Origin of the sequence: Nocardia sp. CA-107356, from assembly GCF_050946365.1 — a bacterium.
In the GTDB taxonomy this organism is placed as follows: Bacteria; Actinomycetota; Actinomycetes; order Mycobacteriales; family Mycobacteriaceae; genus Nocardia.
This window is the reverse complement of the sequence record NZ_CP191992.1, coordinates 3,434,796-3,896,168: the sequence shown is the minus strand read 5'-3', so window position 1 is coordinate 3,896,168 and position 461,373 is coordinate 3,434,796. Positions and strand designations below refer to the sequence as shown.

General features: G+C 64.5%; 365 protein-coding genes and 25 pseudogenes (2 of these 390 running past the window's edge). 190 read left to right on the top strand and 200 right to left on the bottom strand.

The genetic code is table 11. The features are described 5' to 3' along the window. The 4 genes from ACQP1G_RS17330 to ACQP1G_RS17315 form a co-directional block, all read right to left on the bottom strand. Nucleotides 1-7,922: the 5' portion of a hypothetical protein gene (locus ACQP1G_RS17330; RefSeq protein ID WP_433205090.1), read on the bottom strand. It extends 808 nt beyond the left edge of the window; only the first 7,922 of its 8,730 coding nucleotides appear in the window; it begins with the start codon at nt 7,920-7,922; the stop codon falls past the left edge of the window. 6 nt (nt 7,923-7,928) lie between these two features. Next, on the bottom strand, nt 7,929-8,426 hold the full coding sequence (locus tag ACQP1G_RS17325; protein ID WP_433205087.1) for a YbaB/EbfC family nucleoid-associated protein: 498 nt from the start codon (nt 8,424-8,426) through the stop codon (nt 7,929-7,931). 17 nt (nt 8,427-8,443) lie between these two features. Further along, a complete protein-coding gene (locus tag ACQP1G_RS17320; RefSeq protein WP_433205084.1) occupies nt 8,444-8,746 on the bottom strand; it encodes a type VII secretion target in 303 nt (100 codons plus the stop codon). Nucleotides 8,747-9,237: 491 nt separating this feature from the next. Beyond that, nucleotides 9,238-9,852, bottom strand: a complete 615-nt coding sequence (locus ACQP1G_RS17315; RefSeq protein WP_433205081.1) for a MerR family transcriptional regulator — start codon at nt 9,850-9,852, stop codon at nt 9,238-9,240. Between the two features lie 467 nt (nt 9,853-10,319). On the opposite strand from ACQP1G_RS17315, the gene ACQP1G_RS17310 reads away from it, so the two are divergent. Next, entirely contained in the window at nt 10,320-12,623 is a 2,304-nt protein-coding gene (locus ACQP1G_RS17310) for a tetratricopeptide repeat protein (RefSeq protein ID WP_433205078.1), read from the top strand. Between the two features lie 283 nt (nt 12,624-12,906). Here the strand turns inward: ACQP1G_RS17310 and ACQP1G_RS17305 are convergent, their stop codons facing one another. The 3 genes from ACQP1G_RS17305 to ACQP1G_RS17295 all read right to left on the bottom strand — a co-directional run bounded on the left by ACQP1G_RS17305 (nt 12,907) and on the right by ACQP1G_RS17295 (nt 23,015). Further along, the gene (locus ACQP1G_RS17305; protein ID WP_433205075.1) at nt 12,907-22,137 is read right to left on the bottom strand and encodes an ADP-ribosyltransferase; all 9,231 of its coding nucleotides are present in this window, start codon (nt 22,135-22,137) and stop codon (nt 12,907-12,909) included. A gap of 16 nt (nt 22,138-22,153) precedes the next feature. After that, the gene (locus ACQP1G_RS17300; protein ID WP_433205072.1) at nt 22,154-22,615 is read right to left on the bottom strand and encodes a YbaB/EbfC family nucleoid-associated protein; all 462 of its coding nucleotides are present in this window, start codon (nt 22,613-22,615) and stop codon (nt 22,154-22,156) included. Nucleotides 22,616-22,682: 67 nt separating this feature from the next. Then, complete coding sequence (locus ACQP1G_RS17295; protein ID WP_433205070.1) at nt 22,683-23,015, bottom strand: hypothetical protein; 333 nt, start codon at nt 23,013-23,015, stop codon at nt 22,683-22,685. Between the two features lie 552 nt (nt 23,016-23,567). Between ACQP1G_RS17295 and ACQP1G_RS17290 the strand changes: the two genes are divergently transcribed. Together ACQP1G_RS17290 and ACQP1G_RS17285 are read left to right on the top strand one after the other, a co-directional pair. Next, nucleotides 23,568-24,548 carry a hypothetical protein gene (locus tag ACQP1G_RS17290; protein WP_433205067.1) on the top strand — a complete coding sequence of 327 codons (981 nt, stop codon included), beginning with the start codon at nt 23,568-23,570 and terminating at the stop codon, nt 24,546-24,548. Nucleotides 24,549-24,940: 392 nt separating this feature from the next. Further along, nucleotides 24,941-25,147 carry an NUDIX domain-containing protein gene (locus tag ACQP1G_RS17285; RefSeq protein ID WP_433208598.1) on the top strand — a complete coding sequence of 69 codons (207 nt, stop codon included), beginning with the start codon at nt 24,941-24,943 and terminating at the stop codon, nt 25,145-25,147. Nucleotides 25,148-25,522: 375 nt separating this feature from the next. On the opposite strand, the pseudogene ACQP1G_RS17280 reads toward ACQP1G_RS17285, so the two are convergent. Beyond that, nucleotides 25,523-25,837 (bottom strand): annotated as a pseudogene (locus ACQP1G_RS17280) (hypothetical protein); the annotation flags it as partial. A 793-nt stretch (nt 25,838-26,630) separates the two neighbouring features. Here ACQP1G_RS17280 and ACQP1G_RS17275 point away from each other — a divergent pair. Next, nucleotides 26,631-27,491, top strand: coding sequence for an immunity 49 family protein (locus ACQP1G_RS17275; RefSeq protein ID WP_433205064.1), 861 nt, complete (start codon nt 26,631-26,633; stop codon nt 27,489-27,491). Between the two features lie 446 nt (nt 27,492-27,937). On the opposite strand, the gene ACQP1G_RS17270 is transcribed toward ACQP1G_RS17275, so the two are convergent. The 10 genes and pseudogenes from ACQP1G_RS17270 to ACQP1G_RS17225 all read right to left on the bottom strand — a co-directional run. Beyond that, entirely contained in the window at nt 27,938-71,713 is a 43,776-nt protein-coding gene (locus ACQP1G_RS17270) for a non-ribosomal peptide synthase/polyketide synthase (RefSeq protein WP_433205061.1), read from the bottom strand. A 213-nt stretch (nt 71,714-71,926) separates the two neighbouring features. Next, a complete protein-coding gene (locus ACQP1G_RS17265) occupies nt 71,927-72,634 on the bottom strand; it encodes a hypothetical protein (RefSeq protein ID WP_433205058.1) in 708 nt (235 codons plus the stop codon). 152 nt (nt 72,635-72,786) lie between these two features. After that, entirely contained in the window at nt 72,787-73,290 is a 504-nt protein-coding gene (locus ACQP1G_RS17260) for a glycosyltransferase family 2 protein (RefSeq protein ID WP_433205055.1), read from the bottom strand. A gap of 319 nt (nt 73,291-73,609) precedes the next feature. Then, on the bottom strand, nt 73,610-74,398 hold the full coding sequence (locus ACQP1G_RS17255) for an ABC transporter permease (RefSeq protein WP_433205052.1): 789 nt from the start codon (nt 74,396-74,398) through the stop codon (nt 73,610-73,612). 3 nt (nt 74,399-74,401) lie between these two features. After that, a complete protein-coding gene (locus tag ACQP1G_RS17250; protein WP_433205049.1) occupies nt 74,402-75,439 on the bottom strand; it encodes an ABC transporter ATP-binding protein in 1,038 nt (345 codons plus the stop codon). Nucleotides 75,440-75,846: 407 nt separating this feature from the next. Further along, complete coding sequence (eccCa, locus tag ACQP1G_RS17245) at nt 75,847-79,881, bottom strand: type VII secretion protein EccCa (protein ID WP_433205046.1); 4,035 nt, start codon at nt 79,879-79,881, stop codon at nt 75,847-75,849. Between the two features lie 41 nt (nt 79,882-79,922). Next, nucleotides 79,923-81,359 (bottom strand): type VII secretion-associated serine protease mycosin, encoded by a 1,437-nt coding sequence (mycP, locus tag ACQP1G_RS17240; protein WP_433205043.1) that lies wholly within the window; start codon nt 81,357-81,359, stop codon nt 79,923-79,925. A 2-nt stretch (nt 81,360-81,361) separates the two neighbouring features. Continuing rightward, nucleotides 81,362-82,837 (bottom strand): type VII secretion integral membrane protein EccD, encoded by a 1,476-nt coding sequence (gene eccD, locus ACQP1G_RS17235; RefSeq protein ID WP_433205040.1) that lies wholly within the window; start codon nt 82,835-82,837, stop codon nt 81,362-81,364. 537 nt (nt 82,838-83,374) lie between these two features. Further along, the gene (locus ACQP1G_RS17230; protein WP_433205037.1) at nt 83,375-83,704 is read right to left on the bottom strand and encodes a hypothetical protein; all 330 of its coding nucleotides are present in this window, start codon (nt 83,702-83,704) and stop codon (nt 83,375-83,377) included. A gap of 27 nt (nt 83,705-83,731) precedes the next feature. Then, nucleotides 83,732-84,351: pseudogene (locus ACQP1G_RS17225) on the bottom strand (IS5 family transposase); the annotation flags it as partial. 156 nt (nt 84,352-84,507) lie between these two features. On the opposite strand from ACQP1G_RS17225, the gene eccA reads away from it, so the two are divergent. Both eccA and eccE read left to right on the top strand, forming a co-directional pair. After that, nucleotides 84,508-86,331 (top strand): type VII secretion AAA-ATPase EccA, encoded by a 1,824-nt coding sequence (gene eccA, locus ACQP1G_RS17220; protein ID WP_433205035.1) that lies wholly within the window; start codon nt 84,508-84,510, stop codon nt 86,329-86,331. Between the two features lie 34 nt (nt 86,332-86,365). Beyond that, nucleotides 86,366-88,219: a type VII secretion protein EccE gene (eccE, locus tag ACQP1G_RS17215; RefSeq protein ID WP_433205032.1), complete on the top strand. Its 1,854-nt coding sequence runs from the start codon at nt 86,366-86,368 to the stop codon at nt 88,217-88,219. 478 nt (nt 88,220-88,697) lie between these two features. On the opposite strand, the gene eccB is transcribed toward eccE, so the two are convergent. The 10 genes from eccB to ACQP1G_RS17165 all read right to left on the bottom strand — a co-directional run bounded on the left by eccB (nt 88,698) and on the right by ACQP1G_RS17165 (nt 95,670). Beyond that, nucleotides 88,698-90,185, bottom strand: a complete 1,488-nt coding sequence (gene eccB, locus ACQP1G_RS17210) for a type VII secretion protein EccB (protein ID WP_433205029.1) — start codon at nt 90,183-90,185, stop codon at nt 88,698-88,700. A 140-nt stretch (nt 90,186-90,325) separates the two neighbouring features. After that, the gene (locus tag ACQP1G_RS17205) at nt 90,326-90,622 is read right to left on the bottom strand and encodes a WXG100 family type VII secretion target (RefSeq protein ID WP_433205026.1); all 297 of its coding nucleotides are present in this window, start codon (nt 90,620-90,622) and stop codon (nt 90,326-90,328) included. A gap of 20 nt (nt 90,623-90,642) precedes the next feature. Beyond that, the gene (locus ACQP1G_RS17200) at nt 90,643-90,975 is read right to left on the bottom strand and encodes a WXG100 family type VII secretion target (protein WP_433205023.1); all 333 of its coding nucleotides are present in this window, start codon (nt 90,973-90,975) and stop codon (nt 90,643-90,645) included. Between the two features lie 84 nt (nt 90,976-91,059). Continuing rightward, on the bottom strand, nt 91,060-91,851 hold the full coding sequence (locus ACQP1G_RS17195) for an ESX secretion-associated protein EspG (protein WP_433205020.1): 792 nt from the start codon (nt 91,849-91,851) through the stop codon (nt 91,060-91,062). Beyond that, entirely contained in the window at nt 91,848-92,870 is a 1,023-nt protein-coding gene (locus ACQP1G_RS17190; protein ID WP_433205017.1) for a PPE domain-containing protein, read from the bottom strand. Before ACQP1G_RS17190 ends, ACQP1G_RS17195 begins: the two co-directional genes overlap by 4 nt. A 13-nt stretch (nt 92,871-92,883) precedes the next feature. Then, nucleotides 92,884-93,198 (bottom strand): PE family protein, encoded by a 315-nt coding sequence (locus ACQP1G_RS17185; RefSeq protein ID WP_433205014.1) that lies wholly within the window; start codon nt 93,196-93,198, stop codon nt 92,884-92,886. A gap of 51 nt (nt 93,199-93,249) precedes the next feature. Further along, on the bottom strand, nt 93,250-94,584 hold the full coding sequence (locus ACQP1G_RS17180) for a hypothetical protein (RefSeq protein WP_433205011.1): 1,335 nt from the start codon (nt 94,582-94,584) through the stop codon (nt 93,250-93,252). After that, entirely contained in the window at nt 94,581-94,892 is a 312-nt protein-coding gene (locus ACQP1G_RS17175; RefSeq protein WP_433205008.1) for a hypothetical protein, read from the bottom strand. The genes ACQP1G_RS17180 and ACQP1G_RS17175 overlap by 4 nt, the downstream gene beginning before the upstream one ends. A 101-nt stretch (nt 94,893-94,993) precedes the next feature. Then, nucleotides 94,994-95,290: a YbaB/EbfC family nucleoid-associated protein gene (locus ACQP1G_RS17170; protein ID WP_433205005.1), complete on the bottom strand. Its 297-nt coding sequence runs from the start codon at nt 95,288-95,290 to the stop codon at nt 94,994-94,996. 11 nt (nt 95,291-95,301) lie between these two features. Continuing rightward, nucleotides 95,302-95,670: a hypothetical protein gene (locus ACQP1G_RS17165; protein WP_433205002.1), complete on the bottom strand. Its 369-nt coding sequence runs from the start codon at nt 95,668-95,670 to the stop codon at nt 95,302-95,304. Nucleotides 95,671-97,004: 1,334 nt separating this feature from the next. Between ACQP1G_RS17165 and ACQP1G_RS17160 the strand changes: the two genes are divergently transcribed. The 6 genes and pseudogenes from ACQP1G_RS17160 to ACQP1G_RS17135 all read left to right on the top strand — a co-directional run bounded on the left by ACQP1G_RS17160 (nt 97,005) and on the right by ACQP1G_RS17135 (nt 100,579). Beyond that, entirely contained in the window at nt 97,005-97,469 is a 465-nt protein-coding gene (locus tag ACQP1G_RS17160) for a hypothetical protein (RefSeq protein WP_433204999.1), read from the top strand. A 620-nt stretch (nt 97,470-98,089) separates the two neighbouring features. Further along, a complete protein-coding gene (locus ACQP1G_RS17155; protein ID WP_433204996.1) occupies nt 98,090-98,809 on the top strand; it encodes a hypothetical protein in 720 nt (239 codons plus the stop codon). Nucleotides 98,810-98,820: 11 nt separating this feature from the next. Beyond that, nucleotides 98,821-99,357, top strand: a complete 537-nt coding sequence (locus tag ACQP1G_RS17150; RefSeq protein ID WP_433204993.1) for a hypothetical protein — start codon at nt 98,821-98,823, stop codon at nt 99,355-99,357. A gap of 147 nt (nt 99,358-99,504) precedes the next feature. After that, a pseudogene (locus ACQP1G_RS17145) lies at nt 99,505-99,831 on the top strand (DUF5131 family protein); the annotation flags it as partial. Between the two features lie 353 nt (nt 99,832-100,184). Continuing rightward, nucleotides 100,185-100,367 carry a hypothetical protein gene (locus ACQP1G_RS17140; protein WP_433204990.1) on the top strand — a complete coding sequence of 61 codons (183 nt, stop codon included), beginning with the start codon at nt 100,185-100,187 and terminating at the stop codon, nt 100,365-100,367. Then, on the top strand, nt 100,364-100,579 hold the full coding sequence (locus ACQP1G_RS17135; RefSeq protein WP_433204987.1) for a hypothetical protein: 216 nt from the start codon (nt 100,364-100,366) through the stop codon (nt 100,577-100,579). The genes ACQP1G_RS17140 and ACQP1G_RS17135 overlap by 4 nt, the downstream gene beginning before the upstream one ends. A gap of 30 nt (nt 100,580-100,609) precedes the next feature. Here ACQP1G_RS17135 and ACQP1G_RS17130 read toward each other — a convergent pair whose 3' ends face one another. Both ACQP1G_RS17130 and ACQP1G_RS17125 read right to left on the bottom strand, forming a co-directional pair. Further along, nucleotides 100,610-100,855 carry a hypothetical protein gene (locus ACQP1G_RS17130; RefSeq protein ID WP_433204984.1) on the bottom strand — a complete coding sequence of 82 codons (246 nt, stop codon included), beginning with the start codon at nt 100,853-100,855 and terminating at the stop codon, nt 100,610-100,612. 258 nt (nt 100,856-101,113) lie between these two features. Then, nucleotides 101,114-101,455 (bottom strand): annotated as a pseudogene (locus ACQP1G_RS17125) (transposase); the annotation flags it as partial. A gap of 362 nt (nt 101,456-101,817) precedes the next feature. Here ACQP1G_RS17125 and ACQP1G_RS17120 point away from each other — a divergent pair. Further along, nucleotides 101,818-102,006 (top strand): hypothetical protein, encoded by a 189-nt coding sequence (locus tag ACQP1G_RS17120; protein WP_433204981.1) that lies wholly within the window; start codon nt 101,818-101,820, stop codon nt 102,004-102,006. Nucleotides 102,007-102,025: 19 nt separating this feature from the next. Continuing rightward, nucleotides 102,026-103,702, top strand: a complete 1,677-nt coding sequence (locus ACQP1G_RS17115) for a hypothetical protein (protein ID WP_433204978.1) — start codon at nt 102,026-102,028, stop codon at nt 103,700-103,702. A 646-nt stretch (nt 103,703-104,348) separates the two neighbouring features. On the opposite strand, the pseudogene ACQP1G_RS17110 reads toward ACQP1G_RS17115, so the two are convergent. Beyond that, nucleotides 104,349-105,720 (bottom strand): annotated as a pseudogene (locus ACQP1G_RS17110) (IS1380 family transposase). Nucleotides 105,721-105,941: 221 nt separating this feature from the next. On the opposite strand from ACQP1G_RS17110, the pseudogene ACQP1G_RS17105 reads away from it, so the two are divergent. Beyond that, nucleotides 105,942-107,183: pseudogene (locus ACQP1G_RS17105) on the top strand (IS110 family transposase). 353 nt (nt 107,184-107,536) lie between these two features. Here the strand turns inward: ACQP1G_RS17105 and ACQP1G_RS17100 are convergent. From ACQP1G_RS17100 to ACQP1G_RS17080, 5 genes are all read right to left on the bottom strand, one after another. Continuing rightward, a complete protein-coding gene (locus ACQP1G_RS17100; protein ID WP_433204975.1) occupies nt 107,537-107,803 on the bottom strand; it encodes a hypothetical protein in 267 nt (88 codons plus the stop codon). Between the two features lie 3 nt (nt 107,804-107,806). Continuing rightward, nucleotides 107,807-109,495 (bottom strand): hypothetical protein, encoded by a 1,689-nt coding sequence (locus ACQP1G_RS17095; protein WP_433204972.1) that lies wholly within the window; start codon nt 109,493-109,495, stop codon nt 107,807-107,809. Beyond that, nucleotides 109,492-109,803, bottom strand: coding sequence for a hypothetical protein (locus ACQP1G_RS17090; protein ID WP_433204969.1), 312 nt, complete (start codon nt 109,801-109,803; stop codon nt 109,492-109,494). The genes ACQP1G_RS17095 and ACQP1G_RS17090 overlap by 4 nt, the downstream gene beginning before the upstream one ends. A gap of 280 nt (nt 109,804-110,083) precedes the next feature. Continuing rightward, nucleotides 110,084-110,806, bottom strand: coding sequence for a polyprenyl diphosphate synthase (gene uppS, locus ACQP1G_RS17085; protein ID WP_433208595.1), 723 nt, complete (start codon nt 110,804-110,806; stop codon nt 110,084-110,086). A gap of 597 nt (nt 110,807-111,403) precedes the next feature. Further along, nucleotides 111,404-112,672 carry an IS110 family transposase gene (locus ACQP1G_RS17080; RefSeq protein ID WP_433204966.1) on the bottom strand — a complete coding sequence of 423 codons (1,269 nt, stop codon included), beginning with the start codon at nt 112,670-112,672 and terminating at the stop codon, nt 111,404-111,406. 652 nt (nt 112,673-113,324) lie between these two features. Here ACQP1G_RS17080 and ACQP1G_RS17075 point away from each other — a divergent pair. The 3 genes from ACQP1G_RS17075 (at nt 113,325) to ACQP1G_RS17065 (ending at nt 116,250) form a co-directional block, all read left to right on the top strand. Next, the gene (locus ACQP1G_RS17075; protein ID WP_433204963.1) at nt 113,325-113,810 is read left to right on the top strand and encodes a group II intron maturase-specific domain-containing protein; all 486 of its coding nucleotides are present in this window, start codon (nt 113,325-113,327) and stop codon (nt 113,808-113,810) included. Between the two features lie 430 nt (nt 113,811-114,240). Then, nucleotides 114,241-115,434: an IS701 family transposase gene (locus ACQP1G_RS17070; protein ID WP_433204960.1), complete on the top strand. Its 1,194-nt coding sequence runs from the start codon at nt 114,241-114,243 to the stop codon at nt 115,432-115,434. 237 nt (nt 115,435-115,671) lie between these two features. Then, nucleotides 115,672-116,250: a hypothetical protein gene (locus tag ACQP1G_RS17065; RefSeq protein WP_433204957.1), complete on the top strand. Its 579-nt coding sequence runs from the start codon at nt 115,672-115,674 to the stop codon at nt 116,248-116,250. Between the two features lie 136 nt (nt 116,251-116,386). Here ACQP1G_RS17065 and ACQP1G_RS17060 read toward each other — a convergent pair whose 3' ends face one another. From ACQP1G_RS17060 to ACQP1G_RS17050, 3 genes and pseudogenes are all read right to left on the bottom strand, one after another. Continuing rightward, a complete protein-coding gene (locus ACQP1G_RS17060) occupies nt 116,387-116,695 on the bottom strand; it encodes an integrase core domain-containing protein (protein ID WP_433208592.1) in 309 nt (102 codons plus the stop codon). Beyond that, nucleotides 116,680-117,267, bottom strand: a pseudogene (locus tag ACQP1G_RS17055) (IS3 family transposase); the annotation flags it as partial. The gene ACQP1G_RS17060 and the pseudogene ACQP1G_RS17055, both read right to left, overlap by 16 nt. Beyond that, nucleotides 117,264-117,566, bottom strand: a complete 303-nt coding sequence (locus tag ACQP1G_RS17050) for a transposase (protein WP_433204954.1) — start codon at nt 117,564-117,566, stop codon at nt 117,264-117,266. The gene ACQP1G_RS17050 and the pseudogene ACQP1G_RS17055, both read right to left, overlap by 4 nt. A gap of 2,244 nt (nt 117,567-119,810) precedes the next feature. Between ACQP1G_RS17050 and ACQP1G_RS17045 the strand changes: the two genes are divergently transcribed. Continuing rightward, on the top strand, nt 119,811-120,071 hold the full coding sequence (locus ACQP1G_RS17045; RefSeq protein WP_433204951.1) for a DUF6444 domain-containing protein: 261 nt from the start codon (nt 119,811-119,813) through the stop codon (nt 120,069-120,071). A gap of 226 nt (nt 120,072-120,297) precedes the next feature. On the opposite strand, the gene ACQP1G_RS17040 is transcribed toward ACQP1G_RS17045, so the two are convergent. Beyond that, nucleotides 120,298-120,663 (bottom strand): hypothetical protein, encoded by a 366-nt coding sequence (locus ACQP1G_RS17040; protein ID WP_433204948.1) that lies wholly within the window; start codon nt 120,661-120,663, stop codon nt 120,298-120,300. Nucleotides 120,664-121,020: 357 nt separating this feature from the next. Between ACQP1G_RS17040 and ACQP1G_RS17035 the strand changes: the two genes are divergently transcribed. Then, the gene (locus ACQP1G_RS17035) at nt 121,021-121,794 is read left to right on the top strand and encodes a transposase family protein (RefSeq protein WP_433204946.1); all 774 of its coding nucleotides are present in this window, start codon (nt 121,021-121,023) and stop codon (nt 121,792-121,794) included. A gap of 49 nt (nt 121,795-121,843) precedes the next feature. Here the strand turns inward: ACQP1G_RS17035 and ACQP1G_RS17030 are convergent, their stop codons facing one another. After that, nucleotides 121,844-122,017 (bottom strand): transposase, encoded by a 174-nt coding sequence (locus ACQP1G_RS17030; protein ID WP_433204943.1) that lies wholly within the window; start codon nt 122,015-122,017, stop codon nt 121,844-121,846. A gap of 1,124 nt (nt 122,018-123,141) precedes the next feature. Between ACQP1G_RS17030 and ACQP1G_RS17025 the strand changes: the two genes are divergently transcribed. The 3 genes from ACQP1G_RS17025 to ACQP1G_RS17015 all read left to right on the top strand — a co-directional run bounded on the left by ACQP1G_RS17025 (nt 123,142) and on the right by ACQP1G_RS17015 (nt 126,932). Further along, nucleotides 123,142-124,824: a hypothetical protein gene (locus tag ACQP1G_RS17025; protein WP_433204940.1), complete on the top strand. Its 1,683-nt coding sequence runs from the start codon at nt 123,142-123,144 to the stop codon at nt 124,822-124,824. 621 nt (nt 124,825-125,445) lie between these two features. Next, a complete protein-coding gene (locus ACQP1G_RS17020; protein WP_433204937.1) occupies nt 125,446-125,772 on the top strand; it encodes an antibiotic biosynthesis monooxygenase family protein in 327 nt (108 codons plus the stop codon). Continuing rightward, a complete protein-coding gene (locus tag ACQP1G_RS17015) occupies nt 125,754-126,932 on the top strand; it encodes an acyl-CoA dehydrogenase family protein (protein WP_433204934.1) in 1,179 nt (392 codons plus the stop codon). The genes ACQP1G_RS17020 and ACQP1G_RS17015 overlap by 19 nt, the downstream gene beginning before the upstream one ends. Before the next feature lie 467 nt (nt 126,933-127,399). Here ACQP1G_RS17015 and ACQP1G_RS17010 read toward each other — a convergent pair whose 3' ends face one another. The 4 genes and pseudogenes from ACQP1G_RS17010 to ACQP1G_RS16995 all read right to left on the bottom strand — a co-directional run. After that, nucleotides 127,400-128,176, bottom strand: coding sequence for an ESX secretion-associated protein EspG (locus tag ACQP1G_RS17010; protein WP_433204931.1), 777 nt, complete (start codon nt 128,174-128,176; stop codon nt 127,400-127,402). Continuing rightward, nucleotides 128,173-130,065, bottom strand: a complete 1,893-nt coding sequence (locus tag ACQP1G_RS17005) for a hypothetical protein (RefSeq protein ID WP_433204929.1) — start codon at nt 130,063-130,065, stop codon at nt 128,173-128,175. The genes ACQP1G_RS17010 and ACQP1G_RS17005 overlap by 4 nt, the downstream gene beginning before the upstream one ends. A gap of 777 nt (nt 130,066-130,842) precedes the next feature. Beyond that, nucleotides 130,843-131,208, bottom strand: coding sequence for a hypothetical protein (locus ACQP1G_RS17000; protein WP_433204926.1), 366 nt, complete (start codon nt 131,206-131,208; stop codon nt 130,843-130,845). A 524-nt stretch (nt 131,209-131,732) separates the two neighbouring features. Continuing rightward, a pseudogene (locus tag ACQP1G_RS16995) lies at nt 131,733-132,347 on the bottom strand (transposase); the annotation flags it as partial. A gap of 157 nt (nt 132,348-132,504) precedes the next feature. Between ACQP1G_RS16995 and ACQP1G_RS16990 the strand changes: the two are divergent. Both ACQP1G_RS16990 and ACQP1G_RS16985 read left to right on the top strand, forming a co-directional pair. Continuing rightward, entirely contained in the window at nt 132,505-133,260 is a 756-nt protein-coding gene (locus tag ACQP1G_RS16990) for a DUF1835 domain-containing protein (protein WP_433204923.1), read from the top strand. A gap of 4 nt (nt 133,261-133,264) precedes the next feature. Next, nucleotides 133,265-134,011: an AAA family ATPase gene (locus ACQP1G_RS16985; RefSeq protein WP_433204921.1), complete on the top strand. Its 747-nt coding sequence runs from the start codon at nt 133,265-133,267 to the stop codon at nt 134,009-134,011. A 412-nt stretch (nt 134,012-134,423) separates the two neighbouring features. Here the strand turns inward: ACQP1G_RS16985 and ACQP1G_RS16980 are convergent, their stop codons facing one another. Next, entirely contained in the window at nt 134,424-134,723 is a 300-nt protein-coding gene (locus ACQP1G_RS16980) for a transposase (RefSeq protein WP_433204918.1), read from the bottom strand. 101 nt (nt 134,724-134,824) lie between these two features. Next, nucleotides 134,825-135,310: pseudogene (locus tag ACQP1G_RS16975) on the bottom strand (IS5 family transposase); the annotation flags it as partial. Between the two features lie 272 nt (nt 135,311-135,582). Between ACQP1G_RS16975 and mycP (ACQP1G_RS16970) the strand changes: the two are divergent. Both mycP (ACQP1G_RS16970) and ACQP1G_RS16965 read left to right on the top strand, forming a co-directional pair. Next, nucleotides 135,583-136,944 carry a type VII secretion-associated serine protease mycosin gene (gene mycP, locus ACQP1G_RS16970; protein ID WP_433208589.1) on the top strand — a complete coding sequence of 454 codons (1,362 nt, stop codon included), beginning with the start codon at nt 135,583-135,585 and terminating at the stop codon, nt 136,942-136,944. A gap of 1,569 nt (nt 136,945-138,513) precedes the next feature. Then, the gene (locus ACQP1G_RS16965) at nt 138,514-138,915 is read left to right on the top strand and encodes a hypothetical protein (protein ID WP_433204916.1); all 402 of its coding nucleotides are present in this window, start codon (nt 138,514-138,516) and stop codon (nt 138,913-138,915) included. Between the two features lie 1,710 nt (nt 138,916-140,625). On the opposite strand, the gene ACQP1G_RS16960 is transcribed toward ACQP1G_RS16965, so the two are convergent. The 8 genes and pseudogenes from ACQP1G_RS16960 to ACQP1G_RS16925 all read right to left on the bottom strand — a co-directional run bounded on the left by ACQP1G_RS16960 (nt 140,626) and on the right by ACQP1G_RS16925 (nt 147,940). Then, nucleotides 140,626-142,215: an MFS transporter gene (locus tag ACQP1G_RS16960; protein WP_433204913.1), complete on the bottom strand. Its 1,590-nt coding sequence runs from the start codon at nt 142,213-142,215 to the stop codon at nt 140,626-140,628. Between the two features lie 197 nt (nt 142,216-142,412). Continuing rightward, a pseudogene (locus tag ACQP1G_RS16955) lies at nt 142,413-144,349 on the bottom strand (fumarylacetoacetate hydrolase family protein). 39 nt (nt 144,350-144,388) lie between these two features. Then, nucleotides 144,389-144,610 (bottom strand): ferredoxin, encoded by a 222-nt coding sequence (locus tag ACQP1G_RS16950; RefSeq protein ID WP_433204910.1) that lies wholly within the window; start codon nt 144,608-144,610, stop codon nt 144,389-144,391. Next, nucleotides 144,607-145,869 (bottom strand): cytochrome P450, encoded by a 1,263-nt coding sequence (locus tag ACQP1G_RS16945; RefSeq protein ID WP_433204907.1) that lies wholly within the window; start codon nt 145,867-145,869, stop codon nt 144,607-144,609. Before ACQP1G_RS16945 ends, ACQP1G_RS16950 begins: the two co-directional genes overlap by 4 nt. Continuing rightward, nucleotides 145,850-146,107, bottom strand: coding sequence for a hypothetical protein (locus ACQP1G_RS16940; RefSeq protein WP_433204904.1), 258 nt, complete (start codon nt 146,105-146,107; stop codon nt 145,850-145,852). The genes ACQP1G_RS16945 and ACQP1G_RS16940 overlap by 20 nt, the downstream gene beginning before the upstream one ends. A 5-nt stretch (nt 146,108-146,112) precedes the next feature. Beyond that, a complete protein-coding gene (locus ACQP1G_RS16935; protein ID WP_433204901.1) occupies nt 146,113-146,823 on the bottom strand; it encodes a nucleoside hydrolase in 711 nt (236 codons plus the stop codon). Then, a complete protein-coding gene (locus tag ACQP1G_RS16930) occupies nt 146,820-147,275 on the bottom strand; it encodes a hypothetical protein (RefSeq protein WP_433204898.1) in 456 nt (151 codons plus the stop codon). The genes ACQP1G_RS16935 and ACQP1G_RS16930 overlap by 4 nt, the downstream gene beginning before the upstream one ends. 218 nt (nt 147,276-147,493) lie before the next feature. Then, nucleotides 147,494-147,940, bottom strand: coding sequence for a hypothetical protein (locus ACQP1G_RS16925; RefSeq protein WP_433204895.1), 447 nt, complete (start codon nt 147,938-147,940; stop codon nt 147,494-147,496). 318 nt (nt 147,941-148,258) lie between these two features. Between ACQP1G_RS16925 and ACQP1G_RS16920 the strand changes: the two genes are divergently transcribed. After that, nucleotides 148,259-148,942, top strand: a complete 684-nt coding sequence (locus ACQP1G_RS16920) for a TetR/AcrR family transcriptional regulator (RefSeq protein ID WP_433204892.1) — start codon at nt 148,259-148,261, stop codon at nt 148,940-148,942. Here ACQP1G_RS16920 and ACQP1G_RS16915 read toward each other — a convergent pair. Continuing rightward, nucleotides 148,828-149,580, bottom strand: coding sequence for a TetR/AcrR family transcriptional regulator (locus ACQP1G_RS16915; RefSeq protein ID WP_433204889.1), 753 nt, complete (start codon nt 149,578-149,580; stop codon nt 148,828-148,830). The two genes, ACQP1G_RS16920 and ACQP1G_RS16915, sit on opposite strands and share 115 nt — an antisense overlap. A 62-nt stretch (nt 149,581-149,642) precedes the next feature. Here ACQP1G_RS16915 and ACQP1G_RS16910 point away from each other — a divergent pair, with 62 nt between their 5' ends. Continuing rightward, nucleotides 149,643-150,230: an SMP-30/gluconolactonase/LRE family protein gene (locus tag ACQP1G_RS16910; RefSeq protein ID WP_433204886.1), complete on the top strand. Its 588-nt coding sequence runs from the start codon at nt 149,643-149,645 to the stop codon at nt 150,228-150,230. Nucleotides 150,231-150,382: 152 nt separating this feature from the next. Here ACQP1G_RS16910 and ACQP1G_RS16905 read toward each other — a convergent pair whose 3' ends face one another. Next, nucleotides 150,383-150,739 (bottom strand): transposase, encoded by a 357-nt coding sequence (locus tag ACQP1G_RS16905; RefSeq protein ID WP_433208586.1) that lies wholly within the window; start codon nt 150,737-150,739, stop codon nt 150,383-150,385. A 679-nt stretch (nt 150,740-151,418) separates the two neighbouring features. On the opposite strand from ACQP1G_RS16905, the gene ACQP1G_RS16900 reads away from it, so the two are divergent. From ACQP1G_RS16900 to ACQP1G_RS16890, 3 genes are read left to right on the top strand one after another with little or no spacing between them, the layout of a single operon-like run. Next, on the top strand, nt 151,419-151,886 hold the full coding sequence (locus ACQP1G_RS16900) for an antibiotic biosynthesis monooxygenase family protein (RefSeq protein WP_433204883.1): 468 nt from the start codon (nt 151,419-151,421) through the stop codon (nt 151,884-151,886). 11 nt (nt 151,887-151,897) lie between these two features. Further along, entirely contained in the window at nt 151,898-152,086 is a 189-nt protein-coding gene (locus ACQP1G_RS16895; protein ID WP_433204880.1) for a hypothetical protein, read from the top strand. Beyond that, nucleotides 152,086-152,424: an AMP-binding protein gene (locus tag ACQP1G_RS16890; RefSeq protein WP_433208584.1), complete on the top strand. Its 339-nt coding sequence runs from the start codon at nt 152,086-152,088 to the stop codon at nt 152,422-152,424. Before ACQP1G_RS16895 ends, ACQP1G_RS16890 begins: the two co-directional genes overlap by 1 nt. On the opposite strand, the pseudogene ACQP1G_RS16885 reads toward ACQP1G_RS16890, so the two are convergent. Continuing rightward, nucleotides 152,352-152,518 (bottom strand): annotated as a pseudogene (locus ACQP1G_RS16885) (transposase); the annotation flags it as partial. The gene ACQP1G_RS16890 and the pseudogene ACQP1G_RS16885 sit on opposite strands and share 73 nt — an antisense overlap. A 572-nt stretch (nt 152,519-153,090) precedes the next feature. On the opposite strand from ACQP1G_RS16885, the gene ACQP1G_RS16880 reads away from it, so the two are divergent. From ACQP1G_RS16880 to ACQP1G_RS16860, 5 genes and pseudogenes are all read left to right on the top strand, one after another. Further along, the gene (locus ACQP1G_RS16880) at nt 153,091-155,562 is read left to right on the top strand and encodes a hypothetical protein (RefSeq protein ID WP_433204877.1); all 2,472 of its coding nucleotides are present in this window, start codon (nt 153,091-153,093) and stop codon (nt 155,560-155,562) included. Between the two features lie 48 nt (nt 155,563-155,610). Further along, nucleotides 155,611-155,871: a hypothetical protein gene (locus ACQP1G_RS16875; protein ID WP_433204874.1), complete on the top strand. Its 261-nt coding sequence runs from the start codon at nt 155,611-155,613 to the stop codon at nt 155,869-155,871. Further along, nucleotides 155,868-156,644, top strand: coding sequence for an SDR family oxidoreductase (locus tag ACQP1G_RS16870; RefSeq protein ID WP_433204871.1), 777 nt, complete (start codon nt 155,868-155,870; stop codon nt 156,642-156,644). Before ACQP1G_RS16875 ends, ACQP1G_RS16870 begins: the two co-directional genes overlap by 4 nt. A 75-nt stretch (nt 156,645-156,719) precedes the next feature. Continuing rightward, nucleotides 156,720-157,296: pseudogene (locus tag ACQP1G_RS16865) on the top strand (alpha/beta hydrolase); the annotation flags it as partial. Then, nucleotides 157,293-157,898 carry an LppA family lipoprotein gene (locus ACQP1G_RS16860; RefSeq protein WP_433204868.1) on the top strand — a complete coding sequence of 202 codons (606 nt, stop codon included), beginning with the start codon at nt 157,293-157,295 and terminating at the stop codon, nt 157,896-157,898. The pseudogene ACQP1G_RS16865 and the gene ACQP1G_RS16860, both read left to right, overlap by 4 nt. Before the next feature lie 195 nt (nt 157,899-158,093). On the opposite strand, the gene ACQP1G_RS16855 is transcribed toward ACQP1G_RS16860, so the two are convergent. The 5 genes and pseudogenes from ACQP1G_RS16855 to ACQP1G_RS16835 form a co-directional block, all read right to left on the bottom strand. Next, a complete protein-coding gene (locus tag ACQP1G_RS16855; RefSeq protein WP_433209599.1) occupies nt 158,094-158,657 on the bottom strand; it encodes a hypothetical protein in 564 nt (187 codons plus the stop codon). 35 nt (nt 158,658-158,692) lie between these two features. Then, nucleotides 158,693-159,540 (bottom strand): annotated as a pseudogene (locus ACQP1G_RS16850) (DUF4158 domain-containing protein); the annotation flags it as partial. Between the two features lie 135 nt (nt 159,541-159,675). Next, nucleotides 159,676-160,233, bottom strand: coding sequence for a hypothetical protein (locus ACQP1G_RS16845; RefSeq protein ID WP_433204865.1), 558 nt, complete (start codon nt 160,231-160,233; stop codon nt 159,676-159,678). 333 nt (nt 160,234-160,566) lie between these two features. Then, nucleotides 160,567-161,490: pseudogene (locus ACQP1G_RS16840) on the bottom strand (IS982 family transposase). Nucleotides 161,491-161,648: 158 nt separating this feature from the next. Further along, a complete protein-coding gene (locus tag ACQP1G_RS16835) occupies nt 161,649-162,005 on the bottom strand; it encodes a hypothetical protein (RefSeq protein ID WP_433204862.1) in 357 nt (118 codons plus the stop codon). A 518-nt stretch (nt 162,006-162,523) separates the two neighbouring features. Here ACQP1G_RS16835 and ACQP1G_RS16830 point away from each other — a divergent pair. Further along, the gene (locus ACQP1G_RS16830; protein ID WP_433204859.1) at nt 162,524-163,285 is read left to right on the top strand and encodes a hypothetical protein; all 762 of its coding nucleotides are present in this window, start codon (nt 162,524-162,526) and stop codon (nt 163,283-163,285) included. A 166-nt stretch (nt 163,286-163,451) separates the two neighbouring features. Here ACQP1G_RS16830 and ACQP1G_RS16825 read toward each other — a convergent pair whose 3' ends face one another. From ACQP1G_RS16825 to ACQP1G_RS16810, 4 genes and pseudogenes are all read right to left on the bottom strand, one after another. After that, nucleotides 163,452-164,696 carry an MFS transporter gene (locus ACQP1G_RS16825; RefSeq protein WP_433204856.1) on the bottom strand — a complete coding sequence of 415 codons (1,245 nt, stop codon included), beginning with the start codon at nt 164,694-164,696 and terminating at the stop codon, nt 163,452-163,454. Between the two features lie 127 nt (nt 164,697-164,823). After that, entirely contained in the window at nt 164,824-165,327 is a 504-nt protein-coding gene (locus ACQP1G_RS16820) for a hypothetical protein (protein WP_433204853.1), read from the bottom strand. Nucleotides 165,328-165,556: 229 nt separating this feature from the next. Continuing rightward, nucleotides 165,557-165,997: a DUF6262 family protein gene (locus ACQP1G_RS16815; RefSeq protein ID WP_433204850.1), complete on the bottom strand. Its 441-nt coding sequence runs from the start codon at nt 165,995-165,997 to the stop codon at nt 165,557-165,559. Beyond that, nucleotides 165,987-166,201 (bottom strand): annotated as a pseudogene (locus ACQP1G_RS16810) (hypothetical protein); the annotation flags it as partial. The gene ACQP1G_RS16815 and the pseudogene ACQP1G_RS16810, both read right to left, overlap by 11 nt. Before the next feature lie 79 nt (nt 166,202-166,280). Here ACQP1G_RS16810 and ACQP1G_RS16805 point away from each other — a divergent pair. The 5 genes from ACQP1G_RS16805 to ACQP1G_RS16785 all read left to right on the top strand — a co-directional run bounded on the left by ACQP1G_RS16805 (nt 166,281) and on the right by ACQP1G_RS16785 (nt 170,311). Continuing rightward, a complete protein-coding gene (locus tag ACQP1G_RS16805) occupies nt 166,281-166,580 on the top strand; it encodes a hypothetical protein (RefSeq protein ID WP_433204847.1) in 300 nt (99 codons plus the stop codon). A 2-nt stretch (nt 166,581-166,582) separates the two neighbouring features. Further along, nucleotides 166,583-167,320, top strand: coding sequence for a tyrosine-type recombinase/integrase (locus tag ACQP1G_RS16800; protein ID WP_433204844.1), 738 nt, complete (start codon nt 166,583-166,585; stop codon nt 167,318-167,320). Next, on the top strand, nt 167,299-167,526 hold the full coding sequence (locus tag ACQP1G_RS16795; protein ID WP_433204842.1) for a hypothetical protein: 228 nt from the start codon (nt 167,299-167,301) through the stop codon (nt 167,524-167,526). Before ACQP1G_RS16800 ends, ACQP1G_RS16795 begins: the two co-directional genes overlap by 22 nt. Further along, entirely contained in the window at nt 167,523-170,003 is a 2,481-nt protein-coding gene (locus ACQP1G_RS16790; RefSeq protein WP_433204839.1) for a tyrosine-type recombinase/integrase, read from the top strand. The genes ACQP1G_RS16795 and ACQP1G_RS16790 overlap by 4 nt, the downstream gene beginning before the upstream one ends. Before the next feature lie 89 nt (nt 170,004-170,092). Then, entirely contained in the window at nt 170,093-170,311 is a 219-nt protein-coding gene (locus tag ACQP1G_RS16785) for a hypothetical protein (protein ID WP_433204837.1), read from the top strand. Here ACQP1G_RS16785 and ACQP1G_RS16780 read toward each other — a convergent pair. The 8 genes and pseudogenes from ACQP1G_RS16780 to ACQP1G_RS16745 all read right to left on the bottom strand — a co-directional run bounded on the left by ACQP1G_RS16780 (nt 170,302) and on the right by ACQP1G_RS16745 (nt 179,655). Next, nucleotides 170,302-170,952 (bottom strand): class I SAM-dependent DNA methyltransferase, encoded by a 651-nt coding sequence (locus ACQP1G_RS16780; protein ID WP_433208581.1) that lies wholly within the window; start codon nt 170,950-170,952, stop codon nt 170,302-170,304. The two genes, ACQP1G_RS16785 and ACQP1G_RS16780, sit on opposite strands and share 10 nt — an antisense overlap. A gap of 45 nt (nt 170,953-170,997) precedes the next feature. Next, nucleotides 170,998-171,681 (bottom strand): annotated as a pseudogene (locus ACQP1G_RS16775) (tyrosine-type recombinase/integrase); the annotation flags it as partial. Nucleotides 171,682-172,298: 617 nt separating this feature from the next. Continuing rightward, nucleotides 172,299-173,403, bottom strand: a pseudogene (locus ACQP1G_RS16770) (site-specific integrase). A 182-nt stretch (nt 173,404-173,585) separates the two neighbouring features. Next, entirely contained in the window at nt 173,586-174,587 is a 1,002-nt protein-coding gene (locus ACQP1G_RS16765; RefSeq protein ID WP_433204834.1) for a phosphotransferase family protein, read from the bottom strand. A 1,096-nt stretch (nt 174,588-175,683) separates the two neighbouring features. Further along, entirely contained in the window at nt 175,684-177,015 is a 1,332-nt protein-coding gene (locus tag ACQP1G_RS16760; RefSeq protein WP_433204831.1) for a PQQ-binding-like beta-propeller repeat protein, read from the bottom strand. Nucleotides 177,016-177,086: 71 nt separating this feature from the next. After that, nucleotides 177,087-177,236: an FAD-dependent monooxygenase gene (locus ACQP1G_RS16755; RefSeq protein ID WP_433204828.1), complete on the bottom strand. Its 150-nt coding sequence runs from the start codon at nt 177,234-177,236 to the stop codon at nt 177,087-177,089. 5 nt (nt 177,237-177,241) lie between these two features. Beyond that, a complete protein-coding gene (locus ACQP1G_RS16750; RefSeq protein WP_433204825.1) occupies nt 177,242-179,020 on the bottom strand; it encodes an AMP-dependent synthetase/ligase in 1,779 nt (592 codons plus the stop codon). 266 nt (nt 179,021-179,286) lie between these two features. Next, nucleotides 179,287-179,655: a glycosyltransferase gene (locus ACQP1G_RS16745; RefSeq protein WP_433208578.1), complete on the bottom strand. Its 369-nt coding sequence runs from the start codon at nt 179,653-179,655 to the stop codon at nt 179,287-179,289. A 1,207-nt stretch (nt 179,656-180,862) separates the two neighbouring features. Here ACQP1G_RS16745 and ACQP1G_RS16740 point away from each other — a divergent pair. Further along, a complete protein-coding gene (locus ACQP1G_RS16740) occupies nt 180,863-181,417 on the top strand; it encodes an SUKH-4 family immunity protein (protein WP_433204822.1) in 555 nt (184 codons plus the stop codon). A 78-nt stretch (nt 181,418-181,495) separates the two neighbouring features. Here the strand turns inward: ACQP1G_RS16740 and ACQP1G_RS16735 are convergent, their stop codons facing one another. Together ACQP1G_RS16735 and ACQP1G_RS16730 are read right to left on the bottom strand one after the other, a co-directional pair. Next, a complete protein-coding gene (locus ACQP1G_RS16735; protein ID WP_433204819.1) occupies nt 181,496-181,735 on the bottom strand; it encodes a hypothetical protein in 240 nt (79 codons plus the stop codon). 262 nt (nt 181,736-181,997) lie between these two features. After that, the gene (locus tag ACQP1G_RS16730; RefSeq protein WP_433204816.1) at nt 181,998-182,969 is read right to left on the bottom strand and encodes a LysR family transcriptional regulator; all 972 of its coding nucleotides are present in this window, start codon (nt 182,967-182,969) and stop codon (nt 181,998-182,000) included. 11 nt (nt 182,970-182,980) lie between these two features. Between ACQP1G_RS16730 and ACQP1G_RS16725 the strand changes: the two genes are divergently transcribed. Then, nucleotides 182,981-183,454, top strand: coding sequence for a hypothetical protein (locus ACQP1G_RS16725; RefSeq protein ID WP_433204813.1), 474 nt, complete (start codon nt 182,981-182,983; stop codon nt 183,452-183,454). Nucleotides 183,455-184,020: 566 nt separating this feature from the next. Here ACQP1G_RS16725 and ACQP1G_RS16720 read toward each other — a convergent pair. The 6 genes from ACQP1G_RS16720 to ACQP1G_RS16695 form a co-directional block, all read right to left on the bottom strand. Then, entirely contained in the window at nt 184,021-184,332 is a 312-nt protein-coding gene (locus tag ACQP1G_RS16720) for a YbaB/EbfC family nucleoid-associated protein (protein ID WP_433204810.1), read from the bottom strand. Then, complete coding sequence (locus tag ACQP1G_RS16715) at nt 184,329-184,673, bottom strand: hypothetical protein (protein ID WP_433204807.1); 345 nt, start codon at nt 184,671-184,673, stop codon at nt 184,329-184,331. Before ACQP1G_RS16715 ends, ACQP1G_RS16720 begins: the two co-directional genes overlap by 4 nt. Next, complete coding sequence (locus ACQP1G_RS16710; protein ID WP_433204804.1) at nt 184,670-185,575, bottom strand: NlpC/P60 family protein; 906 nt, start codon at nt 185,573-185,575, stop codon at nt 184,670-184,672. The genes ACQP1G_RS16715 and ACQP1G_RS16710 overlap by 4 nt, the downstream gene beginning before the upstream one ends. Nucleotides 185,576-185,589: 14 nt before the next feature. Continuing rightward, nucleotides 185,590-185,976, bottom strand: coding sequence for a type VII secretion target (locus ACQP1G_RS16705; RefSeq protein ID WP_433204802.1), 387 nt, complete (start codon nt 185,974-185,976; stop codon nt 185,590-185,592). Nucleotides 185,977-186,779: 803 nt separating this feature from the next. Further along, the gene (locus ACQP1G_RS16700; RefSeq protein ID WP_433204799.1) at nt 186,780-188,258 is read right to left on the bottom strand and encodes an MFS transporter; all 1,479 of its coding nucleotides are present in this window, start codon (nt 188,256-188,258) and stop codon (nt 186,780-186,782) included. A gap of 41 nt (nt 188,259-188,299) precedes the next feature. Beyond that, nucleotides 188,300-190,525: a hypothetical protein gene (locus ACQP1G_RS16695; RefSeq protein WP_433204796.1), complete on the bottom strand. Its 2,226-nt coding sequence runs from the start codon at nt 190,523-190,525 to the stop codon at nt 188,300-188,302. Between the two features lie 404 nt (nt 190,526-190,929). On the opposite strand from ACQP1G_RS16695, the gene ACQP1G_RS16690 reads away from it, so the two are divergent. The 7 genes from ACQP1G_RS16690 (at nt 190,930) to ACQP1G_RS16660 (ending at nt 194,961) form a co-directional block, all read left to right on the top strand. Beyond that, a complete protein-coding gene (locus ACQP1G_RS16690) occupies nt 190,930-191,127 on the top strand; it encodes a transposase (RefSeq protein WP_433208575.1) in 198 nt (65 codons plus the stop codon). A gap of 153 nt (nt 191,128-191,280) precedes the next feature. After that, nucleotides 191,281-191,607: a hypothetical protein gene (locus ACQP1G_RS16685; protein WP_433204793.1), complete on the top strand. Its 327-nt coding sequence runs from the start codon at nt 191,281-191,283 to the stop codon at nt 191,605-191,607. 534 nt (nt 191,608-192,141) lie between these two features. Next, nucleotides 192,142-192,495: a hypothetical protein gene (locus tag ACQP1G_RS16680; protein ID WP_433204790.1), complete on the top strand. Its 354-nt coding sequence runs from the start codon at nt 192,142-192,144 to the stop codon at nt 192,493-192,495. After that, nucleotides 192,492-193,361, top strand: a complete 870-nt coding sequence (locus tag ACQP1G_RS16675) for a hypothetical protein (protein ID WP_433204787.1) — start codon at nt 192,492-192,494, stop codon at nt 193,359-193,361. Before ACQP1G_RS16680 ends, ACQP1G_RS16675 begins: the two co-directional genes overlap by 4 nt. Beyond that, nucleotides 193,355-193,480: a hypothetical protein gene (locus tag ACQP1G_RS16670; protein WP_433204784.1), complete on the top strand. Its 126-nt coding sequence runs from the start codon at nt 193,355-193,357 to the stop codon at nt 193,478-193,480. Before ACQP1G_RS16675 ends, ACQP1G_RS16670 begins: the two co-directional genes overlap by 7 nt. 219 nt (nt 193,481-193,699) lie before the next feature. After that, complete coding sequence (locus tag ACQP1G_RS16665) at nt 193,700-194,389, top strand: hypothetical protein (protein ID WP_433204781.1); 690 nt, start codon at nt 193,700-193,702, stop codon at nt 194,387-194,389. Then, on the top strand, nt 194,386-194,961 hold the full coding sequence (locus ACQP1G_RS16660) for a hypothetical protein (RefSeq protein WP_433204779.1): 576 nt from the start codon (nt 194,386-194,388) through the stop codon (nt 194,959-194,961). The genes ACQP1G_RS16665 and ACQP1G_RS16660 overlap by 4 nt, the downstream gene beginning before the upstream one ends. A 76-nt stretch (nt 194,962-195,037) precedes the next feature. Here ACQP1G_RS16660 and ACQP1G_RS16655 read toward each other — a convergent pair whose 3' ends face one another. Then, nucleotides 195,038-195,820 (bottom strand): DUF5984 family protein, encoded by a 783-nt coding sequence (locus ACQP1G_RS16655; RefSeq protein ID WP_433204777.1) that lies wholly within the window; start codon nt 195,818-195,820, stop codon nt 195,038-195,040. A 192-nt stretch (nt 195,821-196,012) separates the two neighbouring features. Then, nucleotides 196,013-196,690 carry a hypothetical protein gene (locus tag ACQP1G_RS16650; protein WP_433204774.1) on the bottom strand — a complete coding sequence of 226 codons (678 nt, stop codon included), beginning with the start codon at nt 196,688-196,690 and terminating at the stop codon, nt 196,013-196,015. A gap of 695 nt (nt 196,691-197,385) precedes the next feature. On the opposite strand from ACQP1G_RS16650, the gene ACQP1G_RS16645 reads away from it, so the two are divergent. Beyond that, the gene (locus tag ACQP1G_RS16645; RefSeq protein WP_433204771.1) at nt 197,386-197,718 is read left to right on the top strand and encodes a hypothetical protein; all 333 of its coding nucleotides are present in this window, start codon (nt 197,386-197,388) and stop codon (nt 197,716-197,718) included. A gap of 191 nt (nt 197,719-197,909) precedes the next feature. On the opposite strand, the gene ACQP1G_RS16640 is transcribed toward ACQP1G_RS16645, so the two are convergent. Together ACQP1G_RS16640 and ACQP1G_RS16635 are read right to left on the bottom strand one after the other, a co-directional pair. Next, nucleotides 197,910-198,563 (bottom strand): hypothetical protein, encoded by a 654-nt coding sequence (locus ACQP1G_RS16640; RefSeq protein WP_433209596.1) that lies wholly within the window; start codon nt 198,561-198,563, stop codon nt 197,910-197,912. 90 nt (nt 198,564-198,653) lie between these two features. After that, on the bottom strand, nt 198,654-199,136 hold the full coding sequence (locus ACQP1G_RS16635) for a hypothetical protein (RefSeq protein ID WP_433209593.1): 483 nt from the start codon (nt 199,134-199,136) through the stop codon (nt 198,654-198,656). 3 nt (nt 199,137-199,139) lie between these two features. On the opposite strand from ACQP1G_RS16635, the gene ACQP1G_RS16630 reads away from it, so the two are divergent. Beyond that, nucleotides 199,140-205,250 carry an FAD-dependent oxidoreductase gene (locus tag ACQP1G_RS16630; RefSeq protein WP_433208572.1) on the top strand — a complete coding sequence of 2,037 codons (6,111 nt, stop codon included), beginning with the start codon at nt 199,140-199,142 and terminating at the stop codon, nt 205,248-205,250. An 84-nt stretch (nt 205,251-205,334) separates the two neighbouring features. Next, nucleotides 205,335-205,469, top strand: coding sequence for a hypothetical protein (locus tag ACQP1G_RS16625; RefSeq protein ID WP_433204768.1), 135 nt, complete (start codon nt 205,335-205,337; stop codon nt 205,467-205,469). A 138-nt stretch (nt 205,470-205,607) separates the two neighbouring features. Here the strand turns inward: ACQP1G_RS16625 and ACQP1G_RS16620 are convergent, their stop codons facing one another. Further along, on the bottom strand, nt 205,608-205,775 hold the full coding sequence (locus tag ACQP1G_RS16620) for a hypothetical protein (protein ID WP_433204765.1): 168 nt from the start codon (nt 205,773-205,775) through the stop codon (nt 205,608-205,610). A 283-nt stretch (nt 205,776-206,058) separates the two neighbouring features. Between ACQP1G_RS16620 and ACQP1G_RS16615 the strand changes: the two genes are divergently transcribed. From ACQP1G_RS16615 to ACQP1G_RS16570, 10 genes are all read left to right on the top strand, one after another. After that, nucleotides 206,059-206,997: an IS630 family transposase gene (locus ACQP1G_RS16615; protein ID WP_433208569.1), complete on the top strand. Its 939-nt coding sequence runs from the start codon at nt 206,059-206,061 to the stop codon at nt 206,995-206,997. A gap of 662 nt (nt 206,998-207,659) precedes the next feature. Beyond that, a complete protein-coding gene (locus ACQP1G_RS16610; RefSeq protein ID WP_433208566.1) occupies nt 207,660-207,926 on the top strand; it encodes a reverse transcriptase N-terminal domain-containing protein in 267 nt (88 codons plus the stop codon). A 417-nt stretch (nt 207,927-208,343) separates the two neighbouring features. Next, nucleotides 208,344-209,186, top strand: a complete 843-nt coding sequence (locus tag ACQP1G_RS16605; RefSeq protein ID WP_433204762.1) for a reverse transcriptase/maturase family protein — start codon at nt 208,344-208,346, stop codon at nt 209,184-209,186. Nucleotides 209,187-209,375: 189 nt separating this feature from the next. Next, entirely contained in the window at nt 209,376-209,708 is a 333-nt protein-coding gene (locus ACQP1G_RS16600; protein WP_433204760.1) for a hypothetical protein, read from the top strand. Between the two features lie 60 nt (nt 209,709-209,768). Then, nucleotides 209,769-210,296, top strand: coding sequence for a YbaB/EbfC family nucleoid-associated protein (locus ACQP1G_RS16595; RefSeq protein WP_433204757.1), 528 nt, complete (start codon nt 209,769-209,771; stop codon nt 210,294-210,296). A gap of 30 nt (nt 210,297-210,326) precedes the next feature. Then, complete coding sequence (locus ACQP1G_RS16590) at nt 210,327-217,913, top strand: hypothetical protein (RefSeq protein ID WP_433204754.1); 7,587 nt, start codon at nt 210,327-210,329, stop codon at nt 217,911-217,913. 8 nt (nt 217,914-217,921) lie between these two features. Next, nucleotides 217,922-218,371, top strand: a complete 450-nt coding sequence (locus ACQP1G_RS16585) for a hypothetical protein (RefSeq protein WP_433204752.1) — start codon at nt 217,922-217,924, stop codon at nt 218,369-218,371. 33 nt (nt 218,372-218,404) lie between these two features. After that, a complete protein-coding gene (locus ACQP1G_RS16580; protein ID WP_433204749.1) occupies nt 218,405-218,605 on the top strand; it encodes a hypothetical protein in 201 nt (66 codons plus the stop codon). A 333-nt stretch (nt 218,606-218,938) separates the two neighbouring features. Next, entirely contained in the window at nt 218,939-219,700 is a 762-nt protein-coding gene (locus ACQP1G_RS16575; RefSeq protein WP_433204746.1) for a hypothetical protein, read from the top strand. A gap of 779 nt (nt 219,701-220,479) precedes the next feature. After that, a complete protein-coding gene (locus ACQP1G_RS16570; protein WP_433204743.1) occupies nt 220,480-221,280 on the top strand; it encodes a hypothetical protein in 801 nt (266 codons plus the stop codon). A 250-nt stretch (nt 221,281-221,530) separates the two neighbouring features. On the opposite strand, the gene ACQP1G_RS16565 is transcribed toward ACQP1G_RS16570, so the two are convergent. Together ACQP1G_RS16565 and ACQP1G_RS16560 are read right to left on the bottom strand one after the other, a co-directional pair. Then, nucleotides 221,531-222,355, bottom strand: coding sequence for a helix-turn-helix domain-containing protein (locus tag ACQP1G_RS16565; RefSeq protein ID WP_433204740.1), 825 nt, complete (start codon nt 222,353-222,355; stop codon nt 221,531-221,533). A 159-nt stretch (nt 222,356-222,514) separates the two neighbouring features. Beyond that, nucleotides 222,515-223,327, bottom strand: coding sequence for a hypothetical protein (locus ACQP1G_RS16560; protein ID WP_433204737.1), 813 nt, complete (start codon nt 223,325-223,327; stop codon nt 222,515-222,517). Between the two features lie 424 nt (nt 223,328-223,751). On the opposite strand from ACQP1G_RS16560, the gene ACQP1G_RS16555 reads away from it, so the two are divergent. Beyond that, the gene (locus ACQP1G_RS16555; RefSeq protein WP_433204734.1) at nt 223,752-224,183 is read left to right on the top strand and encodes a hypothetical protein; all 432 of its coding nucleotides are present in this window, start codon (nt 223,752-223,754) and stop codon (nt 224,181-224,183) included. Nucleotides 224,184-224,424: 241 nt separating this feature from the next. Here ACQP1G_RS16555 and ACQP1G_RS16550 read toward each other — a convergent pair. Continuing rightward, nucleotides 224,425-225,206, bottom strand: a pseudogene (locus ACQP1G_RS16550) (transposase); the annotation flags it as partial. Here ACQP1G_RS16550 and ACQP1G_RS16545 point away from each other — a divergent pair. From ACQP1G_RS16545 to ACQP1G_RS16525, 5 genes are all read left to right on the top strand, one after another. After that, nucleotides 225,195-225,578 (top strand): integrase catalytic domain-containing protein, encoded by a 384-nt coding sequence (locus ACQP1G_RS16545; protein WP_433208563.1) that lies wholly within the window; start codon nt 225,195-225,197, stop codon nt 225,576-225,578. The pseudogene ACQP1G_RS16550 and the gene ACQP1G_RS16545 sit on opposite strands and share 12 nt — an antisense overlap. Beyond that, nucleotides 225,467-225,745 (top strand): integrase core domain-containing protein, encoded by a 279-nt coding sequence (locus ACQP1G_RS16540; protein WP_433208560.1) that lies wholly within the window; start codon nt 225,467-225,469, stop codon nt 225,743-225,745. The genes ACQP1G_RS16545 and ACQP1G_RS16540 overlap by 112 nt, the downstream gene beginning before the upstream one ends. A gap of 481 nt (nt 225,746-226,226) precedes the next feature. Further along, nucleotides 226,227-226,661: a hypothetical protein gene (locus tag ACQP1G_RS16535; RefSeq protein WP_433204731.1), complete on the top strand. Its 435-nt coding sequence runs from the start codon at nt 226,227-226,229 to the stop codon at nt 226,659-226,661. Between the two features lie 83 nt (nt 226,662-226,744). Next, complete coding sequence (locus ACQP1G_RS16530) at nt 226,745-227,518, top strand: hypothetical protein (RefSeq protein WP_433204728.1); 774 nt, start codon at nt 226,745-226,747, stop codon at nt 227,516-227,518. A gap of 569 nt (nt 227,519-228,087) precedes the next feature. Beyond that, nucleotides 228,088-228,702, top strand: a complete 615-nt coding sequence (locus ACQP1G_RS16525) for a cutinase family protein (RefSeq protein ID WP_433204725.1) — start codon at nt 228,088-228,090, stop codon at nt 228,700-228,702. A 17-nt stretch (nt 228,703-228,719) separates the two neighbouring features. Here the strand turns inward: ACQP1G_RS16525 and ACQP1G_RS16520 are convergent, their stop codons facing one another. Next, nucleotides 228,720-229,145 carry a hypothetical protein gene (locus tag ACQP1G_RS16520; protein ID WP_433204722.1) on the bottom strand — a complete coding sequence of 142 codons (426 nt, stop codon included), beginning with the start codon at nt 229,143-229,145 and terminating at the stop codon, nt 228,720-228,722. 511 nt (nt 229,146-229,656) lie between these two features. Between ACQP1G_RS16520 and ACQP1G_RS16515 the strand changes: the two genes are divergently transcribed. The 10 genes from ACQP1G_RS16515 to ACQP1G_RS16470 all read left to right on the top strand — a co-directional run bounded on the left by ACQP1G_RS16515 (nt 229,657) and on the right by ACQP1G_RS16470 (nt 241,639). Continuing rightward, nucleotides 229,657-230,895 carry a hypothetical protein gene (locus tag ACQP1G_RS16515; protein ID WP_433204719.1) on the top strand — a complete coding sequence of 413 codons (1,239 nt, stop codon included), beginning with the start codon at nt 229,657-229,659 and terminating at the stop codon, nt 230,893-230,895. Between the two features lie 113 nt (nt 230,896-231,008). Further along, nucleotides 231,009-231,224 (top strand): hypothetical protein, encoded by a 216-nt coding sequence (locus tag ACQP1G_RS16510; RefSeq protein WP_433204717.1) that lies wholly within the window; start codon nt 231,009-231,011, stop codon nt 231,222-231,224. Nucleotides 231,225-231,364: 140 nt separating this feature from the next. Then, nucleotides 231,365-233,176, top strand: a complete 1,812-nt coding sequence (locus tag ACQP1G_RS16505) for a ParB/RepB/Spo0J family partition protein (protein ID WP_433204714.1) — start codon at nt 231,365-231,367, stop codon at nt 233,174-233,176. A 115-nt stretch (nt 233,177-233,291) separates the two neighbouring features. Then, nucleotides 233,292-234,164 (top strand): bifunctional DNA primase/polymerase, encoded by an 873-nt coding sequence (locus tag ACQP1G_RS16500; RefSeq protein ID WP_433204711.1) that lies wholly within the window; start codon nt 233,292-233,294, stop codon nt 234,162-234,164. Nucleotides 234,165-234,481: 317 nt separating this feature from the next. Beyond that, a complete protein-coding gene (locus ACQP1G_RS16495; RefSeq protein ID WP_433208557.1) occupies nt 234,482-235,252 on the top strand; it encodes a TnsA-like heteromeric transposase endonuclease subunit in 771 nt (256 codons plus the stop codon). Continuing rightward, nucleotides 235,249-237,321, top strand: coding sequence for a Mu transposase C-terminal domain-containing protein (locus ACQP1G_RS16490; protein ID WP_433192145.1), 2,073 nt, complete (start codon nt 235,249-235,251; stop codon nt 237,319-237,321). Before ACQP1G_RS16495 ends, ACQP1G_RS16490 begins: the two co-directional genes overlap by 4 nt. Beyond that, nucleotides 237,312-238,355, top strand: coding sequence for a TniB family NTP-binding protein (locus tag ACQP1G_RS16485; RefSeq protein ID WP_433192144.1), 1,044 nt, complete (start codon nt 237,312-237,314; stop codon nt 238,353-238,355). Before ACQP1G_RS16490 ends, ACQP1G_RS16485 begins: the two co-directional genes overlap by 10 nt. Continuing rightward, a complete protein-coding gene (locus ACQP1G_RS16480) occupies nt 238,355-239,308 on the top strand; it encodes a TniQ family protein (RefSeq protein ID WP_433192143.1) in 954 nt (317 codons plus the stop codon). Before ACQP1G_RS16485 ends, ACQP1G_RS16480 begins: the two co-directional genes overlap by 1 nt. A gap of 380 nt (nt 239,309-239,688) precedes the next feature. Beyond that, nucleotides 239,689-240,351, top strand: a complete 663-nt coding sequence (locus tag ACQP1G_RS16475) for a hypothetical protein (RefSeq protein WP_433204708.1) — start codon at nt 239,689-239,691, stop codon at nt 240,349-240,351. A 430-nt stretch (nt 240,352-240,781) separates the two neighbouring features. Continuing rightward, on the top strand, nt 240,782-241,639 hold the full coding sequence (locus ACQP1G_RS16470) for a hypothetical protein (protein ID WP_433204705.1): 858 nt from the start codon (nt 240,782-240,784) through the stop codon (nt 241,637-241,639). 307 nt (nt 241,640-241,946) lie between these two features. On the opposite strand, the gene ACQP1G_RS16465 is transcribed toward ACQP1G_RS16470, so the two are convergent. Continuing rightward, on the bottom strand, nt 241,947-242,456 hold the full coding sequence (locus ACQP1G_RS16465) for a hypothetical protein (RefSeq protein WP_433204702.1): 510 nt from the start codon (nt 242,454-242,456) through the stop codon (nt 241,947-241,949). Between the two features lie 70 nt (nt 242,457-242,526). Here ACQP1G_RS16465 and ACQP1G_RS16460 point away from each other — a divergent pair. The 4 genes and pseudogenes from ACQP1G_RS16460 to ACQP1G_RS16445 all read left to right on the top strand — a co-directional run. Continuing rightward, a pseudogene (locus ACQP1G_RS16460) lies at nt 242,527-242,673 on the top strand (bifunctional DNA primase/polymerase); the annotation flags it as partial. A 363-nt stretch (nt 242,674-243,036) separates the two neighbouring features. Next, the gene (locus ACQP1G_RS16455) at nt 243,037-243,402 is read left to right on the top strand and encodes a hypothetical protein (RefSeq protein ID WP_433209590.1); all 366 of its coding nucleotides are present in this window, start codon (nt 243,037-243,039) and stop codon (nt 243,400-243,402) included. A gap of 172 nt (nt 243,403-243,574) precedes the next feature. Next, nucleotides 243,575-243,997 (top strand): DUF3085 domain-containing protein, encoded by a 423-nt coding sequence (locus ACQP1G_RS16450; RefSeq protein WP_433204699.1) that lies wholly within the window; start codon nt 243,575-243,577, stop codon nt 243,995-243,997. Between the two features lie 118 nt (nt 243,998-244,115). Then, a complete protein-coding gene (locus ACQP1G_RS16445; protein WP_433204696.1) occupies nt 244,116-245,303 on the top strand; it encodes a DUF4192 domain-containing protein in 1,188 nt (395 codons plus the stop codon). 130 nt (nt 245,304-245,433) lie between these two features. Here ACQP1G_RS16445 and ACQP1G_RS16440 read toward each other — a convergent pair whose 3' ends face one another. Continuing rightward, a complete protein-coding gene (locus tag ACQP1G_RS16440) occupies nt 245,434-245,946 on the bottom strand; it encodes a hypothetical protein (RefSeq protein ID WP_433204693.1) in 513 nt (170 codons plus the stop codon). Between the two features lie 53 nt (nt 245,947-245,999). Between ACQP1G_RS16440 and ACQP1G_RS16435 the strand changes: the two genes are divergently transcribed. Beyond that, the gene (locus tag ACQP1G_RS16435) at nt 246,000-246,227 is read left to right on the top strand and encodes a hypothetical protein (RefSeq protein WP_433204690.1); all 228 of its coding nucleotides are present in this window, start codon (nt 246,000-246,002) and stop codon (nt 246,225-246,227) included. Between the two features lie 166 nt (nt 246,228-246,393). Here ACQP1G_RS16435 and ACQP1G_RS16430 read toward each other — a convergent pair whose 3' ends face one another. Then, a complete protein-coding gene (locus ACQP1G_RS16430) occupies nt 246,394-246,576 on the bottom strand; it encodes a hypothetical protein (protein WP_433204687.1) in 183 nt (60 codons plus the stop codon). A 237-nt stretch (nt 246,577-246,813) separates the two neighbouring features. Here ACQP1G_RS16430 and ACQP1G_RS16425 point away from each other — a divergent pair, with 237 nt between their 5' ends. The 4 genes from ACQP1G_RS16425 (at nt 246,814) to ACQP1G_RS16410 (ending at nt 251,615) form a co-directional block, all read left to right on the top strand. Next, entirely contained in the window at nt 246,814-247,353 is a 540-nt protein-coding gene (locus ACQP1G_RS16425; RefSeq protein ID WP_433204684.1) for a single-stranded DNA-binding protein, read from the top strand. 107 nt (nt 247,354-247,460) lie between these two features. Next, nucleotides 247,461-248,012, top strand: coding sequence for a hypothetical protein (locus ACQP1G_RS16420; RefSeq protein WP_433204681.1), 552 nt, complete (start codon nt 247,461-247,463; stop codon nt 248,010-248,012). A 369-nt stretch (nt 248,013-248,381) separates the two neighbouring features. Continuing rightward, the gene (locus ACQP1G_RS16415; RefSeq protein ID WP_433204678.1) at nt 248,382-249,920 is read left to right on the top strand and encodes a hypothetical protein; all 1,539 of its coding nucleotides are present in this window, start codon (nt 248,382-248,384) and stop codon (nt 249,918-249,920) included. A 468-nt stretch (nt 249,921-250,388) separates the two neighbouring features. Then, nucleotides 250,389-251,615, top strand: coding sequence for an IS110 family transposase (locus ACQP1G_RS16410; RefSeq protein ID WP_433204675.1), 1,227 nt, complete (start codon nt 250,389-250,391; stop codon nt 251,613-251,615). 703 nt (nt 251,616-252,318) lie between these two features. Here the strand turns inward: ACQP1G_RS16410 and ACQP1G_RS16405 are convergent. After that, nucleotides 252,319-252,822, bottom strand: a complete 504-nt coding sequence (locus ACQP1G_RS16405) for a DUF4231 domain-containing protein (protein ID WP_433204672.1) — start codon at nt 252,820-252,822, stop codon at nt 252,319-252,321. A gap of 499 nt (nt 252,823-253,321) precedes the next feature. On the opposite strand from ACQP1G_RS16405, the gene mobF reads away from it, so the two are divergent. Both mobF and ACQP1G_RS16395 read left to right on the top strand, forming a co-directional pair. After that, nucleotides 253,322-259,348, top strand: coding sequence for a MobF family relaxase (mobF, locus tag ACQP1G_RS16400; RefSeq protein ID WP_433204669.1), 6,027 nt, complete (start codon nt 253,322-253,324; stop codon nt 259,346-259,348). 84 nt (nt 259,349-259,432) lie between these two features. After that, nucleotides 259,433-260,302, top strand: coding sequence for an IS982 family transposase (locus tag ACQP1G_RS16395; protein ID WP_433208554.1), 870 nt, complete (start codon nt 259,433-259,435; stop codon nt 260,300-260,302). A gap of 88 nt (nt 260,303-260,390) precedes the next feature. On the opposite strand, the gene ACQP1G_RS16390 is transcribed toward ACQP1G_RS16395, so the two are convergent. The 6 genes from ACQP1G_RS16390 to ACQP1G_RS16365 all read right to left on the bottom strand — a co-directional run bounded on the left by ACQP1G_RS16390 (nt 260,391) and on the right by ACQP1G_RS16365 (nt 264,035). Continuing rightward, on the bottom strand, nt 260,391-261,500 hold the full coding sequence (locus ACQP1G_RS16390) for an NAD(P)-dependent oxidoreductase (RefSeq protein WP_433204666.1): 1,110 nt from the start codon (nt 261,498-261,500) through the stop codon (nt 260,391-260,393). 80 nt (nt 261,501-261,580) lie between these two features. Further along, complete coding sequence (locus tag ACQP1G_RS16385; protein ID WP_433204663.1) at nt 261,581-261,886, bottom strand: hypothetical protein; 306 nt, start codon at nt 261,884-261,886, stop codon at nt 261,581-261,583. Between the two features lie 133 nt (nt 261,887-262,019). After that, nucleotides 262,020-262,214 (bottom strand): hypothetical protein, encoded by a 195-nt coding sequence (locus ACQP1G_RS16380; protein WP_433204661.1) that lies wholly within the window; start codon nt 262,212-262,214, stop codon nt 262,020-262,022. A gap of 260 nt (nt 262,215-262,474) precedes the next feature. Then, nucleotides 262,475-262,696, bottom strand: a complete 222-nt coding sequence (locus ACQP1G_RS16375) for a hypothetical protein (RefSeq protein ID WP_433204658.1) — start codon at nt 262,694-262,696, stop codon at nt 262,475-262,477. A gap of 17 nt (nt 262,697-262,713) precedes the next feature. Then, on the bottom strand, nt 262,714-263,064 hold the full coding sequence (locus tag ACQP1G_RS16370) for a hypothetical protein (RefSeq protein ID WP_433204656.1): 351 nt from the start codon (nt 263,062-263,064) through the stop codon (nt 262,714-262,716). Then, nucleotides 263,061-264,035, bottom strand: a complete 975-nt coding sequence (locus tag ACQP1G_RS16365; RefSeq protein WP_433204653.1) for a hypothetical protein — start codon at nt 264,033-264,035, stop codon at nt 263,061-263,063. Before ACQP1G_RS16365 ends, ACQP1G_RS16370 begins: the two co-directional genes overlap by 4 nt. Nucleotides 264,036-264,914: 879 nt before the next feature. Between ACQP1G_RS16365 and ACQP1G_RS16360 the strand changes: the two genes are divergently transcribed. Further along, nucleotides 264,915-266,249 (top strand): helix-turn-helix domain-containing protein, encoded by a 1,335-nt coding sequence (locus ACQP1G_RS16360; RefSeq protein WP_433204650.1) that lies wholly within the window; start codon nt 264,915-264,917, stop codon nt 266,247-266,249. After that, on the top strand, nt 266,246-267,166 hold the full coding sequence (locus tag ACQP1G_RS16355; RefSeq protein ID WP_433204647.1) for a phosphotransferase enzyme family protein: 921 nt from the start codon (nt 266,246-266,248) through the stop codon (nt 267,164-267,166). Before ACQP1G_RS16360 ends, ACQP1G_RS16355 begins: the two co-directional genes overlap by 4 nt. Nucleotides 267,167-267,804: 638 nt before the next feature. On the opposite strand, the gene ACQP1G_RS16350 is transcribed toward ACQP1G_RS16355, so the two are convergent. Both ACQP1G_RS16350 and ACQP1G_RS16345 read right to left on the bottom strand, forming a co-directional pair. Then, the gene (locus ACQP1G_RS16350) at nt 267,805-268,263 is read right to left on the bottom strand and encodes a PPC domain-containing DNA-binding protein (RefSeq protein ID WP_433204644.1); all 459 of its coding nucleotides are present in this window, start codon (nt 268,261-268,263) and stop codon (nt 267,805-267,807) included. Beyond that, nucleotides 268,263-269,309, bottom strand: coding sequence for an asparaginase (locus tag ACQP1G_RS16345; RefSeq protein ID WP_433204641.1), 1,047 nt, complete (start codon nt 269,307-269,309; stop codon nt 268,263-268,265). The genes ACQP1G_RS16350 and ACQP1G_RS16345 overlap by 1 nt, the downstream gene beginning before the upstream one ends. A gap of 131 nt (nt 269,310-269,440) precedes the next feature. Between ACQP1G_RS16345 and ACQP1G_RS16340 the strand changes: the two genes are divergently transcribed. The 6 genes and pseudogenes from ACQP1G_RS16340 (at nt 269,441) to ACQP1G_RS16315 (ending at nt 276,190) form a co-directional block, all read left to right on the top strand. After that, entirely contained in the window at nt 269,441-270,826 is a 1,386-nt protein-coding gene (locus ACQP1G_RS16340; protein WP_433204638.1) for an IS1380 family transposase, read from the top strand. Between the two features lie 447 nt (nt 270,827-271,273). After that, a pseudogene (locus tag ACQP1G_RS16335) lies at nt 271,274-272,910 on the top strand (DUF4158 domain-containing protein). Then, entirely contained in the window at nt 272,889-274,124 is a 1,236-nt protein-coding gene (locus ACQP1G_RS16330; protein WP_433204635.1) for a transposase, read from the top strand. Before ACQP1G_RS16335 ends, ACQP1G_RS16330 begins: the two are co-directional and overlap by 22 nt. A gap of 153 nt (nt 274,125-274,277) precedes the next feature. Next, complete coding sequence (locus tag ACQP1G_RS16325; RefSeq protein ID WP_433204632.1) at nt 274,278-275,336, top strand: hypothetical protein; 1,059 nt, start codon at nt 274,278-274,280, stop codon at nt 275,334-275,336. A gap of 243 nt (nt 275,337-275,579) precedes the next feature. After that, entirely contained in the window at nt 275,580-275,804 is a 225-nt protein-coding gene (locus ACQP1G_RS16320) for a recombinase family protein (RefSeq protein WP_433204630.1), read from the top strand. After that, nucleotides 275,795-276,190: a recombinase family protein gene (locus ACQP1G_RS16315; RefSeq protein WP_433204627.1), complete on the top strand. Its 396-nt coding sequence runs from the start codon at nt 275,795-275,797 to the stop codon at nt 276,188-276,190. The genes ACQP1G_RS16320 and ACQP1G_RS16315 overlap by 10 nt, the downstream gene beginning before the upstream one ends. 166 nt (nt 276,191-276,356) lie before the next feature. Here the strand turns inward: ACQP1G_RS16315 and ACQP1G_RS16310 are convergent, their stop codons facing one another. After that, the gene (locus ACQP1G_RS16310; protein ID WP_433204624.1) at nt 276,357-277,124 is read right to left on the bottom strand and encodes a helix-turn-helix domain-containing protein; all 768 of its coding nucleotides are present in this window, start codon (nt 277,122-277,124) and stop codon (nt 276,357-276,359) included. 161 nt (nt 277,125-277,285) lie between these two features. Between ACQP1G_RS16310 and ACQP1G_RS16305 the strand changes: the two genes are divergently transcribed. Beyond that, on the top strand, nt 277,286-278,101 hold the full coding sequence (locus ACQP1G_RS16305; RefSeq protein WP_433204621.1) for a helix-turn-helix domain-containing protein: 816 nt from the start codon (nt 277,286-277,288) through the stop codon (nt 278,099-278,101). Nucleotides 278,102-279,211: 1,110 nt separating this feature from the next. Here ACQP1G_RS16305 and ACQP1G_RS16300 read toward each other — a convergent pair. Beyond that, complete coding sequence (locus ACQP1G_RS16300; RefSeq protein ID WP_433204618.1) at nt 279,212-279,547, bottom strand: DUF3761 domain-containing protein; 336 nt, start codon at nt 279,545-279,547, stop codon at nt 279,212-279,214. 246 nt (nt 279,548-279,793) lie between these two features. Here ACQP1G_RS16300 and ACQP1G_RS16295 point away from each other — a divergent pair, with 246 nt between their 5' ends. Beyond that, nucleotides 279,794-279,922 (top strand): hypothetical protein, encoded by a 129-nt coding sequence (locus ACQP1G_RS16295; protein WP_433204616.1) that lies wholly within the window; start codon nt 279,794-279,796, stop codon nt 279,920-279,922. A 1,617-nt stretch (nt 279,923-281,539) separates the two neighbouring features. Here ACQP1G_RS16295 and ACQP1G_RS16290 read toward each other — a convergent pair. After that, nucleotides 281,540-282,280, bottom strand: coding sequence for an IS110 family transposase (locus ACQP1G_RS16290; RefSeq protein ID WP_433204613.1), 741 nt, complete (start codon nt 282,278-282,280; stop codon nt 281,540-281,542). A gap of 249 nt (nt 282,281-282,529) precedes the next feature. On the opposite strand from ACQP1G_RS16290, the gene ACQP1G_RS16285 reads away from it, so the two are divergent. Next, nucleotides 282,530-283,585 (top strand): site-specific integrase, encoded by a 1,056-nt coding sequence (locus ACQP1G_RS16285; protein ID WP_433204610.1) that lies wholly within the window; start codon nt 282,530-282,532, stop codon nt 283,583-283,585. A 48-nt stretch (nt 283,586-283,633) separates the two neighbouring features. Then, nucleotides 283,634-283,951 (top strand): annotated as a pseudogene (locus tag ACQP1G_RS16280) (phosphoribosyltransferase); the annotation flags it as partial. A gap of 60 nt (nt 283,952-284,011) precedes the next feature. On the opposite strand, the gene ACQP1G_RS16275 reads toward ACQP1G_RS16280, so the two are convergent. Continuing rightward, a complete protein-coding gene (locus tag ACQP1G_RS16275) occupies nt 284,012-284,551 on the bottom strand; it encodes a MarR family winged helix-turn-helix transcriptional regulator (protein WP_433204608.1) in 540 nt (179 codons plus the stop codon). Between the two features lie 289 nt (nt 284,552-284,840). Here ACQP1G_RS16275 and ACQP1G_RS16270 point away from each other — a divergent pair, with 289 nt between their 5' ends. The 4 genes and pseudogenes from ACQP1G_RS16270 to ACQP1G_RS16255 all read left to right on the top strand — a co-directional run bounded on the left by ACQP1G_RS16270 (nt 284,841) and on the right by ACQP1G_RS16255 (nt 287,666). Further along, the gene (locus ACQP1G_RS16270; RefSeq protein ID WP_433204605.1) at nt 284,841-285,410 is read left to right on the top strand and encodes a TetR/AcrR family transcriptional regulator; all 570 of its coding nucleotides are present in this window, start codon (nt 284,841-284,843) and stop codon (nt 285,408-285,410) included. Between the two features lie 74 nt (nt 285,411-285,484). Next, nucleotides 285,485-286,687 carry a GDSL-type esterase/lipase family protein gene (locus tag ACQP1G_RS16265; RefSeq protein ID WP_433204602.1) on the top strand — a complete coding sequence of 401 codons (1,203 nt, stop codon included), beginning with the start codon at nt 285,485-285,487 and terminating at the stop codon, nt 286,685-286,687. 21 nt (nt 286,688-286,708) lie between these two features. Then, nucleotides 286,709-286,990 (top strand): annotated as a pseudogene (locus ACQP1G_RS16260) (SDR family NAD(P)-dependent oxidoreductase); the annotation flags it as partial. A 373-nt stretch (nt 286,991-287,363) separates the two neighbouring features. After that, nucleotides 287,364-287,666, top strand: coding sequence for a hypothetical protein (locus tag ACQP1G_RS16255; RefSeq protein WP_433204599.1), 303 nt, complete (start codon nt 287,364-287,366; stop codon nt 287,664-287,666). A gap of 651 nt (nt 287,667-288,317) precedes the next feature. On the opposite strand, the gene ACQP1G_RS16250 is transcribed toward ACQP1G_RS16255, so the two are convergent. Beyond that, on the bottom strand, nt 288,318-288,593 hold the full coding sequence (locus ACQP1G_RS16250) for a hypothetical protein (RefSeq protein ID WP_433208551.1): 276 nt from the start codon (nt 288,591-288,593) through the stop codon (nt 288,318-288,320). A 300-nt stretch (nt 288,594-288,893) separates the two neighbouring features. On the opposite strand from ACQP1G_RS16250, the gene ACQP1G_RS16245 reads away from it, so the two are divergent. The 6 genes from ACQP1G_RS16245 (at nt 288,894) to ACQP1G_RS16220 (ending at nt 292,452) form a co-directional block, all read left to right on the top strand. Then, a complete protein-coding gene (locus tag ACQP1G_RS16245) occupies nt 288,894-289,043 on the top strand; it encodes a hypothetical protein (protein WP_433204596.1) in 150 nt (49 codons plus the stop codon). Nucleotides 289,044-289,210: 167 nt separating this feature from the next. Beyond that, entirely contained in the window at nt 289,211-290,059 is an 849-nt protein-coding gene (locus ACQP1G_RS16240; protein ID WP_433204593.1) for an SAM-dependent methyltransferase, read from the top strand. Nucleotides 290,060-290,136: 77 nt separating this feature from the next. Beyond that, nucleotides 290,137-290,496 (top strand): hypothetical protein, encoded by a 360-nt coding sequence (locus ACQP1G_RS16235; RefSeq protein WP_433204590.1) that lies wholly within the window; start codon nt 290,137-290,139, stop codon nt 290,494-290,496. Between the two features lie 80 nt (nt 290,497-290,576). Continuing rightward, complete coding sequence (locus ACQP1G_RS16230; RefSeq protein WP_433204587.1) at nt 290,577-291,032, top strand: MarR family winged helix-turn-helix transcriptional regulator; 456 nt, start codon at nt 290,577-290,579, stop codon at nt 291,030-291,032. Beyond that, a complete protein-coding gene (locus ACQP1G_RS16225; RefSeq protein ID WP_433204584.1) occupies nt 291,029-291,451 on the top strand; it encodes an organic hydroperoxide resistance protein in 423 nt (140 codons plus the stop codon). Before ACQP1G_RS16230 ends, ACQP1G_RS16225 begins: the two co-directional genes overlap by 4 nt. A 14-nt stretch (nt 291,452-291,465) precedes the next feature. Further along, entirely contained in the window at nt 291,466-292,452 is a 987-nt protein-coding gene (locus ACQP1G_RS16220) for a zinc-binding dehydrogenase (protein WP_433204581.1), read from the top strand. Nucleotides 292,453-292,467: 15 nt separating this feature from the next. Here the strand turns inward: ACQP1G_RS16220 and ACQP1G_RS16215 are convergent, their stop codons facing one another. Then, nucleotides 292,468-293,484 (bottom strand): NADP-dependent oxidoreductase, encoded by a 1,017-nt coding sequence (locus ACQP1G_RS16215; RefSeq protein WP_433204578.1) that lies wholly within the window; start codon nt 293,482-293,484, stop codon nt 292,468-292,470. Between the two features lie 159 nt (nt 293,485-293,643). Between ACQP1G_RS16215 and ACQP1G_RS16210 the strand changes: the two genes are divergently transcribed. Next, a complete protein-coding gene (locus ACQP1G_RS16210) occupies nt 293,644-294,405 on the top strand; it encodes an LGFP repeat-containing protein (protein ID WP_433204575.1) in 762 nt (253 codons plus the stop codon). Between the two features lie 60 nt (nt 294,406-294,465). On the opposite strand, the gene ACQP1G_RS16205 is transcribed toward ACQP1G_RS16210, so the two are convergent. Together ACQP1G_RS16205 and ACQP1G_RS16200 are read right to left on the bottom strand one after the other, a co-directional pair. Continuing rightward, complete coding sequence (locus ACQP1G_RS16205) at nt 294,466-294,753, bottom strand: hypothetical protein (RefSeq protein ID WP_433204572.1); 288 nt, start codon at nt 294,751-294,753, stop codon at nt 294,466-294,468. Nucleotides 294,754-294,755: 2 nt separating this feature from the next. Then, on the bottom strand, nt 294,756-295,106 hold the full coding sequence (locus ACQP1G_RS16200; protein WP_433204569.1) for a hypothetical protein: 351 nt from the start codon (nt 295,104-295,106) through the stop codon (nt 294,756-294,758). Between the two features lie 440 nt (nt 295,107-295,546). Here ACQP1G_RS16200 and ACQP1G_RS16195 point away from each other — a divergent pair, with 440 nt between their 5' ends. Beyond that, nucleotides 295,547-296,959: an MDR family MFS transporter gene (locus ACQP1G_RS16195; RefSeq protein ID WP_433204566.1), complete on the top strand. Its 1,413-nt coding sequence runs from the start codon at nt 295,547-295,549 to the stop codon at nt 296,957-296,959. A 46-nt stretch (nt 296,960-297,005) separates the two neighbouring features. On the opposite strand, the gene ACQP1G_RS16190 is transcribed toward ACQP1G_RS16195, so the two are convergent. Beyond that, nucleotides 297,006-297,764, bottom strand: coding sequence for a hypothetical protein (locus ACQP1G_RS16190; protein ID WP_433204563.1), 759 nt, complete (start codon nt 297,762-297,764; stop codon nt 297,006-297,008). Next, nucleotides 297,761-297,970: a hypothetical protein gene (locus tag ACQP1G_RS16185; RefSeq protein ID WP_433204560.1), complete on the bottom strand. Its 210-nt coding sequence runs from the start codon at nt 297,968-297,970 to the stop codon at nt 297,761-297,763. Before ACQP1G_RS16185 ends, ACQP1G_RS16190 begins: the two co-directional genes overlap by 4 nt. Nucleotides 297,971-298,149: 179 nt before the next feature. On the opposite strand from ACQP1G_RS16185, the gene ACQP1G_RS16180 reads away from it, so the two are divergent. After that, nucleotides 298,150-299,550 carry a flavin monoamine oxidase family protein gene (locus ACQP1G_RS16180; RefSeq protein WP_433204557.1) on the top strand — a complete coding sequence of 467 codons (1,401 nt, stop codon included), beginning with the start codon at nt 298,150-298,152 and terminating at the stop codon, nt 299,548-299,550. Here the strand turns inward: ACQP1G_RS16180 and ACQP1G_RS16175 are convergent. The 4 genes from ACQP1G_RS16175 to ACQP1G_RS16160 form a co-directional block, all read right to left on the bottom strand. Beyond that, complete coding sequence (locus ACQP1G_RS16175; RefSeq protein ID WP_433204554.1) at nt 299,489-300,145, bottom strand: class I SAM-dependent methyltransferase; 657 nt, start codon at nt 300,143-300,145, stop codon at nt 299,489-299,491. The genes ACQP1G_RS16180 and ACQP1G_RS16175 overlap by 62 nt on opposite strands. 57 nt (nt 300,146-300,202) lie before the next feature. After that, nucleotides 300,203-301,225, bottom strand: a complete 1,023-nt coding sequence (locus ACQP1G_RS16170) for an FAD-dependent oxidoreductase (RefSeq protein ID WP_433204550.1) — start codon at nt 301,223-301,225, stop codon at nt 300,203-300,205. Between the two features lie 8 nt (nt 301,226-301,233). Then, nucleotides 301,234-302,661: an amino acid permease gene (locus tag ACQP1G_RS16165; protein WP_433204547.1), complete on the bottom strand. Its 1,428-nt coding sequence runs from the start codon at nt 302,659-302,661 to the stop codon at nt 301,234-301,236. Nucleotides 302,662-302,860: 199 nt separating this feature from the next. Next, nucleotides 302,861-303,688, bottom strand: coding sequence for an NADPH-dependent oxidoreductase (locus ACQP1G_RS16160; RefSeq protein WP_433204544.1), 828 nt, complete (start codon nt 303,686-303,688; stop codon nt 302,861-302,863). 110 nt (nt 303,689-303,798) lie between these two features. Between ACQP1G_RS16160 and ACQP1G_RS16155 the strand changes: the two genes are divergently transcribed. Next, a complete protein-coding gene (locus ACQP1G_RS16155; protein ID WP_433204541.1) occupies nt 303,799-304,557 on the top strand; it encodes a siderophore-interacting protein in 759 nt (252 codons plus the stop codon). Between the two features lie 60 nt (nt 304,558-304,617). On the opposite strand, the gene ACQP1G_RS16150 is transcribed toward ACQP1G_RS16155, so the two are convergent. From ACQP1G_RS16150 to ACQP1G_RS16140, 3 genes are read right to left on the bottom strand one after another with little or no spacing between them, the layout of a single operon-like run. Beyond that, nucleotides 304,618-305,670 carry an ABC transporter substrate-binding protein gene (locus tag ACQP1G_RS16150; protein ID WP_433204538.1) on the bottom strand — a complete coding sequence of 351 codons (1,053 nt, stop codon included), beginning with the start codon at nt 305,668-305,670 and terminating at the stop codon, nt 304,618-304,620. 2 nt (nt 305,671-305,672) lie between these two features. Continuing rightward, complete coding sequence (locus tag ACQP1G_RS16145; protein WP_433204535.1) at nt 305,673-306,560, bottom strand: ABC transporter permease; 888 nt, start codon at nt 306,558-306,560, stop codon at nt 305,673-305,675. Further along, complete coding sequence (locus ACQP1G_RS16140) at nt 306,550-307,356, bottom strand: ABC transporter ATP-binding protein (RefSeq protein WP_433204532.1); 807 nt, start codon at nt 307,354-307,356, stop codon at nt 306,550-306,552. The genes ACQP1G_RS16145 and ACQP1G_RS16140 overlap by 11 nt, the downstream gene beginning before the upstream one ends. 275 nt (nt 307,357-307,631) lie before the next feature. On the opposite strand from ACQP1G_RS16140, the gene ACQP1G_RS16135 reads away from it, so the two are divergent. From ACQP1G_RS16135 to ACQP1G_RS16125, 3 genes are all read left to right on the top strand, one after another. Beyond that, nucleotides 307,632-309,272 (top strand): ATP-binding protein, encoded by a 1,641-nt coding sequence (locus ACQP1G_RS16135; RefSeq protein ID WP_433208548.1) that lies wholly within the window; start codon nt 307,632-307,634, stop codon nt 309,270-309,272. Next, nucleotides 309,254-309,925, top strand: a complete 672-nt coding sequence (locus tag ACQP1G_RS16130) for a response regulator (RefSeq protein ID WP_433204529.1) — start codon at nt 309,254-309,256, stop codon at nt 309,923-309,925. Before ACQP1G_RS16135 ends, ACQP1G_RS16130 begins: the two co-directional genes overlap by 19 nt. A gap of 120 nt (nt 309,926-310,045) precedes the next feature. Further along, nucleotides 310,046-310,588 carry a hypothetical protein gene (locus tag ACQP1G_RS16125; protein WP_433204527.1) on the top strand — a complete coding sequence of 181 codons (543 nt, stop codon included), beginning with the start codon at nt 310,046-310,048 and terminating at the stop codon, nt 310,586-310,588. A 2-nt stretch (nt 310,589-310,590) separates the two neighbouring features. Here the strand turns inward: ACQP1G_RS16125 and ACQP1G_RS16120 are convergent, their stop codons facing one another. Then, nucleotides 310,591-311,226, bottom strand: a complete 636-nt coding sequence (locus ACQP1G_RS16120; protein ID WP_433204524.1) for a LysE family translocator — start codon at nt 311,224-311,226, stop codon at nt 310,591-310,593. Nucleotides 311,227-311,344: 118 nt separating this feature from the next. Between ACQP1G_RS16120 and ACQP1G_RS16115 the strand changes: the two genes are divergently transcribed. Then, nucleotides 311,345-312,373 (top strand): hypothetical protein, encoded by a 1,029-nt coding sequence (locus ACQP1G_RS16115; RefSeq protein WP_433204521.1) that lies wholly within the window; start codon nt 311,345-311,347, stop codon nt 312,371-312,373. A 10-nt stretch (nt 312,374-312,383) separates the two neighbouring features. Here ACQP1G_RS16115 and ACQP1G_RS16110 read toward each other — a convergent pair whose 3' ends face one another. The 7 genes from ACQP1G_RS16110 to ACQP1G_RS16080 form a co-directional block, all read right to left on the bottom strand. Then, nucleotides 312,384-313,100, bottom strand: a complete 717-nt coding sequence (locus tag ACQP1G_RS16110) for a class I SAM-dependent methyltransferase (RefSeq protein WP_433204519.1) — start codon at nt 313,098-313,100, stop codon at nt 312,384-312,386. 94 nt (nt 313,101-313,194) lie between these two features. After that, nucleotides 313,195-313,632 carry a MarR family winged helix-turn-helix transcriptional regulator gene (locus ACQP1G_RS16105; RefSeq protein ID WP_433204516.1) on the bottom strand — a complete coding sequence of 146 codons (438 nt, stop codon included), beginning with the start codon at nt 313,630-313,632 and terminating at the stop codon, nt 313,195-313,197. After that, nucleotides 313,625-314,074, bottom strand: a complete 450-nt coding sequence (locus tag ACQP1G_RS16100) for an SRPBCC family protein (RefSeq protein WP_433204513.1) — start codon at nt 314,072-314,074, stop codon at nt 313,625-313,627. Before ACQP1G_RS16100 ends, ACQP1G_RS16105 begins: the two co-directional genes overlap by 8 nt. Before the next feature lie 151 nt (nt 314,075-314,225). Continuing rightward, nucleotides 314,226-315,200, bottom strand: a complete 975-nt coding sequence (gene galE / locus ACQP1G_RS16095) for a UDP-glucose 4-epimerase GalE (RefSeq protein ID WP_433204510.1) — start codon at nt 315,198-315,200, stop codon at nt 314,226-314,228. Further along, nucleotides 315,201-316,229: a hypothetical protein gene (locus ACQP1G_RS16090; RefSeq protein ID WP_433204507.1), complete on the bottom strand. Its 1,029-nt coding sequence runs from the start codon at nt 316,227-316,229 to the stop codon at nt 315,201-315,203. 1 nt (nt 316,230) lies between these two features. Further along, on the bottom strand, nt 316,231-317,625 hold the full coding sequence (locus tag ACQP1G_RS16085) for a phosphomethylpyrimidine synthase ThiC (protein WP_433204504.1): 1,395 nt from the start codon (nt 317,623-317,625) through the stop codon (nt 316,231-316,233). 23 nt (nt 317,626-317,648) lie between these two features. Beyond that, nucleotides 317,649-318,131, bottom strand: a complete 483-nt coding sequence (locus ACQP1G_RS16080) for a DUF4254 domain-containing protein (RefSeq protein ID WP_433204501.1) — start codon at nt 318,129-318,131, stop codon at nt 317,649-317,651. Between the two features lie 476 nt (nt 318,132-318,607). Here ACQP1G_RS16080 and ACQP1G_RS16075 point away from each other — a divergent pair, with 476 nt between their 5' ends. After that, on the top strand, nt 318,608-319,987 hold the full coding sequence (locus ACQP1G_RS16075; protein ID WP_433204498.1) for a helix-turn-helix domain-containing protein: 1,380 nt from the start codon (nt 318,608-318,610) through the stop codon (nt 319,985-319,987). On the opposite strand, the gene ACQP1G_RS16070 is transcribed toward ACQP1G_RS16075, so the two are convergent. Beyond that, complete coding sequence (locus ACQP1G_RS16070; RefSeq protein WP_433204495.1) at nt 319,960-320,490, bottom strand: GNAT family N-acetyltransferase; 531 nt, start codon at nt 320,488-320,490, stop codon at nt 319,960-319,962. The two genes, ACQP1G_RS16075 and ACQP1G_RS16070, sit on opposite strands and share 28 nt — an antisense overlap. A gap of 110 nt (nt 320,491-320,600) precedes the next feature. Between ACQP1G_RS16070 and ACQP1G_RS16065 the strand changes: the two genes are divergently transcribed. Together ACQP1G_RS16065 and ACQP1G_RS16060 are read left to right on the top strand one after the other, a co-directional pair. Further along, a complete protein-coding gene (locus tag ACQP1G_RS16065; RefSeq protein WP_433204492.1) occupies nt 320,601-321,656 on the top strand; it encodes a Gfo/Idh/MocA family protein in 1,056 nt (351 codons plus the stop codon). 52 nt (nt 321,657-321,708) lie between these two features. After that, the gene (locus ACQP1G_RS16060) at nt 321,709-322,509 is read left to right on the top strand and encodes a M50 family metallopeptidase (protein ID WP_433204489.1); all 801 of its coding nucleotides are present in this window, start codon (nt 321,709-321,711) and stop codon (nt 322,507-322,509) included. Here the strand turns inward: ACQP1G_RS16060 and ACQP1G_RS16055 are convergent. Continuing rightward, a complete protein-coding gene (locus ACQP1G_RS16055) occupies nt 322,495-323,136 on the bottom strand; it encodes a phosphatase PAP2 family protein (protein ID WP_433204486.1) in 642 nt (213 codons plus the stop codon). The genes ACQP1G_RS16060 and ACQP1G_RS16055 overlap by 15 nt on opposite strands. A gap of 93 nt (nt 323,137-323,229) precedes the next feature. Between ACQP1G_RS16055 and ACQP1G_RS16050 the strand changes: the two genes are divergently transcribed. After that, on the top strand, nt 323,230-323,463 hold the full coding sequence (locus tag ACQP1G_RS16050) for a hypothetical protein (RefSeq protein ID WP_433204483.1): 234 nt from the start codon (nt 323,230-323,232) through the stop codon (nt 323,461-323,463). Between the two features lies 1 nt (nt 323,464). On the opposite strand, the gene ACQP1G_RS16045 is transcribed toward ACQP1G_RS16050, so the two are convergent. Then, a complete protein-coding gene (locus tag ACQP1G_RS16045; RefSeq protein WP_433208545.1) occupies nt 323,465-323,941 on the bottom strand; it encodes a gluconokinase in 477 nt (158 codons plus the stop codon). A gap of 172 nt (nt 323,942-324,113) precedes the next feature. Then, nucleotides 324,114-324,626 (bottom strand): RDD family protein, encoded by a 513-nt coding sequence (locus ACQP1G_RS16040; RefSeq protein WP_433204480.1) that lies wholly within the window; start codon nt 324,624-324,626, stop codon nt 324,114-324,116. Between the two features lie 343 nt (nt 324,627-324,969). Here ACQP1G_RS16040 and ACQP1G_RS16035 point away from each other — a divergent pair, with 343 nt between their 5' ends. Further along, nucleotides 324,970-326,061 carry a serine hydrolase domain-containing protein gene (locus tag ACQP1G_RS16035; RefSeq protein WP_433204477.1) on the top strand — a complete coding sequence of 364 codons (1,092 nt, stop codon included), beginning with the start codon at nt 324,970-324,972 and terminating at the stop codon, nt 326,059-326,061. Here the strand turns inward: ACQP1G_RS16035 and ACQP1G_RS16030 are convergent, their stop codons facing one another. From ACQP1G_RS16030 to ACQP1G_RS16020, 3 genes are all read right to left on the bottom strand, one after another. Continuing rightward, on the bottom strand, nt 326,062-330,003 hold the full coding sequence (locus ACQP1G_RS16030) for a hypothetical protein (protein ID WP_433204474.1): 3,942 nt from the start codon (nt 330,001-330,003) through the stop codon (nt 326,062-326,064). An 89-nt stretch (nt 330,004-330,092) separates the two neighbouring features. After that, complete coding sequence (locus ACQP1G_RS16025) at nt 330,093-333,554, bottom strand: DNA-directed RNA polymerase subunit beta (RefSeq protein WP_433204471.1); 3,462 nt, start codon at nt 333,552-333,554, stop codon at nt 330,093-330,095. A gap of 423 nt (nt 333,555-333,977) precedes the next feature. Next, on the bottom strand, nt 333,978-335,822 hold the full coding sequence (locus ACQP1G_RS16020; RefSeq protein ID WP_433204468.1) for a CocE/NonD family hydrolase: 1,845 nt from the start codon (nt 335,820-335,822) through the stop codon (nt 333,978-333,980). A 449-nt stretch (nt 335,823-336,271) separates the two neighbouring features. On the opposite strand from ACQP1G_RS16020, the gene ACQP1G_RS16015 reads away from it, so the two are divergent. Next, on the top strand, nt 336,272-336,865 hold the full coding sequence (locus tag ACQP1G_RS16015; RefSeq protein ID WP_433204465.1) for a dihydrofolate reductase family protein: 594 nt from the start codon (nt 336,272-336,274) through the stop codon (nt 336,863-336,865). A gap of 13 nt (nt 336,866-336,878) precedes the next feature. On the opposite strand, the gene ACQP1G_RS16010 is transcribed toward ACQP1G_RS16015, so the two are convergent. Beyond that, nucleotides 336,879-337,607 (bottom strand): TetR/AcrR family transcriptional regulator, encoded by a 729-nt coding sequence (locus ACQP1G_RS16010; RefSeq protein WP_433204462.1) that lies wholly within the window; start codon nt 337,605-337,607, stop codon nt 336,879-336,881. A gap of 45 nt (nt 337,608-337,652) precedes the next feature. Between ACQP1G_RS16010 and ACQP1G_RS16005 the strand changes: the two genes are divergently transcribed. After that, nucleotides 337,653-339,182, top strand: coding sequence for an FAD-dependent monooxygenase (locus ACQP1G_RS16005; RefSeq protein ID WP_433204459.1), 1,530 nt, complete (start codon nt 337,653-337,655; stop codon nt 339,180-339,182). Nucleotides 339,183-339,186: 4 nt separating this feature from the next. Here the strand turns inward: ACQP1G_RS16005 and ACQP1G_RS16000 are convergent, their stop codons facing one another. Then, entirely contained in the window at nt 339,187-339,732 is a 546-nt protein-coding gene (locus ACQP1G_RS16000; RefSeq protein ID WP_433204456.1) for an LppP/LprE family lipoprotein, read from the bottom strand. A 169-nt stretch (nt 339,733-339,901) separates the two neighbouring features. On the opposite strand from ACQP1G_RS16000, the gene ACQP1G_RS15995 reads away from it, so the two are divergent. From ACQP1G_RS15995 to ACQP1G_RS15985, 3 genes are all read left to right on the top strand, one after another. Beyond that, on the top strand, nt 339,902-340,792 hold the full coding sequence (locus tag ACQP1G_RS15995) for a bile acid:sodium symporter family protein (protein ID WP_433204453.1): 891 nt from the start codon (nt 339,902-339,904) through the stop codon (nt 340,790-340,792). Between the two features lie 130 nt (nt 340,793-340,922). Next, on the top strand, nt 340,923-342,680 hold the full coding sequence (locus tag ACQP1G_RS15990; RefSeq protein ID WP_433204450.1) for a protein kinase domain-containing protein: 1,758 nt from the start codon (nt 340,923-340,925) through the stop codon (nt 342,678-342,680). A gap of 92 nt (nt 342,681-342,772) precedes the next feature. Next, nucleotides 342,773-343,141, top strand: coding sequence for a DUF1304 domain-containing protein (locus tag ACQP1G_RS15985; protein ID WP_433204447.1), 369 nt, complete (start codon nt 342,773-342,775; stop codon nt 343,139-343,141). On the opposite strand, the gene ACQP1G_RS15980 is transcribed toward ACQP1G_RS15985, so the two are convergent. Next, nucleotides 343,138-343,893, bottom strand: coding sequence for a DJ-1/PfpI family protein (locus tag ACQP1G_RS15980; protein WP_433204444.1), 756 nt, complete (start codon nt 343,891-343,893; stop codon nt 343,138-343,140). The genes ACQP1G_RS15985 and ACQP1G_RS15980 overlap by 4 nt on opposite strands. 147 nt (nt 343,894-344,040) lie before the next feature. On the opposite strand from ACQP1G_RS15980, the gene ACQP1G_RS15975 reads away from it, so the two are divergent. Then, nucleotides 344,041-345,153 (top strand): PQQ-dependent sugar dehydrogenase, encoded by a 1,113-nt coding sequence (locus tag ACQP1G_RS15975; RefSeq protein ID WP_433204441.1) that lies wholly within the window; start codon nt 344,041-344,043, stop codon nt 345,151-345,153. 6 nt (nt 345,154-345,159) lie between these two features. Here ACQP1G_RS15975 and ACQP1G_RS15970 read toward each other — a convergent pair whose 3' ends face one another. Then, nucleotides 345,160-345,849, bottom strand: coding sequence for a hemerythrin domain-containing protein (locus ACQP1G_RS15970; protein ID WP_433204438.1), 690 nt, complete (start codon nt 345,847-345,849; stop codon nt 345,160-345,162). Between the two features lie 340 nt (nt 345,850-346,189). Here ACQP1G_RS15970 and ACQP1G_RS15965 point away from each other — a divergent pair, with 340 nt between their 5' ends. Beyond that, a complete protein-coding gene (locus tag ACQP1G_RS15965) occupies nt 346,190-346,321 on the top strand; it encodes a hypothetical protein (protein ID WP_433204435.1) in 132 nt (43 codons plus the stop codon). Nucleotides 346,322-346,362: 41 nt separating this feature from the next. Here ACQP1G_RS15965 and hutI read toward each other — a convergent pair whose 3' ends face one another. The 5 genes from hutI to hutH all read right to left on the bottom strand — a co-directional run bounded on the left by hutI (nt 346,363) and on the right by hutH (nt 353,446). Continuing rightward, nucleotides 346,363-347,538, bottom strand: a complete 1,176-nt coding sequence (gene hutI / locus ACQP1G_RS15960) for an imidazolonepropionase (protein WP_433204432.1) — start codon at nt 347,536-347,538, stop codon at nt 346,363-346,365. Between the two features lie 125 nt (nt 347,539-347,663). After that, the gene (locus tag ACQP1G_RS15955) at nt 347,664-348,968 is read right to left on the bottom strand and encodes a formimidoylglutamate deiminase (RefSeq protein WP_433204429.1); all 1,305 of its coding nucleotides are present in this window, start codon (nt 348,966-348,968) and stop codon (nt 347,664-347,666) included. 34 nt (nt 348,969-349,002) lie between these two features. Further along, nucleotides 349,003-350,217: an allantoate amidohydrolase gene (locus ACQP1G_RS15950; protein ID WP_433204426.1), complete on the bottom strand. Its 1,215-nt coding sequence runs from the start codon at nt 350,215-350,217 to the stop codon at nt 349,003-349,005. Next, on the bottom strand, nt 350,214-351,866 hold the full coding sequence (gene hutU / locus ACQP1G_RS15945; RefSeq protein WP_433204423.1) for a urocanate hydratase: 1,653 nt from the start codon (nt 351,864-351,866) through the stop codon (nt 350,214-350,216). The genes ACQP1G_RS15950 and hutU overlap by 4 nt, the downstream gene beginning before the upstream one ends. Nucleotides 351,867-351,898: 32 nt before the next feature. Further along, entirely contained in the window at nt 351,899-353,446 is a 1,548-nt protein-coding gene (hutH, locus tag ACQP1G_RS15940) for a histidine ammonia-lyase (RefSeq protein ID WP_433204420.1), read from the bottom strand. A gap of 86 nt (nt 353,447-353,532) precedes the next feature. On the opposite strand from hutH, the gene ACQP1G_RS15935 reads away from it, so the two are divergent. Both ACQP1G_RS15935 and ACQP1G_RS15930 read left to right on the top strand, forming a co-directional pair. Continuing rightward, nucleotides 353,533-354,315, top strand: a complete 783-nt coding sequence (locus ACQP1G_RS15935; protein WP_433204417.1) for an IclR family transcriptional regulator — start codon at nt 353,533-353,535, stop codon at nt 354,313-354,315. A gap of 206 nt (nt 354,316-354,521) precedes the next feature. Beyond that, entirely contained in the window at nt 354,522-355,844 is a 1,323-nt protein-coding gene (locus tag ACQP1G_RS15930; RefSeq protein WP_433204414.1) for a family 1 glycosylhydrolase, read from the top strand. Nucleotides 355,845-355,848: 4 nt separating this feature from the next. Here the strand turns inward: ACQP1G_RS15930 and cynS are convergent, their stop codons facing one another. After that, on the bottom strand, nt 355,849-356,295 hold the full coding sequence (gene cynS, locus ACQP1G_RS15925) for a cyanase (protein ID WP_433204411.1): 447 nt from the start codon (nt 356,293-356,295) through the stop codon (nt 355,849-355,851). Continuing rightward, nucleotides 356,292-356,528 (bottom strand): hypothetical protein, encoded by a 237-nt coding sequence (locus ACQP1G_RS15920; RefSeq protein ID WP_433208542.1) that lies wholly within the window; start codon nt 356,526-356,528, stop codon nt 356,292-356,294. Before ACQP1G_RS15920 ends, cynS begins: the two co-directional genes overlap by 4 nt. Here ACQP1G_RS15920 and ACQP1G_RS15915 point away from each other — a divergent pair. Continuing rightward, nucleotides 356,415-356,711, top strand: a complete 297-nt coding sequence (locus ACQP1G_RS15915; protein WP_433209587.1) for a hypothetical protein — start codon at nt 356,415-356,417, stop codon at nt 356,709-356,711. The two genes, ACQP1G_RS15920 and ACQP1G_RS15915, sit on opposite strands and share 114 nt — an antisense overlap. A 156-nt stretch (nt 356,712-356,867) precedes the next feature. Then, a complete protein-coding gene (locus tag ACQP1G_RS15910) occupies nt 356,868-357,911 on the top strand; it encodes a fused (3R)-hydroxyacyl-ACP dehydratase subunits HadA/HadB (RefSeq protein WP_433204408.1) in 1,044 nt (347 codons plus the stop codon). A 485-nt stretch (nt 357,912-358,396) separates the two neighbouring features. Here the strand turns inward: ACQP1G_RS15910 and dmpI are convergent, their stop codons facing one another. From dmpI to ACQP1G_RS15895, 3 genes are all read right to left on the bottom strand, one after another. Beyond that, complete coding sequence (gene dmpI / locus ACQP1G_RS15905; RefSeq protein WP_040689632.1) at nt 358,397-358,582, bottom strand: 4-oxalocrotonate tautomerase DmpI; 186 nt, start codon at nt 358,580-358,582, stop codon at nt 358,397-358,399. Nucleotides 358,583-358,729: 147 nt separating this feature from the next. Further along, on the bottom strand, nt 358,730-359,635 hold the full coding sequence (locus tag ACQP1G_RS15900; RefSeq protein WP_433204405.1) for a LysR substrate-binding domain-containing protein: 906 nt from the start codon (nt 359,633-359,635) through the stop codon (nt 358,730-358,732). A gap of 250 nt (nt 359,636-359,885) precedes the next feature. Further along, the gene (locus tag ACQP1G_RS15895; RefSeq protein ID WP_433204402.1) at nt 359,886-360,266 is read right to left on the bottom strand and encodes a putative quinol monooxygenase; all 381 of its coding nucleotides are present in this window, start codon (nt 360,264-360,266) and stop codon (nt 359,886-359,888) included. 74 nt (nt 360,267-360,340) lie between these two features. Here ACQP1G_RS15895 and ACQP1G_RS15890 point away from each other — a divergent pair, with 74 nt between their 5' ends. Continuing rightward, nucleotides 360,341-361,039, top strand: coding sequence for a TetR/AcrR family transcriptional regulator (locus ACQP1G_RS15890; RefSeq protein ID WP_433204399.1), 699 nt, complete (start codon nt 360,341-360,343; stop codon nt 361,037-361,039). A 46-nt stretch (nt 361,040-361,085) separates the two neighbouring features. After that, on the top strand, nt 361,086-362,609 hold the full coding sequence (locus ACQP1G_RS15885) for an FAD-dependent oxidoreductase (RefSeq protein WP_433204396.1): 1,524 nt from the start codon (nt 361,086-361,088) through the stop codon (nt 362,607-362,609). Nucleotides 362,610-362,742: 133 nt separating this feature from the next. Here ACQP1G_RS15885 and ACQP1G_RS15880 read toward each other — a convergent pair whose 3' ends face one another. The 3 genes from ACQP1G_RS15880 to ACQP1G_RS15870 form a co-directional block, all read right to left on the bottom strand. Beyond that, nucleotides 362,743-363,126 carry a hypothetical protein gene (locus ACQP1G_RS15880; protein ID WP_433204393.1) on the bottom strand — a complete coding sequence of 128 codons (384 nt, stop codon included), beginning with the start codon at nt 363,124-363,126 and terminating at the stop codon, nt 362,743-362,745. A 181-nt stretch (nt 363,127-363,307) separates the two neighbouring features. Further along, the gene (locus ACQP1G_RS15875; protein ID WP_433204390.1) at nt 363,308-364,009 is read right to left on the bottom strand and encodes a hypothetical protein; all 702 of its coding nucleotides are present in this window, start codon (nt 364,007-364,009) and stop codon (nt 363,308-363,310) included. Nucleotides 364,010-364,660: 651 nt separating this feature from the next. Further along, on the bottom strand, nt 364,661-366,190 hold the full coding sequence (locus ACQP1G_RS15870; protein WP_433208539.1) for a phytoene desaturase family protein: 1,530 nt from the start codon (nt 366,188-366,190) through the stop codon (nt 364,661-364,663). A gap of 171 nt (nt 366,191-366,361) precedes the next feature. Between ACQP1G_RS15870 and ACQP1G_RS15865 the strand changes: the two genes are divergently transcribed. Beyond that, entirely contained in the window at nt 366,362-367,921 is a 1,560-nt protein-coding gene (locus ACQP1G_RS15865; protein WP_433204387.1) for an amino acid permease, read from the top strand. Here ACQP1G_RS15865 and ACQP1G_RS15860 read toward each other — a convergent pair. Further along, nucleotides 367,918-368,505: a TetR/AcrR family transcriptional regulator gene (locus tag ACQP1G_RS15860; RefSeq protein ID WP_433204384.1), complete on the bottom strand. Its 588-nt coding sequence runs from the start codon at nt 368,503-368,505 to the stop codon at nt 367,918-367,920. The two genes, ACQP1G_RS15865 and ACQP1G_RS15860, sit on opposite strands and share 4 nt — an antisense overlap. Nucleotides 368,506-368,644: 139 nt before the next feature. On the opposite strand from ACQP1G_RS15860, the gene ACQP1G_RS15855 reads away from it, so the two are divergent. Beyond that, entirely contained in the window at nt 368,645-370,693 is a 2,049-nt protein-coding gene (locus tag ACQP1G_RS15855; RefSeq protein WP_433204381.1) for an alkyl/aryl-sulfatase, read from the top strand. Nucleotides 370,694-370,960: 267 nt separating this feature from the next. On the opposite strand, the gene ACQP1G_RS15850 is transcribed toward ACQP1G_RS15855, so the two are convergent. Then, nucleotides 370,961-371,575: a dihydrofolate reductase family protein gene (locus tag ACQP1G_RS15850; protein WP_433204378.1), complete on the bottom strand. Its 615-nt coding sequence runs from the start codon at nt 371,573-371,575 to the stop codon at nt 370,961-370,963. 61 nt (nt 371,576-371,636) lie between these two features. Then, nucleotides 371,637-372,872: pseudogene (locus ACQP1G_RS15845) on the bottom strand (PucR family transcriptional regulator); the annotation flags it as partial. A gap of 140 nt (nt 372,873-373,012) precedes the next feature. Here ACQP1G_RS15845 and pruA point away from each other — a divergent pair. From pruA to ACQP1G_RS15790, 11 genes are all read left to right on the top strand, one after another. Then, nucleotides 373,013-374,659: an L-glutamate gamma-semialdehyde dehydrogenase gene (gene pruA, locus ACQP1G_RS15840; RefSeq protein ID WP_433204375.1), complete on the top strand. Its 1,647-nt coding sequence runs from the start codon at nt 373,013-373,015 to the stop codon at nt 374,657-374,659. Then, nucleotides 374,659-375,615: a proline dehydrogenase family protein gene (locus ACQP1G_RS15835; RefSeq protein ID WP_433204372.1), complete on the top strand. Its 957-nt coding sequence runs from the start codon at nt 374,659-374,661 to the stop codon at nt 375,613-375,615. Before pruA ends, ACQP1G_RS15835 begins: the two co-directional genes overlap by 1 nt. A gap of 166 nt (nt 375,616-375,781) precedes the next feature. Continuing rightward, a complete protein-coding gene (locus ACQP1G_RS15830) occupies nt 375,782-377,215 on the top strand; it encodes an amino acid permease (protein WP_433204369.1) in 1,434 nt (477 codons plus the stop codon). A gap of 257 nt (nt 377,216-377,472) precedes the next feature. Then, complete coding sequence (locus ACQP1G_RS15825) at nt 377,473-378,273, top strand: NAD-dependent epimerase/dehydratase family protein (RefSeq protein ID WP_433204366.1); 801 nt, start codon at nt 377,473-377,475, stop codon at nt 378,271-378,273. 40 nt (nt 378,274-378,313) lie between these two features. Then, nucleotides 378,314-379,714 carry a sugar porter family MFS transporter gene (locus tag ACQP1G_RS15820; RefSeq protein WP_433204363.1) on the top strand — a complete coding sequence of 467 codons (1,401 nt, stop codon included), beginning with the start codon at nt 378,314-378,316 and terminating at the stop codon, nt 379,712-379,714. Between the two features lie 2 nt (nt 379,715-379,716). Next, nucleotides 379,717-380,721: a lactonase family protein gene (locus ACQP1G_RS15815; RefSeq protein ID WP_433204360.1), complete on the top strand. Its 1,005-nt coding sequence runs from the start codon at nt 379,717-379,719 to the stop codon at nt 380,719-380,721. Nucleotides 380,722-380,844: 123 nt separating this feature from the next. After that, entirely contained in the window at nt 380,845-381,735 is an 891-nt protein-coding gene (locus ACQP1G_RS15810) for a LysR family transcriptional regulator (protein ID WP_433204357.1), read from the top strand. A 10-nt stretch (nt 381,736-381,745) separates the two neighbouring features. Then, a complete protein-coding gene (kdgD, locus tag ACQP1G_RS15805) occupies nt 381,746-382,660 on the top strand; it encodes a 5-dehydro-4-deoxyglucarate dehydratase (RefSeq protein WP_433204354.1) in 915 nt (304 codons plus the stop codon). Further along, on the top strand, nt 382,657-382,797 hold the full coding sequence (locus ACQP1G_RS15800; RefSeq protein ID WP_433204351.1) for a hypothetical protein: 141 nt from the start codon (nt 382,657-382,659) through the stop codon (nt 382,795-382,797). The genes kdgD and ACQP1G_RS15800 overlap by 4 nt, the downstream gene beginning before the upstream one ends. Before the next feature lie 21 nt (nt 382,798-382,818). After that, nucleotides 382,819-384,270, top strand: a complete 1,452-nt coding sequence (locus tag ACQP1G_RS15795; protein WP_433204348.1) for an aldehyde dehydrogenase (NADP(+)) — start codon at nt 382,819-382,821, stop codon at nt 384,268-384,270. Between the two features lies 1 nt (nt 384,271). Next, a complete protein-coding gene (locus ACQP1G_RS15790) occupies nt 384,272-385,549 on the top strand; it encodes a glucarate dehydratase family protein (protein ID WP_433204346.1) in 1,278 nt (425 codons plus the stop codon). Nucleotides 385,550-385,647: 98 nt separating this feature from the next. On the opposite strand, the gene ACQP1G_RS15785 is transcribed toward ACQP1G_RS15790, so the two are convergent. The 3 genes from ACQP1G_RS15785 to ACQP1G_RS15775 form a co-directional block, all read right to left on the bottom strand. Further along, a complete protein-coding gene (locus ACQP1G_RS15785; protein WP_433204343.1) occupies nt 385,648-385,800 on the bottom strand; it encodes a hypothetical protein in 153 nt (50 codons plus the stop codon). A 63-nt stretch (nt 385,801-385,863) separates the two neighbouring features. Further along, nucleotides 385,864-386,322, bottom strand: coding sequence for a hypothetical protein (locus tag ACQP1G_RS15780; RefSeq protein WP_433204340.1), 459 nt, complete (start codon nt 386,320-386,322; stop codon nt 385,864-385,866). Between the two features lie 421 nt (nt 386,323-386,743). Then, nucleotides 386,744-387,748, bottom strand: coding sequence for a LacI family DNA-binding transcriptional regulator (locus ACQP1G_RS15775; protein WP_433204337.1), 1,005 nt, complete (start codon nt 387,746-387,748; stop codon nt 386,744-386,746). 164 nt (nt 387,749-387,912) lie between these two features. On the opposite strand from ACQP1G_RS15775, the gene ACQP1G_RS15770 reads away from it, so the two are divergent. The 7 genes from ACQP1G_RS15770 (at nt 387,913) to ACQP1G_RS15740 (ending at nt 394,489) form a co-directional block, all read left to right on the top strand. Beyond that, complete coding sequence (locus ACQP1G_RS15770; RefSeq protein WP_433204334.1) at nt 387,913-388,908, top strand: sugar ABC transporter substrate-binding protein; 996 nt, start codon at nt 387,913-387,915, stop codon at nt 388,906-388,908. Further along, a complete protein-coding gene (locus ACQP1G_RS15765; RefSeq protein WP_433204331.1) occupies nt 388,905-389,873 on the top strand; it encodes an ABC transporter permease in 969 nt (322 codons plus the stop codon). Before ACQP1G_RS15770 ends, ACQP1G_RS15765 begins: the two co-directional genes overlap by 4 nt. A 9-nt stretch (nt 389,874-389,882) precedes the next feature. Beyond that, nucleotides 389,883-390,653 carry an ATP-binding cassette domain-containing protein gene (locus tag ACQP1G_RS15760; protein ID WP_433204328.1) on the top strand — a complete coding sequence of 257 codons (771 nt, stop codon included), beginning with the start codon at nt 389,883-389,885 and terminating at the stop codon, nt 390,651-390,653. A 236-nt stretch (nt 390,654-390,889) separates the two neighbouring features. Then, nucleotides 390,890-391,834 (top strand): ribokinase, encoded by a 945-nt coding sequence (locus ACQP1G_RS15755; RefSeq protein ID WP_433204325.1) that lies wholly within the window; start codon nt 390,890-390,892, stop codon nt 391,832-391,834. 35 nt (nt 391,835-391,869) lie between these two features. Next, nucleotides 391,870-392,259, top strand: a complete 390-nt coding sequence (rbsD, locus tag ACQP1G_RS15750) for a D-ribose pyranase (RefSeq protein ID WP_433204322.1) — start codon at nt 391,870-391,872, stop codon at nt 392,257-392,259. Nucleotides 392,260-392,464: 205 nt separating this feature from the next. Next, entirely contained in the window at nt 392,465-393,859 is a 1,395-nt protein-coding gene (locus ACQP1G_RS15745; protein ID WP_433204319.1) for an amidase, read from the top strand. Between the two features lie 60 nt (nt 393,860-393,919). After that, nucleotides 393,920-394,489 carry a DJ-1/PfpI family protein gene (locus tag ACQP1G_RS15740; RefSeq protein ID WP_433204316.1) on the top strand — a complete coding sequence of 190 codons (570 nt, stop codon included), beginning with the start codon at nt 393,920-393,922 and terminating at the stop codon, nt 394,487-394,489. A 96-nt stretch (nt 394,490-394,585) separates the two neighbouring features. On the opposite strand, the gene ACQP1G_RS15735 is transcribed toward ACQP1G_RS15740, so the two are convergent. After that, nucleotides 394,586-395,443: an EamA family transporter gene (locus ACQP1G_RS15735; protein ID WP_433204313.1), complete on the bottom strand. Its 858-nt coding sequence runs from the start codon at nt 395,441-395,443 to the stop codon at nt 394,586-394,588. A gap of 323 nt (nt 395,444-395,766) precedes the next feature. Here ACQP1G_RS15735 and ACQP1G_RS15730 point away from each other — a divergent pair, with 323 nt between their 5' ends. Further along, nucleotides 395,767-396,312 carry an Lrp/AsnC family transcriptional regulator gene (locus tag ACQP1G_RS15730; protein WP_433204311.1) on the top strand — a complete coding sequence of 182 codons (546 nt, stop codon included), beginning with the start codon at nt 395,767-395,769 and terminating at the stop codon, nt 396,310-396,312. A gap of 87 nt (nt 396,313-396,399) precedes the next feature. On the opposite strand, the gene ACQP1G_RS15725 is transcribed toward ACQP1G_RS15730, so the two are convergent. The 3 genes from ACQP1G_RS15725 to ACQP1G_RS15715 all read right to left on the bottom strand — a co-directional run bounded on the left by ACQP1G_RS15725 (nt 396,400) and on the right by ACQP1G_RS15715 (nt 398,467). After that, entirely contained in the window at nt 396,400-396,621 is a 222-nt protein-coding gene (locus tag ACQP1G_RS15725; protein WP_433204308.1) for a hypothetical protein, read from the bottom strand. A 35-nt stretch (nt 396,622-396,656) separates the two neighbouring features. Then, the gene (ald, locus tag ACQP1G_RS15720; RefSeq protein WP_433204305.1) at nt 396,657-397,763 is read right to left on the bottom strand and encodes an alanine dehydrogenase; all 1,107 of its coding nucleotides are present in this window, start codon (nt 397,761-397,763) and stop codon (nt 396,657-396,659) included. Nucleotides 397,764-397,948: 185 nt separating this feature from the next. Then, nucleotides 397,949-398,467: a PadR family transcriptional regulator gene (locus ACQP1G_RS15715; protein ID WP_433204302.1), complete on the bottom strand. Its 519-nt coding sequence runs from the start codon at nt 398,465-398,467 to the stop codon at nt 397,949-397,951. 93 nt (nt 398,468-398,560) lie between these two features. On the opposite strand from ACQP1G_RS15715, the gene ACQP1G_RS15710 reads away from it, so the two are divergent. Both ACQP1G_RS15710 and ACQP1G_RS15705 read left to right on the top strand, forming a co-directional pair. Beyond that, nucleotides 398,561-399,121, top strand: coding sequence for a hypothetical protein (locus tag ACQP1G_RS15710; protein ID WP_433204299.1), 561 nt, complete (start codon nt 398,561-398,563; stop codon nt 399,119-399,121). A 27-nt stretch (nt 399,122-399,148) separates the two neighbouring features. After that, nucleotides 399,149-400,450, top strand: coding sequence for a carotenoid oxygenase family protein (locus tag ACQP1G_RS15705; RefSeq protein WP_433204296.1), 1,302 nt, complete (start codon nt 399,149-399,151; stop codon nt 400,448-400,450). Between the two features lie 20 nt (nt 400,451-400,470). Here ACQP1G_RS15705 and ACQP1G_RS15700 read toward each other — a convergent pair whose 3' ends face one another. After that, nucleotides 400,471-401,448, bottom strand: a complete 978-nt coding sequence (locus tag ACQP1G_RS15700; protein WP_433204293.1) for a quinone oxidoreductase family protein — start codon at nt 401,446-401,448, stop codon at nt 400,471-400,473. Nucleotides 401,449-401,501: 53 nt separating this feature from the next. Further along, the gene (locus tag ACQP1G_RS15695) at nt 401,502-402,242 is read right to left on the bottom strand and encodes a PP2C family protein-serine/threonine phosphatase (protein ID WP_433204290.1); all 741 of its coding nucleotides are present in this window, start codon (nt 402,240-402,242) and stop codon (nt 401,502-401,504) included. Nucleotides 402,243-402,379: 137 nt separating this feature from the next. On the opposite strand from ACQP1G_RS15695, the gene ACQP1G_RS15690 reads away from it, so the two are divergent. Then, the gene (locus tag ACQP1G_RS15690; RefSeq protein WP_433204287.1) at nt 402,380-403,204 is read left to right on the top strand and encodes a class I SAM-dependent methyltransferase; all 825 of its coding nucleotides are present in this window, start codon (nt 402,380-402,382) and stop codon (nt 403,202-403,204) included. Between the two features lie 80 nt (nt 403,205-403,284). Beyond that, nucleotides 403,285-403,476 (top strand): hypothetical protein, encoded by a 192-nt coding sequence (locus ACQP1G_RS15685; RefSeq protein ID WP_433204284.1) that lies wholly within the window; start codon nt 403,285-403,287, stop codon nt 403,474-403,476. A 24-nt stretch (nt 403,477-403,500) separates the two neighbouring features. On the opposite strand, the gene ACQP1G_RS15680 is transcribed toward ACQP1G_RS15685, so the two are convergent. Continuing rightward, on the bottom strand, nt 403,501-404,676 hold the full coding sequence (locus tag ACQP1G_RS15680; protein WP_433204281.1) for an ROK family transcriptional regulator: 1,176 nt from the start codon (nt 404,674-404,676) through the stop codon (nt 403,501-403,503). Nucleotides 404,677-404,805: 129 nt separating this feature from the next. Here ACQP1G_RS15680 and ACQP1G_RS15675 point away from each other — a divergent pair, with 129 nt between their 5' ends. Genes ACQP1G_RS15675 through ACQP1G_RS15665 form a run of 3 tightly spaced genes read left to right on the top strand, consistent with a single transcriptional unit; the run spans nt 404,806 to nt 407,827 of the window. Continuing rightward, on the top strand, nt 404,806-405,882 hold the full coding sequence (locus ACQP1G_RS15675) for a sugar ABC transporter substrate-binding protein (RefSeq protein WP_433204278.1): 1,077 nt from the start codon (nt 404,806-404,808) through the stop codon (nt 405,880-405,882). Then, on the top strand, nt 405,879-406,616 hold the full coding sequence (locus ACQP1G_RS15670) for an ATP-binding cassette domain-containing protein (RefSeq protein ID WP_433204275.1): 738 nt from the start codon (nt 405,879-405,881) through the stop codon (nt 406,614-406,616). Before ACQP1G_RS15675 ends, ACQP1G_RS15670 begins: the two co-directional genes overlap by 4 nt. Continuing rightward, entirely contained in the window at nt 406,613-407,827 is a 1,215-nt protein-coding gene (locus tag ACQP1G_RS15665; RefSeq protein WP_433204272.1) for a sugar ABC transporter permease, read from the top strand. The genes ACQP1G_RS15670 and ACQP1G_RS15665 overlap by 4 nt, the downstream gene beginning before the upstream one ends. 2 nt (nt 407,828-407,829) lie before the next feature. Here ACQP1G_RS15665 and ACQP1G_RS15660 read toward each other — a convergent pair whose 3' ends face one another. Further along, nucleotides 407,830-408,228, bottom strand: a complete 399-nt coding sequence (locus ACQP1G_RS15660; protein ID WP_433204269.1) for a hypothetical protein — start codon at nt 408,226-408,228, stop codon at nt 407,830-407,832. A 231-nt stretch (nt 408,229-408,459) separates the two neighbouring features. Here ACQP1G_RS15660 and ACQP1G_RS15655 point away from each other — a divergent pair, with 231 nt between their 5' ends. Further along, on the top strand, nt 408,460-409,311 hold the full coding sequence (locus ACQP1G_RS15655) for an alpha/beta fold hydrolase (protein WP_433204266.1): 852 nt from the start codon (nt 408,460-408,462) through the stop codon (nt 409,309-409,311). 26 nt (nt 409,312-409,337) lie between these two features. Here the strand turns inward: ACQP1G_RS15655 and ACQP1G_RS15650 are convergent, their stop codons facing one another. Then, nucleotides 409,338-409,745 (bottom strand): VOC family protein, encoded by a 408-nt coding sequence (locus ACQP1G_RS15650; protein WP_433204263.1) that lies wholly within the window; start codon nt 409,743-409,745, stop codon nt 409,338-409,340. Between the two features lie 23 nt (nt 409,746-409,768). Next, nucleotides 409,769-410,995: an FAD-dependent monooxygenase gene (locus ACQP1G_RS15645; RefSeq protein ID WP_433204260.1), complete on the bottom strand. Its 1,227-nt coding sequence runs from the start codon at nt 410,993-410,995 to the stop codon at nt 409,769-409,771. A gap of 90 nt (nt 410,996-411,085) precedes the next feature. On the opposite strand from ACQP1G_RS15645, the gene ACQP1G_RS15640 reads away from it, so the two are divergent. From ACQP1G_RS15640 to ACQP1G_RS15630, 3 genes are all read left to right on the top strand, one after another. Next, nucleotides 411,086-411,841 (top strand): TetR family transcriptional regulator, encoded by a 756-nt coding sequence (locus tag ACQP1G_RS15640; protein ID WP_433204257.1) that lies wholly within the window; start codon nt 411,086-411,088, stop codon nt 411,839-411,841. Nucleotides 411,842-411,928: 87 nt separating this feature from the next. Continuing rightward, complete coding sequence (locus tag ACQP1G_RS15635) at nt 411,929-412,555, top strand: LysE family translocator (RefSeq protein WP_433204254.1); 627 nt, start codon at nt 411,929-411,931, stop codon at nt 412,553-412,555. Nucleotides 412,556-412,625: 70 nt separating this feature from the next. Next, nucleotides 412,626-413,573, top strand: a complete 948-nt coding sequence (locus tag ACQP1G_RS15630) for a hypothetical protein (protein ID WP_433204251.1) — start codon at nt 412,626-412,628, stop codon at nt 413,571-413,573. Between the two features lie 200 nt (nt 413,574-413,773). On the opposite strand, the gene ACQP1G_RS15625 is transcribed toward ACQP1G_RS15630, so the two are convergent. The 5 genes from ACQP1G_RS15625 to ACQP1G_RS15605 are packed head-to-tail and all read right to left on the bottom strand — an operon-like array spanning nt 413,774 to nt 417,809. Continuing rightward, nucleotides 413,774-415,018, bottom strand: a complete 1,245-nt coding sequence (locus ACQP1G_RS15625) for a cytochrome P450 (RefSeq protein WP_433204248.1) — start codon at nt 415,016-415,018, stop codon at nt 413,774-413,776. Nucleotides 415,019-415,026: 8 nt separating this feature from the next. Then, complete coding sequence (locus tag ACQP1G_RS15620) at nt 415,027-415,632, bottom strand: GTP-binding protein (RefSeq protein ID WP_433204245.1); 606 nt, start codon at nt 415,630-415,632, stop codon at nt 415,027-415,029. Beyond that, the gene (locus ACQP1G_RS15615) at nt 415,607-415,957 is read right to left on the bottom strand and encodes a DUF742 domain-containing protein (protein ID WP_354951071.1); all 351 of its coding nucleotides are present in this window, start codon (nt 415,955-415,957) and stop codon (nt 415,607-415,609) included. Before ACQP1G_RS15615 ends, ACQP1G_RS15620 begins: the two co-directional genes overlap by 26 nt. Beyond that, a complete protein-coding gene (locus ACQP1G_RS15610) occupies nt 415,954-416,382 on the bottom strand; it encodes a roadblock/LC7 domain-containing protein (protein ID WP_433204242.1) in 429 nt (142 codons plus the stop codon). Before ACQP1G_RS15610 ends, ACQP1G_RS15615 begins: the two co-directional genes overlap by 4 nt. Continuing rightward, the gene (locus tag ACQP1G_RS15605) at nt 416,382-417,809 is read right to left on the bottom strand and encodes a sensor histidine kinase (protein WP_433204239.1); all 1,428 of its coding nucleotides are present in this window, start codon (nt 417,807-417,809) and stop codon (nt 416,382-416,384) included. Before ACQP1G_RS15605 ends, ACQP1G_RS15610 begins: the two co-directional genes overlap by 1 nt. Nucleotides 417,810-418,272: 463 nt before the next feature. Between ACQP1G_RS15605 and ACQP1G_RS15600 the strand changes: the two genes are divergently transcribed. Then, a complete protein-coding gene (locus ACQP1G_RS15600) occupies nt 418,273-418,704 on the top strand; it encodes a type II toxin-antitoxin system Rv0910 family toxin (RefSeq protein ID WP_433204236.1) in 432 nt (143 codons plus the stop codon). A 13-nt stretch (nt 418,705-418,717) separates the two neighbouring features. Next, nucleotides 418,718-419,503 (top strand): alpha/beta fold hydrolase, encoded by a 786-nt coding sequence (locus tag ACQP1G_RS15595; RefSeq protein ID WP_433204233.1) that lies wholly within the window; start codon nt 418,718-418,720, stop codon nt 419,501-419,503. Between the two features lie 42 nt (nt 419,504-419,545). On the opposite strand, the gene ACQP1G_RS15590 is transcribed toward ACQP1G_RS15595, so the two are convergent. Further along, the gene (locus ACQP1G_RS15590; protein ID WP_433204230.1) at nt 419,546-421,081 is read right to left on the bottom strand and encodes a DHA2 family efflux MFS transporter permease subunit; all 1,536 of its coding nucleotides are present in this window, start codon (nt 421,079-421,081) and stop codon (nt 419,546-419,548) included. Between the two features lie 131 nt (nt 421,082-421,212). Here ACQP1G_RS15590 and ACQP1G_RS15585 point away from each other — a divergent pair, with 131 nt between their 5' ends. Continuing rightward, nucleotides 421,213-422,379, top strand: a complete 1,167-nt coding sequence (locus tag ACQP1G_RS15585; protein WP_433204227.1) for a cytochrome P450 — start codon at nt 421,213-421,215, stop codon at nt 422,377-422,379. A 33-nt stretch (nt 422,380-422,412) separates the two neighbouring features. On the opposite strand, the gene ACQP1G_RS15580 is transcribed toward ACQP1G_RS15585, so the two are convergent. The 17 genes and pseudogenes from ACQP1G_RS15580 to uraD all read right to left on the bottom strand — a co-directional run bounded on the left by ACQP1G_RS15580 (nt 422,413) and on the right by uraD (nt 440,403). Next, entirely contained in the window at nt 422,413-423,015 is a 603-nt protein-coding gene (locus ACQP1G_RS15580) for a TIGR03086 family metal-binding protein (RefSeq protein ID WP_433204224.1), read from the bottom strand. A 295-nt stretch (nt 423,016-423,310) separates the two neighbouring features. Then, nucleotides 423,311-424,288: pseudogene (gene alc, locus ACQP1G_RS15575) on the bottom strand (allantoicase); the annotation flags it as partial. Next, nucleotides 424,285-425,664 carry an allantoinase AllB gene (gene allB / locus ACQP1G_RS15570; RefSeq protein ID WP_433208536.1) on the bottom strand — a complete coding sequence of 460 codons (1,380 nt, stop codon included), beginning with the start codon at nt 425,662-425,664 and terminating at the stop codon, nt 424,285-424,287. The gene allB and the pseudogene alc, both read right to left, overlap by 4 nt. Nucleotides 425,665-425,678: 14 nt before the next feature. Continuing rightward, nucleotides 425,679-426,905 carry a glycerate kinase gene (locus ACQP1G_RS15565; RefSeq protein ID WP_433204221.1) on the bottom strand — a complete coding sequence of 409 codons (1,227 nt, stop codon included), beginning with the start codon at nt 426,903-426,905 and terminating at the stop codon, nt 425,679-425,681. Between the two features lie 6 nt (nt 426,906-426,911). Next, a complete protein-coding gene (gene gcl / locus ACQP1G_RS15560) occupies nt 426,912-428,687 on the bottom strand; it encodes a glyoxylate carboligase (protein WP_433204218.1) in 1,776 nt (591 codons plus the stop codon). A 2-nt stretch (nt 428,688-428,689) separates the two neighbouring features. Further along, on the bottom strand, nt 428,690-429,622 hold the full coding sequence (locus ACQP1G_RS15555; protein ID WP_433204215.1) for an NAD(P)-dependent oxidoreductase: 933 nt from the start codon (nt 429,620-429,622) through the stop codon (nt 428,690-428,692). Continuing rightward, nucleotides 429,619-430,422 carry a hydroxypyruvate isomerase family protein gene (locus tag ACQP1G_RS15550; protein WP_433204212.1) on the bottom strand — a complete coding sequence of 268 codons (804 nt, stop codon included), beginning with the start codon at nt 430,420-430,422 and terminating at the stop codon, nt 429,619-429,621. The genes ACQP1G_RS15555 and ACQP1G_RS15550 overlap by 4 nt, the downstream gene beginning before the upstream one ends. Then, on the bottom strand, nt 430,419-430,799 hold the full coding sequence (locus ACQP1G_RS15545) for an allophanate hydrolase-related protein (RefSeq protein ID WP_433204209.1): 381 nt from the start codon (nt 430,797-430,799) through the stop codon (nt 430,419-430,421). The genes ACQP1G_RS15550 and ACQP1G_RS15545 overlap by 4 nt, the downstream gene beginning before the upstream one ends. A 188-nt stretch (nt 430,800-430,987) precedes the next feature. Next, nucleotides 430,988-432,055 (bottom strand): XdhC family protein, encoded by a 1,068-nt coding sequence (locus tag ACQP1G_RS15540; RefSeq protein ID WP_433204206.1) that lies wholly within the window; start codon nt 432,053-432,055, stop codon nt 430,988-430,990. Between the two features lie 4 nt (nt 432,056-432,059). Further along, on the bottom strand, nt 432,060-433,502 hold the full coding sequence (locus ACQP1G_RS15535) for an NCS2 family permease (RefSeq protein ID WP_433204203.1): 1,443 nt from the start codon (nt 433,500-433,502) through the stop codon (nt 432,060-432,062). A 135-nt stretch (nt 433,503-433,637) separates the two neighbouring features. After that, nucleotides 433,638-435,974: a xanthine dehydrogenase family protein molybdopterin-binding subunit gene (locus ACQP1G_RS15530; RefSeq protein ID WP_433204200.1), complete on the bottom strand. Its 2,337-nt coding sequence runs from the start codon at nt 435,972-435,974 to the stop codon at nt 433,638-433,640. Then, nucleotides 435,971-437,371, bottom strand: a complete 1,401-nt coding sequence (locus ACQP1G_RS15525; protein WP_433204197.1) for an 8-oxoguanine deaminase — start codon at nt 437,369-437,371, stop codon at nt 435,971-435,973. Before ACQP1G_RS15525 ends, ACQP1G_RS15530 begins: the two co-directional genes overlap by 4 nt. Beyond that, complete coding sequence (locus tag ACQP1G_RS15520; RefSeq protein ID WP_433204194.1) at nt 437,368-437,838, bottom strand: (2Fe-2S)-binding protein; 471 nt, start codon at nt 437,836-437,838, stop codon at nt 437,368-437,370. Before ACQP1G_RS15520 ends, ACQP1G_RS15525 begins: the two co-directional genes overlap by 4 nt. Beyond that, the gene (locus tag ACQP1G_RS15515; RefSeq protein WP_433204192.1) at nt 437,838-438,713 is read right to left on the bottom strand and encodes an FAD binding domain-containing protein; all 876 of its coding nucleotides are present in this window, start codon (nt 438,711-438,713) and stop codon (nt 437,838-437,840) included. Before ACQP1G_RS15515 ends, ACQP1G_RS15520 begins: the two co-directional genes overlap by 1 nt. A gap of 2 nt (nt 438,714-438,715) precedes the next feature. Further along, a complete protein-coding gene (gene pucL, locus ACQP1G_RS15510) occupies nt 438,716-439,591 on the bottom strand; it encodes a factor-independent urate hydroxylase (RefSeq protein ID WP_433204189.1) in 876 nt (291 codons plus the stop codon). A gap of 3 nt (nt 439,592-439,594) precedes the next feature. Next, nucleotides 439,595-439,894 (bottom strand): hydroxyisourate hydrolase, encoded by a 300-nt coding sequence (gene uraH, locus ACQP1G_RS15505; protein WP_433204186.1) that lies wholly within the window; start codon nt 439,892-439,894, stop codon nt 439,595-439,597. After that, nucleotides 439,891-440,403, bottom strand: coding sequence for a 2-oxo-4-hydroxy-4-carboxy-5-ureidoimidazoline decarboxylase (uraD, locus tag ACQP1G_RS15500; RefSeq protein ID WP_433204183.1), 513 nt, complete (start codon nt 440,401-440,403; stop codon nt 439,891-439,893). Before uraD ends, uraH begins: the two co-directional genes overlap by 4 nt. Before the next feature lie 193 nt (nt 440,404-440,596). Here uraD and ACQP1G_RS15495 point away from each other — a divergent pair, with 193 nt between their 5' ends. The 7 genes and pseudogenes from ACQP1G_RS15495 to ACQP1G_RS15465 all read left to right on the top strand — a co-directional run bounded on the left by ACQP1G_RS15495 (nt 440,597) and on the right by ACQP1G_RS15465 (nt 448,241). Then, the gene (locus ACQP1G_RS15495) at nt 440,597-442,078 is read left to right on the top strand and encodes a PucR family transcriptional regulator (RefSeq protein WP_433204180.1); all 1,482 of its coding nucleotides are present in this window, start codon (nt 440,597-440,599) and stop codon (nt 442,076-442,078) included. A gap of 199 nt (nt 442,079-442,277) precedes the next feature. Further along, nucleotides 442,278-442,883 carry a hypothetical protein gene (locus tag ACQP1G_RS15490; RefSeq protein ID WP_433204178.1) on the top strand — a complete coding sequence of 202 codons (606 nt, stop codon included), beginning with the start codon at nt 442,278-442,280 and terminating at the stop codon, nt 442,881-442,883. 237 nt (nt 442,884-443,120) lie between these two features. Next, a complete protein-coding gene (locus ACQP1G_RS15485; protein ID WP_433204175.1) occupies nt 443,121-443,825 on the top strand; it encodes a helix-turn-helix transcriptional regulator in 705 nt (234 codons plus the stop codon). Nucleotides 443,826-443,917: 92 nt separating this feature from the next. Beyond that, nucleotides 443,918-444,298 carry a VOC family protein gene (locus ACQP1G_RS15480; RefSeq protein WP_433204172.1) on the top strand — a complete coding sequence of 127 codons (381 nt, stop codon included), beginning with the start codon at nt 443,918-443,920 and terminating at the stop codon, nt 444,296-444,298. A gap of 316 nt (nt 444,299-444,614) precedes the next feature. Continuing rightward, on the top strand, nt 444,615-446,228 hold the full coding sequence (locus ACQP1G_RS15475; RefSeq protein WP_433204169.1) for an NTF2-like N-terminal transpeptidase domain-containing protein: 1,614 nt from the start codon (nt 444,615-444,617) through the stop codon (nt 446,226-446,228). Between the two features lie 100 nt (nt 446,229-446,328). Continuing rightward, nucleotides 446,329-446,715 (top strand): annotated as a pseudogene (locus ACQP1G_RS15470) (response regulator); the annotation flags it as partial. A 2-nt stretch (nt 446,716-446,717) separates the two neighbouring features. Further along, on the top strand, nt 446,718-448,241 hold the full coding sequence (locus ACQP1G_RS15465; RefSeq protein WP_433204166.1) for a sensor histidine kinase: 1,524 nt from the start codon (nt 446,718-446,720) through the stop codon (nt 448,239-448,241). 15 nt (nt 448,242-448,256) lie between these two features. Here the strand turns inward: ACQP1G_RS15465 and cqsA are convergent, their stop codons facing one another. Beyond that, the gene (gene cqsA, locus ACQP1G_RS15460; protein ID WP_433204163.1) at nt 448,257-449,495 is read right to left on the bottom strand and encodes an alpha-hydroxyketone-type quorum-sensing autoinducer synthase; all 1,239 of its coding nucleotides are present in this window, start codon (nt 449,493-449,495) and stop codon (nt 448,257-448,259) included. 150 nt (nt 449,496-449,645) lie between these two features. On the opposite strand from cqsA, the gene ACQP1G_RS15455 reads away from it, so the two are divergent. After that, nucleotides 449,646-450,302, top strand: coding sequence for a response regulator transcription factor (locus ACQP1G_RS15455; protein ID WP_433204160.1), 657 nt, complete (start codon nt 449,646-449,648; stop codon nt 450,300-450,302). Next, nucleotides 450,299-451,465, top strand: a complete 1,167-nt coding sequence (locus tag ACQP1G_RS15450) for a sensor histidine kinase (protein ID WP_433204157.1) — start codon at nt 450,299-450,301, stop codon at nt 451,463-451,465. The genes ACQP1G_RS15455 and ACQP1G_RS15450 overlap by 4 nt, the downstream gene beginning before the upstream one ends. Before the next feature lie 39 nt (nt 451,466-451,504). Here ACQP1G_RS15450 and ACQP1G_RS15445 read toward each other — a convergent pair whose 3' ends face one another. Beyond that, on the bottom strand, nt 451,505-451,897 hold the full coding sequence (locus ACQP1G_RS15445) for a hemophore-related protein (protein WP_433204154.1): 393 nt from the start codon (nt 451,895-451,897) through the stop codon (nt 451,505-451,507). A 90-nt stretch (nt 451,898-451,987) separates the two neighbouring features. Beyond that, entirely contained in the window at nt 451,988-452,632 is a 645-nt protein-coding gene (locus ACQP1G_RS15440; RefSeq protein WP_433204151.1) for a class I SAM-dependent methyltransferase, read from the bottom strand. 61 nt (nt 452,633-452,693) lie between these two features. Between ACQP1G_RS15440 and ACQP1G_RS15435 the strand changes: the two genes are divergently transcribed. Next, nucleotides 452,694-453,194 carry an N-acetyltransferase family protein gene (locus ACQP1G_RS15435; protein WP_433204149.1) on the top strand — a complete coding sequence of 167 codons (501 nt, stop codon included), beginning with the start codon at nt 452,694-452,696 and terminating at the stop codon, nt 453,192-453,194. Nucleotides 453,195-453,235: 41 nt separating this feature from the next. Here the strand turns inward: ACQP1G_RS15435 and ACQP1G_RS15430 are convergent, their stop codons facing one another. Beyond that, nucleotides 453,236-453,496: a hypothetical protein gene (locus tag ACQP1G_RS15430; protein ID WP_433204146.1), complete on the bottom strand. Its 261-nt coding sequence runs from the start codon at nt 453,494-453,496 to the stop codon at nt 453,236-453,238. Further along, nucleotides 453,484-453,813 (bottom strand): hypothetical protein, encoded by a 330-nt coding sequence (locus ACQP1G_RS15425; protein WP_433204143.1) that lies wholly within the window; start codon nt 453,811-453,813, stop codon nt 453,484-453,486. The genes ACQP1G_RS15430 and ACQP1G_RS15425 overlap by 13 nt, the downstream gene beginning before the upstream one ends. A gap of 630 nt (nt 453,814-454,443) precedes the next feature. Between ACQP1G_RS15425 and ACQP1G_RS15420 the strand changes: the two genes are divergently transcribed. Both ACQP1G_RS15420 and ACQP1G_RS15415 read left to right on the top strand, forming a co-directional pair. Further along, nucleotides 454,444-455,487, top strand: a complete 1,044-nt coding sequence (locus ACQP1G_RS15420; protein WP_433204141.1) for a hypothetical protein — start codon at nt 454,444-454,446, stop codon at nt 455,485-455,487. Beyond that, the gene (locus ACQP1G_RS15415; RefSeq protein ID WP_433204138.1) at nt 455,484-456,077 is read left to right on the top strand and encodes a GNAT family N-acetyltransferase; all 594 of its coding nucleotides are present in this window, start codon (nt 455,484-455,486) and stop codon (nt 456,075-456,077) included. Before ACQP1G_RS15420 ends, ACQP1G_RS15415 begins: the two co-directional genes overlap by 4 nt. A 295-nt stretch (nt 456,078-456,372) precedes the next feature. Here ACQP1G_RS15415 and ACQP1G_RS15410 read toward each other — a convergent pair whose 3' ends face one another. Continuing rightward, nucleotides 456,373-456,846 (bottom strand): nuclear transport factor 2 family protein, encoded by a 474-nt coding sequence (locus tag ACQP1G_RS15410; RefSeq protein WP_433204135.1) that lies wholly within the window; start codon nt 456,844-456,846, stop codon nt 456,373-456,375. A 479-nt stretch (nt 456,847-457,325) separates the two neighbouring features. Then, on the bottom strand, nt 457,326-458,261 hold the full coding sequence (locus ACQP1G_RS15405) for a GlxA family transcriptional regulator (RefSeq protein WP_433204132.1): 936 nt from the start codon (nt 458,259-458,261) through the stop codon (nt 457,326-457,328). Nucleotides 458,262-458,332: 71 nt separating this feature from the next. Here ACQP1G_RS15405 and ACQP1G_RS15400 point away from each other — a divergent pair, with 71 nt between their 5' ends. Beyond that, nucleotides 458,333-458,668 (top strand): cupin domain-containing protein, encoded by a 336-nt coding sequence (locus ACQP1G_RS15400; RefSeq protein ID WP_433204129.1) that lies wholly within the window; start codon nt 458,333-458,335, stop codon nt 458,666-458,668. Nucleotides 458,669-458,958: 290 nt separating this feature from the next. Here ACQP1G_RS15400 and ACQP1G_RS15395 read toward each other — a convergent pair whose 3' ends face one another. Beyond that, entirely contained in the window at nt 458,959-460,410 is a 1,452-nt protein-coding gene (locus tag ACQP1G_RS15395; RefSeq protein WP_433204127.1) for a HAMP domain-containing sensor histidine kinase, read from the bottom strand. Between the two features lie 87 nt (nt 460,411-460,497). On the opposite strand from ACQP1G_RS15395, the gene ACQP1G_RS15390 reads away from it, so the two are divergent. Both ACQP1G_RS15390 and ACQP1G_RS15385 read left to right on the top strand, forming a co-directional pair. Continuing rightward, entirely contained in the window at nt 460,498-460,686 is a 189-nt protein-coding gene (locus ACQP1G_RS15390; RefSeq protein ID WP_433204124.1) for a hypothetical protein, read from the top strand. A gap of 134 nt (nt 460,687-460,820) precedes the next feature. Then, nucleotides 460,821-461,373: the 5' portion of a response regulator transcription factor gene (locus ACQP1G_RS15385; RefSeq protein WP_433208533.1), read on the top strand. 122 nt of this gene lie beyond the right edge of the window; 553 of the gene's 675 nt are visible here — the first part of the coding sequence; it begins with the start codon at nt 460,821-460,823; the stop codon falls past the right edge of the window.

Below are 461,373 nucleotides of genomic sequence, written 5' to 3'. Positions count from 1 at the left end.
TGCGGAAACGGGAAACCCGGAATAGCCGGCAACAACGAAAGCAACGGCAATAACGGCAACAACGAAAGCAACGGCAACAACAACAGCGGCGGCAGCGGCGGCACCAGCAGCAACCAACAATTCGGCGGGACCGGAGCATCCGGATGAACAGGCGGCCTCAACTCCGGCTGCGAAGGACCCGGCCCACTCGGCGGTTCGCCACCCGGACTATGCGGCCGCTCCGGCCCCGGACTGTGCGGCAGCTCCGGCGGGAACGGACTATTCGGCGAGATACCCGGCCCTGGCGACAGCCCCGGAGGAGCAGCGGGAACCGGCGGACGGGGAGGTCCGACACCCGGCGGCAGCAACGGCCCCGACAGCACCGGAGGCGAGAGCTGACTCGGCAGGTCGAAGCTGTAGAACCTGGGCGGATGCGGAATACGCGACTGCATATACGGCCGTATATCCAGCCGCCGACGCGAATGGGTTTGTTCAGCGGGCCCGGTCTTTTCGGGCGCAGTCTGCTGCTGCGCGACTTCCGTTCGCTCAATCTCGGTCTCGGTCTGGTTCTCAGCCTTGGTTCGCGGCTCGGCTTGGGTTCGCTCCTCGGGCGCCGTCCGCCGTTCGTATTCGCCCTGCCGTCGAACCGATCCGTCGCCCACAGCCCTCTGATGCTCGGATTCCGATTCCGATTCCCCAGCACCGGTTTCGCTGTTCTCTTCGGGATCCCGGCGCGGCGGATAATAGGGGGTATTCTCGCGCCACTTGGCTGCCGGAGCCCGGTCGCCGTCATAGTCCCACCCAAGACGCTTCACATCGTTGTCGGCGTCGCGCCACCTCGCACCAGGATTCTCGTCCAGGTAGCGATACTCGGCCAGCGCGTCGTTCAGCATGAGAATGTCATTCGGCAGCGGCACACCGTCGATGAGCCGATGCAACGCTTCGACGACATCGGCCACCGCATCCAAGCGTTTCTTTATCTTGTCTCCGGTGAAATAGTCCAGCACCCAATACTTTTTGTGCAGCAGATGGGCTTCGATATTCTTCAACTCGTCAAGGGTGAACACGACTTTGAGTAGCTGACCCTTGTACATGGCTCCACCGGCAAGCCGATCAGCGACCATGGCGACCGCCTCCTGACGCGGCCGCCAGTGAACCAACTCGGCCACTTCGTCTACGAGTATGCGGGCATCCCCAGGTTGTTCGTCACGAAACTGGCCGCTGATCCGCTCAGCAATCGCGTTGTAATCGTCGCGTCGATGTAGCGCAAACTCATCGAGAATCCGCTGACGCACAGTCATATATTGAGACGGGTCCTGTAGAGTCCGAAGTTGTCGGCGGATCATTTTCTCGAGCCATGTGTCGATATCCCGCGGCCGCGCATCCGCAACTAGGTCGACGATTTCGTTGGCGCGTTCTGTAACTTGTTCCTTGTCGTACAGCCTGAGATTATCCGATATGCGAACAAGATCTATGCCCTTAGCACGGAAGATTTCGTAGTGTTTATTCGCCCAGCTCTGCACTTGCTCCCATGCCTGTCGGGCACGCCGCATACCGTCGGTCTCCTCAACTGGTGAGGCGGGATCCCTCTGAGACCACGCCTCATCCTCGAGCACCATCGGCTGTGAGACCGCGGCAAGCTTGCGGCGCATCGACTTGCGGAACCATGGGTGTCCTTCGGCATGCGGTCGAATTCGCCATGGGTTTTCCAGATCGCCCCGTAGTCTGAATCTGAACAGTCTGGCGATCTCCACGGCGAGCGTCGGCCCGTTCGCCAAATTACCGTCGCCAGGCAGTGTATAGGTCTGCACCCCCGGAGGTATCATCGGGCCACCACCCACCATACGGGGCAACAGATTCGCGTCGACGAGCGGACGATTATCCTGATCGACGGGCGGACGATCATGTACAAACAAATGCTGAAAGCAGGCCTGGAAAGTTCTGGGAAACCCTGCGCGAATGCCCGCGGGGAATTCTTCGAACCACTCCTTAAGCGCCGTGATCGGTTTTCCGACGCTACCCTGCAAATGCGTCGAGGCAGGGGCTACGTTATGCCAGTTCCCGTCTCCATCTAGCCACATCGTCGGCATCATCTGCGCGGTTTCATCGCGCGACCAACTATTGCGATCGGCGATCAGGCGCATTGGCGGCTCGAGGTCCTCGTGCCGCCACCGGCCGAGCCGATCGGTTACGATCTGCCGGTATACTACGGTCGTTTCCCTCAGCGAAAACGCCTGTACCAGTGCGTCATCGCGCATGCGTGCGTCACTGGGCTCCAAGACAATTGCGCGCGTCCCGAGCGCGGCGTCCAAGGCTGAATCGTGGCGCGTACGGAGATGTTCCAACTCCCCACGAGGCCCCAACACATAGATCTGCGAATCAACGCGATCGGCCATGCCGACCTCATCGTTGATCATGCGGCCGCCGGCGGACTCGACGGTTCTCCGCAGAACATCCCGATCGGCAATGTATTCCACGATCGTGTCCGGCTGCCGAAATGCCTTCGCCAGCGCGGCATCGCGCGTGCGTGCGGCTTCCCCGCCCGGACTGAGGCCCGCGCGAGGGTGTTCCAGCCCCTCCTGGGGCACGAGCAGAAAAATCCGTGCGGGACTGCCACCGACCAGGCCGACCTCTTTGGTGACCATGCGACCGCCGACAGACTCGATATATTCGCTGCCGGCACCAGCAAGTAGCATCATTCGATCCCGAATCATTCCGATCTCATAATCGGTCACAATCATTTGTTCCGCGATTTCGATCAACCGTGCAAGTTGGTCATGTTCGGTCACCTCTGCCCCCGGCACGGACTTCCGCAACTCCGCGATTGTCGCGGGTAGTTCGGCACGGCCGAGGCGCGATCTGGGCACACCCAACTGTGCAGCCAACTCTTTGAGCCTAGCCCGCAACGGTTCGGCGGCCTGTTCCGCGTGAGCGTGTTCTGCGCTGATCCAATCCAGTTCGGCCAGGACCGCGGGCGTGCTGTCATGCATCTCATTGTCAGGGAAGACCCCGATACGACGATCCAGATCGTGAACCTTCAAATCCAGTTCAGTGAACCGGTCGGCGGCACCCTGCAGCTTGTCGATCGCTCGCTCCCGCAGCTTCATCTCGGCTGTAGTCGTGCGTTCCGAAACCACTATCGGAGGTCCTTCACCGACAATGACCGTCTTATAATCGATCTTTCCGGAACGCAATTTGTCAATCGTCGTCGACAAGGCACTCAGGCCCAAGTCTTGACTGGGATTCCGTAGATTGTAGTTGGCAGCTAATTTGTCACGTTCGACACGATGGAGATCGCGATCCTGCGTAATAGCGTTTCGGACTTCCAGCAGCCGGTTATAGTACTCGCGCGCCGTGCCCCCATCCACCAGCGTGCTGATATCGCGGTCGATGGTTGCTATCGCTTCCCTGATCCGGCGATGTTCGACGGCCCTATGCTCGAATTCATCACCTGCACGTTCACCGTCCGCCGGTCGATCCAATTCGACTAGCTGATGCACCAACATATTGCGCTCCGACACCAGCCCGGACAGCATCTTGATTTTGGAGTCGATCAGAGCGACAGCATCGTGGGCTCGACGATGTTCCTTGATCACTTGCTCGAAATCATGGACATTCCGGCGGTACTGCGGAATCTCATCGACGGATACCTCGTCCGGCGGCTTCTCCTTCAGCTCGTCCAGGACGTCGTTCGGCGCACTCTCCAGCTGCGGCGGATCGACGTTCAGCTCCTCCACTAGGTTATCACGCGAGTTCAGCCAGTGATCTCGACGCGCAGCAGCCGACGTGCGTTCGGCTTTCAGCCGATCCGACAACAACTGCAAATCCGGATGTTGCGGTACATCTAGGTGCTGAAACGCCGCGATCGGCGCTTTCTTTGAAGCCGAGGGTGCACCGACTGATTCGTTCGGCATGACAGCAGGTATCGATGATCCACCCGTATCTGTCGGCGGATGCATTTCAGTAACCAGCACCCGACCCGAATTATCCACGCGTACTTGCCAAATTTGCAATTCAAGACCTAGCCCTGCCAGGTCCCGCCGCAGGTCGGACCAAGCAAGATGCTCCGACACCGCGGACACAACAAGCAGCGTTTCGCGATCGAGCAAGCGGACACGGCGGAGACCGAAACCACCCGCGCCGAGCACCTCATACGCGGTCACGCTGATCTTCGACCGCGGTAGGCCGCCGGGCGCGTTGACCATGTCCCACATGGCCTCATCCGCAACCTCCTGGCGCAGCCGATCTTCGCTGTAGACAGCCGCGCTGTAGCGACCGAAAGTGTCGAGTAGCTTCTTACGTTCAAGCAACAGTTCGGCCCGCCGTGCGTCGAACTGATCCATCTGCTCCTGAGTAACGTCATAGCGGCCCATCGCTCGATCGATGCGGGCCAACTCGGCGGTGAGGTAACCCGATTCAGCCTCGTAGCGTTCCCGCGGAGTGCTGCCCTTCGGATCGAAACCACTGCGGCGTGGCAGAGCGGCCAGCGCGCGTTGTTCGGCTTTACGTTCGGTAACGGCCGCTGCGAGGTCTGCACCCAAACTTTGGAGTCTTTCGTGAGCCTCCGGCGCTTCCGGCACATGGGTCCACTCCCACCCGGGCGTCCAATCCCCGGGCTCCGCCAATACCAGCTGAGAGATCCGCAGCGGCCTCTGAGACCACGCCGACGCCGCGTCCACCGTCGGCGGACGCATTTCGATAGCATGCACCAGATCCGAATCATCCACGCTCACATGCACATATCGCACGGCGATGCCTCGATCTGCCAACTCCTGCCGCAGGACGGGCCCAGCGGCGCTCCCCAAGTCCGTGGACACTACAAGCAGCGTCCGCGGTTCTCCAGGCAGAAAGCCGTAGCCGACCTGGCTCAGTAGGGAACCATCCGTGTCGAACACTGTCCACATGGTCGCGGCGCCCGTTGAGCTCTCGAACGGTTGTTGGCCGCCAGCCGCCGCGACGAATGCCTCCCGCACGGTGTTTGTGGCCGTCTCGTGTGGTCGCAGGCCAGCCGCGTCGAGCACGCGCTGCACGAGAACGTCTCCGGCCTTGCGACGCAGCGCAGCGACGTTATCGAAGGCCTCACGGTAGCGACCGACAGCCTCGTATAGCTTGACGATGTTTTCAAGCCGCGGTTTACCTCGGCGAGCACGGAACCGACCCGGCACATTCTCCGGAGAGTCGGCGCCGCTCCTTGCTCGATGCCGGTCGGCTGACTCATCCCTGACGTACTTCGTCAAGGCCCGCTCGAGTTCCAGCGGAGTGCTGCGGTCCGGATATGGGACACCATTGCTGTCCAGCAGACGGGTTGCCGCAGTGTAGCCCTCGCTGCACTTTTCAGCGGCGACATCCAAACCGTGCAGAGTTTGGACGACCGCTGTCGACCGATGGGGCTCCTCATGCCCGAATGTCCCGCCCCATATCCAGTACCGAGACTCCGGGTGTGCCTGCGGCCCCGGAAACGATTGAGGATCCGGAGGGTGGATCACAATCCGCTGAGCGGCCTCCTGGCCTTCATAGAAGTCGCGCAGCGCCGCCTGCGCCCGGACATCTTCCGGATCGGGTTCAACACCGGTGGCCTTCTCGATCTTCCGCTGCAAAGCGGTTCGCCCGACTTCCGATTGTGTCGACTTATCGGTCGGCTGGCGCATCTCCGGTTGCTGCGATGCCGCGACCGAAGCTTCCTCTGCAACCGATTGCCCGGGTGTGTTCTCGGAAAGAACCCGAACCTCGGCTTCCGGGGGTAAACCACCAACTGGTTTCTCCGGCGCGACAGCATGCGCCTCCGCGACACTTTCCGGATCCGTCGCGTGTAGGTCGACTACAGTGACCTTCCCGAAATCATCCACCTGCACCAACTGACAGCGCAGTTTCATGTCAGCTAAGCCTGTCAGCGACCGCCACCCGTCGGGCCCAGGAACATCCTCCGGCGACCGGAACAGTACAAACAGCTCCGGTCGTTTGCCACGACGAAAGCCGACGCCGTCGCGGCCTGGTTGGATCCCAGCCGCGTCGAGCGCCTCCGTCACCGCGGTCGTGTCGGGCCCAAAGGTCAGTGGGTCGATGCGAGCCGCGTCGAACACATCCCGCCAGGCAACCGCTGTGGCGATCGCGCGCAGCCGATTTTCGCGGTCGCAGGCCACTTGGTAGCGATCGACGCGAGCGGGTACTTGCGGCAGGTCGGCCACCGCCGCGCCCGCGCGGCGGGTCTCCTGAGCGGCCTCGGCGATATGTTCAACCAGACTCTCCAGCTTCTCGCGGGCCTCTGGCGTCCTCAGCCGATGAGGCCGCTCCGCCCCCCGAGACCACGCAGGTGCCGGCCGCCCTGGGGATTGAGAATCCGGCACAGAGTACTGCGCCGACTCAGATTGCTCGTCGTGCCCGAGCACCGCTACGGTATCCGCCCCGCCATCGCGCCTGGCAGACTGTCCGGGCAGCTCCGAATTAAGTCCGTTCCCAACAAGATTCGTGCGCTGCTCACGCTCCACATCGGCCTGATCGCTACGTGACACTGCCGAATGGTGTTCACTCGTACTCTGCTGTTCGCCAGCGAGCTCGGTGCCAGAATGGGCATCTGAATCAGATCCGTTCCCACCCGGAAGTTCTGAGACACTGCGGTCACCGGCGTGCGCGGTGAACTCAGCTGTGTTGTGCGCCGGGCCCGCAGCCAACGAACCGCCCTTCAACCCCACATTCATCTCTGCGCCGCCGATCAGAGCCCGGCCCCCAACCAACGAACCGCCCTCCGACCCCACTTTCGTCTCGGCGCCACCGATCAGATCCGGGCCCGCAGCCACCAACGAACCGCCCTTCGACTTCGGGTTCGTCTCGGCGCCACCGGCCGGGCGGGCGCCACGATCGAGCGGGGTCCGCGCTTGATCGTTGCTGGCCTCGGCAACGCCTGCATGCGGCTTGGGCTCAGGAGTTACCGGCTTCTTGCCTTGGCCGTTACCTCCGACTCCGTATTCGACCGGCAGTGTCCGGTACTTCGGCGAGTTCAGGTAATGCTGCATGGACAGTGCCTTGTTACTGCCCGACAGAGCACCGCCGATCATGCCACCGGCAACCATGCGCGGATCGATATCGACATTCGTGTTAGCGATAGCCTGATCCCAGCCGACCTTCTTCACATCGATGCCGAACTGTGCCGCCACACCCGCAATGAATCCAGCGCCCGCCCCGATAAATCCGGCTCCGGCTCCGGTCAGCCCACCATTCAGCGCAGTCCCGAACCAGCTGCTGGGCAACCGACTACCAAGAACGTTCCCCATCCCCTCACCCAGCGGGCCCGCAACCGCAGCACCAGCCGCAGCACTCACCACATCGACGGTGACACGTCCCCAGTCCACCCCGTCGCGATGACCACTACCGATCTGACGCAGCTGGATCGCCAGGTCCGGAACGACACCGTTCATCATATTGATCGCGACGTGCCGCACCGCGACAGCAGCGACCCGCTCCCCAACCAGCTTCGCCACCCACCGCTCCACCGACGTCAGCACCCGCTGTGCAATCTCGCGAATCGCGAACCGGGCACCGGCGATCGCGGCCGCCTCCACCCCCGGCGCGGTCGCCGGGAACATCCAGGCTATCGCGATCTCCCCCGCCAACAACGCCAGCGAGGTGATCATCATCCACTGCCCGTACTCGATCTCCGTGGCAACGCCATCCACGCTTACGGCAAGGCTGTTGGCGAAAGTGGCCTGCTCTTCCAGCGACTTGCGCATGCTGACAAATCTGCTGATGATCTGATCAATACCAGCGCCAGCGGGATACGCATCCACCGCAGCCTTTTCCGCCTCGTCGACCAGGAGGGCGGTTCTGTTCAGTCCGTCTGCGAATATCCGTAGGTATTCGGCTAACCTGCGCATGCGTTCAGGGTCGCCGTCGGGATATTCGGATCCGGCGACCCACTCCAACCATTTCAGACCATCGGGTATCTCCACGACGTATCACCACAAAGAGTCGGTGACGTGGCCATCTGGATTGTTGGGATCGACGTGCTCCACATCGGTGAAGGTCATGGTCGCACCGTCGCCGGTCTCCCGTTTCCGATCACCTGGCGAAGCAAGGGAAACCCGCGGCAACGGCGCGTTCACATCAGGCAGACCCTCGATGAGGTCCGACATTTTCGGCAGTTGCGCACGTTCATCGTGCAACGGCGCCATTAGTTCTTGGCCTCTACGCGAAACCTCCGCCATCGCCTGCTGGGCGGCTTCGGTGACCGCTTTCGCGATCTCACCGTAGTCGAGGTCATCGATGTCATCGCCGAACCGCGTCTCGATCAGAGCCCCGTCCGCATTCACCGTGACCCGCACACGGCCGTTGCGAGCGGTCCCGACCGCAGTGAGTTCGGCACGCTGCTGCTGAATGCGGGCGATGGTGCGCATCTGACTGCTCAAGCCCTCCAGCGCTGCAACCATTTCGGCCTTGGCATGCCCATCGGTCACGCGAGCCCCCTCCCCGGTCAAAACAAGTTCTTGTTGTTCTGTTCCTGTACTTCGTGCAGGTCAGCGGCCTGGGCTAACCCGGTAGCCAAGTCGTTGGCGGCGGTTGCCATGGCAGTAGCGTTCTGCTTGAGGTTTTCGAGCGACTTCTTGTAATCCGGAGCGAAGCTCGCGCCGATTTCGTCTTTTCCCCACGGCTCATCCAATCCGGGCAGTGCGCTTTGCAATGTTGTCAGAGCCTGCAGGATCTCATTATGAATTTCAGTGGTCAGTGCTGCAGGTGTACGCAGTATGACCGGATCGACTTCCACTTTTCTGGTCATGACGTTGCTCCCCTCAGCGTCGTTGCAGCTAGACCCATAGTCCACTGCAGGATGGACGATATCACTGATATCACTCCGAAGCGACAGGTGGGCGGCCTCGACAGAACGGCCATGTAACTAGAGCATGTTGTGGACCCTGGACGAGGCAGTCCGCAATGAATACCCAGCCTCAATGGCGGCGGCACCCCTCGATGCGGGTGCATGACCCGCATCGAGTTCAGAATCTCTCGCAACGCTACATCAAACATCGCACCACTGTCTAGCGGCACAATATTTCAGTTCAGGCGCCTGGTCGTACTGAGAGCCTCACCTGCGGCGCACAGGCCGGACATCTTGCCAGCGAGTTCTTGCAGTGTCGTGGTCGACATACTGCCGAACGAAACGATTGACCGGATCAATCGTTTCGTTCGATCGGAGGCAACCCAGGTAGCGGCCTCGCGCCGGCAAGCTCGGCTAGGTCCCAGGGTAGGTTTCGAGTGCGGGAACAACTGCTAGGAGGTCAGCTGGAATACGTCGATGAACCGATGGGCAATGCGGTCGCAATCGGCCCGCAGCCGCTCGAGTTCGTCGAGCACCCGACCTTGCGACACCCCCTCCGCCGCCAATTGACCGGCGATGCGAATGAGTCGATGGTCGGCGACGCGGTAGCTGACAGCGTCGACCGGCCGGTACAGGCCGACTACCACTGCGCGGGCGAGACCATTCGGAACATCACGGTACCGTTCCGCGAGTTCGGTTGCCGCAACCACCATTTCGGCGGAGCCGACGGACGGCGCCACATCCGGATCAGCCTCCGCACCCGGCTCAGCCACGACACGCGGATCGGTGACCACTCCCGCCTCGGGAACACCGAGGATGTCACCGAGGTCGTCACCTCGATGCCACGCCTCGACAAGTTCCCTGATGCCGTTCAGCTTGATCCCCCGATCCAGCAACCGGCGGATGGCGCGCACTCGGTTGAGATGGTCGGGTCCATAGAAACCCGTTCGCCCCTGCACCCGCGGTGGCGGCAGCACACCTCGCTCGCGGTACACCCGCAGGCTCCGCACGGTTGTACCGGACCGACGCGCCAGCTCATGGATCGTGAACTCCGCACCTACTGCCATATCAGGAGGAAACCACAACGAAACACCTGCTGATCCCGCCCGCGGCCGCGAGCTACGGGATCACTTTCCACCGGCCGAATCCATTTCACGAGATAACCACCATGCACATCCATTAATCGTACCGTCCAATAGCGGTACGTTATTAGACGATATGATCGTCGTCACGTGAATGTACCCAGACCATGACCACAGCACCCTCACCGGCGGTGGTTCGGCACTCGCCGCAGGGCATTCAGATCGCGACAGCATGCGTGGGCAATACCGGCCAGTTCCCAGTGCTCTTCGAGTGACCGATGGAACATCGCCAGATCCAGGCTGCCGATCGTTATGACGTAATCGACAACCCTGTAACTCGGTATGAGGCAGAATCGCGGCAAGGCCGATCCGACCCCCGGTAGCCCACAGCACACCGGGCCAGATTCCTGTCGGGGAGGGCCCGATTGTTGCACCATGGGTCTGGGGGACCAATGCTGGAAGACTCTGCTGCGTCCGACCGAATTCGCCCGCTCCCGCGGGCAACCCGGCGGATGCGAGACCCTGCCGAGAATTCACACCTTCGGGACACTCGACGAGCATCGGAAACCGAAACACGTTCTTGGTGGCCAAATCCGGATTCGCCGGACAGCACCCCCGGGTCGGGCCGCAGCACGCGATCACGTCCGAGCGTTCGCCGGGTCGGCGCGGGCCTTGTCACCCTGCCCAGAGTGTCGCCGATCGACCCGGTCGATGCGGTACTCCGGAATCCGGAAGTACCAGAAGACAAACGGTTCTGCTGGAAGTGTCAGAAGCCGGTCGGCCGGTCGGCCGGGGACCTGTGTAGCGCCTCTGCCGGCAAATGCCCACATTGCGGATCACCGTTCAACTTCCGGCCTGGCCTCGCCCATGGCGATCTGGTTGCAGACCAGTACGAGGTGCAGGGATGCCTCGCGTACGGCGGGATGGGTTGGATCTTCCTTGCCATCGATCGCAATGTCAGCGACCGCTGGGTGGTGTTGAAAGGGCTGCAGAACCCCCTCGACTTCGAAGCCTATGTAGTGGCGCTGTCCGAACGTCAGTTCCTGTCGGAAATGGCCCATCCCGGGATCGTGAAGATCTTCAACTTCGTCAAACACCTGTCAATGGAGGGCATTCCATGCGGATACATCGTCATGGAGTACATAGGTGGGCGCTCACTGAAGGCGATGCTCGACCTTCGTGGACCTGAGCGCATCCCGGTTTCCGAGGCCATCACCTACGTGATGGAAGTCCTTCCGGCACTGGATCACCTTCACTCGTTCGGCCTGGCCTACAACGATCTGAAACCGGACAACATCATGGTGAGCGAGGACGAGGTCAAGCTCATCGACCTCGGTGCGGTTGCTGCCATTGAATCTGGTGGCAGCCTGTACAGCACCCCCGGATACCAAGCACCGGAGTTCACCAAGACCGGCCCGACGGTAGCATCCGACATCCACACGGTAGGCCGGACACTGGCCGCGCTGACGCTGGATCTGCCCGCCGATCGGCACGGCCACAAACTACCCGGCCTACCGTCACGTGACGAGGAGCCGGTGCTGCGACGCTATCCATCCTTCGAACGGTTGCTGTTACGGGCAACCGACCCCGATCCCATACGGCGATTTCCCTCCGCATATGCAATATACCGCCAGCTCGCGGGTGTGCTGCGGGCTGTCCTCGCCGAGGACACGAACCGGGAATACCCGCAGACATCGGCCGTATTCGGTTCGCCACGTGGCGATTTCGGAATCGACACGCTAATCCGGCAGACCGATGGAATCGTCGACGGTGTGTATCGAACGGCCGCGCTCGATACACCGACTGTTGTTGCCGCGCTGCCGGTTCCACTGATCGACAGTGAGGATCCGAGCGCAGAACTCTTGTCCCCCTTGCTGCACAGCGATCCGCAACGAGCACTCGACACGCTGCGACAGAGCCACGCCGACGTCAGCGCAGGAATCATGGGGGCACCCGGATTCTTCGAATTGGAAGCCACGCTGACCGCAGTCCGGGCACATCTCGACCTGGGACAGCTCGAGGACGCACGCAAGAATCTGGCACATCTGCTACCGACATATCGCGCGGACTGGCGGATCGAGTGGTATGCGGGGACCGCCGAACTCGCGAGCGGCAATTACGAGCAGGCGTACGATCATTTTGATCGCGTCCACTCAATGGTTCCCGGTGAGATCGCGCCGCTACTAGCGCTGGCCGCCACCGCTGAACTCACACTGCAGACGATCACCGATCTCGACGATCCGAACCGGTGGCAGCGAGCGGCAGCGGAGTACTACCGGACTGTCTGGCAGACCACGCGCAGTGTAGCGAGCGCCGCATTCGGCTTCGCAAGGAGGCAGGCAGCCGACGGTAATGTATTCGCCGCCATCTCGACTCTCGAGCAAGTACCGGATTCGTCGCGCCACCGCAACGTCGCACAGATGACCGCTTGTCTGCTGCTGGTCTCGCGACCGGCCACCGAACTGACCCGAACGGATCTCGATGATGCGACCAAGCGCCTGCAGACGCTCCCGGACGAGCCCCGGCTGCTGCAGATGCAGACAATCGTCTTGGACGCTGCGCTGGTGTGGCTGCGCCGGGATGGGCCACCGCATGAACCCCACGCGACAGTCCTAGGTTTCCCCTACACGGAGTCGGGATTGCGTAGAGGACTCGAATCGGTCCTGCGTACATTAGCGCGCGCCACACCACATCGACTGCATCGCTATGCACTGGTCGATCGGGCCAACGAGATCCGCGCCCGGTCCTGGTGGTAGAGGTCCGTTTGCCGGTCGCCGCCGACCGTGGGCCGCGGTCGACTGGAAACGTTCCGGATCCCAACGCCCGCAAACAAATCACCCCCACCCTCAAATCTCATCCAAACACAGTCGCGCCGAACTCACGGCAACATGAAAATCCCATCACGACGGCCCGATCCAAGACGACTTCCCTAAGAATTTTGTTAAGCGTGACAACCGCTTACAAAGACTCGAGCCACTACCGATTTAGTATTCGACACCGACGAACGACGCTTGCCTGCCAGTGACTCGAGCATCAGTCTCACGACAACGTGAAAATCCGATCCCGACGCCCCGGATCCGACAACACATCACGAATCAACAACCCCAGATCAGCATCTGCAGCCACCACCGGATACCGGAACTCACCCACCACAACCCCAAACGTAGTCACCACGAAACGCGACTCCGAACCCAGCTCAGACCACACGACACCGATCGCCGGATCATCCAGATCAATAACCTGATCACCGACACGCACCCCCAAACCATCAACACCGCGATAAAACACCACCACCACACCACCAAAATCACCGTAAACTCCCCACACACCACCCACAGCCATCGCCACCTCACACAACTCCCCCGTCACCGGATCGAACTCCGCGAGCGCACCGAACCCGATCGGGCTGACCAAGATCCGATCCTGCATCGCACCACCCACACCACCTCCCTGCCGCCAGCGACGACCGCCCAGTCGCCGATGGTTCTCCACCCCTGCGGCCGTCGCCGACCCGAACGGCGGCACCAACGGCACACCCGGCACTCCCGCGCCGACACCGGTCCCCGAACCAGTATCGGACAGCACGACTCCCGGCCACCCAGGATGGCCATCTCCCACCCCACCCGACGAACCCGACCCAGCCCCCGGCAACCGCAGAAACGGAAACCCCGCCACAGCAGGCAACTGCGGAAGATCCGGAAGCAACCGCAATCCACCATCCGACGGCACCGGAACACCCCGACCAACAGACGGATTCACCTCCGCCCCCTCCGAACCACCCCGAACCTGAGAAGAATCCGGCACACCAAGACCATCCCCCGAACCACCCCACGAACCCGCCCCCGTCCCCGGCCACTGCGGAAACGGGAAACCCGGAATAGCCGGCAACGCCGGCAACAGCGGAAGCAACAGCAACGGCAACAACGGAAGCAACGGAAACAGAAGCAACGGCAGCCGACAATCCGGCGGAACCGGAACAACCGGACACGCAGGCGAATTCATCTCCTGCTTGGGGTGATCCGGCGCACTCGGCGGTTTTCCACCAGGACCATAAGGCACCCCCGGCCCCCCGGCGTGCGGCGGCCCCACAGGAGACGGAATGCCCGGCCCCGGACCCGGCGGACCGGGGAGAACGGGCGGCTGCAGCTGCGACGGTAGCCACGATGACGGATCGAAAGAGACGCCGGACCGGTACTTCGGCAGGTCGACCTGGAACCGGTACGGCGGATGCGGAATTCGCGAACCTGGATACGTATCCGGCCGCCGCACGGACCCGGCTCCTGTTCTGGATTCCGATTGCCGGCGCCCCCGGCGCAAACCACTCTGCGGCGACTTCTCGTCGCCGCTTGATTGCGGAGCACTCTTCAGCGGCGCTTCGCCCTCCCCATCCGCATTATCGCCAGGCTTCGAGGTCTGCTGCGCGGTTTCGGTCAGACTTCCACGAACCTTCGAAGTCGGCTCATGTTTCCACTCCGGCTCCTTCGACGTCCAATCCCGAGACTCCACAGGCGCCTGCGGCTCGCGAACTCCGGACTCGGGCGCCGAATCACTTTCGGATACAGAACCTTCCACGCGTGGTTCGGGACCTTCACCCGGCGGCAGCTCCGGCGGACCGGAATCAGGTTCAGTAGCAGGGATTTCCGGAGCTAGTTCCATATCTCGCCGGACAGCCTCGCTCAATGCCTCGTTCAGCCGATCTAGCCTCTGGTCCGCATCGTGGTATGCACGTGCGGCATCCTCGAGCGCTTGGACACGGCGAAGCCTGTCGGCCTGCTGTCCGACCTCTCTTCGTTGCCCGCGCAGATCCTCGAGCGTTTCGTCCAAGGTCCGCGCACCAACTGGATCTTCGGGGCGACGTTCCACATGCAAATCCCCCGAATTCACCGGCAGGCCCCGCTGCGCCACTTCCAATGCCGCACGCGCCTGTTCGCGCTCGGCGAGCCCGCGGGCCCACTCATTGGACAGCTGCGCTATCTTCGCTTGGCGTTGCGGCGCTTCCTGTTCCGCGACCACCCGGTGATAGTCGGTAACGGCGGACAGCGCCTCGATATCGGCTGCCCGCCGACGCACCTCCGCACGCATCTCGGCATGGACCTGGGACAACTGCTCGGGAGTCGGCCGCTCGCGTTTCTCGATCTTGCCGTCGCGGTAAACCTCGTAAACCTTGACCCAGCGCTGCGCGTCGGCCTTGGTCTGCTCGTCGCTGGCGGGACCGACGTTGGCGTGATCGACCTCGGGGAGTTCAACGCCCAGGACCCGCGCCCAATCCTTGCCTACGGCAGGCACGCCCGTGACCGGATCGCCCGCGCCGAGGAGGTCCGCGAGCAGGCGTCCATCGCCGGCGAATGCACGCAGATGCGCTGGAGCACCGACGTCGTGCACAGGTAGCTCGCCGTCGGCGGAGCGCGGATCACGGGTGCGGTCCAAGCGCAACCCATCGGTGAACGGGTCGATCCGATCAAGTGCTTCTGCGTATTCCATGAACAATTCGGCTATGGCGGCCGGGTCGCCCGTGCGGGCCAGCATGTCCTTGATCGCCCCGCGCAACTTCTTCGGGTCTGTACCGGCCTCGTCGGGCAGGTAGCGCAGTTCGCCGGCCTGTTCGTCCTTGAAGTACTTCTTCGGGTACAGATCCTCCGGCTCCAGCCCGAGACCCCGCGCCAACTGATCCCGCGCCGCGTCCACCGCTGCGGCGTCGAGACCGCGCAACTTCTTCGCATAGTCGACTAGCGATTCGACCTGCTGCCGGTGTAGGGCCTTCTTCGTATACGGATCGGCGATGACTGCGGCCAGCCTCTTCGGAGTCAGCTCGACCGGGTCGATACCGAGCCGGTGCGCCAAGTCGCCGCGCACGTTATCGAGATCATAGAACAGTTCGATGTCGTCGGAACTGCGCGCGTAATCGATCAGGGCCTCGATCTGGGCCGCGCGCAGGGCATTACGCAGTTGTAACTCCTTGATCGTCTCGACGATCCGATCGGGTGCAAGCATGCCTGAACCTTCGATACCCAGCCGGTGAGCGAGTTCCGCACGCGCTGTTGCAATTTCCTCGGGTGAATGCGGTGTCGCCTTCTCCCCCAACGGTTCCGGAGCGGGAGTGTGTACGGGCTCCGGATCCGCCACCGGATGCCACTCGCCGTCCCCGTTGCGCACCATTGTCGCGTCGTACCGGTCGCCCTCGATCTCACCGCTGAAATGCAGGACGTGTGGAGTATCCAATTCGATGACGTGTACCCGGCCCGCACCGTCCACCAGCGCGGCATGGTATTCGACTTGAACCTCACCACGATTCACTCGAAGCGCGAGCGCCTGGTCATTCGCCAGCTCACGGGCGAGCACTTCCTCATGGTTGTCCTGACCGTCGACGATGACCAGCCGTGACGGCTCACCATCGACACGCACGACCCGGTCGCCGGCATCGATACCGAGGAATTCCCCCACTTTGGAGGCGAATTCACCGATGTCGCCGGCCCGGCTGCGCACGCCCGCGGCGAGCTCATTGATCTTGTCCGCGAGCTCGTGCGGTCCGAGACCGTCCAGTCCTTCGCCGAGTATCTGCGCCCACGTGGAGCGTTCGTCCCGAATCTCGTCGCGCCGCAACGCATTCTCGAAGAATCGGCGCCGGCCCTCGTCCTCGCCCGTCTGGTCGCTGTAGTAGAGATCGCCCCATTCCCGACTGGGCTCACCGCCGTTGTTCACACCCCGCGAGTCCTGCAGGCCGACACTGCCGCCATGCGCGCGAGCCATCTCACCGAGGAACCGGCCCATGGGGTTGTTGTCGAAGTAGTTGATCGTGTTGCTGTAAGGGACCCAGTCATTTTCGGCGTTGTAGTTGCGTGCGGACTCGGCCATGCCTGCGATGGCGCCGGCCCGCCGGGCGTTCTGGTATTCCAGCTCGGCGACGACCCGATGCAGCGTCTCCGGAGTGAGATCGCTTCCCAACTCGATGCCCAGCAGTTGACGTGCCGCCGCACGCAGTACCTCGGCGTGCTGCGCGTGCTCTCGCATGATGTCGGCCAGATCGTTGACCCAGTCCGGCACCGGCTCGTGATTGCCGGTGCCGAGCTCGGGACACGGTTCGGCGGCCGCACCGGCGTGCTCCAGCCCACCGTCGTGGATCGGCGCAGATTCGTCGACAAGATGCCCGAGACCCGCTGCGCGCAGCTCGTTTTCGATTTGACGACGCAGCTCCGGATCGGCGTCCCTGATCCAGTACTTGTACTCGTCCCCGTCGCCCTGAACGATCGGAATGTGTTCGCCGGCTCTCGTGGCCACCCTTGACGTCAGGTATTTGAAAAACAGAATCAGCTCGCGGTTCCGCCAAATCAGCACCGATTCCTTCCACGTGCGGATCGGGTTGCCCTGTAGATGGGACAGCAGGTCATAGTGAGTGAACTCGCTCAAATCCTTGGCCATTTCCTTCTGGAAGTCGCCATCGAGGCCCGAGCCGGACGGATATTTGGGCGCGTGACCCTCGAATCCGACCTTGAACAACTTCCACAACCGCCGAATCGCACCCGGACGGTCGAGCGGGGCCTCTGCGCCAGGCTTCACGACCGTGCCTTCGACCGTCGGCGCCGGTTCCAAGGCAGCCACCCGCCAGCGGCCTTCACCACCGGCGATGAGGTCCACATGCTCACGTCGACCGTCGACTTCGACTGTCAGACGGCGAGTTTCGCCGGGCTGCGGCGGCCCGTGCACAACACCTTCCACAATGGGCCGCGAGTGATCACCCACGCCCGCACCGTGCTGACCCGCGCCCTCACCTGGCCGCACCGACTCAGCGCCGGGCGCAACGTGCTCCCTGGGCCGGATCGCAAGCTCGCCCTGTGCGGGCGGCCGTCCACCGGCCCACTCCCACAACCGATCTGCGCGCTCGGCGGCCATCCGAGCATCCCACTCGGCCTGCTCGACCTCCATCCGCGCTTCCCACGCGCTCCCCGGCCGGCTGCCGCCGCGCTCCCGATCGGCCAACTCTCGCAGCCACACCACGCGCTCGGCGGCCATCTGAGCATCCCAGTCGGCCTGCTCGGCACGCATCCGTGCCGCCCACTGCGCGGGGCCGGACGGACGGTCGGCCCGCGCCCCGAATTCGGCGCCCGCACCCGTGGCCGGACCCGCCGGCGCTTCTGAGGCTGCGCTATTCTCCGGCAGCCCTTCCGACATTCGGCGCGCAATCTCATCGAGCCGATCCATGGCCCTCTGATGCGCCCGCTGGGCACCCTCATCGAGCCGATCCATCGCCCGCTGATGCAGACGCCGCGCCCTCTCCTCATCGCGATCGAAAGCCTCATTCACAGCGGCGGATTCACGCTGCAATGCCTCATCGATCCGGGACCGCGGATCGGCTGAACGCCCCGGCACCGCACCCACGGGCTTTTCCGACTGGGAGGTGTTGGGCTGCTGGAGATTCGCCTGGTCCGAATCGACCTCCACGCCGCTGGTGTCGTCAGAGAATCTCAGATCCGCTTCGATCCAGTCCTCTTCGGAAACCGCGTCTCGCAATCCCTGGGCTTCATCGAACAGTTGCCTGGCCTTTGCCAATTCCTCGGCACTGGGGGGTGCGATGCCCGCTTCTTCAGGTGTGGCGAAAGTCTTTCCTCCTGGTCGGGTAGTCGGATTGTCCGGTCGCAGGTGTGATGTGCTGGTGTCGTCGGGTGTGGATTCGGCTTGTCCGATGCGGGGAAATGATCGCGCTGGGGTGTCTGGTGGGTATTCATGGGCTGCTTGTGTGGAGTTGTCACGACCGAGGCGGCGGACGATGGCATCGCTATGGGATGTCGCGACCTCCACCATCTCTATGTAACTATTGTAGCCATTCGGGTCGTCCGTTCTGGAGACCACATAGAATCGCTTGTCACGTTCGAATATTACCTCTCGCTCCGATTTGGTTTCCGAGTACAGGCTTATATCTTTGCCTGTCTTCGACAGGATTTTGAATACTACATTTCCGGAGAGTTCTCGGCCATCGGATTTCGAGGCACTCGTGTAAGCATTATCGGATACGACCATGCCCATGCGGTATTTGTCCAGCACCGCAAGGGGAATATCGTACGCTCTGCGAAATACTATGCGCCGATAATCGGGAAACTTGGCTAACGCGGCATCGAGGATGTCGATTCTTTCTTGCACGGCCGAGCCGGCGGTACCACTTCGCAGCTCGGAGTTGATCCCGAATCCACCGCTGGTGTACTCGAACAACGCAAGACGTTCCGTACGATTCAACGACGGCACCCAGGGCCCCACCCGTTCTCGAAACATATTCCACAGTTTCTTCAGCGGCGGCGCCGAGCCAGGCATGCGGTAGAGATTGTTTGTGGGGTCGCGGGGATGCAGCGGGCGCCCCTGCGCGTCGAACAGGATGGCGTAGGTGCCACCCAGTTCCCGGGCAGTCCTGGGCGGGTATCCGTGATCGAGTCCCGCACCGGGGTCGTGCACCTTGATGGTGCCGCCCTCGTTGGTGAGCACGTAGGCATGTGCGCCGACCCCGTATTGGTCTGTCGGACCCCGGTATTCGTCGACGATCAGCGCGGACGCACCGTCTCCGAGATCCAGCAGACGCTGCTTGACCTCGTCGTGATCGGTGAAGTTCCGCAGCCCACCACCAGCAGCGGCCTGTACCTCGGCGGCGGTCACGCCATCGAGACCGACCTCACGCCCGAACGGTTGGATCGATTCGTTGCCGGTATGGTCCTTGATGTATTCCAGCCCGAGTTCGGCACACCTGCCGCGGTTCGCGTCGGTGCCGTTCGGATGCGCTTCCGAGTGCTGTTTGTCGCCGGGTTCGTTTATCCAGGAATCGGTTTCGTGGTCGGTTCCGGACCGCCCGGATGTATGGCCGGCTCTGACGACCGGACGCGATTCGCGCAGTTCGTCGGTGACATGGATGTCCGCCAGCGGCACGAGAGACACCGGATCCTCATGCTCGGATTGCTCGTCACGGCCGCTCTGGCGTTCGACGTCCGGCCCACCGAACCGCGCTTGCACGATCGGTTGGCCGTGCTCCCCGTTCCTGGCAAGTTCGGACGCTCCCGCGCCTGCGCCGTTTTCTGCTCCCGCGCGTGCGCCGTTTTCTCCTGTGCCGCCATGGTGTTCGGCCACACCACGGTTCTCGCCCGTATTGCTGCGACTCTCATCGGCGCTAGTGTGGTTCGTGTCGGCGTCTGAGCCCGTGCCCGAGGCCAGGTCGTCTGAGGCGCCGGCGCGGACCTCGGGGGTTCGATCGTCCACAACTGGCTGCGAGCGGGCATCGCTATGCGGCGACTCGGATTGCGGACGTCCCTCGCCTGCGGACGGCATCCTTGGTTGTGTGGATCCCGGTGTACTGCTACGGGTCTCGGTTCCGGAATGAGTTCGCGCGATCGCTGAACCGCCGCCATGGACGATCGGCGGCGCAGCGGCGGCAGCGACTGCCTCCTCTGCCAGGCCCCGAGTCTTCGCATCCGAACTTCCGACCGCCGCAGGATGGTCGCTGATATTCCCCTCATGCGCCGAGTCCGCGTGTATTCGAGTCGAATCCGCATGTAGCGGGGTCGTAGTTCGATCGGTGCCGCTGGTAGCCGGGGTGTCGCTCGGCCTCTGCTCCCGCACGCTCCCCTCACTCGCGTTCTCTACGTTTTGGTGAGTCGAATCCGTTTGCTGCTGACCGGAAGTCCGGTCGTCGGGGGGCGCTTCGTGAGTCGAGTGCGCGCCGGGTGCCACTTGCGGAGAGGCACCCAGGCTGTTCTCATCTCGTGCACGCGAATCCCCTTCTACAGCCTGTCCCGATGCCTCGCCGTTCGCGCGTACGGACGCGCCCTGGTCACCGGTATTCGCGGCGCCACCGTGACCTCCGGCGGTCCCGCCACTGATGCTCTGCTCCGTCGCGTCTGCGGCCCGAGCAACGGTAGCCCCGTCGTCGACAACTCTGCGGCCGTTTGCATTCGGGTCGCCCGCCCGCCTGGCGGAAGTGCCGTCATCAACGGCGCCATGACCGTTCGCGACGCCGCCCTTCGCACTGCCGGTGGTGGTGACGTCATCGACAGCCCCATGCCCGTTCGTACTCGCGTCGCCCGCTCGAACAGCGGATGTGCCGTCGACAACCGGGGGTTGGACAGTCGTGTCGACCGGCCGCGAACCGATTTTCAGGCCGCCATCCGGCGCATGGTGCCCGTTGGTCGAACCGGCGCTGGCCCCATGCCCATTGTCCGAGCCGTCACCCGCCGATGTCGGCCCACCGCGGCTCGATGAGTTGGGAAATGTGTTTTCACCGAACAAGTTGTTGATGCGCTGGGAAAACTTGTCCCGGCTGAATAGCCCAGGACTTCTCCGTGTCCAGACCCCCTCGGCCCGCTGCCGGTTCAAGCCGGATGCCGCACCAGTACCAGCACCAGCACTGATCATCCGCCAATCGAGATGAGTGTTTTGGACGTTGTCCCACGCCTTCCCCCGGCCCTGCTCCACGCCGTCTAAGACGAGTTGCGTTCCGTCACCGGCCACGAGCCCAGCGCCGGCGGCCACCAGACCGGTGCCGCTGTGGATCAGGCTGCGCGTCCACAGCTTCGCCTCGTCTCCGAGCATGCCGCTCAGCCGGTGACCGATCGGCCCAGCAACCGCACCGCCTGCGGCCGAGCCCACAACGGTGACCGCGACCTGGTCCCCGTTGACCTTGTCGCGGTGTCCCTCCTGCACCTGCCATTGCTGAATTCCCGCGTCCTGCGATGTTCCCAGCGTGGTGTTGAGCAGGACGTGCCGCAGCAAGAACTTCACAATCCTGGATTCAGCCGCCTGCCCGGTCTGCCTGATGATCGCCGCCACCGCACGCTCGCCGATTATGCGGACCGCCATCCGGGTCATAGCGACCGCAGCCGTCTCCACGGCTGGTGCGGTCGGTGGCCAGATCCATGCTGCAGCCATCTCGCCGACCAGCATCGCCAGCGACGAGTAGTACATCAGCTTCGTGTACTCAATCTCAGTGCCGACGCCATGCGCAGATGCGCCTACCTGGTCGAAGTAGTCGGCGAGCTTGTTCAGCGACTGGTCCATCTCGCTGCCGTCACCATGCAGGAGGCTGTCGAACGCGCGCACCATGGCGTCGTGGCCATCGCCCGACGGATAAGCGGCCAGCGATGCAGACTTCGCTTCCTCAACGTCGGAGGTGACATCGCGCAGGCCAGCGGCGGCGATACGCCAGTCCTGAGCGAGGCCCCACATCTCGTTTTCATTGCCGCGGGGCCACTCCATGCCGACGAGCGGGGCAAGCCGGTCCAGCTCGTCGGGGAGCTCGATCATATCCGCTTATCCGATGTCACCAGCTGGACTGGGTTACCTCGCCCAGACGTTCAAAAGCATGTTCGTAGGCCTCAGTGTCAGCGAACCGCCGCTGCGCACTGCCATCCGAACTCCGTTGGCGCTCTGGTGCATTCGGCGGCGCCGTCGATGCCATCGGCGGCTCGGATGGACGCAGATCGGGCAGGCCCTCGACCACATCGGTCAGTTTCCCCATCCGCGACCGGTGAGTCTTCAAGGGCTCGAACAGTTCCCGGCTCTTGCGAGCAACCTCGGCAGATGCCTGCTGGGCCGCTTCCCGCACAGCCGCGGCGATCTCGATGTAGCTCAGGTCATCGATGTCGGAACCGAACTTGACGTCGATGATGGTGTTGTCCGCATTCACTGTGACCGTCACGCGTTTGCCGCGCAACGTCGCGCTGGCAGTAAGTTCAGCGCGCTCGGTCTGCAGCCGCGTTATGATGCGCATTTGCTCCTGCACACCGTCGATGATGGTGTGCAGATCGGATTTGGCTCGCTCGTTGGTCATATGCTCGACACGCCCGCACTCACCGGAAACCCCGGAAAAGATCGCTGTTGCCGTGCTCCTTCTGGTCCAGGTAGCTAGCCCACTTGACCTGCCCATGGTAGAAGTTGTCCATCGTGCCTGCCACGTTCCGGGCACCCTCGATCATGTTGTCGCGCGACTTCAGGTACCCGCCCGCGCCACCCTGGCCGTTGGCGAACGGGTCGCCGAGCAGGTCATTGCCCCAAGACTTTTCGCGCGCGGCGATCGACGCTTGCAGTGTGTTGATCACGCTGTCGACCCGGTCCCGAGCACGGCTCGTCTTCTTCGCCGCCATACGCAACAGCTCCGGGTCGATCTGGATCTTGTCCCCCATTGTCGTTCCTTCACCGCTCACACGGGCAATGGCCCGTACTCCGATTCGACTCATGCCAGACGACAATGCCACCCAATCACGAATCATTCGTGACGCCAACGTGAATAGCAGTTGCCGCAGCAGTTGCGCGCAAATATGCGGCAAACGTAATCATGACAGGCTCTCCAGCCGATCGACAGTATTGCGATCGCCGAACATTGGGGCAACGCGGGCGATCCCGTCGACCCGGCATTGTCCGGTCCGGACACGAAGTCACAGAACGTACTCGGCATATTCTGGATCCATTGGAGAGGTTCTTGGCTGCGGACAGTTTGCTCCGCGACCAGCCCACAGAGGGTATGGACAAAGTTAAAGGATCGGGGTGCTGGAGGTGCGGGACCGCGTAGACATCGCAGATGAACCTGGTTTGCTTTTGCCGCGACCGTATGCGGTCCGCTACGCTGCGAAAAGTCGTTGAAAGGGGTCGCGATGCGCGGCAGGATTCTCGTGCCACTGCTTGGCGTTTTGACTATATGCGGCTGCTCGCATGTGGTCACCGGAACCCCAACCGAGATGACGGACCCCGACACCTACGGACAGCACCTATCGAAGGAAGACACAGCAAAGCGTGTAGTTGCCGCGGAACTGCGAGAAGTGGACCCTTGCGGTTTCTTTGACAAGACCGTTCTGCAGACGCACGGCCAACTCGTTACGCTCGGCCCCGCGCAATTCATGGCCACCTGCGAAGCGGGCATCGTCACCGCAGCCTCGCAAGCGGAAAATTCCATCCCGTCATCGATCTTCCTGGAACTCACCGACAGCGGCCCTGCTTACAGTGATGCGGACAAAAAGAAGGATGTCAACGGGGTGGCCGTCTACGACGAGACTGATATGGACGATGCATGCAAGTTCACCGTCACGCTCGCAGTACCGGATGGTTCAGGAAATTCGGACGACTCCGGTGGCAACACTTATATGCGCATCGTGACGCAAGGGTTCGGCGCGAAAGACCATAATGCAGCCAACTGCGTCGCGGCGAACGAAACCGTAAATTCGGTCATAACGCACAGTCGAGATAAGAAGCTTCCGCGTCGCACAGACTCTTCTTCAGTGGTACCGCTCGCCACTACCGACCCCTGCTCCCTGATACCGCACCTGCCGCAGGGCTTTACCGTCGCGGACGGCGACTGGGATATGCACTCGGGCGCTGCCCCCTATTATTGTCTATTCCACTTTCTACGTCCCGGCGCTTCGACCAGCAAATATGCCGACGCCATCACGGTCTCCTACAGTCTCACCGAGGAATACCTGGTGAACTACGGTGACGTTCACGAGCAAATAAATGGTCACCCGGTAAAGGTGCAGCACTTAGGTTCCAGCATTTGCGCGGTGGATTTTCCCGTGGGAAATACGATCGACGCAAATCTGCCAGGATCAAACCTCAGCGACTCAGTAAAGCGCTTTTCGCGCAACAAGGTCGTTGTGACAATTCACACTCCCTGTGACGTTTACAAAGAAGTAGCGTCGTCAGCAATGAGCCAATTCGGCGGCTGATACCCAGCTCAGAGCCGCTCGAGGTCCCGCCGCCCCTTTTGTCGAATATGTGCGCCGAATCGTTGCTGATCGTGCGGATAGGCCGGCAGTCGCCACCAGGACGCTTGGATTCGCCATGTCGGCGAGTGTCGGACAACACCATTTGCGGCTCTTTCGAACTGGTGGATCAGCAGGTCGTTGCTACTCCGAGACCGAAATAACTTTACTGTGATCATCGGCGAGCTTCATCGGCTCCATTTCCTGCAGCCTTTACTGGCGCAGTACTCATGTCCAGCCTTCGGGACAGAGCCGAAGACTGGACAGACCCCGGAAGTACAGTGTCGGGGTGTCGGTTCCGGCACCCGGTAATCGTCGGCGACGCCAGGTGGCCGACGATATGCACGTCCGACGTGATGACGGTGATTCACGCCGGAGAAGCTCCTGAAGACGCAGCACTTCGCGAGCCTGGCGAGGAAACCGGACTCGACGGATTCTCGATCCGCCGCACGCTTGGTAAAGCCGAATACGACATCAGCCCACACCGTTTCGAGATTCAGCGCCGCCACAAACGAGCGGAATTGCGTCCGATGCAACATTCGGCGCTGCTGATGTCGGCGTGAAACCACAGGCCAGAGCTATCTGGTCCCGAGATCGACAAGGACCGCCGTGCCGATATATCTGCGGCTTTGCGCTTCGGGTGCCGTATCGCATCAATGTTTTAATAGATGCAATAGCCTGCTGAAGTCGTCGGCAGGTCAGCAGCAGTTGTTCTGTGACAGCGAATCGTCCATGAGGTGGGTGCCCTGACCTGCGGCGAGGAATATTGACTGGCGAACGGGGTGCTACTCAAGGCTGCTGGGGAGTTCGGAGAGCAGGTGACTTCGCCATTGGATCTTGCTCGATTTCACGGGCGTTGAGGATCTCCCTAGAAAGAGGGCGATAGCGTCGGGGTATTCGCTTCGCGTGTGTAGGCGTCGTGGTCGGTGCCGATCCGCGGCTTTTGCCGCCAAGGCAAGTACGTCGATACCCTCGTGCAGGTAGTCGTATCCGGTGGACAGCCCGATCTCGTTGTCCAACGCCAACTGCTCCATCCGCGTGTCGTCGACGAACCAGCGAAGAACCAGTATCGCCTGGTCACGGGCAGTCAACGCGCGCCTGCCGGCGCGGGTGCCGCGACGCCGACGCTCATCGGTGAGCAGGCCAGTCAAGAAGGCCGCGGTCCGCTCGGGTACCAGAAGGACGGCCGTGTATGTCACATTCACGATGCGCAGAACCTCTGTGAAGGTGATCTTTGGAAGGACCACCTTCATACCCGAGGATATGCGCTTCCCATTGCAACCCAACAGCTTCCGGCATGTCACGCCACCACACTTGCGCACCGGCACCGGCCGGTGCGCACGTTTCCCTACGCGGAAAGGCTCCATATGCTCCACCGGTATATTTCGACTGAAGCCAGGCAGTGGCTCATGGCCAGTGAGCGGGTAAGTGCAGCACGGGTTTTCGCTGTGGGCGGGCCAGGCGAGCGGGGACGGCGATGATCTTGCGACGCAGGGTGGCCCCGCGAGCGCGGCCCAGTCGCGGGTCGGCCAGCGGGCGGCGCGCATCAGGTCGAACGAACCTTTGGCTGGATCGTCAAACACCGCCGCTGCGTCCGCGACTACGAACGCCGCCCCGACCATCATGAATTGCCATGCGCGCCTTGGCTTGAGATTTAACTCGCTTGTACGAGGTCAGGCCGATCCACGATTGGGCGCGGACGGGCCAGGGCTCCTTCGACGGAGCATACGAAATCATCGACCGTGCGACCGTCGCCGGGTCAAATTTTGTCATCGTGGAGAAAAGGCCCCTCGGCGGCTCTTGGACGCGTGTAGGCCTCGACCTTCAGGGAACGCGCGGGTACTACGATTCCACCGTCAAGGCTATGGAGACGGACGGAACATCCACCGAGCGGGAGCTGGCCCGCACTTTATAGGCCGCCGATATTTCAGAGATCGACTACGTCCTGGTGGGCGCGGAAGTGGACGAGGCATACACAACGGCCAAGTGACCCAAGTGTACGGTGGATACCTCAGCAGGGAATTTCTTCTCACGTAGCGAGGATGTATGGTCCGAATCGTCGCGCGCCATCCCATCGACGAATCGACCGTGGATGGCGAGCAAGAGGCGCTGCGCTCGCATTTGACGACGCTGTTGTCGCTTCTGCCCAGGGCATCCGACAAGTGGGGCTTCGCCCTTTCCACGGCTGAGAACCTGTTGTCTGTTCTCGCTCTCCATGATCCGTCGTGCCGGTCTGCCGCCGCGCGTGAGGCGGCACGCCTCAGCGAAAACATAGCCGTCGGGCTGTTCAACGTCACCGGCAGCTATTTCGCCGGCAACCGTGACTCGGTCCGCCTGATGATCGGTGATCAGGAGTATCAGCTGCCCGCCGAGCCGAACAGTTGGGCCTACTGCTACGCGTGGCGCACCGCGTTCTGGTGGTCGCTGATCGCCCGCGATGCGGCAGCGGCAGATCGGCTGTCGCGTTATCCGGTCGACCAGTTATCCCCCAAGGGCATGGGGCGCACGGACGACTTCCAGTACGAGTGGGTGCGAATCCTGCAACTGGCATGGTCTCAGAATCCAGGATCTGCCGTTGATCGCGTCAACGCCCTCGACACCACTACTGGGTTGCCAGGGGCCGAAATACGGCGAATCATCGGTTTGCTGAACAAACCCGTCATCGCTGCGTTCGCCAAGCTCGCGGTAGGAGACCACGCGGGCTTCAACGACGAACTCTTCCAGGCGTTGACGCAGCATCGCAAGTTCTTCGACACCAAAAAGTCACGCAACGACATAGGCGGCTTCCTATCGATCCCCATTCTCGGCCTCAGCTGTTGGGCACATGACCTCGGTGTGCCGATAGATGTCGAATCCGAGTACATACCCAAGAACTTCATCGAAGATCCTGACTGGATGCGCAAATGAGCCGCCGTCTCCAGATCGCCTTCGGTGCCAACGACCTTCGGGCATTGTCCACCTTCTGGCGCGAGGTCTCGGCTACGTGCACCCAGGACCGCCCGGCGTCTACCTGCCCAACCCCACGATAGAGCGCCGAGAACTCCGCCACGTCGCGGCCATAGGCCAGAGCACGCTGCGCCACCGACCACGACTTCCTCATCGCCCCGGACGGCCGAGTACTGGCAAGCAAACTCGGCAAGCACGCCGACGACCAATGGTCGGTCGACGACCTGCTTGCGCTCGTACCCAGCGCCGAGGCACGGCATCGACCATCGAGCGCCCGCTGACGCATCGAGCTGAGTCGTATGGTGGCTACGCCACGAGAGGCGGATTCACCATATGACTCCGCTCGATGGTGGCGCGAATCCCCGCGCCTCGGGTGAGGTGCGGGGCTTTTGGGGCGGTGCTTTCGACTACTCGACGATCACGATGCGTATGTTCTCGTCGGCCGCGTCGGTTGCCTCGTCCACCGTGACGAACCAATGGCTGACTTCGCCGTCGGCGAGATCATCGGGCACCGAATCCGCGCTCGGCAGTACCGACAGGGCACCGGCGGTTGCCGCTGCCAGGAACTCCAGCAGCGCGGCGCGGCCGGAGACCGCGGTGGTGAATGTCGTCGACTCGTAATCGATCTCGTATTCCGAGCGCACTCGATCCGCCCGCTCCAGCGCCTCGGTCTGGCTGAGCGCCTGCACCGAGCCGTCCGCCGCGAGCACCACGAAGGCGGGATGTTCCTCGGCGAGCGGGCGCACCCGATCCGCGTAGGACACCGGATGCGACGGCGCGGCGGCCAGTTCGGCCTGCACCGTCGGATCGCTCGGCACCAGCCAGGTGATCGGGCCGTCGACCGGCTCCAGGGTGATCCCGAAACCGGCTCCGGCAGCTGCCATTTCGTCGGCGGTCAGATCACCGGCGAACAAGCAGGCAGCACCGGCCTGTTGGACGGCCCAGACCGCGACCACCGCATCCACCGAACGCGGCAGTGCGATGGCGATCACATCGCCGGGTCCGGCACCGTACTCGATGAGCACCCGAGCCAGCTGCGACGAACGGCGATCCAGTACGTGGTAGGCGATTTCATCGCCGTCGACCAGCAACGCGGGCGCCTCGGGATCGGCCTCGACGACCTCGGCGAGCACCTTCGACACCGTGCGCGCACCCACCCGGCCCACCGGTTCGGGCGCGGGAACCGTTGCCGCGATACCGGATTCGACGAGCAGGCGAGCCCGCTCACCGGCGTCGAGGATATCGATATCGCCGACCAGTCCGGCCGGATCGCCGAGCAGCGCGTCGAGCACCCGGATCAACCTGGTGGACAGGGTCTCCACCTCGTCCGCCGTGAACCGGCTGAGCAGGTATTCGAGGGTGAACTCCAGGGTGGACTCCGCGGTCACCTGCAGGGTCAGCGGGTAATGCGTCGCACTGTCGACACCGACATCGGTCACCGACATGCCGTCGATCGAACTCGCGGCGGCGATCGCTTCGCGATCGATCGGATACGACTCGAACACCAGCAGGGTGTCGAACTGCGATCCGATTCCAGCGGCGCGCTGGATATCGGCGAGTCCGACGTAGTGGTGGTCGAGCAGATCGGTCTGGTCGCGCTGCAATCGCTTGAGCTGATCGTCGATGGTCGCGCGGTCGTCGATACGCACCCGGACCGGGAGCGTATTGATGAACAGGCCGACCATCGATTCCACACCCGGCAGTTCGGCGGGCCGACCGGAAACCGTCGCGCCGAACACCACATCGGCGCGGCCGGTGAGCCGGCCGAGCAGAATGCCCCACGCCGCCTGCACCAGGGTGTTCACCGTGATGCCGAGTTCGGCGCAGTGCTTGGTGAGCTGGCGGGTGCGGTCGGCGTCGATTTCGGTGACCAGTTTGGCGGTCTCGTAGGTCTCGACGGTCCGTGCCGGCGTCGCCAACTCGGTCGGCTCGGTCGCACCATCGAAGGCCTCGGCCCAGGTCCGCAGCGACGCGTCCTGGTCGCGGGTGGCGAGCCAGTCCAGGAAGTCGCGGTAAGAGGAGACGTGCGGCAGCGCCGACTGATCGCCGCGAGTCGCGTAGAGCACCAGCAGATCCCGCATGAGCAGCGGCATCGACCAGCCGTCGACCAGCACATGGTGCGTGGTGATCGCCAGCGACCACTCCTGCGCCGCGGTACGCAACAGCGTGTAGCGCACCAGCGGCGGCGCGGACATATCGAAGCGATCCGCGTGATCCGACTCGATCCTGCGCCGCAGTTCCTCGGCCCGCTCCGCCTCCGGCAGCTCGGTGAGATCCACGATCCGCCACGGCACTTCGAGCCGATCGAGCACGACCTGCCTGACCTGCCCGGTGGCGTCGGTGACGAATGCGGTGCGCAGGTTCGGGTAACGATCCAGGATCGCCTGCGCGGCCGCGTGCAGCCGTTCGACATCCACCGCACCGGCCAACTGCACCACGGCCTGCATGGTGTAGACGTCCACGGTGGCCGTGGTCATCAGCGCGTGGAAGAGCAGACCGGACTGCAGCGGCGAGACCGGCCAGACATCACTGAGGCCGGGGTACGTCTGCTCCCACAGGTCGATATCGGACTGACCGACCTGCACCAGCGACAGATCCGACGGTGTGTGACCACCCGCATCCGGTCGCTGCGCATGCTTCCCCAGCGCCGTGAGCGCGGCGACCCACAGATCCGCCAGCTCCTGCACCCGCTCCGGGGCGAGCAGACCCACCGGGAACTCGAAGGTGGCCAGCAGACGCCGACCATCGTCCGCATCGTCCACGGTGACGGTGATATCGACCGCACCGTTCGCGGGCATATCGGCACCGCGCTCGGTCTTGATCACCGCGTCGTGATACCGGAAGCTCACCTGACCCACCTGCGGCAGGTGCAGCAGGCCGTGGCCAGCGCCCTGATCCGGCACCGCGAGCAGTTGCTCCTTCACCGACTTGACGATGGCACCCGCGGCATGACCGCCGGTGAACGCATCGGCCAGATCGATATCGCCGAGATCGAGCCGGGCCGGGTAGGTCGTGGTGAAAGCACCAACGGTGCGCGACAATTCGGCGTCGCGAACCGCCGCACGCCCGTCGCCGTCGAGCCGGACCAGCACATCCGATCCGTGCTCTTCGCCGCGCCAGCGCACCAGGGCCATGGCCAAGGCCGACAACAGCCCGTCCGGTACGCCGCCGTGGAACCGCGTCGGCACGGCGGTGAGCAGGACCTCGGAGACCGCCGTCGGCACCTCGACCCGAACCCGCCGCACCGAGGCGACGGTATCCAGCGCGGGATCGAATGCGCGCGCACCCAGCAGCGGATCCGGCGTTGCCGAAACCTCATGCCAGAACGGCAGTTCGGCGGCACGGGCGCTCGCTTCATCGGTCAGACCGTATGCCCAGCGCCGCAGCGAGGTGCCGACCTCCGGCAGGGTGAGCGACCCATCCTCGACCGAATCCAGCAGGTCCGAGGTCACGACGCCGACAGACTTCGGGTCGGCCGCGAAGGCGTGCACCACGACCAGCACGAAATTGCCGCCGTCGAGCTTATCCGCGGTGATGTGCACGAACTGTGCCATCACACCGTTCGCCGGATCGAGACGATCGGCCGCGGCCGCGCGTTCGTTATCGGCGAGCCGGATGAGCTCGTCGTGGCCGTAGTCCTCGGACAGGGTGGCGTCGGCCGAAACCTCGTGCACCAGCGCATCGATATCGATGGCGCCGCGGTCGAGCGCCGCGAACGTCGCGCCCTCGCCCGCCTGACGCAGTCGCGTGCGCAGGGCGTCGTGCCGGTCGACCACTGTCGCGATCGCCACGCGCAGTGCGTCGCGATCGAGTTCGCTCGGCAGGGTCACTGTCGCCTCATGCGAGAAACGCTGGTAGGACGCGCCGAGTGCCAGCACCGCCGCGATGCTCGGCGGCAGCGGGATCTCGCCGACCCCACCACCGGGCAGCTCGGCCATCGTCGGCCGCAGATCCGCGGTCGACTTGGCGATGGCCGCAAGTCCCGCGACGCTGCGCTGATCGAAGACATCGCGCACGGAGAACACCACGCCGAGTGCCTTCGCCCGCGACACCAACTGGATCGACAGGATGCTGTTACCGCCGAGGGCGAAGAAATCGTCATCGGCGCCGATCCGCTCGATGCCGAGCACATCGGCGAACACACCGGCCACGATCTGCTCTACCGGTGAGACCGGCGCGCGGAACGCGGCATGTTCGAAGGTGGGCTGCGGCAGCGCATTTCGATCGAGTTTGCCGTTGGCATTGAGCGGCAGCGCTTCCAGCGCCAGGAAGGCACTGGGCACCATGTAGGACGGCAGCTCGGCCGCCAGCGCCGACTGCAGTGCGCGCTTGTCGAGTTCACCGGTGGCCGGGACGACATAGGCGACGAGGCGGTCACCGAGCGCCGGATCGGTATGTGCGAGCACTGCGGCCGAGGTGATCGCGGTCTGCCGCAGCAGGGCCGCCTCGATCTCGCCGAGTTCGATGCGGAAACCGCGGATCTTCACCTGGAAGTCGGTGCGGCCGCGGTATTCCAGCTCACCGTCGGCATTCCAGGCCACCAGGTCACCGGTGCGGTACATGCGCGCACCGGACTCGAACGGGTTGGCCACGAACCGCTCCGCGGTCAGATCCGGCCGTCCGAAGTAGCCGCGCGCCAATTGCGCACCGGCCAGATACAACTCACCCGAAACACCCAACGGCACCGGACGCAGACGCGAATCCAGCACGTAGACACGGCTGTTCCACTCCGGAGCACCGATCGACACCGAGACGGCATCCGCGTCGGTCACCGCATGGTTGGTGATCGACACCGCGGCCTCGGTCGGACCGTAGAGATTGAACAGCGTAGCGGCGTTGGCCGTCCGGAACCGCTGTGCGGTCGCGGCGGGCAACGCCTCACCGATCGCCAGCACCCGGCGCAACGAGTCGGGCAGGTGTCCGTCCGATTCGGTCAGCAGCGCGTCCAACATCGAGGGCACCACATGCAGTGTGGTGACACCGGTATCGCGCATCAGGGTGTTGAGGTACGCGGGATCGCGATGTCCGTCGGCGATCGCAATGACCAGTCGGCCACCGGATACCGCCGCCGACCAGAACTCCCACACCGAAAGGTCGAAGGTCGCGGCCGTCTTCAGCAGCACCGCGTCCGCGGCACCGAGGCCGAATTCGCTGGTCTTCCACTGCAACTGGTTGACGATCGCCGCATGCGGCACGGCGACGCCCTTCGGCTGGCCGGTCGAACCCGAGGTGAAGATCACGTACGCCGTATTCGCCGCGGCCAGCGGCCGCAGCCGGTCATCGTCGGTGATCGCATCGGCGGCGACGCCGGACACATCCCGCTCGTCGATCGACACCACCGTGGTTACGGCGCTGTCGAAACCGTCGCGGCCGGTGGTCAGCACGCAGACTGGTGCCGCGGTGCGCAGGATGTAGTCGGTGCGCTCGGCGGTCTGATCGGGATCGATCGGCACATAGGCCGCACCCGACTTCGCCACCGCGTACATCGCGACCACGAGATCCACCGACCGTCGAATGGCCAGCGCCACTCGGTCCTCCGCGCCGACACCGAGCACGATCAGGTGGCGCGCCAGGCGGTTCGCCTTGGCGTCCAGCTCGGCGTAGGTGAGCGCCGTGTCCTCGGCAACAAGTGCCACCGCATCCGGGCTCGCCGCCACCGTGGCATCCAGCAGCGACACGAGCGTGGTCGAGGCGTCGATATCGAGCGGGTGCGCGGTGTCGTTCCAGGCGTGCAGGATTCGCGTGTTCTCGACGGGTGAGAGCAGATCGATCTCGCCGACCGGCACATCGGGGTCGGTCAGTACAGCATCGAGCACCAAGACGTAGCGGTCCGCGAAGCTCTGCACCGTCGCCTCGTCGAACAGGTCGATGGCATAACCGAATTCGGTGACGATCTCGGCCGGGGTGCCGTCGTCGGCGTAGCGGTCGTAGAGCGTGACGTGCAGATCGGTCTTGGCCAGCTGTGAATCGAAGTTCACCGCGCTCACCGACAGGCCGGGCAGCGTGAAGGTGGTCTCGGCCAGGTTCTGGAACGAAAGACCGATCTGGAACAGCGGATTGCGTGCCGTCGAACGCTCCGGGTTGAGCACCTCGACCAGCCGCTCGAACGGCACGTCGGCGTTCGCGAACGCCTCGAGATCCCGTTCGCGAACATCGGCGAGCAGATCGGCGAAGGTATCGCCTGGCTGCACTCGGGTACGGAACACCAGGGTGTTGACGAACATGCCGATCAGATCGTCGAGTTCACGCTCGCCGCGACCCGCGATCGGCGTACCGACCGCGATATCGTCGGTGCCCGAGAGCCGGGCCAGCAGCACCGCGAGTGCCGCGTGCACAACCATGAACAGCGAGGTGTTATTGGCCCGCGCCAATTCGTGCAGGCGTGCGTGCTTGTCCGGCGCGATCTCGAAGCGAATCGCCTTGCCCTGGAACGACTGCGCCGGCGGGCGCGGCCGGTCGGCGGGCAGCTCCAACTGATCGGGCAGACCCGCGAGCGCGGACTGCCAGTACGCGACCTGCTGTGCGGCAAGCGATTCCGGATCGTCCTCGGAACCGAGCACCGAACGCTGCCACAGCGCGTAGTCGGCGTACTGCACCGGCAACGGCAGCCACTGCGGGATCTCACCCTGCGCCCGTGCCACATACGCCGCCATGACATCGCGGGCCAGCGGGCCCATCGACGAACCGTCGGCCGCGACATGGTGCACCGTGAACGCCAGCACGTGATCGTGTTCGGCGATCCGCAACAGCGCGACCTTCAGCGGCACCTGCACGGTGACATCGAAGGTGGTGAGCGCGAATTCGATGACCGTGCGAACCAGATCCGACTCGTCGATATCGGTGACGGTCAGCTCCGGTACGGCCTGGTCGGCGGACAGGATCACCTGGTGCGGGCCGCTGGCCGAGCTCGGATAGGTGGTCCGCAGCACCTCGTGCCGCGCGAATACGTCACCGAGCGCCTGCTCGAGCGCCGCCACGTCGAGCGCACCGGACAACCGCACCGCCAGCGGAATGTTGTCCACCGCCGAGGTGGCGGTATCGAACTGGTTGAGGAACCAGTACCGCTGCTGCGCGGGCGAGAGCGGAATACGGGCGGGCCGCTCCCCCGCGACCAGCCGCGGCCTGGTGCGGCCGGATCCGGCATTGTGTTCGGCCTTGGCGGCCAGCGCGGCGACCGTCGACGCCTCGAACAGATCGCGCACCGCGAGCTGGGTGTCCAGTGCGGCACCGATGCGCGCGGTCACCTGGGTGGCCAGCAGCGAGTTGCCGCCGAGTTCGAAGAAGTCGTCGTCCAGGCCGACCCGGGCGATGCCGAGTACGTCGCAGTAGACGCTCGCCACGATCTCCTCGATCGGAGTCGACGGTGCGCGGAACACCTTCGCCTCGAAGACGGGGGCGGGCAATGCCTTGCGGTCGAGCTTGCCAGAGGCGTTGAGCGGGAACGCATCCAGCACCACGAATGCCGTCGGCACCATATACGCGGGCAGATCGGCCGCGAGTTCGGCACGCACCGCGTCGATATCGACCGAACGGTCCGCCGCCGCGATCACGTACGCCACCAGCTGATCGCCGAGGCGATCGTCGGAGCGGACCACCACGGCCGCCTGAGCGATCGTCTCCAGCGCGGTCAGCGCGGATTCGATCTCGCCGAGCTCGATGCGCAGACCGCGCAGCTTCACCTGGAAGTCGGTACGGCCCAGGTACTCCAACTCGCCATTCGCGGGCCCACCCGTCGCCCGGCCACCACCCCTCATCGAATCGCTTCGCGATGCAGGCACCCATCGGACCAGGTCACCGGTGCGGTACATGCGCTTGCCGGTGCTGAACGGGTTGGCGACGAAGCGATCCGCCGTCAGATCCGGACGCGCCACATAGCCGCGCGCCAGCTGATCGCCCGCGAGGTACAGCTCGCCCGCGACACCGACCGGCACCGGGTGCAGCCGCGAATCCAGCACGTACACCTGGGTATTGAAGACCGGGGCACCGATCGGCACCGAGAGGGTGTCGGAGTCGGTCACCTCGTGATAGGTGACATCGACCGCGGCCTCGGTCGGGCCGTACAGGTTGTGCAGCCAGACACCGGTCAGCTCGCGCAACCGCTGTGCGGTCACGGCGGGCAGCGCCTCACCGGAGGCGAAGACGTTGCGCAGGTCGAAGCATTCGCTGGCCCGGTCATCGGCCACGAAGACCGAGAGCATGGACGGCACGAAGTGCACGGTGGTGACCTGCTCGTCGGCGATGGTCCGCACCAGGTAGGCCGGATCGCGATGCCCGTCGGGCTTGGCGATGACCAGGCGCGCGCCGACCTGCAGCGGCCACCAGAATTCCCATACCGACACATCGAAGGTGGCGGGGGTCTTCTGCAGCACCACATCGCCGCGATCCAACCCGTATTCGGACTGCATCCACACCAGACGGTTGACGATCGCGGCATGGCTGACCGCGACCCCCTTCGGTCGACCGGTCGAACCCGACGTGAAGATCACATAGGCGGTATTCGACGGCCGCAGCGGTGCAAGACGTTCCGCATCGGTCACCGGTTCGTCGGAGTACGCCGACAGATCCAGCGCCGCGATATCCAGCGCGGTCGTCGTGCCCGCGTCGAACTCGTCGGCGGCGGTGCTCAGCACGCACACCGGGTTCGCGGTGCCGAGCACATACCGGGTGCGCTCAGCCGGATGATCCGGATCCAGCGGCACATACGCACCACCCGCGACGCTCACCGCGTACATACCGATCACCAGCTCGAAGGACCGGCGCATACCGAGCGCGACCATCGAATCCGGTCCGACCCCCAGCGAGATCAGGTGCCGCGCGAGTCGATTCACCCGCGCGGTGAACTCACCGTAGGAAAGACTCGTCCCTTCGAAGGTCAGCGCGATCGCCTTCGGACTCCGGGCGGCCTGATCCTCGAACATCGAGACCAGGGTGAGTTCGGCATCAACGATATGCGCTGTGTCGTTCCACTTGTCGAGCACCTTCGTGCGCTCGGCGGCATCGAGCAGATCAATGTCACCGACCGCGACGGCCGGATCCGCGACCACGGCCCGCAGCAGACGGTTCAGGCGCTGGGCGACACCGGCGATCGTCTTCGCGTCGAACATATCGGTCGCATAGGCGAATTCGGCGGTCATGCCGTCGGCGTTCCCGGCCGCGTCCATCCGGTCCGCGAGGTTCAGATGCAGATCGAATTTCGCGGTCACCACATCGAGCGGGACGCCGGCCACCTCGAGGCCGGGCAGTTCGAAGGCCGCCTCGCCGGTGTTCTGGAACGACAGCATCACCTGGAACAGCGGATGCCGCGCCTGCGAACGGGCCGGATTGAGGATGTCGACCAGCCGCTCGAACGGCAGGTCCGCGTGGCCGAAGGCGGCCAGATCGGTTTCCCTGGCCCGCGCCACCAACTCGGCGAAGGACGCACCGGCGTCGACCGGCGTACGCAGCACCAGCGTATTGACGAACATGCCGATCGCGTCGTCGAGTACGGCCTCACCGCGACCCGCGACGGCGGTGCCGACGGCAATGTCATCGCTACCGGACAGTCGCGCCAGCAGTGCCGCGAACCCCGCGTGCACCACCATGAACAGGCTCGCACCCTGTGCGCGGGCCAGTGCGTTGAGTTCGGCCAGCAGCGCCGCGTCGATGCCGAATTCGTAGACATCACCGCGGTTGGATGCGACGGCCGGACGCGAACGATCCGACGGCAGATCCAGCTGATCGGGCAGCCCGGCCAGGCTCTCGGACCAGTACGCGACCTGCTTGGCGATCAGCGAGGCCGGATCGTCCTCGGAGCCGAGTGTTTCGCGCTGCCACAGCGCGAAATCGGCGTACTGCACCGGCAGCGGCGCCCAAGCGGGCGATTCGCCGCGGTTGCGAGCCGCGTAGGCGACCATCACATCGCGGGCCAGCGGGCGCACCGACCAGCCGTCACCGGAGATGTGGTGCACCACGAACACGAGCACGTGGGTATCGGGCAGCGAGCCGTCCATCGGCGCCTCGAGCCGGAACAGCTTGGCGCGCACCGGAACCTCGGCGGTGACATCGAAGCCGGTCAGCACCAGCTCACTGATCGAAAAGCGAATATCGGTCTCCGACACCACGACCGGGGTCAGGTCGAGGTGGACCTGACCGGCGGGCAGTACAACCTGCACGCCCTGACCGTCGGCGGTCTCCGGGTAGACGGTGCGCAGCACCTCGTGCCGATCCACCACGTCGGCGACGGCCAGTCGCAGCGCATCGGTGTCGAGTGCGCCGGTGAGCCGGACCGCGAGCGGGATGTTGTTGACGGCGGTCCGGTTGTCGAAGCGGTTGAGGAACCACATCCGCTGCTGGGCCAGCGACAGCGGAATCTGTTCCGGCCGTGGTCCGGCCACCAGTTCCCGGCGACCGCCGGTGCCCTGCTGCGCCTCCATCCGCGCGGCCAGCGCGGCCACATTCGGCGCCTCGAACAGCAGCCGCACCGGAATGCGGGTATCGAGTGCGGCGCCGAGGCGGGCGACCACCTGGGTGGCGATCAGCGAGTTGCCGCCGAGGTCGAAGAAGTCGTCGTCCAGACCGATTCGGTCATGGCTCAACACGTCGCTGAATACGCCGACGACGATCTCTTCGATCGGCGTCGACGGCGCGCGGAATTCCTTGGCCTCGAAGACGGGTTCGGGCAGTGCGCGGCGGTCCAGCTTGCCGTTGGGGTTCAACGGCATGGCATCCAGCACCACAATAGCGGCGGGGACCATGTAGGAGGGCAGCTGCTCGGTCAAGTGCGAGCGCAGCTCATCGAGGTCGACCGTGCCGCCGTTCGCGGGCACCACATAGGAGACCAGCTGATCACCGGTCCGGGCATCCGCACGCACCAGCGCCACCGCCTGCGCGACCGAATCGTGCGCGGTGAGAGCGGTTTCGATCTCACCGAGCTCGATGCGCAGACCACGCAACTTCACCTGGAAGTCGGTCCGGCCCAGGTAGACGATCGACCCGTTGGAATTGCGGGTGACCAGGTCACCGGTGCGGTACATGCGGGCGCCCGGCGCGCCGAACGGGTTGGCCACGAAGCGATCCGCGGTCAGATCGGTGCGACCGAAGTAACCGCGCGCCAACTGCGCACCCGCGAGATAGAGCTCACCCGCGACACCCGGCGCGACCGGATGCAGGCGGGCATCGAGCACATACGCCTGGGCATTCCAGACGGGCAGGCCGATCGGCACCGCGCCGACCAGCCCCTGCGCCACCGGTCCGTGGGTCGCGTGCACTGCGAATTCGGTTGGGCCGTACAGGTTGTACAGCTCGGCCGAGCTCACCTTGCGAATGGCCTGTGCCGCATCGCCGGTGAACGCCTCACCGGCGATGAGCAAGGCACGCAGCGATTCCAGCGCCGCACCACCGGCGGCATCCACACTGCCCGCGAAGACGGTCAGCATCGAGGGCACGAACGATGTCATGGTGACCCGCTCGGCCGCGATCACATCGGCCAGGTATTGCGGGTCACGATGCCCATCCGGGCTCGCCACCACGATCCGGCCACCAGTGGACAACGGGCCGAACAGTTCCCACACCGACACATCGAACGTCGCAGGAGTCTTGAACAACACCACATCATCGGCACCGATGCCATACTCACCAGTGACCCAACGGATCTGGTTCACAACGGCCGCATGCGGCAGCGCCACACCCTTCGGGCGACCCGTCGAACCCGACGTGAAGATCACATACGCGGTGTTCTCCGCCCGCAGCGGTGCGATCCGCTCCGCATCGGTGACCGGCTCCTCCGAGTATCCGGACAGATCCAGCTCATCGATGGACAGCGTCGGCAGACCACCGCTCTCGAAGTCGTCGCGCGAAGTCGTCAGCACACAGACCGGTGCCGCCGACTCGAGCACATAACTGATCCGCTCGGTCGGCTGATCCAGATCCAGCGGCACATAGCCGCCACCCGCCTCCTGCACCGCGTACGCCGCGACCACCAGGTCGACCGATCGCCGCAGACCAAGGGCCACCAGCTTCTCCGGGCCGACACCGGCCTCGATCAACCGCCGCGCCAACCGATGCACGCGCGCACCGAATTCGGCGTACGTCAGCGAGGTTCCGGGCGCCGGATCCACGATCGCGACCGCATCCGGGGTGGCCGCCGCCTGCCTGGCGAACTCGTCCACCAGCGAGCTGGCCGCACCCAGCTCACGCTCGGTGTCGTTCCAACCACGCAGCGCCAGTTCGGCTTCCCGCTCATCGAGCAGACCGATATCGCCGATCGCCCGATCCGGTTCGGCCGCGACGGCCCGCAGCAGCCGGTTGAACCGGTCGCCGAATTCGGCCATGGTGTCGGCGTCGAACAGATCGGTGGCGTAGATCAATTCGGCGGTGATACCCGACGGCGCGACCGTGGCACCGGCACCGTTGACGGTGCTGGTCGGGGTCGCGGTCTGCTCCGAAAGCACCAGTTGCAGATCGAACTTGGCCACATCGATGGGCAGTTCGACGCCGCTGACCGTGAGTCCGGGCAGCTCCAGGCTGTTCTGACCGATGTTCTGGAACGAGAGCATCACCTGGAACAGCGGATGACGCGCCTGCGAACGGGCCGGGTTCAGAATCTCCACCAGGCGTTCGAACGGCAGATCCGCATGCCCGAACGAGCTGATATCGATGCCGCGCACGGTGCGCAGCAGCTCGGTGAAGGTGGCGTCGCCGTCGATCGAGGTCCGCAGCACCAGGGTATTGACGAACATGCCGATGAGGTCGTCGAGCGCGCGTTCACCACGCCCCGCAATCGGGGTGCCGATCGCAATATCTTCCTCGCCGGACATACGAGCCAGCAGAACCGCGAGCGCAGTGTGCGCGACCATGAACAGCGTCGCGCCCCTGCTGCGAGCGAGTTCGGTGAGTTTGCCGTGGGTTTCGGCATCGATCTCGAAGACATGCGTCGCACCGCGACCCGACGCCACCGCCGGACGCGGCCGGTCGGCGGGCAGGTCGAGCTGTTCGGGCAGGCCGCGCAGGGTCTTCGACCAGAACTCGATCTGCCCGGAGATCACCGACTCCGGATCGGTTTCGGCGCCGAGCACCTCGCGCTGCCACAGCGCGAAGTCCGCGTACTGCACCTCGAGCGGCCGCCAGGCGGGTTCGCCGCCGTCGACGCGGGCGGCGTAGGCGGTCATCACATCGCGAGTGAGCGGACCCATCGAGAAGCCGTCGGCCGAAATGTGGTGCACCACAAGGGCCAGCACATGTTCGGTCGGGCTGATCTCGAACAGCCGAGCCCGGAACGGAACTTCGGCGGTGACGTCGAAGCCGCTCAGCATGACCTCCGCGAGACGCCGCGGCAGTTCGGCTTCGGTGACATCGACCGGTGTCAGATCCGGGATCACCTTGCCGGTGGAGACGGTCCGCTGGTACGCGGTGCCGTCGACCTCCGGGTAGTAGGTGCGCAGCGACTCATGGCGCGCCAGCACATCGGCGACCGCGATCTGCAGTGCCTGCCAGTCGAGCAGACCCGAGAGCCGCACCGCGGCGGGAATGTTGTCGACAGCGGAGTCCGGATCGAAGCGGTTGAGGAACCACATGCGCTGCTGCGCCAGCGACAGCGGCACCCGCCCCGGACGCTGCTGCGGGACGAGCGCGGCGCGCGCGCCCGCACCCGCACGCGTCTCCGCGCGGGCCGCGAGCGCACCGACAGTGGATGCCTCGAAGAGTTCGCGGACACCGAGATTGGTGTCCAGCGCGGCCGAGAGCCGGGCGGCGACCTGGGTAGCGCTCAACGAGTTGCCGCCCAGGGCGAAGAAGTCATCGTCGAGACCGACACGCTCGAGACCGAGCACATCCGCGTACGTCGTCGCGATGATTTCCTCCACCCGCGTGGTCGGCGCACGGAATACCGCGGCCTCGAACACCGGTGCGGGCAGCGCCTTGCGGTCCAGCTTGCCGGAGGCGTTGAGCGGGAACTCGTCGAGCACGATGACCACCGACGGCACCATATAGGTGGGCAACCCTCTGCCGAGGTCCTCGCGCACCGTCTCGATATCCAGCCGAACATTCGGCGCCGCAATCACATACGCGACCAACTGATCGCCCGTGTGATGATCGCTGCGCACCATCACGACTGCCTGTGCGACCTCGTCGAGCGCCGTCAGCGCCGCCTCGATCTCGCCGAGTTCGATGCGCAGACCGCGCAGCTTCACCTGGAAGTCGGTACGGCCCAGGTATTCCAGCTCACCGTTGGACGTCCAGGACACCAGGTCGCCGGTGCGGTACATGCGGGTGCCCTCGAGACCGAACGGGTTCGCCACAAAGCGATCGCTCGTCAGGTCCGCACGTGCGACATAGCCGGTGGCTAGCTGGGTGCCCGCGAGGTACAGCTCACCCGCGACACCGACCGGAACCGGCCGCAGTCGCGAATCCAGCACGTACACCTGGGTATTGAAGACCGGCGCACCGATCGGCACGGTATCGGTATCGGTCGCGACCACCTCGTGGAAGGTGACGTCGACCGCGGCCTCGGTCGGGCCGTACAGGTTGTGCAGCGCCGCACCGGTCAACTCGCGCAAGCGATGTGCGGGCTTGGGCGGCAGTGCCTCACCGGAGGCGAAGACCAGCCGCAGCGAATCACACCGCCCCGCGGCCGCATCGGCCACGAAGACCGACAGCATGGACGGCACGAAGTGGGTGACGGTGACCCGCTCGGCGGTGATGATCTCGGCGAGGTAGGCCGGATCGCGATGCCCGTCGGGCCTCGCGATGACCAGGCGCGCACCGATCTGCAACGGCCAGAAAAACTCCCACACCGAGACGTCGAAGGTCGCCGGCGTCTTCTGCAATACGGCGTCGGCGCTGGTCAGTCCGTAGGCCGACTGCATCCACACCAGGCGGTTCACGATCGCCGCATGGCTGACCGCGACGCCCTTCGGACGGCCGGTCGAACCCGAGGTGAAGATCACGTACGCGATGTTCGACGGCAGTAGCGGAGTGCGCCGCTGTTCGTCGGTCACCGGCTGATCCGACAAGCCATCCAGGTCGAGCAGGTCGATACGCACCTGGGCGGTGTCGATGTCGAGGTCGTCCCTGGAGGTGAGCACACACATCGGATCCGCCGTCGCGAGAATGTATTCCGTGCGGTCGGCCGGATGATCCGGATCCAGCGGCACGTACGCGCCACCGGCCACGGCCACCGCGTACATGCCGACCACCAGATCGATGGAGCGCCGCATGCCAAGGGCCACATACGACTCCGGGCCGACACCGCGTTCGATGAGCCAGCGCGCCAGGCGATACACCCGGCTCGCGAACTCGCGGTAGGGCAGACTCATCCCCTCGAACGTCAACGCGGTCGCCTCGGGTGACTTGGCCAGCTGTGCCTCGAACATCGACACCAGCGTCGCCTGCGCATCCACCACGTGCGCCGTGTCGTTCCAACCCGAAACCACGAGGTCTCGGTCGACGGTATCGAGCAGCTCGATATCCCCAACGGCCACACCGGGTTCGGTGGTCATAGTGGTCAGCACCCGGACGAGTCGGTCGGCGATCCGCCGCACCGTCTGCTCGTCGAACAGGTCGCGCAAGTAGCCCGCGCGGATCCGCAGTCGGGTATCCAACGCCGCGATCAGCGTGAGCGGGTAGTGCGTGGCGTCGGCGGCCTCGATGCCGACCACCGCCATGCCGTCGATATCGGCGGCCTGCGCCTGGATGCCCTCGGCATCGACCGGGTAGGACTCGAACACCACCAGTGAGTCGAACAAGCCGCCGATACCTGCGGCGGACTGGATTTCGGCCAGACCGACGTAGTGATGGTCGAGCAGGTCCGCCTGCTCGCCCTGGGTCCTTGTCAGCAGCTGCCGCACGGACTCGGACGGATCGAAGCGCACGCGCACCGGGACGGTGTTGATGAACAGGCCGACCATGGATTCGACGCCGGTCAGCTGGGCGGGACGGCCGGAAACAGTGGTACCGAACAGCACGTCGTCGCGGCCGGTCATCCGGCCGACGAGAATGCCCCACGCGGTCTGCAGCACGGTATTCGGCGTCACGCCGAGAGAGCCGGCGAGCGTGGTCAGTCGCGTCGTCGCCCACTCGTCGAGATCGAAGAGGTACTCACCGGACAGCGCAGTGATCTCGCGGCCCACATCGGGGCGAGCAAGCAGGGTCGGTTCCGTGACACCATGCAGCGCCTCGCGCCACACACCCACCGAGGCCGAAAGATCCTGTTGCCTGGTCCATTCCAGGAAGTGCCGGTAGGAGCGCACCGCGGGCAGCACAGTGGCATCGGCGTGGGCCGCGTAGAGCACCAGCAGATCCCGCATGAGCAGCGGCATGGACCAGCCGTCGAGCAGGATGTGGTGGTTGGAGACCACGAACTGCCACCGATCCGACGCCACCTGGATCAGGGTGAACCGGATCAGCGGCGGCGCCGTCAGATCGAAACGCTGGGTGCGGTCCGCAACGACGAGGTCCTCGGACTCGCCGGACTCGACGCGATCGTGCTCGGCCCAGGTCACCCGGACGCTGTCGAGCACCACCTGCACGGCATTGCCGTCCTTATCGGTGATGAAGGCGGTGCGCAGGGTCTCGTAGCGGTCGACCAAAGCCTGTGCGGCCGAACGCAACCGGGCCGCGTCCACCCGCCCAGAGAGGTCGAGCACCACCTGCGCGGTGTAGACGTCCACCGAGCCGGCGGCCAGCCTGGCGTGGAACAGCAGACCGGCCTGTAGCGCCGAGAGCGGCCAGACATCGGCAAGCTCAGGGAATCGCTGCTCCCAGCCATCGATATCGCGCTGGGTGCTGCGTACCAGGCCGAAGTCGGACGGAGTGTGGCCGCCGGCGCCCTTCGAGTTGGCGTGCCTGGCCACCGATTCCAGCGCCGTCGTCCACAGGTCGGCGAATTCGCGGACCTGTGCGGCATCGAGCAGGGTCGCGGGGTAGCCGATGTTCGCGGTCAGCGTGTCACCCACCACGATGGCGTTGATGTCCAGCGGCGCCATCGCGGGCATGTCCTGGTCGTAGGCGCCGCCGAGCGCGCCGAACTCGGCCGCTGGGATCCAGCCGAAGCCGCGCATCGCCTCCGGCACCTCGCCGTCGGAAACGCGACCGAGGTAGTTGAAGCTCACCTGGCCGGGCAACTGGGCGGGCAGCTCGGCGGCGGTCCGGCTGTTCAGATACCGAAGCAAACCGTAGCCGACGCCCTTATCCGGGACCGCGAGCAGTTGTTCCTTGACCACCTTGACGGCCTTGCCGAGTTCAGGTCCGCCTGCCAGCGCGGCATCGATGTCGATACCGGACAGATCGAAGCGGACCGGGAAGATCGCGGTGAACCAGCCGACCGTGCGGGACAGATCCGCGCCGGGCACGATGTCCTCTTCGCGGCCATGCCCTTCCAAGCGGATCAGCAGCGCATCGTCGGCCCTGGTTCCGGTGCGGCGCGCCCGCCATTTCGCGGTCGCCAGTGCGAGCGCGGTGAGCAGGCCGTCGTTGACGCCGCCGTGGAAGAGTGCAGGCACCGTGGTGAGCAGAGCCTTGGTGACTGCCGGGGTCACCTCAACATGGAGCTTCTCGATGCTGCCCGAGGTGTCGATCGCCGGATCCATCGGTCGATCGGTCAGCATTGGATCCGCCGACCCCGCAACCGAACGCCAGTAGTCGAGTTCGGCGACGCGCTCGGCACTTTCGGACGCACGCCGCAGGGCATCTGCCCATGTGCGCATCGAGGTGACCGGTGCGACGAGCTCCGGCTCCTGGCCGGAAGCGAGTTGACCCCACGCCGTGACGAAGTCCGGCACCAGGATGCGCCAGGTAACGCCGTCCACGACAAGGTGATGTCCGACGACGATCAGTCGCCCACTGTGGTCACCGTCGTCCGGCTCCAGCCAGACGAACCGAATGACTACGCCCGCTGCGGGATCGAGCAGATCCAGCGAGGCATCCAGTGCCGTGCTCGCGATTTCGACGAGCGCGGCATCGTCGATACTTGCCTCGAACTCCGTCCTGTCGATCAGTGCGTCGACGTCGACGGTGCCGGCCGCGGCAGTTTCCAGGATCCAGTCGTTACCGTCATGATGTAACCGGGCCCGCAGCATATCGTGCCGGTCGATGACCGCACCGACGGTCTTCGCGATACCCACGCGGTCGATACCGACCGGCAGCTCCAGCGCGAGTGTCTGATTGAAGCGGCCGAACGAACCGCGCCGCTCCGCCATGAACCGCACCACCGGCGTCAGCGGCATCGTACCGACACCACCACCCGGCAGCTCGGCGAGGACCGGCTGCGTCGCCGCGGCGGTTTCGGCGGTCTGCGCGACTGAGGCGAGTCCCGCCACGGTGCGCTGCTCGAAGACATGCCGCGGCGTGAAGACGACACCACGGGCCCGGGCGCGCGACACGAGCTGGATCGACACAATGCTGTCGCCGCCGAGCGCGAAAAAGGAATCGTCCACACCGACCCGCTCCACGCCGAGCACCTCGGCGAAGACCTCGGCAATGGTGTGCTCGACGGGGGTACGCGGCGCCCGGAACACGACCGCGGTCGCGAATACCGGCTCCGGCAGCGCCTTCCGGTCCAACTTGCCTGCCCCGGTCAGCGGCACCTGGTCGATCACCATCACCGATGACGGCACCATGTACGCGGGCAGCCGCTCCTCGACGTGCCTGGTCAGCGTGGCCACGTCGATCGACTCGCCCGGCGCGGCAACCACATACGACACCAGCGTGACGGTGCCCGCCGAGCTCTTATGCCCGATGGTGACCGCGAAGTCGACGCTCTCGTGTGACGCAAGCGCGGCATCGATCTCGCCGAGTTCGATACGGAAACCGCGGATCTTCACCTGGAAGTCGGAGCGGCCGACATATTCGACCGTACCGGCGTGGGTCCAGCGGACCACGTCACCGGTGCGGTACATCCGCGCACCCGCGACATACGAGTTGGCCACGAAACGCTCGGCGCTCAGCCCGGCTCGCGCATGGTAGCCGCGTGCCAGCTGAATACCCGACAGGTACAGTTCACCCGCGACACCCACTGGTACGGGCCGCATTTGGGCATCGAGGATCAGCGACTGCATGCCGCGGATCGGGCCACCGATGGTCACTGTCTCGCCCGCCACCAGCGGGTCGCTCATGTTGGTCGCGACGGTGGCCTCAGTCGGGCCGTAGGCGTTATAGACCTTACGTGCGGAGCCGTCTGCCAGTTGCGCAGCCCATTTCGCGACCAGTTCCGGCGGGCAGGCTTCGCCACCGGAGATCAGCACCCGCAGGCAATCCAGGCCGCTCGGATCGAAGGTGGCCAGTGCGGCAGGCGTGATGAACGCGTGCGTGACCCGCTCGCTATGGATCAGCTCGGAGAGCTCCTCACCGCCGTAGACACCGGTCGGCACCACGACCAGCACACCACCCGAACCGATCGCCAGCATCAGCTCGAGGATCGACGCGTCGAAGCTCGGCGAAGCGAAATGCATTGCACGGGAATGGGAGTCGAGTGCGTACCGCTGGACCTGCTCGGCAGCGAAGTTGGCAAGACCGGCGTGGGTGACCACGACGCCCTTGGGCACACCGGTCGAGCCGGAGGTATAGATGACGTAGGCCGGGTGCTGCGGCAGCAGCGGGCGGACCCGGTCAGCGTTGGTGATCGGCCCGCCGTCGAACGCGTCCAGGTCGAGGTCTTCGAGCACCAGCCAGCGCGCCGATTCCGGCAGACCGTCGCGCACTGCGGCGACCGTGAGACCGAGAGGCGAACCGGAATCGGTGACCATGTGCGTGATGCGGTCAGCCGGGTAGTTCGGGTCGAGCGGCACGAACGCCGCACCAGTCTTGGCGACAGCCCAGGATGCGAACACCGAATCCGCGGAACGGGGCACACCGATGGCGACCAGGTCCTCGGGACCGACGCCCTCGGCGATCAGCATGCGAGCCAAGCGGTTCGACCGCTCATCCAGCTCGCCGTAGGACAGACCTGTCCCCTGGAACACCACTGCGGGCGCCTGCGGGTCGTGTGCCGCGGCCGCCAGCAACTCGGGCAGGGTGCGCGCGGGCGCCGCGGGGGCGCCCGTGCGAGCGACAAGATCGGCATGCTCGGCCGCGTCGAGCACATCGATGGCGCCGACCGGTGCGGCGGGATCAGCGGCCACGGCTTCGAGCACTCGCCGCCAGCGCTGCGCGATAGCGTGCGCCGTCGACTCGTCGAACAGCTCGGTCGCGTAGGTCAGCGCCAAGGTCATGCCAGTCGCGTCTTTCTCCGACAGCGTGAACTGCAGATCGAAACGCGCCACGTTTTCTTCGAGTTCGAGCGCCGAAACCGAAAGCCCGGGCAGCTCCAGCGACGCGCGGTCGAGGTTCTGGAAGGCGAACATCACCTGGAACAGCGGGTTGCGGGCCTGCGAGCGTTCCGGCGCGAGCAGGTCAACCAGTCGCTCGAACGGCACTTCAGCGTTGCCGTAAGCGTCCAGGTCGGTGCTGCGCACCCGGTCCAGCAGCTCGATGAACGACTCAGCCGGTTCGATTCCAATGCGCAGCACCAGAGTGTTGACGAACATGCCGACCAGATCGTCGAGCGCCTGCTCGCCGCGGCCGGCGATCGGGGTGCCGACCGCGATGTCTTCGGTGCCCGACAGCCGGGCGAGCAGCACCGCGAGTGCGCTGTGCATCACCATGAACAGCGACGCGCCGCGTTGGCGAGCCAGATCGTCCAGCGCCGCCACGAGGTCGGCCGGCACCTCGCACTGCAGTGTCGCACCACGATGTGAGGCGACCGCCGGACGCGGCCGATCGGTCGGTAACGGCAATTCGTCGGCGACCCCATCCAGCGCACGCTGCCAGTACGCCACCTGGCGCGCGAACAGCGAATCCGGGTCGTTCTCGGCGCCGAGCACTTCCCGCTGCCAGACCGCGAAATCGGCGTACTGCACGGTGAGTGGACCCCAGCCAGGCACACTCCCTTCGGCGCGCGCGGTGTAGGCGAGCATCACGTCGCGGGTCAGCGGGCCGACGGAGAAACCATCCGCCGCGATGTGGTGCACAACGACCACGAGCACGTAGTCGTCGACACCGGCCGTGTACAGCCTGGTTCGCAGCGGAACCTGTTCCGCCACATCGAATCCGGCGGTGACGAACTCGGTCACCGCGGTGGTCAGCAGCGCGGAGTCGACCGCGACCGGGTGCAGGTCGAGCACAATGTTCTCGGCGGGCACAATCACCTGAACCGGCGTGCCGCCGTGCTCCGGGTAACGGGTGCGCAGCGATTCGTGCCTGCGCACCACATCGGCCACCGCTAGGCGCAGCGCCTCGATATCGAGGGCGCCGGTCAGCCGGATGGCGATCGGCAGGTTGTAGGCCGCGGAGGTGGTGTCGTACTTGTTCAGGAACCACATGCGCTGCTGCGCGAACGACAGCGGAACCAGTTCCTCCGCCGATCGCGGCCGAGCAACGAGGCGGGCACGTGCGGCGCCGTCGGCGTGCGATTCCACCTGCGTGGCGAGTGCTTCCACAGTCGGCGCCTCGAACAACGCCCGCACCGGGACCGTCGTACCAAGAGCAGCACCGATCCGCGATACCACCCTCGTCGCGATGAGCGAATTCCCACCGAGATCGAAGAAATCGTCATCCACACCGACCCGAGGCAGATCGAGCACCTCAGCGAACACCGAAGCAACGACTTCCTCGACGGGGGTCACCGGCGCACGGAACGCCTTGGCCCGCGCCTCAGGAGCGGGCAACGCACGCCGGTCCAGCTTGCCGTTGACAGTCAACGGAATCCACTCGAGGCGCACCAGGGCGGTCGGCACCATGTAGGACGGCAGCCGCTCGGCTGCGCCGCTGCGAACCACATCAAGATCCGAAATGACATCGGGCTCCGCGACCACATACGCCACGATCCGCTGATCCCCCGGCTGATCCTCACGCACGACGACCGCCGCCTGAGCAATACCAGGCTGAGCGAGCACAGCCGACTCGATCTCACCGAGTTCGATACGGAAACCCCGAACCTTCACCTGATCATCAGCACGACCCAGATATTCGAGCTCACCATCACGATTCCAGCGCGCCAAGTCACCGGAGCGATACAAGCGCGAACCCGCGTTATCGCCGTCAGCCAGCGGATTCGCGACAAAACGCGCAGTAGTCAAATCCGGGCGGCCGAGGTACCCACGAGCCAATTGCGGTCCAGCAACATACATTTCACCCGCAACACCGACCGGAACCGGCCGCAGCCGGTTGTCGAACACGTACACACTCAACCCCGCGATGGCGCGGCCGACAACGCTGCCGGAAGCAGCGGCAATCGTCGCCGCATCCAACACACGGAAGGACACATGCACCGTGGTCTCGGTAATGCCATACATGTTCACGAGCAACGGCGCGGCGTTCGCGGCGCGGCTTGCCCGTGCGGTGACACCGTCACCGTGGCGGGCGACCCAATCGGCGAGCCTGCGCAGTTCGAGGGCTTCACCGCCGAAGACCACATAGCGCAGCGCCAGCGGTTCGGCGTCCGGGGCGGCATTGCGATCCGCCTCGGCCAGTTGGTAGAACGCGGACGGTGTCTGGTTGAGCACCGTGACCTGTTCCACCCGCAGCAGTTCCAGGAACTGTTCGGGCGAGCGCGAGGTGTAGTAGTCGACGACCACCAGGGTGCCGCCGAACAGCAGCGGACCCCACAGCTCCCACACCGAGAAGTCGAAGGCGTAGGAGTGGAACAACGTCCACACATCGTCGGGGCCGAAGCCGAAGTCGCGATCGGTATTGGCGAACAGCCGCACCACATTCCGGTGCGCGACCGCGACCCCCTTCGGGCGTCCGGTCGAACCGGAGGTGTAGATCACATACGCCACACTGTCTGGACTCAACGGGGCGTTACGGTCGGCATCGGTGACGGGGGCGTCGTCAACGTCTTCGACATTGCCAGCCTCGACAGCGAAGCCGTCCACCACGATGGTCGGCAGCCCATCGGGCACGCTGACCTCAACGGTCGAATCAACAATCACCCCCGTCGGACCCGAATCCGACAACACATACGCGATCCGATCCGCCGGATAAGACGGATCCACCGGCACATAACCCGCACCGGTCTTCACCACCGCCAACAACGCGACCACCAGATCCAACGAACGCGGCAAAATCACCGCGACCATCGACTCCTGCCCCGCACCCTCAGCAATCAACCTGCGCGCCAACACATTCGCACGCCGATCCAACTCCGCATAAGTCAACGAATCCGCACCGAACCGCACCGCAGTCCGCCCCGGATGCGCAACCACCACCGCATCGAACAACCCCGCCAACGTGAGACCCGGATCGGCGAACCGACCGCTTCCACCGTCGGATCCGGACGAGACCCAGCGCTGCGAAACGTTGAGCCGCTCAGCCTCACCGAGCAGATCGATATCGCCGATGACGATCTCGGGATCCTCGACCACGCTCTGCAGAATCCGGACCAGACGATCGGCGAAGGATGCCACCGTCTCCGGATCGAACAGTTCGGTGGCGTAGTTCCACGACATGCCCAGCGCACCGTCGGCGGCCGCACCGACGGTCAGCTGCACATCGAATTTGGCCGTGCCCGGATCGAATTCGACCACCGACAGCTCGACACCGGGCAGGGCGATGGTGCCCATATCGGCGGCCGAGGCGGCCTCGAAGGTCAGCGCCACCTGGAACAGCGGGTGGTGTGCCTGTGAACGGGCCGGACTGTGTCTACCCACCCCGGCCGCTGCGCCGCTTTGCCGCCCCCAGATCACATCGACCAGCCGCTCGAACGGCACATCGGCATTGGCGAAGGCCGCCAGATCGGTGCGGCGCACCTGCGCGAGCAGATCGCTGAACTTGGCGCTCGGATCGACCTCGTTGCGCAGCACCAGCGTATTGACGAACATGCCGACCAGGTCGTCGAGCGCGCGTTCACCGCGTCCGGCGATCGGGGTGCCGATGGCGATATCGGTGCTGTTGGACAGCCGGGCCGCCCAGGCCGCCAGCGCGGCATGGACGACCATGAACAGCGTGACCCCGCGGGCACGGGCGAGTTCGGCCAGCGCGGCGTGCAATTCGGCGTCGACCGAGAAGCCGTGGGTGCCACCGGCATTGGAGGCGATCTCGGGCCGCGAGCGGTCGGCGGGCAGCTCGATCTGATCGGGCAGATCGGCCAACTGTCCGGTCCAGTACGCGAGCTGCTGTGCCGCGACGGATTCCGGATCGTCCTCGCTGCCGAGCACCTCGCGCTGCCACAGCGCGTAGTCGGCGTATTGGACATCCAGTGGCGCCCACACGGGCACCTCACCGCGGCTGCGCTCGGTGTAGGCCAGCACCACATCGCGCAGCAGCGGGCGCAGCGAGAAGCCGTCACCGCTGATGTGGTGCATGACGAGCACCGCGATGTGGTTGTCGTCATCGATGCTGAGCAGGGTGGCCCGGAACGGCACCGCACTGGTCACATCGAAGTGCACGCTCGCCAGCTCGACGATGCGCGCGGGCACGGCGGCAGCGGCGATCGCCTCGGCCGCCAGCTCGAAGCGCACCTCGTCGGTGTGCAGAATGCGCTGGTAGCCGGTGCCTTCCAGCTCCGGGTAGATGGTGCGCAACGCCTCATGGCGGGCCAGCACATCGCCGATGGCAGCGTTCAACGCGGCAATATCGACATCGCCGGTGAGCCGGACGGCGACCGGAATGTTGTTGACCGCGGTGCGGTTGTCGAAGCGGTTGAGGAACCACATCCGCTGCTGGGCCAGCGACAGCGGGACCAGCTCCGGGCGCGCCTGTGCGGTCAGCGGCGCCCGGCCGCCCGCTCCGGCGGCCGATTCCACGAGTGCGGCCAGCGCCGCGACATTCGAGGCCTCGAACAGCGCGCGCACCGGGATCTGGGTGTCCAGCGCCGCGCCGAGCCGGGCCGCCACCTGGGTGGCGATCAGCGAGTTACCGCCGAGGGCGAAGAAGTCGTCGTCCAAGCCGACACCATGGCCGACCCCCTGCAAGCCCAGCACCTCGGCGAAGGTACCCGCGACGATCTCCTCCACCGGAGTGCTCGGAGCGCGGAATACCTTGGCCGCGAAGGTCGGCGCGGGCAGCGCGGGCCGGTCCAACTTGCCATTGGGGTTGAGCGGCATGGCATCGAGCACCACGATCGCGGCGGGCACCATATAGGACGGCAGCTGCGCGGACAGGCGCGCGCGCAGCTGTTCGACGTCCACCGTAGCGCCGTTCGCGGGCACCACGTACGCGACCAGCTGGTCGCCCAACCGATCGTCCGAGCGCACCACGACCACCGCCTGGGCGACCGATTCGGGCGCGGTGAGCGCCGACTCGATTTCCGCCAGCTCGATACGCAGACCGCGCACCTTCACCTGGAAGTCGGTGCGGCCCAGGTAGTCGATAGCGCCGCTGGCGTCCCGGCGCACCAGGTCACCGGTGCGGTACATCCGCGCGCCGGGCGCGCCGTACGGGTTGGCCACGAAGCGGTCAGCAGTCAGATCGGCGCGGCCATAGTAGCCGCGGGCCAGCTGGTCGCCCGCGAGATAGAGTTCGCCCGCGACATTCGCAGGCACCGGGTGCAGGCGTGCGTCCAGCACGTACGCCTGCGCGTTCCACACTGGCAGGCCGATCGGCACGGCGCCGTCCACCTGGTCGGCGACCGGGCCGTGCGTGGCGTGCACGGTGAACTCGGTCGGGCCGTACAGGTTGTACAGCGCGGCGTCGCTCACCCGGCGAATGGCGGCGACAGCGTCGGCGGCAAACGCCTCACCGGCGACGAACAGAATCCGCAGCGAGGCGAGCGCGTCGGCGCCGACCGGGTCGATGGCGCCCGCGAAGACGGTCAGCATCGACGGCACGAACGAGGTCATGGTGACTCGCTCAGCCGCGATCACCTCGGCGAGGTACTGCGGGTCTCGATGCCCGTCCGGGCTCGCCACCACCAAGCGAGCGCCGATCCGCAATGGGCCGAACAGCTCCCATACAGACACGTCGAAGGTGGCCGGCGTCTTGAACAGCACGATGTCGTCCGCGCCGATGCCGTATTCGCCGGTGATCCAGCGGATCTGGTTGACGACCGCGGCGTGCGGCACCGCGACGCCCTTGGGGCGTCCGGTCGAGCCGGAAGTGAAGATCACGTACGCCGGGTGCTGCGGGCGCAGCGGCGCGACGCGCTCGGCGTCAGTGATCGGCGCGTCGGCATAACCGGACAGGTCCAGCTCATCCACGCGCAGCGTGGCGCGGCCCGCGCCGTCGAACGCGTCGCGCGCGGTGGTCAGCACACAGACCGGGTCGGCCGAGTCCAGCACGTAGTGCACGCGTTCGGCGGGCTGGTCCAGATCCAGCGGGACGTAGCCGCCGCCGGCGGCGTGTACCGCGTAGGCCGCGACGACCAGGTCCACAGACCGGCGCATGGCCAGGGCGACCAGGGTCTCCGGTCCGACGCCCGCCTCGATGAGGCAGCGCGCGAGCCGCCGTGCACGGGCCGCGAATTCGGCGTAGGTCACCGACGTCCCGGCGGCCGGGTCGACCACCGCGACCGCGTCCGGCGTGGCCTCGGCCTGTGCGGCGAATTCTTCGACCAGGGTGCTCACTGGGCCGAGGTCGCGCGCGGTGTCGTTCCAGCCGCGCAACGCCTGCTCGGTCTCCCACACACTCAGTAGCGGAATATCTCCGACTGGCATCTCCGGATAGGCAACGACCGTTTGCAGCAGCCGAATCCACCGTCTGACCATTTCGTCAACAGTCGCGGAGTCGAACAGCTCGGTGGCGTAGGTGATCGCCAAAGCCATGGCACCGGAACCGGATTCACCCCGCTCGGCGAGGGTGAACTGCAGGTCGAACCGCGCCACGTTCTCTTCCAGGTCCAGCGCGGACACCGAAAGACCAGGCAGCTCCAGGGTGGTACGTTCCAAGTTCTGGAAGGCCAGCATCACCTGGAACAGCGGGTTGCGCGACTGCGAGCGTTCCGGGGCGAGCAGTTCCACCAGCCGCTCGAACGGCACGTCGGCGTTGCCGTACGCGTCCAGGTCGGTGCGGCGCACGCGGTCGAGCAGACCGGCGAACGATTCGCCCGGCTCGATGCCGGTGCGCAGCACCAGCGTGTTGACGAACATGCCGACGAGGTCGTCGAGCGCGGCCTCGCCGCGGCCCGCGATAGGGGTACCGACCGCGATGTCGTCGCTGCCGGACAGCCGCGCCAGCAACACGGCGAGTGCTCCGTGCATCACCATGAACAGCGAGGCGCCGCGCTGCCGCGCGATCTCCTCCAGCGCGCCAACCAGCTCGCCGGACAGTTCGCGATGCAGTGTCGCGCCACGGTGCGAGGCGATGGCCGGGCGGGGGCGGTCGGTGGGCAGGGCCAGCTCGTCGGGGATGTCGTCGAGCGCGCGCCGCCAGTGCGCGACCTGCTTGGCCAGCAGCGAGTCGGGATCGGCTTCGGACCCGAGGATTTCGCGCTGCCACACCGCGAAGTCGGCGTACTGCACCGCCAGCGGCGCCCAGCCCGGTTCGACCCCGGCCGAGCGGGCCGCGTAGGCCAGCATCACGTCGCGGGTCAGCGGCCCCATCGAGAAGCCATCGGCGGCGACGTGATGCACCACGACGACGAGCACGTGCTCGTCGGGCCCGGCCGCATACAACTGGGTGCGCAGCGGAACCCGTTCGGCCACATCGAATCCAGTGGTGACGAACTCGGTCACCGCCGCGGTCAGCTGCGCCGGGTCCACCGCAACGGGATGCAGGTCCAGGGTGATGTCCTCGGCGGGCACGATCACCTGGACCGGGGTGCCGCCGTGCTCCGGATAGCGGGTGCGCAGCGATTCATGCCTGCGCACCACATCCGCCACCGCGAGCCGCAGCGCACCGGTGTCCAATGTGCCGGTCAGCCGGATGGCGATCGGCAGGTTGTAGGCCGCCGATGCGGTGTCGTACTTGTTCAGGAACCACATGCGCTGCTGCGCGAACGACAGCGGCACCAGTTCGTCGGCCGCGCGCTCGCGCGCGACCAGCTGAGCCCTGGCCTCGCCACCGGCGTGCGATTCCACCCGGGCGGCAAGGGCTTCCACGGTGGATGCCTCGAACAGCGTACGCACCGCAACGGTCGTGCCGAGCGCGGCGCCGATGCGGGCGACCACCCTGGTCGCGATCAGCGAGTTGCCGCCGAGGTCGAAGAAATTGTCGTCCACGCCGACCCTCTCCAGGCCGAGCACGTCGGCGAACACCGCAGCCACGGTTTCCTGCACCGGGGTGACCGGCGCACGAAAGACGCGCGGGGCCAGCTCCGGCTCGGGCAGCGCCTTGCGGTCCAGCTTGCCGACCGGGGTCAGCGGGATCTCGTCGATCACCACGATGGCCGTGGGCACCATGTGCGGCGGCAGACTACGCGAGGCGTACGCGGTCAGCCGCGCTGCATCGATCTCGCGCCCCGGCGTGACCAGCACATACGAGACGAGGATCGTCGCACCCGCCGCCGTCTGGCGTCCGAGCGTGGTCGCGTACTCGACGTCGTGGTGCCTGCTGAGGACGGTGTCGATCTCACCGAGCTCGATGCGGAAGCCGCGGATCTTCACCTGGAAGTCCGAGCGGCCCACATACTCCACTACCAGAGAACCGGAACCGTCTCGGCGCCAACGGACCACATCACCAGTCCGATACAGCCGCTCGCCTGGGCCACTATACGGATCTGCGACAAACCGTTCCGCGGTCAGCTCTGGACGGCCAATATAGCCACGCGCCAGCTGGATTCCACCAACATAAAGCTCACCTGCCACCCCCTCGGGCACCGGGCGCAGCCGGGCATCCAGTACCAGCGCCCGCATGCCGCGAATCGGACCACCAATGGTGACCAGTTCACCCGGCAACAGTGCATCGCTGATATTCGTCGCGATCGTCGCCTCGGTTGGCCCGTAAGCATTGTGGAAACGACGCGAGCCCGAGCCGTCGGATGCAGCAAACCACTTGGCTACCAGATCCGCCGACACTGCCTCCCCACCAGCAATGACGATCTGCATGGTAGCCAAGGTCGCCATGTCCAGTGTCGCCAGAACCGATGGTGTAATCAGGCCGTGAGTGACCCTTTCTCTGGCGATCAGCTCGCCGAGCTCTTCACCACCGTAGGTTCCCGGCGGCACCACCACCAGCGCGCCCGCCGCTCCAACGGCAAGCAGGAACTCAAGGATAGACGCGTCGAACGACGGAGAGGCGAACGCCAACGCACGGGTGTTCCGGTCCAGGCGGTAGCGCTCCACTTGTTCGGCACTGAAGTTGGCCAGACCGGCATGGGTCACCAGCACCCCCTTGGGCACACCAGTCGAACCCGAGGTATAGATCACATATGCCGCGTTCTCCGGCTCAATCGTGCGATGCAGTTCCGACGCCGTGATCGGTTGCTCGGCCTGCTCGCGCACCTCAGCAATGAGCCCTGGATCATCCAGGGCGAGCCATTCGGCTGCCGTCGTGAGCGGCGGAAGGGCAGCGGCTTGGGCGCTCAGTGTTATCCCGAGTGCGGCACCAGAATCCACCATCATGTGCGCGATGCGGTCGACTGGGTAGGCAGGATCGACCGGCAGGAAAGCCGCACCGGCCTTCGCCACAGCCCAGACCGCCAACACATAATCCGTCGACCGTGGAATCGCTACGGCCACCACCACATCCGGTGCTGCCCCGCGCCCGACAAGCACTCGCGCCAACCGTGACGAGAACACATCCAGCTCGGCATAAGTTAGTGTGCGCCCGTTGTGAACCACAGCAGCACCGTCCGGATTGACGGCGACAGCCGCAGCAAGCAGCTCCGGCAGCGTGCGCGCCGACACCGCCGCCCCCCCAGTACGAGCAAGCAACTCGGAACGCTCATGCGCTTCGAGAATTTCCAGGTCCCCGATCGGGGTCTGCCGGTCGGTGGCGATCGCGGTGAGCAGTCTGGTGAAGCGTTCGGCGAATACCCGCACGGTGTCGTCGTCGAACAGGTCGCGCGCGAAGGAGAACTCCGCGTACATGCCCGCGTCGTCGAGGTTCTCCCCCGCCTCACGGATGGTCAGCGACAGATCGAACTTGGCGGTGTCGACGTCGAAATCGACCGCGCCAACGTGCAGTCCGGGCAACTCGAAGCTGCTCTCGGGCAGGTTCTCGAACGACAGCGCCACCTGGAACAGCGGGTGCCGCGCGGTGGAACGCTCCGGGTTGAGCAATTCCACCAGCCGCTCGAACGGCAGGTCCGCGTGCGCGAACGCCTGCAGGTCGGCGTCCTTGGTGCGGGCCAGGAACTGAGCGAAGGTCAGGTCCCCGTCCACATGCGAGCGGAGCACCAGCGTGTTGACGAACATGCCGATCACGTCGTCGAGTTCGGCTTCGCCGCGGCCCGCAATGGGCGTGCCGATGGCGATGTCGTCGGTGTCGGACATGCGCGCGAGGAATAGCGCGAGCGCGGCATGCACGACCATGAACAACGTCGCATTCTGCTCCCTGGCGATCTCGGTGAGCATGCCGTGCAGCTGGCTGGTAATCGGGAACACCACGCGCCCACCGGCGAAGGACTGCGTCGTCGGACGCGGCCGGTCGGCGGGCAAATTGAGCTCGGCGGGCAGCCCGGCCAGTGCGGCGCGCCAGTATTCGGCCTGCCGCGAGATCAGGCTCTCTGGATCGGTCTCGGAGCCGAGCACGTCGCGCTGCCACAGGCTGAAGTCGGCGTACTGCACCGGCAGCGGCGCCCAGCCCGGTTCGACCCCGGCCGAGCGGGCCGCGTAGGCCAGCATCACGTCGCGGGTCAGCGGGCCCATGGACCAGCCGTCCGCGCTGATGTGGTGCGCGACGAACACGAGCACGTGCACAGGGTCGCCGCCCGCATCGGTCACGCGGAACAGCTTGGCCCGCAACGGAACCTCGGTGGTCACGTCGAATCCAGCCGAGACCACAGCCCGCTGCACTTCCTCAGCAACGCGGTCCGGGCCGAGTGGCACCGGCGTAAGGTCGACCGGCACGTCGCGCGGCTCCAGGATCCGTTGTACCGGTCCGTCGGGGGTCTGTGGATAGATGGTTCGCAGGATCTCGTGTCGCGCAACTATGTCCGTGATCGCCGATTGCAGTGCGTCGACGTCGAGTTCGCCGGTCAGGCGTACCACCACCGGGATGTTGTTCACCGCGGAGGCGGTGTCGAACTGGTTGAGGAACCACATCCGCTGCTGCGCCAGCGACAACGGCACCAGCTCGGGGCGCTCCCGCGCCATCAGCGGCGCCCGGCCGCCCTGTCCGGCAGCCGATTCCACCTTCGCGGCCAGGGCGACGACAGTGGATGCCTCGAACAGCACGCGCACCGGGACCTGGGTGTCCAACGCCGCGCCCAGGCGTGCCGCCACTCGCAGGGCGATCAGCGAGTTACCGCCCAACTCGAAGAAGTCGTCGTCCAGGCCGACCCGCTGGACGCCGAGCACCTCGGCGAAGACCTCGGCCACGATCTCCTGCACCGGCGTCACCGGCGCGCGGAACACCCTGGCCTCGAACACCGGTTCCGGTAGAGCCTTGCGATCCAGCTTGCCGGAGGCGTTCAGCGAGAACTCCTCCAGCACCACATACACCGCGGGCACCATGTAACCGGGCAGCCGCCTGCCGAGCGCGGCCTTCACCAACTCGACGTCCACGACCCGATCCGGGTCCCCCACCAGGTAAGCCACCAGCTGATCGCCGGTCCGCTCATCCGTGCGAACCACAACCACCGCCTGTGCGACCGACTCCAGCGCCAGCAGCACGGCTTCGATCTCGCCGAGTTCGATGCGCAGACCGCGCACCTTCACCTGGAAGTCGGTGCGGCCCAGGTACTCCAGCTCACCGTCTTCGGTCCACGCGACCAGGTCGCCAGTGCGGTACATGCGCTCCGCGTCGCCGAACGGGTTCGCGATGAAGCGGTCGGTGGTCAGGTCGGGGCGGCCGACATAGCCGTGCGCCAACTGGGCACCCGCCAGGTACAGCTCACCCGGGACACCGGCGGGCACCAGGCGCAATCGCGAATCCAGCACGTACACCTGGGTGTTGAAGACCGGTGCGCCGATCGGCACCGAACTCACGTCGGCGTCGGTGACCTCGTGGAAGGTGACGTCGACCGCGGCTTCGGTCGGGCCGTACAGGTTGTGCAGCCGCGCGCCGGTCAGCTGGCGCAGGCGCTGCGCCGTCACCGCGGGCAATGCCTCACCGGAGGCGAACACATTACGCAGGCTCGCACATTCGGCCGCGCGATCCTCGGCCACGAAGACCGAGAGCATCGACGGCACGAAGTGCACCGTGGTGACCTGCTCCTCGACGATCAAACGTGCCATATAGGCCGGATCGCGGTGGCCGTCGGGCTTGGCGACGACCAGTCGCGCGCCGACCTGCAACGGCCAGAAGAACTCCCACACCGACACGTCGAAGGTCGCCGGAGTCTTCTGCAACACGACATCTTCGGCCGAGAGACCGTACTCGGCATGCATCCACACCAGGCGGTTGACGATCGCGGCGTGACTCACCGCAACACCCTTGGGGCGACCCGTCGAACCCGAGGTGAAGATCACGTACGCGGTATTGCCGGGGCGCAGCGGCTTATGCCGATCCGCGTCGGTCAGCGGCTCGTCCGAGAACTCGGTGAGGTCGAGTTCATCGATGCGCACTTGCCGCGACATCGTGGTCTCCAGATCGGTACCGGAGGTCAGCACGCATACCGGGCGCGCGGTGTCGAGGATGTGGTCGATGCGCTCGGATGGATGGTCCGGATCCAGCGGCACATAGGCACCACCGGCGGCATTGATCGCGTACATGCCGACGACGAGGTCGATCGAGCGCCGCATACCAAGGGCGACATACGACTCCGGGCCGATGCCCTCGGCAATCAACTTGCGGGCCAAGCGGTTGACCCGCGCCGAGAATTCGGCGTAGGACAGACTCGTCCCCTCGAACGTTACCGCTGGACTGTCGGGCATCCGCGCGACCTGCGCGGCGAACAGCGAGACCAGCGTCGCCGCGGCATCGCCGACCGGCGAGATAAGCGCGGCGTCGACCGGGAATTCCGTGTCATTCCACCGCTCGAGCACCAGCGCTCGCTCAGCGTCGTCCAACAGGTCGATATCGCCGACACAGACCGACGGATCGGCAGCGATGCCACTGAGCATACGCACGAAGCGCTGGGCGACCGTACCCGCGAACACTCCGTCGAAAAGATCTGTGGCGTAGACGAGTTCGGCGTCCATCGCCATCTCGCCGCCGGGGACCTCGCTGAGGGTGAGCTGCAGGTCGACCTTGGCGGTCGGCTGGTCGATGCCGAGTTCGGAAACCGCGAGGCCCGGCAATTCGAGCGAGGTGCGGCCGAGGTTCTGGAACGACAGCATCACCTGGAACAGCGGATGCCGCGCCTGCGAGCGGGCCGGGTTGAGCACCTCGACGAGTCGCTCGAACGGGACATCGGCGTGTGCGAAGGCCTGCAGATCGCGTTCACGCACCTGGCCGAGCAGGTCGGTGAACGATTCGGCCGGGTCGACCTGGGTGCGCAGTACCAGCGTATTGACGAACATGCCGACCAGGTCGTCGAGCACCTGCTCGCCACGACCGGCCACCGGGATGCCGATGGCGATGTCATCGGATCCGCTCAGGCGCGCGAGCAGGGTCGCGAAGGCGCTGTGCACCACCATGAACAGCGTGGTGCTGTGCTCGTGCGCGACGCGGTTCAGTGCGTCGACGAGTTCGCCGGACAGCCGGAATCGGTGTGTCCGCGCCTGATACGACGCGACGACCGGCCGCGGCTTCGGCGAAAGGCGCAGTTCTTCGGGCAGTCCAGCCAGGGTTTCGCGCCAGTAGCCGAGCTGTTGAGAGATCAGCGCGGTCGGATCGTCCTCGGAGCCGAGTGTTTCGCGCTGCCACAGCGCGTAATCCACGTACTGCACCGGGAGCGGCGCCCAGACCGGCGCGGATTCGGAGCTGCGCGCGATATAGGCCGACATGAGGTCGCGCACCAACGGACGCATCGAGAAGCCGTCCGCCGCAATGTGATGCACGACGACCAAGAGCACGTGGTTGTCGGGACCGAGCCGGTAGGCGCGCAGACGCACCGGCGACTGGGTGGTCACGTCGAAACCGCGCTCGACGAACTCGTAGAGGACGCCCGGCAATTGCCCCTCGGCCACCTCGACCACGTCCAGCGCGGGGATCGCCTTGGTGGCATTCAGCACCCGCTGATAGGCCACGCCGTCGCGGGACTGGTAGATCGTCCGCAACGATTCGTGCCGGGTGATCACATCGACAATGGCGCCGCGCAGCGCGGACAGATCCAGCGCGCCTTCCAACCGCACCGCGACCGGGATGTTGTTCGCGGCCGAATCGGCGTCGAAGCGGTTGAGGAACCACATCCGCTGCTGGGCGAGCGACAGCGGCGGGTACTCCGGCCGCGACCGCACGGTCAGCGCCAGGCGGGCACCGGCCCCGGCCTTGGCCTCCACGCGCGCGGCGAGTGCGGCGACGGTCGGCGCCTCGAACAGCAGCCGCACCGGCACCTGGGTATCCAGTGCCGCGCCGAGCCGCGCCACCACTTGGGTGGCGACCAGCGAGTTGCCGCCGAGATCGAAGAAGTTGTCGTCGATGCCGATCCGGTCATGGCTGAGCACATCGCTGAAAATGCCGACGACGATCTCTTCGATCGGGGTCGACGGCGCGCGGAATTCCTTGGCCTCGAAGACCGGTTCGGGCAGCGCGCGGCGATCCAGCTTGCCGTTCGGGTTCAACGGCATGGCATCCAGCACCGCAATAGCGGACGGGACCATGTACGAGGGCAGCTGCTCGGTCAGGTGCCCGCGCAGCTCGTCCAAGTCCACGGTGCCGCCGTTGACGGGCACCACATAGGCGACCAGCTGATCGCCGGTCCGCGCATCCGCGCGTACCAGTGCCACCGCCTGGGCCACCGAATCGTGTGCGGTGGCTGCGGTTTCGATCTCGCCGAGTTCGATGCGGAAGCCGCGCACCTTCACCTGATCGTCGGCGCGACCGAGGTATTCGAGTTCGCCGAAGCGGTTCCAGCGCGCGAGGTCGCCGGAACGGTACAGGCGGGTGCCCGCCGCATCGGCGTCGGCCAGTGGGTTCGCGACGAAGCGGGTGGTGGTCAGATCGGGGCGGCCGAGGTAGCCGCGGGCCAATTGCGGTCCCGCGACATACATTTCGCCCGCGACCCCGACCGGCACCGGCCGCAGCCGGTTGTCGAGCACGTACACGCGCAGACCCGCGATCGCGCGACCGACCACACTGCCGGAGGCAGCGGCGATGGTCGCCGCATCCAGCGCGCGGTAGGACACGTGCACCGTGGTCTCGGTGATGCCGTACATGTTGACCAGCAGCGGACTCGCCACCGCGGAGCGTGCGGGGCGGTCCTTTGGTCCGGCGCCGTGTCGGGCGACCCAATCCGCGAGCCTGCGCAGTTCGAGGGCTTCACCGCCGAACACCACGTAGCGCAGTGCGAGCGGTTCGGCGTCCGGCGCGGCATTGCGATCCGCCTCGGCCAGTTGGTAGAACGCGGACGGCGTCTGGTTGAGCACCGTGACCTGCTCCACCCGCAGCAGTTCCAGGAACTGTTCGGGCGAGCGCGAGGTGTAGTAATCGACGACCACCAGCGTGCCGCCGAACAGCAGCGGACCCCACAGCTCCCACACCGAGAAGTCGAAGGCGTAGGAGTGGAACAGGGTCCACACATCGCCGGAGCCGAAGCCGAAGTCGCGATCGGTATTGGCGAACAGCCGCACCACATTCCGGTGCGCGACCGCGACCCCCTTCGGGCGTCCGGTCGAACCGGAGGTGTAGATCACATACGCCACATTGTCCGGGGTGAGCGCCGCGAGGCGGTCCGCATCGGTGATCGGGGCGTCGTCGGCGTCCTCGACATTGCCGGTCTCGACCGCGAATCCATCGAGGACGACGGTCGGCAGTTCGGCGGGCACGCTCACCTGGACCGTGGAATCGAGGATCACGCTCGTCGGACGCGAATCCGCGAGCACGTAGGCGATGCGGTCGGCCGGGTAGGTCGGATCCACCGGCACATAGCCCGCACCGGTCTTCACCACCGCGAGCAGCGCGACCACCAGGTCCAACGAGCGCGGCAGGATGACCGCGACCAGCGACTCCGGACCGGCGCCGTCGGCGATCAGCCTGCGCGCCAGCACATTCGCACGTCGATCGAGTTCGGCGTAGGTCAGCGATTCGATGCCGAACTTGGCCGCGGTGTTATCCGGATGCGCGGCCACCGCCTGCTCGAACAGATCGACCAGCGTGGTACCGGCGGCCGCGAATCGCTCGGCGCCACTGTCCAATCCGGACGAGACCCAGCGCTGCGAAACATTGAGCCGCTCGGCCTCACCGAGCAGATCGATATCACCGATGACGATCTCGGGGTCCTCGACCACGCTGCGCAGAATCCGGACCAGCCGATCAGCGAACGCCGCCACCGTATCCTCGTCGAAAAGATCCAGCGCATAGGAGAATTCGGCCGACATACCGGCCGCCTGGCCCAACTCCTGGGTTTCCTGCAGGGTCAGCTGCAGGTCGAACTTGGCCAGCCTGGCGTCGTAGTCGATGCCGTTGACCGACAGTCCGGGCAGTTCGAGATTGGCCTGCCTGGTGTTCTGGAAGGCCAGCATCACCTGGAACAGTGGATGCCGCGCCTGCGAACGAGCCGGGTTCAGGATCTCGACCAGCCGCTCGAACGGCAGGTCCGCATGGGCGAAGGCGTGCAGATCGGCTTCCCTGGCCTGCGCGAGCAGATCCGCGAAGCTTGCCGAGCCCTGCACACTGGTCCGCAGCACCAGGGTGTTGACGAACATGCCGATCAGATCGTCGAGCGCGGCCTCACCACGACCGGCGGCCGGGGTGCCGACCGCGATATCACCGGTGCCGCTGGCCCGCGCCAACAGCACCGCGAGCGCACTGTGCATGACCATGAACAGCGACGCATTGTGCTTGCGCCCCAACTCGATCAGCGCGCGCTGGGTCTCGGCGGAGATCACGAATGCGTAGGTGCCGCCCCGGTAGGAGGCGACGGCCGGACGCGGACGATCCGATGGCAGCACCAATTCGTCGGGCAGATCGGCGAGTTCGTTGGTCCAGTAGCGGATCTGGCTGGCGATCAACGAGTTCGGATCGTCCTCGGAGCCGAGCACCTCGCGCTGCCACAGTGCGTAGTCGGCGTACTGCACCGGCAGTGCGGACCACGCGGGCGATTCCCACGAGGTGCGCGCGGCGTAGGCCACCATGACATCGCGGGCCAGCGGTCCCATGGACCAGCCGTCGGCCGAAATGTGGTGCACCACCATGCCGAGCACATATTCGGATTCGCTGATCTCGAACAGCCGGGCATGCAGCGGCACCTCATCGGTGACGTCGAAGGCCATGGAGGCCAGGTCGACCAGATGCTCGACCAGCGTCTCCTCGGTGACCCGGTACGGCGTCAGGTCGGGAACGATCTGTGCCGCATCGAGAATCCGCTGCACCGGACCGTTCTTGGTCTCCGGGAATACGGTGCGCAGCGATTCGTGCCGGTCGATCACGTCGATGACCGCGACCTGCAGCGCGGCGACGTCGAGGTCGCCGGACAGCCGGATCGCGACCGGAATGTTGTTGACCGCCGATTCGGTGTCGAACCGGTTGAGGAACCACATGCGCTGCTGTGCCAGCGACAATGGCACCTGCTCGGGCCGCTGCCTGGCCACCAGCGCCTTGCGCGCGCCGTCACCGGCATGCGATTCCACCCGAGTGGCCAGCGCCGCGACGGTGGACGCCTCGAACAGCATCCGCACCGGCACCCGGGTGTCGAGCGCGATGCCCAGGCGCGAGGCGACCTGGGTGGCGATCAGCGAGTTGCCGCCGAGTTCGAAGAAGTCGTCGTCGACGCCGACCCGGGAGACGCCGAGCACCTCACCGAAGATCTGGGCGACGATCTCCTCGATCGGCGTTGTCGGCGCACGGAATTCGCGCACCTCGAAGACCGGGGCGGGCAGCGCCTTGCGATCCAGCTTGCCGGAAGGGTTGAGCGGGAACGCATCCAGGCCGACGATCGCCGAGGGCACCATGTACGAGGGCAGGGTGCGGTGCAGCGAGTTCTTGATGTCGTCGATATCGGCGGCGCCACCCGGGGTGACGACATAGGCGACCAACTGATCGCCCGCGACGGTATCCATGACGAGCACGACGGCCTGGGTGACCGCGGTGTGTTCGAGCAGCGCGGTCTCGATCTCGCCGAGTTCGATGCGCTGGCCACGGAACTTCACCTGGAAGTCGGTGCGGCCGATGTACTCCAGCACACCGGCGGTCCCGGTCGCCGCATCCTTGGGTGCGGTCCAGCGGACCAGGTCGCCGGTGCGGTACAGGCGGGCGCCGGGCGCGCCGAACGGATCGGCGACGAACCGCTCGGCCGACAGATCGGGGCGGCCGTGGTAGCCGCGGGCCACCTGGACACCGCCCAGGTACAGCTCACCGGGCACCCCGATCGGAACCGGGTTCAGGCCCGCGTCGAGCACGTAGGTCTGGGCATTGCGCACCGGGCGGCCGATCGGCACCGTGGTAGGCGCGGCCTCGTCGATATGCCAGGCGGTGGCGTGCACGGTGAATTCGGTCGGACCGTACAGGTTGTGCACGGCGGCGCTGGAGAACTGCCGGAATGTGGCTACCGTGGCCGGGGGCAGCGCCTCACCGGCGACGAGAACCGTACGCAGCGAAGCGCACTCGTCCGCGGACGCGGCTCCGGCGAAGACCGAGAGCATCGAGGGCACGAACGAGGTCATGGTGACCCCGTGCCGTCCGATGATCTCCGAGAGGTACATCGGATCGCGGTGACCGTCCGGCGCGGCGATCAGCATGCGCGCGCCGACGGCCAAGGTGCCGAACAGCTCCCACACCGACACGTCGAAGGTGACCGGTGTCTTCTGCAGGATCACATCGTCGGCGCCGATGCCGTATTCGCCGGTGATCCAGGCGATCTGGTTGACAACACCGGCGTGGCCGACCGCGACACCCTTGGGTCGGCCGGTCGAACCGGACGTGTAGAGCACGTAGGCGGTATTCGAAGCGCGCAGCGGCGCAAGGCGTTCCGCGTCGGTGATCGGTGCGTCGTCGAAGTCGGTGAGGTCGAGGGTGTCGAGCAGGAGCACCCGATGGTCACCGTCGGCGGCGACATCGTCGGCGGTCGTGGTGAGCACGCAGACCGGATTCGAGCTGGCGAGTACGTATTCGGTGCGTTCGGCCGGATGATCCGGATCGATCGGCACGTAGCCGCCACCCGCGGCCATGGTCGCGTAGATGGCGACGAGCATGTCCACCGAACGGCGAATACCGACGGCCACCAGCGATTCCGGGCCGACGCCCTCGGCGATCAGCTTGCGGGCCAAGCGGTTGACCCGCGCCGAGAATTCGGCATACGACAGCGTCGCGTAGCGACTCGATGAGGGGTGGTGGTCGGGCGACGGGTGGGCGAGTTCGGTCTGCGGTCCGAACTCACCTACGCTGCGGGTACCGCCGTCGAAGACGACGGCGATCTCGTTCGGACGCTGCCGCACCTGCTCGTCGAACAGGTCGAGAACGGTGGCGGCGGGCACCGCGTCGGCGGTGCGGTTCCAGTCGCGCAGCACCGTCGCGCGCTCCGCATCGTCGAGGATGTCGATATCGCGGACCGCGGACTCCGGTGCGGTGACGGCGGCTTCGAGCACGCGCAGGAAACGGCGGCCGAATTCGGCCACGGTTTCCGCGTCGAACAGATCGGTGGCGAAGGACACCACGGTCGACATACCGGCGGGTTCGCCGTGCGCGCCGCGTTCCTCGGTGACCGTCCATTGCAGGTCGAATTTGGCGATATCGACCTCGAGCTCATCGGCGGTGACCGACAGGCCGGGCAGCTCCATCGAACCGTGCGAGAGCTCCTGGAACGAGAGCATCACCTGGAACAGCGGATGCCGCGCCTGCGAACGGGTCGGGTTGAGCACCTCGACCAGCCGCTCGAACGGCACATCGGCATAGGCGAATGCGGCGAGGTCTCCCTCGCGGGTACGTGTCAGGAAGTCGGCGAAGGCCTCGCTGCCGTCGACCTCCGAACGCAGCACAAGGGTATTGACGAACATGCCGATCAGATCGTCGAGCGCCTGCTCACCACGACCGGCCACCGGGGTGCCGATGGCGATATCACTGGTGCCGGACAGCCGAGACAAGAGCACGGCGAGCGATGCGTGCAGCACCATGAATACGCTGACGCCCTGGGCGCGCGCGAGTGTGGTCAGTCGCTCGTGCAGTTCGACATCGATATCGAAGCCGACCCGGCTACCGCGGAAGCTCTGCACCGGCGGGCGCGGCCGATCGGCGGGCAGATCCAGCTGGTCGGGCAGCCCCGCAAGGGCCTGCCGCCAGTAGGCGATCTGACGCGAGGCCATCGACTCCGGATCTGATTCCGAACCCAGCAATTCCCGCTGCCACAGGGTGTAGTCGCGGTAGCGTACGGGAAGCGGTGTCCAGGCTGGTTCTTCGTTGACAGTCCGACCGATGTACGCGCTAGTGAAATCACGAGCCAGGAGTCCGAGCGAGAAACCGTCTGCGGCAATGTGGTGCACGACGAACGCGACCGCGTAATTGGCGCCATCACCATCGTTACGCGAATTGCTGACGACCAAGAAGATTCGAATTCGAACTGGTACTTCGCGCAAGACGTCGAATCCGGTCGAGGCGAATTCCGTAAGCAGAGCCCGAAGTTCGGTTTCGGCAGCGGAGTGTGGGCTCAGGTCGAGGTCGACGTCTTCGATAGGTATGACGCGTTGGTATGCGCCGCCGTCGCCGGATTCGGGGAAGATGGTGCGCAGCGACTGCTGGCGCGCCATGACATCGTTGAGCGCCGCGTGCAGCGCCGCGAGGTCGACCTCACCCTGCAACCGCACCACGAACGGCAGGTTGTAGATGGGGACGGTGGGATCGAACTGGTTGATGAACCACATCCGCTGCTGCGCCAGCGACAGCGGTACCCGCTCGGGCAGCTGTTGCGCCACCAGCGGCGGCCGCGAAACAGCCGTGAATTCGCCCCCGGACCCGCCTTCGGTAGCGGATTCGACGCGCGCCGCGATCCCGGCCACGGTCGGGGTCTCGAACAGCGCCCGTACCCCCAGTTGGATGCCGAACGCCGCCGAAACCCGTGACACGACCTGGGTCGCGACCAGCGAGTTACCGCCCAGGTCGAAGAAGTTGTCGTCGATGCCGACTAGCTCCTGGCTCAGCACATCGGCGAACACCCCGGCCACGAACTGCTCGGCATTCGTGCGCGGTGCCCGGTACTCGGCGATATCGGTGCTAAACACCGGCTCCGGCAGCGCCTTGCGATCCAACTTGCCGGAGGTGTTGAGTGGAAACGCGTCCAGCACCATGATCGCCGCTGGCACCATGTAACTGGGCACCTTCTCAGCGACGAACCGAGCCAACTCCGCGGGCTCGATCGTGTGCCCCGGCGCCGCGACCACATACGCCACCAACTGCTGGCCGGTCGCGGTGTCGGTCACCAGCACCACGGCCTGGCTCACGGCCGGATGCGCGAGTAGATCGGTTTCGATCTCCCCCAGCTCGAGGCGCTGACCGCGGAACTTCACCTGGAAGTCGGTGCGGCCGATGTACTCCAGCGCCCCGGATTTGTCCCACCGCACCAGGTCACCGGTGCGGTACATCCGCTCGCCTGTACTGGAGAACGGATTGGCCACGAACCGGTCCGCGGTCAGATCCGCGCGCCCCCGATACCCGCGCGCCAGTTGCCGCCCACCCAGGTAAAGCTCACCGGAGGCGCCGATCGCGGCCGGACGCAGCCGCCCATCCAGGACGTAGACATCGACATTCCACTCCGGGATACCGATCGGCACCGTCGTGGTGTCGGCGTCAGTGTTCTCCCAGTAGGTGACCGACACCGCGGCCTCGGTGGGCCCGTACAGGTTGTGCAATCCGGCTGAGGTAAGTGCGCGGAATCCGGTACCGGTCTCCGACGGCAGCACCTCGCCGATCACGAAAACATGCCGCAGCGAGGCACATTGGGCCGCCGACGCATGCGCGACGAACACCGTCAGCATGGACGGCACGAAGTCGGTCACGGTCACCAGGTGCCGCTCGATCATGTCCGCGACGTACTGCGGGTCACGATGCCCGTCCGGTGTCGCGACGACCAGCTTCGCGCCCACCATCAGCGGCAGGAAATACCCCCACAGCGACACGTCGAACGTCGTCGCAGTCTTCTGCAGATAGACGTCGTCGCCGGTCAGCCCGTGTTCGTGCAGCATCCACAGTTGTTGGTTGACGATCGCGTGGTGGGTGACCGCTACGCCCTTGGGGCGGCCGGTCGAACCCGAGGTGTAGATGAGGTACGCGGTGTTCGACGACCGCAGCGGCGCACACCGATCCGCATCGGTGATCGGTGTGTCCGAATAACCGGAGGTGTCCAGGGTGTCGAGCTCGACCCGCCGCACCGTGTCCGGCAACTCCAGTCCGTCACCGGACACGGTGAGAACACAGACCGGTGCCGCCGACTCGAGGATATGGGCGGTGCGCTCGACCGGATGATCCGGATCGATCGGCGCATACGCCCCACCGGCCTTCAGCACCGCGTGCATGCCGACAACCAGTTCCAGCGAACGCCGCATCCCCAGCGCCACCAGCGACTCCGGGCCCACACCGCCGGCGATCAGATACCGCGCCAACTGGTTGACCCGCGCCCCGAACTCCGCATAGGTTAGCGTCTCGCCCTCGAAATCGAGCGCGATGGCGTCCGGCGTCAGCGGAATCTGCACATCCAGCAGCGCCGGCAGCGTTGTCTCCGGCACCTCATGCGCGGCCGAATTCCACTCGACCAGCGTCCGCTCCCGCTCGGCCGCCGTCGTGATCGGCAGCCCCCACAGCCGCTGCCCAGCCGCAGCCTGATTTGCCGCGCGCGCGGAGCCCTCCGTGGTTACGCAGGCTGCCTCCTCCGGACCCGTCGCGCGCGCCGCCGCGGCCAGGAACCGGTCGAAGAACTCCAGGAACCGCGCATGATGCGCGCGAGCCTCATCCTCGGTGTAGAGGTTCGGGTTGGTCTCGAAGTCGATGTGCCAGCGGGTGCCGGCCACCGACCGGTAGAAGTTGACGCCCAGATCCTCGATCGCCCCGGTCGAGAGCACGTGCTTCTGGCCCACCATCGGGCCCAGCACGATCTCGTCGTGGAACAACATGATGTTGACCCACGGACCGAAGAATTCCTTGGTCACCACTCCGCCGTCGGCGCTGTCGCGGCGGATGTCCTCGTGCCGGTACCGCTGATGCCGCAGCGCACCCGACACCTCCACCGTCACCGACTTCAGCAGCTCGGTGAGCGTGGTGTCGTACCCGACGCGCAGCCGCAGCGGCACGATATTGGAGGTTAAACCGGCCGAGCGCCGCATCGCCGCCGTCGTGCGCGCGGTCACCGGCAGGCTCAGAATGACGTCCTCGGTGCTGGTCCACTGCGCCAGATACGCCGCGAACGCCGCGATCAGCAGCCCCGCCGCCGACGAATCGTGCGACGCGACCGCCAGGTCCAGCAGCGCGTTCTGCTCCTCCGACAGCGCCGCACTGGAAATCCCATTGATCGGCGCCGGTGCGGCGGAGCGGCCGACCAGACTGGTGCCCTCCTCCAGTCCCGCGACCCGCTGCGCCCAGTGCTCCTTGTCGGCCTGGAAGCGCGTGCTGTCCCGGTAGGCGAACTCCGATTCCACCAGGGCACGCAAACGGGTAGTGGCCTTCAACGGGGGCGACTCGGCGCCGTTCACATCCGCCGTGTAGCGCTCTGCCACACGGTTGAGATAGTTGACCGCACCGAACCCGTCGAGCGCGATGTGATGTGCCTGCAGATACAAGAAGCAGCGGTAGTCGCTGAGTTGCAGCACCACGAGCCGTAGGAGTGAGGTGTTCGACACCATACTGACCGGGCGGCTGTACGCCGCGCGCATCCACGCCATCGCCGCAGACTCCGGATCGTTGGCGCCACGCATGTCGACGTAGCCGATATCGTCCCGATCGACGATCGTGGGATCGAGGAACTGCCATGGCTCACCATCGCGTTCGATGATGCGTACGAAGCCATCCACCTCGTTCGCGGTGTCGATGGTCGCCTGTCTGAGCATTGCGTGATCCAGCACACCGGGTAGATCGATGTACTGGGCGATGGTGATCGGTACCTGCGGATCCAGGTGCTGCGCGTACCAGATACCGAGCTGCGCCGGCGACAGTGGGATAAGTTCTTCCGAACCCGGCACCGGCGGCGTCACCTCGCTGCCAGCTTCGCCGCTTCTACCGAAATCCAGCCGGTCCAACCGTAACCTCGCTTCCGGAGCACCACGCAGCGCTCTCCGACGACACCCCAGCAGGACGCACACCGATACCAAGAGTGGCGTCCAGCATTAGGGGTCAATCAAATATGGATCAAAGAAACACACCTACTAATCAATCAGCAGGCACATGAGGTACAACTACAAAATTTCCCCGCCTGCAGGAATAACCTCCGAATTCAGAGTGTCAGCCAAAGAAACGACATGCCCATGCTTGAGATAGTCGTCGCTATGAGACTTCGCAAAGAGGTATCCAACGCCGCGCGTAAGCTCCGGATTTCTGCCCCGCCATACTCGTAGCGGATATCCCCGTAATTGTTCCCGGATCGATGCATCGATAACGTTACGACCCCAGCGGACCATCTCCCCCTCAGTCGAAATCCCGAGGTATTCGCACACTTCAGGTATCGCACGCAAGGAGCTGTGCGCAGGCAGGGCAGTGGTCAGGTCGGCGGGCGCAGCAGCCCAGTACGCCTGGGTGCCATGAATCACCCGCTGACCCAGGATCCCATAGCCACCGGGATCGCGCCCGATTGAGCATCCCCTCGGCCGTAGCGGATCTGCGATGAGCGCGCAGGCTATGATCTTCTTGCCGCGATACGTTCCCGCACCGGACCTGGCAACGAAATCTCCCGCAAAGGCGGCTCCTTGAGCGTAGCCCGCAACAACTACCGACTTATCGCACCGATCGATTTCGCTGGCAAGCGCCCTTTCGGCTTCGGCCCGAATTCCCGAATACAACACCATTCGAGGCGAGAACTGGACAGGGTCGAGAGCCTCGGCAAAGGCGTTTGTCACCGGATGATTCTCCGGGGCCCAGCTCGCACCGAGGATGAGCACATCAATCACTGGACATCCCCCGCTTATCAACCCACTTTGTCCCTAGTTCAGCAGAAGACGATGCAATCGAGTCTCGACGAACCGGCACGCGACGGGCATCAGTAGCTCGTAAGTAGTGCATGAGTTCGGCCGACCCGATATGACGCCTGGGGCTGGTCCGCTCATACCAGAGCCGCCGCCGAGCGCCATATTCGGCCCGTACACGTTGCCGACTTGGCCGCCGAGCTTGCCGAAGCGAAGCAACACTGACCGAACTTCAGGATGAAGCCGATCGGCGAGTCGTGGTAGGTGCACAGTCCAGTTATTGCGGCGGTCTCGGGATGTGCGGTGAAGAACTCGCGAATCGTCGCACCCCAGTCGGCGGCGACGAAGGTGTCAGCGTCGGTGCGGGCGATGAATTCACCACGCGCCTTGTCGAATCCGGCGTTCCGCGCCGCTGGAATACCTCGGGTGGGTTCGTGGATGAGTTCGACCTTCGGATGGGTGGCGGCGAACTGATCGACAATGTCGGGGGTGCCGTCGTCGCTGCCGCTATCGACGATGATCACCTCGTCGATAGCCTCCTGCGCGACCAGCCGCTCCAGGGTGCGCTCGATAACCTCGGCTTCGTTCAGCACCGGCACGACAACCGACAAAATCGGCGGCGAGGAAGGATCTATCTTCAAAGGTGGTTCCGTTTCGAGAGGGTCTACTTACATGAGGCTTGTGCGCCTATACGCTAAGTCCACTATGTGTGGCGCCGCAATCGATTCGCAGTGATACAGCACAATTCCCGCTGGTCAGCCATAGCGAAGACATTGTCCGGTCCGGACAGTTTCCAGTTAGATCTGGCAGAAAGTCTGGTCCACAGCGCTCTTGCCCACGGGTGTCATGGCACCACCACAGCCTCATCTGACATAGTTTTCGGTATCCGCAACTGGCTATTGCTCGTATTCACTCTATGGACCTCAGGCAAAGAATTTCACACACGCCGACGTTCGTTCCTCATGCGTCGCGCTGGTTCACGACAACCAGCGCGGCACCGAACACGACCGCAACGAACACCGCAAAATACGCCAACCCGCCCCAAGGACCCCAGTGCCATTGGACTCGCCCGCCACCCGTTATGTCGCTTTCCGCGCCGAAGAAGTGATTGGCATTGGCGAACGGCAATAGCGGCGTCACATTGCGACCGAAGTTTCCTATCCGACCCAAGATGGTCTCGGCCACCAGCGGCCACAGCAACAGCAGCGATATCGCCCCAGCGCTATGCCGCAACAGAGCACCCACGCCTACTGCAAGCACCGCACACAGAAAGGTGAACAAGGCGGCGCCGATCAGGTAGCTCCACGTCTCTCCGGAGAACTCGAGTTTGACGCCGCCCTCCCCGCCAAGCATGCCTTTCACCAGCATGAACGCAAAAATTCCGATCAGGAATGCGATGATCATCATCGCTACTCCGGTGAGAACCGCCTTCGCGGTTAACACCAGCGACCGGCTCGAGCAAGCCAAGAAGGTCGTGCGGATAACACCGGACCGGTACTCGCTAGTCGCGGTCAGCGTCGCCAGCACCATCACCAGGTAAATCGCGGAAAAGCCGCCAGCGATCCCGATCACCGCCAACTCTGCATTGACCGTGGCCGGGGATGTCTCGTGTTGCCGCAGGCTCGACCGGACAGCGCTCACGCTCAAGAGCGTTATACCGAGACCCAGCACGATGAAGAATGCGGTACACCACCACGGCGACCGGGTCGAGGTGAGTTTGATGTACTCCGCTTTCAGTAGATCCACCACCGGCTACACCCCGCCTTGTGGACCTGGACCGTAGCCGGGGACGCTGCTGACCGGCGGTTGCCCGTACCTGGGCGGCAGGCCGTACCCAGGCGGCGGCACACCATAGCCCGCTGGGAGCGGGGCTACGCTAGCGTGGAATTGCACAGCGCCGCTGGTCATCCGCATGAACGCCTCCTCCAGCGAGGCTTGCTGGGGCGCCAGCTCGAACAGCGCGATGCGGTTGTCGTCCGCGACCTGACCGATGGCGTCGCTCGTGGTGCCAGTGACCAACAACGCCGGCCCCGTACCGTTGCCGCTGACGTCATCGGTCACCCGCATTCCCTGCATACTGAGCAAACTGCGCAGCTTGCTCAGCTGCGGGCTCCGCACCCGGACTCGAGCCTCGGACGCGCGATTGATGAAATCCTGGACTTGAGCGTCGGCGACCAGCCGACCATGGCCGATGACCACTAGATGCTGGGCCGTCTGAGCCATCTCTGACAACAGGTGGCTCGATACCAGCACGGTGCGGCCCTCGGCCGCCCGTTGTTGCATGAAATTACGAATCCACAGAATGCCCTCTGGGTCCAGTCCGTTGACCGGCTCGTCGAACAGCAGCACCGGCGGATCACCCAGTAAAGCGCCCGCTAGACCAAGGCGTTGGGACATTCCGAGCGAGAAGCCACCCGCACGCTTGTTGGCCACCGACGCCAAACCCACCAGCTCGAGCACAGTGTCTACGCGTGATGCCGGGATGCCGTTACTAGCGGCCATCCACCGTAAGTGCGACCGCGCCGAGCGATTCGGATGCACCCATTTGGCGTCGAGCAGCGCACCGACCGTTCGCAGCGGATGCGACAGCCGTCTGTACGGCATTCCCATTATCAACGACCGGCCCGCGGTCGGGCGATCCAGACCAAGAATCATGCGCATTGTTGTTGATTTGCCAGCCCCGTTTGGTCCGAGGAAACCAGTTACTTGGCCCGGCCGCACCGTGAATGAAAGGTCCTGCACCGCGATGGTCGAGCCGAAGTGCTTGGTCACCCCCTGCACTTCTATCATGACTACAGCCTGTCGGATATCGCGCCCAAACGCAATCCGGGCCGACCATATTTATTTCATCAGCGGTGCACTCGCCCCGACCTGCCCCCAAGCCATCGCGTAATCTCGCGCGCCTCCGCTCATCCCGATGCAGAAAGGGATACATAATCGGCGCATCTCCATTCATCTCTGGTTATCCCCGAGCTGTTGTTATGGCAATTCTGAGTCATCCGGATACAACCAGACTCGTCCTGTTTGCGACAGGTCGGTGACCGATAACGGCCAGGCCGCGTGTACACCCGAGCTGTGCGTGCACAAGCGTGCCGTATTCCAAACCCTCGCAACAGCCGGCATATTGTGCCGGACTCGCATGAGACAACCACGCGCGGTCCGGACCGCCGGCAAGATACGGAGGCCAGGCAGGCGCCCTATGGTGGGGGGAGGTAGGTGATCTGGATCATCTCCTCACCACGCGACCGGGAGACGAGGATTCCTCGCCCCGCTGGCATTTTCATCGGGCGTACCTCGCCGATCAGGCGCCCCTCATCGCGCGGACCGCTCATGATGAGTGTGTCGACGGACATATTCTTCAGTGTGCCGAGCACACCGCCGAACAACGCGCGGGAGACACCACCGATACGGCGAGCGATGATCAGGTGCATACCGATATCGCGGGCCTGAGGCAGGTATTCGAGCAATGGAGCCAGCGGGTCCGAAACACCACTGGTCGACACCATGTCGTAATCATCCACCACGATGTAGATCTCGGGACCACTCCACCAACTGCGCTCACGCAGTTGCTGAGGGGTAATGTCGGGACCTGGAATGCGCTTCTTCAGGTAGTTGGCGACCTCTGCGATCATGGGTCCACTGGTCTGCGAGGAGGTCGAATAACCCGCCAGCTGATCGCCTTCGACGACGCCGAGCATCGTGCGCCGGTAGTCGATGATGATGGTCCGAGCCTCTTCGGCGGTCGAACTCTCGACCACTCCCATTACGATGTTGCGCAGCAGCGTGGTCTTGCCGCATTCGACGTCAGCGAACGCCATGAGGTGGGGTTCGGTATCGAAATCCAGTACGACTGGCTGAAGTTCGGATTCGCCGATACCAATAGCGATACGGGTCCTACTGAGTTCGATGCCCTGCTGCTGCACTGCGGCCAGCACCTCGCTTCGGGCGATCTGCGGCATCAGCATCCGCACATCGGGCGCACGTCGCTCGCCGTACATCGCGTCGAACTGCTGCCTCGCTTCGTTCACGCCGTCGGCCAGAGTTTGCGGATTCGAATCCGAATCCAACCGCGGCAATGCGATCAACATGTGCAGTTCGTCCGCTGTGAGACCGCGACCGGGATGATTCACGGGAACCAAAGCCGCACTGCGCCGACCCATTTCGGAATCCGACGGTTCGCCGAGCCGTAACTCGATTCGAGTACCGATCAGATCTTTGACCGCCGGCCGGATCTCCGCCCAACGCGAGGCGCCGAGAATGACGTGGATACCGTACGAAAGCCCTTGCGCCGCAAGAGTGTTGACCTGCGGTTCTAGTGTTTCGAACTCCTCCCTGAGGACTAACCATCCGTCGATGACAAGGAACACGTCACCGAACCGGTCCTCGGCCAGCGGATGATCATCGGGCAGAACACCACCAGCCGCGGCCTGAGCCGAGAACTTGCGCCTGCGGAACTCCGCCATCGACTCGATGCGCTGCGCATTGAATCTTTCCTCGCGCTGGTGCATGAGGGTGATCAGCTCGGCAATGGTGCGCCGCACGCGGTCGGCATCCATCTTGGGCGCCACGGACCCGACGTGTGGCAATCCGACTAGACCGGACATGCTGCCGCCACCGAAATCCAGACAGTAGAACTGAACCTGCTCAGGAGTGTGGGTGGCCGCGGCAGCCAAGATGATCGTGCGCAGGGTTGTCGATTTACCCGACTGCGGGCCACCGACCACCGCGACGTTGCCTTGCGCGCCAGCCAGATTGATCGTCAACACATCACGCCGCTGCTCGTACGGTTTGTCGATGACGCCGATCGGCATCCACAGCTGGCCGTGCCGGTTGACCGGCGAACGCCAGTCCGGATCCGGTAAGAGCATGTCCACTGTCGGAGATTCCTCCAACGGAGGCAACCACACCTCATGGGCCGGACGCCCGTGTCCGATCAGCCGCTTCACGACAACCTGGAGCAGGGAATCCGGAACACCCTCATCCGCCACCGGCGGCAGTGGCAGCTCGAGCGGATCCGACGCCGAGACAGGCACCGGCACCGCCGGCATTTCGACCGGTGCGGCGGTGAACACACGCGGCGGCAGCGCACCGACCGATTCCCCGCCGACCTGCTGGGTACGGCTCGGTGCGACGTACGGCCCGGACACATAGGTTGCGTTGAAGCGCAAGGGATCTGCCGCATCACTCTTCAGGTATCCGGAGCCTGGAACGCTCGGCAGATGATATGCATCGGTGATGCCGAGTACCGCACGAGATTCGCTGGCGGAGAAGGTACGCAGACCGATCCGGTATGAGAGATGTGAGTCCAGGCCACGCAGCTTGTTCTCCTCGAGCCGCTGCGATGCGAGCAGCAGGTGCACATGCAGCGACCGGCCCAGCCGACCGATCATCACGAACAGATCCGCGAAATCCGGCTTCTGCGACAGCAGTTCGGAGAACTCGTCGACAACGATGAACAATGCCGGCAGCGGGTCCAGTGGGACACCGGCTGCACGCGCCTTCTCGTAATCGGTGACGTTGGCGAAGTTTCCGGCCGTACGCAGCAGCTCCTGCCTGCGGTTCATCTCACCGGCGAGCGCGTCTCGCATACGGTCGACGAGCGCGAGCTCTTCCTCCAGGTTCGTGATAACCGCGGCGACATGCGGCAGCGGGTCCAACCCGAGAAACGTCGCACCGCCCTTGAAGTCAACGAGCACCAGGTTCAACTGGTCCGGTGAATGCGCTGTGACCAACGAAAGCACCAGGGTGCGCAGGAACTCCGACTTACCGGATCCGGTTGCGCCGATGCACAATCCATGCGGGCCCATACCGTACTCGGCAGATTCCTTGATGTCGAGATCCACTGGGGAGCCGTCCGGGGCGATACCGATCGGCACTCGCAGCCGCTCGCGCCCTGCGCGCGGACGCCATACCTTGGCGGGGTCGATCTGGGCTGCGTCAGGGATCTTCAGCAGCGCCATCAGGCCGGGGTCGGAGGTGGTGTTGTTGTCTCCGAGACTGACGATCTGCGCGGCGGTCGCAATGCGGTAGCGTGCAAGACTGCGCGCGAACGCCTCCGCGTCCGCAAGCGTCACGAGGTCTGCGGTCGCGAACTTTTCGAGCCCGGAGGCGCTGCGGGCAGACACCTCGCCACGCGCGGCGACCAATTGCAGGCCGCGGCGGGCGGCTAACCCCGACTCGGGTGCCATGAGATCGAGGACGGTGACCGAATCCAGCCCGGATTCGCTGATCAACTGCTCGGTGCCGTTGACGAAGCCGTCATCGATTACCACGACGAGATGCAAACGGCCTTGCGTGGGTTGCGGATCGCGCACGAACCGACCGCGTTCGAGCAGTTCATCCGCGAGGGCGGTCTCGAGTTCGCCCAGCGATTGGTAGATCATGCGCGCCGAGCCCATGCCGTCATGTACGGCCGCATGTTGCAGATGCGGCAGCCATTTCGCCCATGCCCATTCCGGAGCGTCCGGTTCGGCACAAACGATGGCGATCGCCAGATGGTCCGGGCCGTGGAACGCGACGAGTTCCATCAGCATGGCGCAAACGAGCATGCGCGCGTCTTCGGCCGGTCCTTCGATGTTGATCGCGGGAAACGCACGCAACGACACAGCCGTCGGCAGCAGATGCACCACGGAGTGGGTGCGCACGAATCGGCGCAGCGCCACCGTCGACACGGGCTCCAGGTCTTCCAGCGGCCCGGTCTCGGGGCGAGCTAGTTTCGTCGCCAGCCGGTGGCTACCCAATCCGACCCGCACATGCCCGAAATCCGGATCGTTGGGGCGGCGTTCCCACATCCGCCGGGTGCCGACGATCGAGGGCAGTTCGGCAGGCTCGGGGTGACTCCACTCCAGCGTTTCCAGCTGCTTGTTTCCAGTCCTGCGTACTTCCTTGCGGACCTGGTCCAGATAACGGAAGTAGTCTTTACGGTCTTCGTTGAGCTCGCCCACCCCCTTCCCACTGCCACTGCGTCCACTCGTGAACATGCCGACCATCGACATCAGCATCATCATCGGAAACATGAGCATGAACGGGTTCGACAACAGTGTTCTGCCCATCATCACGAACATGGCCAGCATGCCGACGACGGCAACCACCATCACCAAGGGCATGAGCTTGGCGATCAGTGGCCCGGGTACAGCGCGCGGAATCTCTGGTGGGGGCGTCAACGTGACCTCCCCGCCGGGCGCTCGCGGCGGCGCAATTCGCGGGCGACGCACGAAACCTTCAGTGGGCATTGCGGTCCTTCGAACTTCCTGGGTGGGTCTCGTGGCGGTCGCTATGAATCGAGATCAGGCAACTCGTCACCTTCTGGCCGACGTCGGAACGGAATCCCCACTGCGGCACCGATTCCGAGTGCCGCCAGTAATACGACCGATCCGATCGCGGCTATCAACCTGGGGCGCGGATCGGGGCCTGGCGGCCGGACTGGTGCCGGAAATGCGCGAGGCACGTCGGCACCGGAACTGACGGGTTTGTCCGGCAACTGCGCGGTCAACGCGGCAACCGGATCGATCAATCCGTAACCTATCCGGTCGTCACGACCGGGGCTCGGTCCGTGCGCCGTGCGGGTAATGCGATCCATGACCTGCTGTGCAGTCAAATCCGGGAAGTGTGACCGCACCAATGCCGCAAGCCCAGCCACATACGGCGCCGCGAAGCTGGTGCCGTCGATCGTCTGGATGCCGTCCTGGCTCGGTACTCCGTTCACCAAACCACTGTTGCCAGGCTTGCTGTCGAGCGAGACGATATTGCGCCCGATTGCGGCGACCCCGAGCCACGGCCCATGCAGCGTGAGCTGAGACGGGCTGCCATCCCGATCCACTGAAGCGACCGCCAGCACATACGGCGCGAACCAGGCCGGAGTCGCCACCGTCTTCACCGCGTCCCATCCGGAACCGTCGTTCTGGGTCGAGCACGGGCCGTTCTGCTGAAAGTTTCCGGCGGCGGCCACCACCACCACATTGTTTTCGTAGGCATAGCGCACCGCGGCGCCGAGCGCGGCATCCGCGGTATCGGCTCCGGCTGTGCTGCAGGCAACTTCGGAAATATTGATCACCGTGGCATGCATGTCGACGGCCCGGACCACGGCGGCGGCGAGGGTGAGCACGTTGCCGTAGCCGGAGTTGTCGATGGTCCCGGGCGGAGTATCGTTCGAACGGTTCTTGGCCTGAAAGTGCAGGCTCAATTGCCGGATCGACAGAATCTCCGCATCGGGCGCCACGCCGGCGAAGGCGTCGTCCGGACTGGTCTGGGCGGCGATGATGCCAGCTACCAGGGTGCCATGTCCGTCGCAGTCGTCGGTGCCGTCGCTGTCAGCGACATAATCGCCGCCCGCTTGGAGGACAGGCAAACGGGGATGGCGGGATACGCCGGTGTCGATGACCGCCACCTTCTGGCCCGCACCGCGGCTGAATTGCCAGGCTGTCGGGAGATCCAGAACTTTTTGCGATAGCGGGGTGTCGCGTGGCTGTCCGCCAGTGAGTACCGGTTCGGCACACAGCACTTTCTTCTCGGTGGCCTCCAACGGTGTGGGATGGCCGCTGAGCGCTTGTACTGCTCCCAACGCGCTCGGATCCGTGGTGGGGGGTGCGAGCGCCAGCAGCGCGCGGTCAACCGGGACGGCACCGGCCTCAGCCGGCCAGCCGAACACTGCCGCACCGAGAATTGTTGCGACACAAGCCATCCTGCTGAGCCGCTGCCCCCGTGAGTTCATGATCACAAATTCCGTGCCATCGAGTACACCTCCATGATCCACAGCACCAGCGGGATCAACGACAAGATCAGTGCGTACTCGAATATCTCGTTCATACGACGGGTCACCGGCGTCACCTCTACGTATGGACCGATCACGCCGAATCCCACCGCACCGGTCACGAAGATCAGCAACAGGCCGACCGCGATCAGCTGCAGATCCGAATCCCCCAGCCCGAGCAACACCACCAGTGCGATGAAGGTGAGGCAGCCTCCCGCGATCAGCGTCCCGGCCTGGATGAGGTCGGCGAATGCTCGGCCCCGCAAGCACAGGATCAGCGCCACCACGACCGCCAGCGCGATGCCCGGCCAGCGAACAGAACTCAGCGGAGCGGCAGCACCGACGGCACCGATCGCGGCGGCGGCCGCGATCCCAGCGAGCAGGCCGGTCTGGAATTGGTTGGCGAACCGGGCGCGCTGGCCCAGGCCAGCGGCCGACGGTAGCACAGTGGCACCGATCGCGCCGATGCCCTCAATCGTCGGCCGGGGTTCATGGTCCGTGGGGTCGATCGCCCCGCCCGCAGTGGGCACGGGTGGGACCGGGAGCCGGGCCATCAACGCGGCCAGCCGCGGGATCCATGAGATGAGTGGTATTGCCGCGACGACGACTCCGGCGGCGATCCTAGGCATTGCTGGATCCCAAATCATTTTTACCGCAGCGGAAGCGCCAGCGAACACCGCCAATGTGGCTATCGCAGCGGTGATGTCGGGACCTGTGCCTGTCAAACGATATCCCGCAACAGCGACGACCAGCATCGCGACCGAACCGAGCAGAGCGTGCGGAGCTCCCAGTGGGCCTGGCACGAACAGGGCCGCGCCACCGAAGACGAGCAGTAGACCACAGAGCGTCAAACCCGTGGCGGCGCGGTCGACACTGTATTTGCGGGCCGTGATCATCGCGGCAACCATCGCGGCCACCGCAGCACCGGTCAGCACGAACGGCGCTGAAAGTCCATCCCGGTAGCTACGTGAAACCCCAGCCAGCGCCAGCACCGCAAAAACTGCGATCACAGCAGCGATCAGACCGGTCCACTGCGCTGCGGCCGCTGACCAATCGCGGAATTCCTCTTTCGTGAGACGGGCGACCGCATCGATCACATCGTCGAACAGCGCGGGCGACTCCTTGGCCCCGATAGCGCGCAGTACGAGCAGATCACCATCGAAGACTTCGGCATCGGTGAGCGTCTGATTCGACGCGATCGCGTCACGACCGATCCTGGCAAGGGTCCAACGCTGAGTACGTAGCGGCGCGCCCCCGTCCTCGCGCTCGGATAGATTCCGGCTGCGCGATGCGATCAATGCCACCAGATCGCCGATGAATGCGGCGATCGGCAGTGTTGCCGGCAGACCGACGTCGAGCTGGGTATTCCCCCCGATGACGGACACACGGCACAATTCGTTTTCAGCGGTGCCCATGCCGCTGATCGACTGTGGTGTCAATTGTCGAACAGCTCCTACAATCTCATAGTTGCCCACCCCGGGCGATAATTCATAATATGGTCGACGACCCGTTTTCCGCACGATTGCGAAAAAGCAGGCGGGGACTTAACCAAAGCTTTTAACATCTTCTTGCTACAGATCGGTAGTGCAGAGCGCGGCGGCGGCCTGCTCGACCACGCTTTGCAGAAATACTGCCGGATCCGAACGGGCAAGTTTGCAAAACTCATCGTCCGAGTCCGGCCTACGCTTCATACAGGTCTCCAGAACAACGTCGAACCACCGCCGGGGCACGCGACTACGCGCAGGTGATGTCATCGGGGCTGATCGACGCAGAAATCTAGCTCAGACGCTCGGGACGGACAAGATCCGAGGACCTGGATTGCAACCCAAACACATGGTCAGAGCAGCAAATTCTCTGTCCGAACCGGACACCGACGTTTGATCTAATCAACGTAGCCGCGTACACGCTCCTCATGAGCACCGAACAAGCCCTCCACACCAGCACACGCATGGTCGGTGTCGCCACCGCACCCTGATTCAACGTCCGGAGTCGAAACGCCTTTCGCCGGATATCGCCGACGAATAGCCCGATCCTTCCGGGCAGCGGAAGAATCCGTCCGTGATGACTCGATACAACTGACTGCCCTGACCTTTGGCGTGGTATCTCACCTGCTCTTGAATATACGCGTCCTCCTTGCAACTCTTAGTGCTACCGTCATTGCTGAAGGCGACCTTAGACCGTGCCGCATGTCGCCGATTTCGCCTTCGCCAGCTTCTTGTAGTGAGCGTGGCGGCGAGGGTGAGGAAGGCGGGGAAATGCGTGGCCTTGCGGTCATAACGAATGTTGAGCCGGCGGTAGCCGGTCATCCAAGAAATTGTCCGTTCGATCACTCACCTGTGCCTGCCGAGGCGGTCACAGGGCTCGATGCCCTTGCGGGCGATGCGGACGCCGATGCCCCGGTGGCCCACCCATTCGCGCAGCTCGGAGTTGTCGTATGCCTTGTCGGCGTGCAGCTTTGCCGGCTTGCGCCGACGTGGCCCGCTCGACCGCACTGCCGGAATCGCTTTGATGAGCGGGCGCAGCGCTTCGGCGTCGTTGGTGTTGGCGGCCGAAATACCCACCGACAGAGGGATTCCCGCGCGATCGGACAGCACGTGGATCTTCGAGCCGGCTTTGCCGCGGTCGACCCGGCTCGGCCCGGTCATGGGTCCCCCTTTTTCGCTCGCACCGAGGCCGGATCGATCACCGCCCGCGACCAGTCGATCAAGCCTTGGCTGCTCAGCTCGCCAAGTACGGCGCGGTGCAACCGCCGCCAGATGTCGGCCTCAGTCCACACGCTGAACCGGCGATGCGCGGTCGGGACAGTGACGCCGAACGACGGCGGCAGCATCCGCCACGCACAGCCGCTGGTCAACACGAACACCACCGCGCTGAACACCGCCCGCTCGTCGGTCGGCGCGGTACCGCCACCCTGCGGACGCGGGGTGAAGTTCGGCAGTAACGGCTCGGCCAGAGCTCACAACTCGTCCGACACAAGACGTTTCGACAATTCGTCGGTAACGAGTCGAACTTCATGCGGCCCAACTCAATACGACACGCCGCAAACGAATCACATCCACGTAAGACACGGTCTCAGCCACATTCGACGATTTCGGGGGGTTCGACTCGCATGACCAACAACCGCCAGGCGCAGCGCGCATTCGATGCGGGAGTGCTGTCGCTTGGACTGAGCATCGAGGGGCAAGAATCGGCCCACGATCTCGAGTACGCAAAGCTGGCGTTCCAGCGCGCTACGGAATGGGATCCGACCATGTGCGACGCCTGGCTCGGCCGGGCTGCCGCCGGTGAGGTCACCCAGGACGTGTTGCACAACCTCTACAAAACCAGCCCCACCAGTCTGTACCGAGAGCAGCGGAGGCTGGGTCTGCCGCCGCGCCAACTGGCCGGCCGGTTCCTGCCGGGGTTGTACATCGACTACCCCCTTGCGAGCTTCGCCGAAATCTGGCTGGCATACGCCGCACAAATGATCTCCGACAAGCAGTACGACGAGGCAGAGCGAATCCTTGACGAGCTCGAAGCCCATCGTCGCGCCCAGACGTCCGATCCGGACAAGCACAGCGATGATCGCATCTGCGCCTACATCCGCGGCGTGCTGCATTACACGACACAACGCTGGCCCGACGTGATGACAGTGCTCACCGGCTCTGCCGACTGGGACGATCCGTACCTGGCCGCGGGGGCCCACGTGATGGTCGGCTCTGCCTGCGCACAGCTGGGAATATTCGGAGAGGCACTCCGGCGGATGGAGCAGGCCGAGGCAGGCCCCATCCCGGCCGCCCGGACCACCGCCATGTTCTGCCGCGGCCTGTGCCTGCGCGAGACCGGCAATGCCGAGGAAGCCCAGGCCCTGTTCGAGAAGGTGTACTCCCAGGCGCCGGATTTCGAACCCAACACGGCCGCGATGCGTGACCGGACCTATCGGATCACGATCACCAACAAGGAATCCATTGATGCTCGCACCGACCGTTGGGATCCGGCATCCGCACCTTCGATGCAAGAAGCCCAGCAAGCTGAGCACGAAGATCGCGCCAAGAAGATCCTCACCGAGGCGCGCGCCGAACTAGCGAATCAGATCGGCCTGACCTCGGTGAAGACTCAGGTCGCGAAGCTACGGTCGACCGCCCAGCTCGCCAAGATCCGGGCCGAGAAGGGGCTCGCCAGTGCGCCGCGCGGCCAGCACCTGGCGTTCACCGGCCCGCCCGGTACCGGTAAGACCACCATCGCTCGCGTTGTCGCCAAGATCTACTGCGGCGTCGGCCTCTTGAAGACCGACAAGGTCGTCGAGGCCAAGCGCGTCGACTTCGTGAGCCAGAACCTGGGTGGCACCGCGATCAAGACCGAGAAGCTGATCGACACGGCCATGGACGGCGTGCTGTTCATCGACGAGGCGTACACACTCATCCAAACCGGCTTGTCGGGCGGTGATGCGTTCGGCAGGGAAGCGGTGGACACGTTGCTGGCTCGCATGGAGAACGACCGCGATCGACTGGTCGTGATCATCGCCGGCTACGACGGTGAGATCGACCGGTTCTTGGCCGCCAACGACGGTCTGGCTTCGCGGTTCTCCAAGCGACTGCAGTTCCCGTCCTACACACCCGAGGAACTGGGCCAGATCGGCCAGGTGATCGCGCACAAGCGGGATTCGGATCTGTCGGAGGCAGCACTGGAGTTGCTCGTCGACGCCTGCACCAAGATGTATGACGTCGAGAGCACCGATCAGAGCGGTCAGCCTCGGCGTGGTGTCGACCTGGCTGGTAACGGTCGATTCATCCGCAACGTCATCGAGGCCGCCGAGGAGGAACGCGAATTCCGGCTGGCAAACGATGAATCCCTGGACTTGAGCATGATCGATGAATCGGTGCTGATGCGCATCGACGCTTCCGACATGCGCACCGCTCTCGCCGGGCTCCTCGCCACCCTCGGCCTTTCCTGATTCAGTTCACACAAGACGGAGTGGAAACAGCACTGTGAACAACCAGAACCCTTCGGTGGAACGCACGGTACCGGTGCGATCCGCGACCGCCAAGACCACCTCGCCTCCACGGGAACCCGGACCGTCCCGCGGATTCAGCGACCGGCATCGGGCAGAGCCACCCCACGGTGCCGAACTACGTTCCGAGGATCTGTGGCTGTTCCGCACGTTCCCATTGCGGCTGGTATTCCCTGTTGCCGTACTGGCAGTCATCGGGTCGCTGATCCCCGCCGCCGTGCACACTCCTTGGTGGGCTTGCCTGGCCGTCGGCGCTCCTATCGCGTTGATCGGCCTCACCCCAATTCACGGAATGGCCATCGGCACCCACCTGGCCAACTCGATCGCCTTCCGCTGGCGGACCGGTAGTAGTCAGGGCATCGAGCAGGAGTCCACCTTCGACCTGCTGCTTCCCGAGGGCGGAAACTGTGGCCTGCGCTGGGACGGCACCCGCCTGACAACGATGCTGCGCATCGACCCGCCGCCGGACACACTGACCATGCTGCGCCGCGGATCGCTCAGCACTGACCAGGTCGTCCCGCTAACCGATATCGCCCGCTGCCTACATCAATTCGATATAGCGCTGGACTCGGTCGATGTAATCAGTACGGGCACCCGGACTTGCAGCAACGAGGCGGTACTGTCCGGGTACGCGGCCAGCGTCGCGCCGTTGGCCCGCATGTACGACGAGATCCTCGGCCCACTCCCCGCGATTGCCCACCGCACGGTGTGGATCGTGCTGCGATTGGATCCGCTGGGCAACGCCGAAGCGGTCGACAATCGGGGCGGCGGCTCACAGGGCGCGTTGCGCACGGCGATCATCGCTACTCGCCGGGTTGCGAACCGGCTCGCAGCGCGCGGAATCACGGCATCAGTTCTCACCGCCGCTGAAATGACCGGCGCGGTGCGTGAACTGACCCGCGGCATACCGATCGATCAGTTCAACGAGACGCCACATTCGCTACAGCACAACGATATTCACCTGACGTCATACCGGATCGGCACCGAACTGATCAACGGCGATGGGTTCGCACGAGTCTGGGCCGCACCCAGTATGGCCACCACGGTGACCATACGACTCCGGTCAGCGATCGGCGACACGAGGCGCAGAAACGCGCAGACTCCCATTGAACTGGATGCGCTCGTCCGATACGACACCACCGTAGCGCCGGACTCCCCTCCTGCGGCAGGGCTCCGGGCCATTCCCGGTCGGCAACTGTGGGCATTGCTGGATAGTCTCCCGATCAGCACTCGCGATGTGCAGACAACCGGCTACCACGGTCCCCTCGCCGCGCTGACCGGCATCAATGTGCCGACGGCCGGCTGTGGACAACTCATCGGCGCGGACGATACGGGCAGTGGTATCGCCGTGCCACTCGTCGGTGACGGGACACGGCGCATCGACATCGTCGGCAGTCTGCATCTTGCCCAACAAGTGATCCTGCGAGCGATCGCCCTCGGCGCGAACGCTGTGGTGCACACGTCGCGACCATGGGCATGGCAGACCATGATCCAGAATGTTGCCGCGCCGCATGCACTTTCGCTGACGGCGCGGACATCCACCGGTCGCCACGCGACCATGACACAAGATGTGCCGCACGCCGCCGCCACCCTTCTCGTCTTCGACGGCGTTCCCAGTACCCCACCACCGGGCTCGGCAACAGTCGTCAACATATTCGACGCCCTCGCCGGACCTCTCCCAGTGAGCGCTGGCGCCGACGTCACAATCGTCCAGCACACCTCATCGGCGTACGGGGTCACTGTCCACACCCCGGCCGCGATGACCATCGCTCGGCTCGTCACGACCCCGACCGAACAGCATTACATCGGCGGCGCATTCGCCTCAGCCTGAACAATGTGCCCGGAAGTCGGCAGCAGCACGAGTCGCAAGCGATCCACCACTGCATCCGAGAACTACCGACGTGAACGTACCGCTGCACGGTCGGACACTGTGGAGGATGGGGAGACCGAACAAGCGTCAATCGGCGAGACCGAGCTTGTTGTGGTCGGAACGGTCGTCGAAGGTACGGTCGAGACTGTTCACGTGGTTCACCCCGGTACCCCGCCCGCGCGAATGATGTACATCGATCTTGGCTGCCTCGTCCTGGATTCATCGATGTCTCCACTTGTTCGGCGGAGTCGAGTACACGCCGGGCGACCGTCTCGGGGGTGTACGTGATCAGTTATGACCAAATGCAGAAGCTGTTCTGGGGCAGACCGACGGGATAACTCCGTTATCCTTGCCCCGCGGGCTGGTTGGTAACCTTCGACCACTCACTGGCGGACGGTTCGTATGCAGGACCACTGCTAACGAGCCGCAGCTGTGTACCTCAACGGGTGGATAGCGAGTCGCGCTGTACCAGCGCGTCCCACCTCGACAGTGCGGGGCCGGGGACCAGCTGGCCGATAATCTCCCAGGGAGCCAGTTTCGGGTTCTTACCCAGCCCCAGCTTGTCTGCCGTGTCGAGGTCAGGTATTCCATAGCGGGTTCCGTTGTCGGCGACGTAGAACAGACTTTCACGCCGAGGGCTGCCGGCCCTAATTCCGGTGACCTGGACGAACTCACCGGACGACGGTGGCACGTACACGGCGTCCACTCGGTCACCGGTCCCATCGGCAGTAGCCAGATCCACTGGCCTCGCGGAGTCCGCCAACGGCAACTGAGTACCCGCCAGCATAATGAGAGAGGCGCGATCGGCAGGCCCGTCCGTAACTGGCCCCGTGCCCTGCGCTTTCGCCCAGGACAGACAGGTGTACGGCTGGTCCTCGGCCGCCAGGATCTTCGGTATGTCATACGGAAATTGATCGACAGGCAGCTTCGTGACCACCGGCACCAAACTCACCACATCCGGCGCCATGGGTAGGATATCGCTCATACCCTGCGAGTTGGTATTTCGGATCACCTGCGCGGTGAACGGCGAAATGCGTTGCACGCCTTCGGCCAGAACCACATAGAGATACGAATTATCGGAGCCGTTGACTGCCGCGCGAATCACGGCGCCTACGGGCACTGTGCTCAACCGGCCGGGTCCAGGCTCGCCGGCGTGCGGAATCTCCGGTGGCGTCAACTTCTGAGCCTCAGGAGCAGCATCCAGCAGGCCCGGACTGATAGAGCGAGCGGACTGCAACGCAAGGTTCAGTGACCGTGCGATCACCTGGTTCTGCGTATCCACCTCGGCTCGCTTACCGTCGTAGATCAGGTAGGTCTTGTCGTTGCGCTGCACCAAGATTGCGCTGCTGCGGTCGAATGCCCGGACTCGTTCGCCCAGTACAGGGCGACCGGATAGGACCGTCGTAATCACGCCGGACGAGGACAACGCGCTGCCGGTCGACGATAGCTGCACAGCGTCACACAATGTCCAGTCGGAGCGAGCCCCCTGGACGGAGCCGGGTAGCGCGGCCGGACCACCGGGAATACCCAGAATCGGCCCGCGCGGCAACGATCTCAACATACTGTCCTTGACCGCGGTCGGCGATTCACTGCTCCCGGCAATCAGACGAGCCGATGCGAGATTCAAGACCGGATGCAGCACTTGCGTTCCACTGGAGTCTTTGACGACCACGTAGAGCGCGCCGCTGTCCTTGCCCATCACGATATTCGCGTTACCGATCGAGCCCTGTGGTCGGATGAACGCTAGAATCGCCGCGCCGGCGACCACCAGCAGGCCGAGGATTGCGCTGACGAGGAATGAGCGCATCTGCGATCGCATCGGATCGTGCAACATGCGCACGTCACGGCGGACCAGCGCGTGGTCCAATCGGCGTAGCAGGAACCGATACCCATTGACCTGGGCGCGAGTGGTCAATTGGGCTGGCACGGATCCTCCATCGCACTACTCACTGGACGAACACAGAAATCAAGGATGAAACCCCGTCCGCGCCGCTGTGCCCCCTCCATCATCCCGGAAGGGGCACTGCGGCGCGGGGATACAACGATCAGCTACCGAAGTTGGTCCGATCAGATGGACCGGGCGACCGCCTGGTCGGCACCGTGCGCATTGTGCCACGCTTGCTGCACCCCATTGGTGGAACTCTGATGGTTGTGCTGGTACTCCTCGAATTTCTGCAGGTGCTTATGCACCGCAGTGGCGACAGCAGTGAAAGCCTCACCGGCCTCACCGTCGCCGACCCAGGCGGTACGCAGAGCCGCCAGGCTTGCCTTCAAATCTTCTTCATGCTGCGTCAGCTCGCCCGACACGGTCTGCATCACACTGTGCAGTTCACCCATGTGCGCGGGATTGTAGGTAAAACTCATTGTTCATTCTCCTCGGAAGTTCAGACTTTCAGGTTCGTGTAGTTCGTGTCGACAGACGGTCCAGCGGTCCCGAATTTTCCTTTGTTTTCGTCGTCCATGTTGTCGAATACCGCCGTGCCCTTTTTGAGTGCTTCTTGAATTTCGGTGAGACTGGCGTTCAACGCCACGCTGTCGTTGTGCCAGTCGGCCGAAACTGTTTCGAACACCCCGCGAGCCTCACCCTTCCACCCCGCCGCCGAATCATCGGTCGCCTGAGGCACCTTATTTATGGTAGCGCGAATCGCCTCAATGACCCCGTTCATCTTGTTCGCCGCGATTTCAGCGAGTGCCTTGTCCTGAAATACTGCTGTCATCTTCTTACCCTTCTCAACAGAGTTTATTCCGGTTGTCCGGAAGCTCGATATAACGCTTTACGGAAATTTGCCAGTTCTGAGTACCTATTTCGACAGCCACCTCCCCCCGGGCAGCAACTCGATCAGACCCGAGATCGCTTGCGTGATCCGGTGATCGGTGCCCGGTGTCAGCGTGGACCAGATCTGCTGGTCTACAGCGACTCCAGGAGCGGCCACTATCCGGCCGCGCGCAGTGTCATACACCACGACGGCTCCCGGTGACCGATCTGTGACGCCGTTGGCGTGGGCATATGCCACCACCTCGGCGTAAGCACGACAGGATGCGAATGCCAGTCCATATGCGGTGGCGTCGCGCTCGGCGACGCCCACACTGTGCACGGCGTCGGCATATTCGGCGGACGTGGTCGCCGAGTCGAGACGTTCGCCCAGTTCGATAGCCACAGCGCTGAAGCTCGTAACTTCCGCCGGTGGGCACGATCCCAGCACATTCAGGACAGGCCGAGTCAGCGAGTCACCGGACCCGTCCGCCCAAATCGGTCGGATATCGAAGGTGTCGCCCCGGCGGACAGCAAGCACGTGCCCTCCTCCCCGCCGGACCAGACACACTCGTACCTGACCTGCCTCGGTAAAGATCCGGGCGACCAGCTCCCGCTCCGGCAGCGCCAACGCCCATAGCGCCGAGCGCAACTCGGGATCCACGTCACCGTAGCGATCGAGCACTTGATCGGCTGTCAGCTCGTCGAGCGCGCGCTCCTGCGCCGCGGTCCACTCCCTGTACGAAACCTGGCGCGGCCCAACAGAGAGCACCAGCGGCAGGGTCTGCACACCGAGTTGGTGGACGAGCGCCAGCAATCCGTCATTGGTCAGTGTCGTCATCGCGGTGCTCCTTCCAATACGACTTGCTGAGTTGGTCTGTTCTGCTCCACCGGAATTCGCGGCGCTACCTGTTCCGCGCCGCCGAGGACCGCAGGCGCAGCCCGGAATCCGGTATCGATGCCAACATCCGCTGTGCCGCCCACGGACTCGCTCGCCAGGCCCGCGCGCACGGAGTGTTCCTCTTCGGAGGCCACACCGCCCTGCCCTGTCGCAGCGGGACCGAGCGGCACCTGCGAACCTTGCTGAACTGGAACCGGCTCTACCGCGGCGGTTTCCGAAACAGTCGTGGTTGCCCGAACTGTGTCGCGAGCCACCGAACTGACCGGTGCCAGCGGCGTCGGCCCGAACCCCGGCGAGAGTCCCCCGAGACCGACCGGCATGGACGGCACCGATAGCCTCATCTGCTCAGGGGATTCGGTCGCTCTTGCGCTTTCCGTCTCCAGCGCGGTGTTGGCTGCGATCGTCGGAGGGCGCTGCTGCTCCCACGGAATCGCCAGCGATTCGGTCGCCGCCTCGTAGATTCGCATCACTCGCGCTGCAACAGCTTTCGCGACATCGGCATCACCGTCGAGCTGTGCGGCTTTGGCGAGTATCGGAGCGCCGAGCGACGCACCAACATGTCCGAGGACTTTCTGCAGTGCCTGGATCGCCTCGACCTCGCCCGTATCGGGCATTGCCAGCCGGGCGATTTCGTACGCGGCGGCATGGGATTCGGCCTGGGTGCCATTCGCGGCGGCCGAGACCGCGGTGTCGGCCAGCCAATCCCGCAGCGTACGGATCCGCTCGACCACCCCCAGGCTGGCCTTGGACTGCCATGCATTGTCGATGGACGAGACGATCCGCTCGTATTCGGCGGCAACCGCGCCCAAACTCGCACCCAAGCGCGCCCAAGCCAGACCGGCCTCGGCCGCGGGCGCGCCGCCCACGCCGGTGGTCAGGTTTCGGGCCAGCTGCTCCGGGGGCCTGGATTCCCAGACCGTTCCGGTGAAGCCGGGCTTCGTAGGCTCGAGCATCATCATCGTCCGATCGGCGTCAGTGGCTGCCGAAACCGGTGACGTTGGCATCTTCCATCTGCCCGAAGTTGTCGCACTGGGCACGCAGGGCCGCGGCCAACTTGCGCATCTCGAGGATGCCGTCGGCAGCACTCTGGTGGAAGGATCCGGCCACGCCGGTCAGTGTCTGCGACGCTCGCTGCGAGACCTCGTCGGCGCCGGCCGGACGAACGGCCAGAGTCGGATGCTCCGTTTGTAGGTCGGCATTCAGGCGCTCGGCCAGCTCATCCAATTGCGTCGCGGCACTGCGCACCGCAACCGGATCGAACCGAACCCCGTCGAATGCGCCCCCCACGGAACTGGCTCCGTGAACAGTCATGGCAATTCTCCAATCTCCCCTGATATTTCAGAGCGTGAGTTCTTTGTCCGGCGTATCGGTGATCGTCTCGGCCGCGCCGACTACCGGAATCGATACGCCCTCGATCCGGCCCACGACCTCGTCGCCGTGTGCTTCCGTGACGAGGTGAGTGCGATCCCCGCCGGTTATTCCGGCGTCTCCGGCGCGCTGGGTGCCAGCCGTCGCCGCCATCGGCATAGTGCCGCTCGGCGATGACGCCGAAGTCTGGACCACGCGCGATCGTTCCGACTCCGAAGTAGACGTTGCATTGGGAATGCTGAAGCTCGGCCGAGCCCCTTGCGCTGCGCTCGGCGGTGTTCCCGAGATCGCGCTGATAGGTATGCTCGGCGATCCGGTCGAACCCGTGTTCAGCGACCCGGTTCTCGAACCGGCCAGCCCCGTATTTTCGGTGTCGCCGGACTTCTTTTTCTCGTCGGTCTTTCCGGATTGCCCGTTGGCGTGCGCTTCGGTCAGCTGACTCGTTCCCTGTGTACTGCTCACAAGCTGGCTGACCGCCTTCGTACCGGCGGAAACCACCTGGCCTGCGATCTCGGTACCAGCGGATACGACCGTGCCCGCAGCCTGGATGCCGGGGCTCAGCAGCGGAGCGACCACATTCAGTACTTCGGATGCCAACGTCAGCGGGTCCACACCGAAAGGTGCACCGGTGACCGGGATCTTTATCCCCGCCTGGGTCATCGCGACGGTGTGCACCACCAGCTCACCGCGCGTCCTCGCTACCACGACCATCGCTTCGGAGAGGGTCTCCGTCGCCAACGCGATCAGCGCGCCCAGTCCCGGCGGAGTGATGAAGAAGGCCGCACCGAGGATGACCTCGTTGATGAACTTCAAGATGATGCCGGTCAACTCCGCGGCGCCCTCACCGACGACTCGCTCTGCGTCGAGCAGAATCACCTTCTGCTGCTGCCCCTGCGCGGCGACCTTTATGCTGTCCTGCTGGACTTGAACGTTCTTGACCGCAGCCTTTGCAGCGGCCGGACTCTTCCATCCCGCGGAGACCGTTGTCAACGCCTCGGCGCCCAACGACGCCGTCGACGTCAACGTGTTGACCATCGTCGACAACAACTGCGTGGGATCGAAGCCACTGTCACCGAGCGTGCCGCTGCCGAAACCGGCGAGCAGATCGGTGACCGGCTTGATCAGCGCCGACAGATCGATGGCGGGTAACGGTGGAAGTTGCGGTAGCGCCGGAAAAGGCTGTAGTTGCGGCAGCTGTGGGAGGCCGAGGTCGCGCAATACGTCGTGAACTGGACGGTCCAAGAGTTGGCCGATGGGACTGCCTTTGAACACGTCCATGACCGTCGGGTCCGGCTTGTCGATCATTTCCGGAACGAGAACGAGACGGCGGATGCCGCCTCACCACCCTCGTAGGCGGCCGCTCCCTGAGCGGAGATCGCTGCAGTACCCGCGTGCACTGCTGCGATCTCGGCCGACGACCAAAGGTTGTTGCCCAGAGCGAAGATGAACGCGGTCAGGAAGTCCTGACCGATCAGCCCGAACACGGGTACCGCTGAGGCGACCGCTGCCGCTGCGTTCGTTCCGGCAGCACCTGCCACGTTCGCGGCCATGGCCGCGTGTGTGCTGCCGTAGGCCGCGATCAGACCGGTGTGTACTTCTACGCTTCCGACCATCAGGGGTCCCTCCCGATTACTCTTATTATTTTGAATGCTGATCGCGAATCTGCCTGTACCAGAATGAGATACGCGGAGGTCTCTGCGAAAAAGGTTGGCTATTACGCCATATCGTCATTGAAGGCCGCGACAAGCTCACCTCGGCGCGTGAAGGCTGCCTGCGCCGCCGCCGCTGCCGTGCTGATCAGTGCCTGTTCGAACTGAGCCGGCGATAGCCGCGTCACGGCGGTGGTGAACTCGAGACCCCGCAACGCCCCGTTGGCATCGACCTCCGCGGTGATCGAACCGTCCTCGGAGGTCTCCCGGCCTATGATCGAGGCCATCTGATCGCCGAGGTCGAGCATCCGGTTCAACTGGCGGCGCGCCTGCGCCTCCAACTCCTCCATTGAATCGACCACGTGGCCCCTCCTCAGACCGACCGGAGCCAGCTGACCGGCTCAGTTTCGTAGTCCTGCTCTTCGAGGACTTCCTGACGAGCCACCGCCCCTTTGGTCGGCAAGCCGGTCATAGCCAATGTCGCGGGGCTGATACCGGCCTCGACCAGTTGCGCTCGCCGAGCTAGCCCGGCCCGATTAGCCGACCTCTGACACAATCGCAGGATCTCGCCGGACAACTGCCGCAGGTCCCGTTGCAACTCAGCCCGATCAACCTTGATACCAACCGGCAGCCCCTGCTCAGTAGTACAGACCGAAATCGAGCCGGTCAGCGACACGGCAGTGAATGTTGGCCATTCCTTCGCCGCGTCCGAGTCGGCACGTACCGGCCCCACCTCAACCATTGGGTTTCTCCCTAACTCAGATGTGATCACAGACTTACCACTTCATGGATGACCGCGCTATTCATACCGAGTCGTATCGAGTGACGGCTCTTCGTTATCAACGCAGGTCATCGAGGTGATCGCAGCCCAAGCGGACCCGGTGTCAATCGCGTCCGGTCCGGACATACCGCCGGCCTGAGTGGATCCGAACGTCAGCTTCACCATCATGGTCGGTCCCCCCTGCTTATCCGGGTAGTCGTTCCAGCGTTGAGACAAACAATGCGGGCAGCGGCGTGGCACGCGCTCAAGAAGACCTTGTCGCTCCAGAACTGCCCGACAGAGCGGATTTCCGGCCCGAGCCACGCTGCAGCCCATTCACCACCGAAAGTGAAACACTTCCGTTTAGCCAAAAATGCTCACTTAACATTCGAAAATGATTCCCCTATCTATCCTGGAAAATTGGATCATATCGCAGCGCCGCTTTCAGAATAGAATTCCAGCGCACCGTATCAGTGCAGACACCGACGGTATATTCACTACCGGTACATGTCCCAATGGACCTTCCGGCAGGTCTAGTTCTCGACCAGACAGCCATGCATACTTCAAATATCCGGACAGAATCCGACGGAGTTTTATCTGGCCTTTTCCGAAGAGATCAACGGCCCGTCTGACATGGGAGGACGACACCCCCGCTCGATGCCGCCTACCGCCGCGCGCATGACGCGCTGCGGGATCTGCGCGAATACGCCGAAGGGTGCGCGGTGGCCTCCGGCGCGATCGCTGCGGCGCCGGAACCGCTGAAGTCCGACGACCCAGCCCGTACCCCGACCGACCCCGAGCACGCCGATCTGAACATCAACGTTCAGGTCACGGCCAGACCACGTCGACCTGCAACTGTTGCCCCACGGCAGGTTTCTGGCGTATTCCGGAACCACCTCTAGAGCCAGGAGCGAGACACCTGCGCCTCCTTGGCAACCGCATCGAACGAAATCGGTTGTCCGACATTGTCCAACCGGCGCCGACACGGCGCGACGGCGCGTGGCATCGGAGCGACGGCGGGCCGCCGCGCGACGATGTGCTGTGCGCAAACACGACTCGGGTGTGGGTGTGTACTTCCGGGCACCGGTGCCCGGGGACGCCTACCGCGTCGTCGGCGTCACCTACGACCGGACCCAATGCGGCCTCGGCGGCCCGCCTCTACCTGCATCACAGCGAACCAATTGGGCGGACCGAACGCATCGTCAGTACCGATGTCAGTATTGTCGTGCAGTTCCAAGCCGAGTTCCGGGGCGTCGCAGAGTACTACCGGCTGGCGTTCAACCGTCACCGGCTCGGCCCGTTGAAATACGTATGGAGTGGTCGCTGACCAAGACCCTGGCCCGGAAATACCGATCACGGTCCCACAGGTCTACCGCCGCTACCGTGCCGTTCTCGTCACCGAGCGCGGTCCTCGTCGTGGCCTGCGAGCCGCACCAGACCGAGACGACGAGCGGCCACCAGTGGAAGCACATTGGGGCCGAATCAGTCTGGCCCGTGACATCGCGCCACGCCCCCTCGACGACGATCCGATACGCATCTGGAACAGCCGCCGGTCCGAGCTGGTGCAACGCCTGCTCGCCGAGGCTTGCGAACGATGCGACTCCACCCACAAGGTCGAGGTCCACTATGTGAGAGCGTTGAAAGACCTCAATCCGAAAGGTCGGAAACCACAACCGGATTGGGTCGAGCAGATGGCGGCTCGCCGCCGCAAGACCCTCGTCGTCTGCCGCACCTGCCATGAGGACATCCACGCCGGACGCCCTACAGGCAGGCCACGATGAGCACTGGAGAGCCAGCTGCCGCCGAAATCGGGCACGGCTGGTTCGGAGGGGGCCGGTGAAAACGGACCAGCCCAGCTGGCACCTCGTCTGCGACCTACCCTACTTCCCGCCGAGATCTGTGGGAGCCCGGGGGCCGCACAGGACCGAAACCATCGACTCGCCCAAAAATGCCGGGTCCGTGCAGTGAATTCATTGTCCGAACCGGACATCAGTCAGGCGCGACCGTGCCGAATGGCGCCAAGAAATGCGGCGTCGAAACCCTCGCGTTCGATATGGCATATCTTGAGCGGGTGGCTGTAAATCGCCTCCCGGACATCCTGTACGGACACCGATTTTCGCACGGTGACCAGCAGAAACAGTGCACATACCACACCGGATGGTTCTATCCGGTGATTGGCCTCGCTAGGCTCAGATTCCCAAAATAGCCAGAGGTTGTGCTACGTGATCCTGGAGCTGACATTACATTGACGACCGTGGTTGTTCGAGGGGAATCCACCGTCATTCCCGTGCGAAACTCGTTCGACCCAAACGATCGTCGCTGACCCAAGAACCGAATCGTATCGAGGTCTGCAAAGCACGTGAATGCCCTGTCTGGATAAACCCAAGTGGATTGATCAATCATGGATAGAAGCGTCAACCAAATCAGCATTGCAGTTCAACACATCATCTTCGGTGAGCACTACGACGAGCAGATGCGCATGCGCGATGTGGTGGTCGGGCTGCGCGACAGGCCGGAATCCCGGAAGACACACGCCGAGGATGTCCGAAAAGGATACGACCTGCTGCGCAATGTCGTCACAGAGCTGGGTGGATTATCCCGCAAGATAGCGGCGGACTACCACAAACTCTGCGCGCTGTTCGACTGGGCAGCGATCGCCGCGCCGCGTCTGTTGCCCATTTTGAGCGGCCATTTCAACCTCACGATCGGAGCTATCGAGCGACTGGGCAACGGGTCGGCGTACCAGCAGGAGTGTCTGGACGAACTCGACGCAGTCAGGGCCGTGGGGGTGCTGTTGCTGAGCGAGATAGGGTCCGGCACCAATGTGTTTCGGCTATCCGAACCTACCCGTGCGACATTGGTCCTCGGGCTACTGACCGAAGACAAACTCCCCAGCTACTATCAAGGCGCACTCGACCGCAATCCCGACGCCAGCACGACAGCCAGCATCGCCGACGTCCTCGCCAATTTCCGAATGCCCGGTTGCGCGATGGACGGCTACGGGACGATGGCCAAACAGCCTGTCGCCGTGGACATCTACACCGCACGCGTGCACCACTGGTCCCAGCCGCCGGGTGCCGAGCCGTTGCGTGCCGTGTCGGCTACCGACGCGTCGTGGTGAAGGCGGCGGCGATGTCTCGGAGCGGGGACCTGATAGCGGGGCAGCTGTCGCCTGGTTGGCCTTCGGCGCTGCGGGTGCCACTGCCCGAGCCCGAGCACCTGCTGGCCGGGATCTGTGGTCACCTCACCGCCGGGGCGCCACTCATCGGGTGGGCGCGCGAGCTGGGTGACCTGCACGCCGAGCTGATCGCCGCCGAGATCGATAGTGTCGGGTCGCGTCGATCCGCAGACTTCGACGAAGCCCGCACGCACGCGGAGATCGATCGGATTATCGGCGAGATCGACACGTGGGCGGCGCTGAACGTGCCCTGCTGTCGCAGCGCGCGCCGCCACACCCACTCCTTGGGTGAGGTGATCAGCCACATCGCGTGGGCGTATGCCCAAGCGTGGCGGGTGGTGCTGCACTCCCGCGACACCGAGCTGTGCCATCGGGCATGGTCGCACCTGGCCGAAACGCGCGAGGGGTACGCGTCACTGCTCACCGAAATACGTACCGGCCACACGCAACTGCCACGCGGATGGCGTGGAATCCCACACGAGCACACCTGAGTGACATGGGCGGGAATTTGATGACAGCGAGCCAACGAGAAATCGGCGGCGGATCGACCGGCATCGAGTGGACCGAGGTCACCTCGAACCCGGTGACCGCAGCGACTGCGGCTGCGGCGGTGACTGCACCGAATAGCGCCACACCCCGCCTTGACCTGGGTCATCGCGGGCGCCAAGTCCGATCCCACGGCTCGGCCGATGGACCCGGACTGGGTGCGCGACCTGCGCGACCAAGCCACCGACGCCAGCGCGGACTTCTTCAAGCAGTGGGGTGGCCGCACCCCGAAAGCCGCTGGCCGGGAGCTCGACGGCCAGCTGTGGAACCCAGATCCCAGGAGGTACCCGATGATCACCAACCTGACCACCACCCAGACGTGGGAGTCGCGCCTGCACGCGGATTTCGACCGCGTCCAGCAACTCGCCACCCAGCTCGCCGCAGCCGCGTCCGAGCACGACCTCACCCCCGGTGAACTGCATGCGACGCTGGACCGCATCGACACCATCCGCGCCGAGTGGGAGCACGCCCCCACCGCCGCGCGGCAGGCGTGGGTGCAACTGGAAGGCACCGCAGGGGTGCGCGATGAACCTCGCCATCAACACCAGCCGCATACCCCGTGATGAGCCGCCGCAGGACTGGGATGATCCGAGACCATCGGCGAGGTGGTCGCCCGCGCGGCCGGGCTGTGGGAGGCAGTCGAAGCGACCTCGGGCTTCATTGGCCAGATCCCCGAACTCGACAAGCTTCTTCACCTCAGCGACGCTTACGACCGGCTGGCGGCCGAGAACGATGGGGACCGGCGAATCCCACCGGGGGCAACGATTCCGCGATGGCAGCCGTCCACCCGCCGAGGCGCATCCTGCAAGTGCACATCGAGTCCGGCGCGCTGAAGCTGGATTACCAGGCATCGGCCGAACAAGAGCTCCGACTGGTTCACCGTCACCACCCGCCAGACGACTGCTTGGTGTCTCTCGACGCCAGCGTGCTGCTGACGGAAATGAGTGCGCCGTGAGCAGACCACATCGACCGATAAGGCGACAGCGCTACTACGCCGATCCCGTGACCAAGGCAAGGCCACTCACCATGCATGACTTACACATCGTCGCGCGCGCCTTCGGGTTCCGCAGTGTCGGAGCGCTGGTCGACAGCCTGCTCTGCCTCAGCGCGTCCAGCAAACCGCCACCGCAGACGGACGATTCCACCTCGCAGAACGACACTCATTGAAACACCACCAGGACTGTCCTCGCATCCCCCTCATCCTTGTACGGCGAATTCTGCGTGAGTTCCTCGATGAAGTCCGGCTTCATCGCCGCCCCGAGTCGCGCACGCCGCCTCGCCGTCGCAAGCGCAACCCGCCGATCGGATCCATTTCAGCAGGGTGGCGATCAACGCTGCGTCGTTCTTGACCGTCAGCGGTTTACAGATCGGCGTGCCTGCGGCATCGACTGCCACCGCGATGTGGACATCCTTGTCCGGGTCGATCCCCACCACTGTCACCATCGAAATCGTCGTCTCCTCTTACCAGCCACCGATGACGGGACGAAGGCGAGGGCCCCAGCCAGGAGACAGACCTATTGCGAGTTGACGGCTCAGCAGGCTTCTATCAAGTCACTTCGCGTCGGGGCTCTCGCCCCGTGGGCTGCTGTGGACAGATCAACGGGAAGCCTATGCGGCACGTGTTCTCAGAGTCACCCAGCAGCCCGGCCGGAACATCTCCCGTCGAAGACGTGCCGGCACGAATCACACTGTGCACCAATAGGTGTTCTCGTTCGTCCCGCGCTGCCAGGGTGAGTGGGGGTCGGCGAAGTAGACGGCGATACCGGTGTCGACAGTGAAACGGGTGTGTTGAGCGAGTTCCTCGCCGCGGTCCCAGGTGAGCGAACGACGCAGCAGCAGCAATGCCGGTAGTGTGGCCATCTGTGCGGTCAGTGCCGAACCCATGGCCTCAGCGCCATAACCGGCCAACGCCGGCCCGTTCTTCACCCTCGCTTCGACACCGAAGCCTGCCATGCGCGGCAGATGGACCAGCATCGTGAACCATGTGCTCTGCTCGACGAGCGTGCCGATCGCCGACCTGTCGGATCCGATGACGAGATCGCCCGGCGCGGCTTGTTACGTCCCTTCCACTGCGCCGTGACCGGCCCTGGCCCCGGCATTCATCCAGCGGCCCCACGGACCTGACCGCCCAGCCGCTGCTGCACGCAGCCGCTCGTTCGCGACGAGCTTCGCTCTCTTGGGGCGTCGCGCCAGCAGTTCCGCCTTTCACCGGCGCCACCGACGCTCGGTAGTCAGCTTCCCGTCACGAGTTGCCAGGCCTTCGGGATGGACGCTCTGGGGGATGCCGGTAAAAATCGACTAATTGTCGATTTTTACCGTCAACCTGTTGACTTTGTCTTCGGCAAGGACCACGCTTAGTACGTATCGAGCGTGACCGTTGCTCGAGCGGACCGAAGGAGCGACCGATGTCGATCCTGTGTGAACAGTCTTCGACAGTGCACGGACGAGAAGCTGCAGACGTGTTCACCGAACCCTTCGGTGGCGTGACGCAGCACCAGTTTCCGCTGTACGACGAGTTGCGTGAGTTGGGTGACGAGATCCGTTTCACGGAGGCGTTACAGGGGGTTTACGCCCTTTCGGCATCGGATTGGTGAATCAGACGAAGGTTTTGACATGGACGGAATCGGTACTGGGTTGTCGACGGGGGTCGGCAGCACCCTGACAACACGTCGAGAGTTTGCAGTTCGTTTCGATGCCCTGTACGTGGCCGGCGGCAGTCCGCCGCTCCGACATCTTGCCAGCGCCGCGCACACGCGTGCCCGGACTGTCAAGAAATCTGGTAGCGCGGTGTATGTGTCGGCACAGCGGATCAGTGACTGGAAAGCCGGAAGGAATGTGCCTTCACGATTCGAGGTGCTGCTTCCGGTCCTCCTCGTTCTCATCGACGGGGCCCGGCGCCGCGGTCAGATATCAGGAGCGGAGCTGGTGAATCTTCGCACGTGGAAGCGGCTGTGGGCGCAAGCGCAGGCGATTCGGACCGCATCTGTCCCGGCCGCCACCTGCCCTTTCCCTGGGGCGGCGCCATATTCGACGCAGGGAGCGGCAGGGTTCATGGGCAGAGAGACCGCGGTTCGTCACTTGGCCCAGTTAGTACTCGAGGCCGAGACCGCGAGTCGTTCAAAGCGAATCGTCGCGTTGACCGGCGCGTCCGGAGTAGGGAAGACCTCGCTGCTTCAGGCCGGTTTGGTGCCAGCCTTGGAGTCGCGGCAACCACGAAGTTGGGTGACGCACTCAGTTGTGTTGGGCACCAACCCGGTGGAATCGCTGAAGGATCTCCTCGACCATGTGGAATGCGTCGGCATCGCCGTGCGTAAGACCGCCGACATCGAGGATGCGGGTAGTCCCAGACCACACTTGGTGATCATCGACCAATTCGAGAGGGTCTTCTCGGAAAATTTGGACCATGATGCTCGCGAGGTCTTCCTGGCAATGATGGAGCGTCTCACCGAGAGGGCAGTCGTACTTATTTCTCTTCGGGTGGGCCAGATAGCGGCGTGTACTGATCATTCGATCCTCGTCGACGCCGTCGGACACCGCGGGTACCTGCTCGAACCAATGAATTCCAATGAGTTGCGGGCGGTCATCAATTCCGCGCACCGCGACGGTATCCCGGTTGCGGCCGGAGTGGAGGAGGTGCTACTTGCCGCGATCAGCGGTGCTCGCGCTGATCGGAGTCGACTTGCTCACGAGCCGGGAGAGCTGTCGATGCTGTCACGAACCCTGAAAATACTGTGGCGAGAACGTGCGGGTTCGCGATTGACTGTCGCAGGCTACCGGAGAATCGGCGGGGTCGCAGGCGTCGTCGATGCTTCGACGGACGCCATGTGGGATCGATTGGAGCCGAACGAGCGCGTAATCGCGAGACGGATTCTGCTCGGCCTGGTGTCAGTGCACGGTGATACCGATGACGCACGTCGCAGGCTTTCTTACGACGAGCTCCGCCGCCTTGCCGGTAACGCATCGGAGTTGGCAGTGCTCGACAAGTTGGTCGACGCGAGGATGATGACGATCGATGCCGGCGAGGCATACCTCAGTCACGAGTTGCTGCTGACCTGGACGAGGCTTGCCGACTGGCTCGATAATGAGCGGCCGACTCTGCTCGTCCGCGGGAAGACCGCCGCAGATTGCTCCGAGTGGATCGCAACCAATCGAGACCCATCACTGCTCTATCGCGGGTTGCGGTTGGCGAACGCAATGAATTACATCGACGATGCATGCGAAGTCGTTGTTGAGTTTCTTCGAAAATCATCCATCGCAGAGCAAATCAAAGACCATGCCCCCGCGTACTGAACCAGGGCTGGAGGCGGCTGTTGGGCGCTGATTCGATCGTCTGAAGTTGCGAGTGTCGACACTGCAGCTCCCCGGCAACGGCGCCGGTGGCGGTCCACAACGGAGTGGACCCCAGACGAGGTCACCGCCTCACGCTCTTCGAGCTGATGCAGGTCGAGATCCACACCGGATGCGTGTTTCGAGAATTGCGTCGGCGGTGCGTCCGGTCCGGACGGAGAATCCGGCACGCTGACCTAGCACTTTATCGAAGCTGAATGCTCCAGGTCTTGTGCATGAAACATTGGATTGAGCGCACTGATGGTTGCTGTGGCGGCGTATTTCGGCGCTTGCGCGAAGCAGGTGTACACCCGCCTATTTGTCGGTTGTCTCCAATGGATCGACAACAAGGCCGATTGAGCGCACGGCCAGTGGCACATTCCGGGCCGGACTGCGGGGAAGGAGTGCAATGAGTCACGAAGAAGATTTGAAGGTTAGCCTCGATTTTTCGTGTAGCTGACATGTCGGCCTGATCTGGTTGGGCGGCCCGTCGGCGGCTGTGTCGGCCGCAGAACGGTGTGAGGGATTGGCCCGTGCAGCGGGCTGACTGCCAGGTTCGACGGGCCCGGTGGTGGTCCTGCCGTTGGTTGTTGGGGCGGGTTTTGCCTGATCAGGTGGCTTGCAGCCGGTCGAGCGCGGTGAGCGTCAGACCGGTGGCCGGTGCTGTCCGGGATAGTCGTAGCCAGGTGCGGCGGGCGATCCGGGCGGGTAGTGAGAACAGTTGCAGGCGAAGGGTTTTCGGCTCCCATCGGCGGGCCGGGTGGTCGTGTAGGGCGAGTATCTGCAGCCAGGCGACGAGGTCGAGTACGAGGGCGACGATCGCGAGCCAGATCCGGTTGGCGTCGAAACCGCGCAAGGGGAGTTGCGCAGGCCAATGTCTTTGGCGGCGCGGATGCGGTCTTCGCAGCGGGCGCGGCGGCGGTGGCGTAGTTCCAGGTCGGCGAGCTGAACGCGGCGGGTGTTGGTGGCGAACGCGGTGAGCCGGTTGCCGTCGTGGTCGGTGAACCGCAGCTGGGCGCCGGGTGCGGGCGTTCCCGGCGGAGGATGACCCGCATTCCCGGCGGCCACCTCGACAGGTCGATCAGGCCGGTGATCTCGGCGACCGCGGCCCCGTCACGACGCTTTCCGTCGGCGTCGTAGGCCGTGGTCCACACATCCTTCGCCAGGAAATCCAGTGCGGCGACCATGGTTTCGCTCAATCCGAACCCGATCGAGTACTGCACCCGGCGGGCGTGACAGTAGCCGATGAACTCGTGGGTGCCGCCGCCGGCATCGGCACGGACCAGCACTTTCCTCCGGACCCGGTAGCCCGGCCGCGACGGCAGTTGCTCCAGTGCGTCGTGCAGAGATTTCTTGTGGTCAGCGGCGGTGTTGGCGCCGGCGTTGCCGGGACGCAGCAGGACGAGGCCGCCTCGCCGGTGCCCTCGGTGCCGTGGTCGATGAACGCCAGCAGCGGGTGAAAGCCATAGCCTTTCTTGAGTGTCGGCGCGGCGCTTTCCTTCTCGCTGTGCGAGTCGACCAGGGTGGCGTCTATGTCGATGATCAGCGGATGTTCGGTGCCGATCCCGTGATCGGGAGCCCGGTCACCGGCCTTGCCCCAGACGACTGCCCACGCTGCCGCACGGGCAGTCGTCTGGGGCGGACAACACTTTCGGCGCATCCGCGGCGAGCGTGGTGATCAACCGGGAGACCGTCGGATCCGATGCCACCGGCCCGAACACCCCGGGCTGGGACCGCAGCACCGTCAGATCCGACACGGAATCCGCGCCCGCGGCGATCGCGATCGCCAAATCCAGCACCGTCTTCCCCGGATCATGCACGGCGAGGGGTTTCCGTCACGGCGCCAGAGCCTGCGACAGGCCCTTCACCAGCCCGGTCGTCTCCGCCGTGCGCACCAGCAGCACCGTCCCGGCCTGCGACAGCAGGCCCGCGCCTTCCCTGTCGGCGACCAGCCGCGGATACCACGTAGAATCCCTCACCAGGTTTTCGGGTCCGCTACGCGTCCCGCTGTTGGGGCGGGAAAATGATGCCGCGTTCGCCCGGGCGGCCTTTCTTGATGCCGTGAGTTCGTTCACCAGGATGGCAGTGGGAGCCGCCGACAGGAACGGTCGATTGTTGCCTCGAGCACGCAGACCAGAGTCTTCAGCCCTGTGGTTCCTCCGGGCGGACGTCCTTAGTGGGACGACGTATCGGAAGGATTGTCGTGGAGTTGCTGCATGAGCGTTGCGCTGCTTTGGATATCGGTAAGAAGGATCTCAAAGCGTGTGTGCGAACGCCCAGTGCGGGTGGGCGGAAACGTTCGCGGAGCCAGGAGATCCGAACCTTCGCCACCACCACCAACTCGCTGCTGGTGCTGCGAGACTGGCTGTCGGAGAAGGTCACCCTGGTGGTGATGGAAGCGACCGGCGATTACTGGCGCGGCGCGTTCTATCTGTTGGAGGACTCTTTGAACGTCGTGCTGGCCAACGCTACCCACGTCAAAGGTCTGCCAGGTCGCAAGACTGACATCTCGGACTCGGCGTGGCTATGCCAACTGGACGAATGTGGACTGGTGCGGCCCTCGTTCGTGCCGCCGGAGCCGATCCGGCACCTGCGAGATCCGACCCGCTACCGGATCACGCTGATGCAGGAGCGGACCCGCGAGGCGCAACGTTCGGAAAGGAGTTGGAGGATGCCGGGATCAAGCTTTCCAGTGTAGCCTCCGACATCCTCGGTCGATCCGGACGACAGATGCTGGCGGCATTGATCGACCGCGAGCAGGACGTCAACGTGATCGCCGACATGGCCAAAGCCAGTATGCGCAACAAGATTCCGCAGCTGGTCGAGGCGCTGACCGGCGACTTCGGAGAACACCACGCTTTCCTGTGTCGGCTTCACCTCAAGCGAATCGACCAGATCACTACGGCCATCGAAGAGTTCTCGGAGCGAATCTAGGATCAGATGCGCCCTTTCTCCCGCCAACTTGATCGGCTGGAGACCATTCCCGGGGTCGGCCGCCGGGTCGCCGAAGTGATCATCGCTGAGATCGGCACGTGACATGGACCGGTTCCGCACCGACGGGCACCTGACCTCTTGGGCGGGGGTCTGTCCCGGGCATCACGAATCTGCGGGCAAACGTAAATCGGGCAAGACCCGCTAGGGCAACAAATGGCTGGCCGGCGCATTGGGAATCGCCGCGATGTCGGCGATCCGAACGCGCGACACCTACCTCGGCGCCCGCTACAAGCGGCTGCTACCGCGACTGGGCAAACAGCGAGCCCTTGTCGCCTTGCAGCGCTCGATCCTGACCTCGGTCTGGCATATGCTCTCCGCTGACGTCAACTACCACAACCTCGGCGCCGACTACTTCGCCAACATCAACCCCGCCCGCGCGATGCGCCGAATCGTCCGCCAAGCCAACGCCCTCGGCTACACAGTGCGCTTCGATCCCCTCCCGGCAGCCTGAACTCTGAACGGCCACAGCACAAGTCGGGCCAGCCCGACTGATCGGCTCGCTACGCTCGCCCGTCACGCCAATCTGCTGCTGGTCACAGACCAACGCGAGTCACCAGGTATTCTTTCGGACCAGAAAGATGCCTTTCAACCACGATCATTCAACCTTCAGCAAGTCGAATTATCGCAGGTCAAGGCGCCTTTCGCCATTTCCCGGCCGCTGCCAGGGCAACCGGCACGAATGCCCGAGGTTAACGGGGAGCTGCTGCGCGGGCTGGGCAGAGACCTTGGGACGTTGGCCGAGTATGTTCGCTTTCTCGATTCCAGCCAGCCGTTCTCAAACCCACCATCCCGTACAGCGGCTGATCAGAACCCTGGTCGCGTTGTCCGCGATGACATCGGCCCCTGCGGCGTGTGTGTCCGTGGTTCGCGATTGCGGGCGGTTGGAGGGCCCAGCTGACCGCGTTTGTCGGCGCGGATACTCTCACGTTCACGGTCGGCGAGGTCCTGGGAGCGTTGCCGAGCATCGGTGTCGATCTGTTCGACCTGATAGCGGATGCGGCGGACGGCAGAGGCATGCTCGTCGGCAACCTGCTCCATTGCAGCGGCCCAATTGACAGTGTCGTCCGCCATCTGTCACTCCTTGGTTTCGGTATCTCTGGTCCGCGCCGTATCGTGCGGTACCGACTGGGGTGACGAATCGGCCGATTTCGATTGAACGGCGCTCGCCGGGACGCCCAGGACCATGGGACTCCCCGTGTTTGCGACCCGTGGATCGGGCGTTACGGACGCCGGCGTGGTGACCAGCGCCGGTGTCGGCGTGCTGGTTTCGGTGACGGGAGTTGCGTTCTCTTGCGCCGAGGTTGACGTGGCGCCGTTCGGGTGCTGCGAGCTGTCGCCAGCACTGGCCGGAGCCGCAGTCGCTGGAGCGGCAGTCGCCGGGGGCTTTGTGTCGTCGCCCTTTGGGGCGCTGTCATGGGGTGCGGCGCCGGGGTCATGGGTGGCAGGTTGGTGGTCCATTGCATGGATGACGTTGACTGCGGCTTCGCCGCCGGTTTTGATGACCGAGCTCACGGCCGTGCCTCCGTCTTTGACGATTTTGTCGGCGCTGTCAATGAGGCTCGCGACGGCCTTGATGTTGTCCGGGATAGAACCGGTGATCTTGCTGGCCGAATCGACCATGGCAGAGATGTCACCAGGCCGCCAGACTCCTGGTGTTCCCTTGTCGGACTTGTCGGCGGGAGCGGGAGCCTTGTCGGCGGGAGCGGGAGCCTTGTCGGCGGGAGCGGGAGCCTTGTCGGCGGGAGCGGGAGCCTTGTCGGTTGTCGTGTTCGTCTTGGCAGCGATACTGGTGCCAGTTATGGCGGGTGCGGTGTTGGGCGCCGACGGGTTCCCTGCCTGAGTCGGGTCGGTGGTCGCGGGCGGCGTTGTTGCGGCGGGCGATGTCAGCTGCTTGTCAGGGATAGTCGATGCTGGGATGGTCGACGCCAGGGATGTAGAGACCGGGCGTTCATGATAGCGGGATCGACCAATGTTGGAGACGAGGTCGGTGTTGGCTGATAGGTGGCCGCCCGGTGAGGTGTAACCGGCCGGGTCGAGGCCGTTAAAAGCTTTCGCGAGTTTGTCGTAGAGGCCGGTCACCGCGGTATGTGTGGCGTCGCACAGCTTGGTGAACGCGGTAACTTGGTCGTTGACCGCCGGGACGAAGACCTGGTTTAGCCATTGTCCGCAGTACGCTTCCGGATTGGTGGCTCCCTCGGGGTAATCGGGCAGTAGCGTGCGGACCGCTTTCGCTTTGCTGTCTTCGGAACCGCCGACAGTGTCGTGCGCATAGTCGATGATGCGATCGATCTCGGCGGGTGTCTTGCCCGCTACGGCGTCGGCGACGAAGTCGATGCGCGCAATATCGGCCTTGTGGCGCACCACGTTTTCGAGCTGCTCGGCGGCGCTTGCCAGGGCCTTCTGGATGCCCCTGACTGTGTCGGTGGTGTTGTGGGTGTGATTCTGCACTGTCCCCATGAAATGCTGTACCGCGTTCGCGCCCGATGATTCGCTCCAGTGGTCGGCCAGTTCGGTGAATCGCGCGGACTGCACGCCAGCCTCTTGGGTGAGCTGGTCTATCTGCAGCATGGTCGCGAAGTCATGCAGCCAGCGGATGTCCATGCCGCGTTCCTGGTCGTAGCGAGCGGCCAGCGTTGAGTAATTTCCGCCTGCCGGGGCGCCGCCGGTCCAGTGCTGATAGCGGGGCAGGAAGACCTCGAAGAACCGCAGCCCATCGGTGCCAGAGTTCAGGAGTCGGTCGCCGTCTGTCTGTGCTCCTGTCACACGAACACCCTCTCGACCGCACCAAGATTCGCAGCGTTGGCCTTATCGACCCCCACAAACGTGGAAGCGCTCAAACCTATCGCCTCCCCGCAGTCGTGCACGCAGTTCGACCAGGAGTACAGGTGCCGGGGAAGTTTCTCGAACGCTGGGCCGAGCGTCTTCCCAATCGCTTCGTAGGCCCGGCCAGCCTGCGCTGGCGCGTATTTGCGCACGGTATCGCCCACCCTCATCGCGGTCTCGTTCACATTGACCGCCGAGGTCTTCAGATCCCGCGCAATACCCTGTACCTCACGCACATCCATTTTCAAGGGAAACCCTCCTACTCGGACCGCGTTCGCGATCCAATTCGGTCACCAGCGTGGTGGCGTGGCCATCTTCGCGGCATGCGCGAGTCCAGTGACGCTCCTTCGAATAACCTGCTTATACAACGCGGGGCTGAATTGCGTACTCACGCTAGACACACGTCGCGGTCCCTGACAAGAGTCGTCGCCCCCGGCTTCGCCAACTGTGCAGGTCAAGCATTTGATCGAAATGTCCGGACCGGACAAGCTCTATTTGGACATATTATTCGTGTCGTGCCAGACAAGCTCACATGCCGAACCTACGGCGCCGGCTTGCGTAGTCCCGCAGGGCACGCAAAAAGTCCACTCGGCGAAAATCCGGCCAGTATGTGTCTGTGAACCAAAGCTCGGAGTAGGAGATTTGCCAGAGCATGAATCCGGACAGCCGCTGCTCGCCCGAAGTTCGAATCACCAGGTCCGGGTCCGGCTGTCCGGATGCGTATAGGTGCTCGCTGATGCTCCGCACCGTGATTGACTCGACCAGCTCTTCGCCGATCAGTCCGTCATGGAGTTTGTCGCGCACCAGATTGCGAACCGCGTCCGCAATCTGGTGTTGTCCGTTGTAGCCTACGGCAACGTTCACCTGCATACCTGTGCGGCCCGCGGTCGTATCAGCGGCAGTGGACATCCTGTGTGCCGTGTAGACAGGTAGTAGACCGAGGTCGCCGACGATCAGTACACGCCAGTTCCGGCTCGCGGCGGAGATTTCCTCGACGAAGTCGGCGATGATGTCGATCATGGCCGACAGCTCGTCCGGGTCGCGGCGCAGGTTCTCGGTCGACAGCGCATAGACTGTCACTATCTCGGTTCGCGTAAGATCACACCAACCGAGCATTTCGATCACTTTCAATGCGCCCATTTGATGACCGTGGCTAACATTGAAACCGTTCTCCCGCGCCCACCGGCGATTGCCGTCGCATAGTACAGCGATATGCCGGGGATGCGGCATATCGACGAGCCTCCTGGCCATCCCAGCGGCTGAGGCAGGATTGCCTTCGTTCTCCCGATCCGTGTCATCGACGACCGTAACCGCTTCACTGTCCACAATATCGGCGACAGCTGGCTCGTTCGCATCTAATTTGTTCATATGTACGCACCCTCGCCGGGGTTATCGCGGTTCCGGGGCCGAACCAATTTTGCACAACGACGTCCGGCACGCCATCTGGCTCGATCTCCATCCGACATGGCTGCGCGGTGTTACATGTGCGCACCGCGCGGGCCCCGGAATCAACTTGCAACAGGGACGCCCGGAACTCATTGGATCCCTTGAGATGAACCTACTGAAACCATGTACCGAATGGAACCATTCGGTACGTTAGTCGCCGACAGTTAGCTGGTCAGTACACGATTGTCGCAGTCCGTAGCGGACGCCCGGCTCTTGGCGAACCAGACGCAACCGGCCAGCAAATCCTGATCGCAGCCCTGCGCCGCTAGGGGTCCGTCCTCGAAGCCACATGAATATGAGCAGGGTGGCCAGGTCGAGCATGCCTAATCCGAAAATGATGGTGAATGGGCAGGCGGTAGCTGTCGGCGGAGCCGACACCGGTTGTTGTTGGTTGTGACAGGGTCAGGCGGCTGGGGTGAGGGTGACGGTGTAGCCGAGGGCTTCGAGGTGACGAATGTGGCTGCGGCGCTTGCTGTCCGGGTTCAGGTGGCGGGTGAAGTGGTCGGCACCGAGATCGGTGAAGATCGCGTTCTCGTTGTGCAGGAGGTGCCAGACGATGACCAGGATGGAACGCCCGATAGCGACGATGGCGCGTTTCTTGCCCCGCCGTCTGGCGATGCGCCGGTAGCGTTCGCCGAGGAATGTTTTGGTCCGCCCGGCGGTGACGGCGGCCTCGCCGAGGACCCGCGCGAGGTAGCGGTTGCCGTGCCCGGTGGAGTTGTTGCCCTTGGTCTTTCCTGCCGAGGAGTTGATGCCGGGAGAGAATTTCGCCCAGGAACACAGGTGCCCGGCGGTCGGGAACCGGGACATATCGTCGCCGACCTCGGCGATGATGATCGCGGCGGCGACCGGGCCGATACCGGGGATCTCATCCAGGCGCGCCGCCGCTGTCGCGAAAGGGGCCAGTTGCGCCTCGATCTGTTCATCGACCGCGTTGATGTCAGCGTTGATGCCATCGATGCGGGCCAGCATCCGGGCCAGCGGGAACCGGTGATGGTTACCGAAGTGCCCGTTGAACGCCTCTTCGAGCTGACCGATCTTGGTGCGCATCCGCGATCGCGCCATCTGCGCCAGTACTTTCGGGTTCCGTTCACCGGCGATCAGGGCGGCCATCATCGCCCGCCCGGAAACCCCGAAAATGTCGGAAGCCACGACCGAGAGTTTGATGCAGGCATCTTCGAGGAGTTTCTCGACCCGGTTCTTCTCCGCCGTGCGTGCCCCGACCAGATCGATGCGGTACCGGGTCAGATCCCGCAGCCGCCGGATCGGCACCGGTGGCACGAAACTGGGGCGCAGCATCTGGCGTTCGGCGACCTTGCACAGCCAGACTGCATCCAGCACATCGGTTTTGGGTCGGCCGGGCAGGTGCTTGACGTCGCGGGCGTTGACCAGCCACGGCCGAAGCCCGTGCGCTTCGAGCAGGTAGAACACGGGTTTCCAATAGTCCGACGTCGCTTCCATCACGACCCGCTCGATACCCAGATCAACCAGATGGTTAGCCAACTCGGTCAACGACCGGGTCATCGTCGAATGCGTCGACACCTCCTGCAGCCGTCTACTCGAGGCGGGTTCCGCGGGAACCCGGACACAGCACACCACCTCGGCCTTACCGATATCCAGGGCAGCGACCCTGGCGATGATCTGTTCCTCATCATGAGACTCAGCCAACATCGTTTCTTCGTCCTCTCCCGCACCGCTGGAACCGACCTCGGGGTGGTCGCCCGTGGAGTCGGCAAGGGAAAGCAGAATCTAATCCTCGTGCTCGACAACAACGGCAACAATGAAGGGCCCACAACCCGACCCCAACGCCCGGCTAGATGACGGCCTCGAAGGACCATAGGGAAGACGGCGTCGACAAGGCGACCACCCCACCATTTTCAGCCCGGAACGGGCGTCCCACCAGGGACAAATTGGCTAGATGTGTGATTCCAAGGGTTGTCGTGCGCCGTTAGAATCCGAGGATGGCTCGACGACGGTACGTGGCACGCGGCGTGCCAGGCGGGTACCGCGTGTGGGACAACAAAGCTTGCCTTGGTGGGGCGACCTGTACGAGTTGTGCCCCGACGAGCTGGTGGCCGAGCTCAACAATCCTCACCGCCCCGACCGGATCACTGAACTCACCGGGCAAGCGCGAGCCCGCAAGCGTTGAATGCTGTTTGCCGGAGCTGGTAGGTCGCTGAAGTCGTGCCGCTGCGCAGCTCGCCCGCGCAGCGGACCGAGCAGCTGTCGGGTTCCGTCGTTGCCTCGCGGATGTCACTGTTGTGGAAGTGATTGTCAGGAAGTGGATTTGAGAAGTTGGGCGAGGGCGTCGTAAGTCAAGGTTGTGAGCAATGACATCGACACCCTCGCCACCGCACTCTATGTCACCACCGACGACCTGTTGAAGCTTCGCTCGGATCTGGCTCCCCGGCGTCCGGCGGTCGGATTCGCGCCCCGGTTGACCGACGCCGAACTGTCCACCGAGGCGAAGACCCTGCGCGGGGCCAACGCCGAGGCGATGATCGCCAAGTTCAACCCGATCATCGCCGGATGGACCGCCTACTACCGGATCGGGGTCTCCAACGGGCGTTCGCTTCACTGGACGCCCACACCTGGAGACTGGTCTACAAATGGGCCAGGATCTCCCACTCGAACAAGCCGATGCACTGGGTCAAGGCCCGCTACTTCGGCAAGTTCAACCCCGCCAGGCAAGACTCGTGGGTGTTCGGCAGCCGGGCAACCAGCTTCTACCTGCGCAAGTTCGCCTGGACACCGATTGTCCGGCACCGGATGGTGGCAGGGACGGCATCTCCGGACGACCCGGCCCTGACCGACTACTGGACCGAGCGGCGTCGCCGCAACAAGCCGCCACTGGGCAAGACCACGCTGCGCCTGCTGCAGGCGCAGCGGGGCCGCTGCCCGATCTGCCGGGGCTGTTGCTGCACGCCGAACGCGAGCCACAAAGCCCACAAGAATGGGAACAATGGCACGCGACCACCCGCAAAGCGATCCGCACACATGCGGTCACCGCCACACCGGGGTCTGGAATGCCGGACAAACGCACCGCACCGCATCTCGTGCACGCCCACTGCCTACGCCAGACTGTCGGTAATGGCAATGGGCACAGCGCTTCTGATGCCTGTGAGCCTTCAGGGCTTGCTTGAGCCGGTTGCCTGGAAATCGGGCACGGCCGGTTCTTAGCACGACAGTTGTATTTCGTTGTGCTGCATGGTGATTGATTCTGCGGTAGCTTGTCGCTGATGCTCGATGATGTTGTGGCCGAGGATGTTTCGGCGTGGAGGGCGGGTTTCGATGAGGTGTTCGCGCGGGTGGCGGGGGTGTTCTATCGTGCGGAGCCGCGTCGGTGGGCGCGGTCGTATCTGACGGGGTTGCTGGCCCCGGTCGAGCGGAAGAACACTTGGCAGTTGTCCGAGGCCGCTGGGGAGGTGGATCCGGGCCGGTTGCAGCATTTCCTGAATCGGTCCCGGTGGGACGCTGATGAGCTGCGCGATTGTCTGCGCTCGTATGTTGCTGAGGCGTTGGCCTGCCCGGATGGTGTCCTGGTCCCGGATGAGACCGGATTCTTGAAGAAGGGAGTGAAGTCGGCGGGTGTGCAACGCCAGTACTCCGGAACGGCGGGGCGTGTGGAGAATTCTCAGCTCGGGGTGTTCCTCGCCTACGCCGGGAGCACCGGGCGGGCGTTGATCGATAGAGAGCTCTACCTGCCCGAGTCCTGGATCGGTGACCGTGACCGCTGTACCGAAGCGGGAATTCCTGAAAGCCGTTGCAGCTCAGGTCTTCTGACGAAGCCTAGGCTTGCGGAGATGATGATCGCCCGGACCTTGGATGCCGGAGTAGCCGCCGGGTGGGTGGCCGCGGACGCTGCCTACGGCCGCGACGGCCGGTTCCGGGCATTCTGCGAGTCCCGTCGCCTGTCCTACGTTCTCGAGGTGCCGGTCCGGCAAACCGTGGCCGATCTCGACGGCCGCCGCCGCGTCGACACCCTCGTCGCTCGAGCGCCCGCACAAGCTTGGCACCGAGTCTCGGCCGGGCTCGGCGTGCGCGGCGAACGTGAATACGACTGGGCCTGGGCCACCCTCCCCCATTTCGGTGACCTCCCCGCCGGATACACAAGAACCTTGTTGGCCCGCCGATCCCTCGATGACCCCGCCGATATCGCCTACTACCTGTGCTTTCACCCCGCCACGATCGAGCGGGAACAGGTCGTGGCCGTCGCCGGCGCCAGGTGGGCGGTCGAGGAATGCTTCCAAGCCGCCAAAGACCAATGCGGCCTGGACGACTACCAAGTCCGCAAATGGTATCCCTGGTACCGCCACATCACCCTGGCGATGCTCGCCCACGCCTTCCTCGCCGTCACCGCGGCCACCGACCCAAAAGCCCACGCGGGCTGGGCCGAATCACAGTCGCCGATATCCGCCGTCTCCTGGCGATAGCGCTGCACCCAGCCCGCACCCTCACCCACGCGTTAGCTGCCTGCCACTGGCGCCGCCACCACCAACACCACGCCAGACAACTCCGCTATCGACCAAAACGACTATGAAACAACGAAATACAACTGTCGTGCTAATACTCCAGCCGTAGATCGTGATCTTCGTGTTGGAGTGGTGGGTTCCCGCTGGTCTCGTGTAAATTGGATATGCAACTTCGGTGGTGTGCCGCATAGTGAGCGGGTGTCTTATTTCGACATCGAGGGTTACCAACCGCAGTGGCTCCAGGGTCGCCGGGCGATCACCGCTGCCCACGGTCATCGGCTTCATGCGCTGGTCGGGCGTCACCTCGACCACGTCTGGTTGGTTTGGGATCGCGATGACGACGAGTGGTTCGCCGACGGCCCGGTTGTGTTGGACTTTGACGGCGAGCAGGTGGAGATCAATCATCAGAAGTTCGCCGACCTGTCAGTCACATGGAGCACTGTCGATCCTACCGGGCAGGCCACCTGGTCGAACGGCGATGATGAGGACCCGGAGGTCCACACCTTCCATTTGGCTTGGCGACACGACACCCGGGCCGAGTTGACAGCCCTTGAAGGCAAGCGACTGCAGGCGGTGGAGTTGCTTGAATGGGCTGGCAGGGATGTCGCCGAGGGCATGGTTGCGGTCAGTTTCGTCTTCGCCGAAGGCCGGGTGACGATCAGCAACGCCCTCGACGAGAACTGCCTGGAATTCGGTGCGCCGCACCCCGACTACCGTAGCCACCCACTCGCCGGCCCGGATTGGCCGAGATCAGGGCCCGATTGCACGAGAATGTGAGTAGGACGACAGGCTACGGCTCGGAGTGGCTGCGGATTTGGGCGGCCACCGCGTGATCATGTCGGGTTTGTGTGTAACTCAACAGATTTCGTGGTGGCCGCAGGCTTGGAGTGTTCCCGGTTTCGTGGACACGGGATCATGCCGCGATCTGACTGATTTCTCTGTACCCTAACGAATATTCTTGTGGCGTCAAATAATTGAGCGTCGAGTGCCTTCGTTGCGTGTTGTAGTACGACTCGATCCAGTCGAAGGTCTCCCTCCTCAACGACGCCAGGGTCGGCCACGGACGGGTATGTACCAGCTCCTTCTTGTAGGTCGCGAAGAACGATTCCGCGACTGCATTGTCGAAGCATGAACCCGTGCGGCCGAGTGAACGCCGGACACCATTCTTCCGGCAGAAATCAGCGAATTCCTTTGACGTGCACTGCCGCGGTCGCTGTGAAATACCACTCCCGCCGGTGGCCGGCGCCGCGCCAGTGCCATTTCGAGAGCATCGGTGACCAGACCGGTGCGCATATGGTCGGTGATCGCCCAGCCGATGACCGCCCGGTCGTGCAGGTTGATCACAGTGGCCAGATAAGCCCACCCAGCCCAGGTTTTCACGTACGTGATGTCGCCACACCAACGCTGATTCGCCGCCGCCGCGGTGAAGTCACGCCCCAGCAGATCCGGTGCATCGACCGGCTTACAACCACGAATCGTGGTGCGCCGAAAAGGTTTCGGGTGCCTGCCCCGCAGCCCTATCGCACGCATCAGCCGCCACACCCGCTTGCGCGAGATCCGGTGCCCGGCCACGCGCAGCGCAGCGTGCACCCGGCGCACGCCCGGGTTGCCGCGCAGCTTGGCGTGGATCGCGCGGATCAGCCGGATAAGCCCGGCGTCGACGGTGTCGCGGTCGCTGGGACCGCGCCCGCACCAGGCGTAATAGCCCGACCGGGACACCGCCAACTCTTGGCACATGAACGCCACATCAAATTCACCAGAAGCCGCCCAGTCCGCAATCGCGGCGAATTTCACCGCTGGTCTTTCGCGAACCAGGTCGCAACTTTTTTTGCGAACGCGACCTGCATCTTCAACTCCGCGTTCTCCGCACGCAACCGCTCCAACTCGGCCCGCTCCGAGTCGGTCAACGACCTATCCCCGGAACCATCCTCGGCTCCGGACTCCTTCGCCCTCTTCACCCATTTCCTCAACGTCATCTCGTGGCAGCCGATATTGCGTGCCACCTCGGCCACCGGCCGCCCCTCACCCAGAACGAACGCTACCGCCTGAGCCTTGTACTCCTCGGTGAAATTACGCCGCGTCGAACCCAACACCAAACTCCCGTACTACCGGGCGACATCGACCCCCGTGTCCACCGAACCGGAACGGTCCACCCCCAGATCCGCGGCGACCCGTGTGCTCACAGCCCCCGGCTCCGCGCACGCCAGCACGATCCGTGCCCGTCCCGCCAACCGAGAATCCTCCCGCGCCCACCGGATGAGCCGATCACGCTCCACATCCGACAGAACCAACTCAGCCTTCGGTCGTCCAGTCCGCACCACACGCAAACGGTAACAACAACTTACGGCGCTAAACAGCGAATCAGGACACTAGATTGCAACCCAAAGACATGGTCAGAGTAGCAAATTGTCTGTCCGAACCGGACGGCGACATTTGATCTAATCAACGTACCGCTGTGCGCTCCTCACGAGCACCGAACAATTCTTCCACGCCAGCACATGCATGGTCGGTGTCGCCGCCGCACCCTGATTCAATGTCAGGAGTCGAAACGCCTTTCGTCGGATTTCGCCGACGAATAGCCCGAGCTTTCCGGGCAGCGGAAGAATCCGTCCGTGATAACTCGGTACAACTGACTGCCCTGGCCTTTGGCGTGGTATATCACCTTCTCCTCGACATATGCGTCCTTCTTGCAACTCTCAGTGGGACTATCGTTGCTGGAGGCGACCGTATTCCATGCGCTTAATCCCATGTATTGCTGAATCACTACAACGATCCGCTGGCTCCCAGTGCCATGACATGTCTGAGATCCGCTCCCGACGATGTCACCGTTGGACGACATCGTCGGGGGCGAGGCCGATTGGGTACACGCCCAATGATCCACCTGATCACGAGGCGGCTGGGGCGACGCATGGGCGGGTATCCCAGCGTAGGCTACCGCCGCGGCGGCACTTGCGAGCAGGACGGCAATTTGTTTGATAACCATAGTTCTTTGCTCCGTACGTTGGTAGTAAGCAGCGGACAGTCCACGATGAGACCCGACAACACTAAGTAGTTCGACAACTAGTGTTTAAGCCCATTCAAAGCGCACCCAACTCCAATTGGCACGACAGCTATATAGGCGCTATCGCAGATACCTTTCTCGGGCGGGTTGGGCCCTGGATCGGCCCAGTGTGGATCGTACCGGGCACAAGGCGCATTGATTATGCTCGGATCGCAGGCTGGGGTCTGGTCGTGAGTCACCGCGACCAACGACGCCGTCGCATCGGCGGTCGCCGAACCGATACCCACCTGCACGACCGACAGCGCCGCTGCCAAAGCTGCAGCGCCTCCGCAGATACGTATCGAAATCTTATTTGCAGACATCAAATTCACCTCGTCGACTGAAGAGCCTCCGAACTTTGTAAGCTCGCATCTGTCGCTGCATCTGCCACAACAGATTCAGCATGCTTCGCCGACCGAAGACGGACAACCATGGAGTTCGAAATTTATTCGAAATCCGAGGTCAGCTCGATATATATGTCCGGACCGGACAATGATCAATTTCACAGAGATCGGTCTGTCCTTGTCCGGTCAATGAACGTATTAACAACGGAAACTTTCGTTAGCGGCCATTCGCTCATGGATGCCACACCGATCAATATGGGGGAGTCGAAAATCGCCGAGTAACTGTGCACCATAAATGAGGTTGCTCGCCACTCGGTATCACCGAGTGCATCGGCAGTTGGCAAAACCTCGACGAGAACGATCTGGCCCGCAAACTACCAAACATCGATAGCCTCCCACACCTGAGGTTGGCCGCTGCACTTGCACTCCCTTCTATACCAGTGGCCATTGCTATCGCGATGAAGAATAGCGGGCTGGGACCCGATAACTTTCCCGCGTGCATGCAAGGCGCCCGTCAAGTGGAAGATCGAATCAGACCGCCTGTCAGCAGACCGCCGCTCAAGGCGCCCGCCACGGACGAGGTAACACGCATAGTGTTTGCTTCCTTCAAGGTTGCGAAAGGGCTCAGTTCGAACGAGAATTCGGCCGCCCGCCCCATCCCCAGAGCGGACCACGGGAACGACTAGCTTAGTTGATGCTATGGCCCGCCAAATTCCGTATCAACTGCACTGCCCGTAGTTTTCGTTGTCGATGCAGGTCGACGCTATATATCGAACGGCCGGTCCGGACACATGGATGATTCGAGGTAACTGGTCAGGTGGGCTGAGGGCGGGTGGGCCACTGGTGGTGGATCGTGTTGTGGCACAGTGTGTTCGTGCTGCAGCCGACCTATTAGTAACTCGCCGAGTTGATGGTTGCGCAAACTGCGGAGATCGAGCGTTTGAAGGCGCTGGTTGCAGGCAGGTAGCCCGGATCCGGAGTGGGAGCGCCAACTCGGGTTGAACTCGCGGAACTCGTCGAAGCCGCCGTTATCGGATTCGCTGTTGGTGGAGCCGAAGTGGTTCCCGATTACCCAGATAAGGGGCAATCGCCGACCGATCCCCATCGACTGCACAATCCCGTTGTCGGCCAACCGATTCACGAACCGGATTGCGGTGTGGGTCTCAGCCCCTGTCGGAATGGTGGACCAGTTCTCCGTCGCGGATATCGCTTGACCATACAGCGTATTCGAGGGGCCCCGAGCACGAGATTGGTGCCGCAGCGGTCCGAGGTCTTCCATCCGACGATCCGGTTGGAGAACGCATCGCGCACCGTGGCCGTAACGACGCAGCCCGCGGGCGGGAACCTCCAGGCCTGGGTCGAGTTCGTGCAAGTGCCAACGCAATCGGTTGATCTCGGTGCGCTGCACGACCAGGGTGTGACGGTAGTCCGACAGCAGTTTCACCTCTCGCGCCGGGCCGTCGAGGCGAGCGGTCGGCAGGTCGGGTTCGCGCAGCGCGGCATGCGCAACCGCGAGGGCTCGATCGGATCGGACTTGCCCTTCTGACGGCCGCCGCGGCGCGCGGAGGCCATCAAGTGCGTCGGCACGCGCACCACCTCGAATCCGACGGCGAGCAGATCACGTTCCAACCGGCGCGTGACGTGTCGGCAGTCTTCCAGTGCGAACTTCGCATCCGGCCACTGGGCTGCCCACTCGACCGCCTTCAGATGGTCCTCGCTGATCGTTCCGATCGTCTTCTCGGCCAGTCGGCAGCCGACCGGATCGGCGGCGACCAAGGTATGGGTGCGTTTATGGGGCGTCGACACCAATGACGACCTGACTCAACAGTTTTCGTCCTCTCTACAGGGTAACTGGATGCTCACGAAACCGGGTGAGGACGGGCACACGTCAATTGGGCGTTTGCGGCGCGCTCCTATCAAGCCACGAACCCCACCGGGTGCTTACGATCTTGATTGACGCGAAGAAAATCGAGGCCGCTTTCAGAATCTCGTTGGCCTCCTTCAGATCTCGAACCTCGCGTTCGAGTTCCTTGAGCCCTTTTCATCCTGACTGGATGTTGTTGATGGGCAACGAAACTGGTGACGGCGCGCCTTCGCCTGACGCGAGGAAACCCTTGGTAGGACGGCTGTCGACCAAGACATGCTGTACACCAAGGGCTTCCGTTGTTGTTCTACCGTTCCGCGCTGCCGTTGTCACGTCAGACCCTCCACTTCGTCGCTGGGCTGATCCGCCGGCATCGCCGCGCGATCGGCTCCGCCTGGCGCAAGCTCGACCCGGGCCGCCAAGCCCTGCTCGTGCTGGCTCATCTGCGCAAAGCCGAAACCTATGCCGACATCGGGGCCGGGTTCGACGTCTCGACGACGACCGCCTGGCGCTACATCACCGAGACGGTGGAGCTATTGGCAGCACGTGCGCCGAAGCTGAGATCGGCGCTGCGGCAAGCGAAGAACGACGGTCACGCCTATCTGATCCTGGACGGCACCCTGATCGCGATCGACCGGGTGGCAGCCGACCGGCCCTACTATTCGGGCAAGCACCGCCGCCATGGGATGAACGTGCAGGTCATCGCCACGCCCGATGGGGACATCGTGTGGGTGTCAGGGGCATTGCCTGGCAGTGTGCATGATGCGAAGGCCGCTGGGATCTGGCATATCATGTGCGAGCTTGAGCACTGCGGGTTGATCGTGTTGGCGGACAAGGGCTATCAGGGTGTCGAGGGTCTGCACACGCCCTACAAGGGGCGTAACAAGCCGGAATCGCAGAAGCAGGCCAACCGGGCTCACGCGAAGCTGCGTGGCTGCGGCGAGCGCGCCAACGCGCAGCTCAAGAGCTGGAAGGTGCTGCACAAGCTGCGCTGCTGTCCGCATAAGGCCGGGGCGTTGGTCAAGGCCATCCACGTCCTACAGGACCGCGAACTTCAGACCGAACAAGGATGAAAAAGGCTCCTTGATCCGCGCCTGCTCAGCGCTCGTCACACCGGGAACCTTACCGGTGTCGACCTTGGGCCTGCTTCACCCACACACGCAACGACTCCGGGTGGACTCCCAGCTTCGGGGCGAGCGCCTGACAGGCGGCATACGCCGACGGATACCCATCGAGTCGGTCCAGCACCATCTTCACCGCACGCTCACGCTGCTCGATCGGATAACGCTTGGGCATGGCCCACATCCTTCTCAAAGAAGGAAGCGGCCGGAAAGCCGGGGCGGTTCACATCGCGGCTGAGCTCTAGGTTCGGTGTTGCCCTTTATGTAGTTAAGAGTTGCAAGAAGGACGCGTATATCCAAGAGCAGGTGATCTACCACGCCAAAAGCCAGGGCAGTCAGTTGTACCCAGTCATCACGGACGGATTCTTCCGCTGCCCGGAAGGATCAGGCTATTCGCGGGCGATGTCCGGCGAAAGGCGTTTCGGCTCCGGACGTTGAATCAGGGTGCAGTGGCGGCACCGACCATGCGCGTGCTGGCGTGGAGGGCTTGTTCAGTGCTCATGAGGAGCGCCCGCGGCTACGTTGATTGGATCAAACGACAGTGTCCGGTTCGGACAGAGAATTTGCCGCTCTGACCATGTCTTTGGGTTGCAATCGAGGTGCTCAGATCTTGTCGGTCCCGGGCATCTGAACTAGATTTCCGCGTCGGTGTCACCGCCGGTTTCCGGGGACTGTCCATCAGCCCCGATGACATCACCTGCGCGTAGTCGCGTGCTCCGGCGGTGGCTCGACGTTGTCCGGGAGACCTGTATGAAGCGTAGGCCGGCCTCGGACTCGGACGATGAGTTTTTACAAACTTGCTTGTTCGGATCCGGCGGGATTTCTGCAAAGCGTGGCCGAGCAGGCCGCCGCCGCACTGTGCACTCCCCATCTGTAGCAAGAAGAGGTTAAGAGCGTGTCTTACGTGGTTTCTGAGTGGCTGTCGGTGATGATATTGCGTTGTGGTGGAATAACTTTCGTCACTGTTGGTGCCAGATGAGTGTGGGCCTTGGCTGAACCATTGATCCCGCGGCGCCAGCCGCGACCGGAAAACTCGGCATCATCGGTGGGTCATCGAACGCTCGATCGCCTGGCTGTTCGGCTACCACCGACTCTCAATCCGATACGACCGCAAGGCCACTCACTACTCCGGTTTCCTCACCCGCGCTGCCGCATTGACCTGCTACAAGAAACTCGCCAAAGCCGGGAGAACAGCCACGTAAGACACGCTCTAATGAACGAGGCCGTGGAAAGTAACCGCAAGAGATCGGGCTACCAGCCCGTTGACTTTGGATAGATAAAGCTGATGAGGGTTTCGCGATGGAGCTGATGAATACTGACATGTCAAAAGGGTTGGGAAGCCCGCGGCGGCAGCATCGCTCCCCGCGTCGAGAGTTCGCACTGCGGTTCGACGCATTGTACGTGGCCGGCGGGAGTCCGTCGCTCCGGCTGCTTGCATCCGCGGCGCGCAAGCGCGTCGGAGTCGTCAAAGACTCCGGACGCCCGGTGGCCGTAACGGCGCAGCGGATCAGTGATTGGAAAACAGGGAGGAACGTGCCTTCTCGATTCGAAGCATTGCTTCCTGTCCTCCTCGTCCTCATCGATGCGACTCGGCGCCGCGGACAGATAGCACGAGTCGAACTGGTGAGCCTTCGCATGTGGAAAGGGTTATGGGCGGCAGCGCAGGCAACTCGAACCGCTCACGTTTCTGCCGCCGCCACGTGCCCTTTCCCCGGTGCGGCGCCATATTCGACACAGGAAGCAGCGGCGTTCGCGAGCAGGGACACCGCCGTTCATCGCTTGATCCAGTTGGTGCTCGATGCCGAGACCTCGAGCCGTTCGAAGCGAGTCGTCGCGTTGATGGGCGCTTCCGGGGTGGGGAAGACCTCGCTGCTCCAGGCCGGCTTGGCGCCGGAGCTGGAGTCGCGGGAGCGGGTAGTGCACTCGATGGTGCTCGGCGCCAATCCACTGGCATCCGTCGAAGACGTCCTCAACCACTTGGAGTTCGTCTGCGACGCCCTATGTAAGACCGCCGACATCGAGAATGCGGGTAGTCCCAGACCACACTTGGTGATCATCGACCAATTCGAACGAATTTTCTCGACAGATGTGTGGCTTACTGCCGGAGACTCCTTCATGACAATGATTGAGCGTCTCGCTGAATATGCGGTCGTGCTGATTTCGCTTCGAGCGGGTGACTCGGCGGCGTGTGCTGATCATCCGATCCTCGTCGACGTGATAGAGCATCGCATGTACTTGCTCGAACCCATGAACCACCACGAGTTGAGGGCGGTCACCATTTCCGCCAACCGTGACGGTATCCAGGTTGAGGCAGGACTCGAGGAGGTGCTACTTACGGCAATCAGCGGCGTGCGAGAGGACGGAGGCCGGCGTGGCCATGAACCGGCAGCGCTATCGATTTTGTCACGAACGCTGAAAGCGATGTATCCAAAAAGAATGACCTCGCGATTGACCGTTGCGGGATACAAGAGAATCGGCGGGATCGTGGGAATTATCCACGATATGGCAGATGAATTATGGGCCCAATTGGATCTGGACGAGCGCGCGACTGCGAAGCGCATTCTGCTCAATCTCGTATCAGTGCATACTTGCGTCGACGACACACGTCGACGGGTTCCCGGGGAATATCTGCGTCGCGTTGCGGGTAGTGGGTCGCTCGGGCGGGTAGTGCTGGACAAGTTGATAGATGCAAGGATCGTCACTGTCGATGTGAACGACGCGTACCTCGGTCACGACCTGCTGCTCGGGTGGAAGCCACTTGCCGACTGGCTGGAAGGGGAGCGGTCGGCCCTGCTCGTCCGTGGCCGGACTGCTGCAGATTCTTCCGAATGGATCGCGGCCGATCGGCATCCGTCGTTGCTCTATCGCGGTCTGCGTTTGGCGACAGCAATGAACTTCCTCGACGATGCGGACGAAGTTGTTGTGGAATTTCTCCGGGAATCGTCTATGGCCGAGCAATCTGAACGCCTTACAGCCCGCTGAACCCGCATACGCTCTTGTTCGCGAAGTGAGCGCAGCCGAACGGGCTGCGCGGTCTCCGTAGTCGGGTATCCGGTCCGGACAGCGAAAATCGCTCGGTGACCAGCACAAGAGCGCTCTCGATCGCAACTTGCGATTTCACAGAGGTGGTCGAGCTCGAATAAACTCCGTTCAAATCTCGATCAAGTCTCAGGGGAGGGGATCGGCGTCCATCTATATTAGAAGCGTTCTGGAATACTGGGTAGTTCGTCCCGTCGTGAGGGATGGGCTGGCGGTGCGATCGCATGAACGGCACGCGTACGGACACACAGCTCAGCTCACGGCTGATGGCGGCGGTCGCCGAAGTAGCCATCGAGCCCGCCGGTAGGCCGACCGTCGTTTCGGGTCGCCGGGTCACGGCCGATGATCCGCGGGGGTTGCGCCGTCTCCCGGTCGCTATCTACGACAGATTCCACACAGGGGCTTGGACCGACAATCCCTTCTGCCGAGACGAGTTCGCGACCAGGCGTTCGAGGACCAACTCACGCAGTCATTGCCGCACATCGATCATCCGGTTCCGGTGCGGATCCGCTCAGCAGTCAACTTCATGGGCGACGTTCTGGTCGACCGGGATGGTGCGCCGGCATGGATATCGACGCGGACGGGCACCTCGGCAGCACGTTGCATCGCGCGCTGACCAGTGACACCCGCTTCCAACTGATAAACGTGGCGTACTGGACGTCGCAAGAAGCGTTCGTCGCCGGAGCCGACTACTACGCCGAGTTGCAAGAGCTGCTCGACGAGCTGCCCACGCTGGTCCTCAACCGGGGCACTACCGCACGGTCGCGCGGTCCATGCCGTCGGCAGACGTTCCGTCGGGACCGTGAGCCCACCCTCAACGACCAGGGCGGCCGTCTCGACCTTGCAGGAAGCGCTCAACGAAGGAGAAACACATGGCCAGTTCAGCATTAGATCTCAACTCCAGCCCTGCGGCGCTACGGGCTCGATTGCTGGGATTGGTGGACGACATCAGGGAGACGCTCGCCGGTTGCGTGGACGAGGCCGAGGCCGCAGGCTTCTACCCGGAGCGCGGCTGGCGGGCCATGCAGGACAGCGGGCTGCTGGCCATGAAGGCCCCGCTGGAACTCGGCGGCTTCGAGGCCGACCCGTTGACGCAACTCGATGTTTTCGAGGAGGTCGCGAGCATCGACGGCTCGACGGGCTGGACCTACGTGATCGGTGTGGGGTCACTCGCAGTGCTCACCGGCTGGCTGCAGAAGTCCGCAGTCGAGGACTTCATGGTCGACGGCCGTCTGCCGCGGACAGCGTTCGTCGCGAACCCCAGCGGACGAGCGGTGCCGGCCGACGGCGGCTTTCGCGTGACCGGGCGGTGGCAGTTCGGGAGCGGCAGCGCACACGCGGAACGGATCGCGGGAATGTGCATCGTGGACGGTGAAGACCGGCCGCGGGTTCTTGCTTGCCTCTTCAATCTCGACGACGTGACGTTGCACGACAACTGGAACGTGAACGGGCTCCGGGGCACCGGAAGCCAGGACTATTCCGTCAACGACTTGTTCGTTCCGACGCGGCACACACTCGACTACTCCGCTCCGGCGACACACGGTGGAGCGATGTACCGGATCGGCCTCCCCGGCTTCTCCATGATGGAGCACGGGGGGTGGGCCCTTGGGGTCGCCCGCAGCGCTCTTGCCCAGGGCACCGAACTGATGAAGACCAAAGCCCGGGGTACACAGAAGCCGCAGCGAATCGCGACCCGCGGAAAGTTCCAGTTCGACCTCGGACGGTGTGAGACCAACCTGGCCGCTGCACGCAACCATCTGCGGGCGGTCACCCAGACCGTGTGGGAGGCGGCCCAGGACGATGAGTTGAAGGATCACCGCCTACAGATTGAGCTGAGGTGTGCGGCCATTCATGCGACCGAGGTCGCGAGGGAGATTTGTGAAACGATCTTCCGCTACGGCGGGGCGAAGTCGTTGTACGCCGGCAACCCACTCGAGCGGTGCCAGCGCGACGCCATAGCGGGAGCGCAACACGGCTTGATGAACGACTCCACGTACGAGGAGCTCGGAAAGGCGAGCCTGGGGTTCGAGGACACTTCGGCGCGCATCTAGCCTCGATATTTCGCCGGGCTTGCGGCCCGGCGAAATATCGAGGTTAATGCTTGCCCTCGGTGGCATGACTGCGCGGAACGCCAGTTCTCAACGTCAACGAGCGGATACCGGCTCGTTGTTGGAATGCTGCGACACAGCCTCGCTCTACGGCCACGCAGCAATAGCCGACCGGGTGAGGCGCGAGAGCACGTGTTTCGCTGCCCCCGGCTGCATCCGTCCTGTCGATTTCGCTGTCCGTCGGTGCCAGTTCGCCGAAAGGGAGGTAGCGCTGTTATGACCGATAACATGTGGAAGCGCACCCCCGCCCGCCCGGACAGCGCCTCCTATGCCTGAGTCGGGGATCAACGCCACCCTTCCCCGACACAGATGTGCGTCGGCGAGGTAGGCGCTCCGGCCACGTAAGACACGCTTTAATGGGCTGCCGTTTCGGCTGCCCCGGCAACCAGCCATAGCTGTTGCCCCAGCGGCTATTCACGTTCTTCTTTAATCGAGCGAATTACTGCTGCGATACGTGTGTTTATCAGCGCAGTAAGCCTTTTGGCATCGACAGCTCTGACTGCTGGCGGTTTCTCGTCTGTGATCACATATCGACCATCGCCGTCGAGATCACGCCACCGCAGCTCATGCTGGGCACATCCTCGCGGTCCGAAAACGGATCGCCCTTGAATGACTCGAATTCTCCCGGCCCGACTAGCAGCTTCCTGCAGAAACCGGTGGGAGCGGCCTTCCCGCGATTCGGTAAAAGTGTCTTGCACCGACGATCCACCGTAGCCGTAGTCGTAGTCCGCGTGGTTCGTCAGCTCGAAATCCCGCTGCTGGCCGACTTGCGTGTCAGGCAAGGCGCGGACCGCCTCATCAGCCAACCTCAGGGGGTCGCATTCAGTAACGATATAACCACTGCTCTGCCAGAAGGAATCCCCCGGCAGCTGAGTAATGCTATAGCCTTTGATGCTCTTTCTGCTGGCAAGAACGCGTATCTGCGCGGCAGGATCCAACGCCACTTTCTCGTTCCAGCCGGTTACCAGCACATACAAATCCGGATTTGCGATAGCTTCGAAAATCTCGCGGGTTGCCCGGTTCATCGTATGCGACAAGCGCTCCCGCGTCGACCGAATCTCATCCTCGAATTCTGTCATCGACTCGGATTCCGAGCGGAATGAAAAAGGACCCGGCAGGATGTCATTTGTCGCATCCTTCCACAGGACAAAGAATTCCGTCTCCGTGAATTTCCAGACCTGGCTCATGCCTCGACAACTGGCTTTACCACTTTCGGCGCTTTGCCGAGGACTTCTTCGAGATTATCTGCAGACTTGAGATAGTCGGGCCGCTTCTGATCCTTGCCCTGACCTTGCCCAACCCCTTGCATTCCAGGACTCATCCCACCCATGCCGCCAGTACCACTCGATATACCGGAGGAACTCGATGTGGTAGTCGCCAAACCCGCACGGGACGTTCCGGTAGTTTCTGCTGCAACGGTTGTAGCACGCGGAAAAAGCCGCGACTGCCCGGCGTCACGCGCAAGAGCAGCCGATGGGCTACTGGAAACCCCCGTGCCGATGCCCGAACCAGCGCTACCAAGTGAACCAGCGCTACCAAGTGAACCAGACGATGCCCCGGGACCCATACCCATAATCGGTGCTGCCCCCAGCTCCGGCGCCTGCAGTGCGGCTAACTGAGCAGCTTGCTGTGTGGTCTTCGTTCCCTGCTGCACGGCTTGTTTCGCTGCACTCATACCCTGCTCTGCAGCCTTAGAGAGTAGGCTCGCCACTTGTTGGGCCGGTTGCGCGACTTGACCGTTACCACGGCTCTCGGCTGCATCCGCGACCAGCGGATTAGCTTGTACCTTCTTCGCTTCCAGAGCTTCCAGAGACTTTTGCGGGTCTTGCTGGCCAGGATTCAGTTTTAGCGGATCGACCGACGCTATCGGGTTAGCTTGTGCCTTCAAGGCCCGCTGCTGAGCTTCCAGAGACTTTTGCGGGTCTTGCTGGCCAGGATTCAGTTTTAGCGGATCGACCGAGGCTATCGGATTTTCCGGCGCGGGGAGAACCGGGATGTGACCCACGAGTAACACATAACTTGTGCCATAATGTTTGTTCCAGATTTCGGCGTGAATCTTCTCTGCCTGGTGCACGCAATCCGGATATGTTTCCTTAGCCAAACCGGCTGCCGTCGCCCCGGGCAGCTCGGGATTGAGTTTCCCCAGGAACTCTGCACCAAATGCTAGTACAGTGCTCATCTCGTTCATTCGATCCGTCAGTCCGCTCAACGTTCGGCCGTAGCTTGAAATGGCATTCTTCGCAGCTGTCGCCGACTCACCTGCCCATCTATCCCTGTAGCCTTCCCCGTTAATGAGCGAGCCAGACTCTCTGTTGAACTTATCGAATGCATCACGCGACAAGTTAGCAGCCCCGGCCCATGCCCGCGCCCGATCTTTGATCTTAGCAACTGCATTGCTAGTCTCGATGAATTGACGGTGTTGGTGGAACATATCAAAATTGAGGCTTTCGCCTGGAATCGGACTCAAACCCGGATCGACATTCTGAACCCCTGAGATGCGGGCTACCTTTTTGGCCAGGTCGGTTCCTAAGAGGTCGTCGTAGTAATCTTGTTTCTTCTCGAGCCCATAGCCGACCCTAATTGCGGCCCCGACATCAGTCCAATGCACCCCATTAACTCGATGGTGTGAAAATCGCATACGGCCGCCGAACCAACCGTCTTGATCTTTCCCTTCTCTGGAGGGGCCCCAATCGGGGAAGTCCACGCTCCCGGGCTGGAAGTTCGGAAGTGAGCGTGTACTGTTGACCCTTTTGAACAAGTTGCTCATGTCTTGCTCAGTACCTACCAGCTCGTTCCTGGCCTTCGCGAAGGCACGAGTCATAGCGGTCACGATACCGACATGCTGCGATACCACATCTCGTAGGCTGTCGGCTTCTCGATTTAATCTGGTAGCCAACTCGGGGCCCGACCTATGGCAGCTGAAATCCGGAATTCCGGCAAGAGTATCGTGATTGTCAGAGACTTGCTGCAGCGCATGGCGCAGTTCTCCACACAGGACGATTATCCGTTGAGCGATATCCGGGTTAAAGGAAACCAGTCCCGCGCTCAGTCCATTCCAGTCTTCTACCCCACCCATTGAGTCCACTCCCGTCGGTTATCGGACCGATTGATCGACCCCACACGCGGCGTAACGAATCGAGTCATCAGTCGACCTCCTAGATAATTTTCCGGTACGCACCGTTGCCCAAGTTGGCAAGCATCACTGACACCGGGTAAACTCTCCCCCAGAGGTCTTGTGCAAAATCATGCACTCCACCGTCCCCTTCAACGCCGCTTTGAGTCATATTGCAGACACAGACCACCCGCAGCGTACCGAACCGAATCTGCCCCCGCTACCGGTTATGCTGTCCGGTGTCAGCGCTGGTGCATCATGGTCATATCGCTGACCAGTGGTGGGCTGTCTTCCGCGACACACCGTATGTGTTCTGCCAATGAACGCGGCCCAAGTTGGTCCTGTCCGTGGATAGGTTGCGGTTTCCGGAAGTAGTTTGCGGACCTGGTTGCGGAATTCGGACATAGGTTGCGGGTTCTGAGGAAATCGGGCCGTCTCAGTGAGAGGCCGCCCTGCCTGTGTCGAGCCGAATCCAACGCCGAACGCAGCGTCTGGGCAAGCTCGAAGGCGTAGCGACCCACCGCACGGACCTCGTCGGGAACAACCACGACTTCCGAGCCATCCGGAGGCTCGAGGCTTGCGGCTGCGGCACCACCTTCAAACTTCGGATGCCGACGCTGTGGACATCTCGGTTTTTCCTTTCATTGACCCAATGTGCTCAGCTACTTTGGATGCTCGCCTGAGTCATGGCACCCATCAGAACAGATTCAGCATGTTCGGTCGACCGGGGACAGACAAGGTCTAGGGAATCGAGATTGCGTCGAAAGCCGAGGTCGAACCGACAAATCCGGCGTCCGAACCGGACAAGCGATCAGCCCCATCAGTCCCCCGGACCAGCTCGTAGCCGATGGCGCGGAGGGCATTCGCTGGAGTGTCGACGGCCGGACGCTCGTACAGACACTTGAAGAAGTCATGCACGGACCCATCCAAATTCGCTTCGTACACCCCGGTGCTGGCGACAACAACGATAGTAGTGCGCACATTCATGGGCGGAGACAGCTCGTACAGGTGGGCGTACGGCATATCTAATCCGTCCTCGGTATGCGGAATTCCGCACAATGGTGTTGCCGTACCGAGTAAGGGCTGAGTTGTGGTCATTTCGGGCACCCCCGTTTTCCTGCTGCTTCTGCCTCAGCGGCCGTCAAGGTTTCTACTCGGCGGCCGACTTTCCTCTGCTGGGACGTTGGCGGCATCCGGCCGAATCCGACCTGCGCCTATTTCTTCGCACCCCAGCGGAAGCCTGCTGAATCGCCCATGTCATCACTGTCGCCCATTGAGCTTGCTTCGTTGATCCAAGGCAGACAAGACCCAGAGGATTGATATCGTGTCGAAAGTCGAGGCCGGAGCAGGAAATTTGGCATCCGAACCGGACAGCGCCACCGAGCCGAACTCCGTGGCGTGAAGAAATTGCGCGCCCGCCGAGCGGGTCTGGGGCCCGTATCCCAACGGCGAAGCCGGACACAGCAAAGGCCTGTGGTTGTCCCCGGACGCAGACGAGAACACTCGCGTGTTCGGCAGCCCATACGACAAATCCTCAACAGCCAACCGACAGTTGGGTGTGGGCGCCACCAAACTGACCCCCGCCCCGGCCGAGACGGTACACACGCCGATCCACAACCCGGCGACAACGCATGGAATCGCGAACTACTGCAACCGGCTAGCAGCTCGGCGAGCGGCTCCCCGGTCCCGTCGGCACCGTGGTCGGCGCACGCCAGCAACGGGTGGAAGCCATAGCCTTTCTTGGATGTCGGTGCGGCGTGCTGCTTGTGGAGTGGGTGTCGAGCAGGGTGGCATCCAGATCGATGACCAGCGGATCGGTGGCGGCGATCGCGTTACCCGGCGCCCGATCACGAGCCCGCAGCCAGGCGGTCGCGCGAGCGGTCGCGCGGGCAGAACCGATGGCGGACAACACTTTCGGTGCATCCACAGTCAGTGTCGTGACCAGCCGCGACACCGTCTGGTCCGACGCGGCCAGCCCGAACACGTCCGGTTCACCGCGCAGCAACGCGCGATCGGCGGCGCAGTCCCCGCCGATCGCGACCATCACCGCCAGATCCAGCAGGATCTTCCCCGGATCATGCGTCGCGAGGGGTTCCGCCACGGTGCCAGCACCTGCGACACAACGCCCGATCCAACCCGACCGTCTCCGCAGTGCGCAGCAACGCCACAGCCCCACCCTGCAACACCAAACCCGAACCATCCCTGTCAACTTTCCGCGACGGGTACCGTGAAGTAGACTGCCTCACCAGAACGGTGCTCCTCGATGCTGCCGATTCCACTCTAGACAAGTCGAATCATCGCAGCTCGGAGCACCTTTCATCATTCCAAGGCGGTCATCAGCTCAACCGGCATGAATGGCCGAGACTAGCCACCCCGGTCACCGGGGCACGATTCGGAGAGGTCATGGATACTCTGCACATTGCTCCCAATGCCGGGTTGGCGGCCTCGACCCGCGCCGCGCACCGTTCCGCCGACGGCACCAGCAGCGACGTGCTGGCGTTTCTTGATGATCTTAGCTGCGGCGGTATCGACCCGTCGTCCGCCGCTCGGCGGACCTGGTGGGCGACTCTCCCCGGCGATTTCGGCCGGCGTTACCTGCACGAACAGGACGGCACAGACCTTGGGGGTCTGTGGGACCGGCTGGATACGGCCGGGAATGATGCCCGCCTGGTCGTGTGGGTCGGCCGCCTCGCCGCCGGGGAGCTGGCGTTCCTGCATTTCTTCGCCGACCGGATCGGATCACGCCCGTTCCGTGTGATCGCCCCCGGCGAGGCCGACGGCCCACCCGCGCCGCGCGTCGCCCTGCCCCCGGCACGCATCGGCCCGATGCTAGGGACCGAGCGACCGATCACCGACACCGAACCGCGCCACCTGGTCGAGCGGTGGCTGACGCTGCGCGCCGAGAACGCGCCGCTGCGGGTGCTCACCGCGGCGGGCCTGGTGTCCACGCCGTCGACCACTTCGACACCGCCCTGCTGGACGACACCCCGACCACATCGACCCCTATGGGGGCGGTCGTCGCCGCAACCATGGCCGCCCAGTCGTTTCCGTTGCCCGATTACGTTTTGCAACAACGGCTCATCGCACTCGTCGGCACCGGTGCCGTGGCGGCCGACGACGACCCGACCACTGCGGGATCGTGCCGGGTGTCACGAATGACACAGTGAGCCGCGCCGACGCAGTGGGGAGCTATCTGCGGGAGATCCGTCTCTCCTCCGACGCCCACACCGACGGTTACCCGTTCGACCTGCCCGTGGTGCGCCACCTGGACCGGGTCGGCGGGCTGGTGATCCCGTCGGGGGTGACGTTCCTGGTCGGCGAGAACGGCAGCGGCAAATCGACCCTCATGGAAGCCATCGCGGTGGCCGCGGAACTCAACCCGGAGGGCGGCTCCCAGAACTACCGGTTCGCCACCCGCGCAACGGAGTCCATACTGGGCGACCACCTCACCCTCCGATGGGGCACCCGCAAGCCCCGCAGCCGGTTCTTCCTCCGCGCGGAGTCCTACTACAACGTCGCGACTGAGACCGAACGGATCGGCCCCGACCAGATCGCCGTGTTCGGTGGGGTGTCGCCACACGAACGCTCCCACGGCGAATCCTTCGTCGACCTCCTCAGCCACCGATTCGGCCCACGCGGCTTCTACCTGCTCGACGAGCCGGAAGCGGCGCTGTCCCCGCGCGGCTGCATGGCGGTACTCGCCAGACTCTCGGACCTCGTCGCCCAGGACTGCCAGATCCTCGTATCGACACACTCGCCCATGCTTCTGGCCCTGCCGGACGCGACGATCTACCAAATCGACGACGGCGGCGAGATCGCCACCGTGACCTACGACGAGGCGATGCCTGTCCGCCTCACCCGCGACTTTCTCGCCGACCCGGACCGGTACATTCGCTACCTGACCTCATGACATTCGCAGGTCCTGGCGAATGGGCCGGTAAGAAACAGTCGCTCGGCATCGCAGATCTGGCACGAAGTTGAACGTAACCTCCCCGACTGTGATTCGGCGGATCGGCCGGACTATTATCGAGAGGATCGCGGAATAGGAGTCGCCTGAGTGTGCCCGCGTCCTTGGCTTAAGTATCGGACGTCTGTCCGGTGCGGACGACGAATTCGGTGCGGTGAGCTCGGATTTCATCCGAGTTGAAGATCGCTGCCTTGTACTTCGACCACTCTGGAACGCACTATGGTAGCTGCCTTCAGGCCTGCGTGGAGGACATGGCGTGACGGTCCGTCGTCATGCAAGGAATGTCTCCGACTATGTAGCCATAATGCCGCTACTAGCCCGTGTTTTGAAAGTGGGTGAGGGCGGGCGCCCACCCTCACCCGTGTCGTAGCCGCTGGTTGATGGCGGCGATATGGACGGTGGCGAGGTAGCGGAAGGCGAGTTGGTCGAATCTGGTTGCCATGGCACGGTTTTCCTTCAACTGCCCGATACCGCACTCCACGGTGTGACGTTGCTTGTAATCCTCGGCGTCGAACGCTGGTGGCCGTCCACCAGCGGAGCCCTTGTTCTTGCGGTTGGCGGCCTGGTCGGCCTTGATCGGGATGGTGGCTTTGATCCCGCGTCGACGCAGGTGCGCGCGGTTGGCGCGGGAGCTGTGAGCCTTGTCGGCACGCACCCGCTCCGGGCGGGTACGCGGGCATCGGTTCCCGAGACGGGCACCGCGATGCCATCGAGTACGGCGGTGAATTGCGGGCTGTCACCGCGCTGACCGGCGGTGATCACGATCGAGAGCACCTTGCGGCCCTGCTCGGTGGCCAAGTGTGTTTTGGTGGTCCAGCCGCCGCGGGAACGGCCGAGCCCGTGGTCGGCGGGCTCGGTATCGACCCCGCCGGGTGGCTCGGCCTGGGTGTGGCCGTCGTGTCGGGCCCCGGCGGCCTGGCGGTGCGCGCGGGCGATGGTGGAGTCCACGCTCACCTGCCACTCGATGCGGCCGGCGGCATCGGCGAAGGCTTGCAGCATCTTCCAGATCAGCGCCCACACCCCGGCACGCTGCCAGCGGCGGAACAACCCGTACACGGTCTGCCAGCGCCCGTAGCACTCGGGCACGTCCCGCCAGGGTTTCCCGTATCGGGTGCGCCATCGGATCCCGTCGATGAGCTGCCGTTTCGTCCATTTCGGCGGGCGGCCCGCCTTCTTGCCACGAGGCAGCAGCGGCTCGAGCCGCGCCCACTGGGCGTCGCTCAGATCCGCTCGCCTCGTCACCGATACGCTGGTCACGAGGTCTCCGGTAGTGCTGGATCCGCTTGGTCGCTGAACCTTCTACCGGAGACCTCGCCTCATCAGGTCATCGACACGCCAACGCAGGCAACACCTTCCGCCTTACCAGTTGAGAGGCGCCGCTACACGGCACCACTCAACCCGAACCACTTTCAAAACACGGGCTAGCGGCGAACCGCTGTGTTTTGGTGAGCGACAGCCGCCAATCGCAACTTGTGTCGACGCTCGGCGGTCCTTTGTCAGCCATAGCGCTCGGCCTGAGGGCGTCGTTGGGGCTCGGCGCCGGCGCCGCGTCCGCGGATCACCCGCCCACCGTGAACCCGGGTCTACTTCCTGCCGGTGATCCGGCGGCGCCGCCCGAAAAGACCGAGCGGCCAGCGAATTCCGATTGTTCCAACACCGTATCCGGTGGTGAGGGCGCGACGACCCCCACCGCCCAGCGCTCACTCGATCTGGACAGCGCGTGGCGGTTCTCCAAGGGCGAGGGCCAAACGATCGCGGTCATCGACACCGGCGTCGCACGGCATCCTCGCTTGCCCGGACTGATCGCCGGTGGCGACTTCGTGGCCAACTCGGGGGACGGCACCGAGGACTGCGATGGGCACGGCACTTTCGTCGCTGGCCTGATCGCCGCGTCGAAGGTTGACGGGCAGGGGTTTTCGGGTGTCGCGCCGGAAGCGCGCATCATGACGATCCGCCAGACCAGCAGGATGTACCAGAAAGAGGGCAGGTCCAGGGAGCGCAATCCCGACGATCTGCCCGAGGGCTACGGCAATCTGGCCACCATGGCCTCGGCGATCCGGCGCGCGGCCGATGCGAACGTCAGCGTCATCAATATCTCCGAGGTGTGGTGCGGCTCGTCCAATGACGTCGACGGATCCATCGGTGCGGCAGTGCGATACGCGACGCTGGAGAAGAACGTGGTCGTGGTCGTCGCCGCCGGAAACCAGGACGGCTCCTGTAAGACCGAGCAGCAGATCATCGATCCGCTCAACCCGTCCGCCGATCCGTGGAGCAATGTCAAGGTCAATGTGAGCCCGGCCCGCTGGGACGATTACGTGCTCTCGGTCGGCTCGATCGATGCCAACGGCGCACCGTCGAAGTTCACCGTGCCGGGCCCGTGGGTGAGTGTGGCCGCGCCGGGCGAGAATATGGTCTCGCTCGATCCACGCGGGACCGGCACCGCCACCGGCACCGTGAGTCAGCAAGGGCAGCAACAGGCGATGAGCGGGACCAGCTTCGCGACGCCATTGGTATCCGGTGTCGTCGCGCTCGTGCGTGCCCGCTTTCCGGAGATGAGCGCGCTGGATGTGGTCAAGCGGTTGCAGGCCACCGCACATGCGCCCGCCGAGGGATGGAGTCCGTATATCGGCTACGGCGCGGTCGATCCGGTTGCGGCGCTGACCGATGAGGTGAGCAGCGCGCCGCTGTCGCCCAAACGGCCGAGCCCGGCCAGAAGCGCCCAGCTGCCGGTGCCCGCACCGACGTCGCCAGCGGACAACCGGGCCCGCAATGTCGCGCTGATCGGTACCGGGATCATCGGCGCCGCCTTGGTTCTCGGCTACCTGGCCTCGTTCCCGATCCGACGCCGCTTCGGCATCAAATCCGACGATATGTAGCAGCCTCCTGGGCACGCCCGCTTCGCGCGGATTACCTTGGCACGAAGCGGGCGGCCCGACCAGTATCCCGGCTCGTATGGACTTATATCGAGCAACATGAAGCAACGCTGATCCACGTGTCCGGAACGGACATCCGATCAATAGTCATGACCTGCATTGATCCAAAAATCCCGCGTTTTTGTGGAACCTTTAGCCGTGCGGTGGCGTCGGAAGTAGTGACGGCATGTAATGCCGGTTGGAAGCTCAGGCCGCAGCTCATGGGGTCGGAGAGTTGAATCGGCGGCTAATCGGCTGCCCATAACATGCGAAGAGAGCGTTGTGAACAACAAACGAACAGTCCTGAGATGCCTGATCGGCACAGCCGCGGCTGTAGGGATCGCGATTGGCGTCAACGGTACGGCCAACGCCCACTCCTATGAGGGGCCGATCACGCCCATCGGAACGTGCCAGGCCGAAGCCAAGCAGGACCAGGCTGATGCGCACCAGATCGGTTCGACTGCGAATTCTCCCGAGTACCAGTGCATCGACCTTGGTAACGGCACGGGTTACGTAGTTGCTGACTACCCCGTAGCGCGGTAGCCCGGAACGGTGCGTTCCCGCTCCCGGCTGGGGTGGGGCCGGGAACGCACTGAAGGCCACCGTTGCATATCCATCAGCTTTCGGATCGAGCCCCGTCGCGACCTTCCGCAGGCCCAGCATTAGCGCTATCGCGCCGCCCACGATGACGGACGACTTGGTGTCACGCGTTCCAGGCTCGCGGTGGAGCGTGAACTCGGATGGTTGTTTCGTGAGCAGTGGCGAGGAGGACTGCAGATCGCCGCATATGAGGAGGTTGTCGACGGCGAGATAGCCGAGGCTCCGACACCGCGCTCGGGCATGCCGACATCACCGACGAAATCGTCACCGAATATCTGTGCAAATCATCGATATGTCCGGAGCGGACAGCCGATCAGTGGCTTCGACCCGCGTTGACAACGAAAACGGCGGTGAGTGAGGTTGATGCGGAATCCGACATGTCATACCCTCAAGTCTCGTAAGTATGTTCGGATCGGGAAGGAATTTCTCGAATGTCAGCTAGTAGCGCGGAAAATTACTATGCGGCCAGGTTTTGGAGAAACTAGCCGATTTATCTGATAGCAACTGGGAAATCCGCCGGGATGAACGGGGCCATCGAACTGCTACTCGACATGGCCGCTGCGACCGGAAAGCAGATCTATCTCGAATGGGCCGCGAAGACGCCGATGTCTTGTACACACGCCGCACTCCGACGCGGAAGGCTCATCATATCCGATGCCGACGGAATCAACAACCACAGCTACGGATTAGCGGCTATCCGGCACCACCGGCTTCACACATCGCCTTCTTTGCGGAGGTGAACGGTTGTGAAGACTTCGCCCTGGCCATCGATGTCGGCCAAGAGAGGAGTCTGGAGAAGACGACTGTCAATTTTGAGGTTCCTTCGTGGATGAAATCTGAAATCGTATCGTGACGAATCAGTTAGGAATTATCGTGTCTGTATTCAGACTCCAGTCTGTGACAAAGATTGATAGGTGGCCCATCAGAGTAGCGATGGAATCGAAGACTCGACGCCGGATCTCCACCCTGATCGCCGCCACAATCGCCGCCACAGCGATCAGTAGTGGCCTCGTCACCACGGCCCTCGCTTCCCCCGCCTCCGCGAACGACGACAACTGCGCCAGCTACCAGAGTGGCCTCCTCGGCTCGGACAAAAACTTCTGGGCGTGCATCACGCGCTCGGGAGGAAACCTTGTCGGCAACGGTCATACGGAAAACGGCAATACCATCATGTGGATCGAGATCTGCCCGACGGACCCCGGCGGGTGCTACGGCACTCACGAGGGATGGGAGGTCAGCGTGCCATCAGTTTCGCTGCCGCACGGTTCGTACGTGACGACCTTCCACTACGGCGACGGCCGCGGAAGTGTCTCCAGCCAGTCGATCAAAATATGAAGCGCTTGTTCCCGGAACTCCCGCCGCCATCTATAGCAACCACTCAATGCTCAACGGGGCCAACTAACGGCCGGCGTCAGGGCCAACTTATCAATCCTCGAAACGCTTCGACCAGCTGCCGCCGAGAGGTGGGGCCAACTATCGATCTTTTTCACACTGTCTCTCTCGGCCACCGAGCGCGAAGCCGCCGGGCCTACTGCTCATCAGGACGTTACTATGCGCGTTGCTCACGTTCGACCCACACAACAGGCTAGTCGGGCAGCGTGTCCACAAACCAGACGGTGATTGCTCAGGTCATGACCCGAGCAATGGTCACAGCGTCTACTATTTATGGCCGTCAGGCCGCAGAAGGATATCGAATGTCAAGACGAACAGTTGCCGCAGCTCTGGCAGCTGCGGGGATGGTAGGCGTACTTACCGCGGCTACGCCTGCACAGGCCAAGTCGCCAAGCAACCTCTGCCCGGCGCTCGCACACGGCAGTCCCGTTGTGGCAATGGAAGTCCTATCGGAGACGTGCAACGGGCCGATAATTAGGGTGCGGGCGCGGCTCTCAAGCGAAGGCGCCAAAGGTCATTTCGAGGTCTGGATTCCCCCTGGCGCCCACGAAGGGAGGGAACAACCGGATAAGTTTTGGGGTCCCCAGACCGATTGGTTTTGGCCGCTCAGCATCGAACATCCGACAACGATCTGCGCGAACTTTTACAGCGATGGGAAGCAAATCTACAAAGACGACACCTGCTTTATACCCCCCGGATAAGTCGTAAAGCCGACCATAGGAATGGGATTGCCGCGTCACTCTTCGAACGTGACGCGGCAATCTCATTTATCAAGCGGGAGGCGAGGTGCCGAGGTCCTGGTCGCCGGCGAACGACACCCACGTATTATAGTTCGAGCACGTATAGTTCCTTCTATACCAGTGGCCATTGGTACCGAGCTGATAGATATAGTAAGGCCCCGTTTCGCCCCAATGCTGGCAAATTTGCCCCTGAATGTCAACTCCAACTCGGTATCCGTCGGCTTGGGCGGCTGGTGCGGACAGAACCAGACCGCCTGTCAGCAGGCCGCCGATCAAGGCGCCCGCTACGGACGAGGTAACACGCATAATCCTCACTTCCTTCCTTCCTTGTTATGGAAGGGCCTACCCCCTCCACCCGTGTACTGCTGTCGAAGCTATTTATGGATACAGCGAGCAGTTATAGCCATCCATAAATTTGCCGTCGGCATCGGTAACTACAGTTTCGCAGGCGACTTTGGTCCACAGTCTTGGATTCTGCTGCTCCAGCATCCTTATGCAATCAACTCGATAGTGATCGCAATGACCAATGTTGACCCCCGCAACCGCAGGCGCCGCGGCACCCATCACTGCGCCAACGGCAACGACAATCGTGCTAGCTAATTTCCCGAACACCTGAATTCACTCCCTGCGGGCCGAACGCCACGCCCTGATGACGAGGGCGTCTGCGTACGTCTGCCCCCCAAGATCATGGGGGGCAGACGCTGAAATGATGTGAGCGTTGTGCGAATCGGTCGAATCGTCACTTAATTGACGCTAATGACCTGCCGGATTCTGCGTCAACCGCACGATCTGCTGGTTCGTTGTCGATGCAGGTCGAAGCTATTAATCGGACGACCGGTCCGGACACATGGATGATCCGCGCCGGTGACACTAGATTGTCTTGATCCGGCGAAGCCGGAATTCGACTGGTAAATTATGAGGGTTGCAGCTTCGCCAGATCGTGCTGAATCTTTGCCTCGTGTTCTTCTGCGTCCACGCGGGCTCGTGCCGGGTTCCAACGCCCTCGCATGACCATCAGGGTCGGAAGGAATATCGCCTCACACGCGAAGCAGATCCACCACCACCGCTGCCACTGGTGCGGACTGTCCTTCTGCGCTTGCTGCAGACCTGGGACGTGGGAGGCGAGATATTCCTGGTCAGCGGCCGGGATCGGCTGGGTACCCAGTTGTTTCAGCCGATCTAGCGCCGCCTGCGGATCGGCCGCGAGACGCGCCTTGATCAGTTGCTGCACAGCTTCGGCGCCCGCGGTTTGATCGGCCGGATTCTGTTGCAGTGCAGCCAGGGTAGCTGGGGATACGGCGGTCACGGTCGTGATCTGCTCCGGGTAGGCCGCGACGATCTCAGCAGTCCGCGGGCCCTGATCCACCAGTGTGGAAGTGGCGGGCATCGCGAAGATGAACGCAATGAGCGCACCAACGTAGATCACACGGAGCAAAGCGCTGAATACTGCCATTCCCTTGGCCGTAGCAGCCGGGCTGTGTGCTTCGACGGTCTCGGTGTAGGCGGCTAGCCACGTGGCGAAGATCATGGCGCTGCCGAATGCGATCACGGCGAGCACCAGCGCGAATGTGTAGTAGGACGTGTTCGACTCGGTGGCCATGGCAGCGAAGAAACCCGTGCCGACCAGTGCGATGATGGTTCCGAGCAGCATGAACGGCTTCCGGACCCGCAGCTTGTCAGAGGCGAAGCCTGCGATCACCAGTGCGATCGCGTTGGTGAGCCAGTACCAGTTGCCGAGTGCGTTTGCGCGTGCGGCGGAATAGCCGAAGACGGTCGCGAAGTACACCACGATGTAGCCGACAAGGACGAGGTACAAGACCATGAACAGGCTGAATCCCAGTGCTGGTGCGAGGATGTCGAGCTTGAGTATCTGGCGCCAGTTGCCCGTCAGGGCTTCGTCCCGATCGATTCCCGCCGCCCGCGCCTCCACAAGGGCACGATCTTTCGTGCTTACCATCAGCTGGTTGCGCAAACCGGGCGACAGCTCCCGCATTCCGATGAAGGCGATTGCCGCAACGATGATTCCGACAATGCCGCAAATGTAGTATTGGAACCGCCAGTCCGGATGCGACGCGAGAGTGTTGCTGGACACCTCGGTGACGGTCAAACTACCCAGCACCGGGCCGAGGATCCAGAAACCCATTGCAGACGCTCGCCCGAGCTGCGGCGAGAAATCACGAACGAGAGCAGGCGTCACCACCAATGTCACGCCTTCCACGGCGGCCAGCACCGCGAATGCGACGAGATATTCCGTCTTGTTGGTAGTGTGCGGCAGGACAAATAGCACCATCACGCTGCTCAGGAATAGCCCGATCACCATGATATTCGCACGACCCCACCGATCTGCGACGCCAGCCGCGATCGAGGCGAGAGCGCCGGCGCTGAGTGCGGCGATGAAGATCACGACGAATTGTGTGAAGGTCATCCGGTAGTAGCTGATGATTTCGGTCGCGACCGCTCCCTGCACGTACAACTCGTAGTACAGGACGACCGTCGCCACCACCGTAATACCGAGATAAAGATATCGCTGCGCGTCAGCCGGATACCGGGTGAGCTGACGCTGCCACGCCCGGCTGAACCATTGAGAGGCGGTCTCGGATTCTCGTGCATGCTCGAGATCGCCTGCTGTGCTTGTTGTGGACATAACAATTCCCATCTGATTCCTCATCGGACATTGCCCGCTACTCGGACAATTTCGGCTTATTCTGTTCGACTTCGATCACCGTGACAGCCGCGAGCATGTCGCCACTCCGCCATATGAAGGAACAACGCACCGGGATCGACTTCCGGTGTGTCGCAGCGAAGGTGCCGATAGGCCTGATAGGTGGTGACCACGATGCGTTCCGCGTCGGGAAGCCAGGCGAATCGGCCGAGATCTATCTGATTGGCGGCCTCCAGCCAGGGACGTCCCATGGCGATCGCGTTGGCGATCTCGGTGTGGACGTGCACGAGATAATCGCGGACATCGGCGATGCCGGTTACGTCGGTGACCGGCCCGTGTCCGGGCACCACGATGACTGGATTCCAGCCGATCATGGTGTCGCACGCTTCAATCCAGCTCTCGATGTCGCCTGCCCAGCTGATCGGTGTTCCGTCGATGAACAGCAGGTCTCCGGCGAAGAGCACGTGACAGTCGGGGACGTAGGCGACCACGTCCCCATGTGTATGAGCGGGACCCATCGGTACGAGGTGGACCTCGCGACGACCCACCTCGACGACCGAATCCCCGGTCACTGGTATGTCGGGGTATCGCGGTTGGATTCCGTTGAATTCGAACGCGCCGAAGCAGTGGCGGAAGTAGGGAGTCAGGACCGGACCAAGGTCGGCAGCGACTAATTGTGCCACCATTGCCGGTGGGACTTCGTGCATTTCGTGGCTCGCTTCGGGCGCCGCGTGAATGTGGACGTTTGGCCCGAGTAGCTGATTGCCATAACAGTGGTCGCCATTGGCATGGGTGTTCAGCGCGGCAGTCAGTGGGCTGCGACTTATGGTCTGCGCCATCGCGTCCAGCATTTCGGCTGTCAGCGTGAGATCGAACAAGGTGTCGACGAGGAAGCTCGCGCCGTCCCCTTCGATAAGCCCGGCGTTGCTGCGGCCCCAGCTTCCATCTGGCGCCAGCCAGGCCCAGACACCGTCGGCGACAGAATGTAGGCCTTTAGTATAGGCAATCACGTTCGTCTTCTTCGTTCGATTCAATAGCCAGTGCGCAGTCGGTGCACGACGGCTGGTGGACGGATGACCTGTCGCGTGTGTCCGAGTTCCTCGCCATATAGTGAGACGATGTCGCCCGGTTTCAGCCATTGCGGTTCATCGGCGGGCTTTGTGCTATCGAAGCGTTCCAGCAGGCAACCACCAGGTACTGTTCCCGACCCGATCACGTCCCCCGGTACAAGGTTGGTGCCACGTGAGACGTAGGAAATCACTTCTGCGAAAGACCAATCCATGTCCCGTAGTGAGCCGGTGGCAATTTCGCGGCCGTTGATACTTGCCCCGATTTCGAGTGCGACCCGGCCGTGGCTGCGATACTGCTCGAGCTCATCGACCGTAATCAGCCACGGGCCCAATGTGATTGCCGAGTCCTTGCCCTTGCCCTGACCGATGCCGAGTTGCATCTCCTGCAGTTGCAGGTCACGGGCACTCCAGTCGCAATACAAGGTGTAGCCGATGATGTGGTTGTCCGCTTCGTCTGGTGCCACATCCCTGCCCGCGCGCCCGATGACGGCACCGACCTCCAATTCGAGGTCGAACGCCGTCGACCCCGGGCTGATCGGGACGTCGTCGTACGGCCCGACTACGCAGGCAGGATTAGCGAAATAGAAAGCGGGAATCTGCGACCACACTTCCGGCAATTGGTCGGTGCGGCCCGTGGCACGCATGCAGCCGCGCGCGTGGTCGAGAAAGCACAGGGCGTCACGAATCGACGGCGGTACTGGTATCGGAGCCATCAGCGTGGCATCGGCGAAGGCGACGACCTCGGCAGGCGAATTGCGGAGGTGACTCGCGAGGTCGGTCATGGTGTCCAAGCCGTCGTGGATCAACTCGAGCATGGAATGGCCGTCCTCGACACCGAGTACAAGGTTGCCGTCCAACAACCCGACCCTGGGGCCAGTGCTGGAAATGTATGTCACCCAACGCATTTCGATTCTTTCTAGGATTCCGTAAGTGTCCGGCATGCATCACGCCAGCGACTGTCCGTGTTCGTCGAGAACCTCGATTGCGGCGACGGGACAGTCGTCGCGCGCCTGTATCAGGGCATCTACAGCGGAGTTCGGAGGGTGGCGGTCGATAAGGGCCACCCAGCCGTCATCCCCGGTGCCGAACACACTTGGGGCTGCCAGGCGGCAACGTCCGCTGCCCATGCAGCGCTCGGAGTGGACCACGATCTCGATCCCGCTCATAATCGCACCGGCCGTGTTTCCCATCCGCGGGACACCGCGTTGGTCGTCCGGCGTACGGCAGGCTGCGACCCGGGTCCGATATCGGGAAATCGGCGCAGCAACTCCTTGAAGATGACAGCGCCTTCCATGCGAGCCAGTGGAGCGCCCACGCAGAAGTGGATGCCTTGAAAGAAGGCAAGGTGCTTGGTGTTTTGGCGGCTGACGTTGAACACCTCAGGCGATTCGAACGCGCGAGGGTCGTGGTTGGCCGCCGCGATGCACGGCAAGACGAACGTGCCTTCCATCAGTGTGTGTTCACCCAGCACCACATCGCGGGTGACCCGGCGACCCGTCAGATGTAAGGGTGGATCGAAGCGAAGCATCTCCTCGACCACCGACGGCAGCAGTGCAGGGTCGGCGGTGACTTCCGCCAGCACATCTGGATGGCCGAACAGCAGTGTGAGTCCGTTGCCGATGAGATTCGTCGTGGTCTCATTTCCTGCGATCAGGAGCAATGCCACCTGTGCGATCAACTCGGAAACACCGAGATGATCACCGTCTATGGTTTCGGTCTGCACCAGCGTTGTGATCATGTCGTCGGCAGGATGCACGCGACGCTGTTCGGCCAAATCTCCGAGGAAGTCGAACAACTCCAGACTCGTCCGGATCGCTGAGTCACGTCGTTCGCTCTGGACCAGCGGGTCGAATGTCGACGCGTAGGCGAAGGACCACTCCCGAAACTTCGACCACATCTCGCGGGGCACACCCAGAATGGCGGCAATAACGGCAACCGGCACCGCGGCAGCCAGATGCGGCATGATGTCGATTTCCTGGCCGGGTTCGAACTCGGCCAGCAGTTCGATGGTGGCCCGCTCGATCATCGGTCTCCAGGCTTGCACCGCGTCGGGGGTGAATGCCTGCCGAAACGTCGAGCGGATGCGAGTGTGTACTGGCGGATCCGAAAACATGAACAATCGAGAGGCGATCTCTATGAACCTGAGGTGTTCCGGATCGCTCGCATTATGGATTCCCGGCGAAAGACCGAAAAAGACCTCACTCGAGAACGTTTTGTGATCGATGCCGATACGACGCACGTCGGCGTACCGGGTGACCATAAAACCCTGAAGCGCCTCCACGAAGTGGATCCCGTCACCCAACTCACGCAATTCGTTGTACAGCGGAAACGGATCCTGTACCACGCCACCGAAGAGTTCGGCGAATACCTCTGTGGCCTGCCGGCCTCGCATCGTCGAGGACTGCTCACCCATGTAGCTCGACATCGGTCACTCCTTCAGTTCTGCTCGAGCAACGGTCCCGCTCGACAGGTATCAGCGTGGTCTTGACTGTAAGCAAAGTCAACACATCGACGGCAAAAATCGACAGACAGTCGTTTTTGCCTGGAGGCGCACCGACAGTGACGTCCACGCCGAGGACCTCCCAGTGACTGCGCGCGGACGTCGACGCCATCAGGGCGGGAATATCGTTGCGGGAGTTCGGATCTGGGCGCATCTTGGTCATCGCAATCACACTCTCCGAACCGGGGCGGTGTCGAGAGGCGCCAGAATGGATCGGCTTCGTTCATGTCTCGAACGATGGTGTTCCGAGCCCGATCGGTCACTTGGCGGGCTGATGTGTCGTGACGGAGCGTGTCCAGGACCCAGGTGTTGAACCCGTTGTAGTCGACCCGGGCCGATATCGACGTCGCTGCCCACGACAGATCGGGCGGCGCGTGGATCGAGCCGGGAGTTGACGTCGGCCTCGGCTGGATCCCGGTACTGGAACGCTCCGCCCATCTGCGTGACCTGCAACCGGTCGGTGATCCCCGCGGGCTGTGGATGTGTCGCGTCGTCGGCGAGCGCAGCCGCCAGTTCGGTCATGCCTGCGATGCCGAGCCACCGCACCGGCAGATCAGAATGATCCAGGCACATGGCGGCGATCACCTGCTCGAACGGAACCGGCCACTCGCGGGCAGCTTCAGGTAGCAAACTGCTTGCGGCCCAATACTTGCTGTTGCGGGACACCTGACCCGGCGCGACCCGCACGTCGGAGCGTCCGAGCATGTCCAGCAGGCGACGAGCCAATGCCGACCGCTGACGGTCGGGGAACTCCTCGGAGGTGATTACCAGCTCCAGTCCGGGTTCGGTCAACGCCGCCAACGCCAGGGCCAGCGCGCAATCGGTGTCACCACCAATATCGGTGACGATGACCAGCGGGGAGTCCGGTGGCAGCGTCATGCCGTCGCGCCCGGGAACGCTTTGGCGGCGTGCAGGGTTATCTCGACGACAGTGTCGAACGGAGGTCGCCGCATGCCCTCGGGCTGATCGAGCCAGAATCGCACTTGGTCGGCGGGGCAGGGAAGCATGACCAGCGCACCCGGCACCGTCCCGATCGCTTGACAGCGAAACAGCTTGGCGAACAATGCGATCGGCCTGTTGTCGGGGCCGGCGCCCTGGGTGAGGAACATCCGGTATTCGGTGGCGGTGTTGACAATGATCGGCGTCGGCAGCTGGCGGCGGTGTAATTCGGCGCGCACTAGGTCGCCTAGCTTTTGCGGCATGCGGATGCCGTCGACCGCGCCTGCCTTCAGAATGATGTGGTCGTGGATGTCGACGGTGGTGTCGAAGCTGTTCTCGCGCCGGTAGCGTGCGCACTGGAAGTGAACGGGCCCGATCACGGTTGTAGCCATAGCTCCTCGCAAGGCATTCGGTGGTAGTTGACGCGGCCGTCTTCGAGCTCGACGACTGATATGTCGGGGTTGTGGCTCTCGGCCCACTTGTTGAGGAGGTTTCGGACCGCGGTCCGGCACCCGGCGTAGTCGAATACCCCTGCCATCCCGGTGAATTGGATGTGGGTGTCCGGCTCGTCTGGCCGAGGTGATAGTGGTTCGGACTTACGCATTGGCGCTCACCCCTCGTACCTGTATGCCCGGATCGCGGTCACCACGTCGTCTGGCGATGGTCGGTAGGAGTCGGTCGGCGTCGCGAGCCATCGGCAGGATCGGTCGCGTGGCGTCGGTAGTCGGACTTCGTGCCCATAGGGGACGATCTGCGCCGTGGCCGCGGACAGCATCGCGAATATGGCATAGTCCCGGAGGTGGTGATGGACAGGTGTGGTGAGCATCGTCCACCAGGCCTCGGACGTATCGTCGAGCTCGACTATCACTGGCCCGGGATGGGCCAGTCGGGCGCGGACGGGCTCGCCGAGTTTCGCAGGCATTCGTATTGCCCCGGTATTGCCGGCCCGCAGGTAGATAGGGCCGGTCCCTTCGAGTAGGAAGGCGTCCAACCCGCACACATGCCGGTAATGGCGGCAACGATCTGCCGCCCTGTCAGCGAATCGCGGTGCACTCATCTCGATCCCCTGCTCGAAAGTGGCCGTGCGAGGACAGAATGGTGGTCATTTCGCTCCCCCATATTCCGCTGTTTCCATTTCAAGATTGAGCTTGTTTCAATGACTCAGGGTAGACAAGACGCAGACGATCGATATCGTGCCGAAAGTCAAGGCCAGAGCAGGAAATTTCGCATCCGAACCGGACAGGATTGTTGCGAGCGGAAAGCACCGCACCCGGCGCATGGTGTGACGGCAAAATCGACGGATCACCGAGTTCTGTCGGAGCCCAATCCGAACAGGGAGCGTCCGTAGTGGGGACCACCCAGTAGCCTTGTCTACATGAACAGCGGCTCCGAGCCCCACACTGCCTTGAACGACAGGCCATCTCCGCTACGTCGATTCGACCCCGACACGCCGAGGAAAGGCGACCTCACCCGCGAGAGACTCCTAGACTGCGCAGAGGCCCTGCTCCACGAGATGCCGGTACGGGACTTGACTCTCGAACTTGTGGCCAAGAACGCCCGCATGTCACGGTCCGGGCTCTACTTCTACTTCGACAGTAAGTGGGCGCTTGTCGACGCCCTCATCGAACGAGTCAGCGCGGAAATGTTCCAGCGCACCATGCTGACCTCGGCCGAGATGTCCCTCGAGGCGTTGTTCACGCAAACGCTCAACGCCGTGGTGGAAGGCTGGCGCACGCACCGCGCCGTGCTACTCGCAGCCGTCGAAGGCTCCACCCACGCCGACGAGGCCACCGACCGATGGCGCTCGATGATGAACGAATTCGTCACTTCCATCGTCGATGTCGTCGACCGCGAGCCCGGCACGTCCGTTCAGCAGGCCGTCGCCCCGCTCGGCGGATCTCGCGGCGTCGCCGAAATCGTGTGCTGGATGGTCGAACGCAACCTCTACATGCTCTTCTCGCGACCACACAGCGATGCCGAGGAGAAGATCACCATCGATGCACTCGGGATCGCCTCGCGCCGGATCGTCGGCCTTGCTCCGGACTCGTCACCTTCATAATCGCCAACGCCGGGTGCTACCCGGTTCCCAGAATCGCGGCGCACACCTGTCGTGTGATGTCCGCGGTGTTCGCGAACGACCGCAGATGTAGCGTCTCTGCGATGTCGTTGATGGGGTTCAGGACGGCCAGGACCCGGACAGGAGCTCGATAAGGTTCTGATCCGGGTGGACTTGGCGCACGAGCTGCACCCATTCCTCGATGTAGGCGTACTGCGCGCCGCGCGGAGACGGTGGCACTGCTCCAGCGCGAGCTGGTCGGCCTCGAAGGTGAGCAGCAGCTTTATCAGTGGGGCATTCTCGAAGGCGAATTCGCTGTAGCTGGCTAGGAGGCGGCGAAGGGCGTCTGCGGGACCGGTGGATCGAGCGAGGTCCCGGCGCAGGTCGGCCTCCAGGATGCCGGTTCCCTGGTTGAGGAGCGCGATCAGGATCTCGGCTTTGCTGGCGAAATGGTTGTAGACGCTCGGACCAGCGATGCCGACGGTCGCCCCGACAGCGTCCATTCCGTCACCTGCGAAGCCGCGCAGGGCGAACAGCTTTGTCGCAGCGGTGAGTATGGCCGCCCGTGACGGCCACCACGATGTGTCATTATCGCCGGGAGTCCCGGCGACCGGCTGCAGCGCTGGGATCGCAGCGGTCATTACCGCGTCCATCATGTTGGCGATGACGCGCACGAATCGTTCGGTCGGCGGTGCAGGTCCACTTGGACGGTGTAGTCGAGATGCCGCACCTCGCGGTGCCACAGCACACCGAATACGCGCTGCTCGAGCGCAGTAGTGGCGAGGGTGGTGGCCGGGTCGTCGCGCAGGTACCCGACATCCGCTTGCTACAAGTCGATCCCGACAGCGCTGTCAGCGTGGCCGCGGGCAGACTCCGGCTCCTCAATGGCATCACCGTCACACCCGACCAACGCAGGCTTATTGTCGCCGAAGCCTTCGGCGCATGCTTGTCGGTCTACGACCTCGACAACGCCACGCTGTCCAACCGCCGCACCCTGTGCGCACCCGGCGCACCAAACGGAATATCCGAAGTCGACGGCCAGGGCTGCGTCTGGGTGGCCAGTCCACTAACCAACCCCGCGCTGCGCATCACCCTGAGGGCGAATGCGTCGAACAAGTCATCAGTGATCGTGACGTCTACGCCTGTGCCCTCGGCGGATCGGACGGCCGCACCCTCTATCTCTGCACCGCGACCACCAACGACCCCGACGAAGCCGTCTGTACCAGGGAAAGCCGACTCGAGACCGTGGCCGTCGCGACCTAGTGCTGCGTTCCTCAAAGGTGATAGATAAAACGGCGGCGCAGGATTCGCAGTTCCGGTGTGGGGGTCCCAGACCCAGGGTCGTGCGGCGGTGGCTTGGCGGGTGGCTCGGTCGATCTCTGTGTGGTCAGCGAAGGTCTGGCCTGCGAGGGCTTCTCGGCGAGAGATTCGCCACCATGCTTCTTACAGGTTGAGCCAGCAGGCCCCGACCGGGATGAACGCGTGTTTGATCCCGGGGTGGGTTTCGAGCCATTCGCGGGTGGATTTGCTGTTGTGGCTGGACAGGTTGTCGGTGATCACGTAGATGTCGCCGAGGGGGTTGGCCTGTTCGATCAGCTCGAGGAAACGCTGGTAGTTCACCCTGTTGCGGGAGGACGCGGTGAGCGCGATGGCCTGTCCGTCGCGGACGCGGATCGATCCGTATACCCAGACCTTGTGCGGTCCTCGCGAGTATTCCAGGGGTGCCTTGATCCGCTGCCCGTCGACCGACCAACCCTGCTCGGGGCCGAAGGTGCGAGGCGATACCGGCGCCCGTCGGATCTAATCCCCGGGCGCATGCCGGGTCGCACCAATTACGAATCTTGCGCTCCTCCAACGAATCCCGTGCAGGACGCGCAATCAACACCTTCGACAGAACCCACCTCAACCACACCCGAACTACCAAGACCGGCAACAAGATAGATGATCTTTGAGAAACCTAGCACTAGCGAGATCAATCACCAGATTGAACCATCCGATATGGTGTCGGCGCCGCCCCTGCTGGTCACCATCCGAAAATCGACGTCCGCGCCGGAAACCTCACCGCGAGCGAGCAACCCTCCTCGACCGATATCCAGCACAAAGGTGCCCGAAGAAATCTTTGCCAGTAACCAGAACCGCAACTCGCTCCCCGGCGGACGTCCGGTACGGACAGCCAATTTTCGAGCGGTGACCAGCAGAAACACTACACAGGCCATCCCGGATGGTTTTATCTGGTGATCGATCTCAATAGGCTCGGTTTCGATAAATAGGATGCATGTACTAATGCGGTGGACTGGAATGTTTTCCTGGGCAACGGCTGCGGAATTACAGTGAAATCATAATATTTGAGGTAAGGACGACCGTTCCGGAGTCCGGAGGGTAGTTCCGGAGCGGTCACCCGGCGACGATAGACGGTCGGTGTTGTCTGGTTGCATGCAGCCCCCGAAGCGGAAGAACTCACGGAATGGATGGTTCGGAAATGAACCTCGATGGCTCGGCCCGCGTCATGATTGCTGTGGCCAATTGCATTGCGGGACCTTCAAGTTTCGCGTCGTGGATCAAAGAGTCGTTCGCCGCCACATTCAGCACGCTCGACGAGGTCCCCGGGGTCCGGGAATTCCATTTGCGTCGACTGACTGCATCCGGTGAGCACTGCCTGCTCGTATCGATCACCATCTGGGACGACATCGAGCACTTCGAGTGGTGGCGCACGAGCGCGGCCTTCGTGGCCGCGCACCCCGACCGCAAGGCGTACCAGAGCGAATTCCGTCGAATGCGGTCCATCCGGTACGACATAGCCACTGTCCCCGCGACGACCATCGATGACCTCGATGCCGAGGTCGTCCGCCGACTGTCGGCCGAACACCCAGATCTGGTGTCGACAGATAGCAAGTTCGTGAACGAAATCCATTGGACGTCAGCGGAAGTGGACCGCCCACTCCGCTAGACGCATCCGGGATGACAACACTGGCGGTAGGCGATGTCTACCGCGCCGTGGCCGACGAACTGCACCGATTGTGTCCCGGACTGCGGTTGCTGCCGTCCTCGTTGGACGCCCCTGGCAATGGCAGGCTGCCTACGGCGACGGCGCAGGGTTGGCAGTGGTGCAGCACACGTCGGGCAGTACGACAGCATCGCGCGGGGTGATGTTGTCGTACCGAAACATCTTGGCGGGCTTGGCCGCGATCGTGACCTCCTCGGCGACGACTCGCGCCGACGTTTGGGTGCAGTGGACGCCGCTCCATCACGATATGGGCCTGTTCGGAATACTTTCCAGCGTGCTGAATGGCGGCCACACCTACGCGATTGCGCCGCAACTGTTCATCCGGCGACCGGAGCAATTCCTTGCCCTGATCGCCGAGGTGGGCGGGACGCTGATGACCGGTCCGAACTTCAGCTACGACCTACAACGACTTTCAGGAATCCCCGCCTCGGCGCAACGGACGTCGTCACCGAACCAGGACTCGGGCAGATACAGATCGTGATCGATCAACGCCCGCCCGGTGCTCCCGACGTAGGCGAGGAACACCCCGCGCTGACAATTCTTCACACGCCCGCCGTGCCGGAATACTGGCGCTGACACCGGCCGACTTCCTGCCCGTTGAAGAACGCAGCACTACCGAGATCAATCACCAGATGGAACCATCCGGTATGGCGTCGGCGCCGTCCCTGCTGGTCACCATCCGAAAATTGACGTCCGTACCGGATACCTGACCGCGAGCGAGTAACCCTCCTGCACACCTCGTACCGATATCCAGCACAAGGTGCGAAGCAATCTTTGCCAGTAACCAGAACCGCAACCCGCTACCCGGCGGACATCCGGTACGGACAGCCAATTTTCGTGCGGTGACCAGCAGAAACGCTGCACAGACCATACCGGATGGTTTTATCCAGTGATCGATCTCGCTAGCCTCGATTTCAATAAATAGCCGAAGGGTTACTGACGTGATCCTGGGGCTGACATTGCATTGAAGCCTGTGGTTATTCGAGGGGAATCCACAGTCAAAGTCTATGCGGAATGGTCAGCCCCACTGATCGTCACTGACCATTTCGTCAAGAAACGAATCGACAAAGAACCCCACTCAACGCGTTTCGGGGTTGGGGTGGGGCTTGGTGGGCGACCCACCTCTCACGCCATGCAGTCTCGACGAATGGAGAGCGCCGCGATGGCCGATTCCGCTACGGATCAGCGTTGTGCGATACCTGAAAGGGCCGATGAGCGACCGCCCGCGACCGGCTCGAACGACCAGGGCCAGGCCCGACTGAGCATCGTGGTGGCCTCGCGCGATCACGCGTTCACGACCGTCGTGTCACAGGCGATCGGGCAGGTGCTCGACGCCCCCCGGCCCTCGACGACCGTGCCGCAGGAGGCCGATGATTCACGGTATGCGATAGCCCTGCGCCGCGCGTGCGGATTCGTCCAGGGCACACTCGATCGATCGCAGGTGACCGTCACGGTCGTCGACGACCTGTGCGCGTTGCCCGGCGGCTCGCTCGACGACTCGCCCAGTCCGCTGGCGGACGGTCCGCAGCGGTGGTCGGCCAACGGCACGATGCTGTTCCTGGTGGACGCGCAGACCGCCGCCGAGGGCGCGGACCCCTGGCAGAGGCAGGAGAACGCGCTCGCCGAGTTGGACCGGATCCGGCAGCGGACTGGCATCGGCCTGAGCGCGTATTCGGTCGTTCTCTACGACGAACTCGACGCGGGGCGGGTGTACGCGCGCACCAAGTGCACGGTGCGTCAGCGTCCCAGCGTGGACTGGGTGCTTGCGGCTGAGGCCGTGATGGCGCTCGCAGATCTGGTGGAGGCTCGTCACCTCAACCCCAAGGCCATGCTCCCAGGCAGCCAACCGCCGGTCACACTCGCCATCGAGCTGGCCCGATTCCTCAGCGGCCAGTCGTCGGCGTGGGGACTGCATTACTTCACCGGATCGATCGTCTCCCGCCTCATCGAAGAGCTCGGCAACATCGCCCGCCAAGCGGGCAACCCTGTGCTACGCGGCCCGACCGAGCACTCGCTGGCCTGCGGCGCTCTGGCGCGTTGGCAACTGCGGGGTGAACCGTTCATCCTGGTCGCCACGTCCGGCATGGTGGACGAGCTGCGCGGCACCTTGGCAAATCTCCGCCACGACCGGGCCCCGGGATTTCTCGTCTTCGGCGAGGCCCAGCCCGGCGAGTGGTATCCATTCCAGGGAACGGTCCACGCCGGCGAGGACGCACGTGCGGTGTTCGCCGCCCGTCGGGTGCCGTGCTTCTACCTGCACGACCCCACCAACCTCGGCGCCGATCTCGCCGAGGCCTTCGAGGCCTACCGGTCCGGACGCGGCCCGGTAGTGCTGCTGGTCGGCGCGGCTGTGCTGCAGTACAGCGGGCCTGTGCGGATCCCACCGTCGCCCGCGCCGGCCCGCCCGCCCGCCGACGACCGGGTCGAGGTCTTGCGAAACGATCCGGTCGAGGCCGCGGCGCATACGCTGAACGACTCACCCATTCCCGTGCTGTGGCAGTGCGGCGCGCTGACCGGCGAGGAGACCGAACTGGTGTACGCCCTCGCACGCCGTGCGGGGATAGCGTTGACGGACACCGTGACCCGGCCGGGCACGGTATCCGCCTACCATCGCGGCCGACCGGTGCACGAGTACCTGGGCACGCTCACCCTGTACGGGTTCTCGCCGGCCGTCTGGCGGTTCCTGCACCCGGACGGAAAGCTCCGTCCGCGAGACCGGCTGGAGCTGCTGTTCCTCAACACCGCCATCCCCGACCTGGACACGCCGTTCAACCAGGCCACACTCACCCGCAACCTGCACGTCACCCAGGTCACCGAGCACGCCGAGCAGGTCGCCCCGTTCACCGACCGGGCCATCCTCTGCCAGCCCGGAGACTTCCTGCGCCGCCTGAACGCGCTGGTCGACCCCGACGCCGAGACAGTGCGTCTGCGCAGACGCGCCATGGTCGACGCCCTCGGCGGCGAACCCGACCTGCTGGAGGTGGTGCCGTCGGCTCCGATGCACCCGGAGTACTTCTTCGCCGGCCTCAACCAGACCCTCATCCGGCTGATCGAGGCCGGGTGGACCTACACGGGCGTCTACGACGTGGGCCGCGGAGCGCTGTCGGCGATCCGCGATCTGGTCCGTACCGGTCCGGGCTTCTCCGGGTGGTATGGCCGGGCGCTCATGGGCGACGCGCTGTCGGCTATCCCGACGCTGGCCCTGACCTCGGCCGACAACATCGTGGCCTTCATCGGAGACGGCGCAGCCCAACTAGTGCCGTCGATCCTGCCCACTCTCGCACAGCAACTGCGCTTCGAGGGCGCCCGTATCAAGGGAAACCTCACTGTCTTCTACCTGGTCAACGGCGGATTCAGCATCATCCGCACCTACCGCGAGCTGTACCAGTCCGCCACCGCTGACGCCCAGATGTCCCTGCTGACCGAATTCGACGCACCGTGGCAGGCCCGTTGGGGCGGCGTCGACGTGCGGCGCGAACAAATCACCGCTTTCGATCCCGATGCCCTCGAGGAGAGACTGACCGCGCCGGCGACCGTGAACGTCTTCGACGTCCACCTTGCGCACGACAACGCCAACATGGGACCGCTGGCAATGCGCACGTGGCGGAATCGAGCTTGACCAGCCCGTCGCCGTGCTCGGCGACATGAGGACGAAGAAGGGACACAAGTGAGCGAACGCTGGTTCTCCCCGGACGAACTCGATCAGATGTCCCGGCCCACGATGGACCGCGCGATCGAGGCCCTCGATCGAGGCGACGCGGCCGAAGCGCGACGCCTGTGCGAGCAGATGCGCTCGGAATGGCGCCACCTACACGACCTGATGGCCGAACAATTGCTCGGGCTGGTCACCTTCATTCAGCAACGCTTCGGCGAGGAGAAAATCGCCGAAGCCTGGGAGCTCGATGCGAAGCAAAGGGAGCGACGATGAGCAACGGCTTGGCAGGTAGAACGGCGCTGATCACCGGCGCATCCCGGGGAATCGGCCGCGCGATCGCATTCGCGCTGGCCGCGTCCGGGTGCAACGTGGTGCTCTCCTCGCGCAGGCAGGACTCGTTGGATGTGGTCGCGAAGGAGATCACGGCCGCGTGTCCGCGCTCGGGGGTGTTGGCCAAGGCCGCGCACGTCGGCGACCCGGACCAAGCGCGCGACTGCGTGGCTGCGGCGGTCGCCGAGTTCGGCCGGGTGGATGTGCTGGTCAACAATGCCGCAACCAACCCGTACCTGGGGCCGATGGTCGACTTGGACCTGCCCCGTGCACACAAGACCGTAGAGGTCAATCAGATGTCCGTCATCGTGTGGACACAGTTGGCCTGGAAGGCTTCCATGGCCGAGCACGGCGGCACGGTGGTGAACATCGCCTCCATCTGCGGCATGGCCACCGAGCCGCCGGAGGCAGGGATCTACAACACCACCAAGGCCGCGGTCATCCACCTGACTCGACAGTTCGCGGTCGAGCTGGCACCCAAGACGCGGGTGAACGCGATCGCGCCGGGCATCGTGCGCACTCAGCTGAGTAGGGCGATGTGGGAGAACCGTGAGCAGCAGCTCGCGGCGACGGTGCCGCTGGGCCGGATCGGTGAGCCGGAGGACATCGCTAAGGCCGCGGTGTTCCTGGCCGGCGACGACTCGTCCTGGATGACCGGGCAAACCGTCGTGGTGGACGGCGGCACGCTGATTCGGCCCACAGTGCACATCGCGTGAGCGTCGCCTCTCCTGCGCAATTCGGCGCCAACCGGGGTGCCGTCCGCGGCCACGGTCGGGAGGCGAGGAGCATCCGCGCGGTCCGGTGCCCACGACTTGGCCCGTTTCTATGACGGTCTCGGTACTGTTCACGACGGAACACCGGCGAACAACGGAACCCCGGCAAACATTACCGCTATTGGCCATTCATATGGCTCGCTAACTACAGGGCTGGCACTGCAAGAGCCAGGCACCCATCCGATCAGTGATGCGGCATTCTGCGGGTCGCCCGGCATCGAGGCAAATACACTAGGCCAGTTGGGATGGCCGAACGGCCATGTCTATGTGATGCGGCCGACGACGACCCTATCAAGTGGACCTACCAAGGTCAGGACATCGCCGACAAAGTGCTTCCGGGCACCATTCGCTTGGCCATGCGCTGGGCTTCGGCGATTTCGGCCCGGACCCGACAAAGAACCTGAACTTCACCCAGCTCGACACTCACCCATCCGTGGTGCCGGATGGTCACGGCGGTCAAGTTCAGTTGGACGGGGCGAGCGGACACAGCGAATACCCCCGACTGGGCAGCAACGGCCAACCCCGTACACCCGGCTATAACATTGCGGCCGTCGTTGCAGGTCTGGCTCCGCAAAATGAGATTCTGGCGAAATGAGGCTGATGACCGTCCCCCGAGGTACCCGCCCACTGGCTGCGGTATTCGGCGTCGCCGCCACCGCGCTACTGACGACGGGATGCGGCTTGACTGACAAACCTTACGCACCAACACCTCCCAGCGAGTCCAATAAGGCATTGGTGAAGCTTCTCGATCTGCCTTCGCTGGAGGACACCCAACGACAAGTCCAAGCAGCCGTTGACCAAATAGTATCGGCGGCAAGTTCCCTAATGCCTGGTATCGCCTGGGCACCGAAGCATGGCACGACCTCGGCGGGCTGCCCGCCGCCGTATGAGGGGTTGGGCGGTGAATTGATGTACTTGCCTGACCAGGTTTCCACCGACATTCCCGTATCCGAACAGGATTGGGCGAAGATCTATCAAATCGCTCACGACACTGCCTCCAAACTTGGGACGACTGGAGTCGAGATAAACAAGAACGCACCTGGCAATCACGACGTGCGGTTCTTCAACGACACCGGAACAGCGATTATCCTGAGCTATCAGGGAAATCTGGTGATCTCCGGCGATACTGGCTGTCGCTTGCCGAAAGACAAAAGCAGGTCGGCTGCTCCGTCGCCGAGTACGACCGGCCATCCCTAAAGAGGCGTTGACATGGATGATCCAGACGCCAAGTTGGGTGAATTGATGGCCAAGGCAACGCAGGTCAACGCCGAGATGGCGGAAAGTCAGGGGTCGCGCTGAGCAAGCCTTCGGTGGAGTGAAGATTGAAGTTGCCGCCGACGGGACGATCACCGGCCTCACTGTCGCCGATGATCTCCCGCATCGTGACACTGTTCAGCTTGCTCGTTTGATCCGCGACGCACACCGACTGGCTCTAGACAACGCGAAACGGGCTGTGCAAGAACTTGCCGCGGTGCCGGCCAGCCGCCGCTTGTAGAACGCGACCAGCTCGCCCGCCTCGGCCGGGATACCAGCCTGGGCGCAGAACTGCTCGACCAGCGGCGCGCACTCGTCCCAGCTCATCAACTGCGCGTGCAGGTTCGCATACGAATCAGACCCGGCCACCGCGATATCACCCGAGCGCAGCTCGGCCGCCAGATATGAGAACACGCACACCTCCAGATGCCGGCGTGACAACATCCCCGGTCTGCGCTTGTCCCGCAACACCTTCCGCCACAACTCACTGGCGAACGCATCGACGTTTACCCGCACCACGGTCTTGACACCGTCACGTTCGAGGACCACGGTCTCGCCGATCCAGTCCCCGCGCCGGTCCCGGACCGCCCGCACGAACTCCACCGCGTCGGCCACGGCGCGCTCCGCAGTCACCGGCTCCAGCTCGATCGAATCGACCAGTGTGAACAGCGCTTTGCGATGCGAACGATAGAACCGCTCCAAACAACGGCAGATAGTTGCTGCCGTGATCCGCCGCCACCGCCCTCGAGCACCTTCAGCATCAACTGGCCATGCCGCCGCTGCCGATCGCGGCGCTCCAGGGCCTGCGGAGTCAGGCGACGGCCCATCGTGGCCAGGAACCGTCGCCGCTCGGCGGGCAGCACCGACAGGTCGAAGCGGTCCGCCCAGGCCCCGCAGGAACCCCAGCTTGTCCACCTCGGCCTTCACCGCGCTCGCCGAGGCCTCCACCGGCCCGGTCGACAGCCACCGCAACCGCGACACCCCCAACGACGGGTCGACGACCAGCAACGCGTCCAACCCCGCGCACCGCTCCGGCGCAGCCGATCGTAGGTTTCGGTCTGCGCCTGCTCACGTGCATGAGCGACCCTGCGCACCAACGTGTCCAGACTCGGCCGGATCACCCGCGCCGACATCAGGTACTCGCACGCGAGGTTGAACAGCAGCGTCGGAGAATCGTGCTCCATCGCCCGCGCCAGCAGGAACTCGTCGCGTTCCTTCAACTCCAGCGGCACGGCCGACCGCCAACCCAGGAACTGCGCGACCAGCCGCAGATGCTCGGTCCGGGTCTGCACCCGCTTCCCGTACGAACGGATCAGCGACGCATCAACTTTCAACTGCTCGGCCAACCGGGTAACCGCCACCGGCGGCGCGGCCGCCACCCGGTCCGGCACGAAACCCAGTCACGGCAACGCGCACAACGCCACCGACAGACCAAGCCGTTCCACAGGACCGCGCCCCGCCCCGGCGTCAGAAACGCGATATCGGACGGGGTCAACGTGAAGAACCGGAACAACTCCTCGCGGCCGATCTCGGGAAACTCCCGCAGACGGGCCAACTCCTCGTACGCGAACACCCGCGTTGCCACGAAACACGACCTCCAGCACACCGACCAACCTCATCGGTAGCCAAGCCAAGCACTACCCGGCACCACCCGCAGCAACAACACCATCGCTGCTGGTCAAGCCATTGATGTTGTTTTCCGCGCGAGTACCGGGCCCCCTCAGGTGCCATCGTGAGGGATGGGTGTGAATGATGGGGGCTGCTGGTCGGGCAGGTCGATGACGGTGGACTGCCATTCGCCCGAGAGCAGGGCGTAGAGGTACGCGACCAGGCCGCCGGGATGATAGTCCCATTCCCCGCGCAGGTCGGTGAACACGACGGGCCACTTATCGGGGTCTGGGTCACTGGTGTGCCAGTACCCGTATTGGCCTCCAGACGCTCCGCCCCAGCCGAAGACGGGCGGCGGGTCGCCGCGTTCGATCGTCACCGGCTGTATCGACCCATCAGGCAACCGCCACTCTTCGTCACCGGTCATTGTGTCGAGTATCTGGCCGAACTCATCGCGCAGATGCGAACCCATCACCACGATTCCACGCTCGGGCGGCACCGGCGCCCACACACCAACGTCGTCGCGGAACAGGCCGCGCCCGTAGGCGTCGATTAGCTGCTTGTAGTCACCGGGCAACGCGAAGCCGAGTTCCCGCTCCACGCTGCCCCAATCGAACCGTGCGCCGCCCGCCGGCGGCATGAGGGCCAGAAGATCGTCGAATGCCGTCATGAGCTCAGACGATATTGGTGATGGTTTGGAATGTCGAGAAGCCCCGATCGCCGACGGCACCGACGATGATCTCGGTCGGCGGGGCGTTGTAGCCGTTGCGGTACCTGCTCAGTCAGGCCACGGAAACTGATCGTGCCCGCTTCGGCGACGGCCGACTCGGTGCGGCACCACCATTCCCGGCTCAGCCTCTCATCGGCTCCGAATGCCAGTGTCCAGCGGCGGTGATGGGCCTTGCAGAACGCGGACGTGCCGCTGCGCGCACGCCAGCACATGACTAGATGATTGATTCCAAGGGGTGGGTGGCCCGCACAGCGGGCCACCCACCCCTTGGAATTAGTGGTCGTAAGCGGTCAGTGATCGATGCACCGGTGTGCTGGTGGTGTCGTTATGCCAGATGGCGGCGGTGAGCGCGAGGATGCGTTGCAGGACACGGACGGTGACTCCGGCGACGGTGCGCCCTCCATGGCGTTCCAGATCGAGCTGGTCTTTGAGTGTGTGGTTGATCGACTCGACGACCTGCCGCAGCGGTTTGAACAGGGCGGCACCGGGCCGTTGCGCCTCGCCCTTGCGTGCCGGACGCAGTAGCCGTAGCCCGGTCGCGGCCAGTTCGGTCTCGAATCCGGCGCCGAAGTAATTCTTGTCGCAGATCAAGGTCTGTCCCGGCCGCTCGGCCGCCAGGGTGGGGTCGGCGGCCAGGATGCCCATCAACGTTTCTCACTCATCGGCTTTCGCGCCGGTCAGCGCGAACCCGATCGGCAGGCCGCCGAGGGGGGCGATCAGGTGCAGGCGCAGGCCCCAGAAGTAGCGTGAATGCGAGGCGCAGTACCCATATTCGGCCCATCCGGCCAGGTCGGAGCGTTTGACGGTCTCGCGAGAGCGGCCGCATTCGACCGGAGTGGAATCGGCCACCCACACGTCGTCGGTCCACAAGCTGGTATCGGCGGCAAGCACCCTGATCACCACCGTGATCAGGCCGGCAGCGCGGCGCAGCCGCTTGTTGTAGCCGGGCTGTTGCGGCAGATACCGGAACAGATGCCGCAGATGCCGCAGATGCCTACGGGCATACCGCAGCCAGCGGGCCTCGGAAGTGAACCCGAGCAGCGCCTGCATCACCGCCAGGGTCACCAGTTCGGCGTCGGCCAGCTGCGGGGCGAACCCGATCACCGGACGTCGTGGGGCCAGATCAGGCCGAGCCTTCACCAGGTCGTCGGTTTTGACATAGAGTGCGGTCGCGAGGGTGTCGATGTCATTGCTCACAACCTTGATCTTTCGGCACCCTCGCCCACATTCACATCGAATACGATTCCCCAGCAACAACTTTCACGCCGAACCGGACATGCCGGCCATCGCTATCGGCAACACCCACCACGCAGTCAGCAGCACAACCGCGCACCACATCCCTTGGAATCAATCATCTAGGCCCGAATCCGGCCGGCCACCGCGATATCACCCGAGCGCAGCTCGGCCGCCAGATATGAGAACACGCACACCTCCAGATGCCGGCGTGACAACATCCCCGGTCTGCGCTTGTCCCGCAACACCTTCCGCCACAACTCACTGGCGAACGCATCGACGTTTACCCGCACCACGGTCTTGACACCGTCACGTTCGAGGACCACGGTCTCGCCGATCCAGTCCCCGCGCCGGTCCCGGACCGCCCGCACGAACTCCACCGCGTCGGCCACGGCGCGCTCCGCAGTCACCGGCTCCAGCTCGATCGAATCGACCAGTGTGAACAGCGCTTTGCGATGCGAACGATAGAACCGCTCCAAACAACGGCAGATAGTTGTTGCCGTGATCCGCCGCCACCGCCTCGTGCGCCGCGCTCAACTGCTCGACCCCGCCACCGCCCTCGAGCACCTTCAGCATCAACTGCCCGGCCCGCTCGAACACACCAGCTCCCGATGAGGGCGCGGTAGAGGGTGGAGCGTCCGATGCGGCAAGCGGGGTCCGCTTTCGAGAAAAGTCACGTTAAACGGTTTTGCTATGACCGAACAGGTGCCGGAGCGCGCTCCAGCGCAGTAATTCGCGGAGTCACTCGCTCAAAACGGTTCCGTTCGCCCAGTACAGCACAGTCGCTACCGCAGATAAGGGATTTTTACCTGCGGTTACCGTCACTTTTCTCGAAAGCGGACCCCACTTGCCCAGTCGCGCCGCCAGTCGGCGATCAGCTTGCGGTCCCCGGCGTCCAGATGGCCGCTGTTTCATTGGCGGTGGCTGTTCTACGGGATGCTCGGCCTCTTCGTGTTCTTCGCGCTGCTGATCATCTTCTGACCACACCCCGAAACCATTGTGCTATTCCGGCTGCGAGGCCGCCACCGCCAGCCAGCGCGCTGCAGTCGAGACCTACGTCGCGGCGATCGGCGAGCTGGCCGCACTGACCGACGAAGTCCTCACGGTGTGCGCGACGCTGTCGCAGCAGACCATCGAGAAACTGCTCGCCAAGTCCGACCTCAAGGTCGGACTTGAAGCCCTCGAACAGATCGCACGAGGACAACAGCCCCTGACAACGCTGAGGGCTTCGGGATGCATCGGTTGTACGGCTCGCCGGCCGGGGAACAGCCAGCGCGAGCCACGGTTGGTGGCGGTATTCATGTTGGTGCGCTGGTCAATCCAGGCGAGCAGGATGTCGGCGACCGGATCCGGCAGGCCAGCCCTCCCCTGCGGCAGGGTCCGGCACGCGGCCGATCCAACTGACCACGTCACGTTCGTCGTCGTCGACAACTTCCAGCGCGTAGACCAGCACCGGCTCGACGTCGAGAGCGCCGACCCGCACATCGGCGAGCGCGGCGGCCAGCCGGCCCGCGAATTCCGGCACGAGGTCGAGGAAGTCGCGATTCCACTGCGCCAGCGCGGCCGCGCGACGGCCTGCTGCGGCGCCGGCCGCCGCGACCGGCAGCCAGGCATCGGGCAGTCCGTTCGCGTCAGCCGCCACCTCGATGTGAGCCCCGAGACTCTCGACGTAGCGCAGACTGCGACGGATCTCGTCCAGGTCGACGGCCATCAGTGTGCTTCGGTCCGGACCATCTGGGCGACGAGGTTGGTGAGCTGAGCCAGGACCCTGCCTTCGAGTTCGATTTCGTTCCACCACCTCCTTGAGCGGCGGCAGCCCTGGCACCACGTAGCCTCCAGGAATCTTGTCCTTACCCGCCTGGATATTCGCGATGGTGGATTTGTGGGGCGCCGGAATCGGCGCCGGTAGCGTGGCTGTATCGGATTCACCGGGCGTCGGGACTGGTGTGGTCGCGGATGGCTGCCGTCAGCGCCACCAGACTGAGGGCGAGATATCCGAGGCTGGCGGTGGTGATGGCAGCGTGTGCGGACAATCGGGCAGCGATGAGTGTTCCGATGCCGATGCCGAGGAGCGCGAGTCCTTCCATTCCGGTGCTGGCGATCGACATGACGCGCGCGATCTGGGTGTGTTCGGTGCGGGTTTGTAGGGTGCCGTAGACGGCGGCTACCAGGAGTGTTCCGGCGAAAGCGGACAGCAACTCGAAGACGATGACCAGCGGGTATACCAGGTGTGGCAGGTGCGAGGCGGCGAGTAGGCAGCCAGCGGCGCTGGCGGAGAGCATGCTCGAGACTGTGATGAGTAGCCACATGTGCAGTCGAGTCAGGGCTCGGTGTGCGAGCAAGCCGCCGGAGATTCCGCCGAGAGCGCCGAAGGCGTAGAGGACACCAACCAAGGCAGCGTCAATGCCGAGCGTCCGGATCAGATAGACCAAGGTGACCGGTGCGATGACGGAGCCGACGATGCCCGACAGCCACAATAATTGGACCGGGCCCGCCGCAACGACGTTGCGTGCCATCGATATAAGCGACTGCCGCGCAGCCGTGTCGGGTTCGGTGTCTGGGGCAGCGGGTTGTGTCGGGGCAGGGGTCTCGTATCGGTCCAGCCGTCGGACCAGTATCGCCGACACCGTGTTCATGACGGTGTCGGCCAGCAGGATCAGTGGTGCGGGTAGCAGTTTCAGCAGTGCCGGGCCGCCGGTCTGGCCGACGATATCCGCGGCGCTGGACAGGCTGTTGAGTGTTCCGATGGCACGAACTCGGTCGTCGGCGGGGACGAGCTGATTGACCGTGCTGTGCCCGCATGCCGACACCAGCGTTTTCGCCAGCACGACGAGTACCACGGCGACCAGCAGGGTCGTGATGGACAGCAGCCCGGACCACCACAGCAGAGGGATGAGTGCGGCGGTCGCGGCAGCGGTGATCTGGCTGTAGGCCTGCAGCCGTATCTGATGAGGTTGAGCATCGACCCACGCCGAGATCGGGATGCGGGTGGCAAGGCTGAAGGTGAGTGTGACTGCGGTGACCGCACCGACCGCGGTTGTCCCGCCGCCGAGGGTAAGGACCACGACGAGTGGTACGACAGCCTCGGCGACCGAGCCTCCGGTCAGTGCCAGGGCACGCGAGGCCAGATACAACCGCAGCGGTGCCCGACCCACGTCGGTGACGGTCATGGACGGGTACCGAAGTTGTGGGTGTCGATGGTGACTCGAGCGCAGCCGGACCTGCAGCAGTCGTCGGTGATGTCTTCGTCGCGCATGAGCACAGGATGCTCGATATCGGTGGTTGGCGCGAGTCGGCTCAGCGCGACGGTCGACCGTCGTCGAAGTGGATCGTGGCATCGGTGGTGATGACGTCGATGTGGATGCGAGCGTCGTACCCGACGACCGACAGAGGCTGGTTGTGCTGGCCGAATCCGATGTGCAGACCTGGGCGCCGTTCGTTCATGTGCGACCTGTGAGCAACGAAGGCGGGTCTGGTCTGGTTGGTTCCGAAGCCGAGTTCACCGACCCGGCGCGCATGCGGCAGTGCGAAAGCCCGTTCCAGGAACTCCCGCATCGCGGTGCCGGGGCAGTGGAACGAGCTGATCTGTGAGTCCTGGATCTGGAAGGTGATCGGTGCGTCGGCCAACCGCATGTCCAGCTCGGTGATGACATTGCAGTTCACCGCACCATCGGCGACCAATATGCCGTCGAGTCGCGCGGGGAAGGTGGCGATCTCGCCGGGCGGCAGGAGGGTGAACGCGCTGGCGGGTTCCGCCGCCGAAAATACAACGGATATACCAATCCCCTGGTCGCGTTGCATCGGTCAGCGGCTGTATCGCTAACCCCCGAGCGGTTGACGTTGCCGCGTACACGGCAACCTTTACAGATCCGACCTGCGGAAATCGGCTGTCGCCCATGGTGTCTCGCGAACGATCGTTATCTAGAGCCTTGCGTCGTCGTGGCCCGTTGACCTGGCCCTGTTCGTCAGAGCCGGTGTCGCCGACGAACAGGTGCTCGCAGGGAGAGGTCTGGTCAGCAAGGCCCGATTGTTATGGAAGTGCCGTCTCGGCTTCGGACTGGTGCGGGCTCTGCGGTTTCCGGTGCGGGGCGGATGCCCGCATGCCGAAGTTGCCCAAGAGTCTGGGCGAGTTGCCGCCGTAGCCGCTGGTCTCCTCGGTTAGTTCCCGGTTGCGGGCATTGGCGACTTCCAGGCGGCGGACCAGCGAGGCGTCGCTGCTGCGGTGATGCGCTGGCACCGATGTGGCTGGTGCGCGCCGATTCAGCTCACGTAATCGCTGGACTTCGGCTCGGATGTCGGGCTGGGAGTAGAGCCAGGATCGTGACACCTCGGCTGCATCGGCAACAGTCTGAAACGTCACGGCCGCTCCAGCGGCGTCGAGTTCACGAATGGCTCGGATCGCCTTGCTGCGGGTCAGTTCGTGCCGATGGTGGGCGGCGGCAAGAAGGTGCCGTGTGTTGTCAGCTCGCATTCGGCTTTCCCTGCGCTGGCGTGCCGGGTTCGGTCTCGAGCGCGGTGATGATGTTGGTCAGGTTGCCCAACACCTGCTGGTTCATCTCGGCGAGCCTCTGTTGGCCGCGTGCCTGGGCCGATGAGATCAGTTCGATGACCTGCTGCTGTTGGTGCCGATGCTGGGGAAGGAACTCGGCGGTCGTGCGAACATCGGACACGTCAAGCCCTATTGACTGAACTAACTTCACAGTTGGGGCAGGTCGGAGCCATTGCGGTTCGGGCCGGGTCGGTAGCTTGCCGGCGTGATCGAATCCGAGGAGAACACCCGCGATCTCGCGGGTCTGGTGGCGCCCCGGTCGGGCCGGTTGATAGCTACCGGCGAGGACTCCGAGCCGTATCGGCTGCTGGACAGCAGCGGGGTGGTGGTCGACGCGGCGGCGGTGTTCCTGCGAGAGTTGTTGGCGGCGGGGCGGCCGGCGCCGACGCTGCGCTCGTATGGCATGGATCTGTTGCGGTGGTGGCGGTTCTACAGGCCGTCGATGTCGGCTGGGACCGCGCGACTCGGGTCGAAGCTCGCGATTTCAGCTGCTGGATTCAGCTGACGGTGAAGCAACGCCGTCAGGTCGGTCGTTCCAGCGGCACTGGTTGGGCGAATGGTCGTGCGGGAGAGCCGAATTCGATAACCGGCAAGCCTGCGCTGGGCGACGGATACGCCCCGGCGACCGTGGCGCACTCGGAGACGGTGTTGCGGAGTTTCTACGACTTTCACCGGGATGCCGGCAGCGGGCCGGTTCTGAATCCGTTCCCGTTGGATCCGTCGCGGCGTTCCCGGCGGGCGCATGCGCATCACAATCCGATGGATGGGTGGGCGCGGGAGCGGGTGGGACGTTATCGGCCGAAGGTTCCGCATCGGGTTCCCCGCGCGATTCCCGATCACCGGTTCAACGAGTTGTTCGCGGCACTGGGGTCGCATCGGGACCGGGCGCTGGTGGCGTTCTGGATCTCGACGGGGGTGCGCGCGTCGGAGCTGCTGGGGCTGCGGCACTGCGACGTCGCCCCGGGCCAGCAACTGATCACCGTGGTGCGCAAGGGAACTCGCGCCGCGCAACAGGTGCCGGCGTCGGCGGATGCGTTCGTCTGGCTGCGGTTGTATCAGGAACAGTTGCACGGCCAGATCCCCCAAGGCCGCGTCCAGCCGGTGTGGTGGACGTTGCGGCGACCGCGGCGGCCGTTGAATTATCATGCGGCGCACCGGATGTTCGAGCGCGCCAACGCTGTCCTCGGCTCTTGCACGATCTGCGCCACTCTGCGGCCGCCAGAATGGCCCGCGACCCGCAGCTGACGCTGAGCGACGTCCAGCTGATTATGGGACATGCGCACCTGTCCACCACCGAAATTTACCTGACCCCGAATACAGACGAGGTGATCGCCGGGGTGCTGGCCCATCATGCCCGCACCGCCGAACGGCGCGACAAACCGGTGCCGCCACCGCCGGCACCCGGCTACGACCCACAGACGCTGAGTGTGTTGTTCGGGAGGAACTTGTGACCTCCATCGTCAAGCACAGCACCCGCAAACCACTGGCCGCCGCTGCGTCGGTCGCCGCCGAGCAGCGGCTGCGAAACGGCCAGCTGCGCACCGAATTCCCGCCACGCCTCGTGGAGGGATGGTGGCCACACACGGCAGCGACTGCCGAGCAGGTCCTCGGGCGGTTGACCGCCCCACCGTTCGCCCCCACGGCGAAAGGCACCCGGGCCGGACGACGACGCGGAGTGACCAAGATACTGAGCTGGCTGGCGTCGTTCCCGGGTGACACCTGGCAGGATCGCTGGCAAGCCAGCGGCGCCGAAGAGCATCCGGGAGCGGAATGGATCGAGCTGCCGATGGCATGGCTGGCAGCACACGGCGGAACCACCTCCTACGACTCGACCGATCTGCCGTCCGGGCTGCTGATGCTGATCTGCGGCGACATGCTCCGCCCCGGCATGGATTGGATGCTGACCCGCACTCACCGATATCTCGCGACGGTGATGGCGCAGGTCAGGGATCCGAACGGGTTCGCTCGGCTGGCCGAGCTGGCCGCCGCCGAACCGGCCAGTTCCCGGGCTGACGCGACGATCGCGACGACGCGCATCGCCGTGATCCTGGCCTGCAAGGGCGGCACCATCGCCGACATCGTCGTCGGTGACTGCGCGGAACTGGTCGACACCATGCGCCGAGTCCAGACCCGCGGCGGACAGAAGAAGGTCGACTTCTATCTCCGATTGCGCGCCGTGGGCATCTTCGGCGAACACGCGCCGCACAGCATCCGTGCTTTCGGGTTGGCCGGTGGACGGCTGACGATCGAACAGCTGGTCGACCGCTACCGCATCGGGTGCCGACCGATCCGCGACCTGCTCATCGACTACCTGCGTGAACGACAGCCGTCTCTGGACTTCGCCAGCATCGATGCGGTCTCGAGGACGCTGGCCGGCCTGTTCTGGGCCCGCATCGAGGCACTGTCTCCCGGCATCGATACCCTGCAGATCCCGACGGAGGTGATACGCGACTGGAAAGACGGCCTCGGCACGGTCGAACGCACCGCGATCAGCAGCACTGGCGAGCGGATCAAAGTGCCGGTGCCGCGGCTGAATTTGAAAGACGAGCTGATGCGGGTGCGGGCCCTCTACCTCGACATCGCGCACTGGGCCGTCGAGGACCCGGCACGTTGGGGACCGTGGGTCGCGCCCTGCCCGATCACCAATGCCGAAATTCAGAAGGCCAAGGAACGCAAGCACCGCAAGGCCCGCATGGACCAGCGCACCCGCGAACGGCTGCCCGTCCTGCCTGTCCTCGTGGCCACCGTCAACGACCGGCGTCTCGCAGCGGCCGGGCTCCTGGCCGCAGCCCAAGCGGCAGAACCCGGGGCGATCATCGACGGCACGGATGGGAACCTGCGAAAAGCTGTTGTTCCCAACGCGATCGGGCGATTCGTCTGGGCTGAAGAGGTCGCCACCGGCAAACGGCGCAACCTGTCCTACGAAGAAGAGGAAGCGTTCTGTGCGTTCGCGACCATCGAGGTGCTGCGCCTGACCGGCATCCGCTGCGAGGAACTGCTCGAACTGTCTCATCACAGCATCACCGAATATCGGCTGCCCAGCACGGGCGAGCTGGTGCCGCTGCTCCAGATCGCACCATCCAAGACCGACACCGAGCGCCTGCTGTTGGTCAGCCCCGAGCTGGCCGACATTCTCAGCACCATCGTGCAGCGCTTACGCAACCCGGACGGCTCCATCCCGCTGATCGTCTCCTACGACGTCCGGGAGAGAATCTGGAACCCGCCCATGCCGGTGCTGTTCCAGCGCGGAATCGGCAACGAACGCCGGGCTTACACCCCGACCGCGATCCGCAAGCTGCTCATCAACGCCCTCGCCGCGACCCGGCTCACCGACCCGAACGGCGACCCACTGATATTCAGCCCTCACGACTTCCGCAGGATCTTCGTCACCGACGCCATCATGAACGGCCTGCCACCGCATATCGCGCAGGTCATTTGCGGGCACAAGAGCATCGATACGACCATGGGTTACAAGGCCGTCTACCCTGCGGAAACCATTGAGGCACATCGGGCTTTCATCGCGCGCCGCCGGTCCGTTCGTCCCGGCGAAGAATACCGCACCCCGACCGACGAAGAGTGGGACGCATTCCTGTCGCATTTCGAGAAGCGGAAGGTGTCGGTCGGGACCTGTGCGCGAACATTTTCGACGCCGTGCATTCATGAGCACGCATGTGTCCGGTGTTCACTCCTGAGACCGGATCCGGCCCAGCGAGCCCGGCTCGAGGAGATCCGCGACAACCTCGAAGCCCGCATCATCGAGGCCAAACGCGAAGGCTGGCTCGGCGAAGTCGAGGGCTTGCAGGTCAGCTACAGCGGCGTCAACGACAAACTCGCCCAGATCGACGCCACGCTCCAGCGAACCACGGCAGCGACCGAGCTCGGCATCCCCGGATTCGATGCCATCTCCGGAAGGGCTTCTGCCCCATGAGAATTAAGTTCAGGGAAGCTTGTGTCAGATGCTCACTCCTCCGACCTGACCCGGCCCAACGGGCACGGCTTGCCGAGATCCGCGACAACTTGATCGCCCGAATCACCGAAGCCGAGATGGAAGGCTGGCTCGGCGAGGTCGAGGGTCTCCAGGTCAGCCTGGCCGACGCCGAGGAGAAGCTGACCCAGCTCGATGCCGCCCTCAAACCGTCAATGATCCACCTGGGCCTGCCCACCTTCGGCGAGATCGCCGCACAAGCTACCTGGTCCCGGGTCCGCCAGGCGACTGGCGGAGCCGCTCAAGGTTGACGACGCGCGAGGACGATCCCTCCCAACCTGCTCTCGGCCGAGGTGAGAGTCTTGTGCGTCTCGACGGCGAAGCCAGCTTCGTTCAGCCACGCGATCGTCTGGTCATGCTGCCGGCGATGGACATAGACCTTCATCGGGCGCCCGCCATAGCCCTCAGTCTTCAACCGCGACTCATCGCCGACATGGAAGCTGAGCAGCAACGGCCCGCCGGGCCGAAGCACTCGACGGAAATGCGCAAGAACCGAGCTGATCTCGTCGTCAGGAATGTGGATCAGTGAGTACCAAGCGACCAGCCCAGTCACCGAGGCGTCGTCCAAGGTCAGGTCTGTCATAGAACCGAGATCGAACCGCACCCCAGGGTGATGGCGACGGGCTACATCGATCATCCCCGGTGACAGATCGATGCCGAACGCGTCCAGGCCCAGCTCCCGCAGGTGGCCTGTAATCCTGCCTGTCCCGCACCCCACGTCCGCGACCAGCCCGCCGCCTTGCGCACACACCAGGTCGGCAAACAGAGCCAAGATCGCACGTTCTTCCGGCGATTCATCCAATATATGACGTGTCAGCTCTGCGTAACTTGCAGCGACGGTGTCATAAGACGCACGCGTATCCGCCAGCCAGTCATCGGCGCTCAGTCCCATCTCCACCGATCGAAGACTACCCAAGTCATCAATCAGCGTGACGACTTACAGTAGTTCAGAGAAGCAAGCGTTGGCGTGCGGACAGGTCTTCACCATCGGCAATGAGCAATATCCGTTGGGAAGGGCCTGGGTTGCTCGGCCGACGCGTTGTTTGGCCCAGGCTGCCTCGGCGATTGGGCCGACGGGGTCGAGAGTGACTGTCTCGCCGGTGATTCCGACCTTGCGGGCGGCTTCCCAGTGCCGGCGGATGGTGGTGTCGGACAGCCGTGCGTAGCGGGCGGTCATCATGTGGGAGTCGTGATCGAGGATCCGCCGGACAACCTCTTGCGGAACGTCGCGGTTGATGAGCTGCGTCCCCAAGGTGTGCCGCCATTGGTGCGGCGTGATCCGAATTCGCTGACCGTGCTCGTCTTGAATGGCGCAGCTGTCCAGCCAGCGTTGCAGGGCGCGGCGATATGCCGAGCCGCCCATTGGTAGTCGGCCGTCGATATTGTTCCGAGGTTTCGGGAACAACATCGGAACGTCCTGCGGCCATTGGCTTTTCAACCGCTTCCGATGTTCGGCGATGGCCTGCTCCAGTTCGTCGTCGATCGGCACCAGTGCTTCGCGGCGCATCTTGTGGTTGAAATATCGCAGGTAGGGCGCGGCGTCGGCGTCGCGGACCACGCAGTCAACGGTCAGCCCAAGTGCGTCGCTGACCCGGAGTCCGCAGCGCATGAGGATCAAAGTCACCAGCCGATAGGCGGGGATGTTCCAGCGCTCGAGGTTGTCTGGGCGCTCCAGCTGCGCCATGACGTGGTCGCTGAGCGCTCGAGGCAGCCATTCACCTTCTTTGGGGTAGTCCTCGGGGAAGAACATGGCGTTGACCGGGAGCGTTGTGTCCCAGTCGTGTTGGCGGATCGCGGTCAAGAACTGGTTGAGCTGGCCGATCAGGTGCCGGTGCATGGTGCGCCCGCCGTAGGCGGCGTGCAGAAAGGCCAGATAGCGCTCGAGAAGGGGCCTGTCAACATCGGCCAAGCAGTCAGTCGGAGTCGGTTGTGAGGCGAGGAACGCGGCGAACTGGGTGACGGCGTTGGTTCCCAACCCTGCTGTGGCGGCGGTCTTTCCGGTCGAGACTCGCCACCGAGCCCAGCGCTTGGCCAGCTCTTTCAGCCAGCGCTGAGGGATGCCGTCGAAGTGGAGGTAGGCCTGATTGCTGGGTTGGCGGCGGGCTCCGAGGCGGCGCAGGTCCCAAACGTCCTGGCTGTATTCATCCGCCCAAGGGTCGTCGTGCTGGCGTTTGGTGCTGACCGGGGTTCGCCGCACCCCTGTGGCGGCGGTAATGCTGGTGACTTCGGCGATCGGATTCACAGCATCACCTTGTTTCCGGTGAACCAGCCGGCCTTTTCCAGCACTTGCCGAGCGTCTTCGACGGTGAGGTGCCCGTAAACGGTCGAGGTGACGGTCAGATCGGCGTGACCGAGGATTTTGGAGACGACCTCGATCGGCACTCCGTCGCGCAGCATCCGGGTGGCGGCGGTGTCGGCACCAGTGTGGATCGAAGTCGATGCCGGTCCGCCGACGCAGCCGACGAACCAAGTCGTAAACAGCTGGATATGACCACGGACGTCCGTGCCGTGAAGCCCAGAGATTGACGAACACGTAGTCCGAGTCCAGGTCCCCGTACTCGGTGTGCAGATAATCGGCATAGAGCCGGATCAGTTCCGCGCTGACCGGAATAGACCGTCGCCGTTGCGATTTGGTGCGTGCGCCGTTGTCGTTGTCCCGCGGCACCACCACGACCTCCCGTTCGGCCGCGGCCAGGTCCTCATGGCGCAAGCCGAGAGCCTCACCGACCCGCATTCCGGTCTCGTGCAGTAAGGCAAACAGAAACCGGTCTCGCAACCGGTCGCACGCGTCGAGAATCGCTTGCATCTCGGTGACGGTCAACACCCGTGGAAGCTTCTGCGGGGCCTTGAGCGCAATCGCCCGCTGTGCGTGCGCCGCGCCTTTGGTGATGTGGTGCAGAAACGGCTTCCAGCCGGTTCCGCGCCGCCCACCTGGCTGCCACGTCACCATCAATTCGCCCAGGTCGACGCCGTTCCGGGCGGCATGCTGGTAGAAGGCGCTCACCGCCGACAGCTTCCTGTTCACCGTCGATTCCGAGCAGTGATGCTCCACCGACGGCAGCACCGCCACCGTCCCGTCCCGGACCAGCGGCGGGCGCCGCAGCCAGGACGCGAATTCCGCGACGTCCTCCAAATGGACTGCCCGCCAGTCCATCTCGCGCTGACCGAGGAAGACGAACCAGTCTTTCAGATCATGGGCATACGCCTTGATCGTGTTCGGTGACCGCTCGATATCGGTCAGATACGCCAGATACCGCTCGACCGGCGCCACCGGCCCGTCGTCACAAAGGACCGTCCACGACTCACGCCGCGAGATCGGGGACAGAACCCGGACCACATACATCGCTCCTCCAAGGCAATTCGCGAGATCAACGGGCTGTAGATAACCACGTCCACCACGCGGATCCGAGGAGCCAGGACCTCCGTGCTCGACATCAACGACACCGCTCTGAAGGCTCTAGATAACGAACGTTACTGACCCACGGCCGTGTGCTCACGCGGATACGGCCGAATGCGTGGTGAGGTTCAGCGGTGTGGATGCGGTTGCGCGAGAAGCTGTTGCAGGATTTGGTATGTGGTGGTGATGCGTTCGGAGTCGGGCGCGAGGCGGCGGCTGTATTCCAGGCGTATCGAGAGTGTATGGCGGGCGTGGTAGACCCGGCGGCGCCATCGGGCTTCGGGACTGTCGTCGAGGGGGCCGTAGGCGGTCCAGAACGCGTCTCGCTCGGTGCCCGGCCTGCGGAGTGCCATGAAGATCGGCCAGTCGGCTTCGGGGTCTCCCCACCAGGTCCGGTCGTTGTCGACGATGCCGGTGATGATCGGCTGCCCTGCGTCCTCGGCGAGGATAAGGTTCACGATCCACAGATCGCCGTGCAGCAGCCGCGGAACGCGTATCTCATCGAGCACGTCGCGGTGGCGGTCGAGAATGCCGATCACCTGCCGGGCATCGTCCGCGTCCAGCCCTGCATCGGCCAGATCAGCGACCGCGCACTCGAACCAGGCGATCAACGCCTGACTCCAGGTCGGGTGGTGCGGGCCGGCGACTTGTCCGAATCCCGGCCCGGACACCTCGTGAATCGATCTCGCCCACGCCCCGATCTGCTGGAAGAACCCCGGCAGTTGGGCAGCGGAGTAGGTTTTCATTCCCGCTGGCGCCGGAATGCCGTCGAGCAGTGTCTGGAACATGTAGTCGCGTCCGATGACGGCATGGGTGAAGTCGATGCCGAGGATCTGGGGCATCAGTGGGGCGATCGGTGCGAGGTAGGGGACAGTGGAGTACTCGTTGCGCATCAGTTCCGGTTCAATGCGGTGCTGGCGTCGCGGCTCGGGAGCGACGCGCAGGATAACCGGCCGATTGGCTCCGATGTCGACTCGGAAAGTGTTGTTGTACATGCCGTCGGCCAGCTCGACCGCTGAGGTGATCCGGGTACCAGCACCGAAGCTCCGTGTTGCCATCGCCTGCAACTCGCGCTCGGTCGGTGGCTGCTGGAACGTGTCCGCATTTCGTTCGATCGGTCGATACTCCATCGACCCCCACTGTAGGCAACGATCAGGATCGACCGTCCAGCGGTGTCCCACTCACAAACTCTGGCCTTTCCGTGCCACCTACGAATATGAAAACACCGCCACTGAACGCTGCGAGTCACACTTCTTGTCCGCGAAGATCTTCTGGCATCCGGCCTCGCGGAGAGCGAGCATCTGCCGGTCGAAGTTCTGGCCCTTGTTGACACCCGTCCGTAGCCGACGAGCGCGCCGCCTCCACCGATCGGGTCGAGAGCATCGCCGTCGAGGACGAGCGCGGGCGGCCGGTCGAGGGTGTCGGTCATGCCCGGACTGTACGAGAAAGGTCCGACAGGACTTGTTGTACACCAACCTTTTTCGACACGTTGTCGCTTTTCGAAGTCCGCTTCACTATTTTCGAAGTCGTGTTCACTGGCGGGTTCTGCCGGGCCCGGATGCCATCTTGTGTTCCGCATTGAACGTGTAGGGCAAAACTTGCATTGGCGGAAATTCATGGTTGTTGGCCATCGATCCACACTCCAGGTGCCCCAGCCAGCATCCGCGGGCGCGGCCGGCGCGACAGCAACCGCGTAGAACATCACCTTTGACCGGGTTCGCCAGCGCTTGACGTATTCGCTGTTCGGCAGTCCGTTCGGGTTCGCCCTGAGAATGCGCCGAATCACCGCAAGATCGGGGCAGTGCTGGGTTTTGATGGTCTCGGTTCGGGTCTCGATGGTGGTCTCGGCGCGGTGCTGGTTGAGCGCGCGGTTGAGCAGTTCGACCGACAGCAGCAACGCGAGCTGCGGACACGCAGCCACCGCGACAGCGAACACACTCAGTAAACCCGGCTGGATCGTTCAGTGAGCAGGAGCCCGATGGCGCAGTCGCCGCCGTTCAGCGACGGAATTCAACCTCGCGACCACCCCAGCACCCCAGGACTTCCCGCTGGCATCGGCGCAGGAGGTGCTCACACTGCGCCGAAATATACACTGCCACAGCCGAATGGAGTGCCATTGCACAGCAGACAGTCGCACCAGCGGCGACTCGTGCAGCAGGCACTCCAGCGGCCCGCTTCGATCGAGTTTCGACGCTGGGCCGCTGGCGTATCCATAGGACGAGCGCTTCACGCCTGCGGCTGATACACCCAGCCGAGGGTCTCGCGGAACATGTCTACCTTGAACGTGCCCGGCACGTCGACAGCTGCGATACCGACATACCGATCGACCAGTGTCGGCGCAATCATTGGATTGTCGGGCAAATCTTGACCAGTACGGGCGTCGAGTGCGATGGGTCGTTGGCTGCTGTTGAGGCCATAGATCACGCCGTGATAGGCGGCGGTCATGGCGGGTGGAACGCGGCTGTTGTCAGATCCGAACTCCCACAGCGGTTTCGCGGGATTGGTGATGTCGAAGCCGAGGATCTGCGTCTTGTTTTGGCAGACGATAATCTGCCGCTGGTCGTACACGCATTGCCAGGTTTTCTTAAGCGGGTCCGCGGAGGGATCGCTCATGGTGTAGTGCGGTTGCCCGGTTACCGGATCGACCAGCTCAAATGCCTTGTAGCGCTCGATGAACGCGACGTTCGGTGTGTTCGCGGTCAGGTAGCGTGTACCGTCCCCCGCAACCGGTGCGGACCACATCTCACGGCCATCGTCGATCGACCGACCACGGCGCGCGTTGTGACCTGTCCCAGCTTTGCCATCGCCGATGACGGCATCGTCATTGGCGTATTCGGCCACGAATTCGTCTGCGAGCCATCGGATTTGGTGGGATTGTGGGTCGATGACCCAGGTGGCGTTCCGGTCCCCTGCGAGCAAAGGGGTTCGGCCGGTGATCACTACCGCGTTAGCGGTCACGGCCACGACCTTGATCGTGGCGAGGGTGGAGATGGGCAGTTGTCGACTGCCGGATGCTGCACCGAGGTCGATGACGGTGTTCCACAGCCGTCGACCGGTGCCGACCTCTACGGCGATGACCTCGATTGCCGCCTTCTCCGGTACCGTACCGCTGGCGGGGACGGACCCGCCGAACGCGGCGATCACTGTGTCGCCGTGCACGATGGGAGCGTGGATCACGCCGTGGTCACGGACGGGTGACGTGCCGATCGGCGAAACAGTAGGACTTGCCTGCCATGCTTGTTTCCCGTTCAGCGGATCGGTTGCGACCAGCGTGCCCTGTCGCGACGCGCACAACGCGGTTCCGTCATAGAGCGTGCACTCTCGAGACCAGTACTTGGGATCGGGGGTATTGATCTTCGAAACAGCCTGAGCGGAGAAGACTTTCGGGGGATCGAAGCTAGGACGATTGGCCGCGCTCGTCACCGTCGAGGTCGCCGGTGGAGCGCTTTGATCAGACCCACAACCCAGCAGGAAGAGTCCGCTCAGAAGCGTGCACACCGCAAATGCAACTCTCGCAGGGCTTGGGTGGACCGATGAGGTCCGAATTCGATCGAACATAAGCTCCCCCTTCTGGCGCGGCTGTCGCCGGGCAAGATTGTCTATCTCGTAGTCGCGACGACCTCGAAATCTCACGTGACCGCGCGGGCTACAGCGGCGGCAAGTCTATCCCGCATCCAGGCTGGACGCCGAATCACGAAATCGTGGAGTCCGCGCCGTTTGAGCTCCAGGGCCGTCGCCAGGCCGCCGAAGCCGGTGCCGATGATCAGTACCGAAGTCATCGCGCTCACCGGCCCGCGTAGAGAGCGTCGATGTCATTGGCGTATTTTGCGGCGATGGGCTTGCGTCGCAGTTTCATCGTCGGGGTGAGTTCGTCGCCGCCCGGTTCCCACGTCACGGGCAGCACGGTGAACTTCTTGATCTGCTCCACCCGCGCCAGCTTCGTATTCGCCTCGCGCACACCGGTGTCGACGGCGGACAGCACGCCGGGATCGGTGGCCAGCGACGCCGGCGACGCATCCAGGCCGTGCTCGCGGGCGTAAGCGGCGGCCGCCTCGGCGTCGAGGGTGATCAAAGCGATGACATAGGGTTTGTTGTCGCCGATGGCGACCACGGAGCCGACCAGCGGGCAGGCGACCTTCACGAATCCCTCGATCTTGCTGGGCGACATGTTCTTTCCACCGGAATTGATGATGAGTTCTTTCTTGCGCTCCACGATGCTGACGTAGCCGTCGGCATCGATAGTGGCGATATCGCCGGTGTGCATCCAGCCCTCGGCGTCGACCGCATCGGCGGTCTGTTCGGGGCTGTTGCGGTAGCCCTTCATCACGATGGGGCCGCGCACGAGCAATTCACCGTCGTCGGCGAGCCGCACCTGTACGCCGCGCGCGGGTGTACCCACCGTCCCGAGCCGCATCTTGCCGCGACGATTGAGCGTCGACACTGCCGACAGCTCGGACATACCGAACGCTTCGCTGATCGGAAGCCCCAGACCCAGAACAAATTCGTGCGCCTCGCGGGCGATCGGGGCGGCGCCGGTGGCGCCGGCGTCGAGCTGGTCGAGGCCGAGTTCGGCCCGGATCCTGGCCAGCACCAGCCGATCGGCGACCGCATGCTGTGCTTTCAGCAAGGGCGGGACCCGGCCGCCGGTGGTCTCGGCTCGCGCGGTGCGACGGCCCACGTCCACTGCCCACACGCCCAGGGCCTTTTTGACGGGGTTCGACTCGGCCGCCATTCGCGCCTCGATAGCGGCCTTGATCTTGTACCAGATCTGCGGCACGGCAAGGAACATTGTCGGGCGGGCGTCGGCGAGCGCTGCGACAATTTCCTTGTGGTTGGCCAGGTCGGTGACAACGCCGCCGTCGACCATCGGGAAGTAATGGCATGCCCAGCGGTTGATGATGTGGGCATCGGGCAGATACGAGACGACGCGATGTCGAACGCCGGGAGTGACCAACTCACTGGCGCCGTCAATGCTGGCCAGGATGTTCGCATGCGTCAGTTCGACACCCTTCGGGGCACCGGTGGTGCCGGAGGTGTAGATGATCGTCAGCACATCCTCTGGTGTTATCGATCGCCACGTCGCCTCGAAGTCGAAGCCCGGCAGGGGTTTTCGCTCGATCGCCGCGAGCGTCAGTGAATCCCGGTCGGTGCCGTCGACGACGATCACCTCCTCGACCGACCTACCCGCCGCGCGTGCGGCGCTGATCTGGGGCAGGAACTGCGACTCGGTGATCACTACCCGGCTGCCTGCGTTGGCGAGCAGGTAGGCGATGGTTTCAGGTGGGTTGGTGTTGTAGATCGAGAATCCGATCGCGCCCAAGTGCATGGCGGCGGTGTCCACCAAGTGGAACTCGGGCCGGTTGGTCAGCATGAGCGCGACCGTGTCGCCGTGGCCGACACCGAGATTCGCCAGCCCTGCGGCGATGGATCGCACGCGCTGAGCGTAGGTGCCCCAGGTAATCGTTTGCCCGTCGCCGGGTGTGCGAAGCGCGATGGACTCGGACAGACGGGTTGCGGTTTGCTGGAACGCCTCGCAGAAGGTGTGCGGTAAATGCGTGCTCATTGCTGGCTCCTATGCCGTGGTGGCGGGCGAACCCGCCGGGTATTCGAAGAAAATTCGGTGACTCACCGTCGGCGCCGCGGCCCGCGGCCGACACAGCGGGCAGCGAGCAATCTCGCGGCTGCTGCCGCACGGCGACAGCGGGCGGCGGCATCGGTCGCGCCTCGGCGAGCCAGTCGCGCCCGCCAGCCTCGGCGAACAGCGGTCCGTTCCGCCGCAGCAGACCGCACGTCGAGTTCGACTGGTCGAGGTCGTGCATCGGAATAGTCCTATCGACCGCCCCAGATGGGGGCACGTTTTTCGGCGAATGCGCGCACACCTTCGGCGGCGTCTTCGGAAAACAACCGGAGTCGGTGCCCGGGTCCTCCGCGCTTTCGCGGGTCGGTCGGGCTATGTGCGGTCAGGTCTTGGTATCCCCGCCGATCCAGATCCCGTCGTTCCTGTGCGAGATGGTCGTTACCGGCGCCGCGTCCGACGATGCAGCGTGTGCCATCGTCACTGCCGTTATCGACGACGATAACCTCGTCGATGGCCTCCTGCGCAACTAACCGCTGCAGGGTGCGCTCGATCACCGCGGCTTCGTTGAGCACTGGGACGACAACCGATAAAGCGTTGAAGAAAGCGGATCTGCCATGAATATTTCCATTTCAAATTTCTGGTCTTCTGGAACCGCACACTTACTTTGAGGGCAAATATCTATACCAGTGATGCCTGCGGTGCGCGGCGGTGTTCTTCGACATTTGCTTTCAATGCATCCGCTACAGCGCCACCACCCGGTACATCTCAGGCCGGTTCCGCGCGTGCACCCGCTGCGCCGACGATTACGAAACACGCTCAGACTGCGGCACCCTTACACGCGCAGGTCGCACCTGCGACTCCTGCACCCGCCGTGAGCACGTGTGGAACTGCAGCAACAAACCCGATCCCCGCTTCTACGGTAACGGCCCGCCATATCTGGGCATAAAACTGGAGATCCGCGCGTACTCGATCTTCTCCTCATCGTGGGCGACCAAACGTCCGGGGCGCCCGCCGGATGCCTCGGCGACCGAGCGGAGATACACGGGGCCTTCGGTGGTGAAGGTGCGCTCCATATCCGCGAATGTCGCCCCGCCCCATGTCCTCGTCGGCAGTGGCTATCAGCCGGATAGGCGATCGAGCACACCCCGATCCGGCGATCCCGTGGAAGGTGGACGAGGTTCTTCACCTCCCGCAGATTTCGGCCCAGCCGATCGAGGGCGTGCACCACCATTCAGTCCCCTACTTCGGCGATGATCCCACCCACTGCGCCGCCGATGACAAAGGCACCGAGACCACCCGAGAGCAAAAGCCGCTCCACTCGCGAATCTGGCAGCGATGTCTTTCATATGAATCCGAAAAGTCCCAAACGATTACCTCTTACACTATAAGAACCTGTTCCGAATACTACGGAACAGCGACTCTTACCATCGAAATAGGAGCCATCAAGGAGCCTCGGCCGCACCCATCTCGTCTACGGACCGGAGGAAAACTGGAATGGCCGACTTCAGTGGTCACCCAGCTACCTTGCCCGCAATCCCCAAGACAAACAAGCAAACATACGCACTCGTCCGTTAAGTGAATCTGTACAATCGTTTTGTGCAGCGCCGATACTGTCAGCGATGCCTTCATCATGGCCCGAGGTTATGCGCTTTCCCGTTGCAACCCAACAGCTTCCGGCATATCACGCCACCACACTCGTGCGCACCGGCACCGGCCGGTGCACACGTTTCCTTACGCGGAAAGGCTCAATATGCTCCACTCGTATACCCGAGAGAGTCTTCAATACCGGCCTGGCACAATCCATCTGAACAATCGTTGGTATCTACTATGGAGGGGTTCGGTGCAGTGAAGGATGTATCGGTCGAAGAGATCCGCCGTATATGGGACGGACGGCTGGAACCTGTCTCGTCAGACCTGTCGCCTGCAAACCTGCCATCGGCCACTCGCGACTTTCTGACATCAGTCGGGCTGCCGACGACCGAAGTCTTGGACATCACGTTCATCCACGGTGAACGGTTGGCCACGCCGCTTCAACGTGGGGACCGGAACTATCTGGTCTTCGCCGAGAACATCAATGACGCCATATTCGTGGTCGACCTCGACTCCGAGTATGTCTACCGCACCGACAAGGGTCGGGATGCGTACACAGACTTCTACAACTCCAACCTGAAGTTTTTCGTGTACTTCCATGGCCTGCTGCAGAACAACGTGTTGAGTCTCGAGGAGGTGACCCAGCAACTGGTTGCGAATGCCGTGAACGTTGTCTGGAATCTGCTGGAGGAGATGGATCCACGGGCGTTGGAACACGACACACCCTGGAACTGGACCCTGTCGGACTTATCGGTGGCAGTCGAAGCGGATTGGGACGCGGAACCGGAATGAGCGTTATCACGACACCACCTCGACAGTGACCCTGGTGCCAGCGAGTAGGCCCGCGCTCAGCGGCCCTGATGCTGGTGCTCACCAGAGTGTCATCACGGCCCCAGCGGGTGCCGATCCGAGCACATCGAGCGCACCGACTACGAGCAAGGGTGATCTACTCGGGCAGGTGGATCCTGGCGCATCACGGAATCGGTTGAATACCCAACTCTGGTTGGAGAACATGGCCTTGATCGCGTACAGATACAGCTGGCTCTCGCCGGTATAGTGCTCGGTAATATCGGCCAGCCACCCGATATTCGGGGCATCGGCGGTGCGCACCGCAGGAGTTGCCCTGCGGGTTCAACGGGAAAACGCTCCAGCCACGGCCTCCAGCAGCCTATGGCGGCGCGGAGCAAACCGCGATTCCTTCTCGCCGATCCCATGATCCGGTTAGCGCGATTTCTTCGGGATCTGTTGTCGCGCAGACCTGATAGCAATGAATCAACGACGCAAAACACATCGGCTACGGCCGTTGATGACATTGAAGGCACCTGAACCCACCCGTTGATATCATAAGGGGTATGCACCTGCACTGCCGAGTTCAGTAGTCGGCCTCGGCGGCCTCGGCGGCGAGTTCGTTGTTGGCGGGAATCCCCTGGCTGATCTGTAGCCGCGGAGTTGCGGCGAATGCTGTACCGGACCCGCGGGAGATGGCGGCGAGGATCCAGATAGCCCGCACGGCGGCTGGGTGGTCGGCTACGGCCTTCTTGATTGCCACCCCAATTTTCCTGACCGGAGTTGGACAGACCAACGGGACCGAGATCAGATTGTCAGGCAGACTGTGCGCAGCTAGCGTCGGCATCACTGTGATGCCGATCCCCGCGGCGACGAACGAAAGCGCGGTCCCGTAGTCCGGAATCTTGACCTCGAATCGCGGATTAAATCCGGCCTGCATGCACGCTGCAAGCAAGACATCACGGCTGGAACTGTGTGGGCGGTCGTTGTCCACCCAGGACCGCTCGGCCAGCTCGCCCATGGGCACCTCCCTCAGTCGGGCCAGTGGGTCGTCGGCACGGCAAACGACAACGTATGGGTCATCGACGAGTCGGTGTACATGCACTTCCGGGGAACGCTTGACATTCGGAGTTACAACGAAGATCTCGATGTCCTGCGCACCACTGGTGAATTCCGTCATCCGTAGATCGAGGTGAAGGTCAGGGAACTCGGCGCGCAGGGCGTCGACGAGCCGCGGCAGCCAGATTGCTCCGACCGAGCCGATATAGCCGATCGATAGGCTGCCGACTCGGCCGACACGGAGGGCGTTGACGACGCCCTCCAAGCGGTTCAATTCCTCGAACAGCATCTCCGTTTCGCGAGCAAGAGCACGCCCGACTGCAGTCGGTTCGATACCACGCCCCACCCGTTCGACGAGCCGGAGCCTGGTCTGACGCTGCAGTGCCGCGAGCTGTTGGCTTGCTGCGGAAGGTGTGTAGCCCAGCACGAAAGCGCTCGCGCGGATCGATCCGGTCGCGATCACGGTCCGTAGGAGACGAAGATGCGATACGTCAATCATGTTACCGCGCTATGACTTCGAGAGTACGCTGTGGAATGTCCGGGGTCGGCGGCGGTGATGCCAGCATGCGTGAGTGCGGCGACACCGGTGGTCCGGATCGCCGGGGAGGCCGCGAGTTCGGCGCGTTCGAAGACGAACCATTCGTTGCATGCGGACGCCCCGACCGCTACACCAGCGCCAAAGCCCGCAAGAACTACGCAGACATCTCCCCAATCACCCGCGCATCGGACAAGAAGAAAGTGGCTCTGGCCCGGTTCGTACACAACGACCGGCTCATCGACGTCCTCGCCACACAAGCGTTCTCCGCGCTGTCGTGGTCCCCGGGCGCCCGCGCCTACTACGACCGGCAGCGAGCCCGCAACGCCGCCCTGCGCCAACTCGCCAACCGGCTCGTAGACATCCTGCACGGCTGCCTCAAAACCGGGACCCTCTACCACGAAGCCGCGGCCTGGCCCCAGCATGTCGAGAAGGATACTGCTGCTTGACATTCAAGCTCCTGGGATGTCTTTGATTGACCCAACGTGATCAGCTACTTTGGATGCTCGCCTGAGTCATGGCACCCATCAGAACAGATTCAGCATGTTCGGCGACCCCAGGACAGACAAGGTCTAGGGAATCGAGAGTGCGTCGAAAGCCGAGGTCGAACCGACAAATCCGGCGTCCGAACCGGACAAGCGATCAGCCCCATCAGTCCCCCGGACCAGCTCGTAGCCGATGGCGCGGAGGGCATTCGCTGGAGTGTCGACGGCCGGACGCTCGTACAGACACTTGAAGAAGTCATGCACGGACCCATCCAAATTCGCTTCGTACACCCCAGGTCACGATGGCGGTGTTGACCGCGATGGTGCTTGTACCCACGCTCTACGTTGGACGCCGTGTCAGCCGCGGCCGCAGCCTTGTCGGTCGGTCGCGACCATCGCCGGTGACGCGGGGAAACCTGGTGTGCAGCGGCTTTCACCGCCGATCTCGGGTCCACCGTGGCGCGATGACCTGCCCATGCCGCCGACGGCTGATCGAACCCGCACCTCAGGCGCTGTCCGTCCTGTCCCCACTATTCCCGGCTTCGGGGAACGAAGGACTCGTTCAGCTTGGCAAAGATTTCCGACCGCTGGTCGCTCGCATCGCGAGCCGCCTGCTGGGCGGCCCAGATGATCAGTCGCGCAACTTCGGCGGGCGGTCGCGATGTTACCGAGTCGGTCAGCGTGAGACCGGCCAGCGCACCCATGCTGTTCACCTCCGCGCTCACCGATCCGTCCGAGGTGGTGAATACGGCGTGCACCTGCTCGAGGCCGTGCAGCGCGGTCTCGAGTGCTTCCAGCTCCGCTGCCGCGCCAGCGACCACGGCGTCCATCTCCGAACTCATACCGGCCTGATCCAGATCGTCGGTTCTGTGTCCTCATCGCCTATACGGTCCAGCTCGTCCATCGCCGCTTGGCGGGTCGGTAGCCCGAGCTTGTCCATGATGTGATCGGGTGCCCCGGCCTCGGCTAACATCTCGCGGTGACGAGTGCGCGCCGCGATCGTCGCGCGACGCGTCAGCCGTAGGATCTCATCGGCCAATGCCTGTGCACCGTAACGGTATTCGCTGTGCTCGAAGGTGATCTCGATCGGCATGCCCTGATCGGTGGCGAGTACGGTGACTGTTTCGGCTCGGTTGGCGCTGCGTGCCACCGTGACGGTGGGGAGTTGCGGTCGTGTCGTCATCCGGTGGGCCTGCAGAAGCCCAAGAAGGTCATACCTTTGTTTTCTGTTCGAATACCACTGATCGCCACTGGATTACCCGCCTCGATGATCTTGCCGTTGCCGATATACATGGCGACGTGGCCGGTCCAGCAGGCCAGATCGCCGGGCTGCACGTTTGCGCGGTCTACCCGGGTACCGACGTTGAACTGGTCGGCCGCCACCCGGGGCAGCTCGAGACCCGCGTCGTGGTATGCCCACTTGGTGAATCCGCTGCAGTCAAACCCCGACTCGGGCGAATTGCCACCCCAGGCGTAGGGGATGCCTCTCCGCCTGATCGCCTCGCGCACTGCGTCTGCGGCTGTTTTGTTCGGGGCCTGCGCGGTGCTGCCGTCGGGCAGCCAGATCGTAAGCTCCTCGTCGATCCCTGGTGCGGGATTCGCGGGGGGCGGGATGAGCCCTCCCATCGACGCGATGTGCGCCTCCAATTCCGAACGCACCCCGCCGACTACCTTGAGCGCCTGGCCCGCATGGTCGATCGCGGAATTGACGATCATCCTCAGGCCCGCCGGAGTGACAGCGGCAGGCCCGGCCGCCTGTACGTTCGAGACGAACGATTGCAGGATCGCATTGACCTTCTGTTGCCCGATCTGCACGTCGGCTGCCGCCCGGCCGACCACATCGGCGACGTTGTTGCCGCGGTCAGCAATGGTCGCCGCAGAGGCCTGCAACATCATCGCCGTGTCCCTGGCGGCGAGGCCGCCCTGTCCGGTCCAGGTGGAACCCACCTGATTGATGCTGTTGCGACCGTCCTCGTAAACCGTGTTGATGGCGGTCGAGGCGTTGCGTAGGGCGGCGGTAGGCCCGTCGGCGGGCAGCGCGCCGGTGCCGAAGCTGTTGTGCAGGTCGACGATCGGCTTCGCCAAGGCACTCAGATCGATCATTGGCGAGCCCTCTCGCCGAGCGCGCGCAATGCGTCAGCGCCGACCCTCTCGGTGTCGATGTAGTCGGCGGCCGCTGTGGTGGCAATGCCACCGATTCTCGTATACGCCTTGGACAGTTTACGGATGTCCGCTGTGTGCTCGGCGTGCACGGCGGACAACGCGGCGAGGAAATCATCGCCGATCAGACCAAATGTCGAACGCAACTGCGCTGGGGCGGCACCCGCGACGGCATCGCCGGCAGCGGCCGTTTCGGTAGCCATGGTGTGGGCGAATTTTCCGAATACAGCGACATTTGTGGTGTCCACCGAGAGCTTTTCCATCGACCTTCCCCCATTGCTTTCATCTAACTTCCCCATTGTCTTGCTCCAGGCATAATACATCATTCATTCACCTACTCGGCGAATCGGATCAACGGCTGGCATCGAGTGTGGATAGGTAAACGGGGGCTCCGGGATGAGGTGGCGTCCATCTAGCAGGACATCGACGCAGATTCGGCCTGCAGGAGTGGTATGGGGTGCATCTTCCCGCCAGCCGAGTTTCGTGGCTGCCTCGACCTGAGCCGCAGATCGCCCAGCGCCTAGTCAATGTGTTCCTTCTCAGATGTCTTCTGCTACTCGCTCCTCGACCCCAAGTAGTCGGTCATCGCGCTCGATGATCCGCAGCACCCGTCATCCGATTCCGACGTCGGCCCAGGTGTGAAACGAGCATCACCCGCCCCGGGATTATGGAAATAGTCAACTGTCCAGCCCGCTGTGTTGAGTCTTGGTGGTTCACTCCTGAAAACCAGTGTGAACTCCGTATGCCCCAAGTCGGCACAGATTGCGGTATGGAAGCGCTGCGCACCCTCTTGTTCTAGCATCGCCCCGTCGACGATGTGGATATGCACCCCCCAGTCGTGGGGAGGCTCCTCTGCCATGGTTTTCGCCACTGCAGTGGTCGCGATAGTGATCCTGGACTGCACTGCGGTAGCTGGGGCCGCACCGGGGACCGGGCAATATATTCGACAAGTTTCGCGCAGTGTTCGACAACGCGTCTTCGCCCGCTCGAGACCGCGCTGCACGGCCTTGAGCGGGTGCACGGTGTATTCACCACCTCGATGCGCCCGCTGATCTGCCGAGGCGTCGGTGTTGTGACGTGGAAGGCCTCCGGGGTCGTGCCCGCAGTGCGTCGCGGTGTCGAGGCGGTACTATCCCTCGACAGCCGGACTGGGCAGCGAATCCGACGATTTCGCCATGGACAGTGGATCCGCGATGTCCTCGAGCGACTGTCCCTCGGCGTTCACGCCGAAGAACCAAGCAACCACACCACCGAAGATCATGGCTCCGGCGCCGATGACATATCCGCACGTGAGCGGGAGCCGGTCGGGATTCGCATTGTCGCCGCCGCCCACCAGGTGACCGAACAGATACGGCGCGACGACACCACCAGCGCCTTGGGCGATGGCGAAGAAGAACGAGATGGCTTGGCCGCGTAGTTCCAGCGGGAAGATCTCACCGACAGTGAGATACGCCGAAGACGCGCCGGCCGAGGCGAAGAAGAACACGACACACCAGAAGACAGTTTGGGTGGTCGCGTTGAGGATGCCCGCATCGAACGCCCACGCGGAGGCCAGCAGCAAGAGGCCGGACCCCACATATGTCGCGCAGATCATCTTCCGGCGGCCGATGCTGTCGAAAAGCGGGCCGAGCACCAGTGGGCCGATCAGGTTGCCGACGGCAAACGGGAAGAAATAGTAACCGGTGTGATCGCTCGGCACTTTGTAGAAGTGGATCAGCACCAGGCTTGCGGTGAAGAAGATCGCGTTGTACAAGAACGCCTGCGTGACCATCATCGTGAATCCGAGAAAGGAACGGCTCGGATACCGACCGAAGAAGATGCGGGCCATCTGAACGTAGGACAGTTGATCCGTATCGACGATGTCCAGGGCCTTGCTCTCGTCGACCGGAGGAAGTTCGACGCCTTGACTTTGCAAGCGCCGCTCGATTTCGTCGACCGTTCGTTCGGCTTCGGCGGCCTTTCCGTGGGTGAGCAGCCAACGCGGGCTCTCGGGGATCTGCCTGCGCACGAAGATGATGATCAGTCCGAGGACGGGGCCGATGAAGAATCCGATCCGCCATCCCCAGTGGACCGGAACGTAGTGCTCGTTGAAAAGGAACAGGCTGGCCGCCGCGCCGATCGCCGCGCCGCACCAATAGGTGCCGTTGATGGCAATGTCGACCCGGCCCCGATATCTGGACGGCATGATTTCGTCGATCGCCGAATTGATCGCCGTGTACTCTCCGCCGATCCCGGTGCCGGCGATGAAGCGGAAGAGGTACAGCGACCAGACATTCCAGGAGAGCCCTGCCAATCCGCTGCCGATCAGATAGATCGCCAAGGTCAGGATGAACAGTTTCTTGCGCCCGAGTTTGTCGGTGATCCGGCCGAAGACCAGTGCGCCGACGACCTGCCCGGCCAGATACCACGACGCCGTCGCGCCGACCTGCCCGCTCGTCAGGTGCAGGGTCTGAGCGTTCTCCAGTTGTCCCCCCATGCTGCTGACAATCTGGATTTCCAAGCCGTCGAGAATCCAGGACACACCGAGGCCGACGACGATGAGCCAATGGAATCTCGTCCACGGAAGCCGGTCCATCCGGGCTGGTACCAGGCTTCTGACTACGTGCATTTGCGTTGACACTACACAATCACCTCAATTATCTAAGAGTGCTAGTTTGTCCATGGGCCGACGTTGGTATTGGAGAGAATCAGATCGATCTTCGCGGCCCTGTCCTTCCAGCGCATCGCGTTGGCAAGGAGCGCATCGGAAGGGGTACGATAATAATCTCCGGCCGCCGTCTTCAATTCTTCGGCAAGCCTGCTCCCGATGTAACGGCGGACCTCGGTGGGAGCGGAAGCCCACTCGTTGATCGGCACCGCATTCCTGAAATCCTCTTGTGACTTGTCCCAGTTTGCCGCGACCTTCCGGTAGAAACTATGCATCTGATGTGGGGCGCTGCGGTTCATCGGGCGGGGAGCGAGGCGATAGAACATCCTCGCCGCGTCCGCGAACTGACCGATATAGGCGGATCTCTCCACGGCATTGGGAAGGTTTCTAGCGTTGTCGACGAGCTCCAGGGCAGCGGCGACCTTGGCCAGCGGATCGTATTGCAGCGGATTTTCGTCGGAAGTCCTGTTGACGCGACTGTTCGCCTCGATCGCATAATTGATCAATTCGTGGGAGAATCTGGCGTTCCGGAGTGCGCCATTGGCGTCCGCTCGGTCGCCACCGAGATCGAGGACATGCCTGATCCCTGCCGCCGCCGCCCACGCGTTGCGGCCGCCGAATTCATCCGTCGCATCTCGCGCGGCGGCATCGTGTGCATTCTTCGCTAATGTGAGCCGCGACATCCAGCTCCCGGCAGCCCGGGGCGGCACTCGTCCGAGCAACAACTCGTAGTTCAGATAGTTCATATCCTGCATTTGCTTCGAAAAGTATGTAAGAGGCGTCGGCCGACGAAAGATCCACGAAGTCACGGGGCTGGCATTGATGGCATTGAGGTCCCCCGTCCAGCGCATCGTGGTGGCGGCGAGGTGACCCGGCGACAGGGTGTAGCGCAGGCTTGCCGTATCCATCCCGGTGGCGGCGCCGCCTGCTGCGGCAGGTTTGCCGGCGAGCGTGGCACGAATCTGCTCGGCCACCCGGCTTTGACCGCCGATGAGGCTGAGATCGAGGCGCCGCAGCAGCGCGAAGCCCGCGATCATCACCATTCCGCCGACGAAGATCACCGACATACCGCTGCCCGAGGCGGCCCGGAACATGTCGCCCAGCACTAGGACGTAGACACCGAGGTACACGGTGTAAGCCACCATCGACAATGCGTCACCGACGATGTCGACCAGGTTGCGGATCAAGAACGTCTGGGTTGGTCCGTAGATGAATCCGCCTGCGGCGAAACCGAAGATGGCCAGGATGGCGTGATAGATCGAAGACAGTGCGGCCAGGAAGATCTTTATCGCCAGGTAGGCCGCGAACAGCAGCAGGATCGTCCCGAAGATCAACAGCACTAGGCCGGTGCCGATCTGCCCCATACTCGGATTTTCGATCTTGGCACTCGCATACGTGTCTCCGCAGTCGTTCAAGCCTCGCGCAACTCGCGACTTGCTGCCGGCCAGTACTCCCGATGACCAGGCTGTGCGGCAGTTCGACGAATCATCGACAACGTGCCCGAAATTCCATACCTGTAATGGGTGCCGCGCAAAATTGTCGCCCAAAGTGGCATTCAGGCTGGTGACGATGGAGTCCGCGTCCGGACTGGCGTCGCCGTTGAGTCCGGCCGCGACTGAGATCCCGACGTCGCGGCCCTGGGCCAGCAAGCCGTGCGGCGACAGCACGTCGGCCAATGGCCGCGCCAGGTAGGTGGCGCCGAGCACGGCGACCGTCAGCATTGCCACGACCTGCAACGCGGCCTTGGCGTGATATCCACGCACCACGAACCATGCCACGAAGAACGTGCCGATCGTTGACGACACAATCAACATGATCGGCGTGGCTATCTGATGCGTGAGGCTGTCGGCGACCGCCGTCAACGCCTTGTCCAACCCATCGAGCCATCGGAAACTCACCGCTTCGTCGATCAGCCAGATAGCCGAGATCACGACGACCATGAACACCGTGAATTCCAGGCCCAGCACCAGCGACAGCCCGGCGTCCTCGGGATCCAGGACACTGCCGTCGTTGGTGGCGAACAGATAGTCCGACAACGGAATTCCCGACGAATCCTTGACACTTGTCCAGCCGAGCCCATCGATGGCCGACATATTTCCGCTCGAGGCAACCGTGCCGACACGGGCGGCGGCTACTCCGCTGAGGACGGTCCAGATCACTAGCAGAACCTGACCGATGGTCAGCAGCCGGACGACCGTACGCCGGCGACGAGTGGCGTTGGCCCACACTCGACATCGCCCTAGCACCGCTCGCGGCGCCCAATACTCCGGCTCCCACACCTGATCCCAGTCCGGACTGGGATCAGAATGGAGTCTCGACACACGCACTGGCATCGCTGTTCACCGCCTGACCCAAGGAATCCAAAGATTGCGCTTTACATCACGGCAACGTTGACGCGCTATTAATCGTGCCGTTACATAGCGGCCCGATAAAATGTGACGCGGAGTACCGGATACGTTCGGATGGCGCGACCTTCGGTGAAAAATCCGAAGCGGCAACGGAGCCGAGACCGACTCACCTTTGCAGAGAGCTTATCCATGCTGCTGTTGACCTAGCGCGACAGTTGGAGAGTAAGAACTTCTGGCAGTTGGCCGATGCTGCCGTCGTGGAGCCGGACGGGCTGTAGCATTTTCTGAACCGGTCCCGATGGAGTGCCGATGAACTGCGGGATCGGGTCCGCGCGTGTGTGTCCGAAGCTCTCGCGGGTCCGGACGGCGTCCTGGTCATCGAAGAAACCGGGTTCGTCAAGAAGGGGCCGGATCGAACAGCCTATTGTCCCCTGTGTTCAATTGATCACCGTCCGGTACGGACACGAGTAATACCGCGCTGACCTCGGCATTCGTTATGATTTTAGACTCTACTTGTTGCGCGCCTCGGGCCGGTGACGCACGCTAAACCTGTTCTGGCGTACTTGCGACCCACGTGCATTGTTGGGTGCTCGATGCATTTGATCCGACCTTCGCACGTCTGGCAGGTTTCCCCGATGACCATGATCATTACAGAGGATGTTCTATTGCTGCTGCACAGCAGCGGATCCTTGTTGGGTAGTGAGGATACTAATGCCGCAGCCGAATATATTTACGCCCAGTTCGCCGAGCCGCCTGGTGGCAAACGGTTTCTCTACGACCGGCCGACCCGGATCAGATCGACGGCCAGGTTGTTGGACTTCTTAATCAGGCGGGTCGGCATGAGGCCTTTCGATGCCGATCAGGTCGATGCCATCTTCCGCGCTATCGGCACCTCCCATGCCCGTGCCGGTTTGCCAATCGAGTTACTCGATGAGGGCACCGAATCTTCGCTCGCTGCCTAGCCAGAGTCGTTCGCGAACGAGGCAGAGTATGGACTCTCGAATACACCCGCGCCTGGGAGGACCTCATTGGGGAGGGCATCGAGATCCAGAAGCGCGCCTACGAGTTCGACTGGCAACCGATTTTCGAGATCGATCCCGAACTCACACACGGTACGACCGCGGCTGAGCTCTAGGTTCGGTGTCGCCTTTGTGTAGTTGGTCTCGTGGCGGCCACAGCGCCCACCGCGATCGCGCTCGTGCACCGGGCGCGCGAAAGGCATTGCCGTGAGACAGAATCCGACAATCCATATCGGCCGCGCGATTATCGCCGCAGCCTTCACGATCGCTGTAGTGCTCTCGGCCGCAGGCTGCGGCTCCGACCATCACGGTCGCAGCGCCGCCAAGGCCGCCGTCGGGCGTTCACTGGGACTCCTTCAACGGTGTCGCGCTGCCGTGGGGCGATGACGGCCCGAAACAGCGCGACGCCGACTCGGCAACTGGATTCGAGCACACCCCGCAAGGCGCTGGGCGGGCGCGATCGTCCACACGGTGCGCATGAGCGTCACCGGCGACGACCACTGGGCGGGGATGGCCGCGGTGGAGTTGGCGGCGGGCAAAGACAAAGACTCATGGGCGACCAGCCGGGCGGTGCTGTCGATCCGCACCCCCGCCGATCCGGCGACGGCCCCGCGCATCCGCGGCTACACGATCGCCGACTACACCTGGGAGCGGGCGCGGGTGCTGATCTACACCTCGTTCCCGGACTCCTCGATGGCGGTCAACACCGCCATCGTGACCTGGGTCGCGCAAGACTGTCGGCTGCTACCGCCCGATCCATCCGATGCCGCACCGGCCGTGAAGGCGGTGGGCGCGGTCGATACCGTCGTGAAACGGGAGGCCCCCAAGTGACCCGAGACAACACCAACACCCCTGCCGGAGAAGGACGTTCGCCGAGCTCGCAAGTCGGTCTGATCGCCGCTGCCACCGTGTTGGCGCTGATCGTCGTGGCGTCGGTGATCGTGTTCGCCACCCGCCACCACGGCGGGTCCGACAACTCCACCGCGTCGCCCACCACGACGACGACAGCGCCGCCCGCGCCGTCGCCCGATCCGGCGAGCGACGGATTCGCCACACCGACAGTCGACATATTCGGGCGCCGCGTGGACCTGCCGACCAACCCGTCAGGACAGGTGTTGGCGCAGGACGCCTCCCAGCACAAGCCCACCGACTCCGATTGGTTGACCGCCGTCCCGGTGGGCCTGCGGAGGCGGGGAGGCTGGCAGCAAGTGCATGGCGCGGTGGTGCCATTCTCCACCAGCGACGGCCCCACCCACATCGTCGACGGCGCGGCCGTCGGATACGCGCACACCCCGCAGGGTGCGGCGTTGGCGGCGGCGTACACGTTCTACCAGATCGTTGCGCGCCCTGCGGATCTGGCGATGATCCAGGTCCGGTCTGTGCTGCCGACGGTCGATCGCGAACAGTTCGACGCCGGGGTGCGCTCGGGCAAAGTGCCAATGCAGATGCCCGACAGCATCACACGATTCCTGGTGGCCTCGGACGCATTCAAGATCGACCAGTACTCCGACGACTTCTGTATCGTCCGCCTGGCGATGCGGGGGCCGGCGAGCGCGGATGGCAGCCCGACGTGGACGACCGGGCCGTTGCCGATGGTGTGGGCCTCGGGCGATTGGAAGCTGCGGTTCCCCGGCGTCGCGGGTGCGCAGGTGCCGACCGAGACGATCAACGATCTCGTCGGGTGGACCCAATGGTGAGCCTTCAGCACGTCGCCGCCGTGGTGTTGGTGATGAGCGTGCTCGTAACGAGCGCGGGAGCGGCGGCCGCGGATCTCACCCCGAGCCCGCCGCCGAACACCTACGGATTCAACACCTAGTGCGATCAGATCCGCAACGGCATCGCCAACGCCGTACCGATCTCGTACATGGGCGATCCGATGGGCAACGGAGCCTCCTCAATATGTAAAGACCCGAACGTCGCCACCCATACGCTGAGTGCGCTCGACGCGGCGACCAGCAAGGCGTAGTCCTCGACGTTCGGTCAGGTCGTGGACACGCTGATGCCCGCGTTGGGGTAGGGGATCATCTCGAGGCTGGTGTGGTGGACAAAGATCCCCAATGCCAAGATTCTGGACTCCGACGGGCTGTCCAACCGGATCAGCGACTACACCTACGCCATTCAGTTGTGGCTGCTGGTGGTGTCGATCATCTCGGCGGCCCGGATCGGGTTGGCGCGGCGGCAGGCGGCGACCGAGCACGCCGAGGAGGCGTTCAAGGCGCTGGCGCGGGCGACGGTCGCGACGTGGATCGCGGGCGCGGGCTTTCTGGCGGCGACTCGCCTGACCGACGACTTCAGCGGGGAGGTCGCCGTCCCCTACGGCACCTGCACCGAACCGACCAACGTCAAGGCTGGCGGCGGCGCCTGCCCGCTTCGCTTCCGCTGCGCGGGCTGTGACCATTTCCGCACGAACATCGCTTACCTGCCCGACCTGCAGGCATACCTCGATGATCTCCTGCGCACCCGGGAACGGCTGGCCGCCGCCCTCGACGGAGTCGACGACGGGGCTCGTGCCGACGCCACCCCGACTCAGGAGGAAATCACCCGGATCAGACGGTTGATCAGCCGGATCAAGAGCGACCTCGACGACACCGAACGAGGTCGCATCGACGGCGCGGTCGCCATCGTGCGCCATCACCGCGCTGCCCACAGCGTCCCGCTGGGCATGCCGATCCTCACCACCGCCCCCACATCATCGACCATGCCCGCCTCGGAGGCCAGCGCATGACCACCACCCTACCGAAATCCACACGCACGCAGCGCATCACGAGCGCCCGACTGAAGCTCGACGGCCGCCGTGACGCCTCGATGCGCCGCCGCCAACGCGTCCTGGCGGTGCTCGGCCGGGCCGCGGCCGATGGCGAGCAGATCAGCGCGTCCGCCATCGCTCGCATCGCCGGAGTCGACCGCACCTTTCTCTACCGGCACCGCGACCTCCTGGAGAAAATCCATGCGCTGCAAACAGATCCAGCTGTCGTCGCCGACACCGGGCCCGCGGTCACTCGCGCCTCGCTGCAGGCGGACCTGCTCGCCGCCCACGAACGAGCCGCCCGGCTCAATACCCGTATCCAGCACCTCGAGAAACGCTTGTCCGAAGCACTCGGCGAACAGACCTGGCGCGAGTCCGGACTCGGCGCACCCACCGACATCGACGCCCTTCACCAGCGCATCAACCAGCTCGAACAGCACAACCTCGATTTGCAGCAACAACTCGACGAACGTGACGACGACCTCGCCGCAACTCGCGCCACCAACCGCGAACTCATGGCCCGACTCAACACATCAAACCGGCCCCGATGACGCGCACGAACTTGCCCTGTTGCCTCATGCCAAGATGCCCGGGAAGGGCAGATCGTCGCCTCATGCGGTTGCTGGCTCACACCCGGTGCGGAGCCAGGATCGGCACACCTGCCCGCACCACGTCCCAGTCGGTGCCCACCTGCTGCGCCAACGCCCGCGGCAACCAGGTCCGCCGCTCCGCCTGCTCCTGGATCAGGCGGGGAATATCGAGTTCGATCTCTGTGGGAGCGCCGGTTGCGGTCAGCCGGTCCACCCGCTGCTGCATGGCCTCGAACAGTCTATGATCGAAATCCGTTACGGCGGAGATGAATTCATCCGTGCTGACCGACGCCCGGCCCGACAGCGGTGCGGTGAACGCGATTTCGCCGTCAGGATCAGCAGCGAACTGCCAATCCACGGTGACAGTGTCCACGGGACCGACGGTGCGCCACCACCGCAGCACGGGCCCGAAGCGCAGATACCCGGTGTCGACGCACCGCTGACCGCAGGCGTCGTAGGCGGCGTCGATCAGCGTGTTGTGCAGGATCTCCGGGTCGTCGGTGTCAACCCATTCTGCGGATCCGGCAGCCACGAAGTCCGCCAGATCGTCTGGCACGGGTTCGAGAATGTACGGCAACGCCTGCAGCATGTCCTCCCACAGCCGGACTACGTAATAGTCCACCCACGGCGACGCCGCTCGGCTGCCCTCGAGTGAGAACAAAGCCACGGTCCGCTCGGCGTATCGCAGCAACTCAATTCCACCCATATCCAAGCAGAACCAGCCCTGGGTGAGCGCGAACCAGTGCAGGCACGGGCTTCGACCCGACCCCCACGGACCGACCTCGTCGACCGGCACCAGCTCGAACCGAAATCGCATCATGCCTCTATACAACCGGATTGCACCACACGCTGACGACCGAGTTCGCCCTGAGCCATCTGCTCATCGGCATAGCGGACAGTCCCGCTGGCGGCCGGTTCGTTGGCCGTGTCCGCCGTCTTGTCTGAGATCACGATGCCTGGGCATACCCTGTTGCCTCACGTCACCTGGATCCGGCGCTGCACCGCGGCCGGGTTAAACGATGCGTGTGTGTTGGTCAGCCTGTGTTTCGGTAGCGCCTTCACCTCCGGATGGGCGATCACCCGCGCATAGGGTGTCGTCGCGGTGTCGTACTTCTTGCTGACCTTCGCACCCTCGCAAACCTTGGAGATCAGCTTCTCCTGCGGGTAGAAATGGTCGCCGATCTACGCCTGCTGATGCCAGATCCTGTTGAGCAGCAACAGTTCCGCCTCGGTGTCGTAGCGCAGGTACCCGACCGGTTGTCGTACCGTGGTCCTGTTCTTCTGCTCCACGTGGGCGCCGTCGTTCTTGTTGCCCGACCGCGACCCGGGTGAATTTCAGCTCGTTGTCGAGGCCGTAGCGCAGAAGTTGGTCGTTGATGAACTCGCTGCCGTTGTCGGATTCGATGCCCAGGATCGGGAACGGCAGGTCCTCCACGACGTCGGTCAACGCCGCGAACAGGTGTTTCTGGGCCTTGTTGCGCACCGTGCGGTTCTCGGTCCACCCGGTAGCGATATCGGTGACCGTCAACGTGAAACAGAAATGTCCACGCGGGTTGCCGCCCTCGTGGCCGACCAAGTCGATCTCCACGAACCCCGGCATGTTCTCGTCGTGGTCAGCCCACGTGCGCATCGGAATTCGTGATTTCAGCATCGAGCCCGGCTTGATGTGGGAACGGCCTTTGAACTGCAACCGCTTCCTCGCCGGGGCCAGGCGGCGGTCGATCGTGGCCGCCGAGATCGACACCAGCGACTCCGCCGTGTCGTCGTCGATGTCCAGCTCGTTGAACCGACGCAGCACGGGCACCAATTCCGCCAACATCGGGGCCAGCCGCTTGCCCGCCCGAGCATTGAGTACCGCCCAACACTTCGTCAGCGCTGCAACAACTTCCGCGCCATACACCGGCTCCCGCGGTGCACGCGGCGCAACGATCTTCGGCACCAGCGCCTTGCCAACGCCCGTCGCACATAGTCCCGGTTCAATCCGGTCACCCCACACACCGAATCCAGAATTGCCGACTTCTGCGCCTTCGTGCCGCTCCGGTAGCGAACGGCCTGGGACCTCGTGATCGCTCTCCGACTCGCCAACGACAACTCCATCGCTCAGGCGAACCGCAAAACCCAGCTCACCGACGGAGGCGCGCCGAACCGATCCGGACCTTTTCAGGTCAATTACCTAAACGCCCGACAGCCCGCTGAACCCGCATACGCTCTTGTTCGCGAAGTGAGCGCAGCCGAACGGGCTGCGCGGTCTCCGGAGTCGGGTATCCGGTCCGGACAGCGAAAATCGCTCGGTGACCAGCACAAGAGCGCTCTTGATCGCGACTTGCGGTTTCACAGAGGTGGTCGAGCTCGAATAAGCTCCGTTCAAACACACCAGGGGGTTTCATGCCAGGCAAGGTACGGGTTGAAACCCAGCGGCTTCGTGCTGTCGGCAACAATTTTGAGGAAGTCGCCGCGCGGTTTGATGCCGTGCTGTCGAAGGTTCGGGCTGCGTCGGCGGCGCATTGGGGCAAATGGGGCGACGACGAGTTCGGTAAGAGTTTCGCCAAGAGCGAGAACGGCTATGAGAACTCCGACCACAACCTGCAGGCAGTCCTCGCGTCCAAATCTGCGCTGTTGCACTCCCATTCGAAGTGGGTGACAGACACGGCGAACAAGCTGGAATTGACGGAGTTTGGTAACACCGAGGTTTTTAAGAGGTTGATTCGTCGGCACTAGGTCGTGTCTCCCAATAATTTGAGCCATTCGACGATGAGGGCCAGGACGAATCCGGCGCGGTAGGTGATGACCAGCTTATGGTGTTCTGTAATGTCGAGCAGTGGGACCACGAGAAGCCGTCGCGGGAAGAATCTTTCATGATCGAACGGCCTTGGTAAGCCGGGTTGTAGAGTCGTTCGAGCGTATTCATGTCATCGATCACCGCACTGTGGGAATGGATCCCGCCCGAGATACTGCAAGCCCTCAACTTCGGTCAGGCCTACCCCAAAGGCGACGAGGACGACCTGTTCAAACTGGGTGACGCCTGGAAACAAGCCGCCGCCGAACTGGCCGAGATCGAACCGGACCTGAAAGCCGTCACCGACGCCACCCAGAATGCCTACACCGGCGAAGGAGCCGACGCCGCCGCCCGCGAGTTCGCCACCCTGTTCGACAACGGCCCCAACTCGATCCAGAAGCTTGTCGACGGACTCACAGAACTCGGCCACACCACCCGAAACGCGGCCACCATACTGGAATACACCAAAATCTGGGAAGCCGTGGTCGCCGGGATCACCGCCTACACCGTGTGCTCGCTGATCGCCAGCTGGCCCTGGGGCGAAGCCGCGGTCCCGCTCGCGCTGGCCGCAGGCCGTGAAGCGGTCACCGTCGCCAGTGAACAAGGAGCCGAACAGCTTGCCCTGCAAGCAGGGAAAGCCGGCCTTCGCAACCTCCTCAAGCCCTACCTCAAACAGATCGGCATCGCCGGGCTGAAAGCGGGCCGGTTCGGGATCGGGATGGACGTCGGCATCCAGGCCTACCAGCTCGCAGCCGGACACCGCGACGACGGATACGACCTCGGCCAAACCCTCGAGACCGGCTTCGAGTTCGGGGCCGGCGCAATCGTCGCAACACCAGTGGGCATGGGCTTGGGAAACCTGCTGGGACGAACCGCGCTACCGAAACTGGCCAACGGAATCATCAGCCACACCATCGGCGGCGCGATCGGCGGGTTCGGCACATACGGCGCAGGCATCGCCTGGCAAGTCGGCGACCAACTCGTCCACGGACACCTCGACTGGAACAAAGTCGACACCACCTTCGACCCACGCCTGATCACCATGGGCGCGGCCATGGGAGCACTCGGCGGACTCCACGCCCCCCACCCGGAAAACCCCAGAAACACACCGAACACCAGCAACACCACAACGAGTTCGAAACCCGGCAAAGTCACACCGGAATCCGACGCCAAGGGCAGGCGCATCCACCGCCGTTTTCAGCTGGACATCAATCCCGATAGGGCAACAGTCCTCGACCAGTCTGAATCCGAGCGAAAACGCGCCAGCGAATACTACGCCGAAACCAACAAATTGCGCGCCGAAGCGGCTAAGAACGGCGGCTACAGCGATACAAATGCCGTCGAACTCGAGAAGCTGCACGGCATGTGGTTGCGCGGGGAATCGATCCCCCAGCAAACTGACGGCACTATCCCCCACCCCAATACAACGCCACATCCGAACACAGACACGGGCAGCACGACCACGGAATCCCGTGCCGGAACACCGGATACGAGCACCAAAACCACACCCACACCCCAGACAACAACACCGGCACCCGACAACAACACCAGAACACCAACCCCGCCCGAACGCACCACCGGACCCGCCACACCGCCAGACGCACCAACCGGCACTGCGGACAAAGTCACACCCCGCGCCCACATCAACACCGCCACCGACAACAAACCGAATATCGCCGCGGCGCAACAACACACACCCGCCACGACAACCACAGGTGGGGAGTCGAAACCCGCCACCACCGTCAGTACCCAACCCACCACCCCACCCACACCCACACCGACTCCGCTCCCCCAGACCGCCACCCCACCCATTCCTGCCCCGACCGCGCAGACCCCCACAAGCTCCGCCGCAGCACCGAACCACGGCCCGTCCGACCTCACCACACCCCGCGATTCGGCCGATCCGGTCGACAACCCCGCCACACCCAACGCCCCAGCTACCAACACACCTGCACCTCATGACAAGGCGCCCACCACACAAATCTCCGGTCGCGCAGCCGAAGCGCCGACCAACGCACCATCCAACCGACCCTCGAGCGATCCGGAACTGCCGCGGTTCCCGCAGCCACCTGACCGCTCTCCCGTCCAGAGCCCGGGCATGGCGGGTAAAGCCCCCACCCCGGCAGATCACGACAGAAACACATCGAACTCACCGGACAGCGAAACCACGCAGGACCAGTTAAGCGGGGCAATCTCGCAGGACATCATCAACTCACTGGTGAAGTTGCGTGAGACCAGCACGGTCACTGTGGTCGGGCAAGGAATCGCGGGCGTGCTCACTGCGCACAACCTGGCCCGTCGCGGTTACCACGTCAAAGTGGTCACCAAGGGAGGCGAGCCGACGTCCGTGGCCGCCGGAGCTCAATTTCTGCCCTGGGTGCCCAAGAAGATGGCCGACTCGCTGTACCGCAGTGTTGGCAATCTGGAAGAGGCGGTGTCCGTCGGCCGTTCGTTCTACGAGCGGTTGGCGCAGAATCCGGAACTTACCGGTGTCATGCGTGTCAAGAACTACGAATTCGCCGGGCCGGAGAAGTGGCCGGACGATTTGGCAAGCGCGATGCGTGCCGAAGTGATCACCCTCGACGAGCCGATTGAGCTGCCAGGTTCCGACGGCGAAATGTATCGGGCCGACACGATGTACGTCATCGACTCGTACTCGATCGATACCCCGAAGACGCTGCGTTTCCTGAAGCACCAAGCCGCCGAGGAGGGAGCTCGCTTCGAGGAGAAAACGGTAACCATGGCCAACCAGGACAACCGGGGGCCAAGCGTATTCAACAAGGAGACCGTGACCTTGGCCGATCTGGCCACCACGTCGGACGCCGTCGTGGTGGCGATCGGCGACGGCGCGCGAGAACTGATGAACAACCCGAACTTCGAGAATATCAAGGGTCACGTCATCAGACTGCGACTACGTGACGGCACCAGGCTGCAGGTGGCCGTCAGCGCCGACCATCTGATCATCTTGCCGACTGCCGATGAACACGAAATCAAGGTTGGCGCGTGGAACAACCCTGATCCCCGAACACATCTTCCAGAAAAAGAAGATGCCGAACACCTTCTCAAGCATCAGGAACAGCTCATCGCGGCCACCGGGGCACTGTTGGGTATTCCAGTGGATCTGCTGGAGGAAGCGGAGGTCGTATCGCACCATGCTGGCCAACGTTCGAAATACTCCGGCGGAATCTTCATCGAAGACGACGATTACCTGAGGAACGTCCTCCATTTCAATGGCCTGTACAGTACCGGATGGAGCTTGTCCCCATTACTCTCGGAATTCGTTGCCGAAGAGATCGATCAGAAAGTCTTTGGTCGCAGGCTGGCCGTCGCCGTGGCCAACGACCCCGAGATTCTGCGCAAGTTGGCGACACTCGGTGACACGGTGTCGATATCGGACCTCACACGTATCGCCCGCGTGCACAAGGAGTCGGTGCTGTATGCGACTGACCCGCATGGCACGCCGCTGGCAGGCAGTTTTCCTATCCGGGGTTCCGACGGGAAAACAGCTGTTCTCCTGGGCGCCGGACTTCGATTCGGTGGACTGACAGACCGTGCCATGCAAGATCTCAGCATCGACGGGGGCACACAATTCAAGCAGCTCGTTCCAATAGATGACGCCCAGACCGTCAGAGCACTACGTCACCGCGGTTGGACGGTGACAGGCCTTCATCCGGGTTCCGACTCGAACACTGGAAGCCATTGGATAATGACCTGCGAGTTGACCGACAAGGCCAAGGTGGAGATAACGAAGGACACAGGTGCCGTCGCGGCCAACGTGACACATGCGGCCGATCTTCTCCGATGGCGCGCCGATCGAACCAACGGCTGGTTGCGATCGGAAACCCTTGCCTACGAAGCTGACCCGAGCCATCTGGAGTTCATCCCTGTCGCGGTGAATGCAGGGGCCGAGGTCGTCGTCACGGCGACGGCCCGCGAGGCCGTGATGGCGCGTGAGGCCAAGGTACCGGACACGACGCCGATTCTGTGTCGAGAAGTAGGTGATATCGAGCTCTCGGAGGTTTTCCAGCATCAGAACATATGCGTTCCGATCGAGAACGATTCAGATTTGGGCGCCGTGGTCGCGGCTGTAGAAGATGTCCATCGGACTCGCAATCCGAAGTATCGGGCGTTGGTGGCCGTTTCGGTTCGGCACGATGCCCCGGACGGTCATGCCAATCTGGCGGAGCTACAGCAACATCTCGAGGCAAGCATCGAGTTCAGTGCGGTTCTGGTACAGCGTCCCTCCCACGATCGTGGAGATTTCACGATCCACGGTTTCTTCTCGAAGCTGACCAGGGAATTGGACCATCTCGAAATCTCGCCGCAGTGGGTGCTCGATCGCGACCTGTCATTCGAGAAGCTGTGCACCGCTTGGCCCGATCTCCCGCAGAAACTTCCCGGAGAGTCCCACCTCGTGGTGCCGATCGGCGACGCGGCTCTTGGACACCCGAAATGGCCGACCGGCAGCCGTTGGTCGCCGATAGATTCGGCGATCCACGTGACGAGCGAGATCTACGCTGTCGGACCAGAACCGGACAACCGCACAAAGCCGCACACGACAACCCCGAGTGGCACCCAGATCAGGTTCGAACGCGCCACGGGCAAATGGGTACCGGTGGATGTCACGCTGGCGGTTGTGCCGCTCGGCGATACCGAAGCCGATCGACTCTGGGCATCGCGGCTGAAGCAGGCGTGGGTCGGAACCGGCCCAGACGTCGCTCGTTGCCCCGTAGCCTGGCACAAGAACGGTGTGATCGCCATCGACGTCACACGCATCCCAAACGTCGCGCCGGGAGATCGGGTAGATCTGCTCGGACCCACTCCCGACCAGCGCAGGCAGACCCTCAACTTGCTGACCGGACCGGCCTACCGCGGCCCACACGAATCGACCGAGACGCGACGGCAAGCGCACCTCGATGATTTCGCCGAAAACCATACTCTCAGCGTCATCGACGATGGACGCGTCCTACGGCGTACCGATCGTCCGGCTCACCAAGACAGTCCCGAGGTTGACCTGCAGACCATCGGCGATGGCCTCGAGCAGGCCCACTGGCTGTGTCAAGCTGTCATGCCAGAGCCACCCGACCTTTTGACGATTCACCAAATGTACGATGTCGCACGCGAAAACATCACAATCGTGAACGATGGTGACCGCGTAGTCGGTTTTGCCATGGTGGCCAAGGTCGACGGGCAGCCGACCGCAGAAGTGCTGGCACTGGCCGTCCATCCGGACTATCCCGAAATCGGACGGCGACTGCTACTGGACGCGATTCGCCCGCACACCTTTCAAGACGTCCGGTATTTTCACGTCTCACTGCACCCGCATGAGGAACATCTCCGCCCGGTCTTCGACGCGGTAAAATTCGACGACGCGGGAGTCGACCCCGAATCCGGACGCCGTGAGCTGAGCCTGGATGTGGTGGACCTGGCAGAGGTGAGCGTGAAGTTCGATGTATCGACATTTGTCGAAAACGTTCGACAGGCAGCCGAATTCTCCAAAGGGAACGGCCTGTTCGCTTTGGTGGCCGACCCCCACGTTCCGGCGGCGGCCATCAAGGAGGCCGCGCCCTTCGTGGACGAAATCGTCGCGCAGGACCCCGATCAGGTACGCGCGCTTCTTCGTGCCGGCCTCTATCCCGATGAAACACCGGTCGTTTGCATGCGACCAGGCATCGAGGACGACATTCGCGAATTGGTCGGCCTCGAAGGGATCGCTCTGATCGCGCACTCCGATGCCGACCTCGATGCCATCGCGCGCGCGGCGGCACAGGCAGAATGTGTTGTCCCCGTTGGGATGATCTTGCGAGATGGGACACCCGATAATAACTCACTGGGTGAGGCCTGGGATCGAAACTACCGGGAGGGAAACATCGTCGCCCATTCTGCGATGTTCGAATACGACTCCATGGCGAATCGAAGCAGGTTGCCGCCCAGTATTGAATCGGAGCTGTTCAATCTCGCAAACCGAGGGTTCCGACCTACTCACTTCTATACATGGTCCTATGAAGCCGGAGGTGGACTGCAGCATCGGCGGCGTGACGTCAAACCGGTCGCCTTCATGAACGGCGATTCCTATGGCCACTCGTCGGTGCCGGTCTGTGACGATATCCGGACTCCGCGCAGCCGGTCGGCCCAGCGGGGGCGGTCGGCGGTTCAGGCAACCGCAAAGATCTTCGCGACGGGATTCGACCGCGATGGCACGCCGATCGCAATGATCCCGCTTGGCCCCGGCGACAAAGCAGCCCAGCTGACCAAGGCGGGGGCCGTCTACGTCGGTGGCACGCGCGTGCTGATCGCGGGCGGGAGGCACACCATGCTGAAGCTGAGCGTTCCGGAGTGGATTCACCTCGAGCCGGGCGATCCAGTGCGACTGTTCGACGGGACGCCCAACAAGCGCTGGACTATCAATAGCGATAGCCATCCGAGCGGCCACTCACCGTCCGGGGACATTCCCCGCGACATGCGCCCATCCAGCACCCTCGGTGAATGGCTGGGCGGCGAATACCTGCTCATTGGTCTCACCCTAATGTCCAACGCCGCGGAACAGACATCACCAAGACCACTGCGTCCGCGACGGTCGATGGACCTCAAACACGCCGAGTTGACCGCGGCACTACACGCGGACCGTCGGATTTACGTCATGAACCGGGGTTGGGACGGCGACGGTCTCGGATTCGAATATCCCGGACCCGACGGCCCAGTGCACGTCAGAATCGGAATCCATGATCGACGCAACGACCCCCAAATCGTTCTGAACGACGACGGTCAGCGTCACGTCGAGATTGACGTCTCACCACGGCCGTCCGATCCCAACGCGCTCGCGTCCGAGATCGAGGACAAGGTGTACCGGCTGCTCGAATCGAGGATGCTGAGTTGGCAACATGATTGTTCGCATATACCGGTCTTTTCCGATGGAGCCGGAAGTGAATTGGTGATCGTCCCGCCGTCGGAAGCGCTGCGGGTGGGTGGCGCGGTCGGCGAAATCATGCTTCGCAGAGAGGTTTCCGACCGTTTGCACGACGCCGCTCGGCGGCTTCGGGAAGTAGACCCACGCCTGCAACTAGAAGTCGTCGACGGTGACCGGCCGTCGGCCGAATACGACGCCATATATCACAACGTCGCAGCGCAGTTAAGGCCAAGTATTCCGGGTTCCCGGTTGATCGACGCGGTTAGCATTCTGGCCGACGGCCACCCGACCGGCGCAACGGTAGACGTCAGGGTGTTGTGCGATGGAGAGCCGGTCGACATGGGTTCCCGGGTCTTCGACTACGGCAACCGCAATACTCTCGCCCATTGGCCGTTCGTCTCAGCAGACGCATGGACGAATCGACAACTGCTGCGAGACGCGATGCGCGCCGCCGGGTTCGCACCGAACGAGCGCGCCTGGCACAAATTCTCCTTCGGCGACAAACAACAGGCCGCCCACGACGGCTTGGATCACGCCCAGTACGGACCTTGGCGCGAACAGCGGTAGTTCACAACGCCATGGGACGAAGTCACCGAGAAGACCGAGACGAATGCACAGGCAGCGTGGCAGGCGCTGGCGGAGCGCATGTCGATGCCGGCACATGAGCTTCCGCTCGGTCCGGTGATGATGCCTCCAGATTGGGAGACGCTCCAGGAAATCGTCCGGGTCTACGGTGGTCAGGTCGCCTTCTACGGCTCGCCGACGCCTGGAATCGCCCTGACTTAGTGGTCCGCGCTTGAAGTTCTTCGGGGGTTGTTGGGCCGGCTATGGAACTTGAGGGTTCGAGTGTGCGTTAGTGCAGGTCAATAACGGTGTGCGCTCAAAGTTCTCGAGCCGGCGAGTCGATGACGGCTGTGAACTTGGTCAGGCCGGCGGCGCCAGATGGATAGTGCAGGCGGTGTCGAGGGCTTCCTGGGGTGTTCCGGCGCGGAATCCGTTGAGCAGCACAGCTTCCTCGTAGCGGTCATGGGCGGCGGAGTAGATCGCGAATCCGAAGGAGTGCGCGGAGCGCCGTAGCGCAGCAATCGGCACAGCGGGAGTTGCTTACCGCCGGTCAGGACGCCGGCGACGTAGGCGAACCCGCCACGATAGGTGACCTGCACACGGGACAGTTGCGGCCAGTGCTCCTCGATGTGGTCGAGCAGTCTCAGGGTGACCGAGCCTTTGGTCGACTCCGGGATGGCGGGCATGGACCGTATTCTCGCGCGCCTACCCGGTCGCGGGGATGGGAGGTTGCTCCTGGTGTTGAATTACAGCCCTGTGATTCAACCGTTTTGGAGTTTTCGATGCCGCGCACCAGCGCTGTCCCCGTCAGATTGAACGCGGCCGAACGCAAGATTCTGACCAAACGCGCACGCGGGCAGAAGACCCCCGCACCGAGGATCGGGTACGCGCACGGATCGTGTTGTCGGCAAACCTGTCTCGATCCAACGCGGTGATCGCCCGTGAACTGTGTGTCAGCCAGGACACCGTCCGAGACTGGCGGGGTCGTTACGCCGAACGCGGTCTCGAGGCCCTGACCGATCGCCCGCGCAGCGGCCGACCCCGCACCATCATCGCGCTGCAACGCGCCGAGGTCTGTGCGTTGGCATGCCAACTGCCCGCCGAGACCGGGGTGCTACTGGCCCGGTGGAGCTGCCCCGACCTGGCCGCGGAGTTGATTGCCTGGCACCTGGTGCCGACGATCTCCGCTTCCAGCGTTCGTCGGATCCTCGTCGAGAACCCGATCAAGCCCTGGCGATACGAGTCGTGGATCTTTCGGCGCGACCCCGATTTCGCGGCCAAGGCGACCGTGATCCTCGACCTCTACCAGGGCCTTTACCAAGGCCTACCGCTCAAACTGGGTGATCGAATCGTCTGCATCGACGCCAAGCCTTCCATCCAGGCCCGCGAACGCCAGCACCCGAGCGCTCCCCCCGGACCCGGACATCCCGAGATGCGCGTCGAACACGAATACATTCGTCACGGTGCGTTGGCGCTGCTGGCCGCACTTGACGTGCAGACCGGGCAAGTGCTCGCCGACTATCCGAAGTCGACCGGGATCACCGAATTCATGGCGCTGATCGACAAGATCATGACGAAATCACGCTACCGCGACGCCCCACGAGTGTTCGTCATCGTGGACAACGGCTCCGACCATCGCGGCAACGCCGCCATCAAACGACTCGCCGAAGCACGCCCGAATGCCATCATGATCCACACTCCGATTCACGCGTCCTGGCTCAACCAAGTCGTGCGACACGAAGTCGCATGAGTGACAGTGGAACTCGTAGAAGGAGGGGTCGGTTGATGCCGATGACGTAGTTCCCGATCCCGTGTGTATGGATCGTCCCCGCCTCGGCGTGCGTCATGGGTAACTGTGGGGTGCGAAGCCCGAGGGCACGGCCCAAGGACTCTCGTTCCATCCGGGGGTCACAGGCTGGGGAAGACCGGGCGGGTGAATCGCGTGAACCCTCGTCGACGCCTCGTCATCAGCGCTTCCGCCGATGGAAAGTTCCAGCGGGAGAATAGGGGCCGGTCGTTGTGAGACGACAGGTGCCGTCCGGGCGGATTTGGCCGGGCGGGTGCGCACCACCGTCCCCGGGGTCCAGAGGGCACCCAATCCGGTCGTATCTGTCTCATGCGGAACGTGACAATCCCGATGCGGTCCAGGCTCTTTCGAGTCTGGCAGGCCGACTGTGAGGAAGGCTGAATTCCGCAGCGGGGGCAGGATGGCTCGAGAAGCGAATGCCGGTAGGTCGAAAGGCCACAGGAAACCGGATGCCGCGCAACCAGTTCCTCCGCTGGTGGCATCCGTATAACTGGCCGGATAGGGGCGGCTGCCCCGACCTGAAAGGGTGCTGACGCGAGCCAGGTGAGCCTGCGGTGACTCGATGACCGAACCACCCGAACTTGAGGGACAAGTTGGACACCACAATGCTGGTGAACGGACCCGGAGACCAGGTCCTGGACTGGGATAGTGTGCGCTGGCGCACGATTGAGGACCAGGTACGGCGGTTGCGGCAGCGGATCTTCGCGGCATCACAGGCCGGGGACCTGAAGAAGGTCCGGAATTTGCAGAAGCTGACTGCGCCACGAAGCGCTCCGTCATATCCCCGGTTCAGCCGGGAGGGATTCGAAGGGAGATCTCTGGGCCTGATGCCTTACCTGGATCTGAAAGGTGAAGGGACAACAGCATGGTAGGAAACTGGTGGACGTGTCCAGGCGTAGGGAGCGTTGCATCAGGAGGTCCGCGCGGCAGGGTTAAAGCTGTACTGCCTGAACCACAATCTCCAGAAGGTGCAACTGCACGCCCACCGGAAAACGCCCGATACCGGTGCCGCATCCTGTTCCGGTCTCATCAGCTGGCCGGGGCACCCTCGGGATGTGGAGCGATGTCCAATGAGGGCATTCAAGGAGATGAATGTGGAACCTAAACCGCGCTATCACGTATGACGGGGACGAACGTGGGATCGCCTACGGGGCGCGAGCCCTATGGCGACACAGGCGCCGCCGTAGTAGTCGTGCGAGTAACGCCGCACCAAGGAGGACGGGAAGGCCGTCCACGGGGCCAAGGGCGCCAGGTGGCTGGACATCCGGACGCTGAAGGGGGTATGTGAAATGCAGAGCGCCGGAACAGTACTGGGTGTTCTCCGTGAACGCGGCAGGCGCGGCCTGCCGCTGCATGAACTCTACCGGCAGCTGTTCAATCCGGAGCTGTACCTACTGGCCTATGGGAACATCTACTCCAACAAGGGGGCGATGACACCCAGGCCGGACGGTGAAACCGCGGATGGCGTGTCGCGGGGCAAGATCGATCGCATCATTGATGCTATGCGCCACGAGCGCTACCGGTTTCGTCCCGTGCAGCGGGTCTACATCCCCAAAAAGAATGGGAAACTCAGACCCCTCGGAATGCCACCCTGGTCGGATAAACTCGTCGGCGAAGTGATCCGCCTGTTGTTGGAGGCGTATTACGAACCGCAGTTTTCCGGCCGTTCACACGGTTTTCGTCGCGGCCGTGGCTGTCACTCCGCGCTGAGCGAGGTGGCCGAAACATGGACCGGGACAACCTGGTTCATCGAGAGCGACATCTCCGACTGTTTCGGGAGTTTCGGCCATGAGGTCATGCTCTCGATCCTGGCGGAGAAGATCCGCGACAACCGATTCCTGCGGCTGATCAAACAGATGTTGCAAGCCGGGTACCTCGGTCACGACCTGCTGCTCGGGTGGAAGCCACTTGCCGACTGGCTGGATGGGGAGCGGTCGGCCCTGCTCGTCCGTGGCCGGACTGCTGCAGATTCTTCCGAATGGATCGAGGCCGATCGACATCCGTCGTTGCTCTATCGCGGTCTGCGTTTGGCGACAGCAATGAACTTCCTCGACGATGCGGACGAAGTTGTTGTGGAATTTCTCCGGGAATCGTCTATGGCAGAACAATCTGAACGCCCGACAGCCCGCTGAACCCGCATACGCTCTTGTTCGCGAAGTGAGCGCAGCCGAACGGGCTGCGCGGTCTCCGGAGTCGGGTATCCGGTCCGGACAGCGAAAATCGCTCGGTGACCAGCACAAGAGCGCTCTTGATCGCGACTTGCGGTTTCACAGAGGTGGTCGAGCTCGAATAAGCTCCGTTCAAACACACCAGGGGGTTTCATGCCAGGCAAGGTACGGGTTGAAACCCAGCAGCTTCGTGCTGTCGGCAACAATCTTGAGGAAGTCGCCGCGCGGTTTGATGCCGTGCTGTCGAAGGTTCGGGCTGCGTCGGCGGCGCACTGGGGCAAATGGGGCGACGACGAGTTCGGTAAGAGTTTCGCCAAGAGCGAGAACGGCTATGAGAACTCCGACCACAACCTGCAGGCAGTCCTCGCGTCCAAATCTGCGCTGTTGCACTCCCATTCGAAGTGGGTGACAGACACGGCGAACAAGCTGGAATTGACGGAGTTTGGTAACACCGAGGTTTTTAAGAGGTTGATTCGTCGGCACTAGCTCATGTAAGTCGTAAAGTCGCCTTCGAGATGTTCGGGGGTGGGGAGGTACAACAGCCGGATGACGAACGAGTTGGACAGGGCGCGCCTGGCTGATCTGGTGGATTCGGTGCGGGCTGGTATCGCATCGATCGCGCAGGCACAGCAGCAACGGGCGCAGCTGACTGCGACTGCATCCGCTGCCCATGGTCGGGTGACGGTGGTCGTCAACGCTGACGGTGTCGTGATCGAGACCCGATTCGCCGACACCATCGAGGACCTGACCTACACCGAGATCGCGCACGCTGTCACCAGCGCCGTCCAGGACGCCGCCGCCCAGGTGCAGCGTAAAACCCAGGCGCTGCTCGAACCGTTGAAGCAGGACCAGGCGCGGATCCCGAAACTCTCGGAGTTCCTTGCGGGCATGCCCGATGTGCACGACATGCTGCCAACTCCCCCACCGGTCTCGACCGCGCCACCCGCCGCACACGACCGCACCAGCACCGACTCTGAGGACTCGGATGGTTCGATGGTGTTCTGTAATGTCGAGCAGTGGGACCACGAGAAGCCGTCGCGGGAAGAATCTTTCATGATCGAACGGCCTTGGTAAGCCGGGTTGTAGAGTCGTTCGAGCGTATTCATGTCATCGATCACCGCACTGTGGGAATGGATCCCGCCCGAGATACTGCAAGCCCTCAACTTCGGTCAGGCCTACCCCAAAGGCGACGAGGACGACCTGTTCAAACTGGGTGACGCCTGGAAACAAGCCGCCGCCGAACTGGCCGAGATCGAACCGGACCTGAAAGCCGTCACCGACGCCACCCAGAATGCCTACACCGGCGAAGGAGCCGACGCCGCCGCCCGCGAGTTCGCCACCCTGTTCGACAACGGCCCCAACTCGATCCAGAAGCTTGTCGACGGACTCACAGAACTCGGCCACACCACCCGAAACGCGGCCACCATACTGGAATACACCAAAATCTGGGAAGCCGTGGTCGCCGGGATCACCGCCTACACCGTGTGCTCGCTGATCGCCAGCTGGCCCTGGGGCGAAGCCGCGGTCCCGCTCGCGCTGGCCGCAGGCCGTGAAGCGGTCACCGTCGCCAGTGAACAAGGAGCCGAACAGCTTGCCCTGCAAGCAGGGAAAGCCGGCCTTCGCAACCTCCTCAAGCCCTACCTCAAACAGATCGGCATCGCCGGGCTGAAAGCGGGCCGGTTCGGGATCGGGATGGACGTCGGCATCCAGGCCTACCAGCTCGCAGCCGGACACCGCGACGACGGATACGACCTCGGCCAAACCCTCGAGACCGGCTTCGAGTTCGGGGCCGGCGCAATCGTCGCAACACCAGTGGGCATGGGCTTGGGAAACCTGCTGGGACGAACCGCGCTACCGAAACTGGCCAACGGAATCATCAGCCACACCATCGGCGGCGCGATCGGCGGGTTCGGCACATACGGCGCAGGCATCGCCTGGCAAGTCGGCGACCAACTCGTCCACGGACACCTCGACTGGAACAAAGTCGACACCACCTTCGACCCACGCCTGATCACCATGGGCGCGGCCATGGGAGCACTCGGCGGACTCCACGCCCCCCACCCGGAAAACCCCAGAAACACACCGAACACCAGCAACACCACAACGAGTTCGAAACCCGGCAAAGTCACACCGGAATCCGACGCCAAGGGCAGGCGCATCCACCGCCGTTTTCAGCTGGACATCAATCCCGATAGGGCAACAGTCCTCGACCAGTCTGAATCCGAGCGAAAACGCGCCAGCGAATACTACGCCGAAACCAACAAATTGCGCGCCGAAGCGGCTAAGAACGGCGGCTACAGCGATACAAATGCCGTCGAACTCGAGAAGCTGCACGGCATGTGGTTGCGCGGGGAATCGATCCCCCAGCAAACTGACGGCACTATCCCCCACCCCAATACAACGCCACATCCGAACACAGACACGGGCAGCACGACCACGGAATCCCGTGCCGGAACACCGGATACGAGCACCAAAACCACACCCACACCCCAGACAACAACACCGGCACCCGACAACAACACCAGAACACCAACCCCGCCCGAACGCACCACCGGACCCGCCACACCGCCAGACGCACCAACCGGCACTGCGGACAAAGTCACACCCCGCGCCCACATCAACACCGCCACCGACAACAAACCGAATATCGCCGCGGCGCAACAACACACACCCGCCACGACAACCACAGGTGGGGAGTCGAAACCCGCCACCACCGTCAGTACCCAACCCACCACCCCACCCACACCGACTCCAATCGCGCCCCCGCAAACCCCAGCAACATCACCTCAATCCACACCCAGCCCCGACACAATCCCGTCGAACCCACCCGACAACAAAAACCCCACGCCGCCACACGATTCTGACAGTCAACCCAGTCCAGTGCGAATGTGGACCGACGCCCGCAGCGACTTGACGACGCCACAGAAAGAAGTGTGGGACCAGCTTGCCGCCGCAGACTGCGCCGTCAACACCCTCACCTACATCCTCCCAACCACTAGCAGCACCACCAACCCAGCTGGCCACACTGGCTGGAGCGGCACTGAATTCGAAACCGCCGCAGGCGCTCGGTTACACGCGTACCCCGACCACGCCGCCATCGCCGCCCGGCTGAGCGAACTCGATGACGACGCCATCGCCGCTGTCGTCGTCGAATACGACGGCCACCCCACCCCATACGGCATCGGCGCACACGCATACCCAGCCAACATCGACAACGACGGCCACCTCACCATCCACGACCCCGTTACAAAAACAACCCAGAACTACCAGCCTGACAGCCACCCGGAACTCCGCGCCATATATGCCATCCTCTACGACCCCGACCGCAACCCTGTCGAACCCACCAACGCAGCCCACAACCCACAGCAACGACTACTCACCCGCATCGGACAAACCCGCCCCACACCCAAGGACACCAGCCCGTCACCTCCTCGACCGGACAATCCGAACACCCGTCCTGACGGCCGAGAAGATGTAAATCGCGTTGATGAAACACCCGGACAAAGCAGCGGCGACACCCATCCGCAGAACGTCCAGGACCCCTGGCTGCCCGTCGAGGATAAGCCCTACTACGCCAATCCGAACTACAATGACCCGATCGCCGAGCGCGAATACGCGCGCGACCACCCGGTGAGTCCTGAGGCTCGGGATATCCGGGCCCGCAACCAGAGCGAGTATCCGGAACTGGCTCGGCTGACGGACGCCGAGATCGACCTGATCCGCCGAAACCAGGACTACGCCCTCAACGAGAATGTCAACAACGCCACCCGGAACGGCGACGAGGCGCTGTTGGCACGGCACGATGTCGAGATCCGGGCGCTGACCAACGCTTACAACAAGCTGCCCGACCACGACGGCGTGGTGTTCCGTTCTCTGCGCATCGACGACCCGGTCAAGCGGAGGGAGTTCCTCGGCTACTACGACCCCAATCAGCCCGACCCGGTCGTGGTCGATTCCGGGTTTGCATCCTCGGACAAAGAAACATCGATGGCAGGCGGCAACATCGAGCTCATCATCGAATCCCGCCATGGCAAAGACATATCCTGGGCAAGCCTCAACCAGGACGAGGTCGTCTTCCCACCTGGACATCGATTCCAGGTCGAGAGCCGGTCGTTCGAGCCGGGCAGACGCCCTCATGATGAGGGCAAGTACATCATCCGATTAATCGATCTCGGAAGGAGCCACAATGCCCATGAGTCCGGAGGAATTGGAGCGGGAGGCGCGGGAGATTCTCGGTCCCACGTTGCACCAGTCCCGGAACACCCCCGAATATCAGGAGTCGATTCGGCGGATGGACGCTCGCAGAGCCGAACTGGAAGCGAAGGGTCGGCCACCGGCTACCGAGGATCAGATCAAGATCTGGCAAGACTGGGCCGAGGCGGAGATCAAGCGGATCGACCAGAAACGCGGCCAAACGCCCCAGTAGCGCCACCTGTCGACATGCCCAAGGCAGACGACACTCCCCTCGTTCATGTCGGCGAGCACCTCGACCGGCTATGGCGCGCCGGCGCACAACCCCACGAGATACTCGATTCGCTGCTCAACGCTCTACCGGAACTCCGCACACACTACAAAGAGATCTGTACCGCCCAGGGGTACACGCTGCACGAGCACACCCAGATGATGTTGCACCAGTGGCGGCAACTGGTAGCCGAGGAAACCGACAGCGAACGACTTGTTCCACAGCACACCATGCTAACGACACTGCTACTTCACGATCTCGGCAAAGAGACCGCCCAGCGGCAGTACCAGTCGGGCGCTGGGCACGCCGCGCAAGCCGAGCACAGGCGAGCGGTCGCGGCAATCGAACGTTACGGCGACCTTTTCGGTTCCGAATCCCAGGTCCGCGCGGCAATTTCGTTGATCGACGCTGACCCGATCGGTTACTATCTGAGAAATTTTCACTCGGCGGACACAGTGTTCCAATACGTAGCAAAAACCGCCCTGGAACTGTCCGGTAGCTATCCAGTCCGACCTACCGAACTGACCGACGCCGATGTCATGGCGATCCGCCGACTGTTCCGGGAAACGTACCAATATTTCCTGGCCGACTTCTCCTCATACACCAGCCACAGCCGCTACATGCCTACGGACGGCGGGCCAGTACGCGACGGACAACCTATCTTCAACCAATACCTTCGCGTCGACGCCGAAGGCAATCTGATCCGCGCCCAAGACGGCTCGTTCGCGTTCACCGACCATCGCCAGTACGCGCAACGGATCGCGGTGCTGAGTGAAATGTTCTCCACCGCGGACCGCATCATCGAGGAATACAACCGAATTGGCGCACCCAGACTAACCACTGCCGGCCTTGAATCGAGCCCACAGAATCCCCAACCAGACGGCTCAACTCCGTACAGAATAATAGGCGCCCAGGCCGACCACGCACCTTCAGCCACTACCTCTGGCCCTTTCCGCATACGACAAATAGTGGACTATACCGATGAGCCGGCAACCGAAGTGGCTATCGTCGTGCACCTCACCATGCATCTGGATCAGGTACCCGACTACTGGCAACGCCGAACCATGGCGGCAACCTGGTCCGCAGCCGACCTGCTCGGCAGCTCCAATCCGCGGCTCCCCGGCGGCGACCCGGTCCGAGTCACCATCAAATTCACCAACAACCCGGACGAAGCAGACCTCCACGTGGTCGTCGGCAGCGACACCGACACGAACAGACACTCCTGGCCCGCCGGCTCCTCCGCACAGACAGTGGCCCGCTACCTCCGACTACACCTCGGCCTAGATGAAACCAATTCCGCCGGCGGACCCCTGGACGAAACCGACACAGAGACGCTCAGCAACAGAATCGCCGCCCCCAACCATGAACTCTCTGCCGCCCAACAAGACCGCCCAGGCGAAGAAACCCCCATCCAAACCGCAGCGAAGTCCGTCTCATCGCACGAAAATCCGAGCCCACCCCACACGGACTCCCCACGCACCCGTGACCCTGGACACGATAGACCCCGCTGCGAGATACACCACACTCTCGGCGAGGACCTTCGCGCGGTGACCGTGGTGACTATCAACGTCCACCTCACCCCGGACGAAGGAGTTAATGGCGGACTGACGCAGCAAGTCGAAGTAGCCACTCGGCCCGCCACGGCCACGGTCTTCACCGAGGACCAGCTAAGCAGTGGTAACAAGCTCCGAGTCGAAATCCGATTCGTCACGGACTCAACAGAAGCACACCTCCAAGCCGAACCAGCGACGCTGGACCCACAGATCAGAAACCACTTCCGCCAACTGCTCAGAGACTCCGCCGCCGCACTGGCACTGAGCCCAGAACAGGTGCAGTATCTCAGCAACAAGATCCCAGAAGACCGATCCGATGCGCAGTTTGCGCAGTATCACAACATCGTATCGACGCTGAGCGACGATACGACGACGCACCACGATTCCGAAGCCACCGATCAAGCGGACCCTCCGGAACGGCACACCGAAGCCAAACCTCAACCGAGCGACCGCGCCAAGAATGCGCCGCCAGCAACTGAACAGCATCCCAGTTCGGGCCGCCCCAACGGCGTCGCCACGGCGGACGCGTCTAACAATCGGGCAAGCTCGGAAAAAGCCCCAACCACCGGCGACAACGAACCACAGCTCACCCCCCGCGATCCGAATCCGACAACGGTCATCTCGGTAACCGATGCTCGTCTTGAGACAGTGATGCCCGACTACGCCGAACGGTTGCGACGGGCTCCTATCTACCGAAAAAAAGCTGTCGTCCAGGCTGTCGAGGCAGAAGGCGGAGAAAACGTCGTGACGATTCTGAGTTCCGGGAAGGAAGAGACAAGAAATACGGCGAAACGCGGCGATTGGATTATTACCAATCCTGGCAGGGAACGATACATTGTTGCTAAAGATAAGTTTAGCACTCTTTATGAGCCTCTCCCGAATGGGAAATTCGCAGCCAGGGGTACCGTACGCGCCGAACCGAATCCAACCGGCAAGTCTATAGTTGCAAAGGCATCTTGGGGAGAAACGCGCGGTGATTCGGACTGCTATATTGCATCCGGATATGATCCGACGAACCCTGAGAAAATCAGTGTCAGGATCATCGGAAAGATCGAGTTCGAAGCGACCTACAGCCCGATAGAGCCGCCATCCGGAGGCGAGACCCCTACCCCGCCGGATCGTGACGCCGAGGTCAACAACTCCACGCCACCTAATCACATTCCGGAACGGCACACCGATACCAAGCCAGACCAATCCGCACCGAACGCGCAAACATTTCCCCCAGCAAGAAATCCGGACAGTCCCCGCCCACGCGAAACACCCCGCAGTCCAGCGGGTATACCGCCGCGCAACCCGGAAACCCTCGCAGGCACGCCGTGGGGTCGGCCCGCCAGTCCTGCGGAAATGCCTGGCGGAGGCGAGTATCCGCAGGCACCCGATCATGTCACTGCGCACCAGATCGAGTCGGTCTACGGCATCCCGCAGGAGAACCAGCAGAAGATCCAAGGTTATGCCGAACGGTACAACCTCGTCATTGACGTCCGTCCGACCAACCCCGATTCGGTTCCGCATCTCCGCAATGGGGCAATACCCAAACCGGTAGCCATCAAAGACAAGACGGTCAACGACTCCGACATCGAATTGGGTGCACGCGCATATGCCAAGGGTCTCGTCGGGCGCTTCGAACCCGGCATGCTCGAAATGCCAGTCCTTGACGGCCACTCCGACGCACACTGGAAGCGCCTTCAATCTCGCCTCGATCAGCGCAACAAAGACTACGAAGCCTACAAAGCCCATATGGACGTCCTCCATGATCAGGGGAGGTTCCAGGTCCGCGATGACGGCGTGGTGGAGGGCAGGGTTGGCAACGCATACAAGCCGGTCACAGGCGATCACGACCTTTTCGACATCCGCCATGCCGATGGAAGCCTGCTCACACCAGCCGAACTAGCCGAGCACGAACGCCAACTGATACGACTCGATGCCGGCATCCAGCACGGTCCACACGTGTACTGGGAGCCCGCGACCAACTACGAGCGAGCCCGGATCTTCGAACCGATCTTCGCTGACCACCAATTCGATCCGGACCTGAACACCAGGCACGAGCCCTTGGTGCAGTTCCGCTCACACGAAGATCCTGTGCTGGTGTGGGCAGACAAGAGTGCAGAAGGAGTCGACCGCGAGATGGCGCTCTGGCATGTCGTGGCCGCAGTCGACCGTGGGGTGGCTGCACGGCTCAACAACGTCGGAAACCAAGCGAACGAGTATTTCGCGACCACCAAGCCCGACGCCGACCGGGCTGAACGCCGACAGTATCAGGACGGTCTCCGCCACCAGATCGAGTCGGATGCCGCCAAACTGCGTGACCGCGCTTACGAACTCGCCGGCCGCGGGGACTTCGATCCCGCCGTCCATCGCGCTTGGCTCGATGCCAACACCAAACTGCCAATGGTCGTCCAGACCAACTCACCGGAACACGAATTGGCTGTCCTGAGGCAACATGCTGAGGCCGGCGGCAGCCTCGAACAGATTCAGCGCGCCGTCCGGGAACAACTCACCGGCATACTTGAGACACTTGAGCCGCCAGCCACTCAGGTCATCGATGCGATCAACGAGAACGGTATCATTCAGATGACGTGGCCGGAATACTGCCACAACGACCCCGATGCCGTTGCTATTGATCAACTAGAAGCGAAATGCTGGCCGCCATTCATGACCAACCCCCCGGCACGATGAGAGGTCGGATGGAGGCTTTTCCTGCAGGCCAATTGTGCCTGGCAGACGAGGACGGGCAGTTGCTCGCGGTGCTTACGTTGAATCGCATTAACTGGGACGACGATCCAGCGAGCCTTCAAACATGGGATGATATCGCCGGTTTAGACGGCACCTATAAAGACACCTACATCCCGGACGGGAATACGCTTTGCATGATGGCGATGAACATCGCCCCCAAGGGCCGCGGAATGAATCTTTCGGGCTTACTTGTGAAGCAGCTCCTCGACCTTGCCGAACGCGAAAATATCGAACACATCATCGGCGCCTTCAGGCCTAACGGATACGCCAATGCCGTGATCGAGGCACACCACGCGGTGACGCCGGTACGTGGCCTGCAGCGTGAGGATGATGGCAGGCGGGCACGATCGGACGGGTCGTGCGTGATATGGAGGTCCACGAGGAGGGGGACTATAATTTGAGCGGTGTAACTCCTGAACAACGAGGAGTCCGCGGTGACCGAGGTGGTTGCTGACAAGAAGATCGCGGATTCCGTAGTGCCGCGGGTGGCGCTGCCGACGCTGAATGGCGACGAGTTGGCGGCTCAGCTGGTCATCGAAGGCAAACAGCTAAGCGCGTTGAAGCACGGCCAGCAATCCATTCTGAAGGCAGCAAAATCAACGGCACGATACCTATTCGCAGCGGACCATCGCTGATATCCGATGGCGTATGGTTATGGCGAGTGGACTCCATTCACTATTTTGCTAACTACCCACTCGACATTCCAGACGAGTTCCTGAACCATGTACGCACAAGGAACTATCTCCCACCAACGATGTCGACGTAACGGACGAGTTGTACGATGCCGCAATAGAGGCATACTTCTAAATGCAAGGACCGAAGGCGACCCGAGAGACACCGTGGATGTACGGTATGAAATCGATCACTGGATGGCTGACGATGACTCTGTTGCGGCCAGTTCCCGTGAGCGCCGATGGCCAGCGCAGCGAGGTTGGGGTGGAGTGATGAGCGCAGGAGGCAACCCGCGAGTGACGGAACCTATCGAACGATTCCGCGCTGAAAGGCGGAAACTGCTCGAGGAGGGCAACCGCCTGAATGCCTTCTATCAGGAGGTCGGCTATACGACCGAGGGCGAGGACGCGATCCATCGGGTGTTCGACCTCCATGATCGGTACTCGGAGCTGTTGCCGGAGGTTACGGTGTCGCGCTGTCCGTTCACCGGAGAACTCATCCGATGGCCGATCGACGAGATCGACCTGGATGGCTGGTTCTGGAACTACGACAACCCGACCCGCCGCCTCCAGGAGCGGGTACCGGCCACCTGGCTCTCCATGGGCGGCGCGGTCCGATTGAGCGAACCTGTCGCCCCTGCACCGTTCCACCGCATGCCGGGACCCGACACTCCCTATGTCGTCCCGCGACTCCTCGAGTTCCCCGAAGTCTGCGCCGTCATCGCCGAGCTACCCATCGGCCCCCATACCGGCTGGGCAATTACTTATTTCAGCACTCGACGGCAACTGGGCGTCCCTTTGGAAAACCTATGGGGTAGTAAGAAATACGACATCTACAACGACGGCGGAATCTGGAATGCCTGGGCAGAGCACCCCCAGACCCGACGCGACTACGACTTCGACCTGGGGCCCTGGCTCGACTCCGGCAAACTCCGCTGGATCGCGCCCGGCGACACCGCCGCAACCCTGCGTGAGGGCGCCACGAACTGCCCCTACGTCGGCATCGAAGGCACCCACCAGATGCAGATCATCTACGACGCCGAAGTCACGAAATACTGAACCAATCATCCCCTCGTGGTCGTGTGCAGATGGACGTTCAGGATCGGGGGTCGGTGAATACGATGAGAGTCAGGTGTCCGATGTCAGCTTGTAGAAGACTGAACGAGGAAGCTCGCGGTACTCGGCGGGAAGCAGGCGGCCGATCTGGCGAAGCTGGAGGCATGCGAGGGGGCCACTCGACGGCTCCTGAACGGCGGCCCCGCACCGAAGACACTTTCCGACCGCACGAGAGCGGAACTCGATGCCGCACGGCGGAACACACCGCCAGGTTGGCAATCACCGCATCCGCTGGCGAAGTCGCCGAATGGCAACATCATCGTCCCGAAGAACTCGCCCGCCCGTCAGGCATTCGATGCGATCGAGCGCGAAAAGACACCGCAATATCCTTACCCGAACACACCGCCGCGCGGCGCACCCCGACCGAACGTAGGTGATCCCGACCTTGCACGCCCCGGGCAGACGATCGGCAAGAATCCGAGCACAGGACAACCAGCGGTTTCCGCGGACCACATCGTGCCCAAGGCGGAGATTGTACAACTGCCTCGATTCATGGAACTCAACGCGGACAACATGTGGCTCGTGGTCAATGCTCCGCTGAATCTACAATGGTTGTCGAAAACGGTAAACCTGTACAAGGTTCCAGATCGGCGATGGACATAAAAACGTCGACTCACTCTGGCGGAATTCGCAGCAACAACTTCAACAACGAGTTCGGCAGGAATTGACCGAGCTGATCGCAACACTGGCGGACAACCAATAATCCGAAGCGAGAGAGAGCAATGCCCCACATCGATCCCGACGCAATTACAACGCTTTTGGAGATCGGCGAAGTCAGCGCTCAGTTGATCGACACGGTCGCACCTGAGGCCGCCTCTGTGCCGCAACGATGGAGAGGGATCGCCGATTCGGTAGAACCGAGTGAGCGTGCAGCAGTAGCGCTTTCGCTGTGGAACAGGGATTTTCTCGACCTAGTTCCCAGGTTCGCTCATGTGCTGGAATCCGCGCTGGTCGATGTGCGGCCATGCTACTGGCAAGGCCCATCCGGTGCCGAGATCGTGCTCGTCTACATCGTGAGTTCTCCTGGTGAGTCACTTGCCGTATGGGTCGGTTGGGACCCGGCACTCTTCGGCGACCACCGGCCGACTCTGTGGGACAGTCTGCCCATGCAGGCCCGAACGTTCCTCCAAGAGGTCCATGCGGGTTTCACCCTTCCTGACGGCGAGACCTGTGGACTGACGCGGCCTCGTTTCATGTATTCGCTCGCCGAATGGTCCGGTTGGCCCGAGGGGATCCCGGAATGGGAAGGGAATTGGTGGGAGGATTGCGAACCGGTCGACTCGCGCAGGTTGCTTCGGATCACCGGTAACGGGTCCGACTTCGATCTCTGCACCTCCCCGGACCTGCCCGCAGGCACCGGCTTGGCTTCGTCGTCCGGCCATTTACAGGTCGTTCGGCAAGGAACTCGACGAATTAATGATGCTGCCGGTGAATTACTGACAACGAGGAGGAATTTGATATGCAACGGCTCGACAGTCAGTCCCGGAAAGTCATCGCGATCGCGGCGGGCGTTGCCGTCGTAGTGATTGTCGTGCTGGGCGCCAGCGTGCTGATCTACCGAACATCGGCCCCCGACGAGAAGCGACCGACGATATTCTCCTCGGTGACCTCGGTTTTCCCGACACCGGCTCAGCCCCGGTTTCGGAACCGTAGTGGGGCTCAGCGAGGCTCTGGATCTGCCGTTGCAGCGGATCGCCGAGGCGTGGCGCGATGCGGGTGCATTGGAGGTGGCGTCGTAGCCGTGGCGGTGGTCGTATTCGCCGATGTCGTGGGCTAGGGACCGGTGTGGGCCACGACCCGGCCGCGGAATCGCACCAGTGGAACCGAGCTGGAGGTGATCACACTCCACTCGTTCAGCAACGTTCGTGTAATCCCGGTGAGGGGATCGCGCAAACGGATCGAAGAATGCTCAGTGGGCCGACCATAACAGACTTCGCCGAGTTCCCACAGCTCGCGGTACTCGGGGTGCCGCCACATCGAACGATGGCGTGTGATCACCTCGTGATCGTTGCGATACCGGCCGACGAGGCATCGCCACCAAGGGATGATGATCGCCAGTTCCTGCCGCCACTCGAGGACCGTCTTGCGGCCTTCGGCACTCAGATACCACTCCAATGGTATGGAGCCGATGTCGTGTCTCGGCAGCAATGTGCGATACGTCTTGTTGGCGTCGACCAGGCGCCACAGTGGATCGAAGACCGCGACGAGCTCGGTGGGGTGGTCGCCTTCGAGGTCCGCCTTCAACAGCGGCATCGCGTCCGCTGCCCTCATGCTCTGCTCGAGATCCGGGACGCTCATCTGGAGTGCGAACAGGCCCAGACCGTAGTTCTCGCTATAGTCGGCCAGATCGCACAGATGCCAGAACTCGTCCCGGGAAAGCCCGAGAGGTGTCACGAGCGCGGCCAATACGGCGAGGGTGGGTTGCTTCACCTCGCCGGTCTCGATCTTCTCGATCGTTCGGGCGCTCACCGCCACTTCCCGGGACAACCGCTCCCGGCTCAATTTGTTCGGATGGGTAAGCCTGCCGTCGGCCAGCCGCCTGCGTTCCTCGCGCTTGCGCAACAAACTCAGGTAGCTGCCCAGGGACGGGATCGGCACCCTTTGGGAAGCCCCCCCCTGCTCCGTAATCACTACAATGGCACCCCCGAACGAATTCACGTATCTCGGTGCTCCCGTTTCATGTAAATCCAAGTTGCATGTACATGTAACGGGAGCACTGACTCCACTATTACTACAGGGCTAATCGCGTGGTGGCAACTAGCCGGTTGCAGCCCCACCGCTAGCGACGGGCGCATCGCCGTTGACGACTGTCACTGTTTGGTAGTAGTTGTGGGTCGCCTGGCCACAGGCCGACGCCACGCCGAGGAACCGTGTGACAGGAGATCTCGGCTCCGCCTGGACGCAACCGTTGCCGAGAGCGAATTGGTCGACGGTCCCCAGGGATATCCGGACGTGGCCCACCTTGTTGCCGGCCTCGTGCCAGAAGTCGATCCCCGACGCCGAGATGGGCGGAATCGGCTGGATATCGGTGACCGTCACCTTCCAATCGGGTCCGGTGGAGATTGCCTTGTCGAAATCGATGTCGATCTTCGTGTTGATACTGGTGGGCATCTGTTCCGAATCGAGCAGTTCGAAAAATGCCTTCTGGTTGGTGGCCCAGTCGATATTGTAGACTTGAATATTGGTAGTACTCGTGTTGCCCCTCGGCATGATGAACACCGAAACGGGGGTGCCGCGCAGCTCACCCTTGATGGGCTTCCCATTCACCGTATTGGCTCCCACGCACTTGATGCTGTTGATGAACAATCCCCCCGGCCCGTCTGCCTCCGGATGTCCCTGAATCGCCTGAATACTGGCCGGGACGAAACCGCTCGGAATTTTCGATGCGACGACCGCCTTGTCCACCGGAATCACCGCCGCGACCTGGTAGCATTGATTACTGACGATGGTCGTCGTGCGATATTGGTCGAGTTGACCATGTTGGGCCAGGGCGGGCGAAGCGCACACAGTCGAAATTGTGGATAGCAGTGCACCCACAGCGCAGAATATCCCCGTTTTTTTGATTCGCATGTCCAACTCCTAGTTGTGGTATTGCGGGAAACCTACATCTTCGGAAGATGCTGTTGGACACACTCGTCGGGTGCCCCCCGTCGGGGTGAAAAAGACATCCCTGGGGAGCAGACCCGCGAAAAGTGGCGCTAGTACTCCAGCCGGACTTTGTGATCATGGCGTGAGTCGGGATCGGTGCTGGTAGTGGCCGCGTCGGGCGCGATGCCGGTGCCGGCGTCGCTAGAGCTGCCATCGCATCCGGCGGCCGAGGGCACGGGCCGGGGTGAGAACCAACGTGGCGAACAGGTGTCGGATCTCGTTGCGGGTCAATGCGATCAGGTGGGATGAGGTTCGTCCGCGCCGTGCGTGGTGGCGAGGACGGTACGGAAGGCCTGGGCGGCATGGCCAACAGGGTCCAGCGCTGCCAGGACCGCCAGTCCCGGACTTGATGCTGGTCGAGCCCGGTCAGCGTTTCGGCGGTTTGGGAATTCTACTCCGTCGACCAGCGGCGGCCGGCGAGGACATCGGCGCGGACACGGCCAGCCGCTGTCGTGACGCGATGGTCGCGACCGACAGCGAAAACGTAACCGGTGCCGCGGAATTCGAGTACAGCGCGCAGTTTTGGGTCTCCGCCGCGGACCTCGTCATCGGGAACCCAGCGCGCCCGAACACTGGCGTCGAGCGCATCGATGCGGTCTTGGTCGGCAGCTCCGACATCATCCCGACCAGCACCCTTCCCGCGGTCCGGCGGGTCTCCACCCGCCCAAACCGAGCCCCGATCACGGTGAACTCATCGAACTCCTGCCGCGGGTCAATGGCTACGCTGTCGAACGCAGCCACCGCCAATTTAGTTGTGTCCCAAACAAACACAACATGATCACGCGGCGGCTCAACCCACTTCCAGTGCCCCGACCAGGAGCATCAACGATCACGAAGTCCGGCTGAGTACTAGCCTCGATTTTGCGTACCGGCTGGTCTGTTGTTGGTTGGTGGGCAGATTTGGCTGGCGGAGCCTGATTTCGGGTGGCCGGGCACGTTGAAGGTGCCTGTGTCGCCACGTGTGGCGGGCTTTCCAGGGCCGGTTGGTCTTTCGGCTCGAGCCAACGGTGGGGCTGGGGTCACGTGAACGCGGTGCGGATGCGTTGCCAGGCGGTGGCGATGGCGGTGGCCCAGCGCCATGTTCGGTCGATGCGTAGCCGGGTTCGGCGGGCGGATCGGGTGACGCGGGCGGCGACGTGCGGGACGCGGTAGCGGAAGGCCCCGATTTCGGAGGTCGTCAGTTCGGGCTGGTCGGTGAATCCGATGAGTTTGGTCCAGGCGATGCGATCGGTTGCGGCCAAAATGATTTCGAGCCAGGCGGCGTTGGCGTCGAACGCGTGGCAGGTTGCGCAATCCGGTGGCCTTGACTTCGCGGATGCGGTCCTCGACACGAGCGTGCCGGCGGTGGCGGCGTTCCAATCCCGCGACGCCGCCGGGCACGACACCGTGAGCTGTGTCGGCGATGAACGCGGTGATCCGCATCCCGTCGGAATCGGTGAACCGCGACTGTGCTCCGGGTTGGGGTCGTCCCTTGCGCGGGATCAGCCGAGACTGGCGCCGCCAGTACGGCGGGGTAGACACCGACGCGGCCAAGGAACTCAAGGAGCTGCGCGAGCAGAACGCCCGGCTCAAGCGGCTGCTGGCCGATGTAGCTGGGCCACTTGGCCGGATCGACCAGGTCGGTGGCTTCGGCGACCCACGCGCCGCCGCGGATCTCGCCGTTGAAGTCGATGGCCGCATACCAGGCGCCGGTTTTGTCGAGGATCTCGGCCGCGGCCTGGACTCGGGCATCGAGGGCGAACCCGAAGGAGAACCCGACCCCGGCCTCACGACAGGCCACGGCGAATTTGTGGGTGGCGCCTCTTCTGCACCTCCGGTCGAGGCGGACGCACCGAAGGTGGTGTGGGCGTTGGATTTCCAGTTCGACTCGACCGTGGACGGGCGGGCGGTGAAGATCGCATCGATGATCGACGAACACACCCGCGAATCACTGCTGCACACCGTGGAACGGTCGATTACCGCCGAACGGCTTGTTGCGGAGCTGGAGAAGGTGTTCACCGCGGCGGGCGGACCTCCGCGGGTGCTGCGGATGGACAACGGTCTGGAGATGATTGGGCTGCCCTGCAACAGTTCTGCGCCGACAGGGTCACAATCTCCTACATTCCGCCGGGCACGCCCTGGAACAACGGCTTCGTCGAATCGTTCAACCGGCGGCTGCGGACCGAGTGCCTGAACCGCAACCACTGGACCAGCCTGCTCGAGGCCCGCGTAGTGATCGGCGATTTCAAGGTCGATCACAACCGGCGGCACCGGCATTCGGCGCTGGGCTACCTGACCCCGGCCCAGTACGCTGCGGCCTGCACCTGCACCCACCACCCGGTGGCCTGCGGGACCAACTGAACACGCAACGAATCACCCGGACTCAATTCCGGGTGGTCTCGTCATCGGGGACCGCTCAGTAGCGTTCGAAGGACGTTGGTTTGCGCGCCGCAGCCCCGTTGCGGGATGCAGCGGAGGCACGCTGCACGATCCGGTCGTAGCAGCGAACCGGCGGCCAACACACCGACAGCAACCTCCATCAACACCCAGCCCGCAACACCGAGCGTTGTTCTTGGTGACTCGAGCCGCGCCGGCGTCTCGGTCTGGTCGGCAATGTCTTCGCCAGCAGGACCTGCTCACCGTAGGCGATGCGTTTGCGCAAGCCGTACCAGCTGTCCGGTTCGGACGCCGAATTCACCCTCCCCGACCTGCCCTTTCGATACGATCCCGCTCCCTGCGATCTTGCCAATCCTATGTCAATTGGCCGATATTCCAGTCGACTGCATAGCGCTATCGAAGCGGAACCGAACATGACTGACGAGTCTGACGAGGAACAACAGTTATGACGAACATTGGAGATTGGGAGCAGCGGCCAGAGTTCGAGCTCGCCGAGATCCGGCGAGGCATCCAGTCAGTGTCGGACGCTATGGCTGGCTTGCGTGGCCGTTGCGATGCCTTCGGCGTCACCGTCGAAGTCGACATACGCGGCGTCATAACCGACCTGGAAATCGCGCCGAGCGCAATGCAGCGGTCGAGCGCGCAACTCCCCACCGTGTTGCTCGACTGTCACGAGAAGGCTCTCGAGGAGGCGACCGCGAAGGCCGAAAAGCTCTGGCAGGGAGTCGATCTCCGTGCTCGCGACGTCGTGAAAGGGCAAGCCGGAGAACGACAACGAGCCTACATATCAGGCGCTCCGACAATAACTGAGAAGGAGGAGATTCAGTCTGCGGACGACGAGTACTTCGAGAGAATGAACCGTCAGGGTTGGTTGCGGTAGCGGGAGCCGATTCGCTTCCCGCATCGGCATCGGCATCGGCATCGGCGGTATTAGACAGTAAAGATGCTCTAAGAGGATTCGACATGACCACAACACTGCGCAATGCGACGACAATCCGTACTTCAGAAGCAGCTGCCGCGGGGCTCGACGCGACCGCTGAAGAGATCGACCTCATGTCGATGTCCGAGCGAATCGATTTTCTTCGTGCCCTGCGCGCGGGTCCGGCTGCTGGACTGGGCGCGTGCGACAAATGGCTCAACCTGGAAGGGGTCATCGCCTTTTTCCGGGACCACAACCTTGGGTCGCCAGGAACGTGGGTCTCCTATGTCAACGCCGGCGTCCTCGAAGGCGTTGAGCGGGGAATTGCGCTGGCTATCGATCCGACCGGCAGCGACTTCGACAATCCCGGATCCCGGGAGTGGGCTCGCTACCTCGAACTGCTTCAAACAGGCAAGCTTGAGGTCCCCGCAGCACACGCAGAGGCATGGAGCCGAGCGAAGAAGGTGGGAACAGACCATGGCGTCGCGCTTGCAGCCCGGCACGGTCTCGCCCCTACTGCTGTTGAAGAGCGATTCCTTCGGATCGCCGAGGCCTATAACTGGGCCATGAGCAACCGTGCGCCGGTTGACGCCTTGGTGGCCTTCGCCGGGTATCTCGACGCAAGTCTGGCAGGCATCAACCCCGCAGCTGTGGACCGACTCTTCCAGGTCGGTAGTGCCGATGCGGCACGCCGTGGCTGCAAGATCGCTTACGCAGCCGCATTGATCGAACCCACACCGGAAGGCTTCACCCAGTTCCGGCCACTCCTCGCGATGCTGCCATCGATCTTCAACACGTTGGCGCAGGAGGAGTATTGAAACCGTTCCGCCTTTCTTGCCGCTTTGGGCTGTCTGCGGTTGTCGGCCCTTGTCCGCCGGGTCGTGAGATTCAGGAAACGATCGTAATTGCCGGTTGGTCTTCTCGAACTCTGCCGGAGTGAGTCAACCGAGGAGCACCGACGTTGCAAGATCTCGATGCAGTCAAAAATCGCGTTGGCGAGCTCGGTGCGGGTCTTCCACTTCCTGACTCCGTTGCTCAACTCGTGGATCAGCTGGCGAGTGGTCCTCAAGCGCTGGGTTGTCTATCTTGGTCGATGCCAGTGGCGTCGGAGGCGAGGTGCGCAGCCGAGAGTGTGTGCGAATCTCCGGTTATGCGAGTCCTCCCCCGGGCCAGAGGGTTTCGCGAAATCAGAGGAGGACCTCGCTCAGGCCAAGGCGGGGCAAGCGGTGTCCTTTTCCGGATGATGGCCTCCGACATTGCGTTACGGCTAAGGAATCCATGGCGGATGTAACTGTTTCGCCAGAAAACAAGAACGCCAGCAATTTTGGGTACAAGTCATGCAAGCCGGGCCGGACCCGGAGGCACGAAAAACGAAGAAAGTACTACCATGCGCAGAGCAACGGCGCTCTTCGCCGCATTACTGTTGGCCATCCTCCTTTCCATCACATACGCGGCAATCCCGCACGCGCACGCCGATGACTGTACTGGCGACTGGGCCATCGGTATCGGCGGTCTCGGGGACAACACCTCGTCGGTGTTCATCCCATTTGTGGATCAGCCTGTCGGTTACAACTCCGCCGACCCGATGTCGGGGTTGAACGAACTCGACCGGCTGTTCTGGGTGCATCGCAGCCAATGCCCGGGCGACCACATCAGGTTGATCGGGCACAGCGAGGGCGCGGGTATCGTCCACGCCTGGGTCACCGCCCACCAGGATGTCGGCAATGCCAATGCCATTCTCCTGTCGGATCCCAAGCGAGCCGCCGGGCCCGGTTGGGCCGGATTGTCGTCGACACCCGGGAGCGGGATAGTCGGTTACCCACTGGCCGGTGTCGACGATTGGTTCGGCGACTTCCCGGTGTTGACCGTGTGCAACCACGACGACCAGATCTGCGATACCTCGGCTGGTTGGTGGGGTTACCTCTTCGGGGGTGCACATTCTCGCTACGATTTCAACGTCTGGGACTACGGTGACTGGGATTCCGGTGTCTGGTACCGGTAGCCAGTGATTCTTGGGGATCAGTAGCCATGCGGCACTGGTCCCCATTGGCTGAACCCGTGCCCCATCGAGGTACACACTGCCGCACCTTGAAAGGTGATTTGGCAGGTCGCTCCGGCATATGTGACCGAATACTGTGGATCGTGGTAGTTCACACGTGTGAGGCGCGGCAATGATGGATTTCCGCCCGGCAGCGTGTGACTGCCGTTGGCGTTCCACTGGGGATGCGCGGGCCACGTAGCCGAATCGATGATGATGGCAGGCACATTCGGCAACGACACCTGCATTCCGGCATACAGCACATCCATCGACGAAGCCGGGACTGCGAGGTCGCATCCCACCACGCCATTCGCACTGATCGAGCAGTTCCAATCGCCCAAAGCGAAATACTCTGTGTCACCGATCAGTAGCGGGCCGGGCGCATCATCGGCGTGCGCGGTGACCACTCCGAACAGGCATGCAACCGTCCCGAGAATTCCCCCGCAAACCCGTGCGGCGGCAACCTTCACAGCCCTGGACAACGGAATCTCCCTTGATGGGTAGCGAGATTTTAGTCTAGTTGACCATAGAGAAAAACTATCACGATTCGGCGTAACGGCAAAAGATCTGTCGAGGGGGCTTCCACAGAAAATCGACCCGCCGCGTATGCACATCGACCCCGGAATTAGCAACAGGGCAGCAGATTTGCTTTGCATCACCGGTGAATTCCTCACCGATTACCGCGCCACGCGGTATCGCACTGGCTGGCCGAGCAGCGCCTCCAGAACGCCGCCCGCGCCCTGGAGGCCATTCAACCCTCGAACAACTCGCCTTTCCACTCCGCGACCCGCGCCGAGGTCGACGCGTCATGGGCGCTGGTGGCGCACTGCGCCAACAGCACTGAACCCGTTCGGCGGTCAACGCCTGCACTGCCTGCTCTGAGGTCCGTATCTGTCTGTCCGAGAGGAGTTTTCACTCATGTCGATCGCTACCTGTGTCCGTAACGCTGAGCTGGGGGACCTGGTCGGGTTGCTGAATGCTCAGCAGGCCGCGAAGGTCGATGTCGTCGCCCCCGCGTCAGCGTTGCGTGCCAGTGATGGTCTGCTGCAGTTGTCTGGGGTCGAACCGGTCCTGGATGAGCGGGGTTTCACCCTCGTCGACGGCCTCTACCGGCCCACCGCCCCCGCCGACTCCCACCTCGGGTCGAAGCTGAAGATCCCCGTCGGCTATCTCAAATGGTTGCGGGAGGAATCGCGGACCGATCTCTATGACGCCAACGTCAACGGCCTGCTGCATGGCTCCGAGGACCCGCGCCCGCCCGGCGGTGGTGATGACCGGTCGTTTCTGCTGCGCCTGTTCACTTCCGGTGTCCCGGACGAGCCCGGGATTCTGCGAGCAGTGTTGTCGGATCGCTACGGCATCATCGACAACCTCGACGTCCTCACCGCTGTGCTGGACGGCATCCGCCAGGCCGATGCCGATGTGTCGGTGCGCTCGTGTGATCTGACCGAGTCCTCCATGCATTGCAAGGTGTACTCGCCGAAGGTGCGGGCGCTGGCACCGGGGTTCCTGGCGAGCTATCGGACCCCGTTCGCCAACCCCGAGTTCGAGGCCGAACGCCGCCGCGCCGCAGGGCAGTTGGAGCGGTGGCGCCCGATCGCTGCCCGCGAAGGCCAAGGCTACGCACACGACGCGGAGCCGGTGGTGTTCGCCGGGTTCCGGTTCTCCAACTCCGAGATCGGCCATCACGCAGTCACGTTGAAACCCGAGCTGGTTGTCAAAATCTGCCGCAATGGATTGACGCTGCCGTTGTTCGCCTACACCAAACGCCATATCGGGGACCGCCTCAACATAGGTGGTGTCCGCAGCTGGTCGCAGGACACCTACCGCAAACGCCTGGCCGTGATCGCCGCCGAAACCCGCGACAAGGTCGCCGAATGGCTGTCCCCCGAGTTCCTGGCCGCCCGCATCACCGAGTTGGAACGTCACGCCGCCACTCCGGTCGTCCACCCCGAACGCACCATCGAAGTCGTGTCCAAGAAGTTGGGGTTCACCGAGGACGAACGCACCGGGATCCTCAGCCACTTCATCGCCGGCGGTCAGCTCACCGCCGCCGGCATCGCCAACGCCGTCACCAGCTACAGCCAAACAATCCCCGACGCCGACCGCGCCGACACCCTCGACGACCTCGCCCTCCAAGCGATGTCCTTCGTTTGAGCCACCAGCGCGACAGGCCCAGCACGCCCCGGTCGGCCGGACGTAGTCGCCTGTTCTCCCTCATCCATCCCTTGGGCCCTTGGCGGCCCCGCTATTCGAGGAGGTTGTTCCGTATGCCCGACACCTTGACCCTCACCCGCGCGGAGTTCGACAGCGCCGAACATTTCGGTGCCGCCGGGACCGTCACCGCTCTAGGTGAGAACACCGTCACCCGCTGGCGCGAGCAGCACCCGGACTGGAAAGCCAAGCACTGGGGCTACAGCGACCCCGACCAGCACGGCGCACGGTTCCTGCGCCCGATCAACGTCACAGCCCGCACCAAGAACTAGCCCCGCGACCGATCCACGCGCCGCCGCCCCTCGGGCGGCGCGCCACCAGTTCACACCTTTCGTATCCGCCCTCAGGTAGGGCACCGACCAGTCCAAAGCTTGCCGGTGCCCTACCTGTTTCACGATAGGAGCCGTATTCGATGTCGCACGACACCGACACACCCACCCCCGACATCATCGATTCCGACACAACCATCACCATCGACGAGGCGGCACCCGACGCCAGCTCCGACACCGAGGGCGCGGTGCCCGCGCCGTCGCCGGATCGGGGACCGACGATGGATCCCGCGGAGCTCGATATCGCCCAGAACGTGCGTAAGAACTTCCGGCTCGAAGACCACCCCGATGTCACCGAGTCCATCCGCGAGCACGGTGTGAAGAACCCGATCAAGGTGATCCGGATGCCCGACGGACGCCACGTCGTGCGCGACGGGCAGGTCCGCACCCTCACCGCGCTCGCATTCGCCCAGACCGAGGTGCCGGTGTGGATCACCAACTTCGATCCCTGCGTCGATGCCACCGAAGCCGAGATCGACCGCATCATCGAACAGATCACAGTCAACGACCGCCGGATCCCGCTCACAGATGGCGACCGCGCCGCGGGCGTCGCGCAGATGCTCGACCTGGGAGCCTCGGTCACCCGGGTCGCGAAGGCGTTGCAAACCAAACGCGACGACATCAAACGCGCGGGCACGATCGGCACCTCCGCCACCGCACGCGCATTGATCGACGAGGGCCAGTACGACCTCGAGCAGGCCGCTCTCATCGCCGAATACGACAACCTCGGCGACACCGACGCTGTCGAACGACTCCTGCGCGCCAACCGCAGCTGGTTCTCCTACGAGGCCAACCGGATTGCGCAGGACCGCGCCGAAGCGCGCGCCTACCTGGCTGCAGCGTTGCCGTACGCCGAGGCCGGGGTCGGGATCCTCGCCGACTACCCCGTCGACGGGCAATTCACCGGCGACGGGCCGCTGGTGTTGGCGGGCGAGTTGGTCGACGCCGACGGCGCCGCGGTCGATATCAGCCATAGCAACGCCGATCCCGGTTTCTGGCTGGTGTGGTTGGAGATCAGCGAGGACATGGTGTGGGTCGAGGTCGACACCGGCGCTCTCGTCGACCCCGACACCGTCGACTGGGACACCCGCGAGAACCCCGACACCGAACCCGCCGAGGGGCTGCGCCACGCCCGCGAGGTCGAACAGCGCGAACAGATTCGCGCCGAATACTTCCTGCCTCGGGACCTGTTCGATGCGGCCGGTCTCTGTGAGCGCGAGCAGCACACCGATACCGATACCGGTGCCGACTGCACCGACACCGGCGACGTCGACCAGGACGCCCAGGGCGGGCAGAGCGGACAGGGCGCGGGCGACGAGGTCGCTGCCGCGCGTCGCGCCGCCGCCGTGGAGGCCGCCGCGCGGGCGAAGGCAGAGGCGCGGGAGCAGGAGCGGTTGGCGCGGCGGCGGGTCCGCGAGCTCAACAAGCAGGGGTTGGCGGCCAAGACCACCCGCACCGAGTTCGTGACCCGGCTGTTGACGCGCCAGAAGCCACCGGGGCAGGCTCCGGTGTTCCTGGCCCAAGCGCTGGTCTCCGACAGCGGGCTGCTCAGCGAATACCACGCTTTCAGCAGGGCCCTGGAACTGTTGGGCATCAAGGGTTTCCGCGGTCGTGACGAGCTGCTCGCCACCCTTGAGACGGCGAAACCGGCCCGCGCCCAGGTGATCGTGCTCGCGCTCGTCCTCGGTGCCTACGAGAACCGCGCCGAGAAGGATTTGTGGCGCTACGCCGACCGCGGCGTGCGCCGCTACCTGGCGTTCCTGCGCGAGCTCGGTCACCCGCTCGTGCCCGTCGAACTGGCCGCCCTCGGCGAGGTCTCCTCCGACGACATCGACATCGATACCCCGAGCGCCACAACCGAACCCGACGAGCAGGAGCAGGCCGAAGCCGCCTGACCGACCTGTTCGACCACCCGGCATGCCGGTGCGCGGCTCGTTCATTACGGCCCGCGTACCCGGCACCCCCGGAGTCGCCCTTCCTTCTTCGAACATGTAAGGAGGTGTCCATCCCGTGACCGCTGTCGTGGACCTGCGGGCGGTGGCCTTGGCTACCGCCGCCCGCGGCTGGCCGGTGTTCCCGCTACGCCCAGGAGCGAAGAAGCCGCCGGTGTTCAAACGCTGGCCCGAACTCGCCAACACCGACCTGCAGCGTATCCACCGCTGGTGGAGCGACAACCCGCGCTACAACGTGGCGATCGCGACCGGTCCTGCCGGGCTGCACGTCATCGATCTCGATCCGCGCCACATGACTCCACCCGCTGCCGATCTGACCGAGGCCCTGGCCCGCCTCGCCACCCACCTGTCCCAGCCCGCGCCACCAACACTGACCGTCGTGACCCCGCACGGCTGGCACCTGTACTACCGCGCACCCGAGCTACCGCGTCTCACCTGCACGGTCGCACGCATCGGCGACGGCATCGATTCCCGCGGGCACGGCGGCTACATCGTCGCCCCCGGATCCCGTACGCCCCAAGGGGATTACACCGTGACCGAGTCCCGGCCGGTCGCCGAACTTCCCGCCATGCTGGTTCAACAGATCATCCCGCCTCCGCCGACTCCGGCACCGACCGGTGGCTCGAGCAGGTCGATGGCAGTGCATCCGGATTCGTATCTGGCGGCGATCCTTGCCGCCGAAGCCGAGCAGGTCGCCCGTGCGCGGGTGCACCTGCGCAACCACACCCTGTTCCGCTCGGCGTTGGTCCTCGGGCGGCTCGTGGCCGCCGACGAAGTCAGCGAACACGACGCCCGCACCGTCCTCACCAACGCCGCCGCGGCCCACATCGGCGTCGAGGGATTCACCGCCGACGAGGCGCACCGCACCGTCAGCAACGGATTCCGCTACAGCCGCGCACGCCCACGACGAATTAGGAGGAATGACATCTGATGCAACATAGCGGAACTTTCGGAAACTACCGTATGCCCTGCTTGTTGCATGCCCGATGCCGGACGGCCGCGGGACCGGAATTCTGTTCGCCCTGGCCAGATTCGGTGATGCATCAAAGTTGCATCTGATACAACAGTGCGCTTGACCTCCGAGGCCCCAGGTTCGGCACGTTTGGTGTTGGCGGACAACGTTGTTGTCCTGTCCCGTTGAGACTGAGGCAGTCTCGTTGATCTGAGGTATTTGGCGAATCCGCCTCATCTACGTGAGACGGATGGTTACGGTGGGCCCGTTCGTGCGGCGGCGAGGTCCGGGGTGTGATGGCGACTGGTGGTGTGGCTACTGCCACTGCTGCTGTCTGCGGAACGGGCGTATTCACGTTGCGGTACTTGGAGATCGACGTCACGGGCCCGGTCGAGCGGCATGCTGTGCTGACGACGTGCTGGGGGACTCGGTTCGAGGATGTTCCGCCGGTGCGGCAGTTTCCAAGTTTCAAGGGACAGAAGAACTTTCCGGGTCTCTACTTCGCAGCGTGCATGGGTGGGCACATCGGGTTCGAGTCGTGGCTTGAGCGTGATCACCTCATGTTGCTCGACTTCTCGCCGCAGGTGACAGCGATTGCAGCGCAACCATTTTGGTTGTCGTGGCCGACAGGTGAGATGCGGCGGCGGCATGCTCCGGACTTCTTCGTCCGGCTGGCCGACGGCCGGGGTGTGGTCATCGATGTGCGGGCCGACGATCGGATCGAGGACTCGGATGCGGAGGCGTTCGCGGCGACTGCTGCGGCGTGTGAGTCGGTGGGCTGGGGTTACCGCAGGGTCGGCACCCCGGAGGCGGTGCTTGTCGCGAATGTTCGCTGGCTGGCCGGATACCGGCATGCTCGGTGCCTGCGTGCCGAGCACCGGATGCGGCTGGTGGAGGTGTTTTCCGGGCCGAGACCGCTGCTGGAAGGTGCGGAGATGGTGGGTGACCGGCTGACGGTGTTGCCGTCAGTGTTTCATCTGCTGTGGTCGGGAACGTTGTCCGCGGACCTGGAATCGGCGCCGTTGACCGGGCACTCGATGGTGAGCCTTTCCGGGGAGGGCCGATGACGGTGTCGCGCCCGCTGGGGCTGCAGGTGGGTGAGCAGATCAGTCTCGATGGCGCCTCCTTGACGGTCGCCGCGTTGTCCGGGGGCCGGGTCGTCCTGGTCGATGTGACCGGGGAATCGCGTGACCTCGCGCTGAGTGATCTGTTGTCCGCGAGCGGATTTCGCATGGTCACACGGGCACCGGCTGCGTTGCCACCGCAGGGGCTGGTCGACAGTGTTCCAGCGGGCATAGCTGAGCAGGCCCGGTGGTGGGAACACCACATCGTCGAGGTGATCACCGGAGTTCCGCCGGAGACCGGGCGCACGGCGCGACCCAAACCGGAATACGACCCGCGCACGCGCAGTCTGCGGCAGCGCGAACTGGCGAAGGTGGACGAGTTGTCCCGCGCGGGAGATACGGTGCCGTTGAGCACGTTCCAGCGGATGCGGCTTGCTTACGAGAAACAGGGTGTGTGGGGTTTGATCGACCATCGCAGCACCCGGCGGCAAGGCGCCCGGACCGATGAGCGAGTGCTGGCCGCGATCGGGAAGGCGGTGGCCGAGCAGGCGAACCAGTCGACGGGCACCGTCGGCCGCCTGCGGCGCCGCGTCGAGCAGCTGCTGATCGCCGAGGACATTGATCCGGCGGTGGTGATGCCGGCGCGGGCGACCTTTTATCGGCTGGTCTCGCAGATCGCGGCGGGCAAGCACACGTTCGGGTCGGCGCGCACACGCCGGTCGCTGGCGCAGCGCCCGGACGGGCCGTTCGGCACGGTGACGGCGCTGCGGCCGGGTGAATGGACCCAGATCGATTCCACGCCTTTGGACGTCCGCGTGGTGCTGGACAACGGGGTGGTGGATCGGGTCGAGCTGACCTGGATCATCGACTTGGCCACGCGCACGATCCCGGCGGCGGTGCTGCGCCCGACGACGAAGGCGGTGGACGCGGCGCTGCTGCTGGCGCGAGCGATGACGCCGGAACCGATGCGGCCGGGCTGGCGTGACGCGCTGCGGATGTCGCGGTCGGTGCTGCCGCACCGGAGGCTCACCGCGATCGATGCCCGGCTCGAGCATGCCGCTGCGCGTCCGGTGATCGTGCCCGAAACCATTGTCTGCGACCACGGCATGGCCTACATGTCCGCGGCGTTCCGCAATGCCTGCCGCGCCATCGGCATCACCCTGCAGCCCTCCCACGAGGGTTCTCCCTGGGAGAAGGGCACGGTCGAGACCAGTTTCTCCGCGGTCGGCACTCTGTTCGCCCAATACGTCGCAGGCTATGTCGGCTCGAGCGTCGAACGACGCGGACGAGGCGCGGAAACCGGCGCGGTCTGGTCGATGCTCGAGTTGCAGGAATTACTGGACGAGTGGTTGGTGACGACCTGGGCGAATCGGCCCCACGATGGGCTACGGCACCCGTTGATTCCCGCAAAAGCGTTGTCGCCGAACGAAATGTATGCCGCCCTGGTGGAAACCGCGGGATACGTTCCGGTCCCGCTCGGCGCTGATGACTACATCGAGTTGCTGCCGGTCCGTTGGCGGGCGATCAACGCCTACGGGGTGAAGATCGCTCACCGCACCTACGACTGCGCCGAACTCACTCCCTACCGCCGTCAGCATTCCGGGGTGAACGCGCGAAAAGGGTTGTGGGAGGTCCACTACGACCCCTACGACGTCACCCGCATCTGGGTCCGCAACCACCGCGACGGCGGCTGGATCCAAGCCCCGTGGACACATCTGCGGGCTGATCCGACGCCTTTCGGTGAACAAGCATGGGACCACGCCCGGCAGATGCTGGCCCGCCGCGGCACCGACCCGGCCACCGAAGCCGAGATCGCCGCAGCAGCAGCACAATTGCTCGACACCGCCGAACAAGGCCCCGACACAGCGACCAAGCGCGGCAAATCGACGACCAAGGACCAGCGGGTGGCAGGGCGGACCAGAGCGGTCTCGGCCGCCGAGCGGCCAGTTCCGCCACGGCAACCCGCACCGACCTGGGATGAAGATGAAGACACCGAGGACGACGACTCGTTGGCCGAGGTGATCCCGTTGGGCGTCTTCGACGCCCGCGAGGAGGCCAAGAAATGGTGGTAGCCGGCCACAGCGCCGAGCCCGCAGACGAATTCGGAACTACACTGGAGGCCGATCTGCGCGAGCCGACGATGACGCTGGCCGGATGGCGCAAGTTCGTCGACTCACCCGACGCCTCGTTCGACCTGCTCCCGGACAAAAGGTGGGCGGCTCTGTCGGATTCGAACCGGGACGCCTACGACGAGGCCCGCATCGACTATCACTCCGAGATGATCATCGTCGCGACCTCCACCGTCCGCGAGGTCGCCCGCCAGGGCCGGTTGCTGACTTTGTTGAATCGGCGCGAGATCAGCGCCCGCCGCGGGCTGATCGTGTCCGGTCAGCAAACCACAGGCAAGACCACCGCGCTCAAACAGCTCGGCCGCACCCACGAACTGATGGTGCGCCAACGCTATCCGAGCAGGCTGGCCGACCGGATCCCGGTGGTCTACGTCACCACCCCACCGAAAGGGTCGCCACGAAAGCTGGCCATGGAGTTCGCTCGGTTTCTCGGTCTGCCGCCGGTCAAACGCGGCTACAACACCACCGATATCGCCGACGTGGTCTGCCAGCTCATGCTCCAAGCCAGGGTGGACCTGGTACTGGTCGACGAACTACACAACCTGAACCTGGCCACCGCGGCCGGGGAGGACATGTCCGACCACTTGAAATATTTCACCGAGCACCTGCCGGCCACCTTCGTTTACTCCGGCATCGACATCGAGCGCAGGCTGTTCACCGGAGTTCGAGGCAAACAGATCGCCGGACGATGCGTGCTGATCAACACCGGCCCGTTCCCCTGCGACGCCGAATGGAAGGGACTGATTGCCACCCTCGACAACGCATTACGCCTGCACCGTCACCAGCCGGGCACCTTGCCCCGGCACGCCCGCTACCTGCACCAGCGCACCGGCGGCATGATCGGCAGCCTGTCGCACTTGATCCGCGCCGCCGCCCAACTGGCGATCCTGGAAGGCGACGAGGCCATCACCCGCAAACTGCTCGACTCCATCCCCCTCGACCACGCCGCCGAATCCGCCCGCCACGGCGCAGCCTGATGCCGCCGTTCGGCTTCCGGCCAGGACCGCCACATCGACTCCCGTTCCCCGTCGCACCATTCCACGGCGAGACCATCGGGTCATACCTCTACCGGCTCGCGACCGCGAACCTGATCCACCCCGACGACCTGCGCATACACCTGATCGGCACCCCCAACCGGCCAGCCGCAGTCCCGCTGGCCAGCCTCGCCGCAGCCACAGGGCGAGCACCACAGGACCTCATCCACGCCCTACCGGAACTGCGCCCCGGCGTCGAACCCGGCACCACTCCACCGCTGCCCGCACACGTTCGCCGCCGAGTCTGCCTGCGCTGCGCTCGGCGCCGCAGCACGTTCGTCTTCGCCGTCACCTGGAAGCCGGTCGACACCGTGCTCTGTCCTAAACACCGCATCTGGCTGGGATCACGTGGTCGTTCCTACCTCGATCAGCAATACAACGTCGACGGCCTTACCGATATCCTTCGCGCACAACGCCGCCACCAGCGCCTCGCACACCACGTCGGACCCACCATCGCCGCTCTCGCCTTCACCGAGGCCACCAGAATCACCGGCACCTGGGCGCGTCACGGACGCCACCTCGACCGGCGCAACCCCCTGATCCGCGCCTTCCGAACCAAACTCCCGCTCACAGGCAAACTCCACAACGGTGACCCACTCACCGCTGTCGTCACCTACCCCGAAACCGTTGATCTGGCCCATGTTCTCGCGGACTTCCGCTGGCGCTACCCCCGCCCCGGACTCGCTTCGACCGCCATCCACGAGTTCGCCCGCGCGGTCAACCACACACTCGGCATCAACTACCAGCACTCCACCGAAGGCTACGACGGGCTCTATCCCTGGCTGCGAAAACGCCACACCCTGGTCGATCCGGACCATCAGCGCTCGGTGGACCAACTGCTATCAAAGAACTCTCACCCCGACCGACAATCTGACGATCTGCCTCATGATCAATGAGACCAGCACCTCGACGACCGTCCCACGAAGTTGAGGCACCGCAGGCAGAGACAACACAGTGCCTCATCTCCAATCGGACAGGACAGTTGTTCATCTGGATCCCGCTCCGGCGGCGTTCGAAGCGATGTTGGAGGGGTGGCGCGTCAGCAATCGGCGCGATACCTGCGCACCGCGACGATCAGCCCGAGGTTGGCGCTCGTACGCCGGTTCAGCCGCTACACGGGCTTGTATGCGTGGCAGTGGACTCCAGGCGATGGCGAAGCGTTCATCGATCATCTACGGGGAGGCGACCAGGGAATTCGGTCCTCGACGGCACGTAACTACGAAGTGACTATCACAACCCTGTCGGTCGAATATCTTCTGGATCCGCGTATGACTGGATGTCGTTGCGCGAGGAGCGTTTCGGTGAAGTTCCGCAGCTGATCTTCCATGAGGGCAACTCGATTGCGCACAAGCTCGAGTTCGAGGCCGACCCTCGTCGTCGGCCGCTGACCAACGACGAGGTGCAGACGTTGTTCGACGCTTCCGACGCTCGGCCGGCCCGGATCAGGAATTCGGGACGCAAGGGCACACTGAGCGCGGCGCGCGATGCCGCGGTGCTGAAAACGGTGTACGCGTTCGGGTTACGCCATAGCCAGGCATCCGGTCAGAACCTCGGTCTCATTCCACACGGTTGCCAGATCCGCGATGACCTGAGGCGTGAATACTTTCATGCGCGCACTATTCGCAGACATGTACGGGTCTGCGGTATCGCTGAACAGGTCGTTCACGAGAGATTCGAGGAACGAAGTCGCAAATTTCACGCCCGCCATCGCATACGAGCGATGCGGAAAATCTGCCCTGTCGAGGGTCGCCTGTGTGATCTCGGCTTCGCGGTCCTCGCACAGTCGAGCAAAGTGGAGACCGGCCCAAAGATGCTGTGCGGTCAAGGACTCGCGGGCTTTGACGCTCGCAACACCCACGAATGCAATCGCTTCGGCGACTGGAACCGCAACGTCCTGGGATTGCCCATCTTCCGGCATGGTTACACCTCGATACGCTGAAGCTGTTATGGGGTCGGCCCAGCATATGACCTATCCACGCACTTAAGTGGGCAGTAGATCCAACGCGGCGACGATGGTTTCGCTCAACCCGAAGCCGACCGAGTAACCGCCTGGCATGGCAGGAGGATTCGGCTGGTGGATGCTCCGCCTGCATAGCGACCGCCCGGAATCGGAAATCCCGAATCATTTTGTCGCTCACAGTCATCCGTCTCCAATCAACGGAGATATTGATCTCGAACACGCAACCTATCCACCACGGTTGAAAGCTGGCTCTCCGCATGTTTCAACATGCCACTGTCACTACCGATGCCGCCGATCTTGCTTTATCGGATGGCCGCCAGCCCCGATCGGGCAGCAACCGCCTCAACCATGTTGCCCTCGAACCGATCCGAGGCCGATCGGAACCGCTGTGAGGTCTTGGTGGTTCGTGATGACGATCTACGATTGCGGGATGCCACGAGACCCATTGGTTCACTTCCCGGCATACCGCCACCACGAAAGAGCGAGACAACAGGCCAACGATGGCATGATGGCGCTACTTGTCGGAGCCAAGATATCGGCCCAGTTCCTGGGCCTGAGCCGGGGCTCGTCGAAGTTGATCTCTGAGATATTTCCCGCGATTCAGCACGTCGAACGTTTGAAACTCAAGCCCGACGATTCCCAGAGAATCCTGGCGCAACCTGAGGAACTGCTTGGCGCGATGGCAGTCCCATACACACTCGCCATCCATGAAGCGTTCATCCTCGACTGCCTGAAGCTTGCTGGGGTCCCAAAAACTCCGAAGGCCTGGGTTATGCACGCCACGCTCGCCGGTCACGCCGGCGGCACATTCAACCCTGGATCAATCACTCAGTACCACGTTCTCCGAGAGATGCGCAACGCGGTCATCCACCGCGGCGGGCTGGTAGACCACCGCCTCGTGGATGTCATCGCCGACTTGATCCAGGGCGCCGAAAGCAACTGGAAAAAGCATGCTGGCCGGTCGCCAAGAGGGATTTCGAGCGGCGACACGGTGACCCTGACTCTCGGGGAACTGGTCATGGCACTTGCCACGACCAAGGTGCTCGCCCGTGAGGCGAACCAAATGCTGGCAACGACATTGTCTACCACTCAATGGGCCGAGATCATCGTCGACGACTTTCTCGAACAGTCAACCGGCAAGCTGCTCAACCCATCTCAGCGACGAAGAGGTATCCTCGGCCACCGCCAGTTCTACTATTCAGCGACCGCTGTTTCCGACGCTGAACTCGAAGCCGTGGCGGCCGCGCGGCGCGCTCCCATCACATAACGAAGGGCCAGCCTTACGGCTGGCCCTTCTAAGAAACGCAGGCGCTCTGCCATTTGAAGCTACATCGGTATGTACCGAGCTGGGATTCGAACCCAGATCTTCCTGCTCTACCTACCGACGCTACCAGGTCACTATCGCGAGCGACACTCGCTGTCGCAGTAACGAATCGCCAACCTATGGCACGGAGCTGCTGAAACCGCCGGGATGTACCGATCAGGCCGTGCGCCGTTGACGCCCTCGCTGCAATGGACGAACTCCTCGCCCACGACTTATTCGAAGGCGGCAGAGCCCCCCACGAACCACGGAGTCACGGCAACTGATCAGGGTCTGGTGCGGGAACCTGGCGAGCAGGCGCGAGAAACTTCACTGGTACGGGTTTCAGATCGAGCTCGCTACGTGCAGCATCGATGAATCTCTCAAGTGCGAGCACTTCAGGAGCCCTTATCCGGTACCAATCCTCAACGCGATGAAGGCAATCCTGTGCGTGGCAGAACAACTCCGTAACCGCAAGGTCCATCGCCACCGCGGCCTGAACAACCTCCGGTGACCCATGTAACAACACTGCGACATGGGCGTCATCCCAGCTGCTGTCGTTCCGGACGCGTCCGACAAGTTCTGTGAACGCCGGGTCAGCAGGATCTGCCAGAGCCACCGTGCGAATTGCCTCGGCCGTCCGCCGAAACGCCTCTGCGAGAGATTGATAGCTCGCGGTCATCTGGTCTCGTCTCCATCGTGTGGTCTCGGAGCGCACGTCCCAGAACCGCCCAAGGATGATGCCCAGCGTTCCGGCTACTGCGGCCACCATCGCTGCCATCATTGGCCACCTCGGATCCGCAGACTGTCTCCAGAATTACCAGCCTGGTACCCGTTGCCGCTAAAACGCAACCGTGGTTCGGAAACCACCACTGCGCAAAACCATCGGACGGCTGGGCTGGCGCATCGACAGCCGCGGTGCTGGAGGATATGTCGTCGCCGCGACCTCGCAACTCCCGCACGGTAGCTACCGCGTGATCGATGACCATACGCCGGTCCCGCTGCCCCAGTGGCTCACTCGGATGCTGGCGCCGCCGCCGGCGGACCGGGTCGCGCACACGCGCGTCCCGGTCCGCCACCCCGACGCCTATGTCGAGGCGGCGATATCGAATCAGGACGCTCGGATCTCCGGCGCACACACTGACACCCGGCACGGCGAGGTTCTGTTGGCCGCCAACAGTTCTCGGCCACCTCGTCGGTGCGGGGCTTGTCGACTACGACCACGCGTATGCGGTCCTGTCCGAGGTCGCACAGGTCCATGTCGGGTCGATTCTCCACGTTCGGTCGCCGACGTACGACCACGCCGATGGCAGATGCCGGAGTTCACCGGCGCAGCCACGGGGAATAGCGCACGGTCCAAATACATGACCTTCACCAGTGGCTGCTGCGCCACTGAATCCCGGTCATCGGATCAGGAGCCCATCGTGCCCGAGTACTGCGTGCGCTGGGAGATCGACGTGAGCGCCGAGGATCCCGTCTCGGTCGCTTTCGCGGCGTTCGATCTCTACCGCGCACCCGAGTCCACGACCACCGTCTTCGACGTCACTGAACCCGACGGCCACACCTACTGCGTCGACCTCGACGACGACCCGATCACACCACACCAGATCAGCACACTCCCGCGGCCGCGATCGCTCGCGCGCCGTCTGCTCCGGATGCTGCCCGCGCGGGCGCGGCGCCGGGCCGCCTGGTTCACCAAGATGTCCGCGGTCCTGCAGCAGCCCGCGTAACCATCCGAACCCCCCGAACTCGGCCGCGCTCTGGCAGGCGCATGCGGCGCGCCGCACACCGATTTCCTCGCCGCCGTCGTCGATCTGCCTGTCGGCGGACCGCAACACCACGCATTACGGAAGCGCGGACGGCGCCCGCCCGCGCTCCCCCGACAGAAAGGATAGCCCTCCCATGTCGGTGGTCCGACTCTGTTTTCCCCTGTCGAAGGTGATCGACCTGGCCGAGCACGCGATGGCGGCCACTGAGCACTCCCGCTCGCCCTACGACGATCCCCGTCCGGCGGTGCCGTCGCTGATCTGGGTGAAGGACGACGGCATCTACCTGATGAGCAACGGCATCCCCCGCCAGCCCGGCAGCCCGGAGAACACGGCCCGCATCGTCTACGCCCACGGCCACGAATCCGGCACCCACTGGTGCTACGGCGAACCGCTCGGCGACGACTTCGTCGAGTACATCGACCTCACCCAAGCCACCGACGCCGGTGCCCTCATCGATCTGATCCGCAGCTACGCCGCTCTCGACGCCTGGCTGGTCTTCACCGTCTCGACCGGCACGTTCGAGATGACATTCAGCCCGACCCGACCTACCGCATAGCCCCGCCACCCGCTGTGACCGCCGCAGTAGCTGCCACGGAACCGCCGCGTTCGACACCGACAACGCCGCGGCGACGCGCACCGACCACCTACATCCGGAAAGAAGGAGATGAAAACCTATGTCCGACAACACCGACGACGCGCCGAGCCCAGCCAGCGACGCGACCACCTCAGCTGCGGATCAGCACAGCCAGGACCGCGCACCCGTGGGGGCGTTGCATGTCGATGAGCCCGGGGAATTGATTGCCGCTGTCCCCGCGATGGTCGGGTTCGTGCCGCAGCGGTCGCTGGTCGTAGCTGTGCTGTCCAGTTCCCCCGATCGCGAGCACGCTCCGATCATCGATGCGGTGGCGCGCTTCGATCTGCCCCCTGCCTTCCGCCCGCGGCATGGTCTGGCCGCAGCGTACGCACAGTGCGTGGCGCAGATCTTCGCCGCCGAGTCGGCGACGGAGGTGCTCGCGGTGATCGTCGATGATCGCGTGCGCGAACCCCGCCGTACGCGCGGACACAGCGCGGGTATCGGGCCGTGGGGCAGGCTCATCGCCGCGTTCGCGCGGCCGCTCGCGCAGCAGGAGGTGTTCCTCGCCGGCGCTTGGGAGGTGGGCGCGATCGAGGCGGGCCAGCGGTGGTGGAGTCTGCTGGATGCGAATCACCGTGGGGCGCTGCCGGATCCGGCGACGTCGATGGTGACGGTGGCGCATGTGCTCGCCGGTCGCCCGATCCGCCGCACCCGCTCGGAGCTGACCGATCTGCTCCTCCCCGACACCGAACTCGCCCAGCAGGTCGCCGCCCACCTCGACGATGCCCTCACCCTCGCACAGCAACGCCACACGGCAGCGGCCCGCCACGGTGACCCCGACCGATGCCGGCGGCGCGCACTCGAAGTGGTGCTGTCCCAGATCGCGAACATCGACTCCGGCGCGGCGCTCACGGCCGCAGATTGTGCGGAACTGGCTGCGGCACTGCGTGATCGGACGGTGCGCGATGCGTTGTTCGCCCTAGCAGTCGGTGACCACGCCGCCGTCGCGGAAAATCTGTGGATCGTCCTGGCGCGAGCATTGTCGGGCAGCGATCGTGCCGACGCCGCAACACTTCTCGGCTACAGCGCCTACATCCGCGGCGACGGACCCCTGGCAGGGATAGCCCTGCACGCTGCCTTGGACGCCGACCCCACACATTCCATGGCGAGACTGCTGGAAATATCGCTGCGCACCGGGATGCGCCCGGACACGCTGCGCCGCCTCGCCCACTGCGGACTCGGCATCGCCGCCGACCTCGGCATCGACCTCGGCCCGGCCATCCGATGAACACCCACCTGCTGCGGCTGGTGTTGGGTGCGATCGACTACCTCGGAATCGGTTGACGTTATACGCCGATCTGGGTCTGCCGAAGCCGACGGCCTCGCCGCTCCCCTCGCGCCCCGACGCCATCGGCGGCTCACATGCCCGCTGGCGTCGTGGTGGCGTGCGCGGCGGGTTTTGCGGTGAGCGGGAAAGGCACAGTCCCGCCCAGCATCGACGCGACAGCGGTGGTGTTCCTGCGCCACCTCCAAGCGCGCATCGATGACTGGTTCGGTGACCGGCCCCGCCCCGACGAGCACGCCCGCATCCGGATCTGCTGCACCAGCGGTTGCGCGTCCTCACCGATACCGCGCAGCTTGCCGATATCGACGCCGATGCGGTGATCGCGTTGTTCGCCGTCGAACTGCACCGGCTGCGTCGCGCCGCCGCCACAGCCACGATCACCACCGTCGGCGGGCATCGCCACGACCGTGTCGGTGTCCATGGCGTGCACCGTCAACACACCGTCATCGGCCACGGCTCCGGCTCCGGCTCCGGCTCCGGGGTGTTGTTGCCGCTGCGGTTCATCGAGTCCATCACACCCCACGACCAGCCCAAGGAGTAAGCACTCATGCTCGAAGGAGCCGCCCGCATCATCCGCGCCTGCCACGATCACCTCACCACCGCCGATCGGCCCAGCACGTGATCGGCGACGCTGGGGGCTTGGTGGCGTGGATCGAGGCCAACCTTCCCGAGCTCGACGAAGACCGCCACCATCCCTGGCAGGCGATCCCCGCCTCCCCGGGCGCGGTCACCGCCGGGATCGACGTCCGCATCCACTCCCCCGGCATCCCCGACCGCACCACCAATATCGCCCTGTCCGCCGAACCACTCGACCACCGTGGCCCCAGCCGCGACGATTCTCCGCCAGGGATTCGGCGGCACGGTTAGCCTGTTTGCGGGGTCGGGGTCGTCGGGGGTTACGCACCAGAGCATTCGTCACCGCTGATCGATGCCGATGCTGCCCGCGTCAACATTCGATGTTGTCGCCGTGGCGCGAGAGTGGATGCCTCCCACCCCCTCCAGGAGCATCCACCTCCCCACTGCCGGTGCCTTTTTACTTCCACCGCTGCCCCGCCCCGTCGCGTCCAGAGGGGCGCGTTCTGCGTTGCGGTGCGTCTGGCCGGGTCTCGCCGATGTCTCGGTCCGCGACGGCCTTCAATGCCTTCGCGCTCACCGACAACGCCTCCTTGGCGATCCGCGAGCGGCGCTGATCGTTGACCTGCCCGCCGGGCAGCATCGGTCAACACGGCGCGGGGTGGGCCTGCCAATTGCAGAGGCCGATCCTCGCCGTGCCCGGACCCTCCGCGCGGCGGCCTCAGCGGCCTGTCACCGACCCATCAGCGACAACCGTGCCGCGGTCACCACCGTCACCCAGGTGATCGCTGCCGTCGACACCGCGACCGGCACACATCGCTGACCACCGCACCGTGCCGTGGCCGCACCACATCCCCGCCAATAGTGAAGGAGCACAACCATGTCCGAAGACACCGTTATCACCGTAAAAGGAAACCTGACCGCATCACCAGAGCTGAGGTTCACACCTGCAGGTGTTGCGGTCGCCGATTTCACCGTCGCCTCCACACCCCGCTACTTCGACCGCGCCACCAACGAATTCAAAGACGGCGAGGCATTGTTCCTGCGCTGCAACATCTGGCGCGAAGCCGCGGAGAACGCGGCGGAGAGCTTGACCAGGGGCTCGCGCGTAATTGTGATTGGCCGACTGAAGCAGCGCCGCTGGCAGACCCCCGACGGTCAGAACCGCACCAGCACCGAACTCGAAGTCGACGAGGTCGGCCCCTCGCTGCGGTATGCCACGGCGAAGGTCACCCGCGTCAAACGAGCTACCAACGGCGACAACGGTTTCGGGCGCTCGACGCCTCGCCCGAGTGCCGATGACCGGTCGGGAGAACTCGTCGGCGCGGCAGCAGCCACCAGCGGGACCGACGACCCGTGGGCGGTCAACAGCGCGGGCTCCTTCGGCGGTGGATCCGCCAGCGCGGAACCGCCGTTCTGACACCACGCGTCGTCGCCAACAGCGGTGCCCGGCGCGGATTTTCGCCGGGCACTGCTGTGCCCTCGACCCGACCTCGTCCATTGCACCTCACAGTATCAGGAGCCGTTGTGACTTCATCCCCCGCTGCGATCGCGTTGCCCCCGTCCGTGACCGACCTCGCCGCCCGCGACGAGTTGATCGACACCCAACCCAGTCGAGCCCGCGCTGCCATCGCAGGGGTGTTGCGAACCCTGTCCCCCGCCGACTGGGCGTTCCTGAGGCTCAGCCCGCAATCGGTGTTGGCACAAGTGGTCTCGATCGCGAGCTGCCTGCACACCGGCGACACCGGCGACGAGGACACCGATTCATACACGAGCCTCTACGCCCTCGCCGACGCCGTCGAGGTCCCAGTAGAAGACGAACTCCGCGCGTGGGTGCGGACCACTGTTCGTGAACTGGCCGGACAGCCACGTCTGCACGCGATCCCGACCGCGGCCACCGACGACATGCGCACTACACCAGACGCGGTGTCGCGTCGCCGTGCCCACCACACACCCCAACCCGTCGGGGCCGTGGTGCTGCACCACCGTGCCCGCGACGAACGCAGCGCCGAACGTCGCCGCCGCCGCGAGGCCGACGCCGACGCCTACTTCGCTGACCGTCCGGTGTTGGTGGCCTGACCCATCTCTCGCGAAGGAAACACAGGAGTAGGGGGCAGGCGGGGTGTCCGGGGTGTTCGTCTGGTCGAGCGCCCCGCCTGACCGAAGGGCTACCAGGGCGGCGTGCGCCGCGCTGTCCGGGCCCGCGCCCGTGCGTGCACGAATTCCCCCGGCGCGACGTCATCACCGTATCCGCGAGTCGGGTTGTGCACGCGGGGAATTCGCGCCCACCCGAGGTCGGCGCGTTCCCTCCCCGCGCGTCGCCCACCACCCCGGTCGATCGCCCTTCAGGCGGGTCACCCGACCAGCCGCCCACCCCTCGTGTGGTGAAAAGCGCACGCGATCTTGCGGGGTGGGTTCCGGTTTTCCGCGCGAGACAGGACATTCGCCATGCCCAGTGCGTTCCACGATACTCTGCTCCACCTGCACCACCTGCACCTCGACAACCCCCGCGCCGCGCGCGAGCAGTTCCCAACCGTGCTCTCCCTCGCCACCGCGGCCGAGCGTGCCTTCCTCGACGAGCTCGCCGACACCTTCACCCGCTACCCGTTCGCGACCGCGCACAAGCGGCTCGATGCGATGTGGAAGGGGGCCGACCCCGAGCGCCGCGAGCTGATCAACGCCTGCGCTCCCGACACCGACCCCGGCCTATACATCCGGGAGATGCCCGAGATCGTCGAGGTCTCCTACGCCGCCGCCGAACTCCCGCCCATGCCGGTGCGCAACCGGCCCCGACCGCTGATCACCCACCGCGTCCCATCACGAGCGACCGACGCCGCCCGCAACGCGCGCGACAAAGTCGCCGCGCGCACGCAGGCCCGCCAAGTCCCGACGCCGAGCCTGCCCGGCGATCACCGTAGCCACCTGCTGCCCTACGCGATCGCGACCGCGACGATGGTCACCGAGTACGCGACCAGCAGCATGTTCACCGACGGCACCACCATCGCCGACCCCGACGTCCAGCCGGAGCCGCCGTACCGACCCAAAGCGACCGACAAACCGGCACGCAAGCTTGCGCGCACCAGCCTCACTCGCGACCACGACGAAGCCACCCACTCGTGGGACCGCATCTATGTCAACTACGTCGCCAACCAGTATGACGACGAGCACCGCGCCGCCCGGAACACCGAGCGCGAGGGCGAGCACACCGAGCAGACGTCGTACGAACACACCAGCGCCTACTTCGACAGCCGCGACGAAACTGCCCCACGCGCACGACGTTCGCGGCGAAGCGGCCAGGCCGGTGCGCCGCGGCGGCGGGGCCCGATCACCGAGGACGAGGCCAAAGCCTTCGCCGGCGCCCGCACCGGGTTGCGGGTGCGTGACGACGCCCGCCCGGAGATCCCGCGCCAGGGCAACGGCCTGGACTACGACGACGCGGCGATGGTCCCGGCGATGGGATGGCGGTGCGTGTCCTGCTTCATCGAACGCGCCATGACCGACCAGCGACCCATCCACATCCGCCACGGACAGCTGGTCTCCGATGACGGGCTCTGCGATTCCTGCCGCGCCGAAGGCCGCCCCGGGATCGCGCCGCTGCCCGACCGGTTCACTGCCGAGAAGTTCGTGTTCTCCCGCTGTGAATTCCTCACCGCCACCTACCCCGTCGCGGCGCACGCCCTGATCGTAGAGGTGTGGCACCGGGCGGCGCCGCACCCGATCTGCCGCCACATCACCAAATTCCTCGCCACCCATCCCGAGCTGACCCCGAACCCGGCCAAGCCGCTCCAGCTCGCAGCCGCTGAAGTACCGCAGCCTCCCCGCGCGGCGGCGCGGAAAGCCAAGGCGACGTTGGGAGCCGGTCAGCGCCACGGCCGCTGCGACGGCTGCACCCACTACACCGTCATCCATATCGACAACTACTGCCTCACCTGCCGGATCGACCTCGGTCTCGTGCCCGCCCGGCCTCGTCACTCGCAAGCGGCCTGACCCGGCCCATCGCTGCAATCCCATGATCGCCGGTCCGCCGTGGCTGCCTCGCCCCCACGGCGGACCGGTCCACCACCCCAATCTCAAGGAGCTCTCGTAGTGCACCGACCCCTGCCCCGCCTACGCCGTCTCACCCTAGCGTTGCGCCGCGTGTTCGCACCGCACCACCGTGCCGTCACCGTCCAGGTGTTCCTCAACCAGGAGCCTAATGAGTTGTAGCGGACCCGCCCGGTCGACGGATCGGGCAGGCTCGCTAACGGTAGCGACCGACGGGTGAGCACACAGAGAGCCCGGACCTCGAGTCCTGGACTGAGATCGTGCCCCCGCCGGTTCGCCGGGAGGAGAGGATCGCTGATGGGATGTCGTGCCCGCCCGCTGCGGTGTGAGCACTGATTCATTAGGTCGCCGACGTTCTCCCGTGCGCTGCCGGAACTGGTTGTCCGACAACGAACGAACGGGGAGCTTGTGGTGCTGCTGGTCGGAGACGACTGGGCATCGGATCATCACGATGTCGTACTGATGGACGAGTCCGGGACACGGGTGGCCAAAGCCCGCCTGCCCGAAGGGATCGCCGGGATCATCCGCCTGCATGCGATGATCGGCGAACACCTCGGCGACGACGAGGATGCCGAGGTCAGGATCGGTATCGAAACCGATCGTGGCCCGTGGGTTGCGGCGTTGATCGCGGCCGGTTACACCGTCTACGCGGTGAACCCGCTGCAAGCTGCGCGGTTCCGGGAACGCCGCAGCGTATCGGGCGCGAAATCCGATGCCGGTGACGCACATTCGCTGGCCGACATGGTCCGAACCGATGCCCACCAGCTCCGGTCCGTCGCTGGCGACAGCCCCGCCGCGCAAGCGGTGAAAGTCCTCGCCCGGATCCACAAGACGATGATCTGGGAACGCACCCGCCACACCCAGCGGCTCAAACACGCTCTGCGGGAGTACTTCCCGGCCGCGATCGAGGCGTTCCCCGATCTCGATGCCCCCGAGGCCCTGGAACTGCTCGGCAAGGCACCGGACCCGCAGACCGCGGCCCGGTTATCGCTCAACCAGATCAAAGCCGCGCTCAAACGTGCCGGTCGCCGCGGTGACCTCGATGAGAAAGCCGCGGGGATCCAGGCGGTCCTGCGTGGTGAGCAGCTGGGCCGCGTCCCGCTGATCGCCGCCGCCTACGCGGCCGGGACCCGGGCCACGATCGCGGTGCTGGTCACCCTCGATACGCAGGTGAAGGCCCTGCATGGCGAGGTCGAGGCCCATTTTGGCCGGCACCCGGACGCTGAGATCATCGGGTCCCAGCCGGGACTCGGACAGATCCTCGGGGCCCGGGTGCTCGCCGAGTTCGGAGACGACCACACCCGCTATGCGAGCGCGAAAGCCCGCAAGAACTATGCTGCGACCTCTCCGATCACCCGTGCGTCGGGGAAGTCGAAGGTCGTGGTGGCCCGGTTCGTGCACCAGGACCGTCTCGTCGACGCGCTACTCACGCAGGCGTTCTGCGCGCTGAAAGCATCTCCCGGCGCCCGCGCCTACTACGACAAGCAACGCGGCCGGGGCCCCAACCACAATGCCGCGCTACGACATGTCGCCAACCGACTCGTCGGCATCCTCCACGGCTGCCTGAAATCCAGGACGCTCTACGACGAAACCACCGCCTGGGCGGCACATGAACACCACGAGTCGGTCGCGGCTTGACAATCTAAAAGCTGGGATGTCTCAGTTCCTCTTGCACGGCTACACCCCCGACGCGGCTCTGGTCCTCGCCTACACCTACACCGTCCCACCGAAGGTGCCCCGGCCGACGCGCTGATCCTCGAACGCGCCTTCGCCGCGTTCAACGGATACCCCGGGCACCCCGGCGACCACGCCCATGCCGACGCGTGGGCCGCGAAACCGTTGCGGTCACTGTCAGTGGGCGACGTCGTCGCCATCGACGACCGCCACTACGCCTGCGAGACCAGTGGGTGGACGCGCATCGCCGCACCACTCGACTGAGCGCTCGAGCTTTCGGCGGCGAGGGACGGGACCGCCCACACGGTCCCGGCCCTCACTGTCGCTTCTCGTTTGATCTGTCAGGAGTCTGTTGTTTGAACTGCGGTTCGCCATTTGCGATCTCGTCGTCGCTGGTCATCGTTTCTCACTTGATGTGGCGGATTTCGGGGAGCGGGATGTTCCGGCTGTCGGTGGTTACCGCCGTCCGCCAGCGGTTAGGACGGGGGCCGGTGAGCTGGCTGGCTGATTTCTGTCGGCGGAAGCAGAGTGGCTGCCAGAGACACCGACTCAGGAGCCGATAGAACGGTCGAAGAGGCGGTCCAGACCGTGCGTTGAAAGCGGCCGTTTTCGCGGATGCATTCGGCAGGGTGCCCGGCGGTGGACATCATGGCGCTGGTGCCCTGGATCAGTTCGCGGGCGGAGTGATCGCCGACTTCTTCTCTTGAAGGTCGTTGTAGGACAATCGACGAGCTGCCCACCCCTCGCCTTCCTCAGCGCAGATCTCTTCAACGGCTTCCACCAAGGCGGTTGCCGCGCCGTCGTTTGCGTACTTGCCGTGGTGGGCGGCAAAGAGTGCGATCTCTTTCTCAATTGCATACCGTGCCCGCGTTCTGCTGGCCCAACTCTCCTTGTAGCCGGTCAGCGCTCGGAGTCCGTTGATCAACACCGCGAGCGAGCCGACGATTGCAATGATCCGGGAGTCGAGGGCGAAGGCCGCCAGCACCGGAATAGCAGCGCTCACAAGCAGACCGGACACCTCCGTGACGTAATGGCGCCGTCGTACGGACCATGACATCGATAGGTAGCGCTGCCACTGCGCCAGCACTGATGGAGGAACGGGTGTACCGCCAACGCCTTGTGCTTCGAGTACCCACTCGCTTCGCCGTACCGATTGCCGCTCTGCCGTCATGGATCAAAAGCTCACAGCGAATCGACGGTAAAGGCAAGGGAGACTGCGGCGCCCTCGCCCTCGCCCTCGCCCTCGCCCCACGCCTACTACGACCAACACAACGCAGTCGACGACTGGCACCACCCAGACCGATGCGGCCTCGGCAACCTACCCCCATCGGCAGAACATCTTCGCCACATCCAGTAAGAATCCGCCACCCCTCCGCCACATCACCTGAGAACTCGCCACATCACCTGAGAAATGACACTCACACCAACACCCTCCCGACCACCACCTCTCCCACACTCTTCACTCCACCGCCCCCATCCACATTCCTCACCTCCTACACTTCTTCTTCTCCTACTACTCACCTACTCCCCTCTCTTTATCTCTTTCTCACAAGTACACCTCTTTCATTTAGGGTAACAATTCGATAACGACCTGGGGATATGCTCGATTTGACAAAAAATAGTCAAATCCAACCCTGGCGATAGTTGTCTGATGCGTGCCTGATGGATATATGACCGCGACAATTCATAAAGTCGTGTCAGGCAATGGCTATCAGTATTACCTGCGTAATATCGCCGCGCACGACGCCACGTCGCGCGGCCGTTCCAGCTTGGCCGATTACTACTCCGCGCACGGCGAAGCACCGGGGCGCTGGCATGGCACCGGCCTGGGCTCTCTGGGTATCACAGCGGGTGGTGAAGTCACCGAAGAGCAGATGAAATCCCTGTTCGGATTGGGTCGCCATCCCAACGCCGACGTGATCGAAACCGCGGTCTACGACGAGCAGATCCGCCTCGATGCGAAGCGCAAGGACGCCGCGCGCGCAGCCGATAAAGCCACTCGTCTAGGTAGTCCATTTCGCGTCTACTCCGAGGTTTCCGAGTTCCGGAAACGGTGCGCGAAGGCGTTCGAGCAACACAATATTGTGCACGGATCAGATCGGCACGACGCCATTCCCGATACCGAACGTGCGCGGATTCGGACCCATGTCGCGTTTGAAATGTTCTGCGAACAGTACGATCGAGCGCCGCTGAACGAGCGCGAGTTGTCGGGGTGGGTGGCACAGAACTCCCGCCCGAGCACGACCGCGGTCGCCGGTTTCGACATCACTTTCAGTCCCGTCAAGTCTGTCTCGGTGCTCTGGGCGCTGGCACCGCGGCCGGTTGCAGCGAAGATCGAGGCCGCACATCAGGCCGCGGTCGGTGACGCACTCGCCTGGCTGGAGCAGCATGCGGTCTTCACCCGGTTGGGGCGCAACGGGATTCGGCAGGTCGATGTCGAGGGCATCGTGGCGGCAACGTTCACCCATCGCGACAGCCGCGCCGGGGACCCCGACCTGCACACGCACGTCCTGATCGCCAACCGAGTTCGCACCCTGGACGGGCGGTGGCGCACCCTCTACGGTGCGGCGATCTACCAGGCCGTCGTCACCGTGTCCGAGATCTACAACACCCGCTTGGAGCACCATCTCGAAGATCTCGTCGGTGTGGAGTTCACCGAACGCGCTGGAACGGATCCGGCCAAGCGGCCGATCCGCGAAATCGTTGGCATCCCGACCCGGTTGATCGCGGCGTGGTCGCGGCGCGAAGCCGCGATCAAGGTGCGCCTGGGCGAGCTCGCCAGCGACTTCCAACATCGGTTCGGGCGCGAACCGATCCCCAGCGAAATGTATGACCTCGCCCAGCGCGCCACACTCGAAACCCGCCCCGCCAAACACCAACTCCGGTCGCTGGCCGAACAACGCACCAGCTGGCGGGCTGAGGCGGTGGCGCTGCTCGGCAGCAGGGAGGCGCTGTCGCGGATGGTCGTTGCTGTCTTGAATCCGCTGCGGACACCCCGAGCTGCGGTATCGGCGCATTGGATTGTGCGCACCGCCGAGCACGTGCTGGAGGTGGTGTCGGAGCATCGATCGACGTGGCGGCGCAACAATGTGCGCGCCGAAGTCGAGCGACAGGTGCGCGGTCGTATCCGAGGCCAGGATTGGCAACAGGCCGCCGAAGCCGTCCTGACAGAAGCACTCTCGCCGACCCAGTCGATCGAACGCGGCGACCCCGATATCGCTGACGAGCGCGAATTGCGCACTGTGCCCGAGCTGCTGCGTCGCCGCGACGGCTCCAGCGTCTACGCGGTTACGGGTTCTGAGCTGTATACAACGGAGCGCACGTTGTCGGTGGAACAGGCGCTGATCGAGCTGTCGGTGACCTCCGGCGCCCGCCAACTGTCCCCCGACACGGTGACCGCGGCCGTGCTCAACTACAGCACGCTCAACGCGGATCGGCCGCTCAATGCCGGACAGGTCAATGTCATCGAAGGCTTCGCCACCTCGGGTTTGCGGATACATACTGCCAACGCTCCGGCCGGTTCTGGGAAGACGACCGCGATGGCCGTACTCACCGACGCCTGGCACACCAGCGGCGGACAAGTCCTCGGCTTAGCCCCCACCGCGGCTGCCGCCGCGGTGCTCGGGGACTCGATCGGCGCCCGCGTCGAGACCGTCGACAAGGTCCTCGACGTCCTCGCGCGTCACACACCACGTCCGGACAACCCGGCGCCGGATCGCGATCTCCCGCCGCCGCTGCCGGAGTGGGTGCTACAAATCGACTCCGACACGTTGGTGATCGTCGATGAGCATGTCAAGCTCGGCAACCTCAAACGCCTACGGCTGCTGCGGTTTCTGGCCGGTCGCGGGGCGACGATCCGCTGCATCGGTGATGATCAGCAGCTGCCCGCGATCGAGGCCGGCGGCGCGGACGCGGACATGAACGCCGCCGCCCCCGAGCACACGGTGCCCCTCACCCATGTGGTCCGCTTCGCCTCCCAGGCTGAAGCGACCGCCAGTTTGCAACTGCGCGAAGGCGATCCGGCAGCTCTGGGCTGGTATCTCGACAACGCTCGTGTGCACGCAGGCCATCACGGCGCGACCCACGATGACACCTACACCGCCTGGGCCGCCGACCATCTCGCGGGCCGTGATGCGATCATGCTGGCCGCAAACCACGAGGTGGTGACCGCGCTCAATGCTCGCGCCCGCACCGATCGCATCGCCCGCAACGGTGATGTTGTAGGCGCGGAATTGCGGCTCGGCGACCGCACAGCGGCATCGGTCGGTGACACGATCCGCACGCGCCGCAACGATCCACGTCTGCGTCTGGGTGGGCGTGATTGGGTCCGCAACGGCTACGCATGGACCGTCACCGCCGTCCACAACGACGGCAGTCTGACCGCCACGCACCTGCGTTCCGGTGGGAAACACGATGCGAGTGTGCGGCTTCCCGCCGACTATGTGGCCGCGCATGTGCGCCTCGGGTACGCCACGACGATCGATTCCGCGCAGGGAATCACCGCCGATACCTGCCATGTCGCGCTCACCGGAAGCGAGTCCCGCCAGCAGCTCTACGTCGCACTCACCCGCGGCGTGTATGCCAACCACGCCTACATTCCGACCGCGTTGGACGGCAGCGAGGGCTCGTTTTGGAGTGAACCGGCGGTGTTTCCGCGCACCGCGGTCGAAGTTTTGCTGCGCATCCTGGGCCGCGACGGCGCACAAAAGTCGGCACACACGCAGCTGCGTGATGCGCTCGACCCGCGCACTCGGATTGGTCGCGCGCTCGATATCTACCTCGACGCGCTCGGCGTCGCCGCCGAATTTGCCCTCGGCGCTGTGGGCCTGGATCGTCTCGACACCGCCGCGGAAGCACTGCACCCGCACCTCACCGACAGCCCCGCCTACCCCGTGTTGCGTCAGCATCTGGCGACGATCGCGCTGTCCGGGCACGACCCGATCGCTGCCCTGCACACCGCCGCGGGCGCGCGGGAACTCGACACCGCCGATGATGTTGCCGCCGTGCTGGACTGGCGTCTGGACCCCTCGGGCGCGCACTCCACCGGTACAGGACCGCTGCCGTGGACACAAGGAATTCCGCACGGCCTGCGCGCCGACCTCGACTCCACTCAACTCACCCCGCGTGCCCGCATCGTCGGCGACCTCGCGGCTCAGATCCGCCGCGACATCCACTGTTGGACACCGGTCACAGCGCCGCACTGGGCCCGACCTCTCGTCGGCACCGATCCGGAGCTGCTCGGCGAGCTCGCGATCTGGCGCGCCAGCCTGCACGTCGACGACCGCGACATGCGCCCCACCGGACCACCTCGCTACGGCGCGCTCGAACGTGACCACCAACAGGCGCTCGACGAGCGGGTCACCGACGCGCTCGGCGATATCGGCCTGCCGGTGAACAAATGGGCCGCCACCGTCGGGAGTGTGGAGCCCCGCGTCGTGGCCGACCCGTATTGGCCCATCCTCGCAGACAAGATCGAGGTCGCCTCCCGCGCTGGAATCGACATCGAAACCCTGCTCACCGACGCCGCCACGCCACGGCCGCTTCCCGATCAGATGCCCGCCGCCGCGCTGTGGTCGCGCCTTGAATTGGAACCCTCCGCACTCGACACCGGCCTCGGCCACCGCAACCTGCGCCCGGACTGGATCACCGACCTACGCACCGTGCTCGGTGACGAGGCCGCCGACCGCGTCACCGCCGACCCGGCCTGGCCACGCGTGGTTGCCGCGATCGACCGCGCAACCGGCACCACATGGACACCTCAGCAACTACTCACCACCGCCCACGAACTGCTCCTCGCCGCCCAACCCGACGACACATCCGCCCTGCGCCCCGACCAACTCGCCAGCGCCCTCGCCTGGCGCATCGACGCACTCCTGCACCACACCTCCCCCCAAAGCAGCGACCGCTCCACCGCCGATGCACCCCCTCGCGCGAGCTCACCCGAATCCACCGCACCCCCCGCAGCACCACCAGAACCCGAATTCAACGAACAGGACCCCCCGTCGATGATCCCCGAACCTGCGCCATCACCCGCATCCGAGGTAAACGTCGGGACCGTACACACCGCGGCTGAGTTCCCCGACGGTATCCGTGAGGTGGCCGAACTTTTCCGCACCGGCCAGATCGCCGCCGCCGTCGACGCGTTCGGCGACCTCACCGCCACCGCTACCGCCGAACAACACACGATCCTCGCCGACATCGCCGAAACCCTCTACCACAACAGCTTTCCCGTCGCCCGCGCACGCTTGCGGTGGGCCGGCGAACGCTTCCCCCAGCACCGCACACTCATCCAAGCATGCACACCGGCCACCGACCCGCACGTCTACCAAACCCCCACCAGCCCAGCCGAACCCGCCTACCGACGCGACCGACGCCGCGAAGTCGCCCAAGACCACCCCAGCCACACCGACCCCGATGCACGCCGCAAACAACTCACCGACGCACAGATCCATTCCCGCCGAACCGAGCAGGGCTACCACGACACTCGCGCCGACATCGATGAAGACCCCCAACACCTACCTCTACCCGAAGGGGCACCACACCGTTACTACAACGACAAGGTGATCGAGGAACCTGCCCCGGACGAATCCATCGAACCCGACTACGACAGGTTCGCTATCCGCAACACCCGAGCGCTGCCGTGCGTGTCCTGCGGGATCGGCCGTGCCGTCATCGACACCACCCCCCACCGATCACGCCGCAGCGATGACGGCCTGTGCGGTGACTGCCGCGATAACGACGAACCCGCCATCCCCGACCACGACCCCGCCGACCAGATCCGTGCCCGCTGCGACCACATCGCTGCCACCCAACCACCCACGACCATCCGCGCCATGCTCCGACGTGATTGGCGCGCAGCCCGCACCCTCGCCGAACGCCTCGCCATCAGCGCCTGGATCGACACACACCCGCTTCCCGACACCGCGCAGCAATCGCGCTTCGCCGCCATCGCCGATCCAACAGTGGACAATCCGCTATACGTGCTCACCGACAACCAACTCGACGAGCACATCGCCCAGCTGCACCAACACCTCGCCCTCGCCGCCACCGACACATTCCTGTTCAACCCACCGCAACGCCCACCCGAAAATGAGCCAGACCCGGACGATCTCGTCCGCCGCCACACTGCAGCGCAGGAGGCGATCCGCGACGCCCACACCGCCGACCAGCAACTCCACACCGCCGCCAAAGCGTTCCACGCGATCGCGACCGAACTCCACGAAACCCGCGCCCATCTCGACGCCACACCCACCTACCGACGCAACCTACGCCGGGCACTACAGACCCGCATCGACACCCTCATCGCCGAACAAACCACGCGCAGCCGCGAACACAGCAGCGCACGAGCCGCCGCACGCCAGGCAAAACGCGACGCCATCCTGCTCGCCGGCACCCCCGACGGCTGGGACCAACTCCCGGACACCGCTCCTGCACACACATCAGACACCGACCAACACCACACCACAGCAAATACCGACACTGATCAGGAAGTGCGGACCCGTATCGCCGACATCAACCAACAACTCGAGCAATCCCGCACCGAACAACTCCGCCGCCGCACCCTCAGCCACACCCAGCAAGCGCACGAACAACACCATCGACAGCACACCGAACCCCCAAACGAACCCGGCTATGAGAACACCACCCACCACGCCGAGCCTGTCAACCATCTTCCAGACGATGACCTCGGACTGTAAGCACTGAACGAAACAGCACGCCGTTGCTCGCTGACGCCAATACCACCGAGCCGAGGCCCCGTCGCGCGGAACATCGTGTGACGCCTGGAACCGAGCGCTGTTCACCCCGAACGAGCGACATCAACCCGGCCGCGTGTCGGGATCGAGCCGCAGCTGACCGACGCCGAGTTGGTGACTCTGGCCGTGGTGCAGGCACTGTTGGGATTCACCTCCGAACGCCGCTGGTTGCGGTATGCCCGCAAACATTTGGGTCATCTGTTCAGGTACCTGCCCAAACAATCCGGCTACAACAAGCGCCTGCGGAAGGCATCGACGCTGATCAAGTCGGTGATCCGGCTGCTGTCGACCGACACCACGCTCTGGACCGACGACGTGTGGGTCATCGACTCCACCCCTGTCGAGTGCGGCCGATCGAAGGAGACGGTACGACGCTCCGATCTGGCGGGTTGGGCCGAATACGGATACTGCGCTTCGCATTCCCGCTACTTCTGGGGTTTGCGTCTGCACCTGGTGTGCACGCTGGGCGGCCTGCCGATCGGATTCGCATTGGTCGGAGCCAAGGCCGATGAACGCCAAACACTGCTCGACATTCTGGCTGTCGACCCCAGCATGGTCGCTGATCGCCCTGGTCAAATGCTGATCGGCGACAAGAACTACTACGGCAAGGAGTTCGAGCACTCACTCGACCTACAGGGCCTGCGACTGCTGCGACCAGCACGCAAAGGCGAACCTGAACGTCGCGGCGCGCGAATGTTCAAGCCGATACGTCAGGTCATCGAATCGATCAACCAGACGCTCAAAGGGCAGCTCGACCTGGAACAACACGGCGGCCGCACCCCGGACGGAGTCGTCGTGCGTGTCCTGCAACGCCTACTTGCCATGACAGCCGCAATCTGGCACAACGACAAGATCGGTGCACCGATTCACCGATCTCTCACCGACTACGACCACTGACCCTGGAATCAACCGTCTAGGCGGCTGCGCCTGGATGGCTCCGGATCACCGAACGGCTTGTCGGGTCGCAGCATGTTCGTCATCGCTATCACGACTGAGCTTCCACACCGCTGTCGCTGCGCACCAGCGGATCCGCCGTGATAGATGGCGCGGGTCGGCTGGATTCGTCGTCGACGGCCACGGCCGGGATGCAATCCCAGGGCAGTGGCGCTCCGCCGCTCAGAATCCGGGCGATGTTCTCGGTGAGAATGTCGGCCACGGCGAGATTCGCATCGCGCGTGCACGCGCCGATCCCCGGAGTGTGCACGACATTGTGCCGATCCAGGATCGGATCACCGGCCGCGACGGGCACCGACTCGTAGGTGTCGGTGCTCCACATCAGCTCGTCGGCCAGGACGCGGCGGCGCAGTGCCGTCATGTCGACCCCGGCGCCGCTCACCGTCACCACTAGCGCCCCGCGCGGCAGCCGTTCGACCATCTCACTGGTCAACATCGGCGCACTCGAATCTCCCGCGACAACAACGACATCGGCCACCGATGCCACCTCGTCGAGCTGAATACGCTGCGCGCCAAGCTCGCCGAAGTCCGTGTCGTCGGTGTGCGGATCCACCGCCCAGACATGAGCACCCAGCCCCGCGCACAGCGCGATCACATTACGGCTTGTCGGGTCCATTCCGAGCACCGCCACCTGCTTGCCGCAGACCGTCCCGTTCACATAGCCCGGGTGGTCGGTGTACTGCCAACTCGGGCGTGGCCAGTTCGCCGGGCCGTCGGTCACCACGTTGTGCCAGGTCGGGATCTGCCGCAACGCGGCGATCATCAAACCGATCGCCATTTCGGCTCGCGAACGGCTCCGCCCGCGGGAGGCGTCGACGAACGGGATGCCCCGCGCGGCCAGCTGATCGGCGACCGCGAGCTCGGCGCCGCCGGTCACCCCCGCCAGCACCTCCAGCTTGCTCAGTGCCGCAATATCGGCTTCGTCGGGCTCGACATCGAGCACCACCACTGCGGGAACCGCCGCGATACCGTACAGGTCCCGGATACGTTGGCCTTTACCGAGACTGGCCCACAACACGGTCAGTTCACGTTTGACCAGACCCGCCCGGAGCCGCTGCCGCAGAAACGGCCAGTTCGCTTGCACATATCCGTCGTCGACGACCACCACATCCGGCACGTCCAACGCCACTCCCGCGTCCATTCGCTTGCGTTCTCCCCCCTCAATGCCGAGCCGAGTTGCCCCGCACCAGTTTTCGTGCCATGCCGACCCCAGCTGTCTGGTCAATGTGTTGGCCGATCGGTATCGGCCGTGACGTCGACATAACGCTCGACAACCCGTCTGAGTTCGTCGACCGCCTCTCCTGGCGGCAGGACCAGCCGCGACAGGTCGAGGGCGCCGATGCCCAATACCTGCCTGATCCGCGCCAAGGCCACGCATCCCGACGAGCAACCCAGATGCAGAGTGAGGCCGTTCATAGCCTCCGCCGATGTCAGGCGGCCGGGATCGGCGTAGCAATCACCGATATTGGTGTTCACATGGGTCAACACGGCAGGATCGAGGTAGCCAGGCCGCAGTTCGTTCCGCATCGCGCCTCACCCCACCCGGTCCAATGGCATGTGTGCCCTGGATTCAGCGCTTCCGGCATCTCCCACCGTGTGCACCTTTCTGTCTCGAATAGTGGTCATGACCTGTACAAGATCCGTGTGCTGGGGGATGCGGCTACACCTTCGGTAGCGACGTGGCCGCGATGATGGTGATCTCGGCCACGAGTTCCAGCGGCGGCCGTTGCTTGCCCTCAGGTGCGACAACCCAGGACCGCAGAACGTCGTACGGCCATGGGCTGGGAAGGGTGATTACCGAGCCCGGCAGCATCCGCTTCGCGCAGAGCGGAAACAGCGGATCGTACGGTGACACCGGCCGGTCCTCGGGCCGTGCACTCTCGGTGAGGAACGTCCAATTCTCGCTAGCGTGGGTAGCGATGACCGGGGCGACCAGGTCGCGACAGTCCAGCTCCGCGCAAACACGCCTGCCAAGGTGTTGAGGCATCCAGATAGCGCAGACGCTCCCCGCTCGCATCGTGATGCGGCTGTGCTCGTTGACCGTGGCGTCGAACCCGTGGTCGCGGCGGTATCGCGCCGCGCACATCTCAAGACTTTCGGTTTGGGTCAGCCTGTTCATTCATCCTCGCAGGTACTGGCATTGGGTTGGTAAGGGTGGTCCGGTAGGAAAAGTTGTTGGCACGGAAGCGGTCTCATATCCGCCGTGACGAAGTCGTCGACTGTGATGTGCGACGCCAGTCCCTGCCGTCGCACATTGGCGATGAACTCCTCCGCCACGCACTTCTCCGCGCGGTAGTGCAGGATCGGCACTCCTTCGACGTCGAAATCGACAGCCACGTGGCACTCCACGGCGATCACCGCGGACTCTCGCCGGGCACGAATCGGACTCCGGCCTGCGACGCGGGTTTACGGGGCCAATGGCCAGGCGGATGTACCGTCCACACCTCGGCGCCGCGGCACATCACATCCAGCCAGCCGGTCACATGCAAGACCGTCGGTATGAGAATCTTGTGAATTTCGTTGACCGTGAGGGCTGACAGCAGCAAAGGGAAATCGGTGTCGGAATCCAGGATCAGCACCTTCCCGCCCACCAACTCGAAATCCTGGTCGGCAGAGAGCTTTTCGAGTTGCTCGACGTGCGCCGATGTATCGGGGCCGGATTGGTCACGGCGCACGATCGCCTGCGCCGCGGTGCGGCGGGTCATAATGTCCTCCGCGAACTAGTCACATACCGGTGCAGCGTGTTCACCAACTGCACGGTGCCCGCCAAGCCGTCCTGTTCGCAGCCGGGTAGTGGCAGCTCGCATCGGGTCACCGTGCCCCCCACCGCACCACGGCACCTCTCCACCGTGCCACCGTTATCCGCATCGACGATCTCGATCACCGCGCCGCTGACAGATTCGGCGTGCTCGCGTGTCTCCCGGACTTCCACCACCAGCGCGTCTGCACCTGGAGGGCGGAGCATTTGAATCGTGAGCATGCTGCTGTCAGCCGTGATTTCACTCGTTGCCGCGCCGATCAGCTCGTGCATCAGCTCGTCAACGCGCTCCAGTAGTTCGCTCAAACCGGCCCGCGGAAGCTGCCAGTGCGTGTTTGCTCGGACAACGCTTTCTGCATCGGCGAACGCGCTCACGGTGACGTCGACCAACAAGCCGGTGCGACCACTGTCGGGACGGCACTCGCTCAGCCGCACCCGAGTCCGCGCTGCGACTTCCGGCTTGGTCGGATCAGTAAACATCACCAGCACTGACGGTGCTGTGTCCATGATCAGTTGCAGCACAAGGTCTCTCGGGACTCCGAGATTGTCGAAGTGGGTGACCGCAGGCACGAACAGATAGCCTCTGTCACCGTCGGCGTGACTGTGCTCGAAGCGAGCCAGCGCATCGAGCAGACTCAATAGTGCGGCCGCTGGTGGTGGGCCGCTCAGCAGATAGCTCAGGTTGATACGGCTCCGATCGGCGATTGCGCGCAGAAGTGGCATCAACTTTCCAGCCAACTCGTCATCTGCAGCAGTTACGAACTCCCACAAGATCCCCACCGGCGAACGCCACTCATGCCACAGCCGCCCGTGAACCGAGCCTCCGTGCTGGCGAGCCAAAGCCTCGAACCCCTCTGCGATTTCAGGTGCCCGATCCGCCGCCAGTGACAGCTGCATGTACCCGAAAAACGCCGTCATCAGCACACCCCCAGGACCGCGTCGAGCACAGCTCGCATGGGCGGGAGGTAGCCGTCCCGGCGCTCCGAGATCCACCGCCAAGACCCTGCGTGCTCATCCGTGGGAGATGGCAACACCGCGTAGGTCCCTTCCATCCCAATGTTCAACCGCAGCAACGTGGCTGCGATGTCGCGCTCGAGGCCGTTCTTAGGCCCGGTCAAGAAGGTCGTACGTCTCGCCCCAGGATTGGCAATGACCGGACCGAGTTGGTCGGCGGTATCGAGCCAGCGAATCACATCGGTAGCGAGTCCAGACGGCATCACAACGACGCCCAGGAGCCCTGAGAGTTGATGCAGAATGATCCGGTTACTCGGGGGCATAACCACTGCAGGAAGACGCAATTCCCGCCGGTAGCGCTGGCAGCGTTGGTGGACAGTTTCCGTAGCCGTTGGTTGCGTCCCCGCGGCTGCGCATGGCATCCATGACCCGGCGCGCCCGCTGCTACGCATGTGGCACCTCCGCAACGCGCATCATGAAACCCATTCGGACGTTTAGCATCCCCAGTTGCTGACGCACCGATACGGCGACGGCAATGCTGGTCGTTCCCGGTTGTGGTGCTGACATGGCGTCCTCCGAATGCCCGTCCACCTGAGGTTGGCGTGTGACAACCAGCATTTACAACGTTGGGCCGCAACGTAAGTCGGACCACAGCACTGTTTGGCTAGTCGCGTGCCTGACTAGCGGCACTAGTCAATTTCTCTTCGGGACTCCCGAACCTGATTCGCGGCGGATAGCCTGAACTCAGTCCCAGCCGGGGTGGCGCCAATGGATGGAGTCGCTATGAATGTGGAAACGGGCTCCCCCATACCGTGGAGTCCGGCTATATGGGAAGCCGTTGAGATGCGCAAAGCTCTGGCACGCCGCGACCTCAAAACGGTGTACAGACTCCTCGGGAACCGCGGAATCTCCCAACGGGAAATCGGTCTACGGACCGGGCAGAGCCAGTCCGAGCTGTACGAAATTCTTCACAAGAATCGCCAGATCCAGGCATACGATCTACTCGCTCGCATCGCGGACGGCTTGGGGATACCCCGCGGGTATATGGGCCTTGCCTACGACCACACCACCGAGGTCGCCCTGGACCTCGCCGCGGCAACCTGCTCTACCGATGCAACCGAGCGTGAAGAGGTACGCGATCTACTTTCCCACGCCGCGAACGTCACCATGGGCACGTCGGTCGGCGAGGTCGCTGCGTGGTGGCAACCTATTGACAAAGACACTGCCCCGGCCCCAACGCACATAAATATGGCAGACGTAGACAGAATCAAAGCGCTCACATCAGCGATGCGCACCCTGGACTACCGCCACGGCGGCGGTGCCTGCCGCGACGCAGTCGCGGCTGAAGTTCGCTGGGCACAACAGCTTCTGAACTCGGAATGCGGCGACCAGACCAAGAAGGGGTTGCTTACCGCACTCGCGGATCTGCATAACCTTGCGGCTTGGACCTCATTTGATGTCGGCATGTACAGCATTGCACGGAAGCATTTCGGCCGCGCTCTCGAAATGGCCCAAAGCGCCAACGACCATTCACTCGCAGCAAATGTCCTTTATCGAACCGGTAGACTACATTTGCACCGCGGAGCTGATAAGGACACGCCCGAGATGTTCAAGGTGGCCCTGAAATTCTTCCAACTCGGACAAATTACGGCCCAGGACTCCGGCAGTTCGCTGACGGTCGCAATGCTGTGCGCGAACGAGGGATGGGCCTACGCCCTGCTCGGCGACCGCGAGCAGATGCTCCGTTCGCTCGGACGAGCTCAAGACGAGTTCGCGCGATCCACACCCGAGGACGCCCAAGAGTGGGTTCGCTTCTTCAGCGAAGCCGACCTCCATGCGTTGAGCGGAATCGCTCTAACAGCACTTCCATCACCTACAGCCACTGACCTGGAGAACGGCATCGGACACATGACCCGAGCAATTAGTCTGCGCGGCCCCGACATGACGAGGAGCCGGACCTTCGAGCTCACTGCGCTTGCCACTGCATACCTGCGCGGTGGTTCCACAGACCTCGGACTGCGCATCGGCAAGGAAGCCGTCTCGGCGGCTTCAACCGTACGATCAGTGCGCACACTAGACAGGCTCGCACCGCTTCGAACCGCGGCCAGTCAACGCCCCAAGAACGCCGGTCTCCAGCGGCTTGTACGTTCGATCGACATGATACGAGCGCGCGCATGACGAAATCTGTATCGAGCAGCACTGAAGCCGGTGCAGACGTGCAATGGGCCCGAGACATCCTCGAATCCGCTTGTGAAGAAGTGGGGCTCGACCCCAGTGGTGCCACCCTCATCAAGTTCACCAACAACGCCGTCTACCGACTCGATTCCGCGCCCATCACGGTCCGCATAGCTGGCTCTGCGACGGTGCGACTGCGCGTGCCGAAAATAATCGCCGTTGCTCGATGGCTTGCCCAGAACAACATGCCGTCCGTCCGATTGGTCGATGAACTACCGCAACCACTCCGGATCGACACAAACGCAATCACGTTCTGGCACACCGTAATACCGGGTGAAGGCGCGCTGCTGCCCGACGGCCACGATCTCGGGCGCATACTGCGGCGCTACCACGCCCTCCCACGACCGCCGTTCGACCTTCCGGAATGGGATCTACTCAGCTCGATTCGCCAGCGCCTGGAGGAGGACGAAGTCTTGACGCCCTCCGAGCATCGATTTCTCGAGCACACTCACACCGAACTCGCGCAACAGCTCGCCACCGTCGAATACCAACTACCGGCCGGGCCCATTCACGGCGACGGCTTCGTCGGTAACCTTATTGCCGGCCCGGCAGGCACCGTCATCTGCGATTTCGACTCAGCGTCCCACGGACCCCGCGAATGGGATCTGACACCGGTCGCTGTCGGCAAGCTCCGCTTCCGCTACCCAACCGACTATCAGCGTCAGGTCGTCGCCGAGTACGGCTTCGATATCGCCCACTGGCCGCACTTCCCCGTCCTCCGCCGCCTACGAGAACTCCAGCTTGTCACGAGCGTATTGCCTGTACTGAGGTCGAATCCCACATTGCTCGATCAGTGGCGCCACAGATTCACCAGCTTTCGGAACAACGACCCGGCGGCGACATGGACCACCTACAGCTGACCCGCTCCGCCGATGCTGTCGCCAGCAATCGCGTAGGTGACGACAACTCACACAACGGCGGCCAACCACGGGCCGAGTGAACCATCGGGATATCTGACATGCCTTTGGTCATGCTGACCGCTCCTGTGCACCAGTAGTCCTCCATTTCCGACGCCGAGGACTTCAAAAGGTTCGGGCGCAGGACTCAGCGCGAGATGCCGGTGGGTCAGCATCCCGCAGCGTGTCGGCGATCTCGTACTTCCCCGGTCACCTCCCCCGGCGAGCGCGTGACGGTCGAGCATCCGGGGCGGGATCTCACTGGGCGACAGGTCGGCGGGGATGGGTGGCGTTGAGGTTATTGGCTTCTCAAATCACGGCGGATTCACCCACCGAAACACGCTGATGTGGCGAACAAGCCTCAGCTTCGGACCGGAGTTCGGCGCGTGATGAGATCGCGGTGACGTGTCCATTGGTCCGGCGCCACAATGGAAGTCGTGTTCCCCAGTATCGGTTACGCGAGACGGCAGTCGATGTCTCCTCGTGGTTGTTGGTCAGGGAAGGCATGGCTGCGATTCGGTAGTCGAGGTGGCGGACGTCAGCATCGCGTTGGAGGGGGCTGCCGAGCCGTTCATGTAGGTCGTCCAGAAGATGCGATCGCGCTACTCGAATTGTAGGAGCGGAACGTTGAATAATTCGGCGTGTGGGGTGCGTCGCAAGTGTGGGTGGGCCACCTCGATGACGAGCATCTCGGTAAGAAACTGGACGCTGGCACTCAGTAGGTGGCTGGTGTATCCGGTGGCTGAGTATTCCTTGAGGCCAACCGCGACATGGATGTGCGGTTGGATCTGGTCGGTTTCGGGATCGTAGGCGAGCGTGCCGCCGCCGAAGGCTTCCACGTTGCGGAGGTGGACTCGGGACCAGACGGGTGCGTCCGGGTTCTCGAGCGCATCGCATGTCCCGACTAGGTCGACTTGGCTGAATCCTGCGATGAACGAAGGAATGTAGCCACCGCGGATGTCATGGTCGTGGCAGAACTGGGCGAGCGCGGGGTAGAAGTCGTCGCCGTGGTCGAAGGTGACGCCGAAGGACCGTCCGAGTGTGAGTTCGTGTGAGCGCATCAGTGATCCTTGCTGGAATCGTTTGACCAGGGCCAGGTTTCGGCGGGACGGTAACCACCTGCGGCTCCGAAGGCGGCGTTGATAGTGAGCTTGTCCGTGCCGCTGGACAGCAGGGTGTGCAGGAGGGCTCGTGCTTTGATTGGATCGAGGTACCCGGCGGAGATCAGGCCGCGGGCGAGCAGATCTCGTTCGGAGCCAGGGAATCCGTAGGTGGATTCGAGCACAGGGCCGGCGCTAGCGCGGGAGGCCAAGATGACAGGGATCTTGGTGGCGAGCGCTTCGAGAGTGGGCACGAGGCGGGCGGGAACGTGGCCAGCTCCTAGACCCGCGAGCACGAGGCCGTCGATGTGATCAGCGACTGCACGGACAGTGGCGCCGTCGTCGCCGAGGGTGATGGTGAGAATCGGCACGTGGGAGTCGTCGCCGGGTTTAGCTGGAACCGTGAAGCGGCGGGTGAGCCGGTTGAGCAGGCGGGGGTGTCCTTCGACGATATAGCCGAGGGGGCCACCGTTGGGGGACTGGAAGGTGGCGGTGCTGGTGGTGTGGGTTTTTCGGACGCGTCGGGCAGCGTGAATCTCGTCGTTGAATACTACGAGGCACCCTTGGTGGCGTGCCGAGGGCTCGGCTGCGGTTTGAATCGCGGCGAGTAGGTTGGCGGGTCCGTCGGCACCGGCGAGGGATGGGTTGCGCATAGCGCCGGTCACGACAACCGGTTCAGCACGGGTGTGTAGAAGGTCGAGTAGGAACGCGGTCTCTTCGATGGTGTCGGTGCCTTGAGTGACGACCACACCATCGGCATCGGCGAGCCGATCATGAACTGCTGCAGCGAGGGCGGTGATATCGGAGATAGTCAGCGATGCGCCTGGTACTTGACGAAAGTCCACCACGTCAACGGTGATACCGGTGTCGGTCAGACCGGGTATAGCGTTGAGGAGTTGGTTCGCAGACAAGGCGGGCACGACACCACCGGAAGAGGCGGTCGTCATGGCGATGGTGCCGCCGAGACCGAAAACTGTGACTTGGCGAGGAGTTTGGACCGTGGGCACTCCGGCAGCCTAGCCTCGCCCAGTCATGGAAATAGTCTCTGACCTGCGATAGAAATGGCGAAAGGTGCCCCGACCTGCGACAATTCGACTTGCGAAGGAAGAATTGATCGAAGTAGTGGAGCACCCTTCTGGTGGGCAAGTCTATCTCTGCGTATCCGCGGCTCGACATCGACGGTGACGGCTCGGGCGTGGCGTCACACACAGGCGCGGCGCTACTACTGCGCACTGCCGAGAAGACTGGGTTGACCAGCGGTTTATCGGAAAAGTTGAGGCCGTGGCGCAAACCGATGGCCATCCACGACCCCGGCAAGATCGTGCTCGATCTGGCGGTCACCCTCGCGATCGGTGGTGACTGCGCCGCGGACCTGGCGTTGTTGCGGGCCGAACCGGGTGTGTTCGGTTCGGTGGCCTCGGACCCGACCGTGTCGCGCACGATCACCGCTCTGGCCGCTGACGCACCGAAAGTGTTGGCCGCCATCGCTTCTGCCCGCGCCGACGCCCGCGCCCAGGCATGGATCCTGGCTGGATCCAACGCCCCCGATCACCGGATCAGCATCAACGATCCGCTGATCATCGATCTCGACGCCACCCTCACCGACGCGCACTCGGAAAAGCAACACGCGGCATCAACATTCAAGCGTGGCTTCGGATTTCACTCACTGTGGTCGTTCATCGACCACGGCCCGGCCGGGACCGGCGAACCCGCCGCGCCGATGCTGCGCCCGGGCAACGCCGGTAGTAATACTGCCGCCGACCACAAACGGGTCCTGTCCGATGCCCTCGCCCAGCTGCCGTGGCAGCCGTTATGGCGGGTCGGACGGAAAGTATTGGTGCGCACCGATTCCGGGGGCGGCACCCATGAGTTCCTCGACTACTGCCACCGGCGCAGGCTGCAGTACTCGATCGGGTTCACCCTCACCGACGACATCGTCACCGCCATGGACACCCACCTCACCGACCGCGACTGGACACCGGCATACGACGCCGAGGGCCGAGTCCGGCCCGGCGCATGGGTCGTCGAAGTCACCGGCATCACCGACTTGACCGGCTGGCCACCCGGCATGCGCCTGATCGTCAGGAAAGAACGCCCGCACCCCGGTGCTCAACTGCGGTTCACCGACCATGACGGATTGCGGTTGACCGCGTTCGTCACCAACACCACCCGAGGTCAACTCCCCGATTTAGAGTTGCGCCACCGGCGGCGGGCCCGCTGCGAAGACCGGATCAGAAACGCGAAAGACACCGGTCTACGGAATCTTCCGTTCCACGGGTTCGACGCCAACCGCATCTGGCTCGCGTTGGTCGCGCTCGCGTTGGACCTGACCGCGTGGCTGCAAACCATCGCCCTGCACGATCACGACGGACGCCGGTGGGAGCCGAAAACCCTTCGGCTACGGGTGTTTTCCGCTGCGGGGCGGATCGCCCGCCACGCCCGCAAGACCCGGCTACACCTGGCCCGACACGCGCCCTTCACCGACCTGATCACCACCGCCGCGGCTCGCCTGCAACCCGGCTGACCAGTAAGAACATTGTCCCTACAACCAAGGAAGCCATCCCTCCCGGGCTCGTGGAACCTGGCAGTCAGCCCGCTGCGCGGGCCGACTGCCCTGCCCAGGTCCGGGAAACTACGATCGAAGCAGCAATCCGAAGCCGCTCAAGCAACCACGTCAGCCCCGCGAAATATCGAGGCTAACGCCGCCGGAGCACAGGTCGATTTCAGATCGAGCCCGCCGGGCCGACCAGCATCGTCGCCGCCGACCAACAACTCCTCATCCCGACCAGGGGTGTCGGTAAGGAACGTGTCACCTGGTACATGAAGCTGCCGTAAAAGCGGCCCGGTGCTGGTCGGTGCGGGTGTAGCTTGCCGCGCGTGATGAGGGAGCTGGATCAGGACGAGCTGATTGGGCAAGGAACCGGAGCTGGTCGCGACCAAGCGGGGTGCTGCGAAACTTGGGTTCGGGCTGATGCTGCGGTTCTATACCGAGCGGGGCCAGTTCCCGCGTGGACGGGCCGAGATCCCTGACGCCGCGGTCGATTACGTCGCGCGTCAGGTGGGTGTGGAGCGGACCGAGATCGCGTTCTACGACTTCACCGGCCGGACCAGCAGGCGCATCGGGCGCAGATCCGGGAGTCGCTGGGGTTCCGGGAGTGCAGCGTGACAGACGCCGAGGAGACCGTGGCGTGGGTGGTCGAGCAAATCACCCAAGGCGAGCGCAGCGGTGAGCGGGTGAGAGAGCACCTGTTGTCCCGCCTGCGCGAGGTGAAGGTGGAGCCACCCACGGCCGGGCGGATCGAGCGGATGGTGCGCTCGGCATTGCACCGTGGCGAGGAGTTGCTGTTCGCGCGGGTCAGCGACCGGCTGCCGGAGCCGGTCCGGGCCCGGTTGCTGGCCTTGATCACACCGCTCGGTATCGACATCGAGGATGGCGCGGGAGAAGACGGCGAGAACGGTCGGGCGATGCTGGCGGCGATTCGGTCGGACCCGGGCAACGTCAGCCCGAACACGATGCTCACCGAGATCGCCAAGTTGGAGGCGGTGCGCGCGGCCGGAGTACCGGGTGATGTGTTCGCCGATGTCGGGCCGAAGATCGTGAGCGGGTGGCGGGGGCGCGCGGCGGTGGAGTCACCGAGTCACCTGCGGGATCATCCCCTGGAGACGCAGTTGACCCTGTTGGCGGCGTTGCTGCACTGTCGGTGCCGGGAGATCACCGACACCCTGGTCGAGCTGCTGAATTCCACGGTGCACCGGATCAACGCCCGCGCCGAGGTGCGGGTGACCAACGAGCTGATCAAGGAATTCAAGCGGGTCACGGGCAAGGAGAACCTGCTGTTCAAGGTGGCCGAAGCGACCGTCGACGCGGGCGATCAGCTGGTGCGCGACACCGTCTTCCCGGTCGCGCCACAAGGGGTGCTGCGGGACCTGGTCGCCGAGTTCAAGTCCTCGGGTCCGACGTATCAGCGCACGGTGAAGGCCACCCTGCGCTCCTCGTACACCAACCACTACCGGGCCGGGCTGATCAAACTGCTGTCGGTGCTGGAGTTTCGCAGCAACAACACCACGCACCGGCCGGTCCTGGACGCGCTCGAGCTGATCAGCAGGTATGCAGGCACGAGTTTGCGCTACTACCCGGCAGGGGACGAGGTTCCGGTGCATCGGGGCGTGGCTGGGGACTGGGCGGAGCTGGTCTATCAGAACGACCAGCACGGAGACCGGCGGGTGGTGCGGATGGTGTACGAGATCGCCACGTTCCAGGCGTTGCGGGATCAGTTGCGGTGCAAGGAAATCTGGGTCGTCGGCGCCGAGAAGTGGCGCAACCCCGCCGAAGATCTGCCGGCCGACTTCGAGGAACACCGCATCGAGCACTACGAGAAGCTGAGTAAACCCCTCGATGCAGGCGAGTTCATCGAGGGCCTGCAAGCCGAGATGCGCGCCGAGCTCGACGCCCTGCAGACCGCCCTGCCGCACTGTCCCTGGCTGGAGATCAAGGAACGTCGCCAGGGCGCGATCAAGCTGACACCGCTCCCCAAGGCGCCGGAGCCGCGGAACCTGCGCAAACTGAAATCCCAGGTCAGAACCCGGTGGGGGGGGTGGTGCCGCTGATCGACATGCTCAAGGAAGCGGTACTGCGTACCGGGTGCCTGCGTGCGGTCACCTCGGTCGCAGACCGCGGCAATCTGCCCGAAGACGTTCTGGCCGAACGGCTTCTGCTGGCCATCTATGCCTACGGCACGAACACCGGGATCAACTCGGTGGCCGGCGGCACCGACCGCCACACCGAGGACGACATCCGCTACGTGCGTCGCCGCTACTTGAACACTGAGGCGGCGCGGCGGATTGCGATCGAGATCGCCAACGCCACCTTCGCCGCCCGCAAGCCGTCGATCTGGGGTGAGTCATCGACGGCCATCGCGTCGGACTCGACCCATTTCGGCGCCTACGACCAGAACATCTTCACCGAGCACCATTCTCGCTACGGCCGCCGCGGCGTGCTCATCTACTGGAGTGTCGAGCGCAACGGGTCGGTGGTCATCCATTCCCAGCTGCTCAACTGCTCCGCATCCGAGGTCCATGCCATGGTCGAGGGCGCCATGCACCACGGCACCGAGATGGACGTGGAATCCAGCTATGTCGATACCCACGGCCAGTCCGAAATCGGATTCGGCGTGACCAGGCTGCTGGGATTCGATCTGCTGCCACGGATCAAGCGCATCAACAAGTGCCGGCTCTACCGGCCCGCCGCCGGGGAACCGGACCTGTGGCCGGGGCTGAAACCGGCCATGACCAGGCCCATTCGGTGGGAGTTGATCGCGCAACAGTACGACCAGATGATGAAGTACGCCACTGCGATCCGCACCCGTACCGCCTCCACCGAGGCGATCCTGCGACGGTTCATGAAAGCCAACGCCGCCCACCCTACCTATCAGGCGATGATCGAACTCGGCCGAGTGCAGAAGACCTTCTTTTTATGCCGCTACCTGCGCAGTCGCGAATTGCAGCGGGAGATCAACAGCGGCCTGAACGTGGCCGAGTCCTGGAACGGCGCCAACCAGATCATCTACTACGGCAAGACCTCCGAAATCACGTCCAACCGGCGCGACGAACAGGAGATGAGCGTACTGTGCCTGCGGATCTGCCAGGCCGCCCTGGTCTACGTCAACGTCCTGATGATCCAGGACGTTCTCGCCGACCCCGAATGGGACGGAGTGCTCACCGCCGAGGACGAGCGTGGCCTGACGCCGCTGTTCTGGTCACACGTGCTGCCGTATGGGGAGGTCAAGCTGAACATGAACAGCCGCCTGGCTCTGGGGGACTAAAGCTTTCACAGTTGCTGATCAAGTCCCAGTGAATGGCCTGGTCGGCGGGACTGACCCCGCAGTTATGGGAGCGATTCCTGTCGTTCGGGATGTCGAGCTGGACCTCACCGGTCAGCCCTGGGAAGTTCGGGCGGAAAGGATACGCTACGCGCCGTGACCGACACAACGGCGTCCTTTCGCGAACAGCTGCTGCACCCCGATCCGGAGGTCAGGCACTGCGTTGTGCGCCCGCTGTACCACGACGCTGGCGAAGGCCACCAGCAGTGTCGCGAGCGGCTCACAGCGATGCTGGACCTTCTGAACGAAAAGGTCGGCGAATACCTTCATGAGTACCGGCGCGTGATCTCCCGGGTCCTCCCCGACGATTTCTCGATTGTCGTCGATGCGCTCGCGCGCACCGACACCGAGCACCTCGCCGAGTCACTCGGCATCACCGTCCACAATGGGTATGGCCTGCGGCCGCGCACGGCGGTGCTCGTCAGCATGTTGGCCAGTGGTTGGGCGAGTCAGGCCGCCAACCAGCTGCTTTCGGGCGGGCCGGTGGCCCACGACGCGGCACTCGATTGGACCCTCCTGCATCGTCGCGCGCAGGATCTCGACGCCGCTGAGCCGCTCGAATCCACCTTCGTCGACGAGTGCTTCTGGTACGCGGTCCCGACCAGCGACCAGGCCGCGGTGCTCGACGCTTTTCAGCTCACCGGCGCGGTGCCGGTCGGCTTCCGAGAGGCCGCCAGGCTCTTCGATGCACAAGGTGCCCTGCCGCCCGACAAAGCGGTTGTCGTCACTCCGGCGTTCGACGGCTGGACCCTGCTGGTGCACAGGGGAGCCCTGGACGCCGACCTCGAAGCGCTCAGCGCCCGCTTCGGTGCGGCACACTTCTATGGCCATGGGTACCAGAGCGGCTGCGGCGATTGGTCGGACTGGACCGTCGCGGAGCAGGGCAAGGAATTGCAATCGTGCTTCTACGATCTGTACGGCAACGACTCCATGGGTCCGGCGAGCCGCGACGAGATGCTTGCGTGGATCAACAAGCGGCGACAACCGGCGACTCCAAGGCTCCTAGCTGCAGACGATCCCGCCTTCAACGGCTACAACGGCTGGGAATTCGATGCAGAATCCGTCGCACACCGCCTGTCGGTCTCGCTGCACAGGGTCGGATCCCACACCACAGTGAAGGGAACCTCGCTGCTCGCGACGCCGATCGCGTCATGACGACCAGACGATCTCAGCGCCGGGGCCCACCCATCAGACGCCCACCGTCGGCACGGTCCGCCTTACTCCTGAAGCTGTCATGAAGTGCAGAGTACGAACGGCGTTGCTGACATCGGGTGTTCTGTAAGCCGATCGGCCAACGGAACACCCGGCCGAGATGGCTCCGCCCCTGGTCACGGTGTTCCGTTGAGGTGTTCCGCGAACTGTTCCGATCAACCCCCGTCATATGGAACGATCGCACGGGTGATCGAGCCCTTCCTCGTCGGATACGTACGCTGCTCCACCGACGAACAAGACATCGAGATCCAAACCGAGCAACTGCTCGCTCTCGCAGTGCCACGCGAGCGGATCTTCATCGACAAGGGATTCTCCGGCACCACCCGCCGCAACCGTACCGGCCTGGACAACGCGTTCACCGCGCGGTCACCTTCGCCGCGGCAGCGGTCACGGACCGGCAGGTGGTGCTGACCACGACGAAATTCGACCGGTTCGCCCGCAACATGGCCGAGGCCGGCGAGATCCTGACCAGCCTGCGCGAGCGCGACGTCCTGTTCGGACTCGGCAGCCAGATCTACGACTGGAACGACCCGTTCGGCAAACTGTTCCTGCAAACCCTCGCCATGGTCGCCGAATTCGAAGCCAACCTGAACCACCTGCGCACCCGCGAGGGCATGGCCAAGGCCCGCGCGAAGGGCCGCCTCAAGGGCAAGCAACCGAAACTGCCTCTCGCAGCACGCAAAACGATCCACCGCCGCTACCACGACCCCGACGACGACGCCAGCCTCGCCGACGAATACAGCGTCGGCCGCTCCACCATCCACCGCATCGTCAGCGGCACCGCACCCCAAGTCTGACGCCCACGGCGCTCATGTACCAGGTGGCACGTTCCTTACCGGCACCCCGACCACTGGCTCAGCTCACCATGAACTGGCGAACTCTTCGCAAATCGAGCCCTGGCAACCAGATTCCCCAGCGCCCTTCCGAGGTCCGGTTCTGGTTGCACGAACACATTCGGCAGCGCTATAATGCCGCGGCGAGCGGACCGTCGACCGGGGTCAGGTGGTAGATCCACCAAGGCCTGAATGGCAGTTCGCTCGCGTCGATGGACACCCACATCCGGTACTCGTCACCGGTGTCGGCATCCCTGATCACGGAGTATTCGAGAGATCTCTCTGGCGTCGCAAGGCTCTTCGGCAGTTCGGAATTCCAGAAGTCGTCCCATTCGGGCGCATCGCGACAAGCATCGACGACGGCCTCGACTTCACGCTGTGGCACGATCCCCGGCGACATCAGCTTGAGCCCCTGTGTCATCAAGTGCGTCTCGAACCGCCAATTCGCCAAGACCCGGCGAGCAACGGGCTCGTTCACCATCCACTCGATGATGTTGCGCCCTGGCACCAAGCCAGGAAATGCTTTGAGGTACTTACTGTTTGCCGCCCTCACCTTGAACAGCGGCACCTCGTAAAGACAGGCCGGCCCGGGATAGGCCTCCAGGATCCGCAGATCGCGCGGCAGCAACGAAGCACCTGCACCAAGGTGCGCGGGAATGAGGTTGGTCCGGGTCAAGGCCAGGATCGTCCGCCCCCACCACACCGGCATCGCCAACGCCCCGATAATGGCTTCGAAAGACTCGATACTCAACGAGCGTGTACCGTTCTCGACCTTCTTGATCTGATCAGCACTCAGACCGACCAGGCTCCCGAGATCCTCGGGTCGATCCAACCCGATCTGCATGCGGCGCGCTCGCAGCCAGTGCCCGACCGCCTTGGTGACCTCTTCCAAGTTCATCTCCCCCCGTCTGGTGTCGCTCCCGGACACGTTGTCCCCGTAGTGATCTTGACGCTAGCGGACCGGTTCTCAAGACTCGGTCCATGAACCTCGAAACGAACCGCTCAGAATATCTCAGCCCACCCCACTACGGAAGACATCAGACACCTGAGGAGCTGCCCATGAACCGAAGCCTGGTACACCGCAAACGCGACAAGCCCAGATATCCACCGCAACAACACATCCCGACCCTGCAGACAGCATTGCGGACGATCCGCGACCACCTCGAACTATCTCGCATCGCCGCCTACGAGCGGCACGGAATAAGCGCCTCGTATCTCAGCCAAATCGAACGCGGCGAGCGCATGCCCTCCATCGAAATACTCGAAACGATCATCACCGGATACGGACTGAACCCGATGCAAGCGCGTCACCTGCGCGAACTACGCACTCCTGCCGAGGTTCTCGCACCCCTGGACAAACTTCGCCACTGCGTGCGCGGCAACGACGGACTCATCACCCACATCCAAGACCTCGAGGAACGGGGAGTGCTCGCGGCCGTTGTGGATCCGATGTGGAATGTACTGGCCTGCAACGAGTCCTTTCGATCAGCCCTGCCCGACCTGGACAGAACCGACTGCATCCCGAGATGGCTATTCAGCCCGATCGCACAAACAGTCCTCGTCCAATGGCTACATGAAGCCGCCCACTCCGTCGCCACCATCAAAGCAGTCCTCGGACGCTACCGCGGAAGCCAACAAGCACACGACCTCATGCGCCAACTACGCCCCAACAAGGAGTTCCAGCGCTTATGGACCTCCGGGATCGATATCGCCTGCGGCCGAGACACCAACGACCTGATACACCAGCGCGACCCCATCACCCACGAGCTGGCCTCCTACCGTGTCAGCGTCGCCGACGTAACCCAAGCCCAGAACGTCCTGCTCATCACCGCAATCCGCAAGCCCTACGCTGGCCCCAACCCCGCTGACCGGTGACCTCCGCCTGAGTCTTCCTGCCGCAGCAGTCGCGGCGGATCCGCCCGCGCAGCTGTTTCGGACGTGGCAACGTCGATTGCCAGGTTCGTTCCAGCTGACCGCACGACCGGTTGCCGGCGCCTACCTTGGCGCGCCGGATCAGGTGGGCCTCGATGATGACCTCCACCGACATGATTTTCGGGTGGACGGATTTGGCCTTTGTCTGCCTCGCGGCGGCAGTCCGCCAGTCCCGCATAGCCTCTCGGTCGGACGCTGGATGAGCCTGCCAGACAGCTTCACGATATAGGTGCCGATGCCAGGCGAGTCGGCATAACTGTCGACGGAAAATGGAAGCCACTGAAAGGCGCAGCGCTTGAATTGATCTGAACTCCCGGCTGTTCATCGCACTCACGGACACCGACGCCACCGAGCGAAGCTGGATGAACAAGAACCCGACAACAACGGCGAGCCGCAAACCGACTGATCAGCCGAACGTCGCTCGTCTGCACCGCACTTCAGGCACCGTTGCCCGCCTGGCGGGGCTGGTGATGGCGCGTCTGGCCCGAAAGTTGCGCGGAAATGCCGCCGGGGGCGCAGTCAGTCGAGCGCAACCGGTGTCCGGGCACGCGACAACTAGTCAACGGGGACGTCGTTCCTCACGACACTCAGCCTCCGTCTTCACCGCGATGCACTCTGACCACGGACCCTGGATATCTCCGGAAGTGGGCGGCTCGCCGCAGGCAACTCCGCACCGCTGGTACCCCAGCACAGGCGAGCCGTCGGGCCAATAGCAGTTGCCGTCGCCGTAGCAGGTGTATCCGCGCGGGCCCGGCCTGCCGTCGAGCCCCGACCTCGATTCCTCATCGAGAGACTCGCTGCCACCGCGAGTGTCGAAGCACCACTGCGAATACCGGACGGTGCCATCGCTCCACCTTGCGGGTCCCGGTGTTCCCTCGAGGCATTCGACCACATGTGGTTCTGGCTCGGCGGCGGCGACTGCGGCTTGGACTCCGCCCAAGAGCAGCCAAACACCCAAAATGGCAGTGGTGACGATCTTGTTCATGGTTCCCCTTTGTACGTGGTCGGTAGGTCCCCGACCGCCGACGCATCCACCAACCGGACTGCCGACGGTTACGGCAGAGTGACCAACCAGCGGGCGACACCGCCGTGGTGCGAACAGGTCCCCGTGCGGTGTCGGCTGAAGCTGTAGGTGCCGTCCTTGCACTGCGCGGTTGCCCCATCGGGGGCGGTGGGAGCCTGTTCTGGGCGCGGCACGCAAACGTGGTCGACGTTTTCGTATTCGTCTGCGTCGCAGGCGATCAGGGCGGGGGCGGCAGTGGCTTGCGGGGCCAGGACCGAGGCAAGACCCACGCCGACGGCGCACAACCAGGTCGCGAGTGCGGCTCGACTGGTCGGCGGTCTGCCCGTTCCGGTAAGGGCGCTGCGCCGGCCCGCGTCGCTGTTCATTTGTGAGACTCCCTACGGCAGTTCAACGCTCGACCGGAGGAAGCTCCAGTACAGGAGCCGAAACTAATACAGAAACCCATCCCGGTTGTCCGCATTCCGCTTCGATTAGGGGCCGTGCATAATAAACGGACCGGTCTTGGACCAGATCGAGATCCGCAAGTTCACCACCCTCCTAGGTGAAACCAGAACCACGAGCATCCGGAACCCTCGGCATGGCTAGGGACCTCGGAGCGTGTCGGTGTGCTGATGGACAATCCCCCGCACGCGAGCAAGGGCCCCACCGAAGAGCAGGCCCTTGCCGGTTGGGCGGCGCGGTTGTCAGATGTCTTCCTCGATGTCGGCGGCGGCGTTGGGCTTCCGGTAGTCCGCAAGTAGAACGCGCCGGTAGCTGCTGACTGGTCTTACGGTTTCGGTTCGTGCGTCAGGATTCCAGGCCCTGTCATGCTGCGCGATGTTCCTCGCCCCACCCGGCTAACACCGTGACCGCACGCCGAATGGTCTCCGAAGGATCGCACTGACCGGAGTGCGGTTCGAACTCGGCAGCGCTACAACGATATTCACCTCTTGCTCGCCGAAGGCGTCAGCCTCAGAGCCATCGGTGTTCAGCTCGGTCTGGCGCGAGGCACAATGCGCCGCTTCGCCCGCGCCGACACAGCCGAGGAACTGATAGTCGACAATGGCACCGGCCGACGTCCCAGCCTGCTCGACGATTTCAAGCCTTATCTACGCGAGCGCTTCAACGACGGATGCACCACACGGATCTGCGTCATGGAGGACGCAGATCCGCGATCAAGTCCCCCCTCGCGCACGAAAATCCGGAATCCGTGCCATACCCGGCGCGCACCCGTTGAAGCGATGCCCCTCCAGTTGCGATCGACTTTGTTATGGCCACGGACACGACAGCAGCCGATATCCGATGATTGAGCAGGTGCATCTCGTGGTCGACATTCGCCTACCGCTTCGACCACTCACTCCGACTCAACTCCATCGCATCAACCGTGCGACAACACGAAACGGTGCTACGAGATACAGCCGGCAAAGTGACGTGCGGAGTTGGCCCGGCCAGGCCGACAGTGCCCGCAGGGCTACACCCCAACTACTACTCCCCCAGAATCAGCGATTTCCGCTGGTGGAGCAGGTGGGCGTAGTGGTCAAGTCCACCTACGGATATGAACCCCACCTCAGATTTGTCCTCGCTGAAGCCAGATCGGGGTGACGGGGGTATCCATCCGAATCGATCGTCGCCAAATGCGCGGTGGCACCGCATCACGTAATCGGCAAAACAGTGCGCTTCATAGACAGACTGGGCTGGAGGAATCGAACCTCGATGGTGTGCACGCCTGCTCCGGGGGTGGCGCAGTTGTCGAAGATCAGCTTTTATGGATGAGGGAGAATCAGCAGGCCGGGCAGAAAGCAGTGCCCGATGCCATCAATTCGTCATGACCAAGACAACTCCGCCTCGGCGGCGAACGGCTTTAACCTTCCGTCCCCTGACGGTCGAGGCGCGCAACCGCCGTCTGAATCGGCTGCGAGTAGCGCAGCCAACCTGCAGTTCGGCGAGTTGTACCGAGCTTCGAACCGACTGGCCGAGTCGCTCGACGTTCCTTTCGCGTTTCCGGGTGTCATCGACAACCCAATCGGTGGACTGCACTGTGCGTCTACGACGATCAATGACCACGGTCGCCTGTCGGATCGATCGTCACTCAAGGCTCTCGGATGGGCTCCAGGGCAGTTTGTCTCATTCGACGGGGACCACCGCGTTGTCGTTGCCCGGTGTGCTCGTCAGAGTCGTTGGGCTGTCGGGCGTGCTGGATATCTACGGATCCCCTCCGCGAACCGTCACCGCTGCAATCTGAATCCCGGTGACCGGGCGCTGATCGCGGCCGATCTCACGCGGGACATCTTGGTTGTGTTACCGATCCCCGTCGTTGCGACGGCGTTATGGAACTACCTTCCCGACTCTTGGCAGTAGCAGTCATGACACCCCTTGTGTCAACCTCGGGTTCGAAGTCTGGCTGCGGCCTGTTGTTCGACGCGCTCGAGGGCAGCGCCGTGCAGGACCGGGTCGTAGATCGTACCGTTCTGCCAGCAGCGCCACATGACCCGGATCCAGGCTCGGGCCAGGACGCGGGTGGCGTGGGGATGATCCTTTTCCGAGGCGCGGGCACGGTGGTAGATGTCGGTGGCCCATGGGCTGGAGAAGCGGCTGTTCGTGGCGAAGGTGGTGATCGCAGCGCGCAGGCGTTTGTTGCAGGCCCAGCGGAACGACACTCCGCGTTGTTTGTCCGCGGCTTTGGTGACCGGGGTGATTCCGGCCAGCGCGGCGATCGCGTCGGGGTTGTCGAATACCTCACGGGCGTTACCCCATTCGGCCAGGATCTGCGCGGCGTTGATCGTGCCGGCGTGGGGAAAGGACCGGAACAGTGCGCCGTCGGGATGGGTGTCGGACTCGCGCCAGGTCTTGATCGCGGTCGGCTTGACCGGCAGCACTGGGTGCCCGGCCGCGAGCATGGCGTCTACCAGCCTCCCGTCCGGGCGTTCGATCGCGACCGGCACCCGCTCGGCGTGACCGAGCTTGTCCAGCCAGGCGGCCAGCCGGGTAAACCTGGCGGCGGTGTGCCCGATGGTGAAGGCGGCGATCTTTCGTCCGGTCTGGTCAACCACGCATACGGCGTGTTCGGTTGCGGCCCAGTCGATCCCGACGAAGAACACCGGTCCGACTTGTTGCGACAACTACGTCGCCTTCCTGTTCGCATCTCGAGGCAGGAACCAGGCGGAGGCGAGGGAACCGACAGCAGAGTGGTCACTAACCGGCGCTCTACGGCGCGTCCCTTTGTCATCGCTTCACGGTTTCGGGGAAGCCGGGGGCGGCAGTGTCATGAAGGCCCTCGAAGGGCGACCAACAAAGGCCGTCACCCCCAGCTTCCGCCTGGTTCCTACCACACACGCCGCATTGGTGTCTGCAAGAAAGAGGGTCCACTATTGACCGACGACCTGGACTCCGCACTGCAATTGATCGCGTCACGCCTCGGCGTCAACATCGCGGACTTTACTGTTAAGGTCGCGGCGCCGGAGACGACACCGACTTTTTCCGAGTACATCGCCAAGCTGCGGACAGCCTTACCCAGGACCACGACGAGGAACTACTGCTCCTACTGGCGAATTATCGAAGATGCTTGGGGCGATAGGACACTCGACGAACCCACCGTCACTGAGGCCATCGACCTGGTACAGCGGCATCGCAGCCGCGCGGTCGTGCGCGCCAATTCCCGCGGTGGGCGCGGTGCCGCGGCAAACATGGTGTCTGCGTTGCGGTGCATCTACCGTCATGCCGAACTCGACGGTCTGATCAGTCCCGCCGACAATCCAGCTCAGAAAATCGCGAAGCCCCGACGCCTCGACAGTCCACGCCACGCCCTCACCCGAGATCAGGTCATCGCGATCGGAGAGGTCGCTTCCTCGACGGGAAACGATACCGAACTGGATGCTTTGATCGTCCGCATACATATCGAGGCAGCCTGCCGACGAGCCGGCGTTCTCGGTCTCCAGGTCGGCGACCTGGATCCGGACAGCTGTCTGCTCAAACTTCACGAGAAAGGGGAAACCATTCGCTGGCAACCGATTTCCCCGTTTCTGATGGGAAAGTTACTCGAGCACATCAGCAGACGTGGAGGCGAGGAGACCACCAACCAGGTCCTCCGATACCGCGATGGTCGCCCTATCACCACCCGACGCTACGACTATCTGACCGCACGGATCCGAAAGCACCTGCCGTGGGCGGCGCGTCTGCAGGTAACGCCACACTGGATCCGGCACACCACCCTCACCTATGTGGAACGGCAATTCGGTGAAGCCGTCGCACGTGCCTACGCCGGCCACGCTCCGACGGCAACCGCCAGCGCGACCCCGATCTACACCCGCGCCGGAATCGTGGAGATCGCCGAAGCCCTGGTCGCGCTGACCGGACAACCCCACCCGCTGGCACGCAAGGTTCCGCATCCGCTTGCCCCGAGAGACGCCAGTGGATGTAGTCTCTGACCCTATGAACACGCAAATGATGCGAGTTCGTCCCAATCAAGGTGTTAGAACGTCGAGTTCTACACCGGCATCGATCAGCGCCTCGATCTGCCCGTCATGCTGCCGCCGGTCCCGCAGGCCGTCGATCTGGCCGGTGCGACGGTCCTGATCGCCGATGATGTGGCCGATACGGGCGCGACACTGAAGCTCGTGCGCGACTTCTGCATCGATCACGTCGCCGAGGTCCGCTGTGCGGTCATCTACCAGAAGCCGCATTCCGAGGTCGACTGCGAATACGTCTGGCGTCGCACCGACCGCTGGATCAACTTTCCCTGGTCCACCGAACCGCCGGTCGTCGATCGAAAGGCTCGCGTCCTGGACGCCTGATCCGGCGCGCGCTTCGGGCGCGCGCCCGAACATTCGGGCGGGCACCCACGGTGTGTTCGGCTACTTGCCCGACCGCTCGGCCGTGGCGGCGTCGAGGCGTGCGCCGAGCGCGTTGACCTGGTCGCGCAGTTCGATCAGGTGCGCGATCGGATAGCCGACGCCGGATATGACCGCTTCGATCATGTGCTCGGCCTGTGGCCGCAGCGCGCGTCCGGCTTCGGTGGCGCGGAGTTCGACAGCGCGGCGGTCGTGGCTGCTGCGCACGCTCTCTACCAGGCCGTGGGCCTGTAGTCGCTGGATGAGCGGGGAGACCGTGCCGTAGTCCAGGCGTAGCTGTTCGCCCAGTTCCTTCATGGTCATCGCGGGTCGTTCCCACAACACCAGTAGGGCCAGATACTGCGGATAGGTCACCCCCATCGCATCGAGGAACGGCCGGTAGGCCGCGGTCATCGATCGGGAGGTGGAGTACAGGGCAAAGCACAGCTGTGATGCGAGCGAGAGCAGGTCGGTATCGGTTACCCCGGCGGTGGCGGTTGCATCGTCGGAAGTTACGGCCGCTTCGACACGCACCACTGGTGTGGAATGCGCTTCTTCGGGCATCAGCACACTGTATCCCAGCGAATTCGGCTTATTTGATGTGCTGTTAGGGCGTACCGACGCATGTGGTGGTGGGTGCGGTAAGCGAAGCATGATCGCACTCGAGGTGCCTCGACGAACGGTCGGCTCCGGCGTAGAAGTCGCCATGCTGAGCGATCAGGAACAGGAACGACAGCGTGTTTGTCGACCGCGTGGATCACGATCACTCCGGAGGTTCCACCCAGCGGCAGGCCAGTTAACCTAAAGACTTTAGGTTATTGCATAATGGTTCTCGTTAGATCGGAGGAACGTTATGGTTAGAGTGGGTCTCACTCCAGAACGCCTGACCCTGGCGGGTGCGGAACTGGCCGATGAGGTCGGATTCGACCAGGTGACCGTCTCGGAACTCGCCCGGAGGTTCGACGTCAAGGTCGCGAGCCTGTACTCGCACCTGAAGAATTCCCAGGACCTCAAGACCAGGATCGCGCTGTTTGCCCTGGAGGAACTCGCCGACCGGGTCGCCCACGCCTTGGCCGGGCGTGCCGGCAAGGACGCCCTGGCAGCCTTCGCGAACACCTATCGCGACTACGCCCGGGAACACCCAGGTCGCTACGACGCGGCCCGCTTCAGGCTCGACTCCCAGACGGCGGCTGCCAGTGCTGGGGTGCGGCACGCCCAGATGACGCGGGCGATCCTGCGCGGATACGACCTGACGGAGCCGGACCGAACACACGCCGTCCGGATGCTGGGCAGCGTGTTCCACGGCTACGTCAGCCTGGAGCTGGCCGGCGGCTTCGAACACAGCGCCCCCGACTCACAGGAATCCTGGGACTGGATTGTGGACTCTCTCGACGCTCTGCTCGGGAACCGCGCTACACGCTGACCAGGTGAGGCCGCACCGCCGGAAGCGGTCCGCCGCGGCGGACACCGGCGCATCCGATACCGAAAGAACCCATCATGGCTGAGGCGATGAACACTGAGCACGACTGGCTGACCACACCTGTCACTGCGGACATCCTGCGCGGTCACCTCGATCTGGAAACGACCGCACGCGGACTGCTGCCACATCGGCTGCCCGCTCGGGCTCGCCGGCAAATCCCTGAAGACCAACTCGCCATGGCCGAGGCCCAGCCCTCCGGCGTGCGCCTGGCATTTCGCACCCGGGCCACGAATATCGAACTGGACACGCTGCCTACCAAGCGGGTCTACCGAGGTTTCCCGGCACCGGCGGACGGCGTGTACGACCTGCTCGTCGATGGCCGACTCGTATCCCAGACCACGGTGACCGGCGGCAACACGCGCACGATCACCGACATGATCACCCAGTCCTCCGAGCTGATCGAGGGGCCGGTCGGCACTGCCCGGTTCACCGATCTACCGGCGCATGACAAGGACGTCGAGATCTGGCTGCCGCATACCGAGATCACCGAACTGATCGCCCTGCGCGCCGATGCGCCGATCGAGCCGGCGACCGACAGCGGGCGCAGGGTATGGCTGCACCACGGCAGTTCCATCAGCCACGGCTCGAACGCTGCCCACCCGACCGCCATCTGGCCCGCCCTGGCCGCCGCCCAGGGCGGAGTGGAGCTGGTCAACATGGGGTTCGGCGGCAGCGCGCTGCTCGACCCGTTCACCTCCCGTGCAATGCGGGACACCCCCGCGGATCTGATCAGCCTGAAGATCGGCATCAACGTCGTCAACAGCGACGTGATGCGTCTGCGTGCCTTCAGCCCTGCAGTGCACGGCTTCCTCGACACCATCCGCGAGGGGCACCCGACCACGCCGCTGTTGGTCGTGTCGCCCATCCTGTGTCCGGTGCAGGAGGACACCCCCGGCCCTCTCATGCCCGACTTCGACGGCGGTACCTTGCGGTTCAAGGCCACCGGCGACCCGGCCGAACGCGCCGCTGGGCGACTGACGCTCAACATCATCCGTGACGAACTCGCCCGGATCGTCGAACAGCGGTCGACCGACGACCCGAACCTGCACTACCTCGACGGCCGTGACCTGTACGGCGAGCAGGACTACGCCGAATTCCCGCTGCCCGACGAGGTTCATCCCGATCCCGCAGCGCACCGCCGTATCGGCGAGAACTTCGGACGGCTCGTGTTCGGCGATGGCGGCCCCTTCGCGGCCGCATCCAACACTCATATTCACTGAAGGAGTAACAGCCACACCAGCCGCATGCCGCAGCCGTCCGAGGCCCTGTACGCGGCTGCAAAGGCGGCGCTCAACGTCTACAGCCGTGAGCTCGCCCCCGACGTGGCCAGGCATGACGTAGGCGTTGTGTGCGTCCTACCCGGTTTCATCGTCACGGAGGGCGCGTCGGAACACCTCCTGCAAATCGCCGACAGCCAGGGCACCAGCCTGGAAGAAATCGAGCAACAGATCACATTCTGGCACCGGGGCACGTTCCTCGGCGGTGGCCGGAGGCAGGCCTGCGGCAACTCCAGGTCGTCCTGACAACAGACGACCTGGCGGCAGCCGACAGGCTGGCGCTGGAGGCTGGGGCGAGTCGGGTGAAACCTACTGATAACGTCGATCTCTTCTCGCAGCGTGGCGGTCGCGTCCACGCCGGCCCGCCGGAACACCCGTTCTCCCTGCGGCTGAGCGGCACCGTCGAAGAAATCAATCGAATTTGATCATGTAATTCGCATCCGAGATGAAGATCAAATTGGTTACCACAGCAAAATGCACCGTTAGCCCATTATTAACGGTGATTATCAGCACAGTAAGAGAACAGTAAGAGAAGTAGATTTACAGATCTCTTTTTCATAACATTTGTGATGCGCGCCGTGATGGCGTCGTTATCCATCTGTGAAAGGAAGCTCCATACATGTTCTCTCGCAAGCTCATTGCCACCGCCGCCATCTCCGCCACCGCCCTGTTCTTCGGCCCGGTCGCGGTGGCCTCCGCCGCTAGCCCCGCCGCCACCGGCTCCGCGGCCTCGGGTTCGGCCGACGGCGGCTCATCCTCGGGTTCAGCTGGCTCATCCACCGGTTCGGCTGGCTCGTCCTCCGGTTCCGCCATGCTCGACTCCGGCAGCTCGGCCCTCAACGGCGGCACCTCCGCCATCCTCAACATCATCGATTCGATCACCGGCATCAAGGACCTGACCCAGCCCAAGCCCGCCGCCTGATTCGGTCTCGGTAGATCACCGCTTCGTCCGTGTCGGCCCTCGGGGCCGGACTTCTTCTTGTGCCGCTACGCTGAGCATCGGCGAGTGCGCGCTATTGCAGTGAATTTGCCAGAATCAAACCCGGTCATTCACCGTGTCGAGTAGCCGCGGCGGGTGAAATCTGACGATTCCGTTTGCCCGCCAACAGGATAGCTCTCCGCGCGCTGAGTCCGGGGCTTCCTTGAACACCGGATTTCGTGCCGTTCGGAGACCTCGCCGGACGGCACGAATCATTTCCGGGAGAGTTCGAAAACAACCCGTTGTGGCGGCAGCGCCGCGGGACCTTCTCAGCGGCGCCTGCCGCGTCGACCGCCGGCAGGGTTGACCGCGCGATCTCGACCAAGATCGATCAGCGACACTTCTGTGCACTACCAGAGGTCCCGCAAATCAGGTATCCGAGTACGATTTCGCTGCCCGTACGCCTTCGAGAAAGTCCGCATCGCCACGATATCGGGGGTGCCGCACAATTCATGGCCACATCGGAAAGCATTGCATGTCAGGGAATTCGACAAGCTCGACTCGACCGAGGGCGGACGACTTCCAACGGACATACAAGCGCCCGCACACTCGATGTGTGCGGGCGCTCGGCTCGCGCAGACTGGCGCGGAGTTGCTAGAGCACCGCGTTCATAATCGTGCCCGCACTGGTTGCGACCGCACCACCGGCCATCGCGCTGGCGATCATCTTCGGCGACTGCAGCCCGCCGCCCGACCATTTCTCCCAGGCGAACCGACCGCCGCCATAGGTAATGGCGGTGACGCCGGAGAGCTGAACCATCCAGGTGAAGTACCGACCCATTTGCGTCAGCTTGTCCGCCATGGGCGGCGCCTCCGGTGTCGGATTACTGACCTCGGCTAGCACGGTGTCGTGTAGCGCGGCGAGAATCATGCTCACTTCATGCTCCTTGTCGCATGCCGGTGCTGCAGCGGAATTCGGAAGAGCTTTCGCGATGGATCGCCATGACGCGTTGACCTCATCGATTCAACCTCATCAAGATCATGTAGAAAGGGCGACACACCGGTCCGTACATGACCCAACTCACACCGCCCGGTCCGTGCCGGTGAGCCTTTCCGGCCTTACGATCTCGGTAAGGGGTTCGCTGAAATGCAGGGGATAGCCAGCGAATCGGCGCGGCGCGGCGTCAACCACCGTTCAAGCCGACATCACCCGGAAATCGGGGGAGCGCACATGACTTTCCTGCTACCGCTGCTCGTGCTACTGCTGATCATTCCGGTCGCGGTGATCGTGGCCGTCTACACCACCGTCATCGCGACATATTGGTTCGAGATCCGGCACAGTGCCCGACACAATCCACCCGACCTGCCCGCGGTGCGCTAGCCGCCCGGCCCCGCCGAATCGATCCCCTAATGCTGCCCCGATCCCGGCCGCCGGTCCTTCGCCGGGCCTATCCTGATGCGAGCAAATTCGCAGTAGCGGGCCGCCGACCGTGGGCGGCTCGGCGGTCGCGGGCACCCGACGCCCGCCCGCCACAGGAGGGAATCGTCATGCCCGACAGCTGGACCGAAACCGCGACTGGACTACCGACCAAAATCGACACCAGTGTGGCCCATGAAGCACGTGTCTACGATTATTGGCTCGGCGGAAAGGACAATTATCCGGCCGACCGGATGCTCGGCGATGCGATAGCCACCCATATCCCGGCCATCCGCAGCATGGCACGCGCCAACCGAGCCTTTCTCGGCCGCGCGGTGCGCTACGTCCTCGACGCGGGCATCACCCAATTCCTCGATATCGGCACCGGCATCCCCACCGCGGGCAATACCCATGAGATCGCCCAAGGCGTCGATCCCGCTGCGCGCGTCGTGTACGTGGACAACGATCCGATCGTCCTGGCGCATGCCAGGGCACTCATGTCGAGCACCCGCGAGGGCAAGACCGCCTTCATCCACGCGGATCTGCACGATCCGGCGTCTATATTGCGCGATCCAGCGCTCACCGCGACCCTGGACCCGGATCGCCCCGTCGCGATCATGTTGGTCGCGATCATGATGTATTTCCGCGACAGCGATGATCCACACGCGATCATCGAGAATCTGCTCGACGCGGTACCCGCCGGGAGCTACCTCGTGATCACCCATCCCACCGCCGACTTCGATGACCGTGCCATGGCCAGGGTGGTTGCCTCGGCCGAATCGGCCGGAATCACCTTCAATCCGCGCGGCCGCGACGAAACCGAAACTCTTTTCGCCGGAACCGAATTGGTCGAACCAGGCGTTGTTCCCGTGGTCACCTGGCATCCGGAACTGGTCGGCGACCGATCGGGCCTTGCCCAAGCCATCCACGCCGACCCCGAATCCGCGTGGTACTGGGCGGGTGTCGGCCGCAAGCCATAATCGCTGCGTTCGAGCGCCGTACCGGCCGACGTTTGGGTCGGCACCGCTCGGCAACTCCACCGGTGAGGTGATCAACCATGGTCAACGATCTGGAGAAGCGATGGGCGGCGGACAATCAGACCTTCCGCCGGGTGGCGATCTATGTGGCGGCGGTGCTGGCGGTGGCCGCTGTCGTCTTCGTGATCAGCGCGGTCTGGGCGGCCCAGCGCGCCGCCTGCCTCAACGCCGAGAGCATGCTCTGTGACACCCCGGCCAAGACCGCCCTGCTGGTCGGCCCGACCGTGGTGCTCATGCTGGGCGGCATCGGCGCTTTCATCCAGACGTATCGGGCGTGGCGGCGCAACAAGAGCTGGCCGATCTGGCAGGGCGCGGGCTGGTTCTTGTTCACCATGATGATCGTCTACCTGGGTATCGGCGGCGGCAGCGTCGCCGGATAGCCGCCCGTCCGGATCAGTGGTGATATGAACCACACACCATTTGATTGTGCACAACTTAATTGCCCACTATCATAATGGACATGACCGATCACCTCACTCTCGACGAGCAGCTGTGCTTCCGGCTGTATGCCGCGTCGCGGGCGATGACGGCGGTCTATCGCCCGAAGCTCGAACGCCTAGGGCTGACCTACCCGCAGTACCTGGTCATGTTGGCACTATGGGAACGCGATGGTCGCAGCGTCGGCGACCTGTGCGAGGCACTTCTGCTCGATTCCGGCACCTTGTCGCCACTACTCAAGCGGCTGGAGGCGGCGGGCCTGATCGAGCGACGCCGGGCAGCGGCCGATGAACGTCGCGTCGATATCCAGCTCACCGAGCACGGGCGCGAGTTGCGCTCCGAGGCACGGTGCCTGCCAACGGAAATGGGCGAGGCCAGCGGCCTATCCGCCGACGACTTCATGGCATTGCGCGAAACCCTTCGGCGACTTACCGATTCGCTGATATCACACCCCCGATCGAAAGAGAGTCAGATATGACCGTCCTGTACACCGCCGAAGCTCTCGCGACCGGCGACGGCCGCAACGGCCACGCCCGCACCTCCGACGGCAAGGTCGACGTTGCGCTCAACACCCCCAAGGAAATGGGCGGCAGTGGCGAGGGCACCAACCCGGAGCAGCTCTTCGCAGCGGGCTATGCGGCCTGCTTCCACAGTGCGCTGCGCCTGGTCGGTAAGCGCGACGGCGCGAACGTCGACGATTCCGCGGTCGGCGCGAAGGTCGGTATCGGCCCCAACGATGCGGGCGGCTTCGAGCTGACCGTCACCCTCGAGGTCTCGCTGCCGCATCTGTCCCCCGCCGAAGCACAGACCATCGCCGATAAGGCGCACCAGGTGTGCCCGTACTCCAACGCGACCCGCGGCAATATCGACGTCCAGGTCACCCTCGCCGACGACTGACGAAAGGATCCACCATGCGTGCCGTAGTCATCGAAAGTTTCGGCGAGCCAAAGGATGTGCTCACCATCGCGCAGCGCCCGGCACCCGAACCGGGCGCCGGTCAGGTGCGGATCGAGCTCATCCTGGCTCCCATTCACAACCACGATCTGGCGACCATCCGCGGCGTGTACGGCTATAAGCCGGACCTGCCCGCGATTCCGGGCACCGAGGCCGTCGGCCGGATCGACGCAGTGGGACCCGGTGTGACCGGGCTGGAAGTCGGTCAGCGCGTGAGCGTTTCCGGCATCCACCAGGTGTGGGCCGAGTACTTCCTGGCCAAGGCCACGCAGGTGGTTCCGCTGCCCGACAGCATCGCCGATGAGACGGCAGCACAGTTGCTTGCGATGCCGCTGAGCTCCTTGATGCTGCTGGAGGATCTGCGGGTAGCGCCCGGTGACTGGATCACGATCAATGCCGCCAACGGTGCGGTCGGCCGCCTGGTGAATGTGCTTGCGCGGCAACGCGGTATCAATGTGCTCAACCTGGTTCGCGGTTCGGCGTCGGAAAAGGCGTTGCGGGAGTTGGGCTTCGAGCCGGTCTTCGATACCGAATCCGAGGGCTGGCTGGACCGGGCCATCGCGTCCACGGCGGGTGCGCCGGTCGTGCGCGCTGTGGACCAGGTCGGCGGGCGGGCGGCTGACGCGCTGCTCTCGCTGCTCGGACAGGACGGTGAGCTGATTTCGTTCGGGGCGCTCTCCGGTCAGCCGCTGACCATCAATCCGGGTCCGCTGATCTTCAAACAGGCTGTCGTCAAGGGCTTTTGGGGTTCCAAGCGGGCCGAGCAGACCAGCGGCGAAGATATGCGGCGCTTGATCGGCGAGTTGGTGGGAATGGCGGCATCGGGTGCGTTGCGGCTCGACGTCGAGGCCACCTACCCGCTGGAGGCCGCGGCCGATGCCGCGGCCGCGAGCGAAACGCCAGGGCGGTCGGCGAAGATCGCGCTGTCGCCGCAGCCGGTGTAATCCGGCCGGGGTCCACTACCCGACCCGCACGACGAGTTTGCCGAAGTTACGGCCCTCGAGCATGCCGATGAACGCCTCCGGCGCATGCTCGAGGCCTTCGACAAGATCCTCGCGGTAGCGGACCCGGCCCTGCGCGATCCAATCCGACATCTCCCGCAAGAAGTCCTTGTACATCTCGCGGACGAATTCGCTCTGAATGAATCCGCGCACCGTCAGGCTCTTGGTCAGAATGCGACCGTAGAAGCCGGGCAGGCGATCGGGCCCCGCGGGCGCTCCGGTCACGTTGTAATTCGCGATGAGTCCGCAAACGGGCACGCGCGCATAGGTATTCAGCAGTGGGTACACCGCATCCGCCACCGCGCCGCCGACATTTTCGAAATAGATATCGACGCCGTCGGGGACCGCGGCCCGCAACTGGTCGGCGAAATCCGGTGCGCGGTGGTCGATCGCGGCATCGAAGCCCAAATCCGCACGCACATAGGCGCATTTCTCCGGCCCACCCGCGATTCCGACCGCCCGCGCACCCTTGATACGGGCGATCTGGCCGACCGCCGAACCGACAGGGCCACTGGCCGCGGCCACCACCAGGGTCTCCCCCGCCTTCGGCTGTCCGATCTTCAACAGTCCCGAATAGGCCGTGAAACCCGGCATGCCGAGCACACCGAGCGCGGTCGATATCGGCGCTTTGTCCGGATCCAGCGTGCGCAGCCCCGATGCGGGCGCGACCTGATGCGTCTGCCAGCCCGAATAGGCCTGCACCACATCGCCTTTCGCCAGCGACGAGGCACGCGATTCGAGCACCTCGGCGACAGTGCCGCCGACCATCACATCGCCGACCTCGACCGGCGTCGCATACGATTCGGCGGCACTCATCCGCCCGCGCATATACGGATCCAGCGACAAATACAGGGTGCGCAACAGCACCTCCCCCGCGCCGGGCTCCGGCAGCGACACGGTCTCGATGCGGAAATTCGCCGGAGTCGGTGCGCCCTCCGGCCGCGATGCCAGCACAATCCTCGTCGACTCGACCATATGCTTTACCCTATCGCTGGCCACTCTCCGAAGCACGGAATAGCTAGGTTGGCTAACGGATATTGCGCTGCCGCCGATAAGAGAGCTGTCGATAGCCTGACGACAGTCCTCGGCAATTACCGAAGTTCCTGTTCGACTACGACCTGCTCAGGAGTTCCTTTGGCACGGCAATTTCGCACCCACCGCCCCGCCGGATCGCCGGCGCGGGCGGCCTTCGCATCGACCACCGCCGCGCTGGCTCTATTGCTGAGCGTCGGCCTCGGGACCGCGACCGCGCGGCCCGTCGGTCCGTTCGACGTCGGCGGCGCCATCGAGGTCGAATACGACCAGGTGGGCGGTCCGGTATCGCTCGGCGATCCGACCGGCCCCGAACTCGACGCCGCCAATGGCGGTCGTTACCAGACCTTCGAGCGCAATGCCTCGATTTACTGGCATCCCGATACCGGCGCCAATGAGATCGGTGGCGCGATCCGCGACAAATGGCGCGACCTCGGCTGGGAAACCGGAGTGCTGCGCTACCCCGTCACCCGTCAGCAAGCCACACCGACGGGATTCGGTGCCTACAACATTTTCCAGGGCGGGTCCATCTATTGGTCCGTCGGCACCGCCGCACACCAGATCGGCGGCGCGATCCGCGATAAATGGGCCGCCTACGGATGGGAGAGCGGCACGCTCGGGTTCCCGCTCACCGACGAGGCCGCCGCACACAAGGACAACGGGCGCTACAACCTGTTCCCCGGTGGCGCGATCTACTGGTCCGCACGTACGGGAGCGCACGTCGTCTGGGGGGCGATCCGCGACCTGTGGGTCTCCAATGGCGCGGAATCCGGGCGCTACGGGCTCCCGACGGGCGAGGAATACGACTATGAGGGCGGCAAGGCACAGGATTTCCAGGGCGGCCGGATCACTTGGCAGCCCTGACGAAATCGAGCCGATGCGGTGGGCGCTTCCATTGCCCACCGCATTTCGTCAAATCGCCGGTCAGGTCAGGCTTCCCTGGTAACAGAGGCCAGCGGAGCGCGTCGACGGTCCTGGGCGTGGTGAATCGGGATCGAAGGTCCAATCCGAAATTGGACCGGCGGCCTGCCAATAGAGGGCACCGTTTCCATCGGCGACCACACGGTACACATCGTCCGCGCCGTCGATGAGCTGCCTCGCCGAGACGGTCCCCGCGCCGAACTCCAGACCGCCCGCGGTGACCGCGGCGGTGGCGAGCAGAGTGAATGCCATTGTCTTCGATGACTCGCGCAGTGTCGATGTTGCCGTCATTGTCAGCACGTCTTCGCGTGGGTGCGGCATACGGTCCAACCGTCGCCGTCGGCGCGCGGTACCCGCGTCCACGTCGCCGCGCCGGTGGGCCGGTTCCCGGTGGCGTCCTGCTCGGCACCGCTCTGGCTACGGTACTCGCGCAGATTGTTCTGATGTTCGTTGCGCCGCAAGGAATTCTGCGGGGTGTGGTGGTAGCCGAACGGATCGATGTGATGCCAGCCGGTGGTGTCGCGACCGCTCGAACCGCGGCTGTTCGAATGGTCCGAGCGCGCGCCAGGGTCCGCGAACGCCTCCCCCGCACCGATCACGGTGCCAACGGTGACCGCGCCGACGAACAGCGCGAGCGTTTTCATCCTCGACCCAGTTCGCCTGGCGCTTGCGAATGTTCGACTCGTGGTGGTCGATCTCGCCGGGAGTACACGTCGCATCATGGCCCCTTTGCCTCGCTGCTCGAACTACTGACTCAAACAGTAGATCAAGAACCTGAGAAGTTTCAGCGCCATGTCCAACAGGGAATTTAGGGCAATATGTGACTACTGACACGTATGCGAGTAGTAGATATCGCCGTGTCATCGACCGAAACGCGATCCCGTGCGCAACTGGGCACCTCGTCCCGAGCGGGTGCCGTTCTTCGTCGAGCTGGCGGAGGTGACGACGCAGGAGATCGCGGCCAACCGCCGCGCCTGAGTGTCCATCCGCCGAGCCGTGCCGAAAATATTTCCGTGCGGGAATAGCTGTGCCCGGGATACGTTGCTTCCCGGTAGTTAGTGAAGCGAACGAGAGGGGCCCGCAGGTGGCAACCGAGGCAGTGGAGTCGTCTATCGGTTTGCGATCGGATCGGGGCGCTATCCTTGCTTCGCTGATGCTCGCGACGGGGCTGGTCGCGCTGGATTCCACGATCATCGCGACCGCGGTGCTGACCATCACCGACAACCTCGGCGGCTTCTCGCAATTCCCCTGGCTGTTCTCGATTTACCTACTGACACAAGCGGTTACCGTCCCGGTGTACGGCAAGGTTGCCGATACGGTCGGACGCAAGCCGGTGATCCTGTTCGGGATCGCGGTCTTCGCGCTCGGTTCGCTGCTGTGCGGTGTGGCCACGAGCATGGTGGGGCTCATCATCTTCCGCGCCGTGCAGGGGATCGGTGCGGGCGCCATCATGCCGATGACGATGACCATCGCGGGCGATCTGTACACGCTGACCGAGCGCGCCAAGGTGCAGGGCTATCTGGCCAGTGTGTGGGCGATTTCGGCGGTGGTCGGACCGCTGCTCGGCGGGGTGTTCGCCGAATACATCAGCTGGCGGTGGATCTTCCTGATCAATATTCCGCTGGCCGCGCTGGCCGGTTGGATGCTGGTGCGCAGCTTCCACGAAACCACGCCACGGCGTGAACAGCGCGTCGACTATCTCGGTGCGGCGCTACTGACCGTCGGCGCGGGGGCTTTGATTCTCGGATTGCTCGAGGGCGGGCAGGCGTGGGCTTGGTCCTCGCCCACCAGTATCGCCATCTTCGGCGGTGGCGCGCTGGTGCTGGTGCTGTTCGCTGTAGTGGAGCGCCGCGCCACGAATCCGATTCTGCCGCTGTGGGTTTTCACGCGCCGGGTTATTATCGCGAGCAGTCTGGTCTCGGTGCTAGTCGGTGCGATTCTGCTCGGATTGACCTCGTATGTACCGACTTTCACCCAGGGTGTGCTCGGCACCGGGGCGTTGATCGCCGGTCTGACCGTCGGCGCGCTCACGCTCGGCTGGCCGCTGGCCGCCTCGCAGGCCGGAAAGGTGTACCTGCGCGTCGGATTTCGCGCGACCGCGCTGATCGGCAGCACGCTCGCCACCTTCGGCGCCGCGACCACGCTGCTCATCGATGAGAATTCCCCGCTGATCCAGATCGCCGCCTCCTGTTTCCTGATCGGCACCGGCATGGGTCTGGTCGCCACACCTACATTGATCGCGGCCCAGACCACGGCGGAGTGGACCGAGCGCGGCGTGGTCACCTCGGCGAATATGTTCGCCCGGTCATTGGGCAGTGCGGTCGGTGTCGCGGTATTCGGCGCGATCGTCAACTCGCGCGTCGGCAACACCGACCATCCGGCTCCGGCGCTGCTGTCCTCGGCGGTGCATCTGGTTTTCGTAGCGGTCGCCGCGATGGCTGTGGTCATGGTGATCGCGTCCGCGATGATGCCGCGACGAGGCGCGAATACCGCCTAGGACTTGCCGCACCCGACGAACACCGAGTGATCGGTCAGCACTCACGCTACGGAGCAGTACGCCGATCGGCGATTTCGGTCAGCGTGCGAGCACGTTGTTCAGCGGGCAGTTCTTCAGCGGCGGCGCGGACCTCGTCGATCGCGGATTCGGAGAGCACGTCCAGTGTGCGGCGATATTCCGGCCACAGATCGTATTCGGCTGTGGCCCTCAGCATTTCGGTGAGTTTGTCGCGCGATGCCAGGTTGACGAAGCGTTCCAGCTGCGCGGGGTCGTCGACGAGGAAGGCCGAGCGCACGAGTGCGACCCCGTCGAGGGCCGCCTCGGTGGCGCGGGCCGCCTTATCGGAGATCGAGGCGACCAGGTCGCCGAGGGTGATCCAATCCTCCCGTGCGGCAAGCTCTTTGCCGACGGCGATCACGGTCGCCTCGGGCAGTCCACCGATGATGGCCGCCGAATGGCGCGGATCGAGCCGCGCGGCGATATCGGCGAGAAAGTCGACCGGCAGTCGTTTGGCGACGTCGACCGCGTGCGCCGGATCGAGCACGCCCGACATCCGGGCCGCGAGCAGCGCACCGCGGCTGCGCGCCACCATCTTCGCGGTGATCGCGGTCGGAATCACCTTGGACGCCTGGGCAACCCGATGCAATCCGGCAACTTGCCCCTCGATGAACAGATCGGTGACCTGGCGGCGGAATTCGCGCAGGTCCGCATCGGGCACCTCGACGAGATAGGTGAGCTGTTCGGCCGGAACACCCAGCGTCCGTGCGAGTTTCAGCAACTGGACGGTATTTCCCGGATCCGTCACAGTCCGGCCGCCTTCTTCACCGCGCCGCGCAGCAGGCGCGGTAGGAAGTCGAGCATTCCCAAGGCCGCGGCCTTGAGTTCACCGGCCTGGCGCCATTGGGCGTCCACGATCGCCTGGGCGAGTTCGGCCTGGACCTCTGGGGCAAGGGCGGCGATGCCCGGAGGTAGGTCACCGGGTATCAGCTCCACCAGCGTCTGCTCTGTCATCGTTACCTCCGAGGGTGCATCGGATTCGCCGTCATGATCACAGTGGGACGTTTCGCGTCTCAATGCTAGGAACCAGCGATCGGGGCATGTCGTTCGGGGCCATTGACGGCGTGGTTCGCCGGTCATAACGTCGGATCACACGACCGAGTCATCGGTCACGGGTGGATCGGGTGGTCGCCATGGGTCTCGAACGCACGGTCGACGTCGCGGTGATCGGGGGTGGCCTGGCCGGGTTGTCGGCGGCCGGGCGGTTGCACCGCGACGGACTCGAGGTGCTGGTCGTCGAGGCGCGCGATCGTGTCGGTGGTCGCACGCTGAACCATCCGATCGGGGATGGCAAGATCGTGGAGGTCGGTGGGCAGTGGGTCGGTCCCGGACAGGATCGGGTGCTCGCGCTGATCGACGAATTGGGGCTGGAGACCTTTCCCACCTATACCGACGGTCGGCATTTGTTCGAGCATCGTGGGAAGCTGCGGCACTACCGCGGTCGGATTCCGCTGATCGCCTCTCCTGCCCTGCTCGAGGCGTTCATCGGGCTGCGGCGGTTGGATCGGATGTCGCGGTCGGTGCCCGCCGCCGCACCGTGGTCGGCGACCCGGGCACGTCAGTGGGATAGCGAGACCGTCGAATCGTGGATGCGGCGCAACTTGCGTTCCGATGTCGCGCGGCGGGCCATCACGATGGTCTGTAAGGCGGTGTGGGCCGCCGATCCGGCCGATGTGTCGCTACTGCATCTGCTGGCCTACCTCAATGCCGGTGGCGGTGTGGATCCGATGATCGAAACCGAGGGCGGCGCACAGCAAACTCGGATCGTGGGTGGCTCCCAGCGGATCGCGCTGGCACTGGCCGAGCAGTTGGGCGATCGGGTGCTGCTGAACACACCGGTCCGCGAGATCGAGCAGACCAATGGCGCCGTCACCGTGCACAGCGAGGACACTCGTATCCTGGCCCGCCGGGTCATCGTGGCGATGAGTCCGGCGTTGGCGGGTCGGCTCGTCTACTCCCCCGCACTGCCCGCCGACCGCGACCAGCTCACCCAGCGCATGCCGAACGGTTCGGTGATCAAGACCATGGCCGTGTACGACACGCCTTTCTGGCGTGCCGATGGATTGTCCGGTCAGGTCACCGCCGCCACGGGACCGGTGAAGGTCACCTTCGACAACTCGCCACCCGACGGAAATCCCGGCGTGCTGCTGGCCTTCTTGGAAGGCGGCGATGCCCGGCGGCTGGGCCGCTATCCGGTCGCGGAGCGGCGCGATATCGTGATCTCCAGCCTGACAAGGTTTTTCGGGCCGGCGGCAGCCACGCCCATCGACTACATCGAGAAGGACTGGTCCGCCGACGAGTGGACCCGCGGCTGCTACGGAGCCTTTGCACCGCCCAATACCTGGACCGAATACGGCCCCGCCCTACGTGCGCCGGTCGGCCGAATCCATTGGGCCGGAGCCGAAACCGCGACGATCTGGATGGGCTATATGGACGGGGCCATTCGTTCGGGCGAACGCGCCGCCGCCGAGATCACCGCGCTGCTCGGCGGAACTCGGCCCGCCACCGTTGCGTCTGCGGGTCCCGGTCGATAGCCACCGCCCGAAGCCCGTCGGCGGCAAACGAATTGATCTCCGACGGCGTGAGCGGCCACGGCGGCCCGCTTACTTCCTCGCCCTCGGCCCGGAACCCGGAAATCACGATCAATTGTCCATCCGGAGCCACGGTCCGCCGGATATTGGCAATCGCGGTGTCGCGCACAGATACCGGCATCGACTGCACCGTAATCGCCTCGACCACCAAATCGAATCCCCCCTGCCAGGCGGCAGGCAGAGCCAGCAGATCGGCCGCCACATAGGTCACCGGTGTCTCCGGAAACCTTTGGCGCACTTCACCGATCGCCGTCGGCGAGATATCGAAGGCGGTGGTCTCGAATCCGAGCCTCGCGATGTACTCCGCATCCTGCCCATATCCACAGCCGATCACCAACGCGCGCCGCCCGGCACCGTCCACCTCGCGCCGCTCGGCCCACTCGACCACTATCGGGTTCGGCTGATCCCGATCCCAGGGCACAATGGCGTCCCCGCTGGCAGCTTCCGCATACAGTCGCTCGAACCAACCGGTCGGGTCGCCCTCGGCGAGTGAATCCGCGGCCAGCCTGCTGGCATCCGCATCTCGGTTCAAGGCCATCGCACCAGTCTCGCACGCACTCTCGATCGGGCCCGCCGCGCCGAGACTGCCGGAGTCTCAGAAGCGGCCACGCCGGAAGGCTTCGGCGACTTCGGCCCGCTCGATCAGTATTTCGCGGCGACGGGCCGTCATGGTTTCGGCCAGCGAGGTACCCGCGACGAATGCCCGGTAGAGGGCGGCGGCGTCTTCGATCGCGTCGCGGGCACCGACACCAGCAGCGGGTGTGATGGCGTGATCGGCGTCGCCACACAGGAGTACATCGTCTAGAGGCGGGCGGGGATGGGTCAGCGGCACATCACGCGCATTGGTGACGTGCACGGTGTCGGTGACCGCGAGTAGCGCGTCGATCAGTCCCGGAATGGCCGGGAGTGCGGCGTGGATCTGGTCGGCCCAGGCCTCGACAGGATGAAAGCCGATGTCCGCCACCGAAATCGGCGGACGCCGAATCCGGGCGAACCATACCGCCGTCTCGTCGTTCCACTGATGTCCGAAGGCGTCGGTCGGCCGCGCGTTGCCAGCGCGATGGAAGTGCAGCACCGACTGCTCGGTGGGCAGGGTGACCGGGGCGGTGGTGACACCGTAGATGACCACCTGACCCGCATAGACCGCGGGCCGGTCGGGTTCGAGGCGAGCACGGACGAGCGAGTCGATACCGTCCGCGGCGATCACCGGCCCATCCGGTGTCGCTGATTCGCCTGCGACCCATAGCATTCCACGCGAGACATCCAGGTCGGTGACCGGCCGGTCGTAGTGGACGCGCGCCCCCGTATCGTGCGCGAAGTCGGTGAGCACTCGCATCAGATCCGGGCGGAAGTAGAGCCGCCGACCGTCGCCGGGTAGCGCCCGGTACCCGGCGACATCGTGTAGACCGAGCGCGCGCACCTCCTGCGAGGCGGCGGACAGTTCCTCGGCGTCGACGCCGAGCTCGCCCATCGCCTCGTGCGCCCGTCTGTCGAGGGTGAGAAACGCGCCGGTACCGACCGCGGATCGCCGTTCGTACACGGTGACCGGAATCCCTTCGCGCGCAAGGGCTCCGGCGAGTACCGTGCCTGCGATGCCGCCGCCGACGATCGTGACCATATGCCTCCTCAGACGGTATCGGTGACCACGCCGCCCTTGCCGAGCTTCGTCATCGCGACGTAGCCACCGCAGACCAGCAGGCCCCAGACCGCTCCGACAATAATCGCGGTACGCCCACTCTCGGTCCAGAACAGCAGGACCACAACCAAACCGAGGAAGGCCAGCGCCAGCCACGTGGTGACCGGAGCGCCGGGCAGGCGGTAGTCGCTGGCGGGTAGCTCACCTCGGCCGACCTTCGCGCGATAGATCAAGTGGCAGACCAGGATCACGCCCCATACGAAGATGATGCCGATGGTGGAGACGGAGGTGATGTAGTTGAACGCCTTATCCGGCGAGATCACGTTGACGATCACACCGATGACCATCGCGGCCGCCGAGGCGATGATGCCGACATACGGCACGGCACGCGAACTGAGCTTGTTCAGCCGCGCGGGCGCCTCCCCGTGCAGTGACAGGGTGCGCAGCATGCGGCCGGTCGAGTAGATACCCGAATTACACGACGACAGCGCCGCGGTGAGCAGTACGAAGTTGATAATGCCCGCGGCACCGGGAATGCCGATCTGCTGGAACACCTCGACGAACGGGCTCTTGCCCGCATGGAAGTTGCGCCAGCTGGCGACCGACATGATCACCAGGAGTGCGCCGATGTAGAACAGGCCGATACGAAAGGGCAGCGTATTGATCGCCTTGCGCAGGGTCTTGCGAGGCTCGCGCGCCTCCCCCGCCGTCACACCGACCAATTCGACACCGACATAGGCGAACAGCACGATCTGCAGCACCAGCAGCGATTGCCCGAACCCGTTCGGGAACACTCCGCCGTCGGCCCACAAATTGGTCACCGTCGGGTTCGCGGCATGACCGAAGCCGATCGTCAGCACCCCGATGCCGATCAGGATCATCGCGATGATCGCGGTGACCTTGATGGCGGAGAACCAGAATTCGCCCTCACCGAACAATCGCACCGAGATCAGGTTGGCGCCGAACATGACCGCCAGCACCACCAGCGCGGTGATCCACGGTTCGATATCGAACCAGTACTGCACGTATTTCCCAGCAACGGTGATCTCGGCCATGCAAGTGGCGACCCACACTGCCCAGTAGGACCAGCCGGTGACAAATCCCGCGAACCGCCCGAGGAATTCGTGCGCGTACTCGGCGAAACTGCCCGAGATCGGCCGGTAGGTCAGCAACTCCCCGAGCGCACGCATGATCACGAAGATGGCCAGACCCGCTGCGAGATAGGCCAGGATCAGCGCGGGTCCGGCCTGTTCGATCGCGCCGCCCGCGCCATAGAACAGGCCGGTGCCGATCGCACCGCCGATCGCGATCATCTGAATAGTCCGCGGGCTCAGCCCCCGGGAGTAACCTTCCTCGCCGGATCCGGCCGAATCGGTAGGCGCCGCATCAGCTCGTAGCTGACGGTCAGAGGCTGTCATCGATGGTGCAGTCCTTCCCGGTGGTGCTCGAGATCGATCAGCCCGCCACGCTACCGGTACACCTTTTCATCGGCCGTCATGGTGTATGGCTGCCTGTCCGCACGGATAAATGGGTGTCGTGGCGAACCGCGACGGATGACGCAAGCCCGCTCGGTCCACGATCCGGTGTTCAACTTTCTCGATGGCAACCGCTCCAGGTTCAGCGCAGACGGAAGCCGTGATTTGCCAGAGAGTCGCGAAGGCGGTGGCGGCCGTTGAGGCTGGCGGCGGAAGCCAGTCGGGTCAGGACGCGTTCGGTCCAGGAGTGGGACAGCTGTTGTTCGGCGTAGAAGGCGGCGATTCGGGATTCGTAGGTGGCGACGTGGGCGCGCTGGGTCGGCAGGTCGTAGGTTTCCCGGTGCAGGACCGCCGGTTGCGGCAGGCGCGGTTTGATGCGGGCGTCCTCGGTCGGATCGGGGTGTCCGACAACGAGCCCGAAGACGGCGAAGACCTGCTCGGGCAGTTTCAGTTCAGCGGCAACCTCTTCCGGGTTGTTGCGGATCGCGCCGATGAAAACGGTGCCGAGGCCGAGGGATTCCGCGGCGATGACGGCGTTCTGCGCGGCGAGAGCGGCGTCGATGAAACCGACGTAGCTCGATTCCAGGTAGTCGGCACCGACAAGAGGCGCCTCGTGGTCCTCGGCGAGTTGACGGAGCCTGGCGAAGTCGGCGGTCCACACCAGCAACACGGGGGCCTGTTCGATATGCGCCTGCCCACCGGCCAGCGTGGCCAGGCGCGACTTGCGCGCCGGATCGCGCACCGCGATAACGCTCCACACCTGCAGATTGGCGGAGGTCGGCGCGGATTGGGCCGCCGAGATCAGCAGACGCAGGGTGTCGTCGGAAACCTCGTCGGCAAGGTAGCGGCGCACCGAGCGGTGCTCGTGCAGGACCTGCAACACCGGATTCCACTGCGCGGGCTCGGTCGGATTCGGATCCCGATAGCGCTGCTGGATGGTCTGCTGGGCGATCGGCACGGTCTGTGTCATGTCGATAATCCTGTGACATCCACGGCTCGCGCGTCTGCGGTAACCCTCAGCATGAACCGAACCGGGTACGGTTGGTAAGGCAAGCCTAATTAGCGATTGTGGAGGTTACCTTGGCACGACCCCGTACCACCCTGACGGTGCAGCGCACGGAGCGACTGACACCGCATCTGATTCGGGTGTATTTCGGCGGACCGGGATTCGCCGCGTTCCGGCCGAGCGAGTTCACCGATTCGTATGTGAAGTTCATATTTCCGCGCGATGGGATCGACGTGCTGCGTACCTATACCGTGCGCTCGGTCGATTCGGACGCCGGCGAGTTGGCCGTGGACTTCGTCTACCACGGCGATGAGGGCATTGCCGGACCGTGGGCGGCCTCGGTGCTACCAGGTGCGACCATCGACTGTTTCGGACCAGGTGGGGCCTATGCGCCGCGTGCCGATGCGGACTGGCATCTGCTGGCCGGTGACGAGGCGGCGTTGCCCGCCATCGCGGCCGCATTGGAGGGTATGAGCGCCGATGCGGTCGGGCAGGCGTTCGTCGAGGTGGCCGGGCCCGATGACGAGCTGAAATTGGATAAGCCGTCCGGTGTCGAGTTGACCTGGCTGCATCGCGGCGAGCGCGAGCCCGGGGATGTACTGGCCGAAGCCGTGCGGGCCGCGCCGTGGCGCGACGGGCAGGTGCAGGTGTTCATCCACGGCGAGGCCAGAGCGGTCATGCAGGATCTGCGTCGCTATGTCCGGCGTGATCGCGGCGTATCGGCCGAGTGGGCGGCCTCGATCTCCGGCTACTGGCGGCGCGGCCGGACCGAGGAAGGCTTCCGCGAGTGGAAGGCCGAGTTCAAGGCCAGCGAAACCGCGGCGACGCCATAACGACCGAAATCCCATGGCCGACCGGATGTTCGCCGATCGCCATGGGATTCCGTGGTGTCGCTACGGCTGATTCGCGCGCAGCGCCTCCTGCACGAACTGCGTCGTGTAGGTCTTCGACAGATCGATGCGGTCCCGGACCGGGCGCACGTTCTTCGAGTATTCGCCGAGCACATTCAGAACATTCTCGGCGCCTTCGGGTTTCATCAGGCCGGTGCCGTTGAACATGCCGACCGAGTCGCGGATGGATTGCACGTAGAGATCCCGGCCCGCACTCGCGTACTGCGACGGCATCTTGTCCGCGATCTCCTCCGCGGTGTGCGTCTTGATCCACCGCAGCGTCTGCACGAAAGCGGTCGCGATCTTCTGCACGACATCCGGATGCGCCTCCACGGTGTCACACCGCATGTACAGCGACGACGCCGGATACAGCCCACCCAGTGCGGCGCGGGTGCCCTCCTCGGTGCGCATATCCACCAGGACCTTCGCCTCCCCGGAGTTCACCATGGTGGCGACCGTCGGATCGGTGGTCATTCCGGCATCAATGCCATTGTGGTTCATACCAGCGATAAAGGTCTGGCCCGCACCGACTTTCACGCGCGTGTAGTCGGCGGTGGTCAGGCCGGCCTGCCCGGTGAGCGCCTGGGTGAGGAAATCGGTCGATGAGCCGAGCGAGGTCACGCCCAGGTTCTTACCGCGCAGATCCGCCATCGAGGTGATGGTGGCGGCATCGGCCTTGGAGACGAGTTCCACTTCCCCTGGTACATCGGCGAATTGGACCACCGAGGTGAGGCACTGCTCCTTGGCCTGCAGGTCGATGGTGTGGTCGTAGAAGCCGACCACGGCCTGCACATCGCCGGTGAGCAGCGCGGTTTCGGCACTGGCGCCGGACTGTTCACCGAGCAGTTCGACGTCGATATCGTTCTGCTCGAAGTAGCCGAGGCGCTGGGTCAGCATGGCGGGCAGGTAGATCACCTTCTCCAGACCACCGACCATAATGGTGATCTGGGGCCGCCCGTTCGCCATCGGAATGGTGCGCGAATCCCGGCAACCGGTCGCCAGCAGCAGTGCCGCGATGACCCCGACAATGACCGCTAGGTGCTTGACGTACCTCATGCTCAGATCCCGTGGTTCGAGGTCGCCTGCGATGGACGCCATTTCAGCAATCGGCCCTCCGCAACGCCGATCGCCCATTCGGCGAGTAGCGCGATAACGGTGATGATGATCATGCCCGCGTAGATGCCCGCCGAGTCGAAGGTGCCCTGGGCATTGCTGATGAGCAGACCCAAACCCTTACTGGCACCGGCATATTCGCCGACGACCGCACCGATCAGCGCGAAACCGAATGCGGTGTGCAGGCTGGACAGGATCCAGGTGGTCGCGCTTGGCAGCACGATCGAGCTCAGCACCTGACGCTTGCTCGCACCGAGAATACGGGCGTTATTGATGACATTGCCGTCGACCTCGCGTGCACCGGTGAAGGCGTTGAAGAATACGGCGAAGAACACCAGCACGACGACTGTGGCGACCTTCGAGCTGAGCCCGAGACCGAACCAGATGATGAACAGCGACGCCAGCACGATGCGCGGAACGGCGTTGAGCGCCTTGATGAACGGGGCCAGCACCTCGGCCCAGTACCTACTGCGTCCGAGCAGCGTGCCGAGCACGACACCGGCCACCGCGCCGATGACGAAGCCGAGCACCGCTTCCTGCACGGTGGTGTACATCTGCAGCCAGATCGAGCCGAATTGCGTTCCATCGGTGAACCATTCGACCAGACGGTCCCAGATCAGCGAGGGCTTGGAGTAGAAGAACGGGTCGATCCACACCGTGGCGGTGAGCTCCCAAGCGCCGAGCCACACCGCGACCAGCGCGATCCGCAGGCCCCAGGTGCGTAGCCGGTTGCGACGGAGATTGGTCCGCACGCGCGCGAGAATCTGCTCCTCGGTTTCGATTTCGACCTCGGGCGCGGACTGCGCCACATCTTGGAGCACGTTATGCGACACGGGAGGCTCCCTTGCCTCGGGCTGCCTCGACCTGATCGCGCAGCGTTTCCCAGATTTCCTTGTAGATGTCACGGAATTCGTTGGTGAGCCGGACCTCCTCGACATCGCGCGGACGTTCCAGCGAGACCGGGAAGTTCCCGCAGACCGTGGCCGGGCTCGCGGTCATGACGATGACCCGGTCGGCGAGCACAATGGCCTCTTCCAGATCGTGGGTCACGAAGATGACGGCCGCGCCGGTGCCCGCCCAGACGCGCAGCAGTTCGTCCTGCATGAGCTGTCTGGTCTGCACGTCCAAGGCGCTGAACGGTTCATCCATCAGCAGGATCTCGGGATCGTTGACCAGCGTCTGCGCCAGCGCGACGCGCTTGCGCATACCGCCGGAGAGCTGATGCGGGTAGTAGCTCTCGAAGCCGCCGAGACCGACCTTGCGCACCCAGCCGCGGGCCTGCTCGCGCGCCTCGGCTTTGGACTTGCCGCGCAGGCGCGGGCCGAGGGCGACATTATCGATCACGCTCTTCCACGGCAGCACCGCGTCCTGCTGGAACATGTAGCCGATGCCGTCCGGGATGCCGTGGACATCGCTGCCGCGCACCAGCGTCCGCCCGGCCGAGGCCGGTTCCAGCCCCGAGACCAACGACAGCGTCGTCGACTTTCCGCAGCCCGTCGGGCCGACCACGGCGACGAATTCGCCGGGTTGCACCGCGAGGTCGAGATTGCGGACGGCGGTGTGAATGCCGCCGCCGGTGCCGGGGAAGCGCTTCGTCGCGCTCCGCAGCTCGATGAGTGGTTCGGTCATTATTCTTGCTCCTAGCGGATCAGGTAGAGCGAACCTACGTGCGCCGGGTCACACTTCGAGGGTTGTGCGCACAACCGGTGCATACCGCCGATTCGAAGGTTGTGCGCATTCTGCTCACGCACTTGTGCGTGGTTTATGCTGCGGAAATGGCCAGAGCAGGCACCGGGCGGCACGAGGGAGCGAATCCTGTGCCAGCGCGCCCTGCGCAGGCCGGAGCCGAGCGTCGGCGAGGAAGAGTCAGGCGCACGACCGGCCCGGTCCGATTACGCACGCAGGTGCTGTTGCTACAGATCGTGATCGTCACGTTGACCCTCGGCGTCGCGTTCGCCGTGTTCGGCTACGTCAGCGATCGGCGGCTCAACGATCAGTACGGGCAGCGGGCGCTGGCCATCGCGCGGACCATCGCGGCCGATCCACTGGTGCGCGAGGAGGTCGCCAGGTATGCGCCGGGCACCGTGACGCCTGAGCTCCGGCCGCAGCTCACCGCGGGTCCGCTGGAGCGGATCGCGATCGATACGACTCAGCGCACCGGCGCGTTGTTCGTGGTGATAACCGATGACGCGGGCATCCGGCTGGCGCATCCGGATCAGGCGCGGCTGACCGAGCACGTGAGCACGGATCCGTCCGAGGCGCTGGCGGGCCGGGAGATCATCGTCGAGGAGCTCGGCACCCTCGGTCCGTCGGTGCGCGCGAAAGTTCCTGTAGTGGAGGGCGGTTCGAATCGCGTGGTAGGCGCGGTCAGTGTCGGCATCTCGACCGCCGCGATTCGCGGGCAGTTGCTCTCCGATCTGCGCACCGCCGCACTGTTGATCGCCGCGGCGCTACTGGTCGGCATCGCGGGATCGGCATTACTGGCGCGGCGCTGGGGCGGGTTGACCCTCGGGCTCGAACCCGCCGAGCTGGCGGGACTCGTCCAAGGTCAGGCGGCGGTGCTGCACGGCATCGGCCGCGGTGTGCTCGCCGTCGATTCCTCGTGGCGCACAACGTTTGTCAATGACGAGGCGCGTCGATTGCTCGGGATCGGCGCGGATATCGGCAAGCCCGTCGACGAGATCGGTTTGACGCCGCGGGTGCTGGAGGTCTTCCATGCGCTCGACGAACAACCGACGCCCGCCACCATCGGCTCGCATATCGTGGTGGTCGCGGCCCGGCCGGTCACCCGTGAAGGACGCGATCTCGGCGCGGTGCTCACCGTGCGCGATCGCACCGATGTGGAGGCGCTGACCCGCCAGCTCGACGCCGTACAGTCGATGAGCACCGTGCTGCGCGCCCAGCGCCACGAGTTCTCCAATAAGATGCACCTGCTCAGCGGGCTGCTGCACAGCGGACGCACGGAAGAGGCGTCCCATGTCATCGATGAGCTGATCGGCGCGGGACCGCTCGGCGCGGCGACGCCGGGCATCGATGCGATCCACGATGCGTATCTGCAGGCCTTCCTGGCCGCCAAGGCGGCGCATTCGCGAGAGAGCGGCGTCGAACTCGTGCTCGGACCGAATACCTGGGTGGACGGCAACCTCGCCGAACCGGTCGACGTCACCACGGTGCTCGGCAATCTGCTCGACAATGCGATCGAGGCGGCGCGCATCGCCGACAATCCCACCAAACAGGTGGAAGTCGAGCTGATGCAGGAGGATTCGACACTGCACATCACGGTCGCGGACAGCGGCGATGGTGTCGCGCCGGAGATGATCGACACGCTGTTCAACGAGGGCGCCTCGACTCGCGAGGATCACGGCGTGCCCGGTGGGCGCGGTGTCGGGCTCGCACTGATCCGGCAGATCGTCCGCGCGCACGGCGGCGATGTGCGTCTCGCCAGTGCGCACGGCGGCGCTGCACCGCTCACCGGCGCCGAATTCATCGCCCGCATCCCCGGAGTACTCGTAGACAGCGAATTGCCATGGCCGCAACAGATCTGACCGTGCTGGTGGTCGACGACGACTTCCGGGTGGCCAACCTGCACGCCGGAATCGTGGAATCCATCGCGGGTTTCACCGTCGCCGGCACCGCCAATACCCTCGCCGCCGCGCGCGAACTCGATGCCGCCAACACGATCGATTTGGCGCTCGTCGATGTGTATCTGCCAGACGGTTCCGGCGTCGACCTCGTCCGCGAACTGAACTGCGACGCGATGGTGCTGTCGGCGGCCACCGAAAGCACAACCGTCCGAGCGGCATTCGCCGCCGGTGCGCTCGCCTACCTCGTCAAACCCTTCCCGCATACGATGCTCGCCGCCCGCCTGGCCGGATATGCCCGCTACCGCCGCACTCTCGCCGCTCCGCAGATCGATAATGCGGGGATCGAAGCCGCTCTCCAAGCGCTGCGTCCGACCTCGGCACCCGCCACCTCGACCGTTATCGCCTCCCCCACCAAAGACCTTGTCCTGCACACCATCCTCGAGGCCACGGCGCCGCTGTCCGCCGCCGAGGTCGCCACCGCCATCGGCATCTCCCGCGCCACCGCCCAGCGCTACCTCGCTGCCCTTGTCGCCGCGGGCACCGTCCAGATGCGCCTGCGCTACGGCACCACGGGCCGCCCCGAACAGGAGTACACCGCAACACCGCGCCGCTGACCCTGTCGATTTCTCCCCAAATCAGACACACTACTATTAGGCCTGCCTAACCTTATCCTGGTGGGCGACGTGTGTGAGTGAGGATCGACAGATGCAGGGCCGCGACTTCGGACAGCGCCGATGGCGGCGTTAGTCGGCGAAACAGTGCTGACCCGGCGCGGTTTCGCGATCCGGACGATGGCGACCTGCGCCGCACTCGGTACGGGGATCTGGTTGTCGACGCAATTGCACTGCACGCCAGCACTGCACCACGCGGCCCTGCTCATCCATCTGGCGTCGCTGGTCCTCGGCTTCGGCGCGGTGCTGGCCGTGGACTACTTCGCGGTCGCCTGGGTCCTGCGGCGCACGCCCCTCCACGAGATGCTGGCCGTCGCCGACCGCCTGCAACTGCCGATCTGGCTCGGCGTTGCCGGCCTGGTCGCCAGCGGTGCGCTGCTCGAGCCGAATATCGCCGACCACACCACACAAACGAAGATGGCCCTGGTCGTCGTCCTGACGCTGAACGGGCTCCAGGCATCCGCGTTCACCGACCGCGTCGCAGCCCGAGGCGGTGTCCTCGACCGCGGTTTGATCGCCAGGGGCGCGCTCACCCTGCTGATCTCCCAGGCTTGCTGGTGGGGTGCGCTCTGGATCGGCTTCTGGAACACCACCAACCGCACGTAACCTCAGTTGGTACCGCTCAGAGCCACGCTCGCGCCGACGCCGATGATCATCAAACCGCCGGTGGCGCCGACGGATTCGAGGCGACGCGGTGAGCGGACGAACCAGGCCCGCGCGGTGCCCGCGATCATGGCCCAGGTTCCGTCCGAGAGTATTTGGATCCCGAGCGCGATGGCGCCGAGGGTCAGCAACTGCACTGGCAGCGCACCTGCCGACGCCTCGGCGAACTGCGGTAGGACCGCGGCGAAGAAGACAATGGTCTTCGGATTGGTCGCACCGACGAATACCCCCTGGCGGAACATACGTCGCGGATTCGCGTCCGGCGTCTGCGATCGCAGCGCACCCGCCAGACTCTTCCGCTCCCGAATCGCCATCACGCCCAGGTAGATCAGATAGCCCGCGCCGACCACCTTGACGATCGTCAGCAGCGTGGCCGATGCCGCGAGCACCACCCCCAACCCCAGTGCCACGGCGAGCAGCGGCACCGCCGACCCGACCGTCGCCCCCAATACCGACAGCACCGCAGTGCGACGGCCGTAGGTCAAGGCGCGCCCGATCGCAAAAAGGACATTGGGGCCGGGAATCACGATAATGATGAGCGCCGCGACGGCAAAAGCGGCCAGATGGGAGACAGGCACCATGATCGGAGCCTACCGATTACAGCGGCGCCCGATTCGCCACACCAGAACACCTTTGCCCATAACTTGCCGACACTCGCGGCACAGCGCGGATCGGCACGGTCCGGATCCATGAAAACCAATGTCATGCTGGCGAGCAGCCGCCTCGCCGGCACCGCTTGCTGTCGAGTTGCTTGACCAAGATCACATCTCGAGATGTGATATCCGGGTGGCACAGCGATGGTGGCAGGAGCTACCGCCGGTGGCGGGTTCATTCGTCATGGCGACCGCAATCGTGTCGGTGGGGCTGCATCTCACCGGCTTCGAGATGGCCTCGTGGCTGGCGTTCGCGCTCGCTGCGGCGGTCTGGATGCTGCTCGCGGTCGACTTCGGGACGCGGCTGCTGTGGCATCGGCAGCAGTGGGAGTCCGAGGCCGATACCCCGCCCGCGGTGACCGCCGTCGCGGCGACGACGGTGCTCGGCACCCGGTTATCGCTGTCGGGCTGGCAGGTCGTGGCGTGTGCACTGTTGGCGCTGGCGGCGGTGCTGTGGCCCGGACTGTCGCTCGCGGTGATGCGGCAGTGGAATCGGCGGATGCCGGGCGCGGCATTCTTGGTCTGCGTCTCGACGCAGGGTCTCGCGGTGCTGGCGGGCGCGCTGGCGCTGGCCGATATCGGCGATTGGCTCGCGTGGGTGGCTCTACTGCTCTTCGGGGCGGGCCTGCTGCTGTATGCCGCGGCGCTCGCCCGCTTCGATATTCGGCAGGTGTGGATCGGCGCGGGCGATCAATGGGTGGCCACCGGTGCGCTGGCGATCTCGGCGCTGGCCGCCGCCGAACTCGTTGCCGCGCACCAGTGGTCCGGCGTCCCGCACCAGGTGCTGCGGGTGGTGGCGCTGATCGTATTGGGTCTGAACCTGTTCGGCTATGCGATCCTGATGCTCACCGAGGTGATCCGCCCGCGACCCGAGTACGACATCCGCCGCTGGGCCACTGTTTTCCCGCTCGGCATGACCGCTGTCGCGTCGCTGACCATCGGTACGGCCGCCGATATATCCGCACTGCGAACGCTGGGCAAGCTGCTGATGGTGGTGGCGGTCGGGGCGTGGGTGCTGACGTTTACCGTATTGCTCGCGGACCGAACGACATTCGAATTCGATCGGTCCGCGTGATCGACGGCGATCAGATTCGCTCGGCCTCCAGCACCCAGATCGGCAGCAGCAGCGCGCCCGTCTCATCGGTCTCGAGCTCGACTCCCCGCTCGGCCAACATATCTTGGACCGGGCCCGGTGGCATGATCGACACCATCCGGTCGGTGCGCAGCGTATTCAATGACCATCGCGGCGCGGCGAAGCTGGTGCGCAGTTCGGCTTCGCCGATCTGATACGGCGTATACGCCTCGCTGTGTCCCCGGTCCGCGAAACAGAATTGGATGAGCCGGCCACCGGGGCGCATGACTCGATGCAGCGCGGCGACATGATCTCGGCGCAGTTCGGGCGCGAGGCAATGGAACAGGGCACTGCTGACCACCGTGTCGAATCGACCGTCGTAGCCGTCGAGCTGTGTTGCGTCGGCGACGGAGAAGGTCACGGCCACGTCGCGAGCCGCGGCGCGGGTGCGCGCCTCCTCGATGGCGGTGGGCGAGGAATCCAAACCGGCCACCTGATAGCCCAGGCTAGCGAGGTAGATGGTGTTATCTCCCGGCCCACAGCCGATATCGAGGACCTGCCCGGTGATGCGGCCCGCATGCTCGAATTCGACCAGCAGCGGTTGTGGTCTGCCGATATCCCACGGCAACCGGTCCATCGGTATGCCCTCGACGACCGTTTTATCCCGATAGGCCTGTTCGAAATCAATCTTCATCGGATCGAACTGCGATACTGCTTCTCTTTCGGCCATGGACTCGCCCCTTACTTCGATGGAGAACTATGGGGATATCGACACAGACAATGCTAGCCGAATGCGGAGGTTAGATCTCCGTTTAGTTGTCGCATCATCTCCCGCCACGCCCGGCGGCAATCGATTTGAGCCGGTCGCGTAGCGCGTCACTATCGGAACCGAACACCTGCTGGTCGGTATCGACGACGATCCGGATGGCGCGGCGGGCGAGATCGCGACCCTCGACGGTCACCTCGATGCGCAGGATCCGGGCGTCATCGGGATCCGAGCGGCGGGCGAGCAGGGCGCGGTCTTCCAGGACGCGGATGACACGGGAACCCATCATGCGGTCCGCGCCCGCCATATCCACCACTTGCTGCTGCGTCGGTAGCTCACCCCGCCTGCCGAGCCAGCCCGCCGAGGCGAGCAAGTTGAACTGGGTGAGAGTGAGGCCGAGCGGGCGCAGGTTGCGTTCGACGGTGGCGCGCCACTCCAACGCGGCGTGGTGCAGCCAGAAGCCCGGGCTCATCAGCGGGCCCTGCGGTTCAGCCACGTTCGAGCTCCCGAGCCACACCCGCCAGCCGCCGCGCCTCGAGTTCCAGCGCCGCGATGGTCAGATGCATATCGGCGCGAATGCCCCGCTCCCAGATCAGCCGGAAGATCGGCCGGAACGGGCCGTGCACCTCCATCCGCTTCCCCACCCGCACAGCCCCGCCACCGAGCGGATCATAGGTGTAATGGCCGCGTATCTTGCCGAACGGAATTCCGGCCTCACTGGTCCACGAACGTCCCGCCTCGACCGCGGTAATGGTGAACGGCCCGGCCGGCGCGCCTTTGGGTTTCACCCATCCGGTCGTCCCCGACGCGAACGGCCCGTCGATCCGAGCCTTCTCCTCATGCGGATCCCACGACGGCCAGTTGTCGACATCAGTGGCGGCCCGCCAGATCTCCTCGATCCCTCCGGCGATAACAGCTTCTTCATGAATCACATACATCGGAACGCTCCCTATACCCGCCGCGCCGGCAACTTGTTGTTGCAACAACAGTATCTGTTGTCGCGACAACAAGTCAAGAGGTTGACACCAGCGGTCGACATCAGTGCATCTGGAGCTGCACCGAACGAACCGCTGATGTCCGGTGTCGAACTCAGCTCGGTTGTTGATGGAATCGCCAGGCGTCGCGCACGATCTCGAAGATGTCGGGTTTTTGCGGTGTCCATCCGAGTTCGCGCTGGACCAGCTGGGATGAGGTGTAGAGGGTTGCGGGGTCGCCCGGTCGTCGTGGTGCGTTCTCGGTCTCGAACGGTATTCCGGTGACCTCGCGGATCGCCTGGATTACTTGGAGGTTCGAGAAGCCGATGCCGTTGCCGAGGTTGTAGATCTTGTGCTCGCCGGGGTGGATGGCATTAAGCGCGAGCAAGTGGGCGCGGGCGAGGTCGGTGATGTGGATGTAGTCGCGCACGCAGGTGCCGTCGGGGGTCGGGTAGTCGTCGCCGAACAGGCTGAATTTGTCGGCCCGGCCGATCGCGGCATCGAGGGCGAGCGGGATCAGGTGGGTTTCGGGGGTGTGGCGTTCGCCGATCATGGTGCCGTCGCCGCAGTCGTGCGCGCCGGCGACGTTGAAGTAGCGCAGCGAGATCGCGCCGAACGAGAAGGCGCGGGTGAACGTGGTGATTGCCCGGTCGATCGTCAGCTTCGTGTCGCCATAGGTGTTGACCGGGTTCGTCGGTGAGGTTTCGACCAGCGGCAGCTCGGTCGGCTCGCCGTACACCGCGGCGGTGGAGGAGAACACGAGCTTGCCGACGTCGGCGGCGCGCATCGCATCGAGCAGCGCGAGCGAGGCGCGGGTGTTGTTGTCCCAGTGCCATTCGGGGTGGTGCATCGACTCCCCGGCGGCGATGAGTCCAGCGAAGTGCAGCACCGCGTCGAACCCGGCCCCGGGGGTGAGGACTTCTGCCACGTCGTGGACGCGCAGCTGGATGAACTTCGCGCCGTCGGGAATCTGGCGGTCGTCGTTGCGGGAGAGGTCGTCGACCACGACTACCTGATGCCCAGCGTCGAGCAGCATCCTCGTGACGGTGGCGCCGACGAAGCCCGCACCCCCGGTGACCAGCAGCTTCACTTATCTGACCTGCACTTTCATGGCGAGTAGGTGATCGTGGATTTCCTGCTTGTGCGCCAAGAAGTAGTCCTCCGGGCTGCGTTGGCGTCCGCTTCCGGTCCAGCCCGTGATCCGTTCCCAGGCGCGACGCTTCACCGTAGCCAACGCGGCTAGGTCCGGTGCAGCGATCCATGCGTCCGCCATGGCACGCGCTATCGCGTGCACGGCTTGGTGATGACGAGCTACGACCCGACCGCTACTGGTTGTCGCGTAGCGGCTGTAGTTGACCGCGTCGGCGCGCGGCTGCCCGAACTCGTTGTCGAAGCGTTGGAACGCGTCGTACGAGTACCTCCAGAACCGTCCTGGATCCATCGGCGGCTGCCGCGGATCGCGCCGCCAGCGGAGTTCGGCGCGCATCTGCTCGCCCAGATGTGGTGGCATCGAATCGAAATCGTGGTGTGCGTACGCACCGTCGATCATGGCCGTAGCCCGCAGCACCTTCGTACACAACCGGTTGACCATGAGATGGAATTGCACCGAATCCGTTGCAGCGCACCACTGTTCATGCAGATCGAGCCAGAAGTAAGCCTGCGTGTAGTACAGCAGGATCTCGTAGGCGTCGCGGGCGTCCAGTCGCACGGGGTCATGTTGGGGTAGGCCGTGGTCGGTGACGGCCAGGCCGAGGTCCTTGAAGTCGAATCCGAGCGAGGTCTGAACAGCGCGGTAGTCGCCGAGCGACAGCGTCATCAAATCGACTGCGGGGAACGCCTTTTCGGCGAGGATCCGCAGCTCCCGGACCGGCATCGAGGGTGCGTCGCCGTAGTGGACGTAGAGGAAATCGACATCGCTGATCAGCTGCGGCTCGCCATGGCGGCGGATGAAGGTGGGTTCACCGCGGGCAAAGGAGCCGCCGACGATCAGCCAATCGTCGGCCGGTACGCATTGTCCGAGCGCGCGCAGGTCCTCAGCGATGCCCCGGGCCGCTTGCTCGATTTCGGCCGCGTTGGATAGCCGCGACGTGATGCGCTCGGCGAGGGTTATGGTCTTCACCTCATGCCTCCGTCTGACTGGTCGCGGCGAGTTCGGCCGCCTCGGTGTCGCACTCAGGGTCGGCGTCGACGTCACCTCCGACCTCACCACGCGGCCCTGGCGCGGGCATGGGCAGCAGTACCGCCCCGGCCGCGGCGGGTGTTTCCTCGTGTTCCTTCTTCGCGGTGATGTGTGGACACAGCGATCCACAGATCGTGCAGGGAGCACCCGTGCGGAGACCATGCTCGATGAACACGTTGCCCGCCAAACCCGGGTACAGAGCGTGGCCTTGCTGGATTTCCCAGTCATTCGCGCGGCGCGCCACGCTGATTGCACGCTGCTTGGCGATCTCGGGTTCCCAACCACGCACCAGATCCAACGCGGAGATCGCGACGCGGACCATGCGCACCGACGTCGCGGTGTCAGGGGCGGTCGGCATGGCATAGTGCTCGTTGTGGGTGATCGAGGCGAACATGTCACCACCGCACTGACCGGCGGCCGCGACGCCGAGGACGTTGACCGTGTCATCCAGGGTCACGCCGTTGTCGATCACCATGGGCCCGGCCAGCCACAACGGCGCACCGCCGAGGGCTTCCTTATAGGCGGGGATCAGCTCCGGAATCCGGTGCAGCGGCATGTGTCCACCGCTCTCACACAGAACCTGCACGCCCGCGGCGAGTGCGTCCTTGCGCAGTTCGGCGAGCAACTGGATTTCCAGCCATTTCAATTCGTCGCCCGCGTCCGCGGTAGCGCCGGGGCGGAAGATATCGCCGAGGTCCAACACGACCTCACATCGGCGGCAGATGTCGATAATGCCGTCGAAATACTCGATCAGCGGGTTGCCGCAGTTGTGCATCCGCATGTAGCGGGCGAGCAGGCCACCGCCGCGCGAGGTGGTCGGCATGATCCGATTCGACTTCTCGCTCATCGCGACGAGTGTCGGGTTGATGCCCGCGTGGATGAGGACAAAGTCGACGCCCGGGGCCAGGCCGAGCTCGAACCGCTCCAGGAACTCATTGCGGCCCAGCTTCTTACGCGGATCGGCGAACAGGTCGTAGGTCAGACACGCACCGAGCGGCACGCCCACGATTTCCTTCAGGTCTGCGCGCAGCGCCACCCCTTCGGGGTTGGTGGTGAGGTCCATCACCGCATCCGGGCCCGCGGCCAGGATCACCGCCATGGCCTCGACGATGGCTTGGCGATCGGTGTCGCGCGGCCCGAGCCCGATGAGGGCGGTGACCTTGCGGCGGGTGTCTTCGCCGACCAGCAGGGATCGGAACGCCGTCAAATGTCGGCTTGCTTGCGATCGTAGGAACACCAGGGTTCCGTTTTCGACTCGCCGGGCCGCTACGTCGGGGTCGAGACCTTCAGCTTGGCAGGTGGCAATGAATGGGGAATCCGTTGCGAGGTCGATCATTTCGTGCATCCTTTCACTCGGGGCTACTGCGGCGGAAAGTGTCCGACGGGCCATGGCATCGGTGGCTGGCCGTCGACGACCTCGGCGACCAGGTCCGCCCACGCGACCGCGAGGACACTGGCCTCGATCCAGGCCTCGTGAACCGATGGGTCGGAAGCGTTCTCGGCGGCGGCCAGCACCAGCTCGGCGCCGACGTAGGCGGCGGCGAGATCATCGACAGCTCGGCCGACTCGTTCGGCGCTGGTCGTGCGCGGCTGGATGTGGGTATCGACCCAGTTGGTGATCAGCTCGACGAGTTCGCTTCGCCGGCGGTCTATTCGGGCGCCACGATCGGGGCGCACCTGCCGGATGCGGTGTACGTGGGCCAGGGATCCCGCCCACCGCAGGACCAAATGGTCACCGGGCAACACGCCCCGCGCACCGCGGAACGCGGCTAGAAGCGCATGCCAGTCCGGCAACGTCAGGCGAGCTGCGGAACCCTCGACCACGAGGAATCCGGATCTCATTTCCAGCCCCGTTCCTCGGCAGCGAGCCGACGCTGGATGTCCCCAACGCTGGGACCCCGACGCCTCGAAGGCCACGCAACGACCACAACCGCGAAAGTCAGCCCTACAGCAGCGGCGCATGCTCCAACCCACACAATCGCGGCCATAGTTCACTCCCAATCCCACTGATCGGTGACGCTCGACGACTCGTTCATGTCTGTGCCCTCCCGGTAGGGGCACACCGACGCCGGTCCGACCGAACGAATCCGTTATCCGCCCAGCCGGTTTCGCGTATCCGAGATAAGGGGGATCGCCTGCGCCCCGGCGCCGGGTGCCGATCTCAGAGTCGGCGGATGTCGTTGCGGCGAACAGGAGTTGATTCCGCATTTATCCCGCAACTTCATGCGGCTCCACCGCTGTTAGGACCCCGAGCTCGGTTGAACAGGTGTAGCTTTCGAACCACCACGGCGGCATGAGCAGGGGCTGGAGCTGGGCCGATGATTGTTTACGGATGGACCGGAGTCGAATCCAAAGCGCTGCGCGAGGCTATGAATCTGACCATCGAGCAGTTCGCACAAAAAGTGCAGGTCGCAGCGCGGACGGTTGAGGGCTGGGAAATCCAGGGCGCGAAGGCGACCCTCCGCCCGTCGAGTAGACGACTCCTGGATCAGACACTCACCGACGCACCCAAATGCGTTGCGGCGAGGTTCGAGAGGGCACTAGGCGCTCACCCCGACAGCCCCGACGAACTCGATCCCAGACCGCCCAGAACAGTTACGCTGGCGAATGACACCCTCCGTCAGCTCTCACCGGCCACGCTGGGTGCCGATGAAGCCGATCACGTCTGGGTGCCCGCCCGGACCGCCGCTGGAGAGGTCGTCCTCGTGTCACTCCCACGTCGCACCGTAGTCACTGGTATCGGAGTCGGAGCGCTGGCCGCCGCAGTCGGCGTCAAGCCGCCGCAATCGCGAGTAGATGAGCGCCTGATTTCGAGCATCGAAATTGTATTAGATTCCGCGAAGCGGCAGGATGACGCACTCGGAGCCGCGGCGGTAGTCGGGACCGTTCTCGCGCAGGCAAGTCTCGTTGATTCGGTAATTGGTGACTGTCCAGCGCGGTTACGGTCACGCCTGATCAGCTTGTACGCGGATCTGTGCCGATTCGCCGGGTGGCTCCATTTCGATCTCGGAGATTTCGCTTCCGCTAGCCGGCTGTACGAGAAGGCGAGGATCGCCGCTCATGAGGCCGAGGACTTGAACATGGGTGTGTTCGTTCTTTCGCACATGTGTCATCTGGCCGTCTGGCAAGGACAAAATCGAGTGGCGGTGGATTACGCCGCTGCTGCGATGCACTGGGCCGTACAAAGCGATGATCATCTACTCCGTGCTGACACCGCCGAGATGGCCGCACGCGCCTACGCTGGCATGGGCGCAAAGCGTGCCTGCCTGGCTGCGCTGGAGATCAATGCCGCAATGACACACGTTCCCGATCACGATCGCACCGAATCGCTCGCCTACTTTTACAGTCCAACACTCAGTGCGGCCGCGCACAGCCATTGCTACCTCCAACTTGGAGATGCCCGCAAGGCGGAAGAATCCGCGAAGGAATCAATGGCGCTAACCGACAGCTCATTCATTCGCGACCACACTTTCTCCATGCTCGATCTGGGTCGGGCTCAGGTGGCATTGGGCAATATCGACGAGGCTGTCGCTAACCTCGGACGAGCCGCAGTGCATGCTTCTGCGAACCGTTCAGCTCGGCTCGCCAAGAGTCTTCGACAAGTGCGGTCGAGCCTGAATAATTGGGCTGATGCAGCCGAAGTCAAGGAACTGGATAACCTTCTGACCGACTACAAATTGTCCAGCATGACCGAGTAAATCTCCAGGAATTCGAATGGCGAGGTTGGAGACAAGTGTTTCCGTCCGATGACTTGCCACCCGAGGTTTGAGTAGAAGCGTTGCGCCCCAATAGCGTTCGGCAGCACAGCGACGGCGGCCCGAGCCTTGCCACAGCCGTCGAGAAGTTGCTCGAGCATGCTGCGGCCGAGGCCGAGTCGACGCCAATCCTGGTGCACCGCTAACCCGCTGACTGTGAATGTGTCCGACTCGGCGGCGCTCGCAGGATGAACGTCCTGCCACCACCGACCGTCGGCGGGAAACCCGTACGCGGCTCCCACGACACAGTTCGCTACACGAGCTACGACCAACATGAAGCCGGGTTCTTCGGCACGCGATGCCAACACCGTGCGATGCCGCTCTGACTGGACCTGACCCCAGCGGTAGGGCGGCTCCGCAAACACCCGATCGAACAATGTGCACACGTCAACGAACGATGTGAGTCGACTGCTCGCTGTCCAATCGATATCCACATCATCGAGCATGCTTCTCACGATAGAACCGAACGAAGCAACCGATCATCCCATCAGCGAAGTCGGTGCGGCTCATCCTTGCTCGCCGTACATCTCGCGGCGGGCACGGTAGCGTCGCAACGATGAGCAGCCTGCAGGTCGCGATTGTCGGATACGGGTTGGCCGGATCGGTCTTTCATGCGCCGTTGATCGCCGCGCAGCCGCGCATGCGGGTGGCGGCGGTGGTCACGGGGTCGGCCGAGCGGGCCGAGCAGGCGCGGCGCGAACATCCCGGGGTGCGGGTGGTGGCGAGTGCGGACGCATTGTTCGCCGATATCGCTGGTATCGATCTCGTGGTCGTCGCGACCCCTAATCGGACACACGCGCCGCTGGCGGGGCGGGCGCTGGACGTCGGATTGCCGGTGGTGGTCGACAAGCCGTTCGCGGTGAGCGTGGCCGAGGGCGAGGATCTGATAGCGCGGGCCGAGCGCGCCGGCGTGGCATTGTCGGTTTTCCAGAATCGGCGCTGGGATGGCGATTTCCTGACGGTGCGGCGACTCATCGACGATGGGCGGCTCGGCGAGGTGCGGCGGTTCGAATCCCGGTTCGAGCGGTGGCGGCCGGTGCCGAAGGGCGGCTGGCGCGAAGTCGGTTCCGCCGACGAGGGCGCCGGACTGCTGTTCGACCTGGGCAGCCATCTGATCGACCAGGCGGTCACGCTCTTCGGTCCGGTGCGCTCGGTGTACGGCGAGTTGGATCGGCGACGGCCCGGCATCCAGACCGATGACGATGCCTTCGTCGCACTCACCCACGCTTCGGGCGTGCGGTCACATTTATGGATGAGCGCGGTAACACCGCAGCTGGGGCCGCGCTTTCGGGTGCTCGGTTCCGAAGCCGGTTATCTCAGCTATGGATTGGACCCGCAGGAGCAGGCGCTGCGTTCGGGCCGCCGACCCGATGACGGTGCGGAGCCCTGGGGCACAGTCGAACCCGAACAATGGGGCGTATTGGGCGCGGAACCCGCTGTCGAACCCATCCCGACGCTCGCGGGCGACTATCCCGCGTTCTATTCCGGCATGGCGGCCGCGATCCTCGACGGCGCACCCGTCCCGGTCGACCCGCGCGATGCCGTCACCACGCTGCGACTGCTCGACGCCGCCCGCCAATCGGCGATCCGCGGCGAGATCGTCACCAACTGACCCCGCTCGCGACGACACAGCGAAGCTCGCCGCGGCCGGATAAGGTGCGGCGGTGCAAACAGCGGAATTCGTCGAGCACGGCGCGTCCATCGCGGACCGGCTCACCACAACCCAGGCAGCACCACCGTGGTGGTTGGTTCTCGCGACGGCGGCAGCGGCGTTGATTCTGGTCGGATACAGCCCAGTGTGGCGGGTGACCCGCAATGTGGTCACCATCGCGCACGAGGGCGGTCATGCGCTCACCGCGCTGCTGACCGGTCGCCGACTCAACAGCATCACCCTGCACTCCGACACCTCCGGCCTGACGGTGTCGAGCGGAAAACCCTACGGCCTCGGCATGATTCTCACCGCGATGGCGGGCTATCCGTCGCCACCGCTGCTCGGTCTCGGCTTCGCCGCACTGTTGGGTGCCAACCGCATCACGCTGATGCTCTGGACCGCGATCGCCCTGCTCGTCGCCGTGCTGATCAAGGTGCGCAACGTCTACGGACTGCTGACGGTTTTCGGCTTGGGCGCCATTGTCTTCGCCGTGTCCTGGTTCGGAACCGATACGGTGCAAGCGGGTTTCGCGTATCTCGGCGCATGGTTCCTGCTGCTGGCGGGCACCCGGCCGGTCATCGAACTACAGCGTGGGCGGGTCCGGCGCTGGAACATGCCACAGGGCGCGGACTCCGATGCCGATCAGCTCGCCCGGCTCACTCATATCCCCGCGCTGCTCTGGGTGTTCGTCTTCGGTGCCGTCGCCGTCGCCGCACTGGTCGGCGGAGCGCTGCTGTTGTCCGAGGCTGCGGGCGTCTGCATCCCCAATGTTTCCGAAGCCACCTGCACGGCACCGGCCCTATCCGGTAGATAGGGTCCGGTACGCCGCCAGACAGAACGCGAGCCACAGCGCGCCGATACACCAGCCGCCGAGGATATCGGTTGGCCAATGCACACCCAGATACCATCGGGAAAGGCCAACGGCCACCACGAATACGGCTGCGACACTGACCGCGATCCGGCGCGCTGCCGGGCGAACCAGTCGCGAAAGCAGCACCGCGGCAAGGACTCCGATCACCACGATCGAACCGAGGCTGTGCCCGGACGGAAATGCCTGATTGGTCTCGGTGACCAGATGGTCGGCCGCGGGCGGGCGACTGCGGCCGACGAGGTGCTTGCCGACCACGACGAGCACTCCCGCACCCCCGGTGGCGATACCGACCAGCACCGCCTCCGCCCACCGTCGACGCCAGGCGAGCCCGAGACACAGGACTATCGCCAGCGCCGTCATCGGCAGGGTGCCGCCCAGGTCGCTGATCCCGATGGCGACCGGCGTCAGCACTGCGGCACGGTGCTGCACGATCCAATCGGTTCCCGGCCGGTCTATCGCGGTGACACCGTCGTGGCCGAGGACGCTGACGGTGATGCCGACGACCACCGCGGCCAGCACCGCAACACCCCAGACCGGAACGGGGAGCGGCGGCGCGTGGCGATTCGTCATCCCATCACGATTACAGACCGGCGCTGAGAGGTTGCTGAGTGTCCTCCTGCGGAAATGCGGGACAGGCCGGTCCGATGTCGTAGGGTATTGGCCGTGAATCGATGGCCGGACGACGCCAGCACCGGGCCCGACGAGCACTCTCCAGTGGCGGAGTTGGCTCGTGCGCTGATCGACGCCATATGCGACACCATCGCAGGCTGGCTGCATCCGATCATGGGTGCGGCGACGGTACCGTTACTGCTGATCACCCCACTGCTCATCATCGGCATCGCCTGGCTGGCCGCGACGCGCGTCGCGCGCAACCGCACGCACTCCGACCGGATGTGAGCTAGGTCGACTCCCATGCCGTGACCGCTTCGCGGACCAGTTCGGCGGGATCCCTCGTCGCGTCGACCGTGACGCCGAACTCCTCGGATGCCAACGGCTGCAACGCCGCCAGCTGCGAATCGAGCAGGGTCGACGGCATGAAATGGCCACGGCGCTCGTCCATCCGGCGGGCCAGCTCCGCACGCGATGCGGCCAGATGAACGAAGAACGCCCCCGGCGCTGCCGCGCGCAGCCGATCGCGGTAACTCCGCTTGAGCGCCGAGCAGCTGACCACGCCGCCGCGTTGCTGCCGCTCCCCCAGCCAGTCCGCCACGATGTCGAGCCACGGCGCGCGATCCGAATCCGTCAGCGGCACGCCGGCCGCCATCTTCGCGATATTCGCGACCGGATGAAAAGCATCCCCCTCGGCGTATTCGACGTGCAGCGTCTCGGCCAGCAACGCACCGACCGTGGACTTTCCGCATCCGGAGACACCCATCACGACGATGACCGGTGCTACCGACCGTTCGGGCCCACCCGTCACCCGGCACCACCGCTCATCGAATCGCTACGCGATGCTGCCCGCACTGGACCTCCGCACTCATTCGGCCGGGCACACGCCGACGGCTCCTCGAGCTCCGACACTAGCCCGCGCACCCCGCGGGCCCGCGCTAGGACGCCGCGAGGACAAAGGTCTTCGCGGCCTTGTCGTGCCAGCCCTGACGGGCGACCGTGTCGAAGTAGGGCGACAACACACAGAGCACGCCCCAGATACCGCACACCACGCTCGGCAGGACGAGGGTGGCCCAGCGGGTACAGGCGGCCGCACCGCCGATGCCTTCGCCCGGCGCGGCCGCGGTATCGGTGCGCACGATCCGGATGCCGAGCGCCTTTTTGCCGAAGGTCGCGCCCTGGGTCGCGGTCAAACCGACCTCGTAGGCGATGCTGGCGACCAAGCCGAGCAACACGACCGACAGTGCCGTGCCGACGCCGAGGCCGGACTCGGCCTCGGTGGCGAATTCGCTCGATGAGTCCGCGTTCACGACGACGACCGCCGCGACGATGCCGATCGGAATGCCAACGATGACAGTGTCGATGAGCCGCGCGCCCAGCCTGGTTCCCATACCCGCGAGCCGATACCGACCGGAGGGAATGGTGAGGTAGACGGTGCTGGGCGTGCTCAAGGATTCCCCTTCGGTGTCGTTGGTGGCGATCTGCGGCCTGCGGCGGGAACAGGAGTCAGCCCGCCGAACTCCCCTCCACATGGCCCGGCCGACATGATTCCTATTCCCGCTCGCCATTCCGGACCTCGATCTCCGGATGGTTCGCCGGCGCAAGCCGACGACCGAACGGTATGCAGCGGCCCGGTCGCGCAGCTACCGGCCAGTGCGCTGAGTGACGCATATACGCAGTTCACGGGGTCAGACCGGAATTCCGGACCGGAATGCCGGTGTGTCGGACCGGACCGGTTGCGGTAACTTGATGCCGCGGAACAGGCCAGGACGCCACGGGAGGGGAGGTTCGGTGATGGCTTCGGTCAGAGCGCTGCTCGCCGCTGTGCTCACCGTCTTGGCAATGCCAGGCACCGCACGGGCCGATGAGCCAATCGATTTCCTGCAGGCAGGCGCCGACGCCGCGGTCGCGCACGGCTTCCCCGGCGTCATCGGGTTGGTCCGACGTGGTTCCGAAACGCGTTATGTGCATTCGGGTTACGGCGAGCTGTCCACCCCAACCCTCGCCGACCCGGCCGCGCAGTTCCGTATCGGCAGTTTCACGAAAGCGTTTGTGGCAGTGGTCCTGCTGCAACTGGAAGCCGAATATCGGCTGTCGCTCGACGACCCCATCGACCGATGGATTCCCGGCGCGGTGCCCGACAGTGCGGGTATCACCGTCCGCCAACTGCTCAACCACACCTCGGGACTGCCGGAGTACGCCGACGATCCTCGGATCGCACTGCCCTATTTCGCCGGGATCAACCCACCGCTCGCGCGCTCGCCCCAGACACTGGTCGATATCGCGATGCAGCGGGGTCGGGTCGGAGCACCGGGCGAGCGGTACTCCTACGCCAACACCAACTATGTTGTCGCCGGTATGGTGATCACCGCTGTCACCGGCCGGCACCCGGCCGATGAAGTGCGCGAACGCATCACCGAACCACTACAGTTGCGCGACACCACCTTTCCGGTCACCGACCCGAATCTGCACGGTAACTGGCTGCACGGCTACACCTGGCAACGCGATATCTCGGTCGCCAGCCCACAGATCTACGGTGCGGCCGGCGCGATGGTCTCCACCCTCGACGACTTCGCCACCTTCGCCCGCGCCCTGTACTCCGGCCGCCTGCTGCCGCCCGTACAACAGGCCGAACTCACCACAACCGTGCCGATACCGGACACCGACAGCGGCTACGGACTCGGCGTCCTGCATACGCAGACACCCTGCGGCCCGGCCTGGGCCTACCTCAGCCGGGTACTCGGCTACAACAACCGGATCATCGCCAGCGAGGACGGCAGCCGCATCGTGCTGGTCACCGGGAACGAATTCCACCTGCTCGCCGACGACGCATCCGGCGCGCGCATACTCGACGAGGCCGCCGTGCGAACCTTCTGCGCACTCTGATCAGCAGGGCGGTCGATAGGCCATCTGCGGCACATGCGCCTGCCACACCTCGCGAGTCAGCACCGCGCGGCCGACATCACAGATGCGCGCGATCGCGTGCTGCGGATCCAGATCCCACATGCTCATCACGCCGTTCCCGGTGCCGACCAGATAACGGCCCGCCGGATCGAAGGCCAGCTGCCACATCGTCATGCTCGCCACGGTGATGGAGTGGCCGAGCGGTTTCGGATGGCCGCGGTCGGTGAAATCCCACAGACGCACCGTCGAATCCGCGCTCGAGGTCGCCATCGTCGCGCTGTCCGCGCTGAAGTCGACCGATAAGACGTTCAAACCGTGTGTGGCGACAGGCTCGCCGAGTTTGCGCACTCTGGCGGGCTCGGTGATATCCCAGACCTGCAAGGTGTCGGCGGCGAGACTGACCAGGGTCTTACCGTCCGGCGTAATGCCGATCCAGCCGAACGGTTTGGCCGATTCGCTCGGAATCTCGCTGACCACGCGCGGTTCGGCCGGATTCGACAGATCCCAGAGCCGGATCACGTATCGGTCCTGGCCGGAATCGGTTCGGTCCGAGGTCATCGTGGCCATCAGCTCGTCGCGCGCGCCATACATGGCGAACGCTCCCCCGCTCCCGGTGGACAGCGGCATCCGGCGCCCCAGCGGAACCGGATGTGCGCGATCGGCCAGATCCCACACCTGGAACGACCAGACGGTGTCGTGGGCGATGGTCCACAGATAACGCCCGCCCGGACTGAACATCGCGGCGAAGACGTCGGGAAGTTCCGCGACCGTCCGCGCATGCGCGGCATCACTGACGTCGTACAGCAGGACCCGAGGCGGCGTTCCGACGGTCGAGGCCACCGTGCGCCCGTCGCGACTCACCGAGGCTCCGGCCGCGTACAGCTCGCTGGGGCCCGGTCCGAGGTCGGCGAGTTTGCGCAGCGTAGCGCGGTCACGCACATCCCACAGGGCGACCTGGCCTTCGATCGCGCCGGTCACCATGGTGCCCTCGGCGCTGAATGCGGGCGGCACCGGCAACCACCCGAGCCGTCCACCGAGTACGGCGGGTGCCAGCGACCAGAGCCGGACCACGCCGAGCGCACCCGCGGCCGCGACGGTATGCCCGTCCGGACCGAAAGCCAGCGAATTCTGCGCGTCCTGACAGACCACCATGGAACTGACCTCGGGGCACGGCGACGACGATGCCAGCAGCGGTTCACCCAGCGGCGTCGGTGCGGCGCGGTCGGCGATATTCCAGACCGTCACGCCTATGCGATTGCCGGTCGCCAGCGTGTCCCCGTCCGGGCCGAATGCGAGCGATCGCACCGCTGATTTGGCGGCCGCGAGCAGCGAGCCGCGTAAGACCGGTCGGGCCGGATCGGCGATATCCCACAGTCCGACGGTGGCATCGCCGCGGTTCTCGGTCCACGCCGAATCGCCGCCACTGCCGACCGCCAGGGTGGCACCGTCCGGGCTGACCGCCACCGCTCGCACCGGCCGCGCCGGAATCGGGATCGGCGCACCGAGCGGTGTCGGGGCGGCCCCGATGGTCACCAGTTGGATCGCGTCGTCGTAGACGACGGCGAGCCAGGACCCCCTGGGATGGAATGCCATCGATCGGATCTGCTGCGGAATCGGCAGTGGCGCACCGATTTTCGTCGGCGTCGACGGATTCCGCAGATTCCACAGCGTGACGGTGTGATTGTTGTCGGCCGCCGCCAGGATCCGTCCGCTGGGGCCGAACGCCACCTGGGTCACGCCGCCGCCGATCGGAGCCTCCGGGACCGGATGTCGCGGGTCTTCGACATTCCACAGCTGTAATGCGTTGCCGCAGGCAGCCGCAACGAGTTTTCCGTCGGGGCTGAATGTCACCGATGTCGCCGCGCCGTCGCAATTCAGCGGCGCACCCATCGGCTGCGGACGGGCGCGGTCGGCGAGATCCCAGAGTCGGACGGTACGGTCCGCACCCGCCGAGGCGAGCAGCGCGCCGCCCGGCTGGTACGCGACTTGGTCGACCGCGCCCGCATGTCCGGACAAAGGGGTCGCCAGTGGCAGGTTCTGTGTGCTCAGCAGCCGCGAATTCACTTCCGGATCATCGGGTTCGAGGCGGTGGGCGACCAGGGTGAGTTGGGCCGACAAGGTGGGGTCGGTGCTGCGCAGACTCTCGGACTCGGTCAGCAGTGCCGACAGCAGGGCATTGTCCTGCTGTTCGTCCTTCAATCTGACCTGGCCGTAGGCAGCGATGCCGAGCACCAGCACTCCGACGCCGAGCAGCGCCAGCACCGTGCGGGTCGCGGCGGCCCAGCGTCGCGACTTGGTTCGGGAAGTCTGTGCGGCGATGAGGAATTCGGTCACGGTCTCGGTGGCCGGATGTCGGTCCGCGGCCTCCTTCGCCGTGTCCAGCCGGGTGCCGCGATAGAGCAGCGCCGGATCGCCGCCCGCGGAAACCCAGTCCGCCGCATCGGCTTCCAGGCGTTGGCGCACCAGATAGCCGACGCGGTCCTCCTCGATCCAGGCTCGCAGGCGGGGCCAGGCACGCAGCACGATTTCGTGGGTGAAGTAGGCGCTGTCGGCATCGGAGGTGACCAGTCTGGCGCGCACCAGCGTCTCCAATACCGCGTCGGCGGCCTCGGAATCCACTGCCCGGGTGATCAATTCGGCGCGGGCCGCGCGACGCCTGGTGTCGTGGCCGTCCGGTCCGACGCTGACCAGGCTCAGCAGCAGCGATTTCGCCTCGATCTGCTGGGTGACGGTGAGTTCGGCCCAGGCCTGTTCGGCCGTCGCCGCGACCGAACCCGTGACCCCGCCCGCGTTGCGGTATCCGGCCACGGTCAGGCGGAGTCGTTCGCGATGTTCCCAGGTCGCCGCCATGACATGGGATAGCAGCGGTAGCGCGCCGGGATCATAGCTGCGCCGGTTCTGATGATCGCCGAGACCGCACAGTTCGGTGACCACCAACTCGACCAGTCCGGGCTCGAGTTCGAGGCCCGCCGCAGCGGCCGGGCCGGTGATGGCCTCGGACAGTTCGCTCAGGCGCATCGGGCCGAGCACGTAGCCGCGACTGTTCAGCACGTCCTCGAGGATCGGATAGTCCAGGCACGGTGCGTAGAAATCGGCGCGGACGGCCAAGACGACAGTGACCCAACGCTTTTCGTGCGGCCCCGCCAGTGCCGCAAGCGCGGTCAGGAAATCCTCGCGTTCCTGTTCGTCCTGGCAGGCGGTGAACAGCTCCTCGAACTGGTCCACGATCAGGACACCGTATTCGCCGATCGCCCAGGTATCCCCCACAGCCTCGGTCAGCGCGGCCAGTGGGCGTGCGCCAGGGGTGAGAGTCGCTATCTGCCAATCCTTTTCGACCTTGCGGACCGCAGGGATCACACCCGCGTGCAGCAAGGAGGATTTGCCCGCACCCGACGCGCCGACGAGGGCGACGATGCCGCCTCCGGTCCCCGCGTCGAGCGTGCTCAGCGTCGACTCGCTGAATTCGGTGGTGGCGCGGGCGCGGCCGAAAAACCATGCGGCGTCATCGGATTGATAGGCGGTCAAACCCCGATAAGGGCAGACCGCGGTGGCCGGATCGGTCTCGGGTTTCCAGGTGACGGCCGCCTGCCACAGCCGCCGCCACTGCGGCAGATCCACCAGGACACGGTCCACCGACGCGGCCGACTTCTTGCTCAGGTCGATCAGGGTGAGCAGGATCGGCAGCAGCGTCTCGAATTGCGCGGGCACATTGCGACCCGAGCGCCAGTCACTGATCCGCTGCAGCGATGCCGCACTCCCCCTGGCCGATCCGCGTGTGGCCTTCATCCGCGCCTCGGCCGCGGTGGCCACCTGCCGCAGCGTCGGATTGCCCGCGGCCTCGAACAGGCTCATCAGGCGCTGGGCGAATATCGACCTCGGCGGTGCCTTCCGTAGATCGGATTCCGATTCGACCGCGCCAACCACGGGCCAATGATAGGCGGCGGCGCACCGCGTCCACCCACAAGATCAATCTCGGGTAACTGTCCGCGCCGCCGCCATCGGCCGCGAGGCCGCTACAGATCGTCCACGGTGGCAGATTCGGTGCGGGACAGGTTGATTCCCAGGTTGGCGGCCGCCCGATCGATCTCATCGTCATCGACATCGCGCATTTCGATCGCGGCGCCTTCGGCGGAGAGCACCTCGACATTGAGGCACAGTGACTGGAGTTCCTTGAGGAGCACCTTGAACGATTCCGGAATGCCCGGCTCCGGAATGTTCTCGCCCTTGACGATCGCCTCGTACACCTTGACGCGGCCCGCTATGTCGTCGGATTTGATGGTGAGCAGTTCCTGCAGCGTGTAGGCCGCGCCGTAGGCCTGCATGGCCCAGCACTCCATTTCACCGAAGCGCTGACCACCGAACTGCGCCTTACCACCGAGCGGCTGCTGGGTGATCATCGAGTACGGACCGGTCGAGCGGGCGTGGATCTTGTCGTCGACCAGGTGGTGCAGCTTCAGGATGTACATGTAGCCGACCGCGACCGGGTACGGGAAAGGCTCACCGGAACGGCCGTCGAACAAGGTCGCCTTCCCGTCCGCACCGACCATCACCTCGCCGTCGCGATTGGGCAGCGTGCAGCCGAGCAGGCCGCTGAGTTCGGCTTCGCGGGCGCCGTCGAACACCGGGGTGGCGATATTGCTGTCCGCTGGCGCGGCCCGCATCTCCTGCGGCAGTGTCGTCGCCCAGTCGGGCGTGCCCTGAATCTCCCAGCCCGCCTTGCCGATCCACCCGAGGTGGGTCTCCAGGATCTGGCCGATATTCATACGACGCGGCACACCGTGAGTGTTCAGGATGATGTCCACCGGAGTGCCATCGGACATGAACGGCATGTCCTCGCTCGGGAGGATCTTGCCGATAACACCCTTGTTGCCGTGGCGACCGGCGAGCTTATCGCCGTCCTGGATCTTGCGCTTCTGCGCCACATACACCCGGACCAACTCGTTGACGCCCGGAGGCAGATCGTCGTCGTCCTCACGTGAGAACACGCGGATACCGATGACCTTGCCGGATTGGCCGTGCGGCACCTTCAGTGAGGTGTCGCGTACTTCGCGCGCCTTCTCACCGAAGATCGCGCGCAGCAGCCGCTCCTCGGGGGTCAGCTCGGTCTCACCCTTCGGGGTGACCTTGCCGACCAGGATGTCGCCGTGCCGTACCTCGGCGCCGATGCGGATGATGCCGCGCTCGTCGAGATCGGCGAGGACCTCGTCGGAGACATTGGGAATGTCGCGGGTGATCTCCTCCGCGCCGAGTTTGGTGTCGCGGGCGTCGACCTCGTGCTCCTCGATATGGATCGAGGTCAGCACATCCTCCTCCACGAGGCGCTGCGACACGATGATCGCGTCCTCGTAGTTGTGGCCCTCCCACGGCATGATCGCCACGAGCAGGTTCTTACCCAGTGCCATCTCACCGTTCTCGGTGCACGGACCGTCGGCGAGGACCTGTCCGGCCGCCACGGTTTGCCCCTCGTCCACGATGGGGCGTTCGTTGACGCAGTTGCCCTGGTTGGAGCGGGAGAACTTACGCAGCCGGTAGCTCTTACGAGTACCGTCGTCCGCCATCACGGTGATGTAGTCGGCCGAAACATCCTCGACCACACCGGCTTTCGCACTGACGACGACATCGCCCGAGTCGATGGCGGCGCGCAGCTCCATACCGGTACCCACGATCGGGGACTCGGAATGGATCAGCGGCACGGCCTGACGCTGCATGTTCGCACCCATGAGGGCACGGTTGGCGTCGTCGTGCTCGAGGAACGGAATCATCGCGGTCGCGACCGAAACCATCTGGCGCGGCGAAACATCCATGTAGTCGACCTCGGCGGGCGAGACGGACTCGACTTCCTCGCCGAATCGTCGTACGAGAACCTTGTCCTCCACAAGGTTTCCGTCCGCGTCGATCAGCGAATTGGCCTGCGCGCGGACGAACCGCTCCTCTTCATCCGCGGTGAGGTACTCCACCTCGTCGGTAACCTTGCCGCCGACGACCTTGCGGTACGGCGTCTCGATGAAGCCGAACGGGTTGACCCGCGCGTATACCGACAGATAGCCGATCAGTCCGATATTCGGGCCTTCCGGGGTCTCGATCGGGCACATGCGGCCATAGTGGCTGTGGTGTACATCGCGCACTTCGAGGCTGGCGCGCTCACGGGACAGACCACCCGGGCCCAGCGCCGAGAGGCGGCGCTTATTGGTAAGACCCGAGAGCGGGTTGTTCTGGTCCATGAACACCGACTGCTGCGAGGTTCCGAAGAATTCCTTGATCGCGGCGGTGACCGGGCGGATGTTGATCAGGGTCTGCGGCGTGATCGCCTCGACATCCTGAGTGGTCATCCGCTCACGTACGACACGTTCCATGCGCGATAGGCCGATCCGGATCTGGTTCTGGATCAGCTCGCCGACGACACGCAGGCGACGGTTGCCGAAATGGTCGATGTCATCGACGCCGACCGGAACTTCGACACCACCGTGCACCGCCATGGTCTTATCACCCGCGTGCAAGCGCACCAGGTATTCGAGGATGGCGATCAGATCCTCCTCGGTCAGCACTGTTTCCGACGTGGTGCCGATGCCGAGCTTTTTGTTCATCTTGTAGCGACCGACGCGTGCCAGGTCGTAGCGCTTCTCCTTGAAGAACAGGTTCTCCAGCAGGGTCTGCGCGGACTCCTTGGTCGGCGGCTCACCCGGGCGCAGCTTGCGATGAATGTCGAGCAGCGCCTCGTCCTGACCGGCGGTGTTGTCCTTCTCCAGGGTCGACATCATGACCTCAGAGAAGCCGAAACGGTGGGTGATCCGTTCGTGGCTCCAGCCGAGCGCCTTGAGGAAGACCGTCACGGGCTGACGGCGCTTGCGGTCGATACGAACACCAACGGTGTCCCGCTTGTCGACGTCGAACTCCAGCCACGCACCACGCGACGGAATGACCCGCACACTGTGCAGATTCTTCTCCGTGGCCTTGTCGACGGTGTGATCGAAGTACACACCCGGCGAACGCACCAGCTGCGAAACCACGACGCGCTCGGTCCCGTTGACGATGAACGTGCCCTTATCGGTCATCATCGGGAAATCACCCATGAAGACCGTCTGGCTCTTGATCTCACCGGTGTTGTTGTTGATGAACTCCGCGGTGACGAACAACGGCGCCGCGTAGGTCATATCCTTGTCTTTGCACTCGTCGATGGAGGCCTTGACCTCCTCGAAACGAGGATCCGAGAAAGACAGGGACATCGACCCGGAGAAATCCTCGATCGGCGACAACTCCTCGAGAATTTCCTCCAGACCACCGGTCGGGTTCTGCTGGCCGCGGGCCTTCCATTCCGGTGTGCCGAGCAACCATGCGAACGAATCGGTCTGCACATCCAGCAAGCCGGGCACTTCGAGCGGTTCCCGGATCCTGGCGAAGGAAATCCGCTTCGGTGCGCCCGGCACACCGGCGACTACCTGGTCTTTGTCGGCGACCGTCCGGCTCGATACTGACAAGGTGCGTCCTTCCCCTCACGCGGATCGCGGCAATGCGCGATCATCGCTTGTCTACTGACGAATTTCGCCCCGGATGCGCACCCGAACGAAACTCGCGCACCACGCCAAGAAACACCACCGCATCGGGTGACGTTTACAGCGATTGGTTCGTGAGGTGGACGGGAGGCAGCCGGCGCAACGTCCAAAATTACACTCGTACCTACCGGATGTCGAGTGCGAAATCGAAATTGTTTGCCCACGCCAGAACCCCGCCGAATTGCTTCCCATTTATAGAATAACTGGGCCATCCCGTTCGAGTCAAGTCTTCGGCCGCATTTCGACCAACTCGAAAGCAGAACCGCGGACCTGGGTTTCGGGCGCTGGCGGCTGGTCTGCGAGCCCGACCGCTGCTGCGCGTGTTCCGACAACGGTTCGGATCGCGGATCAGCCGATGGGCCGGTTGGTCGGCAGGTTGACGAAGCTCGGGGCGTCCGGATCGAGTCGCAGGTATTGGGTTTTGAATTCGGTGTTGTTGAGCAGGGGCCGAAAGGCCAAGGCCTTCGGCGGGTTCGCGGCGAAGACGTCCACGCGCAGCCGGTGCTCGGGTTGCAGCACGGCCTGGGTCGGGATCACCGCGATATCCAGCGTCACCGGCTTTCCCGGCTCGACCGGCAGCAGGCTGTCCAGGGTGATCGGGTTGAACGGTGCGGTGTAATCGCCGTTCGCCGAGCGCGCACTCTTGACCTCGTCCACCGCGCGCATGGATGCGGTGAGCTGTCCGGTGCTCAGCACGGTCGACGTGCCGTCGGGCGCGACGTCGTTCACGGTGACGCTCCAGTACCCGTCCTTCGCATCGTGAACCGCGTTGAGATGCACATTGATCGGACCGGAAATCACCGTCGGCTCGGTCACCGCCTTACTGGTGAAGGTCAGCGCGTTACCTTCGGCGATACGGGAGTCCTTGGCGCAGACGTCGAACGGCGCGGCGATTCCTGCGGACCCCTGGGCGGCATCGCGCGAGCATACGGTGGTCACGCCCGGCGCCACCTGCAGCGCGATGCGATCGGGCGGCTGCGTCGCCGCAAGTGATCCGTCGTGCACCGCATGGTCGGCGGAATCGCTCGACGCCGCGGACAGGTAGACACGACGATGAGTGACACCCGATTCCGGGAACTGCTTCATGGTCTTCCAGCCCGAACCCTGCTCCCACAGCGTGACCGGCCCGAAGTCTGCGACACCGTTGTCGATGCCCTTGAGCCACTTGTCGAACCACACTCGCTGCAGCACATCCAACCGCGGCGGCGCACCGGGCGAACCCGTGCCCGCACCCGGATTCGCATGGTAGGTATCGCCGATCACCAGCTGCTTCTTCGCCGCGGGCAACGGGATCGCGTCGTAGAGTTTGGCCGCGCTATTGGCGAAGATGTCGTGCCAGCCGCCATATACGAAGGTGGGCACCGTAATTCGCTCCGGATGCCCCAGAATCCCCTGCCGGAAATCACTGCGCTCATCGAGTGCGGAGGCCAGCGCCGTTGGCACCCGGTCCAGGGACGGGGTGAGCAGCGCCTGGGCCAGCAGATCGGTATTCGTCGACGGATCGGCCAACCTGGACTGCAGCCATTTCCAGTCGAAGGTGCCGTTGAGCATCGACTGCACGTCCGGGATCGCTTTGGTCTGGTTCACATTGCTGAGCCACATCGGCAGGAAGGTCGTGCCTACACCGCCACCCGGCGCGACGACATCGCGCATCAGATCGCTGCCCGCCTCCACGGGGAAGATGGCCTTCAGTTCGGCAGGGGGGTCTTCGGCCGCGCGCAGCTGATTGATGCCCGCATATGAGCCGCCGCTCATCGCGACCGCACCGTTGGACCACGGCTGGGCCGCGGCCCATCGGATCACCTCGCGGGTATCCAATTGTTCACGCATGCCGAGGGTGTTCCACTGGCCCTGCGAGAATCCGGTGCCGCGTACATCGGCCACCACCAGCGTGTACCCGCTGCGGATCAGATTCCGGTCGATGCCGAGGATGGTCTGGAGGGTACCGCCGTCGAGTGCGTGCGCGAGCTCGCCGAACCCACTGAACGGGGTGCCGGACAGATTGATCCGCCGGACCAGATCCATGGTGAAGGACTGCAAGCCCGGGGTGGCCAGCGCCGTATCGATCAGGTTGGTCACGAGTTTCGTATACGGCGTGAGGTTCACGATCGTTGGCAGCGGCGTGTTCACCACCGCGTTCGTCGAGTCGACAGGCCGATACACATTGGCCTTGAGTACGACGCCATCACTCATTCGAATCGGGACATCCCAGTCGACATGAACGTCGGCATACTGCTGCGGCCCGTCGTGCATCGCGGTCCAGCGCTGAGCGGGAGCACCATCATTCGTTTGCTCAGCAGTCGCGGAGCCACCGCCGCTCCATGTCAGCGCAACCACTGCGGCAGCGGCGGTCGCCAACCGAGCCGAACGAATAAGTGCTGATATCACTCCCTGCCCCGACAACTATTGACCCTTTCTGGACTGGTATGCAGCATGCGGACAAGGTCACTCCCAATTGACGCGCAGAGACCTTAGCAATCAACTGGCGAATATCCCGTCAGGTGCGCTCTATGCGGTTCGCCGAATACGGGCGCTACCGAACCGTGACCGATCCCCGAGTCGATCTATGTCGTGACGCCGTACCCCGTTCCGACTCCTGGGTACACGCCATCGGGGCGTGATCGACCGAGAGGACCGAAACGATGCGCAAGCTCATCGCCGTCAACATCATGTCCCTGGACGGCTACTACGAAGGACCTGGCGGCAATGTCATGGCCCTGCCGCTGGACCAATCATTCGACCGCACCAACCTCGAGCGGATCCGGAGCGCGGAAATCGTCCTGCTCAGCGGCACGTCCTACACGATGTTCAGCGGCTTCTGGCCGACCGTCGAGCACGACTGCGGCTTCTCGGCCACCAACCGCGAATTCTCGAAGCGCTACAACGTCATCGACAAGCTCGTGGTCTCCGACCACGCGGAGCTTCCGGCCGCGGACCACCCGTGGGCCGCCAACACCCGGATCATCCCCCGCGCCGATGCCTATGCGACGATCGCCGAGCTGAAGCAGGAACGCGGCGGCGATATCGTCGTCTTCGCCAGTCGCATCCTGTGGAACGACCTGCTGAAACACGGACTGGTCGATGAACTCCAGCTGGTTGTCGGCTCGACCACACTGGGTGCGGGCACGCCGATCTTCACCGGTGACCACCCGGCCCTGCGGCGCGTCGAAACTCGGACCTTCGACGACTCCGACAACATCCTGGTGCGGTATGTCCCGCTCGATGCCGAGAGCTGATCGACGGCATCGGCTATTTCGGCAATCCCAGGCGGTCCGCGATGCCGTCGAGCAGGCAGGTGAGGGTCCAGTGAACGGGGTCGGTGCCGCCCGCGGTGGTACGGGCCGCGAGCCAGCGGGCGAAGGCGGGGTAGCGGCCGTCCGCGAGGATCGGCGCCAGGATCGGTTGTGCGGCAGCGGCCAGTTCGTCGTCGGTGTGCAGGCCGGAGCGGGTCCGCATGCGGTTCTCCTCGGCGAGCTGCAGAGCGGCGCCGATGAGGTGGCCGTCGACGGCGGCGGTGATCAGGGTCATGTCGTCGGCGGCAATGTCCAATGGCTCGAGTAGGGCGAAGCGGAAGTCGAAGTAGCGCAGCGCATTCGGCCCCAGCGGTGGTCGGGTGTGTACCAGTTCGCCGAACCAGAGGTGACGCTGGATCACCGACCAGGTGGCCAGCGCGAGCTCTTCGAGTGCCGTGCGCCAATGCTCCGAAGGCGTTGCGGGTAGCGGAATTTCGCCGTAGACGGTATCGATCATCAGGTCGACCAGACCATCTTTGCTGCCGACGTAGCGGTACAGCGACATCGGTGTCGACGCACCGACCGCCGTGGCGATCCGGCGCATGGTCAGCGCCCGTGCGCCCTCGGTGTCGGCCACCGTCAGCGCCGCGCGCAGGATGCTCGCCCGGCTCAATGTCGTGGTCGGTCGCCCCGGCGGTTCCGGCAGCGACCAGATCAACGGTCCGGGCGACGACTCCTCGTTCATGCCACCTCCTTGCCGGGCATTCAACCATTCGTGTACAAAGTACACATGATGTACAACGTACACGAACCTCGTGTTCTGATTGTCGGCGGCGGGCTCGTCGGGCTCTCGGCCGCACTGTTCCTGCGGCAGCAGGGCGTGGCAACCGTGCTGGTCGAACGCAGGCCGACCACTTCACCGCAGCCCAAGGCCCGACGCATCAATATCCGCACCATGGAGCTGTTCCGTCAGCTCGGCATCGCCGACGAGGTCATGGACGCGGCCCGCGATCTCGCGGAGTACCAGCATTTCGCGGCCGGGCCGACGCTCGCTCAGGCCACCCGCATCCCCTTCACATTGCCCGGCGGTGTCCCCGACTGGTCCACCATCACCCCGGTCACCGCATGCCTGTGCGCCCAGGATCTGTTGGAACCGGTGCTGCGCCGCATCGCCATCGCCCGCGGCTGCGATGTGCGGTTCGGCGTCGAACTCACCGACTTCACAACCGAACCCGACGGCATCGTGGCCACGATCGGCGCCGACCGCACCGTTGACCGGCTGCGCGCGGACTATATGATCGCCGCCGACGGCGCCGCCAGCCCGATCCGCGAACGGCTCGGCATCCCGCGCGACGGTCGCGGCACGCTCGGCCGGGCCGTCAACATCTATTTCCACGCCGATCTGGCGGAGTTGGTGCGCGGACGCGAATTCAACCTCTGTCAGATCGAGAACACCGACGCGCCGGGGGCTTTCGCCTCGATCGACGGGTCATACCGGTGGATCTTCACCACGGCCGATGGTATCGACCGTCCCGTCGATGAATGGCCGAGCGTATTGCGAGCGGCCATCGGCCTTCCTGAAATCGCCATCGACGTGCTCAGCATATTGCCGTGGGAGCCAGGGATGTTCGTCGCCGAGCGCTACCGTGCGGACCGAATCTTTCTGGCCGGTGACGCCGCCCACGTCATGCCGCCCTTCGCCGCCGCCGGCGCCAATACCGGCATCGAGGACGTACACAACCTCGCCTGGAAGCTGGCGGCCGTCCTGCGCGGCGCGGATCCGGCTTTACTGGACACCTACCACGAGGAACGCCGCCCGGTCGGCTGGTACATCGCCGACCAGTCGAGCATTCGGACCGCCAACCTGCGCACCATGAATCGCGAATCCAAGGACGCCACCCCGCTCGCCGACCCGATCGCCATGATCCTCGGCAACCGCTATCACACGGGCGCGGTGATCGACGACGGCAGCCCGAACACCATGGCGCACCTCGATATCACCGGCCAACCCGGCACCCGCCTGCCCCACCGCTGGCTGTCCGACGGCCGCTCCAGCCTCGACCTCGTCGACACGACCTGCGTCCTGCTCGTCGGACCCGAGGGAACCGCCTGGAAGACCGCCGCCGAGCAGCTGCCGCTCGAAGTCCATGAGTTGAACCAGGATTGGACCGACACCGTCGGCCTCTGCCCTGGTGGCGCCCTACTCGTGCGTCCCGATCAGATCGTGGCCTGGCGCATCCCGACCATGCCCGACGATCCGGCGGCCGCGCTGAACACGGCCGTGGACCTGATCTTCCGCCGGACCCGAACGGCCGTCTGACCGTCTATTTCGGTGGCGTCCCGATCATCTGGACTTGCTTTCCATCCCAATGGAATTGGACCGGTGTGATGGTGCCGTCCGGACAGGCATTGCAACTGCCGGGCGTCTTATAGGTCACACCGACTGTGTCATGGGTCGTCCGGCCGGGGTCCATGGCGGTGAAGCCGTGGCTGTCTCGCGTGGCCGCGCCGACGAAGTCGCCCTGGTGGAACAGCAGCACTTGCTCAGGTGAGCTGCCTGTCGCGCCCTGCACGGTGATGATCACGGCCGACAGTGTTGCGCACGGGTCGAAGGTGCCCCTGAAACTCGCCGGATCAGTGGCCCACGGCGCCTTCGTGATCGGCTCCGCGGGCAGTGTCGCAATCGCGGAGCCGATCACCGGCGCGGCCAGGTCGACCCCGCATTTCGCCGTCGGCGCGGCACTCGACACGGTCGCGACCGTAGTGGTCGCGCCGGATACGGGCACCGGGCCGTCATCGCCCGATCCGCAGGCGGTCACACAGGCGAGTCCGGTACCGAGGGTGAGCAATACGAGCCGATAGGTCTGCATCCAGGGAAAGCCCTTCAGGTCCGACGAGTGTCTCGATCGCGCAGCGCACACCATCATCGCATCGTCGAGTTCGGCTAACGCTGAGGCCGGGCTCCCAAGGCTGGGGTCGCCGCGCCGCCGGTGAGTCGATAACGTCGACACCGGACCGAGTCCTGATGAGGAGATCTGCATGGGTTCAACGATTTTCGCAATATTCCTACCGCTGGCCCTGGCGCTGGTGATGTTCGGTCTCGGGTTGACCTTGACCGTCGACGACTTCGCGAGGGTACTTCGATATCCCAAGGCGGCGGTGGTCGCGCTGGTGTGTCAGATGGTGGTGCTGCCCGCCATCTGCCTCGGTCTGGTCTACCTGTTCCGGCTCGAGGGTGCGCTGGCCGTGGGTGTGATGTTGCTCGTCGCATCCCCCGGCGGTCCGTCGGCGAATCTGTTCAGCCATATCGCCGGTGGCAATGTGGCCTTGAATATCACGCTGACCGCGATCAATTCGATCCTCGCGGTCTTCACCCTGCCGCTGGTGGTCACACTGGCCTTCACACTGTTCATGGACGACGACGCCACGATCGGGCTGCGGCCGGATAAGTTCATCCAGGTCTTCGCGATCGTGCTGGTTCCGGTCGCGCTCGGGATGTGGGTACATCGCCGGTTCACCACGTGGGCGCAGCGGATGCGCAAGAACGTGAAGATCGTCTCGGCGGTGGTGCTGCTGTTGGTCGTGGTGGCGGCGGTGGGGCGCGAATTCGATACGCTGACCGAGAACATCGGCAAGCTCGCCACCCTCAGCCTGCTGCTTTCGACGCTGAGCTTCGTCATCGGCTACACCGTGCCGCGCGTATTCGCTGTACAGCCCGATCAGGCGATCGCCTCCGCGATGGAGATCGGTATTCACAACGGCGCATTGGCCATCGCGGTCGCCTCCAGCGTGCTACACAATTCGCAGATGGCGGTGCCGCCCGCGGTGTACGGGGTGCTGATGAACATTCCGGCCGTTATCGCGGCGTACCTACTGGCGCGGCAGGTACGGCGGGTCGCTCCGGCTCCTGTTCCGGCCGCTCACGGCTAGATCGCGTGCCGCGAAAGGTGGGGGCCACCGCCGATCGATAACGTGGTCGAGGCTCGGTGCATGCGACACCGAGCACGGCCATGGGTAGCCTTTGCCTGTTCGACGTCATGTGAGAGGACCCCACTTCGCGATGCGACCGCTAGGCACAGACGATCCGACGCGGATCGGGGACTACCGGCTGCTCGGCCTGCTCGGCGCGGGCGGGATGGGGCGGGTGTACCTCGGGCGCAGTGCGGGCGGCCGCACCGTCGCGGTGAAGGTGATCCGGCCGGATCTGATCGGCGACGAATACCGGGAGCGATTCCGGCGCGAGGTCACCGCGGCGCGGCGGGTCGGTGGAAAGTTCACCGCGCAGGTGCTCGACGCGGATGTGGACTCGACGCCGCCGTGGCTGGCGACCGGATATGTCGCCGGATTCTCGCTGACCGACGCGGTCGAACAGTTCGGCACGTTCAGCGAGAACACGCTGCTGGTGCTCGCGCACGGACTGGCCGATGCGCTGATCGCGGTACACGGCGCGGGGATCGTGCATCGTGACCTGAAACCGTCGAATGTGCTGCTGGCCGTGGACGGGCCCAAGGTGATCGACTTCGGTATCGCCCGGGCCGCCGAGGACAGTGCGCTCACGACCACCGGGAATGTCATCGGCTCACCCGGGTTCATGTGTCCCGAACAGGTGGTCGGCCCGGCGATGGGACCAGAGGGCGATGTATTCGCACTCGGCGGCGTCCTGGTCTACGCGGCGACCGGCCAGGGGCCGTTCGGCTCCGGCGAGACGGTGCAGATGCTGTATCGGGTGGTGTACGAGGAACCGCGCTTGGCGGCAGTGCCGGAGCGGTTGCGTCCGCTCATCGCGGCATGCTTGAACAAGGATGTCGCGGCGCGTCCGACACCGCAGCAGCTGTTGGATCAGCTGGGCGAACTCGGGGTTCCGGAACGCGGGGGCTGGCTGCCCGCGCCGGTGCTCGAGGAGGTGAGCAGGCGGGCGGTGGCGCTGCTCGATCTGGAATCGGTCGAGATGCCGCAGGTCGGGTTCGCGCAACCCGGGCCGGATCCGTCGCGGTCGGCGCCGACGATTTCCCGGCCTGTGCCGCAATCGAATTCAGGGCCGCACACACCGCTACCCACGACGACCTCGGGACCTGTGCAGGCGGGTCGGGGCGCAGCCGATACGGTGGCTGGGCACGCCGATCCGACGGGTGGGTCGGGTGTGTACGCGCCATATCCTCCGGCCTATGACCGGTCCGGGCCGCAACCCGCCCACTTCGTCGGGCAGCAGCCGCCCGGCCGGCATCCGAATCACCACGGGCCGCAACCGAAGAATCGCTCTCGTCGCACCGCATTGATCATCGCCGTCGCAGTGGTCTGTGTCCTGGTCGCGGTCGGCGCGTTCGTCATCGGCACGCGGCTCAATGACAAATCGTCCAATTCCGATGCGAGCGCGAATAGTTCGGCGGAGGTCAGCACCACATCCGATGCGACCGTGAGTGCGAGCCCCTCGACGACGGAGGTCTCGAGCACCTCGACATCGGACACGTCGGTGCCGAAAGCGTTCGTCGGCACCTGGACCGGGACGGCCAGAGATGCGCTGGCCACCTTCGACATCGAGTTGACCATCCGCGACGGGGAGGTCGGCGACGAGATCGCCACCTCGTCGAATACCGGCCAGGCCTCGGGTAGCCGTTGTGAACGCGCCGAACGTCTGACCACTGTGACCGAAAGCGAGATCACTTTCGTGGCACGGCTGTCCGGCGGGGCGAGCGGCTGTATGGATGAGGGGTCGGTCTCGAAGGTCGTCCTGCAACCCGACGGTTCGGTGAGCTACAGCTTCACCGGCGGCTTCAGCGGAGTCCTCGGAAATATCACCGGGACCCTGCACAAGAGTTAGTGCCCAGCGCGATTCCCTTGGCGCGCCTTCTGGCACACCGATCGGCGATCGATCATCCTGAGACGACAAATCTTCCGTGAAGGGATCAGCTCATGCGCGTAGTAGCCGAGGTGCTCGTCGGCCTGGTGGCGTTACTGCACATCTACATCCTGGTCATGGAGATGTTCCTCTGGACGACGCCGCGGGTGCGCGCGGCCTTCGGCAGCACCGTCGAATTCGCCGAGCAGACCAAGGTATTGGCGGCCAACCAGGGCCTCTACAACGGTTTCCTCGCGGCCGGGCTGATCTGGGGCATCATCGCATCGGACCCGGTGGGATTCGCCGCGATGGTCTTCTTCACCGCATGCGTGGTCGTCGCCGGGATCTACGGCGCGGCGACCGCGAATCGTCGAATCCTGTTCGTACAGGCCCTTCCCGGCGCGATCGCTTTGGTGGCCGTGCTGGTGGCGGGCAGTAACTAGCGCCTACCGAGTCGGCGGCGTGCGCGCGCCCGGTCGATCGCCGTCGTCCACGACAGTTTCGCCATGGCACTCGCCTCCCGGACGACGGTGCGCGGATCGGCGATGAGCAGATCGGCGCCCTCGCGACCGACCATCGCGGCGACCTTGCGCCGCACGGCCGAACTCGCCTTGCTCACATGCCCGCTGTCGAAGGGCGGCTGCGGATCGTATTCGATCATCAGTTGGATCGCCTCGGCCGCCTCCTTGCCCGCGATCTCCCCCGCCAGCCACAGGCCGAGATCGATACCAGCCGAGACGCCAGCGGCGGTCACGATCTTGCCGTCGCGCACGATCCGTTCCTCGCCATGCGGCTGCGCACCGAGCGCCTGCAACGCCGACAACCCGGCCCAGTGCGACGTCGCTGGCTTCCCTTTCAGAATCCCGGCGGCGGCGAGGACCACCGATCCGGTACACACCGACGTGGTCCAGGTCGAGGTCTCGTGTACCTGCCGCAGCCAAGCGAGCAGCTTTTCGTCGGCGGCCGTGGTCGCCGTTGCCGGGCCCGAACCGCCGATCAGGACGATGTCGGGAGATGGCGTCTCATCGAAGGAGTGCGTGGCGCCGAGCAGCAGGACGCCGCTGTCGGTGGTGATCGGACCCGGCTCGTGCCAGACGAAACGCAGTCGTGCGCCGGGCAGTAATCGAAGCACTTCATAGGGCCCGATCACGTCGAGCGCGGTCATTCCCGGATAGACGACGATGGCGATCTGCATCGAACTCTGCCCTCCCACGGCGACTGGCCTGCTGTCGAGCGTAGCGCTCCGCATCGGAACCGATCACGACACGAGCCACCGAAGCGGGCATTATCGAGGTACACCCCCGCCGGTGACCGACTGCAGGCGCATATCGGAGGAACACGTATGGGGATCACAGGTTCGGTTGCGCGTCGACGAGCCGCTGTCGCCGCACTGCTGCTGGTCGGCGCGGTCGCGGGCTGTGACAGCGGTTCCGAACCGGAGCCCGATCGAGCGACGGCGGTGGTCACCGGTACCGCGCCGAGTACGCCATCGGGCGCGCCGGATCTCGATGCCGGACAGGAGATCGTCCGCGGTATCGATGTGCCGTGGGGGCTGGCCTTCCTGCCCGATGGTGACGCGCTCGTCGCGGAGCGCGATACCGGCCGGATTCTCCGGGTGCGCTCCGGGCACGCGCCCGAGCAGGTGTACCGGGTTCCCGGTGTCGTCGCGCGCGGCGAGGGTGGTCTGCTCGGTCTCGCGGTTGCACCGGACTATGCCGAAACACGTTATGTCTATGCCTATTTCACCGCCGCCGATGACAACAGGATCGTGCGGTTCCGGCTCGACGGACAACCGGAGGTCATCTTCGACGGTATCGCGAAGGCCGGTAATCACAATGGCGGCCGGATCGCGTTCGGGCCGGACGGTATGCTCTACGCCGGAACCGGTGATGCCGCGCAGGGCAATAGATCTCAGGATCCGGCGAGCCCCAATGGCAAGATCCTGCGCCTGACACCCGATGGCGCTCCCGCACCGGGAAATCCGACGCCCGGCTCGCCGGTCTACAGCCTCGGCCACCGCAATGTGCAGGGTCTGGCGTGGGATCGTGCGGGCCGACTCTTCGCCGCCGAATTCGGCCAGAACACCTTCGATGAAATCAATCTGATCGAACCGGGCCGCAATTACGGTTGGCCCGCCGTCGAGGGTATGGGCGGCACAGATCGCGGATTCACCGACCCCCAGGTGATCTGGAAGCCCGCCGACGCATCGCCATCGGGCATCGCCATCTCCGGCGACACCCTCTATGTCGCGGCACTGCGCGGCGAACGACTGTGGACGGTCCCGCTACACGACGGCACACTCGGTGCGCCGCAGGCTCACGTCCGCGACCTCGGCCGTCTGCGCACAGTGGTGGTGGCCCCCGACGGCGCCCTGTGGCTGACCACCTCCAATACGGACGGCCGCGGTGACGTCCGTGCCGGTGATGATCGCATCATCCGCTTCCCCGCCCAGTGAGCTGCGCTATGTGACGACCTTTCCGACGGAGGGCAGATCGCGGCGCAGCAGTGCGGTCTCACGGGCATGACTGCGGCGGCCGAACAGGCGGTACAGCAGCCGGATCGGGGCCGGAATGCGGCCCAGGAATTCCGACCATTCGCGTTCGTCGGCTTCCTCGGCGATATGACCGAGGAAGACGAGGGCTCGCCTCTTCGGCAGAGAAGCCATACCGCGCTTACCGAGTTCGGCCCATTGCGACTCGGTCAGCGTCTCGGCCACGATCGGCAGTATCGAATCCTCTTCCAGGCGAAGATGTTCGGTCAGTACCTCGTGCAGCCTGCGCAAGTCGTCGACCAGCAGATCCACAGTATCCGTTCCGCTTTGGTGTTCCCATTCGGCCAGGTCGGCATCGACGCGCCGCATCGCCGCGTCGATCTCGTCGTGTTGGATCCGCATGCGCTCGACCAGCGCCGAATCCACTTGCGCCGAACGCAGTCTCGGCCACACCAGCTCATCCTCGGATCCATGGTGGTGATGCAGGGCGGTGAGCATTTCGCGAGCATGTTCGCTCACCCGCACCACCTGCTCGACATCACCGGGCGAAGTGAACTCGACAATGTCTGCCAGCAAACGGAATTCGCGACGGAAGACCCGGTGCACGAGCACCATATCGTGGGTATTGCAGCCCGGTGTTCGCGCCGCCCGGCGGCTCATGACACCCGCTCCCGCACCGGTAGCGACCCCGTGCCCAGATCGAATGCGGGCAGCGCAAATTCAAGATCCCCGATAGTCATTCAGTTCCTCCCGAACCTAAATGCACTCCTGTGCAATAAGTGCAACTCAGTCTAGTTTTGGTCGAACGCGCCCTGTCAAGATGTCAATGCGCCGGGTCGAGATGACAATGAAGGGCCAGCAGCGAATGACCGAGCACCGAGCCCGTGTCAGCGATTCAACCCAGCTCAGAGATGCCGGACAGGTCAACGAACCGCCCAACTCACTTCGGGACGCGTCGCCCAGCGGCAGTTCGACAATCTCGTTTCGAGCATCGCCGTGGGTGGTCGGCTGGGAGGCGTTCATCGTGCTGATCGATATCCGTGGGCTCTCGCCCGAAGCGGCCGTCGATGTATGTGCCCGCACCGCGAGCACTCTCGTGGATTCGGCGCTGGGATCACTCGAAACCGGATAGTGCTGAGCGTTGCTGGCGCCCCTCGTTCGGCTCGACGCGAATCACCCTGCGCTATCCGACAATTCGGCGATCTCAGTCGGGATACGCGCGCCGAGACGCCACACCGCCAGGGTGAGTGGGACACCCGGCCGGTAGGCCAAGTGCGTGGCCGATGGCGCGTCGAGCACCTGGAGATCGGCGCGCGCGCCGATACGAATGACGCCGACATCGTTGCGGCGCAGGGCCTTCGCGCCCGCCGCGGTCGCCGCGAAGACCGCTTCCGCCACCGACATGCCCATTTGGAGTACGGCGGTGGCCACGCAGTAGGCCATCGAGGTGGTGTAGGAACTGCCCGGATTGGCGTTGGTGGCGAGGGCAACGGTCGCGCCCGCGTCGAGTAGTGCGCGGGCAGGGGCGAGAGGCTGGCGGGTGGACAGATCGCACGCGGGCAGCACGGTGGCGACGGTGTCCGAGCCGGCGAGCGCCTCGATATCGGCATCGGTGAGGTGGGTGCAGTGGTCGACGCTGGCGGCACCATGACGGACCGCCAGTTGCACACCGGGGCCGGTGCCCAACTGGTTGCCGTGGACGCGCAACCCGAGACCGCGTGCGGCGGCGGCGCGCAGCACGCGATCGGACTGGTCCTCGTCGAACGCGCCTGTCTCGCAGAAGACATCGGCCCAGCGCACATGTGGTGAGACCGCGTCGAGCATAGCGCCGCAGACCAGGTCGACATAGGATTCCGCGTCGGTATCGGGCGGTACCAGATGCGCGCCGAGAAAGGTCACCTCGTCGGCGGTAGCGGCGGCGATGCGGGCCGCACGCTCCTCATCGGGCACGCTGAGGCCGTATCCGGTCTTGGTCTCCAGGCACGTCGTGCCCTGCCGGTAGGCCTCGTCGACATGGCGGCGCAGGTTCGCCGAAAGCTGTTCGTCCGAGGCACTTCTGGTGGCGGCGACCGTGGTCGCGATGCCACCGGCCCGGTAGGGCTGACCAGCCATTCTGGCCTCGAATTCGGCGGTACGGTCACCGGCGAAGACCAGGTGGGTGTGACTGTCCACCCAGCCGGGCAGTGCCGCGCGGCCGCCGATATCGACCTTGCGATCGGCGGCGGGCGCGGCGGCGGCCGGGCCGATCCAGGCGAAGCGCTCACCCTCGAGCACGACAGCGGCATTGTGCAGCGGACCGTCGGGGGTATTGGTGGTCAGCTCACCGATTCCGGTGATGAGGGTCGACACGATGCCCTTTCTGTCGGTGGAATTCCGGCCTCTCCCAAATAGATCCGCACCCACCGATCGAGTGCCTCGACCACGGGTACCTCACGGTCGGCTGCCCGTCGGCAACAGGCAACCGCATCAAACGATCACGACGGACATAGCGCCCGAATCTCCTCCCGCAGTATGTTTTCGGGTTGCTCGACCGATAGATGGCGGCCGTCCGAGACCACCTGGCGACCGGCGACCAGCACCTCGCGGATATCGCTGGCCGAAGCCGCGAACAGCGCGGCGGCAGGTTCGGCGCCCGCGGTTCGGATCGAGTCCAGCTCGACGGTGACCAGATCCGCTGCGGCACCCGCCTCGATCCGTCCGGCCTCCGGCCAGCCGATCGACGCGTGATCGGTTGCCGCGGTGAACAACTGCGCCATCGTGAAGCGTCCGCGCGTGCGCGAGGCGAGGCGTTCGTTCAACTCCAGCGCACGCCATTCCTCGAAGCCGTCCAATACGGCATGACTGTCACTGCCCAAACACAGGCGAACTCCGGCATCGAGGAATTCACGGGCTGGCCCGATGCCGTCGCCGAGATCGCGTTCGGTGGTCGGGCAGAAGCAGGCTCGCACCCGCGCTTCGGCGAGCAGACCGATATCGGCGGCACTGACGTGCGTGGCGTGCACGGCCACGGTATCCGCCCCGAGCAATCCGGCCTCGGCCAGCAATGCGGTCGGCGTCCGCCCGTGTGCGGCAAGGCAATCGCTGTTCTCCGCGGGCTGTTCGGAGAGGTGGACGTGCACCGGCCGCCCGTCGGCCTGTTCGGCGACCACCGCCAGCGCCTCCGGCGGCACCGCGCGCACCGAATGCGCGGCCACACCGGTCCGCACCAGGTCCGATTCCGGTTCGAACGCGGCGGCGCGCTCGGCCCATGCTGCCGCGTTACCGTCACTGAATCGGCGCTGATGTTCGTCCGGCGCTCGGCCGAATCCGCCGGCGAGGTAACAGGTGTCGAGCAGGGTGAGCCGAATCCCGGCGTCCTGAGCGGCCGCGGCCAAGGCGGCCCCCATGGCATTCGGATCGGTGTACGGCACTCCGCCCGGCGCGTGATGCAGGTAGTGGAACTCACCGACGCTGGTGTATCCGGCGAGCACCATCTCCGCGTATACACCGCGCGCGAGCCGGTAGTAGGAGTCCGGATCGAGCCGGTCGGCGACGGCGTACATCCGTTCCCGCCACGTCCAGAACGAACCCCGGCCGTGGTGAGTACGTCCGCGCAAGGCGCGATGGAAGGCGTGCGAATGTGCATTGGCGAAACCGGGAATGGTTAATCCGCGCAGCACTTTCCCGCTCGGCTGAGAGTCCCGTACCACCGAGCGGATCGACGATCCGATGACGTCGATTGTCACCCGTTGCGCCAATCCATCCGGCAGCCAAGCGAATTCGGCCCAATAGACGCTCATCGGACCCGACCCCCGCGCATCGGATTGCCCACGCTCATTTCGCCAAATCCTCCAGCACGCGAGCCAGACTCGCGGCGCCGAAATCCACGTCCGCGGGTTCGGAGTGCTCCTGCGGCGCATGGCTGATCCCGGTCGGGTTGCGCACATAGAGCATGCCCGACGGCACATGGGCCGCCAGGATGCCCGCATCGTGCCCGGCACCGGTGGGCAGCGCGGGGACACCGCCGAGTACGCCGTCCAGTCGGCCGCGCAGCGCCTCATCGAAAACAACGTCGTCGGAATACGATTCCTCGGTCACGGTGATCGCGCATCCTTCGGCGGCCGCGGCCTCCCGCGCGAATCCGGCGATATCCTCGACCAGCGCGGCGGTGCGCCCCGCTCCGGCGACGCGCGCGTCCAGCCACAGATCCACTGTGGCGGCAATGACATTCGTGCCACCCGGCGTCGGTATGAGCTTGCCGACGGTTGCCCTGGCATCGTCAGTAGCCGCGGCAACGCGGCGGGCTGCCGCGATCGCCGCGGCCGCGGGCAGCATCGGATCATGCCGATCGGGCATTCGTGTCGCACCCGCGTGATTGCCCTGTCCGGAGAAGGAGAACCGGTAGCGCCCATGCGCGATGATGCTGCTGCCGGTGGCGACCGGACTGTCCAGATCGATCAGCCCACGTCCCTGTTCGACATGCAATTCGACGAAGCAGCCGATATTCGCCAGCGCATCGGGATCAGCGCCGAATCGTTGCGGATCCTGCCCAGCCGCGACCGCGGCTTCGGCGAAGGTGATCCCGGCGGCGTCGCGCAGTCCGCGGGCGCGGTCGGCGTCGATGGCGCCGGTGAGCAGTCTGGACCCCAGGCACGGCACCCCGAAGCGCCCGCCCTCCTCCTCCGCGAATACCAATAGCGCGAGCGGCTTCGCGGGAGTGAAACCCTTGGTGCGCAGAATATCCACGGCCGCCAGCGCGCTGGTCACCCCGAGCGGACCATCGAACGCACCACCGCCGGGCACCGAGTCCAGATGACTCCCGGTGACCACCGCGCCCGAACCCGGACTCCCCCACCATGCCCAGATGTTCCCGTTGCGGTCGGTCGTCACGTCGAGGCCACGCCGGGCCGCCCGCTCGCTGAACCAGTCCCGCAATTCCAGTTCGGCGCGGTCGAAGACATGCCGAGAGTATCCGCCGCGTCGCGAATCCCGGCCCACATCGGCGATTTCGCCGAGCAGGCCGTTCGCGCCGCCGCCCACCGCCGTCACTGATCGTCCCGCATGGGGATTCGCACGCCACGTTCCTCGGCGACCGCGCCGGCGCGGTCATAACCGGCGTCCACATGCCGAATCACACCCATACCGGGGTCATTGGTGAGCACGCGCTCGATCTTCTGTCCGGCCAATACCGTTCCGTCGGCGACGCAGACCTGTCCGGCGTGGATGGAGCGGCCCATGCCGACACCGCCGCCGTGGTGGATCGAGACCCAGCTCGCGCCGGAGGCGGTATTGACCATCGCGTTGAGCAGCGGCCAGTCGGCGATGGCATCGGAGCCATCGGCCATTGCCTCGGTCTCACGATACGGCGAGGCGACGCTGCCGGAGTCGAGGTGGTCGCGCCCGATGACCACCGGAGCCTTCAGCTCACCGCTGGCGACCATCTCGTTGAAGCGCAGACCGGCCAGGTGCCTTTCGCCGTAGCCGAGCCAGCAGATGCGGGCCGGAAGTCCCTGGAAGGCAACACGTTCCCCGGCCAGCGTGATCCAGCGGCGCAGGGATTCGTTCTCGGGGAACAATTCCAACATGGCCCGGTCGGTCGCGGCGATATCCTCGGGATCGCCGGACAGCGCCGCCCACCGGAACGGCCCTTTGCCCTCGCAGAACAACGGTCGGATGTAGGCGGGCACGAATCCGGGAAAATCGAAGGCCCGTTCGCAGCCGCCGAGTTTCGCCTCGCCGCGCAGCGAATTGCCGTAGTCGAAGACCTCGGCACCGCGATCGAGGAACCCCAGCATCGCATCGACATGCTCTGCCATGGATTCGCGGGAACGGTCGGTGAATTCATCGGGCTTCTTCGCCGCATAGTCGGCCCAGTCCGCGAGCGCGACACCGCGCGGCAGATACGCCAGCGGATCGTGCGCCGAAGTCTGATCGGTGACGATATCGATCTCGACGCCGGCTGCGAGCAGTCGCGGCAGCACCTCGGCCGCATTACCGATCAGCCCGACCGACAACGCTTTTCGGTCCTTGCGCGCCTTCGAGACCCGGCGTACGGCATCGTCGAAATCGGTGGCGATCTCATCGAGGTAGCGGTCGTGTACCCGTCGCAGGGCGCGGGCCGGATCGCATTCGACGACCAGGGCCACCCCGCCGTTCATGGTAACGGCCAACGGCTGCGCACCGCCCATACCACCCAATCCGGCTGTGAGGGTGACGGTTCCGGCGAGGGTGCCACCGAAGCGTTTGGCCGCCACAGCCGCGAACGTCTCATAGGTGCCCTGCAGAATGCCCTGGGTGCCGATGTAGATCCACGATCCGGCGGTCATCTGCCCGTACATGGTGAGACCGAGCGATTCCAGCCTGCGGAACTCCGGCCAATTCGCCCAGTCGCCAACGAGATTCGAATTGGCGATCAGCACTCGCGGCGCCCATTCGTGCGTCCGGAATACGCCGACCGGCTTACCCGACTGCACCAACAGGGTCTCATCGGCCTCGAGTGTGGTGAGCGTCCGGGTGATCGCGTCGAAGCTGGCCCAGTCCCGCGCGGCCTTACCGGTGCCGCCGTACACCACCAGATCCTGCGGCCGCTCGGCCACTTCCGGATCGAGGTTGTTGTGCAGCATCCGCATGGCGGCCTCGGCCTGCCAATTCTTGGCCGTCAGGTGCGACCCGCGTGCCGCTCGAATCGTCCGTGTCATCAGATTGCCTCCATATATCAGCGAATGGCCCGTCAGGAGCCGAGGTGTGGCGCGACGGCGGCCAGTAGCTCGCCGGAGCGGATGAGTTCGGCCGCGGCGGCGATCTCCGGTGCCAGGTGCCGGTCCGGTCCGGGACCGTCGACTTCGGTGCGAAGCAGGGCGAGGGCCGCTGCGGTCGCCGGGCCCGGACGCAGAGGCGCACGCAAGTCCAAGGCCCGTGCGGCTGTGAGGTATTCGACGGCGAGCACCGTGGTCAGCCCGTCGACGGCCCTGCGCAGTTTGCGCGCAGCCGACCATCCCATCGACACGTGGTCTTCCTGCATCGCGCTGCTCGGAATCGAGTCCACCGAGGCGGGCACGGCGAGGCGCTTGAGCTCGCTGACGATTCCCGCCTGCGTGTACTGGGCGATCATATGGCCCGAGTCGACACCAGGATCGGCGGCAAGGAAGGCCGGGAGGCCGTGTGAGCGTGCGACATCCAGCATTCGGTCGGTGCGGCGCTCGGCCATACTCGCGACATCGGCGACCGGAATGGCGAGGAAGTCGAGAACATATGCGACCGGCGCACCGTGGAAGTTGCCGTTGGACTCTAGTCTGCCGTCGGCGAGCACCACGGGATTGTCGATCGCCGAGGCCATTTCCCGGTCGGCGACCGTTCGGGCATGAGCGATGGTGTCGCGGGCGGCACCGTGTACCTGCGGTGCGCAGCGCAACGAATACGCGTCCTGCACCCGGTTGCAGTCCGGACCCCGGTGACTGGCGACGATATCCGAGCCCGCGAGGGCGGCCGCCATGCGCCGGGCCGAGAGCGCCTGGCCCGGATGTGGGCGTAGCGCCTGCAGGTCGGCGGCGAAGACTCGGTCGGTGCCGAGCAATGCCTCCACGCTCATGGCGGCAGTGATGTCGGCGATGTCGAGCAGGTGGGTCAGGTCGTCGATCGCGAGCGCCAGCATGCCGAGCATGCCGTCGGTGCCGTTGGTGAGCGCCAGCCCCTCCTTCTCGGCGAGTGTCACCGGCTCGATCCCCTTGTCGCGCAGGGCTGCTGCTGCTGGGACCAGCGTGCCGGACGAGTCGGTGACCGATCCCTCCCCCATCAGCGCCAGCGCGACCGCGGCCAATGGCGCGAGATCACCGGAGCAGCCGAGCGAGCCGAATTCGTGCACCACCGGCGTAATGCCCGCATTGATCAACGCCGCCAACGTGATCGCCGTCTCCGGCCGCACCCCGGTATGCCCGGTGGCCAGTGTGCGCAGCCGCAACAGCATCATGGCGCGCACCACCTCGGTCTCGACCGCCGCGCCGGCGCCCGCGGCATGCGAGCGGATCAGCGACCGCTGTAGCGCGGCCCGGCTCTCCGGCGGAATGTGCCGGGTGGCCAGCGCGCCGAAGCCCGTGGAGACGCCATAGGTCGGGACCGTCCCCGCGGCCAGTGCGTCGACGTGCTGGCGCGCGTAGGTCAGCCGCTTCTCGGCGGCCGCGCTGAATCGCACCCCGGCACCGTGACGGGCGACGGCGACGATGCGTTCTACGGTCAGCGGCCCGTCCACCTCCACCGGCGGTAACTGCGTGGTTTCCGACATAGGCCCATTCCACCGCCACGAGGGCGGGTGGAGAATGAGGCTGGACCAGGTTCTGTCTGGTATCCGAGACAACCCGAGGAAGTGGTATGGGTACGAGCAGTGATATACCCGCGCTGCGGCGCGGCCTTGCCCTGCTGCGGCTGATGGCGACCCGCGCGGGGCCGGTCTCCGCGTCCGCCATCGCGCGCGAGCTGGACATCCCGCGCTCCACCACGTATCACCTGCTCGCGGAGTTGGAGCAGGCCCGCTTCGTCACCCGGCTGCCCGCCGAGCGCCGCTACGGCCTCGGTATCGCCGCCTTCGAGTTGGGTTCGGCCTATTTGCGCCACGATCCGCTGGAGCGAGTGGCCGGACCGTTGCTGCGTGAGCTGGCCGGGCGGGTCGGACACAATGCGCATCTCGGGGTCCTGCACGGGAACGAGTTGCTGTATCTGATCAAGGAACGCCCGCCGCGCCCGGAGACCTTGGTGACCGATGTGGGCGTCCGGTTGCCCGCGCAGCTGACCGCATCGGGCCGGGCGATCCTGGCGCATCTGCCCGCCGCCCATGTGCGGGCGCTGTTCCCGTCGGCGGCGGCCTTCGTGCGCCGCACCGACCGTGGGCCGACCAGCCTCGCCGCGCTGCGTGGCATCCTCGCCGCAGAGCGTCGACGCGGCTGGGCGAGCGAGGACGGATATGTCACCGCCGGATTCGCCTCCGTCGCCTATCCGGCCTTCGATCACGACCATCGGCCGATCGCGGCGATCAGCGTGACGTTGCGACATCACTGCGAGCGTTTTCCCTGTAACGCCGATTGGTCCGATCTCGCCACCCAGGTGCGCTCCACCGCAGACGATCTCACTCGGCGCATCGGTGGGCGGGTGAGCTGACAGCCAGCTCTATACGCGAACAGTAAGCAATCGAAATGATCCGGCGTCTAATCCGGCATTACCAGGCGCTTTCGACTGAATGGGCGACACGCCGGCGCGCAGCTCAAAGTTCAGCTATCCAATGGTTACGCTCGAAGATCATCGACCGGGGCGGCGCTCCGCCGGTGACGCACGACCGACCAGTGCCGGATGGGGACAGGAGCTCGATGCGAACACCGATGCGCCGACGCGCCCTCATCGCGCTGGCCATGATCGTGACCGCACTGCTGCTCTCCGCTGTCGCCACGCCGAGCGCGCAGGCCACCGTCGCTCCGTTCGGCCGTGAATTCCTCTGGGGCGTAGCATCATCCGGCTTCCAGTCCGAAGGCCACGCGCCCGACAGCAATTGGACCCGATATATCGAGACCGGCAAGGCCGGGGACGACTACGAGAATTCGGTCGACTTCTACCAGCGCTATATCTCCGATATCAACCTGGCCGCCCGCCTCGGGGTGCGGGTGTACCGGATCGGCATCGAATGGGCGCGGGTGCAGCCACAACCAGATGCCTGGGACGAGGCGGCATTCGGCTTCTACGACAACGTGATCGCGCGCATTCTCGCGGCCGGTATGCGACCGATGCTCACCCTGGATCACTGGGTGTATCCCGGCTGGGCGGCCGACCGCGGCGGCTGGCGCAATCAGGGCATGGTCGATGATTGGCTGGTCAATATGCGAAAAGTGGTGAACCGCTACGCTTCTCGCAATCCGCTGTGGGTCACCTTCAACGAGCCGGCCGCCTACATCGGCACCGAGTTGCGCATCGGCGCGATCACCCCCGACGAGGCTCCCGCGATGCTGGACCGAATCGCCGAGGCGCACAACGCGATCTACGACACCATTCACCACAAACTGCCCGACGCGCAGGTCACCAGCAATCTCGGCTATGTCGCGGGCGCCGAGACCGAAGTGAATCAGCCGATCGTGGATCGGATCGCGGATAAGCTCGATTTCATCGGCGTCGACTACTATTTCGCACCCGTGCCGGAGACGAGCAGAGGGGTGCAGGGCGGGTCGAACGAGGGTCCGGCGATCTGGGAACTACCCATTCACACCGAGGGCATCTATTACGCATTGCGCCACTATGCGCAGTTATTCCCCGATCGCCCACTGTATGTCGTGGAGAACGGCATGCCCACCGAGGACGGTAAGCCGCGCGCCGACGGCTATACCCGCTCCGACCACCTCCGCGACACCGTCTACTGGCTCCAGCGCGCCAAGGCCGATGGCATCAACGTCGTCGGCTACAACTATTGGAGCCTGACCGACAACTACGAGTGGGGTAGCTACACACCACGTTTCGGCCTCTACACAGTCGACGTGCGGACCGACCCCACCCTGACCCGCCAGCCGACGGACGCGGTCGAGACCTACCGCGACATCATCCGGTCCGGCGGTGTTCCGGCCGATTACCGCCCGACCCGACCGACGGTCGAGTGCGCACTGGTCGATCCGCCGGACAGCTGCACCGAATCGGTCACCGTGCCGTAATGACTCAGCCCCACTGGTACTTCAGGTATTTCCCGTCCAAGGTGACGACCACTCGCTCGCCCCCGGGATCGTCGCGACGATCGACATCGATTTTGAAGTTGATCGCGCTCATGATGCCGTCCCCGAACTTCTCGTGGATCAACTCCTTGATCGCCGGGCCGTAGACCTGCAGCACCTCATAGAACCGGTAGATCGTCGGATCGGTCGGCACCGCCGCGTCCAGCGCGCCACGGGTCGGTTGCGCGACGAAGGCCGCGATCTCCTCGGCCCCGAGTTCCAGGATCCCCGCGGCCTTTTCGGCCTGCGCGACGCTCAGGGGATGTTGCCCGAGTAATGCGGCGACGATCCATGCCTCCGGCGCATCCAGCATCTGCGCCAGCTGCGCCCACGTCACCCCGAGCCGCGCCTTCGCGGCGAGAACCGCGTCTCCCGCCTGCTTCTTCGTCGTCATAGGGGCACGGTAGATGAGCCCGCGAATGCTGTCGACGCGAGAAGGTCGATGTCACGCTTGCGGCCAGAACCGCGTGAACGCGAGACTTGCCGCCGAGCGCCGCGCCGGTGGGCAAGGGGATGCGAACCGCCGATGATCCCGGCGCCGATCGGCGGGCACATGGTCTCGATCGGCAGTGTTTCGGTGATGCGGTGCTGTTGGCCGACGCGGCCGAGCCCGGATACTGCGACGATGAGCACGTCGACGTGGCCTTCATCGAGGCGTGCGAGCCTGGTGTTGACGTTGCCGCCAGGCCCCCTGCGCCGATTGCGAAGGCCGCTGGCTCAGTCGAGCAGGATCACGATCGGGCCGGGCTGGGTGTTGATCTGATCTCCTATGAGGAACCGGTGGGCGAACCGAAGGGGCCTGTCGCATGAGGACCGATCATGGATCGGAAACGATCTCGAGCCCAAGATCGTTTGTTTTGCTCGGCACTGTCGCCTTGCCGTGTGAGAAGGTGGGGTTTCACTCGTGAATCAGGTTCTGCCGATACCGGTTACGAGTGCCGAAGGAATCCCAGATGAAGGAGGGGCTTGGTGGAAGCAGCGTTCGATGTGGCTGGGCTGGTGGGGCAGCGCTATCGCGCGGCCGACTACTACGAGGTGGGGCGAGAGAAGATCCGCGAGTACGCGCGAGCGGTACAAGATTTCCACCCGGTGCACTGGAGCGAAGCTGCTGCCGGTGAGCTCGGGTACGCCGGGTTGGTCGCGCCCACCACCTTCATCTCGACCGCCGCGATGATCGCCAACCGCAGGCTCCTCGAAACCCTCATGACCGGCTACGACATGTTCGTGCAGACCGATCAGGTCTTCGAGATGTACAAGCCGGTACTCACCGGCGACCGGTTGGTCAGCGATGTCGAGCTCTCCTCGGTGCGCCGCATCGCGGGCAAGGACCTGCTCACCATCACCAACACCTTCACCGACCAGACCGGTGACGTCGTGCAGGTCATGCACACCACCGTCGTCGGCATCACCAGCGAGGACGTCGACGCCGACATCAGCGACACGATCGAGCGCGTGATCATGAGCGGACTCGACACGACCGCACAAACCGCAGGCGCGCCCGCCGACGTGGATGCGCTGCCGGGCTCGGATCCGGAGGCGACGACCGCTGTACGACTTTCCCCGGTCTCGCGCACCCGCGTCCCGCGCACCGCACTCCGATTCGAGGACATCGCCGTCGGTGACGAGCTTCCTGCTCGCACCGTGCACCTGACACGCGGGGATCTGGTGAATTATGCCGGGGTCTCCGGGGATGCGAACCCTATCCACTGGCACGACGAAGTCGCTACACTCGCGGGCCTTCCGGACGTGATCGCCCACGGCATGCTCACCATGGGCCTGGGCGCGGGATTCGTCACCGGTTGGCTCGGCGACCCGGGCGCGGTGATCAGATACGGGGTCCGGCTGTCGAACTATACGGTCATCGAAGCCGCCGCCGCTGGAGACGTCGAGTTCACCGGGCGCATCAAGTCGGTCGACGCCGAAACCAGGACCGCTGCCGTCGTCATCGTCGCGAAGTCCGCCGGACGCAAGGTTTTCGGCCTCGCCACTGCGGATATTCGCCTCCCATAACCTCCGCCGTAAGAGCTCCGGTGCTCCGCTGCTCGACACCTGCTGTTCCCTCGATCGTGGCACCCGAAATCTGCCGCCGCACACCATCGTAACTATCGAGCCGGACATGCAGACGACTTCGGAATCCGACACTGGCGCACGGTTCAGTGGGCGAAACGATCGTCCGCGAGATGCTCTCGGGGGCAGGCTGTTTCCGTAGGACGGATGTGTAAAGCATGCCGTGTACGCGGCAATGTCAATCTGTCGGGGTTACCGATACGCTGCGCCGCATACGAATCGGCTATGGGCGGGTGTCGACCAACTCGAAGCACTCACGGTCGACGCCGAGCGGCCCTGACAGACCCAGAGGCTGTGCAGATCGAACATCCGTGCAGTCGACTCCGAACATCGACAACCGTCGGCCCGACCGGTAACCATCGCGAGAATCCATGCTTCATCGGCATGATCGCGACGGTATCGGCCGGGCATCGGCGCGCTCCGGTCAGCTATTTCTTATCGGCGGTCAGCTGCCCGGCCGCGCCCCAGCTGTCTGCGGGCGTCTCGTGGATCCAGACCTGCACGGTCTCGGCCGGAATCTGGTAGGCGTCGACGAAGGCATCGGTGATCCGGCGGACCAGATCCCGCTTGAGTTCGACGGTGCGCGGGCCCTGCTGCACGGTGACGATGGGCATGACTGACTCTCCTTACTGAAAAGGGTTGGGACAGACCGCATTCGGGCTTCCCACTGTGGGGATGCCGATTCGGCGGCCGGTGATCAGTTCACCCGAACAAAGATCATCGACCAAGGGCCAGTTCGTTCACGCAGCGATAACGAATCCTTATTGTCCGAGGTCGTGCACGCTTTCGCGCAGTAGGAGCGCACGAAGCAGTGCTGATCCCGGCGCATCGGTCCCCGCGCGCACGGCCACCGCGATCGGCAGGCTCAGACCACCGTCCGCGAACGGCCGAAAGACCACTCGCGAGTTGTGCACCTGGTCGGCATTGGCGCCGTAGATCACCGTCCACATGGCCGTCGCGGTGCCGATCGCGGCCAAATTGTCCTGGAGGGTGGTAGCGGTCGGCGCGGGCACCGGCTCGAAACCCGCACGCCGACAAGACCTCAGCACCAGATCCACCAGCGCTGGGTGATTGCGCCGCTCGGTCAACCGCAGTGGCACCGACGCCAGATCGGCCAACCGCACCGTCTCCTGCGCCGCGAGCGGATGCCGAGCCGGCAAGGCCGCGACAAGCTGGTCGTCCCATGCGCGCAGATACTCGAGGTCGGGGGTGTCCTCGACGACGGGTGAGCGCACGAAGGCCGCATCGAGTCGACCGTCGGCCACCTGCGCCAACCGCTCGCGCACCGGTGCGGTGACCAGCTCGATCTGCACATGCGGAAGGCGCTCAGCAAACGCATCCAGGATGATGTCCAGCCACGCGCCCAGCCCGGTGACGGTACCCAGCCGGAACACCTCTGCCCGCGCACCGGCCAGATCGGCCACCGATGCCAGCGCCTGCTCCGCCGCGATCAGCACACTTCTCGCCGCGGGCAGAAATCGCTGCCCGGCCTCGGTCAGCCGGACCAGCCGTGGCGACCGGTCCAGCAACTGAACCTTCAACTCTCGTTCGAGCCGCCGCACCTGCTGACTCACCGCCGGTTGCGCGATATGCAGCCGCTCAGCCGCCCGCCCGAAGTGCAGTTCCTCGGCCACGGTGACGAAATAGCGCAGTTGGCGCAGCTCCATGGCTCGGGCTCCTCTCTGTGGCGGTCCGGTCCATGAAACCAGCCGCCAGCGCAGCGCCGTGTGCCACCGTCACGCGGTGCAGTTGTCGAGCCGAGTCGAACACAGCAAACGGGCACCCCGCGTACGGGGTGCCCGCTCTGGAGCCGATGCCCGGTGGCTATCAGGGCACACCGAGCGCCGCTATTGCCGAGACCTAAGATGTCGCGGGCGCTCTGGCCTCGGACCGATGTGATCGAGTCGCGGTCGCGTTTCATTGTGGTTCGGCAAAGGCGCCAGCACCCGGTGGGCAGATCTCCTGGACGAACTCGCCGCGGAATGCGTCGAAGATCAGGTCCTTCGTGGCGATGTACTCGGCCATGTAGTCACGTTTGCCGTGTTCGATATTGGCCTCGAGGCTGACCCAGTGTTCCAGAAGAGTGAACGACTGCGGATCGTCTCGGTCCTGGAAGATACGGAATTCCAGGCAGTCGGGGTTGGCGCGAGTTGGACCGGCAATCTTCTCCAGCGCCCGTTGCGCTACGTCGATCTGATCCGGCCGCGCATGCACTCGCACAAGCATGACCAGGGGGCCGGGATGCTTCGGTGACGCCGCAGCATCCCGTGCGGTGACCCCGGAGAGGGTATCTGGCATGTGGAAAACATACCTTAATTGGTTCATTGATCCAAATTAGTGCGATGCTCCAAAAATGCTGGCAGAATCGGGCTATGGCAACACGAGCGCGCCGGGCGCAGCGGCGCAACCAGGTGCTCTCCCGCGAGCAGATCATCGCTACCGCTATTGAGCTGCTCGACGGCGGCGGCGAGAGCGCGCTGACGGTCCGGGCGCTGACCGAGCGCCTGGCCACCGGAACCGGGGCGATCTACTACCAGGTAGGCGCCCGGGACGAGCTGCTGGATGCCGCGACCGAAACAGTCATCGGCACCGTGCTGGACACCGAGCCCGCCGGGGCCCGGACCACTGCGGGGGACGAGATCCGCGCCGTGGCGCTTGGCCTGTTCGACGCGATCGCCGAACATCAGTGGCTGGCCACGCGCTTGGCCCTGCAGATCACCCGCAATCCGTGCGGGCCGGTGACGGTGGGGATCTTCGAGCGGTTCGGTCGGCAGGTGGGGGCACTGGGTGTGCCGCAAGCCGCGTGGTTCGACGCGACTTCGACGCTGGTGCACTACATCCTCGGTGCCGTCGGCCAGAACGCCCGTGTGGACGGTGATACCTCGGGTGTCGACCCCCAGGCCGACCGCGGCGAGTTCCTCGGCGCGGTGTCGACCGCGTGGCAGGAACTCGATCCCGACGACTACCCGTTCATGCACGTGATCGCCGGCCAGATGCGCGAGCACGATGACCGCGAACAGTTCCTCACCGGCATCGCCGCCGTCCTCGACGGCATCACCAATCTGCGCTGACCCGTCGAATCCGATCAGGTCAGCGACAATCAGAAGGGAATTCTTCATGCAAGACGTCATAATCGCGGGCGCCGGCCCGATCGGCCTGTTCTTGGCCGGCGAACTCGCGCTGGCCGGATGTGCTGTCCTGGTACTCGAGCAGGACCCGGACCCGGACTCGCCGTTGAAAACACTCCCACTCGGGCTGCGCGGGTTGACCCCCGGTTCCGTCGAAGCGTTCTACCGTCGCGGCATGCTGGACGCACTGCTGAAAGCGTCCGGTGTCGATGCGGCAGCGGTCGGCGCCGCCCCCGATGCCGACCAGACCCCACCTCCCCGGAATGTGAGCCACTTCGCGGGAATGACGCTCGACGCGACCAACATCGAAACCGACGCCCTCCCGCACCGACTGCCCAGTCCGGCGATGGAACCGATCATGACCAGCCTCGAGGCGGTCACGACGGTGCTGGCGGAGCGGGCCGCCGCGCTCGGCGCGCAGATCATCCGGGGTGTTCCTGTCACAGCCGTGGCCCAGGACGACGACGCCGTTGTCGCGACAGCGGGCGGGCACGAGTACCGGGCGCGGTGGCTCGTAGGATGCGACGGCGGCCGCAGCGCGGTACGCCGGCTCGCAGGCTTGGAGTTCGTCGGCACCGAGCCGCTGTTCACCGGCTACGTCGCACGAGTCACCTTCGCCGACCCGCAACAGTTGCGCCTCGGGTTCAACCTGACCCCGACCGGTATGTACCTGCGCACGCCCTTCGAAGGGCATCTGGGCATGATGGACTTCGACGGCGGCACGTTCGACCGCTCACAGCCGCTGACCCGCGAACACCTCCAAGCGGTCCTGCGCCGGGTCTCCGGCACCGAGGTGACACTGACCGAGGTCCACCTGGCCTCCAGCTTCACCGACCGCGCCATGCAGGTCACGACCTACCGCAACGGCCGCGTCCTGCTCGCCGGCGACGCCGCCCACATCCACTCCCCACTCGGCGGCCAAGGGCTCAACCTCGGCATCGGCGACGCGATGAATCTCGGGTGGAAGCTCGCGGCAACCGTGCATGGCTACGCGCCCGACGGACTGCTCGACACCTACACCAGCGAGCGCCACCCCATCGGCGCATCTGTTCTCGACTGGTCCCGGGCCCAGGTCGCAACCATGCAACCGGGCCCCAATGCTCCGGCCCTGCAGCGGCTGGTCCGCGACCTGATGAGCGCCCCAGACGGAACCACCCACGTGTACCGGAAAACATCGGGACTGGCCTACCGCTATGACCTGGGCAGCCGACAGCCCCTCGTCGGCCACACCGCCCCGGACTTCTGCTTCGACGACGACACTCGCCTCGGTGACCTTCTACAGCAAGGACACGGCGTCGCGCTCGACTTCAGCACCGACCACGCACTCCGGGACGCAGCCCAGGGTTGGCAAGGCCGGATCCACTACGCGGCCGGCCCGGTACACGACAACCTCGGTCTCGGCGCCGTACTGATCCGGCCCGACGGCATCGTGGCCTGGGCGGACGACCATGGCCCTGATCCCGAAGCGTTCCAACAAGCCGCGACCCGCTGGTTCGGCCGCCCGGAACACTGACCGCCCGCCGACAAAGCCGCACGAACCCGCATCCGGACAGCCCAAGCCACTACGCCTGAGCGCCAGCGACATTCAGTGTTTTCCCCGCCACGAGCACCTCGAAGCGGCCAGGAGAACCATCACCCGATCGCGATCATCGGTGGAGGTCTCGGCGGCTCACCGCCGCCCTGTCGGTGACGCTCCAAAATGCTGGATCCGGCACGGATTGCGTGGTTGACAACAGATTGACCAGTAAGAAGATTCCGACCGCCAGCATCACCCCCGCGCCAGTGACCCAGAAGATCTGGGCATCGAAATAGTTTTCGTATGCCCTCGAAGCTGCTCCGCGTGAATCCGGCTGCGCGGCGGTATCGATCTGTTCCATGTGGCCGATGGGGTAGTCCGGCACCGACATTCGAGGTTGGCAGTGATCACTGCTGTGGAAGTACGTGTAGCCGAACAGGTAGATGATCGGTCCGACAAAGGTTGAAATCACGGTGTATACCAGGGCATCTACGGCCGGACGGCTGAGGTCCACCCTGCTCGACCTAGGGTGATCCCGCTCGCGGGAGGACTGGTCCAACCGCCAGGGCCGCACCCAGGAACCGAGTCCGATCCTTGGGCGCGGCCCGCGCGGAACGTTGTATCGCGGGAAAGGTCACATGTCCTGAAAAACGTGCTGTTCAGGACCTCATTTCGACCTATCTTCGCAGGTCAGATCAATGACCCTGGAAAGGCGAATTGACCGTGGTGAAGTACTGGACTGCCGCAGCGATCGCGACCGGAGCCGTGACGAAGATCTGAGCGGCCAGAGTGCCGAGCGCGCCGACGGCGATGATGCCACCGATGCAGCCGATGGCGGCGGCAGGGATGAAGGCGCCGAAGAGGCCGACGATGGTGGCCGCGGCGACCGTCGCACCGGCGATACCGCCGAGGACACAGCCGACGGCGCCGCCGCCGAGGCCGCCGACCAGGGTGCCGATGGTGGCGCCCATGGCGATGGTGTCCTTCATGCGGTTGAAGGCGGCCTGCTCACGGTCGTATTCGGACTTCCACGGGGCCTTGTCCTCGTAGGGCAGCGCGACGGGCTTGTAGGCGGCGTGCGCCATATCGAACTGCGGGGTCAGCGTCGCGGTACGGTCCTTGATCTCCGCGGCGATCGGAAAGACGAAATCGTCCACCCGGAAGGATAATTCGGCGCCGCCGACCGTGGTGCCGTCAGCGGCCTTGATCTTGAAGACGCCGTTCTCGTCTACGAGCGAACCGGCATCGGTGCTAATGATGGTCGAAGTCGGGGTGGCGGTGGCCGAGTAGTTCACGGCACTGTTGTCGGACTCGGGTGCGGCATACACGGTTCCGGCGGTGGCACCGAGCGCCGCGATCAGCAGCGCCGAGGTCGCGGCAAATTTCCTCATCAACATGCTTTGGTTCCTAACAGGGTGGACATCGGGAAGTGAGCCCATCAAAACCGCAGCACGCAAACTAGACGTGACCCAATCGTTAACGTTTGCTCATCAATTGCCGTTGACTTATGTTGGATCCACCTCAGCATGACTCACATCACATTCGGACTCCGTCGTCGCACGGCTGGCCCGACCGCCGAGCAATGGACGTCGGGCGACGGATCCCGAACGCCACGATCGGGATCCGTCGATGAGCACACAGGAATTCTCCAGCGGAACCCGGTCGCAGACGTCCGATTCTCGACACCCCACACGAGGCAGTCATGCGAAATCCAAATTACTGGACCTCTCAGTGGTGCTGCCCACATCGTGGATACATGTCGCTGGAGGGGCGGGAACCCATGGCCGAACCCGGTCGATCCGAAGCCATCGAACCGATCACCATGTACTGGCGGACGATGTCCGTACTGCATTCGACTCGGCATCGGGCTGCGCCTGGCAGGCATTGCGTTCCGGACGATCCCCATCGAGGATCCGGTGGCGGCGGCCGCGGTTCGGGCGATTACCGGCGGGGACGAGGTGGCTCCGACGGTGATCGTGTGCGGACAGTCGTTGGTCGATCCGAGCGTCGACGACATCCGCCCGGCGCTGAACGCGACACCTCGGTAATCACCGCGTTTCGAGCACCGCCATGGCGGCGTTGTGGCCGGGAATGCCGCTGACTCCACCACCGCGCACCGCGCCCGCACCGCAGAGGAAGATATTCGGGACATCGGTGGCTACCCCCCAGCGCGCGGCGGGGGTATCGGTGTTGTCGCAGCGGTAGGGGAAGGCCAGATCTCGGTGGAAGATGTGGCCACCGGGGAGGCCGACCTCGCGCTCCAGGTCGAGAGGAGATTTCGCTTCGATGCAGGGTGCGCCGTTCTCGTCCACCGCGAGACAGTCGGCGAGGGGTTCGGCGAGTACCGCATCCAGCTGGGCGAGTGCGGCTTTCACCGCCATAGCCTTCGCCGCCTCCGGGTTGGACGCGAAAAGCCTTGCTGGAGTGTGCAATCCGAACAGTGTGAGGGTATGGAGACTGGAGTCGGACGCGAGGATCGACGGATCGGTCAGGGTATGGCAGTAGATCTCCGAGGGCGGTGCGGACGGTATCCGCCCGCTCTCGGCCTCACGATAGGCCTGTTCCAGTTGCGAATACGACTCCGCGATATGGAATGTTCCGGCGAAGGCCTCGCGCGGATCGGTCGAAACGTCACGCAGCCGGGGTAAGCGTCGCAGCACCATATTCACCTTCAGTTGGGAGCCTTCGGGTTTCGGCTCCCCAGGAATGCCGAGCAGCCGAACCAGCTCATGCGGTGCAGCGTTCACCAGCACATGCCGCGCGCCGACCACACCATCGCGATAGTGCACCTCCGCTGTGACATCGTCGGATTCGACCTCGGTCACCTCACAGCCGGTGATCAGCTCCGCACCGGCGGTGCGGGCGGCGTCGGCGAGTGCGTCGGTGAGCGCGCCCATGCCGCCGATCGGCACATCCCAGTCGCCGGTGCCGCCACCGATCACGTGGTAGAGGAAGCAGCGGTTCTGCCGCAGGCTCGGATCGTGCGCGTGGGTGAAGGTCCCGATGAGTGCGTCGGTGAGCACGACGCCGCGCACAGTGTCGTCGGTGAAGCTCGACTCGACCGTCTCCCCCAACGGCCGCTCGAACACCGCCGCCCAGATATCGGCATCGTCCACAACCCGCTCGAGCGACGATCGCGACGGCAGCGGTTGGGTCAGCGTGGGAAACACCCGTTGTGCGAGCCGACCGGTCGCGCCGTAGAACTTCCGCCAAGCCTGGAAATCACGATCGGATCCGGTGAGCCGCACAAAACTCTCCCTGGTCCGAGCCTCGGAAGCGGTGTCGACCAATAGTCCACCGTCCTCGACCGGCGTATACGACGAGATCCGCCTGCGCCGCGTCGCGAACCGCAGACCCAACTCTTCGACGATCTGGCGCGGCAGCAGGCTCACCAGATACGAATACCGCGATACCCGTGCATCGACACCCGCGAACACCCGCGCCGAGACCGCGGCCCCACCGGTGTGATCCTGCCGCTCCAGCACCAGCACCGACCGCCCGGCCCGCGCCAGATACGCGGCCGCCACCAACCCGTTATGGCCACCACCGACCACCACTACGTCATAGGAGGAGCGCATCGGTTTCATCTGTCCTGCCTATCACGGATTCCGGCGATTGCGGTGGCGGTCGGCGATTGCCGGGAAATTACGGCTGGGTTTCCATATTTCCCTGCGATTGACCAGCACTCACTTCACACTTAGTTTCTGGCAAACGCTGTATGAGGGCGGCGTTTTCACCCGGGAGCGATCATGACCGAAGCCAATGCACCATCCGACGACGAACGTCGCCTCGCCGAACTCGGCTACAAACAGGAACTGGCGAGGTCCTGGTCCGGATTCTCCAACTTCGCCATCAGTTTCACCATCGTCTCGATCCTGACCGGCGGGTTGGCCAGTTACGGCATCGGTCTGGCCAACGGCGGACCGATCACCATGGCATGGGGCTGGCCTCTGGTCTCGGTGATGGTGTTGTTCGTCGGCCTGGCCATGGCCGAATTGGCCTCGGCCTACCCGACTTCCGGCGGTCTGTACTGGTGGGCGTCGGAGTTGGGCGGTCCGGTGTGGGGCTGGTTCACCGGGTGGTTCAACCTGATCGGCCAGATCGCGGTGACCGCAGCCATCGACTACGGCGCGGCGATCTTCACCACCGCGGTGCTGAACGTCATCGGTATCGATATCGGAACCGACCGCACCGCAATCTTTCTCGTCTTCACCGTGATCCTGATCCTGCATGCCGTGCTCAACGCGATCGGCCCGCATCTGTCCGCGGTGATCAACAATGTCTCGGCCTGGTGGCATGTCGGCGGCGTGGCGATCTTCGTCATCGTGCTCGGTTTCGGCGCGAGCCACCATCAGAGCGTCGGCTTCGTCTTTACCGAGACCGTCGACAACAGTGCGGTCGGCTTCGGCGGGGTGGCGTTCAGCTTCCTGCTCGGATTGCTGCACGCGCAATACACTTTCACCGGATATGACGCATCGGCGCATATGTCGGAGGAGACCCACGATGCGGCGCGCACGGCGGCCAAGGGCATCATCAATACCATCGTGGTCTCCGCCGTTGCCGGATATCTGCTCATCATGGCGGTGACGTTCGCCATTCCGAATCTCGACGATGCGCTGGATCCGGAGAAGAACAGCGGCTACCCGGTGATCTATATCCTGGAGAACTCGCTGAATTCGTTCTGGTCGGGTCTGCTGCTGATCATCGCCGCGATCGCCCAGCTGTTCTGCGGCTACGCCTCGGTCACCTCGGCCTCGCGCATGCTGTTCGCCTTCTCCCGTGACGGCGCGGTGCCGGGATCGGCCTACTGGTCGCGACTTTCGGCTCGCAAGGTGCCGGTGCACGCCGTGCTGTTCATCTCGTTCTTCTCGTTCGTACTGTTGATTCCGTCGATGCTGGTGCCCGCGGCGAATGCGCCGACGGCCTATGCGGCGGCCACCTCGGTCGCGACCATCGGCCTCTACATCGCCTATGGCATCCCGATTCTGCTGCGCCAGATGCACGGCAGCCGATTCCGGACCGGCCCTTGGCAACTCGGCCCCTGGTATCGGCCGGTTGGTGTGATCGCCCTGATCTGGATCGTGCTGATCAGCCTGCTGTTCATCCTGCCGACCGATGACCGCGGTTATCCGTGGAACAGCGAATTCACCTGGAACACCGTCAATTACGCACCGATCACCTTGATCGGCGTGGTCGGCGCGATCGGCATCTGGTGGGCGGTCTCGGCCAAGCGCTGGTTCACCGGCCCCAAGCGCACGGTCGAGGAGGCACCGCCCGAACCCGAGACCGAGGCTCCTGCCAACGCTTAACCCAGGAGCGCGAACAATGTCCGGCGGATAGCCGCGGACGCCTCGGCCTGCGACCGGCCGCGGCGTCCGACCAGGTGATGCCGGGTCGGCCAGCCGACGGCGGCGTCGACGAGATCGAGCAGTTCCTCGTCGACGCCGCCGTCGGCGGTCAGTTCCGGTGCGAATGCGCGGGCCAGTGCATCGCGAATACGCTTGTCGGTCAACCGCATTCGCGCGTCGACACCGGGTACGGTATACGATTCCAGCAGACCGAGCAGCCGGGGATTGCGCTGCAGCGCGAAGATCGCCTCGCTCTGGCGCACCACCGCATCGATGCGATCGGCCAGTGGCAGTTGCGGATCCGGCGTCGCGATCAGCGCCTCGACTCGTTCCGATTGCACCTCGACGACTGCGACCCGCAGGTCGTCGCGTCCGGGAAAGTGCACGAAGACACTGCGTTCGGAGACCCCGGCCCTGGCCGCGATGCGCTTGCCGGTGGGATCGAGTTCGCCGTCGTGAATCGCCGCGAGCAGGGCGGCGACGATCGCGGCGCGCGTCTGTTCCGGGTTGCGCCTGCGGCGGGCGCCCGCAGTGCTCTCACTCATGCCTGCATCCGATCACAGCGACTCCACGGGAATGTCGGCGACCACACATCCGCTGCTACAGCATCCACAGTAGCACGCTATTGCAGTCACGCTGCAATAGCCGTTACGGTGGGGCCACCGAGAACTGACAGGAGAGACGATGGTCGAGCAGCGGGACAACGACGACAACCGGACACCACGGGTAACGCGCCGCGGGGTATTCGGCGTCGGAGCGGCGGCACTCGCGGTGGCGGGCGTCGGCGTCGGTCTCACCGCGTGCGGCGACTCGGATGAGGTGAATCCCGCCACCTCCCCCACCGATCCGAGCGATCACATTGCCGATGCCAATAGGCAGGCCGCCGCGACATTGCCCTTCAGCGATACCACCGACTTCGCGGACGCCGACCACGGCTGGATCGCCTCGCTCGAGCCCGGCGTGGTCACCGATGCCAGCGGAAAGGCGGTGTGGGACACCGACTCCTACGCGTTCCTGCGCGACCCCTGTCCGCTGTCGGTGAACCCGAGCCTCTGGCGGCAATCCCAACTGACGGTCAAACAGGGCCTTTACGAAATCGCACCCGGCTTCTACCAGATCCGCGGTATCGACTTGTCGAATATGACGCTGATCGAAGGCAATACCGGCGTCGTCGTCATCGATCCGCTGATCTCGACCGAGACCGCGGCCGCCGGACTCGCGCTCTACCGCGCCCATCGCGGCAATCGCCCGGTCACCGGTCTCATCTACTCGCATGCGCACGTCGACCACTTCGGCGGCGCGCTCGGCGTCACCACCCGCGAAGATGTCGCGGCGGGCCGCTGCCCGGTGCTCGCACCGTCCGGCTTCCTCGAACACGCGGTCGCCGAGAATATCTACGCGGGCACCGCGATGGCCCGGCGTGCCGCCTACATGTACGGCGCGGCGCTGCCCCGCGGGCCGAAGGGGCAGGTCGGTGCCGGCCTCGGCCAGACCACCTCGACCGGCACCACCACGCTCATCGACCCGACCGTCGATATCACCCACTCCGGCCAAGAGGAGATCGTCGACGGTGTACGCATGGTGTTCCAGCTGACGCCGGGCACCGAGGCCCCGTCGGAGATGAACTTCTATTTTCCGGACCGCCGCATTCTGTGTATGGCCGAGAACGCCACCCACACCCTGCACAATATCCTCACGCTGCGCGGCGCGCTGGTACGCGACCCGCATGTGTGGTCGCGCTACCTCACCGAATCGATCAACCTGTACGGCCGCAACTCGGATCTGGTCTTCTCCTCGCACCACTGGCCGGTCTGGGGCACCGACCGGATCGTGGAATTCCTTGCGGTGCAACGTGATCTGTACGCCTACCTCAACGATCAGACGCTGCGTCTGCTCAATCAGGGCTATGTCGGCGGCGAGATCGCCGAGATGCTGCAGCTGCCACCCGCGATCACCAAAGAGTGGTCCACCCATGGCTATTACGGTTCGATCAACCATAACGTCAAGGCCATCTACCAGCGCTATATGGGCTGGTTCGATGGCAATCCCGCACACCTGTGGGAACATCCGCCGGTCGAATCGGCCAAACGACACGTCGATGCGATGGGCGGCGCGAACGAAGTGCTGAAGAAGGCGCAAAAGGCGTATGACGCAGGCGATTACCGCTGGGTCGCGCAGATGGTGAACTACGTGATCTTCGCCGATCCGAACGACACCAAGGCAAAACACCTGCAGGCCAGCGCCTTCGAACAGCTCGCCTACGGTGCGGAAAACGCCACTTGGCGCAACTTCTACCTCAGTGGCGCCTACGAACTGCGCAACGGGCAGTTCGGCACCCCCACCAAGGCCAACGCTCAGGGCATGCTGGCGGCACTGACCATCGACCAAGCCTTCGATGCCATCTCACTGTTCGTCAACGGCCCCAAGGCCTGGGACGTCAAGGCCACTACCGACTGGCGCTTCACCGATGCCGACAACCACACGCAGCGCGTCGAATTACGCAACGGCGTTCTGATCCACTACGCGCGCACCCCCGACGACGCGCTACCCGCCCCCGACGCCACCCTCACACTGACCCGCACCACCTTCGCCCGCACCATGCTCGCCGGTGGCAACGTCGCGGACGCAGTCGTCAAGGGCGACATCAAAGTCGACGGCAATATCGCCACCCTGCAGCGACTGAACGGCCTCTTCGACCGCCCCGATCCGAACTTCGCGATCGTCACCCCGTGAACACCAGTGGTGCTGAACTGCGCCGCCCACGTCCGGGGAGTCGAGGCTCGAAGGGACTGAACCGGTTGTGCGGCAATCCGGCGAATCGGCTCCCAATACGACCCGATCACCAGTGACCCCTGGGAGGGGCCGAAATACCACGACGCGGATCAATCAGGTATCGACGCGATCACACATACGGTCAACGGCGGTCGCAATGGAAGTGCGGCGCGCGGCGAGAACGACAGCCGCGCGCGCAACGTCCTCGACGCAGAATGATCGAGGACTTCAATCCTCTTGGGGCAGGAACTGTTTCGCGTATTCGTAGCCCTCGGTGCCTTCGGCCGCCGCCTTGGCGTAGACCAGATGTACGACACCGGTTTCGAAGGTGTTGGATGACAGCAGTTGCAGCGCAAGCGCGGAGTCGGTCTCCTCGAACAATCGCAGACCCTTGCGCACCGCGATCGGGTGTACCAGCAGGTGCAGTTCGTCCAACAACCCTGCCTCGAGCAATTGCCGCACGACCGATACCGATCCGCTGATGCCGATGGGCGAATCCCCCGGCTCGTTCTTCAGCGCGGCGACGCCCTCGAGCAGATCGCCCTTCAGCACCTCGGAATTGCGCCAGGTGAACGTGAGATCCTGATGTGAGACCACGATCTTGCGCGCGTCGCCGAGCTTCTTCGCCATCTCGGCGTCCACATCGCCCGCGAGTTCCCGCTCGGGCCACGCTCCGGCGAAGCCCTCATAGGTCTTGCGCCCCAACAGCAGCGTGTCCGCCGCGCCGAGCTGGCTGTCGACGGCGGTTGCCATCTCCTCGTTGAAGTACGGGAAGTGCCAGTCCTGCGGGTTCTCGACGACGCCGTCGAGTGCGATGAACAGTCCCGCGGTGATTGTCCGCATCGGTATCTCCTTGGTCGGTGCTTGCTGCGTCACCAGATCAGACGGGCCGGAGGTCGGATAATCATCGCTCGCCGCGAGCCACCTGATCGGGCGGTCGACGGCGGTGCAGTGCGAGCTGGAGTTCGAGCAGCAGACGGTCGGCGGGATCGGTGAGGTCCACCCCGATGATCTCCTCGACGCGGCGGATCCGGTAGCGCAGCGTATTCGGATGCACCTGCAGGGCAGTCGCGGCATTGCGCACATCGCCGTGTTCCCGCAGATAGGTCTCGACGCTCTCGCGCAGATTCGCGGAGTGCTTGCGGTCGTAGTCCAGCAACTTGTGCAGCCGCGGATCCTGCAGTTCCGGCCGGTCACCGAGGAGATCGAGGATTTCGCCGAGCAGCACCGCGGTACGCGAATCCGCCAGCGTGGTCACCCGGCCCTTCGGGTAGGTCGCCGCCGTGCTGTCGAGTACCCGGTCCACCTCGGCGCGCGCACCGGCGACATGGGCCAGATCCGGAATGGGACAGGCAATGGCAGCACGCAAGTCGAGCGCGCGCTTGGCTTCGAGCTGATCGACCAACTGGCGGGTCCATGCGGTCACCGCCTGCGCGGATCGGTACTGCGGCAGCAGCACGTAGACCCGGTCGCCGAGCACGCTGGTCACCGAATCGCCGCGAAATGAGCTGGCGCGCAAGCGAAGGATATTCCCGAGTGTCGCGGGCGACGGCGCGTTCTCACCGGATGTGAGCGCGAATCCGACCACCGCGGCCGGACCGGTCAGCGGCAGGTTCAACGCACTCGCGACCGTGGGCACATCGACCGTACCGCCGCCGGTCCCGAACAGCCGTTGGATCAGTAGTGCCTCGCTGGATGGTGCGTCCAGACTGCGCGATATGAGCCGGGCGGCGATGGCCGACGCACCGCGCAGGATCTCCGCGGCATCCGGTTTGAATGGTCGATCCCCCTGCTGCAACCAGATCGAGCCGAGCACCCGCGGCGCACTCCCCTCGGCATGCGCACGGATGCTCACCACCAGGCGTCGCTTGATATCGAGCTCCTCGTGCGCCGGGATGTCGATGACATCGTCGGTTCCGCGCAGCCGATCGAACACACCCCACTCGCGCAGCACCCGCAGATAGTCGCGCGGCCCCTCGCGGCCCAGGATCGAGAGCACCCGCAGTTGATCGGCGGTCTGATCCGAGGCCGAGTAGGCCAGCACATGCGATTGCGGGTCCTCGATGGAGACCATCCCACCGGCATTCTGCGCGACCATATGCGCCAGTCCGAACAGATCCAGGTCCGCGGCGATCAGCTCACCTTTCCTAGCCACGACCACTGCCCACTTTCATACGACTCGCCAATACGGTCATCCCATCTTTGTCCGCTTGTCCGATTCTGCGGGCAGTTTTGCCGTGTTGACTTCGGCTCACCCTCATACACCTGCAAGGAGGACTCATGGACGCCATCGTGTCCACGCCACGGCCGGTCAACGAGCCGGTCGGTACCTTCGCCCCGGGTAGCGCCGAACGCGCCCGTCTGCGGGCGAAACTGACCGAACTCGCGGCGACACCGACCGAGATCCACCATGTCATCGGCGGCGAACATCGCCACACCTCGGGCAAACCTATCGACGTCGTGCAGCCGCACAACCACGGCGCGGTACTCGGCACCCTCACCACGGCCGAGGCCCGCGATGTGCAAGACGCGATCGCGGCCGCCACCGCCGCGGCGCCCGGCTGGCGGGCGCTGTCATTCGAGGATCGCGCCGCGATCTTCCTGCGGGCCGCGGATCTGCTGTCGGGCCCGTGGCGCGAAACCATCGCCGCCGCAACGATGTTGGGGCAGTCCAAGACCGCGTACCAGGCCGAGATCGACGCGCCGTGCGAACTGGTCGACTTCTGGCGCTTCAATGTGCACTTCGCCCGGCAGATCCTGGCCGACCAGCCGATCTCGACCGCGGGTGTGTGGAACAAGGTGGAATACCGCCCGCTCGAGGGCTTCATCTATGCAATCACTCCGTTCAATTTCACCGCGATCGCGGGCAATCTGCCGACCGCGCCGGCCTTGATGGGCAATACGGTGCTGTGGAAGCCGTCACCTACCCAGGCAGTAGCCGCGTATTGGACGATGAAACTACTGGAGGCCGCTGGTCTGCCGCCCGGTGTCATCAATATGGTGCACGGCGCGGGACCGAGGATCTCCGACGTCGCGCTGACCGACCGGCGGCTGGCCGGCATCCATTTCACCGGTTCCACCGGGACGTTCCAGCATCTGTGGCGTTCGGTCGCGGCGAATATCGGCGACTACCACACCTATCCGCGTCTGGTCGGTGAGACCGGCGGTAAGGATTTCGTACTGGCGCACAGCTCCGCGGACCCGGATGTGCTGACCACGGCGCTGATCCGCGGCGCCTTCGACTACCAGGGCCAGAAGTGCTCGGCCGCCTCGCGCGCCTTCATCCCCAAGTCGGTGTGGGCCAAGATGGGCCGCGACCTCATCGATAAGGTCGGCACGCTGAGCTACGGCGATGTCACCGACTTCGCGCATTTCGGCGGTGCGGTCATCGATAAGCGCGCCTTCAACCGCAATGCCGACGCCATCGCCAGGGCCAAGGCCACCTCGGGCCTGACCATCGCGGCGGGCGGACATACCGACGACACCGTCGGATACTTCGTCGACCCGACCATCCTGCTCGGCGACGACCCCACCGACGAGGCATTCAGCAACGAATACTTCGGCCCGATACTCGCGATCCACGTCTACGACGATTCGGTCGCCGGATCCTTCGAATCGGCGCTGGAACTGGTCGACGGCGGTTCGGCCTACGGCCTGACCGGCGCGATCATCGCCGATGACCGCACCGCCGTTGCCGAAGCGACCGAGCGTCTGCGGTTCGCCGCCGGCAACTTCTACATCAATGACAAGCCGACCGGCGCGGTGGTCGGTCAGCAGCCCTTCGGCGGATCCCGTGCGTCGGGCACCAATGACAAGGCGGGCTCGCCGCAGAACCTGCTGCGCTGGACCTCCGCCCGCACCATCAAGGAGACGTTCGTTCCACCGACCGAACACACCTACCCGCACCAGGCACCCGAGGAGCACTGATGGCCATCTCCGGTCTGCTACGCCCCGCCATGCTCGCGGCCTCCCGGTCGCCACGGATGGAGCGCACCGTCACGCGGATGTCGACCACCAAGAAGCTGGTGGACCGCTTCGTCGCGGGCGCATCCGAGCCGAATGCGGTGACGGCCGTCGAAACTCTGCTGAACTCCGGTCGCTACATCACCGTCGACTATCTCGGCGAGGACACCACCGATATCGAGCAGGCGCGCAATACGGTCTCGCACTATCTGACACTGCTGTCGCTGCTGCGCGGTTCGGATACCGGATCTGTTGGGTCGCTGGAGGTTTCGCTCAAGCTCTCGGCGCTCGGTCAATCCCTGCCCATGGACGGTCACGCGATCGCCCGCGAGCACGCCCACCAGATCTGCACAGCCGCAGCGGATGCCGGCGTGCTGGTGACCATCGACGCCGAAGATCACACCACCACCGATTCGACCCTATCGATCGTGCGTGACCTGCGCGCCGACTTCCCGTCGCTCGGCACCGTACTGCAGGCCTATCTGCGCCGTACCGAGGCCGACTGCCGGGAGTTCTGCGGCCCCGGCTCGCGCATTCGCCTGTGTAAGGGCGCATATCGCGAACCCGCGTCGGTCGCGTACCAGAGCCGGGCCGAAGTCGACCAGTCCTATCTGGACTGTCTGCGGATCCTGATGAACGGCGACGGCTATCCGATGGTCGCCACCCACGATCCGGCGCTCATCGAGGCCGCGGGGGTATTCGCCACGGCCACCGGGCGCAAGTCCGCCGATTTCGAATTCCAGATGCTCTACGGCATCCGCGACGCCGAGCAGCGCCGATTGGTCTCCACAGAGCGGCACGTCCGTGTCTATGTGCCCTACGGCGATCAGTGGTACGGCTACTTCATGCGTCGCCTCGCCGAACGCCCCGCCAATATGGCGTTCTTCCTGCGCTCGCTGCGGCCCGGTAGCCAGCGCTGACCCTGCACTCGGCGGCCTTTGTCTGTTCAGTCGGACAAGGCCGCCGAACTTTATTTATCCAACTCGCCGATCACAGCACGTTCGTGGTCCGATTAGCTGAGTGCTGCTCAGAATGTGATCTGCGTTACGGCACCGTCGCGTATCGCAGAGGATGAAAGGAAGATCCATGTCCCTCGCGGAGTTGCGCAGCCAGATGTTGCGCCGCAAACCCCTCGGGCAGATCGAGGAGGAGACACCCGCCGACGAGCAACTGAAGCGGTCACTCGGCCTGTGGCAGCTCACGGCGATCGGCGTCGGCGGCATCATCGGCGCGGGCATCTTCGCCCTCGCCGGTTCGGTCGCGCACTCCGTCACCGGCCCCTCGGTACTCATCTCCTTCCTGATCGCCGGTGTCGCCAGCGCCTGCGCGGCGCTGTGCTACGCCGAATTCGCCGGGATGGTGCCGAAGGCCGGATCCGCCTATACCTACGGTTATGTCTCGCTCGGCGAGATCGCGGGCTGGTTCATCGGCTGGGATCTGCTGCTCGAGTACGTAGCGGTGGCCGCGGTCGTCGCGATCGGCGTCTCCGGATATTTCAAATTCCTGCTCGGGCAGATCGATATTTCGCTGCCCGATTGGATGATGGGCGCGCACGGCACCGGCGACGGCCGCGTCGTCGACCTCTTCGCCGTGCTGTTCTGTTTGGGTACGGCCTGGCTGCTCTCGCGCGGCATCAAGAGCGTCGGCCGCTTCGAAACCGTCGCGGTCGGTATCAAGGTCGCACTGGTGGTGCTGATCATCGTGCTCGGGGTCTTCCATATCGACTCCTCGAACTACACCCCGTACTTCCCCTTCGGCGCTGGCGCGGTCTGGACCGGTGCGGCCACCGTCTTCTTCGCCGTTTTCGGCTATGACGCGATGAGCACCGCCGCCGAGGAATCGGTCGACGGCAAGAAGCATCTGCCCAAGGCGATCATCTACTCGCTGGTCATCGCGATGGTGCTGTACGTGCTGGCCACCCTGGTGCTCACCGGTATGCAGAAGTACACCGAGATCAGCCCGACGAGCGGCTTCTCCACCGCCTTCGAATCGGTCGGCATGCCCGGCGTCGCGAATATCATCGCGATCGGCGCCATCATCGGCATCGTCACCGTGGTGCTCACCTTCATGCTCGGCGTGACCCGCGTCTGGTTCGCCATGAGCCGTGACGGACTGCTGCCCGAGTGGTTCGCCAAGACGCATCCGGTCCGCAAGGTGCCGACCCGGGTGACCTGGATCGTCGGCATCGGATCCGCGGCGATGGCCGGTCTGCTCGATATCACGGTGGTCGCCGAGTTGACCAATATCGGCATTCTGATGGCCTTCATCGTGGTCTCGGTCGCGGTGATGGTACTGCGCCGCACCCGGCCCGACCAGCCGCGCGCGTTCAAGCTGCCGCTCATGCCGGTGGTGCCGTTGGTCGGCATCGGCTTCTCGATCTACCTGATCTGGTCGCTGCCGTGGGAGACCTGGCTGCGGTTCGCGGTGTGGCTAGTGATCGGCCTTGCGGTGTACTTCGGGTACTCGCGGATGCATTCCAAGCTGGAGTCCGGCGAGGCGGACGTCACGTTGGCCAAGTAGACGCGAATCTGGTTGGGCGAGTGGACGATTGGCCACTCGCCCAATCCGCGTATGCGCACCCCATGACCGATACTCCGACAGCATCGGTCGATACAGAAACGGTGTTGGACAGGCATCAATCCAGCGCCATAACCTTCTGACACGTTCGAGCGGCAAGTGACCCATCCCACACATCCGCTCGCACCACAGGAGGACGCAATGTGCGAAAACAACGGTTCTGCGAGCATTTTCGACTACGCGAGCGAGATCGATGCCGCATGAATGATCATCGAATTCTCACAACCGGCGCGGGCGGCGGCATCGGCACGCTGATGCGCCCGCGCCTGCGACGCCCCGATCGCATACTGCGACTATTGGATCTGACCGAACTCCCCGCGCCGACCTCCGGTGAACGGGTCGAGATCGTCACTGGATCGCTCACCGATCCCGCCACCATGGCGGTGGCGTGTCGAGACGTGGACGCGATCATCCATCTGGGCGGGATTAGCCGAGAAGACAGCTGGGACAACATCCTTGCCGCCAATATCGACGGCACGCACACCGTATTGGAGGCGGCGCGGCAAGCCGGTGTGCCACGGGTGGTACTCGCGTCGAGCAACCATGCCGTCGGTTTCCGCGCGGTCGGCGCCGATCTCGTTGCCGGTGACGCCGCTGCCCGGCCCGATACCTATTACGGGGTCAGCAAAGTCGCGGTCGAGGCGCTGGGCAGTCTCTATCACTCTCGCTTCGGCATGGATGTGATCTGCGTTCGGATCGGTTCGTGTTTCGAGCGCCCGCACGATGCCCGCGGACTGTCGATGTGGTTGTCCCCCAACGATTGTGCGCGACTGTTCGAGGCCTGTCTGGCCGCCGAACGACCGGGTTACCGAGTGATCTGGGGCGTATCCGCCAATACCCGCGCGGTCGCATCCCTGCGCGAGGCCGAGGACCTCGGTTACCGCAGCGCGGATGACGCCGAACAGTTCGCCGCCGATATTTCCGCGGTCGCCGATCCCGGTCCCTGGCTGATCGGCGGACCATTCGTGGAAACTCCGCTGGGAAAACCGAATCCACTCTGAATTCAAGCACTTTGCTCCACCGCGAAAGAAGCGCAGCACAATGCAATTCAAGTCAATGACGACCGCGCCGAAATCGGCGCTCGCTTCCAATGTCAAATTTCTCTATTTCTTCGGCGCCCTCGGCGGCATCCTGTTCGGTTACGACCTCGGGGTCATCTCCGGGGTGTTGTTGTTCATCAAGAAGTCCTGGCACCTGTCCTCGGTGACACAGGGTGTGATCGGCGGCTGCCTGGCCGCCGGGGCGGTGATCGGCGCGGCCGTCGCCGGACGGATCACCGATCGGCTCGGGCGACGGCGCACCATCATGCTTGCTGCCGCGGTCTTCGCCGTCGGCGCGCTGGGCTGTGCGCTGGCACCCAATGTCGCCGTGCTGGTGGTGGCGCGCTTCATCACTGGGATCGCGGTGGGATGTTCGTCGGCCACCGTACCGACCTATCTGTCCGAACTCGCCCCGACCAGGGCACGCGGCGCGCTGTCGACGTTGAACCAGTTGATGATCGTCTCCGGCATCCTGATCGCCTACATCGTGGACTGGGCGCTGTCCGGATCCGGCAACTGGCGGATGATGTTCGCGGTCGCCACGATTCCCGCGGTGGCGCTGCTGGCGGGCATGTCGGTATTGCCGGAGACGCCGCGCTGGCTGGTGCACGCCGGGCGGGATGCGGAAGCGCGCGCCGTACTGGCTGGCACGCACCGCGCCGAGGAGATCGAATCCGAGCTCAGCAGCATCCGCTCGGTCATTCAATCGGATGAGCAGCAGAAGGGGCGGCTGCGCGATCTGCTCGCGCCGTGGGCGCGTCCGGCTCTGGTCGTGGCGCTTATTCTCGCTGTCGGACAACAGTTCTCGGGTGTCAATGCCGTGAACGTCTACGCACCGACCATGTTCAAGGATCTCGGCTTCGGAAATTCGACCTCCCTGTTGGCTTCCATCGTGCTCGGCGCGATCAAGGTGGCATTCACGGCCTGGGTGATCTTCGTTGTCGACCGCTGGGGCCGAAAGCCGTTGCTATTGCTCGGCAATGTTTGTATGGCCTCGTCATTATTCCTGCTCGGCGCCATCGTCATCGGCGTACACAATCACACCGTTACCGGCATCACGACACTGATCCTGCTCAATGTCTACCTCGCGGGTTACGAATTGGGTTGGGGCGCGGTGGTATGGGTGATGATGGCGGAGATCTTCCCGCTGCGGGTGCGCGGGGTCGGCATGGGTGTCGGCAGTGTGGTGCTCTGGAGTTCGACCTTCGCCATCACCTTCTTGTTCCCGGTGATGAACGACCATCTCGGACTCGGCTATTCGGCCTGGATCTTCGCCGGCGTCAGCGTGGTGATGTTCCTGCTGGTGCAGCGGTTCGTGCCGGAGACCAACGGGCGCAGCCTGGAACAGATCGAGTTGGACTTGCGAGCCCGAGTCAGCGGTGGATCCGCCGAGACGGCGTGAGCATGGCCCACGCCGTTTATGTCTCGAATGCCGACAGTCGCGAAATCTCCGTGCTGCGACTCGACGACGACGGTGTGCTGACATTCGTCGAATCGCAGCCGGTGAACGGCACAGTGATGCCCATGGCGATGAGCCCGGACCACCGGTACCTCTACGCATCGCTGCGCTCGGACCCCTTCGCGGTGGCGGTGTTCGCCACTGATCCGGCAACGGGGCGGCTGACACCGCTGTCGACCGCTCCGCTGCCGGACAATATGGCCTATCTTTCGACGGATCGGAGCGGGCGGTTTCTGCTCAGCGCGTCGTATTCGGGCGATAAGATCGCCGTCAATCCGATAGCGCCCGACGGCAGCGTCGCACCACCGGTCGAGGTGAAATCGACACCGCCGCACGCTCATTCGATTGTGACCGATCTGTCGAACCGGTATCTGTTCGCCGCGGCGCTCGGCGGCGATGTGATCCTGCAGTACCGCTTCGACGCCGAAACCGGGCGGCTCACACCGAATCAGCCGCCACACGTCGAGACCGCAGCAGGGGCGGGTCCGCGACATCTCGTCTTTCATCCGGACGGATCGCTCGCCTACGGGACGAACGAGCTGGACGGCACCGTGAACACCTACCGCTTCGAATCCGCAACGGGCACACTCTCATTAATCGCCTCGGCCGCGGCGATGCCGTCCGGGGACGGTCCACCGTGGACATCGGAACTACGCCTGACCCCGAACGGCCGCTATCTGTATGTGGCCGAACGGACGTCGAGCACGCTCACCGGATTCCGGATCGACCCGGCGGCCGGGCTGCTCGAGCCGCTCGGACACACACCGACCGAGGCCCGACCGCGCGGATTCGCCATCGATCCGAGTGGGCGATTTCTGGTGGCCGCCGGTCAGCTGTCCCATGGCGTCACCAGCTACGCCATCGGTCCCGAGACCGGCTCGCTCACCCCGCGACATCGGCTCGCCGTCGGCCTCGACCCCAACTGGGTCGAAATCGTCGACCTCCGATGAATACCTTTCAGGTATCGGTTGATGCTGAATTAGCGTTGGACGAGTATCACCAGCGAGTCATAGCCTGCGGATAAGGCAATCTGCGGGCGAGGCGGAGTGCACGCCGCAACGCAGGAGGAAACCATGTCGATACTGTCGCTGGAGCAGGTCCGCGGCTTCGTCACGGTGGCCGAGGAGGGCAATTTCCGCCGGGCGGCCGAGCGCCTGCAGATGACACAGCCGCCGCTGAGCCGCCAGATCCAGAAACTGGAACGCGATATCGGTGTCGAACTCTTCGATCGCACCCAGCGGCAGGTCCAACTGACCCCGGCCGGGGAGGTCTTCCTGACCGAGGCGCGCCGCCTACTGGCCATGGCCAGCGCGGCGCCCGGCACCGCCCGTCTCGTCGCCGCGGGCGGGGCTGGTACGGTCCGGATCGGTTTCACCGCAGCCTCGGGTTTCGGCTTCCTGGGACGGTTCCTCAATCACATCGAGGCCGGGCTGGATCGCGTCGAGGTGGTATTGCGCGAGATGGTGAGCTCGGATCAATTCGAGAACCTGCGCAGCGGCAGCCTCGATCTCGCGCTGGCTCGCCCGCCCTTCGATCGCACCGAATTCGATTCGCGGGTGGTGCATTCCGAAGGATTGATGCTGGCCGTTCCGCAACAGCACACGTTGGCCGCGGACGGTCCGATCGCGATCGAGGAGCTGGGCGGCGAGACGCTGCTGGTGTACGCGCCGGGACCAGCACGCTATTTCGCCGATCTGGTCTCGGGCATCCTCGCCGCCGTGCCCTACACCGCCACCCATGAATTGACCCAGGTGCACACCATGCTCGCACTGGTGGCCGCCGGACGCGGCCTGGCCCTCGTCCCCGAAACGTCCACCCATCTGCATCCCGACGGCGTGCGGTTCCGACCGCTCGACGGCGTCGAGGAATCCGTTGTCCTGCACGCGGTCTGGCGGCGCGAATGCGCTAATCCGGCACTGCACCGAGTGATCGAACTACTCGATTCGCTGCCGCCCGCTCCCTGAGAGGAACCACATGTCACATCTGTCCGCGGATGAGTTGGGCCCCGCGCTGGGGCGCGGTCTATTGTCCTTCCCCGTCACGCATTTCGACGCCGGCCTGGCCTTCGACGAGGCCGCCTACCGCAAACATATTGCCTGGCTCGCCCAATACGAGGTGGCCGGTCTGTTCGCGGCGGGCGGCACGGGTGAGGGCTTCTCCCTGACACCGCCCGAGATCGATCACGTGGTGCGGGCCGCGGTCGCCGAGACCGGCGGCAAGATCCCGGTAGTCGCACCGGCGACCGCGGGTACCGCGGCGGCGATCGAACAGGCCCGTTCCGCCGAATCCGCTGGGGCCGAGGGCATTTTGCTGATGCCGCCATATCTGACCGAGGCCGGTCCGGACGGGCTGGTCGAACATGTCGCCGCCATCTGCGCGGCCACCTCGCTCGGCGTCATCTTCTACAGCCGCGCCAACGCCACCTGCAATGACGTCACCCTGGCCAGGATGGCCGAGCGCTGCCCGAATCTGGTGGGATTCAAGGACGGTGTCGGCAATATCGAGACGATGACCCGGATCTACGCCCGGCTCGGCGACCGGCTCACCTATATCGGCGGACTGCCGACAGCGGAGACCTTCGCCCTCCCCTATACCGAAATGGGTGTCACCACATACTCTTCCGCGATCTTCAACTTCGCGCCGGAGTTCGCGCTCGACTTCTATCGCGCGGTGCGGGCCCGCGACCGCGACGAGGTCTACCGGCGGTTGCGCGACTTCGTCATCCCGTACCTGGATATCCGTGACCGTGGACCCGGATATGCGGTCTCGATCGTCAAGGCCGGGCTGCGGGCCATCGGACGCCCGGCCGGTCCGGTACGGCCACCGCTGACCGATCTCACCGAGTCCGAACTGGCCGAACTGACCGCTCTGGTCGACACGATCGCATGAGCAGCGTTATGCCCAGCGCGGCCGCCCTCGACCGGATCACCGACGTCACCATCTCCTCGGTGACGCTGCCCTCGCCCACCGGGATCAGCGACCCGGCGCGCGCCTGGACCGTCGCCGAATACGCCGTGCAGGCGTAACCACTACCTTCAGGAGCCCTTATGGACACCACCCCGGACGAGCTACAGCGGATCATCACCGCGGCGGCCGAGGCCACCGGTCACCTTGCCGACACCACGCCCACCGAACGGGCTCAGTGGCTCACCCGGATCGCGGATGCCCTGGATGCCGCGGCCGACGAGCTCGTCCCACTCGCCGCGGCGGAAACACATCTGCCCGAAACACCGCGCCTGCGTGGCGAATTGACCCGCACCACCTTTCAGTTGCGCCTGTTCGCCGAAGTACTGGCCGATGGCGAATTCCTCGCCGCCACCGTGGATCACGCCGATCCGAGTTGGCCGATGGGACCGCGACCCGATATTCGGCGCAGCCTGGTCCCCATCGGAGCAACGCTCGTCTTCGCCGCGAGTAACTTCCCCTTCGCGTTCAGCGTCGCGGGCGGCGATACCGCCGCGGCGCTGGCCGCGGGATGTCCCGTTGTCCTCAAGGCACATCCGGGCCACCCACGGCTGTCCGACCGGACCGGCGAGATCGTGCGCGACGCATTGACCACGGCCGGTGCCCCAGCGGGCGCCTTCGCGGTCATCCACGGCGTCGACGCGGGCATTGCCGCACTGCGCCACCCGGATATCGCCGCCGCGTCGTTCACCGGGTCGCTGGCAGGTGGCCGGGCGCTGTTCGATATCGCATCGTCACGGCCACGCCCGATCCCGTTCTACGGCGAACTCGGCAGCGTCAATCCGGTGGTGGTCATGCCCGGTGCGGTGCGCGTACGCGGACAGCAGATCGTCGACGGCTTCGTCGGATCGTTCACCCTCGGCGCTGGACAGTTCTGCACCAAACCCGGTGTGCTGCTGTTGCCTTCGGGCCATGATCTCACTGACGCGCTGGCCGCCGCGGTCGCCGCCGTGCCGGGACAGCGTTTACTCAACGAGCACATCGTCAATGGTTTCCGATCGCGCGTGACGACCCTGCGCGAATACCCCTCCGTCATCGCGATTTCGGCCCCCGCCATCGATGAAGATCTGCTCGCCCCCACCTTGCTGAGCGTGCCCGCCACCGACTTCCTCGCCGCCGGAGAAGCCCTGCAGGCGGAATGCTTCGGCCCTGCGGCACTCGTCGTCGAGTACGCGAATCCCGTTGAGCTGGAACATGTTCTGCACCAGCTCGAACCCGGCCTCACCGCGACCATCGTGGCGGAGGACACCGAGGTCGATGACGTGCGCCAACTGCTGCCCGCCCTCACCGGACTCGCCGGTCGACTGCTGTGGAACGACTGGCCAACCGGTGTCACCGTCAGCTGGGCCCAACAGCACGGCGGCCCGTACCCCGCGACGACCGCACCGACCACGACCTCGGTGGGAACCGCCGCCATCGCCCGCTTCCTGCGGCCGATCGCCTGGCAGGGCTTCCCGGACCGCCTGCTTCCGCCCGCCCTGCGCGAAGCCAATCCCTGGCGGCTGCCGCGCCGCATCGACGGAAAGCGAGACTGAGATGTCCCCCGTTATCACCGATGTTCGACTGACCCCGATCCTCATCGCCGACGCTCCCCTACTCAATGTCGGTGGCGTGCACCAGCCGTATACGCCGCGACTGATCGTCGAGATCGAAACCGACAGCGGCGCTTGGGGTCTCGGGGAAACCTACGGCGACCGCGTCTACCTCGATCGCGCGGCCGACCTTGCCCCACAATTGATCGGCATGCCGGTCGCCGCGATCAACACCATCCGCCTGCTCGGTGCGAACGCCAGCGGAGAGGTGCTGATCGACAACCCGATCGCGGGCGGGCTGCGCGGTACCCTCACCACCGATAAGGTCCGCCTCAGCGTGGTGTCGGCCTTCGAATCCGCCGCACTCGACGCCCATGGTCGTGAACTCGGCCTGCCGGTCCACGCCTTACTCGGCGGCAAGGTCCGCGACCGTGTCGACTACTCCGGCTACCTGTTCTACAAATGGGCCGAACATCCGGTCCCCGACGCCCCGACCGACGAATGGGGCGAGGTCATCGATCCCGACGGAGTCGTCCGCCTCGCCGAAAAGTTCACTGCCCATGGCGGATTCCGCTCGTTCAAACTCAAGGGCGGCGTATTCCCGCCCGAGGAGGAAGTCGCCGCGATCGAAGCACTGGCCAAGGCATTTCCGGATCATCCGCTGCGGCTGGATCCCAACGGCGGTTGGTCGCTGGCCAGCGCAGCGACTGTCGCCGAACAACTTTCGGGGGTCGTCGAATATCTGGAAGACCCCACCGCCCGCCGCGAGGATATGGCCGAAGTGCATCGTCGCACCGGAATGCCCTTGGCCACCAATATGATCGTCACCTCGATCGAGGAGGTGCGGCCCGCCTTCGATATCGATGCCGTCCAGATCGTGCTCTCCGACCATCACTTCTGGGGCGGACTATTCGCCACTCGCGACCTGGCCGCCGTCTGCCACGCCTACGGCAAAGGCGTCAGCATGCACTCCAACACCCACCTCGGAATCAGCCTGGCAGCAATGACCCACGTGGCCGCCACCGTCCCCGAGTTGACCTACGCCTGCGACACCCACTACCCATGGCAGCCCGAGGATGTGATCGTCGAACCGATCGTCTTCGACGAGGGGGCCGTCACCGTCCCCGACACACCCGGCCTCGGTATCCAACTCGACCCGGACGCACTCGCACGCCTCCATCACCGCTGGAAAACCTTGCCGCAGTGGCACAATCGCGATGACATCGCAGGCATGCGCCTGCTCGATCCGACCTACCGGGCGCCGAGCTCACCCAAATACTGAGGCGATGTCTCGATTACCTGTCGGCGAGTTGGTCGAGGACATTCCGGGCGTCCGGGTCGAGGGTGATCCGACTTGCGGTGAGATCGTCGTCGAGGTGGTCAGGTTTCCGAATATTCCGCGATACCGGGAACCACCTCGGTGAGGAATTTCCGTAACTGCGATTCCACGCGTTCGGGTGCAACCCGATCCAGGAATGCGTCGGTCTTGTCATCGAATGCGATATCAAAACCGATCTGTTCGTCAATCCTCACGATGATTCGTCCGCTTTTATCGCTTTTGGTTCCCAACGTGACGGCGACCTCATCCTCCCAGTGCTACCGTGCCGTATATTCTGCGCTGCAGTTACCGTCGGTAACCTTCTGATCCGATCCGCGGTTGAGAATGCTGATTGCCAGCGTGATCCGCCCGGGTTGGGGGTAAATAACGGTAGATAACGTGTTGTCGCTACCGCGAACCTGCGCGGAGATGCCTGCTTGCCCCTTTTCGCCGGTATCGAGGTTGGTCCAGGCGACACTGAATTTTTGGTAGTACTCGGTCTCCGACTGCGCGTCGGTATGTAGCGCCAGTTCGATCGACCCGTTTCCGTTGGATGCGGCAAACGCGTCGCTAGATCCCTGAATGGCGAGGTCGTTCGGTGTCGGATATTCGATCGTACACAGTTTGTCCCCCAGGGTGTCCGGGGCCGCATATCCCGACGCACTGGTGATAACCGCGGAGCAGGCATACGATACCGTTGCCAGCGCCAAAAGGGCAGCGTGCGTGCGCTTCTTCACCAAATCCTCCTGATACTGCCTCATGGTGTCATATGAGGCTTATCCCAATAGTTCGCAATCTCCGGCGAGAGTAGAGGATGAGCGGCTGAGTGTCCATTTACGCTGCGTAACAAGGGGATTCGGGATCCCGGACGAACCCGCGCCAGGCTATCTCGGGAAGTAGAGCGCGCAGATCGAATCGACATGATCCCTCGTCCCGGTGGCAGTTCCAATCCACACGGAGACATCGCCTTTCATGCAACCAACCATAGATGCCGCACGGAAACCCTGGACAGGTTCGCTGACACATCCGCCCTGGTCGTGGTGGCCGCACTGACCGTGGTCCGGCTGCCGAATGCCCGACCGAGAAGTCACCCACTTGCGCGCTCGGCCCGGCGAGCCAAGTCCTTGCGGCCCAACACATCCTGGCGCCTCGGGGCTTTTAGAACTCGTCAGGGCATCCGCACGAACCTCTCGTGTGAAGTACCGCTTCGAGATTCACCACGCCGGGCCGGAGCGTGTGGTCGTCGAGTTGTTGCAGCAGCAGGTCGACGGCGGTCTCGCCCATGAGACGGGTGGGTTGGACCATGGTGGTCAGGCCAGGGCGGGTATAGCGGGAGTACTCGATTCCGTCGAAGGCGACGACCGCGAGGTCGTCGGGCACCCGCAGCCCGGCATCGTAGGCGGCGCGCAGCATACCCATCGCCTGGAGGTCGCTGGTCACGAATACCGCGGTGGGGCGCCGCGAGTCGGCCATGAGGCCGGCCAGTGCGCGGTAGCCAGCGGCACCGCCGAAATCCGTTCGCACGATGCGCCCTTCGGGCAGTCCGGCGGCCGCCAGCGCAGTGCGGTAGCCCTGCACGCGATCCTCGGCAGTCGACACATGCGGGCCGCTCAGGCAGGCGATATTGCGGTGACCGTGCCCGATGAGATGTGCGACGGCCTGCTGCGCACCCGCGACCGAATCACACATCACATGCGCGCAACGCGCCGGGTCGATGACACGGTCCAGCGCTACCAACACCATTCCGGCCTCCTCGCACGCGTCGGCGACGCCGGTCTCCCACGATGACGAAATCGCGAGCAGCCCTTCGACTCTGCGATCGATGAAGGTGCGCACGTAGGCGCGTTCACGTTCCTGGTCGCCGGCCGCATTGCCGACGAACAGCGGATATCCCCGTGCGAAGGCGGCTGCCTCGATGACCGCGGACAGTTCGGCGAAGAACGGGTTGGCCCCGTCGGGGATCACCATGCCGAGCGCGTGCCCGCGATTCATGCGCAGGCTGCGCGCGGACATATTGGGCCGGTAGCCGAGTTCGGCGATGGCGGCCTCGATGCGGGCCCTGGTCGCGGGCGCGACCTGCCGCGGACCTCCGTTGAGCACGTAGCTCACCAGCGCCGGTGATGTACCGGCGAGCCGCGCCACGTCGGCTCGTGTGACTGCCATCCGAAATCTCTCCTTGCTCCGACCGTCCATCCAAGCACTCCGCACTAGGACTTGACAGCTGGTGACTCGGGTCACACACTACTCATCAACTCGCGTTGATCAACACGAGTTGATACTGAGACGGATAGGTCGAACTGACGATGAATGCTCGATTCAGGCGTGCAATGGCGCCGCTTGTCCTCATCGGCGCGCTCGCCGCCGCTGCCTGCGGTCGCGGTGGTCAGGACGCGGGCGACGGCGATTTCAAGATCGCCATCGTTACCCGGAACTTCACCAACCCCTATTGGGCGGCCTTGCGCGACGGCGCCCTCGCGGAGGGGCAACGGCTCGGTGTGAAGGTCACGGTGCAGGCCGGGCAGTCCGAGACCGATGCCGACGGTGAGAACGCCCAGATCTCGACCTTGGCCGCGCAGGGCTATGACTGCTTCGGCGTGGTGCCGGTCAACGCGACGAATGTGATCACGCCGCTCACGCCGGTGGCGCGCAAGAACATCCCGATCCTCGACCTCGACACCCAAATCGACGCGAAGGCCTCTGAGCAGGCCGGGGTGTCCTACGCGAGCTTCATCGGTTCGGACAATCTCGATGCCGGTCGCATCGCCGGTCAGCATATGCTCGACGCGCTCGGTGGCACCGGCAAGATCGCCATCCTGCAGGGCATCGCGGGCGAGCAGAACGGCATCAACCGCGACAAGGGCTTCACCGACACCGTCGCGGGCAAGCTCGACATCGTGCAGAAGGCGCCCGCCGACTACGAACAAGATAAGGGTTTGCAGGTCACCGAGGCGATCCTGAAGGCGCACCCCGACATCACCGGCATTTTCGCCGCCAACGACACCATGGGCTTGGGCGCCGCACAGGCGATCAAGAACGCGGGCAAGACCGGCCAGATCAAGGTGATCTCCGTCGACGGCATCCAGGCCGCCCTCGACGCCGTCAAGGCGGGCACCCTGACCGGCACGGTGACCCAATACCCCTATGCCGAAGGACAACTCGCGGTCCAGAGCTGCCTGGCCCAACACCAGGGCAAGAAGCTGCCCGAGCGGGTGGTCTCGCCCATCGCCTTCATCGGCAAAGACAATGTCGAGCAGCAGATCTCGGCGTTCCCGCGTCCGATCGTCGCATTCGACAACCCAGTGGAAGGGCTGCTGAACAAGTGACAGCCGTGGCACCCGCCGAGCCCCGGGCGCGTGAGGGGCGCACGGAGATCCTCGCCAAGGTCGCCGAATTCGCGGCACCGCTGGCCCTGGTCGTGCTGTGGGTGGCGTTCTTCATCGCCACCCCGGACTTCCTGACGGCGGACAATATCGGCGATCTGCTGGTCGCCTCGACGATCCTGACCGTGCTGGCACTCGGCCAGCAGTTCGCGATCACCGTGGGCGGCATCGATCTGTCGGTCGGCGCCAATCTCCCATGGGCGGCAGCCGTTCTCGGCTACCTGGCGAGCCACGGCTACCCGATGGCGGTCGCCATCGCGGCGGCCGTCCTCAGCGGGCTGGCGGTCGGCGTCGTGAACGGTGTGCTGATCGGCCGCCTGCACATGACCGACTTCGTCGTCACACTCGGCATGCTCAGCGTGCTCAATGGCATCACGCTGCTGCTGACGCACGGCAATACCGAAGCCGTGAGTTCCAGCTTCCTGCAACGACTCGCACTGGACGGCATCGGACCGGTGCGCTGGTTCTGGCTCATGGCATTGGTGGCGGCGCTGGTCGTGGCCGGGATCATCTTCCGCACCCGGATCGGCACCCACCTGCTCGCCACCGGCGGGCGCCTGGAGGCCGCGCGCGACACCGGCATCTCGGTGAACCGGATCCGGCTGTTCGCCTATGCCATGTCCGGATTGCTGTGTGGCATAGCCGGTGTCATGCTGGTCGCCCGCAACGGCGGCGCGGATCCGTCGCTGCAGACCACCTATCTGCTGAGCTCGATCGCCGCGGTGGTGCTCGGTGGTTCGTCGCTGTCCGGCGGCAAGGCGTCGGTGCTCGGCACCGTCTGCGGTGCGGTGCTGTTCACCTCGCTGATCAACGGGTTCACCATTCTCGGCATCTCGCAGTACTACCAGCCGGTCGCCGTTGGCGCGGTGCTGCTGCTGGCCGCCGGGATCGCCCGGTTCCGAAAGTAGGCCAAGGATATGACGATTCCACTGCTCGAGGCGCGCGAGCTCACCAAGTCGTTCGACTCGGTCCGCGCGCTGGCCGGGGTCACGCTGACGATTCCGGAGGGTGAGGTCACCGCCCTGGTCGGCGATAACGGCGCGGGCAAGTCGACACTGGTGCGCTGCCTCACCGGCGTGCAGGCACCGGATACCGGGCACATCCTGTTCAAGGGCGAACCGGTGCGACTGCGTTCGCCCGAGGACGCGCGCAAAATGGGCATCGAGACGGTGTATCAAGATCTCGCCCTCATCGACGATCTGGCGGTGTGGCAGAACCTATTTCTGAACCGGGAGCTGGTGTATCCACTCGGCATTGTCAATCGCAGGGCGATGATCGCCCGCAGCGGCGATATCCTGCGCGATCTGGACGTCGACGTACCCTCGGTGCGCACCACCGTGCGCAGGATGAGCGGCGGCCAACGCCAGAGCATCGCCATCGCCCGTGCGGTGGCCTGGGGCAAATCCATGGTGATCATGGACGAGCCCACCGCCGCGCTCGGCGTGCGGGAGACCGCAGCGGTCGAGAAGCTGGTGCGCGGGCTGCGCGACCGCGGGATCACCGTCTTGATCATCAGCCACGACCTGGCACAGGTCATGCGGATCTGCGACAACGTGGTGGTGCTGCGACGCGGCAGATCCGTTGCCACGCACCGGATCGACGAGGTGGACGGCGACCGGCTGGTCGCACTGATCACCGGTGCCGCACCCGGCAATCTGGAGATCACCGAGACCGGAGCCGACTCGTGAGCGAGCGTCAGCGAGTGAACCATCGACACAGTGCGCAGTCGCGCACGACGGAGCTGAGCGCTAGCGAGGCGCAGTCGTGAGCGAGCGTCAGCGAGTGAACCATCGACACAGTGCGCAGTCGCGCACGACGGAGCTGAGCGCTAGCGAGGCGCAGTCGTGAGCGAGCGTCAGCGAGTGAACCATCAACACAGTGCGCAGTCGCGCACGACGGAGCTGAGCGCTAGCGAGGCGCAGTCGTGAGCGTTGTCGTCCTCGGATCGGTCAACCAGGACATCGTGTGTGAGGTGGAGCGGCTGCCGCGCCCCGGCGAAACCGTGCTGGCACTGCGCGCACGAACCAACCTGGGCGGCAAGGGCTCCAATCAGGCCGTCGCGGCGGCCCGAGCCGGTGGCCGGGTCGAGTTCATCGCCAGGATCGGCCGCGATGCCGATCCTGAGCTACGAAAATCGTTGCGCGACTATGGTGTTGGGCTTGCGGCCCTGCGCGAGGTCGAGGACGCTCGGACCGGCACCGCCTACATCACCGTCGCCGATGGCGAGAACCAGATCGTGGTCGACTCCGGCGCCAACTTCTGCTGGGAACCCGAACCCGAACTCGACACCCTGGACGAGGTCGAGTTGCTGCGGTCGGCGGATGTGGTTGTCGCACAGCTGGAGGTGCCGCCGCGCGTTGTCGCCTGGGCCGCGCGGCATGCTCGCCGGTTCGTGCTCAACGCCGCTCCGGCGATGGCGCTGCCGGATGAGCTGCTGCTGCGCTGCCACCCGCTGGTCGTCAACGAATCCGAGCTGTCGGCATTGACCGGGACTGCCGCGCGGACCCCTGAGCAGGCATTCCATCTGGCCCGGTCCTTATGCCTGCGTGGGGTGGCCTCCGTCGTCGCCACGCTGGGCGCCGCTGGCTCGGTCTGGGCGCACCGCTGCGACGTGCCAGCGCCGGTCGCCGGCGGGTATCAGGCTGCGCCACAGGTGAATTCGGTGGACTCCACCGGTGCGGGCGACGCCTTCGTCGGCGCGCTGGCCAGCGCACTCGCCGAGGGCAGGCAGCTGGGCGCCGCCGTTGCCTACGCCACCGCGGCCGGTGCCCTCGCCGTTCAGACACCGGGAACCCACGCCTCCTACCCCACCGCGGACCAGATCGACACCGCGCTCGCGACCATCCCCGCGGCCCGGCCACTCGTCTGACCCGGGCACCACCCCTTTCGAGAAGGACCAGAACCTTGCGCACCAGCGGACTAATTCACGCCGAATTGCTATCGGCACTCACGGCATTGCGCCACACCGACCTCTTCGCCGTCAGCGACTCCGGTCTGCCGACACCGGTCGGCGTGCCGGTCATCGACCTGGGCATCAGCTATGGATTCCCCCGATTCGAGCCCATCCTCGACCTGATACTCGACGAGGTCACCGTCGAAGCCGCCTGGGGTAGCCGCGACGTCGCGGACCAGAACCCGGAAGCCGCGAACCTGCTCAGCCACCGCCTGCACGCGGAGTTGATCGACCACGACGACTTCAAGCAGCGCATCGGCGCCTGCCGGTTCGTGGTGCGAACCGGCGAGGCCCGGCCCTACGCCAATGTGCTGCTCCGAGCCGGGGTGCCGTGGTTGTAGCCCACCGCGTCCGGCACTGCGAAATATTGATACCGGCGATATTGAACCCTGCGGCCGTGACCAACGTATCGATTGCAGAATGGTCAGTTGACTAACTACTGTCGGGTGCTCGGATCAATGATTGATTCCACAGGTCACGCCTGCCTGGCGACTGCTCGCAGCTCGCTCGAAAAACACGACGTGTGGGTCGGGAGGAGCGGTGGAGATGGACCTTCGCGAGGTCGTGGCCTCCAGTGTGCGGGAACAACGGGAGTTGCTCGAACAAGGGGCGCTATCGGCCCGCGAACTCATCGAAGCGACCCTCGACGGGATCGAACAGGCGGGCGAACTCAATGCCTTCACCCGCGTAATGCACGAACAGGCCATCGCCGAAGCCATCGAACGCGACCAGCAGCGCGCCGCGGGCGCTGACCTCGGGCCGCTGCACGGCATCCCGATCGCGGTGAAGGACGAAATCGATGTCGCGGGCGTCGTGACCACCTTCGGCACGCGCGCCAACACCACCCCGGCGGCCGCCGACGCCGAGGTGGTGCGGCGTTTGCGGGCGGCAGGCGCGGTCATCGTCGGCAAGACCACTATGCCGGAATTCGGTCAGTGGCCCTATACCGAATCCAGCACCTACGGCCTGACCCGCAATCCGTGGGATCGGACCCGTTCCACCGGCGGCTCCAGCGGTGGTTCCGGCGCGGCGGTGGCAGCGGGGCTGGTGCCGGTCGCGCTCGGCGGCGACGGCGGCGGCTCGATCCGGATTCCCGCCGCCTGCTGCGGGCTCTTCGGCCTGAAAACCCAGCGCGGACGAGTGCCGACCGCACCGAACGCGCACCTGTGGTGGGCACTCGGCGTGCTCGGCCCACTGACGCGCGGTGTCCTGGATTCCGCGATCGTCTACGACGTCATCCGCGGCTGCACACCGGCCGACCGATTCCACGCCCCCGATCCGGTGCTGTCCTTCGAGGATGCGGCGCGGCGCACACTCACCGGTCTGCGCATCGGCGTCAGCACGAAATCGCATACGATGCTGGCCGGACCGGATCCAGAACATGTGCGCGCGGTCCACGACACCGCCGAACTCCTTACGCAGCTGGGCCATACAGTCATCGAGGTCGATCCGGATTACCCGGATTTCACGTTCGCCTTCTACCCGCAGTTCTATGGCGGCGTACGCGCCGAGATCCCGTTGGTCGACCATCCGGAACGGCTCGAACGCCGCACCCGCCAGACCGTCGCAGTCGGTGCGTGGGCGCGTCAGCCGGTTGTCGAATGGGCCATGCGCCGCGGTGAAGCCTTGGCCCGCAAAGCAGATCGCATCTTCGACCACTGTGATCTGCTACTGACCCCCACCATCGCGCACCGCCCGCCCCGGGTCGGTGTCCTCGACGGCGCGAACACCGTCCGAGCGCAGGTTGCCTCGATCCCGATGGTCGCCTACACCGGGCTGTGGAATGTGACCGGACATCCGGCCGCCGCGCTGCCGGCGGGCATCGCGACCGACGGCCTCCCGCTCTCGGTACAACTGGTCGCACCGGCCAATGGCGAGCCGACCATCCTGTCCGTGGCCGCGCAACTCGAGCAGGTCCGGCCGCATCCGAGTCCGCTTTAGTCCCGAAAGCCCCTGCCTTCCCGGCGATTGCCGATAAAATTCAGCCGGAGGTGATGTGCCGTGACAAGCGTGTTGCTGATCACCGGAGACGCGGCCGAAGACCTGGAAGTCATGTACCCGTACCAGCGGCTGCTCGAGGAGGGGTACGAGGTCCATGTGGCCGCCCCCACCGCCAAGAAGTTGCAGTTCGTGGTGCACGATTTCGTCGACGGTTTCGATACCTACACCGAGAAACCCGGGCACACCTGGCCCGCGGATATCGCGCTGGCCGATGTCGACCCGAGCCGGTACGCGGCATTGGTACTGCCCGGTGGGCGCGCCCCGGAATACCTGCGCGGCGATGCGGAGTGCCGCAGAGTCGTCAAACATTTCGTCGACGAGGACAAACCGATCGCGGCGCTGTGCCACGGCCCATTGATCCTCATCGCCGTCGGCGCACTCACCGGCCGCTCGTCGAGTGCCTACCCGGCGTTGGCACCCGACCTGAATGCCGTTGGCGCGCAATGGGAAGACAACCCTGCCTATGTCGACGGCAATATCGTGACGGGCCGGGCCTGGCCGGACCACCCGCTGTGGATGCGGGCCTTCATGGAGGTGCTGCGCGCCAAAGCGCCCGCGCCCGTTCGATAAGACCTGGCGCCGAGCCCCAGATCGCACTCGACGCCGCCGAATCCGCACTGGCCCAAGCGAACCGGTAGCCGCGAAACGGCGGCGTCGCGCACGCTGTCAGCGCCGCTCGCGCCCGCCGAGTGCCAGGAATGCGAGCCCGAGTGCCAGCACGGCCAGTCCGCACCACGACACGATCGGCAACCGCTCACCGACGACGACCACGCCGAGCACCGCCGCGACGGCGGGCTCGGCCAGCGTCAACGTCGTCGCGACCTGCGCCGTCGTATGCCGTAGCCCGTAACCGAACAGGCGGTAGGCCACGAACGTGGTGAACACCGCGAGATGTAGCGCCACCGCGATGCCGCGCCCGGAGTGCAACCAGGTTGTGTCCGTGCCCAACACAACCGGCAGCACCAACACCCCGGCGATGCCGAACATCGTGCCCAGCACCGCATTCGACGAATGCCCGTGCGCGATGAGCCTGCCGCCGATGAGCGAGTAGACGGCGTAGGTGAGCCCACCGAAGGCGGCGAGCACGATGCCGAGCAAGTCCACGGGTGCGGTTCCACCCATCAATTCGGGCCCGAGCACGAGCATCGCACATCCGAGTACCGCCGCCGCGGTGGCACCGACCCACCGTCCGGTCGGCCTGCCCTGCCCGGCAACCCAGGCCAATAGTCCCGCGAAAACCGGCGCACTACCGAGCGCGATCACCGTGGCAACGGCCACGCCCGTCCGCGCCACCGCCGGATAGAAGGTGATCGGATACCCCGCGACGGCCAGCGCACCGGCGATAACGAGCCACCACTCGCCGCGCGTACACACCAAACGCGTACCGCCAGTGGACAGATACAGCAGCAGCCCACCGAGCGCCAACCCGGCCGACCCGATCGCCGCCGCGGGCGCACCCGCGGGAGCCAGCGAACTGGTGGTCCCGGTGGTCCCCCATAACACCGCCGCGACCAAGATGGGCACCGGCCCACTGAACGGCGATCGCGCCCGAACACCCGAACGCCCAACCACACCAACAGATTTGATATCAGACAAGGTCCATGCACTTCCGTCATCGAATTCGATAGGGATTCGAAACGGGCGCACGACATCACCCCGAGGCCGCCCATGAGGTCAGCCGGGACCGCGAAATCAGAGATTCAGCAGGTGCGCCCGATCAGGCGCACGGCGGCGGCGTAACAGCATGCCAATAGATATCCACCGGCCGATCCTATCGCCACGGCCGGATCGGGTTCACACCGAGGAACGATCGCCGAACATCTGTTTCCGGGCATCGCCTACGTCGAATGATCTTCGATAGAGTTGGGTCCGTGAGGAAGATTGATTCACCGATAGGTCCGGCCGCCGCTGTCCGGAATCCGCCTCGACCGGCCGTTCCGCTCGACGATATCGACCGGATTCTGCTCGATCAGCTCGCGCGGGACGGGCGAATGACCAATAGCGCGCTCGCCGATGTCGCGGGTATCGCACCGTCGACGTGTCTGGGACGGGTGCGGGCGCTGGTGGAACGTGGGGTGATCCGCGGGTTCCACGCCGATATCGACCCGGCCGCGCTCGGCCGGAATCTACAGGCCATGATCGCGGTTCGGGTACACGCCAACGCGCGGCCGCACCTCGCCGAGTTCGGCGAACAATTGGCCGAACTCGGCGAGGTGCTGAATGTCTACTTCATCGCGGGCGCCGACGACTATCTGATCCATGTCGCCACGGCCGACTCCGAGGGACTACGGGTCTTCGTGCTGGAGCATCTGAGCGCACATCCCGCCGTCGCCTCGACCGAGACGATCCTCATCTTCGAACATGTGCGACCCAGAACCCGCCCGATACCCTAGGCCAGTGCCTGGCCCGGAAAGGTTGACCCGGTAGTCGAAGAGTTCGGTGCCACACCTTCTGTCGCGGTGCTCGGCCGGCGCTGCCGGTCACGGCCCGATGAACAAGCGCTCGCACGGCAGACGCGGTAGCAGCCGGCATTCTTCGACGGTTTCGCGAATCAATTCGATTGTGCACCAGTGCTTTCGCCGCCAATCGTGGATCAGATTGCGCACCGCTGCCGCGGTGGCAGTGTAGTCGAAGACCACACCGGCCATCCAGATCCGCAGGTGCAGATCATCTTCGGGCGGGAACCATCTTTTGGCGGTCACAGCTTGTCTCCCGGTCGGCCTTTCCGGACGAGGCCCTAGGCAGCGAGGGTCTCGGCGGCGTAATTGTGTGCGGCCGCGACGGATTCGGACAGCAGTTGGCCGCGGTGCGTGCTCAGACCGGCGGCCAGCCCCCGATCCGCGGCGACCGCATCGCGCCAGCCGCGATCGGCCAGTGAAATCGCATACGGCAGTGTGGCATTGGTGAGGGCGACGGTCGAGGTGTAGGGCACCGCGCCGGGCATATTGGCGACACAGTAGAAGACCGAATTGTGTACCCGGTAGGTCGGCTCGGCATGGGTGGTCGGCCGGGAGTCTTCGAAGCAGCCGCCCTGATCGATGGCGATATCGACCAGTACCGACCCTGGCTTCATCTGTGCGACGAGATCATTGGAGATCAGGGTCGGTGCCTTCGCGCCCGGCACCAGCACCGCGCCGATCACCAGATCGGCCTCCCGGACCAGGCTGTCCACCTCGAAGCTGTTGGAAATGATGGTGCGCACCTGACCCCGGTACTGCTCGTCCAGCGCGCGCAGGCGCGCAATATTCAGATCGAGTACGGTCACCTCCGCGTGCATGCCGACCGCGATGGCAATGGCATTGCTGCCCGAGACACCACCACCGAGCACGACCACCTTGGCCGGACGCGCACCCGGCACACCACCCATCAGCACGCCGCGGCCACCGCCGCTGCGCATCAGGTGGTACGCACCGGCCTGCGGCGCCAGCCGTCCCGCGACCTCGCTCATCGGCGCGAGCAGCGGCAGCGACCCGTCCTTCCCGGTCACGGTCTCGTAGGCGATCGAGGTGATCCCGGAGTTCATCAGCGCATCGGTGCAGTCCTTGGACGCGGCCAGATGCAGGTAGGTGAACAGCAGTTGCCCCGCGCGCATCCGCGAATATTCCTCGGCCACCGGCTCTTTCACTTTGAGCACCATATCCGCGGTACCCCAGACCGCATCGGCGCTGTCGAGCACCCGCGCCCCGACGGCCGCGTACGCCATATCCTCGAACGCCGAGCCCTGACCGGCCCCGGCCTCGATATATACCTCGTGTCCGCGCGCGACCAACTCGTGCGCACCCGCAGGGGTACACGCGACCCGGTACTCATGGTTTTTGACCTCGCGGGGAATTCCGATCTTCATCAACACTCCTGTACGTCGATCCGGCGGATTGGCGACATGTGATCTGTTCGATCACTTCGGTGTTAGTATGAAGATCCTGCAAGATCAGGTCCATATTAGTGAAGATAGTTCTCAAACCAATTGAGCATCCATCCCGATATTCAGATTTCCGAACTCTCCGCCCCGCCGATCCGAAACATATTCGGCTAGCGCTCGGGGATCTGCGTCAAGGCCCACTCGGCCCACTCCTTGTTCATCGCATGGAAACGCTTACCCCACTCCATCGCGATGCGGCCGTAGACGGACAGGTCGTTGTCCTCCCAGTCGATCGATGCCTCGAGTGCGGCCAGTTCCTCCCTGGCCTTCGATGTCTCGGTTCCGATACCGGAGAGATAGTCACGGGCATACGCGGCGGGAACCACACCGAGGAAGAAGACGCGTAACAGCGTTTCATTGCGCGCCGACCGTTTCGGCTTGGTCGTGGTGAGCCACTCGCGCAGATCCGCCAGGCCCGCATCGGTGATCGTGTACTCCTTGCGCCCGCGCGGCCCCTCGTCGGACACCTCGATCGAGCCCGCGTCGGCGAGTTTGGTGAGCTCGGTATAGATCTGACTCTGGGTGGCGGGCCAGACATTGGCCAGCGACTCCTTGAAGCGCTGCAGCAGGTCGTAGCCGCTGGCCGGACGATCAGCCAGCAGTCCGAGCAGGGCATACCGAAGACTCATGCCATCACCTTACCTTCCACTATTGACACGTCGGTACAGAAGCTTCTATTTTAGACATGTCAAAATTGGAATGTCACCCGAGGAGTCTTCGGAATGTCGCACCTGCGTACCTTCGCCCCATGGATCGTCTTCGCGGCGGTCCCGTCGCAGCACTGGCAGTGGGCCGCGCTGGCCGCCTTCAGCGTTTCGGTCCTCGGCATCGCCCACCAGATCCGGGCAGGTCAACGCGTGCAAGCCATGGTCATCGACATCGGTTCCGTCATTTTCTTCGCGGCGCTGACGGTGCTCGCCTTCGTCGACCCGGACAGTGCACTGCACCCCTACACCCCGGCACTCTCCTCGGGCGTGCTCGCCCTGATCGCGGGCGCCTCACTGGCCGTGCGCATGCCGTTCACGCTGCCGATCGCCAAACAGACCACACCGCAGGAAGTGTGGGATAACCCGGGCTTCATCCGCATCAACTACGTCATCACCTCGGTATGGACCGCGAGTTTCGTCGTCGGCTGCATCGCGCTCACCGTCCTCGCGCACTCCTCGTCGGGCCTGCGCACCACCGTCCAGGTGCTCGCCTTCGCCCTGCCGGTGATCTTCACCCTCCGCTACGTCGCCTACAACCAGGCGAAGACGAACTCGCTCAACGAGTCCGCATCCTAAAAATCCCTGACCAGATCGGCGCCCATCATGACCACCTCGGTTCCATACCTCACCGGCAACTACGCCCCCGTCACCGAAGAGCTCACTGCCTATGAATTACCGGTCACCGGAACGATTCCCGCCGAATTGACCGGCTGGTATCTACGCAACGGCCCGAACCCGCACGCCGCCGCCTCCGCGCACTGGTTCCTCGGCGACGGCATGGTGCACGGCGTGCGGCTCGAGCGGGGCCGCGCGGTCTCCTATCGCAACCGCTGGGTCCGCACCGCCACCTTCACCGACGGCGCACAGGCCCGTGACGCCGATGGCAATCACGACCTCACGGCCGGACTCGCCAACACCCACGTCATCCGGCACGCCGGACACACCCTGGCACTGGTCGAATCGTCCTACCCATACGAATTGACCTGCGAGCTGGACACCGTCGGACCCTACGATTTCGACGGCAAACTGCGCACTGCCATGACCGCACATCCGAAGACCTGCCCAACCACCGGTGAATTGCACTTCTTCGGCTACGGCACTGCCGAGCCCTACCTGACCTACCACCGGGCCGACGCAGCGGGCAATCTGCTGCTCAGCCGCCCCATCGACGTGCCGGCGCCGACCATGCACCACGACTTCAACCTGACCGCCGGGCATGTCGTATTCATGGACCTGCCTGTGGTTTTCGACCTCGAGACCGCGCAATCCGGCGGCGGCATGCCCTATCGGTGGAGTGACGACTACCAGGCCCGGCTCGGCGTGCTGCGCCGCGACGATCCGCACGGCGCGGTGCGGTGGTTCCCGATCGATCCCTGCTATGTCTTCCACGCGCTCAATGCCCACGACGAACCGGGCCGGATCGTGCTGCACGTGATGCGCTATCCCAGTATGTGGCGGCAGGATTCGCACAGCTACGAACACGCGAGCCTCTGGCGCTGGACCATCGATCTGACCACCGGCACCGTCACCGAGGAACAACTCGACGACCGCCGCGCCGAATTCCCCCGCATCGACGATCGCCTCGCGGGGCTCGACACTCGCTTCGGCCACGCCACCGTCTCCGGCGACAGCGGCGCGCTGATCCGCTACGACCTGCACACCGGCGCGAGCACGGCCCACGAATTCGGCCCCGGCCGCAGCCCCGCCGAGGCCGCCTTCGCACCCGCCGACGAGCACCCCGGCGGCGACGGCTATCTCATGACCTACGTCTACAACGCCGACTCCGACCGCAGCGACCTCGTCATCCTGGACGCAACCGACCTGGCCGCCAGACCGGTCGCCACCATCCACCTACCCAGTCGAGTGCCCTACGGATTCCACGGAAGCTGGCTCGCCGACCACTGACGGTGCAGCGGAGCTGACCGTCAGCCGTTGGCCGCGAGGACCAGCTTGCCCGTCGAGGTGCGACTGCCCATCAGGCGGTGCGCCTCGGCGGCTTCGGCCAGCGGGAACTCCGCGGTGATCGGCAGCTCCACCTGGCCCGTCGTAACCAGACGGAAGGCTCGATCGGCAATCTCCCGCAACACCTGCGGCGCATCGGCGGTGAGTCCGAGGATCGAGAATCCGGAGATCGAGAGTCCTCTCGGGTAGAGCTCGGGCTGGCCGATCTGCCAGCCCGGCTCACCACTGGCGTTGCCGTAGGAGATCAACCGACCGAACATCGCCAGGGATTCCAGAGCGCGCCGCAACATCTGGCCGCCGACCGGATCGAGCACGATATCGACACCACGGCCACCGGTCGCCTCCTGAACGTCGGCCGCGAAGGTCTCGGCCAGGAAGGCATCGTCGTAACCGAGCTTGCGCGCGTACTCGGCCTTGGCCTCGCTGGAGACCACGCCGTACACCGCGCCCGCGCCCGCGAGCTTGGCCACCTGCCCCACCACGGTGCCCACCCCACCCGCAGCGGCCTGCACCAGAACCGTCTCCCCCGGCTGCAGCTTGCCGACGGTGTTCACCAGGGCATAGGCGGTCGGCAGCACGGTGGGAAGCGTTGCGGCGGTGCGCAAGTCGACACCATCGGGCACGGGGAACACCGTCGCGGCGTTCACCACCGCAACCTCGGCGTACGCGCCGCCCTCGGTGATCGCCGCCACCGACTGCCCCACCGTGAACCCGTCGACACCCGCGCCGATCGAGCGCACCCGTCCGGAGAGTTCGAGTCCCGGCACGAACGGCAGCTCGGTGACCCGATACCCCACCGAACGCGCCTGCAGATCGGCGAAGTTCACCCCGACGTAGGCGACATCGATCGCGACCTCACCAGGCCCCGGCTGTGGAGCATCCAGCTCCACCGCTCGCAACACCTCAGGTCCGCCCAGTTCACTGATCTGAATCGCCCGCATAACCCCACACTCCACTCGGCACATTGTCGAGTCAGTTCTAGCAGGAAAGGCGGTTATCGGCAGTCCACGACGAGTGCTGTCGCATTATCGGTGCTCCCGGCCTGTAATGCGCTGTCCCCCAATGCTTCCGCGGTGGCGCCCGGTGCGTCGCCGGCAGCGAGTATCGCCTTGATCGCGACCATATCGAGTCGCTTGTGCACACCGTCGGTGCTCAAGAGCAGTCGGCCGCGGCTCGATCCGGTGGCGGCGCGCCCGATGGCGGCCGGGCGCACGGTGCGCGTCGAGGTGGTGACGAGGTGGTCCATCCGCTCAGCCGGGCGAACCCCCTTGGCGCGCATGAACTCGGCGACGGTGTGGTCGGTGGTGATCTGATGCAGCACCCGGCCGTTCCAGCGGTAGGCGCGGCAGTCGCCGACCCACGCGATATCGCATGGTCCATCGGGTTGTCCAGCGGCGGGCAGCACCGCGATCACGAGCACACAGTCGGCTTGCTGCTCCGGGAACTGACGCAGCATTTCCTGCTGGGCCGCGACCACGCCCGCCACCGCACCACCGCGCGCACCCATCCGTGCGGCGACCGAGGCGGCCGTGCGTGCCGCCCTGGCCGCGAGCAGGTTGTCACCGACGCCGTCGGCGACGACGAAGGCGGTGCGCCCGACGGCCGGGTCCGTGTAGGTGGCCAAGGCGTCGGCGTTGAGCGAACGCCGCCCCCTTCTGCTCACCGCACCAGGGATGATGCCGCCGAGATGCATCGGCTCGGGCCGGACGATGGCGATCGAAGCGGTGGTATGCACGGTCTGACCTCCTCGGGCTGGACCTGCCCCAATGCTGCCGATCCGCACAACTGTCGTTACTCCAGTGAACCGCGATATTCCAAGGAGCGTGCCAAAATTTCCCGTGGGAATCCTGTGAATCGCCATACGATGACGCGGTGGATATCGACGACGGCCTCGATCCGCTGCTGGCGAATCGGGGCAACTGGGACGCGCGCGCACCGATCCACGCGGCCAGCCAGTTCTATCGCAATCACGACTCCTCGCATTGGTTCGCTCCCTTCGAATGGGATGCCCTCGGTGACGTGCGCGACCGCGACGTGCTGCATCTGCAGTGCCATCTCGGCACCGAGACGGTCGAATTCGCCAAACGCGGGGCGAGGGCGGTCGGTCTCGACTTCTCCCCCGCATCCATTCGGCACGCCCGCGAACTCGCCGGGGACGCTGTCGAATACGTCTGCGCCGATGTGTACGACGCGCCGCATGCGGTGGCGCACAGGCAATTCGACATCGTCTACACCGGCAAGGGCGCCCTCTGCTACCTGCCGGACCTGGCCGGGTGGGCGACCGTGCTAGCCGACCTCCTACGCCCGGGCGGCCTGGTCTATATCGTCGAATTCCACCCGCTGCTGCACGCACTCGGCCCCACCCCACCGCCGAGTGTCGACCCGAATTCGCTTGTCCTGCACGATGATTACCTCGAGGGCCGGGGCGCGCAACGCCGCGATAGCGACCATACCTACACCGACGGCCCGGCACTGACCACCGATACCACGGTCTACGAGTGGCGCCACGGCCTCGGCGAGGTGATCAACGCGCTGATCGGCGCTGGTCTGCGGATCACCGATCTCACCGAAACCGAGATGTTGCCGTGGCCGCGCTGGCCGCAGATGATCCGGACCGGCAACGACTGGTTCCGACTGCCGCCAGCGGACCCCATCCTCCCGTTGTTGTACGGATTGGCGGCACTCAAACCGGTCTAGCCGCGCCGTGGACCACGAATTGCTCTTCGATAGCCGCCGCGCTATTTACACTGCGACGACCCAGATCGAGGGAGCGTCGAGTGTCCACTACCGTTCAGGTCTTGTTCGTTGTCGTCGCCGTGCTCGTCGGCGTCGTCGTCGCGGTGATTTCCGGAGTCCTCTCCAAGGTCAGCGGCTCGCCCACGGGCATCGTGATCCGCGACAGCAGCGTCGCCTTCGCCGGTACCGCGGGCCTGACTCTGCTACTACTCAAGGCCATCGGGGTGCTGTAATCGCCCCGAGGCCCAACCCTCACATCACGCGCCCTGTGCGCGCCGATCGAAGAGCCGATCCCGCGCGACATCGAGTGCGCGCGAGACCGCACCACTGAGCACACCGTCCTCGCCGAGCGTACTGGCGACAATGCGCGGACGCAGTGGCCCGAGTTCGGCCATCCGGCGGGCGATCGAGTCACCGAGCAGGTCGAGATTGTGGCCGATGCCGCCGCTGAGCACGACGAGTTCAGGGTCCAGGATGGCCGCGACCGCGGTAATGAGCGCGCCGATGCGGCGGCCCTCGGCCTCGACGACCGAACGCGCCCGTGCCTCGCCGGCCGCGGCCGCCGCGAAGATCTCCTTCGCCGAGGCCGGACTCAGCCCGGCCTGCCGCGCGGTGCGGGTAACTCCGCCTGCGGCGGCGACGGTTTCGGTCATGCCACGGTGCCGGGCGTCATCGGGTGCCGCGTCGACCTCGGTGGCAGGTAGGAACGAGACCTCGCCCGCGGCGCCGGTATTGCCGACATAGAGTTCGCCGTTGATCACGATGCCCATGCCGACGCCGGTGCCGATCGAGACCAGCACGAAGTTGCGCACGCCCGCCCCCGCGCCGAAGGTGAGTTCCCCGACGGCGGCGAGATTGATGTCGTTCTCGATCGCTGATTCGACTTCCAGGGCATCGCGCAATTGCCCGACGAGTCCGGACCGGCCCCAACCGGGCAGATTCGGCGCGTAGTCGAGCCGACCGGTGGCGGGGTTGAGCACACCCGGGCTGCCGATCACCGCGTAATGCACTGCTGTCCAATCCATTCCGGCGTCAGCTGCGACCTTGTGCGCCAGCGAGCGGACGCGGCGCACCAGGTCGACAGCGGAGCGCGCCGAGTTGCGGATATCGCGGCGGGCGATGAATTCACCGCGCAGGTCGGCGATCGCGAGCCGGACCCAGTGGCGGCCGATATCGACTCCGGCCACCACACCGGCGCGCACATTCACGTCGTAGATCGCCGTCGTCGGTCCGGGCCGACCGCTCAGCGAGCCGATGAGTTGCACCAATCCGGCCTCTTCCAGGCCCGAAAGCGCCGCCGAGACGGTTGGTTTGGACAGTCCACTCGCCTTGGCCAGTTCGCCGCGCGAGGACGGCCCGTGCACCCGGAGGCGGTCGAGCAGCAGCCGCTCGTTCATCGTGCGCAGCAGTTGGGGATTGCCGACCTTACTCACTGATCCTCCTCCGCGTGCGTGACATGGTTCGTTCGCTCACTACTGGACACTCCGTGGTTAGTAAACTACCTTTCTTATCAACGCTCAACCGGGCGCACCTTTCAAATCCCTCTCGGCACGGTGATTCTCATGCGTCGAATTCTGCTCATCACCGCGGCGGCAGCCGCATTCGTCCTGGCGGCAGGCTGTAGCTCCGGCAACGGCGACTCGAAGTCGGGTGGCGACCACCCGACGATCGCGTTACTGCTCCCGGAATCCAAGACCACCCGCTACGAGGCCTTCGACCGGCCGCTGTTCGAAGCGAAGACCGAGCAGCTGTGCGCAAATTGCAAGGTGCTCTACTTCAACGCCGATCAGGATGCGGCCAAACAGCAGGGCCAGTTCGAATCCGCGCTCACCCAGGGCGCCGATGTCATCGTCCTCGACGCGGTCAACGCCGATGCTGTTGCACCGCAGGTCAATCAGGCCAAACAGAAGAAGATCCCGGTGATCGCCTATGACCGGCTGATCTCCGGCATCGGCTACGAGTACTACGTCTCCTTCGACAATGTGAAGGTCGGCAAGGTGCAGGGCGAGGCCCTGCTGGCCGAGCTGGCCAAGCGCGGCACCGTCGACAAAGGGCAGGTGGTGATGATCAACGGCGCGCCGACCGATCCGAGTGCGGGCGACTACAAGCAGGGCGCGCATGCGGCACTGGATGGAAAGGTGAAGGTCGCCAGGGAATTCGACACTCCCGACTGGTCGCCGGATAAGGCGCAGCAGGAGATGGAGCAGGCGATCACCGCACTCGGCAAGGATTCCATCGTCGGGGTCTATTCGGCCAACGACGGTATGGCCAGCGGTGTGATCGCGGCCCTGAAGCGGGCGGGCTATGCGACGCTGCCGCCGCTGACCGGTCAGGACGGCGAACTCACCGCCGTACAACGGATCCTGACCGGCGAACAGACGATGACCATCTACCTCAACTACCGCGCCCAGGCCGAACAGGCGGCCGAACTCGCGGTCGCGCTCGGCAGGGGCGAAAAGCCCTCGGCCCCTGCGACAACCGATAACGGCTCCGCGAAAATCCCGTCGTTCCTGCTGGATGCGATCGCGGTGAGCAAGGACAACCTGAAGGACACCATCGTCAAGGACGGTCTCTACTCGGTCGCCGAGATCTGCACGCCCGACGTCGCGGCGGCATGCCAAGCCGCGGGACTCAAATGAGTACGGCGACAACGGTTCTGTCGGCCCGCGGCATCGCAAAGCGCTATGGTGCGGTAGAGGCACTGGCCGGTGCTGATCTCGAGGTGCGGGCCGGTGAAGTGGTCGCGCTCGTCGGTGACAACGGCGCGGGCAAATCGACGCTGGTGAAGGTGATCTCCGGGGCGATCGTCGCCGATGAGGGGGAGATCACCTTCGCCGGAGCCCCGGTCCGAATCACCCGGCCGCAGGATGCGCAGGCGCTCGGGATCACTACGGTATTCCAGGATCTCGCACTGTGCGACAACCTCGATGTGGTCGCCAATCTTCATCTCGGCACGGAGACAAGAACATTGAGTGTGCTCTCCGAGATCGCGATGGAGCGCGGCGCGCGGGATCTATTGCAGTCGTTGGATGTGAAGATCAAGGATGTGCGGTCGCCGGTGTCCGCGCTCTCGGGCGGGCAACGGCAGTCCGTCGCGATCGCCAGGGCGCTGCTCGGGCAACCCAAGATGGTGATCCTCGACGAACCGACCGCGGCACTCGGCGTCGAACAGACGGCCCAGGTGCTCGCGCTGATCGGACGCCTGCGTGAGCGCGGCCTCGCGGTGCTGTTGATATCGCACAATCTGGTCGATGTCCGGACGGTCAGCGATCGCGTCGTCGTCTTGCGGCTGGGCCGCAATGCCGGTGAGTTCGAGACCGCGCAGACCAGTCAGCAGACCATTGTCGCCGCGATCACGGGGGCCGCGCGATGAGTGAGATCGCTATGAAACAACCTGCACTGCAAGGCAATCCGCTGCGCGGGTGGACCGATGCGGCGACCGACCGGCTGCGTCGCGGTGATGTCGGATCCATCCCGGTGGCGGTCGGGCTCGTCGTCATCGCTGTGGTCTTCAATCGGCTCAACGCGCACTTCCTGTCCGCGGAGAATCTCACCAACCTCGCCTTGCAGATGGCCGCGACCGGGACCATCGCACTCGGCATTGTGCTGGTGCTGCTGCTCGGTGAGATCGACCTGTCCGCCGGATCGGTCAGCGGGCTGACGGCGGTGGTGATGACGCAGTTGTCTGTGCACCACGGCTGGCATCCGGTGTTCGCCGTGCTCGCCGCACTCGCGGTCGGCGCGGCGATCGGGCTGTTGCACGGGGCAATGCGGACGAAGCTGAGCATGCCGTCGTTCGTGGTGACGCTGGCGGGATTGATCGGCTGGCAGGGGCTGATGCTGTATCTGCTCGGCAAGGAGGGGACCGTCAATCTGCCGTTCGATCGCGGGATCGCGAAGATCAGCGATACCTGGCTGATGCCGTGGCTGGCGTGGCTGCTGGTGGCGCTGCTCGCGGGTGGTCACTTGGTCGCGAGTGTGCTCACCCGGCGGCAACGGATGCGGGCCGAGCTGACGGTATCGGCTCCGGGGTGGATCGCGGTGCGTTCGGGTGCGCTGGCACTGCTGCTGGCCGCCGCCGTAGTAGTGCTGAATTCCGATCGCGGGGTGCCGTTGACCCTGGTGATCTTCGGCGGGCTCGTACTCACCGTCGATCTGGTGCTGCGGCGCACCGTCTTCGGTCGGCGCGTCTACGCCGTCGGCGGCAATGCCGAGGCCGCGCGCCGCGCCGGAATCAATGTCACGTGGGTGCGGCTCGCCGCGTTCGTCGGATGTTCCGCGCTCGCGACGGTCGGCGGCATCCTCGCGGCGTCCCGCCTGGTGGCCGTCAACCAGAGTTCGGGCGGCAGCGATATTCTGCTCAATGCCATCGCGGCGGCGGTCATCGGCGGCACCAGCCTGTTCGGCGGACGCGGACGCGCCTATGCGGCGCTGCTGGGAATCCTTGTCATCCAATCGATTACGAACGGCATGCTGCTGCTGAACGTCGACTCGTCCGTCCGTTTCATGGTCACGGGCACAGTATTGGCCGTATCGGTTGCCATCGACTCGGTGGCTCGGCGCGGAGCCGAAGGGACCCGCTGAACTCAGTCGCCGAAGACGAGGCAGGCGAAGCCGACGGGCACGCCGGTGCCGACCCGGACGTTCACGGTCGCGATGGGCGTGACGTCCGGGGCCTGGACGGCGCTCAGCGTATGCGGGCCGGTGGCCTGCGGGTACCAGCTGAACAGGGCGATGCCGCCGAGCGGGCGGACCACACCGAGCAGCACACCGTTGTCGTAGAACGACACCGGCTCGTCCGCATTGTCGACATAGGCCTCAGCGGTGGCCGCACAGTCGGTGCCATAGTTGGTCGCCGGGCCGTAGTTCGAATCCGGCATGACGCCCATCCGCGTGACCGCGGCACTCGCGTTCGGCGCGAGACCGGTCAGCGTGACGGTCGCGGCGCCGAGCAGCGTGGCGATCGTGATCTTGCAGTAGCTCATGATTCGGTCCTCGTCGTGCGGTGCCGGGTCCGAGTTGCCAGCGGGGAGGCATCGATCGTCGCCCCACCGGGCCGTCTCGATGCGTAAATCGCCCAGCGTTTCGCAATCTTGTACCCATAGCGCGCGGCCGGATAACATGCGGGCCCGCCGAATCCGAGTCGAGATCCACTGGCTTTCGCGCTGCATTCTCCCGCGCTTTGCGAGAGTTAGAACGTGTTCTAACGTGATCGTATGGACGTGACATATGAAGGCACGAAACGGGAGCTCGCCACCGATCAGGGTGTGCTGCGCTATCACGAGGCGGGCGATGGGCCGCCGCTGTTGCTGCTGCACGGGTCCGGAATCGGCGTCAACGGGTGGCGCAACTATCGGGGGAACCTCGCGGTCTTCGCCGAGCACTTCCACTGCTACATTCTCGAATTTCCCGGCTTCGGCGTAAGCGATGCGGTGGACGGGCATCCCGTGCTCACCGCGGGCTCGGCGGTGCTGCGGTTCATGGACGGACTCGGCATCGAATCGGCGGCCATGATCGGCAACTCGATGGGTGGCGTCGTCGCGGCCAACCTGGCGATCCAGCATCCGCAGCGGGTCGACAAGCTGGTCACCATCGGCGGTATCGGCCCGAATATCTTCAGCTCCAGCCCGAGCGAAGGGATTCGGCTGCTGCAGGAATTCGCCGATAAACCCGATCGGGACAAGCTGCTGCGCTGGTTGCGGAGCATGGTCTACGACCCCGCGGTGATCACCGACGACATCATCGAGGAACGCTGGGAGGCCTCACAGCATCCGGACACCCAGAAGACCGCCGCGATGATGTACAGCTCGATGGCCTGGGCGATGCAGCAGAAATTCCTGGCGAACTCGAATACTCCGCCGTACTGGTCGATGCTGCACAAGGTGCAGTGCCCGACGCTGCTGACCTGGGGTCTGGACGACCGCGTCAGCCCGCCGGATATGGCGCTCGTACCGATGCGGGTGATCCCCGATGCGGAACTGCACGTGTTCCCGAAGAGCGGGCACTGGGTCATGATCGAGGCCAAGGCGGCCTTCGAACGCGCCACCCTGGAATTCCTGCGCCGCTGATTGGTGGTCGGGACTCCCCCGTTCGATCAGTCCCCCGGATAGACCGCGATCTCCACCAGGTTGCCATCCAGGTCGCGGCAGTAGTGCGAGATCATGTCACCGAGCGCACCGGACTTGGTGACCGGACCGCTGGTGATCTCGACTCCGCAGTCCACCAAATGATCTCGCACCTGCTGCGGCGCTGCCCGGGTGATGAAGCACAGATCCTGCGAACCCGTCGCCTCCGTGCGAGCCGTCACCCAATTCGGGTCGAGCGCGAGGGCGCCGACCGGTCGCAGGTTGATCTTCTGATTGCCGAAGAACAGCGCGGTCCGACCCGTGGGGCCGAATTTCTCCACCCGCATGCCGAGGACTTTCGCGTACCAGGCCGCGGTCGCCTCGACGTCGGCACAGTTGATGACAATGTGGTCGAACCGCTCGACTGAGAACCCCATACTTCGGCACCATACGCCCGTCCCTACCGGGAGCAGCCTGTGGTACTGCGCGAAAAGGTCTGTGTCCGTGGGTAGTCCGGCAGAAGTTCATTTGTGCTCGGCGCCATGATGCGTTCCATGCCTGCCATGGATTCCAGCACGGAGAGCCGGGTGATGGCATTTCGAATCGCCATGCCCAGCCGGGTTCTGGGGACCAGGAGTCGAAGATTCGGTCCGACCTGCTGTTTGCGGTCGACCAGCGCGCGATGGCTCTGCTCGTAGCCGCGAAAGCCTTGGCGGTGATCGCCGTTCGCGGCGGCGAGGGCACCGGCGAGCCGATATGCGCCGACGAGAGCCAGTTCGGCACCGGCTCCGGACGCGGGGGAAGCACAGTAGGCGGCATCACCGACGAGGGCGATGCGATCGGTCGACCAGGACTGCATATGGACCTGGCCGAGCGAGTCGAAATACAACTCCGGATCGGCGAGGGCGCCGTCGAGCAGTGCTGGCACGTTCCAGGCGGATTCATTGCCGAACCGGTCGCTCAGCACCGCGCGGGCCGCCGCCGCATCACGCGGGTCGAGGTCGAGCAGTGGGCTCCGGAATACGAAGTAGGCCTTGGCCTGTGCGTGATTTCCGGAGCGGTAGATTCCGGCCATCGCACCTGGGGTGTTGTAGACGGTGACCCTGCGGTCGGGTCCAAGGGCCGCATCGGCATCGCCGAAGGCGAAGTAGTGGTTCAGGTGGCGGACGAAATCCCGTTCCGGGCCGAAGGCCAGCCGCCGGACGGTCGAATGCAGGCCGTCCGCGCCGACCACCAGGTCGAACCGCCGTTGCGGGCCGCGTTCGAAGGTGACGGTGACACCGTCGTCATCCCGATCGAGGGCCGCAATCGACTCACCGAAAAGGTATTCCACGCCGGTGTTGCTGTCGTGCAGGATCCGGACGAGATCACCGCGCATGATCTCCACCTCGGCGCTGGCGTACTTGTCCTTGATCTTCTGCATGTCCACTCCGGCAATGGGATCGCCGGTGGCGTTCACGAATTGCATACCGGTGACGTCGGCGGCGGCCGACCGGATCTGCGACATGATGCCCATGCGCTCGGCCACCTCGATCGCCTGATCTCGCACGTCCACGCCCTGGCCGCCGAGCCGCAGGCCGGCGGCCCGCTCGACAATTGTCGGCCGGAAACCGTGTCGCACAAGCCAATACGCCAGCGCCTGTCCGGCGATGCTCGCACCGGAGATCAAAATCCGCTCGTTCCGCACTGTCCACTCCCTGTCTCGAAATCGACTGACCGTTGGTCAGTGACGGTAGAGCACTGACCAACGGTCAGTCAAGGGGTAGGATCGGTCGCCATGCCCGACGATTCGCGTGCCCGCATCCTGCACACCGCGCTCGACCTGTTCGCCGAGCGCGGGTACCACGCGGTCTCCGTGCGCGAGATCGCCGAACGGGTCGGGCTGACGAAAACGGCAGTGCTGTATCACTTCCCGAGTAAGAGCGATATCGTCGCCGCGCTGGTGGAACCCTTGCTGGTCGACAGCGAGGCAGTGCTCGAAGCGGCGGCCCACGAGCACGACGCACGGGCGCGATGCTGGGCAGTGGTGGCAGGGCTGCTCGACCTGTGGCTCGCACATGGTCAACTACTGCGGATGCAGATGCAGGACCAGGCGTTGTCCGCTGATGAAGCGACCTTCGCGCGACTGCGGGATTTTGCATTGTCCGCACAGAACCTGATCGCCGGGCCGCGCGCCGATTTCACCACCCGGGTGCGTGCCGCGCAGGTCTACGCGGCACTCAGCGATCCCGTTGTCATCTTCGCCGACCAACCGACCGATGAACTCCGCGAGGCCGTTCTCGACGGCGCCCGGCGACTACTCGGCGCTGCGGCCACCGGACCCGACGCCGTCCACCGACCGCGACCGGCCCCGGACGCGCCCGACCGACCCATCCGCCGCGGTCGCCCCGGCGCGATGACCGCCGAGATGACCGAATCCGCCCGCCACATGCGCGATTCCGGCCGCTACTCCATCGACGAGATCGCGGCCGAATTCGAGGTCTCCCGCGCCACGCTCTACCGGCACTTGGGCAAGCAGGCGAACTCATTATGAGAATAATTTCGAGACGGATCAGTGGCCGAGCATCGCCCGCGCGTACTCGGCGCGCTGTCCGCACCGCGGGTTTCCTAGACTGACACGATGATGTCGACTGCGCAGGTGCTCGCGCTCAGCGGGGTAATGCTGGTGGGGGCCATGTCGCCGGGACCGGACTTTGTCATCGTGACGCGCAATGCCGCAGTGTCCGGACGGCGTGCGGGGGTCGCCAGTGCGATCGGGATCGCATTGGGGGTATTCGTGTGGTCGGTGGTGACCGCGATCGGCGTCGCGGGATTGCTGGCCGCATCCGCGGTGACATTCACCGTGCTGAAGCTCATCGGTGCGGGATATCTGGCCGTACTCGGACTGCGGGCGCTCTTGGCCGCGAGGCGCGGTAACTACCCGGTCCAGATTCCGGAGCTGAAATCGCATGGCACTGTGCACGCATTCCGCCAGGGCCTGCTGTGCAATCTGTTGAACCCCAAGGTAGCGGTCTTCTTCCTCGCCTTGCTGCCGCAGTTTCTGCCCGCCCAGCCCAGCACCATCGACACCCTCGAATTGGGTGTCGTCACGACAACCGTCTGCCTGGCCTGGTTCACCCTTCTCGCCGTCGGCGTCGGCGCATTACGCCACGTGCTCAATCGCCAACGCGTCCGCCGCGCCATCGACGCTACGATGGGCACATTCATGGTCGCCCTCGGGATCCGAATCGCGGTGCAGGGCAACTGAATCGCTCCGTCCGCTGGATCAGTTGCGCATAACGCACATAATGCCCGGATCGGGCGACTAGTCTGCGGCCATGGCAGTTATTACGTGGCCGGATGAAGTCGATCATGTCCTGGTCGGTGACCTCACCGCTGGATTGGCCTACATCACTCCGGCGGGTGGGGCGGTGGTGACCGCGGTATCGCCGATCGGATTGCGGGATCGGGAGTTGGGGACGGTCGGGTTCACGACCTCACTCGGGTTCGGTCGCAAGCTGGAGCGGATCAAGCGGGAGCCGAAGGTCGCGCTGGCGTATCACACGCGTGAGCACGGGTTGGGCGATCCGGCCAATCAGCGCTTCGTCGTGGTGCAAGGTGTGGCGACCTTCGACGCGGAGCCCGATCAGGCTGCCCTCGATCGCATCGGTGAGCAGGCGACGCAGTATCTCGGCGCACCGCAGCGCGGACGATTCTGGGATCGCTGGCTCAGCGCGTATTACACCGACCGGGTGCTGGTTACGGTTGCGATAACCCGGATCATCGCGTGGCCGAACCTGGACGCGACCGGCGAACCCGAGGTATACGGCGAACCGTTGCCCGACACCGCGGACTCCCAGAAGCCGCCCGCGAAAGGCACCGGCCCGCGCGTGGACAGCGCCAAGGCCGCGGCGCGCGCCGCGGAACTGCCGCATTGTCTGCTCGCCTATCGACAGTCCGACGGCTATCCGGCCGTGGTCCCCGTGCGGGTCGGCGACTCGAGTTCCGCGGGGGTGCAGCTCACGGTCCCTGCGGGAGTCGCCCAGGGCGGCCGCCGCGCGGGCCTGCTCGCCCATTCCTATCGCCCGAAACTCGTCGGACTCCAATGTCGCCAGCACACCGGCTGGATCGAAGTCAACGGCACCGACTCGACCTACGCCCCGCACACCCGATCCGGTTTCATCGCGCCCCCGAACAAGACACTGCTGTTGCTGGCCAACGGCTTGATGGCCCGCCGAGGACTCGCTCAGGCCCGAAAGCAGGGCCGCCTCGACGATTTGGCGTGACCGGAGTACCGGCAGCTACGCCCACGCGTGACCGGAGTACCGGCAGCTACGCCACGATCGGCGCTATCACGGTGGACTTTCGTATCAGCGGTCCTCGCCCCACTTCGGCGCGCTGCTCCGGATTGGTCAGCAGCGCGAAGGTCATCTGGTCGAGCCGGTTGACCGTGGTCTCGTACCCGGCGCTGATGACGAGCGACTCCTTACAGCACGGCCAGCGGAGGGGATGGGGGAAAGGTAACGGGTAGGGATACCAGGGCCCGGTGGAACGGACCCGGCCGCCAGGCGAGCGCTTCCCGCTTTGTCGCCAAACGCATTTCGGGAAGTGCGTCGAGCAGTTGGTCGATGGCGTCCTGGACAACGAGATAGGCGACCGACCGCGCTGGGCAGGCGTGTGGTCCCACGCTCCACGCCAGATGCGAACGGTTGGGCCCGAATTCGTTCACCCCGAGGGCGGGATCGTTATTGCATCCGGACATGCTGACGATGACCGGCTGATGCGCAGGTAGCCAGACACCGTCGATCAGAATCGGCTGTTTGGGGTAGGAGACGCAGTAGTTCGCCATCGGCGGGTCGATGAACAGCACCTCATCGAGCGCGTCCCGCGTCGACAGGCTGCCGCCGTGCACGCTGCCCGCGAACCGGTCGTCGGTCATCATCAGCAGCAGCGTATTGGCGATCAGATTCTGCTGCGGTTCGAGGCCCGCGCCGTAGACGGTGACGAGTTGGTGGATCATCTCCTCGTCCGTGAGCACGGCCGGATGCGCGATCAGCCGCGAAGTGATGTCGTCGCCGGGAACGCTGCGCTTGAGCGTGACGAGATCGAACAGCGCGCTGGCGAGCATGGCGTTGCCCTTATCGGCGTTCACACCCTCGAAGATCGCCGCCATCCCGCTGGCGACCTGCTGGCTGATCTCCGCTGGACAGCCGAGCATCACATTGAGCACCCCGAAGGTGAGCGGAAATGCGTACTGGCTGATCAGATCTGCCGCACCGTCGCCGCAGAAGGCATTGATCAGTGGAATCGCGGCCTGCTCGACGACGGCATGCAGTGCGTGCAAATCGATCTCGGCGAGGCTCGAGGCATTCGCCCGGCGGTATCGCAGATGCTCCGACCCCACACTGCGCAGCGCATTCGGCCGCCATTCCAGCATCGGCAGCACCGGGCATTCGCCGGGAATGTTCTGCTGCCAGGTACGTGGATCGGCCGGAAAGTGGTCCGGATCGTTGAGGATTCGCACAGCGGTGTGGTAGCCGATCACCAAAGTGGCCGGCACTCCGGGCGACAAATCCACCGGCACCAGGGATCCGTACTGGCGGCGCATTTCACGGTACGCATGGTGCGGATCGGCGGCGTACTCCTCGGCGTAGAGCGCCACGCGCGGGCCGTCGCTATCGATCGGCGAGCCCAGCGCGACCGGGCAAGACCGGGCTCGAGCAGTGTCCACTGGCGTGGCTATCTCCGAGACTCCTGCCGATGGAACAGGAATTCGACGAGCGTGATCAGCGAGCGAAGGCAGGTGCTGCGCTCCCGCGCGTCGAGAGAGGTCAGCGGGGTATCCGGCGCGAGATCCAGGGCGTCGCGAATCTCTTCGAGCGGATAGCGCTGGGCACCCTCGAACTGGTTGACCGCCACCGAATACGCCACACCGCGCTCCTCCAACACCGAGAGCACCTCGTCGGCCTTCTCGATGCGCCGCGTGTCCACCAGGACCAGCGCGCCCAGCGCACCGCGGGCCAACTCCTCCCAGAGCGGGACGAAGCGCCGCTGTCCGGGGGTGCCGAACAGGTATAGCGCGAGTGTGGGATTCAGCGTGATGCGCCCGAAATCCATGGCCACGGTGGTCTGCGATTTGCCGGGCAATCCGGCCATATCGTCGACACCGACACTGGCCTCGGTGATCGTTTCTTCGGTGCGCAGCGGCCTGATCTCGGAGACGCTGTTCACGAACGTCGTCTTGCCGACACCGAAATTGCCTGCCACCAAGAGCTTGACCGACCGAGTCACGGTCTCCGGCACATAGTCGACAGTGCGATCAGGCCGGGAGAGCACGGAGCCCATTGAGTACCTCCTCGAGCAAGGTGATCTCCGGCATGGTTTCGGCCGGGGTTGGGGTGGCGAGATGTTCGCTGTCCAGAAGATCGGCGACGACGATCTTCACTACGGACGGCGGCAAGTCGAGATAGGCGGCGATTTCGGCGATGGATAGTGCACTGCGGCGGCTGCAGAGGTTCAGCACCTGGCGCGCGTCGGGGGTCGCGCCAGGTGCCGGGTCCTTGGCGGCGACGACCAGGGTGACCAGGTCCAGCTCACGGCTGGGACGGATTCGTCCCCCGGTGCGCACATAGGCCCGGACCAGGTCGGGGTCTCGCCGGGACCTGGTCATGACTTCAAGCCGCCCTCAACCCTTCCGCGCGGCTGGGCGCCTAACTCGTGCCCGACCCGCCCGGCCAGTTCGTTCATGCGGTGCGCGACCAGACCGATATCGGTTTCGGCTGTGGTCGAAACACCGAGCAGCGCACCATCCCCCGCGGCGGTGATGAGGATCATGCCCTGGTCGTACTCGGTCATGTTCTGCCGCACACCGTTTTCGATACCGCCGCAGAACTCACCGAGCGCCTTACCCAGCGAGCGCAGACCCGAAGCGGCCGCAGCGAAGCGCTCGGCGTCGTCCTTGATGACACCGTCGGAGTGCGCGATGCGCAGCCCGTCATCGGACAGCAGTACCGCGAACCGAACGCCGGGCACATTGCTGAGATCCTCGAGTAGCCAACCCAGCCGATTGCTGCTGTCGGTCACCGGTGTGCTCATCAGGAGGACATCCCTTCGGGGTTATCGGAGGCAGCAGCCTCACGGCCGCTCTTGGAACCCGTCTGCCATGCGGAGGCGATCTCGGGACGAGCCTGTCCCGCTTCGGATTCGGTGCCCGTATTGGTGGCCGGAACCGATGCCACTGCTCTCCGGCGACGCTTGGGTAGGCCGCCACTGGTGATCTCGTGCACAGCGAATTCCTCGTTCTCGGCGGGTTGTTCGCTCACCCCGGCCAAGACCGGAACCGGGGACAGTTCGAAGGGCTTCTCCTCGGCACTCGCGGCCGGGGCGGGCGCGGGGGCGACGGCGGGTGCGGCCGGTTCGGCGGTCCTGGCCACGGTGACGAGCAGCGCCTCGGGGATGTAGACCATCGCCCGCATACCGCCGTAGATGTTCGGTCCGTCGATGTAGACGGTGAACCCGTAGCGCCGTGCCAGTGCCGCGATGCCCGGGAAGCCGACGCGCGGCGACGGGCCGAGCTGATGGATGTCGATCGGGCGCTCGTTGGCGAGCACCTGCCTGGCCTCCTCCATCTGCTCGGCGTTCATCCGCACACCGGCGTCGTCGATGATGACGGTGACGCCGTGGTGGCCCTCCTGGAAGCTCACGTCCACGAAAGACGTTGGCGGGGAGTAGCGCAGCGCGTTGTCGAGCAGGGTGGCCAGGGTGTGCACCAGCGGCTCCACCGCCCGGCTGATGACGATCCGGTCCAGTTGCGTCGGGCGCACCCGCAGGTAGTCGCGAACACGGCCGATCGCACCACCGACGACATCGGTGAGCGACTGCGCGGGCCAGCGTCGACCGGGCAGACCACCACAGACGATCACATACGACTGGGCCTGCCGCAGCATCTGCTGCACGGTGTGGTCGATGCGGGTGAGGGTGGCGTAGACCTCGTCGTCGCGGTGCTCGCGCAGCGCGGCGCTCACCACCTGACTGACATCGGCGCCCAGACTGACCACGGAGGTACCGAAGGAGCGCACCGCAGCACTGGTCGCCGCTCGGGAGGCGGACTCGACCTCGGAGCGGGTGGCGTCCTGGGTGGTCGCGACCACCTGCTGAGCCTTCTCCTCGGCCTCGTGGACGGTCTGCTCGTGCGTCTCGGACTGCACGACCCGTAGATCGTCGGCGAAGCGCTCGGAGATCCACTGCAGGCACTGGGCGAAGCGCGCATTCTCCAGGCCCTTGGGCACCTCGATCGCCGACACCGGGGCCTCGAAGCGGCGCACCGCCTCGGACATCGCTGGAAGTGTCTGTCCGGCGAAGTGCTCGAGGATCTCCTCGTGCGCTCGGCTCTCTCTACTGAGGGTGTCGGCTCGGGTCCGTTGTTGTTTCGCGTATTGCGCTATATACACCGCCGCCGCCACGGCAATGATGAGAGCGGGGGCGAGGATCCATGAAAGCACCACGGCGATATCTTGATTCATCAGCTCTCTCGTCGTTGCGACAGCCGGTGTCACAGCGCGTTCTTTCGCCTTCCTCGCGACGCCGACCAGGAATAACACTCGTCGAATGCAGCCACGTCGGTGGACCGGCGCCCCTGCGGCAAGGACCGCATGCGCACCAGAACCAACCCAGAGTGCCCGCAGGGCAAGCGATTCGAAGAATCACCAACCCAACGGATCGAGCCGAGCCGACCCGCCCGGCACCCGACGACCCGCCCACAGTAGCAGCATCGCAGCGAAGTCTCTCTCGATCCGAAAACCACATTCCGATTCCTCGAACCGCCAGCGCCCCCAGGTATTTCGTATGCCGCCCACCCGGATCACTTGGCCTGCACAAATTTCGCCCGCGCGGTGCGCCACGCCGACGGTCCGGTAGCCGGAGGCTATCACCGATGCCGCGCGGTACCCACGTATGGGAACCGCGGGTACCGGATACCATGCGCGAATGGCAAAGCTGAAGGTGTCCGTCGACGTGCCGATCGCCCCGCAGGAGGCCTGGTCGCATACCTCCAATTTGAACGAGCTCGACAAATGGCTCACCATGCACGAGGCGTGGCGCAACGAGGTGCCCGCCGAACTCACCGTCGGCACGCAGCTTATCGGCGTCGCCTCGGTCAAGGGGTTGCGCAATCGGGTGACCTGGACCGTCGAAGCCGCCGAACCGCCGCGGCGACTCGCATTGACCGGCACCGGAAAGGGCGGCACCAAATTCAAGCTCGAACTGCTCGTCGACCCGAAGGGCACGGGCTCGGAGGTCACCGTCGATATCGACCTGGGCGGCGCGCCGCTGTTCGGTCCGATCGGTTCCGGCGTCGCCCGTGCACTGAAGGGTGATATCGAGCGCTCGCTGCAGCGATTCGTCGCACTCTACGGCTGAAGGGAGCCGGACCGTGCCGTATGCCAAGGCCACGGATGGCGCGCGGATCGCGTATCAGAGCGCGGGTGCCGGCTCGCCGCTGCTATTGCTCGGCGGACAGGCGAACAACCATCACTGGTGGGACGCGATCCGCGCGGACTTCGAGACCGCGCATCGCACGGTCTCGCTGGACTATCGCGGCACCGGCGACAGCGATAAGCCGGATATCCCCTACAGCACCCTGGGATTCGCCGAGGATGCCATCGCGGTGCTCGACGATCTCGGTATCGAAAGCGCGGCCGTGTACGGCACGTCCATGGGTGGGCGGGTCGCGCAGTGGCTGGCCGCGCGATTCCCGGATCGGGTGCACGCGCTGGTGCTCGGCTGCACCTCGCCAGGTAGTCGGCACGCGGTGGAACGTGGCCCGCAGGTCCGCGAGTCGCTGGCCCAGCCCGATCCAACGGCGGCGCGGCAGGCGCTGCTGGAACTGATGTACACCCCGGCGTATCTGGCCGGCACATCCGGCCCGTTCAATACCCTCGGCGATCCGACCATGCCCGCCTACGCCAAACGCAGACACCTCTACGCGAGCAATAAGCACGACGCATGGGATGTGCTGCCGGATATCGCGGTTCCCACACTGGTCGTACACGGGACCGACGACCGGTTCAATCCCGCGGCGAATGCGCCGCTGCTGGCCGAGCGCATCCCAGATGCGCGGCTCGAGTTGATCCCGGGCGCACGGCACGCCTATTTCGACGAATTCCGCGACACCGCAGGTCCGCTCGTCCTGAAGTTTCTGCACGCGCCCCATCGTTAGCTCCGAGTTCGCCTGGTGCACAGGCGAACTCGGAACCCGCGGCTAATGGACCAGTGCCGGTGCGTCCGCTACCGCATCCGCCTTCGCCTTGGTGCGCGGCAGGAACGACGCGGGAATCAAGGTCAGCACGATGAGTACCAGCGCCACGATGTAGGTGTGGCTGAAGGCCGTCGCGGCCTGACTCAATCCCGTATCGACCGCACCCGGCGGCAGCTGGGCCGCGATCGACGGATCGTAATTCGAGGCGATCGCGGGCTTGGCGAACGCCTGACGGTTCAGCAGGCTGCTGAGCACCACCGACATCGTCGCGGTGCCGATCGATCCGGCGGACTGGTTGATGATGTTCATCAACGTCGAACCGCGCGCGACCTGCTGGTGGGTCAGCGTCTGGATCGCCGCGGTCATGATCGGCATCATGGTGCAGCCCATGCCGAGCCCCATCACGAACAATGCGCTCAGCATGTACGGATACGGCGTATCAGCCTTCAATTGCACGAAGAACACCGTGCCCAGCGAGAGCAGCGAGATACCGGTCATGACGATCTTGCCGGGGCCGATCTTGTCGACCAGTCGGCCCGCGATCGGCATCGTCAACATCGCGCCGAGGCCCTGCGGCGCCAACAGCAGTCCGGCCGTCATGGCCGTCTCACCGCGCACCTGCTGCAGGTAGGTCGGCAGCAGCAAACCGGCACCGAAGAACGCGGTCGCGAACAGCACCATGGTGAGCACCGCGAAGGTCAGCGACCGGTTGCGGAACAGATGCAGGTCGATCAGCGGATGTTCGATGCGCAGCGCATGCAAGACGAACAGCACCATGAGCACCAGGCCGATGGCGGCGGGTATGAGCACCTTCGCCGCGACGACCGTACCCTCACCCGGAATCGAGGAGACACCGAACAGGAACAGCGCCAAACCGGGCGAGGCCAGCAGCATGCCGAGGAAGTCGAAGGATTCCGACGGTTCCGGCTTATCCGCGGGGAATACGACGAAGGCCAGGATCAGTGCGACGATGCCGACCGGAACGTTGATCAGGAAGATCCACTTCCAGCCGTGGCTGTCGATCAGCCAGCCGCCCAGGATCGGGCCGCAGATCGGGCCGAGCAACATCGGCACCCCGAGCACCGCCATCACCCGGCCGATCCGCTGTGGACCCGCCGCATGGGTCATGATCGTCATGCCCAGTGGCATCAGCATGCCGCCGCCGAGGCCCTGGACCACACGGAACCCGATCAGCGATTCCATACTCCAGGCCTGGCTGCACAGCACCGAACCGAGCACGAACAGCGTCAGCGCGAGCATGTACAGCCGTTTGGTGCCGAATCGATCCGCCGCCCATCCGGTGAGCGGGATGACGCTGGCCAGCGCCAGTGTGTAGCCGGTCATCGACCAGGCCGCGATCGCGGTGGTGGTGTGGAATTCGTTCTGGAACTTCGGGATCGCGACGGTCACCACGGTGATATCGAGGATGGACATGATCGCGCCGAGCACGACCACCCCTGCCACCTTGAAGACCGCGATGTCGAGTTTGTCGGTCGCGGGATCCGCCCCCACCGACGCAGTATCCGGAGGATGTGTCACCGCTTAAGCCTTGCATCTCGTCGGCCAAATGACCAGCAAATTCTGCGACCTTCGCCACACATCTGGTTTGCCGGCGTCTCGTGGCGTAAAGGCATATGGCCAGTGTTGGGAACAACCCGGATGATGGCGGCGTGACTTTGGAGATCTTCGATGCCGGGTTCGCCGCGGATCCATGGCCGATGCTGCGGCGATTGCGCGACGACGGTGGGGTGCACCGGGCGCGAACACCGGACGGACCGCCGGCCTGGTTGGTTACTCGCTTCGCCGATGTTCGGGCCGGGCTGCTCGACAATCGACTCTCCACCCGACCGCGCTATGCCGGGGAGACGGACTATCGCGGATTCGTGGTGCCGCCACCGTTGGACCATGGGTTCCTGGAAAGCGAACCGGATGATCACGCCCGGCTGCGGCGGGCCGTCACCGCGGAGTTGTCGCCGCGGCGGCTCGCTGAATGGGCGCGCACGGCACCGGAATTGGTCGAGGCTTGTCTGTCGGATGTGGAAGCCGGCGCGGAGATCGACCTCATCGAACGATTCGCTGTGCCTCTGCCCGCGGCTGTGCTCGGCGAACTGCTGGGGCTGGCCGCACCCGAACGCGAGGCGCTATTGCGCTGGGCGACCTCGACTTTGGCGCCGAGCGCCACTCCCCCGCGCGCTCGCGACACGCTCACCACCATGCGCGCCATCGTCCTTGCAACCATGGAGCGGGCGCACGGCGACACCGTGCTCGGCCGGCTGGTGAGCTCGAGCCGCGAAAACGGTTCGCCCAGTGCGGAAGAGCTGGCCGGGGTGATCTTCTATCTGCTCTTCGTCTGGTACGAAGTGGTCGTCGACCTCGTCGGCGGGTCAGCGCTCGCCCTGCTCACTCATCCGGACCAGTTGGCCGTGCTGCGCGGCATGCCCGAAACCCGGACGGCGGTGGACGAGTTGCTGCGCTACCAGTCACCACAGGTGGTTTCGGGGCCCAGATTCGCGACCACCGAACTCGATATCGCGGGTCACACCATCCGTTCCGGTCAAACCGTGCTGTTGTGCCTAGCCTCGGCCAATCATGACCCCGAGATCTTCGACGACCCGACCGAACTCGATCTGACGCGGCCGACCAACCCGCATCTCGGACTCGGTCACGGCGGCCACGCATGCCTCGGCACCGCCTTGGTTCGAACCATCACCGCGGCAGTGCTGGACCGGCTCTTTCTCGACTGCCGTACTCCGACCCTCGCCGGTGATCCGCGAAATATCCAGTGGCGCTCCGGATTCCGTCACCGTGGTCCGGTGAGGCTGCCTGTCGTGCTATGAGCGCGTCGAGCAACTGTGGTTGACCGATCAACATCAGGCCGAGTCGCCGGGCGACTTCCACGCGGGGTCGCGGCCGAACCAACCGGCGAGGCGCTCGTAGGCGGGCGCGTCCGCGGCAACGGGGACTTCGACAGCGAATGCCTTATCCGGGCCACGGAATTCGGGTCGCAGCATGTTGCGGGACCAGGCGATCCCGTGTTCGGCGACTTCCGGATCCAATTCCAGGTCCTGCCCGGTCGCCCGCGCGAGATCCCAAGCGTGCATGGCCAATTCGGCAATCTGCTGGTCGGCTCGACCGCGCAGCGGGGCTTGCGCACCGCCGGGTCCGGGAACCGTGCGATCCAGGTCGGCGGACCGCCACGTCTGCAGCACCGGCGTCGCCGCGGCGCGATATTGCGCCGCCCAGTCCGGACCGAGTTCCTCGGGCGCAGCCGCCCAATCGGCCATCTCCCCGCGCGCCGATACCAGGAAGTTCCGCAGGCTCTGCCCGATGACATGCCGCACGAGCGCATGCACATCCCAGCCGCCACAGGGCGTCGGCAACCCCGCCTGCTCCGGCCGAATCCCCGCGATAACCTCGCCCATCTGGGTCAGCGCACGGTCGACCAGCGTCACGGTGGGATCAACGGCATTCACAGCTGTCGATTCTGCACCCGCGACCACGACCTGGGCGACGGAATACGCAACTCACTTCTTCGAGCTGCGGCTCTGCGAGCCGGCGCGGGGTGGTTACGGCTCGCGACTACCACGCCAGGAGCGTGTCGATCACGGCCGACGGCACTGCGTCGGGGCTCACAAAGGGGCGCTCCGCGAGCAGCTTCCGTGCTTCGTCACGGGACAGCCCACCATCGGTGGTGAGTACCTGCAGCGCGTGCGGTTCGGGCAGGGCGCCGAGCCAGGCGACGGTGTCGGCGACCAGGGTCTCCGGGTCGATTTCGCCGTGCACCCGCAGCCGGGCCACACCACCGTCCGGATATACGTCGAGACGGACATGGGTGACCGGCGCGCCGGCTCCGATCCGGAAGAAGTGACGCGCATCCGGCTGCAGCCGAGTCCGCGGCAGCAATTCGGTCCACGTCGACGGATCATCGAGGTCCGCGCCGGATGCGGCGTCGGCACCGCGCAGCACCGCCCAACCCGGTGCATTGCCGACGTAATTCGAGGTGTCGATCTCTACGCGCCGAACCGCCCCGCGCGCGCCGAGCCGCACGGTGACGTGATCGTTGCCGTAGTCGCGGCGGCGCGCGCCCTCCCAGCCCTCGTCCATCTGCCGCGACCGGCCGGGCAGCAGGATATTGGTCGGCGCGGAGAAGAACATATTCGAGCAGTCGACGACATCACCGCCGTGCTCCAAGGCGGCGAGATCGACTGTGCCACTGAGGAAACGGGGATCCGGCAGCGGAGTTCCGTGTACACGGAAGCGGGCGACGCCGCCGTCCGGGTAGATGGAGAGCCGGAGGTGGGTGAAGCGACGCTCGTCGGTCACCTCGAAGAAGTTATCGGTATTGCCCTCGATATCCGACTTCGCGACCAACGTCACCCAGTCGGCCTCCCGCAGTTCGGCCGCCGACGGCTGACCCTCGACACTCGTCGCCTCGACCGAGGCGAAGGGCGGGTAGTTGCCGATGAACCAGGCGGTATCGATGACGACACCGTGCACCCGGCCGGGCACGCCGAGGCGGATCACCGCATAGTCGTTGCCGGTCTCGCGGCGACGACGGGTTTCCCAGCCGTCGTAGGTCTTGCCTTTGTGGCCGAAGTCTTCGGTGCTGAATACCGCGCGGCCGGGCCGGATCAGGTTCTCCCGCTCGGCGAACAATTCGTCATTGGCGTAGACGACGCTGCCCGCGAGCGCGCGGGAGGCGAGATCGGGCAATCGGGTGAACGCGGGGGCAGTCGGATCGGTCATACTTCTCCTCGGGCCAGGAGCCGCCCCTGCGGCTCGTTGTCGATATCAATTCGGTTGCCGCGCAACCAGGTACCGCGCACCGCACCCGCCAGCGGGCGGGCCGCGTACGGTGTCACGGCGTTCTTGTGATGCAGGCGGTGTACGTCGACGACGAAGGCGTCATCGGGGGCGAAGACGCAGAAATCCGCGTCGTAGCCGACTTCGATCGCACCCTTGCGGCGCAAACCGGCGTATTCGGCGGGTGCTCGGCTCATCCATCGGGCGAGATCGACCAGGGTGAACCCGCGCAGTCGCGCCTCGGTCCAGACGGCCGAAAGGCCCAGTTGCAGTGACGAGATCCCGCCCCACGCGCGGGCGAAGTCACCGGTATCGAAGCATTTCAGGTCGGCGGTCGATGGCGAGTGGTCCGAGACCACCATGTCGATGATGCCCTCGCGCAACCCTTCCCAGAGCAGTTCGCGGTTGCCGCTCTCGCGGATCGGTGGACAACATTTGAACTGCGTTGCTCCATCCGGGATTTCCTCCGCGGCGAAGGACAGGTAGTGCGGACAGGTCTCGGCGGTGATCCGGACGCCGTCGCGGCGGGCCGAGGCGATCATCGGCAGCACATCCGAACTCGATACGTGCAGAATATGCACGCGGCAGCCGGTCCAGCGGGCCAACTCGATCACCTGAGCGACGGCCAGGTTCTCCGCACCGCGCGGGCGCGAACGCAGGAATCCGGAGTACTTGTCCCCCTGCGGAATCGGTGCGTGCTCGATCGCGTGTGCGTCCTCGGCATGCACGATGAGCAGTCCGTCGAATAGACGGATCTCGCGCATTGCCAGCTCCAGTTCGACGGCGTCCAGTGCCGGGAATTCGTCGACGCCGGAGTGCAACAGGAAGCATTTGAAGCCGAAGACACCGGCGTCGTGCAGCGGCCGCAGTTCTGCCACATTCCCCGGAATCGCGCCGCCCCAGAATCCGACATCGACGTACACCCGATCCTGCGCGGTCTTGCGCTTCACCTCGAGCGCCGCGAGATCGCAGGTCGGCGGAATGCTGTTGAGCGGCATATCGATAATGGTGGTGACACCGCCAGCGGCGGCCGCCTTGGTCGCGCTCGGGAAGCCCTCCCATTCGGTGCGGCCGGGATCGTTGACGTGCACATGCGCATCGACGACACCGGGCAGCAGCACCTCGTCCGCGGCCAGTTCGACAACCGACTTGGCAGCCACAGCGCAATCCAATGGCTCGATCGCCACGATCCGGCCGTCGCGCACGCCGATCGAGCCGCTGGTCTCCCCCGCCGTCCCGATGATCCGCTCCGCACGGATCACCAGGTCCAGATGTGCGGGGACCGGTGAAATCGTTCGAATCTCCGAGGTTTTCCGCATCGAGCGACCGGCGTTCATCGGATTTTCCCGTCGAATGTCCACGTACCGTTTCGGGATACGGCCGCGACGATCTCCTCGCTGGAGTCGGCGACCGCCCGCTCCAGCGGCTCGGTGGGCTCTTGCGGGAGGTGTTCGACGGCGATCCGCGCACCCAACCGCTCGAGCAACAGCTCTCCCTCGGCGAAACAGCGCGCGATATCGGGTTCGATCTCGGCCAGGGCGTAGGCGGCGACAAAGCCCGCGTCGCGCAAGCGTTCGGCGGACAGCGTATTCCGGCCGCAGACGGCAACGACCGGCACATCCGAGATCCCGGCGGCGGCGGCGACACCCGCGGGCGCTTTGCCGTACAGGGTCTGTTCGTCGAGCATGCCCTCCCCGGTCACGACCAGATCCACACCCGCGACCCGTTCGACGAAATCGACCAGTTCCAGCACCAATTCGATGCCGAGACGCAGCCGTGCGCCGAGCACCGCGACTGCGGCGAACCCTACCCCGCCCGCGGCACCGGCACCGGCACTCTCGCGCAGGTCGACACCGATTGCCGCCGCGATACAGTCGGCCCAGTGGGCCAGCCCCGCATCGAGCGCCGCCACTTGATCGCCGTCGGCACCCTTCTGGGGACCGTAGACGGCGGCCGCACCGCGCGGGCCGGTGAGCGGATTGTCGACATCGCAGGCAACGGTGATCTCGACCCCCGCCAGCCGTTCCCGCACCGCGGCAAGGTCGATCGTGTCGATCCGGGCCAATTCCGCACCACCGTCGCCGATTTCGGCCCCGTCGGTATCGAGCAGCCGGGCACCGAGCGCCCGCAGCAGTCCGGCGCCGCCATCGGTGCCCGCACTTCCGCCGATGCCGAGCACCACCCGGCGGCATCCGGCATCGATCGCCGCGGCGATGACCTCGCCCGCGCCCCGGCTGGTGGCCGTCATCGGCGCGAACTCGCCGCCCGGCAGTCGCACGAGTCCGGATACATCCGCCAACTCCACCACGGCGATATCGTCGCGGCGGGCGTACGCCGTGCACACCGATTCGCCGGTGGGTCCGGGCGCGGTCACCAGCACCGCCTCGAACCCAGCGGCCGAGGCGGCGGCGACGGTGCCGTCCCCGCCGTCCGCGATCGGCACCACCGACACTTCGGCAGTGGGCCGGATGCGGTGGATACCGGCGCGGACAGCGGCACCGACCTGTGCGGCGGTCAAGGACCCCTTGAACTTGTCGGACGCGATCAGGACGCGAGTCATGGGTGCTCAGTCCAGCCGTGCGGTCGCGGTCGGGACGTCGGCCGCGGACTGCGCCAACTCCTCGAACTCGACGATATTGTCGATCTCGAGTCCCATCGACACATTCGTGACGCGCTCCAGGATCACCTCGACGACCACCGGCACCCGGAATTCGGCGACCAGCTTCTTCGCCTCGTCCAGTGCCGCGCCGATCCACGCCGGATCGAACACCCGAATCGCCTTACAGCCCAGGCCTTCCGCGACCTTGACATGATCGACGCCGTAGCCGGCCAGCTCCGGGCTGTTGATGTTGTCGAAGGCCAGCTGCACGTAGTAGTCCATCTCGAAGGCGCGCTGCGCCTGACGGATCAGGCCCAGGTACGAGTTGTTCACCACGACATGGATGTACGGGATGTTGAACTGCGCGCCGACCGCCAATTCCTCGATCAGGAACTGGAAGTCGTAGTCACCCGACAGCGCCACCACGGTGGATTCGGGATCGGCGGTCGCCACACCGATGGCCGCGGGCACGGTCCAGCCGAGCGGCCCGGCCTGACCCGCGTTGATCCAGTGCCGCGGCCGGTAGACGTGCAGCAGCTGCGCCGCCTGGATCTGCGACAGGCCGATGGTGCTCACGTAGCGCACGTCGGGCCCGAACGCCTTGTTCATCTCCTCGTACACCCGCTGCGGTTTGATCGGCATATCGTCGAAGTGCGTCTTGCGCAGCCCCACCTGTTTCCGGTTGCGGCACTGCTCGGCCCAGGTACGGCGATCGGGCAGTTGCCCGGACGCGGCGAGTTCCCGCGCGACCTCGACGAAGATCCGCAGCGCGGCGCCCGCATCGGAGGTGATGCCGAAATCCGGTGCGAAGACCCGCCCGATCTGCGTCGGCTCGATATCGACGTGCACGAAGGTGCGGTCCTTGGTGTAGGTGTCCACACCGCCGGTATGCCGGTTGGCCCAACGGTTTCCGATGCCGAGCACGAAATCGGATTCGAGCAGGGTGGCATTGCCGTACCGGTGCGAGGTCTGCAGACCGACCATGCCGGCGTGCAGTGCGTGGTCATCGGGAATCGTGCCCCAGCCCATCAGGGTCGGCACCACCGGAACGCCGGTCAGTTCGGCGAATTCGACCAGCAGCGCCGCGGCATCGGCATTCACGATGCCACCGCCCGCGACGATGAGCGGGCGCTGTGCCGCATTCAACATCTCGATCGCCTTGACCGCTTGTGCCCGCGTTGCGGCCGGACGGTGCACCTGCAGCGGCTCGTAGGTCTCGATGTCGAACTCGATTTCGGCGAGCTGCACATCGATCGGCAGGTCGATCAGCACCGGACCGGGACGGCCTTCACGCATCAACCGGAAGGCCTTCTGGAAGGTGCCCGGCACCTGCGCGGGCTCGAGCACCGTGACGGCCCATTTGCTGACCGGCGCGGCGATCGAGGCGATATCGACGGCCTGGAAGTCCTCCTTGTGCAGCTTGGCCACCGGCGCCTGACCGGTGATGCACAGGATCGGAATGGAATCTGCACTGGCCGAATACAGGCCGGTGATCATATCGGTACCCGCCGGACCCGAGGTGCCGATGCACACGCCGATATTGCCGGGGGTGGCACGGGTGTAGCCCTCTGCCATATGCGAGGCCGCTTCGACGTGGCGGGCCAGCACATGCCCGATGCCGCCGTGCGCGCGCATCGCGCTGTAGAAGGGGTTGATCGCGGCACCCGGCAATCCGAATGCCTGTGTCGCGCCTTCCTTTTCGAGAATCAGAACCGCGGCGTCCACGGTGCGCATACGTGCCATGGTCAGTTCTCCCCGCCCCGCCCGGACAGCGCCTCGGTGACCTTCAGCAGACCGGAGTGGTCCAGCGAGCCGTGCCCCATCGCGCGGGCGGCGGCGATCAGCTGCGCGGTCAGCGCGCCCATCGGGATCGATACCTCGGCGTCGCGGGCGGCCTGCAGGATGATGCCCATATCCTTGTGGTGCAGGTCGATACGGAAGCCGGGCTCGAATTCCCGCCTCAGCATCGACGCGCGCTTGAGTTCCAGGATCTTACTGCCCGCGAGCCCGCCGGCCAGCACGTCCAGACCCTTCGCGGCATCCGCGCCGAGATTCTCCATCAGCAGGATTGCCTCGGCCACCAGCGCGTAGGTGCCGCCGACGACGAGCTGGTTGGCGGCCTTGACCACCTGACCGGCGCCGTTCGGGCCGACCAGTGCGAAAGTCTTGCCGACCGCCTCGAAAATCGGGGTGGCCGTGGCGAAGTCCGCCGCGGCACCGCCGACCATGATCGACAGCGCGGCATTGATCGCGCCCGGCTCACCACCGGAGACGGGTGCGTCGAGCACGCGCAGACTCTTCGCGGCACCCTCCTCGGCGGTCCAGCGCGCGGTCTTCGGCGTAATGGTGGAGAAGTCGATGTACAGCGTGCCGGGGGCGGCGTGCACCAGGACCTCGGCGAACACCGCCTCGACGTGTTCGTCCTGGGGCAGCATCGTAATGACGATGTCCTTGTCCCGCACCGCTTCCGCGACACCGGAGGCGGTCGAACCGCCGGCCGCCTTCAGCTTCTCCAGACCGGTCGGGCCGATGTCGTAGCCGGTCACCTCGTGCCCGGCCGCGACCAAATGGCCCGCCATCGGGCTGCCCATGATCCCCAGGCCGATAAAACCGATCCTGCGCCCACCCGTCGCCGGGCCGCCACCCCTTACGGAATCGCTACGCGATGCTGCAGTCATTTCATCCACTTCCAATTCAGCTCGGGGTCTTTGTATTCGAGGCCGATCCAGCCGTCGTAACCGCTCTCCGAGAGGGTTCCGAACAGCCCGGCGAAGTCGAGTTCGCCGGTGCCGGGACGACCGCGGCCGGGGTCGTCGGCGATCTGGACGTGGCCGATATGCGGTGCGTGGGTGCGGATTACCGAGTGCAGCGCCTCATCCATCCGCGCCAGGTGGTAGAAGTCGCAGAGGAACCGCACATTGGGTTCCCCGGTCTGCTCGATAATCTGCACGGCGTGTGCGGCGCTCACGATCGGATAGTTCGGCGACTCGAAGGAATTCAGCGCCTCGAGCAGTACGGTCGCACCGATGGCACCCGCCGCGTGCGCGGCAAGGCGCAGGTTCTCCAGTGCGAGCTCGTCCTGCTGCTGCGGGCTCACGCCTTCGACACGGTTGCCGTACAGGGCGTTCAGCGCACGGCAGCCGGTCTCCTCGGCGATACCGACGGCAACATCGATATTGTCGCGGAACCGGGTGACCTCGCTCGGAATCGAAACGAGGCCGCGACCGCCGGCCGGAATCATATCGATGAAGTTCAGCCCCACCAACTCCACACCGGCATCGCGGATCACGCCAATGAACGCGTCGATCTCCTTGTCGCCCGGCGTCGGATTTTCCCCGAACGGCCACCAGAATTCGACCGCGTCGAATCCGGCTTCCTTTGCCGCGGCAGGTCGTTCGAGCAGCGGGAGATCGGTGAACAGAATCGAACAATTGACGTCGAATTTCGGGAAGGCGACGCCTCCGGCCTGATTACTCATTCAGCTCCTTCACGGTATTTCTGCCAGCTGCCGATGGCGGTGATGTCGATCAGCTCCGGATATGAGGTCGGCGGGCGGCGCAGCAGCATCGACAACACCGAGCGGCCGTCGTCGAGCTCGATCGCGCCGAGTTCGAGTTCGGGCGGTTCGGCTGGTAGCAGCCGCTGCCGCAGCACCTCCATCGGCACGTCGAAGAGTTCGCCGCAGATCGAGTCGCCACCGTCTGCGGCGGGATCGAGACCCGGGAATCGGTTGCCGACCGAATAGAATCGATAACGCGGTGCGGTTTTCGCTTCCCCCGCGAAAGGCGCACCGTCCAGCAGATGATTGAGCGGTCCGCCACGCATGGCGGAACCATTCAGAAATATCAACGGCATTCAGTGATTCCTTTGTTCGCAATTTCGTCAATTATGTGGGCCGACCGCACTGTCGGAATAGCGGTGATCAGCACGAAGTCGATCGAACATCCCGAAGTCGATTTCGTAGGATGCTCCAGCCGCAGACTCGATGCCGAAACCGCGCACCCCGCATACCGGGTGTACGGATGTGCGGCGGGGTGCGCGGCTCACCAGACCGGGAGCAGGTCCCGGTGGATCGGCCCGCCGGTGGCGGTGAGCGGTTGGGCCGAGCCGCCACGGCGGACTGCGACGATCTCGGCGGCGATGGACACCGCCGTCTCCTCCGCCGTCCGTGCGCCCAGATCCAGACCGATCGGTGAATGCAGTTCGGCCAGTTCGGATTCCGTCATACCGACGGCGCGCAGCCCGGCCATGCGGTCCTCGTGGGTGCGACGGGAACCCATCGCGCCCACATAGGCCACCGGCAGCCGCAGCGCCACTTCGAGCAGCGGAATGTCGAACTTGGCGTCATGGGTCAGCACGCACAGCACGGTGCGCGAATCGACCTGTGTGCGTGCGAGATAACGGTCCGGCCACTGCACGACGATCTCGTCGGCGTCCGGAAAGCGGGCACGGGTGGCGAATACCGGGCGAGCATCGCAAACCGTGACGTGATACCCGAGGAAGCGGCCGATCCGGGTGACGGCGGCCGCGAAATCTATCGCGCCGAATACGATCATGCGGGGCGGCGGTACGAAGGATTCCACAAAGACCGTGACTTCGCCTGCACCACAGCCGATCTCGCGCACACCGGTGGAACCGGTATCGAGCATTGCCCTGGCCTCGGCCACGACCACCTCGTCGAAGGCGGCGCCAACGGTCCACCAGGAGCCGATCGCCATGGCCGCACCGGTTTTCAGGTCCCGCACCAGCGCGACCGCCTCGTCGGTGCGCAGGATCGCCTCGATGACGACCCGCTCGACCGCGGTGATCGGCTGGACGAAGATCTCGAGTTCGCCGCCGCAGGTCAGTCCGACCGCGAAGGCGTCATCATCGCTGTAGCCGAAGGTTTCGCGCACCGGCTGACCGGTGCGCAGGACCGCACGGCAGAGTTCGTACACTGCGCCTTCGACACAGCCACCGGAGATGCTTCCGATGACAATGCCGTCGGCGTCGACCGCCAGCGCCGCACCGGGCGGCCGCGGGGCACTGCCGGTGACGCCGATGACCGTGGCGACGGCGTAATCCTTGTCCGCCGCATGCCATTTCCGAAGATCTGCCGTGAGGTCGCGCATGGTGCTATCCGCCCAAGAGTAGTTCGATGGCCGAGATGCCGAAGTAACCGGCGAAGACGAGGCTCACCACCCCGATCAGCCAATGGATTTCACGGAATTTGCCGCGCGACGCCTTGATCACCACGTACGCGATGAGGCCAGCGCCGACACCGTTGGTGATCGAGTAGGTGAACGGCATCAGCACGATCGTCAAGAAGGCGGGCACCGCCACCTCCAGATCGTTCCAGTCGATCTTGCGGGCCTGGGTCATCATCAGCGCACCGACGATCACCAGCGCCGGAGCGGCGGCCTGGATCGGCACCACGGCGGCGAGCGGGGTGAAAAATACTGCGAGGCAGAACAATCCACCGGTCACCAGACTGGTCAGGCCGGTACGGGCGCCCTCACCGACACCCGTCGCGGACTCGACGTACACGGTATTTCCCGCGCCGCCGCTGACACCGCCGATGATCTGCGCGATACCGTCGATGGTGAGGACCTTGCCGATGCCCGGCATGGTGCCCTTCTCGTCGAGCAGACCGGCTTCGTCACATACGCCGAAAACCGTTCCCATGGCGTCGAAGAACCCGGTCAGCACCAGGGTGAACAGCACGACCCCCGCGACCAGCCCGCCCGCCTCGGCGAATCCGCCGAAGAGATCGATATGCAGCGCAAGCCCGAAATCGGGGGCGGCGAAGAAGCCCTTCGGCTTCTCCGGCACCACCGGACCCCACGTCTGTGGGTCGATCTCGGCCAGTGCGTTGACCATAATGGCGAGCACCGTCGAGATGGCGATGCTGATCAGAATCGCACCGGGCACCTTGCGGATGAACAACCCCAGCATCACCAGCAGGCCGACCGCGAAAATCACTACGGGCCAACCGGATAGGTGACCACCGGCCCCGAGGGTGACCGGCGGACCGGTCTGTGCGCCGTGTCCGACCACCCCGGCCGAGACCAAGCCGATCATGGCGATGAACATGCCGATCCCGACGCCGATGGCGTTCTTCAGACCGAGCGGGATGGCGTTGATGATCATCGTCCGCAGCCCGGTCGCGGCCAGGATCACAATGATCACGCCCATCAGTACGACCAAACCCATGGTCTGTGGCCAGGTCATATGCGGTGCGGCCTGGAAGGCGACCACCGGCACCACACCGAGCCCCGCGGCGAGCGCCAGCGGCACGTTGCCGGCCACACCCATCAGAATGGTGCTGAGTCCCGCGGAAAACGCGGTGGCCGTGGTGAGTTGAGCGATGCTCAGCTTGTCACCGTTGACATCCGCGACGCCGCCGAGAATAAGCGGCACCAATAGGATGACGTAGGCCATGGCGACGAAAGTGGTGATACCGCCACGAATTTCGCGGGAAGCAGTGGTTCGGCGTTCACTCAGCCGGAAGAACCGGTCGAGCGCCGACCTTCCTGCTACCGGCTCTGGCGTGCTGGGCTTGGTCTGTATCTGGGTCATTGGCGTGCCCTCCTCGGGGCGTAGCCGACCTACGGTCTGTCGCTATGGAAGTCGCGCCAGACCGCGCGGTTCGGGTACTGCTGTTGTGGGGTCTGTCCGGTCCAACGGTTGGTTGGGCCTGGCTGCCCCTGTTGATCAACTGCTCCGGATGATGTCTTCCGGTCGCACCGGCACTCGGTTGATGTGCACGTTTCCACCCCGTGATCGGCACGCGTCACGGATCGCCGCGGCGATCGCGGGGGTGGAGGAGAGTGTGGGCGGCTCTCCGGCGCCGCGCAGCCCGTAGGGGGCATGCGGATCGGCATTCTCGAGAATCTCCAGCCGCTGTGACGGCGTATCGAGAATCGTCGGGATCAGGTAGTCGGTGAAGGACGGATTGCGCACCTTACCGTCTTTGACCTGAATTTCCTCCATGACCGCCAGGCCGAGGCCCTGGACGGAGCCGCCGTGGATCTGGCCCTCCAGCGACAGGCGGTTCATGATCTTGCCCACGTCCTGGACCGCGTCCAGGGAGACGACCTTGACCAGGCCGAGGTCTGTGTCCACGTCCACCACGGCGCGGTGAACGCAGAGAGCCAACTGGGTGTGGCTATTGCCCTGTCCCGTTACGGGATCCATGCCGGTGGTCGGCCGGTGGTGGTACTCGCGGGTCTCTTCGATAACCCCCTCATCGAGGACATCGACGATTGCCGCGAGTACCTCTCCCGTGCGCGAAACCACCTTGCCGCCAACCAGTCTCAGCCCCAACGAGGCACCGAATTCGGCCTGGGCAAGGCCGAGTACGCGCTGGCGCACGGCTTCACACGCCGCCTTCACCGCGCCACCGGTCATATAGGTCTGCCGGGAGGCGGACGAGGAGCCGGAGTCGCCGACCTGGTTATCGGCCGGGGCAATGGTGACCCGTTCGATACCGAGCTCGGTGCGCGCGATCTGCGCCTCGACCGTCACCAGCCCCTGACCGACCTCCGCCGCCGCCGTATGTACCAACGCAACCGGTTCTCCCGCAATGACTTCCAGCCGCACCCGGGCCGTCGAGTAATCGTCGAAGCCTTCGGAGAAGCAGATGTTCTTGATGCCGACGCCGTAGCCGACACCACGCACCACGCCCTCGCCGTGCGTGGTCTGCGATGCGCCGCCGGGCAGATTGCGGATATCCGAGGCGTCCAACTCCGGGGGCATCGGCATATCCCGCAGCTGCCCCAGCATTTCGACCATCGGCGTCGGCGCGTGCAGCACCTGACCGGTCGCCAGCTTGGAACCCTGTGACACCGCATTGATCTGGCGCACCTGCACCGGATCGAGATCCAGCGCCTCGGCGACCTTGTCCATCATCGACTCGTGCGCGAAACACGCCTGCACCGCGCCGAATCCGCGCATCGCACCGCACGGCGGGTTATTGGTGTAGACACCGTACGCGTCGATCTCGATATGCGGAATCTCGTACGGCCCTACCGCGAGCGAGGACGCGTTACCGGTGACATTCAACGTCGCCGAGGTGTACGCGCCACCGTCGAGAACGATGAGAACCTTTGCATAGGTGAGCTTTCCGGCGGCATTGGCACCGTATTCGTAGAGCATCTTCGCCGGGTGCCGGTGCACGTGCCCGAAGAACGACTCCTCGCGGTTGTACATCATCTTGATGGGCTTGCCGGTGCGCATGGCAAGCATGCCCGCGTGAATCTGCATGGACAGGTCCTCACGGCCACCGAAGGCTCCCCCGACACCGGCCATGGTCATGCGGATCCGGTCGTCGGCCAGGCCGAGGCACGGGCCGATCTGGGACAGATCGTTGTGCATCCACTGGGTGGCGACGTAGAAGTCGAGCCCGCCATCTTCGGCCGGTATCACCAGACCGGATTCGGGGCCGAGGAATGCCTGGTCTTGAATGCCGACCTCGAATTCCTCGGTGACCACCACGGTGGCCAGCGCACGGCCCACGGTGATGTCGCCGACGCGTATCGGCTGATGCCGGGCGATACCGCCGCGCTCCTGCACCTGGAGCCGCTTCGGAGCCGAGATCACCGCCATCGGATCGGTAATGGGTTCCAGCACCTCCCAATCGATGTCGATGGCGGCGAGGGCGCGCCGGGCGATCTCGGGGTGGTCGGCGGCGACCAGGGCGATGGGCTCACCGTGGTGGCGCACCTCACCGATGGCCAGGACCGGCTGATCCCAGGTGTGGTCGAGGCCGTACATCTTGCGGCCGGGCACATCCTCATGGGTGAGCACAGCGTGCACACCGGTCATGGCCAGTGCGGGCACGATATCGATACTGCGGATGATCGCGCGCGGATGCGGGCTGCGCAGGGTCGCGCCCCAGAGCATGCCGTCCATCCACAGGTCGGAGGCATAGGCGAATTCGCCCTTGACCTTCAGCGTGCCGTCCGGGCGCAGCAGGCTCTCGCCGATACCGCCCTTTCCCGGCGCGGCAACCTCTTTGGGGAAGCGGGTGGTCCGTGGGACAGTCATCATGCCTCCTGTCGCATCAGCCGTTTCCGGGCCGCGACTCCGGCCCGGCCGACCACATCCTGTGCGACGGTGCGCAATTCGTCGTTCTCCACAACGGTGCGTCCGCCGACGAGCAGTCGGGCCAGCGGGGGTGTCGGTCCGAAGACCAAGGAGCAGACCGGATCTTCGATAGCCGAACGGAAGCCGTCGACCCGCCAGATGGCGAGGTCGGCGAGTTTGCCGGGCTCGATACTGCCGATCTCGTGGTGGCGGCCGAGATTACGGGCACCGCCGAGGGTGCCGATCTCGAGCGCCTGGCGCGCGGTGAAGGCGGTCGGGCCGTTGACCGCGCGCTGGAACAGCATGGCCTGACGCATTTCTCCGGCCATCGAGGTCAATTCGCTCGACGCCGCACCGTCGACGCCGAGGCCGACCGGCGCACCGGCGGCCACCAGATCGCTGATGCGGGCGATACCCGCACCGAGCCGGGCGTTGGAGCTCGGACAATGTGCGGAGCCGCTGCCGGTTTCGGCGAAGCGACGGATATCGGCATCGTGCAGGTGCACCGCGTGGGCGAACCAGACATCGTCACCGAGCCAGCCGAGCTTTTCCATATATTCGACCGGAGTGCAGCCCATCTGCTCGATGCAGTGCTCTTCCTCGTCCAGCGTCTCGGCGAGATGGGTATGCAGCCGAACGCCTTTGGCGCGCGCCAGGGTGGCGGAGTCGACCATCAGGCCCTCGCTGACCGAAAATGGCGAGCAGGGTGCCACGGCGACCCGCAGCATCGAGTCGAATGACGGATCGTGGTACTTATCGATGACTTCGGCAGTGTGGGAAAGGATTTCGTCGCGGCTTTCGACCACCTCGTCCGGTGGCAGGCCGCCGTCCTTCTGCCCGCGGTCCATCGAACCGCGGCACGGGTGGAAGCGCAGGCCGATCTCGCTGGCCGCGCGCACCTCGGCCTCGAACAGATCGCCGCGGCCCTTCGGGAAGATGTAGTGGTGGTCGCTGCTGGTGGTACAGCCGGTCAGCGCCAGCCAACCGAGACCAGCGGAGGCGGCGCCGTAGACGACGTCGGCGTCCATGCGCGCCCAGGTGCGGTAGAGGCCGGTCAGCCATTCGAACAGGGTCGAATCCTGGAACAGCCCCTGGCTCGCCCACTGGTACAGGTGGTGGTGGGTGTTGACCAGACCGGGGGTGACCAAACAGCCACTGCCGTCGATCCTTTCGGCACCCGGCACGATCGGTGCGGGACCCGCGCCGAGGGATTCGATGCGGCCATTGGAGATGACGACATATCCGGACGCGATCTCGGCGCCGACGACCGGCGCGATGTACGCGTTCTCGATGACAGTCTGCTGCCCGCTCGTCTCCCGGCCGCCACCCCTGCTGGAATCGCTCCGCGATGCTGTGCTCATTTGCCCGCCTTACGTGCCGCGGCCAGTCGCACCGCGTCGAGGATCTTCTCGTATCCCGTACAACGGCAGAGATTTCCGGCGAGCGCCTCGCGGATCTCCACATCCGAGGGATCAGGATTGCGTTCGATCAGATCGTGCGCCTGCACGATGAGACCCGGTGTGCAGAAACCGCACTGGACCGCACCGGCCTCGACGAACGCCTCCTGCATCGGATCGAGCTTCGCGCCTTTGGCCAGGCCCTCGACCGTGCGCACCGAGCGATCCTGCACCTGCCCCGCGGCCACCAGACAGGCACACACCGGTGTGCCGTCCAAATAGACTGTGCACGAACCGCATTCGCCTTGCTCACAGGCGTTCTTGGAGCCGGGCAGGCCCATCCGCTCGCGAAGCATATAGAGCAGGCTCTCACCCTCCCATACATTGTCGACGGTCTCTTGCGAGCCGTTGACGTCGAAGGTCACACGCATCAGGCTGCCCTCCTTCTTTCTGCTAGGTAGTCCGTCCATGCCCAGGACAGGGTGCGGCGGGCCAGCACCGTCAGGGCGTGCTTGCGGTATTCCGCGGTGCCGCGGACGTCATCGATCGGCTTGGCGGCGGCCGAGGCGAGTTCGCCGAATTCGCGGATCACCTCAAAGGCCAACGGGCCCGGGTCATCCCAGTTCAGCGCCTCGGCGAGGAACTGCTCGGCCGACGTCGCACGCAGTGGTGTCGGGCCAGCGGAACCGATGCCGGTGCCGACCGTGTGTGTGTCGGGGTGTAGCGCGATCGAGAACGCGCAGACCGCGATCACCATGGCATTGCGGGTGCCGACCTTGGAGAAGTACTGCGGTCCCGTCGCCGGCTCGATCCAGATGGCGCGGATCAGCTCGTCGGGCTCCAGGGCGTTCTTCTTCACCCATACGTAGAAGTCGTCGATCGGGATCAGTCGGGTGCCACGCGCGGCGGACTCCACCTCGACTACGGCGTTACAGGCCAGCAGCGCTGGATGGGCGTCTCCGGCCGGTGACGCACCACCGAGATTGCCGCCGACCGTGCCGCGATTGCGGATCTGCGGCGAACCGACCGTACGCGAGGCCTGGGCCAGGCCGGGCAGTTGATGGCCGAGCCGTTTGATGATGCGCACGTACGGGACACCGGCGCCGATCCGGATCCGACCGTTGGGCTCGGTCGAATAGTCGAACAGGTCGCGACAGCGGTTCAGGTCGAGCAATGCCGCCGGGCGGCCGTGATCGAAATTGAGTTCGACCATGACATCGGTGCCGCCCTGAATGGGTTTGGCCGCCGGATCGGCGGCCTTCAACTCCAGTGCTTCCGCCCAGGTATCGGGTCGTAGGAAATCCATCGTCACTCCCAAGCCGGTCCGGACGCGGGGGCGTCCTCGGCAAGGACGGTGCCTTCGATCAGGCCGTAGGGCCGGTCGGCGGCGAAGAACACCTCGTTGTCGTTGTCCAATCCGAAGCCGGACAGATCCACCACGAAGTGGTGCTTATTGGGCAGCGACAGCCGGACCTCGCAGACCTCGGGGACCGCGCTGATCACCCGGTCGCCCATGGCATAGAGGGTCTGCTGCAGCGAGTAGCTGTAGGTATCGGCGAACGCCTCGAGCAGCGCGCCGCGGACCTCACGGTAGGCCTTGTCCCAGTCCCCCGGTTCACCGGCGAAGCGCCACTCGGCGTTGACCTCGGTGGCCAGCACCCGGTCGTAGGACTCCTGCAGCGTCGTGTACTTGTCCTCGATGTAGCCGTGGAACTCCGAGCCGGTGGAGTTGAGCACCACCAAGCCGGTCAAACCCGATACCACCCAGGCATTTTCGCCGTCGTAGTGCACGCGTGCGGTGCGGGTCTGCTGACCCGAGCGCACGAACGAGTGCTGCTTGTCGCCGGGGCCGATCACGATGCGGTCCCAGGCGTACTCCGCCAAGGAGACCCGCGCGTGGTGGATGGGCTGCTGCGAATCGACGAAATGCCGTGCCAGCAGCAGACCGAACGCCTCCGGCGAGGTGATGCCGTATTCCTTGGCGAAGGCGAAGACGGTGTTCTTCTGGGTGTCGGTCGGCAGGACCGTCGCGTTGTCACCGGTCAGGTGAACCTCGTCCATGTCACCGGATAACGCCACACCGACGTTCAGATCCCGGATCTCATGGATGCCACCGGTTTTCGTCACCCGGACGACCCGGTTTTCCGCTTTGCCGTATCTATTCGGCCCGAGCTTGATCGACATTGTTCAGCTACCTCGGTAGGTCGAGTAGGAGTAGGGACTGAGCAGCAGCGGCACGTGGTAGTGCTCGGCTGGGTCGGAGACGCGGAAGTCGATGGTCACCGACGGGTAGAACGGGCTGAGGTCACCGGTATCGAAAATCAGCCGGTGCGCACCGATTTCGGGAGCGGGCAGGTCTTTGACGCGCCCGTCGTGGTCGGTGCGGCGCTCGGCGAGGACGGTCCCGTCGGCCTTTTCCAACCGCACCGGTAGCCCTGCTGCCGGGCGACCGGATGCCGCGTCCAGCACGTGAGTGGACAGACTCACTTGTCCTCCAACAGCTTTCGGATCCGCAGCCGGGTGATATCGGCGAGTTCGCGTTGCGTGGCGACGCGTTCCCCCTCGGCGGTATTGGCCAGGCGCCTGCGCAGTTCGGTGCGGATCTGCTCGGCTGTGCGGCCGGACGCGCGGATCAGGAAGACATGCCCGAACCGCTGCTCGTAGGCCAGGTTGCCCGCGGCGATGTCATCGAGGATCTGCTGGTCGGCGCTCGCGGTCCCCGACTGCTCACCGGCGGACCATTTCGCCTCGCGCTCGTGCGTGCCCGCCTTCGCGCGGTCGCCGATGCGCGGATGCGCCGACAGCGCCTCCTCGATATCCGGCCAACTCAGCTCCCGTACCCCGGCGACGGCGGCGGCCATCAGGCTCGTACTGTCCACGTAGGGCCGGTGGGCCGCCACCTTCTGCGCCCAGACATATGCGGCACAGCAGGTCAGCAGTTCAGCCTCGGCCTGATCCGGCGGCAGCGAGTTGAGCCATCCGATCTCACCTGACATCCGATCTCCCATTCGAGCTTGTTTGCGATGGGAGTAAGTACACCCGCCGTTCATCAGCGCTGCTAGGAACCAGAAATCTGAAGTGTGCGCCAGTTCACACGGGCCGGTTTGTGCGAATATCCAAAGCGTCTACGGGCGGGCTCAGGATCGGCTGTTAGCCTCGGCAGCTGTGCGACTCAGATCACTTCTCGGCATGAATCTCGGTCTCGAGCTCGTCACCGGCGACGACGAGCTCGACCGCTTCGTGCGCTGGGTAGTGACCACCGACATGCTCGATCCGAGCCGCTACCTCTCCGGTGGTGAGCTGGTACTGACCGGCCTGCAATGGCGGCGCACCCCCGAGGACAGCGAGACCTTCGTGCGTGCCCTGGCTCGGGCCGGAGTCGCCGGACTCGCCGCGGGCGACGCCCGCTACGGCGGCGCGCCGCCCGATGTCGTCGAGGCGTGCCAGCGGCACCGGATACCGCTGTTCCGTGTTCGTGAGGACATTGCGTTCGCCCAGGTCACCGAGACGTTGACGCGCAATCTCTCGACCGGGCGCGCCGCCGACCTGACCGCCATCCTCGACCGCCACCGCCAGCTCGTTTCGGGTACCGGCCTCGGGTCGGTGCTGGAGCTGATCGAGCGCGATCTCGGGATGCGATGTTGGGTGGTTTCATCGACCGGACGAGTGGTCGCCGGGCCGGTTTCGCCACCGCCGGTCGAGGTCACGGCGGCCTTCTTGAACGCACGCCGCCTTCCCCACGTGCTGGTTCACGACAAGGCCCGCTACTCACTGTTCGCGGTCGACGAGCACAGCACCTCCCGCGCTGCCGACTGGTTCCTGGTCTTCGAGGGCGACTGCAAGGATTGGCCGGAGGAACGCCGCGCGCTGCCCGGCGAACTCGCCGCCGTCGTCTCGCTCGAACGCGCCCGTCTCGACGACCGCCAAAGCGCCGAAGGCCGCCTTGCCCAAGAACTCATCGAACTCATCGTCTCCGACGCCAAACCCGCCGAAATCATTTCCCGCCTCGAACTGACCGGACTCGGCCCCGCCGAGACCTATATCGCCGTCGCCGCTGGAGCCGAAGCAGATGCCTTGCGCCCCGGCGAATTACGCGTCCTGCTCCGCGAAATCCTGTACGGCAAAAGGCCAGCCGCAGGCGTAGTCGACGGCGAAGCCATCGCCCTGATCCCCGCCGACCCCAACGGTTCCATCATTGCCGAAATCCACCGCGCCGTAACCGCTTTGGAGCCCGGCCTGCGCGGCGCCCGGCTAGCGATCGGCGTCAGCGGCATCGTCGATGGCGAAGGCTTGCGCGGCGCCGTAGAAGAGGCCCGCTACGCCCGCCGCCTCGCCGAAGACCGCCACCAACCCACCAGCGTCGTCGGCCACGACGAACTGGCCACCCACATGCTGCTGCTGGCCAGCGTGCCCGACGAGGTCCGCCGCATGTTCCGCCTGCGTTTGCTGGACCCCCTGAGCAGCTACGACCAAGAGAACCGCGCCGACCTCGTGCACACCTTGGAAACCTTCCTCGAGGTCTCCGGCTCCTGGACCAAATGCGCTGAGCTACTTCACGTCCACGTGAACACCCTGCGCTACCGAATCCAACGCATCGAGGAGCTGACCGGCCGCGACCTCTCCCGCCTCGAGGACCGCGTCGACTTCTTCCTGGCCCTCGCCCTACGGTGACCGGCCATACCCCGCATATCCGCTCACCGTCCGGGCACTGATGAACGAGCCGCCGCACTTGCGTTCGGCTTCCTTGCGGCGAACGATTAGCTGTGCGGTGGCCGCGTTCGCGGGCCGTGCGGTCCCGAGGCCCTCGGTGGACCACGACGCGTCGCCCCCGCGACGAAGCGGAGTGATCCCTCCGCACGAGGAGGACTCGATGTTCATCCAAGTCATTCAAGGCAAGGTCGCAGATGCCGATCGACTACGTCGATGTATGGATCGGTGGACCGAGGAATTGCAACCGGGTGCTGTCGGCTATCTCGGCACGACCAGCGGGTTGTGCAACGACGGGACGTTCATCGCCTTGGCGAGATTCGAATCCGAGGATGCGGCGCGGCGCAATAGCGACCGCCCGGAGCAGGGCGCATGGTGGGCCGAAACCGAACAATGTTTCGACGGTCCGGTCAGTTTCATGGACTGCCCCGAAGTGACGCAGTGGTTGGGCGGCGGCTCCGACCAAGCCGGTTTCGTACAGGTCATGGAAGGCCATACGCGGGATCAGCGCCGCATGCGCGAACTCCTCACGCAGGGCACCGATCGCATCCACGAACTGCGCCCGGAGATTCTGGGCGGCACATTGGCGACCTACGGCGACGACGGATATGTCGAGGCGGTGTACTTCACCTCCGAAGCCGAAGCCCGCGCCCACGAAAAGCTGGAGATCCCCGACGATCTGCGGTCGCTGTTCGACGAGGAAAGCGAACTCATGGGCGAGGTCGAATTCTTCGACCTACGCGAACCGATGCTCGTCTCCCGGCGATAGCCGATCCGCCAGCAGCTCTCGCCTATCCGGTGACCGCCTCGCACACGTTGCGCGGCGTGTGCGAGGCCGTCACCGGATAGGCGACAGCCGAGACGGACACCTGGGCACCACGGCCTGACGCCGGGATCACCCGACCGATACCCCAAATGTGTTGCCCGGGTGCGGTATCGGATCGCGGCGGCGCGGGGCTACCCGAACCGACATTTTGATGTCGGTGTCGGGCGCTACGGTGTCGGCGTGAACCGAACGGATCGGCTCTATGCGATCGTCGAGGAGTTGCGGGCGGTGGCGCCGCGAGTGCGGACCGCGCGCGAGTTGGCGCAACGTTTCGAGGTGAGCGTTCGCACGATCGAACGCGATATCTCGGCATTGCAGCAGGCGAGCATTCCGATCTACGCGGATATCGGCCGGCGCGGTGGTTACGCGCTGGAGAAGAGTATGTCGCTGCCGCCGCTCAATTTCACCGCGGCCGAGGCCGTCGCGCTCGCCGTCGCCCTGGCACGCAGCGAAGCGACACCGTTCGAGCAGGCCGGGCACAGCGCCTTGCGCAAGGTTCTCGCGGTGATGTCGGAACGCGATGCTGCCGCCGCTCGCGCGCTGGCCGCCCGGATTCGGCTGATGGAACCGGTGGATGCGCCACCGGCGCAAGCGATCCCGTCGGTTATCGGGCAGTCGATCGAGGCCGGACGCGTGCTGCGGATCAGCTATTCGGACCGCTTCGGCGCGCACAGTGAACGCGAGGTCGAGCCGAACGCCTTCCTCAACGGCTCCAATGGCTGGTACCTCATCGCCTGGTGTCGGCTGCGCGAGGAGTCCCGCTGCTTCCGGCTCGACCGCATTCACGCGGTGACGATGACGGATCTGCCGGTACCGCAGCGCCCGTTCGACGGCCACGGATCGGACATCCCCGATGATCTCGAGCTCAGAAGCGTCGCCTTGTGAGAACGGTGTCGGAAACACCGACAGGGGGTTGTCGCTGGGCCGGGTGATCGTGGTCGGGCAATACATCGACACCGAACCCGAGGAGACGAGAAGTGAGCAGCACTCCCCCTTTCAACACGGTGGCCTGGTTCCAGGTCGGCAGCGATAAGCCCGACGAAGTGAAGAAGTTCTACGGCGACCTGTTCGGGTGGACCTTCGCCGCCGACCCGAATGCCGACAGCTACGACCTGGTCAGCTCCCCAGCGAGCGAAAGCCCCAGCGGCGGTATCGCGCACACCCCGGACGCCTCGGCCAATCACGCCACCTTCTTCGTACTCGTGCAGGATGTGGCGGCCACGGTCGCCACCGCCGAACGCCTGGGCGGAAAGGTGTCGGTACCGCCGGTCACCAGCAAGGACGGGCTGATCTTCGCCCACATCCTGGACAGTTCCGGAAACGACTTCGGCATCTTCAGCCCGCCGCCGCAGTCCTGATCCGCGGTGGTCGCCAGGGGGCGGAACTGTTTGTCCGCCCCCTGCGGCACACCGCCCGCCCGGTGTCCACGAACCGGTCGCCGACTCCGTCGAACTGCAGCGACGATCCGTGTCGACTCCATAGCTTTTTGGCAGCTATCAGCTCGAAGTAGTGAGACGCTCGCAGCCACCCCGTTATTCTCGAATCACTTGACCTCCACGGCGTTACCGGATCCGGGTGGCCACTATCTGGCCGTTGAAATCGCACGGATGATCTCGAGAATCGAGGTTCGCGATGGAGAGTTGGGTTGGTGACATCGGCACCGGATCGCCCCGTATGCGTGGAGGTCGTCTGCGAAGCGCGATGGCCGCGGTGGGTGCGTTGATACTCGCGCTGGGGCTCGGGGGCTGCGTGTATTCGTTCGATCAGTACCCCGACGATGCCAGGGCCGCGGTCGAACGGTTCACCGAACTGCTGAACCAGCGGGACGCGGACGAGGCCGCGAATCTGACCTCCCAGCCCAGAGGCGCCTCCGCATCGTTACGGCAGATATTCGAGGGACTCAGCCCCGGGACGGCGGACTACCGCTTGGCTCAATTCATCGCGTTGGATACCGCACAGGGCATTTTTACCCTGCACGGCGCCTGGACGTTCGGACAGGATCGGAACTGGGCCTATGAGTCTCAGGGAACGGTGCGGAAATTGGCGACCGGCTGGCGCATCTCTTGGGACCCCGCCATCGTTGTGCCGCACCTGGACAGCACCCGCACGGTAGATCTGGTCCGCGCCTACGCACCGCCGCCTCCGGTAGTGCACGACAGCCTCGGGCAGACGCTGATGACCGAGCAGATCATCGATGTGGTCGAACTCGATCCGGCCCACATCACCGATCCGATCGCCACCACCGACGCGCTGGCCAAAGCCATCGAGCCGGTCGCTCCCTTGATCACCGGGTCGTCCCTGCGTGAGCAACTCGCCGCGGCGCGCGGTAAGCCGGTCGTCGCGGTCAATTTGCGGGAGCCCGATTTCGCGATTCTGGAGCCGGACATCACGCCGATTCCCGGTGTGCTGACGCGGGTGCAGCCACGGCTCATCGCTGCCGACCGCCGGGTGCAGTCGCCGATGCTCGACGCATTGCGCACGGTGTGGCAGCAGAGCCGCGACAGGTGCGCGGGTTGGGCGGTTCAGCTGTCGGGCCCGGACCGGCGTCCGATCGCCTACCTCACCGGACAGCAGGGCACACCGGGTCCGGACGTGGCCGCGACACTGGATCCACGCTGGCAGAGCGCCGCCCAGGACGCGGTGAACTATGTCGGGAATCCGGCGGCAGCGGTCGCCATCAACCCCGCGACCGGAGCCATTGTCGCGGCAGCGGAGAACAACCCGGCCGGCGCGAGCGGATCGGTGGCCTTCACCGGACTCGCCCCGATCGGTGGCGCTACCGAATTGCTGCGCGCGGCCGCGGCGACGATCGCACGCAAAGCACCGCAGGACGTTTCCATAGATGAGCTGGCCAAGGCCGCCCGCATGCTCGGTATCGGCGTCGATTTCGAGCTGACGGGTCTGGACAAGGTGAGCTCGCTGATCCCGCCCGCGGGCACCGAACAGGTCCGGCGCGGCGGCCGGGCCAGCGAAATCCAGGCCAGCCCCTACGGTATGGCGATCGTCGCAGCCACCATCGCCAGCGGACGCATCACCCCGCCGATGATCGAAATCGGCCATCCGGCAACGGCTTCGACGGAATCGGCGCCGCTGCCGACCGAGGTGGTCGACCAACTCCGTCCGATGCTCGGCGGCTCCGGATATGTCACCACCGCGGCCGGACAGGGCTGGCTGCTCGCGAACACCGGCGAGTTGGCCTTCGCGATCCATGTGGAGGATCCGGACAGTCGCGCCACCCTGATTCAGGCGGCCGCCCGCATATTCCACCCCACGCCCCTGGTCGAATAGCTCGGCGAACGGGCCGAACCGAGGTCCGGCCGCCGCAGCTCACAGGAAACCCCCAGCTCGTCCTAAGGTTCGGCGACGTTGGTCGCGGCACAGTGAGGTAGTGAGCAGAGCTGAGCCCGAAGCGCGGATTCTCGTCGTCGACGATGAGCCGCTGATTGTCGAGCTCCTTGCGGTGAATATGCGGTTTCAGGGGTTCGAGGTGGTCACGGCGATCAGTGGAACCGAAGGGCTGGACAAGGTGCGCGGGTTCCGGCCGGACGCGTTGATCGTGGACGTGATGATGCCGGGCACGGATGGGTTCGGATCGTTGCGGCGCTTGCGGACCGACGGGATTACCGCACCGGTGCTGTTGCTTTCCGCGCGCAACGAGGTCGACGACCAGCTCACCGGCCTGACGCTGGGTGCCGACGATTACATCACCGAGCCGAAACTCATCCATACGCTGCGCAGCGTCGGTTACGTGCTGCGCGAACCGCAGCCGAGTCGGGCATGAGACCGCGTGCGGCCCTGGCCCGGCGGGTGTCGGCGATTCCACTGCGGGTGGGACTCGTCGTCACCCTGGTCTTCCTGGCAGCCATGGTGCTGTTGGCGACGGGCTTCGCGGTGACCTCCGCGTTGAGCCGATCCCTGACCGCGCGAACCGATGAGCAGCTCTACGATGCGGCCCGGTCGTGGGCAGAGCCGCGTCAGATGCGACAGATCGTCACCAATGACGGTGCGACGTTATGGGTTCCGGCCGAGATGCCGGATAGTCTGCCGGGTCCTCGGCCGTTCACCGATCAACCGCGCCGATTCTACGAACAGCGCAAAGGCCCTGAGGGACAGCTGTATTCGGGCACTCCGGGAAGTATCGCGGGCACCGGCGCGATGCCGGATGTCGCTGGGCACGTGGCACCGGTCCCGACAACGGTCGGCTCGACCGACGATTCCTCGGTGCAGTGGCGCGTTCTGACCACCAGTAACCAGTTCGGCTCGACCACTATCGCGCTGCCGCTCACCGATAACCAGGAGACGGTATCGCGATTGATCTACTTCGAACTCGGCACCGGCGCCACCGCGCTGCTCGCTCTGGGCGTAGTCGGCTATTTCGTGGTCCGACGCAGCCTGCGCCCGCTGCGCACGGTCGAAGAGACCGCGGCGGCGATCGCGGGCGGCGATCTGCATCGGCGCGTCCCGGTACGCGATGTCGATACCGAGGTCGACCGGCTCGCACGGTCGTTGAACGCGATGCTCGCGCAGATCCAGCACGGCGTGGCCGCCACCGAGGCCTCCGAGGAGGATGCCCGGCGTTCGGAACGCCGAATGCGTCAGTTCATCGCCGATGCCAGCCACGAATTGCGTACCCCGCTCACCACGATTCGCGGTTTCGCCGAACTCTACCGCCAGGGTGCGAGCACCGACGCGCGCATGGTGGTCGGGCGCATCGAGGGTGAGGCCGAGCGCATGGGCCTGTTGGTCGAGGATCTGCTGATGCTTGCGCGATTGGATGCCAAACGCCCACTCGACCGCAGGCCGGTCGATCTGCTCGTGCTCGCGGGCGATGCGGTGCACAACGCGCAGGCCATGGCGGCGCAACAGCAGACCGACCCGCAACGCCCGATCACTCTCGAGGTCCGTCCCGGCGCCGGCACCATGGACGTGACCGGCGATGAGGCGCGATTGCGTCAGGTGCTGGCGAATCTACTCGGCAATGCCCTCGCCCACACCCCGGCCACCGCCGCGATCACCGTGTGGCTCACCCCATCCGCCGACGCGGTACGCGTCGACGTCATCGATACCGGCCCCGGCCTGACACCGGAGGCCGCTGCCCGAGTATTCGAACGGTTCTACCGCACCGACGATTCGCGCACCCGAACCAGCGGCGGAACGGGTTTGGGCCTATCGATCGTGCAGGCTCTCGTCGTGGCGCACGGCGGCCGCGTCAGCGTGCACAGCGAACCGGGCAATGGCGCGACCTTCACGGTGACCCTGCCGCGCGATATCCGGCCGACGGCGGCGACCGTTCGAGCCTGACCCGGTACCGCGATTTCACGTGGTCGACACCAGGGATGGTTGAGCCACAGTCGTTGCCAGCCTCGGCCCTTCGGGACGATACGGAGCCATCGCACCGAAGGTGTCTCGAACCTCGGCGCACGCCTGAATGAGTCGGTCCACCTCTATATCGGTCAGCCCAGCGTGCAGGGAGAACCGGATGAGGGAACGTTCGGGCGCGGTGGCGGGCCAGCACAAGACCGAGCCGAAAACGCCGCGGGCCTCCAGGAAGTCGCGGATCGCGATGGTGCGCTGATCCGGCCCGGTCTGCAGCGCGACGATATGGCTGGCCGAACCCTGCAGATCGAACTCCAACGCCATCAGGGCACGGCGCACGACGGCGGAGACCTCACGCAGCCGGACCCGCCGCCAGTCGTCGACCCGGACGACATCGAGAGTCGCAGCCAGGCCCGCGATATCGTGCGGCAGCAGCGTCGCGGAGAAGACCGCGGGATCGGACTCCATCTTGAAGTAGTCGACGAAATCGATATTGTTCGCGGCGATGAATCCGGCACGTCCAGCAAAAGCCGTTGCGAGGCTGGCGACTCGGAACGGCACCCGATCAGCGAGTCCGAACGCGACCACCATGCCCGCACCGTGCGGCCCGTCGGTACCCAGCGAATGCGATTCGTCGACCACCAGCACACTGCCGGTTTCGTCAGCGACGTCACAGATCTGGGTCAGCGGACAGCGACTGCCGTTGCTGCCGTAGATCGAGTCGACCGCGATGATGCCGGGACCATGTTTGCGTATCTCATCGCGCAGATGGCCCGGAAAATTGTGCCGGAACGAATGCACCGGCGCACCGGCCGTTTTCGCACCGTGCCACAGCGACATATGCGCTATGTGATCGACGTAGACCGGGGTATGCGGGTCGGCGATCGACTGCATCAACCCCGCATTGGCATCCCAACCGGATTGACACAGAATTCCAGCGGGCGCCCGCATATGTTCGGCAAGCGCCATTTCCAGCGCGATCTGCGGGTGGTCGGGGCCGTGCAAGAAGACACCGGACGGCGGTGCCGCCCCGCCCGGGTTCCGCAGCGACGCGTACATCGCGCCGATGATATGCGGTTCGCGGGCAAGCGCGAGATAGTCGTTGCTGGTCAGAACGACGTCACCCGGCGCCGGTTTACGGCCGTGCAGCATATGCCGTCCGCCCCATGCGGCCGCAATCCGTTCCGTATGGAATCGACTGACGCGAACGAATATGCGGTCGGCGACCGACAAGGTCATCTGAACTCCTTTCACTGCTATCAGCTACTACAGAGCACACACCGAGCAGATTGAATCACTACCCATCGACAGATGCGCTGAAATCGGCAAGTTGACCGGCGCATGTCGCACTAACAGCGTCCTAACAGCATCAACAGGCACGATGGTCCGGTGCGGGTACTGGTGGTCGAGGACGAGCGGTTGCTGGCCGACGCGATAGCCGATGGGCTGCGACGGCATGCGATGGCGATCGATGTGGTGTACGACGGGGCCGATGCGCTGGAACGAGTCGGTGTGAACGACTACGACGTGATCGTCTTGGATCGCGATCTGCCGACGGTGTCCGGTGATACCGTCTGCACCTCGCTGACCGAGGCAGGCAGCGACGCCAGGATCCTGATGCTGACGGCCGCGGCGGCGGTGGCCGAGCGGGTCGCCGGGCTCGGACTCGGCGCCGATGACTATCTGACCAAACCATTCGCCTTCGCCGAACTGGTCGCCCGGATCCAGGCGCTGGGACGGCGGGCGCGGCCCGCAACACCGCTGGTGCTCGAGCGCGCCGGGATCCGGCTCGACCCCCATCGACTGTCGGTCAGCCGCGACGGCGAGCCGATCTCGTTGTCGCGCAAGGAGTTCGCGGTACTGGCCGAACTATTGCGCGCCGACGGCGGGGTGGTATCGGCGGAGCAGCTATTGGAGAAGGCATGGGACGAGAACATCGATCCGTTCACGGGGGTGGTGCGATACACGATCATGATGGTGCGCCGGAAGTTGGGCGATCCGCCGGTGATCGAGACCGAGGCGGGCGTGGGGTACCGCGTCCGATGAGAGGCCGCACGATTCGACTGCGGCTCACACTGCTGTACGCGGGCGCGTTCTTCATCGCCGGGGCGATCCTGGTCGCATTGATGTACTTCTATCTCGATCGGTCGCTGGGTCGGCGCCACGGCGTGGGTGCCCAGATCCTCGTGCGCGAGTACTTGGCCAAGCGCAACCGCCCGATTGTGTCCGAGGAGTTGTACCAGGCGCTGACCGCGCAGGCCGCCAAGGAACGCCGCGACACCCTGGAAGCGATGCTGGTCTGGTCGCTGGTTTCGCTGGGCGCGATCGGGATCGCGGCCGGTGGACTGGGTTGGCTGCTGGCCGGGCGGGCATTGCATCCATTGCAGCAGATCACCGCGACCGCGCGCCGGGTGGCCGATCGCAGCCTGCACGAGCGGATCGCGCTGACCGGACCCGATGACGAAATCAAGGATCTGGCGGACACTTTCGACGCCATGCTGGAGCGGTTGGATCGCGCCTTCGACGGCCAGCGTCGCTTCGTCGCCAATGCCTCGCACGAACTGCGCACTCCGTTGACCATCAATCGCACACTCATCGAGGTGGCACTCGATGATCCCGACGCGCCGGAGTCGACGCGTCGGCTCGGGGCAACGCTGCTGGAGGTCAATCATCGGCACGAGCAGCTGATCGACGGACTCCTGGTGCTCGCGAGCAGCGAGGAGCGGCTGATCGAACGCAGCCGGGTCGACCTGGCCGAGGTGGTCCGGCGGGTGGTCACCGTCGCGAGCGATGCCGCCGAGCGGGCCGGTATCGAGATCCGCACCGAACTCACGGCGGCTGCGGTTTCCGGCGATCCGGTGCTGCTGGAACGTCTCGCACAGAACCTGGTGGACAACGCGATTCGCCATAATGTCAGCGAAGATGGCTGGATCGCAATCAGATCGGCGGGCACCAAGGGCCAAGGTCGACTCGTGGTCGAGAACACCGGACCGGTCGTACCGGCCTTCGAGGTCGACGGACTCTTCGAACCGTTCCGTCGACTGGCCTGCGGCGATCGGATCGCCGAGTCCGACCGTGCGCCGAACAGTCGTGGTTCGGGACTCGGTCTGTCGATTGTGCGATCGGTTGCGCATGCGCACGGCGGCGACGTCCGGGCGGCCGCCCGACCCGAGGGTGGACTGATCGTCATCCTCACCCTGCCGAGCTGACCGGGCGGGCGGCGCCGGGTAACGCCGCCCGCGCTCGGCTCAGTAGTTGTGGCAGCTGTTCGCGATTCCGCGCAGCTTGTCGATCTTCTGCTGGCCCTCTGGCGAGTTGCGCTTCTCCTCGATCTTGGTCCGCGCATTCGGGTGATCGTCGAGCCACTGCTGAACGCGCTGCTGGCGCTGGTCGACCGGCAGCCCGAGGAGCTCCTGCAACTTCGCCTTGCGTTCGGGATGACTGTCCAGGTGTTCGGCCAGCTTGGGCGCCTCGGCGTGAATGGCCGCGTCCACCTGGGCGAAGGTGCACGTCGTCTCGATCAGTCCGCCACCGACGCCCGGCTGCGCCGAAGCGGTCGCGGGAACCAGTAGCGCTCCCGCCGCCATCAGACCGCCGAGCGCGACGGCGCTTCGCATGATTCCGGTACGGGTGAATGTCATTACGAGTGACCCTTTCCATTGGCGATCGGACCACGGCAGGCAATTCCGTGATCCGGTGCCAAGTTCACCAGGCCGGGTGTTTGGACAGCGCTAGGAAAGATCGGAACGGCGCACTCGGGCGCGCCAGGCCGCCTCATCGACGATGCTGCCCGGGGTGAGGCCGAGTTCCCGCGCCTCGACGACCGCCTCGCTGACGCGTCCGCGATATCGCGCGGGTGTCAGCTCTTCCAACTCCCAGCCCACGCCGAAGGCGTCGGAGATCGCGGTGCGGCTGATGCGCGGGCCGAAGCCCGGTTCGGCGTCCGAGAGCGCGAGGATATGGACCAGCCCGCCGGGCTTCAGTACGCGGTGCACACTGCGGACGTAATCGGTCGGATCGCCGTTGTCGTAGGCGAAGACATGGAACAGCGCACTGTCGAGAATGGTGTCGTAGCGGGGCTCGTCCCCGAGGTTCAGCGCATCGGCCACCTCGAACCGCGCCACCACACCGTGCTCGCGCGCATTGGCCCTGGCATAGGTGATCGCACTCGGTGAAAGGTCCACCCCGAGCACGTCATGGCCGAGCTCGGTCAAACGAATGGTGTGCTCACCGGCCCCACACCCGACATCGAGCACCGCACCCCGAATCCACCCCTGCTCGATCAACTCGAGCACCGCGGGCTGCGGCTCCCCGATCACCCATGGCGCGGACCCGTCGTCGTATACGGAATTCCAGAATTCAGCAGGTCGAATCATGCCTCCAGCCTTCAACCTCAACCCGGGTTCATGTCAATGCCGACCGCGCTACATTCCCCAGATGACCGATTCCCCGCACCTGCGCCCGGCCCGCCCCGACGATGCCGAATCCATCGCGGCGATCTGGTACGAAGGCTGGCGCGACGCCCACCTGGGCAACGTCCCCGAGGAACTCATCGCCGTCCGCCCGCACAAATCGTTCGAACCACGTGCCACCCAACGAATCGCCGACACCACCGTCGCAATCATCGATAACGAGGTGGCCGGTTTCGTCATGGTCCTCGACGATGAGATCGACCAAGTCTACCTATCCCGCCGCCACCGCGGCACCGGCGCGGCGACGCCCCTGCTCACCGCCGCCGAACAGCGCATCCACACCAACGGCCATGCACGAGCCTGGCTGGCCGTAGTCCCGGGCAACACCCGCGCCCGCGCCTTCTACACCCGCAACGGCTGGATCGATGAGGGCCTGTTCACCCACCAAGCCCCGGGCCCCGACGGCCCCGTTCCCGTACCCGCCCACCGCTACGTCAAACAGCTCGCCGCATTGCCGAAGGACTGAAAATCTCGAGGCGAGTCAGGAGGCTTTCGGCGGTTCAAACCTCACCTGGACCTTTCCGTATCGCGAACCCTCGTCAGCGTGACCACTATCGCGTCGGCTTTGTCCAGGTCTGCGTCGGAGTCCGAGATCCAGCCGTCTTCGTCGACCCGGCTCAGCCAGCCATCGGACGCACGCTGATAGATCGGAGCACTATCGGTAGGGGCGATGTCGAGCTTGCGCTGCGTGTCCTCGTGGAAGGCCGCGAGCAATGCGCGCACAGACGGAGCGATCTCATTCAGCGGGAATGGAGCTACTTCGAACATCCGCCCCACGCCCCCAACGGATTCGGCAGATCCTTCGGGTTCACCAGCGCAGCCCAGTAGTCGTCTCGAAGCGCATCCCACAGATCCGTGTGCCTGGGAAGCAACTCCCGAGCCGCGGCCAGATCCGGATATGGATCGAATATGACCGTTCCGGGCTGCACTGCCGTCAGCTGTGCGCGCGACGGCAAGCAGTACGCGGTGAACGACTCGCCGGTGAACTGCACGCGCAGAATGCGCGCAGCACAACCCGCCAATTGCCACACCGCAACCTTGCGACCATCCTGAGTCTGCGTGGTACGCAACCTATCTCGGCGCATCACACCCCCTCGCGGTTCATCGGTTCGACGCCCCGACACCAGAACGACTCCGCGCGCAAAGGCTGATTTACCCAGTCGCAAAGAGCATCCGCGAACCGCTCGACCACATCGGCCGCAGCGCCGCTGTACGCAGCTGGTGGACCGATAAGCGGATCTCGCTGCGGCAGTTTCGAATTCGTCATACTTGCTCCCCGTGCTGTAGTCGAGGCATCCGACGCCGAGCGCCCGCCGCCCGCCACGGGCGGACTCAGGGCTACTGACCGATGCCCCGGCGTCGGATGCAGTTACAGCGTCGCCGACCAGCTAGTTCGATCCCAGGCACAGAACCGCACGCAAGTAATACGCTTCTGATACCGAGCGTTATTGGCGCGAACAGGGGCGGCGATGATCGTCAGCAGGTGGACAGGCGTGGAGGTGAAAGCCCTTCGCGTAGCGGCTCTGCGTATGACGCAGGACGACTTCGCAGCGAAGGTTGGCTATGAACCGCCGACGATCAGGAAGTGGGAAAAGACCACGGCCGACCGACCGGTCCGCGGGAAGTCTGCCCAGGATCTGGACTCCGAACTTGCGCGTGTAAATGATCAACAGGCGCAACGGTTTCGGGCAGCGGTCGCCGACGATAGCCTGGCGATGAGTGCACGGCGCATGGCGCGGGAAGTCGAGGACAGCGAAGTGAAACGGCGGGAGTTCGGAGTCTTGCTCGGGACAGCGATTGCGCTGCCTGCCTTGGATTCCGAACCGAGCCCGGGTCGCCGTGGAATCGCCGGGGCCCACCGCCTCGCCGCGACCGTTGAGGACTTCGCCCAGCGCGAGCAGACCGTGGGTGGTGCAACGCTGGTGCAGACGGCCGTAGACGAGCTCGAACGGGCGAAAGCCGCCCTGGAAACATTCGCCTTCGATGAACAAGCGGGCACGACGTTCATGCGCGCCACAGGCGAGCTCGCAACAATCGCCGGTTGGTTGGCCTACGACGCGGAGATGCACCCCCTCGCGCGTCGCTGTTATGCCGACGCGTTTGCATTGGCCAACCAGGCTGGCGACGAAGGGCTGACCGTACACATATGCCTGAACGCCGCACATCAGGCGATCACGCTGTCGCGCACCGGCCAAGGAAATCCGTATCGCGCACTCAGCCTTATCGAACGTGCGCGCGACCTGAGCCGTAGTCGCCCACCGAGCCGCATCCACGCACTGATGGCGATCCGCGAAGCCCAGGCATACGGGGTCCTCGGCGACCGGACCCGATTCGGCAAAGCTGTTGCCACTGCTTGGCGTGAACTCGATTTCGCGTTCGAGCACGAGTCGCTAGACGAGTGCCCACGGTGGCTTCGGTTCGTCACGGCTACTGAGATTCGCTGCCACGAAGCCCGCGGTGTTGGCGACCTCGGCGACCTGGCAAAGGCGGCAACCCTGTCAGCCGGGCTCGCGCTCGAGCAAGCAGGTACCCGCAACGCCGCGAACTACCGAGCCGGCTGGGCCACGGCATTGGCGAATGTCGGAGATATCGAAGGCGCTACCACTCGAGGGCTTTCGGTCCTCGCCGACCTCGAGGGAGAAGTTTCCTCCACCCGCACACTCAAACTCCTCGCGCCGGTCCGTGATGTGGCGGAGGGTTATTCCGACGAGTTCCGGCAACGATTCGATGATCTGGCGAGAAGGGTCACCACCGCATGAATCCGGGCCAAAGTGCGACAACGCTCGAAAACCTGGAATTCCACCACCTTACAGCCGCGCAGGCCCGGGAGCGACGCGCAGAGGTCGAGGACGTATTCCGCGGTTCCTACATTCACGCGATCGAGGCCGGTGAGAAGTTCGAATCGCCGGACGCATTTATGCACCGCTTCGACGCATACACCAGCCCCAGCCGCGCCGCCGGCTTCGAGCTGGTGATCGCGGAACTCGACGGGCGCGCGTGCGGCCAGACATGGGGCTGGCCGCTGCCCGAGAACACCGCTTGGTGGGACGGGCTCCAGTTAGACGAGGGAAACGCAGCCGAGTTCACCGCCGAAAATGGTTCCCGCACATTCGCACTGAGCGAAATCATGGTGCGATCCGAGCTCACCGGCCGAGGAATAGCCCACGCTCTCCACAACGAACTCCTCGGCGCCCGACCGGAACATCGCGCAACGCTTCTGGTCCGCCCTGACAACTCCCGCGCCTACGCCACCTATCGCAAGTGGGGCTGGTATCGGGTCGGCACCCTAAAGCCGAGTTGGCCCGACGCACCTACATTCGATGTACTGATTCGCGATCTGCCCGCGTGATCAGAAACACCTGACGTGAACCATGTCCGTCGGCATATGCACATGATCACGATGACGACACACAGGGTGCCTGATCGCCACTACCGTTGCGGCGCAGGCGATCTCATCGCCTTCAGTCGACCGCACCGAACGGTCCGCCAGATGAACCGGAACCGTTGGTCTGCTAGCTGACCGCTTTCTTCACGAGTTCGCCTCCGAGACGTATCCCACCGACAGCAGCGGACGTTCCAGAATCGTTGGCGCCCAACCGATCAGCAGTTCGCCGTCGCGTCCGCCGACCGAGCACCATGCGGACTTACCTGGCGTTCGAGTCGCTTCGATCGTGCTCGGCTGCTGGTGTGTCGAATGCCTGAGCAACGGCGAGACTGTCCTCGTAGACGTGATGGCGGGTGATGAGGTCATTGTCGACGGTGATGTGTAGCGCGAAACGGGAACGATAGGCGCGGCCGGTGGGCCGGGCTGTCTGGCGGATTTCCCCCAAGACCACCGCATCCGGGCCGTCGACCAGGATGCGTTCGATCACGGTGCCGACCTTGTCGGGCACGTGGTAGCGGGCGATCTCGCGATAGTGCGCAGCCGCGTCGGCGCGCGTCGCACGGTGCCGAATCCACGGTGTTGCGGCCCGGCCGTGCTCCTTCTCGGGCCAATCCAGCTTCCAGTCGCTGACCGGGGCGTAGAGCGCTGCGATAGCGTCCGGGTCACCCGCGCCGATTCGATGCAGCAGTTCCTCCACGACGGTGCGGGTGGCGCTTGTCGCGATGTTGTTCATGTCGGCCACAATGCCCGAGGGGGCGAGCGGCGTCGATTACCTGCGACGTAATACCGTTTGACCCCGACAGTCCACCGACGGCTCGAGTTGTGCGCATGCGCGACCAACGGCAATACCGTAAGTTCGGGTCCACTCAGCCAGATGTCCTGTCGGACAACCAGATCAGCATCCGGTGTGGGCGGCCCCCTGAGCGCGGCCAGCGGTATGACCTTTAGGTTCGTACGCGCGATTCGCGCACCCAGAGCGGCGCCACGCGCGGTGTCGGTGTTAACGACACTAAGGTGCAGACCGGCCACACCGCCGATCCCGGCCGCTACCGCACCCAGACCCGCGACAGCAAGGTGACCACCCCGACCACCGAGATCGCCTTCGTCAGCTAGCCCCCGTATACAGCGGCATCGACATCAGATACCGCCGACGATGGGCGAATGGCCATGTGTAGCAATGGCCGTATCCGCCGCCCGACGGATGTGCGTGTGTCACGAGACCCGGAAAGCACGCCGGTAGGCACCCGGGGTTGTGCCCACCCGGGTATGGAAGCGGCGACGCAGGTTGACCGCTGTGCCGAGGCCGACGCGGGCGGCGATGGCCTCCACCGGCAGGTCGGTTTCCTCGAGCAAGGTGCGTGCCTCGGCCAGGCGACGCGACAGTAACCATGCGCCCGGGCTCGTGCCGAGTTGGTCGGCGAAGCGCCGGGCCAGCGTGCGGGGCGAGACGCTGAGGTGCGCGGCCAGATCGCCCACCGACAATGATGTTCCCAAGCGTGTGCCGGTCCATTCGAGCAGACCGTCCAGCGCATCCGCGGGCGGTGGGGGTGGCGCGTACTGTGCTCGGCCGCCGTCGCGATGCGGCGGCATCACCATATGCCGTGCGATGAGGGTGGCGTGCGCGGCCCCGTGGTCCTGTCGGACGAGGTGCAGGCACAGGTCGATACCCGCACCCGCACCGGCGCTCGTGGCGACATCGCCGTGGTCGACGTAGAGCATGTCCGGCTCCACCCGCACCTGAGGGAACTCCCGCGCCAGTTGCTCGGCGCGGGCCCAGTGCGTGGTGGCCGAACGGCCGTCCAGCAGCCCCGTGCGGGCCAGCGCGAACACCCCGGAGCAGATCGTGACCAGCCGCGCTCCACGGGCGTGCGCCCGCAACAGCGCGCGGTGCACGCGGGCGGACAGTGGTGTCTGCACCGGCATCCAGCCCGGTATGAGCACGGTATCCGCGGACGCGAGCGCTGAAAGGCCGCGCGATACGGATATCGCGTACCCGGCCGACGTCGGCACCGGGCCGGGCGTCTCCGTGCACACCTCGAACTCGTAGTGCTGCGGCACTCCGGCCCGCTGCGTACCGAATACCTCTACCGCACAGCCGAGTTCGAACGTCGACTGCACCGGCCGCACCAGGGCCACTACACGATGCATGGCAGAAAAGTACCCTATGATGTCTTGCTCGACACTTTCTCGGAGTGGCCGCACGCGGCACCGTGGGAGGCATGCATTCCGAAATCCTCGCTCAAGAGGGCTACACCTCCGTCTCGGTCACCGAATCCCCCGTCCGCGAGCTCTTCCCCGGGATCCGGGTACGTCCGCTATGGACAGGGCCGTCCGGTGCGCACGCCAACGTGCTCGAGATGGACCCGGGCACCTCATGGCCGCACCGCGACATCCACGAGCCCGGTCCGGAAGAGGTCTACGTGGTCGCGGGCACGTTCAACGACGGTGCGCGCGACTACCCGGCCGGGACGTTCCTGCACGCCCCGGCCGGATCGTGGCACGTCCCAGCGACCACGACCGGCTGCACGCTGTTCGTCTTCTACCCCGCAGGCTAGTTTTCGATGCTCGGACCCCATGACCCGCGTCGTCGAAAGTCGTTGCCGCAAAGGAGGAACCGCTGACAGCAGCGAGGACAAGGCCGCTCTCGGGTGATGCGGGCGAAGCGGTCAAGGGATGTGCGGCCGGCCGGTATAGGTGCCGGCGTAGGAGTCGCAGATCGCCTGCTGCACGGACTCGATAGTCCATGTGTCCGCGAGCTCCGGTCGTTGTCGTGATCATCAGCCCACGGTGCGCTACGGCCGCTGCGAGCACGCCGAGAAGCGATGTTCCGGTGAGGTGCATCGGCTCACGTGTCGGTGCTGGGCAACTCGATGATCGCGATGGCTCCGGTGGGGGTGTTGTGATCGATGCGGACGGTGCCGTGGTGTGCGGCGATGATCTCGGCGACGATGGCCAGTCCGAGCCCGGATCCGCCGGTGCCACGACCGCGGTCCTGCTGTGGTCGGTAGAAGCGATCGAAAATGCGTGCGCGGTCGGACGCGGCAATACCGGGGCCGTCGTCGGCGATCTCGATGTGGGCGTTGCGGTCGTCGCGTCGGAGTCGGACGGTGATGGTGCTGGCGGCGTAGCGGGTGGCGTTGTCGAGCAGATTGCGCACCGCGCGCGAGATCTGGGCGGGGTCGCCGGTGATGCGGGCGGGTTCGACGGCGAGGTCGATGGCGAGTGCGGTGGTGGTCCGGGTGCGAGCGACCTCGGCGGTGAGGATGTCATCGAGGTCGATATCGGTGTGCCGCCGGGTGAGGGCGTTTTCGTCGGCGCGGGCCAGCAGCAGCAGGTCGTCGATGAGTTGGCGCATGCGTTGGGCCTCGGGCAGCAGGGTGTCATCGAGCATGGCCGCGTCGAGGATGGCGGGTTGGGCGCGGCCCAGTTCGAGGGCGGCGGTGATGGTGGTGAGTGGGCTGCGCAGTTCGTGGGAGGCGTCGCTGATGAAGCGGCGTTGGGCGTTGTGCCCGGCCTCGATCCGCGCGAGCATATCGTTCATCGTCTCCGCCAGGGCCGCGATTTCGTCGCGCTGCGGTGGTACCGGGACGCGGTCGGTGAGGTCGGCACTGGTGATGGCGGCGACGCGGGTGCGAATGCGTTCGACCGACCGCAGTGAGCGCCCAACCAGAGCGTAGGTGGCCAGTGCGGCGAGCGCGACGATGAACGGGGTGGCGAAAGCGACCAGGGCCGCGACCAGTTTGATGGTGCGTTCGACTTCTTCCTGGTTGGTCGCGACCACGATGGTGTAGCGGCCGCCGCGCCCGTCGACGGTGGCCGCGCTGACTCTGCCTTCGTCGGCACGCGTCGTTGTGGGTAGGTCGTGGGCGATGCTTCCCGGGGCGGGGCGATCGACGATGATCGGGCGGTCGGGGCTGTCGGTGGAGCTCTGCACGACTCGGCCGGTCTGGTCGATGATCTGCACGATCGAGACCCGGTTGTCGGTTGCCAGTGCGCTGCGATCCAGGTCCGCGGGGGTGTCGATGGCGAGTTGGACGGTGACCTGGCGGATCCGGTCGGTGGCCGCGTCGTCGGAAGCAGTGATCAAGGAGCGATACAGCACGTAGGTCAGCGAGAGGGCGGCGATGGCGAGCCCTGCGGTGATGACGACCGCGACGATGAGCGCGGACCGCACCCGCAATCCCCATCGCGCGGGGCGGGTAAGGGTTCGGATCAATCCTGTTGCGGTATCGGCGAACCGGCGGCGTCGCGGTGCGGCGGCCGAGGATATGTCATCGGGTGGCGGGTGTCGGTTCATTGTGCTCAGCTTCGCGGGATGCGGTCGAGGGCGGGCACATTCGATTCATCGGTGTGTCGCGTTCGATGGTGCCGACACCATTCTTCGATGGTGTGTTCGCGCGTCGTCGGCGCAGCGCGGAGCACCGCCCCGCGTACCGCGCGTCGAACAGTCGTCGGCGAGATCCTCGGTCGGCCGGAACCGATCGGCCAGCAACGACGCCACGATGACCGCGACACTCACCGCACCGCGATCTGGGCGGTCGTGGCCTCGGAAACGACCTCGCCGACGGTCTGATCAACGAGGTGCAGGACAGCGGACATGCTCCGAGTCTGAGCGCGTGTTGCTGTGGAAACGCTGAGAGCTGCACCGATCGCCGAGCGGGTTCGGCTGTAATGAACCAGCAGACGATGACGGAAGGGCGGTGGCGGGTGCGGGTACTGGTGGTCGACGACGAGATCCGGCTGGCCGAGACGCTGCGGCGCGGTCTGTCGGCGGAGGGGTTCGTCGTCGAAGTCGCGCACGACGGAATCGACGGACTGGAACTGGCCGCGACCGGCGATTTCGACGTGCTGGTACTCGACATCATGCTGCCGGGCAAACATGGCTACCAGATCGTGCGGGAACTGCGCGAACGCCAGATATGGACGCCGGTACTGATGCTCTCGGCCAAAGACGGCGAGTACGACCAAGCCGACGCCTTCGACCTCGGCGCCGACGACTACCTGACCAAACCCTTCTCCTTCGTCATCCTCATCGCCCGACTACGGGCGTTGATCCGCCGCGGCGCACCGCAACGACCCGCGATTCTCACCGCTGGCAGCCTCACCCTGGATCCGGCGCGGCGAAGTGTCGGCCGCGCCGGACAGGAACTGTCGCTGACCCCGCGCGAATTCGGCGTGCTGGAATACCTGCTGCGCCGCAAGGGCGACGTCGTCACCAAATTCGACATCCTGCGCTCGGTCTGGGACGCCAACTACGAAG

Excerpts from the sequence above, each read along its gene's own strand:
- ACQP1G_RS16045 (WP_433208545.1), bottom strand. The coding sequence starts at position 323,941 with ATGGGTGTCTCCGGATGCGGAAAGTCCACGGTCGGTGCGTTGCTGGCC.
- ACQP1G_RS16605 (WP_433204762.1), top strand. The coding sequence starts at position 208,344 with ATGCAGAGCGCCGGAACAGTACTGGGTGTTCTCCGTGAACGCGGCAGG.
- ACQP1G_RS16750 (WP_433204825.1), bottom strand. The coding sequence starts at position 179,020 with ATGAGCACGCATTTACCGCACACCTTCTGCGAGGCGTTCCAGCAAACC.
- ACQP1G_RS16355 (WP_433204647.1), top strand. The coding sequence starts at position 266,246 with ATGACGAAATCTGTATCGAGCAGCACTGAAGCCGGTGCAGACGTGCAA.
- ACQP1G_RS15795 (WP_433204348.1), top strand. The coding sequence starts at position 382,819 with ATGGACACCACCCCGGACGAGCTACAGCGGATCATCACCGCGGCGGCC.
- ACQP1G_RS16215 (WP_433204578.1), bottom strand. The coding sequence starts at position 293,484 with ATGGTCGAGTCGACGAGGATTGTGCTGGCATCGCGGCCGGAGGGCGCA.
- ACQP1G_RS16950 (WP_433204910.1), bottom strand. The coding sequence starts at position 144,610 with ATGAGCGGGATCGAGATCGTGGTCCACTCCGAGCGCTGCATGGGCAGC.
- ACQP1G_RS16415 (WP_433204678.1), top strand. The coding sequence starts at position 248,382 with ATGCCCAGTGCGTTCCACGATACTCTGCTCCACCTGCACCACCTGCAC.
- ACQP1G_RS15865 (WP_433204387.1), top strand. The coding sequence starts at position 366,362 with ATGACCGAAGCCAATGCACCATCCGACGACGAACGTCGCCTCGCCGAA.
- ACQP1G_RS15700 (WP_433204293.1), bottom strand. The coding sequence starts at position 401,448 with ATGCGGGCGATTCAGATCAGTGAACTGGGCGGACCTGAGGTGTTGCGA.
- ACQP1G_RS16825 (WP_433204856.1), bottom strand. The coding sequence starts at position 164,696 with ATGACCGTCACCGACGTGGGTCGGGCACCGCTGCGGTTGTATCTGGCC.
- ACQP1G_RS15535 (WP_433204203.1), bottom strand. The coding sequence starts at position 433,502 with ATGACCCAGATACAGACCAAGCCCAGCACGCCAGAGCCGGTAGCAGGA.
- ACQP1G_RS16655 (WP_433204777.1), bottom strand. The coding sequence starts at position 195,820 with ATGATGCGATTTCGGTTCGAGCTGGTGCCGGTCGACGAGGTCGGTCCG.
- ACQP1G_RS16625 (WP_433204768.1), top strand. The coding sequence starts at position 205,335 with ATGCCGGCACATGAGCTTCCGCTCGGTCCGGTGATGATGCCTCCAGAT.
- ACQP1G_RS15760 (WP_433204328.1), top strand. The coding sequence starts at position 389,883 with ATGACGATTCCACTGCTCGAGGCGCGCGAGCTCACCAAGTCGTTCGAC.
- ACQP1G_RS15605 (WP_433204239.1), bottom strand. The coding sequence starts at position 417,809 with ATGAATCAAGATATCGCCGTGGTGCTTTCATGGATCCTCGCCCCCGCT.
- ACQP1G_RS16160 (WP_433204544.1), bottom strand. The coding sequence starts at position 303,688 with ATGACACAGACCGTGCCGATCGCCCAGCAGACCATCCAGCAGCGCTAT.
- ACQP1G_RS16610 (WP_433208566.1), top strand. The coding sequence starts at position 207,660 with ATGCTGGTGAACGGACCCGGAGACCAGGTCCTGGACTGGGATAGTGTG.
- ACQP1G_RS16365 (WP_433204653.1), bottom strand. The coding sequence starts at position 264,035 with ATGACGGCGTTTTTCGGGTACATGCAGCTGTCACTGGCGGCGGATCGG.
- ACQP1G_RS16385 (WP_433204663.1), bottom strand. The coding sequence starts at position 261,886 with ATGCGGAACGAACTGCGGCCTGGCTACCTCGATCCTGCCGTGTTGACC.
- ACQP1G_RS15675 (WP_433204278.1), top strand. The coding sequence starts at position 404,806 with ATGCGTCGAATTCTGCTCATCACCGCGGCGGCAGCCGCATTCGTCCTG.
- ACQP1G_RS17250 (WP_433205049.1), bottom strand. The coding sequence starts at position 75,439 with ATGATAGAAGTGCAGGGGGTGACCAAGCACTTCGGCTCGACCATCGCG.
- ACQP1G_RS16055 (WP_433204486.1), bottom strand. The coding sequence starts at position 323,136 with ATGACGAATCGCCACGCGCCGCCGCTCCCCGTTCCGGTCTGGGGTGTT.
- ACQP1G_RS17315 (WP_433205081.1), bottom strand. The coding sequence starts at position 9,852 with ATGGCAGTAGGTGCGGAGTTCACGATCCATGAGCTGGCGCGTCGGTCC.
- ACQP1G_RS16300 (WP_433204618.1), bottom strand. The coding sequence starts at position 279,547 with ATGAACAGCGACGCGGGCCGGCGCAGCGCCCTTACCGGAACGGGCAGA.
- ACQP1G_RS16185 (WP_433204560.1), bottom strand. The coding sequence starts at position 297,970 with ATGACAGAGCAGACGCTGGTGGAGCTGATACCCGGTGACCTACCTCCG.
- ACQP1G_RS15710 (WP_433204299.1), top strand. The coding sequence starts at position 398,561 with ATGTCGCACCTGCGTACCTTCGCCCCATGGATCGTCTTCGCGGCGGTC.
- ACQP1G_RS15660 (WP_433204269.1), bottom strand. The coding sequence starts at position 408,228 with ATGAGCTACTGCAAGATCACGATCGCCACGCTGCTCGGCGCCGCGACC.
- ACQP1G_RS15610 (WP_433204242.1), bottom strand. The coding sequence starts at position 416,382 with ATGAGCACACCGGTGACCGACAGCAGCAATCGGCTGGGTTGGCTACTC.
- ACQP1G_RS16250 (WP_433208551.1), bottom strand. The coding sequence starts at position 288,593 with ATGATTCTCGCCGCGCTACACGACACCGTGCTAGCCGAGGTCAGTAAT.
- ACQP1G_RS17180 (WP_433205011.1), bottom strand. The coding sequence starts at position 94,584 with ATGATCGACAAGCCGGACCCGACGGTCATGGACGTGTTCAAAGGCAGT.
- ACQP1G_RS16130 (WP_433204529.1), top strand. The coding sequence starts at position 309,254 with ATGGCCGCAACAGATCTGACCGTGCTGGTGGTCGACGACGACTTCCGG.
- ACQP1G_RS16645 (WP_433204771.1), top strand. The coding sequence starts at position 197,386 with ATGCCAGGCAAGGTACGGGTTGAAACCCAGCGGCTTCGTGCTGTCGGC.
- ACQP1G_RS15390 (WP_433204124.1), top strand. The coding sequence starts at position 460,498 with ATGGTGTGTTCGCGCGTCGTCGGCGCAGCGCGGAGCACCGCCCCGCGT.
- ACQP1G_RS16560 (WP_433204737.1), bottom strand. The coding sequence starts at position 223,327 with ATGCGAATCAAAAAAACGGGGATATTCTGCGCTGTGGGTGCACTGCTA.
- ACQP1G_RS15670 (WP_433204275.1), top strand. The coding sequence starts at position 405,879 with ATGAGTACGGCGACAACGGTTCTGTCGGCCCGCGGCATCGCAAAGCGC.
- ACQP1G_RS16860 (WP_433204868.1), top strand. The coding sequence starts at position 157,293 with ATGAGGCTGATGACCGTCCCCCGAGGTACCCGCCCACTGGCTGCGGTA.
- ACQP1G_RS16350 (WP_433204644.1), bottom strand. The coding sequence starts at position 268,263 with ATGCGCTCACACGAACTCACACTCGGACGGTCCTTCGGCGTCACCTTC.
- cqsA (WP_433204163.1), bottom strand. The coding sequence starts at position 449,495 with ATGACCTTGTCGGTCGCCGACCGCATATTCGTTCGCGTCAGTCGATTC.
- ACQP1G_RS17190 (WP_433205017.1), bottom strand. The coding sequence starts at position 92,870 with ATGATGATGCTCGAGCCTACGAAGCCCGGCTTCACCGGAACGGTCTGG.
- ACQP1G_RS16530 (WP_433204728.1), top strand. The coding sequence starts at position 226,745 with ATGACCACAACACTGCGCAATGCGACGACAATCCGTACTTCAGAAGCA.
- ACQP1G_RS16720 (WP_433204810.1), bottom strand. The coding sequence starts at position 184,332 with ATGAGTTCGGAGATGGACGCCGTGGTCGCTGGCGCGGCAGCGGAGCTG.
- ACQP1G_RS15870 (WP_433208539.1), bottom strand. The coding sequence starts at position 366,190 with ATGCGCTCCTCCTATGACGTAGTGGTGGTCGGTGGTGGCCATAACGGG.
- ACQP1G_RS17165 (WP_433205002.1), bottom strand. The coding sequence starts at position 95,670 with ATGGTTGAGGTGGGGCCGGTACGTGCCGACTCGGACGCGGCGAAGGAA.
- ACQP1G_RS17290 (WP_433205067.1), top strand. The coding sequence starts at position 23,568 with ATGACGGACCCCGACACCTACGGACAGCACCTATCGAAGGAAGACACA.
- hutU (WP_433204423.1), bottom strand. The coding sequence starts at position 351,866 with ATGACACGGACGATTCGAGCGGCACGCGGGTCGCACCTGACGGCCAAG.
- ACQP1G_RS16940 (WP_433204904.1), bottom strand. The coding sequence starts at position 146,107 with ATGACCAAGATGCGCCCAGATCCGAACTCCCGCAACGATATTCCCGCC.
- ACQP1G_RS16630 (WP_433208572.1), top strand. The coding sequence starts at position 199,140 with ATGTGGTTGCGCGGGGAATCGATCCCCCAGCAAACTGACGGCACTATC.
- ACQP1G_RS15435 (WP_433204149.1), top strand. The coding sequence starts at position 452,694 with ATGACCGATTCCCCGCACCTGCGCCCGGCCCGCCCCGACGATGCCGAA.
- ACQP1G_RS15770 (WP_433204334.1), top strand. The coding sequence starts at position 387,913 with ATGGCGCCGCTTGTCCTCATCGGCGCGCTCGCCGCCGCTGCCTGCGGT.
- ACQP1G_RS16220 (WP_433204581.1), top strand. The coding sequence starts at position 291,466 with ATGCGTGCCGTAGTCATCGAAAGTTTCGGCGAGCCAAAGGATGTGCTC.
- ACQP1G_RS17030 (WP_433204943.1), bottom strand. The coding sequence starts at position 122,017 with ATGCCCAAGCGTTATCCGATCGAGCAGCGTGAGCGTGCGGTGAAGATG.
- ACQP1G_RS16230 (WP_433204587.1), top strand. The coding sequence starts at position 290,577 with ATGACCGATCACCTCACTCTCGACGAGCAGCTGTGCTTCCGGCTGTAT.
- ACQP1G_RS15900 (WP_433204405.1), bottom strand. The coding sequence starts at position 359,635 with ATGGAGCTGCGCCAACTGCGCTATTTCGTCACCGTGGCCGAGGAACTG.
- ACQP1G_RS16310 (WP_433204624.1), bottom strand. The coding sequence starts at position 277,124 with ATGAACTTGGAAGAGGTCACCAAGGCGGTCGGGCACTGGCTGCGAGCG.
- ACQP1G_RS16305 (WP_433204621.1), top strand. The coding sequence starts at position 277,286 with ATGAACCGAAGCCTGGTACACCGCAAACGCGACAAGCCCAGATATCCA.
- ACQP1G_RS16150 (WP_433204538.1), bottom strand. The coding sequence starts at position 305,670 with ATGAGGTACGTCAAGCACCTAGCGGTCATTGTCGGGGTCATCGCGGCA.
- ACQP1G_RS15550 (WP_433204212.1), bottom strand. The coding sequence starts at position 430,422 with ATGAGTAATCAGGCCGGAGGCGTCGCCTTCCCGAAATTCGACGTCAAT.
- ACQP1G_RS15955 (WP_433204429.1), bottom strand. The coding sequence starts at position 348,968 with ATGAGCGTCTATTGGGCCGAATTCGCTTGGCTGCCGGATGGATTGGCG.
- ACQP1G_RS17205 (WP_433205026.1), bottom strand. The coding sequence starts at position 90,622 with ATGAGTTTTACCTACAATCCCGCGCACATGGGTGAACTGCACAGTGTG.
- ACQP1G_RS16600 (WP_433204760.1), top strand. The coding sequence starts at position 209,376 with ATGCCAGGCAAGGTACGGGTTGAAACCCAGCAGCTTCGTGCTGTCGGC.
- ACQP1G_RS16495 (WP_433208557.1), top strand. The coding sequence starts at position 234,482 with ATGGCGACTGGTGGTGTGGCTACTGCCACTGCTGCTGTCTGCGGAACG.
- ACQP1G_RS16900 (WP_433204883.1), top strand. The coding sequence starts at position 151,419 with ATGAACCTCGATGGCTCGGCCCGCGTCATGATTGCTGTGGCCAATTGC.
- ACQP1G_RS17285 (WP_433208598.1), top strand. The coding sequence starts at position 24,941 with ATGACGGTGATTCACGCCGGAGAAGCTCCTGAAGACGCAGCACTTCGC.
- ACQP1G_RS16515 (WP_433204719.1), top strand. The coding sequence starts at position 229,657 with ATGTCGATCGCTACCTGTGTCCGTAACGCTGAGCTGGGGGACCTGGTC.
- ACQP1G_RS16370 (WP_433204656.1), bottom strand. The coding sequence starts at position 263,064 with ATGACCCGCCGCACCGCGGCGCAGGCGATCGTGCGCCGTGACCAATCC.
- ACQP1G_RS16295 (WP_433204616.1), top strand. The coding sequence starts at position 279,794 with ATGGACAATCCCCCGCACGCGAGCAAGGGCCCCACCGAAGAGCAGGCC.
- ACQP1G_RS16890 (WP_433208584.1), top strand. The coding sequence starts at position 152,086 with ATGTTGTCGTACCGAAACATCTTGGCGGGCTTGGCCGCGATCGTGACC.
- ACQP1G_RS15465 (WP_433204166.1), top strand. The coding sequence starts at position 446,718 with ATGAGACCGCGTGCGGCCCTGGCCCGGCGGGTGTCGGCGATTCCACTG.
- ACQP1G_RS15630 (WP_433204251.1), top strand. The coding sequence starts at position 412,626 with ATGGCAGTTATTACGTGGCCGGATGAAGTCGATCATGTCCTGGTCGGT.
- ACQP1G_RS16920 (WP_433204892.1), top strand. The coding sequence starts at position 148,259 with ATGAACAGCGGCTCCGAGCCCCACACTGCCTTGAACGACAGGCCATCT.
- ACQP1G_RS16535 (WP_433204731.1), top strand. The coding sequence starts at position 226,227 with ATGACGAACATTGGAGATTGGGAGCAGCGGCCAGAGTTCGAGCTCGCC.
- ACQP1G_RS16430 (WP_433204687.1), bottom strand. The coding sequence starts at position 246,576 with ATGCTGCCCGGCGGGCAGGTCAACGATCAGCGCCGCTCGCGGATCGCC.
- ACQP1G_RS15515 (WP_433204192.1), bottom strand. The coding sequence starts at position 438,713 with ATGGATTTCCTACGACCCGATACCTGGGCGGAAGCACTGGAGTTGAAG.
- ACQP1G_RS16595 (WP_433204757.1), top strand. The coding sequence starts at position 209,769 with ATGACGAACGAGTTGGACAGGGCGCGCCTGGCTGATCTGGTGGATTCG.
- mobF (WP_433204669.1), top strand. The coding sequence starts at position 253,322 with ATGACCGCGACAATTCATAAAGTCGTGTCAGGCAATGGCTATCAGTAT.
- mycP (WP_433205043.1), bottom strand. The coding sequence starts at position 81,359 with ATGAACTCACGGGGGCAGCGGCTCAGCAGGATGGCTTGTGTCGCAACA.
- hutH (WP_433204420.1), bottom strand. The coding sequence starts at position 353,446 with ATGTCGGAAACCACGCAGTTACCGCCGGTGGAGGTGGACGGGCCGCTG.
- ACQP1G_RS17025 (WP_433204940.1), top strand. The coding sequence starts at position 123,142 with ATGGAGCTGATGAATACTGACATGTCAAAAGGGTTGGGAAGCCCGCGG.
- ACQP1G_RS15555 (WP_433204215.1), bottom strand. The coding sequence starts at position 429,622 with ATGACTGCAGCATCGCGTAGCGATTCCGTAAGGGGTGGCGGCCCGGCG.
- ACQP1G_RS15985 (WP_433204447.1), top strand. The coding sequence starts at position 342,773 with ATGCGCGTAGTAGCCGAGGTGCTCGTCGGCCTGGTGGCGTTACTGCAC.
- ACQP1G_RS17305 (WP_433205075.1), bottom strand. The coding sequence starts at position 22,137 with ATGATCGAGCTCCCCGACGAGCTGGACCGGCTTGCCCCGCTCGTCGGC.
- ACQP1G_RS15525 (WP_433204197.1), bottom strand. The coding sequence starts at position 437,371 with ATGAGCACAGCATCGCGGAGCGATTCCAGCAGGGGTGGCGGCCGGGAG.
- ACQP1G_RS16265 (WP_433204602.1), top strand. The coding sequence starts at position 285,485 with ATGGCTGAGGCGATGAACACTGAGCACGACTGGCTGACCACACCTGTC.
- ACQP1G_RS15395 (WP_433204127.1), bottom strand. The coding sequence starts at position 460,410 with ATGAACCGACACCCGCCACCCGATGACATATCCTCGGCCGCCGCACCG.
- ACQP1G_RS15815 (WP_433204360.1), top strand. The coding sequence starts at position 379,717 with ATGGCCCACGCCGTTTATGTCTCGAATGCCGACAGTCGCGAAATCTCC.
- ACQP1G_RS16760 (WP_433204831.1), bottom strand. The coding sequence starts at position 177,015 with ATGTTCGATCGAATTCGGACCTCATCGGTCCACCCAAGCCCTGCGAGA.
- ACQP1G_RS16585 (WP_433204752.1), top strand. The coding sequence starts at position 217,922 with ATGGAGGCTTTTCCTGCAGGCCAATTGTGCCTGGCAGACGAGGACGGG.
- ACQP1G_RS16180 (WP_433204557.1), top strand. The coding sequence starts at position 298,150 with ATGGGTCTCGAACGCACGGTCGACGTCGCGGTGATCGGGGGTGGCCTG.
- ACQP1G_RS15495 (WP_433204180.1), top strand. The coding sequence starts at position 440,597 with ATGAATCTCGGTCTCGAGCTCGTCACCGGCGACGACGAGCTCGACCGC.
- ACQP1G_RS15970 (WP_433204438.1), bottom strand. The coding sequence starts at position 345,849 with ATGAGCCGCCGGGCGGCGCGAACACCGGGCTGCAATACCCACGATATG.
- ACQP1G_RS16880 (WP_433204877.1), top strand. The coding sequence starts at position 153,091 with ATGGAGAGCGCCGCGATGGCCGATTCCGCTACGGATCAGCGTTGTGCG.
- ACQP1G_RS16100 (WP_433204513.1), bottom strand. The coding sequence starts at position 314,074 with ATGTATGTGATTCATGAAGAAGCTGTTATCGCCGGAGGGATCGAGGAG.
- ACQP1G_RS16455 (WP_433209590.1), top strand. The coding sequence starts at position 243,037 with ATGACCTTCACCAGTGGCTGCTGCGCCACTGAATCCCGGTCATCGGAT.
- ACQP1G_RS16570 (WP_433204743.1), top strand. The coding sequence starts at position 220,480 with ATGCCCCACATCGATCCCGACGCAATTACAACGCTTTTGGAGATCGGC.
- ACQP1G_RS16070 (WP_433204495.1), bottom strand. The coding sequence starts at position 320,490 with ATGCTCGATGATGTGGATATCGATTGGACAGCGAGCAGTCGACTCACA.
- ald (WP_433204305.1), bottom strand. The coding sequence starts at position 397,763 with ATGAAGATCGGAATTCCCCGCGAGGTCAAAAACCATGAGTACCGGGTC.
- ACQP1G_RS16065 (WP_433204492.1), top strand. The coding sequence starts at position 320,601 with ATGAGCAGCCTGCAGGTCGCGATTGTCGGATACGGGTTGGCCGGATCG.
- ACQP1G_RS17140 (WP_433204990.1), top strand. The coding sequence starts at position 100,185 with ATGGCAGCCGTCCACCCGCCGAGGCGCATCCTGCAAGTGCACATCGAG.
- ACQP1G_RS17275 (WP_433205064.1), top strand. The coding sequence starts at position 26,631 with ATGGTCCGAATCGTCGCGCGCCATCCCATCGACGAATCGACCGTGGAT.
- ACQP1G_RS16010 (WP_433204462.1), bottom strand. The coding sequence starts at position 337,607 with ATGAACGAGGAGTCGTCGCCCGGACCGTTGATCTGGTCGCTGCCGGAA.
- eccA (WP_433205035.1), top strand. The coding sequence starts at position 84,508 with ATGACCAACAACCGCCAGGCGCAGCGCGCATTCGATGCGGGAGTGCTG.
- ACQP1G_RS16925 (WP_433204895.1), bottom strand. The coding sequence starts at position 147,940 with ATGAGTGCACCGCGATTCGCTGACAGGGCGGCAGATCGTTGCCGCCAT.
- ACQP1G_RS17100 (WP_433204975.1), bottom strand. The coding sequence starts at position 107,803 with ATGGCGGACGACACTGTCAATTGGGCCGCTGCAATGGAGCAGGTTGCC.
- ACQP1G_RS16170 (WP_433204550.1), bottom strand. The coding sequence starts at position 301,225 with ATGGTCACGATCGTCGGCGGCGGCATCGCAGGCACGGTACTCGCCGGA.
- ACQP1G_RS16275 (WP_433204608.1), bottom strand. The coding sequence starts at position 284,551 with ATGCCCGAAGAAGCGCATTCCACACCAGTGGTGCGTGTCGAAGCGGCC.
- ACQP1G_RS17070 (WP_433204960.1), top strand. The coding sequence starts at position 114,241 with ATGCTCGATGATGTTGTGGCCGAGGATGTTTCGGCGTGGAGGGCGGGT.
- ACQP1G_RS16005 (WP_433204459.1), top strand. The coding sequence starts at position 337,653 with ATGATGTACAACGTACACGAACCTCGTGTTCTGATTGTCGGCGGCGGG.
- ACQP1G_RS15890 (WP_433204399.1), top strand. The coding sequence starts at position 360,341 with ATGGCAACACGAGCGCGCCGGGCGCAGCGGCGCAACCAGGTGCTCTCC.
- ACQP1G_RS16990 (WP_433204923.1), top strand. The coding sequence starts at position 132,505 with ATGGATACTCTGCACATTGCTCCCAATGCCGGGTTGGCGGCCTCGACC.
- allB (WP_433208536.1), bottom strand. The coding sequence starts at position 425,664 with ATGCGGAAAACCTCGGAGATTCGAACGATTTCACCGGTCCCCGCACAT.
- ACQP1G_RS16965 (WP_433204916.1), top strand. The coding sequence starts at position 138,514 with ATGGAATCGAAGACTCGACGCCGGATCTCCACCCTGATCGCCGCCACA.
- ACQP1G_RS15975 (WP_433204441.1), top strand. The coding sequence starts at position 344,041 with ATGGGGATCACAGGTTCGGTTGCGCGTCGACGAGCCGCTGTCGCCGCA.
- ACQP1G_RS16465 (WP_433204702.1), bottom strand. The coding sequence starts at position 242,456 with ATGATGGCAGCGATGGTGGCCGCAGTAGCCGGAACGCTGGGCATCATC.
- ACQP1G_RS16505 (WP_433204714.1), top strand. The coding sequence starts at position 231,365 with ATGTCGCACGACACCGACACACCCACCCCCGACATCATCGATTCCGAC.
- ACQP1G_RS16740 (WP_433204822.1), top strand. The coding sequence starts at position 180,863 with ATGGAGGGGTTCGGTGCAGTGAAGGATGTATCGGTCGAAGAGATCCGC.
- ACQP1G_RS15530 (WP_433204200.1), bottom strand. The coding sequence starts at position 435,974 with ATGATGACTGTCCCACGGACCACCCGCTTCCCCAAAGAGGTTGCCGCG.
- ACQP1G_RS16405 (WP_433204672.1), bottom strand. The coding sequence starts at position 252,822 with ATGACGGCAGAGCGGCAATCGGTACGGCGAAGCGAGTGGGTACTCGAA.
- ACQP1G_RS15665 (WP_433204272.1), top strand. The coding sequence starts at position 406,613 with ATGAGTGAGATCGCTATGAAACAACCTGCACTGCAAGGCAATCCGCTG.
- ACQP1G_RS15990 (WP_433204450.1), top strand. The coding sequence starts at position 340,923 with ATGCGACCGCTAGGCACAGACGATCCGACGCGGATCGGGGACTACCGG.
- ACQP1G_RS16475 (WP_433204708.1), top strand. The coding sequence starts at position 239,689 with ATGTCGTTGCGCGAGGAGCGTTTCGGTGAAGTTCCGCAGCTGATCTTC.
- ACQP1G_RS16165 (WP_433204547.1), bottom strand. The coding sequence starts at position 302,661 with ATGACAGCCTCTGACCGTCAGCTACGAGCTGATGCGGCGCCTACCGAT.
- ACQP1G_RS15730 (WP_433204311.1), top strand. The coding sequence starts at position 395,767 with ATGATCTTCGATAGAGTTGGGTCCGTGAGGAAGATTGATTCACCGATA.
- ACQP1G_RS15445 (WP_433204154.1), bottom strand. The coding sequence starts at position 451,897 with ATGACATTCACCCGTACCGGAATCATGCGAAGCGCCGTCGCGCTCGGC.
- ACQP1G_RS17320 (WP_433205084.1), bottom strand. The coding sequence starts at position 8,746 with ATGACCAGAAAAGTGGAAGTCGATCCGGTCATACTGCGTACACCTGCA.
- ACQP1G_RS16080 (WP_433204501.1), bottom strand. The coding sequence starts at position 318,131 with ATGAGATCCGGATTCCTCGTGGTCGAGGGTTCCGCAGCTCGCCTGACG.
- gcl (WP_433204218.1), bottom strand. The coding sequence starts at position 428,687 with ATGGCACGTATGCGCACCGTGGACGCCGCGGTTCTGATTCTCGAAAAG.
- ACQP1G_RS16755 (WP_433204828.1), bottom strand. The coding sequence starts at position 177,236 with ATGACTTCGGTACTGATCATCGGCACCGGCTTCGGCGGCCTGGCGACG.
- ACQP1G_RS15875 (WP_433204390.1), bottom strand. The coding sequence starts at position 364,009 with ATGTTGATGAGGAAATTTGCCGCGACCTCGGCGCTGCTGATCGCGGCG.
- ACQP1G_RS17230 (WP_433205037.1), bottom strand. The coding sequence starts at position 83,704 with ATGACCGGCTACCGCCGGCTCAACATTCGTTATGACCGCAAGGCCACG.
- ACQP1G_RS16445 (WP_433204696.1), top strand. The coding sequence starts at position 244,116 with ATGTCCGACAACACCGACGACGCGCCGAGCCCAGCCAGCGACGCGACC.
- ACQP1G_RS15475 (WP_433204169.1), top strand. The coding sequence starts at position 444,615 with ATGCGTGGAGGTCGTCTGCGAAGCGCGATGGCCGCGGTGGGTGCGTTG.
- uraD (WP_433204183.1), bottom strand. The coding sequence starts at position 440,403 with ATGTCAGGTGAGATCGGATGGCTCAACTCGCTGCCGCCGGATCAGGCC.
- ACQP1G_RS16245 (WP_433204596.1), top strand. The coding sequence starts at position 288,894 with ATGACTTTCCTGCTACCGCTGCTCGTGCTACTGCTGATCATTCCGGTC.
- ACQP1G_RS15825 (WP_433204366.1), top strand. The coding sequence starts at position 377,473 with ATGAATGATCATCGAATTCTCACAACCGGCGCGGGCGGCGGCATCGGC.
- ACQP1G_RS16255 (WP_433204599.1), top strand. The coding sequence starts at position 287,364 with ATGTTCTCTCGCAAGCTCATTGCCACCGCCGCCATCTCCGCCACCGCC.
- ACQP1G_RS16425 (WP_433204684.1), top strand. The coding sequence starts at position 246,814 with ATGTCCGAAGACACCGTTATCACCGTAAAAGGAAACCTGACCGCATCA.
- ACQP1G_RS15820 (WP_433204363.1), top strand. The coding sequence starts at position 378,314 with ATGCAATTCAAGTCAATGACGACCGCGCCGAAATCGGCGCTCGCTTCC.
- eccCa (WP_433205046.1), bottom strand. The coding sequence starts at position 79,881 with ATGCCCACTGAAGGTTTCGTGCGTCGCCCGCGAATTGCGCCGCCGCGA.
- ACQP1G_RS15425 (WP_433204143.1), bottom strand. The coding sequence starts at position 453,813 with ATGCGCCGAGATAGGTTGCGTACCACGCAGACTCAGGATGGTCGCAAG.
- ACQP1G_RS16390 (WP_433204666.1), bottom strand. The coding sequence starts at position 261,500 with ATGGACGCGGGAGTGGCGTTGGACGTGCCGGATGTGGTGGTCGTCGAC.
- ACQP1G_RS16120 (WP_433204524.1), bottom strand. The coding sequence starts at position 311,226 with ATGGTGCCTGTCTCCCATCTGGCCGCTTTTGCCGTCGCGGCGCTCATC.
- ACQP1G_RS15995 (WP_433204453.1), top strand. The coding sequence starts at position 339,902 with ATGGGTTCAACGATTTTCGCAATATTCCTACCGCTGGCCCTGGCGCTG.
- ACQP1G_RS15545 (WP_433204209.1), bottom strand. The coding sequence starts at position 430,799 with ATGCCGTTGATATTTCTGAATGGTTCCGCCATGCGTGGCGGACCGCTC.
- ACQP1G_RS17295 (WP_433205070.1), bottom strand. The coding sequence starts at position 23,015 with ATGGGGGACAAGATCCAGATCGACCCGGAGCTGTTGCGTATGGCGGCG.
- ACQP1G_RS16945 (WP_433204907.1), bottom strand. The coding sequence starts at position 145,869 with ATGTCGAGCTACATGGGTGAGCAGTCCTCGACGATGCGAGGCCGGCAG.
- ACQP1G_RS16590 (WP_433204754.1), top strand. The coding sequence starts at position 210,327 with ATGTCATCGATCACCGCACTGTGGGAATGGATCCCGCCCGAGATACTG.
- ACQP1G_RS17080 (WP_433204966.1), bottom strand. The coding sequence starts at position 112,672 with ATGTTGGCTGAGTCTCATGATGAGGAACAGATCATCGCCAGGGTCGCT.
- ACQP1G_RS16000 (WP_433204456.1), bottom strand. The coding sequence starts at position 339,732 with ATGCAGACCTATCGGCTCGTATTGCTCACCCTCGGTACCGGACTCGCC.
- ACQP1G_RS15405 (WP_433204132.1), bottom strand. The coding sequence starts at position 458,261 with ATGCATCGTGTAGTGGCCCTGGTGCGGCCGGTGCAGTCGACGTTCGAA.
- ACQP1G_RS16225 (WP_433204584.1), top strand. The coding sequence starts at position 291,029 with ATGACCGTCCTGTACACCGCCGAAGCTCTCGCGACCGGCGACGGCCGC.
- ACQP1G_RS17010 (WP_433204931.1), bottom strand. The coding sequence starts at position 128,176 with ATGAGCCAGGTCTGGAAATTCACGGAGACGGAATTCTTTGTCCTGTGG.
- ACQP1G_RS16765 (WP_433204834.1), bottom strand. The coding sequence starts at position 174,587 with ATGGAGTATCGACCGATCGAACGAAATGCGGACACGTTCCAGCAGCCA.
- ACQP1G_RS15400 (WP_433204129.1), top strand. The coding sequence starts at position 458,333 with ATGCATTCCGAAATCCTCGCTCAAGAGGGCTACACCTCCGTCTCGGTC.
- pruA (WP_433204375.1), top strand. The coding sequence starts at position 373,013 with ATGGACGCCATCGTGTCCACGCCACGGCCGGTCAACGAGCCGGTCGGT.
- ACQP1G_RS15810 (WP_433204357.1), top strand. The coding sequence starts at position 380,845 with ATGTCGATACTGTCGCTGGAGCAGGTCCGCGGCTTCGTCACGGTGGCC.
- ACQP1G_RS16490 (WP_433192145.1), top strand. The coding sequence starts at position 235,249 with ATGACGGTGTCGCGCCCGCTGGGGCTGCAGGTGGGTGAGCAGATCAGT.
- ACQP1G_RS16020 (WP_433204468.1), bottom strand. The coding sequence starts at position 335,822 with ATGAGTGATGGCGTCGTACTCAAGGCCAATGTGTATCGGCCTGTCGAC.
- ACQP1G_RS15705 (WP_433204296.1), top strand. The coding sequence starts at position 399,149 with ATGACCACCTCGGTTCCATACCTCACCGGCAACTACGCCCCCGTCACC.
- ACQP1G_RS16725 (WP_433204813.1), top strand. The coding sequence starts at position 182,981 with ATGACTTCGAGAGTACGCTGTGGAATGTCCGGGGTCGGCGGCGGTGAT.
- ACQP1G_RS16845 (WP_433204865.1), bottom strand. The coding sequence starts at position 160,233 with ATGACGGCATTCGACGATCTTCTGGCCCTCATGCCGCCGGCGGGCGGC.
- ACQP1G_RS15640 (WP_433204257.1), top strand. The coding sequence starts at position 411,086 with ATGCCCGACGATTCGCGTGCCCGCATCCTGCACACCGCGCTCGACCTG.
- ACQP1G_RS16270 (WP_433204605.1), top strand. The coding sequence starts at position 284,841 with ATGGTTAGAGTGGGTCTCACTCCAGAACGCCTGACCCTGGCGGGTGCG.
- ACQP1G_RS15430 (WP_433204146.1), bottom strand. The coding sequence starts at position 453,496 with ATGTTCGAAGTAGCTCCATTCCCGCTGAATGAGATCGCTCCGTCTGTG.
- ACQP1G_RS16730 (WP_433204816.1), bottom strand. The coding sequence starts at position 182,969 with ATGATTGACGTATCGCATCTTCGTCTCCTACGGACCGTGATCGCGACC.
- ACQP1G_RS16510 (WP_433204717.1), top strand. The coding sequence starts at position 231,009 with ATGCCCGACACCTTGACCCTCACCCGCGCGGAGTTCGACAGCGCCGAA.
- ACQP1G_RS16670 (WP_433204784.1), top strand. The coding sequence starts at position 193,355 with ATGGTGAGCCTTCAGCACGTCGCCGCCGTGGTGTTGGTGATGAGCGTG.
- ACQP1G_RS16015 (WP_433204465.1), top strand. The coding sequence starts at position 336,272 with ATGCGCAAGCTCATCGCCGTCAACATCATGTCCCTGGACGGCTACTAC.
- ACQP1G_RS16895 (WP_433204880.1), top strand. The coding sequence starts at position 151,898 with ATGACAACACTGGCGGTAGGCGATGTCTACCGCGCCGTGGCCGACGAA.
- ACQP1G_RS15600 (WP_433204236.1), top strand. The coding sequence starts at position 418,273 with ATGGCAAAGCTGAAGGTGTCCGTCGACGTGCCGATCGCCCCGCAGGAG.
- ACQP1G_RS17015 (WP_433204934.1), top strand. The coding sequence starts at position 125,754 with ATGGCCAGTTCAGCATTAGATCTCAACTCCAGCCCTGCGGCGCTACGG.
- ACQP1G_RS17115 (WP_433204978.1), top strand. The coding sequence starts at position 102,026 with ATGGACGGAATCGGTACTGGGTTGTCGACGGGGGTCGGCAGCACCCTG.
- ACQP1G_RS15860 (WP_433204384.1), bottom strand. The coding sequence starts at position 368,505 with ATGAGTGAGAGCACTGCGGGCGCCCGCCGCAGGCGCAACCCGGAACAG.
- ACQP1G_RS17175 (WP_433205008.1), bottom strand. The coding sequence starts at position 94,892 with ATGGTCGGAAGCGTAGAAGTACACACCGGTCTGATCGCGGCCTACGGC.
- ACQP1G_RS16795 (WP_433204842.1), top strand. The coding sequence starts at position 167,299 with ATGGCCCGCGACCCGCAGCTGACGCTGAGCGACGTCCAGCTGATTATG.
- ACQP1G_RS16485 (WP_433192144.1), top strand. The coding sequence starts at position 237,312 with ATGGTGGTAGCCGGCCACAGCGCCGAGCCCGCAGACGAATTCGGAACT.
- ACQP1G_RS16780 (WP_433208581.1), bottom strand. The coding sequence starts at position 170,952 with ATGGGACTGAGCGCCGATGACTGGCTGGCGGATACGCGTGCGTCTTAT.
- ACQP1G_RS16930 (WP_433204898.1), bottom strand. The coding sequence starts at position 147,275 with ATGGCTACAACCGTGATCGGGCCCGTTCACTTCCAGTGCGCACGCTAC.
- ACQP1G_RS16480 (WP_433192143.1), top strand. The coding sequence starts at position 238,355 with ATGCCGCCGTTCGGCTTCCGGCCAGGACCGCCACATCGACTCCCGTTC.
- ACQP1G_RS15895 (WP_433204402.1), bottom strand. The coding sequence starts at position 360,266 with ATGCCAGATACCCTCTCCGGGGTCACCGCACGGGATGCTGCGGCGTCA.
- ACQP1G_RS16915 (WP_433204889.1), bottom strand. The coding sequence starts at position 149,580 with ATGACCGCTGCGATCCCAGCGCTGCAGCCGGTCGCCGGGACTCCCGGC.
- ACQP1G_RS15490 (WP_433204178.1), top strand. The coding sequence starts at position 442,278 with ATGTTCATCCAAGTCATTCAAGGCAAGGTCGCAGATGCCGATCGACTA.
- ACQP1G_RS16870 (WP_433204871.1), top strand. The coding sequence starts at position 155,868 with ATGAGCAACGGCTTGGCAGGTAGAACGGCGCTGATCACCGGCGCATCC.
- ACQP1G_RS17155 (WP_433204996.1), top strand. The coding sequence starts at position 98,090 with ATGGATAGAAGCGTCAACCAAATCAGCATTGCAGTTCAACACATCATC.
- ACQP1G_RS15650 (WP_433204263.1), bottom strand. The coding sequence starts at position 409,745 with ATGGGGTTCTCAGTCGAGCGGTTCGACCACATTGTCATCAACTGTGCC.
- ACQP1G_RS17310 (WP_433205078.1), top strand. The coding sequence starts at position 10,320 with ATGCTGGAAGACTCTGCTGCGTCCGACCGAATTCGCCCGCTCCCGCGG.
- kdgD (WP_433204354.1), top strand. The coding sequence starts at position 381,746 with ATGTCACATCTGTCCGCGGATGAGTTGGGCCCCGCGCTGGGGCGCGGT.
- ACQP1G_RS15835 (WP_433204372.1), top strand. The coding sequence starts at position 374,659 with ATGGCCATCTCCGGTCTGCTACGCCCCGCCATGCTCGCGGCCTCCCGG.
- ACQP1G_RS17200 (WP_433205023.1), bottom strand. The coding sequence starts at position 90,975 with ATGACAGCAGTATTTCAGGACAAGGCACTCGCTGAAATCGCGGCGAAC.
- ACQP1G_RS16705 (WP_433204802.1), bottom strand. The coding sequence starts at position 185,976 with ATGATGTATTATGCCTGGAGCAAGACAATGGGGAAGTTAGATGAAAGC.
- ACQP1G_RS15850 (WP_433204378.1), bottom strand. The coding sequence starts at position 371,575 with ATGCGGACAATCACCGCGGGACTGTTCATCGCACTCGACGGCGTCGTC.
- ACQP1G_RS16700 (WP_433204799.1), bottom strand. The coding sequence starts at position 188,258 with ATGCACGTAGTCAGAAGCCTGGTACCAGCCCGGATGGACCGGCTTCCG.
- ACQP1G_RS16035 (WP_433204477.1), top strand. The coding sequence starts at position 324,970 with ATGGCTTCGGTCAGAGCGCTGCTCGCCGCTGTGCTCACCGTCTTGGCA.
- ACQP1G_RS16820 (WP_433204853.1), bottom strand. The coding sequence starts at position 165,327 with ATGCAACGCGACCAGGGGATTGGTATATCCGTTGTATTTTCGGCGGCG.
- ACQP1G_RS15790 (WP_433204346.1), top strand. The coding sequence starts at position 384,272 with ATGTCCCCCGTTATCACCGATGTTCGACTGACCCCGATCCTCATCGCC.
- ACQP1G_RS15520 (WP_433204194.1), bottom strand. The coding sequence starts at position 437,838 with ATGCGTGTGACCTTCGACGTCAACGGCTCGCAAGAGACCGTCGACAAT.
- ACQP1G_RS15915 (WP_433209587.1), top strand. The coding sequence starts at position 356,415 with ATGCGAACCGCCGATGATCCCGGCGCCGATCGGCGGGCACATGGTCTC.
- ACQP1G_RS15745 (WP_433204319.1), top strand. The coding sequence starts at position 392,465 with ATGGACCTTCGCGAGGTCGTGGCCTCCAGTGTGCGGGAACAACGGGAG.
- ACQP1G_RS15615 (WP_354951071.1), bottom strand. The coding sequence starts at position 415,957 with ATGACCAGGTCCCGGCGAGACCCCGACCTGGTCCGGGCCTATGTGCGC.
- ACQP1G_RS15980 (WP_433204444.1), bottom strand. The coding sequence starts at position 343,893 with ATGCAGATCGCCATCGTCGTCTATCCGGGAATGACCGCGCTCGACGTG.
- ACQP1G_RS15800 (WP_433204351.1), top strand. The coding sequence starts at position 382,657 with ATGAGCAGCGTTATGCCCAGCGCGGCCGCCCTCGACCGGATCACCGAC.
- ACQP1G_RS17020 (WP_433204937.1), top strand. The coding sequence starts at position 125,446 with ATGGATATCGACGCGGACGGGCACCTCGGCAGCACGTTGCATCGCGCG.
- ACQP1G_RS16525 (WP_433204725.1), top strand. The coding sequence starts at position 228,088 with ATGCGCAGAGCAACGGCGCTCTTCGCCGCATTACTGTTGGCCATCCTC.
- ACQP1G_RS16175 (WP_433204554.1), bottom strand. The coding sequence starts at position 300,145 with ATGGCCTTGAACCGAGATGCGGATGCCAGCAGGCTGGCCGCGGATTCA.
- ACQP1G_RS15655 (WP_433204266.1), top strand. The coding sequence starts at position 408,460 with ATGGACGTGACATATGAAGGCACGAAACGGGAGCTCGCCACCGATCAG.
- ACQP1G_RS15930 (WP_433204414.1), top strand. The coding sequence starts at position 354,522 with ATGCGAACACCGATGCGCCGACGCGCCCTCATCGCGCTGGCCATGATC.
- ACQP1G_RS16715 (WP_433204807.1), bottom strand. The coding sequence starts at position 184,673 with ATGACGACACGACCGCAACTCCCCACCGTCACGGTGGCACGCAGCGCC.
- ACQP1G_RS15775 (WP_433204337.1), bottom strand. The coding sequence starts at position 387,748 with ATGGCAGTCACACGAGCCGACGTGGCGCGGCTCGCCGGTACATCACCG.
- ACQP1G_RS15440 (WP_433204151.1), bottom strand. The coding sequence starts at position 452,632 with ATGATTCGACCTGCTGAATTCTGGAATTCCGTATACGACGACGGGTCC.
- ACQP1G_RS15410 (WP_433204135.1), bottom strand. The coding sequence starts at position 456,846 with ATGAACAACATCGCGACAAGCGCCACCCGCACCGTCGTGGAGGAACTG.
- ACQP1G_RS17130 (WP_433204984.1), bottom strand. The coding sequence starts at position 100,855 with ATGGTGACAGTGGTGGGGATCGACCCGGACAAGGATGTCCACATCGCG.
- ACQP1G_RS16240 (WP_433204593.1), top strand. The coding sequence starts at position 289,211 with ATGCCCGACAGCTGGACCGAAACCGCGACTGGACTACCGACCAAAATC.
- ACQP1G_RS16235 (WP_433204590.1), top strand. The coding sequence starts at position 290,137 with ATGGTCAACGATCTGGAGAAGCGATGGGCGGCGGACAATCAGACCTTC.
- ACQP1G_RS17120 (WP_433204981.1), top strand. The coding sequence starts at position 101,818 with ATGTCGATCCTGTGTGAACAGTCTTCGACAGTGCACGGACGAGAAGCT.
- ACQP1G_RS16205 (WP_433204572.1), bottom strand. The coding sequence starts at position 294,753 with ATGACGGCAACATCGACACTGCGCGAGTCATCGAAGACAATGGCATTC.
- ACQP1G_RS17005 (WP_433204929.1), bottom strand. The coding sequence starts at position 130,065 with ATGGGTGGGGTAGAAGACTGGAATGGACTGAGCGCGGGACTGGTTTCC.
- ACQP1G_RS15540 (WP_433204206.1), bottom strand. The coding sequence starts at position 432,055 with ATGCGCGACCTCACGGCAGATCTTCGGAAATGGCATGCGGCGGACAAG.
- dmpI (WP_040689632.1), bottom strand. The coding sequence starts at position 358,582 with ATGCCCATCGTCACCGTGCAGCAGGGCCCGCGCACCGTCGAACTCAAG.
- ACQP1G_RS16085 (WP_433204504.1), bottom strand. The coding sequence starts at position 317,625 with ATGATCGACCTCGCAACGGATTCCCCATTCATTGCCACCTGCCAAGCT.
- ACQP1G_RS15715 (WP_433204302.1), bottom strand. The coding sequence starts at position 398,467 with ATGAGTCTTCGGTATGCCCTGCTCGGACTGCTGGCTGATCGTCCGGCC.
- ACQP1G_RS15620 (WP_433204245.1), bottom strand. The coding sequence starts at position 415,632 with ATGGGCTCCGTGCTCTCCCGGCCTGATCGCACTGTCGACTATGTGCCG.
- ACQP1G_RS15855 (WP_433204381.1), top strand. The coding sequence starts at position 368,645 with ATGGTCGAGCAGCGGGACAACGACGACAACCGGACACCACGGGTAACG.
- ACQP1G_RS16685 (WP_433204793.1), top strand. The coding sequence starts at position 191,281 with ATGACCATGATCATTACAGAGGATGTTCTATTGCTGCTGCACAGCAGC.
- ACQP1G_RS15635 (WP_433204254.1), top strand. The coding sequence starts at position 411,929 with ATGATGTCGACTGCGCAGGTGCTCGCGCTCAGCGGGGTAATGCTGGTG.
- ACQP1G_RS16935 (WP_433204901.1), bottom strand. The coding sequence starts at position 146,823 with ATGACGCTGCCACCGGACTCCCCGCTGGTCATCGTCACCGATATTGGT.
- ACQP1G_RS16115 (WP_433204521.1), top strand. The coding sequence starts at position 311,345 with ATGTCATGCTGGCGAGCAGCCGCCTCGCCGGCACCGCTTGCTGTCGAG.
- ACQP1G_RS16660 (WP_433204779.1), top strand. The coding sequence starts at position 194,386 with ATGACCACCACCCTACCGAAATCCACACGCACGCAGCGCATCACGAGC.
- ACQP1G_RS16680 (WP_433204790.1), top strand. The coding sequence starts at position 192,142 with ATGAGCGTCACCGGCGACGACCACTGGGCGGGGATGGCCGCGGTGGAG.
- ACQP1G_RS16125 (WP_433204527.1), top strand. The coding sequence starts at position 310,046 with ATGGCGGCGTTAGTCGGCGAAACAGTGCTGACCCGGCGCGGTTTCGCG.
- ACQP1G_RS15830 (WP_433204369.1), top strand. The coding sequence starts at position 375,782 with ATGTCCCTCGCGGAGTTGCGCAGCCAGATGTTGCGCCGCAAACCCCTC.
- ACQP1G_RS15565 (WP_433204221.1), bottom strand. The coding sequence starts at position 426,905 with ATGACTCGCGTCCTGATCGCGTCCGACAAGTTCAAGGGGTCCTTGACC.
- ACQP1G_RS16815 (WP_433204850.1), bottom strand. The coding sequence starts at position 165,997 with ATGCGAGCTGACAACACACGGCACCTTCTTGCCGCCGCCCACCATCGG.
- cynS (WP_433204411.1), bottom strand. The coding sequence starts at position 356,295 with ATGACGACGAAGAAGCAGGCGGGAGACGCGGTTCTCGCCGCGAAGGCG.
- ACQP1G_RS16360 (WP_433204650.1), top strand. The coding sequence starts at position 264,915 with ATGCGCAAAGCTCTGGCACGCCGCGACCTCAAAACGGTGTACAGACTC.
- ACQP1G_RS15415 (WP_433204138.1), top strand. The coding sequence starts at position 455,484 with ATGAATCCGGGCCAAAGTGCGACAACGCTCGAAAACCTGGAATTCCAC.
- ACQP1G_RS15885 (WP_433204396.1), top strand. The coding sequence starts at position 361,086 with ATGCAAGACGTCATAATCGCGGGCGCCGGCCCGATCGGCCTGTTCTTG.
- ACQP1G_RS16110 (WP_433204519.1), bottom strand. The coding sequence starts at position 313,100 with ATGGCCGAAAGAGAAGCAGTATCGCAGTTCGATCCGATGAAGATTGAT.
- ACQP1G_RS17195 (WP_433205020.1), bottom strand. The coding sequence starts at position 91,851 with ATGACGACACTGACCAATGACGGATTGCTGGCGCTCGTCCACCAACTC.
- ACQP1G_RS16200 (WP_433204569.1), bottom strand. The coding sequence starts at position 295,106 with ATGAAAACGCTCGCGCTGTTCGTCGGCGCGGTCACCGTTGGCACCGTG.
- ACQP1G_RS15935 (WP_433204417.1), top strand. The coding sequence starts at position 353,533 with ATGGGTACGAGCAGTGATATACCCGCGCTGCGGCGCGGCCTTGCCCTG.
- uppS (WP_433208595.1), bottom strand. The coding sequence starts at position 110,806 with ATGGCCAGGAGGCTCGTCGATATGCCGCATCCCCGGCATATCGCTGTA.
- ACQP1G_RS17150 (WP_433204993.1), top strand. The coding sequence starts at position 98,821 with ATGTCTCGGAGCGGGGACCTGATAGCGGGGCAGCTGTCGCCTGGTTGG.
- ACQP1G_RS16470 (WP_433204705.1), top strand. The coding sequence starts at position 240,782 with ATGACGATCTACGATTGCGGGATGCCACGAGACCCATTGGTTCACTTC.
- ACQP1G_RS16450 (WP_433204699.1), top strand. The coding sequence starts at position 243,575 with ATGTCGGTGGTCCGACTCTGTTTTCCCCTGTCGAAGGTGATCGACCTG.
- ACQP1G_RS16075 (WP_433204498.1), top strand. The coding sequence starts at position 318,608 with ATGATTGTTTACGGATGGACCGGAGTCGAATCCAAAGCGCTGCGCGAG.
- ACQP1G_RS16140 (WP_433204532.1), bottom strand. The coding sequence starts at position 307,356 with ATGACCGAACCACTCATCGAGCTGCGGAGCGCGACGAAGCGCTTCCCC.
- ACQP1G_RS15420 (WP_433204141.1), top strand. The coding sequence starts at position 454,444 with ATGAGTGCACGGCGCATGGCGCGGGAAGTCGAGGACAGCGAAGTGAAA.
- pucL (WP_433204189.1), bottom strand. The coding sequence starts at position 439,591 with ATGTCGATCAAGCTCGGGCCGAATAGATACGGCAAAGCGGAAAACCGG.
- ACQP1G_RS15450 (WP_433204157.1), top strand. The coding sequence starts at position 450,299 with ATGAGAGGCCGCACGATTCGACTGCGGCTCACACTGCTGTACGCGGGC.